Below are 456950 nucleotides of genomic sequence, written 5' to 3'. Positions count from 1 at the left end.
CCTGGGATGGGCGGCTAGGGTAGCGATGATCTGGTCGAGGCCGTCGCTGGTGGTGTCGTCCAGCAGGATGCGCACGCGCACGCCGCGGTCAGCAGCCTTGAGCAGTTCGTCCACCAGCATACGGGTGCTGATGCCGTCGTGCACGATGTAGTACTGCAGGTCGAGGCTGGTCTGGGCGTTGCGGATCAGCTCGGCGCGGGCCATGAAAGCCTCGCTGCTGTTGGGCAGCAGGCGAAAGCCGGAGCGGCCTTGATACGGTGCCGCCTGGGCCTGGATCGAGCGGCCGAACGACGATTGCGCGGCGGGCAGGGCGTCGCTGGGGATGCGCGGCGTGCTCACCGTCGCGCAGCCGCCCAGAGCCAGGGCTCCCAACAGGAAAAACGGTAATAGCCGTTGAATCATCAAGGGAGTTGCTTCCAGATCAGGACGGTTGTCGGCATATGACGGCAAATTCCCGCGAAAGGTCAGTCGGCGGCCTCGGCCAGCATCTTGATTGCGGCAGTGCCCACCTTGCGCACGGCTTCTTCAATCTGCGGGGTCGGTTTGGCAGCGTAGTTCATGCGCAGGCAGTTCCGGTATTTGCCCGACGCCGAAAAGATGCTGCCGACTGCCACCTGTACGCCTTGCTCCACCAACACGCGGTTGAGCTTGAGCGTGTCGAAGCCTTCCGGCAGCTCGATCCAGAGCATGAAACTGCCTTGAGGCCGGCTGGCGCGGGTGCCTGCCGGAAAGTAGCGGCTGACCCAGTCGATCATCAAGTCACGATTGCGCTGGTATTGGGTACGCATCCGCCGCAAATGCGGTTCGAAGTGGCCACCTTTGAGGAACTCGGCGATGGCGATCTGCGGTTGTGTTGCGGTGGAGCCGGTGCTGATGTATTTCATGTGCAGCACCCGCTCCAGGTAGCGGCCCGGCGCGACCCAGCCAATGCGCAAGCCCGGCGCCAGGGTTTTCGAGAATGAGCTGCACAGCACTACACGGCCGTCCTCATCGAAGGATTTGATAGTGCGCGGGCGTGGGTAGCTGTAGGCCAGTTCGCCATAAACATCGTCTTCGATGATCGCCACGTCAAAGCGTTGGGCCAGGGTCAGCAGCGCCTTTTTGCGCGCCTCGGGCATGATGTAGCCCAGGGGGTTGTTACAGTTGGGGGTCAGCTGGATGACTTTGATCGGCCACTGTTCCAGCGCCAACTCCAGGGCTTCGAGGCTGATGCCGGTGATCGGGTCGGTGGGGATTTCCAGGGCTTTCATGCCCAGGCCCTTGAGGGTCTGCATGGCGCCGTGGAAGCTCGGCGAGTCCACCGCGACGATGTCACCAGGCTCGCAGATCGCATGGATGCTGGCGGACAGCGCCTCATGGCAGCCGGTGGTTATTACGATGTCCTCGGCCGTCAGTTGGCAGCCGGAGTCCAGTGACAGTCGAGCGATCTGCTCGCGTAACTCCATACAGCCGAGGATATTGTCGTAATACAGGCCCGGCAGATCCTGGCGGCGGCTCACGCGAGCCAGGCTACGCAGTAGCGGCTTCATGGTCGGCGACAATACATCCGGCATGCCGCGCCCCATCTGTATGACATCTTTGCGCGGGACTGCGCGAACCAGCTCCAGTACCTGGTCCCACTGGGATATCTCCACAGGCCGCTGTGCCGGACGGCCAACTTCGGGCAGGGCCGGCAACTCGCGGCCGACTGGCACGAAGTAGCCGGATTTCGGCTTCGGCATTGCCAGGCCGTTGTCTTCCAGCAAGCGATAGGCCTGCTGCACGGTGCTCAGGCTGACCCCGTGTTCCACGCTTAAAGCCCGTACAGAAGGCAGCCTGTCTCCAGGGCGATAGAAGCCCTGTTCGATGCGGGTGCCCAGTAATTCGGCGAGGTTCATGTACAGGGTCATGGCGGTCGCTCCCGAGAAACCATTACAGATCGCCCGAAAATACAGGATTCAGCCGCCGATAGGCAGTATCTGTATGGATTTAATAAATTCGGGTTGAATCTGTAATGGTTTGTGCCCTGCGCCCATCCTTGTCACTCAAGGCAACAAGGCAAATGAGGGGCGGCAAAATGAACGGCATGAGCGATGTGCGGCTGGCGCTACACGGTCAGGAACTGCAGGCAGGACAAGAGCGGGCGACGGCGCCGCGCGATATCAGCCGCTGGGGTCTGTTCTGGCACCGTCGTCACACGCGCAAGGCGTTGCTGCATCTGACCCGCGAACAACTGCGCGATGTCGGGTTGACCGCCGAACAGGCGCGCCAGGAAGGTCTCAAGCCCTTCTGGCGCGACTGAATCACACCAGCTCTTTGAGGCGATGCCACAACATCCCCAGTGCCAACAGCGGCGAGCGCAGGTGCTTGCCGCCGGGGAAGGTGATGTGCGGCACCTGGGCGAACAGGTCGAAGCGCCCCTGTTGCTGGCCACTGATGGCTTCGGCCAGCAACTTGCCCGCCAAGTGGGTGGCGTTGAGGCCATGGCCGGCGTAGGCCTGGGCGTAATACACGTTGGGTTGGTCGGCCAGGCGGCCAATCTGAGGTAAACGGTTGGCGCCGATACCGATCATGCCGCCCCATTGATAATCGATTTTAACGTCCGCCAATTGCGGGAAAACCTGGAGCATTTTCGGACGCATGTAGGCGCCGATGTCCTTCGGATCGCGACCGGAGTAGTGACAAGCGCCGCCGAACAGCAGTCGACGGTCGGCGGACAGTCGGAAGTAATCCACGGTGACACGCTGGTCGCACACCGCCATGTTCTGCGGCAGCAGGTGGGCGGCCTGCACTTCGCTCAACGGCTCGGTGGCGATGATGTAGCTGCCGGCGGGCAACACTTTGCCGCTCAGGTGTGGGTTGAGGCCATTGAGGTAAGCATTGCACGCCAGCACCAGGGTCTTGGCGCGCACGTTGCCCTGAGCGGTGTGCACGTTGACTTCGGGGCCGTAGTCGATACGGGTGACTTCAGACCGCTCGAACAGCTTCACGCCCAGTTGCTGCGCGGAGGCGGCTTCGCCAAGGGCCAGGTTCAGCGGGTGCAGGTGACCGGAACCCATGTCGATCATGCCGCCCACGTAGCGGTCCGAACCGATTACGCTGCTCATCTCGTTGGCTTGCAACAGGCGCACTTCGTGGCGATAACCCAGGCCACGCAGCTCTTCGGCGTCTTCGGCCAGGCCTTGCAGGTCGCGAGGCTTGTTGGCGAGGTCGCAGTAGCCCCAGCTCAGGTCGCAGGGAATCTGGAAGCGTTCGACGCGCTCACGCACGATCTCCACGGCTTCCAGGCCCATCAGCTTCATCTGGCGCACGCCATCGGTGCCGATCACATTGGCGAACTGGTCCAGGCCATGGCCGACGCCACGGATCAACTGGCCGCCGTTGCGTCCGCTGGCGCCCCAGGCGACCTTGCGCGCCTCCAGCAACACCACGCTGAAACCCCGCTCGGCCAGTTCAAGCGCCGTGTTCAGCCCGGAAAAACCGCCGCCCACCACGCATACATCGGCCGTCACTTCGCCGGTCAGCACCGGGTAATCGGGTTGCGGCACGCTGCTGGCGGCGTAATAGGACGGGGTGTGCCGGGCGCTGGCAGTCATGGGGAGCATCCCTGTTTGGAAAATTTGACGCAGGATACAGTGGTCGGATGAAGCTGTCTGCGCAGGGCGTTTTGCGGCAGAATCCACGCCTATTCGCCGTTCGGTATGTGTTTCGATGAGTTGCAACAGTCAGAAAATTAGCGCACTGCGTCGGCAGATTCCTTCGTTCGAGTGCGTCCCCGGTTGCCACGACTGCTGTGGGCCGGTGACCACGTCACCCGAGGAAATGTCGCGCCTGCCGCGCAAGACCGCCGCCGAGCAAGATGCGGCCATGGATGAACTGAACTGTGTGCACCTGGGCCCCAACGGCTGCACGGTGTACGACGAGCGACCGTTGATCTGCCGGCTGTTTGGCACCACCAAGGCCTTGCCGTGCCCGAATGGGCGGCGCCCGGTGGAGCTGATTCATCCGCGGGTGGAGAAGCAGATCCATGAGTACATGGCGAGCACGCGGCAGGTTTTGGTTTAGCCCGCTCTTCAGTCCGGAATCGGCAGGTTAAGGCTCTCCTTCACCTCTTCCATCACGATATAGCTCTTGGACTCCCGTACATGGGGCAGTTTGAGCAGGATATCGCCCAGCAGTTTGCGGTACGACGCCATCTCGGAAATCCGTGCCTTTACCAGGTAATCGAAGTCGCCTGATACCAGGTGGCACTCCAGCACATGGGGCAGTTTCAGCACCGCGCGGCGAAACTCCTCAAAGGTGTCGCCGGACTTGTAATCGAGGCTGATCTCGACAAATACCAGCAAACTGCCCTTCAAATGCTGCGGGTTGAGCCGCGCGTTGTAGCCCATGATGATCCCTTCGCGCTCCAGCCGGCGCACACGTTCGGTACAGGGCGTGGTCGACAGCCCGACTTTTTCCCCCAGCTCCGTGAACGAAATACGCCCATCGGTTTGCAAGATGCGCAGGATGTTGCGATCGATCTTGTCCAGCTCCCGCTTGGTCTGGGTGTTGGTACGCATAGGGGATACGCCTCTGTGAAAAGGGTTTTTGCCGAGAATTGTCGCCAAATATAGGCAGTTATATAGTGAAATGCACTGGCAATTGTTTTTTAAACTGCGCTCATCATTGCTCGAATAACACACGTCAGCGGCCATGCCCGCGATGAGGATATAAAAATGCGCGTTCTGGTCTTGGGTAGCGGCGTCATTGGTGTGACCAGTGCCTACTATTTGGCGCGGGCCGGCTTTGAAGTGGTGGTCGTCGACCGTCAGCCCGCCGCTGCCATGGAAACCAGTTTCGCCAACGCCGGCCAGGTGTCCCCAGGCTATGCGTCGCCATGGGCTGCGCCGGGCGTGCCGCTCAAGGCCATCAAATGGCTGTTGCAACGCCACGCGCCGCTGGCGATCAAGGCCACTGCCGATATCGACCAATACCTGTGGATGGCGCAGATGCTGCGCAACTGCACCGCCAACCGTTATGCGGTGAACAAGGAGCGCATGGTGCGCCTGTCCGAGTACAGCCGTGACTGCCTCGACGAACTGCGCGCAGAAACCGGCATTGCCTACGAAGGCCGCAGCCTCGGGACGACCCAACTGTTCCGCACCCAGGCGCAGCTGGATGGTGCGGCCAAGGACATCGCTGTGCTGAAGGAGTCCGGCGTGCCGTTCGAAGTCCTCGACCGCGCTGGCATTGCCCGCGTCGAGCCGGCCCTGGCCAGCGTCACCGATATCCTCGCGGGCGCCTTGCGCCTTCCGAACGACCAGACCGGCGACTGCCAGATGTTCACCACCCGCCTGGTCGAGATGTGCAAGCATCTGGGCGTGGAGTTCCGCTTCGAACAAGACATCCAGCGTCTCGACTACGCCGGTGACCGCATCAACGGCGTGTGGATTGATGGCAAGCTGGAAACCGCCGACCGCTACGTGCTGGCCCTCGGCAGCTACTCGCCGAAGTTGCTCAAGCCGCTGGGGATCAAGGCACCGGTGTACCCACTCAAGGGTTACTCGCTGACCGTGCCGATCACCAACCCGGCCATGGCGCCGACTTCGACCATTCTCGACGAGACGTACAAGGTCGCGATCACCCGTTTCGACAACCGCATCCGCGTCGGCGGCATGGCTGAGATAGCCGGTTTTGACCTGTCGCTGAATCCACGTCGGCGCGAAACCCTGGAGATGATCGTCAACGACCTTTATCCTCAGGGCGGCGATTTGACCGAAGCCAGTTTCTGGACCGGTCTGCGCCCGACCACGCCCGACGGTACGCCGATTGTCGGTGCCACCCCGTTCAAGAACCTGTTCCTGAATACCGGCCACGGCACCCTCGGCTGGACCATGGCCTGTGGTTCCGGTCGCTTGCTGGCCGACCTGATGGCGAAGAAAACCCCGCAGATCAGTGCCGAAGGCCTCGATATTTCCCGTTATGGCAACCACCAGGAGTCCGCACAACATGTCAATCCAGCGCCAGCTCACCAATGAGCGCATGAGCCAGATCGTTGTCCACAGCGGTACCGTGTATCTGGCCGGGCAAGTCGGCGACGACATGAACGCCGGGATTGAACAGCAGACCCGTGAAACCCTGGCCAATATCGAGCGTTTGCTCGACCTGGCTGGCACTGACAAGAGCAAGCTGCTGTCGGTGACGATCTACCTTAAAGACATCGACGCGGATTTCGCCGGCATGAATGCGGTGTGGGACAAATGGCTGCCCAAGGGTGTTGCGCCTGCCCGCGCCACCGTTGAAGCTAAGCTGTGCGAACCGGAAATCCTGGTAGAGCTGTCCGTCGTGGCGGCCTTGCCTTAAACCCAGATCCCTCTCCCGGTGCCGACGTTGTCGGTCGGTGCCGGTTTTTTTCACTTTGCCGCCTAGAAGCCTGCCGCCATGCGTCCTGCCCGTGCCCTGATCGACCTCCAAGCCCTGCGCCACAACTATCAATTGGCCCGTGAAGTCACGGCGGCCAAAGCCCTTGCCGTGGTCAAGGCCGATGCCTACGGGCACGGCGCCGTGCGCGTGGCCCAGGCGCTGGAAGGCGAAGCGGATGGGTTTGCAGTGGCCTGCATCGAGGAGGCACTGGAACTGCGCGCTGCCGGAATTCGCGCGCCAGTGCTGCTGCTGGAAGGCTTTTTCGAGGCTGACGAGCTGCCGCTGATCATCGAGCATGATTTCTGGTGCGTGGTGCATTCGCTGTGGCAGTTGGATGCGATTGAGCAAGCCAAGCTGAGCAAACCGCTGACTATCTGGCTCAAACTCGATTCCGGCATGCACCGTGTTGGCCTGCATCCGAAGGATTATCAGGAGGCTTACCAACGCCTGCTGGCCAGTGGCAAAGTCGCCAAGATCGTTTTGATGAGCCACTTCGCGCGCGCCGATGAACTCGACTGTGTGCGCAGCGATGAACAGGTCGCGGTGTTCGAGGCGGCGCGACAGGGCTTGTCGGCTGAGGTTAGCCTGCGCAATTCGCCATCGGTGATGGGCTGGCCGAATGTGTCCAGCGACTGGGTGCGCCCCGGCATCATGCTTTACGGCGCCACGCCGTTTGGCGAAGACCAGGCCGTGGCCGCGCGTTTGCAGCCGGTGATGACCTTGGAGTCCAAGGTGATCTGCGTGCGTGAACTGCCGGCTGGTGAGCCGGTGGGTTACGGCGCCAAATTCATCACGCCCAAACCGATGCGCATCGGCGTGGTTGCCATGGGTTATGCCGATGGCTACCCGCGTCACGCGCCGACCGGTACGCCGGTATGGGTGGCGGGGCAGCGCAGCCATTTGCTGGGCCGCGTGTCCATGGACATGCTGTGCATCGACTTGACGGACGTACCCCAGGCCGGGCTCGGTTCCACGGTGGAGCTGTGGGGTAAAAACATCCTCGCCAGTGACGTCGCGGTCGCCGCCGAGACCATTCCTTACCAGCTGTTTTGCAACCTGCGCCGCGTGCCAAGGCTCTATTCCGGGGCTTGATCGTCCGGTACGAACACAACCGCCCGGGATTTAGGCCCAAGTGTTGTAAATACTGAACGCTGTCGCCATGATAACGCTCAATTACAACAAAGCCTGAATTCTAGGAGGCTCCTGCATTGGACGTCGGCGAACGACTGCAATCCATCCGTAAACTGAAGGGTCTTTCCCAGCGCGAGCTCGCCAAGCGCGCGGGTGTCACCAACAGCACCATTTCGATGATCGAAAAAAACAGCGTCAGCCCCTCGATCAGCTCCTTGCGCAAGGTGCTGGGCGGCATCCCCATGTCCATGGTCGAGTTCTTTTCCGAGGAGATCCTCCAGGAAATACCGACGCAGATCGTCTATAAAGCCAATGAGCTGATCGACATCTCTGACGGCGCCGTCACCATGAAACTGGTAGGCCGGGCTCACCCCAGCCGGGCGATTGCGTTTCTCAACGAAATCTACCCACCGGGCGCCGACACGGGCGAAGAAATGCTCACTCACGAAGGCGAAGAAACCGGGATTCTGGTGGAAGGTCGCCTGGAGCTGGTGGTCGGTCTTGAAACTTTTGTGCTCGAAGCGGGCGATAGCTACTACTTTGAAAGTACCAAGCCCCATCGTTTTCGCAATCCGTTCGACGTGCCGGCGCGACTAATCAGCGCAGCCACCCCCGCGAACTTTTAAGAAAAGAGGCGTCCTGCCAGCGTTGCAGAGACTCCCGTAGCTGTATCCGTGAAGCCGAATCTCCCTTTATTTAATAGGGTTGTTTCGGCCGGGCGGGCTAACCGTTATACTTTCGCCGCCTGCGAAACCGTGGCCGCAGGCGTGAATAGCCACCATTGAGGGTGAACGCGTGAACCTAATTATGAAAATGCTGGCTGCACCAGCAACCGTACTGGCCCTATGGGCTGTCAGCGCTCAAGCTGCGACCAATGATGACATTGCCAAGCGCCTGGAGCCTGTCGGCCAGGTATGTGTCCAAGGCCAGGAGTGCAAGGGCATGGAAGTGGCGGTCGCCGCAGGCGGCGGCGCTGCGAAGACGCCGGATGAGATCATCGCCAAGCATTGCAACGCTTGCCACGGCACCGGCCTGTTAGGTGCGCCAAAAATCGGCGACACCGCTGCCTGGAAAGAACGCGCCGACCATCAAGGCGGCCTGGATGGCATCCTGGCCAAGGCGATTACGGGCATCAATGCCATGCCACCCAAAGGCACCTGCTCCGACTGCTCGGATGACGACCTCAAAGGTGCGATCGAGAAGATGTCCGGCTTGAAATAAACCGATCTTCGCCAAAAAGCCGCTTTCGAGCGGCTTTTTTGTACCCGTGATTTGTGTTTCAGCGCTGTTCTTTGCAGCAAAGACCCGGCAAGCTCGGTCCAACCCCTAATCATGGAATGTTCAGGAGGGTCGGATGGTGCAGTTGTGTTCAATCGAGCAAGCAGTTGACGATGTACTGGAACGGTTGCCGGCACATATCCATATGGGCATGCCGTTGGGCTTGGGCAAGCCGAACCTGTTTGCCAACGCGCTATACCGGCGCGTCGCCAAGTTGCCGGAGCGGGCACTGACGATCTACACAGCGCTGAGCCTGGGCCGGCCGACGATGGGCGATGGTTTACAGAAACGCTTTCTCGAACCCTTTATCGAGCGGGTGTTTGGCGATTATCCCGAGCTGGATTTCCTGGCCGACCTGCACAAAGACAGCCTTCCGAAAAATATCCATGTGCAGCAGTTCTTCATGCAGCCCGGCAGCTTGCTGCACAGCGAGTCGGCGCAGCAGGATTACGTGAGCAGCAACTACAGCCACGCTGCCCGCGACATCAACGCAGCGGGCCTGAACCTGGTCGCGCAGCTGGTCGCCAGCAGCAGCGAACACCCGGATCGCCTTAGCCTGAGCTGCAACCCGGATATCACCCTTGACCTATTGCCCATGATTGCCAAGCGTCGTGAGGCCGGCGAAACCATTCTGGTGGTCGGCCAGGTTCACAGTGACTTGCCCTACATGCCCGGGGACGCTGAACTGGGCATGGACGCTTTCGATTACCTGATCGATGAAAAAGACAGCACCACGTTGTTCTCCACGCCGAATATGCCGGTGGGTTTCCAGGACCACTTTATCGGCATGCATGCCAGCACCCTTGTGCGCGACGGCGGCACCTTGCAGATCGGCATCGGCTCCATGGGTGATGCGCTGACGGCCGCGCTGTTGGCCCGCCAGGCGGACAATGAATCCTATCGACTGCTGCTGACAGACCTCGATGTGTACCAATGGGCGCCGTTGATCAGCCGCGAAGGCGGCGTCGATCCGTTCGCCCGTGGCCTTTACGGTTGCAGCGAAATGTTCGTCAACGGCCTGCTGGTGCTGGCGGACGCAGGGATTATCCGCCGCAAGGTCTACCCCGACGTGGCGACACAGGAGCAAGCCAACGCCGGTTTGCTGGATGATGCCGCACAGCCGGATGGCATTTCGATCCACGGCGGTTTCTTCCTCGGCCCGCGAAGTTTCTATCAGCGCCTGCAGGAAATGACCCACGCCAAACGCCTCGAATTCAACATGACCCGCATCAGCTACATCAACGAACTGTACGGACAGGAAGAACTCAAGCGCCTGCAGCGCGTGGATGCGCGCTTTATCAACAGCGCGATCATGGTGACGTTGCTCGGCTCGGGCGTGGCCGATCAGTTGGAGGATGGTCGTGTACTCAGCGGCGTGGGCGGGCAGTACAACTTCGTTGCCCAAGGCCATGCGCTGGAAGGTGCGCGCTCGATCCTGATCCTGCGCAGCTGGCGGGAGTCGGCGGGGGAGGTCAGCTCCAATATCGTCTGGGACTATGGCCACTGCACGATTCCTCGGCATCTGCGGGACATTGTCATCACCGAGTACGGCATTGCTGACTTGCGCGGGCAGACAGATGCCAAGGTGATCGAGGCGTTGCTCAATATCGCCGACTCACGCTTCCAGGATGATTTGATCGAACAGGCGCAGAAGGCCGGCAAGTTGCCCAAGGATTTCAAGCTGGACCCGCGTTTTGCCGATAACACGCCCGAGCGGCTACAGGCGATTCAAGCGCGCCATCGTCGGCTGTTCCCGGAGTATCCGCTGGGCAGCGATTTTACGGATGAAGAGCGGGATTTGTTGCGCGCGCTGAACTGGCTCAAGAGCAAATTCAAGCTCACTGAGATTCTGGAGTTGGGCAAGGCGGCGTTGGATGCGCCGGAGCCGGAGGCGTTTCCCAAGCATCTGGAGCGTATGGGATTGAATAAGCCCGATGGGCTGAAAGAAGATTTGTATCAGCGGCTGTTGCTCGCTGGCCTGCAGGCCACCGCGAATTAGCCAGCAGCGCCGGGCTTTTGTGGTGAGCGGGCTTGCCCCGCGCGAGGCAAGCTCGCTCACTACAAAAATACCGCCAGGCGTGATTATTCGATGAAGGTCACTACGCCGCCTTCCAACGATTTCACCCGTGCCAGGGATTCCACTCGGTATCCCTGCGCATCCAACTCTGCACGGCCACCCTGGAACGACTTCTCGATCACAATCCCCAAACCGGCGACGGTCGCGCCGGCCTGTTTGATGATCGAGATCAGCGCCTGGGACGCCTTGCCATTGGCCAAGAAATCATCGATCACCAGCACGCGGTCGCTGCTGGTCAGGTGGCGAGGGGAAATCGCCACGGTGCTTTCGACCTTCTTGGTGAAGGAATACACCGTCGCCGACAGCAGGTTTTCCGTGAGGGTCAGGGATTGCTGCTTGCGTGCAAAGATCACCGGTACACCCAGGTTCAGGCCGGTCATGATCGCCGGGGCGATGCCGGAGGCTTCGATGGTGACGATCTTGGTGATGCCCGAATCCTTGAACAGTGCGGCGAATTCGTCGCCGATCAGTTTCATCAGTGCCGGGTCGATCTGGTGGTTCAGAAAGGCGTCGACCTTGAGTACCTGATCGGAAAGCACGATGCCTTCTTCGCGAATTTTCTTGTGCAGTGCTTCCACGGAAAGCTTCCTCTAATGGCGCGGTGCGCGCCGAAAGTAGATTAAAAAGTAGTCGATTCTAGCGCTTTAACATCGCGCGTATATCCGCCAAGGCGGTGTTGCCGCGAACGGCCTTCACCTCAGTCGGGGTGTCGTCATTGCCTTCCCAGGCCAGGTCGTCCGGCGGCAGTTCGTCGAGGAACCGGCTGGGGGCACAATCGATGATTTCGCCGTATTGCTTGCGCTTGGCGGCAAAGGTGAAGGCCAGCGTCTGACGCGCGCGGGTAATGCCCACGTAGGCCAGGCGGCGTTCTTCTTCGATGGTGTCGGCTTCGATGCTGGAGCGGTGCGGGAGGATTTCCTCTTCCATGCCCATGATGAACACGTAGGGGAATTCCAGACCCTTGGACGCATGCAAGGTCATCATCTGCACGCCTTCGGCGCCGTCTTCCTCTTCCTGCTGGCGCTCGAGCATGTCGCGCAGCACCAGCTTGCCGATGGCGTCTTCGACGGTCATTTCGCCGTCTTCGTCTTTTTCCAGGGTGTTCTTCAGTGCCTCGATCAGGAACCAGACGTTGCTCATGCGGTAATCCGCGGCCTTGTCGCTGGAACTGTTGGTGCGCAGCCAGTTTTCGTAGTCGATGTCCATGACCATGCTGCGCAGGGCGCTGATCGGGTCTTCGCCGGCGCACTGCTCGCGCACCTTGTCCATGAAGCGCTTGAAGCGCGACAGGCGATCGGTGAAGCGCGTGTCCAGGTGTTCGCCCAGGCCGATTTCGTCAGTGGCGGCGTACATCGAGATCTTGCGTTCGGTGGCGTAGTTACCGAGTTTTTCCAGGGTGGTGGAGCCGATCTCGCGGCGCGGCACGTTGATCACGCGCAGGAAGGCGTTGTCGTCGTCCGGGTTTACGATCAGGCGGAAGTAGGCCATCAGGTCTTTCACTTCCTGGCGTCCGAAAAAGCTGTTGCCGCCCGACAGGCGATACGGCACCTGGTGATGCTGTAATTTCAGCTCGATCAGCTTGGCCTGGTAGTTGCCGCGGTACAGGATCGCGAAATCGCTGTAGGGCCGGTCGGTGCGCAAGTGCAGGCTGAGGATTTCCACGGCCACGCGCTCGGCTTCGGCGTCTTCGTTGCGGCAGCGGATCACGCGGATCTCGTCGCCGTGGCCCATCTCACTCCACAGTTGTTTTTCAAACTCGTGGGGGTTGTTCGAGATCAACACGTTGGCGCAGCGCAGGATGCGGCTGGTGGAGCGGTAGTTCTGCTCCAGCATCACCACTTTCAGCGACGGGTAATCGTCCTTGAGCAGCATCAGGTTTTCCGGGCGGGCGCCGCGCCAGGCGTAGATCGACTGGTCATCGTCGCCGACCACGGTGAATTGGTTGCGCTTGCCGATCAGCATTTTCACCAGCAGGTATTGGCTGGCGTTGGTGTCCTGGTATTCGTCCACCAGCAGGTAGCGCACCTTGTTCTGCCATTTTTCGAGGATGTCGGCGTGTTCTTCGAACAGCTTCACCGGCAGCAGGATCAGGTCGTCGAAGTCCACCGCGTTGAACGCCTTGAGCGTGCGCTGGTAGTGGGTGTAGACGATGGCGGCGGTCTGTTCCTTGGGGTTGCGTGCGTTTTCCAGCGCCTGGGCGGGCAGGATCAGGTCGTTTTTCCAGGCGCCGATCATGTTCTTGATCTCGTCCACGCCGTCGTCGCCTGCGTACTCTTTTTGCATGATGTCGGTCATCAGCGACTTCACGTCGGTCTCGTCAAAGATCGAGAAGCCCGGCTTGTAGCCCAACCGCACATGCTCCTTGCGGATGATGTTCAGCCCCAGGTTGTGGAAGGTGCACACAGTGAGGCCACGGCCTTCGCCACCCTTGAGTAGGGTGCCGACGCGCTCTTTCATTTCCCGCGCCGCCTTGTTGGTAAAGGTCATGGCGACGATGTACTGGGCGCGGATGCCGCACTGCTGGATCAAGTGCGCGATCTTGCGGGTGATCACGCTGGTCTTGCCGGAGCCTGCACCGGCGAGCACCAATAGAGGGCCGCCGACGTAGTTCACGGCTTCTTGCTGCCGGGGATTGAGTCGGGACATACGGAATTTTAGGAGTCGTTGTTCAAAAGGGCGGGCATTTTAACAGGCTCGCAGGATTCTGCTCTGTCAGAACGACAGTGTGACGTACCGCTCGATCTAAATTTGCCGGTTTTGATACTTTGCCGCAGGATGTCGGGGTTGTTTGCGACTAATGTTTACAGTTCGCGTGTTTGATAACCCCTATCATTGGTGATTATCCGGCCGCGCGTCATAATGCCCGCCGCCACGAAATTTTGCAGAGTCTAGGGAGCTAGCTTGTCTACGCCTGTCGAACCCTTGCGTTTGCTGCTGCTGGCCGATGAGCCGGCGTGGGCAGCGTTGTTGCGCGAGTGCCTGGCGCCGATGGGCGATGGGGCTGTGCTGATCAGCGCACCAAATTGGGAGTCCGTGAGCCGTCTGTTCGATGACGACCACAGCGCCGTGCTGTTGACCACGCCCAGCCTGCAACCCGGCCCTGGGCGCTGCAGCCTGCCGTGCGTATTGCTGTTGGAGCAGGAACCGTTGCTTGCGCCGCTTGGCGTCAGCGATTGGCTGGTACGGGATGTATTGGACGCCGATACAGTGCGCCGCTGCCTGCGCCACGTCCGCGAGCGCGGTGTGCTGGAAAACACCCTGCAACGCCTGGCCGAACAGGACCCGCTGACCGGCATCGCCAACCGCCAGGGTTTTCAGACCTTGCTCGCCGCGCGGTTGGCCGAGAACGAAGGCCGTGGCCTGGCCCTTGGTCACCTGGACCTCGACAATTTTCGCCACGCGAACGATGCCCTCGGCCACCAGGCCGGCGACCGGTTGATCCTGCAAGTGGTTTCGCGGCTCAAAAGCCAGCTTGAGGTCGGGGACCAACTGGCGCGCCTGGGTAGCGACGAATTCGCCCTATTGATCGACACCCGCCGCGCGCCCCAGCGTGCCGAGTGGATGGCCGAGCGCATCACCGAAGTCATGGCCGAACCCTATTGGGTGGATGGCGAAAGCCTGCTGATCGGCTGCAGCCTGGGCGTGGCCCATGCCCGCGCCCGTGCCGGTGCCGACCCGCTGATGTGGCACGCGCATATCGCCATGCAACAGGCCAAGAGCACCCAGGGCTGCACCTTTCATATTTTCAACGAACGCATCAACCGCAACGCGCGCAGCCTGGCCGACCTGGAAAGTGAATTGCGCCGCGCCTTGCGGCGTGACGAACTGGAGCTGCATTACCAACCGCGCCTGGACCTGGACGACGGGCATATCGTCGGCCTTGAAGCCCTGGTGCGCTGGCGGCATGGCGAGCGCGGCCTGTTGCCGCCGAGTGAGTTCGTGCCCCTGGCTGAGCAAAGCGGCCTGATCGTGCCGTTGGGCTACTGGGTCATCTCCCGCGCCCTGCGCGATATGCAGGACCTGCGCGAACGTGGCCTGCCGCCGCTGCACATGGCGGTCAACCTGTCGTTCCGCCAGTTCCAGGACAGCCAGTTGCTCTCCACCCTCAGTCGGCTGATTGCCGAGCGGGGCGTGGAGGCGCAGTGGCTGGAGTTTGAACTCACCGAAACCGCCGTGATGCGCCGCAGCGATCTGGTCAAGCAGACCATGGACGCCCTCGGCCGCCTCGGCGTGCGGTTTTCCCTGGATGACTTTGGCACCGGCTTCTCATCGTTCGTGCACCTCAACAGCCTGCCGATTGCTCTGTTGAAGATCGACAAGAGCTTTGTCGGTGGCATGGAAGAGCGTGAAGAGAACCGCAAGTTGGTGCACGCGATGATCAATCTGGCGCACAACCTCAATCTGGAAGTGGTTGCCGAAGGTGTGGAAACGCCGGAGCAGTTGGCGTTGTTGAGGCTGTTTGGTTGTGACCAGGCCCAGGGTTACCTGATCAGCAAGCCGCTGCCGCTACCGGAGTTGGTGGAGTACCTGACGTTCGGGAAAAGCCAGCAGGCCTTGCTGGGATGAACGGGTTGCGAACCCAGTCAACTGTAGGAGCCGGCTTGCCGGCGATAGCGGTGTATCAGTATCAGATGTTCTGACTGACACGCCGCCATCGCCGGCAAGCCGGCTCCTACAGGTTAATGCGCGGTGTGGAGTGCCTGGTGAGGTTCCGGCTCCTGCCGAATCATGCGCTTCATCTTCGCTTCAAACGCCCAGGTCAGGCTGACTGCCGCGCACGCCAGGCCCAGGGCCAAGCCCCACCATACGCCGGTCGGCCCCCAGCCCAGGGTGAAGGCCATCAGCCAGGCCGACGGTGCCCCAATCAGCCAATAGCAGCCCGCTCCGATCAGGAAGGTGGTCTTGGCGTCCTTGAGTCCGCGAATGCAGCCCATGGCGATGGTTTGCACGCCGTCGAACAGTTCGAACCACGCCGCCACGGCCAGCAGGCTGACGGCCAGGACGATCACGTCGTGGAACGCCGGGTCGTTATGGTCGATGAGCAGGCCGATCAACGGGTCGGAATAAAGCCACAGCATGGCGGCAAATCCCAACATCACTGCTGCGCCAAATCCTATGCCGACACGCCCGGCCAGGCGTGCCTGCAGCAACTGCCCGGCGCCGTAATGCTGGCCGATGCGCATGGTCACCGCGTAAGACATCCCCGCCGGCACCATAAACGCCACCGACACAATCTGCAGCGCGATCTGGTGCGCCGCCAACTGCGTGCTACCCATGGTGCCCATGCACAGCGCCGCAAAGGCAAACAACCCGACCTCCACCGCATAGGTGCCGCCAATCGGCAGGCCCAGGCGCCACAACTCGCGCAGGTACTGGGTATTGAGGCGCATCAGGCCGGGGGCCAGTGGGTAGGCGGCATAGGCGCGGTTGCTGCGGATGTACCACATCAGCGCCAGTGCCATGCCGTTCGCGACGATGGCGGTGACCAAGCCGATGCCCATCAGGCCGAGTTTGGGCAGTCCGAACATGCCCTCGATCAGTGCGTGGTTGAGCAGATAATTCAGTACTGTGCCGCCGAGGCTGATGATCATCACCGGAGTGGCTTTGCCGATGGCGCTGGTAAAGCCGCGCAAGGCCATGAAGCTCAAGTAGCCGGGCAGCGCGAACGGCAGGATCGTCAGGAATTGCCCGGCCGACTGCACGTTGGTTTCCGTCTGGCCGAATATCAGCAGCAGCGGCTTGAGGTTCCACAGCAGCAAGCCAGCCGCCAAGGCCATCAGCCAGGCGAGCCACAGTCCGGCCTGGGTAAGGCGGGTAGCCCCTTCGATATCACCGGCGCCGTGACGGATAGCGACAAGCGTGCCCACGGCGGCAATCACGCCGATGCAGAAAATCGACACGAACGAATAGCTCGCTGCGCCCAGGCCTCCACCGGCCAGGGCTTCGGGGCTCAGGCGCGCCATCATCAGGGTGTCGGTCAGCACCATCAGCATGTGCGCCAACTGTGAGGCAATCAACGGCCCTGACAACCGCAGAATGGCCCAGAGTTCGGTACGTGCCGGATGTTGCATGATCATCACACTCGAGAAATCGGAGGATTGGGGAAGGGCTGATTCTCGGCGCTCTCAGCTCATTGCACAAAGGGATAAATGCGATCGTTCACATGATTAAAACTCATACCTGTTCGATTCTGGTAGGGTTTGCGCATTGCGCTGTCGGAGCCTTCCCTATGTCCCGTCGTCTTCCTCCTCTTTACGCTTTGCGGGCTTTTGAGGCCGCTTCCCGGCACAACTCCTTCACCCGCGCGGCGGAGGAGTTGTCGATCACGCAAAGTGCGGTGAGCCGACATATCCGCACGTTGGAAGAGCACTTCGCCTGCCGCCTGTTCCAGCGCAGTGGCCGCACCTTGCAGCTCACCGAAGCGGCGCGCCTGCTATTGCCCGGCGTGCGCGAAGGTTTCGCCGCGCTGGAGCGGGCCTGCCATACCTTGAATGCCGAAGACGACATCCTGCGCATGAAGGCGCCGTCCACCCTGACCATGCGTTGGCTGTTGGCGCGGCTCAGCCGTTTCCGGGCATTGCAGCCAGGCAACGAAGTGCAACTGACCAGCGCCTGGATGAGTGTGGACGAGGTGGATTTCAACCAGGAGCCGTTCGACTGTGCGGTGCTGCTGAGCTACGGGCATTTTCCGGCGGATTGGGAGGCCAGTTATCTATTTCCGGAATTGCTGATCCCCGTAGGTGCGCCAAATCTGCTGGAGGATGGGCCCTGGGATGCGGCGCGCCTGGCCACCGCCGAACTGCTGCACCCCACGCCTGACCGTCGCGATTGGCGCAACTGGCTGGAGCGCATGGGCTTGTCATCCCAGGTGTCGCTCAAGGGCGGACAGGTGTTCGACACCCTCGAACTGGGCATGATCGCCGCCGCGCGAGGTTACGGCGTCTCCATGGGAGACTTGCTGATGGTGGCCGAAGATGTGGCCCAGGGGCGGCTGAGCCTGCCCTGGCCGACGGCGGTCGCCAGTGGCGAAAATTATTACCTGGTGTGGCCGAAAACCCGCCCCGGCGGCGAGCGATTGAGGCGTTTGGCGGAGTTTCTGCAGGCCGAGGTCAAGGCGATGGAACTGCCGCCAGTCGAACGCCTCGATTGAGTGCTCGCAGACCATTCTTGCAATCGTTTGCGCGATACCCCTGTGATTCGCTCAAGTATTGCCTCGGCCCGCCGAAGTAGGTGTGTTGGAACCATCGTGCACCAACGCTACCCACTAGATAATTTGCCGAGCAGCGCTATGAGATCAGGATGATCCTGGCCTCGGCCAGGAGCTGTCATGTCTCAACCTCGTGCTCGGATTGCCTCCCAGTTAGGCCTCGCGTTAGCGGTGATTCTGGCTGTCGTCATCAGCGGCAGTACGGTGTTTGCCTTGCGTTCTCTCGACTCCGCCAACCTCGCGACCCGCGAGGAACACCTGGCCAGTGAGGCGCGCTTGCTCGCCGACCAACTCAATACCTTCCACAGCACCTTGCGCGAAAGTACCCAGCGTTTGAGCGGGCTGTTTGAAAAGCGCTTCGGCGCGGGCTTGAGTGTGCATGCAGACCAGCCGGTGACTGTGGCTGGGGTACAAACCCCTAGCCTGTACCTGGGCAGTGAAGTGCTGAACAACAACTTCGATGAAGTGGATGAGTTCAAGCAGATGTCCGGCGGCGTGGCCACGGTGTTTGTGCGCAGCGGCGAAGACTTCATCCGTATCAGCACCTCCTTGACCAAGCAGGACGGCAACCGTGCCATCGGTACGGTGCTGGATCGTCAGGGGCCAGCCTATCAGCGCGTGCTCGGCGGCCAGACCTACATCGGCCGTGCGGTGTTGTTCGACCGCTCCTACATGACCCAGTACAGCCCGGTGCGTGACAGCAGCGGCCAGGTCATCGCCGTGTTGTTCATCGGGTTTGACTACACCGATGCGCAGAATGCCCAGTTCGAGAACCTCAAGCGCTTCCGTATCGGCCAGACCGGCTCCCTGGCGTTGCTGGACGAGCAGAAGCGCTGGCTGGTGCCGCCGGCTGGTGTGCAGGCGCTGGACCAAGCGATCCCGGTGATGCTGGACCTGGCCAAGGCGCCGGGTTCGGGCCGCTTCTGGGCGGACAAGAACGAAGATTTCTACAGCGTCTCGGTGCCCTTCGAAGGCGGGCCATGGGCAGTCGTCGCGAGCATGCCCAAGGCTGAGATTCGCTCGGTGACGTGGGACGTCGGCATCCGCCTGGTGATCGGTAGCGTCCTGGCCATGTTGCTGGCGGTCGGCGCAACGGTTTGGCTGCTGCGTAGCAAATTAGCGCCGTTGGGCGACCTGGTGCGCCAGGCCGAAGCCTTGGGTGCGGGTGACTTGAGCGCACGCCTGAATGTGTCCAGCCATGACGAAATCGGCCAACTGGCGCGCAGCTTCAACCAGATGGGTGAAGCGCTGTCGACCATGGTCTCGCATATCCGCAAGGCGGCCGAAGAGGTCAACAGCCGCGCCCAGGCGTTGTCCGGGTTGTCCGGTGGTGCGTATGAAGGCATGGAGCAGCAGTCCGGCGAGATCACCAGCATGGCCGGCGCGGTAGAAGAGTTCAGCGCCACCTCGCTGAACATCGCCGACAATATGGGCAGCACCGAACGGCTGGCCCAGGAAAACGCCCAGCAAACCCGTATCGGGCGCAACTCGATGCAAGAGGCTTCGTCGTCCCTGGAACACATCGCCACCGCCCTGAACAGCACTGCCACGGTGATCAACACTCTCGGCCAGCGCTCCCAGGAAATCGGCGGGATCGTCGGTGTGATCACCTCGATTGCTGAACAAACCAACCTGCTGGCACTCAACGCCGCCATCGAAGCCGCACGCGCGGGTGAGCAAGGCCGAGGCTTTGCCGTGGTCGCCGATGAGGTACGCAACCTGGCGTCGCGTACCCGCGAGGCCACCGACGAGATCTCCGGGATGATCCAGAGCATCCAGCAGGAAACCGGCAACGCCATCAGCACCATGGAGCGCGGCAATATGTTGATGCAGGAAGGCCTTTCGCGTAACGCCGACGTGGCGTCGGCCCTGGCGCGCATCGACGAGCAAAGCCGCTCGGCCGGTCAGCAGTTCGCGGCGATCACCACCGCCACCCAAGAGCAGAGCAGCACCGCAACCTTGCTCAGCAGCAACCTGCAGAGCATCGCGCTGGCCAACAGCGAGCAGCGCGAAGTGGTGTCGAACCTGGCGATCACCGCCAAGGAACTGGAGACCCTGGCGGCAGGCTTGCGGCATGAGGTGGATCGGTTTCGTTGAGACCTAGCGGTCGCCCAGCCCTGGGTCCACGCGCTTGCCGATGTCCTTGAGGCGCGCCAGTTGGTCGACCATGCCTGGGGCTTCGTCCATGCTGGTGACGAAGGTCCACAGGTAAGTCATGACCGCGTACACGTGGCCGGCCTTGACGGCGGGGGACAAGGCCAGTTGGCTGATGGCGACCACAAAGAGCAAGGCGGCCAGCGTACCGAGAAACAGGTACGCAGCGGCCTCGCGGTCTGACAGCCAGATCCGCAGGCGCGACAGCACCTGGTAGTGGCGGCGCAAGGTCGGCGCACCGACTTTTTCCACCAGGTCGATTTCCTTTTCCAAGCGGTTGTTCAGGCGCTCATGCAGCTCTTGGTTACGTTGGGCAAAGCGCGGCAACAGCGTGATGCACAGCACCAGTGCGCCCAAGCACGCAAGGCCGACCCAGGGCTCGATCACGATCAGCATCACCGCCGCGCCAATAATCGATACCAGCGCCGTGGCGATGATCGGCACGTGTTTCTCAAAGAAGTCGACGAATTCCCGTGCGAGCACCACCCGTGCCGCTGACTTGGAGGTGCTGTGGTTCTGCAGGCGCTGGTTCAGGATCACCGGCACCGCCAGGTCGGCGTAGATCCGGGTGAAGGTTCGGGTGTCCAGCGCCCGGCGTGCCGCACCGACGACCCAGAACGCCAGGACCACGGCGGCATAGAACAGAGCGTTGCTGGCATCGCCACGGATGATTGCATCCACCGCAAACCCGGCAAACAACGGGTATGCCAGCAGCAGGGCATTTTCCAGTGCAACCAATGACAGCGTGCCGAACAGCTTGCCGGGATAGGCTTTGGCGATCGCCTTGAGGGTCTGGCCGGCGGATTGCTGGCCGATTTTCTTGCTTTCTTCGATCAGGATTTGAGGAGTGACGGATGTCATGGGTGCACCAAGGGGATGATAGACGCTATTATTGAGCGACTGCTCAAGTATCCTTGAGCGATCGCTCAAAAAGCAAGCGCCGCCTATCTGCCGGTGCCGAAAGGAATTGCCATGTCGCGTATCGACCGCAAAGACCAGATCATCGCCGCCGCCCTGGAGCTGTTTCGCAGCAAGGGGTTTGCCGATGTGTCCACCCGCGACCTGGCCGAACATGCCGGGTTGTCCCGTAGCCACGTTTATCACTACTTCAGTGATTGGAAGGAGCTGCGCCGCGAAGCCTTTGTGCGGTTTGCCAACGAACAGTTGGACGAAGTGCGGGCGCCTCTGGCAGAAGCACCACCTCTGGAAGCCTTCGTGGGTTTTCTGCGTGACTGCCTTCCGAGCACCGCGGATGCAGGCTGGGCGCTGTGGCTGGATGCCTGGGACGAAGCGATGCAAGACCCGCAAATGGCCCAGGCTTACCTGGTAATCAATGCTCAATGGCAAGGTATGCTCGCCGAAGTGATCGAGCGAGGTGTCGCTGCCAATGTCCTGCGTTGTGACTCGCCACAACGCGCCGCCCGCCAGATCTTTGCCGTGGCGATGGGCTACGCCGACGACTTGATGCTCAAACCCTCCACGGAATCGGCCGAGGCGGCCTTGGATGAAGTGATGGAAGTGGCGCGGTCGCTGCTCGACTTCCCAGAGTCACCCTAGCCAACAGCCGCGGGCCGATACTGCAACGCTTCCGCCAGATGCGCCCGGGTGATGCTATCAGCGTGCTCAAGGTCGGCTAAGGTACGCGCCACTTTGAGCAGCCGATGGGCTGCGCGCAGGGAAAGCGTCAGCCGTTCACAGGCGTTTTCCAGCCAGCATTCGTCGACCTTCGCCAGCTTGCAGTGCTTGCGTAGCCCCGGCAGATCAAGGAAAGCATTCGCACAGCCTTGGCGTTGCTGTTGGCGATCGCGGGCGTGGGCGACCCGTGCCGAGGCCTCGGCCGTGTTATCGCCCGCCTGCCGGGTAGGATTCAACGCGGTGGTTTCTCGCGCCACAGTGAGGTGCAAGTCGATGCGGTCCAGCAGTGGCCCAGAGAGCTTGTTGCGATAGCGCTGGATCTGCTCCGGCGTGCAGCGGCAGCGTCCGCTGGGTTCGCCCATGTACCCGCACGGGCAGGGGTTCATGGCGGCGACCAGTTGGAAGCGGGCAGGGAAGCTCACGCGGTCGCGGGCACGGGAAATTACGATATGCCCTGATTCCAGTGGCTCGCGCAGCACCTCCAACACTTTGCGGTCGAACTCTGGCAGCTCGTCCAGAAACAGCACGCCGTGATGGGCCAGGGTGATTTCTCCCGGTTGCGGCTTTGACCCGCCCCCTACCAACGCCGGGCCCGACGCTGAATGGTGCGGCTGGCGAAACGGCCTGTGGGGCCAGTGGCTCAAGGGCGCCAGGCTGACAACCGACTGAATCGCCGCCACTTCCAACGCTTCCTGCTCACTCAACGGTGGCAACAAACCCGGCAGCCGGCTGGCGAGCAATGTCTTGCCGGTGCCGGGCGGGCCGCTGAACAGCAGGTTATGCGCCCCCGCCGCGGCAATCAGCAGTGCGCGCTTGGCAGCGAGCTGGCCCTGTACTTCGCTCAAGTCCGGGTAAGGCTTGTTCAGGTACAGCAAACCGTCGGATTTGTAGGGCTCGATAGGCTGATGTCCGTTCAGGTGCGCCACCACCTGCAGCAAATGATCCACGGCGATCACTTTCAACCCCGACGCCAGGCAAGCTTCCTCGGCATTCGCTCGCGGCACTATCACGGTGCGTCCGGCCTTGCGTGCCGCCAAGGCCGCCGGCAGCACGCCTTTCACTGCCCGCACTTCACCGGACAGTGCCAGTTCTCCCAGGCATTCCACGTCGTCGAGCGTCAACGCCGGCACCTGCGCGCTGGCCGCCAGGATTCCCAGGGCAATCGCCAGGTCAAAACGCCCGCCGTCCTTGGGCAGGTCGGCGGGCGCCAGGTTCAGCGTGATGCGGCGGGCAGGGTATTGCAGCGCAGAATTGAGAATGGCGCTGCGCACCCGGTCCTTGCTTTCCTTGACCGCCGTTTCCGGCAAGCCCACCAGCGTCAGGGATGGCAAACCATTGGCCATATGCACTTCGACGGTGACGGCGGGGGCTTCCACGCCAATCTGGGCGCGGCTGTGGACGATGGCGAGGGACATGCTCGTTCCTTGAACAATGGAGACCGCTTCCTGCGGTTTCTCAAAGGTAGTCGAGGGAACGGAAGTACAACGAATCAGACTTTTACAGGACGTATCAACGTGCAAAGGCGCCGGGATACTTATCCAGGTAAGCGCTGTTGAGTTGAGTGTCTGGGGTGCGCATAAAGGTGCGGAAATCGGGAATCAGGAACACCAGCAGTGACAACCCCAGCACCATCGCCCCCAGCGACGCGATGGTCAGGGCGACGCCGAGGTAAGCGATCAAGCCATTCATGGCGAAACTGCCCAACGGGCTGGCTGCCGCGGACAGGAAGGACACGGTGGCGAACATCCGGTTGCGATGTTGCTTGGGGGTCGCCAGCAGCCTCACGGCAGAGGTCGGAATGTTGATCAGCATCAGGCCCACCCCACCGCAGAAAAACGCCAGGGGCACGACGACTATCGATGAGAGCGTGCCGGCCAGCCACATATTGCCGCCCAACAGCGCAAAGCCTGCGGCGACACACAGGTCGCGGGACACCCGATAGGTCAACCAACCGGTGATCTTGTAGCTGCCCGCCAGGATGCCCAGGCCGAAGCACGCATCCAGCAGGCCGAGGTAAGTGATCGGGAAGTGGATAACCGTTTTCACGTAGAGCGGCAGCAGGATGGTAAAAAACGGAAACAGGGCAAAGTTGACGAGCATCGCCACAAGGGCCAAGTAGAACTCGACCTTCACCTGATAGACCGCCTTGAACCCCGAGTAAATCATGCGCCAGCCGCTGGCAGCCGGGCTTTGTTCATCGGGGGCGCTGGCGCCGAGGCGGAGTGGGATCGAGGTAATCAGCACTGCCGCGCCAAGCATCGCAAAGAAGTCGACGGTAAACGCCAGCGTGGTGCCGAAGCTGAAAATCAACGCGCTGGCCATGACTGGCCCAAGCAGGTTGGAAATGGACGAGAGCATGCTTTTGGTGCGCATGGCCAGTGAGACCTCATCGTCACGCGCAAACAAGGGAATGATCGATGACTGCAACGGGTCACGCACACCGGCGACGGCACTGCTGACCAGCATCAAGGCGCCGACGCTCCAGGGGTTGAACAGCTGCGTTGCAGACAGAAAAACCATCCACAGCGCGCTCAGCACGCTGGTCAGGGAGGCCAGCCTGAGGATCAGGATCTTGTTGTACTTGTCGCCCAGCCATCCCAGCAGCGGGCGGGCCAGCACCTCTGCCGCGATGGAGCAGGCGATCATGTTGGCGAAGGCGAGGGCGGAACCGGTTTCCTGCAAGGCCCACCACGCCACGGCGAGTTGGTTGCAGCGGCCACCGAGTACCACCAGAAAAAAGCTGAATTGTATTTTCAGCAGGCGCCGGTCGAGGGCCGGCAAGCCCCACATGGACCGATTGATGCCGGTTATTCGCCGGCTGGCGTCAACCGCGCTTCCAGCTCGGCCACTTTAGCCTCCAGGCTTTCCAACCGCGCACGCGTTCGGGCCAGCACTACCATTTGGCTATCAAACTCTTCCCGGCTCACCAAGTCGAGCTTGCTGAAACCGCTTTGCAGCAATGCCTTGAATTGGCTTTCGATTTCATTGCGGGGCAACGGCGTGTCACCGCTGAACAGGCGAGAGGCGTGGCCGCTCAGGGCGTCGAGGAGGTCTTTGGGCGCGAGCATGGGAAATATTCCGGAAAACTGTTGGCCAGCAGTGTATCACGCAGCGTCTATAGTCTTTTTCACGACGGCGGGCGCACGCTTTTCGCGCAGAGGGTCGGGCGGCGGCGCACTGTTTTTGTGCGCATTGCAACCGCCGAAGAGGCCCGCAGGTGGGCATAAGTGGGCAAAGGACTGATTTCAGTGATTTTTACGGAGCTGGCAAGGTTTCTGCTTAGACGATCATGACCCATGCACTGATGCAGTCGCTGTGACGAATGCAGTGCGCCGACGGATCAGGGGTACAGGTTTCGTCACCAGTGGTTCGCTGGCGTCGCAAAGGCAAATGCCGAGGCGACGACGCGTTACAAAGCCAGGCACTGCGCTTAGACTTGAGACGGGTTTGTTTTCCTGGGGCAAGTCCACCAATTCGGGAGAGAGTTTTCATGAAGCTAGTCACTGCCATCATCAAGCCGTTCAAGTTGGACGATGTGCGCGAGTCGTTGTCCGAGATCGGCGTGCAGGGCATTACCGTTACTGAGGTCAAAGGCTTCGGTCGGCAGAAGGGTCATACCGAGCTGTATCGCGGCGCGGAATACGTGGTCGATTTCCTGCCGAAGGTGAAGATTGATGTCGCCATTGACGACAAGGATCTTGATCGGGTTATCGAGGCGATAACCAAGGCCGCCAACACCGGCAAGATTGGTGACGGCAAGATCTTCGTGGTCAATCTGGAACAGGCTATTCGCATCCGTACCGGCGAAACCGATACCGACGCAATCTAAGCCGCCAAACCCCAACGCCCCAGGAGAAAACAATATGACTCTGCGTAAATTCGCAGGGCTCGGAGCCCTGTTGTCCATCGTAATGCCAAGCCTGGCCATGGCGGCAGACGAAGTGGCTGCTCCAGTCCTCAATTCCGGCGACACCGCCTGGATGCTGACCGCCACCGCTTTGGTGCTGTTCATGACCATCCCTGGCCTGGCGCTGTTCTACGGCGGCATGGTCCGCTCCAAGAATATTCTGTCGGTGATGATGCAGTGCTTCGCGATCACCGGCCTGATCAGCATCCTGTGGGTCGTCTACGGCTACAGCATCGCGTTCGATACCACCGGTATGGAACAGGGCGTCGTCAATTTCAACTCCTTCTTCGGCGGCATGGGCAAGGCGTTCCTGGCGGGCGTGACCCCAGCCAGCATCACTGGCCCTGCGGCATTGTTCCCGGAAGCGGTGTTCATTACCTTCCAGATGACCTTCGCCATCATCACCCCGGCGCTGATCGTCGGTGCCTTCGCCGAGCGTATGAAGTTCTCTGCGATGCTGATCTTCATGGCGATCTGGTTCACCCTGGTCTACGCGCCGATCGCGCACATGGTGTGGAGCGGCAACGGTGGCCTGATGTGGGACTGGGGCGTGCTGGACTTCGCCGGCGGCACCGTGGTGCATATCAACGCCGGTGTGGCTGGCCTGGTGGCGTGCATCGTGCTCGGCAAGCGCAAAGGCTTCCCGACCACCCCGATGGCTCCGCACAACCTGGGTTACACCCTGATCGGCGCGGCGATGCTGTGGATCGGCTGGTTCGGCTTCAACGCCGGCTCCGCAGCTGCGGCCAACGGCACTGCCGGCATGGCGATGCTGGTCACCCAGATCGCTACCGCTGCTGCTGCACTGGGCTGGATGTTCGCCGAGTGGATCACCCATGGTAAGCCAAGCGCACTGGGCATTGCCTCGGGCGTAGTCGCTGGTCTGGTTGCAATCACCCCAGCCGCAGGCACCGTGGGCCCGATGGGCGCCCTGGTGATCGGCCTGGTTGCCGGTGTGATCTGCTTCTTCTGCGCCACCAGCCTCAAGCGCAAGCTGGGCTACGACGACTCCCTGGACGCCTTCGGCGTGCACGGTATCGGCGGCATCGTCGGTGCGATCCTCACCGGTGTGTTCGCAGCCCCTGCGCTGGGCGGCTTCGGCACGGTGACTGACATCGCTGCGCAAGTCTGGATCCAGTGCAAAGGCGTTGGCTTCACTGTGATCTACACGGCGATCGTGACCTACATCATCCTCAAGGTGCTGGACATGGTCATGGGCCTGCGGGTGACCGAAGAGGAAGAGGCCGTCGGCCTCGACCTGGCGCAACACAACGAACGCGGCTACAACTTGTAATAGCGTGAAAAAAAGATGCCCGGCTTGCCGGGCATTTTTTTGTCTGTTGTTTGTCAGTCATAACGAGCTGTACCGGTTTTTATCCAGTGTTTGTGATGGGATGCACTCGGCACTTTTCTGCGTGCCAATGTCTTACAGGCATGTGGGCGTATTCGGCACTTTGTTTTTTCCCAGAGCGCGCTAGAATGCGCGCCGATGGGCGGAGAACTGTATGTGGCAACAGACCCTGATTACCCTGCGGGCCAAGCCCCGGGGCTTTCACCTGGTAACCGATGAGTTGCTGGCCGGCTTGCCTGAATTGAAGGCCTGTCGCGTGGGCTTGTTGCATCTGTGGCTGCAGCACACCTCGGCCTCGTTGACCGTCAACGAGAATGCCGACCCGGCGGTTCGCCGTGACTTCGAGCGTTATTTCAACTCGCTGGTGCCCCAAGGCCTTGCAGGGTTTGAACACAACGACGAAGGTCCGGATGACTTGCCGGCGCACTTCAAGGCCAGTCTCCTGGGCTGCCAGCTGAGTTTGCCGGTGAAGGCCGGCCGCTTGGCGATGGGGACCTGGCAAGGTGTTTATCTGGGCGAGCACCGTGATCATGGCGGTGCTCGTAAAGTCCTCGCCACCTTGCACGGTGACGGGGCATAAGCCACTGGTTATCCAGTGGATGTTGATTTTTTTCCGGCAGCCGTCGACAGAGGGTGAAGCTGGGCTATAACTAATCTGCTTTTCGCAAGTCATGAGGTAGAACATGAGCGACGATGATCTGGAAAACGACGAACTCGAAGTAGGTGACGAAGACGACACCGAAGAAGGTCTTGAAGCGGCGGCGGAAGACGTTGCTGACGACGACGGTGGCGATGATGCACCTGTCCCGGCTGCCAAAGGCAAAGCCAAGGCAGCGGTGTCGGTAGACGAATTGCCGAGCGTTGAAGCCAAGAACAAAGAGCGTGATGCCCTGGCCCGTGCGATGGAAGAGTTCCTCGCTAAAGGCGGCAAAGTGCAGGAAGTCGAGGCCAACGTGGTGGCGGATCCACCGAAGAAACCGGATAACAAGTACGGCAGCCGACCTATCTGAGGTCAGTCACCCGCTTGTAGGAAAAGCCCGCCGTCGCTGCGGGCTTTTTCATGCCTGCGGGCAGGTAACCTGTAGGAGCCGGCTTGCCGGCGATGGCGTCCTTGAAATATGTGCTGGACTCAAGGGGCTCATCGCCGGCAAGCCAGCTCCTACAGGTTGATTATTTCCAGCTCTGGAGCAGTGGCGCCAGCTCGTTCAAGTTGCGAATCTCTGCGTCAGGGCGCTTATCGGCGTCCCATTTTTTGCCCGTCGGGTTAAACCACACCGCTCGAAGCCCTGCCTGCTGCGCCCCAGCAATGTCATCCCCTGGGTGATCGCCAACGTGCACCGTTGCATTGGCATCCACCCCACCACGCTGCAACGCCTCCTGAAACAACCGCGCATCCGGCTTGGCAATGCCGATATCTTCGGCGCGCAAGGCAAAATGAAAGTAATCCGCCAGGCCAACACGCTGCACGTCGGCATTGCCGTTGGTGATCACCCCCAGCAGGAAGTGCCGGCGCAGCGCCCGGAGCATGGGCTCCGCTTCGGGGAAGGGGGTGAGTTGGTGCCGCGCGTGAATGAACGCTTCGAAGCACACATCCGCCATTTGCGTAGCCTCGGGCTGTGGATAACCGGCTTCTTCAAACGCATGCATCAACACCCGGTGGCGCAGGATGCTGATTCGGTGTTTCAGCTCGGGATGGCGTTCCAGCACCTGTTGGCGAAGACTGGCAAAGTGCTCCAGCGGCAAATCGCCGACCTTGGCGGCGTTAAGCGCCAGCCATTCTCGCATCGACGCTTCGGCACTGATGATGACGGGTACGTTGTCCCAGAGTGTGTCGTCCAGGTCGAAGGTGATCAGCTTGATACTCATGAGTCGCCGCCCTTGATTCGTTTGGCCCGTGGATGGGCGCTGTCGTACACCGTTGCCAGGTGTTGGAAGTCCAGATGGGTGTAGATCTGTGTGGTCTTGATGTCGGAGTGGCCGAGCAGCTCTTGAACCGCGCGCAGGTCCTGGGATGATTCCAGCAGGTGGCTGGCAAAAGAGTGCCGCAGCATGTGTGGGTGCAGGTTCTGGCCCAGCTCGCGCTCGCCAGCGGCCTTGACCCGCACTTGAATCGCCCGTGGCCCCAGGCGCCGGCCTTGCTGGCTGACAAACACCGCATCATCCGCCGGATTGGTCAGCAGGCGCAGCGGTAACCACAGGAGCAAGGCTTCGCGGGCTTTGCGGCCCACCGGCAACACGCGGGTCTTGCTGCCTTTACCGAGTACCTGCACCAGGCCGTCCGCCAAGTCCAACTGGTCGAGATTCAAGCCAGTCAGCTCCGACAGGCGCAGGCCCGATGAATAGAACAGCTCAAGGATGGCCTGGTCGCGATGGGCCAGGAAGTCATCTTCAACGGCGCCATCCAGCAATTGCAGGGCGCGGTCGGTATCCAGGGTCTTGGGCAGGCGCCGTTCGCCCTTGGGTGGTGACAGGCCGTTGGCCGGGTCGTGATCGCACAGGCCTTCGCGGTTCAAATAGTGATAGAGCCCGCGTACCGCCGAGAGCAGTCGCGACAGGCTGCGCGAGGATTGACCTGCCTGGTGCAGGCGTGCGATCAGGCTGCGCAGGCTCTGGATATCCAGGGCCTTCCAGCTGCCGATCTGTTGTTTTTCGCAGTACGCCAGGACCTTGTTCAAGTCCCGCCGGTAGGCTTCCAGGGTATGGGGCGACACCTGGCGCTCGTTGCGCAGGTGAGCGCAATAAGCGTCCAGTTGCCGTTCCATGGCTAGCGCACCGCGCGCAGGGCGGTGGTGAAGCGCGGCAGGACGCGGCCCAGTACCTCGGCGATGTAGGTCAGGAACAGCGTGCCCACTGAGCTTTTGTAATGCTGTGGATCACGGCTGGCGATGGCCAGCACGCCGTGCAGGCCTTGATGGCTGAGCGCGACTACCGCCGTGGAACCGATCTGCTTGCGCTGTTCGGCACCAAACAGGAAGTCCAGCTCATGTTCGCGCAAGGTGCCGCTGATGGTCTTGCCTTCGGACAGCAGGCCGCCGATGGCGGTTTGTGCGTCGCTGCCACTGACCCAGCGTCCCACCGGCATCGGGTTGTCGCTGAACAGGATCAGGCTCACGAACGGCACCTGGAAGTCCTGGCGCAGGCTGTCTTCCACGGCGATCACCGTTTCTTCCAGGCTGGTAGCGTCCATCAGGGTCAGGATCAGGCGGCGGGTTTTCTCGAACAGGCGGTCGTTGTCGCGGGCGACGTCCATCAGGTGCGAGAGCTTGTGGCGCATCTCGATATTACGCTCGCGCAGGATCTTCATCTGCCGCTCCACCAGCGACACCGTGTCACCACGTTGGTGGGGGATGCGCAGCGCCGGCAGCAGTTCTTCGTGCTCGACGAAGAAGTCCGGATTAGCCTCAAGGTACGCCGCGACGGCATCGGCCTCCAGACTTTCGCTCGGGAACGCTTCTGCGGGTACTTGAGGCTTATCGGTCATTGGATTGGCTCACTCATAGACGGACCTGTCCTTCGTATACGCGCGAGGCCGGCCCGGTCATCATCACCGGGTGGCCTGGGCCTGCCCACTCGATGGACAAGCGTCCACCGGGCAGGTCGATCAGCAGCGGCGAATCCATCCACCCCTGGCTGATCGCGGCCACGGCAGCGGCGCATGCACCGGTACCGCAGGCCTGGGTTTCGCCGGCGCCGCGTTCCCATACACGCAATTGCGCGCGGGTACGGTCGATCACCTGCAGGAAACCCACGTTGACCCGCGCCGGAAAGCGCGGGTGGTGTTCGATTTTCGGCCCCAATTCATGCACGGGGGCGTTATTGATGTCGTTGACCCGCAGCACCGCATGAGGGTTACCCATGGACACGGCGGCGATATCGATGGTCTTGCCATCAACGTCCAGCGCGTAGCTGACAGCTTGCTCGGTAGCCTGGAACGGGATGTCCGCCGGCACCAGGCGTGGCGCGCCCATGTTGACACTGATCTGGCCATCACTGCGGATATCCAGCTCGATCACGCCACTCTTGGTCTCGACGCGGATCTGCCGCTTGGCGGTCAGGCGCTTGTCCAGCACAAAGCGGGCGAAGCAGCGTGCGCCGTTGCCGCACTGTTCCACTTCGGAACCGTCGGAGTTGAAGATCCGGTAACGGAAATCCACCTCCGGGTTGCTCGGCGCTTCGACGATCAGCAATTGGTCGAAACCAATGCCGGTGTGACGGTCGCCCCACTGTTTAGCGTGCTTGGGCAGGATATGCGCGTGCTGGCTGACCAGGTCGAGGACCATGAAATCATTGCCCAGCCCGTGCATCTTGGTAAAACGCAGCAGCATGGCTTACTCCGGCAGCAGGCTTTCGCCAGCATACAACTCGGCTACCGTCTCGCGGCGACGCACTTCAAACGCTTGATCACCGTCCACCAACACCTCGGCGGTACGGCCGCGGGTGTTGTAGTTGGAACTCATGACAAACCCGTAGGCACCGGCCGAATGCACGGCCAGCAGATCGCCTTCTTCCAGGGCCAGCTGACGGTCCTTGGCCAAGAAGTCGCCGGTCTCGCAGATCGGGCCGACGATGTCGTAGGCGCGGGCTTCGCTGGCGCGCGGCGTCACGGCGGTGACATTCATCCAGGCCTGGTACAGCGCCGGGCGGATCAGGTCGTTCATCGCCGCATCGACGATGGCGAAATCCTTGTGCTCGGTGTGCTTGAGGTACTCGACCTGGGTCAGCAGCACGCCGGCATTGGCGACGATATAGCGGCCAGGCTCGAACATCAGCGTCAGGTCACGGCCTTCGATGCGCTCGCGCACAGCCTGGATATAGTCGGCAATCAGCGGCGGCTCTTCGTCGCGATAACGCACGCCCACGCCACCACCGAGGTCGATGTGGTGCAGGTAGATGCCGCATTCACCGAGACGGTCGATCAACGCCAGCAGGCGGTCGAGCGCATCCAGGAACGGCGGCAGCGTGGTCAGTTGCGAGCCGATATGGCAGTCGACACCCAGCACTTCCAGGTTCGGCAGTTGCGCGGCGCGGATGTATACGTCCTCGGCGTCGGCAATGGCGATGCCGAACTTGTTCTCTTTGAGACCGGTGGAAATGTATGGGTGGGTGCCGGCATCGACGTCCGGGTTGACGCGCAGGGAGATCGGCGCGCGAACGCCCATTTCGGCGGCCACGACCTGCAGGCGTTCCAGCTCGTCGGTGGATTCGATGTTGAAGCAATGCACGCCGACTTCCAGGGCGCGGCGCATGTCATCGCGGGTCTTGCCGACGCCGGAGAACACGATCTTGTCAGCCTTGCCGCCAGCGGCCAGTACACGTTCCAGCTCGCCACGCGACACGATGTCGAAACCAGCGCCGAGGCGGGCCAGGACATTCAGTACGCCGAGGTTGGAGTTGGCCTTGACCGCGTAGCACACCAGGTGCGGCGCACCGTCGAGGGCATCGGTGAACGAGCGGTACTGGGCTTCGATATGCGCACGGGAATACACATAGGTTGGGGTGCCAAAGCGCTGGGCAATCGCGGACAACGCCACGCCTTCCGCGAACAGCTCGCCGTCCCGGTAGTTAAAAGCGTCCATGGAAGTCCCTTATTCGTAGGTGTCGTGCTTATGCGCTTTGGAAGGCTTTTGCGACGATTGCGCCTGTTCATTCGGATCTTTGCTGTCATCGGGCAGGTACAGCGGGCCTTTTTGACCACAGGCACTAACGAGGCAAGCGACCGCGACGAGCGCAGCAAGGGAAGAGATCAGGCGCTTCATGGCGAAATCCTTGAATATGCATTAATTGCGCCCGAGTATACCGACCACCCGCCAGCTTGCCTATGCGCTGGAATACCCGTCCGGCGGGGGTTTGCCGACACGGCCGGGAAGCGGACTACGCTGCTTGAGGATTTTTCACACCGTCAATCGTGTTGAAATCGGTATCCTTTGCAATCGGCGGGGCTCGCCCGTATCGTGCGGCGCTTGAGCAAAACCAGACACTTTTGAGGTTGCCACAATGAGTTTGACCGAAGCCCGTTTTCACGACCTGGTGGATTCGACCCAGCAGGCGCTGGAAGATATTTTCGACGACAGCGGCCTGGACGTGGACCTGGAAAACTCAGCCGGCGTGCTGACCGTCAAGTTCGAAAGCGGCCAGCAACTGATCTTCAGTCGCCAGGAGCCGCTGCGTCAGCTGTGGCTGGCGGCGCGCTCCGGTGGCGTGCACTTCGACTACGACGAAGAAAGCGGCAAATGGCAGTGCGACAAGAGTGAAGAGCTGCTGAGTGAAATGCTCGTGCGCCTGGTCAGCGAGTACACCGGCGTCGACCTGGATTTCGACGAGATCTGATGGTGACCCAGCCTGCACCCGCCCGCCCGCCCAAGCCGCTGTTCAGTAATGTCAGCCCCGCGGTGCCATCACCTTGTATCAGTTTGTGTCGCCTGGATGAGCAGAAAGTCTGCCTCGGCTGCTTCCGCCACGTGGAAGACATCCGTGAATGGCGCTCTGCCGACGACGCGCGGCGCCGGGTGATCTGCGCCGAGGCCGAGCAGCGCCGGGCCCACGCCTGAGCCCGTCTTGTTTATTTGTGACGCTGTGGTAGTGTCCGGGTACGCCTCAACTCATCGAGGCCCGTGAGAACCCCGCCTTTTCCTGGCGGGGTTTTGCTTTTTTGTGCAGGAAAAAGGAGTCTGCCTGAATCATGACCACCGCACCGTCCATCATCCTCACCCGTCTTGACGTGCAGCGTCTGGAGCAACTGATCGACCGCTTGGGCGACGAATCTCCCGGTGTCGAAGCGTTGCAAGCCGAACTCGACCGCGCCGAAGACGTGGTTGGTCACGATGAAGTGCCTGCGGGTGTCGTGACCATGAACTCCAGCGTGCATTGCCGTGAGCAAGGCAGCGGCAAGGACTACCACCTGACCCTGGTCTACCCGAAACACGCCAATGCGGACGAAGGCAAGATTTCGATCCTGGCGCCGGTCGGCAGCGCTTTGCTCGGCCTGAAGGTTGGGCAGCACATCGATTGGCCGGCTCCGGGTGGCAAGACGCTCAAGCTGGAATTGCTCAGCGTTGAAGGCCAGCCCAAGGATGGCGGCGCCTTCCCTCTCTAAATCTGACTCAGCGCCACGTTGAGCGACAGCTCCAGCTCGGCCTTGTAACGCAGGTACAGGTTGCTCGGGCTTTGCACATCGCCGAGCAGGCCGGACAGGTCCAGGTCGGTGATGTAGCAGCGGTAACGCTCGATCTCCCGGCGTTGCCCGACGATTTCCTGGGCGACCACTGCAAAGAGTTGGTCGCCAAATTCCAGTTCGGAAAACTCTCGCTGATTGCAGTACAAGGTAATGCCCACCTGGCCTGGGGCGGCCTTGCCGATAATCGCCTGCACGTCGTAAAACGGTTTGTTCGCCGGGTTCAGCGGCGCAGGTCGAGGTTCGATGCCGCGCGCGCGGCCGTTGCCAGATGGCAATAGCTGGTAATACAAGACCTGTACCGCGCCCAGCGGCTCTTGCGGGTCCAGCGGCGACAGCGCGTCCCGGCGATAAATGATCGACTGCAAGAAACGCTGCAACGGCGCCAACAGGCTCTGTTCATCGTGAAACGGCAGGCGCTGTTGCCAGAGCGCGTTGAATTCATCCAGCACATACAGTTCGGCGAAGCCTTCGTTAACCCGGTAGAACACCTGCACGCAATCGGCCATCCCCATCGGCAGCAGCAACGCCAGGTCGTGGTCTTCCAGGGCCATGGCGTCCAGGTGCAACGGGCTGTAGTTGGCTAATTCTTCGCTGAGGTAGGCGATCAGCGCATCCTGGGTCGGCAGGGATACATGGGTGGCCTGGCCCGGAATCAGCTCCATGACGTGATAGTGCTGCTGCACTTGAAGCAAATAGCGGTGATTGCCCTGGCCGAGCAGCAGGTTCTGCGCGGTGTCGAAGATTTCTTCCACGCGCTGGGCAATGAATTGCGCACGGTTGTGACAGAAACAGCGTACCCGCAGGCGTGGCAGATGGTCCGGCGGCAACTGGTTAAGGTAGTCGCGCAGGCAGTCGAGCAGCGCGTGCGGGCCGTCAAAGCGGCTGACCATCACCTCGTTCCAGCTGTTGAGCGTGACCTGGTCCAGGGTCAGCACCAGGTTGTCGCGTACACCGGCATAGCTCAGGGAGTCGGTGCGCTCGGTGGTCATCAGGATATTCAGGTCGCGGTGATGCTTGAGCGGGTCGACGCCGACGTTGATCAGCAACAACACTTCCTCCGGCACGGCCGAGCGCAGCAGGCGCTCTTCATCCACACTGGCCAGGGGCAGGGCGATGGTTTGTTGCAGGCTGCCCAGCAGGTTGAACAGCTCGAATTCGGTCATGTCGCTGGTGCCGGGGTGCAAGGCCAGGCGGGTGCTGCTGTCGATCACGCCGTTGCGATGGCACCAAGTGAGCATTTCCAGCAGGTCGCGGCTGCGCTTGATCGGCGCAAAATGCTCCCATTCCAGCGCCGTGAGGTTACCGTTGTAAAGGCCCCAGTGGTGCTGGCCCGGCTCCTTGCGGTTGGGCGATTGCACCAGGGTCAGGGTGTCTTCGGCCAAGTCCGGGGCAATGCCGGGGTTGATGAACTCGACCTTGCCGGCCTTGCGTTCAAAGGCGGCGTACAGGCGCCTACCCAGCACATTGAGGTCGCGCTTGTTGATCAGGCTGACCGTTTGTTCGGTGCGGGCGAATTGGTTCAGGAAGCGGTAACTGTAATTGAGCTCGCTGACCAGCGCCCGACGCTCGGAGGCAACTTGGCGCACCTTCCATTGACTGCGGCTGTCGAGCAACGCCAATTGGCGCTGGTCCCAGCCCCATTCATGGGCCAGGCGCTCCAGCAGCAGGCGTTGCCAACTGGTGGTGCGCTGGCCCGCGCTGAGCTTGCGGTTGACCTTCAGGTACAGCGCGCGCCGCACCAGTTCCAGGCGCTCGGGCTCGTTGCGGGCCTTGAGGTATTCCTCGATGCGGCGATACACCACGATGTACGGGTCCAGCTCATCCAGATCCATCTGGTTGGCGAACACCGCTCGCTTGAAGCGCAGGCTCAGGCAGTGCACGTTCGGGTGTTCGCTGGCGTAGACCTCGGTCAGCAGCAGCTTGAGCACGGATTTGTAGGGTGACTCGATGCCTTTGAACAGTTGCCACAGCCCGGCACCAATGAATTCGCCTGGGGGAATGCGCGCCAGGTGACCCAGGTCGAGGGTTTCGTCGGCGCGGATAAAACGCTTGGAAATCAGCGTGTGGGTGAACTCGGCATAACGGGTTTCTTCATACACTGGCACCAGCCACCAGATCGGTGTGCGTCCGGCCAGCCAGATGGCGGTGCGGTAGAACTCATCCAGCAACAGGTAATGCTGGGTGGTGCCGCAGTCGTCGGAGCTCAGTTGCGTGTCGCGCTCTCCGAGCACAAAGCGTGTCGGCTCGATCAGGAAGAAGTGCGCCTCGGCGCCCATGGTCAGGGCCCAGGCCTCCAGCAACTGGCACTTTTTGCGCAGTTCGGCCAGCTCAGTTTCGCTCAGGTCCGCGGCGTGACACACCCACACATCCATATCGCTCTGGTCAGCCTGGGCCAGGGTGCCCAGGCTGCCCATCAGGAACAGGCCATGGATCGGTCGCGGCGGGTTGCCGTGGCGCGGTTTGTAGGAGAACGAACGGGTCAGGCGCTGGGCTTCGGTGAGGGCTTGGGTGTCCGGTTCGTAATTAGACAAGCCTGCCGGCGTACTGCCCGACACATAACCTGGCAGCAACGGATGGTTGACGTGGAAAAACAGCGGCAACAGGTTCAGCACGCTTTGCTGGCGCGGCGTCAGCCCCTCGATGGCCCGGGCCATGCGGCCTTCATTGAGGGCCATGAACCGCGCGCGCAACTGGGCCAGCACCTTGCGGTCGATGCCTTCGTCCAGGTCGGGGCGGATTTCATGGGTGCGGGTCATGTCGAACTCGGTGGCTCGCAGGGCCCGACGTGGGCGGCCGTGTAGGAGTTTACAGCCAGTAGCGTAGGAGTTTTAGAGGCAAATGGTTTTTGACGTCAGAATTTTTGCACTTACACAGCAACGCCCTTGGAATCCGCAAAGGGCGGACTCCATGGGCGGTATCCGGTATCAGGCGGCTTCTTTGGTAGTGGCAGTGGTCAAGATAGTCAGCAGGGTCTGGGCCTGCTCTGCGGCGTCCCGGCCAAGGCTGGTCAGGTAGCCCCCGTCCGGCTGGTCGATAAGTCCTTTCGCGTGAAGGCGTTTGGCAGCGGCGATGGCAGTCGGCGCGGCGGTCTGGTGGACTTTCAGACCTTCTTTGGTGCTGTCCAATGGGAAGAGTACAAGGATTTCCAGTTCGGCAACCAACTCAGGGGTATACGACATAAGGACTCCAGACTTTCTAAGAATTTATTAGAGGCTAGCAGGCCATAAGGTGAACGCACTTTGCCGAACTGTCCAGTGTGTTGCCGCGTGTTGGATTTATTGCTTTTCGGGCGGCAATTCCGGCAGCGCGCGCAGTGCAGTTTCATACCATTCGGTATTGAAGGCGCGGTCCTCTTCCAGCAGCGCGTCGATCTCGATAGCCAGCACGTGAGCCATCAGTTGCAGGATCTCTTCACGCTCGTAGCCCACCAAGGTCAGCTTGTTGAACGTGGCCTTGGCGGCCGGTGGGTTTTCGCTCTCGATCTGGTTCTCGATCGCTTCGATCAGGGTGGTTTCGGCGAATTCTTCTTCGTCGTTGTCGATATCGGTCGGCTCGCTCATGGCAGGCTCCTCAAGGAAAGGGCGCCAGTCTAACTCCATTCAGGCCGGTGATGCTTCTGGTCAGGGCTGGCGTCGGGATCTATAACACTTGCAGCCAACCCCATTCCCGGCCTGGAGGCACCTGCAATGCTCAAGCTCTACGGATTCTCGGTCAGTAACTACTACAACATGGTCAAGCTGGCGCTGCTGGAGAAAGGGCTGCCGTTCGAAGAGGTGCCCTTTTATGCCGGGCAAACCCCGGAGGCTTTGGCCGTCAGCCCGCGCGGCAAGGTGCCGGTGCTGGGCGTGAAGCAGGGGTATATCAACGAGACCAGCGTGATCCTCGAATACATCGAACACACCCAGGAAGGGCCGGCACTGCTCCCGGCCGAGCCGTTCCAGCGTGCACAGGTGCTGGCGCTGTGCCGAGAAATCGAGCTGTACATCGAGTTGCCTGCCCGTGCGTGTTTTGCCGAGGCGTTTTTTGGCATGCCGGTACCGGAGGCAATCAAGGAGAAGTCCAAGGCCGAGTTGCTGTTGGGTTTCGGGTCGTTGGGCAGGCACGGCAAGTTCGCACCCTATGTGGCGGGGGAGAGTTTCACCATTGCCGATCTGTATTTCATGTACAGCGTGAACCTCGCCTGCGCGGTGGGCGAGAAGCTGTTTGGCCTGGATCTGCTGGCTGAAATGCCGGCGGCCAAGGCGTTGCTGGAAAGGTTGCACGCCATGCCCAACGCTCAGAAAGTGGCGGCGGACAGGGAGGCGGCAATGCCGGCGTTTATGGCGATGATCGCGGCCAAGAAATAGATTTTTGGCGTCTGGCAGGACGCTATCGCGGGCAAGCCCGGCTCCCACATTGGAATGCGATTTCCTGTGGGAGCTGGCTTGCCTGCGATGCTTTTAGCGGCTGGCGAGCAATTCCTGGCCGCGCAACACAGCTGCTTTCACCTGCGCCGGTGCAGTACCGCCGATGTGATTACGGGCATTTACCGAGCCTTCCAGGGTCAGCACGGCAAACACGTCCTGCTCGATCTGGTCACTGAACTGACGCAGTTCTTCCAGGCTCATTTCCGCCAAGTCCTTGCCGGTGTCCACGCCGTACTTAACTGCGTGGCCGACGATTTCGTGGCAGTCGCGGAACGGCAGGCCACGGCGTACCAGGTAGTCCGCCAGATCAGTCGCGGTAGAGAATCCGCGCAGCGCCGCTTCACGCATGATCGCGTGCTTGGGCTTGATCGCCGGGATCATGTCGGCAAACGCGCGCAGTGAGTCGCGCAGGGTGTCGGCAGCGTCGAAGAGCGGTTCCTTGTCTTCCTGGTTGTCCTTGTTGTAGGCCAGGGGTTGGCCTTTCATCAAGGTCAGCAGGCCCATCAAGGCGCCGAACACGCGGCCGCTCTTGCCACGCACCAGTTCGGGGACGTCGGGGTTTTTCTTTTGCGGCATGATCGAGCTGCCGGTGCAGAAACGGTCCGGCAGGTCGATGAACTGGAATTGCGCGCTGGTCCACAGCACCAGCTCTTCGGAGAAACGTGACAGGTGCATCATGGCGATGCTCGCGGCGGCACAGAATTCGATAGCGAAGTCACGGTCCGACACGCCATCCAGGGAGTTGCCGCCTACGGCGTCGAAGCCCAGCAATTGCGCGGTGTATTCGCGGTCGATCGGGTAGGTGGTGCCGGCCAGCGCGGCGCTGCCCAATGGCATGCGGTTGGCGCGCTTGCGGCAATCCACCAGGCGCTCGTAGTCGCGGCTGAGCATTTCGAACCAGGCCAGCAGGTGGTGGCCGAAGGTCACAGGCTGTGCGGTCTGCAGGTGAGTGAAGCCCGGCATGATGGTGTCCGACTCACGCTCGGCCTGTTCCAGAAGGCCTTTTTGCAGGCGGGTGATTTCGGACAGGATCAGGTCGATTTCATCACGCAGCCACAGGCGGATATCGGTGGCCACCTGGTCATTACGGCTACGGCCGGTGTGCAGCTTCTTGCCGGTCACACCGATGCGGTCGGTTAGGCGGGCCTCGATGTTCATGTGCACGTCTTCCAGGTCGACGCGCCAGTCGAAGGTGCCGGCCTCGATCTCGCCACGGATGGTGGTCAGGCCGTCGATGATGCTGTCGCGCTCGGCGTCGGTCAGCACGCCGACCTTGGCCAGCATCGTCGCGTGGGCGATGGAGCCCATGATGTCGTGGCGGTACAGGCGCTGGTCGAAGGTGACGGAGGCGGTGAAGCGGGCGACGAAGGCGTCGACGGGTTCACTGAAGCGGCCGCCCCAGGACTGGTTGGTCTTGTCGGTGCTCATGGATTCGCTCGTGATCTGCTTAATAAAGAGGCATGGAAGTGTGCCGGCGATAATAACAGGGTTGCCCGTGGACGCGGTGCTGCGGGTCGTCGGCATTTTTATTTGTGCAAAGGATGGCTAAGTGCCTTGCCGCCGAACGCGTCCAGGACGAGACTGGGTACAGGGGTTTATTGAAACGATATTTGACGATTGAGCAATGTCGTCTCAGTGAGCGTCTACAGTTGGACTGATAGTGTGTGAATGCACCAAAGTCGGGTGATGCGGTCAGAGCCCAGACTATCCATTAAAAAAGGGGGGTATTCGGATTGTGTATCAGCAAACCCTACGACGATGCCCGAAGGCAGCAGGTCTTGGGCGCTATTGAACAGGTCCGGGTAAATATGGGTGCCACTCTCAGGGCACTTTTTGCCGCTCGCGCTAGTCTTAGCGTGGATCGCTGTGACGCAAGTCACCGCACCTGTCTACGCTATCCTTGTGCGAGACTCACGCAGGAATCCAGCGCAATATGAATGTCCTGATCGTTGATGACGAACCCCAAGCCCGCGAGCGACTGAGCCGTTTGGTCAGTGATCTCGAGGGTTACGCAGTACTCGAACCGAGCGCCACCACGGGCGAAGAGGCCTTGACGCTGATCGACAGCCTCAAGCCGGATGTGGTGTTGCTCGATATCCGTATGCCAGGCCTCGATGGCCTGCAAGTTGCCGCCCGACTGAGCGAGCGAGAGTCGCCACCCGCCGTGGTGTTTTGCGCAGCAGGCGATGAGTTTTCCGCGGAGACGCTGGAAGCTAGCGGTGTCAGCTTCCTCACCAAACCGGTGGCTGGCGAAGCATTGCTCAAGGCCCTGAAAAAAGCCGAACGCCCAACCCGTGTGCAACTCGCCGCCCTGACTCAGCCAGCAGCCCAGAGTGGCAACGGGCCGCGCAGCCATATCAGCGCACGCACCCGCAAAGGTATCGAGCTGATCCCCTTGGGCGAGGTGGTCTATTTTATCGCCGATCACAAGTATGTGACCTTGCGCCATCAGGGCGGCGAAGTGCTGCTCGATGAACCGCTCAAGGCGCTTGAGGATGAATTCGGCGACCGCTTCGTGCGTATCCACCGCAATGCGCTGGTGGCCCGCGAGCGAATCGAACGCCTGCAACGCACGCCCCTGGGCCACTTTCAGCTATTCCTGAAAGGCCTTAACGGTGACGCGTTGATCGTCAGCCGACGGCACGTCGCCGGTGTGCGCAAGATGATGCAGCAGCTTTAGCCCCAGGGCTGTGGCGAGGCTTGCATTCCATATCCCGGTGCGACGAGGCCAGGGAGGCCCCGCACTTGCTGATTCAAATCAAAGCGTATTTGCCTGAGCTGTTATTATCTGCCGTATCTATTCAGTACGGATTGATCCATGTCCTCTCGCGAAATCCGCATCGCCACCCGTAAAAGCGCCCTGGCCTTGTGGCAGGCCGAATACGTCAAAGCACGCCTGGAACAGGCCCATCCTGGTCTCAAGGTGTCCCTGGTGCCCATGGTCAGTCGCGGTGACAAGCTGCTCGACTCGCCACTGTCGAAGATCGGCGGCAAGGGTTTGTTCGTCAAGGAACTGGAAACCGCGCTGCTGGAAAACGAAGCCGACATCGCCGTGCATTCGATGAAAGACGTGCCCATGGACTTCCCCGAAGGCCTGGGCCTGTTTTGCATCTGCGAGCGCGAAGATCCGCGTGATGCTTTTGTATCCAACACCTACGCGTCCCTGGATGAGTTGCCTCTGGGTAGCATCGTCGGCACGTCGAGCCTACGTCGTCAGGCACAGCTGCTGACCCGTCGCCCGGACCTGCAGATCCGCTTCCTGCGCGGCAACGTCAACACCCGACTGGCCAAGCTGGACGCCGGTGAATATGACGCGATCATCCTCGCCGCGGCCGGCTTGATTCGCCTGGGCTTCGAAGACCGCATCACCTCGGCCATCAGTGTCGAGGACAGCCTGCCTGCAGGCGGACAGGGCGCCGTGGGTATCGAATGCCGCACCGCCGACAGTGAAATCCACGCCCTGCTCGAACCCCTGGATCACCATGACACCGAAGTCCGCGTCACGGCCGAGCGTGCCCTGAACAAGCACCTCAACGGTGGCTGCCAGGTGCCGATCGCCTGCTACGCCGTGCTTGAAGGTGAAAATCTTTGGTTGCGTGGCCTGGTGGGCGATCCGGACGGCGGCACCCTCCTGACCGCCGAGGTGCGCGGCCCGCAGCGTGAAGCCACGGCCTTGGGTATCCAGGTAGCCGAGGAGCTGCTGGACAAAGGCGCTGGTGCCATCCTGCAGAAAGTCTACGGCGAGGCCGGTCCGCAGTGACTGAATGGCGCGTGTTGCTGACACGGCCTGCCGAGGAGTCGGTGGCCCTGGCCGCCTCGTTGTCCGAAGCTGGCATTTTCAGCAGCAGCCTGCCTTTGCTGGATATTGAGCCGCTCCCCGTCACGCCTGAACAGCAATCCGTCTTCCATGACCTGGGGCGTTACTGTGCGGTGATCGTCGTCAGTAAGCCGGCGGCGCGCCTTGCCGTGGTGCAGCTGGATCGCGCATGGCCACAGCTGACGTGGTTCAGTGTCGGCGCGGCTACCGCGCAGGTGCTGGCCGAGCATGGCCTCAATGTTCAGTATCCGCCTACTGGCGACGACAGCGAGGCTTTGCTTCAATTGCCCGCGTTACGCGAGGCTATCGCCCGCCCGGATGCCCAGGTGTTGATCCTGCGCGGCGAGGGCGGTCGGGAGCTGCTGGCGGAGCGTTTGCGTGAACAAGGTGCTAGTGTCGACTATCTGGAGTTGTATCGCCGTTTCCTGCCGGCCTACGACGCCGGGGCACTGATGCAACGCATCCAGTTGGAACGCTTGAACGGCCTGGTGGTCAGCAGTGGGCAGGGTTTTTTACACCTGCAAACCCTGGCTGGAGCCGATTGGCCCCAAGTGGCACAGCTGCCGTTGTTCGTGCCAAGCCCGCGAGTCCTAGAGATGGCGCGGGCCGCTGGCGCAGAAAAAGTTGTGGATTGTCGCGGCGCGAGTGCCGCGGCTTTGTTAGTGGCGATACGGAGCTATCCCGTTCCCACTCTCTGAAACGCAAAGGACGGATACGTGAGCGAAACAGCCTTGCCTAAAGATGAAACCCAACCCGCACTTGATGCGCCGGTTGAGTCACCGGTCTCCGCGCCGCGCCGTGGCAATGGCCTGGCAATCGTCGCCCTGTTGCTCGGCGTTGCTGGTGTGGCCGCTGGCGGTTGGGGAATCTGGCAGGTCCGCGCCCTGCAAGCCAGCAGCCAGCAGCAGCTGGGCCAGGTGCAGACCCTCGATGACCAATCCCAGTCCCTCAAGCAAAGCCAGCAACAACTGGCAGCGCGACTGGCGCAGTTGCCGGCTGCGGATGAGCTGGAGGAGCGCCGTCGCCTGGTGGCCCAATTGCAGGGTGATCAGCAGCGCCTGAGCCAACGCCTGGAAACTGTGCTGGGATCCAGCCGCAAGGACTGGCGCCTGGCTGAGGCGGAGCACTTGATACGCCTGGCGAGCCTGCGCCTTTCTGCCCTTCAGGATATCAACAGCGCCCAGGCGTTGGTCCAGGGTGCCGACGAGATTCTTCGCGAGCAAAGCGATCCAGGCGCCTACGCCGCGCGTGAGCAGTTGGCCAAGAGCCTTGCCGCGTTGCGCAGTACCGAGCAGCCAGACCGCACCGGGTTGTACCTGCAATTGGCGGCCTTGCGTGATCAAGTGGTGCAACTGGCAGCTATCGCTCCTGAATATCAGTTGACCGAACCTGCTTCCCAGGGGCGTCCAAGCACCGATACGGAAAGCCGCTGGAGCCAATGGTGGGAGCAGATTTCCCGTTACTTCCGCATCGACTTCAACCCGGATGACAACATCCGTCCGCTGCTGGCCGGCCAAGGTTTGAACCAAGTGCGCCTGGCCCTGAGCCTGGCGCTGGAACAGGCGCAATGGGCAGCGCTCAATGGTGAGTCGGCGGTTTATAGCCGCTCATTGGGCGAGGCGCGCAGCGTGTTGCAGGACAACTTCAACCAGGACAACCCGCAGAGCAAGGCGATGCTGGCGCGTATCGCCGAGCTTGAGCCCAAGGCGGTATCGGTGGTGACGCCGGACCTGGCTGCGAGCCTTGCTGCCGTGCAGGCGTACCTTGAACGTCGTCATCTGTCTGCCGACGAAGCCAAGGCGGCGGCCACGCCGGCGAAGCAGGAGTAGAGCCGATGAAACGTTTCTATGTGATTCTGGTGCTGGCGATTGCAATCGCGCTGGCACTGGCCGTGGGCATTTCGAAACACACCGGCTACGTGCTGATTACCTACCCTCATGTGCTGCATTACGAGTCGAGCTTGTGGGCGACCTTGGTAGCGGTGTTTGCCATCGGCCTGGCGATCTACTTGGTCCGTGTGCTGCTGAGCCTGGTCACCACCTCCGGTGGGGTGGTCAACCCGTGGTCGCGGCGTAACCGCAGCCGTCGCGTGCAGATCGCCATCGAGCAGGGCCAGATGGACCTCGCCGAAGGCCGCTGGGCCAGTGCCGAGCGCCACTTGCACCGTGCAGCCGAAGCCGAGCGTCAGCCACTGCTCTACTACCTCGGCGCAGCCCGTGCCGCCAATGAGCAGGGGCGTTACGAAGAGTCCGACGGTCTGCTGGAGCGCGCCCTGGAGCGTCAGCCCCAAGCCGAGCTCGCGGTTGCCCTGAGCCATGCACAACTGCAACTGGACCGCGGCGATACTGACGGCGCACTGACCACCTTGCAGGCCATGCACGAACGTCATCCCCACAACGCCCAAGTCCTGCGTCAATTGCAGCGTTTGCATCAGCAGCGGGGCGATTGGTCGTCGGTGATCCGCCTGCTGCCGGAACTGCGCAAGGATAAAGTGCTGCCCGCCAGCGAGCTGGCCGAGCTTGAGCGTCGCGCGTGGGGCGAGAACCTGAGCCTCGCGGCCCAGCGTGAAGAGCAGGGCGAGGCCGGCTTGCAATCCCTCGAGCGGGCCTGGCGGCAACTCACTTCAGCCCAGCGCCAGGAGCCGCAATTGGTGTTGGCTTATGCCGAGCAACTGCGCCAGTTGGGCGCCGATGCCAACGCCGAAGAAGCGCTGCGTGGTGCGATCAAGCGCGGCTACGACAGCCACCTGATTCGACTCTACGGCTTGCTGCGTGGCAGTGACTCCGCCAAGCAATTGAAGTTTGCCGAAGGTTGGCTCAAGGATCACCCAGGTGATGCCAGCCTGCTGCTGACGCTTGGCCGCCTGTGCTTGCAAAACAGCCTGTGGGGCAAAGCGCGGGATTATCTGGAAAGTAGCCTTCAGGTGCAGCGTAATCCCGAGGCCTGTGCCGAGTTGGCGCGATTGTTGGCGCAACTGGGTGATACGGAGCGCAGCAACCAGCTGTTCCAAGAGGGGCTGGGGTTGTTGGATAACCGTTTGCTGGCGTCACCGCTGCCTGTTCCGGTCCGCGCTTGATGTAGGCGATGGTTGATGGTCGGCTCGGATATGTCTGGCAGCCACCCCCTCATTACGTAGAAAAGACGGGCTGTAGAGCGTTTGTGGGCGGCGTCCGACGCTCAATAGCCCAACGTCTTCCATCTTCTGGCGGTAAGTCCTTACCGTCTCGCGGAATCGTCTGCTCTGGCACGTATTGAAAGGGGTCAGGCCTTTCCTCTACCGTAGCGACCTATCTTTCGCGGTGCGGATAAAGCATGTCTTTGGCCCCTTCACGCTCCTTGTTTTTCCTTGCGTTCCTGGCAGGTGCGCTGACATTGGGCGCGTCCTTTTACCTCGAGTTCGGCGTCTCCTTGCGCCCCTGCTTCCTGTGCCAGATGCAAAGGGGGTTCCTGGCTGCTTTCACATTGATCAATCTGGTCGCCGTGATCCATAACCCCCAGCGCTCCGTGGGCTGCGTGTATGGGCTGGCGGGCATGGCCTTCGCGTTGCTCGGCGCCATTACCGCCACACGCCAGGTATTGCTACAAAACGCCGCACCGGGTCAGGCGGCTGATTGCTGGCCTAGCCTGCACTACATGATCGAAAACCTGTCGTTTTCGCAGGCCCTGCAATTGACGGTCAAAGGCACTGTTGACTGTGTGGAGATCAACTGGACGCTGTTTGACTTGAGTGTGCCGGAATGGAGCTTGTTGTTCTTCGTCGGGATGTTGATCCTGGGGGGCATGCAGTTTTCACGGCTGCTTTTAAGCCATCATTTGCGTCCGGTGAGACGCTGAAGGTCAGTTGCGGTTCGTAGGACGGGATTAAACACTTGTATGAACTTTCTGTCCTGCGTACCTTGAAGCCACAGTCATGCGGGCATAATCTGGCCCGCACGTATGATTGAAACCGTTTGTCAGATGCGGCCTTGTCCGGCTGCTGCTTTATCCTTGAAGTGTTGCGCGGGCACCAGGCGGCAGCGCCCCTATAGGGAAGAGAGATCATCATGCTGGAAAGTTGTCAGAATGCTCAGGAACGCTGGGGTGGGGTGCACAAGCTGATCGACAGCTGGCTGAAGGCACGTCACGAACTGGTTCGGGCCTTTGATGCGCTCGGCGCCAAGCCCGAGGCACTGGCGCAGAACCGTGAACCGTTGCAGGATTTTTGCGGTGTGTTGGTGGACTACGTGTCAGCCGGCCATTTCGGCGTCTACGAACAGCTGACCAAGGAAGCGGAAGCCTTCGACGATCAGCGTGGCCTGGAATTGGCTGAGACCCTTTACCCGCGCATCGATGCCATTACCGAGAAGCTGCTGGCGTTCACCGACCTGTGTGATGCCGGGCAATGTGTTGCAGAGAAATTCAAAGAATTGGGCGCACTGCTTCACGAGCGTTTCGAATTGGAAGACTGCCTGATCGAAGTGCTGCACAACGCCCACAAGGAAGAGCCTGCCACTCAGGCCTGACCCTCGATAGCCATACAAAAAACGGTGCGCATGACGCACCGTTTTTTATTGGATCAGGAACGCGTTCCGAGCAATTCGATCTCGAACACCAATGGCGTGTAAGGCGGAATCAATTCGCCGGCGCCATCCGCGCCATAGGCCTGGGCCGATGGAATCACCAGCCGCCATTTCGCCCCCACCGGCATCTGTTGCAGCGCAATGCTCCAGCCGCTGATCACACTGTTCAGGCGAAACCATTGTGGTTGTGTGCTCTGGTCGAACACCGTGCCATCGGGTAACCGCCCCACGTATTTCACTTGGACCTGGTCGCTGGCTTTGGGTTTTTCACCTGTGCCAGAGGTGAGTTCGGTGAGCAGGATTCCATCCGCCAATTCACGCACGCCTTTTACCGCTTTTTCTTTGCTCAGGAATTGTTGTTCGGCCGCGAGTGCTTTTTCGCTTTGAGGCGCCTGTGCGTCGGCTTCGTTTTGTGCTTCGTGCTGGGCGAGAATCTGTTCGATGCGAGCGTTGTCCAGCGCCAAGGGTTTGCCTTGGTAGGCTTGTTTGAGGCCTTCGATCAGCGCCTGGATTTGCAGGTCGGGAACCTCCTGGCGCAGGCGTTCACCAAGGCTGGCGCCCAGGCTGTAGGCGAGGTCATGCTGATTCTGATCAGTGTTTTTTGTCGGCAATTGATCGCTTGCATTGGCCACCGAAACCGCCAAGCCCAGCACAAGAAAAAGGTAACGCGACATGGGCATTCTCCCGCCGAAAGTGCGACGGATTATGCCAGTGTGAAGGCGCAAAAAGTGCCGTGTATTTTCGTTATATCGATAAGAATTTTCACACGGTGCAACGCAAGGCAAACGATACTGTCAACATGCCCTAGCGGCGGTAAGAGCAGAGGGCTAGTATGAGCCGCACCCACGTCAGCCAGGAGGTAAACCATGTCGGCCAAACAGAAGCCTGTTAATACCCCGTTGCACTTACTCCAACAACTCTCGGGCAGCTTGCTCGAACATCTGGAAAGCGCTTGTTCCCAAGCTCTGGCCGATGCAGAAAAACTGCTCGCCAAGCTGGAAAAACAACGCGGTAAAGCGCAAGAAAAGCTGCACAAATCCCGCACCAAACTGCAAGACGCCGCCACTGCCGGCAAGGCCAAGGCACAAGCCAAAGCCAAAGACGCTGTCAAAGAACTTGAGGACCTGCTGGACGCCCTCAAGGATCGCCAAGCTGAAACCCGCGCCTACATTTCCCAACTGAAAAAAGATGCCCAGGAAAGCCTGAAACTGGCCCAGGGCGTTGGTCGTGTGAAGGAAGCTGTGGCTAAAGTGCTGGGTGCTCGTACCCCTGCAAAAGCGGTTGCAGCGAGCGCGTCGAAAAAGCCAGCGAGCAAGGCTGTTGCTGCCAAGGCACCTGCTAAAGCTGTGGCAAAACCTGCTGCCAAAACTGCTGCTGTGAAACCAGCCGCCAAGCCAGCTGCCAAAGCCGCTGCTGCGAAACCAGCCGCCAAGCCAGCGGCCAAAACCGCTGCTGCGAAACCAGCCGCCAAGCCAGCTGCTAAAACCGCTGCTGCGAAACCAGCCGCCAAGCCAGCTGCTAAAACCGCTGCTGCGAAACCAGCCGCCAAGCCAGCTGCTAAAACCGCTGCTGCGAAACCAGCCGCCAAGCCAGCTGCTAAAACCGCTGCTGCGAAACCAGCCGCCAAGCCAGCTGCTAAAACCGCTGCTGCGAAACCAGCCGCCAAGCCAGCTGCTAAAACCGCTGCTGCGAAACCAGCCGCCAAGCCAGCTGCTAAAACCGCTGCTGCGAAACCAGCCGCCAAGCCAGCTGCTAAAACCGCTGCTGCGAAACCAGCCGCCAAGCCAGCTGCTAAAACCGCTGCTGCGAAACCAGCCGCCAAGCCAGCTGCCAAAACTGCTGCTGTGAAACCAGCCGCCAAGCCAGCTGCCAAAACTGCTGCTGCGAAACCAGCCGCCAAGCCAGCTGCCAAAACTGCTGCTGCGAAACCAGCCGCCAAGCCAGCTGCCAAAACTGCTGCTGCGAAACCTGCCGCTAAGCCAGTTGCTAAACCTGCTGCTGCGAAACCAGCCGCTAAGCCAGTTGCTAAACCTGCTGCTGCAAAACCGGCCGCCAAGCCAGCCGCTAAACCTGCTGCTGCGAAACCAGCCGCGAAGCCAGCTGCTAAACCTGCCGCTGCAAAACCCGCTGCGAAGCCAGCCATTGCCAAGCCAACTGCCGCAAAACCAGCACCGGCCAAGCCAGCAACGCCTGCTGCTGCCCCGGTAGCGTCCACCGCTCCAACTGCACCGGCCAGCAGCGCGACTGCCCCGGTAGCGCCAAGCACCACTCCAACCAGCGCTTCTTAAGCGTTGGTGACCACGACGCGCAGCTGCTGCAGCGCGTCGTGGTCAAGGTTGGCGGCATCCTCAGCTGCCAGTCCTTCCAGCCAGTGCAGTTGATCTATCGCATTCCCTATAGGCCATGTTTGCGCCAACGCTTCCAGGCGCCCCAGCAACTGCCGTTCGGCGTCCAGCTCCAGGGCCTTGACTCGCTCGCGCAACCCAGCCAAATCCTCATCCTGCTGCGCCATGGCGCGCCATTGTGTGCGCACCCGTCTTAGCGGTTCGATCACGTCTGTCTGCCAAGGCCTGGCGATGTGCTTCAGCGCCTGTATGCGTTCGGCGGTTACTGTCACCGCACGCTGTTCCAGCCACGCGCCACACAGCAACAGGCACACGTCCGCACCTTGCGCCTGCAAACGCAGGCAAGCGGCTTCGCACCCTGGGCGGGCGTAAGTCGAGAGGGCAAAGCTCCACAGGTCAGCGTACATATTCACACCCAAGCCAGCGGCCAACGAAGCTGGTAGACTCCGCCGCCATTATGATCCGACTTCAAAGCCTAACATTACAGCGTGGCCCGCAACGTCTTCTCGAAGACGCCGAGCTGACCCTGCACGCCGGTCACAAAGCCGGCCTGATCGGTGCCAACGGCGCCGGCAAATCCACGTTGTTCGCCCTGTTGCTGGGTGAGCTGACCCCGGACTCCGGGGACTGCTTGCTGCCGGCCGACTGGCGCATCGCCCATATGCGCCAGGAGATCGACACCCTGGACCGTATCGCGATCGACTACGTGCTCGATGGCGACCTGCGCCTGCGCCAGGTGCAACACGACCTGGCCGAGGCCGAGAAAGCCCAGGACGGCGCCGCCCAGGCCCGCCTGCACTCGGAACTCGACAGTGCCGACGGCTACACCGCCGACGCCCGCGCCCGCAAAATGCTCGCTGGTCTTGGCTTTACCAACGAACAGATGGACCGCCCGGTTGCTGATTTCTCCGGCGGCTGGCGCATGCGCCTTAACCTGGCCCAGGCCTTGATGTGCCCCTCGGACCTGTTGCTGCTCGACGAACCGACCAACCACTTGGACCTCGATGCGATCCTGTGGCTGGAAGACTTCCTCAAAAGTTACCAGGGCACCTTGCTGCTGATTTCCCACGACCGGGATTTCCTTGACGCCGTGGTCGACAACATCGCCCACGTCGAACAGAAGAAAATCACCCTCTACCGTGGCGGCTACACCGCGTTCGAACGTGCCCGTGCCGAACGCTTGGCCCAGCAGCAGCAAGCGTTCGAGAAGCAACAGGCGCAGCGTGCGCATATGGAAAGCTACATCGCCCGCTTCAAGGCCCAGGCCACCAAGGCCCGCCAGGCCCAAAGCCGGATCAAGGCCCTGGAGCGCATGGAGGAGTTGTCGGCGGCCCATGTCGATTCGCCGTTCGACTTCGTGTTCCGCGAATCGGTGAAGATCTCCAGCCCGTTGCTGGATCTTTCCGATGCGCGCCTGGGTTACGGCGACAAAACCATCCTGGAAAAAGTGAAGCTGCAGCTCACGCCGGGTGCGCGCATCGGTTTGCTTGGCCCCAACGGCGCGGGTAAGTCGACGCTGATCAAGAACCTGTCCGGTGAGCTTTCGCCCCTGGCCGGCCGACTGACCCGAGGCGAGAACACGGTGGTGGGTTACTTCGCCCAGCATCAGCTGGACTCTCTCGATTCCAAGGCCAGCCCGTTGCTGCACCTGCAGCGCCTGGCGCCGACCGAGCGCGAGCAGACCCTGCGCGACTTCCTCGGCGGTTTCGACTTCCGTGGCGCGCGCATCGACGAGCCGGTGCTGAACTTCTCCGGCGGCGAAAAAGCCCGCCTGGCCCTGGCATTGATCGCCTGGGACCGTCCGAACCTGCTGCTGCTCGACGAACCGACCAACCACCTGGACTTGGAAATGCGCCTGGCGCTGACCATGGCGCTGCAGGAGTTCAGCGGCGCGGTACTGGTGGTGTCTCACGATCGCCATTTGCTCAAAAGCACCACGGATAACTTCCTGCTGGTGGCGGACGGCAAAGTCGAGGAATTCGACGGCGACCTGGACGACTACGCGCGCTGGCTGACGGACTACCGCCTGCGCAACGCGCCGGTCAGCAACACCCCGGTCAACCCGGACAAGACCGACAAAAAGGCCCAGCGCCAAGCCGCCGCCGCGTTGCGTCAGCAACTGGCGCCGCACAAGCGTGAGGCTGACAAGCTGGAAGCCGAGTTGGGCAAGGTGCATGAGCGCCTGGCCAAGATCGAAGCCAGCCTGGGCGATAGCGCCGTCTACGAGGCCGCCCGCAAGGATGAGTTGCGCGACCTGCTGGCCGAACAGGCCAAGCTCAAGGTGCGTGAAGGGCAATTGGAGGAGACCTGGATGGAAGCCCTCGAATTGCTCGAAACCCTGCAAGCGGAGCTGGAGGCGCTGTCCTGATGGAAGCGTTGCAGTTGCCGATACCGACGCAGTGGGTCGAGCCCGTGTGGGTTGGCGTGCAAATCCTGCTGATCCTGCTGGCGGGTTACCTTGCCCAGCGTTTTGTCGCCAAAGGCCTGACCCGGCTGGGTGAGCGTTACCCGTTCCCGCCGCAGCTGCTGATGCCGCTGCGCGGTGGTCTGCGCTGGCTGATCATGGGCAGTGCGCTGATCTTTGTGCTGGGGCGCCTGGGTGTGTCCGCCACGGTGTTGTGGACGGCGTTGTCGGGGTTTGTCGCGGTTGCCGCCGTGGCGTTCTTCGCCATGTGGTCGGTACTGTCCAACCTGCTGTGCGCCATTCTGATCTTCACCGTCGGGCCGTTTCGCCTGGGCGATATCGTCGAGTTGGTGGATACCGTCGACAAACCGGGGGTGAAGGGGCGGGTCGTGGCGATCAACCTGCTCTACACCACGCTGGTCGAAGTGGCAGAGGCCGGTACCGACAGCGCAATGGTTCAAGTGCCCAACAGCCTGTTCTTTCAGCGCTCTGTGCGGCGTTGGCCCGGTACTCACGTGTTTCCGGGCGACCGCTAGTATTCACATCTTGTAAAAAACTATAGCCAGCCTTTGGTCGGCGGAGTTAGCTTAAGGCACAACAGCAAACTCCCTCTTGAGGTGTGCAATGGCACTTGATACGTGGCTGGCCTTTTTCCTGGCCAGTTGGATCATCTCCCTTTCCCCCGGCGCCGGCGCCATCGCTTCGATGTCCAGCGGCCTGCAATACGGCTTCCTGCGCGGCTACTGGAACGCCATCGGCCTGCAACTGGGGCTGGCGATGCAAATTGCCGTCGTCGCTTGCGGCCTGGGTGCCATCCTGGCGACATCTTCCACCGCGTTCTATGCGATCAAATGGTTTGGCGTGGCGTACCTGGTGTACCTGGCCATCAAGCAATGGCGCGCCTTGCCCATGGACATGACCGATGACGCCGCTGTGCGCCCGATCGGTAAGCCGATGGCGATGATGTTCCGTGGTTTTCTGGTCAATGCCAGCAACCCCAAGGCTTTGGTGTTCATGCTGGCGGTGCTGCCACAGTTCGTGAACCCGCAGGCGCCGCTGCTGATCCAGTACCTGATCTTGGGTGCAACGATGATCTGCGTCGACATGGTGGTGATGGCGGGGTATACGGGGTTGGCGTCGAAGGTGTTGCGCCTGTTGCGCACGCCTAAGCAGCAGAAACGCATGAACCGTACGTTTGCCGGGTTGTTTGTCGGCGCTGCGGGTTTCCTGGCCAGCTTGCATCGCGCAACGGCGTAAACCGCACGCCAACTGAAGAAACCGAATAAAAAATGTGGGAGCGGGCTTGCTCGCTCCCACATTGGTTTTGTGTTGGCAGTGAGTTCTAGGCTCAGCGCAAAATCTTCGGTGCTTCATCCCTTGGCAGGTTGTTGCGTAGCGGCGGCTGGCCGGGGTCTTGATACCCGCCACCCAACTGTTCCGCCAACTGCCGCGCCACATCCGCACCCAGTGCTTTCGATACTTCCTTCACCACACGCGGCCGGTTCAGGCTCACGCGTACATCGCGGCTGTTCACTAGCTTGGTGTCCTGGCCTTCACCCATGGCGGTGAACGCCGAGGTGATCTCGTAGGTGCGCGTATTGATCAGGCTGAAATCCGCCACCAACGTCAGGCCCAGTACGGCCGAGTAGCTGTTGGTGTGGTCCAGGGCGTTGATGTCCTGGGTGAAGTCGATGTCCGACAGGGTGCCGAACAGTACATAGTCGGCGCCCTTGAAGTTACCGGCCTTGATGCGCTTGATCACGTCGTAGACGTCACCCTTGGCATCGGCGGTGTAGGGCGTGCCCTGTACCAGCTGGAACTGACGCGACTTGAGGATCTCGCCCTTGATGTCACCGCTGAATTTGCGCAGCTCGGTCTGTTCGATATAGCTGGTACGGCTTTCGTACTCGCTGTAGTTCGACGCACCGCTGGCGTGGTGGCTGCTTGCCTGGAAGTTGTTGCTGGCCGATACCTGGTGGATGTATTCCTCGACCCGCGCCTCGTAGGCCAGGTCGGTCACCGCGATCTTCGGGGCGGCCGAGGCGCCAAAGGCGCACAGCAGGCCGATCATGCCGATCCATGCACGCATTGCTTAGCGCTCCGTGGTCTTGCGAATTTCTTTTTCGTCCATCCATTCGGCCAGGCCGCTCTCGACGTCCACCAGTTGCAGGCTGAATTTGTAGAACACGTCCTTGTAGTCCGAGCTGCGTTTGACGATGGAGCTGATGGAGCCTTCCAGGCGGTACTTGGCGGCGACCATGTTGCCGGTCTTGCTGACGGTCGACTTCTTGTACAGGCCGCTCTGGTTCTGCAGCTTGAGCTGGTCGACCTGGCTCTGCATGTCAGTGTTGTCGCTGGCGAAGCGGGCGGTGCCGGTCTTCATCAACTGGGTCTTGATCGACGTGGTGATCTCGCGAGTGTCGATGTACTCGCTGGTCTTGTTCTTCACGTCATACACCTGCACCACCGGGCGACCTTGCAAGATGCCGGATTGGGCGAGGGAGCGGGTCATGCTTTCGGCGATCATCTGCAGGTCGGTGGAGCCGAACTCGTTGGTGACTGTTTCTACGGCCTTGGTATCGCCGTAGCTGATGTTCTTGCTGCCCAGTACGGGCGAGGTGTTGGAGCAGCCGCTGGCCAGCAGGGCAACGACAGCGAGCATCGAGAAGCGTGCAAACATGGGGAATTCTCTCTGAAACGTAAAAGGGGAACGGCTCAAGGCGTCTTCACTTCAAGACGGAAGTCCGCCGCCTGGGGCAGGTTGGCAATGGCCGGCAGGAAGGTCGCCTGGTTGGCGTACAGGCTCAGCACTTTCCAGGTTTCTTCGTCGCCTACCGGGAAGCCGTCGGCGCCTAGCCAGGCGAAGCGGTAATACATCGTCTGGTTGCTGCTGGTGATATTGCTCAACTGCACCTTGGCGGTGAGGAAGCCGTTCTCGCGCGCAACGCGGATGGCGCCGACGGCGATGCCTTTGAATTTGCCCATCACCACGATTTTGCTTGCGGCGCTGCCAGGCTCCGGGGGTGGCGGGGTGGCGCAGCCGGCCAGCAGGACCAGCGCCAAGGCGCCGAGGATAAAATGACGCATAGCGTGCTCCTTAAGGTTGTTTGAGGGCGATGGCCTGGTTGGCGGTGCTCGGCACCACATGAGCGGCCAGGCTACCAGCGAATACCTGGTTACCCACCACACGCAGCGTGATCACTTGGTAACGCTGGTCAGCCTTGACCGTCACCAAGGTGCCGCCCAGGGCGTTGGGCAGGCTGACTTGATGCTCGCCGTGCTTGAGGCGCAGGCGCGTCACCTGGGTCATGTCCGGCAGGGTGCGCCAGGTGCGGGTGTCGGCACCTTCGGTGACCGCCGAGGCGATACCCAGCACCAGGCCCGCCATGGGGTTGGTCTTGTTCAGGTTGTTTTGCGCCACGCCACGGCTGACCGCACGCACCGTGGTACGCAGGATGATCCCCGGCATGTCATCGCGCAGGGCACGGCGGGACATGGCCGTAGTGCTGTTGAGTGCCGTGAGGTTCCGTTGCTGGCCGTCGACGCCGATCTGGGCGAAGGTCGCGGTGGACGTGTCGGCCTTGATCACCGGGAACGACAGCGGGGTGATCACCAGGTTGCCGTTGATCGGGATCGGAATCGGCAGGCGAATCGAATCGCGGGCCGGCGCCAGACCGCTCTGCACCACGATCAGCACGTCGGTTTCATCGGCACCGACCTTGGATTTGTCCAGGTCCAGCAAGGCCTGTTCAAGTAATGGTGTATTGGGGCGCAACTCAGCCGCCTTACGGTAACCGGGGGCCGCCAGATCTTTTTCGCCCAGGGCTTCGTAGACGAAACCGGCCAGGTAATGGCTGAACGCACTCTGGTAACTGTTCTTCAGACCGACCACTTCCGGCGCGTCGAGGGCTGCTACCGGATAGCCGCGCAGGTCTTTCATCTGGGTGGTCACGCCTTCACGCTCGGCTTCGTCCTCGCGCTTGAGGTATTCCTTATCCCGCAGGTCCGCGATCACCGCTTCGCGTTCGTGGGTCTTCTTGATCTCGGTGCGCGCGCCATCGAAGTCGTTCAAGGCCAGCAGGTTCAGGGCCATCTGCGTGGTCAGCATGACCTTCTCGTAGTCATAGCCTTCGTAGCGCCGCACCTTGTCGTTGGCGAGGAAACTGCCGAACTGGGCCAGGTATTTGGCGCTGTCGAACTTGACCGTCTCTTCCCATTTGTAGACCTGCAAATCAGCACTGCGCCACGCGGTCTGACTCCCCGTCAAATCACCCTTGGCCCGCAGCAACTCACCCTTCTCGAAGAAATAGAGCAAGTCTTTGTCTTCACCGCTGTTGTTCTTCTCCAACAGCGTCAACGCCGCGTCGACATTCCCGGTGGCCAACTGCTGATTGGTAGCCTGCAACTCGGTGTCATAGCTGCGGAACATCGAACAGCCCGACAACAACGCCGCCGAGAGCGCAAGCAAAGGTAAAGCGCGAAATGCCATGCAGCCTTCTTCCCTGAAAGTAGTAACCGATGTGGTAATTCCTCATAAAAACGAGGAACGAAATTCCCTTTCGCACTAACAGGGGGCGGCATTATAAGCACCATTACTGGCAAAACAATGGCTATTTGCCCGGCGAAGTCGCCCAATGCGCCACTAGTCCGCTTCTAAAAATGCCTCGCTTTTACCAACGACAAATCACTTACGCCTTGAGTCAAATCCCTTAAGCCCTAACAATGTGTTACTTCGTATTTCCATTTGAGATTCGTTCATGACTGCCCCCTTCCGTTTTCTCGCCTGGCTGATGCTGCCGGCGTTGATGTCGTGCAGCTTCAACCTGCTGGCTGCGACTGCCGAGGGCGCGCCACAAGCCCTGCATTTGCTGGACTACATTGGCGCTGACTATCCTCCGACGGTGGAGGCGGGCAAGGTTATCGATGAATCCGAATACCGCGAACAGGTGGAGTTTCTCGGGGTGTTGCAAGGGCTGGTGGCAGAGTTGCCTCAGCGCCCGGAGCGCGCGGCGTTGGTCAAAGGTGTCGATGAACTGTTAGCGGCTGTAACTGCCCATCAGGACGGCGCAACGGTTGCTCGGCAAGCCCGCCAATTGGGTGCCCAACTGGCCGTGGCCTATGAAGTCAGCCAGGCCCCGGCAATCACCCCTGATCCAACGCGAGGTGCGCCGCTCTACGCCCAGCATTGCTCGGTGTGCCACGGCACCGCGGGCGCCGGTGATGGCCCGGCCAGCGTCGGTATGACGCCGCCACCGGCCAATCTGCGCGACCCTGTGCGCCTGGACCGCTTGAGCCTCTATGCGATCTACAACACTCTTGGCCTGGGCGTCGAAGGCACCGATATGCCGTCCTTCGCTGATCAACTGGACGACCGTCAGCGCTGGGACCTGGCCACCTACATCGCCGGCTTCACCGCCGACCCGGCCGCGGCGAAAAGCGAGCAACCGTTCAACCTCGCCGACCTGGCGCGCCAGACTCCGAACGAAGTCCTGGCCGCCGACGGTGTAGCTGCCGCTACGACATTCCGCGCTCAGCGTGCGCAACCGCCGCAGGTCAAGCGTGGCCCGGCGCAGCTACTCGACTACACCGCCACCACCCTCGACAAGAGCCTGGCCGCGTTCCGCAACGGAGACCACGAACAGGCCTACGACCTGTCGGTAGCCGCCTACCTGGAAGGCTTCGAGCTGGTGGAAAGCTCTTTGGATAACGTCGACGCCAACGTGCGCAAGGACACCGAGAAGGCGCTGATGGCCTACCGGCAGTCGTTGCAGGACGGTTTGCCGGTCGAGCAGGTGCAGCAGCGCCTGGATGTGGCCAAAGGCAAACTCACCGAATCCGCCGGCCTGCTGGGCAGCGATGGCCTGAGTTGGTCGCTGAGCTACATCTCGGGCCTGCTGATCCTGCTGCGTGAAGGCCTGGAAGCCATTCTGGTGCTCGCCGCGATCCTCGCGTTCCTGCGCAACACCGGCCAGCAGTCGGCGGTGCGTAGCGTCAACGTGGGCTGGGGCCTGGCGCTGTTGGCGGGTCTCGCCACCTGGGCGTTGGCCGCGTATGTGATTGACGTGAGCGGCGCCCAGCGTGAATTGCTTGAAGGCTGCACGGCGCTGTTTGCCAGTGTGATGGTGCTGTGGCTCGGCGTGTGGATGCACGACCGCCGCCACGCGGCCGCCTGGCAGGACTACATCAAGAGCAGCCTGGTAGGCGGCGGTGGGCGTTTCGGCTTTGCGATGCTGGCGTTTTTCTCGGTGTACCGCGAGCTGTTCGAGGTGATCCTGTTTTACGAAACCCTGTGGCTGCAAGCCGGCCCGGCTGGACACAACGCCGTGCTGGCGGGCGGTGCGACGGCGCTGGTGCTGCTGGTGGGCCTGGCGTGGGTGATTCTGCGCGGTTCGGCCAAGCTGCCGCTGGCGCTGTTCTTCGGTATCAATGCGGCGTTGCTGTGTGCGCTGTCGGTGGTGTTCGCCGGGCATGGCGTGAAGGCGTTGCAGGAAGCCGGCATCTTCGGTACGCGGCCGGTGGCGTTCTTTGACTTCGACTGGTTGGGCATCCACGCCGATGCGTACTCGCTGAGTGCGCAGGCTGTGGCGATCCTGGCGATTGTGGTGCTGTATGGTCGCAGTCGGTTGGCCGAGAAACGCCGAGTGGCGGCCTGACATGCGCGTGTGGATCGATGCCGACGCCTGCCCTCGGGCAGCCAAGGACCAAGTGGTGAAGTTCGCCCTCAAGCGTCAGTTCGAGGTGGTGCTGGTGGCCGGGCAAAGCCAGATCAAGCCGAGCTTTGCGTGTGTGAAGCTGATTGTGGTGCCCAGCGGCCCGGACGCGGCGGATGACTACCTCGTAGAGCACGCGCTGCCTGGTGAGTTGGTGATCTGCAGCGACGTGCCCTTGGCCGACCGCCTGGTGAAAAAGGGCGTCACCGCCCTCGATCCACGGGGCAAGGAGTTCAGCCCGGCGAACATGAGCGAACGCCTGGCGGTGCGTAACCTGTTCACGGATCTGCGTGAACAGGGCCAGATGGGTGGGGGGCCACCGCCTCACGGTGAAAAAGAAAAGCAGGCGTTTGCCAATGCCCTGGACCGAATCCTCACGCGCCTGATGCGCCAACCCTGACCTGTGGCGAGGGAGATTCCTCGCCAGCATCGGTGATCAGTCGTTTTCGTGGGTGAGTTCCAACACCCGGTCCACCAGCTTGTTGATCCCCGAAGCGACCTCGCTGATGCTCTTGCCAAGCATATAGGCCGGCGTGCTCACCAGTTTGCGCGCCTTGTCCTCGACGATATCTTCCACCGTGCACTCTTGGTGGGTAGCGCCCATCTTGTCCAGCGCGGCGGCGGTGTCGGCGCAGTTACCGATGGTGCAGGTCACGCCCGGGCCATAGATCTTCGCCGCCAGGGCCGGTGAGATGCAGATCAGCCCCACCGGCTTGCCCGCTTCGGCAAAGGCCTCGGCCAGCTCCAGCACCTGTGGGTTGACGCTGCAGCCTGCGCCTTCCACGGCAAAGTTCGACAGATTCTTCGCCGCGCCAAACCCGCCGGGCACGATCAGCGCATCAAAATCTTCGGCATTGGCTTCGCGGATGTCTTTCACATCACCGCGGGCAATTCGGGCCGACTCCACCAGGACGTTGCGCGACTCGGGCATTTCTTCGCCGGTGAGGTGGTTGATGACATGCAGTTGCGCAATGTTGGGGGCAAAACATTGGACCTGAGCGCCGCGCTGGTCCAGGCGCAGCAAGGTGATCACGCTTTCGTGGATCTCTGCGCCGTCGTACACGCCGCAGCCGGAAAGGATCACTGCAATCTTTTTGCTCATGGGCATTTCTCCTGGGGTCTTGGCGTTAAATGTCTACTAATTTGTCATCTGTTGCCAATGGGATCTCGTGTCGCTGCACCTAATCTTGATGTAACAAAATCAGACCGGACCAGACCATGGACTTCGTGCCTTACGCGGTACCGTTTTTCATCGCCTTGATCGTGGTAGAGCTGCTTGCTGACCGCTGGCGCGGCGAGCGCAACTACCGGGTGGCGGATGCCATCAACAGCCTCAGCACCGGCGTGCTGTCTACCACCACAGGGCTGTTGACCAAGGGTGTAGGGATTTTGACCTACGCGTTCGCTCTCAAACATCTTGCATTGATTGATCTCCCGGCCCAAAGCGTCTGGACCTGGGTATTCGCCTTTGTGTTCTACGACTTCTGCTACTACTGGCTGCATCGCATGGGCCATGAACGCAACATCCTGTGGGCCGCGCACTCGGTGCATCACCAGAGTGAGGACTACAACCTCAGCACCGCCCTGCGCCAGACCAGCACCGGCTTCCTGCTGAGCTGGATCTTCTACCTGCCTCTGGCCGTACTCGGCGTGCCATTGGTGGTGTTTATCAGCGTGGCATCGCTCAATTTGCTCTATCAATTCTGGGTGCACACCCGGCATGTGCCCAAGCTCGGCTGGTATGAATGGTTTTTCGTCACGCCGTCCAATCATCGGGCCCACCATGCACAGAACGCTCTCTACATGGATCGCAACTACGGCGGGGTGTTCATTATTTGGGACCGGCTGTTCGGCACCTTCCAGGAAGAGGACGACAACGAACCGGTGATTTTCGGCGTGACCACGCCGTTGGCCAGCTGGAATCCGCTGTGGGCCAACCTGCAGTTTTATGCGCAGTTGTGGAGTGATGCGCGACGTACAGAGCGCTGGTGGGACAAGTTACGCATCTGGTTCATGCGCACCGGTTGGCGCCCGGCCGACGTGAAGGCCAAGTACCCGCTGGCCAAGCATGACCTGACCCAGTTCCGTAAATTCGAAGTGCCGCTGGATGGTCGCCAGCAGGTCTACATCGCCCTGCAATTCGCGGCGTATGTGGGTTTTGGCAGCTATTTGATGAATTTCGGCGAAGGCTTGTCCACGGCGGCGCTGATCCTGGGTTGGAGTGCCATGGCGCTGGGGTTGTTTACCTTGGGTGTGGCCCTGGAGAATCGCCCTTGGGCGCTGAAGGCCGAGCTTTCGCGGCTGGTGCTGAATGTGCCGCTGATCTGGCTGGCGCCGTTGGTTGGGCTATGGCCCGCCAGCAACCTGGGCTGGCTGGGCCTGCTGAGCTACAGCCTGCTCAGCGTGATCGGCCTCTACTGCTGTAGAAGCCGGTTTACTCGACTGGTGTCTTAGGCGTTTCGATCGGGACCGGCTCGGCCGCGAGCCGGGCCTTGGCCTCGGCGCAGGCCTCGCGGGCGATGCGTGCATTCTTGATGCGGCGGCGCAGCCACAGGCCGAAGCCCAGTAGCAGTAACGCGCCCAACACCCACAGCTCGTACTTCTTGATGCTGCCCAACATACCTTCCAGCACCGCGCCGAAGTGATAGGCCGCAGCGCCCAGGGCCAACGCCCAGATCGCGGCACCAATGCCGTTGAGGATCAGGTAGCGCAGAGGTGGGTAGCCGGACAGGCCGATCGCCACCGGCATGACCGTGCGCAGCCCGTAGACGAAGCGGAAGCTCAACACCCAGATATCCGGGTGCTTGCGGATATGCTCCAGGGCCTTGTCACCCATCAATTGCCAGCGTGGCTTGCGCGCCAACAACTTGCGACCGTGTTTGCGGCCCATGTAATACCAAAGCTGGTCGCCGGCGTAGCTGCCGAAAAAGGCAACGACCACCACCAGGTTGATATCCATGTAGCCACGGAACGCCAGGAAGCCTGCGAGAACCAAAATGGTCTCGCCTTCAAAGAAGGTGCCCAGGAAGAGCGCAAAGTAGCCGAAGTCATGCAGAAATTGTTGAAGCATGGTCTGGGGTGCTGGCGAAATGAACGCGCAGCCTACGCCTTCACGAAGATTCATGAAAGTATCGAGATGTGTCACGAAGTGAACAATTCCTACGTAAATGACGAATGCGGCTACAGGTCGCATGCTTAAGCACAACTGTCATACCTTCGTCATAATGGCCGCTTATAACTGCAACGCTCGCCCGTGAACCCGGGCTCAGGAGTCTGTCGTGAGCTTTACCCCTGCCAATCGTCTGTTCCCCGCCACCCGTCTGCGTCGCAATCGTCGTGATGATTTCTCTCGCCGCCTGGTGCGTGAAAACGTGCTCACGACCAACGATCTGATCCTGCCGGTGTTTGTGCTGGACGGGGAAAATCGTCGGGAAGCGGTGGCTTCGATGCCGGGAGTGGAGCGTTTGACCATTGATCTTCTGCTTGAAGAGGTCGCCGGTTGGGTCGAGTTGGGGATTCCGGCGTTGGCGCTGTTCCCCGTCACGCCGTCTGAACTCAAGTCCCTGGATGCTGCCGAAGCCTGGAACCCTCAAGGGATCGCCCAGCGCGCCACCCGCGCCCTGCGCGAGCGTTTCCCGGAGCTTGGGGTGATCACCGACGTGGCGTTGGACCCGTTTACCACCCACGGCCAGGATGGCATTCTGGACGAAGACGGCTATGTTCAGAACGACATCACCGTCGATGCGCTGGTCAAGCAAGCCTTGTCCCACGCCGCCGCTGGCGCCCAGGTGGTTGCGCCGTCAGACATGATGGACGGCCGCATCCAGGCGATTCGCGAAGCCCTGGAGCTGGCCGGTCACGTCAATGTGCGGATCATGGCCTACTCGGCCAAGTACGCCAGCGCCTATTACGGGCCGTTCCGCGATGCGGTGGGCTCGGCGCTTAACCTGGGCAAGGCCAACAAGGCTTCGTACCAGATGGACCCGGCCAACAGCCATGAAGCCCTGCACGAAGTGGCGGCCGACCTGGCCGAAGGCGCTGACATGGTGATGGTCAAGCCGGGGATGCCATACCTGGACATCCTTTACCGGGTCAAAGAAGAATTCAAAGTGCCGACGTTTGTCTATCAGGTCAGCGGCGAGTACGCGATGCACATGGCTGCAATACAGAATGGATGGCTGAGTGAAGGGGTGATCCTAGAATCCCTGACAGCCTTTAAACGCGCCGGGGCTGATGGCATTCTGACCTACTTCGCCGCCCGCGCCGCCCAATTGCTTAGAGAGCAACAATAGCCCTCACAGGAACATTCAATGAATACCGAAGGACTCTCAGAAGTTGCCGTAAAAGACGCTCACCCGGTGGTTGAACAAGTCACCGAGACCCCGCCGGAACATGAGCCTGCGGCGCCTGCCGTGGTGGCTGAGCCGCCCGTGCCGGCCCCGGTGGCGGCGGTGACCAACCTGGATGACAGCAGCCTGTACATCCACCGCGAGCTGTCACAACTGCAATTCAACATCCGCGTGCTGGAGCAGGCGCTGGATGAGTCCTACCCGCTGCTGGAGCGCCTGAAGTTCCTGCTGATTTTCTCCAGCAACCTGGACGAGTTCTTCGAGATCCGCGTCGCCGGCCTCAAGAAGCAAATCACCTTCGCTCGTGAGCAAGCCGGCGCCGACGGCCTGCAGCCGCATCAGGCCCTGGCGCGCATCAGCGAGCTGGTGCACGGCCATGTAGACCGCCAATACGCGATCCTCAACGACATCCTGTTGCCGGAACTGGAGAAACATCAGGTCCGCTTCATCCGTCGCCGTCACTGGACCACCAAGATCAAGACCTGGGTGCGTCGTTACTTCCGTGATGAGATCTCGCCAATCATTACCCCGATCGGCCTTGACCCGACGCACCCGTTCCCGTTGCTGGTGAACAAGAGCCTCAACTTCATCGTCGAGCTGGAAGGTATCGACGCGTTCGGTCGCGATTCCGGCCTTGCCATTATCCCGGCCCCGCGCCTGTTGCCACGCATCATCAAGGTACCTGAAGAGGTGGGGGGCGCTGGCGATAACTATGTATTCCTCTCGTCGATGATCCACGCCCACGCCGATGACCTGTTCCAGGGCATGAAGGTAAAAGGTTGCTACCAGTTCCGCCTGACCCGTAACGCCGACCTGGCGCTGGACTCCGAGGACGTCGAAGACTTGGCCCGTGCGCTGCGCGGCGAGTTGTTCTCGCGACGCTACGGCGATGCGGTACGCCTGGAAGTGGCCGACACCTGCCCGAAACACCTGTCGGACTACCTGCTCAAGCAGTTCAACCTGGCCGAATCCGAGCTGTACCAGGTCAACGGCCCGGTCAACCTGACGCGCCTGTTCAGCATCACCGGCCTGGACAGCCATCCGGAGTTGCAATACACGCCGTTCACGCCGCAGATCCCGAAACTGCTGCAAAACAGCGAGAACATTTTCAGCGTGGTGAGCAAGCAGGACATCCTGCTGTTGCACCCGTTTGAGTCCTTCACCCCGGTGGTCGACCTGCTGCGCCAGGCGGCCAAGGACCCGCATGTATTGGCGGTACGCCAGACCCTGTACCGTTCTGGCGCCAACTCGGAAATCGTCGACGCCTTGGTCGACGCCGCGCGTAACGGCAAGGAAGTCACGGCGGTGATCGAACTGCGTGCGCGTTTTGACGAAGAATCCAACCTGCAACTGGCGAGCCGTCTGCAAGCGGCCGGTGCAGTGGTGATCTACGGTGTGGTCGGCTTCAAGACCCACGCCAAGATGATGCTGATCCTGCGCCGCGAGGCCGGTGAAATCGTGCGTTACGCCCACTTGGGTACCGGTAACTACCACGCCGGCAATGCCAAGCTCTACACCGACTACAGCCTGCTGACCTCCGACGATGCCTTGTGTGAAGACGTCGGCAAGCTGTTCAGCCAGTTGATCGGCATGGGCAAGACCTTGCGCATGAAGAAGCTGCTGCACGCGCCGTTCACTCTGAAAAAGGGCATGCTCGACATGATTGCCCGCGAAACCCAGTTTGCCCTCGACGGCAAACCGGCGCACATCATCGCCAAGTTCAACTCGCTGACCGATCCTAAGATCATCCGTGCGTTGTACAAGGCCAGCCAGTCCGGTGTGCGCATCGACCTGGTGGTGCGCGGCATGTGCTGCCTGCGTCCAGGCATTGTCGGGGTGTCGCACAACATCCATGTGCGCTCGATCATCGGCCGCTTCCTGGAACACACGCGGGTGTTCTACTTCCTCAACGGCGGCGAAGAGCAGATGTTCCTCTCCAGTGCCGACTGGATGGAGCGCAACCTCGATAAGCGGGTAGAAACGTGCTTCCCGGTGGAAGGCAAGAAGCTGATCATGCGGGTCAAGAAGGAGCTGGAAAGCTACCTGACCGACAACACTCACAGCTGGAGCCTGCAGTCGGACGGCCGCTACGTGCGCAACACACCGACCGGCAACCAGAACCCGCGCAGTGCGCAGGCGACGTTGTTGGAGAAGCTGGGTAGCCCGATTTTGACTGTGAATTGAGTAGCGGTTTGTATGAGCAGGCTTGTGTGGTGAGCGGGCTTGCCCCGCGCTGGGCTGCGAAGCGGCCCTAAAACCAAACGCCGCATTCTGCCTGACAGAATGCGGCGTTTTTATTGGGGCTGCTTCGCAGCCCAGCGCGGGGCAAGCCCGCTCACCACAGCAAGCCCACCCCGATTGGATTGGGTTAACGCAGGTTCAGGCTGAACCCCACCCGCGTCAACCACTCGGCTTCCTGGGCAAAATCCGCCTGGGTCAGCTGGTTTTCATCCAGCCAGCCTTTCGGGAACACCACATCCAGGCTGTCGCCGTCGGCGCGCAGCGTCACCTGGGGCATTTCCTGGGTACCACGGATGTGGTGGAACAGGATCGCAAAGCGCAGCAACACACACAGGCGGATCAGCTTGATGCCTTCGTCACCGAATTCAGCGAATTTGTCCTTGGGGATGTTACGGCGATGGCCGCGCACCAGCAGGGCGAGCATTTGCTGGTCTTCGCGGGAAAAACCGGCCAGGTCCGAGTGTTCGATCAGGTAGGCGCCGTGCTTGTGGTAATGATAGTGGGCGATGTCCAGGCCCACTTCATGCACCTTGGCGGCCCAGCCCAGCAACTCGCGCCAGACGCCGTCTTCCAGGTCCCAGTCCTCGGCCACCTGGTCGAAGGCGTGCAGGGCTTTGCGCTCCACACGGGCGGCTTGTTCCAGGTCGACGTGGTAACGCTCCATCAACGAGGTGAGCGTGCGCTCACGCACGTCTTCGTGGTGGTGGCGGCCCAGCAGGTCATAAAGCACGCCTTCGCGCAGGGCGCCGTCACAGTGGTCCATGCGTTGCAACTCAAGGGCGTCGAAGATCGCTTCGAGAATCGCCAGGCCGGCCGGGAAAATGGTGCGACGATCGGGCTTGATACCGTCGAAGTCGATTTTCTCGGCGTCCCCCAACTTGAACAGTTTGCGCTTGAGCCATGCCAGGCCTTCGGCATTTACTTCGCCAGTGCCGTGGCCGCCGGCTTTCAGGGCCAGGCCGATGGCGCGGATGGTGCCGGACGAACCGATGGCTTCGTCCCAGGTCAGGCGGTGCAGGGCGTGCTCGATGCTCATGATCTCCAGCCGCGCCGCCGTATAGGCCTGGGCGTAGCGCGCTGGGGTGATCTTGCCGTCCTTGAAGTAACGTTGGGTGTAGCTGACGCAACCCATCTGCAGGCTTTCGCGCAGCAAGGGCTCGAATCTTTGCCCAATGATGAATTCGGTACTGCCGCCGCCGATGTCGGCGACCAGGCGTTTGCCGGGGGTGTCGGCCAGGGTGTGGGACACGCCTAGATAGATCAGGCGCGCTTCTTCACGACCGGAGATGACTTCGACGGGATGCCCAAGGATCTCCTCGGCGCGGCGTATGAATTCGCCACGGTTGCGGGCTTCGCGCAACGCGTTGGTGCCGACGATTCGCACGGCACCCAGGGGCATGCCGTTGATCAACTGGGCAAATCGCTTCAGGCAATCGAGCCCACGCTGCATGGACTCTTCATTGAGCTGGCGCTCGTCGTCGATGCCGGCAGCCAGTTGTACTTTTTCGCCGAGCCGCTCAAGGATGCGGATTTCGCCGTTCTGGGCCTTGGCCACGACCATGTGAAAGCTGTTGGAGCCCAGGTCGATGGCGGCGATCAGGGACAGATTCTTGGCTTGGGATTGCGGCATGGTAAGGGGGTCTCGGTCGATAACCCAGCCATCGTGCCACGATCGACCTTTGGTGCCAACGCGTACGGCTTCGGTAATTTTCCTGCGGGTGTCTATGAGGAATTCTTGGGGGATATGTAGGGAGGGTTTCTAAGTTGAAAGAAAAGTGGTGGTTGTCTTTGTAGGAGTTATTAACGATTGATTGTAGTTGTGGTGTTTACGACTTTGCCTACAACGTGGAGATTAATAGCTTGTCGGAATTGACTTTAAACCTACTCGGCACTTAGGTTCGGCCCACTTTTTATTTTTACGCCTCCCACAAATATTGGCGTGTTCTCTGATTCATTAATTAGGTGCCAACGCTACAGACTGTCATCCGGCAATTTTGCCGTGGTGTTATTTATTTATGGTCAGAGTTTTCGGCTGTCGTAAATGCACCTACTCATTACAGATGACAGGTTGAATATGAAAAAAATGCTTGGTGTGACAGTGGGTGCTCTTTGCTTGGCCGCAAGTATTGGGGCCCACGCAGCTGATGTTGCTGAACTGATTGTACGAGGGACTATCAAACCGGTGGCTTGCAACCTTAGCCTCGCCGGTAGCGGCATCGTCGATTACCAGACAATTCCCGCCTCAAGCCTGTCACCGACGAACTTCACTCCTCTTGCCGCGAAAACGGTGAGCTTGAACATCAGTTGCGGCCAATCGCCGGCGCAGTTTCGAGTGGCGCTAAGCGACCTGAAATCCGCCAGCAAGGTGGCAGGCATCCTCGGTGCCGGGTTCACCGAGGCGCAGAACTACGGCCTGGGACTCGCCAATAACAAGCGTACCGGTGGGTACTCCGTTACTCTCAAAAACCTGCAATCGTCCAGCGGGGCCCTGAACCCTATCATGCGCACCAGCCAGGGGGCGGCCTGGCAGAACAGTGACGGTAAAGTCGCCCAATCGCCTGCCCAGTATTCGTGGCGTAGCGGTACCACTGCGGTACCTGCATCCATCACCAGTCTTACAGGCACGCTTGAAGTGAAAGCCGTTATCAACCGCACGAACGATTTGGACCTGACCCGTGATGTAACGCTGGATGGTCGCACCAGTCTGTCAGTGGATTACATCTAAGTACGTCATTAATGGCCGACATGAACGCAAAGATACTTACCTCTCTTTGTTAAGTGTCGGCTGTTTTGATGTGTGCGTTTGTTGGTGTTCGACTTTATGGTTGTGGGGAAAATCGGTGAATGCTCTATCAATAATCCTGAAGTCGTTGTTGCGCTATATAAGCTTGTGCCTTTTTTTGTGTGGTATGGCAGTAGCGGACGGAATGCAACCGGAAACAACCGTTGTCATTCTGAATGAGGAAGAGGGTGAGGCGACACTTAATGTTAAAAATACGGACCCTGGCCCTGCGTTACTTCATTCGGTCATACAAAACATACCGGAAGACCTGGAACCTTTGTTGATTGTGACGCCCCCGATTACTCGGGTCGAAGCGGGTGACACTCAACTGGTGCGCTTCATCAGTACTACGAAGAAACCGCTCAAGACCCAGCGCCTGAAACGGGTTTCATTTGAAGGTATCCCCGAGGCACGTGCTCCCGGCGGTGCGACCATTGGTATCACTCTGCGCCAAAGCCTGCCATTGATCCTGCACCCTAAGGGCTTGCCCAGGCATGATGCGCCCTGGCAGTTGCTGACCTGGAAGCGTGAAGGGGATCAGTTGAAGGTCCACAACAACAGCGCCTACGTCGTACGCCTGGGGATGGAAGTACAACTGCACCCGCAGGCAAGCTTGGCAACGTTGCCGCGAACCTACATCCTGCCGGGCGAAGTGCTGACGCTCGCGTCGGCCGGCTCGCTGGCGAGAGTGATGGCCGTGGAGATTCATCCGGCCACGGTCTATGGGTTTACGGTGGACAATTACCGCGCGCCCGTTACGGCTGATGCGGATTGACGGGCCTATGAAAAAGATCAGGCATACCCGTCGTTCTGCCAATAGCGTGCCGAACAATGTTTCCCAGCTTCATTCCAGAATTTTGCTGGGGCTCGCGACGCTCTGGAGTCTGCCAGGCACCAGCGCAGCGGTTGGGCTGGGGCAGGGTTTTGACGTGGCCGCGTTGACCTCCCTCGGGATTGATCCGCAGGTGTCTGAATACTTTCGCAGCGCAGCGCGCTTTCGTGAAGGTGTCCATGTGGTCGGACTGCGAGTCAATGGCACTCCGTTGGGATTGGTTGACGCCCGTTTCGATTACCAGGGGCAGTTGTGCTTCACCCCCGCGTTGCTGGCAAAGGCCGGTCTGGTTACTCCGTCCAGGCTTCTGCGCGAGGGCATCACCCCTGACCAGGCCTGCCATGATTTCGTTGGCGAATACCCCGCGACCATGGTGCGGCTGCGCCCCAGCAGCGACGAAGTCACCCTGGTGGTGCCGACCCAGTCCCTGCGTGCGCCGGAGTGGGAGGGCGGGAGTTTTTCCGAGGGTGGCGCGGCCGCCATCTTCAACTACGACATATTGGGTTTCGATACCCACTCGCGCAGTGGGTCAAGTCGCTTCGTATCGGCCTATACCGAGGCGGGATTCAATCTGGGTAATTGGATTGTGCGTAGCCGCCAGTTTTATGTCTCCGACAATGGCGAGATGCGCACCGAACAGGTGAACGCCTATGCCCAGCGTGATATCGCGGCGTTGCAGTCGACGTTCCAGGTGGGGCAGATTTCCAGCAATAACCCGATTTTTGGCGGTGTACAACTCACAGGCTTGCAGTTCTCTCCGGACGGCCAGCAGCGCAGTGGTACGGGCGACAGCAACGTTGTGGTTGAAGGGCTGGCTCAAAGCCAGTCGCGGGTCGAGGTTCGTCAATCAGGTGCATTGATCCATTCCACCCTGGTACCGGAAGGTCCGTTCAGGCTGACCGGTTTGCCGTTGCTGAACAGCACCAGCGATCTCGACGTGAGCGTGATTGACGTGCGTGGGGCAAAGCGCAGTTTTGTGGTGCCCGCTGCGTCCTTTCGGGGTGGGGCTCCGATCGAGCCGGGATATTACTTTTCCCTCGGCAAGGTGCGTGAAACGTCCATCGACAACCAGGACTCACCAGTGGTCGCCATGGGCAGCGGCACCTGGGGGCTGGGCCAGCGCTCGTCGCTGGGCTTCGGTTTGCTGAGTACCGACGAGTACCAGTCGGCCGGCGGATCACTGAGCAGTGTGTTTTTCCATCAGATGACCGTGGGCGTGCGTCATAACCTGTCCCGTGATGCTCAAGATGAAGTGGGTGGCGCGCGTAGCACGCTATCTTTGGGAGCTCCTCTATTCGCCAATCTTGATATCAACCTGAGCGCTTCGGCACAGACTCGCGGCTACCGTGAGGTACTGGACGCCGGCCAGGCGTCGCGGGGGTACAACCTCGATGCGCGTTTCAAGCGCCAGTACACGGCAGGGTTGAACTGGGCGGACCCGTCCTTGGGCGGCTTCTCCTTCGGTTTTACCCGCAATTCGCAATTCGACGGGCAATCCAACGATCACCTCTTTGCCTCGTGGAACAACACGTTCAACGGCGTGGGTGTTGCACTGATTGCCGACGCCCAGGTAGGAGCGACCGAGCCTCGGCGCCTGGACCCGGCTCGGGGCAGTCGCCGCGACGATCGGCTGGATGAGGGCACGTCTGTCAGGCTGCAGGTCACGGTGCCACTCGGGGCCGATCGGAGTATGAGCACTTACATCAGTCGTCGAGGTGACCGGCTGGATGCCGGCACCGCCCTCAGCGAGCGGGTCAACGACTATGTGAACTACGAGGTCGGTGTTGATCGGGACGTGAAAGAGCGCGAGCAAAGTGTGCGCGGTCGTGTGGACGCCTTACCGCTGTATACCCGCGTGAGCTTGGGTATCGACCGCGATCCGTCGAACACCAACTATTCCGGCCAACTGCAAGGCGGCATCGTAGCCCATGCGCGCGGGGTAACCTTCTCGCCGTATGCGGTGCATGACACCTTTGGCATTGTTTCGGTGGGCGATATCGGGACGGCCAAGGTTTCGACGCCCCAAGGACCGGTATGGACCGATTTCAGCGGCCAGGCGGTGATCCCCGGGCTGCAGGCCTACAGCAACAACCATCTGCAGGTGCAGACCCAGTCGCTGCCCAAGCGCGTCGACTTGAAGAACGGCACCAAGGTGCTCGCTGCCGGTCGGGGTTCAGTCAATATTCTCAACTTTGATGTGGTGAAAGTCCGTCGTCTGTTGCTTGAAGCCCAGGACGAACAGGGCCGGCCACTGCCTCAAGGCGCCGCAGTGTTCGGTCAGGACAACACCTTTGTGACCAGTGTGGTGGGTGACGGCATGATTTTCCTCAGCAATATCGATGGCCCTCAAACCTTGAAGGTTTCACTGCCGGATTCGCAATCCTGCCTGCTGCAAGTCAACCCGGAGCAAGAGCCTGACGATGACAAACTCTATGAAACCGCACCGGTGGTCTGCCATGTTCGCTAAGCGCAGGAACCTGTGGCTGTTGTGGGTGGCCCTTGTGGCGACCCAGGTGCAGGCTGAAAACTGCCGGATGACCCTGAGTGAGCCCCGTGTCGACTATGGTGTGATTCGCCCAGCGCAAGCTTCCTCCAGCAGGGCGCTAATGACGCTGGACACACCGCGCACGCTGCACTTGAGCGTGCTTTGCACGGACCCTTCGGCGATGTCGCTGCGTTTCAACGGTGCAGCCGCCGATGCCCAGGGCTTCCAGTTTGGTCGACAGGGACGTTTTACCTTGAACCTGAGGCAGGCTCAGGTCGACGGCAGGCCGGTATCGTGGCAGTCCGATGACACCTCCAGCGGACAGTTGCTACCGGGGCGTATGTTGTATGCAAGCGTAGGCGGTACGCCGGTGACGGGCCGTCGGCTGACAGCCCAGGTGGAGGTCGCGGTTCAACTGCCGGCCAATGCCCTCGCGGTGACTCGTGAGACGCTGCTGGAAGGCCATGGCCAATTCGAACTGGTCAGCCCGGCTGTTCCGTAGAACCAATGAAATTGGCCAGCTCGGCGGTTTGCGGGCTAGCGAACAACACTTTGGGGTCACCCACCTCATGCACCTTGCCCTGGTGCATGAACACCAGCTTGTCGCCGACTTCACGGGCGAAGCGCATTTCGTGGGTCACCATGATCAGGGTCATGCCGTCCTTGGCCAGTTGGCGCACCACGCTGAGCACTTCATTGACCAGTTCCGGGTCGAGGGCCGAGGTGATTTCGTCGCACAGCAGCACCTTGGGTGACATGGCCAGGGCGCGTGCAATCGCCACGCGTTGTTGCTGTCCACCGGACAGGCGATCGGGAAAGGCGTCGAACTTTTCGCCCAGCCCGACGCGCTCCAGCATTTGCCTGGCCAACTGGGCCGCCTTGGCCTTCGGCACTTTCTGCACCACTTGCGGCGCGAGCATGACGTTTTCGCCGACGGTCAGGTGCGGGAACAGGTTGAATTGCTGGAACACCATGCCGACTTTCTGCCGCAGGCTGCGCAGGTCGGCGCGGGCGGCGTCGAGGTATTCGCCATCGACTTCGATCACGCCGTCGTTGATCGACTCCAGGCCGTTGAGGGTACGCAGCAAAGTGGATTTGCCCGAACCGCTACGGCCGATGATCGCCACCACCTGGCCTTCTTCAACGGTCAGGTCGATGCCTTTGAGTACATGGTGATCGCCGTAATACTTATGCAGGGCGGAAATTCTAAGCAGAGGCATGCAGTCTCCTTTCCAGGTAGCGCGCACTGAGGGACAAGGGGTAGCAGAGCAAAAAGTAACCAAGGGCCACCAGGCCGTAGACCATGAAGGGCTCAAAGGTCGCGTTGGCGAGCATGCCGCCGGTCTTGGTCAGTTCGGTAAAGCCGATGATCGAGGTCACGGCGGTGCCTTTGACCACCTGCACCGAAAACCCCACGGTGGGCGCGACGGCAATCCGCAGCGCTTGGGGCAGGATCACGTAGCGCAGTTGCTCAAGCGGGTTAAGTGCAAGGCTGGCCGAAGCTTCCCATTGCCCGTGGGCGATGGAGTCGACGCAGCCCCGCCAGATTTCGGCGAGGTAGGCGCTGGTGAACAACGTCAGGGCAATTGCCGCCGCCAGCCAGGGCGAGATATCCACGCCGAGCAGGGCGATGCCGAAAAACACCAGGAACAGCTGCATCAACAGCGGCGTACCCTGGAACAGTTCGATATAGGTGCGCGCAAGGTTGCGCGGGAACGCGTTGCGGCTGATGCGCATCGTCATCACCAGCAAACCGATCACCCCGCCACCGACAAACGCCACCAATGACAGCAGCAAGGTCCACTGCAGGCCTGTAGCCAGGTTGCGCACGATGTCCCAGAACGAAAAATCACTCATCGGCTGTTCCTCATCACGAAGCGGCGGCCGATCCAGTTGAGCAACTGGCGAATCATCAGCGCCATGCACAGATACACCAGGGTGGTCAGGGCATAGGTTTCAAAGGCGCGGAAGTTGCGCGACTGGATGAAGTTGGCGGCAAAACTGAGTTCTTCCGTGGCGATCTGCGAGCACACCGCCGAACCGAGCATCACGATGATGATCTGGCTGCTCAGGGCCGGCCACACCTTGCCCAACGCCGGCAGCAGGACTACGTGGCGGAAGGCTTCGAAGCGCGTCATGGCCAGCGCGGCGGCGGCTTCCAGCTGCCCGCGCGGTATCGCTTGAATGCCGGCGCGGATGATTTCTGTGGAGTAGGCGCCCAGGTTGATCACCATCGCCAGCACCGCGGCTTGCCATTCGGTGATCTTCAGCCCCAGGGACGGCAGGCCGAAGAAGATGAAGAACAACTGCACCAGGAATGGCGTGTTGCGGATCAACTCGACATACACACCGAAGATCCACGCAAACGGCTGGATCTTCCACGCCCGCACCACGGCGCCAACGGTGCCCAGGGCCACGCCGAGGATAGCGCCGATGGCCGTCAGCTCCAGGGTGAACAGCGCGCCGCGCAACAGCAGGTCGGTATTGGCCAGCACCGGCACGAAGTCAAATTGATACGCCATGAGTCAGCTCCGTCGTTTCAGAGATCGGCGGGCAGTGGCTCTTTAAGCCATTGCAGTGCGTTCTTTTCCAGGCTGCCATCGGCCTTGGCCGCGACCAGGATCTGGTTGACCTTCTCCAGCAGTGCCGGCTCGTTCTTGTTCACGCCCACGTACACCGGCGAATCCTTGAGCTTCACTTTCAGCGCGGGCACGCGTTTCGGGTTGCGTTCGCTGATCGCCACCATCACCACGTTACCGCTGGCGATCAGGTCGACCTGGCCGGCCAAGTAGGCGGCGATGGTCGAGTTGTTATCTTCGAAACGCTTGATCGTGGCTTCCTTGGGCGCGACGGCGGTCAGCTCGATGTCTTCAATGGCGCCACGGGTCACGCTGATGGTCTTGCCCTTGAGGTCGTCGGTGCTGCTGACGGCCGCTTCAGACGGGCCGAACACGGCCAGGTAGAACGGTGCATAGGCCTTGGAGAAGTCGATGACCTTTTCCCGCTCGGCGTTCTTGCCCAGGCTGGAGATCACCAGGTCGACCTTGCCGGTGGTGAGGAAGGGAATGCGGTTGGTGCTGTTGACTGGGGTGAGTTCCAGCTTGACCTTGAGCTGGTCGGCCAGCAGCTTGGCGGTGTCGATGTCCAGGCCGCGGGGCTTCATGTCGGGTCCGACCGAGCCGAACGGCGGGAAGTCCTGAGGCACGGCGACCTTGAGGGTGCCACGGGCGACGATGTCGTCCAGACCGTTGGCCTGGGCGGGTGCCTGGCTCAGCATCAGGCTGGCAAACAGGGCAGTAAGCAGGGCGCTGTAGCGCTTGGTCATGGCAACTCTCCGAGAAGGGCGAAGGAATTTTCTGGATTTGCTCAGTGCACAGCCCATGCCATCACGCTCAATAACGCTTGAAAGCCAGGCACCCATTGCGTTTTGGTGGTCGGACTGGTCTGAACAGTTCGCGGACTTTTCGCACCCTTTTCGAGCGCCGACAAAACCCCGCGAGCCCCTTTGGGGCGTGGCTTGCCGCCGGCTTCGAATAGCTTTACAACTAGCCGCTCAGTTGACTGGAACCTTGAGTTTTCTATGAATTCCATCGCCCAAGCCGTACCGGAAGCGGCCCTGCAGGCCATCCGCAAACTGATCAAGGAGCAAGGCTTCGGGCCGGGCGATGCACTGCCGTCCCAACGCGACCTGGCGGTGCAGTTGGGCGTGAGCCGGGCGTCGTTGCGCGAGGCGTTGTCGTCCCTCAGCGCGCTGGGTGTGGTCAGTGTGCAGCCCGGCAAGGGCGTGTTCGTGCAGGCCGCGGAGGAATCGCCAGGGTTTGCCTGGCCCTTCGCGGCCCAGGCCACGCCACTGGATATCTTCCAACTGCGTTATGCCTTGGAAGGGTTCGCGGCGGGATTGGCGGCGGTGACGCTGACCCTTGATGAGCTGGACAGCCTGGAAGATAACGTCGAGGCCATGCGCAAGGTACTCAAGACTGGCGACTTCGAGGCGGCCGCCCGACTGGACTTCGAATTCCACCAGCGCATCCTGCTGGCCAGCGGTAATCAGGCCATGGTGAGCATCCTGAGTGCCAGCGCCGAGGTGTTCCTGGAGAGTCAGAAGCTACCGTTCATCCGGCCGGAGCGGGCCATGGAAACCTGGCAGGAACACCGCCGGATCCTGCGCGCCCTGGCTCGGCGCGCCAGTGCGGCGGCGCAGAAAACCATGCAGGAACACGTGCGCAATGCGGCGCTGCGTACAGGAATTGCCTTCGTGATTCCCGTCACGCCCTGAGTTGGGCTATACCCAAACTCATGCATCACCATAGCAAGACTCAATCAGAGGCGGCTTCCTGAACGGTGGAAGGGCGGCTATGATGGGCCACGTTTTTTTTGCTTACAATCCGGAGACATCCATGAGCAACGATCTTATCAAGCACGTCACCGACGCGACCTTTGAGGCCGAAGTACTCAAGGCTGCTGGCCCGGTGCTGGTTGACTACTGGGCTGAATGGTGTGGCCCTTGCAAAATGATCGCTCCAGTCCTGGACGACATTGCGACCACCTACGAAGGCAAGCTGACCATTGCCAAGCTGAACATCGACGACAACCAGGAAACCCCGGCCAAGCACGGCGTGCGTGGTATCCCGACCCTGATGCTGTTCAAGAACGGCAACGTCGAAGCGACCAAAGTAGGCGCGCTGTCGAAGTCTCAGCTGCAAGCTTTCCTCGACGCGAACATCTAAGCGTCGTCAAAAAAGCCCCGCAAATAGCGGGGCTTTTTCGTGAAACAGGGCTAGACGCTCCGAAACTCAGGTGGTACATTCGGCCCCGCACTGGTTTCTCCACTGCCCCCTGCATGCCGTCGCCGACGCACTCCTTTTCGATTAGTACGCGATCCTGTCGCCTTCTCCGCGGCGCGGCCTCATTAAGCCAAAAGCTTAATTTCCCCCCTCCATAAATGATTACGTCATTCCTATATGAATCTGACTGAACTCAAGCAAAAGCCGATTACCGACCTGCTCCAGCTGGCCGAAGAAATGGGCATAGAAAATATGGCCCGTTCGCGCAAGCAGGACGTGATTTTCTCCCTGCTGAAAAAGCACGCGAAAAGCGGCGAGGAAATCTCCGGTGATGGCGTGCTGGAGATTCTCCAGGACGGCTTCGGCTTCCTCCGCTCTGCTGACGCCTCCTATCTTGCCGGCCCAGACGATATCTACGTCTCGCCGAGCCAGATCCGTCGCTTCAACTTGCGCACCGGTGACACCATCGTTGGCAAGATCCGACCTCCGAAGGAAGGCGAGCGTTATTTCGCCCTGCTCAAGGTCGACACGATCAACTTCGATCGTCCCGAGAACGCGAAAAACAAGATTCTCTTCGAGAACCTGACCCCGCTGTTCCCGACCGTGCGCATGAAGATGGAAGCCGGCAACGGTTCCACCGAAGACCTGACCGGTCGTGTGATCGACCTGTGCGCCCCGATCGGCAAGGGCCAGCGTGGCCTGATCGTCGCACCGCCGAAAGCCGGTAAGACCATCATGCTGCAGAACATTGCAGCGAACATCGCGCGTAACAATCCTGAAGTTCACCTGATCGTGCTGTTGATCGATGAGCGTCCGGAAGAAGTGACCGAAATGCAGCGCACCGTGCGCGGCGAAGTGGTTGCCTCCACGTTCGATGAGCCGCCAACCCGCCACGTGCAGGTTGCCGAAATGGTGATCGAGAAGGCCAAGCGCCTGGTCGAACACAAGAAAGACGTGGTGATCCTGCTCGACTCCATCACCCGTCTGGCCCGTGCCTACAACACCGTGATCCCAAGCTCTGGCAAGGTATTGACCGGTGGTGTCGATGCCCACGCCCTGGAGAAACCGAAGCGTTTCTTCGGCGCCGCGCGGAACATCGAAGAAGGCGGCTCGCTGACCATTATCGCCACCGCACTGGTTGAAACCGGTTCGAAGATGGACGAAGTGATCTACGAAGAGTTCAAGGGTACCGGTAACATGGAACTGCCCCTGGACCGTCGCATTGCGGAAAAACGCGTGTTCCCGGCGATCAACATCAACCGTTCCGGCACTCGCCGCGAAGAGTTGCTGACCGCCGACGACGAACTGCAGCGCATGTGGATCCTGCGCAAGCTGCTGCACCCGATGGATGAAGTTGCAGCCATCGAGTTCCTGGTCGACAAGCTGAAAACCACCAAGACCAACGACGAGTTCTTCCTGTCGATGAAGCGTAAGTAATACGACGTTTCAGGTCCGAAAGAATGGCGCCCTCAGGGGCGCCATTTTTTTTCGCCTGCTTTTTAAGCGCCGTTGGCACCCAAATGCACCGCGATAAGCTGCCAGCGGCCGCCATAGCAGGTAGGATGTACGCCTATTTTACGGGTGGCATGGTTAATGAAATTCAAGGATCTTCGGGATTTCGTGCAGCAACTTGAGCAGCGCGGAGAGTTGAAACGTATCCAGATGCCGATTTCCCCGGTGCTGGAGATGACTGAGATTTGCGACCGTACCCTGCGTAACAAGGGTCCGGCGCTGCTGTTCGAGAACCCGACCGGCTTTGATATCCCGGTGCTCGGCAACCTGTTCGGCACGCCCGAGCGCGTGGCCTTTGGCATGGGCGCCGAGTCGGTCAGCGAGCTGCGCGAGATCGGCAAGCTGCTGGCCTTCCTCAAGGAGCCCGAGCCGCCCAAGGGGCTCAAGGACGCCTGGTCGAAGCTGCCCATCTTCCGCAAGATCATTGCCATGGCCCCCAAAGTGGTCAAGGACGCGGTGTGCCAGGAAGTAGTTATTGAAGGCGACGATGTCGACCTGTCCATGCTGCCGGTGCAAACCTGCTGGCCCGGCGATGTCGGCCCGTTGATCACTTGGGGCCTGACCGTCACCAAGGGCCCGAACAAGGACCGCCAGAACCTCGGTATCTACCGCCAGCAAGTGATCGGCCGCAATAAGGTGATCATGCGTTGGCTGAGCCACCGTGGCGGCGCGCTGGACTTCCGCGAATGGTGCGAAAAACACCCCGGCAAACCTTTCCCGGTCTCCGTGGCCCTGGGCGCCGACCCGGCCACCATCCTCGGCGCCGTGACCCCAGTGCCCGACAGCCTGTCCGAATACGCCTTCGCCGGCCTGCTGCGGGGTAACCGCACCGAGTTGGTGAAGTGCCGTGGCAACGACCTGCAAGTGCCGGCTACTGCCGAAATCATCCTTGAGGGTGTGATTCATCCGGGCGAAATGGCCGATGAAGGCCCTTACGGCGACCACACCGGCTACTACAACGAAGTCGACAGCTTCCCGGTGTTCACCGTCGAGCGCATCACCCACCGGATCAAACCGATTTACCACAGCACCTATACCGGCCGTCCGCCGGATGAGCCGGCGATTCTGGGCGTGGCACTCAACGAAGTGTTCGTGCCGATCCTGCAAAAGCAATTCCCGGAGATCACCGACTTCTACCTGCCGCCGGAAGGCTGCTCGTACCGCATGGCCATTGTGACCATGAAGAAGTCGTACCCAGGCCATGCCAAGCGGGTAATGCTCGGTGTGTGGTCGTTTTTGCGACAGTTCATGTATACCAAGTTCGTTATTGTCACCGACGACGACATCAATGCCCGCGACTGGAACGACGTGATCTGGGCCATCACCACGCGCATGGACCCCAAGCGCGACACGGTGATGATCGACAACACGCCGATCGACTACCTCGACTTCGCCTCGCCGGTGTCGGGCTTGGGTTCGAAGATGGGCCTGGACGCCACCCACAAGTGGCCGGGTGAAACCACCCGCGAATGGGGTCGGGTGATCGTCAAGGATGAAGCTGTCACCGCCCGTGTCGATGCGATCTGGAAAGAATTGGGAATAGATTGATGCGTGTAACCCTGCAACCTTCCGGCGCCGTGCTGGAGCTGGTCCCCGGCGAGCGAATCCTCGAAGGCGCGCGCCGCCTAGGGTACGAATGCCCTCAGGCCTGCCGCAACGGCGTGTGCCACGTGTGTGCCGCGCTGTTGGTAGAAGGCCGGGTGCAGCAAGCCGGGGAAGTGCGTGACCATGGTGAGTTCTACACCTGCATTGCCGAGCCGCTGGAAGATTGCGTGGTGTTGTGGGATGGCGTGCTGGCGCCGGGAGAGTTGCCGTTGCGCAAGTTGTCGTGCCAATTGAGTGAATGCGTCGAGGTCGGTGGCGATGTGTGGCGTGTGCGCCTGCGCGCGCCGGCCGGCAAGGCGGTGCGTTACCACGCCGGTCAGTACCTGATGATCGAGCGCGAGAACGGCGAGAAGTCGGCATTCTCCCTGGCCTCGGCACCCCATTCGGGGCGCGAGCTGGAGCTGCATGTGCTGGTGCGTGAAGACAGCGCGCGCAGCCTGCTGGAGCAACTGCAGCGCAACCAGATGGCCCGCATCGAGCTGCCTTTTGGTGATACCCACCTGGCCGAGCTGCCGGATGGGCCGCTGGTGTTGATCGCTGCTGGCACCGGCATGGCGCAGATGCACAGCCTCATCGAACATTGCCGCGCGTCCGGCTTCAAGCACCCGGTGCACCTGTACTGGGGCGTGCGTCGCCCGGAAGATTTCTACCAGATCGAACACTGGGACCAGTGGCTGCAACTGCCCAACCTGTTCCTGCACAAAGTTGTCAGTGACCTGTGCGGCTGGGAGGGGCGTTGCGGGTTGTTGCATGAAGCCGTGTGCGAAGACATCACCGACCTCAAGTCGGTACACGTCTACGCCAGCGGTTCACCGGCGATGATCTACGGCACGCTGGACGCGCTGGTCGAGGCTGGTATGGATGCGCACCAGATGCGTGCCGATGTATTTGCCTACGCGCCTCGGCCCTAAAAGCGTACGCCAGTCGTGACCATTGCGGCATTGAACCCCAGCAACACCAATTCCGCCGCCACCGGCCCGTAATGCGCGCCCACGGACGGAATGATCACCGGCGCCACGCCGAAACGGTTCAACGGGATCTTGTCGCGGTACTTGCCGCGATAACCCTGGATCGCCCCGCCCGTCAGCTTCAAATACACCGGATAGTCGGCCATGTCGTAGCGTTTTCCCGCATACGCATAGTACGAGCGCTGCCGGAACGAGTTGCGGAACGTCGCCCCGCCATACACAAAACCTGAGGCTTCATTGCGTTCCAGGCCAATCAAGTCCTGGTTATTGTTGTGCTCGGGGGCGGGCGCGAAATGCCGGGTGTAGACGCTGGTTTGCGCGTACCAGAAGCCTTTGTCGTCTTCGGTGACCGGCGCTTCACCCGCCAGGGCGGTGGTGGCCTGGGCCAGGAACAGCAGGCCAGGCAAGCGGAATTTTTTCATGGGTGCGACCTCGGTAGTCGATGTGATGGGCGGCTAGGTGGGTCGTGATCTGTGCGCCATTTTGACGGCTTGGCGTGTTCCCAGGCTGAACCGGGGCTGAAAGTAGCTGGATTGGCCCATGCAATCCTGACGAATGGGCCATTTGCTTATGCATTCGCTTATGCTTTAAAGGTATTTAATTTGTTACATAAATATCCTTAAGCTATAACGCAACGGACTACCGACTCATTCACAACCACCAATAACTGACCGCCACCGCCCGCCAGCCGGATCGATCGTATGAACTCAGGACACGACGTTCTGGTTTTTGATTCAAGGGGAGCGGTATGGGGAGCTACAAGCAACACGCGCTGTACTCGGCGATTTTGTCGGCCAATTTGCTGACCGCCGTGAGTTTCAATCCAGTCTTCGCGGCCGAAACGTCCGCCACCGATGCACCCAAGCTCGACACCGTGATCGTCACCGGCACCCGCGCCCAAGAGCGCACGGCCAGTGCGTCGCTGTCGCCGATCGATGTGATTTCCGGCGACACCCTGCGCAGCACCGGCTCCGATGAGCTGGGGGCGGTATTGGCGCGGCTGATTCCGTCGATCAACTTCCCGCGCCCAAGCCTGGTGGACGGCGCTGAACTGGTGCGCCCTGCGCAGTTGCGTGGGTTGTCGCCGGATCAGGTGCTGGTGTTGGTCAATGGCAAGCGCCGCCACACTAGTGCTTTCGTCAACCTGGGCGGGGCGGTGGGCCGTGGCTCGGCCCCGGCGGACTTGAATGCGATCCCGCTGTCGGCAGTCGACCATATCGAAGTGCTGCGCGATGGTGCGTCCGCGCGCTATGGCTCCGATGCGATTGCCGGGGTGATCAACGTGATCCTCAAACACGCCGACCATGGTGGTTCGATCTCCTCCAAGTTCGGCGAGTACAAGAAGGGCGACGGCATCCAGCGCAACCTCAGTGGCAATACCGGCGTGGCATTGGGTGACAACGGCTTTATCAACCTCTCAGCCGAAGGCGCCGACAACGACTACACCAACCGCGCCGGCAAGGATTTGCGCCCGGCCAGCGTAGGTTCTACGACCTACGGCCAGCAGGTGTTTCGCCAGGGCGAGCCGGCTACCAATGAAGGCAAGTTCCAGTTCAACTCGGAATATTCCTTCAACGATGCGGCCGAGTTCTACACCTTCGGCGGCTACAGCAAGCGTCGCGGCGAGACGGCGGCGTTCTACCGGGCAAGCAATGCGTCCAACAATATTCCGGCGCTCAACCCCAATGGCTATCTCCCGCTGATCAAGGGCAACCTGGAAGACACGTCGTTGGTGGTGGGCCTGCGTGGGCTGTTGGCCTATGACTGGCATTACGACCTGTCGGCCAACTACGGCAAGAACCAGTACGAGCTGAGCACCGAAACCATCAACACGTCACTGGGCCTGGCCACGCCGCGCAAGTTCGACAACGGCACCCTGAGCAACGACCAGAAACAAGTCAGCCTGGACCTGTCCCGTGAATTCGACGTGGGCTTCCTGCCATACCCGGTCTCCGTGGCTTTTGGCGGAGAATACCTGCGCCAGGGCTATGAGATTGAAGCAGGTGAGCCGGCGTCCTACTACCAGACCGGCAGTTCGGGCCTCGGTGGTTTCCGTGATGCCGACGCCGGCAGCAGTTCACGTCACAATTGGGCGCAGTACCTGGACCTGGAAACCAACTTCACCGACAAACTCAGCGCGTCGGCAGCCGTACGGCATGAGGATTACAGTGACTTCGGTTCCAATGTCAGCGGCTCGCTGTCGGCCCGCTACGACTTCACCCCGCAGGTGGCCTTGCGCGGTAGTATTTCCAACGGTTTCCGCGCGCCGTCCCTGGCTCAGCAGAACTTCGCGTTTACTTCGTCGCAGTTGATCGGCAGCGACATCCGCGAGGCCGGTACTTTCCCAGCCTCCAGCCAGGTCGCACGCCTGCTGGGCGCAGAGGACCTGAAGGCCGAGAAGTCGCGTAACTACAGTCTTGGTCTGGTACTGGAGCCCGCCGACGACCTGACCGTAACGGTGGACGTTTACCGCATCGACATTCGTGATCGCATCAGCCTGTCGTCCAACCTCAACCTGGACCCGGCAACCCAGGCTTATCTGCGCGCCAATGGCGTGGGCAACATCAACTACACCACTGCCCGCTACTTCACCAACGCCACCGATACCAGCACTGACGGCGTCGACCTGGTGGCCAACTACCGCTACCAGTTCGATAACGGCATCCGCTGGAACAGCACCGTGGGCTACAACTACAACCACACCAAGGTCACGGACGTGAAGCCCAATCCGGCCATCCTCGACAGCCTGGGCGCCAATCTGGTGCGCGTGGACCGTCGCGAGAAGAGCGGTTTGCTGGGCGATACCACGCCTGAACACAAGCTGAGCCTGGGTAACGACTTCACCTTCGGCAATTGGGCGCTGCACAGTAACCTGGTGCGCTATGGTGAATTCACCAGCTACCAGGCCGACAAGGCCAACGACCAGACCTTCAAGGCGGCCTGGGTGTTGGATTTGTCGGCGGACTACAAGTTGAAGAACTGGACCTTCACCCTCGGCGGCGACAACGTCACCGATAAATACCCGGAAAAGGTCAATGCCTTCGCCAGCAGTGGTGGCAATTTGGCCTATAGCACTTTTTCGCCGTACGGTTACAGCGGCGCGTTCTATTACGGTAAAGTTGCCTATAACTGGTAAAGCACAGGAGACCTAAGCGATCCGCCATGACCGTTATTGAATCCGATCTTTTGCAATTGGCTTACCCTCCGCGGCTCGATCTTGGGCCGCAACTCACTCACGAACAGTTGATGAGCTCGATGCAGGCCACCATGGCCCAGCATAAGGGTGGGCCGGTCTGGCTTTTCGCTTATGGTTCGCTGATCTGGCGCCCTGAGTGTTCGTCCACCGAGCGGATGCGGGCACGGGTCCACGGTTATCACCGGGGCCTGTACCTGTGGTCCCATGAGCATCGTGGGACACCGGAAATTCCAGGATTGGTCTTTGGGCTGGATCGCGGCGGTTCCTGCAGCGGGTTTGCCTACCGCTTGCCGGAGGATCAGCTGGAGGCCTCGCTCTACGCCTTGTGGCAGCGCGAGATGCCCTATCCTTCTTACCGGCCGCATTGGCTCAGTTGCCGTCTCGAAGATGGCAGCACGGTGCAGGCGTTGGGATTTGTCTTGGAGCGGCACTTGCCCAGCTACGCCGGCAACTTGCCCGATATCGTGTTGAACCATGTGTTGCAGAGTGCTTGCGGGCGTTACGGTACCACTCGCGATTATGTCGAGCAGACCGTCAACGCCCTGCGTAGCCACGCCATGCCAGACAAGAATCTGGAGGCGCGGCTCAAGCGTTGTGCAAAGGGTGGCTCAGGCGCTTAACGCGCCGAGCTGACGCTGTTGGTGTGCCACAGCGTTGGGATCAGGAAGGCGATCGCCAGCAGGCACGCACCGATCAGCAGCACGAAACCACCGTCCCAGCCGAAATGGTCCACGGTGTAGCCCATGGCCGCACTCGCGGCCACCGAACCACCCAGGTAACCGAACAGGCCGGTAAAGCCCGCAGCCGTACCCGCAGCTTTCTTCGGAGCCAACTCCAGCGCCTGCAGGCCGATTAGCATCACCGGGCCGTAGATCAGGAAGCCGATGGAGAACAACGCGATCATGTCGACCATCGGGTTGCCTGGCGGGTTGAGCCAGTACACCAGGGTCGCCACGGTTACCAGCGCCATGAACACGATGCCGGTCAGGCCACGGTTGCCACGGAAGATCTTGTCCGACATCCAGCCGCACAGCAGCGTGCCCGGGATACCGGCCCACTCATAGAAGAAGTACGCCCACGACGATTTATCCACGGTGAAGTGCTTGGCTTCTTTCAGGTAGGTCGGTGCCCAGTCCAGCACGCCGTAGCGCAGCAGGTAGACGAACACGTTGGCGAAGGCGATGTACCACAGCATTTTGTTGCGCAGTACGTACTTGACGAAGATTTCCTTGGCGCTGAATTCGTCTTCGTGGCTGGCGTCGTAGCCTTCCGGGTAGTCGTTCTTGTACTGCTCGATCGGGGGCAGGCCCACCGACTGTGGGGTGTCGCGCATGGTGATGAAGGCAAAGGCCGCCACCAGCAGGGCCACAGTGGCCGGTACGTAGAAGGCTGCGTGCCAGTCGTTGAACCAGGCCATGCCCAGCAGGAACAGCGGGCCGATCAGGCCGCCGCCGACGTTGTGCGCCACGTTCCATACCGAAACCACGCCGCCGCGTTCTTTCTGCGACCACCAGTGCACCATGGTGCGCCCACTTGGCGGCCAGCCCATGCCTTGGGCCCAGCCGTTGATGAACAGCAAAATGAACATCATGGTCACGCTGGACGTCGCCCAAGGTGCGAAACCGAAAATGAACATCACCCCGGCGGAAACCAGCAGGCCGAAGGGCAGGAAGTAGCGTGGGTTGGAGCGGTCGGACACCAGGCCCATGAGGAACTTGGACAGGCCGTAGGCAATCGCGATGGCCGACATCGCCAGGCCCAGTTCGCCGCGGGTGTAACCCTCGTCGATCAAGTAGGGCATGGCCAGGGAGAAGTTTTTGCGCAGCAGGTAGTAACCGGCGTAGCCGAAGAAAATACCGGCGAAGATCTGCCAGCGCAGACGTCGGTAGGTACTGTCTATTTTTTCTTCAGGCAGGGGCGCCTGATGGGCGGCAGGACGAAAGAAAGCAAACATTCAAGAGCTCCAAATTTCTTGTTTTGACTGCGGATGCGAATGTTACAGTTTCGTTACCGAAAATAGCATCGCCTCTTATCTGCAAACACAGGAAATCAGAGCAATTGCATGTTCTCTTACGAACATGTCGCGAATAGATAAGTGATGGTCGTAAATAGATCTCTAGGAGCTGGCTTGCCGGCGATGAGGCCCGAAAGGTGGCGGTGATCTTTCGGCGGTCATCGCCGGCAAGCCGGCTCCTACAGGGGAAGGTCAGCGAGTCTGGACGACGACCTTGCCCACAGCCCGGCGCTGCCCCAGGTCATTGATCGCCTGGGCGGCTTGTTCCAGCGGATACACCTGCGACACCAGCGGCTTGAGCTTGCCTTCACCATACCAACTGAACAACTGCTGGAAATTCGCGGCATTATCCTGCGGCTGGCGCTGGGCAAACGAACCCCAGAACACCCCGACCACCGCGGCACCCTTGAGCAGCGCCAGGTTCACCGGCAGCTCCGGTATGCGCCCGCTGGCAAAACCCACCACCAGCAGGCGGCCGTTCCAGGCAATGGCACGGATGGCCTGGTCAAACAGGTCGCCACCCACTGGGTCGTAGATCACATCGGCGCCGTTGCCGTCGGTGAGGCGCTTGATCTCGTCTTTCAGGCTGGCTTCGCTGTAGTTGATCAGCTCATCGGCGCCGGCGGCCTTGGCCACTGCGAGTTTGTCGGCACTACTGGCGGCGGCGATTACCCGCGCACCCATGGCCTTGCCGATCTCTACGGCGGCCAGGCCCACGCCACCGGAGGCGCCGAGCACCAGCAGGGTTTCGCCGGGTTGCAGGTTGGCGCGTTGTTTCAGCGCGTGCATGGAGGTGCCGTAGGTCATGCTGAAGGCGGCGGCGATGTTGAAGTCCATGCTAGGCGGGATCGGCAGCACGTTGTAGCCGGGCACCGCGACCTGCTCGGCAAAACTGCCCCAGCCGGTCAGCGCCATCACCCGGTCACCGACTTTCAGGTGGCTGACCTTTTCCCCGACTTCACTGACCACGCCCGCCGCCTCGCCACCCGGCGAGAACGGGAAAGGCGGCTTGAACTGGTACTTGCCCTCGATGATCAGCGTGTCCGGGAAGTTGACCCCGGCGGCATGCACGTCCAGCAGGATTTCGTTCTTCTTGATCGCCGGGCTGGCGATCTCTTCCAGCACCAGGGTTTCGGCGGGGCCGAAGGCTTTGCACAGCACAGCTTTCATCGGACTATTCCTTTTGGCATCGTGGCCGATAAGTGTAGGAGGGTACGCCCGTGGGTCAACGAGCATGCCCGGGCCTGATAAGCCGCCATAAGCTTGTGCTCTGCCTTGCTAGCGTTATGCTACCCGGCAACCGAATGTGAGGAATGAACTGTGAAAGCGTGGATCCTGTTGATGCTGGCCCTGACGTTGCCGATGGCGGCCCAAGCCGAAGAAGCCAAAGAAGGCGAGGCGCCGAAGGTCAGCTATATCAGCCTGAGCCCGCCATTTGTGGGCAACTACGGCCTGGATGGCACGGCGAAACTCAAGGTGTTCAAGGCCGACATCGCCCTGCGCGTGACCGGCCCCGAAGCGGCTGCTGCCGTCAAAGCCAACGACGCGTTGATCCGTAATCAGCTGGTGGCGCTGTTCACCCAGCAGACCAACGAGGCTATGAGCACCGTTGAAGGCAAGGAAAAACTGCGCCAGGAAGCCCTCAAGCAAACCCAGCAAGTGATGAATGACGAGACCGGCAAACCGGTGGTGGAAGATCTGCTGTTCAACAACTTGATCATCCAGTAATCACCAATAGGGTGCGGTTTCAGGAAGCCAGGCTCTTCCTGAACCGCGCCAGTGCCACTGCAAAGAACACCAACCCAATCCCCGCCAGCGCCAGCAAGTCCGGCCACACCACGCTCACGCCCGCATCGCGGAACAGAATCGCCGCGCTCAAACTCACAAAATGCGTCGACGGCGAGCCCTGCATCACCCACTGCAACCACTCGGGCATGCTGTCCAACGGCGTACTGCCGCCGGAGAGCAGCAGCATCGGGATGATCACCGGGATTGCCAGCAGGCCGAACTGCGGCGTCGAGCGGGCGAGGGTGGCGAGGAAGATGCCCAGCGCGGTGCTGGCAAACAAGTACAGCGCCGTCACCAACAGAAACAAACTCAGCGACCCGGCCAGCGGCACGCCGAGCAAACCTTTGACCACCACTTCCAGCGACAGCCAAGTGCACAGCACCACCACCAGCATATTGCTCCAGATTTTCGCCAGCATGATTTCCAGCGCTGTCAGCGGCAATACCAGCAGATGGTCGAGGGTGCCGTGTTCGCGTTCACGCAGCAGCGCGGTGCCGGTCAGGATAATGGCGAGGATGGTGATGTTGTTGACGATCTGGATCACCGCCAAAAACCAGCCACCCTCCAGGTTGGTGTTGAACAGCGCGCGAGTCGTGAGCAGGGCGGGCGTCGGGCTGGCGGCGGCTTGCCCGCTGTAGGTCAGTAATTCCCGCTGGAAAATCCGCCCGATGTAGCCCGCGCCCATGAACGCCTGGCTCATGGCCGTGGCGTCCACGTTCACCTGCACGCCGGGTTGGCGACCGGCCAACAGGTCAGCCTGGAAGTTCGCCGGCACATTGATCACGAAGGTGTATTCGCCGCTGTCCATGACCCTGTCCAACTGGTCATAGGCCAACGGCGTGGGGGTTTGAAACTCGGGCGGCTGCAGCGCCTCGGCCAGTTGCCGCGACAGCGAACTGTGGTCTTCATCGACAAACGCCACGCTGGCGTTATGCACGCCGATCACCGAGCCGGCGGCGGGCATATAGATGGCGACGGTGAAGGCGTAGAACAGAAACAGCAGCAATACGCTGTCATGGCGCAGGCTGGTCAGTTCCTTGATCCCTAGGCGCAGGATGTGCGCGAACTTATGCATCAGGCCTCCTGCTTCTTGAGCATGACCAGGCTCAGCCCGGTAAACCCGACAAAGAACCCGAACAGCGCCAGGCATTGCGGCCACAACTGGCGCAGGTCCAAGGCCTTGGTGAAGGTGCCCACGGCGACATCCAGGAAGTGCCCCGCCGGAAACAGCATGCCCATCAACGCCGCTGCGCCTTCAAGGGACGAGCGCGGCACGATCAGTCCGGAGAACTGAATGGTCGGCAGGCTGGTGATGATCATGGTGCCGAGGATCGCCGCGATCTGCGTCCGGGTGAACGCCGAAATCAGCAGGCCCATGCTGGTGGTCGCCAGCACATAGAGCAGGCCGCCGAACGCCAGCGTCAGGCCGCTGCCCTTGAACGGCACGCCGAACAGCCAGCGGTTCATCGCCACCAGTACTGCCAGGTTGACCAGGCTCACGGCCAGGTACGGCGCCTGTTTGCCGAGCAGGAACTCCAGGCGCGTCAGCGGTGTGGCGTAGAAGTTGGTGATCGAGCCCAGTTCCTTCTCGCGCACGATGCCGAGGGCGGTGAGCATCGCCGGGATAAACGCCAGGATCAGCGCCATCACACCGGGGCCGATGGCATTCACGCTGACCACGTCTTGGTTATAGCGAAAGCGCGTTTCCAGCTTGGCGGCCGCTGGGGTGTTGCGCGGCAGGCTGCTCAGTTCGGCCAGTTGCTGCAGGTTTTCCTGGTGCACGGCCTCGACATAGTTGCGGCTGGTTTCCGCGCGAAACGGCATGCCGCCATCGAGCCAGGCGGCCACGCTGGGCTGGCGGCCGGCGTAGAGATCGCGGCCAAAGCCGGGTGGTATCTCCAGGGCCAGTTTGATTTCTGAACGTTGCAGGCGCCGGTGCAATTCGGTTGAGTCCTGAATCGGCGGCTGCTCGGCGAAATAGCGTGAACTGCGAAATGCCTCCAGGTAGGCGCGGCTTTGCGGTGTCTGGTCCTGGTCGTAGACGGCGAAGGCGAGTTTTTCCACATCCAGGGAAATGCCGTAGCCGAAGATCACCATCATGAACATCGCGCCCAGCAACGCGAAGGCCATGCGCACCTTGTCGCGCAGCAGCTCTTTGCCTTCGCGGCTGGCCACGGCCAATAGGCGGGCCAGGCTGAAGCCACGTTTGCTCACGGGAGGGGCACTGGTTTCGCTGACGGTCGCGGCGGGCACAGTGGGCTCCGGTTCACCCTGTGCTTGCTCCAGGCAGGTGACGAACGCGGCTTCCAAGGTGTCGCCCTGGAACTGCCGTTGCAACGCATCCGGCGTATCGCAGGCGAGCACCTTGCCCGCGTGCATCAGGGAAATGCGGTCGCAGCGCTGGGCCTCGTTCATAAAGTGCGTGGACAGGAAAATTGTCACACCTTGTTCGCGGGACAGCTCGATCAGCAATCGCCAGAAGTCATCCCGCGCCGCCGGGTCGACGCCCGACGTAGGTTCGTCGAGGATCAGCACTTCCGGGCGATGCAGCACCGCCACGGCCAATGACAAACGCTGACGCAAGCCGAGCGGCAGCTCGCCGGACGGTTGTTCGGCCACGTCAGCGAGGTCGAAACGCTGGATCAGCTCATCAATGCGCGGGCCGCTGTCTGCCTTGGGCAGGTCGAACAATTGCGCATGCAGCACCAGGTTCTGGCGCACGCTGAGTTCGCCATACAACGAGAAGCTTTGCGACATGAAGCCCACGCGCTTGCGGGTCGCGAGGTCCTTGGCGTTCACCGGATTGCCCAGCAGCGTCGCGCTGCCCTCGGTGGCGGGCATCAGGCCGGTGAGCACCTTCATGGTGGTGGTCTTGCCGCAGCCGTTGGAGCCGAGGAAGCCGAAGATCTCGCCGCGGCCAATGGCGAAGCTGACCTTGTTCACGGCGGTGAAATCGCCGAAACGCAGGGTCAGGTCGTGAGCTTCGATGGCGATATCGGCGATATCGGCGTTGTCGCTTTGTCGCGGTGGAATCACCAGCGGCTGGTTGTCGTGGGCGCTGTCGCCCTGGAAGTGGGTGAACGCTTCGTCCAGTTTGCCGCTGGCGGTCGCGCCCGCCAATTCACGGCTCAGGCCGTCCGCAATCAGCTTGCCGCGATCGAGCATCAGGCAATGTTCGAATTGCTCGGCTTCTTCCATGTAGGCCGTGGCCACCAGCAGTGTCAGTTGCGGGCGTTCGCTGCGTACGCTTTCGACCAGCTCCCAGAAGCGCCGACGTGACAGTGGGTCGACGCCGGTGGTGGGCTCGTCGAGAATCAACAGGTCCGGGTCGTGGATCAGCGCGCAACACAGGCCGAGTTTCTGCTTCATCCCACCGGAGAGCTTGCCCGCCGGGCGTTCGGCGAAGCGCGCAAGGTCGGTGGCCAGCAGCAGGTTGTGCATGCGTTGGTCGCAGTCGGCTTTCGACAGGCCAAACAGCGTGGCAAAGAAACGGATGTTTTCGCTGATGGACAACTCGGGATACAAGTTGCCGCCCAACCCTTGAGGCATGAAGGCGATGCGCGGGTACAGGCTGTTGCGGTGGCGGCGGTCTTCAATCGCACCACCAAGCACTTGCAGTTGACCGTCCTGAAGCTTTTTAACCCCGGCGATCAACCCCAGCAGGCTCGACTTGCCCGCGCCATCCGGTCCGATCAACCCGCAACGCGTACCGGCTGGCAGGCTGAACGTAATGTCGACCAGGGCCTGTTGCTTGCCGTAGCGATGGTTGATTGCCGTGGCTTGCAGCGCCAGGGCGCTCATCGCAGGTTGGCCGGCCAGTCGATATCAGCCGTGCGCACGTAGCCGGCGCCGGGCATGCCCGGTTTGGCTTGGGGCACGGCGCTGGGTTGGGTCAGGCGCAGTTTGACCCGGAACACCAGTTTCTGGCGTTCGTCTCGGGTTTCCACTTCCTTGGGGGTGAACTGGGATTTGGCGGCGACAAAGCTGATCTTGGCCGGCAGCGGTTGGCCGGGCAGGGCGTCGAGCAGAATGCGCGCATCGCTGCCGACGGTGAGCCGGCCGGTGACGGAGGCCGGCAGGTAGAGGTTCATGTATTGATCGTTGGGATCGATCAGCAACAGGACACGCCCGCCGGCGCCGAGTACTTCGCCCGGCTCGGCCAGGCGCAGTTGGATAATCCCGTCGATGGGCGCGCGTAGGCTGCTGTCGTCGATCTCGCTGGTGAGCTGGGCGACCTGGGCCTCGGCGGCGCCGATCGCGGCCTTCACCGAGTTGACTTGGGCTTGTGCTGCGATCACGGCCGCATTGCCGGTGTTCTGCCGCGCCTGCTGTTGGTCAATCAACTGGCTGCTGGCGAAGCCGCGTTTGTACAGCTCCTGGGTGCGCTTGAGTTCCTGGTTGGCCAGCAGTTGCTCGCTCTGGCGCAATTGCACGTTGGCCTCGGCGGCAGCGAAGTTTTCCTTGGCGCGCAGCACTTCGGCTTCGGCCTGGGCGCGCTGGGCTTCCAGCGTGCGAGTATCCATGCGTGCGAGCAGTTGGCCTTTGAGGACCTTGTCGCCTTCGTCCACCCGCACCTCTGCCAGGCGCCCTGGGATCTTGGCGGCGATCTGCACTTCGGTGGATTCCAGGCGGCCGTTGCCCATACTCAGGCCTTCGGGCAAGCGGTCCTGGGTGGAGCGCCAGTAGCCGAAGCCACCGGCACCCAACAACAGGGCGATGAGGGCGATAGCGAAAAGACGGGAGGTGTGGTGGTTCGTCGACATGGCTGCTTCCTGCGGCATTAGCGTCCTAGTGTGAGCGGTTCGCCCCTGCGTAGTGTTGATACCCATCAACTGTAGGAGCGGGCTTGCCCGCGAAAAACGTCAACGATAACGCGTCCTCTCTGATTTGACGCGGTGTCCTGGCGTTTTTCGCGAGCAAGCTCGCTCCTACAGTGCTTAGCGCAGCGCCAGTACGGCGGCCCATTGCTCGGGCGTGACGGCCATCACCGAAAGCCGGCTGCCTTTTTGCACCAAAGGCATTTCGGCGAGGGCGGTTTGCTGTTTCAGGTAGCCCAGGCCCAGCACTTTGGGGAACGTCTGGACATGCGCGACGTTGATCGCGCTCCACGGATTTTTTTCCGGGGTGGCCTTGGCGTCGAAGTAGTGGCTATCGGGCTCCAGCGCGGTGGGGTCCGGGTAGGCCGCCTCGACGATTTTGCCGATGCCGGCAATGCCCGGCTCCGGGCAGCTGGAGTGGTAGAAGAAAAATTGGTCACCCACCGCCATGGCACGCAGGAAGTTGCGCGCCTGATAGTTGCGCACCCCGTCCCAGCGCGCTTCGCCGAGCTTTTCCAGGCCTTTGATAGAGAGTTCGTCGGGCTCGGATTTCATCAGCCAGTAGGCCATTTTGGGGCTCCTGAAAAAGGCAGTGGGCAAGTTGTCAGGCAATTTGGTGACAAACCGACAGTCGGTTGGCGTCAAGGTTTGCGTGTTGGTTCACGTTACCGCAGAATGCCGGCTTTTAAAGCTTGACGCAGCTGCAACGGACTACTTTGGAACGTTGTTGTCATCGTGTACGAGGTGCCTGCAGGGGGGCAATCGATGCAACGTAAACCGGATTTACTATGGATTTTGGTGATTTTGTTTGGTCTGGGCGTCGTGACCACCGGGTATGCCCAAAGCTTATGGTCGAACAAGACCGATGCTCCCGTTGAACTGGCTCAGCAGCAGCCGCAACCGTTCAAACGCTGACCCGTCTTCAAGGCGCCGCTGACTCCAGTGGCGTCTTCGCAATATACCAATGCTTATCAGTGACGGTGCCCGCCAACGGCACATCCCAGCTTGCCTGTGCCAACCGATCAACCTTCTGACATTCATGGGCCAGGCCCAGTAGCGTCGGCTTGCGCCAGCTCTGTCGCCGCGCCAGGTAAGCCAGGCTGCGATCGTAGAACCCGCCGCCCATGCCCAGGCGCCCCCCGGCATCATCGAACCCCACCAGCGGTAGCAGCACCAGGTCCAGCGCCCAGACTTTGCGTTGGCGGCTGATATTCACCCGTGGCTCCAGGATGCGAAAACGGTTGGGCAGCAGCTTTTCCCCAGGCCGTACACGCTGGAACACCATCTTGGTTCGCGGCCACGCGCTGAGCACCGGCAGGTAAGTGGCCTTGCCACGGCGCTGGGCGGCGCGCAGCAGCAGGCGCGGATCGATTTCACCGTCCGTCGGTAGATACAAAGAGATATGTTTGGCCCGGCGAAACAGCGGGTGCTGTGCCAGTTGCCGATATAGGCCGTGGGCGGCCTTGCGTTGCTCGCTCGGCGTGAGGGCGCGGCGGGCTTTGCGCAACATGCGTCGAAGTTGCGGACGGGAAAGCGGCGCAGGTTCGGTCATGGTTTCGGCTCATAAAACAATGCCAGTCCGAGGACTGGCATTGAGTTTGGGAATTCAGGCTCCCCGACAGAGCCGCTGTCGACTTAGCCCTTGAACCCGAAAGTTCAAGGTGGAAGATGCAGTAGGCTTTAAGGCTTTCCGTCTAGCGGACATGCACACCAGCCCAACGTGCAACTTCCAGGGTAGTGCGAATCGGCTCAGGGACATCGCCGACTGGCAAACACGCCAGGGAGTGGGGCGAGTATACCTTAAACAGTCGCGGCAATCAGCCCTTGGGTGCGTCTGAATCGCTGGAAAGCACCAGATCGACACGCTCCAGCAGGTCACGCACCTGCTCACGCGTCGAGCCGCTGGCCTGTACGTCAGGGCGTTCCTGCTTATGCAGCAAATCGTGGGTAATGTTCAGCGCGGCCATCACGGCGATACGGTCTGCGCCGATCACTTTGCCGCTGCTGCGGATTTCGCGCATCTTGCCATCCAGGTAGCGGGCGGCGCTCACCAGGTTGTTGCGCTCTTCCTGGGGGCAGATGATCGAATATTCTTTATCGAGGATCTGCACGGTGACGCTATTGCTTGAACTCATGAGTCTTGCTCCAGGGCCTTCAGGCGCGAAATCATCGATTCGACCTTACGCCGGGCGATTTCGTTTTTTTCAATGAGGTGAGCGCGTTCCTCGCGCCAGGTCTTTTCCTGAGCTAATAGGAGTCCGTTTTGACTCTTAAGTTGCTCGACCCGAGTAATTAGCAGTTCGAGTCTGGCCATCAGCGCTTGCAGGTCGGTGTCTTCCATTGGGTTCCACTGGATTTGTCTGATGAATGGCAACTGCAGGATAAACGATCTGACGCCCTTGATAGTCTTGGTACGTCTGCCGGTGCTAGGATACAGCGCTCCATTCTAGACATTGCGCCGTCTGGCGCCTAGCTCACCATGCCCATTCAGAACTCCCCGTACGATGCTTTTTCCAAACTGCTGAGCACCAGCGGCCACCCTTGCTCGCCTGCCGAACTGCACGGCGTGCTGTTGGGCCGCAGCTGCACTGGCGTTGGCTTTGATGCCGACAACTGGCTGGCCGACGTGGCCGAGCTGCTGGAAACCGAACCGACCGAGAACGTGCGTAACGCACTGATCGGCCTGCAAGAGATGGTCAAGGGCGAGCTGACCGGTGATGACGTCACCGTGGTCCTGCTGCTGCCGACCGACGACGCGCCGCTCACCGAGCGCGCCGCCGCCCTGGGCCAATGGTGCCAAGGCTTCCTCCACGGTTTCGGCGTCAACGCCGGCGGCCTGGAACTGAGCACCGACGCCAAGGAAGTGTTGCAGGACCTCGCGGCGATCTCCCAGGTGCAAGACGCCCTGGAAGAGTCCGAAGATGGCGAAGCCGACTACATGGAAGTCATGGAATACCTGCGCGTCGCGCCGTTGCTGCTGTTCACCGAGACCAAGAAGTCCGCTGAGCCAGCCGCGCCCAAGCCTTCGCTGCACTAAGAAAGGAAGTCCATCTGCCCATGATCCATATCCCCCGAGCGGAATACACCCGACGCCGCAAGGCGCTCATGGCGCAGATGGAACCCAACAGCATCGCGATCCTGCCGGCTGCCGCCGTGGCGATCCGCAACCGTGATGTCGAGCACGTGTACCGCCAGGACAGTGACTTCCAGTACCTGAGCGGTTTCCCGGAGCCGGAAGCGGTGATCGTGCTGATGCCCGGTCGCCAGCACGGCGAGTACGTGCTGTTCTGCCGCGAGCGCAACGCCGAACGCGAACTGTGGGACGGCCTGCGCGCCGGCACCGAAGGCGCGATCCGTGACTTTGGCGCCGACGACGCGTTCCCCATCACCGATATTGACGACATCCTGCCCGGCCTCATCGAAGGCCGCGACCGGGTGTACTCGGCCATGGGCAGCAATGCCGAGTTTGACCGGCACCTGATGGAATGGATCAACGTGATCCGCTCCAAGGCCCACCTGGGCGCCCAGCCACCGAACGAATTCGTTGCCCTGGATCATTTGCTCCACGACATGCGCCTGTATAAATCGGCTGCGGAAGTGAAGGTGATGCGCGAGGCCGCGCGAATCTCCTGCGCCGCCCACGTGAAGGCGATGCAGGCCAGCCGTGCCGGTCTCCATGAGTTCAGCCTGGAAGCCGAGCTGGATTATGAATTCCGCAAAGGCGGCGCGAAAATGCCAGCCTACGGCTCCATCGTCGCCGCCGGGCGCAACAGCTGCATCCTGCATTACCAGCAGAATGACGCGGTGCTCAAGGACGGCGATCTGGTGCTGATCGACGCCGGCTGCGAGATCGACTGCTACGCCAGCGACATCACCCGCACTTGGCCGGTCAATGGCAGGTTTTCGCCGGAACAGAAGGCGATCTACGAAATTGTGCTGGCTTCCCAGGAAGCCGCGTTTGCCGAGATCGCCCCGGACAAGCATTGGAACCAGGCGCATGAGGCAACCGTGCAGGTGATCACCGCCGGGTTGGTGAGGCTGGGATTGTTGCAGGGTGACGTCGACGAGTTGATCGCCAGCGAAGCCTATAAAGCCTTCTACATGCACCGCGCCGGCCACTGGCTGGGCATGGATGTGCATGACGTGGGCGAGTACAAAGTGGGCGGTGAATGGCGGGTGCTGGAAGTTGGCATGGCGTTGACCGTGGAGCCGGGCATCTACATTTCGCCGGACAACCCGAACGTGGCAAAGAAATGGCGTGGCATTGGCGTACGCATCGAGGACGACGTGGTAGTGACCAAGCAAGGCTGTGAAATCCTGACCGGTGGCGTGCCCAAGACCGTCGCTGAAATTGAAGCGCTGATGGCGGCTGCCCGATGAGCCGGGTCAACCTGGCAATCATTGGCGGCGGCCTGGTCGGCGCCAGCCTGGCGCTGGCGTTGCAGGCTGGGGCCAAAGCGCGCGGTTGGAAGATCGTGCTGATCGAGCCCTTTGCGCCGGGCGACAGCTACCAGCCGAGCTACGATGCGCGTTCTTCGGCGCTCTCCTACGGCGCCCGGCAGATTTATCAGCGCCTGGGCCTGTGGCAGGACATTTCGCGTCGCGCCGAACCGATCAAGCAAATCCATGTGTCTGACCGTGGGCGTTTCTCCACCGCGCGCTTGTCTGCCATGGAAGAGGGCGTGCCGGCCCTCGGCTACGTGGTGGAGAACGCCTGGCTGGGCCAATGCCTGTGGCAGGGCCTGGACAAAGACGTGGTCAGCTGGCGTTGCCCGGCCGAAGTCACACGCATGGAGCCGCTGCCCGACGGCTACCGCCTGACCCTCAATGATGAAACCGTGCTGGAATGCGACCTCGCCGTGCTGGCTGACGGTGGCCGTTCCGGCTTGCGCGAGCAGTTGGGCATCGGCGTGAAAACCCGTCCGTACAACCAGAGCGCGTTGATCGCCAACATCACGCCAAGCGAATCCCATAACGGCGAAGCCTTCGAACGTTTCACCGACGAAGGCCCGATGGCCCTGTTGCCGCTGCCGGACAACCGCTGCGCACTGGTGTGGACGCGCATCGGCATGGACGCCCAGCGCCTGGCCAATCTCGATGAGCGCAGCTTCTTGAGTGAATTGCAGGGCGTGTTCGGCTACCGTCTGGGTACGCTTAAGCAAGTGGGCGCCCGTCATCTGTACCCGCTGACATTGGTGGAAGCCGAGGAGCAAGTACGCTCGCACTTGGCGATTCTCGGCAATGCCGCTCACAGCTTGCACCCGATTGCCGGGCAGGGCTTCAACCTGTCCCTGCGCGATGCGAATGCGCTGGCCGAGGCCTTGCTGGCCGGACCGCAAGTGCCAGGTGACCTGGCGACCTTGCAAGGCTATCGCGAGCGTCAGCGCCTGGACCAGAAACTCACCGTGGGCTTCTCCGACCAGGTCACGCGCCTGTTCGGCAGCGCCCAGCCGCTGGTCGCCCTAGGCCGCAATATGGGCCTGCTGGGCCTGGACTTGCTGCCGCCGGCCAAGCGCTGGTTCGCCCGTCAGGCCATGGGCCTGGGCACGCGTTCCGATGCGTAAGTGGTTGATCGAGCGCCTGGGCAAGGCGCGGTTGTTGCGTTGGATCATGACCTTGTATCCGCCCTACTTGGGTGCGGGAGTGAGCGTGCGGCACATGAGCGCCGATTTTCGTCACGTCAAAGTGCGCATGGGCCTGGGCTGGTACAACCGCAACTATGTCGGCACGCAGTTCGGCGGTAGCCTGTATTCGATGGTTGATCCGTTCTACATGCTGATGCTGATGGAGAACCTGGGCCGCGATTACATCGTGTGGGACAAGGCCGCGAGTATCGACTTCATTTCGCCGGGCAAAGGCCCGGTGTACGCGGAGTTCTCCATCGACGACGCCTTGCTCGATGAGGTCCGCCGGCAGACCGAAGGAGGCGAGAAGTACTTGCCCCACCTGAAGGTCCAGATTCATGACGGCTCCGGCACCCTGGTGGCGCAGGTCGACAAAACCCTTTACGTGCGGCGCAAGCCGCCAGTGAGACAGGCTTAAAGCATGGACATGCGCGCAGATGTGCTGATTGTCGGGGCCGGAATGGTCGGAAGCGCCCTGGCGCTGGCGTTACAGGGCAGTGGCCTGCAGGTGCTGCTGCTCGACGGCAGCCCGCTGAGCGTCAAGCCGTTCGACCGCGAGGCCGCTTTCGAACCGCGCGTGAGCGCCTTGTCGGCCGCGAGCCAGCGCATCCTTGAGCGCCTGGGCGTGTGGGACGGCATTGTGTCGCGCCGCGCCAGCCCTTACGGCGAGATGCAGGTGTGGGACGGCAGCGGCACCGGTCAGATTCACTTTTCGGCCGCCAGCGTGCATGCCGAGGTGCTGGGGCATATCGTCGAGAACCGCGTGGTGCAGGATGCGCTGCTCGACCGTCTGCACGACTGCGACCTGGGCCTGTTGGCCAATGCGCGCCTGGAACAGATGCGCCGTTCCGGCGATGACTGGCTGCTGACCCTGGCTGACGGCCGCACGTTACGCGCGCCGCTGGTGGTGGCGGCCGATGGCGCCAACTCCGCCGTGCGCCGCCTGACCGGCACCGCGACCCGCGAATGGGATTACCTGCATAACGCCATCGTCACCAGCGTGCGCAGCAGCCAGCCGCACCAGCGCACTGCGTGGCAACGCTTTACCGACACCGGCCCACTGGCGTTCTTACCGCTGGTGCGCGATGGTCAGGAGGATTGGTGTTCGATCGTCTGGTCGACCACGCCTGCTGAGTCTGAGCGCTTGATGGCGCTGGATGATGCAAGCTTCTGCTATGAGCTGGAGCGCGCCTTTGAGGGGCGGCTCGGTACGGTGGTAAGCGCCGACCCGCGCGTCTGCGTGCCACTGCGCCAGCGCCACGCCAAGCGCTATGTGGCCGAAGGCCTGGCGTTGATTGGCGACGCGGCTCACGTCATCCATCCCTTGGCGGGGCAGGGTGTGAACCTGGGTTTCCTGGATGCGGCGACATTGGCTGAAGTCTTGTTGTCGGCAACCGAGCGCGGCGAGCGCCTGGCCGATGTGAAGGTGTTGAGCCGCTACGAGCGTCGACGCATGCCGCATAACCTGGCGTTGATGGCGGCAATGGAAGGGTTTGAGCGACTGTTCCAGGCCGATCAACTGCCGCTGCGCTGGTTGCGTAATGCCGGATTGAAGATGGTCGATCAAATGCCCGAAGCCAAGGCCGTGTTTGTGCGCCAGGCGCTGGGGCTGAGCGGGGATCTGCCGGAGCTGGCCAAGCCCTGACATTGAAATACGATCCCTGTGGGCGCCGGCTTGCCCGCGATGAGGCCATAAGCCGCACTGCAAATCCCGGCCATGCAACATCTGGTAACGCCTCCACCGAGCGCTACCAAATGTGAGTCCTTATCATTTGCCCACTTTTTGCAAATGAGAGACCGCACCCATGTTGGCACCCAAGCGCCTCCTGACTGCCCTGGCACTCACCCTGATCGGCAGCACCACCGTGCAGGCCGCCGACGAAGTGGTGGTCTACTCCTCGCGCATCGACGAACTGATCAAGCCGGTGTTCGATGCCTACACCAAAAAAACCGGCGTGCAGGTGAAGTTCATCACCGACAAGGAAGCCCCGCTGATGCAGCGCATCAAGGCCGAGGGCGAAAACGCCACCGCCGACCTGCTGCTCACCGTCGATGCCGGCAACCTCTGGCAGGCTGAGCAAATGGGCATCCTGCAACCGTTCACCTCCCCGGTGATCGACAAGAACATCCCCCTGCAATACCGTTCTTCCAAACACACCTGGACCGGCCTGAGCCTGCGCGCGCGGACCATCGCCTATTCCACCGACCGGGTAAAACCGGGTGACCTCACCACCTACGAAGCCTTGGCCGACAAGCAGTGGGAAGGCCGCCTGTGCCTGCGCACGGCGAAAAAGGTCTACAACCAGTCGCTGACCGCCACCCTGATCGAAACCCATGGCGCGGCCAAGACCGAAGAGATCGTCAAGGGTTGGGTGAACAACCTGTCCACCGACGTGTTCTCCGATGACATTGCCGTGCTGGAGGCCATCAACGCCGGGCAATGCGACGTGGGCATCGTCAACACCTACTACTATGGTCGCTTGCACAAGCAGAAGCCGGACCTGGCGGTAAAACTGTTCTGGCCGAACCAGGGTGACCGTGGTGTGCACGTGAACCTATCGGGCATCGGCCTGACCCAACACGCTCCGCACCCGGAAGCCGCCAAGGCACTGGTGGAGTGGATGACCACGCCTGAGGCGCAGAAGATCTTTGCCGACGTGAACCAGGAATTCCCGGCCAACCCGGCCGTGCCGCCGTCGGCGGAAGTGGCGAGCTGGGGCAAGTTCGTGGCGGACACCTTGCCGGTGGAAGTGGCGGGCAAGCGCCAGGCCGAGGCGATCCGGTTGATGGATCGAGCTGGCTGGAACTAAATTTGTAAAACGCCGCAGATCGAAATGTGGGAGCGGGCTTGCTGTGGTGAGCGGGCTTGCCCCGCGCTGGGCTGCGCAGCAGCCCCCTCCCAGATTCGATTGTGCTGTTTTCAAGCTATTCACTCTCTGAGAACTGACTTTGGCCCACCCCGCCCAACGCCGCTGGTACCTGCCGGTCTTCACCGTCGCCGCCCTGGTGCTGCTGCCGCTGAGTGTGCTGTTGCTGTCCTGGCAAAGTATCGACGCACAAATCTGGTCCCATCTCTGGGAAACCCAGATGCCGCGCCTGCTGGGCAACACCCTGACCCTGGTGTTGGGTGTCGGTGTCGGCGTGACCCTGCTGGGCGTGAGCCTGGCCTGGCTGACCAGCCTCTGTGAGTTCCCCGGTCGGCGTTGGCTCGACTGGGCGTTGATGCTGCCGTTTGCCATTCCTGCGTACGTCCTGGCTTTTGTGTTTGTCGGCTTGCTGGATTTCTCCGGCCCGGTGCAAACCTTGCTGCGCGAATGGTTCGGCAGCGGCTTGAGGCTGCCACGGGTACGTTCCACCGGTGGAGTGATCATCGTGTTGGTGCTGGTGTTCTACCCCTACGTTTACCTCCTGGCGCGCAGCGCATTCCTGGCCCAGGGCAAAGGCCTGATGGAAGCGGCGCGGGTGTTGGGGCAATCGCCGTGGCGAGCGTTCTGGCATGTGGCCCTGCCCATGGCGCGGCCGGCGATTGGGGCCGGGGTGGCCCTGGCATTGATGGAAACCCTGGCGGATTTCGGTGCGGTCTCGGTGTTCAACTTCGATACCTTTACCACAGCCATCTACAAGACCTGGTACGGCTTTTTCAGCCTATCCAGCGCCGCCCAGTTGGCCAGCCTGTTGCTGCTGGTGGTGATGCTGGTGCTGTATGGCGAGCGCCGAGCACGCGGCGCCAGCCGGCCGAGCAACGAGCGGCCACGGGGCAAGGCGCTGTATCACCTGCGCGGGTTCAAGGCGGCGGCGGCCAGTGGTTGGTGTGGGCTGGTGTTCGCCTGCGCTTTTGTCATCCCGATGCTGCAACTGGTCGCCTGGTTCTGGCAGCGCGGTCGCTTCGATCTGGATGAGCGCTACTCCGGCTTGATAGTTCACACGCTTTATCTGGGCGGGATCGCCGCCTTGATCACGGTCAGTGTGGCGCTGGTGCTGGCCTTCGCCAATCGGCTGGCACCGACGCGGTCGATCCGCTCCGGCATTAGCCTGGCCAATGTCGGTTATGCCTTGCCCGGTTCGGTGCTGGCGGTGTCGATCATGTTGGCGTTCAGCTATCTGGACCGTGAACTGGTGGTGCCGTTGTCCGGCTGGCTCGGCGGCGCGGGCAAGCCCTTGCTGTTGGGTAGCCTGTCGGCGCTGGTGCTGGCGTATCTGGTGCGATTCCTGGCAGTGGCCTATGGGCCGCTGGAAAACAGCCTGGCGCGCATCCGGCCCTCGTTGCCGGAGGCAGCGCGCAGCCTTGGCGTCAGCGGCCCGCGACTGTTTTGCAAAGTGTATCTGCCGTTGCTGCTGCCGGGGACCTTGAGTGCAGCGCTGTTGGTCTTCGTCGATGTGCTCAAGGAAATGCCCGCGACCCTGCTGATGCGCCCGTTCGGCTGGGACACGCTGGCGGTGCGGATCTTTGAAATGACCAGTGAAGGCGAATGGGCACGGGCTTCTCTGCCCGCGTTGACACTGGTGCTGGTCGGCCTGTTGCCGGTGATCGGGCTGATTCGACGCTCCGCCCGGCAAATCGGTTAGGTGCCAGTCCTACAGCTTGCGGCTACAATGCGCGGCATTCGGTGCGCTTCGTCTTTCGGAGCGGGTCGCTGGGCGTGGCTGCAGGCCTTGTAATTCAAGGCGTTCAGCACGAACAGTAGCTCCGCGCACCTTCGCCACGCCCGGAAGGAGAAACCCATGGGACAGCGTACGCCTCTGTATGACCTGCATCTCGCCCTCGGCGCGAAAATGGTCGATTTTGGCGGTTGGGATATGCCTCTGCACTACGGCTCGCAAGTTGAAGAACACCATCAGGTGCGACGCGACTGCGGGGTGTTCGATGTATCTCATATGACCGTGATCGATGTCACCGGCCCCCAGGCCAAGGAATGGCTCCAGTACCTGCTGGCCAACGATGTCGAACGTCTGCATGGCTGCGGCCGTGCGTTGTATAGCGCCATGCTCAACGAAAAGGGCGGCGTGGTGGACGACATGATTGTCTACCGCACGCAAGCCGCTTATCGGCTGGTGGTGAATGCTGCTACCCGTGACCAAGACATGGCCTGGATGCACGCGCAACTGGGCAATTACCAGGTGCAGCTGCATGAACGCCCTGAGTTGGCCATGCTCGCCATCCAAGGCCCCCACGCCCGGCAGAAGATCGCCGAGTTGGTCACGCAGTCTCGCAGCACGCTGATTCACCAGCTCAAGCCTTTCGAAGGCCAGGCCGATGGCGATTGGTTTATCGCACGCACGGGTTACACCGGCGAAGATGGACTGGAGATTGTCCTGCCGGCTGATCAGGCGCCGGGCTTTTTCAACGATCTGGTGGGCGCCGGTATTTCCCCCATTGGCCTCGGCGCTCGCGATACTCTGCGCCTGGAAGCCGGTATGAACCTCTACGGCCAGGACATCCATCAGGAGGTTTCGCCGTTGGCATCGAACATGGCCTGGAGCATTGCGTGGGAGCCGGCCGAGCGCAATTTCATCGGCCGCGCCGCGCTGGAAGCGGAAAAAACGGCGGGTGTGCAGTTCAAACTGGTCGGGCTGGTACTGGAAGAACGTGGGGTTTTACGCGCTCACCAGGTGGTTCGTATCGCCAATATTGGCGAAGGGGAGATCACCAGTGGTAGTTTCTCTCCTACGCTGAGCAAATCCATTGCCCTGGCGCGAGTACCGACGGCAACCGCTGATCGGGCCGAAGTGGAAATCCGCGGCAAGTGGTACCCGGTTCGAGTGGTCAAACCGACCTTCGTGCGCCATGGCAAAACCTTGATCTAACCTATTTCCGGCAGGCCAATGGCCGCTGACATTACTTCTTGAGGACACAGATTATGAGCGATATCCCTGCCGACCTGCGTTTTGCCGAAAGCCACGAATGGGCACGCCTGGAAGCTGACGGCACCGTGACCGTCGGTATTTCCGACCATGCTCAGGAAGCGTTGGGTGATGTGGTGTTTGTTGAGCTGGCTGAAGTCGGCGCTACGTTTGAAGCCGAAGGCCAGGCGGGTGTGGTTGAGTCGGTGAAGGCTGCTTCGGATATCTACGCCCCGGTTGCCGGCGAAGTGATTGCAGTCAATGAGGAACTGAGCGGTAGCCCTGAGCTGCTGAACTCCGACCCGTACGGCGCGTGGATCTTCAAGCTCAAGCCAAGCAACCCGGCTGATCTGGAAAAACTGCTGGATGCTGCTGGCTACAAAGCCGCCATCGGCGAGTAAACGCAAAACCCACTGTGGGAGCGGGCTTGCTCGTGAAAGCGGAATGTCAGTCACTGAATGTGTTTCTGATACACCGCTTTCGCGAGCAAGCCCGCTCCCACATTGGATTGTGTCAGCTGTGAGTGCTTAGTTCGCTTTCAGAACCGCTTTCACTGCTGCCACCGACCGCTCCACATCCGCCTCCGTCATCGCCGTGAACATCGGCAACGACACAATCAAACGACCGACTTTTTCCGCCACCGGGAACATGCCTTCCTTGAAGCCCTGTGCCCGATAAAGACTCAGCAGGTGGATTGGCGGGTAGTGATAGCCAATGCCGACGCCGTGGGCCTGCATCTGTTCCATGAAGGTGGCGCGGGCCGGCTGGCCGTCCTGGCGTTCCGGTAGCACCAGTTGGAACAGGTGCCAGTTGCTGTTTTCGAAGTCGGCTGGTGGCAGTTGTGCGCCGTACTTCTCTTCAAAATCACTGCCAAAGCATTTGAAATAGTGCCGCGCCAGGTGCTGGCGATGCGTGGTGATCTGCTCGATATGGGCAAACTGCCCCAAGCCAATGGCTGCGGCGATGTCGGTCATGTTGAATTTGCCGCCCAGCACATCCACATCCAAGCCATCGAAGCCGGTGCGGGTCACGCCTTGCAGGCGATACTTCTCCGCCAGCCGCGCTTCTTCGGCGTTGTTCAAGACCAGGCAACCGCCCTCGGAAGAAGTGATGTTCTTGTTGGCCTGAAAGCTGAACGACACGAAATCACCGGTGGCGCCAATGCGTTGGCCATCCCAGCTCGACCCCAGTGCCTGGGCCGCGTCTTCGACGATGCGCAGGTTGTACTTGTTCGCCAGTGCATACAGCATCGGCATGTCCAGCGGCAGGCCGGCCAGGTAAACCGGGATGATCGCCTTGGTACGTGGGGTAATCGCGGCTTCCAACTGGGCCAAGTCGATGTTGCGGGTGACCGGGTCGATATCGGCAAACACCGGCGTGGCGCCGACTTCCAGGATCACGTTGGCCGTGGCAACCCAGGAGATCGGCGTGGTGATGACTTCATCGCCAGGCCCGATCCCTGCAATGCGCAAGGCAATCTCCATGGTGCAGGTGCCCGAGTTGAAGGTGCGCACCGGCCGGCCGCCAAAGTATTCCGACAGCTGAGCTTCGAATGCCTGCACTTTCGGCCCGCTGGTGATCCAGCCCGAGCGCAGTACATCGCCGACCGCCGCGATGGTGGCTTCATCAATGGTGGGTTTGGAGAACGGCAGGAAGGGCTGTTGGCTCATGACGACGAAGGCATCCGTTTCAGATTGGCGATGAGTAGGCGAGGTATCAGTACCGGCATGGTTGCACGGCTTGACTGAATATAGCCTGTCGCCTGTGAATGAATCGTCACCGTCCGGGCAAAAAAATGCCGCTTCAACAGCGGCATTCTCTACCGGGCTTTATCAGCTGTGAAAGCAGGAATGCTTACGTAGTGCTCAGCCGCGATGATCATAGGAATTGAAGACAAAAAAATACCGCTGTTCAAAGCGGTATTTTTTACTAAACCCGAGTTATTCGGTAACGGCGTTTTTCGCGAGGATGGCGTTGGCCAGCTCCATATCCGTGGCTTGCAGGCCAGGGTTGTCGGCGCGGACTTTCTGCATGGCGGCTTCCAGGTACGGGCCACGGATGCCGCCGTCGCTGGCAACAAAGCTGCCTGCGTCGTCTTGCGCAGCGACCACCAGCTTATGGTCCTTGAAGGTCAGGTACGTCGAGCCGGTAGTGGCGCCCGACGAGATGACATTGCGCCAGAAACTGTCGGCCATGGCTGAACCGACTGGGAGGGAAAGCACAGCAAGGGTTGCGACAGCATATTTGAGACGCATGATGGGTGACTCCGGGTGGGTTATCTGTACTTTATGATTGTAGTTAACCCAACCGAGTTCCATCACTGACTAAACAGTTTCAACCCTTAACACCACACCATCCTGGCCAACCACCCGGACTTGAGCGCCTACGGGACTGTCTGGACCCGTCACCATCCACACGCCGTCACCGACTTTTACCTTGCCCCGGCCATCCACAATCGCTTGATGCACCATGAATGTGCGGCCGATCAATTCCGAACCGCGTTCGTTGAGGCCCGGCTGGTCGCTGGCTTTGGCACTGCTGCGCTGGCGCTTCCACCAATACACGGCTGTCAGGATCGACAACACGGCAAACAACAGAAGTTGCCACTCCAGCCCCAAAGGCGGCACCAGGAACTTGATCACGCCCACGGCTGCCGCGGCGATGCCCATCCACAGCAGGTAACCACCGGCGCCGAATACTTCAAGAATCAACAGGACCGTACCCAGCGCCAGCCAATCCCAAAACGACAGATGCTGCAGGAAATCCCACATGGCGCTGGCCTCAGCCTTTCTTGTTGTCGAACGTTGCCTTGACGATTTCGCCGATACCGCCGACCGCACCGATCACTTGGCTGGCTTCCAGCGGCATCAGGATGACCTTGCTGTTGTTGGCCGATGCCAGCTTGCCCAGCGCATCGATGTATTTCTGCGCGACAAAGTAGTTGACCGCTTGCACGTTGCCCGACGCAATCGCTTCCGACACCACCTGGGTCGCGCGGGCTTCGGCTTCGGCCTGACGCTCACGGGCTTCGGACTCAAGGAATGCCGCCTGTCGGCTACCTTCGGCCTCCAGGATCTGCGCTTGCTTCTTGCCTTCGGCGGTCAGGATTGCCGACGCTCGCAGGCCTTCAGCCTCAAGGATTTGCGCACGCTTGATGCGCTCGGCTTTCATCTGGCCCGACATGGCGGCCATCAGGTCGGCAGGTGGGCTGATGTCCTTGATCTCGATACGGGTGATCTTGATGCCCCACGGTGCGGTGGCTTCGTCCACGGTTTTCAGGAGTTTTTCGTTGATGCCGTCACGCTGGCTGAGCATGGCATCCAGCTCCATGGAACCGAGCACGGTACGGATGTTGGTTTGCAGCAAGTTGCGGATGGCGTGTTCGAGGTTGTTGACCTCGTACGCGGCCTGGGCGGTGTTGACCACCTGGAAGAAGCACACGGCGTCGATCTGCACGGTGGCGTTGTCGGCGGTGATGACTTCCTGGGGCGGGATATCCAGCACGCTTTCCATCACGTTGATCTTGCGACCGATGCGGTCCATGACCGGGATGATTATGTTCAGGCCAGGCTTGAGGGTGTTGGTGTAGCGGCCGAAACGCTCGACTGTCCACTGGTAACCCTGGGGGACGACCTTGAAACCCATGAACAGGATGGCGATGGCCAAGCCCACGAAAAGAAGCAGTACGGTTCCGATCTGCATAGCGATTCCCTATCTGAATGTGTCAGTGAAACGACGTTGGGCCGATTGTAACGGTGTTGTCACCGATAAGAACGGTTTCACTGCTCATCAAACAAAGGATTTGTTACCGAATCCCCAGGTGTCACTCGTAACACTTCCGCCATCGTGGTCAGCCCCGTCTCGACCTTATGCAGGCCAGCCATGCGCAGGCTGCACATACCTTGGGCAATCGCCGCCTGGCGCAAGGCCTGTACATCGGCGCCGGGTGTGATCAGCATCTTGAGCGCTTGGTTCAGCACCATGATTTCGTAAATACCCGCTCGGCCCCGATAACCGCTGTGTCGACATTCCACGCATCCGACCGCCTCATGGACCTCACCCAGCGTCCGCTTGCAGTGAGGACACAGAACCCGCACCAACCGCTGCGCCATCACCCCCAATAACGTGGCCTTGATCAAATAGTGAGCAATGCCCAGTTCTTGCAAACGGCTGATGGCGCTGGGTGCGTCGTTGGTATGTAGGGTCGACAGCACCAGATGCCCGGTCAGTGCGGCCTGGATCGCCATTTCGGCGGTCTCCTGGTCGCGGATCTCGCCAATCATGATGATGTCCGGGTCCTGGCGCAGCAGGGCGCGGATGCCGCTGGCGAAGGTCAGGTCGATGTTGTGCTGCACCTGCATCTGGTTGAACGCCGGCTCGACCATTTCAATCGGGTCTTCCACGGTGCATAGGTTGACCTCCCGGGTCGCCAGTTGCCTGAGCGTGGTGTAGAGCGTGCTGGTCTTGCCCGAACCGGTCGGACCGGTCACCAGGATGATGCCGTGGGTCTGGCGTGTCATGGATTGCCAGCGTTGCTGGTCATCAGCCGACAAACCCAGCTGGTCAAAGCCCTTGAGCAGGACCTGCGGGTCGAAAATCCGCATTACCAGCTTCTCGCCAAACGCCGTGGGCAAGGTGGAAAGGCGCAGCTCAACTTCCACGCCCGCCGGGCTTTTGGTCTTGACCCGTCCGTCCTGGGGCCTGCGTTTTTCTGCCACGTTCATGCGACCCAGGCTTTTCAGGCGGCTGACGACGGCCATCGTCACCTGGGGCGGAAATTGATAGACGTCGTGCAGCAGCCCGTCGATGCGAAACCGCACACGCCCTTGTTCACGGCAGGGTTCGACGTGGATATCACTGGCGCGCTGGGCGAACGCGTACTGCAGCAGCCAATCGACGATATTAACGATGTGCGCGTCGTTGGCATCCGGTTCCTGGTCGCTGGCGCCAAGGTTGAGCAGGTCGACATTGCCAGGCGCCGTGACCTTTTGATCGGCGCTGCTGACGGATTTCGCCAGTCGGTAGAACTCATCGATACAGCGCGTAATGTCCTGGGGATTGGCGACCACGCGTTTGATCGAGCGCTTGAGCACCTGCGCAAGCCCGGCTTCCCAGCTGGTGACATGGGGCTGGGCGCTGGCGATGGTAACGGTTTGCGCATCCACCGCCACCGCGAGGATGGCGTGGCGCTGGGCGAATGCGTGGGACATCAGCGGCACCACTGTCGCCACGTTGATCTTCAACGGGTCGATGCGCAGATAAGGTTGCCTGGCCTGCTGGGCGAGCCATTCGGTCAGGGTTTCCAGGCATGCGCCTTGGGCTGCGATGCTCTCTAGTGGATGCTGGGTGTTGCTGGCCGGCAGCGCCGACAAGCGGTGGGCGAGTTCAGGCGTGATCAGCCGCCCTTCGACCAAAGCCGGCAACAGCTGATGCAGTTCCAATCGTTGATCAACCGGCATGAAGGTTTTCCTGGGTGGCAGTGGGTGTAAATCCCAGGCTAGCCAGCCCCTGAATATCTGCCTCCCAGCGTGTATTGCAGGCTTTTACTGGGCGACCGCCACCACCGCTTGAGGCCCCATGGAGTCAGCCGACCACACATCCAGCGTGCACACGCTGATCAGGTTTCGAATCTTTTCACCGATCACTTGCGCGCGGTGCCAGCTCAGGCCGTCCATCATGATGTCGATGTTCAGCAGATCACCTTCCCGGTTCACCATGACCTGTCGCGGCGTGAGGAATTGCAGCGCGAAATAGTTGAGGACTCGGCACAAAACATCAGGCTCCGCCTCGGCAACGATCCGGTAATGCGCCTGGCAATGAACGCTGGTGACGGCCCACGCATCGACGCGGGTAATAGGGTGGGTGGTTTCAACGGCGTGCATGGGAAAGCTCCAGATTCGACTGAAGAAATTTTTACATTCGCCAACGGAGATTTCTTATCTAAGATGAGGCTTTTTCAGGATTAATCGAATTGATCAATTCAAGACAAGCACCATTTAGGGTATTTATATGCACAGTGAGTTGGACGCCTACGACCGCCGTATCCTGGCCTTGCTGCAGGAGGACGCCTCGCTGTCCAGTGCTCAGATCGCCGAGCAGGTCGGCTTATCCCAGTCACCGTGCTGGCGGCGTATTCAACGTCTCAAGGAAGAGGGGGTAATTCGCGGCCAGGTGACGTTACTGGACCGCAAGAAGATCGGCCTCAACACGCAGATCTTTGCCGAGGTCAAACTCAACGCCCACGGCCGCTCCAACTTCACCGAGTTCACCGACGCGATTCGCGGGTTTCCGGAAGTGCTGGAGTGTTATGTGCTGATGGGGGCGGTGGATTTTCTGTTGCGTATCGTCACCTCGGATATCGAGGCGTACGAGCGGTTTTTCTTCGAGAAGTTGTCGATGGTGCCGGGGATTCAGGAGGTCAATTCGATTGTGGCGTTGTCGGAGATCAAGTCCACCACCAGCCTGCCAGTGTTGCGCTGACAGGCTGGAGGTAGCGATTTTACAGACGCAGCAGCGTCTTCCACGCACGGTTCTGGTACACCGCAATCGCCTGATGCATCCGCGCATCCAGCGACTCATCGGTAATCGGCTGGTTAGCCAGTTGTGCCAACTTGTTGAGCTCGCCGTACAGACGGTCCAGTTCCGGGATGTCCACCACATGACGCGCATGGTGCAGCCAGGCCTGGATGCGTTCGATGCGCGGCAGTTGCTCGGCCAGGTCTTCCGGCTGTTGCTGGTAGCGCGGCAGTTGCAGGGCGACGGCGTCTTCGGCCAGCAGGCGTGGCAGCCAGTTGGTGATTTGTGCAGCGCCCTGGCGGTTGCCACGCACGTTGCGGTCGGCGGTCCAGGTACGGGCCAGCAGCCAGCGTGAAGCGTTTAGTGAGAACAGGCCCCAGCGCACGTCTTCCAGTTCTTCGGCGAACTGTTCCGGCGCGGCTTTGCGGATGTCTTCGTCGTCGTCACCGGCTTGCACCAGTGGGCGCCAGTCTTCCAGCAGGGCATCCAATGCGCTGCGCAGCTCGCTGGTGGATTGACGTGGTGCTGCCTGGCCGAGGCTGCCGACCAAGGCGCGCAGTTCGCCGAGGTTGTCGACCCAATCTTGCAGCAGGCGCCAGTGGCCATTGAAGCGGTATTGCTCGGCCAGGCGTTGGCTGCTGCCCAGCAGGTGCCACATGATCGCGGCGAAGGCATCGTCCAGCGGCATTTCAGCGTGGATCTGCGGCGCCGGCAGGCTCAGGGAGTAGCTGCTGGCGTCGTACAGGCGGTAGCCACGCTCGGCCTTGCTGATATCGCACGGCATCAGGGCCAGGGTGGCGGCCAGTTCGGCGGCCAACTCCAGCAGGGCGGCCGGTTCGCCTTCGCGCAGTTCCAGTTCCAGCTCGCAGATTTCTTCTTTCTGCTTGCCGACCACCACGTGGCCCAGGTCCAGAGCAGCTTCGATGACCACCTTGGCCTTGCCACGGCCCCAGGCGATTTCGGCGCGTTCACGCACGAAGTCGGTGGTGAAGATCGGCTTGAGGGTCTTTTTGTCCAGCTCGGCCAGTTGCTCGGGCCAGCATTCGCCGTCGAGTTTTTTCACGTCGAGCTTGGCTTTGGGCAAGTCCCAATTGTATTCGTTACGTTCCGACAAGCCGGCGACGCTCTGGCCACGTGTCTTGAGAGTCTGGATGATGTCGTCACCGTCCTTGCGCAGGCGCAGGGCGACTTTGGCCTGGGCCAGGTCGCGCTCGGGGGTGTCGAAATACTGGTTCATCAACTCACGGCGTTCCCAGCCACTTTTGTTGCGTTTTTTCAGCAGCGGGTGCTCACGCAGCGCGGCGAGGGTCTCGCGGCTGACGCGAAGCTTGATTTCAGTTTCTTTTTGCATGGCCGGTACATCCAGGATCGGGAGCGCAGCCGGGGAAAAGAGTGGCTGCCAAGGTCGTGCAGTGTACAGGACTGAGCCCGGCAACGTGCCGCAACGGTTTATTGTGTCGTGCAGATGGCTCTATAGTGGGGCTCATCCGGGAAGTCGAGAGGCCGCGCATGCCATTACCGTCCATGAAAGAGCAGTTCGCCGCGCTGATTGCCGCGCCTTCGGTCAGTTGTACCCAGGCGTCTCTCGACCAGACCAACCGCCCGGTGATCGATTTGCTCGCCAGTTGGCTGGGCGACCTGGGTTTCGCCATCGACATTCAACAAGTCAGCCCCGGCAAGTTCAACCTCCTGGCCAGTTACGGCAGCGGCCCCGGCGGGCTGGTGTTGGCAGGCCATAGCGATACCGTTCCCTATGACGCCGCGTTGTGGAAGACCGATCCGCTCAAGCTGACGGAAGTCGACGGTCGTTGGGTAGGACTGGGCAGTTGCGACATGAAAGGCTTTTTCGCCCTAGCCATCGAGGCGGTGCTGCCGTTGTTGGATCAGCCGTTCAAGCAGCCACTGCTGATTCTCGCCACCTGCGATGAAGAAAGCTCCATGTCCGGCGCTCGCGCATTGGCAGAGGCAGGGCGCCCGTTGGGCCGCGCCGCGGTGATTGGCGAGCCAACCGGGCTCAAGCCGATCCGCCTGCACAAAGGCGTAATGATGGAACGCATCGACATTCTTGGCCAAAGCGGCCATTCGTCGGATCCCAGCCTTGGGCACAGCGCCCTCGAAGCCATGCACGACGCCATTGGCGAACTGCGCGGCTTGCGCTTGGCCTGGCAGCGCGAATACCGCAACCCGCAATTCAGCGTGCCGCAACCGACCCTGAACTTCGGCTGCATCCACGGCGGCGACAACCCCAACCGCATCTGCGGTCAGTGTTCCCTGGAGTTCGACCTGCGCCCTCTGCCCGGCATGGACCCGCAAGTGCTGCGCGACGCCATCCGGCAAAAGCTCGTCCCCTTGGCTGAACGCCATCAGGTCAAGATCGATTACTCGCCGCTGTTCCCCGAAGTGCCGCCTTTCGAGCAACCCGAAGATGCCGAACTGGTGCGGGTCGCGGAACGATTGACTGGCCATCGTGCTGAAGCAGTAGCGTTCGGCACCGAAGCGCCTTATCTTCAGCGCCTTGGGTGTGAAACCCTGGTGCTCGGCCCTGGCGACATCGCCTGCGCTCACCAACCCGGCGAGTACCTCGAAATGTCACGCTTGACGCCTACAGTGCGTCTATTGCGGGAACTGATCGACCATTACTGCCTGAAACCTGCATAAATTAACCCCAACCTGTTCGTACATAGAAAGGAGAGTGAGCGTGTCGCCAAGCCTGTTCCGACGATAACCATCAGCCCGCTGTGCGCTTTCACGATTCATCCTTTTTCGGCTGCTTTTTATTACAGGCCCAGGTGTTATGCCCGACTACGTTAATTGGCTTCGTCACGCGTCCCCTTACATCAACGCCCACCGCGACTGCACCTTTGTGGTCATGCTGCCCGGCGATGGTGTGGAACACCCCAACTTCGGCAATATCGTCCACGACCTGGTGCTGCTGCACAGCCTGGGCGTGCGCTTGGTGTTGGTCCACGGTTCGCGGCCACAGATCGAAGTGCGCCTTGAGGCGCGTGGCCTGATCCCGACTTATCACGAAGGCATGCGCATCACTGACGCGGCGACGCTGGAGTGCGTGATCGACGCGGTCGGCCACCTGCGCATCGCCATTGAAGCGCGCCTGTCGATGGACATGGCCTCGTCGCCGATGCAGGGCTCGCGCTTGCGTGTAACCAGCGGTAATTTCGTGACCGCACGCCCCATCGGCGTATTGGACGGCGTGGACTACCACCACACCGGCGAAGTGCGCCGTGTCGACCGCAAGGGCATCAACCGCCTGCTGGACGAGCGCTCCATCGTGCTGCTGTCGCCGTTGGGCTACTCGCCGACCGGTGAAATCTTCAACCTGGCCTGCGAAGACGTCGCCACCCGCGCCGCCATCGACCTGGATGCCGACAAGCTGCTGCTGTTCGGCGCCGACATGGGCCTGCTCGATGAAAACGGTCGCCTGGTGCGCGAACTGCGCCCGCAACAAGTGCCGGCTCACCTGCAGCGCTTGGGCAACAGCAACTATCAGGCTGAATTGCTCGATGCGGCTGCCGAAGCGTGCCGGGGTGGGGTAGGGCGCAGTCATATTGTCAGCTACGCCGAAGACGGTGCCTTGCTTACCGAACTGTTCACCCGGGACGGCGGCGGTACGCTGGTGGCCCAGGAACAATTTGAGCAGGTGCGTGAAGCGGCGATTGAAGACGTGGGCGGCTTGCTCGACCTGATCAGCCCGTTGGAAGAGCAGGGCATCCTGGTGCGCCGTTCGCGGGAAGTGCTGGAGCGTGAGATCGAACAGTTCAGTGTGGTGGAGCGCGAAGGCATGATCATCGCCTGTGCGGCGCTGTACCAGATCGCAGATTCGGACGCAGGTGAGCTGGCGTGCCTGGCGGTGAATCCGGAATACCGTCATGGCGCGCGCGGCGATGTGTTGTTGGAACGCATCCAGGCCCGCGCTCGTGCGCAGGGGTTGAAGACTTTGTTTGTGCTCACCACCCGCACCGCCCACTGGTTCCGTGAGCGGGGGTTTGTGCCGAGTAGCGTGGACCGTCTGCCGTCGGCGCGGGCATCGCTGTACAACTATCAGCGTAATTCGAAGATTTTCGAGAAGGCCCTGTAATCCCCATTCTGTAGGAGTCGGCTTGCCGGCGATGGCGTTTTCAAGGGAGCCATCGCCGGCAAGCCGGCTCCTACAGGGTCAGGGCTTGACGAATTTGTCGGTCACGTACGCTGAATAGTCTGGCAACACTGCCTCAACCTTTCCTTGTTCCTTCAAGAACTTCGCCGTCTCCCCAATCGCCTTCGCCGTGCCGCCTTTAAGCAGCGCGTCAGTTTGCTGTGCCTGCGCATCCGGGAACGTGGTACCGGCTAACAGCTCCGGAATGTCGGCAGCATTTGAACCTGTCAGTTTCGCGATTTTCTGCACCGGCTCGGAGTTCACCGTCCAACCGTCCTTATGGGTCGCATACTCGGCAAACGAATCCAGGGTGACCTTGGCAAACTTGGCCACTACGTCAGGATGTTTTTCCGCGAAATCCTTACGCGCCACCCATACTTCAAAGGTCGGTGCGCCCCACTGACCCACCTGGGCCGCGTCTGTCAGGGTCTTGCCGGTCTTGCGGATTTCGCCCAGAGCCGGCGACCACACGAATGCGCCGTCGATATCGCCGCGTTTCCACGCGGCGGCAATTTCTGCCGGTTGCAGGTTCACCACCTTGACTTGCCTGGTGTCCAGACCCCAGTGCTTCAGCGCGCCGAGCAGGCTGTAATGCGAGGTTGAGACAAATGGCGTGGCGATGGTTTTGCCGATCAGATCCTTGGGTGCGTCAATGTGGCTGCCGTTACGCACCACCAATGCTTCAGAAGTATTGATCTGGGCCGATACGATGAACGCGACGATGGGTAGATTGCGAGAAGCCGCTGCCGCGAGGGGGCTGGAACCGAGATTGCCAATCTGCACATCGCCTGAGGCAATAGCGGTTACGACTTCCGGCCCACTGTTGAACCGGCGCCAGGCGATTTTTTCACCGATGGCCTTCTCATAGAGGCCGTCGGCCTGTGGGACTTTGCTGGGGTCAATGCCGGTTTGGTAGCCGATGGTTAAATCGGCGGCTTTGACACCAAAAGAAAGTATTAGTGACACAAAAACTGTAACAAATTGACGGGAGGATGTGCGTTTGGCCATGATGGCGTCGCCTTTTTGATCGTGGGTGACGTATGCAACAGTACGGCCACACTAATCGATCTAAAAAAGCGCTAACAAATACCCTTTAGGAATTAGCTTATGGAGCGGTTTGTCTACCCAGACTTGTCCGCATCATGGAAAGGCTTATTCCCGAATCGTATGAAAAAGAATGAAACAATTCTTTTTGGGTGTATGAAAAACTCATTACCCTGCAGGGACCAAATCAACTGCGATTAGACGAAGGTAGTAGACACACAAGGTTACGATTGACTTGGTAGTCACTATCTGGCGCTAATCGCGCATCTGTGGATCGAGGGCGTCAGACCCGAGACCAAAGAAATACAAAAATTAGAAATGAGAGGAGCGGTACATGAAGAAGTCCACCTTGGCACTGGCTGTAGCCCTGGGCGCAATCGCTCAGCAAGCAGGCGCTGCCGGTTTCATCGAAGACAGCAAAGTAACACTGGGTCTGCGTAACTTTTACATCAACACTGACAACCGTGACTCCGCTGCTGGCACTGCTGCCAACAAGCGCGCCGGTGTTCAGAGCAAGCAAGAAGAGTGGGGCCAAGGCTTCGACCTGCGCTTCATCTCCGGTTACACCCAAGGCACCGTAGGTTTCGGCCTTGACGCAATCGGCCTGCTGGGTGTTCGCCTGGATTCCGGCGGCGGCACCAACGGCGCCACTGCTTCCTCGTACGGCGGCACTGTGTTCCCGAGCAAGTCCAATGGCGAAGCCGTTGATAACTATTCGAGCCTGGGCCTGACTGCCAAAGCCAAGATCTCCCAGACCGAACTGAAGCTGGGTACTCTGCAGCCTAAACTGCCGGTTATCGTGACCAACGATGGTCGTCTGCTGCCGCAGACCTTCCAAGGTGGCCAGATCACTACCAACGATCTCAACAAAGACCTGACGCTGGTTGCGGGTCAGATCGAAAAAGCCAAAGGTCGTAACTCCAGCAACGTCGACAATCTGTCGATCTCGGGTGCCAACTCCCGTGGCGCCGCCTGGCGTGACAGCAACAAGTTCTACTATGCCGGTGGTGACTACAAGATCACCAAGGATCTGACCGCACAGTACTACTATGGCAACCTGGAAGATTTCTACAAGCAACACTTCCTCGGCCTGACTCACAACTGGGCAATCGGCCCGGGCGTGCTGAAGTCTGACCTGCGTTACTTCAACAGCTCCGACGACGGTAAGAACGGTCACGAATCCGCCTACTTCTCGTCGGGCAACTACAGCGGTGTCAACTCCGGTCGCGGCAAGGTTGATAACAACCTGTACAGCGGTCTGTTCCTGTATACCGTTGCCGGTCACACCTTCGGTGGTGGTTATCAAGTCAGCAACGGTAGCAGTGACTTCCCTTGGTTGAACCAAGGCGACGGTTCGTCCGCTTACCTGACCACTGACATGCAGATCGCCAAGTTCGCCCGTGCTGGCGAACGTACCTGGCAAGCTCGCTACTCCTACGACTTCGCCAAGGTTGGCGTTCCTGGCCTGACCGCTGGTGTTGTGTACCTCAAAGGCACTGACATCGACACCGTCAACGGTAGCCGCGCTGAGTTCACCGGCCAGTCCGAGTGGGAGCGTGACATTACTGTTGCCTACGTTGTGCCAGAAGGTCTGTTCAAAAACGTCGGTGTTGCCTGGAAAAACGCTATGTGGCGCAACGATGTTGCTGCCGCGCGCGATCAAGACGAAAACCGCGTCATCGTAAGCTACACCTACGCGTTCAAGTAACTGCGTAAAACCTTGCCCGGTGCAACACCGGGCAAGGTGTCTTGCTTTCAAGTCGGGCTAAACCCCCGCAAGCCCTTCCTGAACCCCTCTGTGTACAGCGTCTCAAGGCCTTCTCGAACCTTGGAAACGATGGTGCTCCTCGCTTTCGAATACGTCCAATGAACAGATTTTTAATATTCCTTTATCGTCTAGATAAATCGATATTTATTCTTTTTAAATAATCCACAATCCATGCACAGTGGGCTCCATAAGCACTCACCAGGAGCCACACCATGAGCCTAAGACTGGGCGATATCGCCCCCGACTTCGAACAGGATTCCAGCGCCGGCAAAATTCGTTTCCACGAATGGCTGGGCGATAGCTGGGGTGTGCTGTTTTCCCACCCGGCGGACTTCACCCCGGTGTGCACCACTGAGCTGGGCTTCACTGCCAAGCTCAAGGACGAATTCGCCCAGCGCGGCGTCAAGGCCATCGCGCTGTCGGTCGACCCGGTGGACTCGCACCACAAGTGGATCGAAGACATCAACGAAACCCAGAACACTATCGTCAACTTCCCGATCCTGGCCGACGCCGATCGCAAGGTGTCCGACCTCTACGACCTGATTCACCCCAACGCCAGTGACACGCTCACCGTGCGCTCCTTGTTCGTGATCGACCCGAACAAGAAGATCCGCCTGACCATCACCTACCCGGCCAGCACCGGGCGCAATTTCCACGAAATCCTGCGGGTCATCGACTCGTTGCAGCTTACCGACAACCACAAGGTCGCCACGCCCGCCAACTGGCAGGACGGTGATGAAGTGGTGATCGTGCCGTCGCTCAAGGACGAGGAGGAAATCAAGAAACGCTTTCCGAAGGGTTACCGGGCGGTGAAGCCTTACCTGCGGCTCACCCCTCAGCCCAACCGTTGATGCTGATGTCGCTACCGCCGGCAAGTCGGCTCCTACAGGTGATCACATTCCAGTTGTAGGAGCCGGCTTGCCGGCGATGGCGATCGTTCTGAAGAATCACATAGCAGGGGTTTTCAGGCCGTTTTAACGGCCTTTTTTTTCGCCTGGGATTTGATAATTTTTATATGCATTTAAGGAATAAACACATGAAAAAATAAGATTTAAAGATATATGAATCTGCTGATAATGTCTGTTCCATCTTGGCGCCATCGCCACACAGCGAACCGCCGACACCTGCTCAAGGAATTCCTGCATGTTGGTCGTAACACTTGGAGGCAGTCCCAGCCAGCGTTCCCGCTCCGGGGTGTTGCTGGATAAAACCCGTCAGTGGTTGCAAGACAAAGGCGTAGAAGTGGTGAGTTACCAGATACGGGACTTCCCGGCTGAAGACTTGCTGCATGCGCGCTTCGACAGCCCCAAGGTCATCGACCTGCTGCAACAAGTGGCTAACGCTGATGGCCTGGTGATCGCTACGCCGGTCTACAAGGCTTCGTTTTCCGGAGCGCTGAAAACCGTGCTGGACCTGCTGCCCGAACGCGCACTGGCCCACAAGATCGTATTGCCGATGGCGACCGGTGGCAGCATCGCCCACATGCTGGCGGTGGACTACGCCCTGAAGCCGGTGCTGTCGGCGCTGAAGGCCCAGGAGTTGCTCCACGGCATCTTCGCCGAAGACAGCCAGATCGCGTACGGCGAAGGCAGCGCCCAGGCGCAACTGGTGCCGGTACTTGAACACCGTTTGCACGAGGCCCTGGAAACGCTGTATGGCGCCATGGCCCGTCGCCCGAAACCGCTGGACCCTCATGTGTTGAATGAACGTTTGTTGAGTGCTCGCTGGAGCATTTAAGCCACACCGAAATGTAAAAAAACTCACCTTACTCAGCCGCCAACGGCCAAGCAGGTGCAGCCAACCCCCTGAACGCACTATTTGGAGAGAGCGCCATGCGCACTGTCATCTTGCGTCGTGGTCTGGTCGCACTGTTTGCTGCGGCTGTGTCCTTCGGCGTCATTGTTCAAGCTCAAGCCGCCGAGACCCTGCGGATCGGTTATCAGAAGTACGGCACGCTGGTGCTGCTCAAAGCCAAGGGCACCTTGGAGAAACGCCTGGCTGCCCAAGGCGTGAACGTGCAGTGGACCGAGTTTCCTGGCGGCCCGCAATTGCTGGAAGGCCTGAACGTCGGCTCCATCGACTTCGGCGTGACTGGCGAAACCCCACCGGTCTTCGCTCAGGCCGCTGGCGCCGATTTGCTCTACGTGGCCTACGAGCCACCCGCGCCGACCAGCGAAGCGATCCTGGTGCCGAAAGATTCGCCGATCAAATCCGTGTCCGAGCTCAAGGGCAAGAAAATCGTCCTGAACAAAGGCTCCAACGTGCATTACCTGCTGGTGCGTGCCCTGGAAGACGCCGGCCTGAAATACACCGACGTGCAGACTGTGTTCCTGCCGCCCGCCGATGCGCGTGCCGCCTTCGAGCGTGGCAGCGTGGACGCCTGGGTCATCTGGGACCCGTACCAGGCCGCCGCCGAGAAACAACTGCAAGCCCGCACCCTGCGTGACGGTACTGGCATTGCCGACAACCACCAGTTTTATCTCGCGACCAAGCCTTACGCTGAAAAACACCCTGAAGTGGTCAAGGCGCTGATCGAAGAAGTGCGCGCCGTGGGCGAGTGGTCCAAGGCCAACCCGCAGGAAGTGACTGAGCAAGTTGCCCCGCTGCTCGGCCTGCCGGCTGACATCACCCTGACCTCGGTGAAACGCCAAGGCTACGGCGCGCTGTTCCTGACCCCGGAAGTGGTCGCCGCCCAGCAGAAAATCGCCGACAGCTTCTACCAGCTCAAATTGATCCCCAAGCCCTTGAACATCAAGGACGTGATCTGGACACCCCCCGCCGCCGTTGCCAAAGCGCCGTAATCCGACTTCTTCAGGAGACAACTCCATGAGCCTCAATATTTTCTGGTTCCTGCCTACCCACGGCGACGGCCATTACCTTGGCACCGCCGAAGGCGCTCGCGCCGTTGACCACGGATACCTGCAGCAAGTGGCCCAGGCCGCTGACCGTCTGGGTTTCGGCGGGGTGCTGATCCCTACCGGTCGCTCCTGCGAAGACTCGTGGCTGGTGGCCGCCTCGCTGATCCCGGTGACCCAGCGTCTGAAATTCCTGGTCGCCCTGCGCCCCGGGATCATTTCGCCGACGGTGGCGGCGCGTCAGGCTGCGACCCTGGATCGTCTGTCCGGCGGGCGTGCCTTGTTCAACCTGGTCACTGGCGGTGACCCGGAAGAATTGGCCGGTGACGGCTTGTTCCTCAGTCATGAAGAGCGTTACCAAGCCTCGGTGGAATTTACCCGCATCTGGCGCCGTGTGCTGGAAGGCGAAACCGTGGACTACGACGGCGAACACATCAGCGTCAAAGGCGCCAAGCTGCTGTATCCGCCGATCCAGCAACCGCGTCCGCCCCTGTACTTCGGCGGTTCCTCCGAGGCGGCCCAGGACCTGGCGGCCGAGCAGGTGGAGATGGTGCTGACGTGGGGTGAGCCACCGGCAGCGGTTGCGGAAAAAATCGAACAGGTTCGCGCCAAGGCCGCGAAGCTTGGGCGCACCGTGCGTTTCGGCATTCGTTTGCATGTGATCGTGCGTGAAACCAACGACGAAGCGTGGAAAGCCGCCGACAAACTGATCTCCCACCTGGACGATGACACCATCGCCCGTGCCCAGGCTTCCCTGGCGCGGTTCGATTCCGTCGGCCAGCAACGTATGGCGGCGCTGCATGGTGGCAACCGCGACAACCTCGAAGTCAGCCCCAATCTGTGGGCCGGCGTCGGCCTGGTGCGTGGCGGCGCAGGCACCGCGCTGGTGGGCGATGGCCCCACCGTGGCGGAACGCGTGAAGGAATACGCCGCGCTGGGCATCGACACTTTTATCTTCTCCGGTTATCCACACCTCGAAGAGTCATATCGCGTCGCGGAACTGCTGTTCCCCCACCTGGATATCGAACGTCCCGAGTTGCCGAAAAGTGCCGGCTACGTCAGCCCGTTCGGCGAAATGGTCGCCAACGACATCCTTCCCAAAGCTGCGTCGGCGAGCTGAGGCAGCCCATGAACTATGAAAAATTGAGCCATCGGATAGCGCCCTGGGTACTCCCGATTTTGTTACTCGCGGTGTGGCAGTTGTCGGTCTCGGCGGGTTGGTTGTCGACGCGCATTCTGCCAGCGCCGAGTGCCGTAATCGCAGCCGGTGTGCACTTGGTCGCCAGTGGCGAAATCTGGACTCACCTAGCCATCAGTGGCTGGCGTGCGGGTTTGGGCTTCGTGATTGGTGGCAGCATCGGCCTGGCCCTGGGCTTTATCACCGGCCTGTCGAAATGGGGCGAACGCCTGCTGGACAGCTCGGTGCAGATGATCCGCAACGTGCCACATTTGGCGCTGATTCCGCTGGTGATCCTGTGGTTCGGCATTGATGAGACCGCGAAGATTTTCCTGGTCGCCCTCGGCACGCTGTTTCCGATTTACCTCAACACCTACCACGGCATTCGCAACGTCGACCCGGCGCTGGTGGAAATGTCGCGCAGCTACGGCTTGTCCGGGTTCAGCCTGTTCCGGCAGGTGATCCTGCCGGGCGCACTGCCATCGATTTTGGTGGGCGTGCGCTTTGCCCTGGGTTTCATGTGGCTGACGCTGATCGTGGCAGAAACCATCTCCGCCAGCTCCGGTATTGGCTACCTGGCGATGAACGCCCGCGAATTCCTGCAAACCGATGTGGTGGTACTGGCCATCGTCATGTACGCGATCCTCGGCAAGCTCGCGGACCTGGCGGCTCGCGGCCTGGAACGTGTGTGGCTGCGCTGGCACCCGGCGTATCAAGTGAATAAAGGAGGTGCGGCATGACAGCTCAACAACCCCCGCGCCTGCTCAAGGGCATTCCCCTGGCGGTACGCAAGTTGCGCAAGGCCTTTGGCGCGCGCGAAGTGCTCAAGGACATCGACCTGCACATCCCCGCCGGTCAATTCGTTGCGGTGGTCGGGCGCAGCGGTTGCGGCAAAAGTACTTTGCTGCGCCTGCTGGCCGGCCTGGACAAGGCAAGCGGCGGCGAGCTGCTGGCCGGTTCCGCACCGCTGAGCGAAGCCATTGAAGACACGCGGTTGATGTTCCAGGAAGCGCGCCTGTTGCCGTGGAAAAAGATCATCGACAACGTCGGCCTGGGCCTTAAAGGCAACTGGCGCCCCAAAGCGTTGGAAGCCCTGGAAGCGGTCGGCCTGGCTGAGCGCGCCAATGAATGGCCGGCGGCGCTGTCCGGCGGGCAGAAGCAACGCGTGGCCCTGGCCCGTGCGCTGATCCACCAGCCGCGCTTGTTGCTGCTGGATGAGCCGTTGGGTGCGCTGGATGCCTTGACCCGTATCGAGATGCAGCAACTGATCGAAAACCTGTGGCAGAAGCACGGGTTCACCGTGTTGCTGGTGACCCACGACGTCAGCGAAGCCGTGGCGATTGCCGACCGGGTGATCCTGATCGAGGACGGTGAAATCGGCTTGGACCTGATCGTCGACCTGCCACGCCCACGGGCCCGCGGCTCACATCGCCTGGCCGCACTGGAAGCTGAAGTGCTCAACCGTGTGTTGTCCCTGCCGGGGTCGCCGCCGGAACCCGAACCTGTTTCACCGCTGCCTACGCAATTGCGCTGGGCTCAATAACTCACTTGTCCTACGAAGAGAGAACGACATGACTATTAAAGCGATCAACGTGCGTAACCAGTTCAAAGGCACCATCAAGGAAATCGTCGAAGGCGACGTGCTGTCGGAAATCGACGTGCAGACCGCGTCCGGCATCGTGACGTCCGTGATCACCACCCGCTCGGTCAAAGAGCTGGAACTGGTGATTGGCAGTGAAGTGATTGCCTTCGTTAAATCCACCGAGGTGTCGATCGCCAAGTTGTGATTGCACAAGCCACTGTAGGAGCTGGCTTGCCGGCGATAGGCCCTCACGCCTTGCGGTGATGTCGGGAGCGCTATCGCCGGCAAGCCGGCTCCTACAGGTTTTTGCGCTTGGGCAGATACGGCGGCAGGTAAAGCCCCACATACGCATCAAACACCCGCATCCCTTCATCCGCCATGCGCGGCGTGATCAGCCCATGCTGATGCACCGAGCGCGCATACACGCGGTCGCTCAGTTCCAACGCCAAGGCAAACACGTCCACATCGCTGGGCAGTGTCGGCACTTCGAAGTGGCGATTGAACACTTCCAGCATCAGGTTTCCCAACTCCAGATCATGCTGGCGATCCGCCTGGGTCACTTCAGTAAGCCCATGTTGGGCCAGGATCAACTGGCGTGCGGCGGCATCCTGGTCGTAGATGGCGAGCATGCGTTGCTCGACGATGCAGGACAGGTCGCGCCAGTGCTTGAGTGAATCGTGCTCGATGGGCGCCTGGATCGCAGCCCGGAAGGCCGCGTGGACGTCTGCCGTGAGTGCCTCCAGCAAGGCCGGTACGCTGGCGAAGAAGTGATACACCGACGACGGTGGAATCTGCGCACGCTCGGCCACGCTGTAGATCGACAAACCCGCCACGCCTTCGGCCGCCAGCAAGGTGCGGGCGGCGTCGAGGATCGCGTCGATCCGGGCCTGGCTGCGGGCGCGGGGTTTGCGAGGGGCGGCGGGGCGGGTGGTCATGGAGGTCTCCTACAAGGCAGGGGGCATTGTACGCAGAGCCTGAGGATGATCCATACCTAGCGCGGAGGCTTTTGTGGTGAGCGGGCTTGCCCCGCGCTGGGCTGCGAAGCGGCCCCAATAAAAACGCCGCATTCTGTCAGGCAGAATGCGGCGTCTGGTTTTAGGGCGGCTTCGACACCCAGCGCGGAGCAAGCCCGCTCACCACAGCAAGCCTACTCACCGCAGTTACGGCAGCAACCGCTTACACGGTATGCAAGTACCAGTTGTACTCAAGGTCGGAGATGGAGTGTTCGAACTCTTCCAGCTCACTTTCCTTACAGGCGACGAAGATATCGATGTATTTAGGATCGATGTACTTGGCCATCACCTCGCTGTCGTCCAACTCGCGCAATGCATCGCGCAGGTTGTTCGGCAGGCTTTGCTCGTTTTGCTCGTAGCTGTTGCCTTCCACCGGTGCATTAGGCTCGATCTTGTTGGTCAGGCCGTGGTGCACGCCTGCCAGGACCGAAGCCATCAGCAGGTAAGGGTTGGCGTCGGCACCGGCAACACGGTGTTCGATACGTACGGCATCGGACGAGCCAGTCGGTACGCGGATCGCCACGGTGCGGTTATCCAGGCCCCAGCACGGCGAGTTCGGCACGTAGAACTGTGCGCCGAAACGACGGTAGGAGTTGACGTTGGGGCACAGGAACGCCATTTGGGCGGGCAGGGTCTCGAGCACACCGCCGATCGCGTGACGCAATGCGGCGTTCTGCTCGGGATCCTCGCTGGCAAAGATGTTCTTGCCGTCCTTGTCCAGAATGGAGATGTGTACGTGCAAACCGTTGCCTGCCTGGCCTGGGTAAGGCTTGGCCATGAAGGTGGTGTCCATTTCATGGTCGTAGGCGATGTTCTTGATCAGGCGCTTGAGCAGTACCGCGTAGTCGCAGGCCTTGATCGGGTCGGCCACATGGTGCAGGTTCACTTCGAACTGCGCCGGAGCACTTTCCTTGACGATGGCGTCCGCCGGGATGCCTTGCTCTTTGGCACCTTCCAGAATGTCCTGGAGGCAGTCGACGTATTCGTCGAGGTCGTCGATCAGGTAGACCTGTGTCGAGTGCGGGCGTTTGCCGGAGATCGGCGAGCGGGGCGGTTGTGGGCGGCCGTTCACGTTCTCCTGGTCGATCAGGTAGAACTCAAGTTCGAAGGCAGCGCAGATGGTCAGACCGAGGTCGTCGAATTTGGTTACAACTTGGCGGAGCACTTCGCGCGGATCGGCGAAGAAAGGTTCACCTTCAAGTTCGTGCATGGTCATCAGCAATTGCGCGGTAGGGCGCTTTTGCCAAGGTTCATTGCACAGGGTATCGGGGATTGGATAACAGATTCGGTCAGCATCACCGATGTCCAGGCCCAGACCGGTGCTTTCCACCGTAGAGCCGTTGATATCCAGGGCAAATAAAGAGGCAGGCAGGTTAATGCCCTTCTCGTAAACCTTGTGGAGGCTGGTGCGTTCGATGCGCTTGCCGCGCACCACACCATTCATATCCGCAATTAGAAGGTCTACGTACAGAACCTCAGGATGATCCTTAAGGAACGCGTTCGCTTCGTTAAGCTGAACGGCACGCGGGGGTACCGACATGATGCAACACCTTTGTTGTTAAAAATATCAATCATTGATCTTTTCTGGTTTCAGTCAACCCGAACGGCATGCCGAAGTCAAGCGAGGCCTTTTTTGCCCTAAAAAAGCGCTGCGATGGCTTTTTTGGGGCTTTTTGGGGCGGTTTTTTGGGTTTGAAGGTCTTGGGACTAGCAGGCTTGAGCGCCCCGTGTTGTATTTTTTACGGGGGTGTTGTGTAAAAAAATGAACAAGGCTAAGCTCGATTCAAACCCATAACAGCAATAATACCGGGGTGCTTCATGTTTCACCTGCCGCCCAACGGCGTCTTGGCCTGCTTCAGCCAGGCTGTGTCATCCGTCCATTCCTCCCGCGTGAATGCCCGCGCACCGGCCAATATTCTTGACGCCCGGGCCAGCCTCTTTTTTGCCTCCTCATTTGCCACCGAACGGCATGCGCCCCGCATGCTGCTCAAGATTACGCACAACTTTGGCGTGAGGAATGCAACGCAGCAGCAAATGGCAGGTAAGCTCCTACCCTGAATGAAAAAACGACGCGGATGCTGCGTCAACCAACGCCTGGCCTTTAATGGATGCCAGGAAACCCAGCCCAGAGGCATTTATGAGTAACAACCTCGACCAGCTCACCGATTGGTTGAAAGACCACAAGATCACAGAAGTCGAATGCATGATTGGCGACCTCACCGGTATCACCCGGGGCAAGATCTCGCCGACCAACAAGTTCATCGCCGAAAAAGGCATGCGCCTGCCCGAGAGCGTGCTGTTGCAGACCGTGACCGGCGACTATGTCGAAGACGACATCTATTACGAATTGCTCGACCCGGCCGACATCGACATGATCTGCCGCCCTGACCAGAACGCTGTGTACCTGGTGCCCTGGGCCATCGAGCCCACCGCCCAGGTGATCCACGACACCTACGACAAGCAAGGCAACCCGATCGAGCTGTCGCCGCGCAACGTACTCAAGAAAGTCCTCAAGCTCTACGCCGACAGGGGCTGGCAGCCCATCGTGGCGCCGGAGATGGAGTTCTACCTGACCAAGCGCTGCGAAGACCCGGACTTCCCGCTGCAACCGCCGATTGGTCGTTCCGGTCGCCCGGAGACCGGTCGCCAGTCTTTCTCTATAGAAGCGGCCAACGAATTCGACCCGTTGTTCGAAGACGTCTACGACTGGTGCGAATTGCAGGAGCTGGACCTTGACACCCTGATCCACGAAGACGGCACCGCGCAGATGGAAATCAACTTCCGTCACGGCGATGCGCTGTCCCTGGCCGACCAGATCCTGGTGTTCAAGCGCACCATGCGTGAAGCCGCGCTCAAGCACAACGTGGCCGCCACCTTCATGGCCAAGCCCATGACCGGTGAGCCCGGCAGCGCGATGCACCTGCACCAGAGCATCATCGACATCGCCACCGGCAAGAACGTCTTCTCCAATGAAGACGGGACCATGAGCCAGCTGTTCCTCAACCACATTGGCGGCCTGCAGAAATTCATCCCTGAATTGCTGCCGCTGTTTGCCCCCAACGTGAACTCGTTCCGCCGCTTCCTGCCCGACACCTCGGCGCCGGTGAACGTGGAGTGGGGCGAAGAAAACCGCACCGTCGGCTTGCGCGTACCGGATGCCGGCCCGCAGAACCGTCGTGTGGAAAACCGTCTGCCGGGCGCCGATGCCAACCCGTACCTGGCGATTGCCGCCAGCTTGTTGTGCGGCTACATCGGCATGGTCGAAGGCCATAACCCGAGCGCGCCAGTGGTGGGTCGTGGTTACGAGCGACGCAACCTGCGCCTGCCGTTGACCATCGAAGACGCCCTGGAACGCATGGAAAACAGCAAGACCATCGAAAAATACCTGGGTCAAAAATTCATCACAGGCTACGTCGCGGTCAAGCGGGCCGAGCATGAAAACTTCAAGCGCGTGATCAGTTCGTGGGAGCGGGAATTCCTGCTCTTCGCCGTCTGATGCGCCGGGCGCGCCCTTTAAACGGCGCGCCCTTCACTGAAAAGTCTAGGAGATTGGTATGTCCAGCAACAACCCGCAAACCCGTGAATGGCAAGCCTTGAGCAGTGATCACCACCTGGCGCCGTTCAGCGACTTCAAGCAATTGAAAGAGAAAGGCCCGCGCATCATTACCAAAGCCCACGGCGTTTACCTGTGGGACAGCGAAGGCAACAAGATCCTCGACGGCATGGCCGGCCTGTGGTGCGTGGCGATCGGTTACGGTCGCGATGAACTGGCTGACGCCGCCGCCAAGCAGATGAAACAACTGCCGTACTACAACCTGTTCTTCCAGACCGCTCACCCGCCGGTGCTGGAACTGGCCAAGGCCATTTCCGACATCGCGCCTGCCGGCATGAACCACGTGTTCTTCACCGGTTCCGGCTCCGAAGGCAACGACACCATGTTGCGCATGGTTCGCCACTACTGGGCGATCAAGGGCCAGCCAAACAAGAAAACCATCATCAGCCGCAAGAATGGCTACCACGGCTCCACCGTGGCCGGCGCCAGCCTGGGCGGCATGACGTATATGCATGAGCAGGGCGACTTGCCGATCCCTGGCATCACCCACATCGCCCAGCCTTACTGGTTTGGCGAAGGCGGCGACATGAGCCCGGAAGAATTCGGCGTGTGGGCGGCCAACCAGTTGGAAGAGAAGATCCTGGAACTGGGCGTGGACAACGTCGGCGCCTTTATTGCCGAGCCGATCCAGGGTGCCGGTGGCGTGATTGTACCGCCGGCCACCTACTGGCCGCGCATCAAGGAAATCCTCGCCAAGTACGACATCCTGTTCATTGCCGACGAAGTCATCTGCGGTTTCGGTCGCACCGGTGAGTGGTTCGGTAGCGACTTCTACGACCTCAAGCCCCACATGATGACCATCGCCAAGGGCCTGACCTCGGGCTACATCCCCATGGGCGGCCTGATCGTGCGCGATGAAGTGGTGGACGTCCTCAACGAAGGCGGTGATTTCAACCACGGCTTCACCTACTCCGGTCACCCGGTGGCGGCGGCAGTGGCGCTGGAAAACATCCGCATCATGCGCGATGAAAAAATCGTTAACCGGGTCCACGACGAAACGGCACCGTATTTGCAGAAACGTCTGAGGGAATTGGCGGATCATCCGCTGGTGGGCGAAGTGCGCGGTGTGGGTATGCTCGGTGCCATCGAACTGGTGCAGGACAAAGCCACCCGCAAGCGTTACGAGGGCAAGGGCGTCGGCATGATCTGCCGCACGTTCTGCTTCGAAAATGGCCTGATCATGCGCGCCGTCGGCGACACCATGATCATTTCGCCACCGCTGGTGATCAGCAAGGCAGAGATCGACGAGCTGGTCACTAAGGCTCGCCAGTGCCTGGACCTGACTTTGGCGGCATTGCAGGGCTAAGTGCTAGGCTCAGAACGCAGCGGCTTTCGGGCGCTGCGTCTGAGTGGTTATAAAAATGGGGGCATTGGTTGAAAGCCGGCCCTCGAACTTGCCAGACTGTCGCCCTGTTTTGTTGCCCTTTGGCTGGGCCTCGAAACATATGAAGCTTGTGGCCCAAAAAAGAAAAAATTGGAGCATCACCAAATGAAGGCATTAGGTTTGAAGAACGCTGGCAAGACCCTCCTCGCCTTGTCCCTGATGGGCGCAATGGCGGGCGCGGCCCAGGCCGACGATAAAGTGCTGCACGTCTACAACTGGTCCGACTACATTGCACCGGACACCATCGCCAACTTTGAAAAAGAGTCCGGCATCAAGGTGGTGTACGACGTTTTCGATAGCAACGAAACCCTGGAAGCCAAGTTGCTGGCAGGCAAGTCCGGTTACGACATCGTCGTACCGTCGAACAACTTCCTCGCCAAGCAGATCAAGGCCGGTGTCTACCAGGAGCTGGACAAGTCCAAGCTATCCAACTACGACAACCTGAACAAATCCCTGCTTAAAGCCGTGTCGGTCAGCGACCCGGACAACAAGCACGCCTTCCCGTACATGTGGGGCTCCATCGGCATCGGCTACAACCCGGAGAAGGTCAAGGCCGCGCTGGGCGTGGACAAGATCGATTCGTGGGACGTGCTGCTCAAGCCAGAGAACATCGCCAAGCTGAAAAGCTGCGGCGTGAGCTTCCTCGATTCGCCAACCGAAATGCTGCCGGTGGCGCTGCATTATCTGGGCCTGCCGACCGACACCCAGAAGAAGGCCGACCTGAAGCAGGCTGAAGACCTGTTCCTGAAAATCCGTCCTTCGATCGGCTACTTCCACTCGTCCAAATACATCTCCGACCTGGCCAACGGCAACATCTGCGTGGCCGTGGGTTACTCGGGTGACATCGAACAGGCCAAGTCCCGCGCGGCTGAAGCCGGTGGCAAGGTCAAGGTGGCCTACGATATTCCGAAAGAAGGCGCTGGCAGCTTCTTCGACATGGTCGCCATCCCTAAAGATGCCGAGAACGTCGACGCCGCCTACAAGTTCATGAACTACCTGCTCAAACCGGAAGTCATGGCTGAAATCACCAACAGCGTGCACTTCCCGAACGGTAACGAGAAGGCTACCGCACTGGTCGACAAAGAAATCACCAGCGACCCGGGCATCTACCCGCCAGCGGACGTGCAGGCCAAGCTCTACGCCATTGCTGACCTGCCGGCTGCAACCCAGCGTGAAATGACACGCAGCTGGACCAAGATCAAGTCCGGTAAATAAGCCTTAAAAGCTGTGGGAGGGGGAAATGTGGTGAGCGGGCTTGCCCCGCGCTGGGCTGCGAAGCAGCCCAATCAATCTGCGGTGAACCCGGCGGGGGACAAGCCCCCTCACCACAGCACGCTCCCTCCCATAAATTAAATGACAGAAAGTTTTGCCGGATCGGTTTATCGAGGGTAAGTTGCGCGCCGGTTTTGTTGCCGGGCAACAACTTTGGGCCCAACTATTTAAGAGGACCTCCACTTGCCAATTTCTTTATTTCTCAAAGCCATGCTGGTGGGTGCAGGTATCACGCTGACGTTGAGCGTGCAGGCCGCACCGACGGTGCATATTTATAACTGGTCGGATTACATCGGCACCGACACCCTGGCCAACTTCGAAAAGGCCAGCGGCATCAAGCCCGTGTATGACGTGTTTGACTCCAACGAAACCCTGGAAGGCAAGCTGCTGGCCGGGCGTACCGGTTACGACGTGGTGGTGCCGTCCAACCACTTCCTGGGCAAGCAGATCAAAGCCGGGGCGTTCCAGAAGCTCGACAAGTCATTGCTGACGAATTACGCCAACCTTGACCCGGCGCTGCTCAAGCGCCTGGAAAAGAATGACCCGGGCAACCAGTACGCCGTGCCGTACCTGTGGGGCACCAATGGCATTGGTTACAACGTCGATAAAGTGAAGGAAGTGCTGGGCGTCGACCATATCGACTCCTGGGCGGTGCTGTTCGAGCCTGAGAACATGAAGAAGCTGGCGACGTGCGGCGTGTCGTTCATGGACTCGGCGGATGAAATGCTGCCGGCGGTGCTCAACTACATGGGCCTGAACCCCAACAGTACGAACCCGGATGACTACAAGAAGGCCGAAGAGAAGCTGCTGAAAGTGCGGCCGTACGTGACCTACTTCCATTCTTCCAAATACATCTCGGACCTGGCCAACGGCAACATCTGTGTGGCGGCTGGTTTCTCCGGCGATGTGTTTCAGGCCAAGGCCCGTGCGGCCGAGGCGGGCAAGGGCGTGAACATCGCCTACGCGATTCCGAAAGAAGGCGGCAACCTGTGGTTCGACGTGCTGGCCATCCCCAAGGATGCCACCAACGTCAAAGAAGCCCACGCCTTCATCAACTATTTGCTGCAACCTGAGGTGATCGCCCAGGTCAGTGATTACGTCGGTTACGCCAACCCTAACCCTGGGGCGGACAAACTGATGGAGCAATCGATACGCACGGACGAAGCGGTTTACCCACCGCAGGCGGTACTCGACAGGACTTTTGTCAACTTCGAGCTACCCCCGAAAGTGCAACGTTTGATGACCCGTAGCTGGACCAAGGTCAAGACGGGCAAATAAAGCTTTAAAGCTCAAACTATCCTGGGTTCGCCTACATCGGGCGAACAGCAATTTTGTTGGGAGTTTCGTAAATGGCAGTTGCCTCCGGCGCCTATAAGAAAGCCCTCGAAGGGGACCAGACACCGAAGAAGGTGCTGGTCAAAATCGACCGGGTCACGAAGAAGTTCGACGAGACGATTGCCGTGGACGATGTGTCCCTGGAAATCAAGAAAGGCGAGATCTTCGCCCTGCTCGGCGGTTCGGGTTCGGGCAAGTCCACCTTGCTGCGCATGCTCGCAGGTTTCGAGCGCCCGACCGAGGGCCGCATCTACCTCGACGGTGTGGACATCACTGATATGCCGCCCTATGAGCGGCCGATCAACATGATGTTCCAGTCCTACGCTTTGTTCCCGCACATGACCGTGGCGCAGAACATCGCGTTCGGCCTGCAACAGGACAAGATCCCCAAGGCCGAGATCGACGCCCGCGTGGCCGAGATGCTCAAGCTGGTGCAGATGAGCCAGTACGCCAAGCGCAAGCCGCACCAGTTGTCCGGTGGCCAGCGTCAGCGTGTGGCCCTGGCCCGTTCCCTAGCCAAGCGCCCGAAACTGCTGCTGCTCGATGAGCCCATGGGCGCCCTCGACAAGAAACTGCGTTCGCAGATGCAGCTGGAACTGGTGGAAATCATCGAGCGCGTCGGCGTGACCTGCGTGATGGTGACCCACGACCAGGAAGAGGCCATGACCATGGCCGAGCGCATCGCGATCATGCACCTGGGCTGGATCGCCCAGATCGGCAGCCCGATCGACATCTACGAAACGCCTACCAGCCGTCTGGTGTGCGAGTTCATCGGCAACGTCAACATCTTCGACACCCAAGTGGTCGATGACGCCGAAGGCCATGCGGTGCTCAAGTGCCCGGACCTGGACCGCGACATCTACGTGGGTTACGGCATCGCCACGTCGGTGGAAGACAAGTCGGTGACCTACGCGATTCGCCCGGAAAAACTGCTGGTCACCACCGAAATGCCGACCTGCGAGCACAACTGGTCCAGCGGCAAGGTGCACGACATCGCCTACCTGGGCGGTCACTCGGTGTTCTACGTGGAGCTGCCGAGCGGCAAGCTGGTGCAGTCCTTCGTGGCCAACGCCGAGCGCCGTGGCCAGCGGCCAACCTGGGGTGACCAGGTCTACGTGTGGTGGGAAGACGACAGCGGCGTGGTACTTCGCTCATGAACATGAAGAAGCTCAAGCGCCGCCTGCAACGAATAACGCCCAGTGGCCGTCATGCGGTCATTGGCATTCCCTTCCTGTGGCTGTTCCTGTTCTTCATGCTGCCGTTCTTCATCGTCCTGAAGATCAGTTTTGCCGAAGCCGACGTTGCGATCCCGCCGTACACCGAGATCTACACCTTCGTTGAGCAGAAACTGCAGTTGGTGCTCAACCTGGGCAACTACGCGATGCTCGGCGACGACGAGTTGTACATCGCCGCGTACCTGGGCTCGCTGAAAATGGCGTTCTTCAGCACGCTTCTGTGCCTGCTGATCGGCTACCCGATGGCCTACGCCATTGCCAGTGCGCGCAAAGAGATGCAGACCGTGCTGGTGCTGCTGATCATGATGCCGACCTGGACCGCGATTCTGATCCGCGTTTATGCGTGGATGGGCATCCTCAGCAATAACGGCTTGCTCAATGGCTTCCTGATGTCCATCGGGCTGATCAACGAGCCGCTGCAGATCCTCAACACCAACATTGCGGTGTATATCGGCGTGGTCTATTCGTACTTGCCGTTCATGATCCTGCCGTTGTACGCCAACCTGGTGAAACACGACCAGAGCCTGCTGGAAGCCGCATCCGACCTGGGGTCGAGCACCTTCAACAGCTTCTGGAAAATCACTGTGCCGCTGTCCAAGAACGGCATCATCGCGGGGTGCATGCTGGTGTTCATTCCGGTGGTGGGTGAGTTTGTGATCCCGGAACTGCTAGGTGGCCCGGAAACCCTGATGATCGGTAAAGTGTTGTGGCAAGAATTCTTCAACAACCGTGACTGGCCGGTGGCGTCTGCCCTGGCGGTGGTGATGCTGGCGATCCTGATCGTGCCGATCATCCTGTTCAACCGCAGCCAAGCCAAAGAGATGGAGGGCAAGATATGAAGCGCTTCAGATTCTCCAGCTTTATGCTGGTGGCGGGGTTGTTGTTCATCTACCTGCCGATGCTGATCCTGGTGATCTACTCGTTCAACGAATCCAAGCTGGTGACAGTGTGGGGTGGTTGGTCGATCAAGTGGTACGTGGGCCTGCTGGACAACACCCAGTTGATGGGCTCGGTGGCGCGCTCCCTGGAAATCGCCTGCTACACGGCGGTGGCCGCGGTGGCGCTGGGTACGTTGGCGGCCTTCGTGCTGACGCGCATCAGCCAGTTCAAGGGCCGCACGTTGTTCGGTGGCCTGGTGACTGCGCCGTTGGTCATGCCCGAAGTGATCACCGGTCTTTCGCTGTTGCTGCTGTTTGTGGCCATGGCGCAAATGATCGGCTGGCCCCAGGAGCGTGGCATCGTCACCATCTGGATCGCCCACACCACGTTCTGTGCGGCGTATGTGGCGGTGGTGGTGTCGGCGCGACTGCGTGAGCTGGACTTGTCGATCGAAGAAGCGGCGATGGACCTGGGTGCACGGCCGTGGAAGGTGTTCTTCCTGATCACTATCCCGATGATCGCGCCGTCGTTGGCGGCGGGCGGCATGATGTCGTTCGCACTGTCGCTGGATGACTTGGTATTGGCCAGCTTCGTGTCGGGGCCGGGTTCGACCACCTTGCCGATGGAAGTGTTCTCGGCAGTGCGCCTTGGGGTTAAACCCGAGATCAACGCCGTGGCCAGCCTGATCCTGTTGGCGGTGTCGCTGGTGACGTTCCTGGTGTGGTTCTTCAGCCGCCGTGCCGAAGAGCACCGCAAGAAAGCCATCCAGCAAGCCATTGAAGAAGCCGCCGCCGATGGCTGGCAGCAGCCGGACAAGCGTCGGGCACCTGCACCGGTCTAACTGACGGAATGCGGTAAAGAAGTGGGAGCTGGCTTGCCTGCGATAGCGGTCTATCAGTCGACAGATGAGTCGACTGGCAGGGCCTCATCGCAGGCAAGCCAGCTCCCACAGTTGATTGCATTTCAGGTCAACTATGCAGTCCAGGGAGACTTGCGGATCACCTCTACAAAATTCATCGGCTTGAACCCCGGCTCCTGATCCACCAGCACATCCGTCTTCACGTTGCCAAACGTGGTCTGCGGACGATGGCGCAAGCCGTCGGCAAACGCGCAGATGATGCACTCCTTGAACCCTTCACCGCGTGGATGCGCATGCACCACGGCTTCGCGCTGCACGCTGGAAAACGCGGCGTAGTCCATGCCCAGCACGTCCATTTCCACACCGGCCGTCACCAGCGCCACGGTCGGACGCAGATGCTGCGGTACGCCCGGTGTGGTGTGCAGGGCGATGGACAGCCACACTTGTTCGATGTCGTCATCGCTCAGCCCGTAAGGCTTGAGGAAAGCGGCGGCGGCGTTGGCACCGTCGACTTCGAAGCGCTCGTTGTCACTGCGAAGGCCTTCCACCAGGCCCAGGTCATGGAACATCGCGCCGACGTAGAGCAGCTCCGGGTTGTAAGCGAGTTGCTTGCGTTCGCCGCTCAAGGCGCCGAACAGGAATACCCGGCGGGAGTGGTGGTAGAGCAGGTCGGATTCGACGTCGCGGATGTATTCGGTGGTGGCCTTGGCCAGGGCGCTGTCCGGGATCTGGATGCCGGCGATGGTGGTGCTCATGGTCGTTCTCCTCAACAAAGCGCCGGGGGTGGCGCCGATGAGTCCAGTCTGGTCGCGTGTCCGCGAAGGGGCTATGGCGGCGAGGATGCGATCCCGGCCAATGTGCCGTCACATCGTGCCAGCCGGAGTAATCTCTTGAAGCCTGAGAGGATCAAGTGTGGGAGCGGGCTTGCTCGCGAATGCGGTATGTCGGTTAATACATGTGTCGACTGATCCACCGCATTCGCGAGCAAGCCCGCTCCCACATGGGTTTGTGTTCATTCAGTTAACCAAGGCTAACCATTCATGGGCAAAACCGTCGCCATCCTGATCTTCCCCGGCGTCCAGTCACTGGACGTGACCGGCCCCATGGACGTGTTCTGCGAAGCCAACCGTTTTCTACCGCCGCAAGACCATTACCAATTGGACGTGATCGGCTTCGGCCACGGCAGCATGGCCGCTTCCAACGGCCTGTCATTGCAGGCCCACCATCACTACAGCGAAGCCCTGCGAGCCTACGACCTGCTGTTGGTCGCCGGCGGCCCGCAGTTGCCCTTCGAAGACTTCGGCGCCGAGTTCGATGACTGGCTGCGTGGCGCCAGTGCCCGTGCGCAACGTTTCGGCTCGATCTGCAACGGCGCCTTCATGCTGGCACGCGCCGGGCTGTTGGACGGCAAAACCGTGACCACCCACTGGAATGACGCGGCGGATCTGGCGCGCCTGTGCCCCACAGCCCAGGTCGAAGCCGACCGCCTCTACGTGCAGGACGGCAACCTCTACACCTCGGCCGGGGTCACGGCGGGCATCGATCTGTCGCTGTATTTGCTGGCCCAGGATCACGGCCCGGAAATCGCGTTGAGCGTGGCCAAGCGCCTGGTGGTGTTCACCCAGCGCTCGGGCGGGCAGTCGCAGTTCAGTCCGTTCCTCACCCCCCACGCCGAAACCACCTCGGCGGTGGCGCTGGTGCAGTTGTACGTGTTGGCGAACCTAACAGGGGATTTGACCATTGCCGACCTGGCCAAGGCGGCCAATATGAGCGCGCGTAATTTCTCCCGGGTGTTTGCCCGAGAGGCGCGGATCACACCAGCGGAATTTGTCGAACGGGCGCGGGTAGACGCGGCACGGGTCATGCTCGAAAGCAGCCCCGCGCCGCTCAAGACCGTTGCCTACCAATGCGGCTTTCGCGACGCCCAGCACATGCGCAGTGTGTTCAACCGCCGGCTGGGCGTGACGCCGCAACAGTTCCGGCTTAACTTTGCGGCGCCGGTTTGAGGGTGTCGTAGGCTTCCAGTGCGCGCAACGAGTAGATGTACGCCGCGCCCGCATTCAGCGAGATCGCTGTGGCCAGGGTAGCGGCGACTTCTTCGCGAGTGGCGCCGGCCTTGATCGCCGCGTCGGCATGCACGCCGATGCAGCCGTCGCAGCGGGTGGTGATGGCCACGGCGATGGAGATCAGTTCACGGGTCTTGGCGTCGAGCACGTTGTTTTCTTCGGCGGCCTCGCCCAGCGCCATGTAGGCTTTGACCATCTTCGGGTTGCTCTTGCCCAGTGTGCCAAAGGCTTTCTTTACGGTAGGCAGCAAGTCGGACCAGTTATTGAACATTGCGGTAACTCCTGAACAGGTGTGGGTGGTGTGGAGCCAGTCTCTTCCGTTCGGGGGTGGCGTTATTGTTCAATCCGCTCATCTTTTTGACCGATGCTCGCAAATGAATTCGATCGACACGCTCATCGCGCTGGCCAACCTGCGCGGCAGTCTAGATCTACGTTGCCAATTCCAGGGGGAGTGGGCCCTGGGTCATTCACCGGAAAGCCTCGGCGTGGCGCCTTACCACATCGTGCTCAGCGGCACCTGTCGTGCCGAGTTGTCCGGCGGGCAGCAGGTGACGCTGGAGGAGGGCGATATCCTGCTGATGCCCGGCGGTGCCACCCATTTGCTGCGCAGCCAGGGTGCGCGGATTCGGCCGATGCAACCGCAAGTGGTCAGCGGTGGCCTGCTCCCGGTGCATCGCCTGGGCGGCGACCGGCCGGACCTGGACATGCTCTGTGGCAGTTTCCACTACAACCGCCAGTCATTGCTGCTCGGCGCGTTGCCGGAGTACCTGGTGGTGTCCAGCCGCGAGTGGCAGGGCGACGGCCAACTGGCGGCGTTGATCGCGTTATTGCGCAGTGAAGCGGACGGCCAGCAATTGGGCGCGCGCTCCTTTATCGACGCGTTGTCGTCGGCGCTGTTCACGCTGATCCTGCGCACCTGGCTGAGCCGCCAGGCGCCCGTGGCCGGCACCTTCGCGTTGCTCGCCGACAAGCGCTTGAGCAAAGCCTGGCAGGCGATGCTGGCCGATCCGGGGCATGAGTGGACCATCGACAGCCTGGCGGCTGCCGCGACGATGTCACGCGCCACCTTCATGCGTGCGTTCGTGAAAGTGGCGGGCGTATCGCCGTGGGTGCTGCTGACCCAGTTGCGCATGGAACTGGCCTTCAACCTGTTGCGCCAGTCGCACCTGAGCCTGCTGGATATCGCCGCCCAGGTGGGTTACCAGTCCCAGGCGGCGTTCAGCAAGAAATTCAAGGAGACCTATGGCGAGGCGCCGGGCCGGGTGCGGGCACGATAGCCGCTGTAGCGTATATCCAATGTGGGAGCAGTTGACCGAGTTCCAGGCGCTCATCTGGCGGGTAGCAGTTTCAGTGTGCCACGCGTATTCGCCGTCACTTCCTCATCGCTGAAATGCGCCTGCTCATAGCCGCCTTCGATGTAGGTTTCTGCCTGGTCGCCATAGTGCTTGTCGAACGGCACACCGCTTTGGCCGACCGGGTTGATGGTCAACGCGTGGGCCGCGTCGGCGAAGTCGATCAGGCGGCGAGTCGAAGGCCCGTAGGTGACGGGCCACGGTGCCGGGCCGATATTGGCCGATTGGTTATTTGGCACTTCGTGGGTGCCCGGCGCCGGGAACGGGCCGACATTGACGATCAGGTCCAAGGGTTTCTGCGAGCCCAGCGGATGGCCGTGGGTCAGGGTATGGGCCTTGCCCCACTGCCATTGGCTCGGGTCATCGCCGAAGGTGGCCTTGAGGTGCGTGAGGCTGTTGTCCCAGGCGAGCTTGACGGTGTCGGCGCGCTTGCCGTCCCACCACGGCGAATCCGGCGCGGCGGCCAGGCGTGGCAAGGCAGCGTCGATCACGCGGGTGCCGAGCAGGGTCTTGAACATTCCGTCACTCAGTTTCGGGTGGAAGGCGGCGTCAGCCAGGTTGAACAGGAACTGGTTGAACAGCGTGGCGCTGGTCGAGTCCAGCGGGTAGTCACCCTTCCAGCTTGCAAGCTGCTCCACCAGTTTCAACTGCGCCGGATCCTTGACCACCTCACGCAGCACCGGCAACAGCGGCGCCAACAGGCGTGGGCCAAAGGCGGTGGTGGTGCCGAGCTGCAAGGCCTGGCTGTTGTTCACATCCCACTTCACGCTCTTGTCGCTCAGCTGCGCGTTCAACTGTTGGCCGCGATCGGCCAGGTTGTAGTAACCGGGAATCTCCATGCCAGTCGGTGAGACCGGCTGGGCATTGGCCGATACCACGTAACCGCGTGCCGGATTTTCTTCCTGGGGGTTGGCGCTGAAGGGGTAGAAGCCCAGCTTGTCGGCCTGGGCGGTGCTGCCGTCGAGGATAAACCCGGCGTTGACCCCGGCCGGGCGGATCGGCAACTGCGCTGCCGCCCACCAGCCGATATCGCCCTTGGCGTTGGCCCACACGATATTCAGCCCCGGCGCCGACACCTTGGCCGCCGCCGCACGGGCCTTCACCAGCGTGTCGGCACGGTTGAGCTGGTAGAAGCCCTCAAGGATCGGGTTCTGGGTATCGAGGAACGCCCACCACATGGCAATCGGCGTCTTGCCGGCGTTTTCGCCCAGCACGTCATTGATGATCGGGCCGTGGGGGGATTGACGCAGGGTCAACGTCACCGGCGCCTGGCCTTTCACGGCGATTTGCTGCTCGGTGCTGCTCATGTCGACCCATTGGTCGTGGTACCAGACCTGGTTGGGGTTGTCCGGGTTGACCTTCTCGGCGATGAGATCGAGGTCATCGTTCTGGAACATGGTCAGGCTCCAGCCGAAGTCCAGGTTGTGCCCCAGGAACGCCACCGGCACCAGTGCGTTGTGGTAGCCATATAGCTCGAACCCCGGCGCAGACAGCTGCGCCTCGTACCACACCGACGGCACCGAAAAACGGATATGCGGGTCACCGGCCAGCAACGGTTTGCCGCTCTTGGTGCGGTTGCCGCTGATGGCCCAGGCGTTGCTGCCTTCGAACTGCGGCAGGCCGTTGTCGGCCAGGGCCTGTTCGCTCAGGGAGGCGATGGCGCCGAGGGCTTGCCAATCGCTGGTGGCGAGGTTGAGGGCGCCCTTGGGCTGCCAGTCCAGGTCGAAGACTTTCAGGTAGTCACTGCCCAGTTGGTCGCGGATGTACGTCAGCACAGGCTCGGTACGAAACGCGGCGGCAAAGCTGTAGGCCATGTACCCGGCGACGCTGATGGTGTCCTCGGCGGTAAACGGTCGTTTAGGGATGCCCAGCACGTCGAACTCCATCGGGCTGGCGTGGTTGTCCTGATACTGGTTGATCCCGTCCAGATAGGCTTGCAGGGCCTTCCAGTGCGCTGACTCGTGGTCGAGTTGCGCGACATAGGCGGCCGCGCGGTCGCGAATGCGCAGGCTGCGGAACAACTTGTCGGTCTCCAGCACCTTGGGCCCGAGTACCTCGGCCAGCTCGCCACGGGCCAGGCGCCGCATGATCTCCATCTGGAACAGCCGGTCCTGGGCGTGCACGTAGCCCAGGGCGCGGTAAAGATCGGTTTCGTTCTCGGCTTGGATGTGTGGCACGCCACGGTCGTCGTAACGCACGGTGACCGAGCCTTGCAGGTTGGCCAGTGTTGCCGTGCCCTGGCGGGTGGGCTGCTTGCTGTACAGGTACCAACCGGCGCCGAGGGCGACCAGCACGACAAGAACCGCGAGAACCCGCAAGACGCGCTTCATGAACATTCCTTACCAAGAGTGGGGTGGCGAGTTACGAGCCTTTTGGCCAAGAACAATAGCAGCCCACCGCCAGGGTGTGCGTGGCATTTACCTCGCGTCCTGTTTCAAGGGCCTTCAAGATCGGCTCAATAAAACTGTTGCTGGAATTACACGTGAGGCCTTCGCTGTAGGGCCCGAAGTACGCGAGCTTGCCGCTGCGATCCCAGATACCCACGGCCGGGCTGGCCGGCACCTGCTCGGCGCCGGGCAGGGCGGTGAGGGTTTTCATGCTGCGCAGGTTGTCGGGCAGTTGGCCGTGGCTGCCGGGCTTTTGCAGGGCGTAGAACTCGACGCCTTGGGGCGCGTACTGCTCGATCAGCTCGCCCAGGTGCTGCTGGTTGCCGACGTTGCACGGGCAAGCCGGGTCCCAGAAGTGCACCAGGCGAATCGGGCCGGGGCCGGCAAGGTCGGCGGGTAGCTTCAACGGGTCGCCGGAAAACACCGCCGTGTGCTCGCTGAAGGCGCGCAGGTAGCGGCCCTGGAACCAGTCATACGCTGCCCATAGCACGCCGGCGCAGATAACCAGGATCAGGCTGGCGAACAAGGCGGTGCGGTAGGGCTGTCGCATTCAGTTGTATCCTCGAAGGTCGCGTAGCTTGCCATGCTTGTCCTGACAGATGAATATCGCAGCTCGATATTCATCTTTGCCGCAAGTCTGGAAGCCTTTATGCCCGTTACCTTTGACCCTGATCATCTGCGCGAAAGCTTGCGGCCCCTGGTGGATGCGCAACCGCTTTCAGCCGAGGCGCGGGTCTACCAGCGTTTTTACGGTCTGGACCAGGCCGTGAGCCGTCTGGGGCGTTTCGAAGTGGAGGGTTTTGAGGTGGTGGCGCAGGTGTGGTGGCCGCCCACGCCGGTGGCGACGATGTTCATGTTCCACGGTTTCTACGACCACATGGGGCTGTACCGCCATGTGGTGAAGTGGGCGCTGGAGCAGGGTTTCGTGGTGATCGCCTGCGATTTACCGGGGCACGGCCTGTCCAGTGGCGTGCGTGCCAGCATCGATGATTTTGCGGTGTATCAACAGGTGGTGAATGCGCTGTTCACCCAGGCGCAAGCGCTGCAACTGCCGCAACCCTGGCACCTGTTCGGGCAAAGCACCGGCGGCGCGGTGGTGGTGGATCACCTGCTCAACCATGGCGCCGACAGCCCGGCCCAGGGCAAGACTTTCCTACTGTCACCCCTGGTGCGGCCGCGTGCCTGGGGGTGGTCGCAGGTCAGCTATTACCTGCTGCGCCCGTTCGTCAAAGGCATTGCGCGGCGATTCAGCGAGAACACCCACGATCCGGCGTTCAAGCCGTTCCTGGAAGCCGACCCGCTGCAGCCGCGCCAACTGCCGACCGCCTGGGTCGGCGCCTTGGCGCGCTGGATCAAACGCATCGAAGCCGCACCGCGTAGCCCACGTCGGCCGGTGATTGTGCAGGGTGAGGAAGATATGACGGTGGACTGGCAGCACAACCTGCAGGTGCTACGGAGCAAGTTCGACCAGCCCGAGGTGTTGATGCTGCCGCGTGGCAGGCATCACCTGGCCAATGAGATTCCAGAGATTCGCCAGCAATACTTCAGCTATCTCACCCACCACCTGACCTGACTCACCCCACTGTAGGAGCAGGCAAGCCAGCGCCTACAAGGGGTCAGGGGGCGAGGCTTGAGGTGCTTTGGCCGACAGCCAGCCCGGCACGAATAGCGGCAAGGGCCGCCTGGTAATACGCCTTGCCCTCCGGCGACTCGGCAAACGTCGCGAATTCTTCCAGCTCCGGGTCGGACAAATCCCGATAGACGTACAGCAGCGTGTTGTTCAGATCTTTGTCGATCTGCTGCATCAACCGCTCACGCTGGCCGTTCAACATGCCTTGGGCCTGCCCGCCGCCCAACAGGCCGGGAATCATCTGGCTCAGACTATCGGCCGCCACACCAGCAATCGCCAGGCTGACTTCCGCGCCGGCTTCACGGGCCGGCAGGGCCTGGGCCAGGTGGCCGATGATCAGGCTGCGAGTCGCGTCGGCTTCGATTTTCGGCAGGCCTTGGGCGTTTTTCGCCAATTGATCACGGCGCGTGGCGAGCAACTCGGCGGCGACGATCTTGCGGCCCAGGGGCGATTGGAAAAACGCCAGGGCCGGCTTAGGGTCCGCCAGGTTTTTGCGCAACTGTGCTTCGGCACGCTGGTCCACCGCCTTGGCGGCAAAGCGTTTATTGCTGTTGTCCACCAGCGCCTGGTACACCGCCGGCGGCAGGCTGTTGCGGTAGCGCTGCTGGGCGGCGCTGAGGGCGTCATTGAAATGCGCACGTTGTTCGGCCCAGCCGGCGACCTTGTACAACTGGTCATGGCCGTCTGCCCAGGCGGGCAAAACGCAGAACATCAGCAAGGAAAAAAACAAACGACGCATATGGACTCCTGTCAGTCGGCCACTATTGTCCGTGTCGGGCGTAGGATTTGTCGAGAAGTCCTATCAGTCACCTGACTAAAGTGCAGTCAGACGCTCGGTGGCTCTGTCGGATTCACAGGCGTATGGATACTATGCGCGCCATGCAAATACCCCTCGATCACCCCTTGCTGCAACGTATTGTCGACGACCTGGCCGAAAAGGGCTGGTCCCGGCAGGACGGCTTCCTGCCCCAGGCTCTGACCCTGGAACTGGCGGCTGAGTGCCGTAAACGTGCGGCCGAGGGTGAGCTGGCTCCGGCGGCGGTAGGGCGTGGCCCGGCCCAGGAGATTCGCGAAGGCATTCGCGGTGACCATATCCAGTGGCTGGAGGACGGTGACGCGGCGATCTGCGACACCTACATGGCGCTGATGGACAGCCTGCGTTTGGCGATGAACCGTGGCCTGTTCCTCGGCCTGGAAGATTTCGAGAGCCATTTCGCCATGTACCCGCCGGGGGCGTTCTACCTCAAGCACCTGGACCGTTTTCGCGACGATGACCGGCGCATGGTCTCGGCAGTGATCTACTTGAACGATGCCTGGCTGCCCGAGCATGGTGGCCAGTTGCGCATGTACCTCAAGGACGGCGTCGAATACGATGTGGTGCCCACCGGCGGTTGCCTGGTGGTGTTCCTGTCGGGCGAAGTGCCCCATGAAGTTCTACCCGCCACGCGCGAACGCCTGTCCCTCACTGGTTGGTTTCGTCGGCGGGGTAACGAGCCGTTTTAAGTATGCAAAAGATTCTGATCAGCCGCTGCCTGCTGGGGCACAAGGTGCGCTACGACGGTGGGGCCAGCGGGCCGTTCGACCAGTTGGCGGTGTGGCAGGCCGAAGGCCGTGTGGTTGCCATCTGCCCGGAAGTGTCGGGTGGTTTGCCGACGCCTCGCCCCGCTGCCGAAATTCCAGGCGGGCAAGGCGTGGATGTCTGGGAGGGTCGCGCCCAGGTACTCACCGCCGAGGGCGAAGATTTCAGCGCGGCGTTCCTTGAGGGGGCGCGCCAGGCCCTGGCGCTGGTGCAGCGCCATAACATCCGCATCGCCGTGCTCAAGGCCAATAGCCCGTCGTGCGGCAATCTGCTGACTTACGACGGCACCTTCAGTGGCGTGAAGGTGAGTGGCGAAGGTGTGACGGCTGCGTTGCTCAAGCAGCATGGGGTGTTGGTGTTCAGTGAGCTGGAACTGGCACAAGCCGCGCAGGCATTGCAGGCCTGCGGTTATTGAGTCTGGGCCGCCGGACGGTTGGGGTAATCTACAAGCCACTTCTGCAACAGCTCCCTGAATCGATCGTCGGATTTGAGTCGTTGCAGTGCGTTGTTCAGGCTTAACTTGAATGCCGGGTTGCCCTTTTGGAACGGCATCGCATAAAGGGTCGACGGGCCTGTCATGCGCCCACGGGATTCGCCGTAAGGCTCACTGAAATCGAACCGATCCTGCAATTTGGGAGTCACAGCGATATAGTTCATCGCTACGTCGTACTTGCCGCTTTCCACTCCTGGCAGCAGGTCATTCGCATCGGTGGTAATGAACGATGCGCGTACGTCCATCTCCTTGGCCAGTTGCTCGCCGAGTTCTACTTCCAAACCGGTGAGTTTGTTTCCTTCCTTGAAACTGTATGGCGGGTTGTCGGCCACTAGTGCAATGCGCAGTTCGCCTCGATCGTATACATCATCGAGCAGTTCGGCATGCGCCAAGGGACTTAGAAGGGGAAGCAGCAGTAACAGGCCAGGCGAAAAGCGCATGGTCACTCCTAGAGATTTTTAATGTGCGAGGCGCCGTTCAGCATCGCTTTGCTATGGTGTTGAGTGCCTTGGACAGCAATTTGTCGCGAAGTTGTCATAACCCTACAGATTTCATAGAAAAACTGGAGAAGCGAATGAAAGCCCTTTTGTCCCGTGCCACCCTGGCCTCCCTGCTGCTGGGTGCTTCGATGTTGGCCACTGCTGCGGACGGTATCCCGCGCAGCGCTCCACCTGCAGATGCCAAAGTATTCATCGTCTCGCCTAAAGACGGCGCGACGGTCGATAAAACCTTCACCGTCAAATTCGGCATGGAAGGCCTGAAACTGGCCCCGGCCACCAGCCAGGATCCAGGCACCGGTCACCACCACCTGCTGATCGACCAGAAAGAACTGCCTGACGCCAGCGTGCCGATCCCGGCCACCGACACCGTGATCCACTACGGCAAGGCCCAGACCGAAACCGAACTGACCCTCACCCCAGGCAAGCACACCTTGCAACTGGTGGCCGGCGACAAGCTGCACATGCAGTTCAACCCGACTGTAGCCTCGAAAGTGATCACGGTTAACGTCAAATAAGATTTGTTCAGATGTAAAAAAGGGAGCCCGAGGGGCTCCCTTTTTCGTGGTGCAGTGGAAGCCTTAGAACAACACGCGGCTACGAATCGTACCGTTGATGTGCTGCAGCTTCTCTTGCGCCAGGTCCGAGTACTCGGCGTCGACGTCGATCACGACGTAGCCGACCTTCTCGTTGGTCTGCAGGAACTGACCGGAGATGTTGATGCCGTTTTCCGCGAAAACCTTGTTGATCTCCATCATCACGCCAGGGATGTTCTGGTGGATGTGCAGCAGACGGTGCTTGCCAGGGTGAGCCGGCAGGGCCACTTCCGGGAAGTTTACGGACGACACCGACGTACCGTTGTCGCTGTACTTGACCAGCTTCTCCGACACTTCCAGGCCAATGTTGGCCTGCGCTTCAGCGGTGGAACCGCCGATGTGCGGGGTCAGGATCACGTTGTCCAGGCCACGCAGCGGGCTTTCGAAGATGTCGTCGTTGGAGCGCGGCTCCACCGGGAACACGTCGATGGCGGCGCCGATCAGGTGCTTGTCCTTGATCGCGTCGGCCAGGGCGTCCAGCTCGACCACGGTGCCACGGGCAGCGTTGATCAGGATGCCGCCTTTCTTGATGGCGCGGATTTCCTTCTCGCCGATCATCCACTGGGTCTCAGCGGTTTCCGGAACGTGCAGGGTCACGATGTCGGACATGCCCAACAGCTCGGTCAGGCTGGCCACTTGCGTGGCGTTGCCCAATGGCAGCTTGGTCAGGGTGTCGTAGAAAAACACCTGCATACCGAGGCCTTCAGCCAGGACCGACAACTGAGTGCCGATCGAGCCGTAACCGACGATACCCAGCTTCTTGCCGCGGATTTCGAAGGAATTGGCTGCGCTCTTGATCCAGCCGCCACGGTGGCAGGAAGCGTTCTTCTCAGGAATGCCGCGCAACAACAGGATGGCCTCGGCCAGCACCAGCTCCGCAACGGAGCGGGTGTTGGAGTACGGTGCGTTGAACACCGCAATGCCGCGCTCGCGCGCTGCGTTGAGGTCGACCTGGTTGGTGCCGATGCAGAAACAGCCGACCGCCACGAGTTTCTTGGCGTGATCGAAGATCTCTTCGGTCAGCTGAGTGCGGGAGCGAATGCCGATGAAGTGCGCGTCGGCGATCTTTTCCTTGAGTTGGGCTTCCGGCAGAGAACTGGTGATGTACTCAATGCTGGTGTACCCGGCGGCTTTCAGAACGTCGACAGCCGATGGGTGGACGCCTTCCAGAAGAAGGAACTTGATCTTGCTCTTATCGAGAGAAGTCTTGCTCATCTGCGTAAACCTGTATCCCGGAGAAAAATGGCAGGGAATCGAGCAGCACAAGCTGACCCGGACGGCAGGAAAGCCGTCACCGCAGAAACGCCCTTGGGCTCTGTCCTGCGGGGGCGGTATGCTAGCATACGCGCCCCGCTAAACACCTATTCCTGCGACGTGAAGCGTTCTCAGGATGACCATGAATTGTTCGAGAGTTCTGTCGATGACCCATCCTGCCCTGATTGATGAGCTAAAGACCCTGGTTGAGCCCGGCAAAGTGCTGACCGATGCAGACTCCCTGGAGGCTTACGGCAAGGATTGGACCAAGCACTTCGCACCCGCGCCGACCGCCATCGTCTTCCCCAAGACCACTGAGCAGGTCCAGGCTATTGTGCGCTGGGCCAATACCCACAAGGTGGCGCTGGTGCCATCGGGCGGACGTACTGGCTTGTCGGCCGCTGCCGTGGCGGCGAATGGCGAAGTGGTGGTGTCGTTCGACTATATGAACCAGATCCTCGACGTGAACCTCACCGACCGCACCGCCGTGTGCCAGCCGGGCGTGGTCACCAAGCAATTGCAGAACGTCGCTGAAGAAAAGGGCCTGTACTACCCGGTGGACTTCGCATCGTCGGGTTCCAGCCAGATTGGCGGCAATATCGGCACCAATGCCGGCGGGATCAAGGTGATTCGTTACGGCATGACCCGCAACTGGGTGGCCGGCATGAAGGTTGTCACCGGCAAGGGCGACGTACTTGAGCTGAACCGCGACCTGATCAAGAACGCCACCGGCTACGACATGCGCCAGCTGTTCATCGGCGCCGAGGGCACTTTGGGTTTTGTGGTCGAAGCCACCATGCGCCTGGACCGTGCGCCGAAAAACCTCACCGCGATGGTGCTGGGCACCACCGACTTTGATTCGATCATGCCGGTATTGCACGCGTTCCAAAGCAAGCTGGACCTGACCGCCTTCGAATTCTTCTCCGACAAGGCCCTGGCCAAGGTCATGGGCCGTGGCGACGTGCCGGCGCCGTTCGAAACCGAGTGCCCGTTCTACGCGCTACTGGAATTCGAAGCCACCACCGAAGAAGTCGCCAACCACGCGCTGGAAACCTTTGAGCATTGCGTCGAGCAGGGCTGGGTGCTGGACGGCGTGATGAGCCAGAGCGAAACCCAACTGCACAACCTGTGGAAACTGCGCGAGTACATCTCCGAAACCATTTCCCACTGGACCCCGTACAAGAACGATATCTCGGTAACTGTCTCCAAAGTACCGGCGTTCTTGAAGGAAATCGACGCGATTGTCGGCGAACACTACCCAGATTTTGAAATCGTCTGGTTCGGCCACATCGGCGACGGCAACCTGCACCTGAACATCCTCAAGCCAGAAAACCTGAGCAAGGACGAGTTCTTCGCCAAGTGCGCCACTGTGAACAAGTGGGTGTTTGAAACCGTCGAGAAGTACAACGGTTCGATCTCCGCCGAACACGGCGTGGGCATGACCAAGCGTGACTACCTGACCTACAGCCGCTCGCCGGTTGAAATCGAATACATGAAGGCCGTCAAAGCCGTGTTCGACCCGAACGGGATCATGAACCCTGGCAAGATCTTCGCTGTTTAATCGCCCTGAAGGAGTCGTTCCATGAGCTACCAGCACAAGTATGTCGACGGCACCAACATCCACTTTCCGCTCGGCAAAGTGGTATGTATCGGGCGTAACTATGCCGAACATGCCAAGGAACTGGACAACCCGGTGCCCACCGAGCCGCTGCTGTTCATCAAACCGGGCAGCTGCGTGGTGCCGCTGGAAGGCGGTTTCAGCATCCCGACCGAACGCGGCTCGGTGCACTACGAGGCGGAAATCGCGGTATTGATCGGCAAACCCTTGTCGACCAAGCCCAGCCGTGAAGAAGTGTTGGATGCGATTTCCGGCTTCGCCCCGGCCCTGGACCTGACCCTGCGCGACAAACAGGCCGAGCTGAAAGCCAAGGGCCTGCCGTGGGAAATCGCCAAGTCCTTCGATGGTGCGGCGGTAATCGCGCCGTTCGTGGTGGGCAGCACCTTCCCAGACGTGACCGACATCGGCATCCGCCTGAGCATCAATGGCGAAGTGCGCCAGGATGGCAACAGCGCGCAGATGCTCAACCCGATCATTCCGATGATCCAGCACATGGCCGGTTGCTTCTCGCTGCAAGCGGGCGATGTGATCCTCACCGGCACCCCGGCCGGCGTGGGCCCGCTGAATGTGGGCGATGAGCTGGTGTTGGAGTTGTCGGGTGTGAGCCGCTTCGAAAGCAGCGTTCGCTGAACCCGCTCTTGTAGGAGCCGGCTTGCCGGCGATGGGGTCAGTGCGGTGCAACTGGCACACCCCGTCGATCCCATCGCCGGCAAGCCGGCTTCTACAGTTCAGTCGCTTTTTGCATTTTTTTCACACGCCATCCGGATAATCCTCAGCCTCTTGCGCGCGGGCCTGTGGTTCCTGTGCTATCACCTAACGCTGACTTTCCGGAAAAAGCGCTCAATGGCCGTGTCCTTGCCCTCCGCTACACCCAAGCCGCGTTCTCGGTTTGCCTTGCGCTGGTATTCCTGGCTGTTGCTGGTGGGAGTGATTTCCTACGGCCTTGCCTGGATCATGCACTGGGATGATCGGGGTGTCCTGTGGGTGTTGGAGCGTTTTGAATCGCCCGCTGAACGCCAGGAAAGCGTCTGGCTGCCGGACTACCATGTCGTGATCGACGGCAAGCTTTTGCCGGGCATGGAGAAGGACGAAGCGTCCGACGTCTCCTACAACCCTCAGACCAAAACCCTGTTTTCCGTGATGGGCAAGAACCCGTTCCTCGCTGAGTTGAGCCTGCAAGGCGATGTGCTGCGCAAGATGCCGCTCAACGGCTGGGATAACCCGGAAGGCGTGACAGTGATGGAAAACGGCCTGATCGCCGTGGTCGATGAGCGCCAGCACACACTGACCATCGTCAAGGTCGACGCCACCACCGCGGCGTTGAACAAGGCCGACTTCCCGAGTTATGACCTGGGCCCGTCCAAAGACCAGAACAAAGCCTTTGAAGCCATCACCTGGGACAAGCGCAACCAGCAACTGGTGCTGGGCGAGGAGCGCCCGCCGGCGCTGTTCACCTGGAAAAGCGACGGCGGCCCGACCCTGTCCGGCGATAAGCAAAAGCTGACCAGCAAAGAATTGGACATGCGTAACCTCTCGGCCCTGGCCGTCGACCCGCGCACCGGGCATCTGCTGGTGCTGTCGGCCGACTCTCACCTGCTGCTGGAGTTGGACGAGAAGGGTGAGCAAGTCAGCTTCATGACCCTGCTCGGCGGTTTCAACGGTCTCAAAAACACCATTCCACGGGCGGAAGGCGTGACCATGGATGAGAACGGCACGCTGTACATTGTCAGTGAGCCAAACCTGTTCTATCGTTTCGAAAAGCAGAAATAGCACACCGATTACGTCGGATATGTCTCTATGAGCGGCATTCGCCAGACATCAGGGCGCGTTTAAGTTTAAATTCAGACAGGCGTGATATTCATTCGCCACTTTTGATTTTGAGCCCGCCCGATGCGACGACTAGCCAGCCCCAAACCCCTTCTCATCATGCTTGCGCTGATCGCCTTGGTCAGCGCCGGGGCCGTTGCGCAACATTTCCGCCTGTTCGAGCGCGCCTGGTTCAACTGGCAGGCGTGGCGCCAGCCGACGGATGAACGCTCCATTGGCCTGGCGGACTACCGTGTGACCCTGGAAGCCCAAGTGATCGAGGGGTTGGACGACGATGTGTCGGCCTTGACCTTCGATCCTGTGCGCAAAAGCCTGTTTACCGTCACCAATAAAAACGCCGAACTGATCGAGCTGTCCCTTGAGGGCAAGATCCTTCGGCGGATTCCCTTGATAGGGTTTGGCGATGCCGAGGCGGTGGAATTCATCAGCGACAACATTTACGTGATCAGCGATGAGCGCCAGCAGCGGCTGATCAAAGTGCATGTGGACGACGACACCCAATTCCTCGACGCCGCCGATGCGGAGCAGATGACCCTGGGTCTGCACGTTGGCGGCAACAAGGGCTTTGAAGGCCTGGCCTATGACTCGGTGGGTAAGCGCCTGTTCGTGGCCAAGGAGCGCGATCCGATGCTGATCTACGAGGTCCACGGTTTTCCCCACTTCAAGCCGGAAAAGACCTATTCGGTGCACGTGATCAACAACCCCAAGCGTGATGCCGGATTGTTTGTGCGTGACCTGTCGAGCCTGCAATACGACGAGCGCAGCGGCCATTTACTGGCGCTGTCGGATGAGTCGTTCCTGGTGCTGGAACTGGATATCGACGGTCGCCCGCTGAGCAGTCTGTCACTGCTGAACGGGCGCCATGGCCTGAAAAAGCGGGTGCCTCAGGCCGAAGGGATCGCCATGGATGACGAGGGCGCGTTGTACCTCGTCAGCGAGCCGAACCTGTTCTACGTCTTCAAGAAAACCAATCCCTGAATGCCCCTTGCCGGCGATGGCGATGTTAAAGACGCCATCGCCGGCAAGCCGGCTCCTACAGGGAAGGGTGTCAGGCCTTGAGGGTTTTGACGCCTTCGGCGGTGCCCAGCAGCAGTACATCGGCTGGACGCGCGGCGAACAGACCGTTGGTGACCACGCCGACGATCGCGTTGATCTGAGTTTCCAGCTCCACCGGATTAGTGATCTGCATGTTGAACACGTCGAGGATGATGTTGCCGTTGTCGGTCAATACGCCTTCGCGGTACACCGGGTCGCCGCCCAGTTTTACCAGCTCTCGGGCCACGTGACTGCGGGCCATAGGGATCACTTCCACCGGCAGCGGGAACGCGCCGAGTACGGGCACCAACTTGCTGGCGTCGGCGATGCAGATAAAGGTCTTGGCCACGGCCGCGACAATTTTCTCGCGGGTCAGGGCTGCGCCGCCGCCTTTGATCAGGTTCAGGTGCTCGTCGCTTTCATCGGCGCCGTCGACGTAGAACTCCAGGTCGCTCACGGTGTTGAGCTCGTACACCGGAATACCATGGCCTTTCAGGCGCGCGGCAGTGGCTTCGGAGCTGGCCACGGCGCCGTCGAATGCACCCTTGTGTTGGGCCAGTGCGTCGATGAAGCAGTTGGCGGTGGAGCCGGTGCCGACACCGACGATGCTCTTGTCGTCGAGTTTAGGAAGGATTAAATCGACGGCGGCCTGGGCCACTGCCTGTTTGAGTTGATCCTGGGTCATGCGGGCTCCGGAACGGGCGGGGAGTTATCGAGGGGCGCGAGTATAACCCAACAAAACCTCTGGATTCGTGTGGTCGCCCGGCCAAACGCTGGGTTAGACTCCTTGGCCCTGCCCAACCTGCTCAGTGATTCCCGCCGATGCTTGAACAGTACGTCAAAAAGATCCTCACCTCGCGCGTCTACGACGTTGCCGTAGAAACCCCGTTGCAGACCGCCCGCCAGCTCTCGGAGCGGCTTGGCAACAAGGTCTGGCTCAAGCGTGAAGACTTGCAGCCGGTGTTCTCGTTCAAGATTCGCGGCGCGTACAACAAGCTGACCCAACTGACGGCTGAGGAACGCGCACGCGGCGTGGTCACGGCGTCGGCCGGCAACCATGCCCAGGGCCTGGCCCTGGCGGCCAAGGTGCTCGGGGTGAAAGCTACTATCGTGATGCCCAAGACCACCCCGGAAATCAAGGTCGAAGGCGTACGCTCGCGTGGCGGCAAAGTGGTGCTGCATGGCGATTCCTTCCCGGAAGCCCTGGCCTACTCGCTAAAACTGGTCGACGAAAAAGGCTACGTCTACATCCATCCTTATGATGATCCGCACACCATTGCCGGGCAGGGCACCGTGGCGATGGAGATCCTGCGCCAGCATCCGGGGCCTCTGGACGCGATTTTCGTCCCGGTGGGCGGCGGCGGGCTGATTGCCGGAATTGCGGCATACGTGAAATACCTGCGCCCGGACATCAAGGTCATCGGTGTCGAGCCGGACGACTCCAATTGCCTGCAAGCCGCCCTGGCCGCGGGCGAGCGCGTGGTGTTGCCAACCGTTGGTATCTTCGCCGATGGCGTGGCGGTAGCGCAGATCGGCCAGCACACGTTTGATATCTGCAAAGACTATGTAGACGAAGTGATCACCGTGAGCACTGATGAAATCTGTGCGGCGATCAAGGACATCTACGACGACACCCGTTCCATCACCGAGCCGGCAGGGGCATTGGGTGTGGCCGGGATCAAGAAGTACGTCGAGACCCGTGGCGTCACCGGGCAGACCCTGGTTGCCATCGATTCCGGCGCCAACGTCAACTTCGACCGCCTGCGCCATGTAGCCGAGCGCGCTGAGTTGGGTGAGGGCCGCGAAGCCATCATCGCCGTGACCATCCCCGAGAAACCCGGCAGCTTCAAGGCGTTCTGCGAGGCCGTGGGCAAGCGCCAGATCACAGAATTCAACTACCGCTTCCACTCCGGCAGCGAGGCGCACATCTTTGTCGGCGTGCAGACCCACCCGGAAAACGACCCGCGCAGTGCGCTGATCGCCAGCCTGACAGGCCATGGTTTTCCGGTGCTGGACCTGACCGAGAACGAACTGGCCAAGTTGCACATCCGCCATATGGTCGGCGGCCATGCGGCTCACGTCAGCAATGAAGTGGTGTTTCGCTTCGAATTCCCGGAGCGTCCGGGGGCCTTGTTCAACTTTCTTAACAAATTGGGCGGGCGCTGGAACATCTCGATGTTCCACTATCGCAACCACGGCGCAGCCGACGGTCGTGTGGTCGCCGGCCTGCAAGTGCCGGCGAACGAGCGTCACCTGGTACCGGCAGCCCTGGAGGCCATCGGCTACCCGTACTGGGATGAAAGCGATAACCCGGCCTACAAACTGTTCCTCGGTTGAGCGACTACGCTGATGGGGGCGGCCTTTAAGGAAGACGAGACATGGAAACCCTGATCACCCTGAAAGTTATCCACATCGCGGCCACGGTATTGCTGCTGCTTAGCGGCCTGGGCCTGGCGATACTGGCCTGGCGCAAACGCAGCGCGGGTCCGGCGGTGACCGTGCAGCGCCCGTGGGCGTTCGTCTGGTTGTTGATGGGCGTGTGTGTGGTCAGCATGCCGTTTACCGGTTGGTGGCTGGTGCACCTGGTCGGCTGGCCGCTGGGGCAGACTTGGATCCTGGGTTCCAGCCTCCTCTATACCGTGGCGGCGCTGGCCTGGTTCTGGCTGGTGGCGCGGCTCAATCGCCTGCGCAAGGGCGAGGGCGGTAGCCTGAACTTCACGTTGGTGCTGGCGGTGGTCAGCCTGGTGGGGTTCGTGGCGATTGCCGGATTGATGGGTGCCAAGCCCGTGTAGGAGCGAGCTTGCTCGCGAAAAGCGCGAGGATACCGCGTTCATTCAGAATGCCCGCGTCATCATTGACGATTTTCGCGAGCAAGCTCGCTCCTACAGGTGAAACCCATCAGCTTCGCAGCGTAATCACCGGCCAGCCACGTCTCTCAGCTTCAGCCCGCAAATTCGGGTCCGGATCCACTGCCACCGGGTGAGTCACCTGCTCCAATAGCGGCAGGTCATTCATCGAGTCGCTATAGAAGTAGCTGTCTTCCAGGCTATACCCGGTCTCTTCCAGCCAACGATTCAAACGCGTCACCTTGCCCTCGCGAAAGCACGGAATATCAGTGCTGCGTCCGGTGTAGCGGCCGTTTTCCATCTCGCATTCGGTGGCGATCAGGGTGTCCACGCCCAGGCGTGCGGCAATCGGCGCGGTGACGAAACGGTTGGTGGCGGTGATGATCACCAGCTTGTCACCGGCGGCGCGGTGCTTGGCCAGCAATTCTGCGGCCAGGGGCAGCATCAGCGGTTCGATGCAGTCGCGCATGAAGTCGTTGTGCCACTCGTCCAGTTGGGCCATCTCGGTGCGGCCGAGGATTTCCAGGCTGAAGTTCAGGTAGGCGGCGTTGTCGAGCTTGCCGGCCAGGTAGTCCTGGTAGAACCCGTCGTTGCGTGCCTTGTAGGCGATCGGGTCAAGAATCCCGCGTTCACAGAGGTAATCGCCCCAGGCGTGATCGCTGTCACCGCCGAGGAGGGTGTTGTCCAAGTCGAATAAAGCCAGGCGCATTGCAGTTACTCGCTGAAATGTCTGTAAAAAGGCGTCCAGAATACGGTCTTTTCACAAGAGTGCACATAAGGTAAGAAGCCTCGTTGCCGCTTCATCAACCTTTGTGGAACAATGCGGCGACATGCGTTTGCGAGGTTGTTGCCGTGATCGACCCCGATGGTTTCCGTCCTAATGTCGGGATTATTCTTACGAATGATGCCGGACAGGTGCTATGGGCTCGCCGAATCAACCAAGATGCCTGGCAGTTTCCTCAAGGTGGAATCAACCCCGACGAAACCCCTGAAGACGCCTTGTACCGTGAGTTGAATGAAGAAGTCGGCCTTGAGCGCGAAGATGTACAAATTCTGGCGTGTACCCGTGGCTGGTTGCGCTATCGTTTGCCGCAACGCCTGGTGCGTACCCACAGCCAACCGCTGTGCATCGGCCAGAAGCAGAAGTGGTTTCTCCTGCGCCTGATCTCCAACGAGCAGCGGGTGCGGATGGATTTGACCGGTAAACCGGAGTTCGATGGTTGGCGCTGGGTCAGCTATTGGTACCCGTTGGGCCAGGTGGTGACATTCAAGCGCGAAGTTTATCGTCGCGCTCTCAAAGAGCTTGCCCCGCGCCTTTTAGCGCGCGACTGACGACGGAGTTCGACCCCGAGCCATGCTCAATACGCTGCGCAAGATCGTCCAGGAAGTTAACTCCGCCAAGGATCTCAAGGCGGCGTTGGGGATTATTGTGTTGCGCGTCAAGGAAGCCATGGGCAGCCAGGTCTGCTCGGTTTACCTGCTGGACCCCGAGACCAACCGTTTTGTGCTGATGGCCACCGAGGGCTTGAACAAGCGCTCGATCGGTAAGGTCAGCATGGCGCCCAATGAAGGTCTGGTGGGCCTGGTGGGGACGCGTGAAGAACCCCTGAACCTTGAAAACGCGGCCGATCACCCGCGTTATCGCTACTTTGCCGAAACCGGCGAAGAGCGTTACGCCTCGTTCCTAGGCGCACCGATCATTCACCACCGCCGCGTCGTCGGCGTGTTGGTCATCCAGCAAAAAGAACGCCGCCAGTTCGACGAAGGTGAAGAAGCCTTCCTCGTGACCATGAGCGCGCAGCTTGCTGGGGTTATCGCCCACGCCGAAGCCACCGGCTCGATTCGCGGCCTGGGGCGTGAGGGTAAGGGCATCCAGGAAGCCAAGTTCGTCGGCGTGCCGGGTTCACCGGGCGCTGCGGTCGGTACGGCGGTAGTCATGTTGCCGCCAGCGGACCTGGATGTGGTGCCGGACAAGACCGTCAACGACATCGACGCTGAAATCAAACTGTTCAAAACCGCCCTGGAAGGCGTGCGCGCCGACATGCGCAACTTGTCGAACAAGCTGGCCACCCAGCTGCGCCCCGAAGAGCGTGCGCTGTTCGACGTGTACCAGATGATGCTCGACGACGCGTCGTTGGGTAACGAAGTCAAGACGGTGATCAAGACCGGCCAGTGGGCCCAGGGCGCACTGCGCCAGGTGGTGACCGATCACGTCAACCGTTTCGAAATGATGGATGACGACTACCTGCGTGAGCGGGCCTCGGATGTGCGCGACCTCGGTCGCCGTCTGCTGGCGAAGCTGCAGGAAGACCGCACTACCAACCTGGTTTACCCCGACAACACCATCCTTATCAGTGAGGAACTGACCGCCACCATGCTCGGCGAAGTGCCCGAGGGCAAGTTGGTGGGCCTGGTCTCGGTACTCGGTTCGGGCAACTCCCACGTTGCGATCCTGGCGCGTGCCATGGGCATCCCGACGGTGATGGGCCTGGTCGACCTGCCGTATGCCAAGGTCGACGGCATCGGCATGATCGTCGATGGCCATCGCGGTGAAGTGTTCACCAACCCCAGCGAAGTGTTGCGCAAGCAATACGCCGAAGTGGTTGAGGAAGAGAAACAACTGGCGCTGGGCCTCGATTCATTGCGCGAACTGCCGTGCGTAACCACCGACGGCCATCGCGTGCCGCTGCTGGTCAACACCGGCCTGCTGGCCGACGTGGCCCGTGCGCAACAGCGCGGCGCTGAAGGCGTGGGGCTGTACCGCACCGAAGTGCCGTTCATGATCAACCAGCGTTTCCCGAGCGAGAAGGAGCAGCTGGCGATTTATCGCGAGCAACTGCAGGCCTTCCACCCGTTGCCGGTGACCATGCGCAGCCTGGATATCGGCGGCGACAAGTCACTGTCTTATTTCCCGATCAAGGAAGACAACCCCTTCCTGGGCTGGCGCGGCATTCGCGTAACCCTCGACCACCCTGAAATTTTCCTCGTACAGACCCGCGCCATGCTCAAGGCCAGCGAAGGCCTGAACAATCTGCGCATCCTGCTGCCGATGATCTCCGGCACCCACGAGCTGGAAGAGGCGCTGCACTTGATCCACCGCGCCTGGGGCGAAGTGCGCGACGAAGGTGCCGACGTACCGATGCCGCCGATTGGCGTGATGATCGAAATCCCGGCGGCGGTGTACCAGGCCAAGGAGCTGGCGCGCCAGGTGGACTTCCTCTCGGTAGGTTCCAACGACCTGACCCAATACCTGCTGGCCGTGGACCGTAACAACCCACGGGTGGCCGACCTTTACGACTACCTGCACCCGGCGGTTCTGCAAGCACTGCAACATGTGGTGCGCGACGCCCATGCCGAAGGCAAGCCGGTGAGCATCTGCGGCGAAATGGCCGGCGACCCGGCGGCGGCAGTGCTGTTGATGGCGATGGGTTTTGACAGCCTGTCGATGAACGCCACCAACTTGCCGAAAGTGAAGTGGATGTTGCGCCAGGTTGAGTTGAGCATGGCCAAGGACTTGCTGGCGGAGTTGATGACCATCGACAACCCGCAAGTTATCCACAGCTCGCTGCAGTTGGCCCTGAAAAACCTGGGGCTGACGCGGATGATCAACCCGGCTTCGGCGAAAACCCTTTAGACCGCCATCGCCGGCAAGCCGGCTCCTACAGGGGGATGTATTCCATTGTAGGAGCTGGCTTGCCAGCGATGGCGCCAGCCCAAACACCGCTAAATCCTGAGTTCTACCTCACCAAGCCGCCCACCATGCGGCCCAAAACTGCGCTCCACCATCTGCCGCGTCCCGTCGGCATTCACGATCAATGCCGTACTCGCCCGTGTCCCGTAGCTCGGGCTGGCAATAAACACGCTGGATAAAAGGCTTTCCGTTGCCAATCCCACCCCTGTATCTGGCAGGTCCGCAAACGGCGCCGTCTGCGGATCACTCAAAATCCCCAATAACGCGTCAGGCTGTGGGTCTACGAGTATTTCGCTCAACGCCGCCTTGGCCTTGAGCAATTTGGGCCACGGTGTATCCAACCCTGCGTTGGATAATCCATACACGCCGGACTTCAGCCGCGTCGGCTCCGTATGGTTGGCGTTGTAATGCCACAGCTCATCGCGCGTGCCTATCAGCAGGTTAAACCCGGCATATTCAATCGAGCGGCCGTTAACGTCGGCCAAATACTCTTCAATCGGCAGCGAGCCGCTGAGAAATCGCGCGACCAACTCGCCACGGGACTTACGGGCCGGAGGCTGGTGCGGGTCGCGGATATTGGTCAGCGCGCCAAAGCGGCCATCGGCATTGACCCCCAGCCAAGTACCGCCGGCTTCCTGGTCACGACCGGCGTAGACCTCGGGCGCATCCAGCCACTGGGCCAGCGGCAGGCTGGGGCGGGCGTAGAACTCGTCGCGGTTGGCCGCGACGATCAGTGGCTGGGCGTGGCCCGGCCGCCAGGCGAAAACAATCAGGCACATCAGGCGATCCCTTTTGTGTTTTTAGCCACTCTACCCACTCAAGCCGAGGCGTTCCATCGTATGCAGTTGGGTCGCATGCCTTCCATCCGTTAACATGCCGGACTTGGTTCGGGGGCTCCCATGGAATTTCTGCTGTATTTGCTGCTCGGTGCCTGTGCGGGTGTACTCGCCGGGCTGTTCGGCGTGGGCGGCGGGATCATCATCGTGCCGGTACTGGTGTTCAGCTTCACCTTGCAGGGATTCGACCCGCAGGTGCTGACCCACCTGGCCGTGGGCACCTCCCTGGCGACCATCATTTTTACCTCGGTGAATGCTGTGCGCGAGCATCATCGACGGGGCGCGGTGCGTTGGCCGATCTTTGTGTGGATGACCGTGGGCATCCTGATCGGCGCCGGTTTTGGCGCATTGACCGCCGAGGCGATTTCCGGCCCGCACCTGCAAAAGATCATCGGCGTATTTGCCTTGCTGGTGGCCGTTCAACTGGCACTGGAGGTGAAGCCCAAGGCCAGCCGGACGGTGCCGGGCAAGTTTGGCTTGACCGTCGCCGGTACGTTTATCGGCTGGGCCTCGGCGATTTTCGGGATTGGCGGCGGCTCGCTGACGGTGCCGTTCTTGACCTGGCGCAGCGTGCCTATGCAGCAGGCGGTGGCCACTTCATCGGCCTGCGGCCTGCCGATTGCGCTGGCCAGTGCATTAAGTTTCATGATTCTGGGCTGGCATGACCCGCTGTTGCCCGCTCATAGTCTAGGGTTCGTGTATTTGCCGGCGCTGCTGGGCATTGCCCTGACCAGCATGGTGTTTGCCCGCTTCGGCGCACGCTTGGCACATCGATTGTCGCCGCGTCTGCTCAAGCGCTTGTTCGCCGGGCTGTTGTTCTGTGTCGGTCTGAACTTTTTGCTTTAAAGAATTTGAATAATGCAGGCTTAATCGCGGCCCGGCATGGTCCCGGTCGCCATAACGAATGATTAACGAGGAGTCGCAATGCTGCCTTACCCGCAGATCGACCCGGTGGCCCTGGCCATCGGTCCGCTGAAAATCCACTGGTACGGGTTGATGTACCTGATCGGCATCGGCGGTGCCTGGTTTCTGGCCTCTCGACGCCTGAACCGGTTCGACCCGACCTGGACCAAGGAGAAACTCTCCGACCTGATTTTCTGGCTGTCGATGGGGGTGATTGTCGGCGGACGCCTGGGGTATGTGTTGTTCTACGATCTCTCCGCGTACATCGCCAACCCGACGCTGATCTTCGAGGTGTGGAAGGGCGGCATGGCGTTCCACGGCGGCTTTATCGGCGTGATGATCGCCGCCTGGTGGTTCGGCCGTCGCAACGGCAAATCGTTCTTCCAACTGATGGACTTCGTTGCGCCGATGGTACCGATCGGCTTGGGCGCCGGGCGTATCGGCAACTTTATCAACGCCGAACTGTGGGGCAAGCCGACCGACGTGCCGTGGGCCATGGTGTTCCCGCCGTTCAGTGACCCGGCGCAACTGCCGCGCCACCCGTCGCAGCTTTATCAGTTCGCATTGGAAGGCGTGGCGCTGTTCCTTATCCTGTACATCTTCTCGCGCAAACCGCGCCCCACCATGGCGGTGTCGGGCATGTTCGCGTTGTTCTACGGGATCTTCCGCTTCATCGTCGAGTTCGTGCGCGTGCCGGATGCACAGTTGGGCTATTTGGCGTTCGGTTGGGTGACCATGGGCCAGATCCTCAGCTTGCCGATGATCCTCGGCGGCCTGGGCTTGCTGTGGTGGGCGTACAATCGCCCGCAACCTTTGAAGAACACCGCGCTTTAAATTCGAATGCCGAGGCTGTTGCGCAGCCTCGGCTTCAACGATACGGGTAAAAAAATGAAGCAATATCTCGAACTGCTGAACGACGTCGTGACCAATGGATTGACCAAGGGCGATCGCACCGGCACCGGCACCAAGGCCGTGTTTGCCCGTCAGTATCGGCATAACTTGGCCGACGGCTTCCCGCTGCTGACCACCAAGAAGCTTCACTTCAAAAGCATCGCCAACGAATTGATCTGGATGTTGAGCGGCAACACCAATATCAAATGGCTCAACGAAAACGGCGTAAAGATCTGGGACGAATGGGCCACCGAAGACGGTGACCTGGGCCCGGTGTACGGCGAACAGTGGACCGCCTGGCCGACCAAGGACGGTGGCACGATCAACCAGATCGATTACATGGTCCACACGCTGAAGACCAACCCCAACAGCCGCCGCATCCTGTTCCACGGCTGGAACGTCGAGTACCTGCCCGACGAGACCCAGAGCCCGCAGGAAAACGCGCGCAACGGCAAGCAAGCCCTGCCGCCGTGCCACCTGCTGTACCAGGCGTTTGTGCACGACGGTCACCTGTCGATGCAGTTGTATATTCGCAGCTCCGACGTGTTCCTCGGCCTGCCGTACAACACCGCCGCGCTGGCCTTGCTCACCCATATGCTGGCCCAGCAGTGCGACCTGATCCCTCACGAGATCATCGTCACCACCGGCGACACCCATGCCTACAGCAACCACATGGAGCAGATCCAGACCCAGCTGGCGCGCACGCCGAAGAAGCTGCCGGAGCTGGTAATCAAGCGCAAGCCTGCGTCGATCTACGACTACAAGTTTGAAGACTTCGAAATCGTCGGTTACGACGCCGACCCAAGCATCAAGGCCGACGTCGCCATCTGATCAATGTGGGAGCGGCGGTGCGACGATTCGACTTGCCCGCTCCCACATTTAGCCGGTGTTCACTTGATTTAGTGGCCGTGGCTTCTGCCTACATGCGAGGGCTCAGCCTCGCTGGCTGCCACACTCCCGCTGACTTCCAGCCGCTGCAGAATCCCGCACTCGGGCCCGCCGCCACAGCGTTGGCGCAAGTCCAGCAATTGCTCTTGCAACGCCAACAGCCCATCGATCCGCGCCTTCACATGGTGGATGTGCTCGTCAATCAACGCATTCACGTTTTCGCACTGGTCCTGGGGGCTGTCGCGCAAGCCCAATAGGCTGCGGATTTCTTCCAAGGTCATGTCCAGGCTGCGGCAATTACGGATAAACACCAGTCGCTCGGTGTGCGCTTGGGTGTAAACGCGGTAATTGGCGTCGGTGCGCGCCGGGGGTGGCAGCAGGCCTTCCTTCTCGTAGTAACGGATGGTTTCCACCGGGCAGTCGGTCAGTTTGGCCAGTTCGCCGATCTTCATCGCAGCAATCTCCAAATGGGTGCTTGACCCTATAGTGGCTACAGGGTCTTTACTTGGCAACAGGCACCTTTACGGACGCGACAGAATGAGCGATTCCATCCACACCCCGCATAAACACGAGCATGATCACGACCACGATCATGCCCCGAAAAAACTCACGCCTGTACATGACCACGGCCACGGCGGCTCCTGCTGTTCCGGCACTCCAACTCCGGCGCTGGTGCAATTGAGCGAGGCGCCCACCGCCGGCTCGCGGCTGAGCACTTTCCGCATCGAAGCCATGGACTGCCCCACCGAGCAGACGCTGATCCAGAACAAACTGGGCAAGCTGGCCGGCGTGCAGCAGCTGGAGTTCAATCTGATCAACCGCATCCTCGGCGTCACTCACGACTTGCCGAGTACTGCACCGATCATCGAAGCGATCAAATCCCTGGGGATGCAGGCTGATCCGATCGAAGAGGGCACCCCGGCCGCAGAGCCACCGGCCAAGAAACATTGGTGGCCCCTGGCGTTGTCCGGCGTGGGTGCGTTGGGTGCCGAAGTGCTGCACTTCAGTGGCGTCGCGCCCACCTGGGTGATCGCATTGGTAGCGTTGGTGTCGATCCTCAGCGGCGGCCTCACCACGTACAAAAAGGGCTGGATTGCCCTGAAAAACCTCAACCTGAACATCAATGCGCTGATGAGCATCGCCGTCACCGGTGCGATCCTGATCGGCCAATGGCCGGAAGCCGCCATGGTGATGTTCCTGTTCACCGTGGCCGAGTTGATCGAAGCCAAGTCCCTGGACCGTGCGCGTAATGCAATCAGCGGCTTGATGCAGATGACGCCGGAGCAAGCCACGGTGCGGCAGGCTGATGGTTCCTGGGTTGAAAAAGAAGTCAAAAGCATTGAGTTGGGCGCAATCGTGCGGGTAAAACCTGGCGAGCGTATCGGCTTGGACGGGGAAGTCACCGCCGGCCAATCCACCATCGACCAAGCGCCGATCACCGGTGAAAGCCTGCCGATCGAAAAGACCGTGGGCGATAAGGTCTTCGCCGGCACCATCAACCAGGCCGGTTCCCTGGAATACAGAGTCACTGCAGCGGCCAACAACTCCACCTTGGCGCGCATCATTCACGCGGTGGAACAGGCCCAAGGCGCGCGCGCGCCGACCCAGCGCTTTGTCGACAGCTTCTCGAAAATCTACACCCCGGCGGTGTTTCTGTTCGCCCTCGGCGTGGCCATTATTCCGCCGCTGTTCATGGCCGGCGCCTGGTTCGACTGGATCTACCGCGCCCTGGTGCTGCTGGTGGTGGCGTGCCCGTGTGCGCTGGTGATTTCCACCCCGGTGACCATCGTCAGCGGCCTGGCGGCGGCGGCGCGTAAAGGCATCTTGATCAAGGGCGGCGTGTACTTGGAGGGTGGTTACAAGCTCGACTATGTGGCCCTCGACAAGACCGGCACCATCACCCACGGCAAGCCGGTGCAAACCGATTACCTGGCGCTGTTCCCCAATGTCGCAGACAGCGCGCCGGCTTTGGCTGCCAGTCTGGCCGGGCGTTCCGATCACCCGGTGTCGCTGGCGATTGCCAACGCGGCTGTGGATAAAAACCTGCCCACCCATGTTGTGGATAACTTCGAGGCCCTGGCCGGTCGGGGCGTGCGTGGCGACATCAACGGCGAAACCTACCACCTGGGCAACCACCGCCTGGTGGAAGACCTGGGCCTGTGCTCGCCGGAACTGGAAGAAAAACTCTTCGCCCTGGAAAAACAGGGCAAATCGGTGGTGCTGTTACTCGATAAGTCCGGCCCATTGGCACTGTTCGCTGTGGCCGACACGGTCAAGGACAGCAGCCGCGAAGCTATCCAACAACTGCACGAGCTGGGCATCAAGACCCTGATGCTCACCGGCGACAACACTCACACCGCTCAGGCGATTGCCGCCCAGGTGGGCATCGACCAGGCTCAGGGTGACCTGTTGCCGACGGACAAGCTGCAAGCCATCGAATCGCTCTACGGCCAAGGCCACCGCGTGGGTATGGTCGGTGACGGCATCAACGACGCCCCGGCGTTGGCCCGTGCCGAGATCGGTTTTGCCATGGCCGCAGCGGGCACCGATACCGCCATCGAAACCGCCGACGTGGCCTTGATGGACGATGATTTACGCAAGATTCCGGCATTCATTCGTCTGTCGCGGCAAACGTCGAGTATCCTCAAGCAGAACATCGCCCTGGCGTTGGTAATCAAGGCGATCTTCCTGGTGGTCACCTTCCTGGGCTTGGCCACCATGTGGATGGCGGTGTTCGCCGACATGGGCGTGGCCCTGCTGGTGGTGTTCAATGGCCTGCGCCTGTTGCGCAAATAAACGATGAGAGGGTGGTGTGCTGAGTGCCGAGTTAAAGGCGTTTTTCATGGTCGCCCGCCTGGGCAGCATTACCCAGGCGGCGAAAAAACTCGGCCTGAGCCAACCTACGGTCACCACCCAGATCCGTAACCTGGAAAGCCAGTACGGCGTCGAGCTGTTCTACCGCGGCGGCCGCCGCCTCACCGTCAGCGACGAGGGTGCGCGCTTGCTGCCGATGGTCAAGGCGCTGTTGCAGCAAGAAGCGGACATCGAGTTTTTCCTGCGCAACAGTGGCCAGGTCCAGGGCGCATTGAGGATTGCCGCCACGGCGCCTTACTACATCCTCGACCTGGTCAAAGCCTTCCGCGAGCGTCTGCCGCAAGTGGAAGTGTCGGTGGAAATCGGCAACTCCCAACAAGTGCTTGAAGCCTTGGACGACTACCGCGTCGACGTCGCCGCCTCCTCGCAACTGCTGGAGGACCCGCGCCTGATCCGCCGTGTGCTGGGCACCGACCCGCTGGTGCTGGCAGTGCATCGCAACCATCCGCTGGCCAAGTTGGATCATGTGCCGCTCTCGGCGTTGGCCGGGCACACATTGTTGATGCGCGAGGCGGGCTCAACCACGCGGAGCCTGACTGAGGAACTCTTGCAAAGCGCCAACGTGAGCTATGGCCCGTTGCTGGAGATTGGCAGCCGCGAGTCGATCCGTGAGGCGGTGTTGCGCAACATAGGCATCAGCATCATTGCGCGGCAGGAAGTGCCACACGACCCGCAACTGCGCGTGCTGACTATCGAGAATGCGCCGCAGATTCCGGAGTACCTGTACTGCCTCAAGGAGCGCAAAGGCGCACGATTGCCGGCGGCGTTCCTGGGGTTGGCGCAGGAAATGTCTCCACTCTAACGGTCGAGTAAGATCTCTGTGGTGAGCGGGCTTGCCCCGCGCGGGGCAAGCCCGCTCACCACAATGGTGTTCGCGTCCTACCCAAATCCACCAATACCACTATCGCCGGGTTTTGCCTTTCTGCCACATGAGGGACGCAATGCCTGCCTAGCATGGGCTTCATCAGTTCGATGAGGTGCCTTGCATGAACACAGCCCTGACCCAACCCGGCGCGCCGATGAAAGTGCGCGGTATCCAGAAACGCTTCGGCGCCTTCACCGCGCTGGACAACGTCTCCCTGGACGTCGCCGCCGGCGAACTGGTGTGCCTGCTGGGCCCGTCCGGTTGCGGCAAGACCACCTTGCTGCGTTGCATCGCTGGCCTGGAGCGCCAGGACAGCGGCGAACTGTACCTGGGCAGCCGTGATGTTTCCCTACTGCCGCCCCAGGCACGGGACTACGGCATTCTGTTCCAGTCCTACGCGCTTTTCCCCAACCTTACCGTCGAAGCGAACATCGGCTACGGTCTCACTGGCAGCGGTCGCGAGGAAGTGCGCAAGCGTGTCGGGCAGATGCTGGAATTGGTCGGCCTGGTCGGCAGCGAAAAGAAATACCCCGGCCAACTCTCCGGCGGACAGCAACAACGCGTCGCACTGGCCCGAGCCCTGGCGCCTGCACCTTCACTGTTGTTGCTGGACGAGCCAATGTCGGCCCTCGACGCCCGCGTCCGTGAGCATCTGTGCACCGAGTTGCGCCAACTGCAACGTCGCCTGGGCATCACCACGCTGATGGTCACCCACAACCAGGACGAAGCCATGCTGATGGCCGACCGCATCGCCGTGATGAACAACGGCAAGGTCGAGCAATACGCCACGCCCCAGGAGATCTACGACCGCCCGGCCACGCCGTTCGTGGCGGAGTTTGTCGGCCAGGGCAACTGGTTGCCGTTCAGTCGCAACAGTGCCAGTCACGCCCAGGTCGGTGGGATGAACATGCGCCTGGCCGACGATGCCGGTGTGGCCAAGTCAGGCCGCTTGTTCTGCCGCCCTGAGGCGATCAGCGTCAACCCGCCGGTGCATGAAGAAAACCTGTTTCCGGCCAAGGTCCGCGAGATCACTTTCCTCGGCAACCGTTGCCGCATGAGTTTCGAGCTGGAGCAACTGCCCGGTCATCCGCTGCTCGCTGAATTGGCCCCGGAAGCCATGCCGCGCCTGGGCGCCCAGGACATCTGGGTGGCCTTGCCGCCGCGCAGCCTGCAGGTGTTTGCCTGAGATGGCCGCTGTCATGACGCTGCCACGACCGGTGTCCCGCGCCGAAACCGGTGACCGAATTTTCATCGTCGGCGGCAAACTGCTGTGGCTGTTGCTGCTGGGCCTGGCTGTCTTGATGCCGCTGCTGGCGATCTTCTGGCGCGGTTTCAGTAGTGAAGCCGGGCAGGGCGGTGGTCTGGTGGCTGCACAGGAACTGATCACCAGCGCCAACTTCCACTGGCTGCTGGGCAATAGCCTGAAAGTTTCCCTCAGCGTGGCGGCTATCGTCGTACCGCTGGCCTACCTGTTTGCCTACGCCCTGCAACGCACGTTGATCCCCGGCAAGGCGATCTGGCGTGGCATGTCGTTGCTGCCGTTGATGGCGCCGTCGATGTTGCCGGGCATTGCGCTGGTCTACTTGTTCGGCAACCAGGGCATGCTGCGCGGGTTGCTCTCGGACAATATCTACGGCTTCTGGGGCATTGTGCTGGGTGAGGTGATCTACACCTTCCCACACGCTTTGATGATTTTGTTGTCGGCGCTGTCCCTGGCGGATGCGCGCCTGTTCGATGCAGCCTCCAGCATGGGCGCCAGCCCGGCGCGGGCGTTTCGCAGCATTACCTGGCCGGCCACGCGCCAGGCCGTGTTCGCCGCGTTCTGTCTGGTGTTCACCCTGACCATCACCGACTTCGGCGTGCCCGTGGTGGTTGGCGGCGATTATCAGGTGTTGGCGCTGGAAGCCTACAAGGCGGTGGTCGGCCAGCAACAGTTCGGTCGCGGCGCGCTGATCGGCATGGTGTTACTGCTACCGGCGCTGTTCAGCTTTGCTGTGGATGCCTGGCTGCGCCGCCGTCATGGCGATTCCATGAGCGGCCGTGCCCAAGTGTTTCAGCCAGCACCATCACGCATGAGGGACGGATGTTACCTGGCCATCGTGCTGCTGATCTGCGCCGTGTTACTGCTGGTGTTCGGCATGGCGGTGTATTCGTCGCTGGTGAAGTTCTGGCCGTACAACCTGTCGCTATCGCTCAACCACTACCAGTTCGAAGACACGGCTGGCGGTGGCTGGCTGGCCTATCGCAACAGCCTGACCATGGCGTTGTGCACCGCATTGATCGGCAGCGTGTTGATCTTCACCGGCGCGTACCTGATGGAAAAGACCAAGGGCCAGAAGGGGCTGAATCTGGCCCTGCGCATGCTCAGCTTTGTGCCGATGGCCGTTCCGGGCTTGGTGCTGGGCTTGGGCTACGTGTTCTTTTTCAACCTCAATGGAAACCCGCTGCATGTGTTCTACGGGACCATGACGTTGCTGGTGGTGTGCACCGTTGCTCACTATCTGACCACCGCGCAGATGACTGCCACCACGGCGCTGCGCCAACTGGACGCCGAGTTCGAAGCCGCCGCCTTGTCCCTCAAGGCACCGCTGTACCGGCATTACCTGAAAGTGACGGTGCCGATCTGCCTGCCGGCGTTGCTGGACATCGTGCGCTACCTGTTTGTGTCGGCAATGACCACGGTGTCAGCCGCGATTTTTCTCTACAGCCCCGACACCATCCTCGCCGCCGTCGCCGTGTTGAACATGGACGACGCCGGCAACGTGGGCGGCGCGGCGGCCATGTCGACCCTGATCCTGTTCACCTCAGCCGGCGTCTCGCTGTTGCTGGCGTGGGCCTCACGTGGCGCGTTGCGCCGCTCCCAAGCCTGGCGCCAGAGCGCACCCGGCCAATAAATATCCCTGAAGGAGGTGCTCCGTGTTCAAGCCCCTGGCGCTGGTCGCTGCCGTACTGACTGCATTCAGCCTGAATGCCTTCGCCAAGACCGAGTTGACCGTGTACACGGCCCTCGAAGCCGAGCAGTTGAAGACCTACAAAAAGGCCTTCGAACAGGCCAACCCTGATATCGAAATCAAATGGGTGCGCGACTCTACCGGCATCATCACCGCCAAGCTGCTGGCCGAGAAAGACCGCCCGCAAGCCGACGCAGTCTGGGGCCTGGCCGCTTCCAGCCTGGCGATCCTCGATCAGCAGGGCATGCTGGACAACTACGCGCCGAAGGACCTGGACAAGATCGGCAAGAACTATCGCGACGCCGCCAACCCGCCGGCCTGGGTCGGCATGGATGTGTGGGCCGCAACGATTTGCTTCAACACCGTCGAAGCCGAAAAGCAGGGCCTGACCAAGCCGGTGAGCTGGCAGGACCTGACCAAGCCTGAGTACAAGGGCAAGATCGTCATGCCCAACCCTGCCTCGTCCGGCACCGGTTTCCTGGACGTCAGCGCTTGGTTGCAGACCTACGGCGAGAAGCAAGGCTGGCAGTACATGGACGATCTGCACCAGAACATCGGCCAGTACGTTCACTCCGGCTCCAAGCCTTGCAAGCTCGCGGCTTCGGGTGAGTTCCCGATCGGTATTTCCTTCGAATACCCGGCCGTGCAGTTGAAACGCCAGGGCGCGCCGCTGGACATCATCTTGCCGAAAGAAGGCCTGGGCTGGGACATCGAAGCCACTGCCGTCATGAAAGGCACCCACAACGCCGACGCCGCGAAAAAGCTCGCGGATTTCTCCGCCAGCCCGGCTGCCATGGACCTGTACAAGGACAACTTCGCCGTCCTCGCTCAGCCTGGCATTGCCAAGCCGCAGACCGAATTGCCAGCCGACTATGAACAACGCCTGATCAAGAACGACTTCGCGTGGGCCTCGAAGAACCGTGACAGCATTTTGACCGAATGGCGCAAGCGCTATGACGGCAAGTCGGAAAAACAATAATTTTACCTCTACCTGTAGGAGCGAGCTTGCTCGCGAAGAACGAATAGGCGACGCGAGCAACCAGAAGCGCTGCGTCATCGTTGACGCTCTTCGCGAGCAAGCTCGCTCCTACAGAGGGCTGCGAAATCCATGACGAAGCACAGTGATCTACTGATTATCGGCGCCGGCATCCTCGGCCTGTCCCACGCCTTTGCCGCCGCCAAACGCGGGCTCAAGGTCAAGGTGTTCGAACGCAGCGCCACGCCACTGGGCGCCTCGGTGCGCAACTTCGGCCAGGCCCTGGTCACCGGGCAACCGCCGGGGCCGATGCTTGACCTGGCACGGCAAAGCCGTGACATTTGGGGCCATTGGGCGCAAGTCGCCGGGCTGCAACTCAAGCGCAACGGCGCGTACCTGTTTGCCCGCACCGAAGCGGAAGAACACTTGCTGGAAGCCTTCTGTGAGGGGCGTGCACAAGAGCACGGCTACAACGTCGAACTGCTGCAAGGCGCGGCGATGAAGGACCTGTATGGCGGCCAGTTCTGCCATCACCGCGCTGCGCTGCACGGCAAGGACGATCAGCAACTGTATTCCCGTGAAGCGATCCCAGCGCTGATCAACTACCTGGCGCAAGAGCTGAACGTGGAGTTTTATTTCTCAACCTTGGTGCGTGACGTTGAACCGGGCCAGTTGCACAGCACGGCAGGCAGCTTTCGCGGCGAGCAGATCATTGTGTGCTCCGGCCACGACTACCAGACCGTGCTGGCCGAAGCGATGGCCGAACTCAATCCGAGTATCTGCCGCCTGCAAATGTTACGTGCCCGGCCCGCCGTCAACCTGAACCTGCAACACGCGTTGCTCACCGGCTTGAGCTGCGTGCACTACGGCGCTTTCGCCGACCTGCCGGAAGCGGTGCCGGTGCAGGCGCAAATCCTGCGCGATGCTCCGCACCTGCACGAACACGGCATTCACCTGCTGATCAGCCCGACGCCCCATGGCGAATTGATCATCGGTGATTCCCATGACTACGGCAGCGACGCGTCGCCCTTCAACGCTGAGCAGGTGGATGACTGGATGATCGAACTGGCTGAGCAGACCTTGGGCTGCAAAATCCAGGTGGTGGAGCGTTGGCAGGGTGTGTACGGCTCGCGGGGGCCGGGGCCGTTTTCATTCCTGCGCGTGGCGCCGGGAGTGAGCGCCGCGTTGATGCACACGGGCGTGGGCATGAGCGTGGGGCCGGCGATGGCCGAGCGCAATATCAGTACCTTGTGGGGAGTTGCGTGATGAACCCGGAACAGATCATCGCCGAGGTCTTCGGCTTGTATGAGCAGCACGGCACGGCGGATTACATCGGCGAGCCGGTGTCGCAGATCGAGCACATGTCCCAGGCCGCGCAACTCGCCATGGCCGAAGGCTTTGATGATGAAGTGGTGCTGGCGGCGTTTTTCCACGACATCGGGCATCTCTGCGGCCAGGGCGAGGAAAACATGGGGGGTTATGGCGTGGTCAGCCATGAACGGCTGGGGGCCGACTATCTGCGTCGCGCAGGGTTCAGCGAGCGCATGGCCACGTTGGTGGAGTATCACGTGCAGGCCAAGCGCTACCTGACCTTCAGCCAGCCGGACTATTACGCGTGCCTGAGCGAAGCCAGCCGCCGCACCTTGGCGTATCAGGGTGGGGTGATGAGTGCCGAGGAGGCTCAGGCGTTTGCGCAGGGCCCGCTGTGCGCCGTGAGTTTGCGCATGCGTCATTGGGATGAGCAGGCCAAGCAGAGGCATGTGCCGGTACTTGACCTGCAGATACTCAAGGCAAAGGCTGCGCGGCTACTGGTTGCGTAGACAGGCCCTACACCCAACGCAGACTCGCCGTCTGGAGGCGGGGGCATCGCGTCATTAAGGTGTTTGCTTCTTACCTTAAGGAGCAACACGGATGCGTTACTTGAAAGCCACTGCCCAGGACATGAGTGGTAATGGCCGCGCCGATACGGTCATCCTGCATTTTTATGAGCATCAGGCAGGTTGCCCGGATGAACTGGTTCACGAGATCTTCGCGGTGGACATGAGTGCCGATGGCCGTGTCGATCTACAGTGGGCGGAGGACCTGAACCCCGTCAGCCGGCCACGTGTGCTGGATACAGAGCGGGTTGATAGTTTTGCCGACAGTTTCTTGAAACTGGGCTGGTTCAATCAGCGCAGCCATTGGCAGCGTACGTTGACGATGTACGTCGATCACTTCGGTAAAACCGGAATGCCCAACGCGATCAAGCTCGACTTCCATGAGCGCACGACGTCTAGGTGCAAGTCGTCGCTGGTTTACCAAGCGGCTGCTTATGACGGCGACAGTGATGGCGTGTTGGAGTCGTTCACCAATAGCGACATCGACCGCAATGGGGTAGTCGATAAAGCCGATAAAGAACTGATTCGCTCGCTATGTACGGCTTTCCTGGCGTTTGGGTGGTTTGTGCAGTAACTCGGTCAGGTCTCATCAAGCCGAGCGGCCAGGGCTTCGACCTGCTCCTGGCGCTCGGCCTGGCTGAGCCTGGCGTGAGGGTTGAGGGACGACCATTGCGGGTGGGCGCGGGCTTTGTGCAGCGCGTCCGGCAACTTGCCTTCGCGCCAGGTCTTGTCCTGGGGTGTATCGACCTTGATGCTGTGCATCGCCGCATGGCCGCGCAGGTTCAGGGCCTTGAGCAGCTGGCGCTGACGCAGGGCGAGCAGGCGCAGCACGCTGTCATCTACGGTCAGCTCGCGCTGGCCTTTGATTTTGCCCAGCAACCGGCTGCCATAGCTGCGCGCAGTCTGCAGGGCGCCACCGGCAATCGCGCCGGCCAGGGCGGCGGCGCCCAAGGTCAGGCCGCCGACTAGCAGGTCCACGCCCGCACCCGCTGCCGCGCCTGCGGCGATCCCGCCACCGACGCGCACGCCGAGTTGCTTGAGGGTTTCCGGATTGAACAGGTCATCGCCCCAGCGCCCGTTGAGCAAAGGCAAGTCGCTGGCGGCGGCGTCTTGTGGGCGGAAGCCAAATAATTTGAGCAGGGCTTCCACACATTTTTGTTCACGCTGGCGCACGGCTTTGCGCAGGTCGCTGATGGCTTGTTGCTCATCTTCAGTGACCACACTGCGGCGACAGGCGGCGCAGTCGATCAGCAGTTCGGCGATCAGTCGCGCAGCACTTTGCTGGCGGGCCTGGCGCTGGGCCACCTGGTCAAGAATCAAGCGCTCCAACTGTGGTCGCGCGCTTTCCAGTAGCAGGGCGAGGCTTTCGTACAAGCGCCGTTCGCCGTCTTCCGGCGGCGCTACGCTGTCAAATCGCACCAGCGCATGCAGGCCAAGGCGGGCCAGGGCTTCGCGCCAGTCTGGCTCGCGGTGGTCGCTGCTGCTGACGAAATTAAGCACGGGCAGCAACGGCTTGCCGCAACTGGCCAGCACTTGTAGCTCGTCGCGGTACTTGGCCAGCACCGGCTCGCGGGCGTCGATCACATACAAGCCGGCATCGGAGGCCAGCAGTTGGCGCAGCACCTTGGCTTCCTGTTCGAAACGCTGGCGGGCTTCGCTGCCTTCCAGGAAGCGCGTCAGGCGGGCCGGCCCATCGAGGCGTTCGCCGGGGCGATCCAGGCGTTCCAGGTAATCGAGCAGGGCGATGGCGTCTTCCAGGCCGGGTGTGTCGTACAGCTCCAGCAAGGCTTCGCCGTCCACCGACAAGCGCGCGCCTTCCACATGCCGTGTCGTGCTGGGGCGATGGGAGACTTCACCGAAGCCAACATCACGCGTGAGGGTGCGCAGCAACGAGGTCTTGCCGACATTGGTGTGGCCGACCACGGCGAGTTTCAGCGGTTTAGTCATGACCCGTCTCCAGCCAGTTCAACGGCGCGCAGTCGGCGAAAGGTAACTCCAGTTGCTGCAACGCGGCGTGCCAGTCGCCTAGGCGTTCGGCGTCCAGCGCCTGGCCGGGTGGCGCTTGCAGCAGCCACACGCGGGTGGCGGTGGCGCTGCGCGCGAGTTCGGCGATCAGCGCCAGGCTGCCGCGATCCGGCGAGCGCCGTGGGTCGCAGGCGACGGCCAGGCGTGCGGGCGGGAAGCGCGAGAGTTGCTCCAGCAGTTTGTGGCGTGATTCGCGGCTGTCGAGGATGCCGGCGTTCTTCACGCTGGCGGGCAGTTTGGGCGGCCAGGGATGTTGGTCGTCCAGTTCGATGGCAACCAGCAGGGCGCCGTCGCTTTCCAGTTCACTGACGCCGCCGCTGACGTGGTGCAACTGCTCGGGCGCGGCATCGTTGACCCCGAGGCGTTCGCTGCTCGGCATCAGACGCTCGCGCAATGGGCTGTAGCCAGGCAGGTTGAGGTCCAGGCGCAGGGCGGCGCGCCCGCGTTTCCAGCGCCACAGGCACAGCAACGCGAGGATCAGGCGGGGCAGCAGGCCATAGACCAGCAGCACGCCGACCAGCCAGGCGGCCCAGGCTTGGCGGGCGCTTTCGATATTCAGGGCGGAGTCGCCGCTGGCGCGGATCATCTCGACGGTCGGCACATTGAAGCCCAACAGAGCAGGCAAGGTGCCGAGGGCCTGGGTGACGGCGACGAAGGTGTCGGCACCGAGAATGGTGGTTTCCCACACGAAGCCGTAGCGGCGGGTAGCGAGTAGCGTGAGCAGAATCACCATGGCGCTGAGCAACGCCAACAACCATAGACTGTTGACCAGCGCCCCTACGGCCCAGCGATTGAGTTTCTGCCGTTGCAGTAGCAGTAACAGTGCTGGCGCCAGTTGGGCGGCTTTGGCATCACGGGCGAATTTTTCGCTGAGCCACAACCATAGTCGCCCCAGGCTGGCACTGTGTTCGCCGGCAAACAGCAGGCCGAACGCCCAACTGATCAGCAGGATCAGGTTCAAGCCAAGCAGGCTGCCCAAGGCCCAGAACACATTCACCGGCGTTAGACCGTTGCCCAGTGCAGCAAACGCCAGGCCTGCGCCGCTGATGACCGCGACGATTGCCAGCAGCACCAGCGCCAGACGCGCACCTTGCAGCCAGCGGGTGAGGGCCGCTGTGAGCCCATCGCGTTCGGCCAGGTGCAAGGCGCGCTGCTGGATACGTGTCGGCAGGTCGCCCCCGGCCGTGCGGGCCAGGCGGTTGGCTTCCAGGTCTTCCAGCGGGCCGGCGTGTTCTTCGCGCAGGCGCACGGTTTCTGTCAGCCAGAGTGTGTGCAGTGGAGTCACGCGTAGTCCTGTTGTGTTTGTGAGCCTGGAGCATAACCCCTGGCTCGGGGCTCTGGTATTCTCGTCGCCATGAAAAAAACTCTCCCTTTAAGCCTGATCGCAGCCCTCGGTGAAAACCGTGTGATCGGCGTCGACAACAGCATGCCCTGGCATTTGCCGGGGGATTTCAAATATTTCAAGGCCACCACGCTTGGCAAGCCGATCATCATGGGGCGCAAGACCTGGGATTCCCTGGGCCGACCGTTGCCGGGGCGCTTGAACATCGTGGTTAGCCGTCAGACCGATCTGGCGCTTGAAGGTGCGGAAGTTTTTCCGTCACTGGAGGCGGCGGTAGAGCGCGCTGAAGCATGGGCCAAGGCGCAAGGCGTGGACGAGCTGATGCTGATCGGCGGTGCGCAATTGTATGCGCAGGGGCTGGAGCAGGCGGATCGCCTGTATTTGACGCGGGTGGCGTTGAGTCCGGAAGGGGATGCTTGGTTTCCGGAGTTTGATACGAAGCAGTGGAAGCTGGTGTCGAATGTCGAGAATGCGGCTGAGGGAGATAAGCCGGCGTATAACTTCGAGGTTTGGGAAAAGGCCTAGGAGCATCGCCGGCAAGCCGGCTCCTACAGTTGATTGCGTTACCCTGTAGGAGCCGGCTTGCCGGCGATAGCGGTCTATCAGGCCTGCGCTAACTCAGCATGCTCATCCGCATTCAACAACGCCTTATCCGTCTGCCCCATGACCTGGCTGGTGATCGCACCGGCGGTCATCGAGCCATTTACGTTCAGCGCCGTACGGCCCATGTCGATCAGCGGCTCTACGGAAATCAGCAGCGCCACCAGTGACACTGGCAAGCCCATGGCCGGCAGCACGATCAGCGCGGCAAAGGTTGCACCGCCCCCCACGCCGGCAACGCCTGCGGAACTCAAGGTCACAATCGCCACCAAAGTCGCGATCCACAGCGGGTCCAGCGGGTTGATGCCTACGGTCGGCGCGACCATCACCGCCAACATCGCAGGGTAAAGACCGGCGCAACCGTTCTGGCCGATGGTCGCGCCAAACGAGGCAGCGAAACCGGCGATGGACTGTGGGATGCCCAGGCGACGGGTCTGCGCTTCAATGCTCAGCGGGATCGCCGCCGCGCTGGAGCGGCTGGTGAAGGCAAAGGTCAGCACCGGCCACACTTTGCGGAAGAAACGCAGCGGGTTGATCCCGGCCAGGGACAGCAGCAGGCCGTGCACCACAAACATCAGGCCCAGGGCCAGGTACGAGACCACGACAAAACTGCCGAGCTTGATGATGTCTTGCAGGTTGGAACCGGCGACCACTTTGGTCATCAGCGCCAATACGCCGTACGGGGTCAGCTTCATCACCAGGCGCACCAGACGCATCACCCAGGCTTGCAGGGTGTCGATCGCGTTGAGCACTTTCTGGCCTTTTTCCACGTCATCCTTGAGCAGTTGCAGCGCGGCAACCCCCAGGAAGGCGGCGAAAATCACCACGCTGATGATCGAGGTCGGCTTGGCCCGGGCCAGGTCGGCAAACGGGTTGGCCGGCACGAACGACAGCAGCAGTTGCGGGATATTCAGGTCGGCAACCTTGCCGGCGTAATCACTCTGGATCACTTGCAGGCGCGCCATTTCCTGGGTGCCGGCCACCAGGCCTTCGGCGGTGAGGCCGAACAGGTTGGTCAGGCCGATACCGATCAGCGCCGCAATTGCGGTGGTGAACAGCAGCGTGCCGATGGTCAAGAAGCTGATCTTGCCCAGCGACGAGGCGTTGTGCAGACGGGCCACAGCGCTGAGGATCGAGGCAAATACCAGCGGGATCACGATCATTTGCAGCAGTTGTACGTAGCCGTTGCCGACCAGATCGAACCAGCCGATGGAGGCCTTGAGCACCGGATTGCCATCGCCGTAGATCGTGTGCAGAACGGTGCCGAACACCACACCGAGCACGAGGGCGAACAGGACCTTCTTGGCGAGGCTCCAGTTAGTACGACGGGTTTGTGCCAGGCCCAGCAACAGGGCCACGAACACCAGTAAGTTGAGAATCAGGGGCAGATTCATTGAAGCTCCGTTGAGAAGGCAGCCAATCGCGTGAGCCTGCGATTGCGAACCGGAAAGCCTAACAGCTTGAAATATATTGATTTAATACCGATATGGAATGGTGACTGTCGTTTTTGGAATAAGCGTTTGACGCTCAGGCACATGCCGTTGGCGCGATCACGACGCAAGCGGTCGCGCTCGGGCGATAACTGTCACAGGGATTTGTTAGCGTCGGTGTCTTTCACTCAGGGAGAAAACGCATATGAAGCTCGCTTCGAGATTGTTTGCCGCCGCGCTGTGCCTTGGCCTTGCCGGCCAAACCATGGCCGCCACCGAGTTGAAACACTGGCCGGCCCCCGCCGCCAAGCAACTGAACGAAATGATCGCCGCCAACGCCAACAAGGGTAACTTCGCGGTGTTCGACATGGACAACACCAGTTACCGCTACGACCTCGAAGAATCCCTGCTGCCCTACATGGAAAACAAAGGCCTGATCACCCGCGACAGCCTTGATCCGTCGCTCAAGCTTATGCCTTTCAAAGACACCGCCGACCATAAGGAAAGTCTGTTCAGTTACTACTATCGCCTCTGCGAAGTGGACGACATGGTCTGCTATCCGTGGGTCGCCCAGGTGTTTTCGGGGTTCACCCTCAAGGAACTCAAAGTGCAGGTCGATGAGCTGATGGCCTCCGGCAAGCCCGTGCCCGTCAGCTATTTCGAAGGCGATGTGGTGAAGAAGTCCGAGGTGCAACCGCCGAAAGTCTTCACCGGCCAGGCCGAGCTGTACAACAAGCTGATGGAAAACGGCATCGAGGTGTATGTGATGACCGCCGCCTCGGAAGAACTGGTGCGCATGGTCGCCGCCGATCCGAAGTACGGCTACAACGTCAAACCCGAGAACGTCATCGGCGTGACCACCCTGCTCAAGGACCGCAAGACCGGCGAACTGACCACCGCACGCAAACAGATCACCGCCGGCAAATATGACGAGAAGGCCAACCTCGGCCTGGAACTCACCCCTTACCTGTGGACCCCGGCGACCTGGATGGCGGGCAAGCACGCGGCAATCCTCACCTACATCGACGAGTGGAAAAAACCGGTATTGGTAGGTGGCGACACGCCGACCAGCGATGGCTACATGCTGTTCCACGATGTGGATGTGGCCAAGGGCGGCATCCACCTGTGGATCAACCGCAAGGACAAATACATGACCCAACTGAACGGCATGATCGCCAAGCATGCGGCGGCGCAGGCCAAGGAAGGGTTGCCGGTGACGGCGGACAAGAACTGGGTGATCGTCAAGCCTGACGAAATCCAGTAGCCCGACGCAACCTTGTAGGAGCCCGGCTTGCCGGCGATGGCGTCAGTGAGATCAATGCAAGACTCAAGGCCGTCATCGCCGGTAAGCCGGCTCCTACAGAGGTCGGCAAAATAGATATCAATTGCGAACCAATCTCATCCTCTGCTAGCGTGCGCACTTCCTGAACCGTCCGTTCTTCTCAAGGTAGTGCTGTGTCCTCCTGGAATTCGCAGATCGCGCGCCTGTTCGCGGAGCAGAAGAAAGCCCTCGAGGCCTTCGTCACCCGTCGCACGGGCAGCGCTCAGGTGGCCGCTGACTTGACCCAGGAATCGTTCCTGCGCCTGGCGCGCCTGGATTCCGGCGAGAAGATCGACAACCTCCCAGCCTTCCTTTTCACCATCGCCAGCAACCTGGTGCGTGATCACCAACGCCAGGCCATCCGCCGCGAGCGCCTGGATGCCGGTGAACCCAGTGAAGAATTGCCTTGCAGCAATCCTGGCGCCGATGAGCAATTGGCTGCCTATCAGCAGGAGCAACTGATGCAGGACGCTATCCTGGCGTTGCCCGAGGCGACTCGGCAGATCTTCCTGCTCTATCATGTCGACGAACTTTCCTACCGCGAGATTGGCGAGCGACTGTCGATCACCCCGCGCAGCGTGGAATACCAATTGCGTCGCGCCTTGATTGAATGCCGCGCCTACATCAAGACGCGGCTCGCCAGCGACACACAAGGACGTCGGTCATGACCGCCACACCCACTGCCGACGAATTGTTCGAAGAAGCGTCTGGCTGGTATTTCCGCCTACAGGCCGAAGATGTCACGGCAGCCGAAATGGACGCCTTTGCCGCCTGGCTTGGGCAGGGCCAGCCACAGGATGACGCTTGGCAGGAAGTGCAGGCCATGCTCGGCGGTTTGCGTGAACCGGCGCGGGTGATCCGCCGCGCCGAACAGGCTGCCTGGCGCCAGCCTGCGCGCCGTTGGGCATATGCCGCTGCCATATTGCTGTCAGTGGGCCTGGCCGTGCAGAACACACCCTGGCTCGACCGCCTGCGCGCGGACTACGCCACCCGCACCGGCGAATCGCGCACTGTCGAACTGGCCGACGGCTCCCAGTTGCAACTCAACACTGACAGCGCGATTCAAGTGCGCATGAGCGGCGGTGAGCGTCAGATTCGTCTGCTGCGTGGTGAAGGGTTTTTCAGCGTGACCAAGGACCCGGCGCGGCCTTTCGTGGTGCAGTCCGGCGATGGCTGGGTGAAGGTGGTCGGCACCCAATTCAGCGTGGCGCGGCGTGATGCACAGACGCGTGTGCAGGTGGCTCAGGGCAAGGTGCAGGTCAGTGCGGGCAGTGGTGAGCCGGTCTACCTGGAGCCAGGCCGGGCGGTGGAGTATCAGGACCAGCACCTCGCAGAGGTACATGGCTTCGACCCGGCCAGCGGTTTCGCCTGGCGCCAACGGCAACTGGTGTTCCGCCAGCAGCCGCTGTCGGAAGTGGTCAGCGAGTTGAATCGCTACTGGCCCGGCAAGACTCTGGTGATGGGCGATGCGCTGCGCAATCGCGTGGTGTCCGGCGTGTTCGAGATCGACAAACCCGACGCCGTGATCAAGGCGCTGGAATACACCCTCAACCTGCACGCCGAGCACTACACCCCGTATTTGCTGGTGTTGCGCGAAGGCAAAGCGTCCTGACGACAACTTTTTCAAAATAGTTTCAGGGTTTCCCCGCGAGCCATCGTCCTTGATCACTGAGGCGTAAATAGTAAGCACTCTCAAGTAGTGCGGCGCCGATCACAGACTTTTTTGCACCGGGGAGCTTCATCCATGGCACACCGATACGCCGCACGGCCCTTGCTGGCACTGGCCATTTCCTTGGCCTGCGGCACCGCACCGCTGTACTTGCAGGCCGCTGAGACCATTCAGGCACAGACCTACCGTTTTGATATTCCAGGGCAGAGCCTGGACGGTGCGCTGGCAGCTTTTTCGGCGGTGACACGGGTGCAGGTGTTGGTGAGTGGTGAATTGACCCAAGGGGTGGTGTCGCCGGGGGTGAGTGGCAATCTGGGCCAACGTGAAGCCTTGGGGCAACTGCTCGGCGGCACTGGGCTGAGCGCGGCGTTTATCAACGCCGATACCGTCACCCTGGAAAAACGCGTGGACACCGGCGGCGCTCTCGAAGTCGGTGCCACCACCATCAGCGCTGAACGCTTGGGGGCGACCACCGAAGGCACCGGCTCCTACACCACCGGTGCCGTGACCCTCGGCAAAGGCGAGCAAAAGCTCAAGGACATCCCGCAATCGGTCAGCGTCATGACCCGCAAGCAGATGGACGACCAGAACACCACCAAACTCTCCGAAGTGGTCAAGCGCACCCCCGGCCTGACGGCGACCAAGTCCCCTGGCCCTGGCATGTTTATCTTCTCCCGTGGTTTTGAGGTCGGCACCCTGCAATACGACGGCGTCGGCATCCCGCGCAACACCTACGCGCTGGGCAGCTACCTCACCGAAAACATGGCGATCTATGACCGCGTGGAAACCTTGCGTGGTCCGGCCGCCTTGCTGCAGGGCGCGAACAGCCCCGGCGGCACGATGAACCTGGTGCGCAAGCGCGGGCAACAGGCGCCGACCGTCACCGTCACTGCCAAGGCCGGTTCCTGGGACCACTACGGCACACAAGTGGACGCGGGTGGCCCGCTCAATACCGAAGGCACCTTGCGCGGCCGTTTTGTGGCTGATTACGACACGACCGATTCTTTTGTCGATTACGCCGGCGGTTGGAACCAGACGGTTTATGCCGCGGTGGACTACGACTTCACGCCAGACACCACCGTCGGCGTGGGCATCAGCAACCAGAAGGGGCACTCGCGGCCCAACTTCATGTCGCTGCCCCGGTATGCCAACGGCAGCGATATCGGCCTTTCGCGCTCGACCTTTGTCGGCGCCAGTTGGAACCGTAACGTCAATAACCAGACCCAGGTGTTTGCCGATATCGAGCATCGCTTCAACGATGACTGGAAAGTGAAGGCTGCTCTGGTGGCCATGGATGAGCACAACGACGCGACCTACCAGGCCACGTGGGACACCATCCCCAATCCCGGTGACACCGGCACCGTGCGTTACGTGGACTGGGTCACTGATTTCAACACCAAGAGTCGCGGTGTGGACGTGTATGTCGACGGTAAGTTCGAAGGCCTGGGGTTGCGGCAGGAGATGGTGCTGGGCGCCAACTATTCCAAACTCACCACAGATGATTTCTGGGCGCGCGCGGCGACGCCGGGGGCGGATATCTTCAATATCGACCACAACCGTCCGCAGCGCGACAGGAACCAGTTGTTCCAGGCAGGGAATGCGACGAAGAGCTGGTATGACATTCGCCAGAAGGGGATTTATGGCACCTGGCGCGTCCAAGTACTGGACCCGCTGACGTTGATCCTCGGTGCACGTACCAGTTGGTATGACTATTCCTATAAGGACGAGAGCGGTGCCAGGGGGGTGTACGGCGAGCCGACCAGCAGCACCACGCAAAGCAATGGTCACGTCACGCCCTACGCCGGCCTGGTTTATGCGCTCAACGAGCAATGGTCGGCCTATGCCAGCTATACCGACGCCTTTGAGCCCCAAACCAACCTGACCACCTCATTGACCGTGCTCAAGCCCATTGAGGGCCAGAACTACGAGCTGGGCCTGAAAGGCGAACTGGCGGATGGCCGCCTCAATACGTCGTTCGCGGTCTTCCGCTATGACCAGGAAAACCGTGCGGCTCAAGACCTGCAAGGCGGCAAGGTTTGTGGCGGCTGGTACTGCTCGCTCGCGTCCGGCAAGGTTCGCAGCCAGGGCTTCGAGGCCACCTTGAGCGGTGAGGTGCTGCCGGGCCTGCAACTGGTTTCCAGCTACACCTACAACACCACAAAATTCATCAAGGACGACACTTACGAAGGCAAGATCTTCAGCACCTGGACGCCCAAGCACCTGCTCAAGGTCTGGGGTGACTACCAGTTGCCGGGGGACTGGAGCGACGTCAGTGTCGGCGCCGGTGTGACCGCGCAAAGCAGCACCGTCGCCTATGACCGCACATTCAGCGTGCCCGGCAATGCCTTGTGGGATTCGCGGGTGGCCTACAAGATCAACCAGGAATTCACCGTCGCGGCGAACCTGAACAATATGTTCGACAAGAAGTACTACATCCCGGCTTACAACGCGAACTGGGGCAGCAACTACTATGGCGACCCGCGCAATGTGATGTTCACCATGACCTACACGCCGCAGTTCTGAGTGCAACCGGAATAAAAATGCCCCCCACGTGGCGGGGCATTTTCATAGGCTCAAACAAGCCACGCTATCGCGCGTCACTTCACCGATTTCAGATGCCAGTTCCATTGCGCAACCAACGCGTTCTCACGCAATTTGATGAACAGCCCATAGTCGCTCAGATAGGCTGCCTGATAAGTCCAACCTTTCATCTGAACGCAGTCGAGTACCTGAGCTTGCCCCTTCAGGTCCGGGGTCAGGGTGGCAGCCGGGATTTCCCGAGCGACCTTGCAGGTCACGGTTCTTGGTTCACTGGTCTCTGACGAAGGACTGCCATCGGGGTTGATGGATTTTGACCATGTCTGGGTGTAGCTCACCTCACTGGCGAGGGGCAAGTTACGCCAATCGCCTTGAAAGCTCAGGCCAACCAAGAGACGGGTCTTCACCTTGTCACTGCCGGTTTTGCGGTCGAGACCTTGGCTGTCCAGATCAAACAGGCCTTGGAAGGTCAGCTCCTGGTTAAAGCCGAGTGCCGAGTCGCGCGTTTGTACCAGTGTCTGGCCGGATGCGTTGTCGACACTGATAAATGCCTGTTTGGTCTGGTCGCCCACTCGGGTGTTGTTGAAGAGCACGGCGTCATAGTCATACGCCAGCTCGCTCAGGGTGCGGGTTGGCGCAGGCAGGCCGAGCGCTCGGATGGCCGCCAGCACGGCCGGGTTGGCATTGGTTGCGCTGGCAACGGGTGGCAATGGCTGGCGCGCCTTGAAAGCGGGTAAATGGGTCAGCTCCACCGGCGCCTGGCACAGAGCCTTGAAGAGCTGGGCATGTTTGCCGGAAGCTTGATCCAAGGCTTGCGGCTTGAATTGTCGACGGATTTCGCCGTTGATCATCTGGCGCGTTTCATCAAGGTTGAACTGGCTCATCAACGTGATGGTGCGTCGTGTGCAATCCAGCGTCAGCCGCTCCTGCCGTTGAGTAAACAACGATGCGTTCTTGGCGACCTGATAGTGCAGGTAATCCTGTGCGACCCAGGCGGATATCTGACTGCTTTGCTGCTGCACGCTGTTACGGTCGATCAGCAGCCAGCCCTGATCGGCAGAGGTTTGCAGCATCCGCCAGTCGGGGACGGGGCGTGCCTTGCATACGCTCTGCAATTGAGCGCTTTGCTGCAGTTGTTGGGCCTGTACCGTCGGCAGGTCGACGCCTGTTGCCGGTGAGGGAGTAAATGCCCGCAGGCCCGAGCGCGTGGGGTAGAACATCCTTCCAGGGCCTTGTGTGCAATAGGCGTCGAACTGCACAGAGATCGGGTTTTGCTGCAAATCGACGGAGTACGCGACCCTGTCGCCGTTGCGCAGGATGGTGTGGTCGAGCGCCGGCAGTGTCATGGCTTCGTTGAAGAGTGCCAGGCCTGGGTCCACCTGAGGCTTTTGCAGCGAGCTGCAACCGGCCAACGCCAATAGGGAAAGCGCCCATGCAGCCGGGTGTAGAGCGGTAGAGCGGGCATCCATGCGGGTAAGTTCCTTGAGAATACAGTTGCGCCTGTTATCGGCCGGCGTATGAAAAACTACAGCGTCAGAACGCCAGGCAAAAAAATGCCCCGCACGTGGCGGGGCATTTTTATGGGCGCAGCTTACAGACCGTCAAGCATCGCCTTGTTACGCACAGCACCCTTGTCGGCACTGGTGGCCAGCAGGGCGTAAGCCTTCAATGCGGTAGTCACTTTGCGTGGACGCTTCTCCACTGGCTTCCAACCCTTCTTGTCCTGCTCAACCCGGCGCGCGGCCAGTTCTTCATCGCTGATCATCAGGTTGATCGAACGGTTCGGAATGTCGATCAGCACCTTGTCACCATCCTGCACCAGGCCAATCGCGCCGCCGGCAGCGGCTTCTGGCGAAGCGTGGCCGATGGACAGGCCCGACGTACCACCGGAGAAACGGCCGTCGGTCAGCAGAGCGCAGGCTTTGCCCAGGCCCTTGGATTTCAGGTAGGACGTCGGGTACAGCATCTCCTGCATACCCGGGCCGCCTTTCGGGCCTTCGTAGCGGATGATCACGATGTCGCCTTCCTTCACTTCATCAGCGAGGATGCCGCGGACCGAGCTGTCCTGGCTTTCGTAGATCTTGGCGCGGCCTTCGAAGACGTGGATGGACTCATCCACACCGGCGGTTTTCACCACGCAGCCATCCAGGGCGATGTTGCCGTACAGCACGGCCAGGCCGCCTTCTTGGGAGTAGGCGTGCTCGACACTGCGGATGCAGCCGTTTTCACGGTCGTCGTCCAGGGTGTCCCAACGGGTCGACTGGCTGAACGCAGTTTGCGTAGGGATACCCGCTGGGCCTGCCTTGAAGAAGGTGTGCACGGCTTCGTCATCAGTCTGGGTGATGTCCCACTTGGCGATGCCTTCGGCAATGGACTTGCTGTGTACGGTCGGCAGATCGGTGTGCAGCAGGCCGCCACGGGCCAGCGAACCGAGGATCGAGAAGATCCCGCCGGCGCGGTGCACGTCTTCCATGTGGTACTTCTGGATATTCGGCGCGACTTTGCACAGTTGCGGCACGTGACGGGACAGGCGGTCGATGTCGCGCAGGTCGAAATCGATCTCGGCTTCCTGGGCCGCGGCCAGCAAGTGCAGGATGGTGTTGGTGGAACCGCCCATGGCGATGTCCAGGGTCATGGCGTTCTCGAACGCCTTGAAGTTGGCGATGTTGCGCGGCAACACCGACTCATCGTTGTCGTGGTAGTAGCGTTTGCACAGTTCGACGATGGTGCGGCCGGCCTGCAGGAACAGCTGTTCACGGTCGCTGTGGGTCGCCAGGGTGGAACCGTTGCCCGGCAAGGCCAGGCCCAGGGCTTCCACCAGGCAGTTCATCGAGTTGGCGGTGAACATGCCGGAGCACGAACCGCAGGTAGGGCAAGCGCTGCGCTCGTATTCCGCGACCTTCTCGTCAGAAGCGCTGGAATCGGCGGCGATGACCATGGCGTCGACCAGGTCGAGGCCGTGGGAGGCGAGCTTGGTCTTGCCGGCTTCCATCGGGCCGCCGGACACGAAGATCACCGGGATGTTCAGGCGCAGGGAAGCCATCAGCATGCCGGGGGTGATCTTGTCGCAGTTGGAGATGCAGACGATGGCGTCGGCGCAGTGGGCGTTGACCATGTATTCCACGGAGTCGGCGATGATCTCGCGGCTCGGCAGGGAATACAGCATGCCGTCATGGCCCATGGCGATGCCGTCATCCACGGCGATGGTGTTGAATTCTTTGGCGACACCGCCGGCGCGTTCGATCTCGCGGGCGACCAGTTGGCCCAGGTCCTTGAGGTGGACGTGGCCCGGTACGAATTGGGTGAACGAGTTGGCAATCGCGATGATCGGCTTCTTGAAGTCGTCATCTTTCATCCCCGTGGCACGCCACAGTGCGCGCGCGCCGGCCATGTTGCGGCCGTGGGTGGATGTTTTCGAGCGGTAATCAGGCATTGGAGCACTCCGGGCGGCTAATCGGTATCAATGGGGAGTGAGCTTCTATTGACGTCTGGAACACTCAGAAATGGCCGTGTGTCCGGAAGTTGCCACTCGCGTCGCGGGATCGCCGCGTGCTTGGGCCTCGAGCTCATAAACCCGCCGGGGGATGACTGGCGATGAATAGCGTCGATTCTACACCGCTGGCGGCTGGAGGGAATGGCCGAAACCGTGAAGATAGCGGCTACGGGACGTGCGGGAGACCCACAACCGACTGTAGGAGCCGGCTTGCCGGCGATAGCGGTGGTTCGAGTGACGATGCAGCGTCGGTTAGCTCGCCATCGCCGGCAAGCCTGCTCCTACAGTCGGTTAGCGTCCAGTTCTGGCATTGGTCAGCCAGCCCCACAGGCTAAAGACGATGAAGCTCAGGGCGATGGTGATCAATAGGTTGGACCCGGTTTGCGCCAGGGCGGCACTGCTGACGGCGGCGGTCAGGAACATGATGCTATTGCCCGCCGAGGCAGCAGTACCCGCACTGCTTGAGAACAGCAGCATTGCCGCAGAAATCGCCGCCGGACGAACCAGGGTCACGGCCAGCGCGCTGATTAGCATCGGGATGAGCAACGTCACTGGGGTGACGGCATCCAGGCTGACGATCAGTGTTAACAGCACGCCCGCGACGAGCAGCAGCCCCAGGCCGATATTGATTTGCCGGGACAGCGAAATCCGCTTTTGCAGGTACGAGGCCGCAACGCCGCCAAGCAAGTAGGCCACGCCATAGACCATCAACACCAACGCGTACTGGTATTCGGAGAGCTTCAGCGCATCCATGAAAATCAGCGGTGTCACGCTGATCAAGGCGAAGTAGCAGGCGAATACCAGTGCGGCGATCCACCAGTAGCGCAGGAAGTCGCGATTACGGGCGACGGCTTTCAGGGTACCGATGATCGACACCGGCGTGCGGTGTGGGCTGGCGGACTTCGACGGCAGGATGCAGAGGGCGTGGATCAACATGCCCAGTGCCATTACGGCGAACCCATAAAAGCTGCCTTGCCAGTCGAAGGTGGTTTGCAGCCAGGAGCCGATCAACGGCGACAGCGCAACGAATGAACCGCTCAGGGTCATGTAGTAAAGGCGCACGCGAGCGCGGTCTTGCTCCTCGAACAGGTCTTCCACCAGTGCGTGGCCCAGTACGAAGAACCCGCAACCCATGGCCTGGACACTGCGAAACAGCAGGAAGGTCAGGTAGTCCGTCGCCAGTGCGCAACCGAGGGCACCCAGGATCGACAGCGTAATGCACCCGAGCAGGACTTCCTTGCGCCCCCATTTGTCCGACAGCGGGCCGGTGATCAGTTGAGAAATGGAAAAGACCAGGGTGAACAGGCTGATGGACAGCGCGACCTCGGCGATGGGCGTATCGAACCTTTCAGCCAAGGCCGGAAAGGAGGGCAGCAGGATATTGATCGGGAAAAAACTGATCAGGGAGATGCAGGTGATGAGGATGAAGCGCGAGAGTTGTTGGCGTTTTATCTCGCCACTGAGCGGGGGCGAGTAGGTGGACTCAGACATTGTTTTTGTTTTCCGGAGTAATTCCAGAAACCGATACTAGTCTGCGAAAAATGGAATTCAATCCATAACGCCATGAAGCCTGCAAATCCCCTGTAGGAGCCGGCTTGCCGGCGATAGCGGTGGGTCAGGCGCTGATGCAGCGCCAGGCATAACGCCATCGCCGGCAAGCCGGCTCCTACAGGGGGGCGGTGTTAGTTAACTGTTTGGCAACAACCGGCAAGTAATGCTCTTGATGTAACGCGTCTCGGCAATCGCCGGGTGCACCGGATGATCCGGACCCTGGCCGCCACGCTCCAGCATCTGGATATTGCGATCCAAATGACGAGCGCTGGTCAGCAGGATGTTTTGCAGGTCATCTTCCGGCAGGTGCATGGAGCACGACGCGCTGACCAGGATGCCGTCCTTGCTGAGCAGGCGCATGGCTTGCTCATTCAAGCGGCGGTAGGCGCCTTCGCCGTTCTTCATGTCTTTTTTGCGTTTGATGAAGGCCGGTGGGTCGGCGACGATCACGTCGAAGCGTTCTTCGCTGGCTTTCAGTTCTTTCAAGGCTTCAAACACGTCGCCTTCGATGCAGGTCATCTTCTCGGCAAAGCCGTTCAGCGCGGCATTGCGCTCCACGCCGTCGAGGGCGAAGGCGGAGGCGTCGACGCAGAACACTTCACTGGCGCCGAAGGCCGCAGCTTGCACGCCCCAGCCGCCGATGTAGCTGTACAGGTCGAGCACGCGCTTGCCTTTGGCATACGGGGCCAGGCGTGCGCGGTTCATGCGGTGGTCGTAGAACCAGCCGGTCTTCTGGCCCTGGATCACCGGGGCTTCGAATTTCACGCCGTTTTCTTCCAGCGCAACCCACTCCGGCACCAGGCCGAACACGGTTTCGACGTAGCGGTTGAGGCCTTCGGCGTCGCGCGCGGCGGAGTCGTTCTTGAACAGGATGCCGCTCGGTTTGAGCACTTGGGTCAGCGCGGCGATCACGTCTTCTTTATGCGCCTCCATGGTCGCCGAGGCGATCTGCACCACCAGGATGTCACCGAAACGGTCGACCACCAGGCCTGGCAGCAGGTCGGAATCGCCGTAGACCAGGCGGTAGAACGGCTTGTCGAACAGGCGGTCGCGCAGGGACAGGGCGACGTTCAGGCGGTGCACCAGCAGCGACTTGTCCAGTGGCAACTTGATGTCGCGCGACAGCAGGCGAGCGCAGATCAGGTTGTTCGGGCTCATGGCCACGATGCCCAGGGTCTTGCCGCCGGCCGCTTCCAGGATAGCCTGGTCGCCTGCCTGGAAGCCGTGAAGTGGGGTGGCGGCCACGTCGATTTCGTTGCTGTAGACCCACAGGTGGCCGTTGCGCAAACGACGATCGGCGTTGGCTTTGAGACGCAGGCTTGGCAGGGACATGACGTCGCTCCGGAAAAAAGAGCGGGAGTATACCTGTTGCGGCGCGGTTCATGTGGGAGTGGGCTTGCCCGCGATGCAGGCGGCGCGGTGTATCTGACGTACGGCGGGGATGCAATCGGGGGCAAGCCCCCTCCCACATTTAGTCCGATTTCAATCGGGCATTTGGGTGTCGGTCAGGTTTGCTTAGAGGTTAGAATCCCCGCCTAGCCCAGAGTATGTACTTATGTCCCAAGAGCTTTCCGCCGAACAGATCCAACAGGCCCTGCAAGGCATCAGCGTGCCGCCCCAACCGCAAATCATGGTGGATTTGCAGATGGAGCAATACATGCCTGACCCAGACCTGGAAGTGATAGCACGGTTGATCGCCCAAGACCCGGGCCTGTCCGGTGCATTGCTGAAGATCGTCAACTCGTCGTATTTCGGCCTGAGCAACAAGATCGCCTCGATCCAGCGCGCCGTGAACCTGCTGGGCAGCCGTTCGATCATCAACCTGATCAACGCGCTGTCGATCAAGGGCGAAATGAGCGACGACACCATCGTCACCCTCAACCGCTTCTGGGACACCGCGCAGGATGTGGCGATGACCTGCCTCACCCTGGCCAAGCGTACCGGCGCCCAGGCGGTGGACGAGGCTTATGCCCTGGGCCTGTTCCACGATTGCGGCGTGCCGCTGATGCTCAAGCGTTTCCCCAATTACATGTCGGTACTGGAGCAGGCCTACGCCAATGCCGGCCCCGACTGCCGCGTGGTCGACACCGAGAACAACGCGTTCAACACCAACCATGCCGTGGTCGGTTACTACACCGCCAAGTCCTGGCGCCTGCCGGAACATGTGACCGACGCCATCGCCAACCACCACAACGCCCTGGCGGTGTTCAGCGATGAGTCTTCGCGCAATTCTCAGCTAAAAAATCTGCTGGCGATCCTGAAGATGGCCGAGCACATCTGCTCGTCCTATCGCGTGCTGGGCAACCATGCGGTGGACCATGAGTGGAATGCCATCGGCCATCTGGTGCTGGACTACGTGGGCCTGTCGGACTACGACTTCGAAAGCATGAAGTTGTCGATCCGCGAGCTGGGCGCCCACTGACCCTTTCTTCACGAGGTACACATGCCCGAGTTACCCGAAGTCGAAACCACCCGACGCGGCATCGCGCCACACCTGGAAGGCCAGCGGGTCAGCCGCGTGGTGGTGCGTGAACGGCGCCTGCGCTGGCCGATCCCGGAAGACCTCGATGTGCGCCTGTCCGGGCAGCGCATCGTGTTGGTGGAGCGGCGGGCCAAATACCTGTTGATCAATGCCGAAGTAGGCACCTTGATCAGCCATTTAGGCATGTCGGGCAACTTGCGACTGGTGGAGGTCGGCATGCCGGCGGCCAAACACGAGCATGTGGATATCGAGCTGGAATCGGGCATGGCCCTGCGCTACACCGACCCGCGGCGTTTCGGCGCCATGCTCTGGAGCCAGGACCCGCACAACCACGAGCTGTTGCTACGCCTGGGGCCGGAGCCGTTGACCGACCTGTTTGATGGCGAGCGCCTGTTCCAACTGTCCCGTGGCAAGTCGATGGCGGTGAAACCGTTCATCATGGATAACGCGGTGGTGGTGGGTGTGGGTAATATCTACGCGACGGAAGCGCTGTTTGCGGCGGGGATTGATCCGCGTCGGGCTGCTGGCGGCATTTCGCGCGGGCGTTACTTGAAGCTGGCGATTGAGATCAAACGCGTGCTGGCCGCTGCCATCGAGCGCGGCGGCACCACGTTGCGCGACTTTATCGGCGGGGACGGGCAGCCGGGGTATTTCCAGCAGGAACTGTTCGTCTACGGCCGGGGCGGCGAGGCATGCAAGGTCTGCGGGAGCGAGTTGCGCAATGTGGTGCTGGGGCAGCGCGCGAGTGTGTTTTGCCCTAAGTGCCAGAGCTGATCTTGTGTGATGGCTGATGCCGCCTTCGCGAGCAAGCCCGCTCCCACATTCGACCGCATTCTCATATTGGAACTCGGTCAACTGTGGGAGCGGGCTTGCTCGCGAAGAGGCCCTTAAGCCTTACCGGTAATCTTGCGGTACTTCTCCATCAGTTGCTCTTCCGTCTCCGGATGAGCCTCATCCAGCGGAATGCAATCCACCGGACAAACCTGTTGGCACTGCGGCTCGTCATAGTGGCCGACACACTGGGTGCACAGGTTGGGGTCGATCACGTAGATCTCTTCGCCCTGGGAAATTGCGGCGTTCGGGCACTCGGGTTCGCAGACGTCGCAGTTGATGCAATCGTCGGTGATGATCAGGGACATGGAAACTCCTGCCAGGGCTGTCAGCCAAGGCATCTGAAAACTAATGCGCGCAATTGTGCCGCATTGGCGCCCGCAGTGCGAGCAGGCGCCGATTGAATGGTGTTACTTCTTGAAGCGCAGCGTCAACGCATCTGCCACAGCCGGATGCACGAACTTGGTGATATCCCCGCCCAAAGCGGCGATTTCACGGACCAACGTCGAGGAAATGAACGAATAGCGTTCCGACGGGGTGAGGAACAGGCTTTCCACGTCCGGCGCCAGTTGGCGGTTCATGTTGGCCAGCTGGAATTCGTATTCGAAGTCCGACACCGCACGCAGGCCGCGCAGGAACACATTGGCGTTCTGTTCTTTGGCGAAATGCGCCAGTAGCGTCGAAAAGCCCACCACTTCGACGTTGGGCAGGTGCTTGGTGACCTCACGCGCCAGTTCCACGCGCTGTTCCAGGGGAAACAGCGGATTTTTCTTGGGGCTGGCTGCGACCGCGATGATCACATGGTCGAACAAGCGTGAGGCACGTTCGACCAGATCGCCATGGCCTTTGGTAATCGGGTCGAAGGTTCCTGGGTACAACACTCGGTTCATCGCGTCGTCCTGGCGGAGTCCGTTGGGGAACCGGATGGTATCGCAGCCATCCCGGTCGGCCAAGTCGACTTATGTAGATACATACCGCTAATCGCGCGTTTTTTCATGCCGTTTTCAGACGTTCGGCCAAAGCTGTCGCCAGTTGGGCAGTTAAACCGTACACCGATAATTGTGGGTTGGCCCCAATGCTGGTGGGGAATAAAGACCCGTCGTGGATCGACAGGTTGCGCAATTGGTGGTGGCGACCGAGGCTGTCGGCGACTGCATTTTTCGGGTCCTCACCCATGGCACAACCGCCCATCACATGGGCACTACCCAGACAGGTGCGGTGCAATTCCAGGTTGAGCTCCTCGATCATCGTTCGGGCTTCGCCCAGTGTTTTCACGTAGCGCGCATCGTGATGCAGCGGCTTGACCGACTGGGCGCCCGCGGCGAACTGGATCTCGGCCATGCTGTGGAACGCACGGCGCAATCCATCCCAGGCGTAATCCGATACCTGGTAGTCGAGCACCGGCGTGCCGTCACCGCGCAGTTCCACGCTGCCGCCCGGGCTGTCGGGGTGGAAACCATCGCGCAGCAGCGCCAGCATCGCGTGGGTATTGGGCAATTGGCTCATGTCCAAGGCGTTCTGAGTGCCATAACCGCCGAGCAACGTGCTGGCCAACGCAGGATGTAGAGGCGGTGCCTCCAGCTTGTAGGACATTTTGCCGGTGGTGCCGTCCTGCCACTGGAAATGGTCGGAATAGATCGATTGCGGCGCACCGTAGAACGGGTTGATCACCTCATCGAACAACCCGGCGGAGAAATTCACCAGGTGCAGGAAGGTGCGTTTGCCCAACCGTTTGTGCGGGTCGGGCGCATCCGAACGCATCAGCAGCGCCGGACTGTTGATGCCGCCGCCGGAGAGCACATAGTGCTTGGCCTTCACTGTGATTTTGCGGCCAGTCGGCGCCACGCACAGGTTATCCATGGCCACGCATTCCAGGCTGCTGATCGTGTCGCCGCTGTAGAGCAGACGTTCGGCGCGGGCCAGGTAGAGCAGTTCGCCGCCTTTTTCCAGGGTGGACGGGATTGTGGTCACCAGCATCGATTGCTTGGCATTGACCGGGCAACCCATGCCGCAATACCCCAGGTTGAAGCAACCACGCACGTTGCGTGGGATCACGTGCCAGCTGTAGCCGAGCTTCTCGCAGCCTTTGCGGATCACATCGTTGTTGGGGTTGGGCGGCAGGGCCCAGGGCGCGATACCCAAGCGCTGCTCCATCTTTTCGAACCACGGCGCCATTTCGGCGCTGCTGTGGCCCTTCACCGCGTATTCGCTGGCCCAGTGGCTGAGGGTGGCGTCCGGCGTACGGAAGCTCGACGTCCAGTTGATCAGCGTCGTGCCGCCCACTGCACGGCCCTGCAGGATGGTGATCGCGCCATCCTTGCTCATGCGGCCGATGCCCTCCTGATACAGGCTGGTGTAGGCCTCGTCTTCCAACAGCTTGAAGTCGCTGCTGGTCTTGAGCGGGCCTTCTTCAATTAGCAGTACTTTGTAGCCGGCGGCGCTGAGGATTTCGGCGGTGGTGCCGCCACCGGCACCGCTGCCGATGATCGCCACATCGGCTTCCAGAGTCAGGTCGTTGTCGAGGGCGGCGCCATTGTGGGTTTTCCAGCCACGGGCCATGCCGTCGCGGAAGGGATCGGGTACGGGCATCAGGGTCGTCTCTAATTTTTATTGTGGGGGGAGGCGATTCAAATTTTCGGCGGCCCGGGGTAGCCGCAATGGGCCCAGGACGCCGGCTGGAAGTACCAGGCCATGATCACCAGCTTGAGCAGCGAGCCCTGGCCCATGCGCAGCAGGTTGAGGTAGCTGTTTTCCCAGCGCTGCAGAAAGTTGCGGATTTGCTCGCCGCTGGCGTTTTCCCAACTGCCCCAGATCCCGGTCAGCGGGCCACGGGTGATGGCCATACCCAGCACGTCGAACAGTTGCTGGGTGAGCTTGAACATCTCCGGCGACAGGTGTTGCAGGCTGAAGTCGAGCTTCTTGAGGGTGTCTTCAACGCCGCTGGCAACTGCCTGGGCACTGGCCACACCTTCCAGCAGCACCGGGATCACGGCACGCAGGAACGGTAGATCACTGCTACGCAACATCACGAAACCGCTGGCCGGCGTGCTGCTGGAGCAACCGCTGAGACTGGCACCCAGCCCGGCGGTAGCCAGGAAGGCGCTGGCACACAGGCCGATTTTCAGGACGCCGCGCCGCGACAGCGCGGGTGTTTCAGTCAGGCTAGGGTTCATTGTTATTGTTATCCCGTGGGTGGCGGTTTCAGCGGACGAACAGCTTCTGGATCAACTTCTGGATCGATTTGCCGTAAGGCGGATAGATCAACTTCGCCGCGTTCAGGCGCTGTTTCACCAGCACGCCTTTGGCTTTGCTGAAGGTGAGGAAGCCTTCGTGGCCGTGGTAATGGCCCATGCCCGACGGGCCGATGCCGCCGAACGGCATGTCGTCCTGGGCCACATGCAGCAAGGTGTCGTTCAGGCAGACGCCGCCGGAATGGGTTTCGTGGAGCACACGATCCTGCTCGCCCTTGTTGTAGCCGAAGTAATACAGGGCCAGTGGGCGAGGGCGTTGGTTGATGTAGGCAAAGGCTTGGTCGATGCCGCGATAGGGCACGATCGGCAGCACTGGGCCGAAGATTTCGTCCTGCATCACGGTCATGTCATCGCTGACATTCAACAACAGGCTATGGGCCATGCGCCGCGCCTGGCCTTGGTCGTACAGCGGAACCAGGGTGGCGCCTTTGTCGGTAGCGTCCTTGATGTAGGCGTTGAGCCGGGCCAGTTGTCGTTCGTTGATGATCGCCGTGTAGTCCGGGTTGTCGACCAGGGTCGGATAAAACCCACGAACGGCTTGGGTATAGGCCTCGACAAAACCTTCGACGCGATCCTCCGGCACCAGCACGTAGTCGGGTGCCACGCAGGTTTGCCCAGCGTTCAGCGCTTTTCCGAAGGCGATGCGCTCGGCGGCGTCCTTGAGCGGCACATCGGCGGACACGATGGCGGGCGACTTGCCACCCAATTCCAGGGTGACCGGCGTCAGGTGTTCGGCCGCCGCACGCATCACGTGCTTGCCAATGCTGGTGGCGCCGGTAAACAGCAGGTGATCGAAGGGCAGCTTGGAGAACGCCATGCCCACTTCGGCCTCACCCAGCACCACGCACACCAGGTCCTCGGGGAAGATCTTCGCCAGCAGCGCCTTGAGCAGCTCGCCGGTGGCGGGTGTCGATTCGCTGAGCTTGAGCATCACCCGGTTACCCGCCGCCAATGCGCCGACCAATGGGCCGATAGCCAGGTACAACGGATAGTTCCAGGGCACGATCACGCCGACCACGCCCAGGGGTTGATAGATGACTTTGGCTGACGCGGGCTGGAAGGCAATGCCTACGGCGCGACGGGAAGGTTTCATCCAGCCCTTGAGGTGTTTGCTGGCGTAGTGAATGCCGTGCAGGCTGGGCATCAGTTCAGCGAACAGGGTTTCGTCCGCACTGCGGTGGCTGAAGTCCTGGCTGATCGCGTTGATCAGCGCCTGACGCTCATCGCTGAGCAGGTCACGCAGGGCCTTGAGCCATTGCTGACGTTGTGCGGCCGGCGGCATCGGGTTGGCGGTGTAGGCACGGCGCTGGGTGTCGAACAGGCTCTGGAGCTGGTCCAGCGCCTGGGAATCTTGCAGGTAGGCAACGTTGGCAGACATGGCGGCGTTCCCGATTGTTATAGGTCTGCCTGGATTTTTAGAGTCATTGCTCTAAATTGTCAAATGTCATTACGCAGTTGCGGATTTATCCTCGCAAGATTAGGCCGTAAGATGCCCCATCACGTGTACAGAAGCTGATCCCCTATGGCACCACGAGTAAAGACCAGCGAGCGCATTGTGCAAACCAGCCTGGAGCTTTTTAACCAGCAGGGCGAGCGCAGCGTGAGCACCAACCACATTGCCGCCCATATGGAAATTTCGCCGGGCAACCTGTACTACCACTTCCCCAACAAGCAGGCGATCATCGCCGTGCTGTTTCGCGAATATGAAGCGCTGGTAGATAGTTTCCTGCGCCCGCCCCAAGGTCGCGCCGTTACTGTCGAAGACAAGCGTTTCTACCTGCAGGCCGTGTTGGCCGGCATGTGGCGCTACCGTTTCCTGCACCGCGACCTCGAACACCTGCTGGAAAGCGACCCGGAACTGGCCACCGGCTATCGGCGCTTCTCCCAGCGTTGCCTGACCCAGGGCGGGGCTATTTACCAAGGGTTCGTCGACGCCGGCATCCTCAATATGGACCCGGTGCAAACCGAAGCCCTGACCCTCAATGCCTGGATCATCCTCACCTCCTGGGTACGTTTCCTTTGCACCACCAATGAAAACTCTGCCCATTTGAGCGCCGAGGCGATCAAGCGCGGGGTGTATCAGGTGCTGGTGCTGGAGGCTGGGTTTGTCACGCCCCAGGCCAAAGAGGCGGTAGATGCCTTGTTCAAAGAATTTTACGTGCCGTTGAATCAGGCATTGGAAGAAGTGAAGTAGGACCTTTCCCGAATCTGTTCATTAGGAGTCCGTCATGCCGCTTGCCCAACTGATCAGCCCCCAGCAACTGGCCGAGCGCCAGAAGGCCGGCGGGGTGGTGATCCTGGATTGCCGTTTTGCCTTGGAAGACCCGGACTACGGGCGTTGCAGCTATGCCGAAGGTCATATCGAAGGCGCGCAATACGCCGACCTGGAGCGACACCTTAGTGGCCCGGTGACCAAGGGTGTCACTGGACGTCACCCATTGCCGGCGGCGGACACCTTGGTTCAGCAATTGCGGGCCTGGGGCATCAGCGCAGATACCGATATTGTGCTGTATGACGACGGCCCCGGCGCCTATGCCGCCCGCGCCTGGTGGCTGCTGGCCTGGCTGGGCAAGCGCGATGGCGTGTTTATCCTGGATGGCGGCCTCAAGGCCTGGCACTCCGCCGGTTTCCCGCTGAGCCTGGACGCGCCGCTGGTTGAGCCTGGGACGTTCGCCGGTACGCCGGACAACCGCCTGCTGGTGGACGCCGAACACCTGCAAAAACGCTTGGCCCAGTCGGGTCTGACCCTGATCGACGCCCGCGCTCAAGCACGTTTTCGCGGCGAAGTGGAGCCGATCGACCCGATCGCCGGGCACATCCCTGGCGCGCAATGTGCGGCCTTCAACGAAAACCTGGGCGCCGATGGCCGCTTCCTTCCGGCTGAACAGCTCAAGCAGCGTTTCGCCGCCCAGTTGCAAGGTCGCTCGCCGGATGAGCTGGTGGCGTATTGCGGTTCCGGCGTGACGGCGTGCCACAACCTGTTCGCCCTGAGCCTGGCGGGTTATCCGTTGGGCAAGTTGTATGCGGGGTCGTGGAGCGAGTGGATTACCGATCCTGCGCGGGCAATCGCTACCGGCGACTGAGCACACCCCCGTAGGAGCCCGGCTTGCCGGCTCCTACAGGCGTGGCTTGGTTTGCGTCAGCAGCCAGGCGGGAATCCGTCGTTCCAGGTAATAGCTCGGCTGTTTGAGAGAACCATCGACAAAACCGACATGCCCACCCTTGGCCAGCAGCTCAAACTCCGTGCATGCCGACAATTCGCTCGTCTCAGGCAGGCTGTGGGCGAACACAAACGGGTCATCGGCAGCCTGGATGATCAGGGTGGGCGTGCGGATATCGCCCAGGTAATAACGGCTCGACGCGCGGCGGTAATAGTCCTCGGCACTCAGAAACCCGTGGAGCGGCGCAGTCACCCGGCCATCGAAATCCCAGAACGTACGCATCTTCTCCAGTGAGCCCAAGGCTTCCAGGGTTTTGAGCCCGTCTGCCCGACCATCTTGCAGAAAACGGCTCTGCTTGACGCGGATATACGCCAGCATCTCACGCATGAAATGCCTCTGATAAACCCGCGAGAAGCCCAGGCCAATGCGGTCCGCACATTGGTCCAGGCGAAACGGCACCGACACCGCCGCCGCGCCTTGCAGTCCCGATGCCGCGCCGGTTTCACCCAGATGCTTGAGCAGCACATTGCCGCCCAGCGAATAACCCACTGCATACAGCGGCGCCAACGGGCGCTTGGCGTGCAGATGGGCGATCGCTGCCGCGAGGTCTTCGCTGGCGCCCGAGTGATAGCTGCGCGCCAACAGATTCGGTTCGCCCGAGCAGCCACGCCAGTTCAACGCAGCGCTGGCCCAGCCTTGCGCAGCCAGGGCTTTTTGCAGGCCGGCCACGTAGGGCGAGTTGGATGAGCCGGTCAGCCCGTGCAGCACCAGCACCAACGGCGCTTGCGCGTCATGGGGGCCGTGCCAGTCGAGGTCGAGGAAGTCGCCGTCGTCCAGCCACAGGCGTTCGCGTTGGCGTTTGATGTGGGTGGTGGGACGCCACAACGGCCCCCACAGTGTTTGAAGGTGGGGGTTGCCGAGGCCGAAGGCGGGGGTGAACAGGTGGGTAGAAGGCTTCATGAAACTCTCTGCTCCAGGCACATTTAGCTGTGGCGAGGGAGCAAGCTCCCTCGCCACAACAAGCCCGCTCACCACAGTTTAAGCGGCGCTCTCGACCAGCCGATGCCACAACGCGTAATACACCCGCCCGGACTTCTGTTCCCGGTGCAGGCGCCAGCCTGCCGGCAGGCCCAGGGTCGAAGGCGCGGTCTCGCTCTCAGTGTAGATCCACGTATCCGGCGCCAGCCATTGGCGCTCTTCCAGCAGCGTGCACACGGTCGGCAGCAGGTTCTGGTTGAACGGTGGGTCGAGGAACACCACGTCGAACTGGCTGGCCGGCTGGGTTTCCAGGTAGCGCAGGGCGTCGGCGGTCTGGACCTGGCCGGTGGTGCAACGCAGGGTGCCAAGGTGTTCCTTGAGGCTGGAAACGGCCACGTTGCTGGCGTCCAGCGCCTGGCCCAGGGCGGCGCCACGGGACAGCGCCTCCAGGAACAACGCGCCACTGCCGGCAAACGGATCCAGCACTTTGGCACCGGCGATGTAGGGCGCGAGCCAGTTGAACAGGGTTTCACGTACGCGGTCCGGCGTCGGGCGCAGGCCTACGACGTCGGGGAAACTCAGCTTGCGGCTGCGCCATTCGCCGCCAATGATGCGCAGTTGGCCCACACCGTTATGCACGTTGTGGACAGGTTTTTTCGGGCGAGATGAACTGGCCATTAATGCTCCGGAACCCCGAGCGGCTGCTCGGCGGGTTTATCAGTGGGGGGCGGTAGTGGCTTTTGCGCAATCGTCGGGCCGGCGGTCACGATGACCATCTTGTCGGCGCTCAAGTGTTTGTTCATGGCAGCCTTGACCTGCTCTACGGTCAGGGCCTGGGATTGTTTCATGAAATCTTCCAGATAGGTCAGCGGCAGGTTGTAGAAACCCATCGCACCCAGCTGCCCGACGATATCGGCGTTGCTCGCGGTGGACAGCGGGAAGCTGCCGGCCAGCTCACGCTTGGCGTCATCCAGTTCCTTTTGCGTCGGGCCGTTGTCGAGGTAGTCCTTCACCACGTCTTCCACCAGGCGCAGGGTGCCGCCGCTCATTTCGGCGCGGGTCTGCAGCTGGATCATGAATGGGCCGCGTACCTGCATCGGTGAAAAGCCGGAGTACACACCGTAGGTGAGGCCGCGTTTTTCACGCACTTCGCTCATCAGTCGGGTGCCAAAACCACCGCCGCCGAGGATCTGGTTACCCAGGGACAGGGCTGCATAGTCCGGGTCTGCGCGGTCGATGCCCAGTTGCGCGAACAACAGGTGCGTCTGCTTGGAAGGGAATTCGATGCGGTTCAAGCCTGGCTTGGGTTCGGTCGGTTGGGCGATTTTCGGCAAGGCCGGGCCTTTAGGCAGCGAGGCGGAAATCTTGCCCGTCATGGCTTCGGCCTCGGCGCGGGTCAGGTCGCCCACCACCGCGATCACCGCGTTGCCGGCCGCATAGCCTTTGGCGTGGAATGCCTGCAACTGCGCCAGGGTAATCTTCGGAACGCTTTCTGGCGTGCCTTCGCTCGGGTGTGCGTAAGGGTGATCGCCGTACAAGCGCTTGAACAGCTCCAGACTCGCCAGCTTGCCGGGGTTCTGCTTCTGGTACTCGAAGCCGGCGAGGATCTGGTTCTTGATCCGCGCCAGGGAATCGGCGGGGAAGGTCGGCTTGCCGATCACCTGGTCAAACAGGCTCAGGGCGGCGTCACGTTTATCGCTGTCGCTGAGGCTGCGCAGGGACACCAGCGCCATGTCGCGGTACGCGCCGTTGCCAAAATCTGCGCCCAGGCCCTCGAAGTCACGGGCGATCTGGCTTACATCCTTGCCCGGCACGCCTTCGTTGAGCATGGCGTTGGTCATCAGCGCGAGGCCCGGCACGTTGCCGTCCTGGCTGCTGCCGGCGGCGAACAGGATGCGCACGTCGAACATCGGCAGTTCATGGGCTTCGACGAACAGCACCTTGGCGCCTTCGGCAGTGTTCCAGGTTTGTACGTCGAGCTTGCGGTTGGTCGGTGCCTTGTCGTCTAGCTCTGCCAGGGATTGCAGCTTGTTGCTCGACTGGGCTTTTTCCAGTGCCGGGCTGGCGACGGAGTCACTCGGGCGCAGGAAATACACGGCGCTGGCGGCGATCAGGGTGACGACGACCAGGCCGGGGAAGATCAGGCGGCTGCTTTTGCGATCACTCATGAGCGGTCTCCAGAGGCAAGACATGGGCGACGCTGAGACGTTCGCGGGTGAAATAGGTGCGCGCGGCTTTCTGGATATCTTCCGGGGTCACGCTTTGCAGGTCGGCCAGTTCCGTGTCCATCAGTTTCCAGGACAGGCCCACGGTCTCCAGGGAGCCAATGGCTGTGGCCTGGCTGGTAATGGAGTCACGCTGGTAGACCAGGCCCGCAATCACCTGGGCGCGGATGCGTTCCAGTTCTTCGGCGGTCGGCGGCTTGGCCTTCAGCTCTTCCAGCAGGCGCCACAGGCCGGCTTCGGCTTGGGCGACGGTCTTTTTCTTCTGCTGGTTGGGGGTGGCGGTCAGCATGAACAGGGTGTCGCCACGGGTGTAGGCGTCGTAGTTGGTGGAGGCAGCGGAAACCAGCTCTTCACCGCGTTCCAACTGCTCGGAGATCCGTGCACTGTAGCCGCCGTCCAGCAAAGCCGAGATCAGGCGCAGGGCCTGTACCGAGCGTTTGTCTTCGGCGGTGGCCAGGCTTGGCACGTTGAAGCCCAGGATCACGCTCGGCAGTTGGGTCTGCACTTTCATGGTCAGCAGGCGCTCGCCGGGCTCGGCCAATTCCATCGGGATCTTGGCCGGTGGCACGTCACGCTTGGGAATCGGGCCAAAGTAGCGCAGGGCCAGGTTTTTCACTTCGTCCGGGGTGACGTCGCCGACCACCACCAACGTGGCATTGTTCGGCACGTACCAGGATTGGTACCAGTGGCGCAGCTCTTCGACCTTCATGCGGTCCAGGTCGGCCATCCAGCCGATGGTCGGCGTGTGGTAGCCGCTGGCCGGGAAGGCCATGGCCTTGAAGCGCTCGTAGGCCTTGGACATCGGGTTATCGTCGGTGCGCAGGCGGCGCTCCTCTTTGATGACCTCGATTTCGCGACTGAACTCGTCGGCCGGCAGGCGCAGGCTGGCCATGCGGTCGGCTTCCAGCTCGAAGGCCACGCCCAGGCGATCACGGGCCAGCACTTGGTAGTAAGCGGTGTAGTCATCGCTGGTGAAAGCGTTCTCTTCGGCGCCCAGGTCGCGCAGGATCAGCGAGGCTTCGCCGGGGCCGACCTTGGCGCTGCCCTTGAACATCATGTGCTCCAGGGCGTGGGACAAACCGGTCTGGCCCGGGGTTTCGTAGCTCGAACCGACCTTGTACCAGACCTGGGAAACCACCACGGGCGCACGATGATCTTCGCGCACGACGACCTTGAGGCCGTTGTCCAGGGTGAATTCGTGGGTGGGTTGTGGGTCGGCAGCCAAGGCTGAAAGAGGCAGACAAACTGTGCTGAACAGCAGGCCTGCGGCGCGGCGGGCTAGAGCATTCATTCGTTTTTAAACCTGTTGGGCTGCCCGCTTGGTCTTAGCGTCGGCGGGCGAGGAGGTGCTAGGATACTGATCCGACTGAGTGACGGCCACTGCGGCTGTCTTGTTGAGGCCCTATTTTGGCCTTCAAAATGTTGCGCATGAACGAGCTGGCTAAAAAACAGTCTGTTACGCATCGAATTTTATTTACCGACGCGCCTACTGGCGCGTCGCTACCTTGAGATAGCCGTCTCCATGTTTGGTTCCAACGACGACAAGAAGACCCCAGCTGCGGCTGGCGAGAAAAAAGGCCTGTTCGGATGGCTGCGCAAAAAGCCGCAGGAAACCGTCGACGAACAGCCGCCGGTTCAGCCTGAACCTATCCCTGAGCCAATAGTAGAAGCCGAGCCGGTTGCCGAAACCCCGGAGCCGGTGGTGTTGACGATGGCCGAGCCGGTGTTGCAGCCGGTGGTCGAAGCTGAGCCAGAGCCAGAGCCAGAACACAAGGCGTGGCCGGAACTGCCGGTGGCCGAAGAGCCCGTGGCACTGGTTGAGGATGTGCAGGCTGAGCACGTGACTCCGCCCATTCCGGCTGTGGTCGAGGTCGCTGCGCCTGCGGTTATCGAGCCAGAACCCGTAGTGGCTGCCGTCGAAACCAACAAGACCGGCTTCTTTGCCCGCCTCAAGCAAGGCCTGAGCAAGACCAGTGCCAGCATTGGCGAAGGCATGGCCAGCCTGTTCCTCGGCAAAAAAGTCATCGATGACGAACTGCTGGAAGACATCGAAACCCGCCTGCTCACCGCCGACGTTGGCGTCGAAGCCACCGCCGTGATCATCCAGAGCCTCACCCAGAAGGTCGCGCGCAAGCAACTGACTGATGCCGACGCGCTGTACAAATCCCTGCAGGCCGAACTGGCGGCGATGTTAAAGCCGGTGGAAGCACCGCTGGTGATCACCCCGAACAAGCCATTCGTGATCCTGGTGGTGGGCGTCAACGGCGCCGGCAAGACCACCACCATCGGCAAGCTGGCCAAAAAGCTGCAGTCCGAAGGCAAGAAGGTCATGCTGGCGGCGGGTGACACCTTCCGTGCCGCCGCAGTTGAACAACTGCAGGTCTGGGGCGAGCGCAACAAAATCCCGGTCATCGCCCAGCACACCGGCGCCGATTCCGCCTCGGTGATCTTCGATGCCGTGCAAGCCGCCAAGGCCCGCAACATTGATGTGCTGATCGCCGATACCGCCGGTCGCCTGCACACCAAAGACAATTTGATGGAAGAGCTGAGAAAGGTTCGCCGCGTGATCGGCAAGCTCGACGCAGACGCCCCGCACGAGGTCCTGTTGGTGCTGGACGCCGGTACGGGCCAGAACGCTATCAGCCAGGCCAAGCAATTCAACCAGACGGTGCAACTGACCGGCCTGGCATTGACTAAGCTCGACGGCACGGCCAAGGGCGGCGTGATCTTCGCCCTGGCCAAACAGTTCGGGTTGCCGATTCGTTATATCGGCGTCGGTGAAGGCATCGACGACCTGCGCACCTTTGAAGCCGAACCCTTTGTACAGGCACTGTTTGCCGAGCGGGAGCGTTCATGATTCGATTCGAGCAGGTCGGTAAACGCTATGCCAACGGGCATGTGGGCTTGCATGAGCTGAGCTTTCGGGTGCGTCGCGGCGAGTTTCTGTTTGTAACCGGCCACTCCGGCGCCGGCAAAAGTACCCTGTTGCGCCTGCTGCTGGCCATGGAGCGCCCGACCACCGGCAAACTGCTGCTGGCCGGGCAGGACCTGGCAACCATCAGCAATGCGCAGATCCCGTTCCTGCGCCGGCAGATCGGCGTGGTGTTCCAGAATCACCAACTGCTGTTTGATCGCACCGTGTTCAACAACGTGGCGCTGCCGTTGCAGATCCTCGGGCTGTCCAAGGCCGAGATCGTCAAGCGCGTGGATTCGGCCTTGGAGCGCGTGGCGCTGTCGGACAAGACCGACCTGTACCCCGGCGACCTCTCCACCGGCCAGCAACAGCGCGTTGGCATCGCCCGCGCCATCGTCCACCGCCCGGCCTTGCTGCTGGCGGACGAACCTACCGGTAACCTCGACCCGCGCCTGGCGGCCGAGATCATGGGCGTGTTCGAAGACATCAACCGCCTGGGCACCAGCGTGCTGATCGCCAGTCACGACTTGGCGCTGATCGCCCGCATGCGCCATCGCATGCTGACCCTGCAGCGCGGCCGCCTGATCGGTGACGGGGAGGCCGGCGTATGAGTGCGACACGCAGCCCTAAAGTCTCCGAGCGCGTGGCGCCGAAACCGGCCGACCCGCAACCGCAGAAGAAAAAACACGATCATGATGACGACGGCCCGGACTTCAGCACCTTGCTGCGCGCCTGGATCGAAAGCCATCGCGCCAGCCTGGTCGACAGCCTGCGCCGCTTGGGCAAGCAGCCGATTGGCAGCTTTTTCACCTGCCTGGTGATGGCGGTGGCCCTGAGCCTGCCGATGGGTTTGTCGTTGCTGCTGAATAATGTGGAGCGCCTCGGCGGTTCCTGGCAGCGCGCGGCGCAGATCTCGCTGTACCTGAACATCGACGCCAGCGCCAAAGACGGCGAAGCGTTGCGCGACGACATCAAGAACATCCCAGGTGTGGCGGATGCCGAGTACATCAGCCGCGACCAGGCCCTTGAAGAGTTCCAGCAACAATCCGGCCTGGGCGAGGCGCTTAAAGAGCTGCCGCAGAACCCGCTGCCGGGCGTGGTACTGGTGACGCCGAATGAAGTCGACAAGCCGGCGCTGGAAGCCCTGCGACAAAAACTCGCAGAGATGCCCAAGGTGCAGCAGGCGCAACTTGATCTAGTCTGGGTAGAGCGCCTTGCGGCGATCCTCAAGCTGGGCGACCGGTTTGTGTTCGGTTTGACGGTGCTGTTGGTGTCTGCATTACTTTTGGTGATAGGTAATACCATTCGTCTTCATATTGAAAACCGTCGCACCGAGATAGAAGTGATTAAACTGGTCGGCGGCACGGACAGCTATGTGCGTCGTCCTTTTCTGTACATGGGCGCGCTTTATGGCTTTGGTGCCGGGGTTTTGTCCTGGGGCGTGCTGGCATTCGGCCTGGACTGGCTGAACGACGCGGTGGTCGGGCTGGCCGGACTCTACGGCAGTGATTTCGCGCTGGCCGGCGTTCCGGTAGCCGATGGTCTGAGTCTCTTGCTTGGCGCGGTATTGTTGGGGTATATCGGTGCGTGGATTGCGGTCGCTCGTCATTTACGCGAGTTGGCACCGAAGTAGTTAATGTCAGATTAATGTGGTTTCGTTTGTATTGACCGTATTGGTGGTTTAGGGAACTTGTCCTACGGTTCCCGGTCAATTTTCGCAGTGCTTCACTGCACGAGTTATGTGAGTCGGAGGTTTTTTCGTATGACCACTTCTTTGCAACCTGCTTATGCCTTGGTCCCGGGTGCGAACCTGGAAGCCTATGTGCACACGGTCAACAGCATTCCATTGCTGACGCCTGAGCAGGAGCGTGAACTGGCCGAGAGTCTCTACTATGAGCAGGATTTGGGGGCGGCTCGGCAGATGGTGCTCGCCCACCTGCGTTTTGTCGTACATATCGCCCGTAGCTACAGCGGCTACGGCCTGGCCCAGGCTGACCTGATCCAGGAAGGCAACGTCGGCCTGATGAAGGCTGTGAAACGCTTCAACCCGGAAATGGGTGTGCGTCTGGTGTCGTTTGCTGTGCACTGGATCAAGGCGGAAATCCACGAGTTCATCCTGCGCAACTGGCGCATCGTGAAAGTGGCGACCACCAAGGCCCAGCGCAAGCTGTTCTTCAACCTGCGCAGCCAGAAAAAACGCTTGGCGTGGCTGAACAACGAGGAAGTCCACCGCGTGGCCGAAAGCCTCGGTGTGGAACCGCGTGAAGTGCGCGAGATGGAAAGCCGCCTGACCGGCCATGACATGGCCTTCGACCCCGCTGCTGAAGCGGACGACGACAGCGCCTTCCAATCGCCGGCCAACTACCTGGAAGACCACCGGTACGACCCGGCGCGTCAACTGGAGGATGCGGACTGGAGCGACAACTCCAACCACAACCTGCACGAAGCGCTGGAAGTGCTCGACGACCGCAGCCGTGACATCCTCTACCAGCGCTGGCTGGCGGAAGAAAAAGCCACGCTGCACGACCTGGCACAGAAGTACAACGTGTCGGCCGAGCGAATTCGTCAGCTTGAGAAAAGCGCGATGAACAAGCTTAAGTTGTCGATCGCCGCCTAAAACGCTGCGAAAAGATAAAAAATGCCCCGATCGGAAGATCGGGGCATTTTTGTTTGTGCTCAAAGAGTCTCAGGTCAACTCGATTTAATGTGGGAGCTGGCTTGCCTGCGATGAGGCCGTGTCAGCCAAAACAACTGTTGACTGACCCACCGCTATCGCAGGCAAGCCAGCTCCCACAGGAACCGCGGGGTGTCAGTCGGACCAGGGTGCTTTGCGTGAGTTGTTCAGCTCAACCAGATACCCATCCCCACCCAACTGGCTCATCTGCTGGCGAATCCAAGCCGCTCGCCTCGCCACATACGCCGTCGGGTGACTGGCACTCCACACCCTCGGGTTAGGCAGTACAGCAGCCAAATAGCTGGCCTGCTGTCGCGATAACCCCTTGGCACTCACCCCAAAGTGATGCCGCGCCGCCGCTTCCGCGCCGAACACGCCTTCATCCCACTCAACACTGTTGAGATACACCTCAAGAATCCGCTGTTTGGGCCACAACACCTCGATCAGCCCGGTAAACCAGGCTTCCAGGCCTTTGCGCAAATAACTACGGCCGGCCCACAGGAACAGGTTCTTCGACACCTGCTGGCTCAACGTACTGGCGCCGCGAATCGAGCCGCCGCGCTCGTTGTGCAGGATCGCCGCCTGGATCGCGCCGAAGTCAAACCCCCAATGCTGCGGGAAGCGCTGGTCTTCACCCGCCATCACCGCCACTTTGAGATCGTCGGAGATCTCATCCCACGGCACCCAACTGCGCTGCAGGTCAATGGGTTCGCCGTCGAACCAGGATTCGACCTTGCGCTCCACCATCAGCGCGGTGAAGGGCGGCGGGACGACACGAAACAGCAGCACCAGCAGCACACTGCCGATGGCAAACCATTTCACGACGTTGAGAAAGCGTTTGAAGAGGAGACGCAGCATAGAGATGGCTTGGCCGAACCCGTTGAGCGGGCCATTATACAGACCCGGCCCTTTGAGTCTGACTGGAGTTCCTCATGTTGCGTGGCTTTCTAATGTTGGCTGCCTTTTTCGGCTTCACCGGCGTGGCCCTCGGTGCGTTCGCCGCCCATGGCCTGAAAAACCGCTTGAGCGCCGAGTACTTGGCGATCTTCCATACCGGCGTGACCTACCAACTGGTCCATACCCTGGCGCTGTTCGGCGTGGCGTTGCTGGCGGCGCATATTCCTGGCCGGTTGGTCAGCTGGGCGGGTATCTCGTTTACCGTCGGCATCCTGCTGTTCTCCGGCAGCCTGTATGTGCTGACCCTGACCGGGATCAGCAAGCTAGGCATCATTACGCCGTTTGGCGGGCTAGCGTTCCTTTTAGGTTGGTTTTTCCTCGGTCTGGCGGCGTGGCGCTTGCAGGCCGCCTGACCAAGGGGCTTGGGCCGGCAACCTCAATCGGGCTAGAATGCGGGCCCCTAAAAACGATGGCGGCCCGTGGCATGCGCATTCAGTTGAACGGCGAATCCTTTGAACTACCCGACGGTGAAACCGTTGCGGCCCTGCTGACCCGTCTGGACTTGACCGGACGTCGTGTTGCAGTGGAACTCAATCTGGATATCGTCCCGCGTAGCCAGCACGCCGAGACCACGCTCACCGAGGGTGACCAGGTCGAAGTGGTCCACGCCATCGGCGGCGGTTAGTCGCGCAGCTTCCTGAATTCTGCAGAACCTCACCCCATTTCGAGGATTTCCCATGAGCATCGTTCGTAGCGACAAGCCCTTCGTCCTGGCCGGTCGTACCTACCAGTCCCGTCTGCTGGTCGGCACCGGCAAGTACCGCGACATGGAAGAAACCCGCCTGGCCATCGAAGCGTCGGGCGCCGAGATCGTTACCTTCGCCGTGCGCCGCACCAACCTCGGCCAGATTGAAGGCGAGCCGAACCTGCTCGAAGTGCTGTCGCCGGATCGCTACACCTTCCTGCCCAACACCGCCGGTTGCTACGACGCCATCGAGGCCGTGCGTACCTGTCGCCTGGCCCGTGAGCTGCTCGACGGCCATAACCTGGTGAAGCTGGAAGTGCTGGCCGACCAGAAAACCCTGTTTCCCAACGTGATTGAAACCCTCAAGGCCGCCGAAACCCTGGTCAAGGAAGGTTTCGACGTGATGGTCTACACCAGCGATGACCCGATCATCGCGCGCCAACTGGCGGAAATCGGCTGCATCGCCGTCATGCCGTTGGCCGGCCTGATCGGTTCCGGCCTGGGTATCTGCAATCCGTACAACCTGCAGATCATCCTGGAAGAAGCCAAGATCCCGGTGCTAGTGGATGCGGGTGTAGGCACAGCCTCAGACGCAACCATCGCCATGGAGCTGGGCTGCGACGCGGTGCTGATGAACTCCGCCATCGCCCACGCCCAGCAGCCGATCATGATGGCCGAAGCCATGAACCATGCCATCGTCGCGGGCCGCCTGGCCTACCTCGCCGGTCGCATGCCGAAAAAACTCTACGCCAGCGCCTCCTCGCCGCTGGATGGTCTGATCAAGTAAGAGCCATTGATGACTGAATCAAACGAAACGCCGAACACTGTAGAAGAAGGCGACGAGTCCAAGCACCGCCGCATCAAGAGTTTTGTGATGCGCGCCGGCCGCATGACCGAAGGCCAGCAAAAGGGCCTGGAGCAAGGTACGCCGCTGTTCGTGTTGCCCCTGGCCGACGCGCCGGTGGACTACGACCAGGTGTTCGGCCGTTCGGCCCCGCGCTCCCTGGAAATCGGCTTCGGCATGGGCCACTCCCTGCTGGAAATGGCCGCCGCCGCCCCGGACCAGGACTTCATCGGTGTGGAAGTGCACCGCCCAGGCGTCGGCGCGCTGCTCAACGGTGTACTCACCCAGGGCCTGACCAACCTGCGGGTCTACGATTGTGATGCGATTGAAGTGCTCAACCGCTGCATCGCCGACAACAGCCTTGACCGCCTGATGTTGTTCTTCCCCGATCCATGGCACAAAGCCCGTCACCACAAGCGCCGTATCGTCCAGGCCTCCTTTGCGGAACTGGTACGCAGCAAGCTTAAGGTTGGCGGCATCCTGCATATGGCCACCGACTGGGAGCCGTATGCGGAATACATGCTGGAAGTGATGAACGTCGCCCCTGGCTACCGCAACATCGCCGAAGACGGCAAATGCGTGCCACGCCCGGCTGAGCGTCCGATCACCAAGTTTGAACGCCGTGGTGAGCGGTTGGGGCATGGGGTGTGGGATTTGAAGTTCGAGAAGGTTGACTGACAGTACGCGGTCAAAAATGTGGGAGCGGGCTTGTTGTGGTGAGCGGGCTTGCCCCGCGCTGGGCTGCGAAGCGGCCCCAATAAGACCTCCGCGCAGTACCAGATGAGCCGAGGTGATGGGTTCGGGGCGGCTTCGCCACCCAGCGCGGGGCAAGCCCGCTCACCACAAAAGCCCGCTCCCACATTTGTATCTGTGTTGGGTTTGGGATCAGCGGCGGTCTGCAACGACGCCAATCAATACAAGCACCACGATCAACACCGGCGCCAGGCTGTAGTTATTGAACTGGCTCAACCCCCGCACAATCCACGGCGTGGCGTAGATCAACGCGGCGCCGCTGCCGATCATGCACACCAGCGCCATCAACGGTACGCGCAACGCGCCGGCGATGCTGCCCAAGCGCGCTTCCACCCAGCCTTTGATATCAGCGCCAAACAGCACCAGCAGGCAGCCGACGAGGGCCAGGGAGATTTCTGACAGGTTGCTGCGGCTCCAGCGGGATACGGTGGCGAGCAGGTCGAGTACCAAATCCATTCGATTTCCTTAAGAGCGGTCAGCTCAAAAACTTCTGCAACAGGTCATTGAGAAAGAGTTGCCCACGGTCGGTCGCCGCCAGGCGTGACGGTTCGACCTGCATTAAGCCACTTTGTTCTGCCTCGCGGCGGCCTTCATCCAGGCTCGCCAGTTCCAGGCCGGTACGCTCGGCGTAAAGCTTGGCCTCGACGCCATCGGTGAGGCGCAACGCGTTCATCAGAAACTCGAACGGCAGTTCTTCGTTGGTCAGTTCTTTCGCGCCGGCCTGAAAGCTTTTGGCCGGGTTGAGGTAGTCCTTCGGTGCTCGGGTCTTCCAGGTGCGTACGATGCGCCCGTCGGGGTGGCTGAGCTTGCCGTGGGCTCCGGCGCCAATGCCGATAAAGTCGCCGAAGCTCCAGTAATTCAGGTTATGCCGCGCCGGGCGTCCGGGTTGGGCGTAGGCCGACACTTCATACTGCGCGTAACCGTGTTCAGCGAGCAGCGCCTGGCCGGCTTCCTGGATATCCCACAGCGTGTCGTCTTCCGGCAGCGCGGGTGGCTGGTTCCAGAACACGGTGTTCGGCTCCAGCGTAAGTTGATACCAGGACAGATGCGTCGGCTTCAGCGCGATGGCCTGGCGTAAGTCGCTCAGGGCATCGTCCAGGGACTGATCGGGCAAACCGTGCATCAAGTCCAGGTTGAAGTTATCGAACCCGGCCTGGCGCGCCATGCCAGCGGCACGCACAGCTTCGTCGCCATTGTGGATACGGCCGAGGGCCTCAAGCTTTTCCTGCTGGAAGCTCTGGATGCCGATGGACAGGCGGTTGATCCCCAGCTTGCGATAGGCGACGAACTTCTCTTGTTCGAAGGTCCCTGGGTTGGCTTCCAGGGTGATTTCGATATCACTGGCAAACGGGATGCGCGCTTCCACACCCTTGAGCAGGCGGCCCAATGCGGCGGCGCTGAAAAGGCTCGGCGTACCCCCGCCAAAGAAGATCGAACTCAGCTCGCGACCGTACACGGCGTGCAGGTCCTGATCGAGGTCGGCCAGCAGTGCATCCACATACTCCTCTTCCGGCAGCACCTTGCTGGCGGTGTGGGAGTTGAAGTCGCAATAAGGGCATTTGCGCACACACCACGGGATGTGGATATACAGCGCCAGGGGCGGCAGTACCGGCAAGGCCGCCCGAGGTGTTTGCGCGCCGCCGTGGATCAGCGGCTGCGCAGAGGTGTTCTGGGTCATTTCAGGCTCAGGCGTTGGCGCAGCAAATCCATTGCGCGAGCACGGTGGCTGATCTGGTTCTTGTCGGCCGGGCTCAGTTCGGCGCTGGAGACATTGCGCTCCGGCACCCAGAACAGCGGGTCATAGCCAAAGCCATGTTCGCCACTGGCCGCATGCAGGATGCGCCCGTGCCACAGGCCTTCACACAGGATCGGCAGCGGGTCGTCGGCGTGGCGCACCAGGGCCAGCACGCAGACGAACTGCGCGCCGCGCTCGGCGTCCGGCACGTCCTTGAGCGCGTCCAGCAGCTTGGCGTTGTTGGCCGCGTCGCCCTTGCCGTCGGCATAACGCGCCGAGTAGATGCCAGGGGCGCCGCCGAGGAAGTCCACCGCCAGCCCAGAGTCATCCGCCAGTGCCGGCAGGCCGGAGATGCGTGCGGCGTTGCGCGCCTTGAGGATGGCGTTCTCGACGAACGACAGGCCGGTCTCTTCCGGCTCCACCTGGCTGAATTCGCCAATCGAGCGCAGCTGCACGGAGTCACCGAGCATCGCCTGCAGTTCTTTGAGTTTGCCGGCGTTATGGCTGGCGAGTACGAGTTGGGTGAGTTTCATCATTCGGCCGGGAAGAGTTCTTGGTTGAATTGGAAGCTATGGGCTTTGCCGCCGGTTTCAACATTGATGGTAAACGTCTTGTATTCCCGCTGGGTCACGGAGTAGGGCGCGAGATAATTGACGCCGCCTTTCTCGTTGATTTGCTTGAAGGTCAGGACTTCACTCTTGCCGCCCAGGTCCTTGATGGTGCCGGTGACTTGCGCGGCCACCGGGGTTACGCCCTTGATCACGGTCACGTTGATCAGGCCCTTCTCCTTGCTGCGTACCACGCCGACTGCCTGGGCAGTTTCCGGTTGCAGGAAGCTGGAGGTGAACGTGTTGTAGTGCACGGTGATGTCACCGAAGTCTTTCTTGCGGTTAGCGTCTATTGCGTCTGCGGCCACGGCGCTGGCGCCCAGGCAGGCGGTCAATAGAAAAATAGCCAAACGACTCATGAGCGTCCCTCTTGAAGATGATTAGACGGCAATCTTGTGGTCGGTCAGGCCAGGACTGCTGACCCGGTAAATACCAATTTCGCCCAACAGGTTGGGCCATAGTTTACTCGCCCAGCCGTGGCGGTGCTGTTGATCGACGGCAAGGCGGTTGATCACCTTGGCTTCACGCTCGCCACACAAGGCTTCGAAGTCTTCGAAGGTGCAGAAGTGGATGTTCGGCGTGTTGTACCAGGTGTAGGGCAGGAAGTCCGACACCGGCATGCGGCCCTTGGTGGCCAGGTACCAGCGGCAGCGCCAGTGTCCGAAGTTGGGGAAGGTGATGATGCACTGGCGGCCGACGCGCAGCATTTCGTCGAGGATGCGGTCCGGGTAGTGCACCGCCTGCAGGGCCTGGGTCATCACCACGATGTCGAAGCTGTTGCTGGCAAAGTTGCCCAGGCCCTTGTCCAGGTCCTGTTCGATCACGTTGATGCCCTTGGCCACGCACTGGGCGATGTTGTCCGGGTCGTTTTCCAGGCCGTAGCCGGTGACTTGCTTGTTGTCGCGCAGCCAGCTCAGCAGTTCGCCATCGCCGCAGCCCAGGTCGAGCACGCGGCTGCCGGCGGGGATCCATTCTTGGATGATTTCCAGGTCGGCTCTCATGGCGTTCTCACACAGTAATCCGGTTCATGTAATTGCCGAACGCCTGCAAATAACGCGGGATCGGAATCAGGAAGGCGTCGTGGCCTTGCGGCGCATCGATTTCCAGGTAGCAAACGTCTTTGCGCGCGGCCATCAGCGCATCCACCAGCTCACGGGAGCGGGCCGGCGAGAAGCGCCAGTCGGTGGTGAACGACATTACGCAGAACTTGGCTGTGGCGCCTTCGAAGGTTTTCGCCAGGTCGTCGTCGTGATTGGCGGCCGGGTCGAAATAGTCCAGGGCCTTGGTCATCAGCAGGTAGGTGTTGGCGTCGAAACGCCCGGAGAACTCCTCACCCTGATAACGCAGGTAGCTTTCCACCTGGAACTCGACGCTGTGGAAGTCGTAGTTGAGCTTCTCGCTCTTGAGGCCACGGCCGAATTTTTCGCCCATGGAGTCATCGGACAGGTAGGTAATATGCCCCACCATCCGCGCCAGCATCAGGCCACGCTTGGGGATCACCCCGGCTTCCTGGAACGAACCGCCGTGGAACTCCGGGTCGGTGAGGATCGCCTGGCGCGCTACTTCGTTGAAGGCGATGTTCTGCGCTGACAACTTGGGCGCCGAGGCGATGGCCAGGCAATGGCGCACACGGTCCGGGTAAGTGATGGTCCATTGCAGCGCCTGCATGCCGCCCAGGCTGCCACCGATCACGGCGGCCCACTGTTGGATGCTGAGCAAGTCGGCGAGGCGGGCCTGGCTGTGCACCCAGTCTTCCACGGTCAGTACCGGGAAATCGGCGCCGAACGGCTTGCCGGTTTCCGGGTTGATACTGCTCGGGCCGGTGGAACCGTTGCAGCCGCCGAGGTTGTTCAGGCTGACCACGAAGAACTTGTTGGTGTCGATGGGTTTGCCGGGGCCGATGCAACTGTCCCACCAGCCGGGCTTGCGGTCGTCGACCGAGTGAAAACCGGCGGCATGATGATGGCCGGACAAGGCGTGGCAGATCAGCACGGCGTTGCTCGCCGTGGCATTCAGTTGGCCGTAGGTTTCATAGATCAGGTCATAGGCAGGCAGCGAACGCCCGCAGGCCAGGGCCAACGGTTCGCTGAAGTGCGCCACTTGGGGCACGACCAGTCCAACAGAATCGGGGGGGAAGGCAGCTGGCATCGACCCTGCTCTCGTTTAAATGAGGCGTAAGTCTAAAGACCGCTGCACCTAGCGGCAAGCGAACCCTGACCCTGTAGGAGCCGGCAAGCCGGCTCCTACAAGGGGCGTTAGATCAGCAGGCGCAGAATCTCTGGCATCCCGGTCATGGCTGCCAGGTTGTTGATCACCAGCATATCCAGCAACTTGAGCACCATGAACGCCAGGATCGGCGAAATATCCAGGCCGCCCAGGTTCGGCAGCAGGCGGCGGAACGGCGCCAGGGCCGGTTCGCAGATCTGGTTCACCAGCTCGGCGCCAGGGTTGTGGCTGCCCGGGGCGACCCAGGACAGGATCACGCTGATGATCAGGGCGAAGAAGAAGATCTTCAGGAACAGCGCGGTCACGCCGATGATGGACCAGACCAGCAGTTGGACGAAATTGCCGGTGGTGCCATAGGTCAGCAACAAGGTCAGCGCCATCAAGGCCAGCTGTACCAGGATCGCCAGGACCAGCGACGACATGTCCAGGCCGAACAGGCTTGGGATGATCCGACGCAACGGCTTGAGCAGTGGCTGGGTGGCCTTGACGATGAACTGGCAGAGCGGGTTGTAGAAGTTCGCGCGCACCAGTTGCAGCACGAAGCGCAACAGCACGATCAGCAGGTACAGGCTGCCGAGGGTTTGCAGCACGTAGACGGCTGCGGTGTTCAAACCAATCATGTTGGCTCCTTATTTGCCCAGTTGTTCGGCAAGTTCCGCCGAGCGGTGCGCAGCGGCACCCAATGCTTTTTCTACCAGGGCTTCAAAGCCCCCGGCCTGGAACGACTCGATGGCCGCCTGCGTAGTACCGCCTGGCGAGGTCACGCGACGGCGCAATTCGGCGGCGTCCACATCGCTGGCCACTGCCATATGCGCGGCGCCCAAGGCAGTCTGCTCGGCCAGTTGCTCGGCAACCTCCTTGGACAGGCCCAGTTTCACGCCGGCGGCGGTCATGGCCTCGATCAGCAGAAAGAAGTACGCCGGGCCGCTGCCGGACACGGCGGTGACCGCGTCCAGTTGCTGCTCCTGCTCCAGCCACAGGGCGAGGCCCACGGCAGACAGCAGCTCCTGCGCCTGGTCACGTTGTTCGGCGCTCACTTCGGCGGTGGCGTACAGCCCACTCACGCCTTGGCTGACCAGTGCCGGGGTATTGGGCATGCAGCGCACGATTGGCTGGGCACCGAGCCAGGTGTTCATGCTGGCGCAGGTGATACCGGCAGCGATGGACACCACCAGTTGATGCGGTTGCAGGCTCGGACGCAGGCTTTCGCACACGGCTTTCATGGCCTGCGGCTTAACGGCCAACACGATGACATCGACGCCCTGGATGGCCTCGGCGTTGTCAGCAAAGGTTTCAATGCCGTGTTCGGCACTGACGCGGGCACGGGTGTCGGCGCCCGGGTCGCTGGCGCGAATCTGCGCGGCGTCCAGGCCCTTGGCCCGCAGGCCACCGATCAGGCTGGCCGCCATGTTACCGGCGCCGATAAAGGCAATACGCGTGTTGCTCATGACAGGTCCTTACTCAGAGGGAAGTCAGCCATGTTCATGGCTGGCCGTAGTCGCGGGCGCCAAATAGGGCGGTACCAATCCGCACCCAGGTGGCGCCTTGGGCGATGGCCGACTCAAGGTCGTGGCTCATGCCCATGGAAAGTGTGTCCAGTGGCAGGTTCAGGCTGTTTTGCAGGTCGCGTACAGCGGCGAACGCTGCGTCTTGCGCGGTCCGATCTTCAGTCGGCTCCGGAATCGCCATCAGGCCACGCAGCTTCAAGCGCGGCAGGGCGCTGATGGCGTCGGCCAGGGCCGGCAGGTCGGCGGGCGTACAGCCGGACTTACTGGCTTCGCCACTGACATTGACCTGAATGCAGATGTTCAGCGGTGGCAGGTCGGCCGGGCGTTGTTCGGACAAGCGTTGAGCGATTTTCAAGCGGTCCACGGAATGCACCCAAGCGAAGTTCTCGGCGATAGCGCGCGTCTTGTTCGATTGAATGGGGCCGATGAAGTGCCAACTCAAGGGCAGGTCGGTTAATTCGGCCTGTTTGCCCAGGGCTTCTTGCAGATAGTTCTCGCCAAAGTCGCGCATCCCGGCGGCATAGGCTTCGCGCACGGCTTGCGCGGGTTTGGTCTTGCTCACGGCCAGCAGGTGGATGCTGCTTGCGTCACGTTGCACGGCGTCGGCTGCGGCGCGGATGCGCTGGCTAACCTGGCCGATGTTGTCTGCTATCGTCGACATTCAAGATGCGCCCGTGGATATGGAGTCCGCGGCATTCTACTGGAAATGGAAAGCCCTATGGATATCACTGAATTACTCACGGCCAGCGTGCGCCGCGGTGCGTCCGACCTGCATTTGTCTGCCGGCCTGGCGCCGATGTTACGCGTGGATGGCGAGGTCTGGCCGCTGAATGGGCCGGTGCTTTCACCTACGCAAGTAGCGGACTTACTGAGGCCTTTGCTCAATCAGCACCAACAAAAGGATTTCGAAACATCTCTTGAAACAGACTTTGCCTTCGAACTGCCCGGCGTGGCGCGGTTCCGGGCCAATGTGTTCCGGCAGGATCGCGGCATGAGTGCGGCGTTTCGCACCATCCCGTCTGAGGTCCAGAGTCTGGAAGGTCTTGGCCTTGGCGAAGTGTTCCGGCGTATCGCCCAACTGCCACGGGGCCTGGTTCTGGTTACCGGCCCGACCGGCTCAGGCAAGTCTACGACTCTGGCGGCGATGATCGATTTCCTCAATCAGCATCGGCGCCATCACATCCTCACCCTTGAAGACCCCATCGAATTTATCCACACGCCGAAAATGGCGTTGATCAATCAGCGCCAGGTGCATCGCGACACCCATTGTTTTTCCACCGCCCTGCGCTCGGCGCTGCGGGAAGACCCGGACGTGATCCTGGTGGGCGAACTGCGTGACCTGGAAACTATCCGCCTGGCGCTGACGGCGGCTGAGACCGGGCACCTGGTGTTTGGCACCCTGCACACCAGTTCAGCGGCAAAGACCGTAGACCGGCTGGTGGACGTGTTTCCGGCTGGGGAAAAGGCCATGGTCCGCTCGATGTTATCGGAGTCGTTGCAGGCGGTGGTGTCCCAAGTGCTGGTAAAGAAGATCGGCGGCGGACGCGTGGCGGCCCATGAAATCATGCTGGGCACGCCGGCCATTCGGAACTTGATCCGGGAGGACAAGGTGGCGCAGATGGTTTCAGCGATACAGACCGGTGGGGCGTTGGGGATGAAGACGCTGGATATGAGCTTGAAGGGGTTGGTCGGAGAGGGGGTGATCAGCCGGGAAGAGGCGCGGGAGAAAGCGAGGGTGCCAGCAGACATATGAAGCAAGTCTGAGCTGGTTTTTGTGGAGAGCAGACTTGCCCCGCGCTGGGTGGCGAAGCCGCCCCAAAACCAGGCGACGAGTTGTACCTGTGGAAATACGGTGGCCTTATTGGGGCCGCTGCGCGCCCCAGCGCGGGGCAAGCCCGCTCACCACAACAAGCCGCCCATAGCTTTGACGCCGGCTTAGCGCTGCACGACTCGCAGATTGTTGTTCTGCTCTTTTGGGAGTACGCGCTTGGCAATCACGTAGTTCTTGTCCCAGAACGGCTTCTTCAGCGTGTCGATGCTCACCGACTTGCCACGGCGCGGTGCGTGGATGAAGCGGTCATTGCCCAGGTAGATGGCAACGTGGTTCACCTGGCGGCTCTTCAGTTTGAAGAACAGCAGGTCACCGGGTTTCAGGTCCTTGCGATCGACCTTCTGCCCGTGGCCGGCGGCCATGGCGTTGGAGGTGCGCGGCAAATCCACGGCGGCTACGTCGTTAAACGCATATTTCACCAAACCACTGCAGTCGAACCCTTTACTTGGGCTGCTGCCGCCCCAACGATAAGGAGTACCGAGCACGTTGACGGCGCGGCTGAGGACGGTGCTGCTCTGCTTGGTGTTGACGCCAACCAGGCCCGGAACTGCTTTACCGTTATGGGCCTTGCTCAGTTGAGTCGGGCGGTTGACGGTCAGCTTGACCGACTTGGCGGTGCTTGGCGTGCTGTGGACTTTAGGGGTGAAACCGTTAACGTTAGGAAGTCGTTGCTCACGATTGGTGGCGTGGGCGGCCAGTGGCATTAATAGGCAAATGGTTAGCCATGTCTTGAAAAATGGTCGCATTAGGCGTGGCTCTTGTGGGTTTGCGCGAAACTTTATAACAGCTTTTTGTGTCGTTCTCAGGCCGTTTGTCGACTGAACCTTGACGTCAAAATCAGGAAAAACGCGACGATTCGCCGCAATTGTCCTACACAAGTCAGGTGGCATAAGGCTTTCAGGGCAGGGAAGATACCATTTGCCGTACGTCGGGCGCCTGTAAAAAAGTCACAAAGAAAATGAAAAAATTTATCTATCGAGGCAAAAGAGGTACGCGATGAACACCTATCAGCAGATTGGTCCACAGCAAGACACCCACAGTAAGGTGATCGGTTACCTGCTGTGGATTTTTGGTTTTACCGGGGCGCATCGCTTCTATTACGGCAAACCCGTCACCGGCACGATCTGGTTTTTCACCCTCGGCTTGCTAGGAATCGGATGGTTGATCGACCTGTTCTTGATCCCGGCCATGGACCGTGAAGCGGACCTGCGTTTTACCGCCGGGCCCATCGAATACAACGTGGCCTGGATACTGTTGGCGTTTCTGGGGGTATTTGGCGTGCACCGCATGTATCAGGGCAAATGGATCACCGGCCTGATCTACCTGCTGACCGGCGGCTTGTTCCTGGTGGGGGTGCTGTATGACTTCTGGACATTGAATACGCAGATTTCGATCCGCAATGCCGAACGCAATTCCGGGCGGTAAATAACCTGTAGGAGCGAGCTTGCTCGCGAAGAACGTTAACGAAAACGCAGCGCTCTCAGGTAGTCCGCGTTGCCTGTCCGTTCTTCGCGAGCAAGCTCGCTCCTACAGTGTTGGGTAGCGTCAAGCCTGGTAGCTGATGCGTCCGTCAACCAGGGTGTAACGCACCGTCGCCGGCAGGCTATGGCCGATGAACGGGCAGTTTTCACCCTTGGACAGCCACTGCTCCCCGGCAACTGTGGAGCTGGCCGGGTCGAACAGCACCAGGTCTGCCGCCGAACCCACCGCCAACTTGCCCGCCGGCAGGCGCAAGGCCTCGGCCGGGCCGCTGCTCAGGCGTGCCAGCAGCGTCGGTAAGTCCAGCAACCCATCCTCCACCAACGTCATCGCCAACGGCAGCAACAGTTCAACACTGCTGATACCCGGCTCTGTCGCGCCGAACGGTGCCAGCTTGGCATCCCGCTCATGGGGCTGGTGATGGCTGGAAATCGCCGAGACCACGCCGGACTTGATCGCCGCACGCAAACCTTCACGGTCGGCCAGGGTGCGCAGCGGCGGCTGCACGTGGTACAGGCTGGAGAAGTCGATCAGCGCTTCATCCGTCAGAATCAGCTGATACAGCGCCACATCCGCCGTCACCGGCAAGCCACGGGCCTGGGCCTGGGCGATCAAGGCCACGCCGCGAGCGCTGGTCAACTGGCTGAAGTGCGCGCGCACGCCGCTTTGTTCCACCAGCAGCAGGTCACGGGCCAGGGCCACGGTCTCGGCGGTTTCCGGAATGCCCGGCAAACCGAGGAAGCTGGCCACGGCGCCTTCATGGGCCAGGCCGCCTTCGGCCAGGTCGCGGTCCTGGGAATGGAAGATCACCGTCAGGTCGAAGGTGGCCGCGTATTCCAGCGCGCGCAGCAGCGTGCGGGTGCTGCGGAAGCTTTCCAGGCCATTGCCGAACGCCACGCAACCGGCGTCGCGCAGGGCGATCAGTTCGGCGAGTTGTTCGCCTTCCAGGCCTTTGCTCAGGGCGCCGATAGGGAACACCTTGCAATTGCCGGCTTCGCGGGCGCGGTCGAGGATCAGCTCGGTCACGGCCGAGGTGTCGAGGATCGGCTTGGTGTGGGGCGGGCAGCACAGGCTGGTCACGCCACCGGCAGCGGCGGCGCGTGTTTCGCTGATGATGTTGCCCTTGCGGCTGTAACCCGGCTCGCGCAGGGCGACGTTCAGGTCGACCAGGCCAGGCGCGGCCACCAAGCCTTTGGCGTCGATGGTTTCAGTCGCGCTGAAACCCGCAGGGGCGGCGCCGATGGCGATGAGCTTGCCGGCTTCCAAGTGCAGATCAGTAACTTGATCCAGGCCACTGGCCGGATCGATAACGCGAGCGCCAAGAATGCTGAGCTTCACTGGGCGTTCTCCTGCTCGAATTGACGTTGCGCGGTTTGCCCGCTCATGGCCATGGACAGCACGGCCATGCGGACGGCGATGCCGTAGGTGACCTGGTTCAGGATCACCGACTGAGGGCCGTCGGCCACCGCCGACTCAATCTCCACCCCACGGTTGATCGGGCCTGGGTGCATCACGATGGCATCCGGCTTGGCGCCGGCCAGGCGTGCGGTGGTCAGGCCGAACAGGCGGTAGAACTCGCCTTCGCTCGGCAGCAGGCCACCGGCCATGCGCTCGCGTTGCAGGCGCAGCATGATCACCACGTCCACATCCTTGAGGCCTGCGGCCATGTCGGTATAGACCTTTACGCCGTACTGCTCGATGCCGATCGGCAGCAGGGTTTTCGGGGCGATCACGCGGATATCCGTGCAACCCAGGGCTTTGAGGGCCAGCATGTTCGAGCGTGCAACCCGCGAGTGCAGGATGTCGCCGACAATGGCCACCGAGAGGTTTTCAAAGCTGCCCTTGTGCCGACGGATGGTGAGCATGTCGAGCATGCCCTGGGTCGGGTGGGCGTGACGGCCGTCGCCGCCGTTGATGATCGCCACCTGCGGGCACACGTGTTCGGCGATGAAGTGCGCGGCACCGGAGTCGCCGTGGCGCACCACGAACATGTCGGCGGCCATGGCCTCCAGGTTGCGCAGGGTGTCGAGCAGGGTTTCGCCCTTGCTCGCCGATGAGGTGGACACGTTCAGCGTGATCACGTCGGCCGACAGCCGCTGGGCCGCCAGTTCAAAGGTGGTACGGGTGCGCGTGGAGTTCTCGAAGAACACATTGCAGATGGTCTTGCCGCGCAGCAGCGGGACCTTCTTCACCGCGCGGCCACCGACTTCAAGGAACGAGTCGGCGGTGTCGAGGATTTCGGTGAGCAGTTCGCGGGGCAAACCGTCGAGGGACAAGAAGTGTTGCAACTGGCCCTGAGCATTGAGCTGCAGCGGGCGCTTGGCATCGAGAGGCGTCATCGCGGGGACTCTTTACAAGGCGGTTTAAAGGGCGAGGTCTTGCAGTTCGAGTTCGAGCGGCGTGGGACCGGACAATTTTACCCGTTGGTGGGCTTGCAGCGACAGTGTGGCGCCGACCACATCCGGGCTGATCGGCAGTTCGCCGGCATCCAGGTCGAGCAGGCACACCAGGGTCACGCTGGCCGGGCGGCCGTAGTCGAACAGTTCGTTCATGGCGGCGCGGATGGTGCGGCCGCTCATCAGCACATCGTCGATCAGCACCAGGTGCTGGCCTTCGATCTCGAACGGCAGGGCCGACGGGCGCACTTGTGGATGCAGGCCGTTCTGGCTGAAGTCGTCACGGTAGAAGGACACGTCTAGCGTGCCGAGGGGCGAGTCGCTGCCCAGTGCTTCCAGCAATGCCTGGGCCACCCACACACCACCGGTGCGAATGCCGATGAAGCGCGGCTCGCTGATGTTGCGGTGTTGCAGATGGGCCGTGAGGCTTGTGGCCATCTGGCTGATCAGTTCGGCGGGGTTCGGCAGGCTCATGCAGGCTCCTTCAGGACCTTGGCGCAGGCAAGGTCCGGGCTCAAACGTAAAAGACACTGTAGGAGCGAGCTTGCTCGCGAAGAACTCACAGGCGCCGCGTGCATCACTGGATGCGCGCGTAATCGTTGACGTTTTTCGCGAGCAAGCTCGCTCCTACAAAAAGCAATGCGGCAATTCAGGATTCAAATAAAGCAGTGTTTTCATCCAACCATCCCTGCAACAACAGGGCGGCGGCGATGGCGTCCACGGGGTTGTCGCGGTAGCTGCCCTTTTGCCCGCCACGGTCACGGCGCTCACCCTTGGCTTCAAAGGTGGTGAGGCGTTCATCGTGGGTATAGAAGGGCAGGTTGTAGCGGCCATTGAGGCGGCGGGCGAATTTTTCGGCGCGCAGGCACATGTCGCTGGGGGTGCCGTCCATGTTCAACGGCAGGCCGACCACGACCGCATCGGGCTTCCACTCTTTAATGAGGGCTTCGACCTGGTTCCAGTCCGGCACGCCGTTCTGGGCTTTCAACGTGCACAACTCGCGGGCCTGGCCGGTGATGACCTGGCCGACGGCGACGCCGATCTGTTTGGTGCCGTAGTCAAAACCCAGGATCAGTCGCAAAGCCATCAGGCGTGCCCCGCCTGGCTGGTCAACAAGCTGAGGTTGACCCGCAGTTTGGCGGCAGCCGCTTCCAGGCGCAGTTCGCTGGGCGTGTTGAACAGGATGTCGGCATCGAAGGGGCACGTCAGCCAGGCGTTGCTGGCGAGTTCAGCCTCCAACTGGCCAGCTTCCCAGCCCGCGTAACCGAGGGTGATCACGCTTTGCTCGGGGCCCACACCGTCGGCGATGGCGAACAACACGTCCTGGGAGGTGGACAGTGACACACCGTCCAGGTCGACCGTGGCCTGGAACTTTGGCCCGGTCGGGTGCAGCACAAAACCGCGATCGGTCTGCACCGGCCCGCCGATGTAGATCGGCACGCCCTGGCAACGCGTGGGCGGATCGACTTCCGGGCGCAGTTGCTCAAGGATATCCGCCAGGTTCAGCTCTTGCGGGCGGTTGACCACCAACCCCATGGCACCATTGGCCGTGTGCTCGACGATGTAGGTCAAGGTCTGCGCAAAGTTCGGGTCGGCCATATGGGGCATGGCGATCAGGAATTGATGCTTGAGGTAGGTCGGGCTGACGTTTTTCATGTTCGATAGTGTGGCGGTGGAGGGGCGAACTGACAAGCTGGTGATGTGCCACAGGTGGCAATTGTCATCAATTGCTCGACAACCGATCGCCCTTGGCGAACTTCCAGGTGCGGATGATTTCCAGGCGGTCGACGTCGTTCAAATCACCGCTGAACGGCGCGAAAGGCGCGGCCAGGCGCACGATGCGCTGGGCGGCCTGGTCCAGCAGCGGCTGGCCGGACGACTCCAGCACCTGCACTTCATACAACGTGCCGTCGCGGTTGATTGAAACCAATAGACGCAAATTGCCGTAAATCTGCTGGCGCCTGGCTTCTTCCGGGTAGTTGAGGTTGCCGATGCGCTCGACCTTCTTGCGCCACTCATCTTTGTACCAGGCACCTTTGTCGCGCATGGTCGAGGCGGCGTTGAGCCTATAGATGCGCGGGCGCTTGGCGTACAACTGTTGTTCGTTTGCCAGTTCGGCTTCGAGGCTGGAGATTTCGTCGGACAGGGTCGAGCTGTCGAAGGTCGGCGCTGGCTTTACGGGCTCGGGCGTGGGTTCGGTCTTGGTCTTTTCGCGCTGGGTCGGGGCTTTTTGCGGCTTGGGCGCGACGGTGGTCACCGCAGCCTTGGGCGCGGCCTGCTTGACCTCCGGCTTGGGCACCGGCGGCGGGGTGACTTTATTCACCTTGTTGTCCTGGAACGGCGCCACTTCGGTGGTCTTGGGCACGGCTTTCTTATCGAGGGTGCCGCTGCCTTGCTGATTGTCCTGGGCGAGGAAGTCAGCCTTCTCGGGCTTCTTTTCGCTCTTGAACGTGGCCAGGGTGATTTCCAGGGTTTTGCTGATCTGCTTGGGCTCGACCATGGTGAAACCCACGCCGAGGATCAGGGCCAGGTGAATCAACGCGGCCAGGAACAGGGTAAATCCGAGCCGATCAGCCGGGCGCACGCCGCTGGGGGAGAGTTCGGGGGGCAGGTCGGACGGGAGTGTCATGACAAAAAAACCAACATCGCGCGTTTCACAGGTGGGGCATGATAGCGCAATGTTGGTGCGTGTCCGGCTGTTCTATGTCACTTGGCTTGTAGCTTTCGCTCAATGGCGGCCATCAACATTTCGCCGATGTTCGTGCCAAATGCGTTGTCGATCTCGCGAATGCAGGTCGGGCTGGTGACGTTGATTTCAGTCAGGTTCTCGCCGATCACGTCCAGGCCGACAAACAGCAGGCCCTTTTCACGCAGGGTCGGGCCGACCTGGGCGGCAATCCAACGGTCCTTGTCCGACAGCGGGCGGGCTTCACCACGACCACCGGCCGCCAGGTTGCCGCGGGTCTCGCCGGCTGCCGGGATGCGCGCCAGGCAGTAATCCACCGGCTCGCCGTCGATCATCAGGATGCGCTTGTCGCCGTCCTTGATCGCCGGCAGGTAGGCCTGGCCCATGATCTGCTGGGTGCCCAGGGCGGTCAGGGTCTCCAGGATCACTGACAGGTTCGGGTCGCCTGCGCGGTGACGGAAGATCGAGGTGCCGCCCATGCCGTCCAGCGGCTTGAGGATCACATCGCCATGTTTGGCGGCGAATTCACGCAGCACATCGGCGCGGCGGCTGACCACGGTCGGCGGCGTGCACTGTGGGAACAGGGTGGCGAACAGCTTTTCATTGCAGTCGCGCAGGCTTTGCGGCTTGTTGACGATCAGCACGCCAGCGCGTTCGGCCTGTTCCAGCAGGTAGGTGGAGTAGACGAACTCCATGTCGAACGGCGGGTCCTTGCGCATCAGGATCACGTCCAGATCGCTCAGCGGGCTGTCGATTTCGTCCTGCAATTCGAACCACTTTTCAGGGTTGGCAAATACCTGCAGCGGGCGCATGCGCGCGCGGGCTTCGCCGTCGCCCTGGTAAAGATCGCGCTGTTCCATATAGAACAGGGTCCAGCCGCGGGCCTGGGCGGCCAGGAGCATGGCCAGCGAGCTGTCCTTTTTATAGGAAATGCTGGCGATAGGGTCCATGACAATGCCGACGCGAACGCTCATGGGGGATTTCCTCTAGCAAATAAGGGCGCATAAAAGTGGCGTCAGAGTGGCGCTGCGGCTGTTGTGGGTCAAGGAAAAACCACCTGGCCGGTTGCTCGATAGATTGCGCCCGGAGACTGTGCTAAAAAGACTGCCACGGCGCAGCAGCCCTTGAATTCCAAGGCTTGCGGCGCTCATCCTGTGCAACATCAGGCAGTACACACCGAAAACCGATTCGCTGTGGCGATGGCAGAGCAGATATGGAACAGCATTCCAACGCCTTGAGAGTGATGGTGATCGATGATTCGAAGACGATCCGCCGCACCGCTGAAACCTTGTTGAAGAACGTAGGGTGCGATGTCATCACGGCCATCGACGGTTTCGATGCCCTGGCCCGGATTGTTGATCATCACCCGCATATTATTTTTGTCGACATCATGATGCCGCGCCTGGATGGCTATCAGACCTGCGCGCTGGTGAAGAACAACCCGGCGTTCAAGTCGATCCCGGTGATCATGCTGTCGTCCAAGGACGGCCTGTTCGACAAGGCCAAGGGGCGCATCGTCGGTGTCGATCAGTTTTTGACCAAGCCTTTCAGCAAGGAAGAACTGCTGGGCGCGATCAAGGCCTACGTGCCGGGGTTCGCCGCAGTAGAACAAGCACACTGACACCGCCTCACAAGGGCTGGCGTCCACCTATGTAGTGGGGAAAACCATGGCACGTGTTCTGATCGTCGACGATTCGCCGACCGAAATGTACAAACTGACCGGCATGCTGGAAAAGCATGGCCACCAGGTCCTCAAGGCCGAAAACGGCGCGGACGGTGTGGCCCTGGCCCGCCAGGAAAAACCCGATGCTGTGCTGATGGACATCGTGATGCCGGGCCTCAATGGCTTCCAGGCCACCCGCCAGCTGTCCAAGGAGCCGGAAACCAACGGCATCCCGATCATCATCATCACCACCAAGGACCAGGAAACCGACAAGATCTGGGGCGCGCGCCAGGGCGCCAAGGATTACCTGACCAAGCCGGTGGATGAAGAAACCCTGATTGCCACCCTGAACAAGGTGCTGGCCGGCTGACGGTTTGCCATCATGACCGAGTCGCAAACCGCCTTCGAGCTGCTGTTGGACATCGACCGCCGCTGCCGCCTGCTGGCCGCTGACCTGCCGTCCCAGGAAACCCGCCTGCAACGCTGGAGCGGGATTGGCTTTCGCCTGGGCCAGCACTGGTATGTGGCGCCCATGGGCGAAGTCGCCGAAGTCCTGCATGAGCCGCGTTGCACGCTGATGCCCGGAGTCAAGGCCTGGGTCAAGGGCGTGGCCAACCTGCGTGGGCGCCTGTTGCCGGTGATGGACTTGGGTGGGTTCCTCGGCCTTGAGTTGTCCAAGGCGCGCAAGCAACGGCGAGTGCTGGTGGTGGAGTTCAACGACTTGTTTGTCGGGCTGCTGGTCGACGAGGTAGTGGGGATGCAGCATTTCGCACAAGACGCCTGGCGGGCGAACGCTACGCCTGACGTATCGTTTATCCAGGGCCGGTTCGACGGCGATCCGTCGTGGCAGGTGTTCAGCCCCTTTGCTCTGGCCCAGGCCCCTGGCTTCATGGATGTTGCCGCATGACCACCGCTACCGCACTCAAACCCCAGGCCGGCTCACGCAGCCGCTCGCAGATCATCGTGCTGTTCATCGCACTGATCGTGTTCATCATGTTGCTGTTCGCCAACTTCGCGTACCTCAATACCCAGTCCACCTACGACAAACAGTACATCGGCCACGCCGGTGAGCTGCGCGTGCTGTCCCAGCGCATCGCCAAGAACGCCACCGAAGCCGCCGCCGGCAAGGCTGCGGCGTTCAAGTTGCTGGGCGATGCGCGCAACGACTTCGCCCAGCGCTGGGGCTTCCTGAAAAAAGGTGACCCGGAAACCGGCCTGCCCGCCGCGCCAAGCGCGGTGCGTGCCGAAATGCGCGCGGTGCAGACCGACTGGGAAGCGCTGCTGAAAAACACCGACGCGATTCTCGCCAGCGAGCAGACCGTGCTGTCGTTGCACCAGGTGGCCGCGACACTGGCCGAAACCGTGCCGCAACTGCAGATGGAATCGGAAAAGGTCGTCGATATCCTCCTGCAACGTGGTGCCCCGGCGAGCCAGGTGGCCGTGGCCCAGCGCCAGTCACTGCTGGCCGAACGTATCCTTGGCGCGGTGAACACCGTGCTGGCCGGCGACGAAACCGCCGTGCAGGCCGCAGACGCCTTTGGCCGTGACGCCAACCGCTTCGGCCAAGTGCTCAATGGCATGCTGCAGGGCAACCCCGGTTTGCGCATCACCCAGGTCGAAGACCGCGACGCCCGCGCGCGTTTGGCGGAAATCGCCGAACTGTTCGAATTCGTTTCCGGCTCCGTGGATGAAATCCTCGAGACCTCGCCACAGTTGTTCCAGGTGCGGGCCTCGGCGAGCAATATCTTCAACCTGTCGCAAACCCTGCTCGATGAAGCCTCGCACCTGGCCACCGGGTTCGAAAACCTCGCCAGCGGGCGCAGTTTTGACACCATCGGCGGCTATGTCCTGGGCCTGCTCGCACTGACCTCAATCATTTTGATCGGCCTGGTGATGGTGCGCGAAACCAACCGCCAATTGCACGAAACCGCCGAGAAGAACGAGCGCAACCAGAATGCGATCATGCGCCTGCTGGACGAAATCGAAGACCTGGCCGACGGCGACCTCACCGTGACCGCCTCGGTGACCGAAGACTTCACCGGCACCATCGCCGATTCCATCAACTATTCCGTTGACCAATTGCGCGACCTGGTCGCCACCATCAACCTCACCGCCGGGCAAGTCGCCGGTGCCGTGCAGGACACCCAGGCCACCGCGATGCACTTGGCCCAGGCCTCGGAGCACCAGGCCCAGCAGATCGCCGAGGCGTCCACCGCGATCAACCAGATGGCCCAGTCCATCGACCAGGTCTCGGCCAACGCTGCCGAGTCCTCGGCGGTGGCAGAGCGCTCGGTGGAAATCGCCAACAAGGGCAACGAGGTGGTGCATAACACCATCCATGGCATGGACAACATTCGCGAACAGATCCAGGACACCGCCAAGCGCATCAAGCGCCTGGGTGAGTCGTCCCAGGAGATCGGCGATATCGTCAGCCTGATCGACGACATTGCCGACCAGACCAACATCCTCGCCCTCAACGCTGCTATCCAGGCCAGCATGGCCGGCGACGCCGGGCGTGGTTTTGCGGTGGTCGCCGATGAAGTGCAGCGTCTGGCCGAACGTTCGTCTGCGGCCACCCGGCAGATCGAAACGCTGGTGCGGGCGATCCAAGCCGACACCAACGAAGCGGTCATCTCCATGGAGCAGACCACCACCGAAGTGGTGCGCGGCGCGCGGCTGGCCCAGGACGCCGGGGTGGCGCTGGAAGAGATCGAAGGCGTGTCGAAGACCCTGGCGGCGCTGATCCAGAGCATCTCCAACGCAGCGCAGCAACAGACTTCATCGGCCGGGCAGATATCGCTGACTATGAACGTGATCCAACAGATCACTACCCAGACCTCGTCGGGGTCGACGGCCACCGCCGAAAGCATCGGCAACCTGGCAAAAATGGCCAGCCAACTGCGCCGGTCGGTGTCGGGTTTCACCTTGCCGCCACCGAAGCAGGTCGACGATTGAAATGCAGTGCCAATGTGGGAGGGGGCTTGCCCCCGATAGCAGTGGGTCAGTCACCCAATCTTTGACTGATGCATCGCCATCGGGGGCAAGCCCCCTCCCACATTTGATCTCTATCTGTCTTGAGATCTCGTACCACCAGCAACCCACGAATTCTAAGCGGAGCAGTTATGGTTGATCGGCACGACTACGTGGCCCTCGAATGGGTCAAGGGCGACATTGCCGAAACCCTGAAACAGGCCCGTTCGGCGCTAGACGCGTACGTCGAAACCTCAGACGCCGAAGCGATCAGCGAGTGCCTGGCGTGTGTCCATCAAGTGCATGGCGCGTTGCAGATGGTCGAGTTCTACGGCGCGGCGCTGTTGGCGGAAGAAGTCGAAGCGCTGGCGCTGGCCCTGCAAGCCGGGAGTGTCGGTCAGCGCGACGAAAGCATCCGCCTGCTGCAACAGGCCCTGACTCAATTGCCGTTGTACCTGGACCGCGTGCACAGCGCCCGCCGCGACCTGCCGCTGGTGGTGTTGCCACTGCTCAATGACCTGCGCAGTGCGCGCGGCGAAAGCCTGCTGTCGGAAACCAGCCTGTTCAGCCCGCAACTGCTGACCATCGCGGCGCTGCCGGATGAGGCCCTGGCCCAACGCGCGGCGCCCGACCTGAAAGAGCAATTGCGCCAGTGGCACCAGCTTTTGCAGCAGGCGCTGGCCGGGCTGCTGCGTGAAGACCATGGCCCCAGCAACCTGGAAGACATGGCGCGGGTGTTCGCACGCCTCGAGGCACTGTGCCAAGGCGCGCCGCTGTTGCCGCTGTGGCAGGTCACCTCGGCGCTGGTCGAAGGCATGCTCACCGGCGTGATCGCCAACAGTCCGGCGTTGCGCAGTCTGCTCAAGGCCAGTGACAAGCAACTCAAACGCCTGCTGGCCCAGGGCATCGGCGGGATCAACCAGCCGGCGCCGGATGAATTGCTCAAGAGCCTGCTGTTCTATGTGGCCAAGGTCACCCGTCCGACGCCGCGCATGCAAAGCCTCAAGGAACGCTACGGCCTGGATGAAGCCTTGCCTGACAGCGCGGTGGTCGATGCCGAACGCGCCCGTCTGGCCGGACCGGATCGCAACGCCATGGGCTCGGTGCTGGGCGCCTTGTGTGAAGAGCTGGTTCGGGTCAAAGAACGCCTCGATTTGTTCGTACGCAGCGACCGCCAGCACACCAGCGACCTTGATGCACTGCTGGCGCCGTTGCGGCAGATCGCCGACACCCTGGCGGTGCTGGGCTTCGGCCAGCCGCGTAAAGTCATCATCGACCAACTCGCCGTGGTGCTGAGCCTGGTCCAAGGCCAGCGCGAACCCAATGACGCTGTATTGATGGATGTCGCCGGCGCCTTGCTCTACGTCGAAGCCACGTTGGCGGGCATGGTTGGCACCGTCGAACCGGAAAGCCGCGAAGAAAGCCGCTTGCCCACCACCGACCTGACCCAGATCCACCAGTTGGTGATCCGTGAGTCCTGCCAGTGCCTCAAGCAGGCCAAGGAACTGGTGATCGACTGCATCGAAGCCGATTGGGATCGCCAACGCCTGGAGTCCTTGCCGGAGCTGCTGAGCCAGGTGCGTGGCGCCCTGGCGATGATTCCGTTGCCCCGCGCGGCAAGCCTGATGCGCGGCTGCACCGATTACGTCGACGAGCAGTTGATGGGCAACGATGCACCGCCTTCCGAGATGCAACTGGCGCATTTCGCCGACGTGATCAGCAGCCTGGAATATTACCTGGAGCGCATGCTCCAGGACCCGGATGCGGCGGGTGAGCGTGTGCTGGAATTAGCCACCCAAGGCTTGGCCGCACTGGGTTACCTGCCCGCCGAAAAACCCTGGCGCCAGGCCCTGGTCGTACCGGATGGCGCGCTCTCGGCCGAGGTTACGCCGAGCCAATCGCAGTTCGACGCACTCGCCAGCCCAACGTCGCGGCTGAACCCGCCGGCCCTGCAGCGCCCTGGCAGCCTGTTGCCGCCGCCGGCCGATGAAGAGCCTATCGATGATGAACTGCGCGAAGTCTTCCTTGAGGAGACCGACGAAGTCCTCGAGGTGCTGCACCGTTACCTGCCTAACAGCGCGGACAAGACCGCTCAGGCCGAAATGCGCCGCGCCTTCCACACCCTCAAAGGCAGCGGGCGCATGGTGCGCGCCCTGGTCTTGGCGGAGTTGGCCTGGGCTGTGGAGAACCTGCTGAACCGTGTGCTGGAACGCAGCGTGACCCTCGGTCCGGATGTGCAGCAGGTGCTGGATGAAGCGGTGGCCTTGCTGCCGGAGTTGATCGCTGACTTTGCCATCGACGACCAGCGTCAACGCGATGAAGTCGACGCCCTGGCCGCCCGTGCCCACGCCTTGGCCAGCGGTACACCCGCGCTGGCCGCCGAGCCTCATGATCCGATGCTGCTGGAGATTTTCCGCAACGAAGCCCAAAGCCATCTGGACAGCCTCAACCACTTCCTGCAACAGGCCGCCGAGCATGTACCGCTGCAAGTCAGCGATGAACTGCAACGCGCCCTGCACACCCTCAAGGGCAGCGCCTATATGGCTGGCGTGCTGCCCATTGCCGAGCTGGCGCGCCCGCTCGACCACCTGACCCGCGAGTACAAGGCCCACCGCCTGCCGCTGGACCTGGACGAAGTGGAGTTGTTGCTGGAAGCCGAAGGACTGTTCCAGCGGGGTCTACGGGATCTGGAGAGCGATCCCCTGGCGCCGATCAACGGTGCAGAGGACTTGATCAGCCGCACTCAACGTTTGCTGGATCAGCAGCTTGAAGCGCTGCTCGACGTGCGCATCAAGCGCGATCCACAACTGATCGCCAACTTCCTGGCCCAGGGCATGGACATCCTGCTCGACGCCGAAAGCCTGCTGCGTCGCTGGCAGCAACACCCCGGCGATCGCCAGGAGCTCACTGCGCTGCTGGATGAATTGACCACGTTGGGGGAGGGCGCGCACGTTGCCGACCTGTACGCCATCGACGCACTCTGCGAAGCCTTGCTCGACCTGTACGGCGCCGTTGAGGAAAGCAGCCTGGCGGTCAGCGAGCGGTTTTTCCATGAGGCCGAACAGGCCCATGAAGCGCTGATCAGCATGCTCGACCAACTGGCCGCCGGCCAGGAAATCAGCCCGGCGCCGGCCCGTGTCCAAGCCCTGCGTGAGCTGCTGGATGAAGCCCTCGACCCGTCCGCCACCGGCCTGATCAAAAGCGATGGCAGCCGTGCGCCGAGCATTGCCGAACTGGGTGCCGCCACACAGCAGTTAGATCACCAAACGGCGATGGACGACGAGATCGTCGAGATCTTCCTCGAAGAAGCCGTGGACATCTTCGACAGCGCCGGGCAGTCGCTCAAGCGCTGGTTGCTGGAGCCCGACAACGCCGCGCCGCTGTCGTCGTTGCAACGCGATCTGCACACCCTCAAGGGCGGTGCGCGCATGGCTGAAATCGAGCCGATTGGCGACCTGGCCCACGAGTTGGAATGCCTGTATGAAGGGCTGGTGGACCGCCGCTACAGCTACTCTGCCGAACTGTCCCACGTGCTGATGGCCAGCCATGAGCGCCTCGCCTTGCAGCTTGAAGAACTGCACCATCACCAGCCTCTGAGCGATAGCGACGAGCTGATCGCCAGGGTGCGCGCACTGCGCCAAGGCAGCGCGCCAGCGGCACCGGTCGCCGCGCCGCCGGCGTCCGGCGCCGACCCTGAGCTGCTGGATATCTTCCTCGAAGAGGCCGCAGACATCCTCGACAGCTCCAGTGCTGCGCTGTCGCGCTGGCAGGCCGAGCCCGGCAATCGCCAGGAAGTGGAGACCCTGCTGCGCGACCTGCACACCCTCAAGGGCGGCGCGCGCATGGTCGAGATTGCGCCCATTGGCGACCTGGCTCATGAGCTGGAATTTCTCTATGAAGGCCTGTCCGCCGGATTGCTCGCGCCATCCCCGGAGTTGTTCGCGTTGCTGCAAGGCTGCCATGATCGCCTGGCGCAGATGATCGACGCGGTGGCGGACGGCTTGCCGGTCGGCTCGGTGGACAAGCTCATCGAGCGCATCAAAAGCCTGGTGCACCCGAGCGATGAGCCCGTGACGCCATTGGCGTTGCCGGTGGGCAAGGCGGAGGCCGTCGTCGATCCGATGGCCGACATGGTGAAGATCTCTGCCGAGCTACTCGACGACCTGGTCAACCTGGCCGGTGAAACCTCGATCTTCCGTGGCCGCATCGAACAGCAAGTCAACGACGCACGCATCGCCCTGACCGAAGTGGAAACTACGATTGAGCGCATGCGCGACCAACTGCGTCGCCTCGACACCGAAACCCAGGGCCGCATCCTCAGCCGCCAGCAAGCCGAGGCCGAGCGCCTGGGCTATGAAGACTTCGACCCGCTGGAAATGGACCGTCATTCGCAGTTGCAGCAACTGTCTCGCGCGTTGTCCGAATCCGCCTCTGACCTGCTCGACCTCAAGGACACCCTTGAGCGCCGCAACGAAGACGCCCACGATCTGTTGCAGCAGCAGGCACGCATCAACACCGAGTTGCAGGAAGGCCTGATGCGCACGCGCATGGTGCCGTTCGAGCGCATGCTGCCGCGCCTCAAGCGCATCGTGCGCCAGGTGGCGGGTGAGCTGGGCAAGGACGTGGAATTCATTGTCGGCAATGCCGAGGGCGAGATGGACCGCAACGTGCTGGAACGCATGGCCGCGCCGCTGGAGCATATGCTGCGTAACGCCGTCGACCACGGCCTGGAGTCCCGCGATGCACGGCTGCTGGCCGGCAAGCCCGAGAAAGGTCGCATCACCCTGGACCTGACCCACGAAGGTGGCGACATCGTCTTCGACATGCGCGACGACGGCGCGGGTGTGCCGCTGGAGGCGGTGCGGCGCAAGGCGATCAAGCGCGGTTTGCTCGATCCCAATCAGGAGATCAGCGACCGCGACGTGTTGCAGTTCATCCTGCAACCGGGCTTCTCCACGGCGGAAAAGATCACGCAGATTTCCGGGCGTGGTGTGGGCATGGACGTGGTGCATGAGGAAGTGCGTCAGTTGGGCGGTTCGATGTTCATCGACTCGACGCCGGGTATGGGCGTGCACTTCCGTATTCGCCTGCCGTTCACCGTGTCGGTCAACCGCGCGCTGATGGTGCAATGTGCGGACGACCAATATGCGATCCCGCTCAACACCATCGAAGGCCTGGTGCGTGTGTTGCCCCATGAGCTGGCCGGGCACTACCAGCAAGATCCACCGCGTTATGAATACGCCGGCCAGCGTTACGAGCTGTTCTACCTGGGCGACCTGCTGCACACCGTCAGCCGCCCGAAACTGTTGGGCCAATATCAGCCGGTCCCGGTACTGCTGGTGCAATGCAACGAGCGGCGCGTGGCGATCCATGTGGACGCCATGGCCGGCACGCGGGAAATCGTGGTCAAGGGCCTGGGGCCGCAGTTTGCCGGCGTGCAGGGTTTGTCTGGCGCGACGATTCTGGGCGATGGCCGCGTGGTGTTGATCATCGACCTGCTGGCGCATATCCGCGCCCGCCCAGCGGCCTTGCCGGCGCAGTCAGTGGATGCGCCACTGATCCTCAACGACCCGCTGAAAAAGCGTCCGTTGCTGGTGCTGGTGGTGGACGACTCGGTCACCGTGCGCAAAGTCACCAGCCGCCTGCTGGAACGCAACGGCATGAACGTGCTCACCGCCAAAGACGGCATCGACGCCCTCGCCGTGCTGGAAGAGCACAGCCCGGACCTGATGCTGCTCGACATCGAAATGCCGCGCATGGACGGCTTCGAAGTCGCCACCCAAGTGCGCAACGACCCCCGGCTGATGCGCCTGCCGATCATCATGATCACCTCGCGCACCGGCCAGAAACACCGCGACCGCGCCATGGCCATCGGCGTGAATGACTACCTCGGCAAGCCGTACCAGGAATCGGTGCTGCTCGAAAGCATCGCCTACTGGAGCAAGTCCCATGCTTGACCACCGCACCAGCCAACTCACCGGCCTGCTGCTGCCCCTGGCCGACCGCCATCTGGTGCTACCCAACGTCGCCATCGCCGAACTGATCGACTTTCAGCGCGGCGAACCGGCCAGCGATGCACCGCCGTGGTATTTGCGGCAAGTGACCTGGCGCGATCGGCAAATCCCGTTGATCAGCTTTGAAGCAGTGTGCGGTGAAGCCAGCGTGACCGGCGAACGCTCGCGGATAGTGGTGTTGAACGCGTTGGGCGGGCGGCCGACGCTGAAGTTTATTGCGCTGGTGATCCAGGGGATTCCCCGGTCGTACAAGCTTGATAGTGAATTGAGCTACGTGGACGTGCCGCTGTGCCCGCTGGAGCTGGCGGCGGTGCAGGTGGGCGAGCATGTGGCGAAGGTGCCGGATCTGATGGGGCTTGAGGCCCTGCTGGTCGAATCCGGTTTGGCATAGATCCCTGCAGGAGCCGGCTTGCCGGCGATGACGGTCTGCCAGCCCACTCATTAACAACTGACCCACCGCTATCGCTGGCAAGCCAGCTCCTACACTAAATCGCGCTCGTTCCCAGGCTCTGTGTGGAGAAAATCAATATGTCGGAACGGGATGGAGCTGTTGTAGGCAAGTTCTGTATCTGGATTGCGCGGGAGGTTCAGTGCCAGGTGGGGTGCTAGGTTCAGCGCTCCTCACAGCCAGCAAGGATTCGCAAATGGCCGTACCGTTAATGCCGCCGGGTGTTTCACTTCTCGAAAATATGGCGACCGCCAAGTGTAAAGGCACTCATCTCCAGCCAGGCTCGGCATTCGCTTATTCCTGGTTTTACTCACAGGTCAGGGCTGCCGGCCCATGGAACTACAAGAAGCGAGGGCGTCAGTACGAAGCTTTTGGTAACTTCAATTATGGTGCTACAGGTACGGTGCTGGGTATTCCCGAGCATGTTCTGTTACGGGCAGCAGGTGTCGCTCAAACATTCGCAAAAACCACCAAGCCGGAATTTGGGTCATGGTGGGGCGCAGACCCTTTTGGCGATGATCCTCGAGATCAATATTGGATAAGGAGGGGTATTGAGTATGCAATTTCTCAGGGCTACTAAGGGCCTCTTGCCGGTTCTGCGCAACTGCCTGCTGGTAGCCTGCCTGATTTATATCGGGGGCAATTGGATCATGTCATCCGGTACACCGGATTTGGACGAAGTGGTTTTGAAACACTCCTTGGGCAACGGCAGCTCAATTTATGGAGCACGTGACGGTCAGGGCGGCGCGACAGTGGGATTTTCCTACAGGTACTACGTTCATAAGGACTTAGGTAGTGATCGGGAGATACTGACAGCGCTGGTTTCGGCACATCCCTTTTTGAAAACCAAAGCGCCGGATGTTCAAGTGACCCGGCAGGATGGCGTCATCCACCTCACTGTTCGTGGTGAGGTTTATGCGTACCGCAGCTATCCGCTTGAAGGTTTGGGCGCTGTGAGCATAGACATGAAGTTGTAGACCGGCTGGCTTCGGATTTTTCCTGCAAGATGTTGGGCCGTGCATGAACTTGTCGCGTGCCGTCAGCGCGCCTAGTCTTCGTCCTGTCATCGCAAAAAACGGTGACACGGACGTGCAAGTCCGGTTACATATCGGCGCGCCAACGCCCATAGCCATCCAACGGGCGTTTTTTATGCCTGCTGTATTTGTTATGGCGGCTGTGCGTGGGAGACTCTTCGGGGTCTGCCGGGGTCCGATATGCCCGGTCTTGCACACCTGCGCACAGCTGCCACCTTTATTCGCGTGCAAGCGGAAGAGGGCAGTCTCCATCACATATCGGAGCTGTAAATCATGGTCAAACCTACCCCCAATCCGCCCCTCTTCACCGTAAACCCGCACGAAAACACCGAAACCCTGCTGGTCAACGCCAGCGAAACCCTGTCTTCTCTTAACGCACTCACCTGCAATCTCGCCTTCGACCTGGACACCTCCCAGCGCGCGATCATGCTCGGCATCCAGCAAATGGCGGAGCTGGGGCAGCTATTAGTGGATCGGGCCCTGGAACAGATTTCCCCTTCTGCAGTCGCTTAAAACTTGATCGTTCCCAAAAAGGGACCTATCGTTCCCTTTTTGGGACTCTTTGGCCGCTGCCATGCACACCTTGCCGATCAGCACTGCACTCTTCACCGTCACCCAACAAAAAGTACTGGGCCTGCTGTTCGGCAAACCCGACCAAAGCTTCTTCACCAATGAAATTGCGCGATGGGCCCAGGTGGGCAAGGGCAGCCTCACTCGTGAGCTTGAACGTCTGCAATTGGCGGGCATCTTGAGCATGACGCGCCAAGGCAACCAGACCCATTACCAAGCCAACCCCCAATGCCCGATTTACTCGGAGTTGTTGGCCATCGTGCGCAAGACCCTGAGCCTGGATGAACCATTGCGCACTGCACTGGCGCCGTTCGCCAAGCAGATAACCTGGGCGTTTATCTACGGCTCCATCGCCAAAGGCGAGGCGCACTCATCCAGTGACATAGATCTCATGTTGATCGGCGAAAGCCTCAATTACAGTGAAGTCATGGAGCAGCTCATGCCGCTGGAAGAGCAACTGGGCCGCACCCTCAACCCGACGCTTTACACCCCTGAAGACTGGATCGGCAAATGGAATGCCGGGAACAGTTTTGTGCAGCGGGTCGTGCAGCAGGACAAGATCAACCTGATGGGGACCAACCCCCTGGAATCCACGGATGGACAACAAGGTAAACCTGGAGAATCTGCAACGTAGCGGCGGCTTGAAGGCTGAGCCGCCGGATCGCAAAGAGTGTGATGGGCTGATGCGTTCAGCCAGGGATCGGCTGAGGGACGCCGGTAATCCGCAGTTATCATTCGCCAGTCGTTTCGACCTGGCTTACAACGCCGCTCATGCTATCGCCCTTACGGCCTTGCGCTTGCAAGGTTATCGCTCGGATAAACGCTATCTGGTCTTCCAATGCCTGGTTCATACCGCAGACGCCGGCAAGGTGCAGGTGAGGTTGTTGGCGTTGTGTCATGAGCGTCGGAACCTCGCGGAATATGAAGGGTACATGGATGAAGATGAGGCGCTGCTGGGCCAATTAATGGAAGGTGCGAAGATATTAATGAGCAATGTGCAAGCATTGCTTGCTGGTCATAGGTGGGAATGAATCACCGGTCAACTGTAGGAGCCGGCTTGCCGGCGATGGCGTGCTGTCAGTTGGCACATTGTTCAATTAGCGACCGCTATCGCTGGCAAGCCAGCTCCTACACAGGTTTTGTTACTCCAACCGTAACGATCCGCCTCCGAGCTTGATTGATGGCCCTCTGAATCACTCCTAAGGTACAGCCCACGACAGCAAACCCGTGGAGCGACCATGACAACAACAATCACCCCCGACTCGCGCTGGACGCGGCGGCGCGACGAGAAGCAGCGGCGGCTCGGGCTGGTCAAAAAATACGCAGACGGGGCGGTGTTACCCAGTGACAGGATCGTCGAGGCGCTTGAGGCGCTGATCCTGCCCGGCGACCGTGTGGTGTTGGAGGGCAATAACCAGAAGCAGGCGGATTTCCTCTCGCGCTCCCTCGCCAAAGCCGACCCGTCCAAGCTCCACGATTTGCACATGATCATGCCCAGTGTTGGCCGTTCCGAGCACCTGGACCTGTTTGAAAAAGGCATCGCCCGCAAGCTGGATTTCTCTTTCGCCGGCACCCAATCCCTACGCATCAGCCAATTGCTCGAAGACGGTCTGCTGGAAATCGGCGCGATCCACACCTACATCGAACTCTATGCGCGGCTGGTGGTGGACCTGATCCCCAACGTGGTGCTTTCCGCCGGGTTCATGGCCGACCGCGCCGGCAACATCTACACCGGCGCCAGCACTGAAGACACCCCGGCCCTGATCGAGCCCGCCGCGTTCAGCGATGGCATCGTGATCGTGCAGGTCAACCAGTTGGTGGATGACGTCACCGATTTGCCGCGTGTGGATATCCCGGCGAGCTGGGTGGATTTTGTGGTGGTGGCCGACAAGCCGTTCTATATCGAGCCGCTGTTCACTCGCGACCCGCGCCATATCAAGCCGGTGCACGTGCTGATGGCGATGATGGCGATCCGTGGCATCTACGAAAAACACAATGTGCAGTCGCTTAACCACGGCATCGGCTTCAACACCGCCGCCATCGAGTTGATCCTGCCCACCTACGGCGAGTCTCTCGGCCTTAAGGGCAAGATCTGCCGCAACTGGACCCTCAACCCGCACCCCACGCTGATCCCTGCGATTGAAAGCGGCTGGGTGGAAAGCGTGCATTGCTTCGGCACCGAACTGGGCATGGAGAACTACATCGCCGCACGGCCGGATGTGTTCTTCACTGGCCGCGACGGCTCGATGCGTTCCAACCGTATGTTCTGCCAGCTCGCCGGCCAATACGCGGTGGACCTGTTTATCGGTGCGACGCTGCAAGTCGACGGTGACGGCCATTCCTCCACCGTGACCCGTGGCCGACTCGCCGGATTTGGTGGCGCACCGAACATGGGGCACGACCCGCGCGGCCGCCGCCATGGCACGCCGGCGTGGTTGGATATGCGCCACGACGATGCGCCCGAAGCCTTGTTGGAGCGCGGCAAAAAGCTTGTGGTGCAAATGGTCGAGACCTTCCAGGAAGGCGGCAAACCCACCTTCGTCGACACCCTCGATGCCGTGGAGGTCGCGCGCAAAAGCGGCATGCCCCTGGCACCGATCATGATCTACGGCGATGACGTCACGCACTTGCTTACCGAAGAGGGCATAGCCTACCTGTACAAAGCGCGTTCACTCGAAGAGCGCCAGGCGATGATCGCTGCCGTCGCAGGTGTCACGGCGATTGGCTTGCGCCACAACCCCAAGGACACCGCGCGCATGCGCCGCGAAGGGTTGATCGCCTTGCCCGAAGACTTGGGCATCCGCCGCACCGACGCCACCCGCGAGTTGTTGGCCGCCAAGAGCGTGGCCGACCTGGTGGAGTGGTCCGGTGGCTTGTACAACCCGCCCGCCAAATTCAGGAGCTGGTAAATGCGCGCCCTTAAATTGCATGAACTCAGTCTTGCGGATCGCCTGGCCGATCTGGCCGTCGATGCGCTGATCGATGAAGCGGACCTGTCGCCCAAACCCGCGCTGGTGGACCGGCGTGGCAACGGCGCCCACAGTGATTTGCACCTGGGCCTGATGCACGCCTCGGCGTTGTCGCTGTGGCCGATGTTTAAGGAGATGGCCGAGGCGGCGATTGAATTCGGTGAAGTCGGTTTGCCCCTGCGCGAAGCCCTTGGGCGCATTGGCCGTGAAGGTGAGCAAGCAATGTTGACCACCACCAACGGCGTGAACACCCATCGCGGTGCGATCTGGGCCCTTGGTTTGCTCACGGCAGCGGCGGCGCTGGAACCCCGCGCCGTCACGCTGACGGCAGCCAAACTGGCCTTGCTCAACGACCGCTATGCGCCGCAGCCCGTGAGCCACGGTGCTCAAGTCGCCCAACGTTACGGCGCACGCGGCGCTCGTGAAGAAGCGCAACTGGGCTTCCCGTCCGTGGTGCAACGCGGCTTGCCGCAGCTGCACCGAAGCCGCCAGCAAAACGCCGGCGAACAGAACGCGCGCCTGGACGCCTTGCTCGCGATCATGACGGACCTGGCCGACACCTGCGTGCTTTACCGCGCCGGTCCCGAAGGCCTCTACGCGATGCAACGCGGCGCCCAGGCCGTGCTGGAGGCAGGCGGCAGCGCAACCCTCGGCGGTCGTCGCCAACTGCACGCGCTGGACCTTCAACTGCTGTCCCTGAATGCCTCCCCCGGCGGCGCCGCCGACCTGTTGGCTGCCTGCCTATTTATCGACCGCCTCGACGGAGCGTTGTGATGGAAACCTTGTCCTTTGAATTCCCCGCCGGGCAGCCGCCAAAAGGCCGTGCGCTGGTGGGTTGCGTCGGCTCGGGCGATCTGGAGGTGCTGCTGGAACCGGGTACGCCGGGCACGCTGACCATCCAGGTGCAAACCTCGGTGAATGGCGCCGAACAACGCTGGCAGCATCTGTTCGAGCGCATCTTCCAGGAGCAGACGCCACCGGCGTTGAACATTGATATCCACGACTTCGGTGCCACCCCGGGCGTGGTGCGTTTGCGCCTGGAGCAGGGTTTCGAGGAGATCGGCCATGACTGAGTTACTCGCCAAACACAGCTTCGTTGAGCTGGGCGCTCGGCAGCGGGCCAAGGCGTTGCTGGACGCCGGTTCCTACCGCGAATTGATCGACCCGTTCCAGCGCGTCATGTCGCCGTGGCTCAGCCGCCAAGGCGTGGTGCCACAGGCCGATGACGGTGTGGTGATCGCCAAGGGCAGCATCGACGGCAAACCTGTCGTCATTGCCGCCATCGAAGGCAACTTCCAGGGTGGCAGTCTCGGCGAAGTCGGCGGCGCAAAAATCGCTGGCGCCTTGGAGCTGGCGGCCGAGGACAATCGCAAGGGCATTCCCACCTGCGCCGTCCTGTTGCTGGAAACCGGTGGCGTGCGCTTGCAGGAAGCCAACCTGGGCCTGGCGGCCATCGCGGATATCCACGCGGCGATTGTCGATCTGCGCCAACACCAGCCGGTGATCGGCGTGGTGGCGGGCAGTGTCGGTTGCTTTGGCGGCATGTCCATTGCGGCTGGATTGTGCAGTTACCTTGTCGTCACCCGCGAAGCGCGCCTGGGTTTGAATGGCCCGCAAGTCATCGAACAGGAAGCGGGGCTTGAGGAGTACGACTCCCGCGATCGGCCTTTCATCTGGAGCCTGACCGGCGGTGAGCAACGCTTCAACAGCGGCCTGGCCGATCGCTATGTCGCTGACGATGTGGCCGAGATTCAACAGACCGTCAGCGCATTACGACAACAAGGCCTGCCCACCCAACAACGCAGTCGTCAGGCCGACTATTACCTGGCGCGCTTGGCCGAACTGGACGCAACGCCGCAAATCGACCCGGCGACGGTACGCGCGCTGTTTCAAGGAGATCGCTCATGAGAGGTTTGCAGTGGTTCAACGCATTGAGCGCCGGAGCGACAGCCGTTGAGGGTTTGCCCAACTCGCTGAAAGTCGCCGATGGTGTGCTGGGTGAGCAGCCTGTGCGCTATATCGCTGTGGTCACCGACGCGCAAAACCGCTTCCCCCGCGCACGCAACGGCGAAGTCGGCCTGCTGGAAGGCTGGGGGCTGGCGAAGGCCGTCGATGAAGCCATCGCCCGTGGCGATAAACGCCCGATCATCGCCATCGTCGATGTACCGAGCCAAGCCTATGGCCGTCGCGAAGAAGCCCTCGGCATTCACCAAGCCCTGGCCGCCGCCGCCGACAGCTATGCCCGTGCGCGTCTGGCGGGGCACCCGGTGATTGCGCTGCTGGTGGGCAAGGCGATGTCCGGGGCGTTTCTCGCCCATGGGTATCAAGCCAATCGCCTGATTGCCCTGCGCGATCCCGGTGTGATGGTGCACGCCATGGGCAAGGCCTCGGCCGCGCGCGTGACGCTGCGCAGCGTTGAAGAGTTGGAAGCCCTGGCCGCCAGCGTGCCGCCCATGGCCTACGACATCGACAGTTACGCCAGCCTGGGGTTGCTGTGGGAAACCTTGTCGGTCAGCCAGATTGAACAGCCCACGCCGGAGGATGTGGCGCGGGTCAGCGATTGCCTGGTGAGTGCGATCAAGGATATTGGCAGCACCGACTTGAGCGGCCGCCTGGGTGCGACCAATCGCGCCGCCTCCAGCCACGTGCGCCAACTGCTGCGAGAGCAATGGTGAACGCCCACGACTTGCTCTGGGGCATGACCCCGGCGCATCTGCCTGCTGACGCTCCTGCGTGGGCGGTGGAGGCAGTAGGCACAGTGGTGGTGCGTCGCGCCACCGTCACGCCGGGCTGGGTCGCGGTAGGCGTGCGCGGGCGTTTGCGCGAGCAGCGGTTTGCCGCCGAAATACCGATTGCCGCGGTGCAGCGGCGAGTAACGCCGGAAGCGCTGCGTGATGTTGCCTCGACACGCGACTTACCGGCCTTGCAGGCACTGGAACAACTGCGGCCGGTGCTGGCGCCCTTGAATTGGGGCATCACCGGCAGCGCGGGTTTTGAGCTGGCCACGGGCATTGAAGCGCTGCATGCCCAGAGCGATCTGGACCTGATTCTGCGCACGCCCGAGCCGCTGGATCGCAACGATGCACGCGACTTGCTGGCAGCCTTGGACAAAGCCGCGTGCGCTGTGGATATGCAACTGCAAACACCTTTCGGCGCTATCGCCCTGCGCGAATGGGCCGGTCCATCGCGGCGGGTGCTGTTGAAAACGGTCAGCGGTGCGCACCTCGTCCCCGACCCTTGGCAGGCCTTAGCATGAGCAGCCTTCTTGTCTTCCCCGGCCAGGGCGCCCAACGCCCCGGCATGCTCCAGGCGTTGCCGGCCGATGTGTTGGAACACGCCAGCGAAGCCTTGGGTGAAGACGTTCGTGCATTGGATTCGGCGCACGCCCTGGCGAGTACCCGCGCCGTGCAGCTTTGCCTGCTGATCGCCGGCGTGGCCCACGCCCGCTTGCTGCAGCACACGCCGGATTACGTCGCAGGACTGTCCATCGGTGCTTACCCGGCAGCAGTGATTGCCGGTGCGCTGGATTTCGCCGACGCCCTCAAACTGGTCAGCCTGCGCGGCGAGCTGATGCAAAACGCTTATCCACAGGGCTACGGCATGACCGCGATCATCGGCCCGGAGTTATCCACCGTCGAAAACCTGCTGGCCGAAATCCACAGCCCCGAAACCCCGGTGTACCTGGCCAATATCAACGCCGACAACCAGACGGTGATCGCTGGCAGCGACCAGGCCATGAAGCTTGTCGCCAGTCGCATCAAAGGCAACGGCATCGCCAAGCGACTGGCTGTCAGCGTGCCGTCTCACTGCGCGTTGCTGGAGCAGCCAGCCCAGGCTTTGGCACAAGCCTTCGTGTCGCTCAAGGCACCGCGCATCACCTACCTGAGCAGCACCCGTGCGCGGCCGATCCACAACCCCGAACAATTGCGCGACGACCTGGCCTTCAACATGTGTCGCATCGTCGACTGGCGCGGCACCGTGCAAAGCGCCTACGAGCGCGGCGTGCGCCTGCAAATCGAACTGCCTCCGGGCGCGGTGCTCACCGGCCTGTCGCGCCGGGTGTTTGAACAGGGCACGGTGATCGCCTGCGAAGGCGCACGCCTGGACACTTTGCAGGCCCTGCTGCAAGAGGAGGAACGCCGCCACCGATAAAGCAGCACCCAAGGCTTTCGAAGCACAACAACAACAATTTCGATCGAGCACTTTGAGGACAACAACAATGATTATCTACGGTGTGGCACTGCTGGCGATCTGCACGCTTGCAGGCGTGATCATGGGCGACATGCTTGGCGTGTTGCTGGGCGTCAAATCCAACGTGGGCGGGGTGGGGATCGCGATGATCCTGCTGATCTGCGCCCGCCTGTGGATGCAAAAGCGCGGCGGCATGACCAAGGACTGCGAAATGGGCGTGGGCTTCTGGGGCGCGATGTACATCCCCGTGGTGGTGGCGATGGCTGCGCAACAAAACGTGGTCACCGCCCTGCACGGTGGGCCGGTGGCGGTACTCGCGGCGATTGGTTCTGTGGTGGTGTGTGGTTGCACCATCGCGCTGATCAGCCGTACCCACAAGGGCGAACCCTTGCCCGATGAAGAGCCGCTGATCGCGCCAGTAGGAGGTCGCTGATATGTGGGATCTCATTGAAAAAGGTTTGGAACACAACGGCCTGATTACCGCGTTTGCCTTCGTTGGCGTGGTCATGTGGATTTCGGTGGTGCTGTCCAAGCGCCTGACCTTCGGGCGTATTCATGGCTCGGCGATTGCCATTGTCATCGGCCTGGTATTGGCCTGGGTCGGCGGCACGATCACCGGCGGCCAGAAAGGCCTGGCGGACCTGGCGCTGTTCTCCGGCATCGGCCTGATGGGCGGCGCGATGCTGCGCGACTTCGCCATCGTCGCCACCGCGTTCGAAGTGCAAGCCACCGAGGCGCGCAAGGCCGGGATGATCGGTGTGATTGCGCTGCTGTTGGGCACGATCCTGCCGTTTATCGTCGGTGCGAGCATGGCCTGGGCCTTTGGTTATCGCGATGCGATCAGCATGACCACCATTGGCGCGGGTGCCGTGACCTATATCGTCGGCCCGGTGACCGGTGCGGCGATTGGCGCGACGTCGGATGTGATGGCGCTGTCGATTGCCACCGGGTTGATCAAGGCGATTCTGGTGATGGTGGGTACGCCTGTGGCGGCGCGCTGGATGGGCTTGGATAACCCGCGTTCGGCGATGGTGTTTGGTGGGTTGGCCGGCACGGTGAGCGGCGTGACCGCTGGCTTGGCGGCGACAGATCGGCGGTTGGTGCCGTATGGCGCGTTGACGGCGACGTTCCACACCGGGTTGGGTTGCTTGCTCGGGCCTTCGTTGCTCTATTTCATCGTGCGCGGGTTGGTTGGCTAACCCAATGATCGTTCCCAGGCTCTGCGCTCAACGTTATACAAAAGTTCGCTTTGATTCTGGCCGAAGGCGGTGGGAGCGAGCTTGTTCACGAAGGGCCAGTACAGCCCCAGAAATAGGGCGTTTGAACCTACTTCGACAGGGATCTATGTTCAGCCTGCGGCTGCGGTTTGAGCCCCATTTCCCAGGCTCATCGAGACTTGTGTCGAACGATGAACGCTCTACGTGGGAATGAAGCCCTAGACGTTCTGCGTCCGCTCTTGAAACCGTGACGCAGAGTGAGAGCGATCAATACGCTTTTGAGATTCTTTTTCTATAACTTATATCGCGAAAATATATAAAAAACTGTGAGTTCTAACAGGTTGCCGATCGGTAGTTGCGATGTAGTGTTTACGTGGAACAAAAAAAGAAATTCAAGCTATTTTTCTTTTTTGAGTTTCCAAATTGATATCTACTGGGGGCACAAATCATGAGCAAGGAAAATCCGGCACTTCAAGCAAACTGGTTTAGTAATGTTACAGATAAGGGGAAGTCCTATTATACGGTTTATATAACTTTTGCGGATTATGATAGGGGATCGTTTACAGGTAGGTGGGGGAAAAACAAGTTTTTGGGTTCGAATCTTGGTGGTACTTCTGGGTACACTAGGTTGAGAACAACAGGTGATGAGGGCAACACTGCTTCAGCGATAACATTCGACTTTGGTGAAGAAAGGTGTGACCTTCGAAGTGATGACTTTAGCTATAATTATTTGTATGGAATAATTACTAATAAGCGCACGGGGGAGTATGACACCATATCATTCACAAAGTCAGATGATACAAGAGTAGAGCTTGTTTACTCATAGTTAGATGGAGATTTTTTGGTTTCGGGAGTTTGCAAGAATAAATAAAATCATTGGTTGCATGTTTAAATGATTTTTGGTGTTATGTTGTCAATATTGTGTGCTGCCAATGAAAACTCCAGAGCGCCAGGTGTTTTCATTGGTCGGCAACTTTAAAGCATTAGGGAGGCTAAAGGGTCTGCAGATATTTGATGCTTTTTTACTTGAAATTCAAAAACCTCAATTGGTCGAAAGACAGAACTGTTTCCTTGATTTATGGTCCCTTTCTTTAATTGTGCGGTTACGGGTTGACTAGCTGCATCTCAAACGCAGTTGTTGTCAGCTCCGTCCTGATCCTGAGTGGTTGATTTTTATTGCATTAAGTGAATAGGTTGTGGATGTTGAAGAGGTTTGTATGCATCGGTACCCTGGTTTTCACCACACACAACTAAGATTCCGAATCGTGCAGATCATCCGATTTTTATACAGAGCGCTCGCTCAAACGCCGCCCTCGATCCATTCTCGTCGTCTGACGATGCTGATGAGTTGTGTCAGATCGTTACTGCATGGCCGTCGTCTCACACTGACTGTATTCGGGCGCTTCATGCCAAGTCAGGCCTATCCCCGCACCATCGATTTGTACTGCGTACGACACTCTGCCAAGGGCCGTAAACCTCAACGAGTCACGGGATCAATTGCTAAAAGCAAACTCAGGCGGTAATCCGCCAGATGTGAGCGAGAGCTGTGTTTGCTGGCAAGCAATCTGACACAAAGTGAGTGGAGTCCAGCAAAAAAGTCGAGCTTTATAAGCTGCTCGTGCAGATCATAGAAGGCTTCCGAAATGTGAAAAGTGAGCACTTGAAGTTGGGTTTTAGTCTGCATCGAAGCAAATGCACAAAAGCGCATAGATGTGTGCTTGTTAATTGCTGCGCTAGCCAAATCTCATCTTTTTAACCAGGTTCTAGGCTTGGGAGAGTGACTTGGAGCCGCGCTATCAAATCAACAGGTTCAAGGCGAAACGGGTACTTTCATTGTGGCGGCTAGGCTTGGACTATTGGCGTAGTTGCACAGATTTTGGTGGTCGAGAATGCTTGGAAATATTGGAGAAAGCCCTGCGCGATGAGGTGCATTATCAGACGAAGAGCTTGGAGTAGATTTGTGGGGAGCCTTCAGGGTCTAACCCGTGTCGACGCACCTGTGTCAGGTCTGCTAAGTAGCGTTATCGAAAATGCTCTAACCCTGCCGATTGGCATACATCCGACACTCCGCCAACAACGCCAGCAAGTTCGGATCACGCTCCTTGGCCTTCAGGAACACCACGCCAATATGCTGCTGCAACCGGTACAGGGGTTGCAGCGGTATCAACTTCACACGGTTTTCATACACCGCCGCGATCCTGCCCGGCAACAGCGCATAACCCACGCCTGAACTGACCATGCTCAACAGCGTGAAGATGTCATTGACCTGCATCGCCACCTTCGGCTCGAACCCCGCCTGCTTGAACACGCGATTGCCATCCTGGTGTGTGGCGAAGCCTTGGGTGAGGGTGATGAAGGTTGCGTCGCGCACATCCGCCAGGTCGATCTGTTGATCGCGGTCGAACGGTGAATCCGCCGGGGTGGCGAGGAAGATGTCGTCGGAGAACAAGGCAATCTGTTCGCAGTCCGGGTCGTTGGCGTGCTCGTCGAGGGAGATGAGGATCGCGTCCACTTCCATGTTCTTGAGCTTGTAGAGCAGGTCGAAGTTGGAGCCCAGGATCAGGTCGATATTGAGTTCGCTGCGGCGGATCTTCAGGCCCATGATCAGCTGCGGCACGGTCTTCACCGTCAGCGAGTACAGTGAGCCGAGCTTGAAGCGTTCGGCCGAGAAGCCGGCCGCTTCGCGGGTGAGGCGTACGCTGTCGACCACATCGGCCACCAGCTTCTGTGCGCGTTCTTCCAAGACGTAGGCGCTTTCCAGCGGCGTGAGGTTGCGCCCTTCGTGCTTGAACAGCGGGCAGCGCAGGGCATTTTCCAGGGAATGGATGGCGCGGTGCACGCTGACGTTGCTGGTTTGCAGCTCGGCGGCAGCGCGGGCCAGGTTGCCGGTGCGCATGAACGCCAGGAAGATCTCGAGCTTTTTGAGGGTGAATTCTTCGTCGATCAGCATGGCCGTGGCTCTTGTTCGAATACCCTCGATTGTGCCCGCAAAACCGCGCGCCGTCCCCGGAACGTCACACGCCACTTGCACTCTTATGCGCAAGGCTGGACGCTTGCCCATCAGCCCTTAACGGTTACAGGAGGTCAGCGGCACATGTACCACGGGGAACGATTCAACGCTTGGAGCCATTTGCTCGGTGCAGTCGCGGCGTGTATTGGCGCCGTATGGATGTTGGTAGTGGCAAGCCTGGACGGCAGCCCCTGGAAGATCGTCAGCGTGGCGATTTACGGCTTTACGCTGATGGTGCTGTACAGCGCGTCCACGGTGTACCACAGCGTGCGTGGGCGTCGAAAAGAGATCATGCAAAAGGTTGATCACTTTTCGATCTACCTGCTGATCGCCGGCAGTTACACGCCTTTCTGCCTGGTGACCTTGAGAGGGCCGTGGGGCTGGACGCTGTTTGGCATCGTGTGGGGGCTGGCGGTGATTGGCATCCTGCAGGAGATCAAGCCGCGCTCCGAGGCGCGCATCCTGTCGATCGTGATTTACGCGGTGATGGGCTGGATCGTGCTGGTGGCGGTCAAGCCGCTACTCGCCGCCTTGGGCACGGCGGGGTTTATCTGGTTGGCCTCGGGCGGGGTGTTGTACACCGTTGGCATCATCTTCTTTGCCCTGGAGGACCGTCTGCGGCATTCCCATGGGATCTGGCATTTGTTTGTGATCGGTGGGAGTTTGCTGCACTTCGTGGCGATCATGCATTACGTCCTATAAACGCTCCAGAAGCTCACGGGCTCGGTGGCCAAAAATCTGCAGCAGATTGGCCAGCATGTGCGGCGGTGGTTCATCTGCGCGGGTGAGGGCGTATAGGGTAATCGGCAGCGGCGGCGTGAGTGTGCGGATGCACGTGGTGGCTGTCGAGGCACCGAGGGCAGTAAAGGGGTCGATCACCGTCAGGCCGGCGCCGGACTCCACCATGGCGCGGGCCAGGGAGTAGGTTTGTACGGAGATTGTCACCCGCGGCGGTGGGTCGACGTTTTCCAGGTAGCTGTCGAGTTTCGCCGCCAGCGGATCGGCGCTGGAAAGACCAATCAATGCGGTGCCTGCCAGGTCCGCCAGGGGTAGCGGCTGGCTCAGCTCGGCGTCGGACCAATAGCCTTTGGATGCCAGCGCCACCAGCACACCGTTGGCCAGCACCTGCGTGGTCAAACCCGGATGCCCGGAGAAGTTGAGCGTCAGCGCCAGGTCGATTTCACGCATCAGCAGCTTTTGCACCAACTCGCGGCTGTGGTCGCTGGACAGCTCGCAGGCCATCTCCGGATAGTCGCGCTTCCATTCCAGAATCGCCGGTGGCAGCAACGAGAGGGCCAGCGCCGGGATCGCGCCAATGCGTACGCTCTGGCCTGGCGCACGGCGCAGACTCTTGGCCAGGCGCCGCACCCCTTGCAGGCTTTCGGTGACTTTCTCCACTTCGCTTTCCAGCGCCAGGGCTTCCGGGGTGGGCTGCAATTTGCCGCGTACCCGCAGGAACAGGGGGAAGCCCAGCTGCAATTCGGCGTGTTGCAACACCTTGGTCACTGCCGGTTGCGACACGTGCAGCAACTGCGCGGCGGCGCTGACGGAGCCGGTTTGGCGGATGGCCTGGAAGATTTCGATATGACGCAAGCGCATGGCAAGTCCATAACCTTTGTTTATAGGTGAGCCATCTTTATTCATTGTCGGCGGCCTGTCACCTGCCTCTAGGCTTGGGGCCTCTTGATTCAACGGCGGGTGGCGGCAATGGTGTGCATCATCGGGGGGGGAGTGATTGGTCTGGCCAGCGCCTATGCGTTGGTGCGTGCAGGTCATGAGGTGACGGTGATCGATGCGCGCCAGACCCTGGGCAGCGAGACCAGCTTTGCCAACGGTGGGCAGCTGTCTTATCGCTACGTCGCGCCACTGGCCGATGCCGGTGTGCCGCTGCAAGCCATTGGTTGGTTGTTGCGAGGAGACTCTCCCTTGAAGCTGCGCCCGCGTCTCGACCCGCAACAGTGGCGCTGGATGGCGGCGTTTCTCGGTGCCTGCCGTGGCTCGGTGAACAAACGCAATGCCGCTCACCTGCTGCGCCTGGCATCCCTGAGCCAGGACACCTTGCAACAGTGGCGTGACGAAGATCACCTGGATGGCTTCGATTGGCGGCGCAACGGCAAGCTGGTGACCTTTCGCAATGCCGGCTCTTTTGAACTGGCGCGCAGCAAGGTCGCCGATATCCTGCAACAGCAAGTGCTTTCGGGCGCCGATTGCGCACGCCTGGAACCCGCGCTGGCGGGCGGTGGTTTTGTCGGCGGGATCTACACGCCCAATGAGGAGGTCGGTGATTGTCATGCGTTCTGCCAGCAGTTGGCGGCGCGATTGGAAGCGTCGGGACGATGCCGCTTTTTGCTGGGTCGCAAGGTCACCGGCATTCGTCAGGCTGGCGGAGTGGTGCAGGCCATCGAGTTGGGCGATGAGGTCATGCCGGTCGAGCATCTGGTGCTGGCGGCCGGGTATCGCAGCGCCGAGTTGGGGGTGCCGTTGCCGCTGTACCCGCTCAAGGGCTACAGCCTCAGCGTGCCGATTGGCATGCAACATCAGGCGCCGAATGTGAGCATCACCGATTACGACCGCAAGATCGTCTACGCGCGTATTGGTGAGCAACTGCGGGTCGCGGCCATGGTGGATATCGTCGGCTTCGACGCCCGCCTTGAACCCAAGCGCCTTGCGTTGATGAAACGTCAGGCTCTGGAGACCTTTCCACTGGCGGGCGATTACACCCATGCGGTGGAGTGGGCCGGTATGCGCCCGGCCACCCCGACTGGCGTACCGCTGATTGGCGCCAGCACTTGCCGCAACCTGTGGCTGAACCTTGGCCACGGCGCTCTCGGTTTTACCCTGGCCTGCGGTAGCGGCCAACTGCTGGCCGAGCTGATCAGCCAGCGCGCCCCTTCCATTGATATGCAGGGCCTTGCGCCCCGCGCTGCATGAGGATGCACCGATGACCATCACCCGAATCAGCAGCAATGAACGCCTGAGTGGCGCGGCCATTTTCAAGGACCTGGTGTTTCTCTCGGGCCAAGTGCCCGGCGATGGCCAGGATGTGGCCACGCAGACCCGCGAAGTGCTGGCCAAGATCGATGCGCTGTTGGCCCAGGCGGGCAGCGACAAGGATCACCTGCTCAACGCGACGATTTACCTGAAAGACATCGGTGCAGGTTTTGCGCCGATGAACGACGAGTGGTCAGCCTGGCTGTCGCCCGGCATGGCGCCGACGCGCACCACCTTGCAAGCAGAACTGGCGCGACCGAGTGTGCTGGTGGAAATCAGTGTGATCGCAGTACGTCAATAACTTCAAAGACCAACGGAGAATAACAATGAAAAAGATCCTGTTGACCGGCTGCACCCTGGGGCTTTTGCTGGGCGCGCAGGCCCATGCGAATCAAGTGCCGCTGGACGGCACGCTGGGCAAGATCGCCAGCGCCAAGTCCATAACCTTGGGCTATCGCGATGCGTCGGTGCCGTTTTCCTACGTGGGGGATCACAGTGGCAAGCCCATGGGCTATTCGGTGGAGCTGGCGAACAAGATCGTCGAGCGCATCCAGCAGAAAACCGGGGTGGCCAAGCTCAATGTGAAGTACAACCTGGTGACGTCCCAGACCCGTATCCCCTTGGTGCAAAATGGCACCGTCGACCTGGAATGCGGCTCCACCGGCGTGACCGCCGAGCGGCAGAAGCAGGTGGCGTTTTCCTACGGGTTTATCTACGTGAAGGGGCAATTGCTCACGGCCAAGGACAGCGGCATCAAAGGCTTTCCCGACCTGGCAGGCAAGAACGTGGTGACCACCGCGGGCACCACCAACGAGCGCTTCCTCAAGAGTTACAACGCCGAGCACAAGACCAACATGTTCGTGATCAGCGCCAAGGACCACGGCGAAGCGTTCAAGATGCTCGAAACCGGCCGCGCTGTGGCGTTCTACATGGACGACGCGTTGCTCTACGGCGAGCGCGCCAAGGCCAAGGACCCACACAACTGGGTCGTGGTGGGCGAGGAGCAATCGCGGGAAATCTACAGTTGCATGGTGCGCAAGGACGACCCGCAGTTTCTGGCGGTGGTCAATGAAACACTCGCCGACCTGTACCGCAGTGGCGAGATCAACGGGATTTACCAGCGCTGGTTTGAACAGCCGATTCCGCCCAAGGGCCTGAACCTGGAATTCCCGATGACCAGCGAGTTGAAGGCGATCATTGCCAAGCCGGTCAGTGACCCGGTGGAATAAACCCTAGAAGTCGCCCCACAACTGTTGGGCGACTGCCAACGCCACCACCGGCGCCGTCTCGGTACGCAACACCCGCGGGCCGAGGCGGGCGGCGTGGTAGCCGGCGGCTTGGGCGCTGTCGACTTCATTATCGGTCAGCCCACCTTCAGGGCCGATCAGAAAGGCCAGGCTGGAAGGCTTGGCGTGACTGACCATCGGCTCGGCCACCGGGTGCAGCACCAGCTTCAAGTCCGCTTCGGTCTGTTTCAACCAGTCCGCCAGCAGCAGCGGTGGGTGAATCACCGGCACCGTGGAGCGCCCGCATTGCTCGCAGGCGCTGATCGCCACCTGGCGCCAGTGCAGCAGGCGTTTGTCGGCGCGTTCGTCCTTGAGGCGCACTTCGCAGCGCTCGCTGAAAATCGGCGTGATGGCGTTGACGCCCAGTTCGGTGGCTTTCTGAATCGCCCAATCCATGCGCTCGCCACGGGACAGGCCTTGGCCGAGGTGGATATGCAGCGGCGACTCGGTCTGGCCAGCGAAGCTTTCAGTGAGTTGCACGCTAACGCGTTTCTTGCCGACCTCCAGCAAGCTGCCCCGGAACTCCTGGCCGGAGCCGTCGAACAATTGCACGGCGTCACCTTCGCCCATGCGCAGTACACGACTGATGTAGTGCGCCTGGGCTTCCGGCAGTTCGTGATCGCCAATGCTCAGCGGGGTGTCGGTGAAAAAACGGGACAGTCTCATTTCTGTTCTCTGGAAAATGGGAGCGATGACAAATTCCTGTAGGAGCCTGCTTGCCGGCGATGGCGGCTGTAAGCTCGCTGCAAGGCGTAAAGGCCTCATCGCCGGCAAGCCGGCTCCCACAAAGGGGGCTAGCCTGGGTCGCGGAAATCGGGGTGGAAATTGTCTGGAACGGCGACGCTGACTTTGCTATTGGTGGCGATATCGATGCCTTCGCTGGCTACTTCGGCGAGGAAGTCGATCTGCTCCGGCGTAATCACATAGGGCGGCAAGAAGTACACGACGCTGCCCAGAGGCCGCAACAGTGCGCCGCGTTCCAAGGCGTGCTTGAACACCTTCAGGCCACGGCGTTCCTGCCAGGGGTAGGCGGTCTTGGTGGCCTTGTCCTGCACCATTTCGATAGCCAGCACCATGCCGGTCTGGCGCACTTCCGACACGTGCGGATGGTCCACCAGGTGCGCGGTGGCGGTGGCCATGCGCTGGGCCAGGGCCTTGTTGTTCTCGATGACGTTGTCTTCTTCGAAGATATCCAGGGTCGCCAATGCTGCCGCACACGCCAGCGGGTTGCCGGTGTAGCTGTGGGAGTGCAGGAAGGCGCGCAGGGTCGGGTAGTCGTCGTAGAACGCGTCGTACACGTCATCGGTGGTGACTACGGCGGCCAACGGCAGGTAACCGCCGGTGAGGGCCTTGGACAGGCACAGGAAGTCCGGGCGGATGCCGGCCTGCTCACAGGCGAACATGCTGCCGGTGCGACCGAAGCCTACGGCGATTTCGTCGTGTATCAAGTGCACGCCGTAGCGATCGCAGGCTTCGCGCAGCAATTTGAGATACACCGGGTGATACATGCGCATGCCGCCGGCACCCTGGATCAGCGGTTCGATGATCACGGCGGCGACGGTGTCGTGGTGCTCGGCGAGGGTCTGTTCCATCACCTGGGCCATCGTGCGCGAGTGGTCTTCCCAGCTCACGCCTTCGGGGCGCAGGTAGCAATCGGGGCTTGGCACTTTGATCGTGTCGAGCAGCAGCGCCTTGTAGGTCTCGGTGAACAGCGGCACGTCGCCCACCGACATCGCGGCGATGGTTTCGCCGTGGTAGCTGTTGGTCAGGGTGACGAAGCGCTTTTTATTCGGCAGGCCGCGGTTGAGCCAATAGTGGAAGCTCATCTTCAACGCGACTTCGATGCAGGACGAGCCGTTGTCGGCATAGAAGCAGCGGGTCAGGCCTTCAGGCGTCATTTGCACCAGGCGCTCGGACAGCTCGATCACCGGCTGGTGGCTGAAACCGGCGAGGATCACATGTTCCAGTTGGTCGACCTGGTCCTTGATGCGTTGGTTGATGCGCGGGTTGGCGTGGCCAAACACGTTGACCCACCAGGAACTGACGGCATCGAGGTAGCGCTTGCCTTCGAAGTCTTCCAGCCACACGCCTTCACCGCGTTTGATCGGGATCAGCGGCAGTTGCTGGTGGTCTTTCATCTGGGTGCAGGGATGCCACAGCACCGCAAGGTCGCGTTGCATCCACTGGTTGTTCAAGCCCATCGGTGATCTCCTCGAAGCGGTCCTGCGGCGGGCGCAGGTAAAACAATCGCGCAAGCCTATGCAATGCATGGCTGTGTCACAAGCCATTACCTATGAATTGACGGTAAAGGCAGGACGGTCTGTCACGTTTCTTCTGGATAGTCCTTAATCCGATGTTAATTTACGCTTCATACCCTCAAGATCGTATTTCTCGATATTTCAAAGCGAAATTTTCCGCTTTAATTCGATAGGTAAATCGCTAGTCTTGGGCGCACTACTACGGGATTAAGTACATGCAGTTACGCAATTCACCGGCCCGCTATGGTTGGGTCAGCATGGTTTTGCACTGGGGCGTGGCCCTGGTGGTGTTTGGCTTGTTCGCCCTGGGCCTGTGGATGGTCGGTCTTGACTATTACAGCGCCTGGCGCAAAGACGCGCCGGACTTGCACAAGAGCATTGGCATCACGCTGTTCGCCATCATGCTGGTGCGTATTGTCTGGCGCCTGGTGAGCCCGCCGCCGCCACCGCTGGCCAGCTACAGCCGCATGACCCGTATCGGCGCTGCCTTCGGCCACGGGTTCCTTTATCTCGGGTTGTTTGCCGTGATGATCGCCGGTTACCTGATTTCCACCGCAGACGGTGTCGGTATCCCGGTGTTTGGCCTGTTTGAGATTCCTGCTGTGGTTTCCGGACTACCGGACCAGGCAGATAACGCCGGCCTGGTGCATCTGTACCTCGCTTGGGTGTTGGTGGTCTTCGCCGGCTTGCACGGCGTGGCTGCGTTGAAACACCACTTTATCGATCGTGATGCGACCCTGGTTCGTATGCTGGGGCGCAAAGCCTGATGTTCAACCTCGACTCACAAGGAATAGAAAGCATGTTGAAAAAGACACTCGCTGCGCTGGCAATCGGTACTGCCCTGCTGTCTGCAGGTCAGGTGATGGCTGCTGACTACAAGATCGATAAAGAAGGCCAGCACGCCTTCATCGACTGGAAAATCAGCCACCTGGGCTACAGCTTCATCCACGGCACCTTCAAGGATTGGGATGGCACCTTCAGCTGGGATGCCGCCAAGCCTGAGGCCAGCAAAATCGCGGTCGACGTGAAAACCGCCAGCCTGTGGTCCAACCACGCCGAGCGTGACAAGCACATCGCCAGCAAAGACTTCCTGGACGTTGCCAAGTTCGCTGATGCCAAGTTCGTCTCCACCGCAGTCAAGTCCACCGGCGACAAAACCGCTGACGTGACCGGCGACCTGACCTTCCACGGCGTGACCAAGCCGGTGACCTTCAAGGCCACCTTCAACGGTGAGGGCAAAGACCCGTGGGGCGGCGAGCGCGCCGGCTTCAACGCCAAGACTACTGTCAACCTGAACGACTTCGGCATCAAAGGCCCAGGCCCGTCCTCGCAGACCGTGGATCTGGACATCTCGCTGGAAGGTGTGAAGACGAAGTAATGCTTCGTACGTAGGAGCCGGCTTGCCGGCGATGAGGCCCTTGAGGTTTGCAGTGACCCAATGACCGCTATCGCCGGCAAGCCGGCTCCTACAGTTTCAAAGCGCTAAAAAAATGCCCCGCATCTTTCGATGCGAGGCATTTTTTTTGGCGTTTTGAAACTAGCGGTTGCGCGTCAGCAACGCTGGTTTTTCACCACGAGGGCGGCCTGGCAGTTGATCCAACTGCTCGGGTGTCGGGAAGCGGTCAGCCTTCGACTCCTTGTGGATGATCTTTGGCGCCGGGCCACCGCGTGGGTTCTGCACGGCCGGTTCGGAGGAGCGAGGCTGGTCGTCACGGGCTGGGCGGCGGTTGTTGCTGCGCGAGTCTTCGCGGCGAGCCTGGCCGTCACGGGGTGCACCGTTACGCGGGCCGTTGCGCTTGGCAGGCGGCGTACCGGTGGTGCCGCCGCTGCTGTTGCGCGGGCCGTTCTGGCGACCGCCTTGTGGCTGGCCGCCACGTGGAGCGCCTGCGCCTGCACCCTGTGCCGGGGCACCTGGACGACGGCCACGGCCTTGGGCCGGTTTGGCCTGTGGCACGTAGTCAACGCGGTTACCGAAGTTATCCACATCGTCGTCGAGGAACTCGTCCGGAGCGCGGTCGGCAGCAGCGCGAGGTGGCTGGCTCGGCTGGCGCTGTTCGCGGGCCGGGGTGCCTTCACGGGGTTTCTGCTCACGGGCTGGGCGTTCGCCACGGCCGCTGGAGGCGGATTTTTCCTTGCCTTTGTCTTTGCCTTTGTCGCGACGACCGCCGCCACCACCGCCGCCGTTCGGGCCATCGCCCTTCGGACCGCGTGGGTTGCGCGGGTTGCGCACGTCCGGACGTTCGCGCGCTTCAGGCTTCTCAGCCTCAACGGCGCTGGCATCGAAGCCCATCAGGTCGCCGTCGGCGATTTTCTGCTTGGTCATGCGCTCGATGCTTTTCAGCAGTTTTTCTTCGTCCGGCGCAACCAGGGAGATGGCTTCACCCGAACGACCGGCACGGCCGGTGCGGCCGATACGGTGCACGTAATCTTCATCGACGTTCGGCAGCTCGAAGTTGACCACGTGCGGCAGTTGGTCGATATCCAGGCCGCGGGCGGCGATATCGGTGGCAACCAAGATGCGCACAGAGCCGGCCTTGAAGTCAGCCAGGGCCTTGGTGCGCGCGTTCTGGCTCTTGTTGCCGTGGATGGCGACGGCGGTGAGGCCGTGCTTGTCCAGGTACTCGGCCAGGCGGTTGGCGCCGTGCTTGGTACGGGTGAAGACCAACACCTGTTCCCACGCACCGGCGGTGATCAGGTGGGCCAGCAGCGCACGCTTGTGGCTGGCTGGCAGGCGGAAGACGCGTTGCTCGATGCGCTCGACCGTGGTGTTCGGCGGCGTGACTTCGATGCGTTCCGGGTTGTGCAGCAGCTTGCCGGCCAGGGCAGTGATGTCCTGGGAGAACGTGGCCGAGAACAGCAGGTTCTGGCGTTTGGCCGGCAGGCGGGCGAGGACTTTTTTCACGTCATGGACAAAGCCCATGTCGAGCATCCGGTCGGCTTCGTCCAGTACGAGGATTTCCACGTGGGACAGGTCGACGCTGCCTTGGCCGCACAGGTCGAGCAAACGACCCGGGCACGCGACCAGCACGTCCACGCCGCGGGACATGGCCTGAACCTGTGGGTTCATGCCGACGCCGCCGAAGATGCAGGCGCTGACGAACTTCAAATCGCGGGCATACAGCTTGAAGCTGTCGTGCACTTGGGCTGCGAGTTCGCGGGTGGGGGTCAGGACCAGTACGCGCGGTTGGCGCGGGCCGTGACGCTGGGATTTGTCCGGGTGACCATTGGGAAACAACCGCTCCAGAATCGGGAGGGCGAAGCCGCCGGTTTTACCAGTACCTGTCTGAGCCGCAACCATCAGGTCGCGACCTTGCAACACGGCGGGAATGGCCCGCTGTTGCACCGGAGTAGGCTCGGTATAGCCCGCTGCCTCGATGGCGCGGACTAAAGCCTCGGAGAGACCGAGGGAAGCAAAGGACATGAGTAATCCTGTTTTAGTTAGGGCTTGGCCCAAAGGGATAATCTTGCCGGGCGTGAATGACGCTTAGGGGAGCGAAATCCCGTCCGGTCCTGCTGCGTCTGGCGGGCACTCCACCGGCTCGCGCGGGCTGAAAGCTGCGCTGTAGCGGGGTTGGGTGCCTTTTTCAAGACCTCAGCGGCCGGGCGTGAGCCTGGCGGAAAGGCCGGAGTATAACAGAGCAATCACGGCGCGCTGCTTTCCTGCTGCTCAACGGTGTGTCCAGACCCCGTAATCGCTTGGATTCCACCATATTTGGCGCTCAAGACGCTATAGGCTGGTTCTTGTTTGAAGCGTTTGAGCTCGGCGGCAAAGCGCTGTACCAACAGGTCCATGCCCGCGCCACGGCGCACCGCGAGGAACTGCTGCTGGCGGCTGACCACCACGGGAGCCTGGCTGACCTTGCCTTCCAGGCCCAGCGCCTTGATCACATGCTGGCCCACCCGGCGGTCCGTGATCACCATGTCGATGCGCCCGAGCATCAATTTGCCGAAGTTGGCCTCATGACTGGGGGCAGGCTCGCGGTTGAACAGGGTGGAATCGCTGAATGCTGCGCCGTACAGATACCCCGGCGACGTACCGACAGTAAGGCCGCGCAGATCTTCGAGGCTTTGAACGGGGTGGGGGCGCTCATTGGCGTAGAACAGCACGAACTCCACCTCCGACAGCGGTTCGCTGGGGTACAGCAGCAAGGCGTCGCGCTCATGGCTGTGGAAAATATCCAGCGCCCCGTCGGCATTCCCTTGGTCGAGCATGGCCAGGCAGCGCTTCCAGGGCAGGAACTGCCATTGCACCTCAATGCCCAGGCGCTGGAATACGATGACGGTGGCTTCGTAGTCCAGGCCGCGCATGGTGCCTTTGTCGTCGTACACATAAGGCGCCCATGGCTCGGTGACAATACGCAGTTTCTCGCCATAAGCGGCCAGGCTCAGGCAAGTAAAGAGGGCGGCGGTCAACAACTTGAGAATGACGGGCATGCCCTGAGGTTACGATGCTCCTGCCCTAAAGAGAAGCTCTGGCACGCGCATCCGCAGGCGGGGCTATTGGGTCGGCGACGTCATCAAATGCTCATAGATCGCCGCGCGGCGTTCGCCGAGAATCAGGCGCACCACGGGGTTGGCGAACCAGTGTTCCAACTGGTGGGCTTCCAGCGGGCGTTTCTGGCGTTCTTCCAGGTTCTGTCGGGCTTTGTCCCACCAAACCGGGCCACAGGCTTGGTCGAATTCGTTCTCGTGCTCGTAGCAACCATAGAGAATTTCGCGGATGAACTGCTGCTGGTGTTTGGGCAATACCAGCGTGATCAGCTTGTACAGCAGGCGTTGCAGGCGGGGAGGGCGTGGCAGGTGTGAGGAGACCTGGCGAGTGTCGGCCAGTGCCAATGCGCTGGTCGGGGCTGACGCATGCTTGGCGATCCAGGCCTTGACCTTGGCGCGGAACAGTTGCTTGCGACTCCAGTAATGATGGATCAGGTCCGGGCATTCGCGCACGTTGACCGTGCGATAGGCCGCGATCGACAGGCAGAACTCTTCGAGGGTGTAGGCGCCTTGGGCATGGGGAAACAGTTCGTCCATCAGCTCGATGGAGCGATCAAGGATGTGCGCGTCCTGTTGCGTCAGGCCCATGACCCCGGAATTGAGGGTCATCATGTCATCGTCGGCCACACCCATATCCAACAGACGCTGGTGCAAGGCGGTGTAAAGGATACTTTCGTGGTTATCGCCGTACTTGGTGTAGAAGGCGTTGCACAACAGGGTGCCAGGCTGCACGCGCTCAAACAGGTCCATGGGTGAATGATGGAAGAAGGTGTCGGTGTCGATCAGCATGGCCACCGGGGACTCTTCCAGCACTTGGCGCAACACCACATGCTTGGTGCGGAAGTGATAGCCGTGGGGCTCGCTCCAGCGCTTGCGCGTGGCTTCGTCCAGCGGGCGTACGCGCACGGGTAAAAGGCGATAGGGCTCGGGGTTGTCGCTGAATACCTGGATATCCACGGCGGCGTCCGGGGTGTCCCGCAGGAAGGCCAGCGCACTGGCGATGCTGAACACCGCTTCCTGGTGGTAGGTCTCGGAGCCGAAGACCAGGTAGACCAGTTGTGGGCGGGAAGTCGTGGGCACTGTATTCATGGACTGCTGGGTTCCGTGGGCACGTAAAACGACGAAGGCCCTCGTAGAGACGAAGGCCTTGGCACAGTCGGACAAACTTCAGCGTGGCAGCTTGAGGTTGTTCCAGATGGCAAGGCTGGGTTCAGCCTGGTTCAGGGTATAGAAGTGCAACCCTGGCGCGCCACCTTGCAACAAATCTTCACACATAGTGCTGATGACCTGCTCGCCAAACGCCTGGATGCTCTTGACGTCGTCGCCATAGGCTTCCAGTTGTTTGCGCACCCAACGTGGGATCTCTGCACCGCAGGCGTCGGAGAAGCGCGCCAGCTTGCTGTAGTTGGTGATCGGCATGATGCCCGGCACGATCGGGATGTTCACGCCCATCGCCCGCACACGCTCGACGAAGTAGAAGTAGCTGTCGGCGTTGAAGAAGTACTGGGTGATCGCACTGTCGGCGCCGGCGTTGGCCTTGCGCACGAAATTCTGCAGATCGTCTTCGAAACTATGTGCCTGTGGGTGCATCTCCGGGTACGCCGCCACTTCGATATGGAAGTGGTCGCCGGTTTCTTCACGGATGAAGCTCACCAGGTCATTGGCGTGGCGCAGCTCACCGCTGGCCATACCCATACCGGACGGCAGGTCGCCGCGCAGGGCGACGATGCGCTTGATGCCGGCGGCCTTATATTGCGTCAGCAGGCCGCGCAGGTCGTCCTTGCTGTCGCCCACGCACGACAAGTGCGGAGCGGCGGGAACTTTGACTTGGCTTTCCAGCTGCAACACGGTGTTGATCGTGCGGTCACGGGTCGAGCCGCCGGCGCCGTAGGTGCAGGAAAAGAAGTCGGGGTTGTAGCTGGCCAACTGGGTGGCCGTGGCCATCAGTTTTTCATGCCCAGCATCGGTCTTGGTCGGGAAGAACTCGAAGCTGTAGCGACGATCTTGGGACATGGTCGTATCCTTGGAAACTCAAAACTGGAAGGCTTACACCGTCAATGTGGGAGCGGGCTTGCTCGCGAATGCGGTGGGTCAGTCATGATTGCTTCGACTGACACTCCGTATTCGCGAGCAAGCCCGCTCCCACACAAGCCCGCTCCGACAGGGAGAGAGCCGGTTACTTAGTAACGATAAGCGTGCGGCTTGAACGGACCTTCAACGGTCACGCCGATGTAGTCGGCCTGGGTCTTGGTCAGTTGAGTCACTACGCCGCCGAAGCCACGTACCATTTCCAGGGCCACTTCTTCGTCGAGTTTCTTCGGCAGTACTTCCACGGTCAGGCGCTCGGCCTTCTGGGCAGGCGACAGGTCGGCGTATTTCTGGCCGAACAGGAAGATCTGCGCCAGTACCTGGTTGGCGAACGAGCCGTCCATGATGCGGCTTGGGTGGCCAGTGGCGTTGCCCAGGTTAACCAGGCGGCCTTCAGCCAGCAGGATCAGGTAGTCATCGTTCTGCGGGTCGAAATCACCTGCGCCGGTACGGTGAACCTTGTGTACCTGTGGCTTCACTTCTTCCCATGCCCAGTTCTTGCGCATGAAAGCGGTGTCGATTTCGTTGTCGAAGTGGCCGATGTTGCAGACAACAGCACGCTTCTTCAGAGCTTTGAGCATGTTTGCGTCGCAAACATTCACGTTGCCGGTGGTGGTCACGATCAGGTCGATCTTGCCCAGCAGCGCCTTGTCGATGCTCGCTTCGGTGCCGTCGTTCTGGCCGTTGATGAACGGCGAAACCACTTCGAAACCGTCCATGCACGCTTGCATGGCGCAGATCGGGTCAACTTCGGAGACTTTAACGATCATGCCTTCCTGACGCAGGGACTGGGACGAACCCTTGCCCACGTCACCGTAGCCGATCACCAGGGCTTGCTTGCCCGACAGCAGGTGGTCGGTGCCGCGCTTGATGGCATCGTTCAGGCTGTGACGGCAGCCGTACTTGTTGTCGTTCTTGCTCTTGGTCACCGAGTCGTTGACGTTGATGGCCGGGATTTTCAGCTCGCCCTTGGCCAGCATGTCCAGCAGACGGTGTACGCCAGTGGTGGTTTCTTCGGTCACACCGTGGACGCGGTCCAGGATCTGCGGATACTTCTTGTGCAGCAGCTCGGTCAGGTCACCGCCGTCGTCGAGGATCATGTTGGCATCCCAAGGCGCGCCATCCTTGAGGATGGTTTGCTCCAGGCACCACTCGTACTCTTCTTCGGTCTCGCCTTTCCAGGCGAATACGGCGATACCGGCAGCAGCGATAGCGGCAGCGGCCTGGTCTTGAGTCGAGAAGATGTTGCAAGACGACCAACGTACTTCGGCACCCAGGGCAACCAGGGTTTCGATCAGCACGGCAGTCTGGATGGTCATGTGGATGCAGCCGAGGATCTTCGCGCCTTTGAGCGGCTGCTCAGCCGCGTACTTGCGGCGCAGACCCATCAGGGCAGGCATTTCGGATTCGGCGATAAAGGTTTCGCGACGGCCCCAGGCGGCGAGGGACATGTCGGCGACTTTGTAGTCGTTGAAATCTGCAGGCGTGTTTACTGCGCTCATGAAGAGCCTCCATTCGTAGTGTGCGAATGGGCGCCGTTGTGCGTTTAGTATCCAACTGGCTAACCAGGCCGGACAACGCCCCATCCGAGCCTGACAGGTTGAACCTGCTGCAGCGCCCCTCGGACAGGTGGCGGGAGAACGGTATCAACTAGAGATGACCGTTTTGAAACGGCGCCGATTATAGCTGTGTGCGCCAGACTTCCCAAGCCTTTCCGTCGGCCATATGAAGATCGCTGATGGGGTTGATAGGCAATGGCGCATAGAGCTTGGGCCCAGGCTCTGCCATGATGTTGCCCATCATTCGGCAAGACGCTTTGGAGTGACCATGAACTTCCACACCCGCAAATGGGTAAAACCCGAAGACCTCAACCCCAACGGCACTCTGTTCGGCGGCAGCCTGCTGCGCTGGATCGACGAAGAAGCCGCGATCTATGCCATTGTCCAACTGGGCAACCAGCGCGTGGTGACCAAGTACATTTCCGAAATCAACTTCGTCAGCGCCTCGCGCCAGGGCGACATCATCGAACTGGGCATTACGGCTACCGAATTTGGTCGCACTTCCATCACCCTGACCTGTGAAGTGCGCAACAAAATCACCCGCAAAAGCATCCTCACAGTAGAGAAGATGGTCTTCGTCAACCTGGGTGAAGACGGTTTGCCGGCGCCCCACGGTCGCACCGAGATCAGGTATGTGAAGGACCAATTCAAGGACGATAGCCTTCCCGAGTAAACCAGCAGCGGCCTGATTTGCTTTACCAAATCATTCCGCGCGGATCTTTCCCGGGCGCTCTCATCACTCAGGACTACACCCTGTAGAGAGAGCCCGCGGATGAAAGTGTTTAACTCGATTGCCAAGACCCAACCCTCATTGACTGAAAGGGCGTATTCCACGACCCATCAAGCGGTCGGGGCGCCGCTGGTGGAGGGGGTTGGCGAGCGCAATGTGACACTCATGCGTGGTCAGCAGGGACGGGTAGACGTGTTTTTATCGGCACCCCCTGTCACCAGCTTGGTACTCAGTGGGGGTGGCGCCAAGGGCATTGCTTTCTCAGGGGTGGTGCGGGCACTTGAAGATGCCCAGAAGTTGCAAGGTATCCAATCGATCTCCGGCTCATCCGCCGGTGCGATTTCGGCGGCCTTGATTGCCAGTGGCATCGGCGCTGAAGCGTTCGACCGGTTGTCGGATGGTATAGATTTGCCCAGCCAGCTGAACAGCAAACACGCGGTGACGGCCTGGATGCAGGAAGCCAGTTCGACATTGGGCAAGCTTGTGGGGCGCTTGCCCGGCGCCGTCGGCAGTACCTCTCAGTTGTTGATGACCTTGCTGCCGCGCCTGCAGAGTGAGGCATTTCCCCTTGAGGAACTGGTCCGCAACGAGTCGCGCCGGTCGGTTCTGGGGCATATTGCGCAAACCCCTCGGGAAACCCGCTCGGCCGAAGTCATGCGCATTGCTGACAGGTTGAGTGCCGGTAGTGGCCCTACGTTTGGCGATCTCGAGGTGTTGAACCGACACATTCCCGCAATCAAGCTACTCAACATCACCGGCACCGGCATGTTCGCTGGCCGTCCACAGTTGGTGGTGTTCAATGCCAGCCTGACCCCGCAGATGGACATCGCCCGGGCGGCGCATATTTCCGGTTCGTTGCCAGTGGTGTTCAAAAGCCCGGTGGAACAAGGGCACGGTTTTCAGGCTTCAGCTGAAAGCACCGCGTTCAAGGACGGTGGCTTGCTGCTCAATACCCCGGCTCCAGGGGTGGTGGATCGGGTGTTTCCCGAGAGCCCTCTGGCCAAGTCTGAGTCGCTGATCGTCAAGTTCGAGTCCGACGCACCTGATACGCGAGCGCGCAGTGGCAGTTTTCTCGGCAGTGTGACAGATCGCATCACAGGCGTTGCGCATACGGCTGCTGGAGCCTTCCAAGACAAAAAGCTCGAGGCGTTCGCCGAGCAGATCGTGACATTGCCCCTGAAGACCGAAAAAGGCGATTTTCGAGGGCTGCTCACGGGCACGGTCAACTTCACGATGCAGGATGAGCAGAAGCAACATCTGCAAGCGAAGGCGCGCCAGGTGGTAGATGCGCATTTGGAGCGCCGCACCACGGCACTGGAGCAGCACTCGTTCCAGTCGCTGAGTGATGCGGTGTTGGCCATGGATGATGCAATGCTTGCCAGCGTGCAGCCAGCGCTGCAAAAAGACCCGGCCGCCTCGGATGTGCTGATGTTTCGGAAAACCGCGCAACAGGCGTTGCAAGTACTGGATGCCTCGATTGCCGAGGCTAACCAGGCAAAGGGCGCGCTGGTGCTCACGCCGAGAATCTTATCGTCCCTGCGTAATCTCGATGCCCTGGCCCAGCGTCCTGAGCAAATTGATTGGTTGGCGCGACGCCTCAACGTCGCCAATCAACCCAACTTTCAGCAGTTGCTGCAAGTGGCGGCGAGGCAGATCGCAGGCGGTGCATTGCCGATATCCAAGGTCATTGGCAGTGCTGTCGCTGAGATGAGCGTGCGTGATATTGCGATAAAAGCTGAAAACTTTACGCGGGAGGTGATCTACCCGTCGCTGTTTCGACCCGGCCAGCCCAAATCCAATGTTGAACTGTTGCACCGTGCGGCTCAGGACCTGGCATGGGCCACCACCCCCGCCGCATTCAAGCGGGTACTCGACACCCTCGCTGACAGTTACAAGGCGCGTAACAAACCCTGGGACAAGGCCTTCCGTTCAACCACCGTGGAGATGGCCAAGGCCTGGAGGTTGCAGGTTTAGTTGCCTGGCCACTGAACAGCCATCGCGGCGGCGTGTCGTAGCTACACGCACCCTTTGGACTCCGGAAAATCATGGCTACCGACGAATCAGGCAAAACCCCCAACCTGTCGCAGGAAGAACAGCAGGACGTCGATAAGAATCAGCCGCCTCGAGCGGCGGTGTTGCATGAAATCATTCGCACCCAGGGCGACCAGGAGTTGGAGCGCAGCGTCGCCGCCTTGTGGTGGTCGGCCTTGGCAGCCGGGTTGACCATGGGGTTGTCGCTGATGGCGATGGGGTTGCTGAACTCGCGGCTGCCGTATGGTGAAGCGTTCAAGGTGATCGCCAGCTTTGGTTACTGCGCAGGCTTCCTGGCGGTGATCCTTGCGCGCCAGCAATTGTTTACTGAAAACACCCTGACGGCCGTGTTGCCGGTAATGAGCAAGCCCACGTTGGGCAACGCCGGGCGACTGTTGCGGTTATGGACAGTGGTGCTGGTCGGCAACCTGTGCGGCACCCTGCTGGTGGCGTATGTGATGCTGCACCTGCCGATCTTCGATACCCGGACTGACCAGGCCTTCCTCGAGATCGGGCGCAAGATCATGGAAAACGACGCTGGCCAGATGTTCGCCAAAGGCATCATCTCCGGCTGGATGATCGCGACCATGGTGTGGATGATCCCATCGATGGAAAGCGCCAAGATGTTCATCATCATCTTGATTACCTACCTGATGGCGCTGGGGGACTTTACCCATATCGTGGTGGGCTCGGCGGAAGTGTCGTACTTGGTGTTTGCTGGCGAGTTGGCGTGGAAGGACTTCTGGCTGGTGTTTGCCGGACCGACCTTGGCAGGCAATATCATCGGCGGCAGCTTTATCTTTGCGTTGATCAGCCACGCGCAGATTCGCAGCGAAACCAAGGCGCCTTCTGGTACTCACCCAGGCGCAGGGAAACAGCACCCTCAGCGTAAGGAAAAGATCTGAAATCGCCCCGCAAAGGCTCGAGCGCACGCTTTGCGGGGCGTTTGGAATAGAGCCGTCAGGCATTGAACGGTGCGCTGGCTGGCTCGACCGCTGTTGTACTGTCAGGCGCCTTCAATTGACCCTCCCACCGGGCAATCACCAAGGGGGCCAACGCGTTGCCCAGTACATTCAAAGCTGTGACCGGCATATCCATCAGGCGATAGACCCCTGCGATGATCGCCACGCCCTCCACGGGGAGCCCAGCTGTGGTCAAGGTCGCAGTAAGGATGATAAACATGAAGCCTGGTACGCCCGCTGCACCCTTCGAAGTCAACACCATGATCAATATCAGCATGCCCTGATCTGCCAGGCTCAAGTCGATGCCATACGCTTGGGCGATGAACAATGTGCCCAGGGCGGCAAACAGTGATGCACCATCCAGGTTGAACGAGTAGCCCAGCGGGATAACCATGCTGGTGATAGGGCGTGGCGCGCCATAGCGCTCCATCTTCTCGATCAGTTGAGGCATTACCGTTGCCGAGGCGGCGCTGCTATAGGCCAGTAGCAACTCACTGCGTATTTCTCGCACCAAGTGGAAAAAGCGCACGCCCGCCAGCCGTGCGACAGCGCCCAATACGCACAATGCAAATAACAGCACCGCCACATACGTCGTGCCGATCAGCTTGGCCAATGGCAGCAAGGCATTGAGGCCATAGCTGGCGACAGTGACCGCGATCAGTCCGAAAATTCCAATCGGCGAGTAATGCATGACCAGGTGGGTGACTTTGAACATGGTGTCGGAGACGCCTTGCATCACACTGATCAACGGCGCTTTGCGCTCCTCGGGCAGCAGGGACAGCGCACAGCCGAACAGAATGGCGAAAAACAGCACCGAGAGCAGCTTGCCCTGCGACATGGCCAGGACGACATTATCCGGCACGATCGCTAGTAACGTTTGGCCCAGGTTCTGCGTGGTGCCGTTGGCGACCAGCCCTGTGACCGGCGTCTGCAGCGTGCTGGCGAACTCGGCACCTGCGCCTGGCTCGACGACATTGGCAACCACCAGGCCGAACACGATTGCAATACTGGTGATCGTGAAGAAATAAACGAAGGTCTTTATGCCGACGCGCCCCAGGGCGGCAGGATTGCCCATGCCGGCAATGCCGACCGTCATGCAGGCGAAGACCAGAGGCACGACGATCATCTTCATCAGCTTGATGAACAGGTCACCTGCCGGTTGCAGCAGATTGTCAATGAACCAGGCCTTATGTTCGGGGAACTGGTTGAGCAGGATGCCGACAATTATCCCGGCCGCCAGGCCGATCATGATGCGGGTGACAAGGCTGGTTGGTTTTCTGATGGTCATGGGGGGTAGCCCTTTATTGTTGTCGTTGTCAGGGATTTACTGCGCGAACAGTCCTGCGTAGTCCTTGAAGCCTTTCACTTCGATGGGGTTGCCACTGGGGTCGAGAAAAAACAGGGTGCGTTGTTCGCCCGGCTCGCCGGCGAAGCGGATCACGGGCGGGATTTCGAAGGGCGTGCCCAGGTGGGTGAGACGTTCGGCCAGCACCGTCCACTCCTCAAGCGGCAGCACGACACCAAGATGCGGCATCAAGACATGATGCTCACCTACCAGGCCGGTACGCGTGGTGGGAAAGGGCGTGCCCAGGTGCAGTGAAAGCTGGTTGCCGAAAAAATCGAAGTCGATCCAGGTCTCGCTGCTACGGCCTTCCGTGCAGCCCAAAACATCTCGATAAAAAATGCGCGCCTGGTTTAGGTCATAAACATGGTATGCAGCGTGGAAAGGTCTGTTCATGGGGGATCTCCGGGTGGGGGAGCCCTCAAATTAAACAGACCGTATATCCGGGTAAAACGGATTCGCCTTGGTCTGAGCGAAAGGAAAACTTATGGATGTTCGATTCCTGAGAAGCCTGGTCGCCGTCATTGAAGCCGGCTCCATTGCTGCGGCCGCACGACGTGAAAACCGTACGGCGGCGGCGATCAGCCAACGGATCAAGGCGCTTGAGCGGACGCTGGGTTGCACGCTGCTTATGCGTTCGGCGCATGGTGCCTGTGCCTCGGACCAGTGCCTGCTGTTGTTACCAAAAATTCAGGCAGTCATTGAGCAGGCGCGCGAGTTGCAGGAGGACCTGAGCCAAGATGGTTTATCGGGAGAGATCAAGATTGGTGCTATTTCAACGGCATTGACCGGCGTCTTGCCAGAAGCGATCGAGCGAATGGCGCTGTCAGCACCGAGGCTGAGACTGAAGATCACACCAGGAGATTCCAGAAGCCTCTATGAACGATTGCTGACCCAAGAATTGGACGCGGTGATTCTTGTCAGACCACCGTTTCAGCCGCCCAAGGCGTTGACGGCGACTTTGTTGCGGGTCGAACCGTTGATTCTAATTGCGCCCACGGAGTGGGGAACGCGGACGTTGGAAGCATTGCTGCGTGAACAGTCACTGATCCGCTACGACGCTCGGTCCTGGGGTGGGCAGATTGCCCAGCGTTATCTGGAGGACCAGTCGTTTGATCCACAGGTGTTGTGCGAGTTGGATGCCTTGGAAACCATTGCCATACTCGTCGCCCAAGGCATGGGTGTATCACTGGTACCGCAGTGGGCGGGGATGTCATGCAATGGCCTATCCGTCTTGCCGGTCGACGACGCGCCGCGCTATGCGCGGGACTTGGTTGTCATGCATAGCTCGACGCCGCGCCGCCCGGTGGCGATGCGGCATCTGCTTGAACACCTGTGCAGAGCGTCGATGGACAAACGTGTGGTGTAAGGCTTACTGCGGCTCGGCTACGCGTTTTACGACTCTACCAATGGTCAAGCCCTGCAACAGGATCGACGACAGCACCACAATGTAGGTGATGCTCAGCAGCAGGTCGCGTTCCGGACCCAGCGGCAAAGCCAGTGCCAGTGCCACCGAGACTCCACCACGCAGACCGCCCCAAGTGAGGATGCGGATGGTGCCGCGCGGCACGGTGCGCCAGCGCCGTAGCAACAGAATCGCCGGGGCCACCGTCAACAGGCGCGACAACAGGATTGCCACGGCCAGCAGGCTGGCGGCGAATACATGCAGCCAGTTGAACGGCAACAGCAGCAGTTCCATGCCGATCAGGGCGAACAGCAGGGCGTTGAGCATGTCGTCGAGTAATTCCCAGAAGCCATCCAGGTAGCGACGGGTCATGTCATTCATCGCCAGCTTGCGGCCCAGGTTGCCGATGATCAGGCCGGCGACCACCATCGCAATCGGTGCCGAGACATGCAGTTCGGTGGCCATCGCCGAGCCGCCGATCACCAGGGCGAGGGTCAGCATCACTTCGATCTGGTGCTGCTCGATGCTCTTGATCATCAGGTAGACCAGGTAGCCAATCAGCCCGCCGAACACCACGCCGCCGATGGCTTCATGGGCGAATAGCATGGCGGTGGCGCCGAGGGTGGGCGTTTCACCCAATTGAGCGATACCCAGCAATACGGTGAAGACCACCACGGCGGTGCCATCGTTGAACAGCGATTCGCCGACGATGGTGGTTTTCAGCGGTTTCGAGGCATTGGCCGTACGCAATACACCCAGCACCGCAATCGGGTCGGTAGGCGAAATCAGCGCACCGAACAGCAGGCAGTAAAGGAAGCTCACATGCCAACCAAACAGGGCGAAGATGTAATACGCCAGGCTGCCGATCACCCCGGTCGCGATCAATACGCCGAAGGTCGCCAGCAGGCCGATGGGCCAGCGATAGCTGCGCAGGTCGTTCAGGTTCACGTGCAGGGCGCCGGCGAACAGCAGGAACGACAGCATCCAGTTCATCAGCAAATCGCCGAAGTCGATCTGGCCGATCAACTGCTGGATGCGCTCTTCCAGGCCTGGGTAACCGAGAACGCTCAAGCCTTGCAGGATCAGCGAAAACAACAGGGCCGTGACCATCACACCGATGGTGGGCGGCAGACCGATAAAGCGGAAGTTCACATAGGTGAGCAGGGTGGTGAGGCAAATAAAGGCGGCGACAAGTTCAAGCATCCGGGGTCCTTGGAAGTTGGGTGGCAGTGCGTTGTTGGGGGGATGGACCGCGCCACAGACGCGATGTTGCAAGGCATTGGATAAAACGCCATAGAACCTTTGGGTGAGCCAGGGCTCATAGCGGGTGAGTGCGGTTTGGTATTTATAGTGCTAAAACTCTAATCGCTGTTTAAAACTACAAAAGGAATGTGTGATGACGGTCGCTTTCTGGTGTGTGTTGATCGCAATTTTTCTACCCTACCTGTGCACAGGTGTGGCCAAGTTCAGCGGTGGCAAGTTCGGCCCACGGCAGAACCATGACCCGCGTGCTTTCCTGGACACCCTTGAAGGGTTTGCCAAGCGTGCCCACAGTGCCCAGCTCAACAGTTTCGAAGTCACGCCGGCCTTCGCGGCGGCAGTGATCATCGCGCACCTGGCCGGCACGGCCGAATTGGTGACCATCAATGTGCTGGCAGTGCTGTTTATCACCAGCCGCCTGCTGTACATCATCTGCTACCTGGCAGACTGGGCGATGCTGCGTTCGCTGGTGTGGTTCGTGGGGATGGTGTTGATTGCGAGTTTCTTCTTCGTCTCGATCTGACGGGTTGATGAAGATCCCCTGTGGGAGCGGGCTTGTGTGGTGAGCGGGCTTGCCCCGCGCTGGGCTGCGCAGCAGCCCCTATCAGCCTCACCACATTGCTTCAGGCGCGCCGAGGCGTATGGTTTTAGGGCGGCTTCGCCACCCAGCGCGGGGCAAGCCCGCTCACCAAAGCAAGCCTGCTCACCCCAATACATTGAGTTGGGCAGAGCGTCTTCAGCTCCCGGGACTCACATCCGGCACCTGGGGCAACGCTGCACCCTTTGGCCACAACATCCAGATCTGCCCCTGCTGCTTCATATTCCCAGCCAGTTCACCCGCCGCATCGCCGGTGCCCCAGAACAAATCTGCACGCACTTCACCCGTGATCGCGCCACCGGTGTCCTGTGCCGCGACGGGCCGTGCGATTGGCGAACCATCGGGCTTGGTGGTCGACAGCCACAACAGGCTGCCCAGCGGAATCACCTTGCGATCCACCGCCACGCTGTAGCCGGCGGTCAATGGCACGTTTAACGAGCCGCGCGGGCCTTCGTTGCTGTCGGGGCGCGCGCTGAAGAACACGTAGCTCGGGTTGCTCGCCAGCAGTTCCGGAATGCGCTGCGGGTGCGCCTTGGCCCAGGCACTGATGGCACCCATAGTGACGTCTTCCTTCTTCAGCTCGCCTTGCTCCACCAACCAGCGGCCGATAGGGCGATAGGGGTAGCCGTTCTGGTCGCCATAACCGACGCGCAGTTGGCGCCCACCCGCCAGTTGGATGCGGCCAGATCCCTGGATTTGCAGGAATTGCAGGTCCATCGGGTCCGTCAGCCAGGCAATCGGTTTGGCCGTGGAACCCTGGCCGTTGATGGCGTTGGCATCGTCGTAAGGCTTGAGCACACGACCTTCCAGGCGACCGCGCAGGCGCTTGCCCTTGAGTTCGGGGTAGATACTTTCCAGGTTGACGATGATCAGGTCGTCTGGCACGCCGTATACCGGCACGTTGGCTTTGGCGGTCTTGGTCAGGCTGCCGGGGTAGACCGGTTCGTAGTAGCCGGTGATCAAGCCGTTGGGCGTGTTGTCGGCAGAGCGCAGGCCGAACACATCCAGACGTTCCTTGAGGAAGCCCCGCACCGCCGCCGCATTTGCGGGCACGGTCGCAGCGGCTGCGCACGTCGAACCCCAGATCGGGTCCGCCTTGAGGCGTTGGCAGGCGCTGCGCCAGGATTCAAATCCCGCCAGCAAGTCGCTGTCGGACACCGCCGGCAACGCTTCCCACGGCGCATTGACATAAGTGGCGACGGCGTGGGGCTTGGGTGTTTCATCTTTGGCTGTTTCTTTGCCCGCGTCGCAGCCGGCCAGCAGTGCGATCATCGGCAGAGCCCACGCCAGGCGCCGGCTCCAGGGTTTCAAGGTGACATTCATACAAACACTTCCTGAAGCGGTTGCCCGCGTCGCAACGCTGCTGGGCAACCCTTATTATTAATAGGGCTATTGGTCTTTGCGGGCGAGGCGAGGATACTGGCCGCCGTTTCCTGTGACCTCGAAGCAACCATGACTTTTAAAAGACTGACTGTTGTATTGCTGGCCTGCCTGACACTGTCCGCCTGTGGCGGCGTGGATCCGAATTCGCCGCTGGGCCAGCGCAAGGCGATCTTCAAACAGATGCTCAAGACCGGCGAAGACCTGGGCGGCATGCTGCGTGGGCGTATCCCGTTCGACGGCGCCAAATTTGCCGAAGGCGCGGTCAAGTTGGACGCGTTGTCCCATGAGCCTTGGAAGCATTTTCCGAGCGTGCGCGAAGAAGATCACACCAGTGCCAAGGATGATGTCTGGCAGAAGCAGGCGCAATTCCAGCAACTGGCCCGCGACCTTGAAGCGGCCACCGGTGAATTGGTGACCGCGAGCCAGGTTCAGCCTTACAAAGCCAGCAACCTGGGGCCGGCAGTGCAGAAAGTCGAAGATGCCTGCAGCGCCTGCCATAAGCAGTTCCGGGACCACTGACCGGTTTTACTGGTCGAGTTCTTCCACCGCGTCCTGCAGTTCTTTGCGGGACTCGGCGAGTTTCTCCTTACGTTTGTTGATCTTGTCTGCGTCGCCTTTTTTCATGGCCTTGTCGAGGTCGGCCTGACGGCGGCTGACTTCATGCTTGGCATCAAGCACCTTGTTTTCGCGCTCCTTCTTCAAGGACGCGTCGGTGCAATTGGCGGTGACTTCGCTCAGGGCTTTTTCCAGGCCGGCTTGCTGGGCGCTGTTGCCGTGGGCTTTGGCCTGTTCGATCTGCGTGCTGATGGCTTGGCGCTTGGCGGCGCAGCCGGTGAGCTGAGGGGCCTCTTCGGCGGCCAGCAGGGGGGTCGCCATGAAGCTTGCGACGGTCAACAGGGCAAAGGGGGCTAGAAATTTCATGTGGAGCTCCAAGGTCGCAATCTGGTGGTCGGCTCGGGTTCAAAAACCGTCGATGCCGGCCACGTGTAATGTGTTTGCCAAGGCCCGTACTTGCGGGTCGCGGAAAAAAGCGCTCAGTTGCGCCGCGCGGCCCGGGCCGATGCCATCGATGGCCAGCCAGGCCTGGGTGTCGCGCGCGACTAGCGTCTGCCAGTCGCCTTCCAGGTTGTTGCGTGCCGCAGGCGGTACGCCCAAGGCTTTGAGCCATTGAGCAAAGGACTGTTGCCGCGCGTTGTGGAGGCTTTCGAGCACGCGCGCGCGGCTGCGATCACCCAAGCCATCAATGTTAGCAAGCTCTGCCGCATCCAGGGTTAACCAATCGAGAAAGCCTGCGATTAGACCGGCCTGGATCAATATGTTCCAGGTCTCGCGGCCTATATGGGGTAATGCAAGGCCTTGATTGCTGCTCAGCCAGGTCAGGCGCGCGAGTAACTGCTCTTCGCAGCCAGGGTCCAGTTGCCAGCAGCTCAAGGCATGAAAGTCCCGTGGGTCAGGCACTTTCAGGTCTGCCCGGTGAGTGTTTCGCAGGATGACTTCATCCAGTCGCGGGATCACCTGGCCCGCCAGGCTGATGGAAACCTGGTCGCCAGGGCGGATATCCAGCGCTTGCCAACGCTTCAATGAACCGGTACTCACCCGGCTGATCTGCCGGTCATCCAACCGCACGGGTTCCAGCTCAAGCATGGGTGTAATGCGCCCGGTGCGACCGATCTTGAATTGCACACTGCGCACCAGTGCCAGGGCCTTGGCAGCCGGATACTTCCAGGCCACCGCCCAATAAGGTTCGCTGGCTTGCCAGCGTTTGGCGGGTGCGCGCTGCGCCTGGTGCAGCACCACCCCATCGCTGGCGAATGGCAATGGATGGTTGTACCAATAGGTGCGCCAGTGCGTGGCTTCGGCGATATCCCGGATGGGCTGACTGTAGCGTCGGCTATCGGTAAAACCCCAGCGTGCCAGTGTGGCCAGGCGCTCGGTAAACGAGTCAGGCCCCTCCGGCCACGCCCACACGAACAGGCCTATACCGGCAGCGTCGGCGTCGCTCAGATGCAGGCGGCTCATCAGCCCGGCCACCTTGCTGCGGGCATTGAGCCCGCCGTTTGCCGATTGCACATGGTCGTCGAGTCGCCAATAGAGTTCGCCTTGCAGCACCAGGTCGATAGGCTCCGGCAGTTGCTGGACAATGCCGGGGATCCTGCGCGCGGACACTGACCAGTCGCGGCCCATCAAGCCGTCGCCCCGGCTGATCACGTGCCGTAGGCGACCTCGTTGATAGACCAGCGTCACTGCCACGCCATCCACCTTGGGTTGAATCCATACCTCTTCGCGTGTTTGCAGCCAGGTACCGACCGCCTGTTCATCTAGCAGCTTCTCAAGACCCGTATGGGCAATGGGGTGAGCTTGGGTGCCGCGTGAACTCGCCAGTGGCTTGTCGGGTTTCGTTAGGGCATCGGGGAAACATTGGCGCCAGCGGGCCAGGCGTTGACGCGCCTGGTCATAGAGTTCGTCGCTGACGGGGGATTGGTTGAGGCGGTGGTAGCTGTCGTCCCACAAGCGTATCTGTTCGGCCAAGGTCTTGACCTGTGCCCGGTCTGCGTCGGGACACTCCTCGGCCCACGCCACGCTGGGTAAAATGCTGAGTAAAAGCGCTAGCAGTAAATACATCATGAGCATCCTTGCTCGAAAAGGGTGCCCAGCCTAAATGATCCACTCAGGCACAAAAAAGCCCCGACGTTGCGGGGCTTTTTACTGGGTGTTTCTATTTACTTGAACAGACCACCCAGGGCCTTCACGGCGTCTGGCTTATCTGCCTTGGCCTCCTGTGTTTGCTGCTTGGCGTCGGCTTTGGCCTGGGCTTCAGAAAGTTTGTCACAACCTTTGTTGATCTGGTCCTGCGCGGCTTTGAAGGCCTTCACTTTCAGGGTGTCTTTCTGAGCTTCGGCGGCCTCGATCTTGGCTTGCAGGTCGTTGGCTTGTTTCTGGCAATCGCCGGAGTTGCCGCCACCCAGTTGGGCGCTCAGGGCGCCACTCAGTGCGCTCAGGTCAGCGGCGTTTACCGGCAGGGCGAACAGGCTGAGCAGAAGGGCGGCAGGGGCGAGCGTGGAAATGCGCATGAAAAACCTCAATGTTCGATTGCCTGCGCACTGATGAATCCCGGGCTGGCGCAGGGCAATATCCAAATAAGGTGAAGGGCCCGAGAGGGCGCGGATTCTAAGGGGCCATCATTTGGCCTGCAAGCTTTGGATCCAAAAAGCGTGAAGGTCGTCGCGCAATAAAAAAGCCCCGCCGGAATAATCCGGCGAGGCTTTTGTGCATCGATAGCGATTACAGGCCGGCGGCAGTGCGCAGGTCGTTGGCGCGGTCGGTTTTTTCCCAGGTGAAGGTGGTGAACGTGTCGTCGCCGACAGTCTTCTGCGCAGGGGTACGACCGAAGTGGCCGTAGGCTGCGGTTTCCTGGTACATCGGGTGCAGCAGGTCGAGCATGGTGGTGATCGCGTAAGGGCGCAGGTCGAAGATCTCACGCACCAGCTTCACAATCTTGTCATCGCTGATCTTGCCGGTGCCGAAGGTATTCAGCGAGATCGACGTAGGCTGGGCCACACCAATGGCGTAGGAAACCTGAATCTCGCAGCGCTCGGCCAAGCCGGCGGCGACGATGTTCTTCGCCACGTAACGACCGGCGTAAGCAGCCGAACGGTCAACCTTGGATGGATCTTTACCCGAGAACGCGCCGCCGCCGTGACGGGCCATGCCGCCGTAGCTGTCGACGATGATCTTGCGACCGGTCAGGCCACAGTCCCCTACCGGGCCGCCGATGATGAACTGGCCGGTCGGGTTGATGTGGAACTGGGTGTCCTTGCTGAGCAGTTCGGCCGGCAGTACGTGCTTGACGATCAGCTCCATCACGCCTTCGCGCAGGTCGGCGTAGGACACGTCCGGGTTGTGCTGGGTCGACAGTACGACAGCGTCGATACCGACGACTTTGCCGCCTTCATAACGGCAGGTCACCTGGGACTTGGCGTCCGGGCGCAGCCACGGCAGCAAGCCGGATTTACGCGCTTCGGCCTGACGCTGTACCAGTTGATGCGAGAAGGTGATCGGCGCAGGCATCAGCACGTCGGTTTCGTTGCTGGCATAGCCGAACATCAGGCCCTGGTCGCCGGCGCCTTGATCTTCAGGCTTGGCACGGTCGACACCCTGGTTGATGTCCGGGGACTGCTTGCCGATGATGTTCATCACGCCGCAGGTCGCGCCGTCGAAGCCGACGTCGGAGCTGGTGTAGCCGATGTCGGTGATCACGTCACGAACGATCTGCTCCAGGTCAACCCAGGCGGTGGTGGTCACTTCGCCAGCGATGATCGCTACACCGGTTTTCACCAGAGTCTCGCACGCCACACGGGCGAACTTGTCTTCAGCAATGATGGCGTCCAGTACCGCGTCAGAAATCTGGTCGGCGATTTTGTCCGGATGCCCTTCAGACACGGACTCGGAGGTGAAAAGGGAGTATTCGCTCATCTCGATGTTTTCCTGATATTTACCGATGGTGAGTGTCGCCAGCCGGCCGCTGAAAATGGCGGACCTGGATCTGGAAACCATTACGTAAACCTACATAGAGGCTTTCCCCGGGAACAAGTCCCGCAGCGGTGGCCCAACGGGCCAGATCATCCTGTTCAAAACCCAACCAGAGATCACCGCAGGCCTCCCTGGCCCAATTCTGGTTGTGGCTGCATAAATCCGTAACCAACAGGCTACCGCCGGGGTGCAGCAGCCCGGCCATTTGCTTGAGGGCGTCGGCGGGGGCGGCGAAATGGTGCAAGACCATGTTCAACACCACGCAGTCGGCCTTTAAATTTGTGCTGTTCAGTGCGTCGGCCAATTGGAGGCTGACGTTGCCCAGCGACTCACGCTCGCAGAGCTGGCGCGCCAGTTCGAGCATCGCCGGACTGTTGTCCAACGCTGTGACTTGCTGAAAACGCCGTGCCAGCTCTGGCAGGAAACCGCCGTCGCCAGGGCCGACTTCCAGTGCCGTGGCGTCATCACTGAAGCTCAATTTGTCGAGCAGCGCCAATACGCTGTCGCGGTATTGGGCTAGGCCAGCAATCAGGTCTTGCTGGGCGCGAAATTTCTCGGCAACCCGTGCGAAAAAATCCTGGCTGGCGGCGGCGCGTTGCCCATGCACCTGGCCGATGCGCGACTGTACGTCGCCCGGCAGGCTCAGGTTATCCACTTCTTCAAGCAGGGCTGCGTGCAGTTTGCCGCCCAGCAGCTCGGTATGGGGCAGCGCGCGGCGGTAGAAAATCGCATTGCCTTCCCGGCGGGTAGCCACCAGGTCGGCCTGGGCCAGCACCTTCAAATGGTGGCTCATGCCGGATTGGCCGATGGCAAAGATCTGCGCCAGTTCCAGTACGCCGAAGGAATCGTTGGCCAGTGCGCGCAACACGTTCAAGCGCAACGGATCGCCAGCGGCCTTGCACAAGGCTGCCAGTTCATCGCCGTCGTCGGGGCGCAGTGAGGGCATGGGTAGATTCATAAGGCCAGCAGTCTAGTGACGGGCGGAATGCATCGCAAGGCCAATATCAAAAAGTTTTGATATTGATCGATAAGTGGCGGTTATAAGCCGCCGCTATAACCTTTAGACGAACCGGCTAAAGGTTTCTGCAAGGGATTGATGCCCAAAGCACAGGAAAAACGTCCTCAAGTGACTATCTGTCATTGCCCGCAGGCGGTGGCTGAGGGAAAATGCCGGTCCTTTTTTCCGTTTCTTTTCAGCAAACCCCAGGAGATCAGCGATGCCCAGCCGTCGTGAGCGTGCCAACGCCATTCGTGCCCTCAGCATGGATGCCGTGCAAAAAGCCAACAGCGGCCATCCCGGTGCCCCGATGGGCATGGCGGATATCGCCGAGGTGCTTTGGCGTGACTACCTGAAACACAACCCGAGCAACCCGTCGTTCGCCGACCGTGACCGCTTCGTGCTGTCCAACGGCCACGGTTCGATGCTGATCTACTCGCTGCTGCACCTGACCGGCTATGACGTCACCATCGACGACCTGAAAAGCTTCCGTCAACTGCACAGCCGCACCCCGGGCCACCCGGAATTCGGCTACACCCCAGGCGTCGAGACCACCACCGGTCCGCTGGGTCAAGGCCTGGCCAACGCCGTTGGCTTCGCGCTGGCTGAAAAAGTCCTGGGCGCGCAGTTCAACCGCCCTGGCCATGACATCGTCGATCACCACACCTACGTGTTCCTGGGTGATGGTTGCATGATGGAAGGCATTTCCCACGAAGTCGCTTCCCTGGCCGGCACCTTGGGCCTGGGCAAGCTGATCGCGTTCTACGATGACAACGGCATCTCCATCGACGGCGAAGTCGAAGGCTGGTTCACCGATGACACCCCTAAGCGTTTCGAAGCCTACAACTGGCAGGTGATCCGCAACGTCGACGGCCACGATCCGGAAGAGATCAAGACCGCCATCGACACCGCTCGCAAGAGCGCGCAGCCAACCCTGATCTGCTGCAAGACCACCATCGGTTTCGGTTCGCCGAACAAGCAGGGCAAAGAAGACTGCCACGGCGCCCCCCTGGGTGATGCGGAAATCGCCCTGACCCGTGAAGCCCTGAAGTGGAACCACGGCCCGTTCGAAATCCCGGCCGACATCTACGCCGAATGGGATGCCAAGGAAAAAGGCCTGGCCACCGAAGCCGAGTGGGACCAGCGTTTCGCGGCCTACTCCGCCGAATTCCCTGAGCTGGCCAATGAGCTGGTCCGTCGCCTCGCCGGTGACCTGCCTGCCGACTTCTCGGAAAAAGCCTCGGCCTACATCGCCGAAGTCGCGGCCAAGGGCGAAACCATCGCCAGCCGTAAAGCCAGCCAGAACACCCTGAACGCCTTTGGCCCGCTGCTGCCGGAGATCCTCGGCGGTTCGGCTGACCTGGCCGGCTCCAACCTGACCCTGTGGAAAGGCTGCAAGGGCGTGTCGGCGGAAGATGCCAGCGGCAACTACATGTACTACGGCGTACGTGAGTTCGGCATGAGCGCGATCATGAATGGCGTATCCCTGCACGGCGGCCTGGTGCCTTACGGCGCGACCTTCCTGATGTTCATGGAATACGCCCGCAACGCCGTACGCATGGCCGCGCTGATGAAGAAGCGCGTGATCCACGTGTACACCCACGACTCGATCGGCCTCGGTGAAGACGGCCCGACGCACCAGCCGGTCGAGCAGCTGACCAGCCTGCGCACCACGCCGAACCTGGATTGCTGGCGCCCAGCCGACGCGGTGGAATCCGCCGTGGCCTGGAAGCACGCCATCGAGCGCAAGGACGGCCCTTCGGCGCTGATCTTCTCGCGTCAGAACCTGCAGCACCAAGTGCGTACCGACGCGCAGATCGCCGACATCAGCCGTGGCGGCTACGTGCTCAAGGACTGCATCGGCGAGCCGGAGCTGATCCTGATCTCCACCGGTTCCGAAGTGGGCCTGACCGTTCAAGCTTATGACAAGCTGACTGCCCAAGGCCGCAACGTACGCGTTGTGTCCATGCCGTGCACCAGCGTGTTCGAAGCCCAGGACGCCGGCTACAAGCAATCGGTGCTGCCGTTGCAGGTCAGCGCGCGCATTGCCATCGAAGCGGCGCATGCCGACTACTGGTACAAGTACGTGGGCCTGGAAGGCCGCGTGATTGGCATGACCACCTACGGTGAGTCGGCGCCGGCGCCAGCGTTGTTCGAAGAGTTCGGTTTCACCCTGGAAAACATCCTGGGTCAGGCTGAAGAGCTGCTGGAAGACTAAAGCGCGAACGCGGTGGTCGACTGGCCGCCGCACCCCTTGTAGGAGCTGGCTTGCCAGCGATGGCGTCCGTCCAGCCAACATCCATGTTGAAGCTGATGGCCTCATCGCTGGCAAGCCAGCTCCTACAATGGTTTGTGTCGCCCATAATGCGAGAACCCCATGCCTCAACCGCGTCCCTACAAAGTTGCACTCAACGGCTACGGCCGCATTGGTCGTTGCGTCTTGCGTGCTCTGTTCGAGCGAGGGGCGGCGGCCGGGTTTGAGATTGTCGCGATCAATGATTTGGCCGACATGGCCAGCATCGAATACCTGACACGCTTTGACTCCACCCACGGTCGCTTCCCCGGCGAAGTGCGGGTCGAAGGCGATTGTCTGCACATTAATGGCAACTGCGTGCAGGTCTTGCGCAGTGCCACCCCCGAAGGCATCGACTGGAAGGCATTGGGCGTCGACCTGGTGTTGGAATGTTCCGGTGTCTATCACACCCGTGCCGACGGCCAGCGTTTCCTCGACGCCGGCGCACCGCGTGTGCTGTTTTCCCAGCCGATGGCCAGCGAGGCGGATGTCGACGCCACCATCGTCTACGGCATCAATCAGGATTGCCTGACCGGCGATGAGCTGCTGGTGTCCAACGCTTCCTGCACCACCAACTGCAGCGTGCCGCTGTTGCGCCTGCTGGATCAGGCGATTGGCCTGGATTATGTGTCGATCACCACGATTCACTCGGCAATGAACGACCAGCCGGTGATCGACGCCTATCACCACGAAGACCTGCGCCGCACGCGTTCGGCGTTCCAGTCAGTGATTCCGGTGTCCACGGGCCTGGCTCGCGGTATCGAACGACTGTTGCCGGAACTTGCCGGGCGAATCCAGGCCAAAGCCGTACGGGTGCCGACGGTGAACGTGTCCTGCCTGGACATCACCATGCAAACCGTCAGCGACACCGATGCGACAGAGGTCAACCGGATCCTGCGCGACGCCGCCACCAGCGGCCCGCTCAAAGGCCTGCTGGCCTACACCGAGTTGCCGCACGCCAGTTGCGATTTCAACCATGACCCGCATTCGGCAATTGTCGATGCCAGCCAGACCCGCGTTTCCGGCCCGAGGCTGGTGAACATCCTGGCCTGGTTCGACAACGAATGGGGCTTTGCCAACCGAATGCTGGATGTTGCGGAACATTATCTGCACATCGCCTCTAAACAACCTCAACAGTAATTCAGGAACTGCGACCCATGACCGTGTTGAAGATGACCGACCTCGATCTGCAAGGTAAGCGCGTACTGATCCGCGAAGACCTCAACGTCCCAGTCAAGGACGGTGTTGTCACCAGCGATGCGCGAATCCTGGCCTCGCTGCCGACCATCAAGCTGGCCCTGGAAAAAGGCGCGGCCGTGATGGTCTGCTCCCACCTGGGTCGTCCGACCGAAGGTGAGTTCTCCGCCGAAAACAGCCTCAAGCCTGTCGCCGATTACCTCAGCAAGGCCCTGGGCCGCGACGTGCCGCTGGTGGCTGATTACCTGGGCGGTGTGGACGTGAAAGCTGGCGACATCGTGTTGTTCGAAAACGTACGCTTCAACAAGGGCGAGAAAAAGAACAGCGACGAACTGGCCCAGCAATATGCGGCGCTGTGCGACGTGTTCGTGATGGACGCGTTTGGCACCGCTCACCGTGCTGAGGGTTCGACCCACGGCGTGGCCAAGTTCGCCAAGGTTGCCGCCGCTGGCCCGCTGCTGGCTGCTGAACTGGACGCACTGGGCAAGGCGCTGGGCGCTCCGGCTCAGCCAATGGCTGCCATCGTGGCCGGCTCCAAGGTGTCCACCAAACTGGACGTGCTCAACAGCCTGAGCCAGATCTGCAACCAGTTGATAGTCGGTGGCGGCATCGCCAACACCTTCCTGGCCGCAGCCGGTCACCCGGTGGGCAAGTCCCTGTACGAACCGGACCTGCTCGACACGGCCCGTGCCATCGCCGCCAAAGTCAGCGTGCCATTGCCGGTCGACGTAGTGGTCGCCAAGGAATTTGCCGAAAGCGCCGAAGCCACCGTCAAGCTGATCGCTGATGTGGCCGCCGACGACATGATCCTGGACATCGGCCCACAAACCGCAGCCAACTTCGCCGAACTGCTGAAAGCCTCGCAGACCATTCTGTGGAATGGCCCGGTTGGCGTGTTTGAGTTCGACCAGTTCGGCAACGGCACCAAAGTGCTGGCCAAGGCCATCGCAGAAAGCTCGGCTTTCTCCATCGCCGGCGGCGGCGACACCCTGGCAGCTATCGATAAATATGGCGTTGCTGACCAAATCTCCTACATTTCTACCGGTGGCGGCGCGTTCCTTGAATTCGTCGAAGGCAAAGTTCTGCCGGCCGTGGAAGTGTTGGAAACCCGAGCCAAAGGCTGAGGCTCGTGATCCGGAAAAGGAGTGTTCCCATGATCAAGTCGTTGGCAATGGTGATCGCAGCGGGCCTGTTGGCCGGCTGCGGCAGCACGCCAAACGCAGAGCCGGACGCTGGCAAGCCTGCGGCACAGCAGAAAAAGAGCTGCTACCAGGCGGACTGGCAAGCCGAGACCATGCCGGTGATCAACAAACGCATCGGCAACGAACGGCTGGAGAAATACGACGCCGCGCCCAACGGTCAGGAACAGGGTTGCCCTTGACGGGTCTGATCAACTGGCGGCCATCGGTCGCCTCACGAGGATTGGCAATGAAAGGCGTTTTCGCCCTGGCAGCCCTGGCCCTGTTGGCCGGCTGCAGCAGCATGAACTTGTTCAGCAACAAGGCAGAAACTGCCGACAAGTGGACCACGTGGACCTGCGACAGCACAGCCGAGGTGAACTGGCGCTTTGCTAATCAGGCCAAATCCGAGGTGGATGTCCGTTTGGGCGGTTCCGACCAGGTTTACCGCCTCAAGCAGGACGTTGCCGCCTCGGGCGTGCTGTACAGCGACGGCCAATTGGCGTTTCACACAAAAGGTGAGGAAGGCCTGGTTTACTGGGTTGCCACGGATGATTTGATCGGGCGCGGCTGCAAAGCGCGGTAAGCCTGACAGCAATAACGATTCAGCAGGCCAGGTATTGAAAGCCTGGCCGGCAATAACTTGAATAGCAGCCGCCGCTACGGCAGGCTTGCACGATTAACGACCCTCGACCGGGAGAGACAACACAATGGCACTTATCAGCATGCGTCAAATGCTGGACCACGCAGCCGAGTTCGGCTATGGCGTCCCAGCCTTTAACGTCAACAACCTTGAGCAGATGCGCGCCATCATGGAAGCCGCTGACAAGACCGACTCCCCCGTGATCGTCCAGGCCTCGGCCGGTGCCCGCAAATACGCCGGTGCCCCGTTCCTGCGTCACCTGATCCTCGCCGCAATCGAAGAATTCCCGCACATCCCGGTGTGCATGCACCAGGACCACGGCACCAGCCCTGACGTGTGCCAGCGCTCCATCCAACTGGGCTTCAGCTCGGTGATGATGGACGGTTCCCTCGGCGAAGACGGCAAGACCCCGACCGACTACGAGTACAACGTACGTGTCACCCAACAAACCGTGGCCATGGCCCACGCCTGCGGCGTATCGGTTGAAGGCGAGCTGGGCTGCCTGGGTTCTCTGGAAACCGGCATGGCCGGCGAAGAAGACGGCATCGGCGCCGAAGGCGTGCTGGATCACAGCCAAATGCTGACCGACCCGGAAGAAGCCGCGGACTTCGTGAAAAAGACCCAAGTTGACGCCCTGGCCATCGCCATCGGTACCAGCCACGGCGCTTACAAGTTCACCAAGCCGCCTACCGGCGACGTGCTGGCCATCGACCGCATCAAGGAAATCCACAAGCGCATCCCTAACACGCACCTGGTGATGCACGGTTCTTCCTCGGTCCCGCAAGAGTGGCTGGCGATCATCAACCAGTACGGCGGCGACATCAAAGAAACCTACGGCGTGCCGGTTGAAGAAATTGTTGAAGGCATCAAGTACGGCGTGCGCAAGGTCAACATCGACACCGACCTGCGTCTGGCGTCCACTGGCGCGATGCGCCGCCTGATGGCCACCAACCCAAGCGAGTTCGACCCGCGTAAGTTCTTCGGCGCGACCGTGACCGCGATGCGTGATGTGTGTATCGCGCGCTACGAGGCCTTTGGCACTGCCGGTAATGCTTCGAAGATCAAACCGATCTCGTTGGAAGCGATGTACCAGCGTTATTTGAAAGGTGAGTTGAACGCCAAGGTGAATTAAGCCTCAGCGTTTATAAAAGAAGCCCGCAGCGATGCGGGCTTTTTTTGTGGCTGCGATTCAGTCGTGATCAATATCCAACTTGGCAAACGTCACCCGTGCGCCTTCCTTGCTATCCCCACTGTTATCCTGCACATAGGCGCCTGCCTTGAAGTACAACGGCTTCGCTCCCCACGCTGCACCAATGCGCTCATTCCACTCCCCATCCGCCGCATACACGCTGAGCATTCCGGCTTTGTTGAGGTTGATCACGTAGGTAAAGCTCTTCTCCAGCGGCACATTCGACGCAACGATGATCACCCGTCCTTCATCCTCATCCGGGCGCATGCGCACTTTGGCGACGATATTGCCGGTCTGGGTCTTTTCCTTGAATTGATACTCCAGTTTGATCAGGGGCTTCTGGCTGTCATAGGCATGGATCTGCCCGATGACAATCTTGCCGGTGGAAGGCACCTGATTGACCTCCAGCGTGGCGCGCAGGAAGTTGTCCGCGTCGGGGTAGGTCCAGTTGCGCAACCGCCCATCGGCGTAGGTTTCACGCAATTCGCTGCGCGGATACACGGCATTCTCGGTGCGAGTGCCGGTGACGGGTGTCCAGAATTGCACGTTGCTGCCTTCGGCCTGGAAATACTGGTCTTTGAAGCCGTTCATCAGCTTCGGGGTGTCGATGGTCGCGGGCGGGGAGCCTACCGGGATGCTGAGGTTCCAGGTGGAAAGGTCGATCATGGCATTTGCCTTTTTACAGAAGGTGAAGGCTTTGGCCCGTGGGCCAGACAGGTTCTTTATAGGTGGTGTTAACCGTCTTGTTAAACGTTTGCTGGCAATTTATTGGCGTCAAAGGAATGCCAAAAAGCCATGTTTCCCATGAATCGTGGGCTGTAGGGGTTGACCGTTAGTCGGCTTCCTGAAAATTGGCGCAATGATGGCACTGCCGTTACTTCTGCTTTTTTGGAACCGGGGATAGAGTGAGGCCTCAGCGTTTGTCCGGGTTTTCTCTCAGAATTGACCGGAGTGGCTCCCAAGGAAGAGACGTAGCATGGAATGCGCTCCACACCACGGCGATGGCAGTTCGGTTCTTCTGGTGGTCGATGACTACCCGGAAAATCTCATCAGCATGCGTGCGCTTTTGCAGCGCGAAGACTGGCGGGTGATTACCGCCGCTTCCGGCCTGGAAGCCTTGGAGCTACTGCTCGCTCACGAAGTCGACCTAGTGTTGCTGGACGTGCGGATGCCCGGCATGGACGGTTTTGAAGTGGCACGGCTGATGCGTGGCAGCCAACGCACACGCATGACGCCAATCATCTTCCTCACGGCCAACGCCCAGTCGCCCGCAGCGGTGCTGGAAGGCTATGCCAGTGGTGCCGTCGATTATCTGTTCAAGCCGTTTGACCCGAATATCCTCAAGCCCAAGGTCCAAGCCCTGTTGGAGCACCAGCGTAATCGCCGTGCCTTGCAGCGCCTGAGCCATGAACTTGAGTCCGCCCGTGCCTTTAATGCCTCGGTGCTGGATAACGCCGCCGAGGGCATTCTGGTAGTGGGCGAGGGCAGTGTGATCGAGTACGCCAACCCGGCTATTTCGCGGCTGCTGAATGCCACCATGACGGAATTGCAGGGAGAGAGCTTCCTGAGTTTTCTGCAAAAACCCCATGTGCCGGCCTGGCTGGGGTTCGCGATGTTCGAGGCGTACCGCAAAGGCGAAACGTGGCGCCAGCATGACGCCATTTTACGCACCGGTCGCGGTCAGCAGGTGCCGGTGGCGCTGTCTTGCGCGCCGTTGCCTGCCGAGCAGAAGGCCATGGTGGTGACGGTGCTGGACATGTCCGAAGTGCGTCATCTGCACCAGCAACTGGAGTTCCAGGCCGTCACCGACCCGTTGACCGGGTTGTTGAACCGGCGTGGTTTCCACCAGGCAGCAGAGAACACACTGCTGCGCAGCGAGCGTAATGAGCTATCTCTGGTGTTGCTGTATCTGGACCTGGATGGCTTCAAGCGGGTTAATGACTCGTTGGGACATGACGCAGGCGACCGGGTGTTGCGCTGGGTCTCGGAACAGATGCAGGCCTGTTTGCGATCTGGCGACATGCTCGGGCGCATGGGTGGGGATGAATTCACGGCATTGCTGGAACTGGAATTCCCGGAGCAAGCCGCGAAGATTGCGGAAAAACTGATCGAACGAGTGTCGGTGTGCCAGCAGATCGACGGCCTGGACGTGATGCTGGGTGTCAGCATCGGTATCGCCACGTTCCCGGATTGTGGCTCGGACCTGAACGGCCTGCTGCGCGCCGCTGACATTGCCATGTACGAAGCCAAGCGCGCGGGCCGTCAGCAATATCGCTATTACGATCAGGAAATGAACGGCCGCGCCCGCTCGCGCCTGATGCTCGAAGACAGTGTGCGCACGGCGATTCAGAACAAGGATTTCACCCTGGTCTATCAGCCTCAAGTTTCTCTGGAGGACGGCCGCCTGCGTGGCGTTGAAGCGCTGTTGCGCTGGCAGCATCCGAGTGTTGGCGATGTGCCGCCGGGGTTGTTTCTGCCGTTGCTGGAAGAGGCGCGGTTGATCAGCCAGCTCAGCACCTGGATTTATCAACAGGTCGCCGCGCAGCGCCAAGTGTGGCAAGCAACGTTTGGTGATGAGCTGGTGCTGAGCGTGAGCCTGTCCAGCAACCAGTTCAATATGCCCAACCTGGCCAGCCAACTGCAGCAGGTGATGGAGCGACATGGGTTGCAGGGGCGACAGTTGGAGGTGGAAATCAGCGAAGACTGCCTGATGAGTAACCTGGAAGAGTCGACCAAGCAGCTCAAGCTGTTGCGCCAGATTGGCGTGCGCATTGCCCTGGATGACTTTGGCCTGGGCAATTGCTCCCTGGCGCATCTGCGCGATCTGGCGTTCGATACGCTCAAGCTCGACCCGCAATTGGTTGCGCGCCTGCCGGGTTCCGCGCGCGACGCGGTGATGGCACGCAGCATCATTGAGCTGTGTGGGCATTTTGAGGTTGTGGTGGTGGCTGAGGGCGTCGAAACCCAGGAGCAAGCCCAATGGCTCAAGGCCAACGGTTGCCCGTTTATCCAAGGCCCTTTGGCGGCGCAGCCGTTGATGGCCGAGGAAGTGACGGACTGGTGCCGCGCCCGTCTGGGCTGAATTCGTTACACTGACGGCCATCCGAACCTGTTGCAGACCCCATGACCGCGCTGAAATACCTCCAGGCTTATCCCGCCGCCCTCCAGGAACAAGTGCGCCAACTGATTGCCAAGGACCAGTTGGGTGCCTATCTGGAACAACGTTACCCCGAACGCCACGCCGTACAGAGCGACAAGGCTCTGTACGCTTACGCCCTGGCCTTGAAGCAGGAACACCTGCGCAACGCGCCGGCCATCGACAAGGTGTTGTTCGATAACCGCCTGGACCTGACGCACCGCGCCCTCGGCCTGCACACCACGATCTCCCGGGTGCAGGGCGGCAACCTCAAGTCGAAAAAAGAGATTCGCATTGCCGCGCTGTTCAAGGAAGCCGCGCCGGAGTTTCTGCGCATGATCGTCGTGCACGAACTGGCGCACTTCAAGGAGTCGGACCACAACAAAGCGTTCTATAAACTCTGTGAGTACATGATGCCGGGCTACCATCAGGTGGAATTCGACCTGCGCGTCTACCTCACGTACCGCGACCTGCAGGGCAAACCCTGACCACAAGGCGACCGACCATGGATGTGAGCAAGACCAAGAGCAGCTTCTACCGCCGCCTGTATGTGGCTTACCTGATCGACAGCGGGCAGGCCAGCAATGTCCCGGCGTTGACCGACGTTACCGGCATGCCCCGGCGCACGGCGCAGGACACGATTGCGGCGTTGGCCGACCTGGATATCTTGTGTGAATTCGAGCAGGAGGATGGTGCCCGCAACCACGCCGGGCACTATCGGATTCGCAACTGGGGAGCGATCGATCGGCGCTGGATCGAAGCAAATCTGGCGCAGATCAAGCAGGTGCTGGGTTACCCCTGACCTTTTCGCATGCCAATGTGCGGAATGTCATCCTCAAGGTATTCCTCACCCGCCACCACAAATCCATAACGCCCGTAGTAGCCCTGCAAATGCGCCTGGGCTGACAGGAAAATCGGTGTTTCAGGCCAGATGTCCTCAATCCGCTTGAGTGTTTCTTCCATCATCCGATGCCCCAACCCGGTGCCACGCGCCACCGGTGCCACAATCACGCGGCCGATCACCACGTCACCGCCTTGAGTCTCTGGGTCCAACAGGCGCAGGTAGGCCACCAGTTGGTCGTCCTGCCAGGCCATCAAATGGTGGGTGTCGCCGGAAAGATCCTGCCCGTCGAGATCCTGGTAGACGCATTTCTGCTCGACAACGAAGACCTCGTTGCGCAGGCGCAGGATGGCGTAAAGCTGCTCCTTGCCCAGGTCATCGTGGTGCTTGCAAACCCATTCAACGGTCATGGCATGTTCTCTTATAGATGTCTGTTGCGGATAGTAAGCGCGGCAGGCGTTTGTGTCTAAATCGGCTATTTTTGTGAGTGAAATCAAATTGCCATCACTGAGTGCGTCCTGCGCCGGTTTCTTTGTGTAATCTGAGCTACTGTTAGAACCTCAGGCCCCGCCTGAGCTAAGGCCACCGCCTGCCTGCCAAGGACTTTGAGCATGCCGCGATTCTCTCGTGCCGTTGCTTTGATTGGAGTGTTGCTACTGGTTCAGCCAGCGTTCGCGCAACGTCTGCGCCTGGTAGCGGATGCCTGGCCACCCTTTACCGACGCCACCTTGATCAATGGCGGGCTGGCCACCGATATCGTCAGCACTGCCCTGGCCCGCGCGGGTTATGCCAGTGACTTCGAACAGGTGCCTTGGGCCCGGGCGTTGATGGGCGTGGGCGACGGTCGTTATGACGTTTTGGTGAACGCCTGGTATGACGATGCGCGCACGCAGTTTGGGCAATTCTCCGACGAGTACCTGCTCAACCGCGTGCGTTTCATCAAGCGGCGTGACGATCCCATTGAATTCCAGAACCTTGAGCAACTGCACGACTACCCCATCGCGGTGGTGCGTGGGTATGCCTATTCATCGGCGTTCGATGGCGATGCGCAGTTGCAGAAAGTGCCGGTGCACAATTTCGCCATGGCGGTGCGCATGCTCGCGGCGCAGCGGGTTCGGCTTACGGTGGAGGACGAATATGTGGCGCGTTATTACCTGTCGCGTGAATCGACTCGGGTGCGCAATTCGGTGGAGTTTTTACCCAAGCCGTTGAGCGAAAACAGCCTGCATATCCTGGTGAGTTTGAAGAACCCCGAGCATGAACAGATCGTCGCCAGCTTTGATCGAGAGATTGCCAAGATGAAGGCCGATGGCAGTTATGCGCGGTTGATGAAGCAGCATGGGATGTAGCGGCCTAAGCCGCGCTGGTGTCCTTGATCAGGTGCGCCGCCAGCGTGCGCAACGGCCCCAGTTGACGACAAATCAATGCCAATTGCGTCTGCACCAATCGCTGCCCCTCATCGATCTCATCCGGCATCTGCTCCAGGTCGGCTGCCAACGCTTCCTCGGCATCGCTCTGGATCGCAATCGGCTGCTTGTTGGCCAATCCCGTGGCGATTTCATCGATGCTTGCCGCCAAGGTATTCCCGGCGCCATCGATCAGATGTTCACGCACCTCGGCCGGCAACTGGGTTTCGCGGTGCGCGCCCAGCCCTGACAAATAGCTGAGCAACGTGTGCGACAGCACCAGGAAGCGGAAGCCCACATCCGCCTCCTTACGGAAGTGCCCAGGCTCCATCAACATGTTCGCCAGGGTGGTCGACAGCGCCGCATCGGCGTTGTGTGCATTGCGTCGGGCCAGACGGTAGGCCAGGTCGTCGCTTTTGCCGGCGGCGTACTGCTGCATGATCTGGCGCAGGTAGATGCTGTTGCAGGTCAGGGTGTTGGCCAACACCTTGTTCAAGCGGCGGCCCTGCCAGTCCGGCAGGAACAGGAATACCGCCAGGCCCGCAATCAAGCTGCCGAGCAGGGTATCGAACAGACGCGGCAGGAACAGCCCGTAACCGTCACCCACCTGGTTGAAGCAGAACAGCACCATCAGCGTGATAGCGGCGGTGGCCAGGGTGTAGCGGGTGGTGCGGTTGATAAAGAACACCAGGCCGGCGGCGATGGCGAACATCGACTGCACCAACGGGCTCGGGAACAGATCGAACAGCGCCCAGGCCACAGTAAGGCCGATGGCGGTGCCGATGATCCGCTGGCCGAGCTTGCGCCGCGTGGCGCCGTAGTTCGGTTGGCACACGAACAGCGTGGTCAGGATGATCCAGTAGCCTTGGGAGGCGTGAATCGCATGCAACATGCCGTAGCCCACGGTCAGCGCCAGGGAAAGGCGCAGGGCATGGCGGAACAGCAACGAGGTGGGCGTCATCTGCGTACGCAGGCGCGTCCACATTTCCTTGAGGTTGCGCGGGGCGCGGTCCAGCAGGTTGCTGTCGGTGGCGTCCGCCAGGCTGTCGGGGTTGCTGGCGTCGCCCAGCAGGCGGTCCAGGGTGGACAAGTTGGCCGCCAGCGCGCGCAACGAGCGCAGCAGGCCGCGCCAGGCCGGGTTGCTCTGGATGCGCAGGTGTTCCAGGGAGGCGTTCAAATCGCCCAAGGCTTCGGCGAAGCTGTCGTCATAGATGAACGGCTGGCGCAGCTGGATCGACTCGGCCAGGGCCTGGCACGCCTTGCCCTGCTGGCGCAGCAGGCGCTGGCAACGGAACAGCACATCGCTGTGGAAGAAGGCCTCGGCCAGGGCGTTGTAGGGGTAGTGGGACGAGCTGGCGCGTTCGTGGATGTCTTGGGCGAGGAAGTACAGCTTGAGGTAGCGGCTGACTTTCGAGCCAGGGCGACCATTGCCCACGCGGTGCAGGATGATTTCCTTCGCCGCATTCAGCGCGGCCACAACCCGCCCATTTTGCTGGGCCAGTTCCAGGCGACGCGCTTCCACGTCCAGCTGGCGAATCGGCTCGAACAGCGACGACTTGAGCTTGAGGTAACGCCCCAGCTCGCGAAACAACCGCGCCAGGCTTTGCTGCACCGGCTGGTTGGAAAACAGCGCCTGCCACAGCACCGACAGTGCGCCGTACCAGGCCGCACCGGCCACCAGCAGCAGCGGCTCGTGCCAGAAGTCGGAAACGGCGCCGCCACGCTGGTCCACGCCGATCATGGTGTACACCGACAGGATCAGCGTTGCCGATGCGATCGCGCCATAGCGCTCGCCCAAGGCGCCGAGCATGGTCAGGCAGAAGGTGGCCAGGGCCAGGGAGATCGCGAAAATCCAGGGATAAGGGAACAGCAGCTCCACCGACAGCGCGGCAATGCTGAAACACACCAGCGTCACCGCCAGGGCATTGAGACGGCCTTGCCAACTGTCATCGGTCTCGGCCAGGGCGCTGGCGATAATCCCCAGGAACAATGGGATCAGCAGCGTCATTTCATCCTGATACCAGCACAGCGCCATGCTGCCGGTGAGGGCGATGAACACCCGAATGCTGTAACTGAATTTATCCAGCGCCCACAGGCGCCGCATGGACTGCTTGAACGAGGTCGATGACATGAAGTCTGGAGTCTTCCGGGACGATGCCGCTAAATTGAGCTATCAAGGACGCCACGGCAAGCGTGGCGATCACATCCAACAGCAAAATTTATTCCACTGCGCCGATCAGGCGTACTGCGCCGCCGCGTAACCCGAAGCCCAGGCCCACTGGAAGTTGAAGCCACCCAGGTGACCGGTCACATCCAGCACTTCACCGATAAAGTACAGACCGGGGCTTTTCAGCGATTCCATGGTCTTGGACGACACTTCCCGTGTGTCCACACCACCCAGCGTGACTTCCGCCGTGCGATAACCCTCGGTGCCTGCCGGCACCAATTGCCAGTTGCCGAGTTTTTGCGCGATGTCGGCAATTTCGGCGTGGGTGTACTGCTTCATCGGCTTGGACGCAAACCAGGTGTCCGCCAGCAGGTTGGCCATCTTCTTGGTGAAGATCTCGCCCAGCAGGGTTTTCAGCTCGCTGTTGGGACGCTCGACCTGTTGCTGTTGCAGCCAAGTGTGGGCGTCATGGTCGGGCAGCAGGTTGATTTCCACCGTGTCGCCGGATTCCCAATACGAAGAAATCTGCAGGATCGCCGGCCCACTCAGGCCGCGGTGGGTGAACAGGATGTTTTCGCGAAAGCTCTGGCCGTTGCAGCTCACCAGGCAATCCACCGACGTGCCCGACAACTCGCCGCACAAGTCCTTGAGCTGATCGGTGATGGTGAACGGTACCAGCCCGGCGCGCGTCGGCAGCAGTTCGTGGCCGAATTGCTTGGCCACCTGATAACCAAAACCGGTGGCGCCCAGGGTGGGAATCGACAGGCCGCCGGTGGCGATCACCAGGGATTCGCAGCGCAGCTCACCCAGGGTGGTCTGCAACTGGTAGCCGCTGTCGAGCTTGGCGATTTCCTGGATCGATGTGTCCAGATGCAGGCTCACGCCGACCTGGATGCACTCATCGAGCAGCATGCCGAGGATGTCGCTGGACTTGTTATCGCAGAACAGTTGGCCGAGCTTCTTCTCGTGGTACGGCACGCCGTGCTTGGCCACCAGCCCGATAAAGTCCCATTGGGTGTAGCGGGCCAGGGCGGATTTGCAGAAATGCGCGTTATGCGAGAGGAAGTTGGCCGGCTCGGTGTACATATTGGTGAAATTGCAGCGGCCACCACCGGACATCAGGATCTTCTTGCCGGCCTTGTTGGCATGGTCGATCAACATCACCTTGCGTCCACGCCCGGCGGCGGTCAGGGCGCACATCAAGCCTGCGGCGCCGGCGCCAATGATCACAACTTCGGTCGAGCGCACAGCAGTGTCCTCACAAAAACTTGATATGAAATGCAATTGAATGTGGGAGAGGGCTGTTGTGGTGAGCGGGCTTGCCCCGCGCTGGAGTGCGTAGCGCTCCCAAGATTTTGGGGCTGCTTCGCAACCCAGCGCGGGGCAAGCCCGCTCACCACAGCAAGTCCGCTCCCACAATGGGTCTCCATTGGATTGGAGAGTGTTACAAAATTCGTACGCGCAACGAGCGGCCCTTGATCTTGCCGTCGTTCAAGCGCTGCAATGCCTGCTTGGCGATCCCGCGCTCCACGGCCACGAAGGCCTGGAAATCAAAGATCGCGATCTTGCCGACCTGGGCACCCGGGATGCCCGCTTCACCGGTCAGTGCGCCAAGGATGTCGCCTGGACGAACCTTGTCTTTACGCCCGGCCGCAATGCACAGGGTGCTCATCTGTGGCAGCAACGGACCACCGCTTTGCGGCTTGAGGTTGTCCAGTTGGTCCCAGTTCAACGGCGACTTCTGCAGTTGCTCGATGGCCTGGGCGCGGTGCGCTTCGGACGGGGCGACCAGGCTGATGGCAATCCCGGTCTCACCGGCGCGACCGGTACGGCCGACGCGGTGGATGTGGATTTCCGAGTCGCGGGCCAATTCGACGTTGATCACCATGTCCAGCGAATCAATGTCCAAACCACGGGCGGCAACGTCGGTAGCGACCAGCACTGAGGTACTGCGGTTGGCGAACATCGCCAGCACCTGGTCACGGTCGCGCTGTTCCAGGTCGCCATGCAGGCCGACGGCGGAAATACCCTTGGACGTCAGGTGATCCACGGTTTCCTGCACTTGCTGCTTGGTGAAGCAGAACGCCACGCAGGAGGCCGGGCGGAAATGCGCCAGGACTTTGGTCACCGCGTCCATGCGCTCTTCCGGCGAGATCTCGAAGAAACGCTGCTCGATCTGGTCATCGGAGTGGAACGCTTCGGCTTTCACTTGCTGCGGCGCGCGCATGAACTTGGAGGCCAACTGCTTGATGCTCACCGGGTAGGTGGCCGAGAACAGCAGAGTCTGGCGGCGCGGCGGGGTCTTGCTGATGATGTCTTCGATGGCGTCGTAGAAACCCATGTCGAGCATGCGGTCGGCTTCGTCGAGGATCAGCGTGTTCAGGCCGTCGAGTACCAGCGAGCCCTTGCGCAAGTGCTGCTGGATACGGCCTGGCGTGCCGACGATAACGTGGGCGCCGTGTTCCAAGGAAGCGATCTGCGGGCCAAGGGACACGCCGCCGCACAGGGTCAGCACCTTGATGTTGTCTTCGGCACGGGCCAGACGGCGGATTTCCTTGGCGACCTGGTCGGCCAGCTCACGGGTCGGGCACATCACCAGGGCCTGGCAGCCGAAGTAGCGCGGGTTGATCGGGTTCAACAGGCCGATGCCGAAGGCGGCGGTCTTGCCGCTGCCAGTCTTGGCCTGGGCAATCAGGTCCAGCCCCTTGAGGATCACCGGCAAGCTTTGCGCCTGGATCTGCGTCATCTCGACATAACCCAGCGAGTCGAGGTTAGCCAGCATGGCGGCGGACAGGGGCAAAGTATTAAAAGCGGTGGCGATGGTAGTCACGGGACTGGCTCTGCAAAACAAAATGTCGCGCAGTGTACCAGCCCTGTGGGATTTTCCCCGCAAGTTCTAGACGAGAAGCCTGTTAATGCTCGATATGCTGCTCGGGACTGGCTGCACGCTTGCCGTCTTTTGGCGACAGTTGCAGGAAGATCGCCGCCGCCAGCATCGCCATGATGCCCACCGTGAGGAAGGTCAGTTGGAACGCGCCGAGGACCGTGCTCACGCCGTCATTGCCGGTTTCAGCGGTAAATCCGCCGAGCAGTGCACCGGCGCAGGCGACCCCGAGGCTCAACGACAACTGCGCCACCACCGACAGCAAACTGTTGCCGCTGCTGGCCTGGGCGTCATCGAGGTCGATCAGGGTGACGGTGTTCATCGCGGTGAATTGCAGCGAGTTGATCGCTCCCAATACCGCCAGCATGCCCAGTAGCAGCGGGTAGGGCGTGTGTTCCGTGACCAATCCCATGCTCGCCAGCATGATGCCCAGCGCCAGGGTGTTGCCAGTCAGCACGATGCGGTAGCCCAAGCGTTCGATCAGCGGGCGTGCCACGGACTTGGCAAACATCGCCGCCGCCGCCAGGGGCAGCATGCTCATGCCGGCTTCCGACGGTGAATACCCCAGCGCCACTTGCAACAGCAGCGGCACCAGGAACGGCAGGGCGCCGCTGCCCAGCCGCGCGAACAGGTTGCCGAGGATGCCCACGGCAAAGGTGCGGGTCTTGAACAACACCGGCGAGAACAGTGGGTTATCGATATGCCCGGCGCGCAGCCAATATGCCGCCAGGCACGCGAGGCCGCCGAACAGCAGCAACATCACCCGCAGGTGCGGCAAGTGCAGCTCGCCCAGGCCTTCCATGGCGATGGTGATCAACACCATCGCGGCGCCAAACAGCAGGAAGCCGATCCCGTCGAAGCGCGTGCGTTCACTGCCACGCAGGTCGGGGATGAATTTCCACACGGCGTAGCAGCCGATCATGCCCACCGGCAGGTTGATCAGGAAGATCCAGTGCCACGTCAGGTATTGCACCATCCAGCCGCCCATGGTCGGGCCGAGCAACGGGCCGAGCAAACCGGGAATGGTGATGAAGCCCATGATGCGCACCAGTTCGGAGCGCGGATACGCACGCAACACCACCAGCCGGCCCACGGGCAGCATCAGCGCACCGCCCAGGCCTTGGATCACCCGAGCGCCCACCAGCATGGTCAAGCTGCTGGACAGCGCGCACAGCAGTGAGCCAATGCTGAACAGCATGATTGCGCCGAAGAAGATTTTCTTGGTGCCGAAGCGGTCGGCGATCCAGCCCGAGGCCGGGATCAGCAAGGCGACGGTGAGCATGTAGGCGATCACCACCCCTTGCATGCGCAGCGGGTTTTCCGCGAGGTCCCGGGCCATGGCCGGTAATGCCGTGTTGAGGATCGTCCCGTCCAGCGACTGCATGAAGAAGGCAATCGCGACCACCCAGGGGAGCCAGCGGGCGGTCTTGGCATCGAGCGGGACGCGGTTCGGCATGGAAACCCTTTTTGGTTAGCAGGCTATGTGTTGGCGATTATGCGCCATTCGTCGCGCGTTTTCCCACCAGGAAATCCAGCAGTTCACGGTGCACCGCCACGGCGGCTTCGTTGGATTCAAGGTCGAGCAAGTGGCCAGTATGTTCGGCCACAGCAAAACTGCTGCGCCCCACGTATTGCTTGAACAACTGGGCCTCGGCGGCGGGGGTGTATTCGTCCAGGGCGCCGTTGAGGAAGTGCACCGGCGTTTCAATCTGCCGCAGTGCCGGCAGGTAGTTGCCATCGCCCAAGGCCAACACTTGGTGGATATGAAAACGCGCCTGGCGGTATTCGGTGGTGGCCATGGTCGACAAGTGCCGGTGGTTGTTGCGCTTGAGCCGGGGCGACAAATACTTGCCCACGGTTTCATTGAGCAAGTGGCCGACGGCGGACTTGTCGTCCGCTTCGATCAATACGCGTACACGTTCCACATAGTCGAGCATGGCTTGGTTGAGGTTGGGCGCGAGGGCCATCACCACTGAGCTTTCGATGGAGGGTGGGTTGTGCGCCAGGGTCAGCAACGTGGAGATGCCGCCCCAGGAGGCCGACACCAGATGGTTGACCTGGAAGCGCTCGACCAGGGCGCGCAGCATCTGCACCTCGTCGTCCTTGGTCACCAGGTCAAGGTCAGTGTTGTGTTCGCGGGAATAGCCGGAGAACGGCAGGTCGAACAGCAACACATTGAAGTGCTCGGCCAGGCATTTGCTGGTGCGAGCGAAGGAGCGCGTAGTGGACAGCGCGCCGTTGACCATCAAGACGGTCTTCTTTTGCGAATCGTTTCCTAGTTGCTCAACATGAACGTTGTAGTGCTTGAACAGCTTTTCAATGACAAAACTTCCATGGTTCATGTCAACGCTCCAGCTTGCCCTTCCCGGGCAAGGTCGTGCTCTCGTGGGTGAGGGTGGCGGGATGCCACTAACCCTTATAACGAGGTTTTTTAAGCGCGACAACTGAGCACGCTGGAGCAAGCGTGAGATGGGATTTGACGGTAGGAAGGATTGAGTCGAGGTGTCGGAAGTAACCGCAAGACAGTGTGGGAGCGGGCTTGCTCGCTCCCACAAGGGTTTTGTATTTACAAGGTTAAGGTCAGGCGTTTGACCAAGGCCCCTGGCAGCAGATTTGAGGCGGTGTTGCGCTGGCTGTAGGTGCTGGCCGACAGCAGCAGTTCCCGATCAGCGGTCAGGGCTTCCAACTGCGCGCCGAGCAGGTTGTAGACGCTGTCATCAAAACGCATGGTGCTGACCGGCGCCTTGATCTCGCCGTCTTCCACCCAGAAGGTGGCGAAGCGCGTCATGCCGGTCAGGCGGGCCGCCGGCAGGTCAGAATAGTTCAGGTACCACAGGTTGCTGATGTACAACCCGGTGCCCAACTGCTTGAGGATATCGGCCTGGGCCAGGCTGCCCGCCGCCATTTGCAATGCGCTGGGCGATTCATCGCTGCTTGCGCCGTTAGTGCTCAAACCATATTCAGCCGCGCTGCGCGAGTTGATCAATTGGCCGTCGGCTTTCCCCGCCTTGATCAGCGTGACGTCGCCGCGCGGGTAACCTTCGGTGGAAAACGCCTGGCTCAGGGAGCCGCTGATCTGTTCCGCTACTGTCACCAGCGGGCTCAGGGACTGTTCGCCGGCATACAGCTTTTGCAGCGAACTGCCCTTGCTGGCGATGGCTTGGGCGGAAAACCCGCCCCAGGTGATGATGCTGATGATTTCTTCAATCGCCGCCGGGGCGAAGTAGGCGCGATAGTGTCCGGGGGCCAGCTTGTGCAGTGGACGGCCGAGGAACTCAAGCTGCTCGCGGGCCTGCTGGAAGCGCGCGGCAAACTCGGCGCTGTCCCAAGTGTGCCCGGCGTAGCTGGCCTTTACCGCTTCGCCATTGGCGTGGAACAGACTGAAGTCGAAGTTGAAGCTATTGGCCTGGTGCCAGCCGAAGGCGCCCGATGAACTGGCAAAGCCCCGGCTGATGGGGCCGGACGCATAAAAGCCGACCAGGTCCACGCCTTGGGCGGCCCGGCTGATGTCTTCCAGTACCTGGGCCAGTTCCGGCAGCGGGCGAGTTTGTTCGTTGTTGCTTTGCCAGGCGTTGTGGTTCAGCAGCAGGTACGGGTCTTGTGGCAGCAGCGGCAGGGTTTCGCGCAACTGTTGCAGGCCATCGGCCAAACGCTGGCGGTCCAGCTCGGGCTCGCCGGCAAGGGTGATGCCGAGGTCGGCGTGGCGGCCATCGTTGATCAGTTTCAGGTTGAGGCTGGCCTGTTGCACCTGGCCCGCCTGGCGCACCTTGGCGTGATTGAAGCGCACGAATTCGGACGCTTCATCCGCATAGCCGAGGTGGAATTGTTCATTGTCGGTGATGGCGTGTTTGAGCCACTCCACCAATGCCTTGAAGTTGTTCATCAGGCGTCTCCCCCAAATACGTCGACATCACTGAATACGCAGGCCGGCGACGCATGGCCGACGCGGATCACCTGATTGGGTTCGCCTTTGCCGCAGTTCGGCGTGCCCAGGACCTTGAAGGTGCTGGCGTCACCGACCGCGCTGAGGTTGCGCCAGAAGTTGGCAGAAATGGCGCGGTAGTTAGGGTTCTTCACCACACCTTTCAGCTCGCCGTTCTCGATCAATTGACCCCATTCGCAGCCGAACTGGAATTTGTTGCGCGCATCGTCGATGGACCATGAGCGGTTGGTCGACATCAGGATGCCGCTTTCAATACCGCCGATCAGTTGTGCCAGGCTCTTGTCGCCCGCTTCGATGTTCAGGTTGGCCATGCGGTCGATGGGCGCACGGTTCCAACTGCTGGCCCGGCTATTGGCCACGCCGCTCATACCCGAACGGAATTGCGACAGCGCACCGCCCAGCGGTTTGAGCAGCAACCCTTCGCGGATCAGAAACTGCTTGCTGGCGGGCGTGCCGTCGTCGTCATGACTGTAGCTGGCGAGTTGCTCTGGGATGTCCGGGTCGAACGTGACGTTGAGCAACTTGGAGCCATAGTGCAGATGGCCGAAGTCGCTGGCCTTCACAAAACTGGTGCCGGCGTAATTGCGCTCGTCACCCAGGATGCGGTCCAGCTCCAGCGGGTGGCCGATGGATTCGTGGATCTGCAGGATCATCTGGTCAGGCATCAGCAACAGGTCGCGCGGGCCGTTGGGGGTGTTGGGCGCGAGCAGCAGTTGCAGGGCTTCGTCGGCAATGCGTGGCGCTGCGCCGACCAGGCCGAAGCGGCTGATCACATCAAAGCCACCTTGCTGGCCGAAGTTGCTGCCGCCCAGGGTGCGGCTCTGGCTGTCGTTGCCATCGTAGGCCGTGACATTGACGCCGGGGAACACGAAGCGCTGGGCTTGGCGCAGCTCGGCGCCGGCGTTGTTGAGGTAGATCTGCTCGACGTGTGTCAGGCCGAGGCTGACTTCCCAGCTCACCAGGCGCTCGTCCTTGGGCACAGCGGCGGATTCGTCGCCCAGCAATTGGTAGCAGTCGCTCAGGGACGGGAAAGGCTGATTGAGTTCGGGGGACAGGTAGTCCGCCACATCGCTGGAGACATGCTGGTCACGCAGGTCGAGCAGGGCGTGGGGTTTGATCAACCGGGCTTGCTGTTCGGCACGCTCAAGGGCGGCTTGCAGGCCAGGCAGGGATAGATCGTTGGTCGCCGCGTAGGCTTCCACACCGTTGAGACGCACGGTGAGCATGGCGCCTTCGTCGTGGTTCAGGTGCGGTGGTTCAGCGACGTTTTTGCGTACGGCCAGGTATTGGCCGGACTCGCGTACGTAGCGAAGCGAGAAGAATTCGGCGCGCGTGCGCAGGGCTGTGAAGTGTTTTTTGAGTGTGGCGTGGTGGTCGAACATGGGGCCTTCCTTGTGGGCGGCTCGTCGCGGGCAGGCAAACAGAGTAGGCCTGGGCTGGGAGCTGATCAAGGAAAGGCAACCATTTGTGTAGCTTGAGCTTATTGTGGTGAGCAGGCTTTTTGTGGTGAGCGGGCTTGCCCCGCGCTGGAGTGCGAAGCGCTCCCAAGATTTTTGGGGCCGCTGCGCAGCCCAGCGCGGGGCAAGCCCGCTGACCACACACACACAAAGCCTGTTGGCCACAAGGTTCAGCGTTATTGCGCCGAAGGGCCCACTTCACGCATCGGCTTGCCACGCACCGGCGCATCGCCCGCCACGTAGTAGTCGGCGGTGCTGCGCGGCAGCGGCTGGCGGCCACGGATCTTGTCGGCGATTTTCTCGGCGATCATGATCGTCGGCGCGTTCAGGTTACCGGTGGTGATGATCGGCATGATCGACGCATCCACAACGCGTAGGCCCTGCATGCCATGCACGCGGCCTTCGCCGTCCACTACGGCCATCTCATCGGTGCCCATCTTGCACGAGCAGGACGGGTGGAACGCAGTCTCGGCGTGCTCGCGGATGAACTTGTCGAGCTGCTCATCGGTTTGCACGTCAATGCCGGGGCTGATCTCGCGGCCACGGTACTGGTCGAGTGCCGGCTGCTGCATGATTTCACGGGTCAGGCGGATGCCGTCGCGGAATTCCTGCCAGTCCTGCTCGGTGGCCATGTAGTTGAAGAGGATGCTCGGGTAGTCCCGTGGGTTCTTCGACTTCAATTGCACGCGACCACGGCTTGGGGAACGCATGGAGCCCATGTGCGCCTGGAAACCGTGCTCTTTCACACCGTTGCTGCCGTTGTAGTTAATCGCCACCGGCAGGAAGTGGTACTGGATGTTCGGCCATTCGAATTCTTCACGGGTACGGATGAAACCGCCCGCTTCGAACTGGTTGCTGGCGCCAATGCCGGTGCCGTTGAACAGCCACTCGGCGCCGATCGCCGGCTGGTTGTACCAGAGCAGCGACGGGTACAGCGACACGGGCTGAGTGCACGCATATTGCAGGTATAGCTCAAGGTGGTCCTGCAGGTTTTCGCCGACGCCTGGCAGGTCGTGTACTACCGGGATGTCCAGGCTTTCCAGCAGCTTGGCCGGACCGACACCGGAGCGTTGCAGCAGCTGCGGCGAAGCGATTGCGCCGCTGCACACCAGCACTTCTTTGCGCGCACGGGCTTCAACGCGCTCTTCGGCAGCGCCGATCAGGTAACGCACGCCAACGGCACGCTTGCCTTCGAACAACACCTTGTCGGTAAGGGCGTGGGTGACGATGGTCAGCGTGGAGCGCTTCTTGGCGGTATCTAGGTAACCGCGTGCGGTGCTGGCGCGACGGCCGTTCGGCGTGACGGTACGGTCCATCGGACCGAAGCCTTCTTGCTGGTAGCCGTTCAAGTCTTCGGTACGCGGGTAACCGGCCTGCACGCCGGCTTCGACCATGGCGTGGAACAGTGGGTTATTGCCGGCTTTCGGCGTGGTCACGCTGACCGGGCCATCGCCACCGTGCCAGTCGTTCGGGCCGATGTCGCGGGTTTCGGCCTTGCGGAAATAGGGCAGGCAGTCGAGGTAGGTCCAGTTTTCCAGGCCTGGCAATTTCGCCCAGTTGTCGTAATCCATGGCGTTGCCACGGATGTAGCACATGCCGTTGATCAGCGAAGAGCCGCCGAGGCCCTTGCCGCGACCGCACTCCATGCGACGGCCGTCCATGTGTGGCTCTGGATCGGTCTCGTACGCCCAGTTGTAGCGGCGGCCTTGCAGTGGGAAGGCCAGGGCGGCTGGCATCTGGGTACGGAAGTCGAGACGGTAGTCCGGGCCGCCGGCTTCCAGCAGCAGGACGGTGACGCCTTCGTCTTCGGTCAGACGGGTCGCCAGGGTGTTACCGGCGGAGCCGGCCCCCACAATGATGTAATCGTATTCTTGGGACATTGGATGCACCCTCTTTGAAGTTGGTCAGGTCAGGCGAGGGCGTTGCCCTCGATCGCCGGCAAGCCAGCTCCTACAGGTCATGCGTAATCCTTGTAGGAGCCCGCTTGCGGGCGATTGGCGGCGCCGCGGTTAGAACACCGAGGCGTAGTCGCCCAACTCAACCTGTACCGATTTGATGCGGGTGAAGTTGTTCAGCGAGCTGATGCCGTTCTCACGGCCAACACCCGACTGCTTGTAGCCACCGACCGGCATCTTCGCGTCGGACTCGCCCCAGGCGTTGATCCAGCAGATACCCGCTTCCAGCTGATGAATCACGCGGTGGGCGCGGTTCAGGTCTTTGGTCACCAGGCCAGCAGCCAGGCCGAAGTCGGTGTCGTTGGCGCGGCGGATCACTTCTTCTTCGGTTTCGTAGGTGAGGATGCTCATCACTGGGCCGAAGATTTCTTCACGCACGATGACCATGTCGTCGGTGCAGTCGGTGAACACGGTCGGGGCCACGAAGGCGCCTTTGGCGAATTCGCCGTCGGTCAGGCGGTCGCCACCGCACAGCAGGCGGGCGCCTTGCTCTTTGCCCTTGGCGATGTAGCCCAACACGCTTTCCATGTGGGCAAAGCTGACCAGCGGACCGAAGTTGGTGTTTTCGTCTTCCGGGTTGCCAACGCGAATGCGCGCGACACGCTCAACGATCTTGGCTTCGAACGCAGCTTGCAGGTGCTTCGGTACGAACACGCGAGTGCCGTTGGTGCAGACCTGGCCGGAGCTGTAGAAGTTGGCCATCATCGCGGTGTCGGCGGCGCGGTCGAGGTCGGCGTCATCGAAGATGATCAGCGGGGACTTACCGCCCAGTTCCATGGTCACGTCTTTGAGCGAAGAGCTGGAAGCGCTGGCCATGACTTTCTTGCCGGTGTCGGTGCCACCGGTGAACGAGACTTTCTCGATGCGCGGGTGTTCGGTCAGCCAGGTGCCGACTTCACGGCCGCTGCCGGTCAGCACGTTGAACACGCCTGCCGGAACGCCGGCTTCGGTGTAGATCTCGGCCAGTTTCAGGGTGGTCAGCGAGGTGACTTCGCTCGGCTTGAAGATCATCGCGTTACCGGCGGCCAGTGCCGGTGCGGATTTCCACAGGGCGATCTGGATCGGGTAGTTCCACGCGCCGATACCGGCAACCACGCCCAGCGGCTCACGGCGGGTGTAGACGAACGAGGTATCACGCAGTGGGATCTGCTCGCCTTCGATGGCTGGCACCAGGCCTGCGTAGTATTCCAGCACGTCAGCGCCGGTGACGATGTCGACGTACTTGGTTTCGGAGAAGGATTTACCGGTGTCCAGGGTTTCCAGGGCGGCCAGTTCGTCGTTGCGCTCGCGCAGGATGTCGACGGCACGACGCAGGATGCGCGAACGCTCCATGGCGGTCATGGCGGCCCAGATTTTCTGGCCTTTTTCGGCGCTGACCACGGCACGTTCAACGTCTTCTTTAGTGGCGCGTTGCACTTGGGCGAGAACTTCACCGTTAGCCGGGTTGATGGCGTCGAAGGTGGCATCGCTGCCAGCGTCGCTGTAACCGCCGTCAATGTAGAGTTTTTGCAGGTCGAAACGGGCCATAAAGTCCTCGCAAGTGCATAAGTGGTTGGCGTTAACCGCCGAACAGTGGGCCATAAGGGTGTGGCAACACTGAGCGGCAGCAGTTCAGGGGTTGAGCGGTTGTGTGTGCTCTAACTCACCTGCTTGGCCAATTGGAAATCCATGTATTCGTAAGCGATCCGTTGCGCCTGCGCCGTGTCGAAAGCGTCTCCCGACAGGGCGCCGCGCAACCACAAACCGTCGATCAGGGCCGCCAGGCCTCGGGCTGCTTTGCGTGCGTGCGGCAGCGGCAGCACTCGGCGGAACTGGCAGCACAGGTTGGAATACAGACGTTGATCGTTGATCCGCTGCAACCTGTGCAATGACGGGTGGTGCATGCTGGTGGCCCAGAAGGCCAGCCAGGTTTTCATTGCCGGGCCGTTGACCTGGCTGGCATCGAAGTTGCCCTCGATGATCACCTGAAGGTGCGCCCGTGGGCTGTCATCCTTCAGTGCGAGCCTGCGTTCGTGGACGTTCTCGATCAGCACATTCATCAAGTACCGCATCGTCGCGGCGATCAGGCCGTTCTTGTCCTGAAAGTAGTGACTGATGATGCCGTTCGAGACGCCGGCCAAACGGGCGATCAGCGCAATGCTGGCATCTCCCATTCCGACCTGATCGATGGCCGTTAGCGTGGCTTCGATCAACTGCTGGCGGCGTATGGGTTGCATACCGACCTTGGGCATGTAGCACCTCTCCTTAGGCCTGCCGATGGGCGATCAACGTCCGTCGGCTTGAGGGCCAGTCTATTTTGTTTTGATTGAACGTTCAATCAACAAAGAATAAGATCTGCGACAAATGGTCGCGTCCTACAGGTATTTCCTACATGTAGTCACGACATCTGGCACCTGGTTAAACCCCTGAAACGTCCCTGGGCACTGCGCTCATGGGGTGCAGGGATTTAAGGGGTGTCTTTATAACACCCGTCCGTCGACTGCCGAAAAATCGATGTCCCGGGATAACCGTTGCCTTGTGTTTCTCTCTCGCACTGCCCGGAGCATCTGCGCCATGAGTTCTGCCTCTCTTATAAAGACCCCGCCAGAAAAGGTGCGGGTCAACGGTTGGGTGTTCTACACCTCCACCGCGTTGATTCTGTTGTTGACTGCCATCCTGATCATCGCCCCGCAGGAGGCCGGGCGCATGCTCGGTGTCGCCCAGGCGTGGCTGTCGAAAAGCTTTGGCTGGTACTACATGGTGGTCATCGCCGCCTACCTGGTGTTTGTGGTCGGCCTGGCGTTTTCCTCCTACGGCAAATTGAAACTGGGCAGCAAGGACGACACCCCGGACTTCAGCTACGGCGCCTGGGCCGGCATGTTGTTCTCGTCGGGCATCGGCATTTCGCTGCTGTACTTCGGCGCTTCCGAGCCGCTGGACCACTACTTCAACCCGCCCGAAGGCGCTGCCGCCAGCAATGGCGCCGCACGCCAGGCGCTGCAATTGACCTTCCTGCACTGGGGCTTGCACGGCTGGGCGATCTACGCCCTGGTCGGCCTGGCCGTGGCGTACTTCGCGTATCGCCATAACCAGCCGCTGGCCTTGCGTTCGGCGCTGTACCCGCTGGTGGGCGAGCGTTGGGTGAAAGGCGCGGCCGGCCACGCGGTGGACGGTTTCGGCATGTTCGTGACGCTGCTGGGCCTGGTGACGAACCTGGGGATTGGTTCGATGCAGGTGTCCTCCGGGCTGGAAAACCTGTTCGGCATGGAACACAGCAACACCAACCTGCTGATTGTTATCATCGTGATGAGCACCGTGGCGACCATCGCCGCCGTGTCGGGCGTGGAGAACGGCATCCGCCGCCTGTCCAACCTCAACATCGTGCTGTTCAGCGGCCTGCTGATCTTCGTGCTGCTGTTCGGCCCGACCCTGCACTTGCTCAACGGCTTGGTGCAGAACACCGGTGACTACCTCAACGGCATCATCCTGAAAACCTTCGACCTCTATGTGTACGAAGGCGACGCCGACAAGACCGAGCGCTGGATGGGCCTGTGGACCCTGTTCTACTGGGCGTGGTGGATTTCCTGGGCGCCATTCGTGGGCATGTTCATCGCGCGTATTTCCCGTGGACGCACGGTGCGTGAACTGGTGGCCGGCGTGCTGCTGATCCCGCTGGGCTTTACCCTGGCGTGGCTGTCGATCTTCGGCAACTCGGCCTTGGACCTCGTGCTGAACCACGGTGCGGTGGCGTTGGGCAAGACCGCGCTGGAACAGCCGTCCATGGCCATCTATCAACTGCTCGAGCATTACCCTGCGTCGAAAATCGTCATCGGTGTGTCGATTTTCGTAGGCTTCGTGCTGTTCCTGACCCCGGCGGATTCCGGCGCGGTGATGATGGCCAACCTGTCGTGCAAAGGCGGCAACGTGGACGAAGATGCGCCGCACTGGCTGCGGATCTTCTGGTCGGCGGTGATCACCCTGGTGACCATCGGTCTGTTGTTCGCCGGCAACTTCGAAGCGATGCAGACCATGGTGGTGCTGGCCGGGCTGCCGTTCTCGGTGGTGTTGATCTTCTTTATGTTCGGCTTGCACAAAGCCATGCGCCAGGATGTGGCCATCGAACAGGAGCAGGCGCAACTGGCTGAGCGTGGCCGCCGTGGTTTCAGCGAGCGTTTGACCGCGCTGGACCTGCAGCCGAGCCAAGGCACCGTGCAACGCTTTATGGACAAGCACGTCACCCCGGCGCTGGAAGAAGCGGCGACGGCGTTGCGTGAACAGGGGCTGGAGGTGCAGACACTGCTGGGTAAATCCAAGCGCTGCATCGGTGTGCGCATCGAGATGGAAGAGGGCAACCCGTTTGTCTACGAAGTGAGCCTGGATGCTTACTCGTCGGCCCCGAGCGACCTGCCCGAGGAAGAGCGTACGCGTTACTACCGCGCCGAGGTCTACCTGCACAACGGACCTCAGGAATACGACCTGATGGGCTTCGCCCAGGAACAGATCACCCGGGACGTGCTCGATCAGTTTGAAAGCCATCGGCAGCTCCTTGGCCGTGTCTATAGCTGATACGTGAGGTTCTAACCGTTCCCTTATAGGAGCCGGCTTGCCGGCGATGAGGCCCTCGAGCCTTGCGGCGATCCAACGAACGCCATCGCCGGCAAGCCGACTCCTACACTGGGGTGTGTTATCCGTCATACCGGTAAAACAAAACGCCGCGATCCTCGCGGCGTTTTTGTGTCCGGGGGCTTAGCCCAGGTTCTTGCCTAGCAGGGCATGGTAAAGCTCACTGTCACCCAAGATCCCCACCACCTGGTTGTTGTCATGCAACACCAGCTTGTTCCCGGTGTGATAACGAATCTGCAACGCATCACGCATGCCGATATTCGAATCCACCAGCGTCGGCACTCGGCCCAAACCTTCCACCGCTTGCCCCGGTGCCCAGTTCTGCAAATTCATCACCGCGCCATTCTGACGGGCACCCTTGATGGTGTTGCCTTCGGCCAGGTCCAGCCACGAGTCGCCGCCCGGGTCCAGGCACACCGAACCGTTGACGCGCTTGCAGTTGTCCAGTGTGCGCATCAGGCTGCGCCCGCACAGCACGTTCAGCGGGTTGGTATGCGCGACGAAGGTGCGCACATAGTCGTCCGCCGGGTTCAGCACGATCTCTTCCGGCACGCTGTACTGGATGATCTTGCCGTCTTTCATGATCGCGATGCGGCTGCCCAGTTTGAGCGCCTCGTCGAGGTCGTGGCTCACGAACACGATGGTCTTGCTCAGCTTGCGTTGCAGCTCCAGCAACTCGTCCTGAAGGCCTTGGCGGATCAGCGGGTCGAGGGCGGAGAAGGGTTCGTCCATCAGCAGGATGTCGGCGTCCATTGCCAACGCGCGGGCCAGGCCGACGCGCTGTTGCATGCCGCCGGAGAGTTCGTCCGGCTTCTTGTTGCGCCATTGGGTCAGGCCTACCAGTTCGAGCTTTTCGTCCACCAGCTTGCGCCGGTCCTTCTCCGGACGGCCCTGCATTTCCAGGCCGAAGCTGATGTTCTCGCGCACCGTCAGCCAAGGCATCAGGGCGAATTTCTGGAACACCATGGCGATGCGTTTGGTGCGCATCATTTTCAGCTCGGCAGGTGTGCAGGACGCGATGTCGATCTGGCGACCTTCATGTTCCACAAACAGTTGCCCACGGCTGACGGTGTTGAGGCCATTGATGCAGCGCAACAAGCTGGATTTGCCGGAGCCCGACAGGCCCATCAGCACGCAGATTTCGCCTTTCTCGATATCCAGGCTGGCTTTTTCAACGCCGACAATCTGCCCGGTCTTTTTCAGGATCTCGTTACGGCTCATGCCCTGGTCCAGCAGCTTGAGCGCCTCGCGTGGGTCTTTTGAAAAGATCACGTCGACCTTGTCGAATCGGATAATGCTCATGCATCACCCCCTACTTTAGCGTCGGGTTGTTTGCAAATGCGGTCGAGCATGATGGCCAGCAGCACGATCGCCAGACCGGCTTCAAAGCCCAGGGCGATGTCGGCGGTGTTGAGTGCGTTGACCACGGGTTTGCCGAGGCCGTCGGCGCCCACCAGGGCCGCGATCACCACCATCGATAACGACAGCATGATGCATTGGGTAATGCCGGCGGCAATGCTCGGCATGGCGTGGGGCAGTTCAATGCGCGAGAGCAACTGACGGCGCGAGCAGCCAAAGGCCTTGCCGGCGTCCATCAACTCTTGCGGTACATCACGGATACCCAGGTAGGTCAGACGGATCGGCGCGGCAATCGCGAACACCACCGTGGAAATCAGCCCAGGCACCACACCCAGCCCGAAGAGGGTCAGGGTAGGGATGAGGTAGACGAAGGTCGGTACGGTCTGCATCAGATCGAGCACCGGCCGCATCATGGTGTAGAACAACGGTTTGTGCGCGGCAACAATGCCCAGCGGCACACCGATGACCACGCAGACCAGGGTGGCGAACAGCACTTGCGCCAGGGTCTCCATGGTTTCCTGCCAGTACCCCAGGTTGAGGATCAGCAGGAAGGAGGCGATGACAAAAACAGTCAGTCCCCATTTACGTTGGATAAAGTGAGCCAGCAGCGCAATCAGACCGATCAATGCCAGCGGATTGAACCAGGTCAGCGCGAACGTCACGCCGTGGATCATCGTTTCCAGGGTCGATGCGATTGCGTCGAAGTAGTTGGCGCCGTGTTGGGTCAACCATTCGACGAAGGCAGCGATGTACTGGCCTAGTGGGATTTTCTGTTCAGTCAGCATGGTAGTGAATGTCCACATGCGAAGAGGGAAAACATCCCGGGGCAGCGCACCGCCCCGGGGACAACATTACTTGGCGAGGTAGGCTTTAACGGCGTCGAGTCCTGGTTTGCCATCTACGGTAGTGACACCGGCGAGCCAGGTGTCGAGGACTTGTGGGTTGGCTTTCAGCCAGGCCTTGGCGGCGGCGTCAGGCTTTTGTTTGTCGTCCAGGACGTTACCCATCAGGGTACTTTCCATGTTCAGGGTGAACACCAGGTTTTTCAGCAACTGGCCCACGTTGCTGCATTCCTCGGTGTAGCCCTTGCGGGTGTTGGTGTAGATGGTGGCCTGGCCGTAGTTGGGGCCGAACGAGTCGTCGCCGCCGGTCAGGTACTTCATCTTGAAGCGGGTGTTCATCGGGTGCGGTTCCCAGCCGAGGAACACGATGGCCTGGTCGCGCTTGGTGGCGCGTTCGACCTGGGAGAGCATGCCGGCTTCGCTGGATTCGACGACTTTGAAGCCGGCGGTTTTCAGGCCGAAGGCGTCTTTGTCGATCAGGGTCTGGATGGTGCGGTTGCCGTCATTGCCTGGCTCGATGCCGTAGATCTTGCCGCCCAGCTCATCCTTGAATTTGGCGATGTCGGCGAAGTCCTTGAGGCCCTTGTTGTACAGCGCTTCCGGGACGGCCAGGGTGTACTTGGCGTTCTCCAGGTTGGCGCGCACGGTTTCCACGGTGCCGGCATCACGGTACTGCTTGATGTCGTTTTCCATGGTCGGCATCCAGTTGCCGAGGAAGATGTCCATGTTCTTGCCGTCGGCCAGGGACTTGTAGGTCACTGGTACCGAAATCATCGTGGTGCGCGGCTTGTAGCCCAGGCCCTTGAGGATCTCGCTGGTGGTCGCGGTGGTGACGGTGATGTCGGTCCAGCCGACATCGGAGAAGTTGACGGTCTGACATTGTGCCGGTTCTGCGGCGTGCGCCATGACTGGCAGACTCAGCATGGCGGCCAACAACAACGAGGGTGAACCTTTCATCTGGGTAGACTCCTGTGTTTTTTCTGGCGGCATTCGCCGCGCTTTATAAGTGTTGCGGTTGGTGCGTGCGACAACAGCTCTGGCACGGTGCCTTGCAAACGAGTCGAGACTGATCATGTACCAGTGAAAATCTGACGCCTACAGGGGGCGTCGTATCCAGTACAGGGATGGTCGTATCCAGTGTCGGTGACGTCGCTTACAGATTTTTCCAGCGGCAAAACTGCAGGTTTTGCCCATCTGCACCGCTAAAAACGGCCAAAACAGGTGATCGCACGGTAGCGACGCTTGTGAGCATGAGTGCGTCGGTGTGAGACGCCGTGACGGCAAGTAAAAGCTTGATGATGCCGCCATCTGGGCGATCTGAGCGTAGCAGCTCGTTGGTGTCCGGCCTGTTCACCTGCGGAGTTCCACGTTAATGGCTATCAGTGTTTTCGACCTGTTCAAGATCGGCATCGGGCCTTCGAGTTCTCACACCGTCGGCCCCATGCGCGCCGCGGCGTTGTTCGTTCAAGGCTTGCGTGAACGTGAACTGTTGGAACAAGTGCGGCGCGTCGAAGTTCAGCTCTACGGCTCCTTGTCCGCCACCGGCATCGGCCACGGCAGCGATACCGCGACCATCATGGGCCTGATGGGCGAATGGCCGGACGCGATCGATCCGTCGCAAATCGGCCTGCGCATTCACACCCTGCGCGAGACCGACACGTTGCTGCTGGACGGGCGCCTGCCGGTGCCCTTCGTGTGGGCGCGGGACATGCGCCTGCTCGACGAAAACCTGCCGTTCCACCCCAACGCCATGACACTGGTGGTGTTCGGTGACAAGGGTGAACTGCACCGCGATACCTACTATTCAGTAGGCGGCGGTTTTGTAGTGGATGAAGCCCAGGCGCAAAGCGGCGTGGCCGATATGGACCGTACCGAGTTGCCTTACGACTTTTCCAGCGCGGTGGAGCTGCTGCAGTTGTGCAAGACCCACAACCTGCGCGTCGCGGAGTTGATGCTGGCTAACGAAAAAACCTGGCGCTCCGAAGAAGAAATTCGCAGCGGCCTGATGAAACTCTGGCGCGCCATGCAGGATTGCGTGGAGCAGGGCCTCAAGCACGAAGGCATCCTGCCTGGCGGCCTGAACGTGCGCCGCCGCGCCGCCAAGTTGCATCGCAGCCTGCAAGAGTTGGGTAAGCCGAACGTGATCGGTTCGACCTTGAGCGCCATGGAATGGGTCAACCTGTTCGCCCTGGCAGTCAACGAGGAAAACGCCGCCGGTGGACGCATGGTCACCGCACCCACCAACGGCGCGGCGGGGATTATCCCGGCGGTGTTGCACTACTTCATGAAGTTCAGCGAGGAAGTCACCGAAGCCAATGTGGTCGACTACCTGCTGGGTGCGGCGGCGGTGGGGATCCTGTGCAAGAAGAACGCCTCGATCTCCGGTGCCGAAGTCGGTTGCCAGGGTGAAGTGGGGTCGGCCTGCGCGATGGCGGCTGCTGGTTTGGCCGAGATCCTTGGCGCCACGCCGGAACAGCTGTGCAACGCCGCCGAAATCGGCTTGGAACATAACTTGGGCCTTACCTGCGACCCGGTGGGTGGGCTGGTGCAAGTGCCGTGCATCGAGCGCAATGCAATTGCGGCAGTGAAGGCGATCAACGCGGCGCAAATGGCGCTGCGTGGCGATGGCCAGCACTTTATCTCTCTGGACCGGGTGATTCGCACCATGCGCGATACCGGGGCGGATATGCATGACAAATACAAAGAGACATCGCGGGGTGGGTTGGCGGTGAGTGCGGTCGAATGTTGATGGTTTTGTAGTGAGCGGGCTTGTCCCGCGCTGGGTGGCGAAGCCGCCCCAATAAAGGCACCACATAGTGTCAGTTAATACCGAGTCGCCTGATTTTAGGGCGGCTTCGCCACCCAGCGCGGGGCAAGCCCGCTCACCACAAGTGAACACCCGGATGCAAAAGCGCCACCTTTTAGCGCGTCGCAAACAGATAAGTAGCTACCGAACGATTTCCCGCCCGACCCGCTGTCACCCGTGCTTGGGGTGACAGACTTTTCCCACACCCGCAAAGCGCCTTCCCACAAGTGCTACCGATCTGCTCACGCCCCGTGGGCAGACTCATTCCTACGGCTGATTTCAGCTATATCCGTACTCGCGGCGCGGGCTTATCTAGACGCGTCATCAGGTCGTTTTTAGGAGTTATTGGATGGCCATTCAATTTTAGGCATGGCATTTGCTCTATCAATTCAAAGCCTCTCTCCTCGCTGGATGAAGAGCGCAATAACAAGAGCCTCGCCTGAGGCCATCACCCGCTTTGTGTGAGGAGATACCGCGATGACGTCGTTCAACTCCGGGGCCCAACCCCAGAACCGTGCGCCTCAATCCATCGGCTTTTTGCTGCTGGACAATTTCACGCTGATTTCCCTGGCCTCCGCAGTCGAACCCCTGCGCATGGCCAACCAGCTTTCCGGCCGCGAGCTGTATCGCTGGACGACCTTGAGCGTCGACGGAAACCAGGTGTGGGCCAGCGACGGTCTGCAAATCACCCCCGATGCTTCCATGCACAAAGCCCCGGCCCTGGACACCGTGATCGTGTGCGGCGGCGTGGGCATCCAGCGCACCGTTACCCGTGAGCATGTGTCGTGGCTGCAAAGCCAGGCGCGTCAGTCCCGTCGCCTCGGCGCGGTGTGCACCGGCAGTTGGGCCTTGGCCTGCGCCGGTTTGCTCGATGGGTTTGATTGCAGCGTGCACTGGGAATGCCTGGCCTCGATGCAGGAAGCCTTCCCCCGTGTGGCCATGAGCACACGCCTGTTCACCCTCGACCGCAACCGCTTCACCAGCTCCGGCGGCACCGCACCACTGGACATGATGCTGCACCTGATCAGCCGCGACCACGGCCGTGAACTGTCGGCCGCGATCTCCGAGATGTTCGTGTACGAACGCATCCGCAACGAACAGGATCACCAGCGTGTGCCGCTCAAGCACATGCTCGGCACCAACCAGCCGAAGCTGCAGGAAATCGTCGCGCTGATGGAAGCCAACCTGGAAGAACCGATCGACCTGGACGAACTGGCGGTGTACGTCGCCGTGTCGCGTCGCCAGTTGGAGCGCCTGTTCCAGAAATACCTGCATTGTTCGCCGTCGCGTTACTACCTCAAGCTGCGCCTGATCCGTGCACGGCAGTTGCTCAAGCAAACGCCGATGTCGATCATCGAAGTGGCGTCGGTGTGCGGGTTTGTCTCCACACCGCATTTCTCCAAGTGCTACCGCGAATACTTCGGCATTCCGCCACGGGATGAGCGTGTGGGTTCCAACACCACCCAGCAAGTGGCGATGATGCCAATTCCGCAGGCACTGGTGTTGTCACCGTTGTCGGGGCCGATGTCGGCGTTGAGTCAGGCCAGAAACGAATCGACGTTCGCCAGCGTAAGGCTCTAGACCTTTTGGTGAACGTTCTGTTGTGGTGAGCGGGCTTACTGTGGTGAGCGGGCTTGCCCCGCGCTGGAGTGCGAAGCGCTCCCAAGATTTTAGGGCCGCTGCGCAGCCCAGCGCGGTGCAAGCCCGCTCACCACAACGATTTATCAGGCGCCGGAGTTCTGTTTGAACTGCACCAATGCCGGCAACAGCTGCTTGTCGATCGCCTGCCTCACGGCCGGCAGAATCGTCGCGCTGCCGGTATACATCTGCTCAACCATGCCCTTCAGGGCCTTGGCCCGCGCCGGGCTCAAACCGCGTACGGCGCACTCGCAGGCCTGTTCGGCGGTGGCGCCACTGGACACTTCGAAACCCAGTGAGCGCAGTTGGCCCAGCAGGTCATCCTGGTCAATCAAATCCGCATGCATCATGACGTTTATCCTGGTAAAGGGAACGGGGCTTGAACTGGATTCTGGTAGCCACCCAAGCGGTCGGCAAGGGCCGATTGCACGAATGCCTCAGATGGCTATGAGCATGTCGTTTTCGGGCCGTTTACCGAACGCATTAATGGGCACACTGAACTCAGGCACTCAGCTTGAAGGTTTGGTCACCCTCAGGATGTCACGCTCACACAAGGCACTCTGCCCCGATCCAGTCACGGCTGGATCGGGGCTTTTTTTGCCTGGGATTTGTGCTGATTACACGGACGCCATCGCCGGCACGGACTAGCGCTGCAACACCAGGATGCGCGAGAGCAATTCATCCCGGTCGATATAGCATCCCTGGAAGTGCCGCGCCCCCGAACTGGGATCAAAAGCATTGCGTGCATGCAAGGTGCGGCGGTTGTCGAAGCACCACAACTCGCCCGGGTTCAGGCGCTTGACCAGCCGAAAACGGTCCTCCCGCGTCATTGCAATAAACCGCCGGTAGGCCCGATACAGCAAGGGCATCTGTTCCACACTGGCCTCGAACGGCCCGCGCAGAAAGTTGGCCATGCGAATCTCCGCCACCTCCCCCAGGGCATCCAGCGCAATGATCGGCGCCAGGCGGCGATAGTCGCTGTGACGGTCCTTGTTGCGAAACTCCACGGGTATTTCACACAGTGCGCGAAACGCTTCTGGGTCTTCTGTGCGCAACGCATGGGCGATGGCAAACCCATCGACAAAAATGCTCTCGCCACCGCTGGCATCGTTCACCAGGCAATGCAGGAATTGCAGGCCCGGTTGCAGCTCCCGCGTGGGCAGATCAGTGTGCAAGGGCAGGTTGAAAGCGGTGTAGGCATTGCTGTCGGCATCGGCCTTGGATTGCACATTGAACAGCACGCCGAAGTTGCTCTCGCGGATAAAGGATATGCGCTTGGCGATCAGCGCCAGGGAGCCGGGCTCGGTTGGGACGCCCCGGATTTGCGTCAGGCCTGAATCGCGCAGCGCCAGCAACCATTGCAGTAGCGCGTTCGGGTCTTCCATGACGGTCTTGTATTCGAACGCCGGCAGTTGGAAGCGACTGTCCCACAGCTGCGAATGGGGCTTTGCCGCACGGCGTTCGGCACGGGATTCATCGTCGTAGGCATGGGCCCGCAGCCAGCCGGGATCGTATTGGCTGCGGTGCCCGCCGCTCCATTCCAGGCTCAGATTGCCTTGATCAATGCATGCAGAGGCCGCACTGAGATTGGCATCCACGTCGACAATCTCCAGCACCTGCTCACGGGTCACGCTGTACACGCATTCCGTGCACGGGCAGTTATCCCGCAGCCATAGATGATGAAACGGGCTGACCCGTCCATCCACCCACTGCACAAGGATTTGATCCTCCAGCACCCTGACGTCCGCGATGTCGCAAATCTTCGGGTAAGTACGGAAATCGGCAACAGCGGCGGCAGTTTGCATGGTGGCTCCTTATTGTTTTTTGGGTGGCTATTTTTTCAGCGGCAGTCCAATCACTCGGCCAAGCAGTGCGGGGCGCGGCAGGTCGGCCTGCTCCGCACTGATAGCCGTGAGTTTTTCCAATGTGGCCTCGGTGAACGGCGCCGAATTCGGGCCCGTCAGATCAACGTGCAGTAGCATCTGCTCGTTGCCCGCCAGCTCCTTTTCATCGCCCACTAAATGCAGGCTGTGATAGAGGTGCAGGCGCTTGGCATCAAAGGCGATCAGTTGGGTATGCACCTCCACGTCGGCACCGAGTTTCACTTCGTGCAGGTAGTTGAGGTGCAGCTCCAGGGTGAACAGTGAATGGCCGCTGGCTTCGCGGTTTTCGCTGTCCAGGCCCAGGGTGTCCATCAGCGCGTCGGTGGCGTAGCTGAAGATCAGCAGGTAGAACGCGTCGCGCAGATGGCCGTTGTAGTCCACCCAGTCGGGGTGGACCTGGGTGGTGTAGGTGGTGAGTGCGGGCATGTCAGGGGTTCCGTTATTCGGCGAAGGTCATGCCGTGCTTGGCCTTGGTGGTTTTCACCGCCTCCAGCACCGCCAGCAGGCAGTCATCACGATAGCGCTCCAGCGCCGAAATGCTGTGTTTGCCCAGTTGATCGCTGGTGCCGTCGACTACATCGTCGATCAACTTGTCGGTCAGCTCCGGCGCCGGCAGGTAGGTCCACGGCAATTGCAGCGCCGGGCCGAACTGCGCCATGAAGTGGCGCATGCCGGCGTCGCCGCCGGCCAGGGTGTAGGTCAAGAAGGTACCCATGAACGACCAGCGCAAGCCCGCGCCAAAGCGGATCGCGTCGTCGATTTCGCCGGTGGTGGCCACGCCGTCATTGACCAGATGCAGGGCTTCACGCCACAGCGCTTCGAGCAGACGGTCAGCGATAAAGCCTGGGACCTCCTTGCGCACATGCAGGGGTCGCATGCCGAGGGATTCGTACACCTTGATCGCGGCTTGAACGGCTTCCGGCGCGGTGTTCTTGCCGCCGACCACTTCCACAAGTGGCAGCAGGTAAACCGGGTTGAACGGATGGCCGACCACGCACCGCTCAGGGTGGGTCGAGCCCTCGTAGAACTCGCTCGGCAACAGGCCGGAGGTGCTCGACCCAATCAACGCATTCGGCTTGGCCGCAGCACTGATCTTGCTGTGCAGGTCGAGTTTCAGTTCCAGGCGTTCCGGGGCGCTTTCCTGGATGAAGTCGGCGTCTTTCACACACTCTTCAATGGTGGCGACAAAGCGCAGGCGGTCCTGAGACGCACCCGGCGCCAGGCCTTGTTTTTCCAGGGCGCCCCAGGCGTTGGCGACACGTTTGCGCAGTGCGGCTTCGGCACCGGGCGCCGGGTCCCAGGCGATTACATCCAGGCCATGGGCCAGGGCGCGGGATACCCAGCCGCTGCCGATGACACCGCTGCCGAGGGCGGCGAAGGTTTTGATTTCTGTAATAAAGCTCATGGGCCACATTCCTGAGGAGTTCGGTGATTTCTTGTGGGAGCGGGCTTGCTCGCGAATGAGTGTGTCAGTTGATGCATTCGGTGCTGATTCGCCGCATTCGCGAGCAAGCCCGCTCCCACATTTTTGATGCGTTTCGGCAGAGGGTTAGCCGCGTTTGGTGAGGCCCATCTTCACGCGACCTTCGGCCGGGGTCATGACCCGTGCACCCAGGCGGCTGAGGATTTCGCTCGCCCGTTCCACCAACTGGCCGTTGGTGGCGAGCACGCCTTTGTCCAGCCACAGGTTGTCTTCCAGGCCGACCCGCACGTTGCCGCCCAGCAGCACCGCTTGCGCCGCCATCGGCATTTGCATACGGCCGATGCCGAAGCCGGCCCACACCGCGTCGGCGGGCAGGTTGTCGACCATGGCTTTCATGGTGGTGGTGTCCGCCGGCGCGCCCCATGGGATGCCCAGGCACAGTTGGAACAGCGGGTCGTCGAGCAGGCCTTCCTTGATCATCTGCTTGGCGAACCATAGGTGGCCGGTGTCGAAGATCTCCAGCTCGGCCTTCACGCCCAGTTCCTGGATGCGCTTGGCGCCGGCCCGCAGTTGCGCCGGGGTGGAGACGTAAATAGTGTCGCCATCGCCAAAGTTCAGCGTGCCGCAGTCCAGGGTGCAGATTTCTGGCAGCAACTCTTCCACGTGAGCCAGGCGGGTCAACGGGCCGACCAGGTCGGTGTTGGGGCCGAACGCCATCGGGTTCTCGCCGCCGCCGATCTCCAGGTCACCGCCCATGCCGGCGGTGAGGTTGACGATGATGTCGATGTCGGCTTCGCGGATGCGCTCCATCACTTCGCGGTACAGGGCGACGTCGCGGCTGAACTTGCCGGTTTCAGGGTCGCGCACATGGCAGTGCACAACGGTGGCGCCGGCCTTGGCAGCTTCCACGGCGGCGGCGGCGATTTGTTTGGGGGTGACCGGCACGTGTGGGCTGCGGCTGGTCGTGTCGCCAGCACCGGTGAGTGCGCAGGTGATGATGACGTCGTGGTTCATTAGGCGGTTCCTTACAGGCGTGGTGGTGCCGTTCGCAGCCCGGTTGAGCTGCGAAACGGTGGTTCAGAAAAAGTTATTTGCTGGTCAGTTGCAGGTTGGCCGCGGCCGGCTTACCGTCGAAGGTCGTCACCCCTTCCAGCCAGCGCGCCTGGTCTTGCGGGTGATCCTTGAGCCACTGCTTGGCGGACTCGATGGCGTCCTTGTGATCCAGCAGCGGCTGCATCATCCGGCTCTCGTCGGCGGCGGTGAAGGTCAGGTTGGTCAGCAGTTTGTGCACGTTCGGGCATTGCTCGGCGTAGTTCGGCGCGGTGACGCTCCAGACGGTGGCCATGCCTTCGTTCGGGCCCAGGGCGTCGTCGCTGCCGGTGAGGTAGGTCATGGCGACGTTGACGTTCATCGGGTGCGGCGCCCAGCCGAAGAACACCACGGCTTCCTTGCGGCGCACCGCCCGGTCGACGGCGGCGAGCATGCCGGCTTCACTGGATTCCACCAGCTGGAACTTGCCCAGGCCGAACTGGTTCTTGGCGATCATCGCCTTGATTTGGGTGTTGGCGCCCGAGCCTGGCTCGATGCCGTAGATCTTGCCGCCCAGTTCTTTCTCGAACTTGGCGATGTCAGCGAAGGTTTTCAGGCCCTTGTCCGCCAAGTAAGTCGGCACGGCGAGGGTGGCGCGCGCGTCTTCCAGGCTGGGCTTGTCGAGGACTTTGACTTGCTTGGCGTCGACGAACGGCGTGATGGTCTGGGTCATCAGCGGGTTCCAGTAACCCAGGAACAAGTCCAGGCGCTGGTCGCGGATGCCGGCGAAGATGATTTGCTGGGAGGCGCTGGTCTGTTTGGTCTTGTAGCCGAGGCCGTCGAGCAACACTTGAGTCATGGCGCTGGTGGCGATTACGTCGGTCCAGTTCACCACGCCCATGCGCACGTTCTGGCAGGATGCCGCGTCGGCAGCCAGTACGTTGGTGCTCAAGATGGCGCTGGCGCTGAGTGCAAGCACACAGCGGCTGATCAGTCGGTTCATGGTGGATCCCTCGGCAGGTCGTTATTGTGGGGGCCGGTGTCTTTGTGCACCGTGGAGCCAAGTTACGTAGCTTTGGGGGCGACAAAACGCACGGCGGCGACCAGCTCTTGCACTGCAGCGACCTGCCCCCTTGAATCCACCCGAGAACGGGAGTATCACAGTGCCACGCTGCCCGTCCTACGAGAGCGCCACCATGTCCCAGGATTTCTACTTTCTGCTGATGCCGGGCTTCTCGGCCATCGGCTTTATCTCCGCGCTGGAACCGCTGCGGGTGGCTAATCGCTTTCGTGGCGAGTTGTACCGCTGGCATGTGTTGAGTGCCGATGGCGGCGCGGTGCTGGCGAGCAATGGCATGTCGGTCAACGCCGATGCCGCGTTGGAGCCGCTGAAGAAAGGCGCGACCTTGCTGGTGGTGGCCGGCTTCGAACCGCTGCAATTCGCCACCCCCGCGTTGGAACACTGGTTGCGCCGTCTCGACCATGATGGCGTGACCCTCGGCGCCATTGACACCGGCGCCTGCGTCCTCGCCGAAGCGGGCCTGCTCGACGGCCACCGATTGACCCTGCACTGGGAGGCCATCGACGCCTTCAAGGAATCTTATCCACAGCTCACCGTGACCCAGGAGCTGTTCGAGATCGACCGCCGTCGCATCACCTGCGCTGGCGGCACAGCGTCCATCGACCTGATGCTCGACCTGATCGCCCAGGCCCACGGCCCCGAACTGGCGATCCAGGTCTCCGAGCAATTCGTGCTCGGCCGCATCCGTCCACGCAAAGACCACCAGCGCATGCAGATCGCCACGCGCTACGGCATCAACAACAAGAAGCTGGTGCAGGTGATCGGCGAGATGGAGCAGCACACTGAGCCGCCCCTGAGCACATTGGCCCTGGCTGAGGCGATCAAGGTCACCCGGCGCCAGCTGGAGCGGCTGTTTCGCCTGCATTTGAATGACACCCCGAGCAACTTCTACCTCGGCCTGCGCCTGGAGAAAGCCCGGCAGCTCTTACGTCAAAGCGGTATGAGTGTGCTGGAAGTGAGCATTGCCTGCGGGTTTGAGTCGCCGTCGTATTTCACGCGGAGTTATCGGGCACGGTTTGCGAAATGCCCAAGGGAAGATCGGCGACGGGAGGTCGTTTGACGGCTGATTATAGTCAATTATACTCACGACTATAATTTATAGTCCTTTCCATAATTGGGTATAAAAGCATGTCCAAGAACAGCGGCTTCGTGTTCCGCCGCCCCGACCTGGCAAGCAGCATTGCCGATGGCCTGGTGGGCGCCGGTATTCAGGATTTCACCTCTGGCTTGTTTCTCGCGGCGCCGCGTCGCACGGGCAAAAGTACTTTTTTGCGTGAGGACCTTGTTCCGCAATGCCAGGCGCGTGGTTGGCTGGCTGTGTATGTCGATCTATGGGCGGACAAAGAAAAAGACCCCGCCGACCTGATCTCCAGTGCCATCGCCGGTGCCCTGGTGCCCTTTGAAAAGGGCATCCGCAAGCTGGCCAAGAATATCGGCATTGAAAAGCTCAGCTTCCTGCGCACCTTGTCCTGGGATTTCACCAAGCCGCAATTGCCTGCTGGCGCGACACTGACGCAAGCGCTGGAGTTGCTTCACAGCGCTGCCGAGAAAACCGTCGTGCTGGTGATCGACGAAGCGCAACACGCGCTCACCACCGAAGCCGGTGTTAATGCGATGTTTGCCCTCAAGGCCGCACGGGACCAGCTCAACCAAGGCCGTGAAGGCGAGGGCAGCGGGTTGCGCCTGGTGTTCACGGGGTCCAATCGCGACAAGCTTGCCCACCTGGTATTAGGTAAAAGCCAGCCGTTCTTCGGGTCCAGCATCACGCCATTTCCACTGCTGGGCAAAGCATTCACACAGGCCTACACCGTGTACCTCAACGGCCTTCTGGCCAAGACCAACCAGTTCAATGCTGCCGACATCGATGAAGCGTTTGAGCTGGTGGGCCATCGCCCGGAAATGTTGCGCACCATCATTGGTGAAGTGGCGTTGGAACTGGGGGAGGCGAGCAATCTGGGCCAACTGCTGCACAGTCGCGCCGAACTGCTGCGCGCCGGCGTTTGGACCGAGTTCGAAAGTGCCTGGAACGCCCTCACCATTCCCCAGCGTGCGGTGCTGGAAGTGATGGTGGAGCGCTCACAGAACAACGAACCGTTCGCGCCGTTTACCGACAGCACCATCACGGCCGTCAGCAAGGCCTTGGAAGACATGGGCAGCGACGTGGTGCCAGGCACGCAGACCATTCAGGCCTGTATCGATGCCCTGCGCGATAAAGAGCTGGTATGGAAGTCGAGCCGGGGGGGTTATGCCCTGGAGGACAAATCCTTCGGGGATTGGCTGCAGCACCGGCGCCGTGCAGCTGCCTGAAGAACACAGAGATCAAATGTGGGAGCGAGCAAGCCCGCTCCCACACTGGATCTGCAGTGTGGCTTATTTCTTGACCAGCGCTGAACATGCCGCCTTGTACGCCTCATGCTGATACTTGTTCAGCGTCGCCGGTAGATCAAAGTTGTGTTTCTTATTCTGTGCATTGATGGTCTGCGGCGACAGCAGCGTCACCTCAACACCCTCCAGCAACTGAAACACCCCTTCAATCTTGAACGTCGTCGGGCCACCGGCGAACTCGCCTTTCTTGCTGCGCTTCTTGATCGCGATACGCTCGACGGCGTTTTCCTGCACGAACGCCTTCACCTGGGCCGCGAAGGCTTTGACGTTGGCGGCCTCGTCATCATCGTCGAGGGCGATCTTTTTGGTGGCCAGGGCAACGTGGGTCAGCGCCTGGTTGTCCAGGGAGGTGACGGCGATGATGGCTTCGCTGCCTTTGATTTCGATGCCGCAGGTTTTCATGGTTTGGCCTTGAAGGAGGTGAGATGGCGCAGATGGTCGCTTACCTTTCGATGGGGGTCAAAGAGACTGCAAATCAGGTTAAGGACTTTTTGATATAAAGGGCTATATATTGTCCTTTATAGGATTTTTTATCGTTTATTGGATAACCTGGTATCCATTGTTTAATCTGATTATTTCGTGCCTGCTACACTTGGCAACACTCATTCGAGGTCGAACCATGGCCCTTACTCAAATTCTTTACGCCCCTGGCGAGATTGCCTTGCAGATCGCCGGTAATGCCAAGGCTCTGCGGCTGAGCAAAAACCTTTCTCGCCGAGCCTTGGCAGCCCAGTCCGGAGTGGCTGAATCCACACTCAAGCGGTTTGAAACGACCGGCAAGGTGTCACTGGATGCTTTGTTACTGATCGCGATGAGTCTGGGAGTAGGGGCGCAAATGGCGAATTTGTTCAGTGCACCGCCGCCACTCAGTCTTCAGGAACTAAAAAGCCAAACCAGGCTTCGAGGACGTCGATGAAAAAAGTTTCTGCGCTGCACGTGATGTTGCAGGGTTCGCGAGTGGGAGAGCTGGTAGATGCGCCTGGCCGAGGCATTTACTTTTCGTATGATCCGAGTTGGCTGGCTAACGGCTTCAACCTGGCGCCGTTGTACATGGACTTTTCTTCCGCGCCTCAGTTGGCGGCAGACACACTGATGTTTGGTGGCCTGCAAGGGGTGTTCAGCGATTCGCTGCCCGATGGCTGGGGGCTCTTGTTGATGGACCGTTTCTTTCGCACGCAATTGGGCATTGAGCGCCGTGCGATCGGCCCATTGGACCGGCTCGGCTATATGGGAAATCGGGGTATGGGGGCGCTGGAATACAAACCGGCGTTCGAAAAGGGGACAGAGCAGCACGAACTTGACCTGGCTTCCCTTTACCAGGCTTCACAGGAGGTGCTGTCCGGTGGAGCGAAAGAGGTGATTGAATCACTGCGCCTCGCGGGTGGGTCCCCCGGGGGGGCACGTCCTAAGGCAGTCATTGGGCTTTCATCCGACAAGACGCAAGCTATCTCTTCATTTGGTGAGATGCCGGAAGGTTACGAACACTGGTTGATCAAATTCCGTAGCCAGGAAGAGCATCGTGACAGTGGCGCTATCGAACAGGCCTACGCCATGACGGCCCGTATGGCGGGGGTCGAAATCTCCGACTCAGCGTTACTTGAGATAGAGACAGCTACCGCAATAGAGCGGTTTTTCGTCACACGGCGCTTTGACCGCGTGGGTCTTACAAAGCGACATATGCTCACCGCCGCGGCGATTCTGTATGCCGACTTCCGTATGCCGAGCCTGGATTATGGTGACCTGTTGCGCCTGACCTTCACCATCACCAAAAACGCCAGGGATGTAGAAAAAATGGCTCGACTGATGGTGTTCAACGCGCTGGCCCACAACCGTGACGATCATGCAAAAAACTTTTCGTTCTTTGGCTCATCGGCAGGCTGGCAGATGGCGCCGGCCTACGACCTGACGTTTGCCAATACCAGCGGTCGGGGGAATGAGCACACCAGCGCTTTTGCAGGTGCAGGTCAGCCATCACGCACGGTAATCAAGAAGGTCTGTGCGCCCTTCAGCTTTCTTGAGCCTGACCTCTACATCGAGCAGACGTTAGAGGCCCTATCGCAGTGGAACCAGCATTGCGCTGACCTCAATATCGACAAAGCCCAGCGTGATCACCTGCAGATGGCCTTCAACTCGATAAGGAAGGTGTTTTAGCGGTCACTCCTGCCCGATCGACTCCAAAAACTCCGACCGCTCATCGCTCATTCGTGCCAGACAATCATTCTGCGCAATCGCATACGCCTTGGTGCCGTTCACTGCCGGGAAGGTGTCCACGGCGCAGTCGGCATCGCGTAACTTTTCCCACTTCTGCTGGGCATCCTTCAGACGAGCGGTAATGTCCGCCAGCTTGGTCTTGTCGCTGCCGTAGGTCGAAGCCATGCGTTCCAGCAGGCCCTGATAGTTATCCTTGAGCAATTGCTCGGCGGTGGTTTTGTTATAGGAGGCGCATTCCAGGGTTTGCTTGTCGTTTTCTATGCCATCGCACGGCGTGCTGTCGGTGTCTTCGGCCGCGTGGACGCCGGTTGCGATGAGTGCCAAAGCCAGGAAAATCGATTTCATTGCGCCGTCTCATATCAGGTGATGCGGGAATTCTGGCTCAAGCGTAAGACAAAGAACAGCCGCCAGTCAGACCTCTCATACCAGCCTTTGTCGTGGATTGACGCTTTCGGCAATTCCCCTGTCGTTTTTGCACCCGGCTCTGTCGGCCCCTGGGCATATGCTGGCCCCAAAGCGCCGGCAGACGATTCGGCGCATGAATTGCCAATAAGGGGACGCCTGATGAGCCCAGCCGAATTGCACGCCGACAGCATCGTTATCGACGGGCTGATTATTGCCAAGTGGAACCGCGACCTGTTCGAGGACATGCGCAAAGGCGGTCTCACTGCCGCTAACTGCACCGTGTCGGTGTGGGAAGGGTTCCAGGCCACCATCAACAATATCGTGGCCAGCCAGACCCTGATCCGTGAAAACAGCGACCTGGTGATCCCGGTGAAAACCACCGCCGACATCCGCCGTGCCAAGGAACAAGGCAAGACCGGCATCATCTTCGGCTTCCAGAACGCCCATGCCTTTGAAGACCAGCTCGGCTATGTCGAGATCTTCAAGCAGCTCGGCGTCGGTGTGGTGCAGATGTGCTACAACACCCAGAACCTGGTCGGCACCGGTTGCTACGAGCGTGATGGCGGCCTGTCGGGTTTCGGCCGTGAAATCGTTGCTGAGATGAACCGCGTCGGCATCATGTGCGACTTGTCCCACGTCGGCTCCAAGACTTCCGAAGAAGTCATCCTCGAATCGAAAAAGCCTGTGTGCTACTCCCACTGCCTGCCGTCCGGCCTTAAAGAGCACCCGCGCAACAAGTCCGATGAAGAGCTGAAGTTCATCGCCGACCACGGTGGTTTTGTCGGCGTGACCATGTTCGCGCCGTTCCTGGCCAAGGGCATCGATTCGACCATCGACGACTATGCCGAAGCCATCGAATACACCATGAACATCGTCGGCGAAGACGCCATCGGCATCGGCACCGACTTCACCCAGGGCCATGGCCAGGATTTCTTCGAAATGCTGACCCATGACAAGGGCTACGCCCGCCGCCTGACCAGCTTCGGCAAGATCATCAACCCGCTGGGCATCCGCACCGTGGGCGAGTTCCCCAACCTCACCGAGACCCTGCTCAAGCGCGGCCACCCCGAGCGCGTGGTACGCAAGATCATGGGCGAAAACTGGGTCAACGTCTTGAAAGACGTCTGGGGCGAATAAGCCACCGCCAACGCATCTTTTCCCCCGGCCGTTCGCGCCGGGGGCATTAACAAGAATTTTTCTGGAGTTAAGTTTCCATGGCCAAGATCGCCCCGCAATTGCCTATCGAAGTCGACAGCGAAACCGGTGTCTGGACCTCCGACGCCCTGCCAATGCTGTACGTGCCGCGCCATTTCTTCGTCAACAACCACATCGGTATCGAAGAAGTGCTGGGCGCCGATGCCTACGCCGAAATCCTCTACAAGGCTGGCTACAAGTCCGCTTGGCACTGGTGTGAAAAAGAAGCTGAATGCCATGGCCTGGAAGGCGTCGCGGTGTTCGAGCACTACATGAAGCGCCTGTCGCAACGCGGCTGGGGCTTGTTCAAGATTCAGGACATCGACCTCGACAAAGGCACCGCCAGCGTCAAGCTCGAACACTCGGCCTTCGTCTACGTGTACGGCAAGGTCGGGCGCAAAGTGGACTACATGTTCACTGGTTGGTTTGCCGGCGCCATGGACCAGATTCTGCAAGCCCGCGGCAGCCAGATCCGCACTGTCGCCGAACAAGTCTACGGAGGCTCCGAAGAGGGCCACGATGACGGCCTGTTCACCGTCAAGCCGTTGTAAGCCGAGGACCGTGCCATGGCTTTCGAAGCAATGTTCCAGCCGATCCAGATCGGCAAACTGACCATCCGCAACCGCGTGCTCAGCACCGCCCACGCCGAGGTCTACGCGACCGACGGCGGGATGACCACTGACCGCTATGTGAAGTACTACGAAGAGAAAGCCAAGGGCGGTATCGGCCTGGCGATCTGCGGCGGTTCCTCTGTTGTGGCTATCGACAGCCCGCAGGAATGGTGGAGTTCGGTCAACCTGTCCACCGACCGCATCATCCCGCACTTCCAGAACCTGGCCGACGCCATGCACAAGCATGGCGCCAAGATCATGATTCAGATTACCCACATGGGCCGTCGCTCGCGTTGGGACGGCTTCAACTGGCCGACGCTGATGTCGCCGTCCGGCGTACGTGAGCCGGTGCACCGTGCCACTTGCAAGACCATCGAGCCGGAAGAAATCTGGCGCGTGATCGGCAACTACGCCAGCGCCGCCAAACGCGCCAAGGCCGGCGGCCTGGACGGTGTTGAGTTGTCCGCTGTGCACCAGCACATGATCGACCAGTTCTGGAGCCCGCGGGTTAACAAGCGTACTGACGAGTGGGGCGGCACCTTCGAAGGCCGCATGAAGTTCGGCCTGGAAGTATTGAAAGCCGTACGCGCCGAGGTCGGTGACGACTTCTGCGTGGGCATGCGCTTGTGCGGTGACGAGTTCCACCCGGACGGCCTGTCCCATGAGGACATGAAGCAGATCGCCAAGTATTACGACGACACCGGCATGCTGGATTTCATCGGCGTGGTGGGCTCGGGTTGCGACACGCACAACACCCTGGCCAACGTGATCCCCAACATGAGTTATCCACCGGAGCCGTTCCTGCACTTGGCGGCCGGCATCAAGGAAGTGGTCAAGGTTCCGGTGCTGCACGCGCAGAACATCAAGGACCCGAACCAGGCCACGCGCATCCTCGAGGGCGGTTATGTGGACATGGTCGGCATGACCCGTGCGCACATCGCCGACCCTCACCTGATCGCCAAGATCAAGATGGGCCAGATCGACCAAATCAAGCAGTGCGTCGGCGCCAACTACTGCATCGACCGCCAGTACCAGGGCCTGGATGTGTTGTGCATCCAGAACGCCGCGACCTCCCGTGAATACATGGGTGTGCCGCACATCATCGAAAAAACCACCGGCGTCAAACGCAAGGTTGTGGTGGTCGGTGCCGGCCCGGCCGGGATGGAGGCTGCGCGCGTGGCAGCCGAACGTGGTCACGACGTGACCCTGTTCGAGAAAAAAGAGTTTATTGGTGGGCAGATCACCACGGCGTCCAAGGCGCCGCAACGTGACCAGATTGCCGGTATCACCCGCTGGTACCAACTGGAACTGGCACGGTTGAAGGTCGACCTGCGCCTGGGCGTGGCCGCCGATGCCGACACTATCCTGGACGTGCGTCCGGACGTGGTGGTGCTGGCGGTGGGCGGACATCCGAACGTGGAACAGAACGAACACTGGGGCGCAGCCGAAGGCTTGGTGGTGAGCAGCTGGGACGTGCTCGACGGCAAAGTGGCGCCGGGCAAGAACGTGCTGGTGTACGACACTATCTGCGAATTCACCGGCATGTCGGTGGCGGATTTCCTCGCGGACAAAGGCAGCCAGGTCGAAATCGTCACCGACGACATCAAGCCGGGCGTGGCCATTGGCGGTACGTCGTTCCCGACCTACTACCGCAGCATGTACCCGAAGGAAGTGATCATGACCGGCGACATGATGCTGGAAAAGGTCTACCGCGAAGGCGACAAGCTGGTGGCGGTGCTGGAAAACGAATACACCGGCGCCAAAGAGGAGCGGGTGGTGGACCAGGTGGTCGTCGAGAACGGCGTGCGCCCGGACGAAGCCATCTACTACGCACTCAAGGAAGGCTCGCGCAACAAGGGCCAGATCGACGTCGAAGCCTTGTTCGCGATCAAGCCGCAGCCGTGCCTGAGCGAGGCGGGTGATGGGTACTTGCTGTTCCGCATTGGTGATTGTGTGGCGCAGCGTAATACCCATGCTGCGATCTATGACGCCCTGCGCTTGTGCAAGGATTTCTAGGCAACCTCCCTGTAGGAGCGAGCTTGCTCGCGAAAAACGCCAGGACAACGTGTTCATCCAGGATGGACGCGTAATCGCTGACGACCTTCGCGAGCAAGCTCGCTCCTACAGGAGCCTTGCGGGAGCTTCACCATGTTGAACACCTTGCTGCCTATTCTCTTGTTTGCCGCCCTGGGCCTTGCTGTCGTCGGCGCCTTGCGCCGGGTGAACATGTGGCGCCGTGGCCGCGCGTCCAAGGTCGACCTGCTGGGCGGCCTGCTGGCCATGCCCAAGCGCTACATGGTCGACCTGCACCACGTGGTCGCCCGCGACAAATACATCGCCAATACCCACGTCGCCACCGCGCTGGGTTTTGTGCTGTCGGCGTTGCTCGCCATTCTGGTCCATGGCTTCGGCCTGCAGAGCCGTATCCTTGGCTATGCCTTACTGCTGGCGTCGGTGCTGATGTTTGTCGGCGCCACCTTTGTGTACCTGCGTCGCCGTAATCCGCCTTCACGTCTGTCAAAGGGCCCATGGATGCGCCTGCCGAAAAGCCTCATGGCGTTCTCGGTCAGCTTCTTCCTGGTCACCCTGCCGGTGGCTGGAATCCTGCAAGCGGACTTCGGCGGCTGGTTGCTTGCAGCGTTGCTCAGCGTGGGCGTGCTGTGGGGCGTGTCCGAGATGTTCTTCGGCATGACCTGGGGCGGCCCGATGAAACACGCCTTCGCGGGAGCCTTGCACCTGGCCTGGCACCGCCGCGCCGAGCGTTTCGGCGGTGGCCGTTCCACCGGGTTGAAGCCGCTGGACCTCAGCGATAAAACCGCGCCGTTGGGCGTGGAAAAACCCAAGGATTTCACTTGGAACCAACTGCTCGGCTTCGACGCCTGCGTGCAGTGCGGCAAGTGCGAAGCCGCGTGCCCGGCCTTCGCCGCCGGCCAGCCACTGAACCCGAAAAAACTGATCCAGGACATGGTCGTTGGCCTGGCTGGCGGCACGGATGCCAAGTTCGCCGGTAGCCCCTATCCAGGCAAACCGATCGGCGAACACAGCGGCAACCCGCATCAGCCCATCGTCAACGGCCTGGTGGACGCCGAGACCCTGTGGTCCTGCACCACCTGCCGCGCCTGCGTGGAAGAGTGCCCGATGATGATCGAGCACGTGGACGCCATCGTCGATATGCGCCGCCACCTTACCCTGGAAAAAGGCGCCACGCCGAACAAGGGCGCCGAAGTGCTGGAGAACCTGATCGCCACCGACAACCCCGGCGGTTTCGCACCGGGTGGTCGCCTGAACTGGGCGGCAGACCTGAACCTGCCGCTGCTCAGCGAAAAAGGCAGCGCCGACGTGCTGTTCTGGGTCGGCGACGGTGCCTTCGACATGCGTAACCAACGCACCCTGCGTGCCTTCGTCAAAGTGCTCAAAGCCGCCAAGGTCGACTTTGCCGTGCTGGGCCTGGAAGAGCGTGACAGCGGCGACGTGGCCCGTCGTCTGGGCGATGAAGCGACCTTCCAGTTGTTGGCCTCGCGCAATATCCAGACCCTGGCCAAGTACAGCTTCAAGCGCATCGTCACCTGCGATCCGCACAGCTTCCATGTGCTGAAAAACGAATACGGCGCCTTCAACGGCAACTACCTTGTGCAGCACCACAGTACGTTCATGGCCGAGTTGATCGGCGAAGGCGCGCTGAACCTGGGCCAGCACAAGGGCAACAGCGTGACCTATCACGACCCTTGCTACCTGGGCCGCTACAACGGCGAGTACGAGGCGCCGCGCCAAGTGCTGCGGGCATTGGGCATCGAGGTCAAGGAGATGCAACGCTCGGGTTTCCGCTCACGCTGCTGCGGTGGAGGTGGCGGTGCGCCGATTACCGACATTCCCGGCAAGCAACGGATCCCGGACATGCGTATGGACGACATCCGCGAAACCGGCGCCGAGCTGGTGGCCGTGGGTTGCCCGCAATGCACGGCGATGCTGGAAGGCGTAGTCGAGCCGCGCCCGTTGATCAAGGATATTGCCGAGCTGGTGGCCGACGCATTACTTGAAGATGCAGTGCCCACCAAAGCTCCCATCAAGCGTGAACCTGCGGAGGTGCATTAATGAGCGACATTATCCGCCGCGACCCGCGGGCCGAATGGATCGCCCGCAACCGCCTGCACCCGCTGCACGCAGCGATGCAACCGGTGCAACACAGCTGGATGGGACCTAACGGGGTCATCCGCAAGAACGTCCATGGCGTCGGCTTCATCGGCCCCAATGGCATCAAGCGCATCGACCGCAGCGGCGCCCAGCAGGGCGGCGCGGCCAAGCGTACCGCGGCCGTGGAAGTGCAGTTGCCACTGCATCAGGTGGCGGCGCCTGCGTTCTACATCAACGTGGTGCCGGATATGGTCGGTGGTCGCTTGAGCAGCCACGACCGCGACTTGCTCGGCCTGGCCCGGCAACTGGCTGGCAGCGACGGCGCGGTGCTGGCGGTGGTGTTTGGCGAACACAAGGAAAATGCGTTTGCCACCGCAGGCGTCGACCGCCTGCTGGTGCTGGACGGCCATGAATTCGACGGTTATTCACCGGAACAACGGGTACAGGGTTTACGCGCTGTGGATAACCAGTTCAACCCGCGCCACTGGTTGCTGCCCGACAGCCGCAGCGGTGGTGGCGAACTGGGCCGACGGTTTGCCGCCAGCCTCAAGGAGCGCCCGGCTACGCGGGTTTGGCAGATCAAGGGCGACGAGTGCATCGGCCGCGCCGGTGCGGGCCAGGAAGACTTGGCCCGTCCGCTGCCACGCCTGATTCTGGCGGCCGTTGAATGCGCCGATCCCGTCAGCGAAACCCGTCACGAAGTGCTCCCCGTGGAGTTATCCACAGCCCTGGCGCGCAGCCTGCCACGCATCGAAGACCTCGGCGCAGTAGCGGTGGATCCGGCGGCGATTCCCATGGCCGAAGCGGAATTCATTTTCTCCGGCGGCAACGGTGTGAAGGACTGGGCCTTGTTCCACCAGACCGCAGCGGCCTTGGGCGCCACCGAAGGCGCCTCGCGGGTGGCGGTGGACGATGGCTTCATGGCGCGTGATCGCCAGGTCGGCGCCAGCGGCACCTGGGTCACGGCGCGGGTCTATGTGGCCGTGGGCATTTCCGGGGCGATCCAGCACCTGCAAGGCATCGGTGCCTGCGACAAGGTGGTGGCGATCAACCTCGACCCTGGTTGCGACATGATCAAGCGCGCCGATCTCTCGGTCATCGGCGAAAGCGCCGCGATTCTGCAAGCCTTGATCGTTGCGGTCGAGGCCTACCGCAACGGCGCCAAGCGCGACGCGGCTTGAGGATATGAGCATGAACACGAATGTCATCAGCCTGGTATCCATCGGCGCCCACCCGACCTCCGGGCGCCCGCGCCGCGCCGAACAGGATGCGCGTGCGGTGGAGCTCGGCCTGCAAATGGCTGGGGATAAGTTGCAGGTGTTGCACGCCGGCAACATCAATGAGCCGACCCTGCGTAGCTACCTGGGCATGGGATTGCCGCAATTGCATGTGCTGGAGCAACCGGCGGGCAGCGATGCCTTGCCCGTTCTCAGTGAATACCTGCGCGACGCGGGTGCCCAAGTGGTGCTCGCTGGTAGCCAGGCCGAAACCGGCGAAGGCTCGGGTATGTTGCCGTACCTGCTGGCCGAGCAGTTGGGTTGGCCGCTGATTGTCGGGCTGGCGCAGGTCGAGTCCATCGATGGCGGCGTGGCCCATGTGCTGCAAGCCTTGCCACGCGGTCAGCGGCGGCGCCTGAAGGTGCGCTTGCCGTTCCTGGCGACAGTGGATAACGCCGCGCCTAAACCACGGCAGAGTGCTTACGGTCCGGCGCAGCGCGGTGAGCTGGCGGCCCATGAAGTCGAAATCGAACAAGACGAGTTATTCACAGGCGCCGTGCTCCAGCCGGCCAAACCACGGCCAAAGCGCCTCAAGGTGATCAAGGCCAAAAGTGGTGCCGACCGGATGAAAGCCGCCACGGCCAAGGCCAGTGGCGGCGGTGGGCAAGTACTCAAGGGCCTCAGCCCGGAAGCGGGCGCCGAAGCTATCCTCAAACTGCTTATAGAGGAAGGCGTCGTGCGCTAACCCCCCGTAGGAGCTGGCTTGCCAGCGATAGCAATCGTTCAGCCGATGGATGTCTCGACTGACACGCCGTCATCGCCGGCGAGCCGGCTCCTACAGAGGGTTTACCCACAATCCCTGTTGACCCGTCTGTGGATAACCTGTTCGCGGTTGTCCACGCCCCCTGTGAATCAAGCCCTGCAGCCCTCTGTACGAAAAACAACCAGGCTAACTGACGGTTTTTACTTGGGTTTTTCTTTGCTCTTATGCATTTCTCCAGGCCGACTTGCCCCCATAGTCTGTTGGCGCTTCTGTGGATAACATGTTCGCTCTCGGCTGAAGCCCTTATTAATCAAGGCTTTCATCGGATTGATCAAAATATGATCGAATTGGTTTTTTTCCCGGCTGAAATCCCTGGAAACCGCGATTTATGAAGGTTTTCGGTGGTTTTCCACAGCGTTCTCAGAGTTGCCCCCAAAGTCTGTTGGTGCTTCTGTGGATAAGGTGTTCGCGTACCGCTACAGGCCATATAAATCATGGCTTCTATTCAGTTGATCAATAAATGAACAAGGCTGGGCCAGACCGACTGACTGGAATAAGTCACGGATTTTTTTCACTTAATTTCAGGAGGGAAGCGTACTTGCCCACAATTGCTGTGGGTGGCTTTGTGGATAAGTTGTTGGGTAAAGGCTGGAGGGCAGGGGAATCAAGGGTTATCAGAGGGTTGGGTGTTTTTTGTACAACCCAGCCCCCTGAAGATCAAAAGGTTATTCGTGAACTGCAACACCTTTGAGGTGCGGCGCTGGAGCGGCCCCCAAGTTGTTCAGCATGCGCTCGCTGTACCAATCCACAAAGTTCACCACGCCGAACTCATAGGTCTTGGAGTATGGACCTGGCTGGTAGGCGGTGGAGTTGATGCCGCGCTGGTTCTCTTCGGCCAGGCGACGGTCCTGGTCGTTGGTGGCGTCCCACACCTGGCGCATGCGCTCGACGTCGTAGTCCACGCCTTCCACGGCGTCCTTGTGCACCAGCCATTTGGTGGTGACCATGGTTTCCTGGGCGCTGATCGGCCACACGGTGAACACGATGATGTGATCGCCCATGCAGTGGTTCCAGGAGTGGGGCAGGTGCAGGATGCGCATCGAGCCCAGGTCCGGGTTCTTGATGCGGCCCATGAGTTTGGCGCAGCCCTGCTTGCCGTCCAGAGTCATCGACACGGTGCCCTTGAGCAGCGGCATGCGCACGATGCGGTTACGCAAGCCGAAGCTGGCGTGCGCGTACGGGATCTTCTCGGCATCCCAGGCGGCGGCGGAGGCGGCCACGTGATCCTTGAACGCCTGGTCGGCGCGCGGGTCGGTGACGTCGTCCCATTCCAGCAGGGTTTTCAACAGTTCCGGGTGCGACGCGTTGCAGTGGTAGCACTCGCGGTTATTTTCCAGCACCAGCTTCCAGTTGGCTTTCTCCATCAAGGTGGTGGTAATCGCCACCTTGGTGTTCTCCATGTCGTAGGGTTCCATGTAATGGTTCAGCGTCGACAGGAAATCATCGATGGCCGGCGGGTTCTCCGCCAGGCTGATGAAGATGTAGCCGCCAGCGGTCTTCACGTTCACCGGCTTCAAACCGTACTGCTTCATGTCGAAGTCGGCGCCCATCTCGGTGCCGGCGAACAGCAGGCGGCCGTCCAGTTCGTAGGTCCACTGGTGGTAGTGGCAGACCAGTTTGGCGACCTTGCCCTTGTCGCTGGTGCACAAGCGCGAACCACGGTGACGGCACACGTTATGGAAGGCATGCACGACGCCTTCGGCGCCACGGATCACGATGATCGGGTTCTTGCCTACTTGCAGGGTCAGGTAGTTGCCCTTGGTGGGGATCTCGCAGGTCATGCCGGCGATCAGCCACTCTTTCTGGAAGATCTCCTGCATGTCGATATCAAACAGCCGTTCATCAGAGTAGAACGGCTGTGGCAGCGAGAAAGTGCGCTCGCGCTCTTGCAGCATTTGCGCGGTGGCCTTGCGTGCGGGTTCCAGCGGATCGCCCAAGCTTAAGGTTGCGGTGACGTCCATCGTGTGTGTCCTCATGGCCATTCTGTGTGGCCGAGATAAGTGGCTAATCAGGTTTGCAGCAAGGCGTAAAAAAAGCGTCTGTGTTGGGAGCGAGTGTGGGGCCGCCGATGGGCCGAACCTTATCCATGGGCGACATGGCCCAATCTGTTCCCGACGCGCAACCCTAGGTCGTTGGGGCCTGGTCGCGATAAGTATGTGAATGTCGCAGATAGGTAAATGGATGGTTCTGGCGTTACGCAGAATCGCCACCATAAGGCCGATGTCGGCGGTGGAGAACAACATGTCCAATAATTTCCTGAATCCGGTAACCACCCAGACCTGGGCCAATGGTCGGCACATTGTCCGTTGCGTCAAAGTCATCCAGGAAACCTGGGACGTGCGCACCTTCTGTTTCATGGCCGACCAGCCGATCCTGTTCTTTTTCAAGCCGGGGCAATTCGTCACCCTGGAGCTGGAAATCGAAGGCCAGCCGATCATGCGCTCCTACACCATCTCCAGCTCACCGTCGGTGCCGTACAGTTTCTCGGTGACCATCAAGCGCGTGCCGGGCGGCAAGGTTTCCAACTGGTTGCACGACACCCTGCATGAAGGGCAAGAGCTGGCGGTGCACGGGCCGGTAGGCTTGTTCAATGCCATCGACTTCCCAAGCCCGAAAGTGTTGTACCTCAGCGGCGGTGTGGGGATAACGCCAGTCATGTCCATGGCGCGCTGGTTCTACGACACCAACGCCAACGTCGACATGACGTTTATCCACAGCGCCCGTTCGCCCAAGGACATCATCTACCACCGTGAGCTGGAACACATGGCGTCGCGGATCGATAACTTCAGCCTGCACCTGATCTGCGAGAAACACGGCTTGGGTGAGCCATGGGCGGGTTATCGCGGTTACCTGAATCACAAGATGCTCGAACTGATGGTGCCGGACTTCCTGGAGCGCGAAGTGTTCTGCTGCGGGCCTACGCCGTACATGAACGCGGTGAAGCGCCTGCTGGAAGTGGCGGGTTTCGACATGACGCGTTACCACGAGGAATCGTTCGGCGCCACGCCGCCGGAAGCCCGTGCGGATGCGGTCGAACAAGCCGAACAAGCCGCCGACGCGCCGGAAATCGACCTGGCGGATCTGCACCAGGTGGAGTTCATCGCGTCGGGCAAAAGCATTCGTGTCGCCCCTGGTGAAACCGTGCATGCGGCGGCGGCCAAGCTCGGGCTGTTGATCCCGAAAGCCTGTGGCATGGGCATCTGCGGCACGTGCAAAGTGATGAAGCTGGGCGGGGAGGTCGAGATGGACCACAACGGCGGCATCACTGAGGAAGACGAAGCCGAAGGCTACATCCTGTCGTGCTGCAGTGTGCCGAAGGGTGATGTGCGCATCGAGTTCTGACCAATGATCGTTCCCACGCAGAGCGTGGGAACGATCAACAGTCCCGCGTTGCAAGTCATGAGTCTGCGGCGCGGGTCTTAGGCGCTAACGGTTATTGGGCGTAGATATGGACTACAAAGTGCTGGCCTGATGCTGTCAATTCATAGGCTTTTTCGTAGATCCTCAATGTCCTTGATGGCTCTCGGATGGTGTCACCGACTTTTGCGTGTTTCCGAAATTCATCCCAATCAATGACGGTGGTGCTGATCGTGCCGTCGCTTTGCAGGGTGTTGCCGTTGTTCTGATATTCCATGATGTAACCCTCTGCTGGATTTCCATTTCCGACCGATTATTCGGCAGGCAGTCAGCCCCGAAGTAACGCGTCCGTGTGTTCGGGGTGACGAGATCCTATCCAAGACAGGGGGTAGATAGATACTGTCAGAAATACGTACAAACAGTCTCTGAAAACGCGCTGAAAGGCCCGTCGTTTCAGGCTTCCATCACTTTCCGAATATCCGCCGCCAATTCTCTTACACGTTCTTCCTCGGTATCCCACGCACACATGAAGCGTGCGCCGCCTTTGCCGATAAAGGTGTAGAAACGCCAGCCCTTGGCGGTCAACGCGGCAATCGCCGGTTCCGAGAGTTGCAGGAACACGCCGTTTGCCTGCACCGGGAACATCAACTCCACGCCGGGAATATCCGCCACCAGGCTGCTCAGCAGTTGAGCGCAGTGGTTGGCGTGACGCGCGTGTTTGAGCCAGGCGTCGTTTTCCAGCAGGCCTACCCACGGCGCGGACAGGAAGCGCATTTTCGAGGCCAGTTGGCCGGCCTGCTTGCAGCGGTAGTCGAAGTCTTCGGCCAGCTTGTGGTTGAAGAACAGGATCGCTTCACCCACGGCCATACCGTTCTTGGTGCCGCCAAAGCACAGCACGTCCACGCCGGCTTTCCAGGTCAGGTCGGCGGGCGAGCAGCCGAGGAACGCGCAGGCGTTGGAGAAGCGCGCGCCGTCCATGTGCAGGTTCAGCCCCAACTCTTTGCAGGTCACGCTGATGGCGCGTATTTCATCCGGGGTATACACGCTGCCGACTTCCGTGGCTTGGGTCAGGGTGACCACGCGTGGTTTGGGGTAGTGAATGTCTTGGCGCTTGAGGGCGATCTCGCGGATCGACTCCGGGGTCAGCTTGCCGTTTTCGGTGCGAGCGGTGAGCAGCTTGGAACCGTTGGAGAAAAACTCCGGCGCGCCGCATTCGTCGGTTTCGACGTGGGCGGTTTCCGAGCAAATCACGCTATGGTAGCTCTGGCACAGCGAAGACAACGCCAGGGAGTTGGCAGCAGTGCCGTTGAAGGCGAAGAACACTTCGCAGTCAGTTTCGAAGAGGTTGCGGAAACCGTCGGCGGCGCGGTGGGTCCATTCATCATCGCCGTAGGCGCGCTGATGGCCCTGGTTGGCTTGTTCCATGGCGGCCCAGGCTTCCGGGCAGATGCCCGAATAGTTGTCACTGGCGAATTGTTGGCTCTTGTCGGTCATGGCCCATTCCTGTGGTCGATGTTGGTGCGCACTGTAACCAAGATTGTCGCGGGTGCGCACGTACTGTAAATGCAAAGTCACTGGGGAATTATGCACGGTACTCAAACGATTCCTGTCGGACGCGTCCGTGATGGCGCTCTGGATCTGCTCAAGTGGCTGGCGCTGTTGAGCATGGTGCTGGACCACTTGCGCTATGTCGGTTTGAACCTGGACGGCCTGTATGTGCCGGGGCGCCTGGCGTTCCCTTGGTTTTGCCTGGCGATTGCGGCCAACCTGCATCGGGCGAGAAACTCACCTGTCATGGGCCAGTGGCGGTACTTGGGCTGGCTGCTGCTGTTCAGCGTGATCAGCGAAGTGCCGTACCGACTGTTTATCGATGATGCCGATACATTGAACGTATTGCCGACGTTGGCGTTGGGTTTGCTTATTGCCCGAGGATGGCAGCAGAAAGCGCTTTTTGATCGCGGATTGGCGCTGATCGCGGGCACGATTGCGGTGGTGTTTTCCACGCAGCTGATGTTTGGTTTTTTCGGTGTATTACTGCCACTGGCGATGCTGCTGGTGTTCCGTCGTCCCTGGTATTTCAGCGTATTGCCTGGCGTGGTCTGCGTCGCGGCCAATCAATGGCAGGTTTTGCTCGCTAGTGGCTCCCCCGTCGCGTTGGCGGGATTGGCCACTTGCCTGATTGCGCCAATACTCGGCCTGGTCCTGTTACGACACGCCAAAAATGCCTCCCCGCCGCCTATGCGCCGCTGGGCGTATGCCCTCTATCCCGCGCATTTCCTGCTGCTGCTGGCCTTGCGCCACAGCCTTGCTTGAGTCGCAGAATTCATTCCATGTCGTAAACGCACCTTTGCGTGGCGTGCGTAGGCATTTGACCTGCTGACGCCAGCCCTACCATCGCATCAAAGGGCCCTGCACGGGCCTCAACAATACGAAAGGCTGGGAGAGACGCGATGTTCAGCAAACAAGACCAGATTCAGGGATATGACGACGCACTGCTGGCGGCGATGAATGCCGAGGAGCAGCGTCAGGAAGATCATATCGAGCTGATCGCGTCAGAGAACTACACCAGCAAACGCGTGATGGAAGCTCAAGGCAGCGGCCTCACCAACAAATACGCCGAAGGCTACCCAGGCAAGCGTTACTACGGCGGCTGCGAGCACGTGGACAAGGTCGAAGCCCTGGCCATCGAACGCGCCAAGCAATTGTTCGGCGCCGATTACGCCAACGTGCAGCCGCACTCCGGTTCTTCCGCCAACAGCGCGGTGTACCTGGCCCTGTTGAACGCCGGTGACACCATTCTCGGCATGAGCCTGGCCCACGGCGGCCACCTGACCCACGGCGCCAAAGTGTCGTCCTCGGGCAAGCTGTACAACGCGGTGCAGTACGGCATCAACACCGACACCGGCCTGATCGACTACGACGAAGTCGAGCGCCTGGCCGTCGAGCACAAGCCGAAAATGGTCGTAGCCGGTTTCTCTGCCTACTCCAAGACTCTGGATTTCCCACGTTTCCGTCAGATCGCCGACAAGGTGGGCGCACTGCTGTTCGTCGACATGGCCCACGTCGCCGGCCTGGTTGCCGCCGGCCTGTACCCGAACCCGCTGCCGTATGCCGACGTGGTCACCACCACTACCCACAAGACCCTGCGCGGTCCACGGGGCGGTCTGATCCTGGCCAAGGCCAACGAAGAAATCGAAAAGAAACTCAACGCCGCCGTATTCCCTGGCGCCCAAGGTGGCCCGCTGATGCACGTCATCGCCGGCAAGGCCGTGTGCTTCAAGGAAGCGCTGGAGCCGGGCTTCAAGGCCTATCAGCAACAAGTGATCGACAACGCCCAGGCCATGGCCGAGGTGTTTATCAAACGCGGCTACGATGTAGTGTCCGGCGGCACCGACAACCACCTGTTCCTGGTCAGCCTGATCCGTCAGGGCCTCACCGGCAAAGAGGCGGATGCCGCCTTGGGCCGCGCCCACATCACCGTCAACAAGAACGCCGTGCCGAATGACCCGCAGTCGCCATTCGTGACCTCGGGTCTGCGCATCGGCACCCCGGCGGTGACCACGCGTGGTTTCAAAGTGCCGCAGTGCATCGAACTGGCTGGCTGGATCTGCGACATCCTCGACAACCTCGGCGATGCCGATGTCGAGGCCAACGTGGCCAAGCACGTGTCTGCCCTGTGCGCTGATTTCCCGGTTTATCGCTGAGCGCGGTTTTGGAGTAATGACTATGCAACGCTACTCGGGCTTCGGCCTCTTCAAGCACTCACTCAGCCACCACGAAAACTGGCAGAAAATGTGGCGCACGCCGACCCCTAAAAAGGTCTACGACGTGGTCATTGTCGGCGGCGGCGGGCATGGTCTGGCGACCGCCTACTACCTGGCCAAGGAGCACGGCATCACCAATGTGGCCGTGGTCGAAAAAGGCTGGCTGGGCGGCGGTAACACCGCGCGCAACACCACCATCGTGCGTTCCAACTACCTGTGGGATGAGTCGGCCCACCTGTACGAGCACGCGATGAAACTGTGGGAAGGCCTGTCCCAGGACCTGAACTACAACGTGATGTTCTCCCAGCGTGGCGTCTACAACCTGTGCCACACCCTGCAAGACATCCGTGATTCCGAGCGCCGCGTCAGCGCCAACCGCCTCAATGGCGTGGACGGCGAACTGCTCAACGCCAAGCAAGTGGCCGACGAGATCCCGTACCTCGATTGCTCCAAGAACACCCGCTACCCGGTGCTCGGCGCTACCGTACAACGTCGCGGCGGCGTGGCCCGTCACGATGCCGTGGCCTGGGGCTTTGCCCGTGCGGCTGACGCCCTCGGCGTGGATTTGATCCAGCAGACCGAAGTGATCGGCTTTCGCAAGGAAAACGGTGTGTGCATCGGCGTGGAAACCAACAAGGGCTTTATCGGCGCCAAGCGCGTCGGTGTGGTCACTGCCGGTAACTCTGGGCACATGGCGTCGTTGGCGGGCTTCCGCCTGCCGATTGAGTCCCACCCGCTGCAAGCGTTGGTGTCGGAGCCGATCAAGCCAATTATCGACAGCGTGATCATGTCCAACGCCGTGCACGGCTACATCAGCCAGTCCGACAAGGGCGACCTGGTGATCGGCGCCGGTATCGACGGCTACAACGGCTACGGCCAGCGCGGCTCGTACCCGGTGATCGAACACACCATCCAGGCCATCGTCGAGATGTTCCCGGTGCTGTCCCGCGTGCGCATGAACCGCCAGTGGGGCGGTATCGTCGACACCACGCCGGATGCCTGCCCGATCATTTCCAAGACCCCAGTGCCCAACATGTTTTTCAACTGCGGTTGGGGCACCGGTGGCTTCAAGGCCACGCCGGGCTCAGGCAACGTGTTTGCCGCCAGCCTCGCCAAGGGTGAAATGCACCCGTTGGCCGCACCTTTTTCCATCGACCGTTTCCACAACGGTGCGTTGATCGACGAACACGGCGCTGCGGCCGTCGCCCACTAACAGGAGAAATTCCCTATGTTGCATATCTTCTGTCCTCACTGTGGCGAACTGCGCTCCGAAGAGGAATTCCACGCCTCCGGCCAAGCGCACATCCCGCGCCCGCTGGACCCGAATGCCTGCACCGATGAAGAGTGGGGCGACTACATGTTCTTCCGCGACAACCCCCGCGGGCTGCACCACGAACTGTGGATCCACGCCGCCGGTTGCCGCCAGTACTTCAACGCGACCCGCGACACCCTGACCTACGAAATTCTTGAAACCTACAAGATCGGTGAGAAGCCACAATTCACCGCCAAGGCCTCTGGAGAGAAGGTATGAGCCAGACCAATCGCCTGTCCAACGGTGGCCGGATCGACCGTAATAAAGTCCTGACGTTTACCTTCAACGGCCAGAGCTACAAAGGCTTTGAAGGTGACACACTGGCCGCCGCCCTGCTGGCCAACGGCGTCGACATCATCGGCCGCAGCTTCAAGTACTCGCGCCCTCGCGGCATCTTCGCTGCGGGCGCCGAAGAGCCGAACGCGGTGCTGCAGATCGGCGCCACCGAAGCTACCCAGATTCCCAACGTGCGCGCCACGCAACAGGCGCTGTACCAAGGCCTGGTCGCCACCAGTACCAACGGCTGGCCGAACGTCAACACTGACGTGATGGGCATTCTTGGCAAGGTCGGCGGCAAGCTGATGCCACCGGGTTTCTACTACAAAACCTTCATGTACCCGCAATCGTTCTGGATGACCTACGAGAAGTACATCCGTAAGGCTGCCGGCCTTGGCCGCTCGCCGACCGAGAACGATCCGGACACCTACGACAACTTCAACCGTCACTGCGATGTGCTGGTCGTAGGTGCAGGCCCTGCTGGGCTGGCCGCTGCGCTGGCGGCTGCACGCAGCGGTGCCCGTGTGATCCTCGCTGACGAGCAGGAAGAGTTTGGCGGTTCGCTGCTGGACTCGCGCGAAAGCCTCGACGGCAAGCCAGCCGCTGAATGGGTTGCCAGCGTCATTGCTGAATTGAAAGCCCTGCCGGACGTGGTGCTGCTGCCCCGCGCTACCGTCAACGGCTACCACGACCATAACTTCCTGACCATTCACGAACGCCTCACCGACCACCTCGGTGACCGTGCGCCGATTGGTGTGGTGCGCCAACGCATCCACCGTGTGCGCGCCAAGCGCGTCGTGCTGGCGACCGGTGCGTGTGAGCGCCCGCTGGTGTACGGCAACAACGACGTGCCGGGCAACATGCTGGCCGGTGCGGTTTCTACTTACGTGCGTCGCTATGGCGTGGCGCCGGGCAAGAAACTGGTGCTGTCGACCAACAACGATCACGCCTACCGCGTTGCGCTGGACTGGCTCGACGCCGGCCTGCAAGTGGTGGCCGTGGCTGATGTACGCCACAACCCACGCGGCGCACTGGTTGAAGAAGCCCGCGCCAAAGGTATTCGAATCCTCACCGGCAGCGCTGTGATCGAGGCTCGTGGCAGCAAGCACGTCACTGCTGCCCGCGTCGCTGCGATTGATGTGAAAGCGCACAAAGTCACCAGCCCAGGCGAGTGGCTGGATTGCGATCTGGTCGCCAGCTCTGGCGGCTACAGCCCAGTGGTCCACCTGGCTTCGCACCTGGGCGGCAAGCCGACCTGGCGTGAAGACATCCTCGGTTTTGTACCGGGCGAAGCGCCGCAGAAACGCGTGTGCGTGGGTGGTATCAACGGTGTCTACGGCCTTGGCGATTCCCTGGCAGACGGTTTTGAAGGGGGCGTGCGCGCAGCCAGCGAAGCCGGTTTTGCGCCAGTGGAAGGCACCTTGCCGAAAGCCCTGAGCCGCCTGGAAGAGCCGACGCTGGCGATCTACCAAGTGCCGCACGACAAGCCAACCGCACGGGCGCCGAAGCAATTCGTCGACCTGCAGAACGACGTGACCGCCGCCGCCATCGAACTGGCGACCCGTGAAGGGTTTGAGTCGGTGGAGCACGTCAAACGCTACACCGCGTTGGGGTTCGGCACCGACCAGGGCAAGTTGGGCAACGTCAACGGCCTGGCGATTGCCGCTCGTTCGCTGAACGTGACCATCCCGCAGATGGGCACCACCATGTTCCGTCCCAACTACACGCCGGTGACCTTCGGCGCGGTGGCGGGCCGTCACTGCGGGCACATCTTCGAGCCGGTGCGCTACACCGCGCTGCACGCCTGGCACGTGAAGAACGGCGCCGAATTTGAAGACGTCGGCCAGTGGAAGCGCCCTTGGTACTTCCCTCGCAACGGTGAAGACCTGCATGCGGCGGTGAAACGCGAATGCCTGGCCGTGCGCGACAGCGTCGGCCTGCTGGATGCGTCGACCCTCGGCAAGATCGACATCCAGGGCCCGGACGCGCGCGAATTCCTCAACCGCATCTACTCCAACGCCTGGACCAAGCTCGACGTGGGCAAGGCGCGCTACGGCCTGATGTGCAAGGAAGACGGCATGGTCTTCGACGACGGCGTCACAGCCTGTCTCGCCGACAACCACTTCCTGATGACCACCACCACCGGCGGCGCCGCCCGCGTACTCCAGTGGCTGGAGATCTACCAGCAGACCGAATGGCCAGACCTCAAGGTGTACTTCACCTCGGTCACGGACCACTGGGCGACCATGACCCTGTCCGGCCCCAACAGCCGCAAGCTGCTGGCGGAAGTCACCGACATCGACCTGGACAAGGACGGCTTCCCGTTCATGACCTGGAAGGAAGGTTTGGTCGGTGGCGTACCGGCCCGTGTGTTCCGGATCTCGTTTACCGGTGAGCTGTCGTACGAAGTCAACGTGCAGGCCGACTACGCCATGGGCGTACTGGAAAAAATCGTCGACGCCGGCAAGAAATACAACCTGACCCCGTACGGCACCGAAACCATGCACGTGCTGCGGGCGGAGAAGGGCTTCATCATCGTCGGCCAGGACACTGACGGCTCGATGACCCCGGACGACCTGAACATGGGCTGGTGCGTTGGTCGCACCAAACCGTTCTCGTGGATCGGCTGGCGCGGCATGAACCGTGAAGACTGCGTACGCGAAGAGCGTAAGCAACTGGTGGGCTTGAAGCCGATCGACCCGACCGTTTGGCTGCCGGAAGGCGCGCAGTTGGTGTTTGATCCGAAGCAGTCGATTCCGATGAAGATGGTCGGCCACGTGACATCGAGCTATGCGCATAACTCCCTGGGTTATTCGTTTGCGATGGCGGTGGTGAAGGGTGGCTTGAAGCGCATCGGGGAGCGGGTGTTTTCACCGCAAGCGGATGGCAGCGTGATCGAGGCGGAGATTGTGTCCTCGGTGTTCTTCGATCCTAAGGGCGATCGCCAAAATATCTGATGGACCGAGTCGCGGCCTTCGCGAGCAAGCCCGCTCCCACAGGGGGACGCATTCCAAATGTGGGAGCGGGCTTGCTCGCGAAGACGCCAGTAGCCTCACAACAGAATTAAGACAGGTGCTTTATGACAGCAGCCAATGTTTACCAACAACGCCCCACCACCGGCGCCAAGGCCGAGTCGTCGCTGCACCATGCCGACCTCGCCAGCCTGGTCGGCAAGGGTCGCAAGAACGCCGGCGTGACCGTGCGTGAAAAGAAACTCCTGGGTCACCTGACTATCCGGGGCGACGGCCATGACGCAGCCTTCGCTGCCGGCGTGCACAAGGCCCTGGGCATCGAATTGCCCGGCGCCTTGCAAGTGATCGTCAAGGGTGAAACCAGCCTGCAGTGGCTCGGCCCGGATGAGTGGTTGCTGATCGTGCCAAGCGGTGAAGAATTCGCCGCCGAGCAAAACCTGCGTGCCGCGTTGGGTGAGTTGCACATCCAGGTCGTCAACGTCAGCGGCGGCCAGCAGATCCTCGAACTCAGCGGCCCGAATGTGCGCGATGTACTGATGAAGTCCACCAGCTACGACGTGCACCCCAACAACTTCCCGGTGGGCAAGGCGGTGGGCACGGTGTTCGCCAAGTCGCAGCTGGTGATCCGTCACACGGCTGAAGACACTTGGGAACTGCTGATTCGCCGCAGCTTCTCGGATTACTGGTGGTTGTGGTTACAGGATGCATCCGCCGAATTCGGCCTGAGCGTCCAAGCCTGAGGAATACCCCATGAGCCGCGCACCTGATACATGGATTTTGACCGCCGACTGCCCCAGCGTGCTCGGCACGGTGGACGCGGTCACCCGCTACCTGTTCGAGCAGGGTTGCTACGTTACTGAGCACCACTCGTTCGATGACCGGCTTTCGGGCCGGTTCTTTATTCGCGTGGAGTTCCGCCAGCCCGACGGTTTTGACGAACAAGGCTTCCGCGATGGCCTGGCCACCCGTGGTGAAGCCTTCGGCATGATCTTCGAACTGACGGCGCCGAACTATCGGCCAAAAGTGGTGATCATGGTCTCCAAGGCCGATCACTGCCTGAATGATCTGCTGTATCGCCAACGCATCGGCCAATTGTCGATGGACGTGGTCGCGGTGGTGTCCAACCACCCCGATCTCAAGCCTTTGGCCGACTGGCACCAGATTCCCTACTACCATTTCCCCCTCGACCCCAACGACAAACCGTCCCAGGAGCGGCAGGTGTGGCAGGTGGTGGAAGACACCGGCGCGGAATTGGTGATCCTTGCGCGCTACATGCAAGTGCTGTCGCCGGAGCTGTGCCGCAAGTTGGATGGCAAGGCCATCAACATTCACCACTCGTTGTTGCCGGGGTTCAAGGGCGCCAAGCCGTATCACCAGGCGTACAACAAGGGCGTGAAGTTGGTGGGGGCCACGGCGCATTACATCAACAACGATCTGGACGAAGGCCCGATCATTGCCCAGGGCGTGGAGGTAGTGGATCACAGCCACTATCCCGAGGATTTGATTGCCAAGGGGCGGGATATTGAAGGGCTGACATTGGCCCGGGCGGTGGGGTATCACATTGAGCGGCGGGTGTTTTTGAACGCCAATCGCACGGTCGTTCTTTAGATCGCTATCGCAGGCAAGCCAGCTCCTACAGTTTGGAATGCATTCTCCTGTAGGAGCCGGCTTGCCGGCGATGAGGCCATCAGCAACAACGCAAAAACAGCATCTGTACCCGAGCACTTAAACGCGCTGCCCACCCAACGGGCAACGCAGTTCCATAAAAACAACAGCGAGGTGAAAGCATGTCTGGTAATCGTGGTGTCGTGTATCTCGGCAACGGCAAGGTCGAAGTACAGAAAATCGACTATCCCAAAATGCAGGACCCCCGTGGCAGGAAGATTGAGCACGGCGTCATCCTGCGCGTGGTCTCCACCAACATCTGCGGCTCCGACCAACACATGGTGCGCGGCCGCACCACTGCCCAGACCGGCCTGGTGCTCGGTCATGAAATTACCGGTGAAGTGATCGAGAAGGGCAGCGACGTCGAGAACCTGAAGATCGGCGACCTGGTTTCCGTGCCGTTCAACGTGGCCTGCGGCCGCTGCCGTTCCTGCAAAGAGCAACACACCGGCGTATGCCTGACCGTCAACCCGGCCCGTGCCGGTGGTGCCTATGGTTATGTCGACATGGGCGATTGGACCGGCGGCCAGGCTGAATACGTGCTGGTGCCGTATGCCGACTTCAACCTGCTGAAACTGCCGGACCGCGACAAGGCCATGGAAAAAATCCGCGACCTGACTTGCCTGTCCGACATCCTCCCGACGGGCTACCACGGCGCCGTCACTGCCGGCGTTGGCCCAGGCAGCACCGTCTACATCGCCGGCGCTGGCCCGGTCGGCCTGGCCGCTGCCGCCTCTGCACGCCTGTTGGGCGCCGCGGTGGTGATCATCGGCGACGTCAACCCCATCCGCCTGGCTCACGCCAAGGCCCAGGGTTTTGAAGTGGCCGACCTGTCCACCGACACCCCGCTGCACGAACAGATCGCTGCGCTGCTGGGCGAGCCGGAAGTGGATTGCGCTGTCGACGCCGTTGGCTTCGAAGCCCGTGGCCACGGCCATGAAGGCGTGAAAGCCGAAGCCCCGGCCACTGTGCTCAACTCGCTGATGGGCGTGGTGCGCGTGGCCGGCAAGATCGGTATTCCTGGCCTGTACGTCACCGAGGATCCAGGTGCTGTGGATGCCGCCGCCAAGATGGGCAGCCTGAGCATTCGCTTCGGCCTCGGCTGGGCCAAGTCCCACAGCTTCCACACCGGCCAGACCCCGGTGATGAAGTACAACCGCGCGCTCATGCAGGCGATCATGTGGGACCGTATCAACATTGCCGAGATCGTGGGTGTGCAGGTGATCAGCCTGGATGATGCGCCACGTGGCTACGGCGAGTTCGATGCGGGCGTGCCGAAGAAGTTTGTGATTGATCCGCACAAGCTGTTCAGTGCGGCGTAAGGTTCAAGGCTGAATAAATGGCGACCCCGGAGGTCGCCATTTTTTATGGGTTACTTGATGGTGGTGAGTCGCAGATAGGGATCGGCCACTTCACCGTTCTTGATCAGGCGCTTGCCGCCGTAGTCGCAATGGATTTTGTCGTTGCGTTCATTGATGGCCTCTGCCTTGAGTTCGTACTCCGGGGCCAGATAGTCATCCTTGGTGGCTGCCGTCTGCCCTGTCCATGCCTTGCCGTTGGCCGTAGCCGTGTATTGATAACCCTCGCCATAGGGCGCGGGAACGTCAGGGTCTGTGTAGGGTTTGGATTGGATGTCGCGGGGGGTGGGGCATTGGTCGATGCCGGTGGCCTGGGGCCGTGAAGCCTGGGCCTGGCTGCGAGATGGCAAATGGATGATTGCGCTGAAGGCAACATAGAAATTGGGAACCAATCCGATCGTGATTATTACAGCTCCTTGTGGTGTGGCTGAGCCTCCCCGTTGAATGTGAGTGGGAAGGCTAGCTTGGGTGGGCTGTGTCGATGGATGAGTTCCGCCAGAATCTGGACTACGGGTCGTGGATGTGTGGACGGACACTGTAGGAATTATTCGATGGCTTTTTTTACTGATGCGTAAATGAGCACCTGGCAATCTCCAGGGCTTCGCAATAGGTGCCTCTCCAATCGCCTATAGGGATAAGGTTCCAATCCAAGACCGGTTTGAGCGTGACTGAAAAGCTCGCGTCGTTATTCATCGGTCCTTTGTAGGTGCAGGTGACGGAGTGGTCCTCTGCTGTGTAACGGGCATCGTGGAATGTTGAGTCAGTCAGGTAGGACGCTGTAGCCTGCGGGCTCTCACCTGACCAATTGCGGCCATCAGGCTGGAGCATCTCATAGCGATAACCGCCGTTGTCCATGGGGTTCTGTTTGATCTGCTGGGGTGTCGGACAGGTGGAGGTCGCTGCATACGACGTGCTCACCAGTGTCAGGGCGGCGAATGCACCTGCAAGCATTGCGCTTTTCATGGCAGCCTCCTGCGGGACGTGGGAGGGATCATGCTGCAGGTGATTGTTCGATGCTGGCTACTGTTAAACGTGACAGTTAGTTAGAGCGATTCGTGATCAGTGACCGGGTTTTCATTCCCAGATGCAGCGCATCGATTCAGCGAGCGGCCAACGCTCCTTGATAAACCGTCGGCCCCGTCGGCTGCTTGCTCAACGACCCACCCTTGGTCTCTGAACTCACCATCAACTCCACCGGCTTGCGGATGCTTTTCTGCTGGCGCGGGTTGAGGCTGATAATGCCTTTGCCATCTTCCGGCAAAAGTCCCAGCGAAATCGGCCGGCCTCCCTCAGGCATGGCCCAGAGTTCCAGGCTGTGATCCGGCTCTGGTGCCGCCGTGGCGATGGGTTCGATTTCGAGGTAGTCCTTGTGCGCCATGATCTGCGCGGCCGGCTGCTGGGCGGTGGTCACCAGGGTGGCGGCGGACTTGACGTTGTCTTGGGTGTAGAGCGCGCCGCCGAGGCCGGCGACAATGGCCACGCAGACACCGATAAACACACGTGGACGGCTCCAGAATGGGGGATTTGGCTCAATCACTTGGGGACGGGTGGCACTCATAGGGCTGTTCCTGGCAAGTTTTAAAGTCACTGCATGGACTCTGATCTTGCCATCGGGTTCCTGGAATGGCCCGGAACAATGCGCCGGATACCCAGTCAAACGCCTGCTTTCAGCTCTTACACCCAGAGGTTGTTTCGATGAAGATTTCAAGCGGTTTCGCCCTTTCCTGCCTGATGACCCTGGCAGCCGCTCCGGTGTTCGCTGCGGGCTTCAGCCTTGGCGATGCAGCCAATGCGATTTCCGGCATGCAGGGCGGCGGCAACAAGGCAGCCGCTGCGGCACCGTCGTCCGAGACGGCCGGCCTGTTGAGCGCACTCACCTCGCAACTGAACATCACCCCCGAACAAGCGGTCGGCGGTACGGGCGCCATGCTGGGCCTGGCCAAGAACAAACTGAGCGGCAACGATTATTCGCAACTGGGCAACAGCGTGCCGGGCCTCGACCAGTTGTCGGGCAACAACGCCTTGGGCAGCCTCGGCGCCTTGAGCGGGATGCTCGGCCAGACCGGCGGCAGCAAGACCAGCGGACTGGACGGTCTGCTGGGTAACGTGAAGAACACCAACGACCTGAACACCGCCTTCAGCGCCTTGGGCATGGACAGCGGCATGGTTGGCCAGTTTGCCCCGGTGATCCTGCAATACCTGGGCGGCCAGGGCGCCAGCAGCTCGGTGCTGGGCAAGCTGGCCTCGGCCTGGGGCACTGGCGGCTAACTAACGCTCCGCGCGCAGTTGCTCGATGCGCGCGTCCTTTTCCGTCCAGAGCTGATTCACCCAGTTCTGGACGGTCTGGCGAAACGCCGGATCATTCTCGTAATCCCCTTGCCACAACGCCGGGTCCAGTTCGCGGGTGCGGATATCAATGATCACCTTTGGCACCGCGCCGCTGATCAAATCCCAGAACCCCGGAATCTTTTGCTGTGGATAGACCACGGTCACGTCGAGCACGGCATCCAGCTGTTCACCCATCGCTGCCAGCACGAACGCCACACCGCCCGCCTTGGGCTTGAGCAAGCGAGTGAAGGGCGAATCCTGCTGCTTGCGCTTGGTTTCGTTGAAGCGCGTGCCTTCCAGGTAATTGACCACCGTCACCGGCTGGCGCTTGAACAGCTCGCAGGCCTCTTTGGTGATCTTCAAATCCTGCCCCGCGAGTTCCGGGTGCTTGGCCAGGAAGGCCTTGGTGTAGCGCTTCATGAACGGGTAATCCAGCGCCCACCAAGCCAGGCCGAGGAAGGGCACCCAGATCAGCTCTTTTTTCAGGAAGAACTTGAAGAACGGCGTGCGGCGGTTGAGGGCCTGGATCAGCGCCGGGATATCCACCCAGGACTGATGGTTGCTGATCACCAGGTAGGACGTATCGCCCCTCAGGTCTTCACCGCCGCGAATATCCCATTGGGTTGGGATACACAGCGCGAAGATCAACTTGTCGATCTCGGCCCAGGTCTCGGCGATCCACATTACCGCCCACGACATGTAGTCACGATAGCGGCCGGGAGCCACCAGCTTGAGCAGGGCAAATACCATCAACGGCCCGATCAGGATCAGGGTGTTGAGCAGCAGTAGCAATGAGACAAAACAGCCGGTGAGCAGGCGGCGCATAAGTAACTCTTGAAATCCTGTGGGCGGGCCATGATAAGCAGCTTGAGTCTAGAGGCCAAATCCCAATTCGCCGGACGAATGTTTCACAATGTGCCGGTTATGCTGGGGCGAGCTAACTAAGTACTGCCTTTGCGGTCTAGAATCCGCCTACTTCTTTCCGAGGAAATCACTTCGTGAAACTGCTCCTTGCCTCTCTCGCCCTGGTTGCCCTGCCGGTCATGGCCGCCGAACCGACCCTCTACGGTCGCTACGAATACATCCAATTGCCGGAGATCGGCGAAACCTTCAAGGCCAAGATGGACACTGGCGCGCTGACCGCCTCGCTGTCGGCCCGCGACATCCAGACCTTCACCCGTGACGGCGACGATTGGGTGCACTTCCGCCTCGGCGGCAAGGATGCCTCCAACAAAGTCTACGAACACAAAGTCTCGCGCATCAGCAAGATCAAGAGCCGCGCCGATGAAGACGACGACAAGGACGAAGCCACCGTGGCCAAGCGCCCGGTGATCGACCTGGAAATGTGCCTGGGCGACGTCAAGCGCACCGTCGAGGTCAACCTCACCGACCGCAGCAGCTTCAACTACCCGCTGTTGATCGGCGCCAAGGCCCTGCGTGAATTTGGCGCGGCGGTGAACCCGGCCCGTCGTTACACTGCCGACAAACCGGACTGCTGACGGACCACCATGGCGCATATCCTGATTGTCGAAGACGAAGCGGCAATTGCCGACACACTGATTTTCGCCCTACAAGGCGAGGGCTTCACCACCACCTGGCTGACCCTCGGCCAGGCGGCGCTGGAGCATCAGCGCCAGACGCCTGCCGACCTGATCATCCTCGACATCGGGCTGCCGGATATCACGGGTTTTGAAACCTGCAAGCAACTGCGCCGGTTCAGTGAAGTGCCGGTGATGTTTCTCAGCGCGCGAGATGGCGAGATCGACCGCGTGGTGGGCCTGGAGATCGGCGCCGACGATTATGTGGTCAAGCCCTTCAGCCCACGGGAAGTGACGGCGCGGGTCCGGGCGATCCTGAAACGGATTGGCCCAGGTGCTGCGCCCGCGGTGTTCCAGGTTGATCTGGAGCGTATGCAGATCAGCTATCGCGGCCAACCGTTGAGCCTTACACGACACGAGTTCCGCTTGCTGCAAAGCCTGCTGGAACAACCCGAGCGCGTGTTCAGCCGCGAGCAACTGTTGGACGCGGTGGGCGTGGCGGCGGATGCCGGCTACGAGCGCAATATCGACAGCCATATCAAAAGCCTGCGCAGCAAGTTGCGCAGCGTGGCCGCCGATGCCGAGCCGATCCAGACCCATCGCGGCCTCGGCTACAGCTACAGCCCGAGCAATAGCTGATGCGCCTGGGGCTGCGGATTTTCCTGGTGTATGCGCTGTTTATCGGCCTGACCGGCTACTTCGTGCTCAGCACCGTGATGAAGGAAATCCGCCCCGGCGTGCGCCAGTCCACCGAAGAAACCCTGGTGGACACCGCCAACCTGCTAGCCGAGATCGTGCGCAATGACGTGAAGAACGGCACCCTCGGCCAAAGCCACTGGCCGGAGCTGCTCAAGGCGTATGGCAACCGCCAGCCGGGAGCGACCATCTGGGGTTTGCCGAAGAACCAGGTCAATCATCGCATCTACGTGACCGATGCCAAGGGCACGGTGTTGCTCGACTCCACGGGCGAAGCGGTGGGACAAGACTATTCGAAGTGGAACGACGTGTACCTGACCTTGCGTGGCGAGTACGGCGCGCGCTCCACCCGCAGCGAACTGGATGACCCTGCCTCGTCGGTTATGCATGTGGGCGCGCCGATCCGCGACAACGGCCAGATCATCGGCGTGGTCACTGTGGCCAAACCCAACAGTTCATTGCAGCCTTATGTCGATCGCACCGAACGCCGCCTGCTGTGGTACGGCGCGGGCCTGGTGATTCTGGGCCTGCTGTTGGGTGCATTGCTGTCGTGGTGGCTGAGCGTTGCACTGCGCCGTTTGACCGCCTATGCCGAGGCTGTCAGCGAGGGGCGGCGTGCCGAGTTGCCCCATTACCGTGGCGGTGAACTCAAGCAACTGTCCACCGCTGTGGAGCACATGCGCACGCAGTTGGAAGGCAAGGCCTACGTCGAGCATTACGTACACACTCTGACCCACGAATTGAAAAGCCCCTTGGCCGCGATTCGCGGCGCGGCGGAGTTGTTGCAGGGGGATATGACCCGCGATCAACAGCAGCGCTTCGTCGGCAATATCGACAGCGAAAGCGCGCGTCTGCAGCAGCTGATCGAACGCCTGCTGAACCTGGCACAGGTCGAGCAGCGCCAGGGCCTGGAAGAGCAGGCGAGTATCCCGTTGGCGACGATGGTTGATGAGGTACTCAAGGCCCAATGCGCACGGATTGAAGGCGCTGGATTGCAGGTCGAGCAGACTATTGCGACGGATGTGAGGGTGTACGGCGAACCGTTCTTGTTGCGTCAGGCCTTGGGCAATTTGCTGGACAACGCCCTGGATTTCACGCCGCCCGGCGGCTTGTTGAAGTTCAGCGCACAGACGCGACATGACGATGTGCACGTCAGCCTGTTCAACCAGGCCGCACCGATTCCCGACTACGCCCTGCCACGCCTGAGCGAGCGTTTCTACTCGCTGCCGCGCCCGGCCAGCGGTCGCAAAAGCACGGGCCTGGGCCTCAACTTTGTCGAGGAAGTGATGAAACTGCACGGCGGCGCATTGCAGATCGGCAATGTCGACGGCGGCGTGCAGGTGGTGCTGCATCTCCACACAGTCTCCACATTGCCCACATAAATCCCCCACACGGTCTGCCCAGACTCTCTCCATCAAAACAGGGAGAGACCCATGAACCGCAGCCTGCTTTTCAAACTTGGCGCGATTGCGCTGCTGATCCTGCTGTTGCTGATTCCGTTGCTGATGATCAACGGCATTATCAGCGACCGCCAGCAACTGCGCGATGGCGTATTGATGGACATCGCCCGCAGCTCCAGCTACGCCCAGCGCCTCACCGGCCCGGTGATGGTAGTGCCGTATCGCAAGACCGTCCGCGAGTGGAAGCTCAATGAAAAGCTCAACAAACGCTACGAAGTCACCCGTGAAGAGCGCGGTCGTCTGTATTTCCTGCCGGACCGATTTGAACTCGACGGCAAGGTGCAGACCGAATTGCGCGCACGGGGCATCTACCAGGCGCGGCTGTTCCATGCCGACAACCGCATCAGCGGGCATTTCGAATTGCCTGCGCAGTTGGGTATCACCGAAGACTTCGCCGATTACCGCTTTGAGCCGGCATTTCTCGCGGTGGGCATCAGCGATATTCGCGGCATCGAAAACGCGCTGAAGCTGGAGCTGGGCAGCCAGCAATTGGAGTTCGAACCCGGCTCCCAGATGGACTGGCTGGGCGAAGGCGTGCACGTGACACTGCCGGAGCACGACAGCAAAAAGCCCAACGTCGTGAACTTTGCTTTCGACCTGCGCCTGCAAGGCACCGAGCAACTGCAAGTGGTGCCGGTGGGCAAGACCAGCCAGGTGTCACTCGCTTCCAACTGGCCACATCCCAGCTTCATCGGCAATTTCCTGCCGGCACAACGCGAGATTACCGACAAGGGCTTCAGCGCCAACTGGCAGACCTCGTTCTTCTCCACCAACCTTGAGCAAGCGCTGCAAACCTGCCTGGACAAGCAGGGCTGTGAAGACTTCAACAACCGCAGCTTCGGCGTGAACTTCATCGATCCGGTGGACCAGTACCTCAAGAGCGACCGTGCGATCAAATACGCGCTGCTGTTCATCGCCCTGACCTTCGCCGGCTTCTTCCTGTTCGAAGTACTCAAGAGCCTGGCAGTGCATCCGGTGCAGTACGCGTTGGTGGGGTTTGCGCTGGCGTTTTTCTACCTGCTGTTGCTGTCGTTGTCCGAGCACATTGGGTTCGCGCTGGCTTATCTCATCTCTGCCAGCGCCTGCGTGTTGTTGATTGGCTTCTATGTGTGCCATGTGCTGCGCAGCGTCGCTCACGGCCTGGGGTTTTCAGCGGGGTTGGCCGCGTTGTATGGCTTGTTGTACGGGCTGTTGAGTGCCGAGGATTACGCGTTGCTGATGGGCTCGTTGCTGCTGTTCGGCCTGCTGGGCACGGTGATGGTGCTGACGCGTAAGTTGGATTGGTATGGCGTGGGCAAGCGTAAAGCGGCACAGCCTTTGGAGTTTGATTTGGAGGCTGTGCAATGATCGGGTTGCGGGAGGATCAGCAAATGAAGGCGCGGATTATCGACTACCTCAACAACGCCACCGCCTCCTGTATGAGCTGGCTTGCCAGCGATGACGATGGTCCAGTCAACGAGCCGCAAACTGACACTGCGCTATCGCTGGCAAGCCAGCGCCTACAAGGGACGGCGGTGGGTTTTAAACCGGTGGTTGGGTCTCTTGCATCGAAGCCCGCTGGCTGACCTCGGCATACCAGGCGGCAAGCTTCGGGTTATCCAGGCGCCATTGCATATCCGGATGACGGAAGTCGAGGTAACCCAAGGCGCAGGCCACGCTGATCGCGGCGATGTCGAAGTGGCTGGTCAGTTCGGCAATCGCATCCGCTTCCAACTCAGAGAGGCTGCGGCGGATTTTGCTGCGCTGCTCATCCAGCCACTGGTCCCAGTGCTTTTCGGTCGGACGCAGGGCGGTTTCGTAGCGCACCAACACGGCGGCATCCATGATGCCGTCGGCCATTGAGGCCAGGGTCAGGCGGCGCCAGCGGGCCGCGCCGTCGCGGGGAATCAGTGGGTTGCCGACGTGCTGGTGATCGAAGTAATCGAGGATCACCCGGCTGTCGTGCAATACCGTGCCATCGGCCAGCCGCAGGGCCGGGATCTTGCCCACGGGGTTGCCTTGCACCACCTGCGCATCCGGGTTGACCGGGGTCGGCATGCAGCCGTGCAATGCGACGCGGTCCTGCTGGCCGGTTTCAGCCAGCAACACGCGAACCTTACGCACGAAGGGTGACGCGGGGTTGTGGAACAAGGTCATGCTGGGTGTGGACATGGGCATTCCTCAAGAAAGGGCTAGGCTAATCTATCTCACCGCTTGAGCAAGGCCCAAGTGCCAATTACGGCCGGTATGCCTAATCCCACCCAACTGAGCGAATCCCACAACCCGTCCCCGAGCAACGCCGCAAACAACCCGGTGGCGCTTAGCAGGCCGATCCCCAACGGAATCCCAAACACTTTCCAGAAGTTCGACTGACGCGGCTTCATGCCTTGCCCGCCTTGCGCCGCACGATCCACAAGTAAATCCCGCTGACCAGCACGATGATGGTCAGCACATCCAGTGCCGCCCAGAGGATTTTCATCGGCATGCCGCCGTAGTCACCGAAATGCAGCGGCTGGGACATGCCCATGGCGTCCATGTACCAGGGCCGTTCGGCGATGGCGGTGACGGCCAGGGTGCTGGCGTCGATCAGCACGGGTGTGAGCAGGTGCGAGGTGAGGTGGGTGCTGCCCTTCATGAACACGGCGTAATGGTGCTCGCTGGAAAAGCGCGTGCCGGGGAAGGCGATGAAGTCCGGCTCCATGTCCGGCGCGGCCTTGGCGGCGATCGTTAGCAGCTCGGTGGCCGGTGCGCGCTGGGTCAGCGGAGGGGCGTTTTTGTAGGGTTCGATCATGGCGCTGAGGCTGTCCTGGCGCCAGGCGGCGATGATCAGGTCGGCGCAGGCGCTGATCACGCCGGTCACGCCCACCACCAAGGCCCAGGTCAGGGTGACCACGCCGATCAGGTTATGCAGGTCGAGCCAGCGCAGGCGCGTGGATTTGTCCTGGCGCACGGTGGCGAACTTCAAGCGACGCATGAACGGCAGGTACAGCACCGTGCCCGAGATGATCGCCAGTACAAACAGAATGCCCATGAACGCCAGCAGCAACTTGCCCGGCAGGCCGGCGAACATGTCCACATGCAGGCGCAGCAGGAACAGGGTCAACCCGCCATTGGCCGCCGGAGTTTCCACCGCTTCACCGGTGCGCGCGTCGAGCATGAAGGTGTGGGACGCGTTGGGCTCGGTGCCGGCGGTCGCGGCCATGATCGCGATCACGCCGTTCTTGTCATCTTCGTCCCAGGCCAGGTACTGCATGGCTTCGCCGGGGCGATGGGCCTGCGCCTTGGCCACCAGCTGCTCCAGGTTGAGCTGCGGTGTGTCGGCAGGCATTTGCGCCAATTCCGGCTCGTTGCCCAGCAGGTGGTCGATCTCATGGTGAAACACCAACGGCAAGCCAGTGAGGGCGAGCAGCAGCAGGAATACCGTGCAGATCAGGCTGGTCCAGGTGTGGATGAAGGACCAGCGGCGGATGGTTTTGCTTTTCATCACGGCTCCAAAGGCAAAAGGGCCGCGGTTCAGGCGGCCCTTCATTGGCGGTTTTTACCGTCTTAGAATTTGTAGTTAACGCTGGCTACCACGTTACGCTGATCGCCGTAGTAGCAGTAGAAACCATCGCAGGTGGACAGGTAGTCCTTGTTGAAGATGTTCTTGGCGTCGACAGCTACGGTCACGCCCTTCATGGTGCTGTTCAAGCGGCCAAGGTCATAGTGCATCGAAGCGTCATACACGGTGTAGGAGCCTACGTGGCCCAGGTCGGTATTGGCTGCATTGCCGTAGGTGTCGCCAACGTAGCGCACGCCCGCGCCAATACCAAAACCGTCCAGCAGTCCGCTATGCCACGTGTAATCAGCCCAGCCAGTGGCCTGGTTGCGTGGTAACTGGTTCAGGCGGTTGCCTTTTTCAGCAGCAACTCCTTGAGTGATTTCGCTGTCGTTGTAGGTGTAGGAACCCACCAGTTTGAGACTTTCAGTGACGTCGGCACTGGCTTCCAGTTCCAATCCGCGTACCCGCACTTCGCCCACTTGGCGCGTGATACTACCCTCAGTGACCGAAGTATTTTGCTGGGTCAGGTCGAATACGGCAGCTGTGAACAACGCTTTGGTACCAGGAGGCTGGTACTTGATACCGGCTTCGTACTGTTTACCTTCTGTGGGCTTGAAAGCTCCGGTGCTGCCCACTTGAGTGCCCGAGCCCGCCTGGAACGATTCGGCGTAGGAAAGGTATGGGGTGATGCCGTTGTCGAAGACATAGCTCAGCGCTGCGTTGCCGCTGAAATGTTTGTCACGCTGGGTGTTGGTGGCGTCGTTCAGGTTATGGAAAGTGGTGCCGGTATGTACCCAATCCTCGCGGCCGCCGAGGGTCAGGCGCCAGTTGTCGAGGGCCATCTGATCCTGTACGTACAAGCCGGTCTGTTGGGTCTTTTGGGTATAGTCGTACATGGTGAAGTACTGGACGTTGGAAAAGTCCTGGCCGTATACCGGGCGGTTGAAGTTGATGGTGGGCACACCTGCAGAGCCCCATAGCCAGCGCGCATCGCTGGTGGACCGCTGGTGGTCGAGCCCCAACAACAGCGTGTGACTTACGGCGCCCGTTTGGAAGTCGGCCTGGAAGTTGTTGTCCACGGCAAATTGACCGATGTTTTCATCGACCTTGCCGGCGGAGCGACTCACGTTACCATTAGCGTCTACTGCCACTTCAGGGCCATTCGGGAAGAACGCGCCGCCTGCGGTAATGCCTTGGAACGACAGATCGTTCTTGGTGTAGCGCAGGTTCTGGTGAAACTGCCAGGTATCGTTCAGGCGCGTTTCGAAGGCATAGCCCAGAGCGTAGTAGGTGCGGTCGTAGAACTCCCAGTCCGGATCACCCAGATTCTTGTGGTGGGAGATCTTGCCGGCTGGCGAGCTCAACTTGGTGCCTTGCAGCGGCAGGAATTGCCCGGTGATACCTGTATCGTCGCGGGTGAACTGGGTGAGCAACGTCAGTTTGGTATCGTCGTTGATGTTCCAGGTCAGGCTCGGGGCGATGTTGTAGCGCTTGTCAGGGATATGGTCCACTGGTGTGTTGCTGTCTCGTACGACGCCACTGACGCGATAAAGGAACTGGCCCTCGTCGTCGATTTTTCCGGTGCTGTCGAAGTTGATTTGCTTGTGATTGTTGCTGCCGGCCTGCACCTCGATTTCATTCGAGCTTTCGGCCTGTGGACGGCGGCTGACCATGTCCAGCAAACCACCTGGTGGGGTTTGCCCGTAAACCGACGATGCAGGACCGCGTAGAACGGCAATGCGCTCCAAATTCCAGGTGTCGATTTTTGGTGTTGCGTAGTTGCCTTTGGGCAATGGCAGGCCGTCGAGAAATTGAGTCGGGACAAAACCGCGCACCAGCAGCCAGTCACTGCGGGAATCCGAACCGTAGCCGGAGCTCTGCACGCCAGCGGTGTAGCGCAAAGCGTCATTGAGGTTGAGTACGGAGCGGTCTTCCATCTGTTTGCGAGTGATCACCGTCACTGAACGAGGCAGCTCGGCAATCGGTGTATCCGTTTTGGTGCCAGCAGCGGTGCGTGTGGCGACATAGCCGTCTACCGGGCCCCAGGCGCTTTCATAGCTACCTTGGCCGGTGATGTTGGTTTCAGGCAACGCTACGACCCCATCCGGAATCGCTACCAGGGTGTAAGTCCCCGCGGTGCTCTGCTCAAGCTGCAACCCCGTCCCGCGCAACGCCTCACGCAGCGCACCCGGCGCATCGAACTGGCCTTGGACCGGCGCCGAGGTCTTGCCCGACGCCAACGCCGGGCTGAGGGTCAGCGCCAGGCCGCCCTGGCTGGCGATCTGGTTCAGGGTTGTCGCCAGTGGTGCCGCCGGCAGGTTGTAGGTGCGCACGCTGGATGCCTGCTCCGCGGCGATCAGCGTAGTGCTGGCCAGCGGGGCACTGAGGGCAATGGCCACGGCTAACAGGCTGGGGCGCAACAAGGTGTCTAGCGTGCGGGACATGGGGCGGCTCCTGAATGGAAATATTTCTCAATTGCCTAGGTGCCGAACGAGAATCGAAAAGTGATAGGGCCAAATGAAAATAAATCTGTGAGTGGTCACAACTCTTCGCACTGCATGGCCCTGAAGGTTCAGGTGTGTTGTGAGGTTCAGCCCTGCGTCCATTGGAGTTTAGCGGCCAAGGCGTCCGGGTAAGTTTCTGCACTGGCGATTGCCGCACGCGTCGCATCACCCTGGCCGAAGGCCTCGATCAACAGCGTGACGTGGGTGGTCAGGAAGTCGCTGCGTTGATTGAGGTGTTCCTCCAGTGCCCGGTAGCGCTTGCCGTCCATGAACCCTTCGCTGAGAAACCAGGCCGCGTGTTTGTTCAGATAGTCGAGTACGTACAGGTCGTACAACGCGCTCACCAGATCTTTTGCAAGCCCAGGCGGCAGTGAGTTGCCGGCCTTTACCGCACTCTCGATGGCAAGGCGCTGGGCATGCGCCTCGCCAGCGCGTGCAACCACCATCAGTTTTGAGTTCCAGACCTGCATGTCGTCCTCTCCCTGAGCCCGGTGTGCGGCGACATGGTGGGCCACCTCCGTGAGCAAACGGTATTCCAGGGTGCGGACCATGCTCAGCCCGTAATCAACGTCGTCCAGGTTAGCGTGCGGGTCCGGATGGGCGGGCTCGGTCAAGGGTTGGCCAATCAGGACCTTGGCGGCATCCAGCAGGATCATGCGGTTGTTGCCACCGGCGTCCTGGTAGATCTTGGCCATGCCTTCATAGTCGGCGAAACGATTGAGGTTGAGCGCCCCGGCCACGCCGCAGCGCAATCGGCATTCGGTGGCCACGGCCTCAGCGGCGGGCGCACACAGGGCTTTGGTCAGCGCCAGGGTCTGGCTGATGGCGGCCCAGGGTGTCCATGTCACATCGCCCGTGCCGGTTGTTTGCAGGGAGGCCTGGCTGGCCGTGCCTTCGATCCATAGGCGGGCGGAGTCATTGGCAAAGCATTTCATGACGTACGCTGTCGCCAGGCAACCGAATAACGCCCGGCGCTGGGTGCGAAAGTCCAGCAAGCCAGTGCCGTTGCCGATTCTTGCCTGGGTGGTGCGCCGGTTGGCGTGAGTCAGGGCCAGGGTTGCACAGGCCAGCATGACGGAGCTCAAGCCGGTGCCGACCATCGCCCACACGTTTTTGGGGGCGAACAGTGAGCGGATCAGACGGCGGTCAGTGCTGCCCAGTGGGTCTTGAAAGCGGTTGGACTGATCAATGTTCGCTCCGTCACACAGCCACGCGTCAAAAGAGACGCGGACCTGATTAAAACGCAACAAGCCGTAATCCAACGGTACGGCGCGAATTTCTGCTGGTGAAGACATATCAATGCCAGGGCATGGACCCTGTGTGTCGCTTAATGGCAAGACAAAGGCGAAGACACCACAGCGTTGGTCCTGAACCTTCAACTCGGCAAACACCACGCCCAACTTGTTGAGGTCATTGATACCGACATTGGCAAATTTCAGCGCAGCGTTGTTGGGTGTGTTCAACACAAATGTGCGCGTGTCGGTGTCGAATACCGCCTCCAGGCAGGGGCCCATGTGTGAGTTGCTACGGCCGATTTCAGTCAGCGCGTAGACCCCCAGGCATTGGCCCTTCTCCAGTTCGCATCGCCATTTGGCGGCGTACGGGTGGTCCTGTTCGAACGCCAGGAGTGTACCGATGCACAAACCCTGCTGAATCACACACCCCATGAACAGCGACGGATCATTGACCGCCGCGTGGGTGGCCAGGGCCATCAACCACTCCGGTTGTTTGAACCCGTGGATGCCGTCGGGCAGTTGTTTGAGCAGATGCTGCAAGCGCCGATAGGTCTGACAGTGGCCGTCGTGGAAGGTCAGGTTGGTTTGCGGATGCAACTCAGGGTCGTTGAACGTGTGAGCCATGTGCGCATGGGCCTGGGCGGTGACGGGCCCGTTGACCAGTTGGCGCAGAGTGTCCAGGGTATGTGAGTCGGCCAGTAGTTGGCGAAGTTCATTAGGTGGTGCGGCGAGGGGCGTGTAGGTCTTGGCATCGCGCAGGCTTTTGAGGATGCACATCGACATGCCTCGGTTTACACCCATGTCGATAAACACGCAGCATTTGTCGAGTGGCAACGCGGCCAGTGTCTTGGGCAGGTTGGTGGGGTCGGTCACGCCCAAGGTGAACAGCTCGTGCAGGTCATCCCCGTGCTGGTAACAGCCCCCCAACACGGTCGAATAGATGGGGGTCCTGAACGGCTGTTGCTCCAGGGGTTGCAGCAATGCGTTCATGAGTTCTGCGACACGCCGATGCGCCGAGTAATGGGATGCGTAGGCGATCGACACCCAGCGCAACGGCGGGGTGCTGTCGCCGTAACGGTCAAGCAGAGCGTGCAATGCGTCCATTTCTCCGCTGATGATGCATTGCTCAGGGGCATTGACCGACCCCAATTCCAGCTTCAGTTCAGGCCACCTGTCGAGCAACGCTTGCGTCATCTCCGGCGACAAGTTGACCAGCAACATGCCGCCGCGGCCTTCTTCACTGCGGTAGGCCGCATTGAGGGCGCAGACCGCACGCGCGCCCTGCTCAATGCTCAGTACACCGGCGCACACTCGCGCAGCAATCTCACCAAAACTCTGCGCGACAATCAGTGCCGGCCGCACGCCTGCGTCGTGGAGCAGTTGGTTGAGCACCACGGCCGCACCATACAGGGCCAGTTGCGTGACTCCAGAGGGCAGCGGCAACGCATATTCGTGTGTCAGCAGTACGTCGCTGATCAGCCCGGGTTGCAGTTTGGCTTCAGACTGCGTTGCTTCGCGTTCGATAATTGACAGGGTGGCGTCGATGCGCGGGCGAAGCTCCTCGGCTTGCCGGTATAACTCAGCCAAGGCGGCGCAGGGGTCATTGCCTTGGCCTGGGAAGGCAAAAACGAACGTATGTCGATTGATTTGGGGGAGTGTAGACATAGTGCAGCCCTCATATTGCTACCGAAAGAAGTGTTTGCTTCCTTGCAATGTGAGACCGGGCGTAAAGCGAGATGCGCCCTCTGAAGGACAGGTCCTGTCAGTGGTCATTTGAGGGTAAAAAAAGGGTAGAGGTAACTGTCAGAGTTGACAGTTTTTACCAGCAATACGAAATACTTGAACTCATTTTTTAATCGCGTCAGCGTGTGCCCGAGCAGCGGCGACCGTGACCCACCACGGCGTATGATGCTCGATCTGCACCGGCAGGGTCGGCAGCAGCGCATTGAGCGCCAGCGTGGTGTCGCGCAACGGGAAGCTGCCGGTAATGCGCAGGTCAGCCACGTTTTTATCCACACCCAGGTAACCGGTGCGGTAACGGCTGAGTTCCGCAACCACATCGCCCAGGCGCGCGTTGTCGACCACCAGCATGCCGCGGGTCCAGGCGTCGGTGGCGGGGGTGACGGCAAGCGCAGGGCCGAGGCCATCGCTGCGCATCAGTACTTGCTGGCCTTCCTTGAAGATCTGTTCCTGCTGCAGCGCCTCGGGCTGGGCGGCCACGGCCGATTGCAGCACGCTCAAGCGCGTGGCGTCGTCTTCGCGCTTGACGATAAACCGCGTGCCCAGCGCCCGCAGGCTGCCGTCGCGGGTTTGCACATAGAACGGGCGCGCATCGTTGTGGCCGGTCTCGATCAGGATTTCGCCTTCCTGCAACACGATCAGCCGGCGTTGTTCATCAAAACGCACGTCGATGGCGCTGTGGGTGTTGAGGTTGATCAACGTGCCATCCGCCAGCTTCAGCGTGCGCTGTTCGCCGGTGGCGGTGCGTTGGTCGGCCAGCCAATAGTGGATCGGCACAAAGCGCTCACCGGCAAACAACGCCAGGCCGACGACCAGTGCAATGCTCGCCAGGCCGCTGCCCAGCTTGCGCACGCGCTGGCGAATGCCTTCGCGCGATTGCAACAGTGCCGCCCGTGCGGGGCCCGAGGCCACGCTGAAACGCTGGTCGAGCATGCCCAACTGGCGCCAGGCGCGGGCGTGTTCTTCGTCGCCGGCCAGCCATTTATTGAATTCTTCACGCTCAATCGCGCTGCCGTCGCCCGAGTCGAGGGACAACTGCCAGGCGATCGCCGCATCCAGCACGCGGGCCGAGACTGGTTTGGAACTGATCACCGTCACAGCGGCTCGCCATACAACGCGATGTAGCACTGGCGAATGCCCTGGGCCAGGTACTGGCGCACGCGGGGCACCGACACGCCGAGGCGCTGGGCGATTTCGGCGTGGCCCATGCCGTCGAGGCGGTTAAAGAGGAAGGCGGCGCGGGCCTTGGTCGACAGCTTGCCGAGCAGGCGGTCGATGGCCTTGAGGTCGTCGAGGATCAGTTGCTGTTCTTCCGGCGAAGGGTGTTCGCTTTCCGGGATCAGCATCAGTTCGGTGAGGTAGGCCTGTTCCAGGGCGGCGCGACGGAAGTAGTCGAACAACAAGCCCTTGGCGATTGCCACCAGGAACGCCCGGGGTTCGCGGGGTTCACGCAACTCATCACGGCCGAGCAGGCGCATGAAGGTGTCCTGGCTCAGGTCTTCGGCGCGGCTCGGGCAAGCCACGTTGCGTCGAAGCCAGGCCAACAGCCAGCCACGATGGTCGCGATACAACGCGCCAACAAGCTCACTGTGTGGGTTCTGGATCGACGACAAGGCATCACCTAGTAAACGGGATGTTTAAACTAACGAGAATTATTCGCGATTGTGTCAGAGCCGTGGAGTGGGCGCAATTGGCGTCTGTCGGTTTGAGGGGGGGTCGCTTTTGTGGTGAGCGGGCTTGCCCCGCGCTGGGCTGCGAAGCGGCCCTGAAACCAGACGCCGCGTTCTCTCTGGAAAAATGCGGTGGTCTTATAGGGGCCGCTTCGCAGCCCGGCGCGGGGCAAGCCCGCTCACCACAACAAGCCCGGTCACCACAGGGTTCTGAGGCGTTAGAAAGAGGGCGCGCGCAGACGCCGTTTCCATTGGCTCAATCGCTCTTGCAGCGCCTGTGGCGTGTCGATGTGTTGCTGGCGCGCGCGGCTGAACAGGATCAGCATCAGCTCCGCCGTGGCCAGGGCATCGGCGCTGGCGTGATGGCGCTCGCCTACGTGCAGATGGAAGTGGTTGATCCAATCGTCCAACCCGGCTTCACGGATATGCGCATCCGGGCACAGCAGAGGGGCGATGTCTGCAACATCAAGAAACGGATGGGCCAGGCGATAACCCAGGCTGTCCTTGAGCGCCCGACACAGCATGTGTTGATCGAATGGCGCATGGAAGGCGAGCAATGGGCTGTCGCCTACAAAGTCCATGAAGTCCAGTAACGCGTCGACCGGATCGCTGCCGGCGGCAATCGCACTGGGGCCGAGGCCGTGGATCAACACACTGGGGCTGAGTTTGGTTTCAGCCCGTTGCAAGGTGCGTTCGAACAGTTGCGAGAAATCCACCGCGCCATCCTCGATCACCACCGCGCCGATGGACAGCACCTGGTCACGGTTGAGGTTGAGGCCGCTGGTTTCCAGGTCCACCACCACCCAGCGCTGGCTGCGCAGGGTGTCTTCGCCCAGCGGCGTGGGTTTGCGCAGCTGCGCCAGGCGCTGTTGTTGCGCGCTGTCGAGCCCCGGCTTTTTCTTGCGCAGCCAGTTGAACAAGCTCACAGCTGGTACCGCAATGTCAGGCTGCTTTGCAGGCGTTGGGCCTGGCGCAGGGATTCACGTAGGATGCGCCGGTCCAGGTGGTTGAGGCTGTCAGGATCGACACGGTTGGAGTACGGCTGGTTCTCGCGGGTTTGCAGTTGGTGCTGTTGCATACGGGTCTGCTGGATAAAGTGGTAGGCCTCTTCATACGCAGCACCGTCCAGCGGCTCAATCACCTCCTTGACCACCAACTGGCGCAGGCGCTCCAAGGTGTTGTTGGCGTGAATACCATTGGCCAGGGCCAACAGGCGCGCGCCGTCGACAAAGGGGGTCAGGCCCTGCACCTTGAGGTCGAGCGTGGCTTTTTCGCCACCTTTACGTGTGAGTACAAATTCGCGGAAGCGTCCTACGGGTGGCCGCTGGCGCAACGCGTTTTCGGCCAGCATGCGCTGGAACAACCGGTTGTCCGCCACTTGGTCGAGAATGCCTTGGCGCAATTGCTCGCAGCCACGCTCATCGCCCCACACCACACGCAGATCGAAATAGATGCTGGAGCCGAGCAGATTCTCTGGCGTCGCCTCGCGGATAAACGCTGCAAACCGCCGCGCCCATTCCGCCCGCGATAGGCACAACTCTGGGTTGCCGGCCATGATGTTGCCTTTGCACAGGCTGAACCCACATAGCGCCAGACTTTGATTGATCTGTTGCGCCAGCGGCAACAACCGGCCTCGGATCGCCGCCGCTTCGGCCGCGTCCTTGGCGTCAAACAGGATGCCGTTGTCCTGGTCGGTGTACAGCGTCTGCTCGCGGCGGCCTTCGCTGCCAAAGCACAACCAACTGAACGGCACGCCGGGGTCGCCTTTTTCGGCCAGGGTCAGTTCGATCACCCGGCACACGGTGTGATCATTGAGCAGCGTAATGATGTGGGTGATCTGGGTGGACGAGGCACCATGGGCCAGCATGCGCTCCACCAACTGGCCGATCTCGCCGCGAATCGCCACCAAGTTGTCCACCCTCGGCGCATTGCGGATGGTGCGCGCCAGGTGCACCAGGTCCACGCGTTGCAGGGAAAACAGATCGCGCTCGGACACCACGCCGCACAGACGCTGGTCCTTGACCAGGCAGACGTGGGCGATATGCCGCTCGGTCATGGCGATTGCCGCGTCGAAAGCGCTGTGGTCCGGCGTCAGGAAGAAGGGCGCCTGGGTCATATGCCCTTCGATGCCCTGGTTGAAATCGCTGGTGCCATCGGCCACCACTTGGCGCAGGTCGCGCAGGGTGAAAATCCCAAGGGGCGCCTTGTGTTCATCCACGATCACGATGCTGCCAACCTGCTGCTCATGCATCAACGTGACGGCTTCGCGCAGCGGCGTGGCGGGGCTGCACGTGACAGGATGGCGCATGGCCAACTCGCCGAGCCGCGTGTTCAGGGAGTATTGAGTGCCGAGGGTTTCCACCGCTTTTTGCTGCACCTGCTGATTCACCTGGTCCAACAGGCTGCTGACGCCTCGCAGGGCAAAATCGCGAAACGGGCTGGAGAGTGCGAACAGCTTGATGAACGCCGGTTTGTTCAGTTGCAGGCAGAAGGTGTCTTCGGCGGCCTTGTGCTCGGTGCGGGTCGCCCGTTCGCCCAGCAACGCGGCCAGGGGAAAGCACTCGCCGGTGGTGATTTCGAAGGTGGTTTCGGCGCTGTCCGGCCGCTCACCGACGACCCGGCCCTGCTTGACGATATAAAAGTGCTCTACCGGCCCGCCCGAGGGTTTGAGGATGCTGTCGCCGGGGCCATAGAAGCGTAACTGGCACTGCTCCACCAAAAACGCCAAGTGGGCGTTTTCCATCTGGTTGAACGGCGGGAAGCGTTGCAGGAATTGCAGGGTGCCGTGGATATTTTGCAATACAGCAGTTTTCCCCGCCTGGGCGAAGGCATCAGCTTTACTCATAACAATGACCGCAGATTTTTTGTCGTTATCGTCCCCCATGGTCGACTCCTGTGCAGCGGGTGCCCATTGGACGTAAGTCTAGGTCGATACAAAGGGTACAAACCTAGGGAAAAACCTTACATGAATATCGTCCAAAACCCGTAGAACGCCCACTAGGCAAACTTTCCGACGAAGTGCACATTGAACGCCCTTCCGCAGATGTCTGACGAGTGTGCTGGGAGATTGATGAGAACTGCTGAGAACCGTATGTCCGACCACGATATTTTGAGTGATGCCGAGCGCGAGGCGCTGAGCGCCGTGATGCTGGAGCCTGATTTACCGCCACAACGCGTGTTGATTGTTGACGACGACAAGGATGCGCGCGAACTGCTGGCGGAAATCCTGGGGCTGGACGGTATTCGCTGCATGACCGCCGACAGTGGTGAGGCGGCGTGGGATTTGTTGAAGTCGAGCAGCTCCATCGGTTTGCTGATCACCGACCTGCGCATGGCGCCCAGCAACGGCCTGGAGCTGATCCGACAAGTGCGTGAATCTACGCGTGCGGCGCTGCCGATCATCATCATGTCGGGGGATGCCGAGGCGCCGGACGTGATTGATGCCATGCATTTGAGTGTGGTGGACTTCTTGCTCAAGCCCATTGATAGCGTGAAGTTGGCGAAGCTGGTGAAGCGGGAGTTGGGGATGGCGCAGTAAAACTCCGGTGCATAAAAAAAGCCCTGATCGTGTGATCAGGGCTTTTTCATTTACAGGCCGTTCTTAGCCTTGAACTCCCGACGCCGACGGTGCAACACCGGCTCGGTATACCCGTTAGGTTGCTTGGTCCCTTCAATCACCAACTCCACCGCTGCCTGGAACGCGATGTTGCTGTCGAAATCCGGGGCCAGCGGGCGGTACAGCTTGTCCCCGGCGTTCTGGCGGTCCACCACCGGGGCCATGCGCTTGAGGCTTTCCATCACCTGATCCTGAGTGACAACGCCGTGGCGCAGCCAGTTGGCGATGTGCTGGCTGGAGATACGCAGGGTGGCGCGGTCTTCCATCAGGCCGACGTCATTGATGTCCGGCACTTTCGAACAACCGACGCCCTGGTCGATCCAACGGACCACATAACCCAGGATGCCCTGAGCGTTGTTGTCCAGCTCGTTGCGGATCTCTTCGTCGGACCAATCGGTATTGCTGGCCAGAGGAATGGTCAGGATGTCGTCCACCGACGCACGCTCACGCTTGGCCAGTTCGGCCTGGCGGGCGAATACGTCGACCTTGTGGTAATGCAACGCGTGCAGCGCGGCGGCGGTTGGCGACGGCACCCAGGCGGTGTTGGCGCCGGCCAGTGGGTGGGCGATTTTCTGTTCGAGCATCGCCGCCATCAGGTCGGGCATGGCCCACATGCCTTTACCGATCTGCGCACGACCTTGCAGGCCAGTGCTCAAACCGATATCGACGTTCCAGTTTTCGTAGGCGCCGATCCATTTTTCTGCCTTCATCGCCGCCTTGCGCACCATCGCGCCGGCTTCCATGGAGGTGTGGATCTCGTCGCCGGTACGGTCAAGGAAGCCGGTGTTGATAAACACCACGCGCTCGCTGGCGGCCTTGATGCATGCCTTGAGGTTGACCGTGGTGCGGCGTTCCTCGTCCATGATCCCGACTTTCAGTGTGTTGCGCGGCAGGTTCAGCACGTCTTCGATGCGGCCGAACAGCTCGTTGGTGAACGCGGCTTCTTCCGGGCCGTGCATCTTCGGCTTAACGATGTACACGGAGCCGGTGCGACTGTTCTTGCGGCTGTTATTGCCGTTGAGGCTGTGTGTGGCGGCGAGGCTGGTGACCAGGCCGTCGAGGATGCCTTCCGGCACTTCGTTGCCGTCTTTGTCGAGGATCGCATCGATGGTCATCAGGTGACCCACGTTGCGCACGAACAGCAGCGAACGACCGTGCAGCGTCACGTCCTGGCCATCCACACCGGTATAAACGCGGTCGGCGTTCATGGTGCGGGTGAAGGTCTTGCCGCCCTTGGCCACTTCTTCGGCCAGGTCGCCCTTCATCAGGCCGAGCCAGTTGCGGTAGATCACCACTTTGTCGTCGGCATCGACGGCGGCGACGGAGTCTTCGCAGTCCATGATGGTGGTCAGCGCGGCTTCCATCAGCACGTCTTTGACGCCGGCGGCGTCGGTCTGGCCGACCGGGGTGCTGGCGTCGATCTGGATTTCGAAGTGCAGGCCATTGTGTTTCAGCAGGATCGCAATCGGCTCAGCCGCAGGGCCCTGGAAACCGATCAACTGTGCGTCGTCGCGCAGGCCGCTGTTGCTGCCGCCCTTGAGGCTGACGATCAGCGTGCCATCGACGATCTTGTAGCCGGTCGAATCGACGTGGCTGCCGGCGCTGAGCGGTGCGGCTTCATCGAGGAAGGCACGGGCAAAGGCAATCACCTTGTCGCCACGCACCTTGTTGTAGCCCTGGCCCTTCTCGGCGCCGTCGGCCTCGCTGATGGCGTCGGTGCCATACAGCGCGTCGTACAGCGAGCCCCACCGCGCGTTCGAGGCGTTGAGGGCGAAGCGGGCGTTCATCACCGGCACCACCAACTGCGGGCCTGCCATGCGGGCGATCTCGTCATCGACGTTTTGGGTCGTGGCCTGGAAGTCTGCGGCTTCTGGCAGCAGGTATCCGATGTCTTGCAGGAAGGCTTTGTAAGCCACCGGGTCGTGTGCCTGGCCTGCGTGGGTCTGGTGCCAGGTATCGATCCGCGCTTGGAAATCGTCGCGTTTGGCGAGTAGGGCTTTGTTCTTCGGTGCCAGGTCGTGGATGACCTTGTCGGCACCGGCCCAGAACTGGTCGGCAGTGATGCCGGTGCCGGGAATGGCTTCGTTGTTCACGAAGTCGAACAGGACTTTGGCGACCTGCAGGCCACCGACTTGAACGTGTTCAGTCATTGCTTGCCTCACTCTGCACAGCTTAAGCGCTTTTTAGATTTTCATTATGTAGTGCCAGGTTGCGCATACTACATGATGACTTGCGGTTGTGAAAATTAGACTAAATACGTCGTTTAGCGACCCACTTTGGTCGTACGGTCACAGCGGAGAACCGGATGTTCTCAAAAAACTATTGGATTGTTCCAGATAAATATAAAAACGGTACACGATTTGTTATCGAGGGCCTTCGGGTCCACCTTGTAGATTGAATTCCAGAGGGCGTTGCCATGGACCATCTTGTACTCACAATTATCGCTGCCGACAAACCCGGCCTGGTTGAACGCATCGCGCAGAACATCGCCGCCCACGGTGGCAACTGGCTGGAAAGCCGCATGGCGCACATGGCCGGGCAATTTGCCGGGATCCTGCGGGTCAGTGTTCCTACAGAGCACCGTCAGGCATTGGTCGGGGCGTTGGAGGATTTATCCACCCATGGCATTCGCGTGCTGGTGGGCGAGGGCAGCAGCGGGCAGGCCTCGGCCTCCAAATCGATCATGATGACGCTGGTGGGCAATGACCGTGCAGGCATTGTGCGCGAGATCACCGCGCTGCTGAGCAAGCAGGGCGTGAACCTGGAGAGTCTGAGCACCGATGTGCGCCCGGCCCCTATGAGCGGTGATCCGTTGTTTACCGCCGAGGCACTGTTGCAGGTGCCGGCCGCGTTATCCCTGGATACCTTGCAGTTGTCCCTGGAAACCCTGGCCGATGACTTGATGGTGGAACTGCACCACGAGGAATGATCTGCCCACAGGGTTATGCATGGAAATCTTGCATGGGCCTGTGGATAACCTGTAGAGACCCGGCGCCAGGCCACGCCGGCCGGGCTTCTCTGGCATCTGAGCAAAAAACGAGCAATTTCAAAAGCTTGTGCACAAATGGCGGGGATCAGGTTGTGGATAACCTTGGGGTGGATGCCTGCAAGCCACGCCCGCTGTGGCTTGCAGAGGTTTGTACGTTATTTGATCAGCGTTTGCGCGCGCTGAGCCAGATATCCACGCTGTACACCACCAGGCCCGCCCAGATGAAGGCGAAGGCGGTCAGGGTGCTCGGTGCCAGGTGTTCGCCGAACAGCAGCACGGCTTCCAGCAACACCAGGGTCGGTGCGACGTACTGCAAAAAGCCCAATGCGGTGTAGGGCAAATGCCGTGCGGCGGCGTTGAAACACACCAGCGGGATCAGCGTCACCGGGCCGGCCGCCACCAGCCACCAGGCTTCGGACGTACTCCAGAACGCCATTTGCGCGCTATGGGCGGTTGGGTTGAACAGCAGCCAGGCAATTGCAATCGGCACCAGCATCCAGGTTTCCACCACCAGCCCCGGCAGCGCCTTGACCGGCGCCTGCTTGCGGATCAGCCCGTAGAAACCAAAGGTCAACGCCAGCACCAGCGACACCCACGGCAAGCTGCCGACCTGCCAGACCTGTTGCGCCACACCCACCGCTGCCAGCCCGACGGCGACCCACTGCAAGCGGCGCAGGCGCTCACCCAGGATCAGCATGCCCAGCACCACGTTCACCAACGGGTTGATGTAGTAACCCAGGCTCGCCTCCAGCATGCGCCCGGTATTCACCGACCACACATACGTCAGCCAGTTACCCGCAATCAACGACCCGCTGAGGGCTAGGATCGCCAGGCGCTTGGGGTTGTCGCGCAACTCGCGGAACCAGCCGGGATGCTTCCATATCATCAACAGCAAACCGCCGAACAGCGCCGACCACAACACGCGGTGCACGATGATCTCGGCGGCGGGTACGCTGGCGATGGCTTTGAAGTAGAGCGGGAACAGACCCCAGATGACGTAGGCGCTCAGGCCCAGGATGTACCCCTTGCGAGGGTTGGCGGCTTGCATTGCAGAATCCTTGCTTAGGCAGCTAACAAAGCGCGATTGTAAGGATATTTCTCAGGCAATGGGATCTGCTTTCTGTGGGAGCCGGGCTTGCCCGCGATAGCATCACCTCGGTACTCCTGCAAAACCGAGGCGCATGCATCGCGGGCAAGCTCGGCTCCCACAGAGAAGCTGTCAGAAGAGTTTCAGGGGTTCTTCATTCAGGGCCGAGAGTTGCTCACGCAACGCCAACACCTGATCGCCCCAATAACGCTCGCTGCCAAACCACGGGAAGCTGTGGGGGAACGCCGGGTCGTCCCAGCGCCGTGCCAGCCAGGCGCTGTAGTGCATCAGGCGCAAGGCGCGCAGGGGTTCGATCAGTGCCAGTTCACGCGGGTCGAAGTCATGGAATTCCTGGTAGCCGTCCATCAATTCTGACAGTTGCCCCAGGCATTCCTGACGATCGCCGGCGAGCATCATCCACAGGTCCTGCACCGCCGGGCCCATGCGGCAGTCATCCAGGTCGACGATGTGGAACATCTCGTCACGGCACATCATGTTGCCGGGGTGGCAATCGCCGTGCATGCGGATGTTTTTGTGCGGCGTGGCTTTGTACACCTCTTCCACACGCTTGAGCAGGTCGCGTGCCACGGACTCGTAGGCCGGCAGCAGACTCTTGGGGATGAAATTGCCTTCCAGCAACGTGGTGAGGGAATCGTGGCCGAAGTTCTTCACGCCCAAGGCTTCGCGGTGTTCGAACGGGCGGGTGGAGCCCACCGCATGCAAACGGCCGAGCAATTGCCCAAGGCGATACAGTTGGTCGAGATTGCCCGGCTCCGGCGCACGGCCGCCACGGCGGGGGAACAAGGTGAAGCGGAACCCGGCATGTTCGAACAGGCTTTCGCCGTTGTGGATTAGGGGCGCGACCACCGGCACTTCGCATTCGGCCAGTTCGAAGGTGAAGCGGTGTTCTTCGAGGATCGCCTCGTTGGTCCAGCGCTGCGGGCGGTAGAACTTGGCAATCAGTGGCTCGGAGTCTTCGATGCCCACTTGATAAACGCGGTTTTCGTAGCTGTTGAGCGCCAGAACGCGAGCATCGCTGAGGAAACCGATGCTTTCGACAGCGTCGAGCACCAGGTCGGGCGTGAGTGTTTCAAACGGGTGGGCCATGCGAACTCCTGCGCGCAGCAGGGCGCCGCGTCCGGCCGGGTATGGTAACCCTGTAGGAGCGAGCTTGCTCGCGAAAAACCTGAGCGAGGCTCGGGGCGTCAGGCTTTGCGCGTTATCGTTGACGTTTTTCGCGGGCAAGCCTGCTCCTACAGGGACTGTGGTCTATCAGGCGCCGACGATACCGCCATCATCCCGCCGAATCGCCATCACCGACGACCGCGGCTTGCCATTCGGCAGATGCTCCGGCCAGGTCGACCCACCGGTTTCGCCTGGGTGCTGGATCCCCACAAACAGCGTCTTCTGATCCGGCGAGAAGCTGATACCCGTCACTTCACAGGCCACCGGTCCTACCATGAAGCGGCGGATTTCTCCGGTGGAAGGGTCGGCGCAGAGCATCTGGTTGTTGCCCATGCCGGCGAAGTCACCCGCGTTGCTGTAGTCCCCATCCGTAAGAATCCACAGGCGTCCAGCCTTGTCGAAGCCCAATCCGTCTGGACTGTTGAACATGTTCTGCGGGTTGATATTCGACGACCCGCCCTTCGGTGTTCCGGCGTGAACGCCTGGGTTGCCGGCCACCACAAATAGGTCCCAAGTGAATTCCATACTGCCGTGGTTATCGGCATCTGCCTTCCAGCGCAGGATCTGACCGTAGACGTTTTTCTCACGAGGGTTCGGGCCCCCGACTGGTTGGCCGTCTTCACCGCGCTTGGCGTTGTTGGTCAGGGTGCAATAGACCTGGCCGTCGGTGGGGCTGACGACGATCCATTCCGGGCGGTCCATGCGCGTGGCTTTCACCACGCTGGCCGCCAGGCGCGCGTGGATCAGCACTTCGGCCTGGTTGGCGAAGCCGGTGCTGGCGTCGATGCCATTTTTGCCGTGGGTCAGCTCGACCCATTGGCCCTTGCCCTTGGGGTGGTCGGCGTTGCCGTCGCCCGCGTCGAAGATCGCCACATACAAGGTGCCGTGGTCGAGCAGGTCTTTGTTGGCCTTGGGATTCTTGTGGTTGATCTTGTCGCGGCTGACGAACTTGTAGATGAACTCGCCGCGCTCATCGTCGCCCATGTACACCACGGCGCGGCCGTCGCGGGTTTCCGCCAGGGCAGCGTTTTCATGCTTGAAGCGACCCAGGGCGGTACGCTTGGCCGGGGTGGATTGCGGGTCGAACGGGTCGATTTCCACGACCCAGCCGTGGCGGTTGAGTTCGTTGGGGTTCTTGGCGATGTCGAAGCGCGGGTCGTGCTGGTGCCAGTTGATATCTTTGCTGGCGGCGACTACGCCATAGCGTTTCTGCCCGGCGTCGAAGGTTTGTTGTGGGTTGCTGCTGCCGAAGCAGTCGGTGAAGTTCTCTTCACACGTCAGATAAGTGCCCCACGGCGTCTTGCCGTTGGCGCAGTTCTGGAAGGTGCCCAGGGCTTTTTTGCCGGATTTGTCGGCGCTGGTTTTGAGCCAGTCGTGGCCGGCGGCAGGGCCGCTGAGGCGGATCGGCGAGTTGCCGTGGATGCGGCGGTTGTAGCGCGAGTCCTGCACGAACTGCCATGTGTCGCCCTTGCGCCGTACTTCGATGACCGACACGCCTTCGCTGGCCTGGGCCTTGTGCACGTCTTCGGCCGATTGCGGCGCGCCGCCGTGGGCGAAGAGGTAGCGGTAGTTGGTGTATTCGTTGTTGATCGCCATCAGCGCGCGATTCTCGTCGCCGGGGAAGGCAAACAGGCTCATGCCGTCATTGTTGTCGCCGAACTGCTGTTCCTGGGCCTTGGCCGTGCCGTTACCGGACGGGTCGAAGGCCGGCGCGCTCTTGCTCAACGGCTGGCCCCAGCTGATCAGCACCGAAGCGCTATAGCCCGGCGGCAAAGTAATGGCGTCGCTGGTGGCGGCGGCGATGCTGGTGAACCCCAGCAACGGGCTGGCGCTGGCGGCGTTGACGGCGAGGGCGCTGCGGGTCAGCAGGTTGCCACCCAGGAACATCGCGGCGCCACACAGGGCACCGGCGCCGATGAAACGGCGGCGGGTGAGGCCGACCATCTGCTCAAGGTCGGTGGCTTGGTTTTCTTCTAATAGGCTCATCTCAGGCTCCCTGCGGTTTTTGCAGACACCATAAGGAGCGGGCGTGACGAAATTGTTGCAGTTTAAATGGCGGGGCGTTTACACCGGTGTGCCGAGCAGCACATTGCTCGGTGCAAATTGCACCTGGATCGCTTTGCCTTCCGTCACGCGCAGCGCCTTGAGCGTGGCGGGCTGCGCCAGGGCGCACAAAACCTGGCCGTTTGGCAGGGTGACGCGCACCTCGCTGGGCCCGTCCTCAGCATCGAGAATGGCGTCGACGATGCCGTCCATACAATTGTGTCCAGTTGTTACGGGCGCCTCGGGTGCCAGCAATTCAAGCCAGCCGGCCTTGATCAGTGCGACTACTTCTACGCCAGTTTCCAGCTCCAGTCGCTGCGTGCTGTCGTGGGTAATCTGTGCAGCCAGAGTCAGCCCGCCGGCCAGTTGCAGGCGGATCAGATCATTGCGGCCATGCTGCTCGATGGCGACGACCTGACCATGCAGTTGATTACGCGCGCTGGTGCGCAGCATCAGGCGGCCGAGCAGGTTGAAATCGCTGGCGGCTTCGTCTGAGCCCAGCACTTCGGCCTGCAGTACTTGCAGGCGTTGGTAAAGACGCAGCACGCGCTCACCTTCCGCCGTCAACTTGGCGCCGCCGCCGCCCTTGCCGCCGACGCTGCGTTCCACCAGCGGTTTTTGCGCCAGGTTGTTCAACTCGTCGATGGCATCCCACGCCGCCTTGTAACTCAAGCCGGCACTTTTTGCCGCGCGGGTGATGGAACCCTGCTCGGCGATATGCGCCAGCAAGGCAATGCGCTGGGGTCGGCGGATGATGTGTTGGCTGAGGGACGTTGGCAGAGACATGCGGATACGCTTCGATGTGATGGACCGAACGTTGCGGCCAAGGTGGGACGGAGTCAAGTCAGCCGCCTGGTTTGGGCGTTCGGGCCAGGCAGTACACATCGACCTGTCGTGCCCCGGCGTTCATCAACAACCGCGCCAGGCTGTGGGCGGTGGCGCCGGTGGTGAGCACGTCATCCACCAGTGCGAAGTGTCGGCCTTGCACCTTGGCGTCGGGCGCCAGGGCGAAGGCGCCGAGCAGGTTGCGTTGGCGGGTCTTGGCATCGAGGGCCTGTTGGGCGACGGTTTCATGAGGGCGTAACAACAGGTGTTCATCGTAGGGGATGTTCAAATCGCTGCTGAGCCATCGCGCCAGCATCAACGCCTGGTTATAGCCGCGTTCCCGCAGGCGCTTGCGGGCCATTGGCACCGGCAGCAGGCAGTCGGGGCGAGTGAGTTCGGTGTTGTCGAAGCGATGTTGCAGGTGCTGGGTCAACAGCCGCGCCAGCATCTGCCCCAGAGGCCAGCGCGCTTGGTGCTTGAAGCGGCTGATCAGGCTGTCGATCGGAAAGCTGTAGGTCCAGGGCGCGATCACCTGTTTAAAGGCCGGCGGATGTTTCTGGCATTGGCCGCAGATCAAGCCCTCCATCGGCAGGGGCAGGGCGCACAGGTTGCAGTGTTCTATCAGCCACGGCAGCTCGGTTTCGCAGACGTTGCATACCGAGTCGGCTGATTCCGTTGCCTCATCGCAGAGTAAACAGATTTGAGCGTTTTTTGACCAGATGTAAACCTGGTGTTTGTGGTCTGGTTGACAGTGCATGAATCTTCCTTAAATATGCCGAGCATCCGTGTCGTGCCTGTGGGTATTGCCCTTCCCGCAGCGCTTGCCAAAGCATAATCAAGGAATCGCCCATGAGCGCCAGCACCACCGCCACCTTGCGTCACGATTGGTCTCTCGCCGAAGTCAAAGCGCTGTTCTTGCAGCCGTTCAATGACCTGCTGTTCCAGGCGCAGACCGTGCACCGCGCGCATTTCGACGCCAACCGTGTACAAGTGTCGACGCTGCTCTCGATCAAGACCGGCGCCTGCCCGGAAGATTGCAAATATTGTCCGCAGTCTGGCCACTACAACACTGGCCTGGAAAAAGAGAAGCTGATGGAAGTGCAGAAGGTCCTCGAAGAGGCTGCCCGTGCCAAAGCCATCGGCTCGACCCGCTTCTGCATGGGCGCCGCCTGGAAGCACCCGTCGGCCAAAGACATGCCTTATGTGCTGCAGATGGTCAAAGGCGTGAAGGCCATGGGCCTGGAAACCTGCATGACCCTCGGCCGCCTCGATCAGGACCAGACCGAAGCCCTGGCCCAGGCCGGCCTGGACTACTACAACCACAACCTCGATACCTCGCCGGAGTTCTACGGCAGCATCATCACCACCCGTACCTACAGCGAACGCCTGCAAACCCTGGCCTACGTGCGGGATTCGGGGATGAAGATCTGCTCCGGTGGCATCCTCGGCATGGGCGAGTCCCTCGATGACCGCGCCAACTTGCTGATCCAACTGGCCAACCTGCCGGAGCATCCGGAGTCGGTGCCGATCAACATGCTGGTGAAGGTGGCCGGTACGCCGCTGGAAAACGCCGAAGACATTGATCCTTTCGACTTCATCCGCATGCTCGCCGTGGCGCGCATCCTGATGCCGAAGTCCCATGTGCGGCTGTCGGCCGGTCGTGAAGCGATGAACGAGCAGATGCAGGCCCTGGCGTTCTTCGCCGGCGCCAACTCGATCTTCTACGGCGACAAACTGCTGACCACCGCCAACCCACAGGCTGACAAGGACATGCAACTGTTCTCACGCCTGGGCATCCTGCCGGAAGCCCGTGAAGAACACGCGGATGAAGTGCATCAGGCGGCGATCGAGCAGGCGCTGGTGGAGCAGAAGAGCAGCGAGCAGTTCTATAACGCTGTGGTGTGAGGGATGTCTTTCGATCTCGCCGCGCGCCTCGCTGCCCGCCGTGCCGAACACCTTTATCGCCAGCGCCCGCTGCTCGACAGCCCCCAAGGCCCGGAAGTGGTGGTGGACGGCCAGCCGTTGCTGGCGTTCTGCAATAACGATTACCTGGGCCTGGCCAATCACCCGCAAGTGATCGAAGCCTGGCGCGCCGGTGCGTCCCGCTGGGGCGTGGGCGGCGGTGCTTCGCACCTGGTGGTCGGGCATGCGACGCCGCATCATGAGTTGGAAGAAGCGTTGGCCGACCTCACCGGTCGTCCGCGTGCGTTGCTGTTTACCACCGGCTACATGGCCAACCTCGGTGCGGTCACGGCGTTGGTGGGGCAGGGCGATACGGTGCTGGAAGACCGACTCAACCATGCCTCGTTGCTGGATGCGGGCCTGCTGTCGGGGGCGCGTTTCAATCGCTACTTGCATAACGACGCCGCAAGCCTGGTCAAGCGCCTGGAGAAAGCCACCGGCAATACCCTGGTGGTCACCGATGGCGTGTTCAGCATGGACGGTGACCTGGCCGACCTACCCGCGCTGGCCCGTGAAACCAAGGCCAAGGGCGCGTGGTTGATGGTGGATGATGCCCATGGCTTCGGCCCATTGGGTGCCAACGGCGGCGGTATCGTCGAGCACTTCGGCCTGAGCCAGGAGGACGTGCCGGTACTGGTTGGCACCCTTGGCAAGGCGTTCGGCACAGCCGGCGCTTTTGTGGCGGGCAGTGAAGAGCTGATCGAAAGCCTGATCCAGTTCGCGCGCCCTTACATCTACACCACCAGCCAACCGCCGGCCCTGGCCTGCGCCACCTTGAAAAGCCTGGAGCTGCTGCGCACCGAGCATTGGCGGCGCGAGCACCTCAACCTTTTGATCCGCCAGTTCCGCCACGGCGCCGAGCAGCTTGGGCTGGACCTGATGGACAGCTTCACGCCGATCCAGCCGTTCCTGATCGGCGACAGCGCCAAGGCCATGCGCCTGTCGCAGATGCTGCGCGAGCGCGGCTTGATGGTGACGGCGATCCGCCCACCCACCGTGCCGGCCGGCAGCGCCCGTTTGCGCGTGACCTTGACGGCGGCCCACAGCGCGGCGCAGGTACAGCTATTGTTAAACGCATTGGAAGAGTGTTTCCGCTTGTTAGGTGCCACGGAGCCCGACCATGCGTGATCGACTGATATTGCTGCCCGGCTGGGGCCTTGGTGTATCGCCGCTGGAGCCGTTGGCCGCTGCATTGCAAGGTTTGGACGAACACCTGCAGGTGCAGATCGAGCCCTTGCCCGCGATGGATTCCAGCGATCTGGAGGAATGGCTCGACGAACTCGACGCCACGCTGCCGGACAACGCCTGGCTGGGTGGCTGGTCCTTGGGCGGCATGCTTGCTTCGGAATTGGCGGCGCGGCGTGGTGAGCGCTGCTGCGGCCTGCTGACCCTGGCGAGCAATCCGTGCTTTGTCGCCCATGATGGTTGGCCGAGTGCGATGCCCGCCGAGACCTTCGATGCGTTTCTCGCCGGTTGCCACGCCGACTCCCAAGTTACCCTCAAGCGCTTCGGTCTGCTGTGCGCCAAAGGCGCCGAAGACCCACGCGGATTGTCGCGCTTGCTGGTCAGTGGCGCGCCGAATACGCCTTCCAGTGTGCTGATGCCTGGTCTCGAACTGCTCGCTCAACTCGACACCCGCGAAGCCTTGCTGGCGTATCGCGGCCCGCAGTTACACCTGTTCGCCGGGCTGGACGGATTGGTGCCCGCCGAAGCCGCCAGCGACTTGCTGGCGTTGCTGCCCGATGTTGAAATCGGCCTGATTGAACAGGCCGGCCACGCTTTTCTCCTGGAAGACCCCCACGGCGTCGCGGGGGCCATCCAGGCCTTTTTGCATGAGTGCGTCGATGAATGATTTATCCCACGCCCCGCTGCCAGGCGCGTTGCCCGATAAACGCCAAGTAGCGGCATCGTTTTCGCGTGCAGCCGCCAGTTACGACAGCGTTGCCGAGTTGCAGCGGTCGGTGGGCAGCCAATTGCTCGCGCGCATGCCGGCCGACATTGCGCCGCAACGCTGGCTGGACCTGGGCTGCGGCACCGGTTATTTCAGCCGCGTGCTGAGCGAGCGGCTGCCAGCCAGCCAGGGTATCGCGCTGGATATTGCCGAAGGCATGCTCAACCACGCCCGCCCGCTGGGTGGTGCCCAGCACTTCATCGCCGGCGACGCCGAACGCTTGCCGCTTAAAACTGACAGCTTGGAGCTGATTTTCTCCTCCCTCGCGGTGCAGTGGTGCGCGAACTTCGAAGCCGTGCTCAGCGAGGCCTCTCGCGTGTTGCAACCAGGCGGCGTGCTGGCTTTCGCCAGCCTGTGCGTGGGCACCCTGGAAGAACTGCGCGAAAGCTGGCGCGCGGCGGATGGCCTGGTTCACGTCAACCGCTTCCGTACGTTCGAGGCTTATCAACAACTGTGCGCGGCCAGCGGCCTGCGGGTGGTGAGCCTGGAGCGCCGCCCCCATGTGCTGCATTACCCGGATGTGCGCAGCCTCACCCATGAATTGAAGGCCTTGGGCGCACACAACCTCAACCCCGGCCGGCCGGGAGGGTTGACGGGGCGTGCGCGGATTGTTGCACTGGTGCAGGCGTATGAGCGGTTCCGTCAGGCCCAAGGTCTGCCGGCGACTTACCAAGTGGTGTATGCCGTACTGGAGAAACCTCTATGACCGCCGCCTACTTCATCACCGGCACCGACACCGATGTCGGCAAGACCACCGTCGCCGCCGGTCTGTTGCACGCAGCCCGGCAAGCTGGCAGAAGCACCGCCGCCGGCAAACCCGTGGCTTCCGGCTGCCAGGTCACGCCCAAAGGCTTGCGCAACGCTGATGCACTGGCGTTGCTGGCCGAATGCTCGTTGCCCCTGACGTACGCCGAGGTCAATCCGGTGGCGCTCGAGCCGGCCATCGCGCCGCATCTGGCGGCGCGGGAGGCGGGCGTATCGCTGACTGTGCAAGCCTTGCTCAAACCCATGCAGCAGATTCTGGCGCGAGAAGCGGATTTCACCTTGATCGAGGGCGCGGGCGGGTGGCGGGTGCCACTGGCTGATCAGGCGAACCTGTCGGATTTGGCCATGGCGCTCAAGCTGCCGGTGATCCTGGTGGTGGGCGTGCGCCTGGGGTGCATCAGCCATGCCTTGCTCACCGCCGAAGCCATCGCCCGTGACGGTTTGCAGCTGGCCGGGTGGGTGGCGAATATCATCGATCCCAAGACCTCTCGTCTGGAAGAAAACCTCGCAACCCTGGCCGAGCGGCTGCCTGCACCGTGCCTGGGCCGCGTGCCGAAACTCAAGCAGGCGGGGGCTGGCGCCGTCGCGGAGTACTTGCAACTGGACCTGCTTGACTGATTTTGGCTATCGCTAAGGCATTATGCCATTAGTGTTTTTGACGGGCATTTTGCGAGCGACTCTGCTTCAATCACGGTTCACGATTCTCTAAAGGCAGGCTTACGCCATGGAAATCTCTGGAAGCAGCGCGTTTTACTCGGGCCTGAGCAGCATTCAGACCGGGCAGAACCGTGTCGACCAGGCCGCCGGTAAAATTGCCAGCGCCGCGACGACCCAGCCCTCGGATGCGCAAAGCGACCGACTGCAAGCCAACGACCGCGCCCAGCCGTCCAACTCGGCCAGCAACATGGTCGAAATGGCCCAAGGCAAGTTCCAGGTGGAGCTCGGCGCCAAAGTCGCCAAAGCTTCGGATGAAATGCTCGGCACCCTGATCGACACCTACGCGTAATCCTCTCTCTGTCTGCACCTTGGCTTTTCTGTGGGAGTGGGCTTGCTCGCGAAAGCGGTCTTTCAGCCAATACATCAGTTGACTGATCCACCGCTTTCGCGAGCAAGCCCGCTCCCACATTTGTTCTGCATCATCCCTCTGAACTTCTATTGTTTTCTGAACGCCTTGTGGCATCTCGCCACAGGCTTCTCTATGCGCGCCTTTGATTCACGTCATGACAAACGGCATCCGGACGACGCTTGACATCCCCAAGTGGTAAACGTATGTTTCAAACACCTGTTTGACCGCCACAACAATTCCACGCGGTTGTTCATTCCAGATACATCAGCAGAGGTTTATCGCTATGCCTGACTACAAGGCCCCCTTGCGTGATATTCGCTTCGTTCGTGACGAACTGCTTGGCTATGAAGCGCACTATCAGAGCCTGCCGGCTTGCCAGGACGCTACCCCGGACATGGTTGACGCCATCCTTGAAGAGGGCGCCAAGTTTTGTGAGCAAGTGCTGGCACCGCTGAACCGCGTGGGTGATATCGAAGGCTGCACCTGGAGTGAGTCGGGCGTTAAAACCCCAACCGGTTTCAAAGAAGCCTACAAACAATTCGTCGAAGGCGGCTGGCCAAGCCTGGCCCACGACGTGGAGCACGGCGGCCAAGGCCTGCCGGAATCCCTGGGTCTGGCAGTCAGTGAAATGGTCGGCGCCGCCAACTGGTCGTGGGGCATGTACCCGGGCCTGTCCCACGGTGCGATGAACACCATCTCCGAGCACGGTACTCCCGAGCAGCAAGAGGCTTACCTGACCAAACTGGTGTCGGGCGAATGGACCGGCACCATGTGCCTGACCGAGCCACACTGCGGCACCGACCTGGGCATGCTGCGTACCAAGGCCGAGCCTCAGGCTGACGGTTCCTACAAAGTCTCCGGCACCAAGATCTTCATCTCGGCCGGTGAACACGACATGGCCGACAACATCGTCCACATCGTACTGGCCCGCCTGCCGGACGCACCGGCTGGCACCAAAGGTATCTCGCTGTTCATCGTGCCGAAGTTCCTGCCGAACGCCGACGGTTCGATCGGCGCGCGCAACGCCGTGACCTGTGGTTCCCTGGAACACAAGATGGGCATCCACGGCAACGCCACCTGCGTGATGAACTTCGACGCGGCGACCGGTTTCCTGATCGGCCCGGCGAACAAAGGCCTGAACTGCATGTTCACCTTTATGAACACCGCTCGCCTGGGCACCGCGCTGCAAGGTCTGTCCCACGCCGAGATCGGCTTCCAGGGCGGCCTGAAATACGCACGTGACCGCCTGCAAATGCGCTCCCTGACCGGCCCGAAAGCACCTGACAAAGCCGCCGACCCGATCATCGTGCACCCTGACGTGCGCCGCATGCTGCTGACCATGAAAGCCTTCGCCGAAGGCAACCGTGCGATGGTGTACTTCACCGCCAAGCAAGTGGACATCGTCAAATACGGCACCGACGACGAAGCCAAGAAACAGGCCGACGGCCTGCTGGCCTTCATGACTCCGATCGCCAAGGCGTTCATGACCGAAGTCGGCTTCGAGTCTGCCAACCACGGTGTGCAGATCTACGGCGGCCACGGCTTCATCGCCGAGTGGGGCATGGAGCAGAACGTTCGCGACAGCCGCATTTCGATGCTGTACGAAGGCACCACCGGTATCCAGGCCCTCGACCTGCTGGGCCGTAAAGTGCTGATGACCCAAGGCGAAGCGCTCAAGGGCTTCACCAAGATCGTGCACAAGTTCTGCCAGGCCAACGAAGGTAACGAAGCCGTCAAAGAGTTCGTTGCTCCGCTGGCTGCGCTGAACAAAGAGTGGGGCGAGTTGACCATGAAGGTCGGCATGGCCGCGATGAAAGACCGCGAAGAAGTGGGTGCCGCCTCGGTGGACTACCTGATGTACTCCGGGTATGCGTGCCTGGCTTACTTCTGGGCCGACATGGCGCGCCTGGCTGCCGAAAAACTGGCTGCCGGCACCACCGAAGAGGCGTTCTACACCGCCAAGCTGCAGACTGCGCGCTTCTACTTCCAGCGCATCCTGCCGCGTACCCTGGCCCATAAAGCCACCATGCTGTCGGGCGCAAACAACCTGATGGACATGAAAGAAGAAGACTTCGGCCTGGCTTACTAAGCCTTACCGGGTTCACTTCAAGAGCCGTCGCTCCTTCACGGGAGCGGCGGCTTTTTCGTTTCTTTGTAGGAGCGAGCTTGCTCGCGAAGAAACCACAGGCACCGCGTTTATTCAGGCGACCCCCGTCATCGTTGACGACCTTCGCGGGCAAGCCCGCTCCTACAGAAAGCGTTGCAACAAAAAACTCAGGGATTACCGCTGGCTGCCGTTACAGTGATGGCAATGTGATACATGCGTGCCAGGTTGTGCTTAACTGTCGGCATAAAGGCACAGTGCCATCATCTTTTTGCGGGTCGGAGTTTTACCCTTGTCGCGCGTGTCCGCTGTACGTTTCAGTCATTTTTTACCCTCGTTGCTGCTCTTGCTGGCCGGGCTCTCGGCTGCGTACGTCAAGGACCTCAACGTCTTCTTCACGTCGCTGTTCAATGTGTTGCCGACCCTGGTGCTGTTGCTCGGCGGTTCGTATTGCGCGGTGTATCGCCGTCAGCGCGAACTGTTCCTGATGATCACGGTGTACATCGCCTACTTCCTGCTGGATACCCAGACCGATTTCTATCGTGACAACGGCCGCGTGCGCGAAGACGCGGCCGTGGTGTTTCACCTGTGCTGCTTGCTGTTGCCGTTGTTGTTCAGCATCTATGCCCTGTGGCAAGAGAAGACCCACCTGTTCCGCGATTTCGTCGCCCGTGGCGCGGTACTGTTAGCGGTGGGCAGCGTGGCGCTGGCGCTGGAGCAGAGTTATCCCCAAGCCGTGCTGAACTGGTTGGCGGAGATTCGCTGGCCGGCGCTGCATGGCAGTTGGATGAGCCTGATCCAGCTGTCGTATCCGATGTTCCTGATCGGTTTCCTGACCCTGGCGGTACAATACTGGTACCAGCCGCGCCCGCTGCACGCGGCGCAACTGGTGGGCCTGCTGGGCCTATTCTGGATGTTGCCGCAGACCTTCATCTTGCCGTTCACCCTGAACATCATGTGCAGCCAGGTGATGCTGATGATTGCTGCCGGCGTGGCCCACGAGGCTTATCAAATGGCCTTCCGCGATGAACTCACCGGCTTGCCTGGGCGCCGCGCACTGAACGAGCGCATGCAGCGGCTGGGGCGCAATTACGTGCTGGCGATGAGCGACGTTGACCACTTCAAGCGCTTCAACGACACCCACGGTCATGATGTCGGTGACCAGGTGCTGCGACTGGTGGCGAGCAAGCTGTCCAAGGTCAACGGGGGCGGGCGGGCTTATCGCTACGGTGGCGAAGAGTTCGCCGTGGTGTTTGCCGGCAAGACGGTCGAAGAGTGCTTGCCGCACCTGGAGGAAATCCGCGAGATCATTGCGGATTACGATATCAAGCTGCGCAATTCGGACCGTCCTCAGGACGATCATCAGGGCCGTCAGCGCCGAGCGGGCAGCGGCGCTTCGAGTGTCTCGGTGACGATCAGCATCGGCGTGGCCGAGCGCCAGGCTGAGCAGCGCACGCCGGAAGAAGTGCTCAAATCCGCCGATCAGGCGCTGTATGCCGCCAAAGGCGCCGGGCGTAACTGCGTGGTCGCGGCCGGGCAAACCCGACGTGGCGCGGTGCGCATGGAGAGCGCTGCCGGTTGAGTAATGGCGCTGTATTCAGCAGCGCTACAGTGATTGTCCGAGGCAATGCCCGGCAGTAGGTTGAAGCCATCTGCTGACGGAGACATTGCCATGCCTGACTACAAAGCTCCCCTTCGCGACATGCGTTTTCTGATCGACAACGTATTTGATTTCCACGGCCATTACGCCGCCTTGGGCGCCACCGATGCCAGCCCGGACATGGTCAGCGCGATTCTCGAGGAAGGCGCCAAATTCTGCGAAAACGTCCTCGCACCGCTCAACCGTAGCGGCGACGAAGAAGGCTGTCATTTTGACAACGGCGTGGTCACTACGCCCAAGGGTTTCAAGGAAGCCTTCGCCCAGTACGTGGAAGGAGGCTGGCACGGCGTGGCGGCAGACCCGGCCTACGGCGGCCAGGGCCTGCCGTCGTCGCTGGGCCTGGTGCTCAGCGAGATGATCGGCTCCAGCAACACGTCCTGGGGCATGTACCCAGGGCTGACCCACGGCGCGATGTCGGCGATCCACGCCCACGGCACCGCCGAGCAGAAAGACACGTTCCTCACCAAACTCACCGCCGGCGAATGGACCGGCACCATGTGCCTCACCGAAGCCCATTGCGGCACCGACCTGGGCCTGATCAAGACCCGCGCCGTGCCCCAGGCGGATGGCAGCTATGCGGTCACCGGCAGCAAGATCTTCATCTCGGCCGGCGAGCACGACATGAGCGCCAACATTATCCACCTAGTGCTGGCCAAACTGCCGGACGCACCGGCGGGCACCAAGGGTATCTCGCTGTTTATCGTGCCCAAGTTCCATGCGGATTCGGGCGAGCGTAACGCGGTGCACTGCGGCTCCATCGAACACAAGATGGGCATCAAGGGCTCTGCCACCTGCGTGTTGAACTTCGATGGCGCCAAGGGTTTTCTGATCGGTGAGGCGAACAAAGGCCTCAACTGCATGTTCACCATGATGAATCACGCGCGCCTGGGCACCGGTATGCAGGGCTTGTGCAATGGCGAAGCGAGCTTCCAGGGCGCCATCAAATACGCCAACGACCGCCTGCAGATGCGCTCGTTGACCGGTGCCAAGGCTCCAGATAAAGCCGCCGACCCGATCATCGTGCACCCCGACGTGCGCCGCATGCTGCTGACCATGAAGGCCTTCAACGAAGGCAACCGCGCACTGACCTACTTCACCGCACAGTTGCTCGACACCGCGCACCTGAGCGGCGACGCCACCCAACGTCAGGACGCCGAAGACCTGCTGGCGTTCCTCACCCCCATCTGCAAAGCCTTCATGACCGACACCGGCCTTGAGGTGACCAACCACGGCATGCAGATCTTCGGCGGCCACGGCTACATCCGCGAATGGGGCATGGAACAACTGGCCCGCGACGCACGGATTGCGCCGATCTATGAAGGCACCAACGGCATTCAGGCCCTCGACCTGCTGGGGCGCAAGGTGCTGGGCAGCCAGGGCAAGTTGCTGCGTGGGTTTACCAAGATCGTGCATAAGTTCTGCGCGGCTAATGCCGAGCACCCGCAGCTCAAGGCCTATGTGGCGCAGCTCAGCCAGCTGAACGGAGAGTGGGGCGAACTGACCACTAAAGTCGGCATGGCCGCGATGAAGAACCCCGATGAAGTCGGTGCGGCGGCCGTGGATTACTTGATGTACAGCGGCTACGTGATCCTTGCCTACCTGTGGCTGCGTATGGCGATGGCTGCCCTTGAGCAACCGGACTCGGATTTCTCCAAGGCCAAGCTCGCGACCTGCGACTTCTATTTCAAGCGCCTGCTACCGCGTACCGCCACCCACCGTGCTGCGGTGGAAGCGGGCAGCGAATGCCTGATGAGTCTGCCTGCGGAGGCATTTGCGCTGTAGTGACTTAAAAATACCGATCAGTCACAAGTGGACCCTATGTGTCTGAAAAGTTGTTCGGGTACACTCTGAGCCTGTAAAACCGACTCTTACCGAATTACTTTTCACGTTCTCACGAGGTTTGCCATGGCTGATTACAAAGCGCCGCTGCGTGATATGCGCTTCGTCCTCAACGAAGTCTTTGAGGTCGCCACCACTTGGGCCCAATTGCCGGCATTGGCAGACACCGTTGACGCCGAAACCGTAGAGGCCATCCTCGAAGAAGCCGGCAAGGTCACCGCCAAATCCATCGCCCCGCTCAGCCGCGGTGGCGATGAGCAGGGTTGCCGCTGGGACAACACCGCGGTATTCACGCCGGACGGTTTTCCACAGGCCTACAAAACCTATGCCGAAGGCGGCTGGGTTGGGGTAGGTGGTGATCCGATGTTCGGCGGCATGGGTATGCCTAAGGCGGTGTCGGCCCAGGTTGAAGAGATGATCAACTCGTCGAGCCTGGCGTTCGGTTTGTACCCGATGCTGACCTCTGGCGCCTGCGTGTCGATCAACACCCACGCCAGCGAAGAACTGAAAGCCGCTTATCTGCCGAAGATGTATTCCGGTGAATGGGCCGGCTCCATGTGCCTGACCGAAGCCCACGCCGGTACTGACTTGGGGATTATTCGCACCAAGGCCGAGCCACAGGCGGACGGTTCCTACACAGTCAGCGGTACCAAGATCTTTATCACCGGGGGTGAACACGACCTCACCGAGAACATCATCCACTTGGTGCTGGCCAAGCTGCCGGACGCACCGGCCGGCCCCAAGGGTATCTCGCTGTTCCTGGTGCCGAAATTCATGGTCAATGCCGACGGCAGCCTGGGCGCGCGCAACACCGTGAGCTGCGGTTCCATTGAGCACAAGATGGGGATCCAGGCGTCGGCGACCTGCGTGATGAACTTCGACGAAGCCGTGGGCTACCTGGTGGGTGAGCCGAACCGTGGCTTGGCCGCGATGTTCACCATGATGAACTACGAGCGCCTGGGTGTGGGCATTCAGGGCCTGGCGTCCGGCGAGCGTTCCTACCAGAACGCCATTGAATATGCGCGCGACCGCGTGCAAAGCCGTGCACCGACCGGCGCACAGCATAAAGACAAAGTGGCCGACCCGATCATCGTGCACCCCGACGTGCGCCGCATGTTGCTGACCATGAAGGCCGCGAACGAAGGTGGCCGTGCGTTCTCCACCTATGTGGCGACGCAACTGGACATCGCCAAGTTCAGCGATGATGCCGCAGCCCGTGAGCGCGCCGATAACCTGGTTGCGTTATTGACCCCGGTAGCCAAGGCGTTCTTGAGCGACCTGGGCCTGGAAACCACCGTGCTCGGCCAACAAGTGTTCGGCGGCCATGGCTACATTCGCGAGTGGGGCCAGGAGCAACTGGTGCGGGATGTGCGCATCACCCAGATCTACGAAGGCACCAACGGCATCCAGGCGCTGGACTTGATGGGGCGCAAGATCGTCGGCAGTGGTGGGGCGTTCTACACCTTGTTTGCCGATGAGATCCGCGCGTTCATTGCCTCGGCGGGTGCCGAGCTGAGTGAGTTCACCAAACCGCTGGGCGCGGCGGTGGATAGCCTGGATGAGCTGACCGCCTGGGTACTGGATCGCGCCAAGACCAACCCGAATGAAATCGGCGCGGCGTCGGTGGAGTACTTGCACGCCTTCGGCTACATGGCCTACGCGTATATGTGGGCACGCATGGCCAAGGCCGCGTTGGGCAAGGAATCTGAAGAAGACTTCTACGCAAGCAAGCTAGGCACTGCACGCTTCTACTTTGCGCGCTTGTTGCCACGTATTCACTCGCTGAGTGCGTCGGTAAAATCCGGTAGCGAATCGCTGTTCTTGCTGGATGAGGCCCTGTTCTAAGGGTTTTGAGGGCGTGTAAGCATTCTCTTACATGACGTGCTGCTAATCGTCCTCTATCGCCATATTGGATCCACGGATAATCTACTTCACATGGACGTCGCGCAGGAAGCGCAAAGCAACAACACGGACACGTAGGATTCTGCCAGGACGGCGGAGTGAAATGGATGTCAGGGAAACAGTCTGCAAAGCCCCGCTTCGGCGGGGTTTTCTTTTGCCCGCGAAAAAGTCAGCCCGCTTGAGTTCAGGACTGTGCCTGCGGGGCATTCATCACGTCTTCCAGCAGAGTGCGCAGCAACGCCACTGTCGCTTGCTGGCGTTGCACATCGCGGCACACCAGGCCGACTTTCAGCGGCACTCTGGGTTCACTCAAGGGTTTCCATAGCAGCGACTGACTGTTGTGTTCGTCCTGCGAGCGCCCCGGCAGCACCGTCGCCAGTTTTGTGTGCGGTAGACTGTCGAGAATCCCCACCATAGTGTTCAACTCTGCCTGAACTTGCGGGCGTCTTCCGAGGTTGGACAGCTGTCCTTGCCAGATCTGCCGGACCTGGAACTCCTCCCCCAGCAGCAACATCGGCAGCTCCGCCGCCTGCTTCAGCGAGACTTTCTTGAATTCCCGCAGGGGATGGTCTTCGGGGATGACGACTTTCAGCTCATCTTCGTACAGCAACACGCCGTGCAGCCCCGGCTGGCGTGGCGGCAAGTAGCTTATGCCGATATCCAGCGAGCCGTTGAGCAGTCGTCGCTCGATTTCAAGTCCGGTCAATTCGTAGATCTGCACCACCAGATGTGGCTGGGCCTTGCGCACGCGCTCGAGCATCTGCGGCACCAGGCTGGTGTGCACGGTTTGCAACACGCCGATGGCCAAGGTGCGCATCGCCTGGCCCTTGAAGTTGCGCAGGGCTTCAACGGCTTGCTGCATGCCATCGATCAGCGGCAACGCGTGGTTGTACAACGTGTGCGCCGCCAGTGTTGGCAACAGGCGCTTGCTGCTGCGCTCGAACAGACTCACATCCAGGTTCTGTTCCAACTGGCGGATCTGCTGGGACAGCGCTGGTTGGGAGATCGACAGGCGCTCGGCGGCACGACCTACGTGGCCTTCCTCATACACCGCGACGAAATAACGCAGTTGCTTGAAATCCATAAGACTTACTTATCGAAAAAGCTGGAAAAACGAAATGGCTGTTGGCCCCTGAGGAGCCTAGTCTAGCGCCTATTCGCAGGGCTTACAGGGCCGGATCAGGCAATGAACAGCGTTTATGTTGATGGCGTTTACATAGGCAAGGCAAAAAACCTCGAGGCAGTATTGGCGTGTCGCACCGACCAAGGTCCGATTGCTATTGGGGGTGAGCTATGAATCTGTTCCGTCGCCCCGCGCCGAGCCTGGACGATTTGATTCTCGAGGCGCCCGGCGATACGTCTACCAGCGAATCCCTGATGCCCTCCGTCGCTCGTCCGCCGCAAGTGTTCGTACGCGGCCAGGGTTCCTGGCTGTGGGACAGCGACGACCGTGCCTACCTGGATTTCAGTCAGGGCAACGCGGCCAACAGCCTCGGCCACAGCCCTCAGGTGTTGATCAAGGCGCTGGCTGACCAGACCCAGGCGCTGATCAACCCCGGCAACGGCCTGCATAACCGCGTTCAACTCAACCTGGCTGAGCGCCTGTGCCATCGCACCGGCAGCGATCAGGCGTACCTGCTCAGCACCGGCGCGGAAGCCGTTGAAGCGGCGATCAAGTTGGCGCGCAAATGGGGCCAGCTGCATCGCGGGGGGGCCTATCGCATCATTAGTGCCAGCGCCGGTTGCCATGGCCGCAGTTTTGCCGCGATGTCGGCTTCGGCGGGTGGCCCGGAAAATCGTTTTGAACCGCAATTGCCCGGTTTCAGCCATGTGCCTTTTAATGACTTGCCGGCCCTGCATGCGGCAGTCGATGCGCAAACCGTCGCCATCCTGCTCGAACCGATCCAGGGCGAAGCGGGCGTCATTCCTGCAACCGAGCATTACCTCAAAGGCGTTGAGCGTTTGTGCCGTGAACTGGGGATCCTGCTGATTCTCGACGAAGTACAAACCGGCATGGGCCGCTGCGGCACCTTGCTCGCCGAGCAACAATACGGCGTACGTGCCGACATCATCACCCTCGGCAAAGGCCTGGGTGGCGGGGTCCCCTTGGCAGCACTGCTGGCGCGCGGCAAAGCCTGTTGCTTCGACGTGGGCGAGTTGGAAGGCACTCACCACGGTAATGCGCTGATGGCTTCGGCCGGGCTGGCAGTACTCGACTCCGTGCTGGAGCACGGCTTTATGGATCACGTGCGTGAGACTGGCTTGTATCTGGGCGAAGGTCTTGCGCGCCTGACCTACCGCTACGACCATGGTCAATTGCGTGGCCATGGCCTGATGTGGGGCCTGACGTTGTCGGATGATTCTGCGGATGCTGTTGTAAAAGCGGCGCTGCACGAAGGCCTGATCCTCCAAGCCCCGCAACCCAACTGCCTACGCTTCACCCCGGCCCTGACCGTGAGCAAAAGCAACGTCGACGAAATGCTCCTGCGCCTGGCCCGCGCCTTCTCCCGCGTGCGTACCGCCCAACTGCAGTGCCGCAAGGGCATCGCCGTTTAGCCCCCTTATTCCTGAACCGTCTCGCGGTCTACGCGGCGCCTCCGGCCTGATTTTTTTGGCTGGGGGCGTTTTTTTGGGCGTGTCATTTTTGGATTGAAAATGTTGATTGAGCGTTTGTGAAAACAATGGCTTTTTAGCGGGCGTCGGCAAGGACTGCCGATGGGGCACAGCGTGCTCTACTTCTAATCTATACCACTGGGTGGTATGTTTATGGGAAGGGATATCCATGAAACTCAGGTTGTTTAAAACCCGTAATTTCGCTGATGCAGCGAGCAGAGCCTGGATCTGTGATTCTGAGCTAAGAGAAGCGTTTGGCGAATTGCTCAAGGGCCAAGCGGATAATCTGGGTGGTGGTGTTTGGAAGAAGCGCCTCAAGGAAAACCGGCACCGCTCCATTGTGTTGGCAAAGGGCCGGCATTACTGGGTTTATCAATCTCTTTTTGATAAGCAGAGACAGAGCAATATCAGCCCTAAGGAATTGGGTAGGCTTCGAGCGCTGGCTAAGGTCTATGAAAACTTAAGCGAAGTACAGCTCCGATACCTGCTGGATGCCAAGGATTTTGTGGAGATACATCATGACCAAAAAATATGAAAGCGAAGTACTTGAGTCTGTTCACCAGTCAGCCCTAGCACTGTACGCAATTGGCGCCATCAGCAAAACCACGCTTCGCGAATATGACGAGGCCTGCTTATCTGCCGTCCCTGAGCAAATCCCGGCCGACCAAATCAAGCAGCTTCGTGAAAGCAGCCATGTGAGCCAACCTGTGTTCGCCCGCTACCTGAACACAAGCGCGTCCACCGTGAAAAAGTGGGAGTCCGGTGAGAAGCAACCCAGCGGCATGGCGCTCAAGTTACTGAGCATCGTGAAGAAACACGGCTTGGAGATTCTCGCCTGACAGTGGCCCAACGCCAGATCCCACTGAACCCTCACGAACGCCCAAGGTCGATTAGCTACACGGCTCACACGAGCCGATTTTCTGGAGCTTACCCATGGACATCATTCGTATCATCATCGCCATTCTGCTGCCGCCACTGGGTGTGTTCCTGCAAGTGGGTTTCGCCGGTGCATTCTGGCTGAACATCCTGCTGACCTTGTGCGGGTACTTCCCGGGCATCATCCACGCCGTGTACATCATCGCCAAGCGCTAAGGCCGTCAGCCTTTTGCGATGAGCCGTGAGTTGCGCTCGTTGCGAAAGGCCAACTGCTCGATGGTCTGGGTGGCGTGTTCGGCTTCTTCCCGCGCTTGCAGGATGATGCCGTGCTGCTCGGACTTGCTGCACACCGGGTCGGCATTGCTCGCGTCCCCCGTGAGCATGAAGGCCTGGCATCGGCAGCCGCCGAAATCCTTTTCCTTTTCATCGCATGACCGGCATGGCTCGGGCATCCAGTCATAGCCGCGAAAGCGGTTGAAGCCGAACGAGTCGTACCAGATGTGCTGCATGCTGTGGTCGCGCACATTGGGAAATTGCACCGGCATCTGTCGGGCGCCGTGACAGGGCAGGGCGGTGCCGTCCGGTGTCACGGTCAGAAAGATACTGCCCCAACCGTTCATGCAGGCTTTCGGGCGTTCTTCGTAGTAATCCGGTGTGACGAAGATCAGCTTGCACGGGTGACCTTCGGCTTCCAGCTTGGCGCGGTATTCGTTGGTGATGCGCTCGGCGCGCACCAGTTGTGCCTGGGTCGGCAACAGCCCTACACGATTGAGCTGGGCCCAGCCGTAGAACTGGCAGGTGGCGAGCTCGACGAAGTCCGCTTCCAGCGCAATACACAGCTCGATGATGCGGTCGATCTTGTCGATATTGTGCCGATGGGTGACGAAGTTCAGCACCATCGGGTAGCCGTGGGCCTTCACGGCACGGGCCATTTCCAGCTTTTGCGCGAAGGCTTTTTTCGAGCCGGCCAGCAGGTTGTTGACCTGTTCGTCGCTGGCCTGGAAGCTGATCTGGATATGGTCCAGACCGGCTTTCTTGAAGTCGCTGATCTTCTGTTCGGTCAAGCCGATGCCGGAGGTGATCAGGTTGGTGTAGAACCCGAGCCTGCGCGCCTCGGCGATCAGCTCGGCCAGATCCTGACGCACCAATGGCTCACCGCCGGAAAACCCCAGTTGTGCCGCGCCCATCTCGCGGGCTTCGCGAAACACCTTGAACCATTGCTCGGTACTCAGTTCCTTGCCCTGCTCGGCAAAGTCCAGCGGGTTGGAACAGTACGGGCACTGCAACGGGCAGCGGTAGGTCAGCTCGGCCAGTAACCACAGCGGCAAGCCAACCGGCGGTTTTTCAGGCAAGGGTAATCCAGTGCTCTGCACGGGCGACCTCCATGAAATCCTCGATGTCTTTACCGAGTTCTGGCACGCCGGGGAACTGTTTATCCAGCTCGGCAATGATCGCCGACACGTCGCGCTCGCCGTCGATCAAACCACCGATCAGCGCGGCGCTATCGTTGAGCTTGATCATGCCTTCGGGGTAGAGCAACACATGGCCCTTTTGCGCAGGCTCGTACTGGTAGCGATAGCCCTGGCGCCAGGTGGGTTTCTTGCTGCGATCAAAGCTCATAGGGGGATCCCTTTATGCCAAACCCGCTGTTCGGTCACGCTGTGATACGGCGGACGCTTGAGTTCGTAGGCCATGCTCATGGCATCCAGCATGCTCCACAAAATATCCAGTTTGAACTGGAGAATTTCCAGCATGCGCTCCTGGCCTTCACGGGTGGTGTAGTGCTGCAGGGTGATCGCCAAACCATGTTCCACATCGCGACGGGCCTGGCCCAGGCGGGTGCGGAAATATTCATAACCGGCCGGGTCGATCCACGGGTAATGCTGCGGCCAGCTGTCGAGGCGCGACTGGTGGATTTGCGGCGCGAACAGCTCAGTCAGCGAACTGCTGGCGGCTTCCTGCCAACTGGCGCGACGGGCGAAGTTGACGTAGGCGTCTACCGCAAATCGTACGCCGGGCAGTACCAATTCCTGCGAGCGCAGTTGGTCCGGGTCGAGGCCAACGGCCTGGCCCAGGCGCAGCCAGGCTTCGATACCGCCGTCTTCACCGGGAGCGCCGTCGTGGTCGAGCAGGCGCTGGATCCACTCGCGGCGGATCTCGCGGTCCGGGCAATTGGCCAGGATCGCAGCGTCTTTCAGGGGGATGTTCACCTGATAGTAGAAACGGTTGGCAACCCAGCCCTGGATCTGCTCGCGGGTCGCGCGGCCTTCGTACATCGCCACATGGTACGGGTGATGGATATGGTAGAAGGCGCCCTTGGCCCGCAGGGCGGCTTCGAATTCAACGGTGGTCAACGGCGTGTCAGTCATTTCGATCGCTCCTACAATTCAATGCTCATGCCGTCGTAAGCCACTTCGACATTGCGCCGCACCAGTTCCGCTCGCTCGGCGGAGTCTTCATCGAGGATCGGGTTGGTGTTGTTGATGTGGATAAGTACTTTGCGCTGCTTGGGCAATTGCTCCAGCACTTCCAGCATGCCTCCGGGGCCGTTTTGCGCCAGGTGGCCCATCTCGCGGCCGGTGCGAGTACCGACACCACGGCGCTGCATTTCATCGTCATCCCACATCGTGCCGTCCACCAGCAGACAGTCGCTACCGGCCATGATCTCCAGCAGCGGCGCGTCGACCTTGCCCAGGCCTGGCGCGTAGAAGAGTTTGCCGCCGGTGCGCAGGTCTTCGACGATCAGGCCGATGTTATCGCCGGGGTGCGGGTCGAAGCGGTGCGGCGAGTAGGGCGGCGCGGCACTGCGCAGTGGCAGTGGGGTAAAGCGCAGGTTGGGGCAGGCCGGGATGCTGAAGCTGGCGTCCAGCTCGATGCGGTTCCAGGCCAGGCCGCCGTTCCAGTGGGTGAGCATGGTGAACAGCGGGAAGCCGGTGCTCAGGTCTTCATGGACCATGTCGGTACACCACACTTGGTGCGGGCAGCCTTCGCGCAGGCTCAACAGGCCGGTGGTGTGGTCGATCTGGCTGTCCATCAAGATGATTGCGCTGATGCCGGTGTCCCGCAGGGCGCGGCCGGGCTGCATCGGTGCAAAGCCCTGGAGTTGCGCGCGGATATCCGGCGAGGCGTTGCACAGCACCCAGTTCACGCCATCGTCGGAGATCGCGATGGACGACTGGGTGCGCGCCTGGGCCCGCAGGCTGCCATCACGAAAACCCGCGCAGTTCACGCAGTTGCAATTCCACTGCGGGAAACCACCGCCGGCGGCGGAACCTAGAATCTGGACAAACATGGCAGCTCCATCAAGCTCAAAACAAAAACGCCCCGGGCGAACCGAGGCGTTGTATTACCCAGCGGATTAACGGCTGGCGAAGTACATGGTGACTTCGAAGCCGATGCGCAGATCAGTGTAAGCAGGTTTGGACCAGGTCATATTCTTACTCCTACGAAGGGATGGGACGTTTACTACCAAGGAATACATATAGTCCACCTCCAATCGGAGATGTTCAGATGTGTGCGTATGAATGTTACGCAATTCTTTTCAAGTTAGCGCTGTCTTGGTGGAAAAAGCCTTTTGCAGGGGCGGCAATGATCAGTCTGCCGCATGCCAGATTTCCGAGATGCGCGGGCCGTTGGCCACGCAACGCCAGCCGCCTGCGGCGTCGTTCAGTTGTTGGGCGGCAAGCTGCACTGCGTCGCGGGTGCAGGCTTGGATGTGGGATTGAAGGTCAGCCAGGTAACCCGACGAGTGGCCCGCCAGATGGGCGTGCCATAACAATTCGGCGGCTTGGGCATTGGGCAGTGTCTGTGCTGAGAATTGCTGCGCCAAAGCCGTGTTGCCCAAGTCGTCGTTGCTATCGATCAGTGTCGGCAGTTGTTTCAGGAATACTTGCAGGTGATCAACGATGACTTCCAGCGACACGCTGGGGGATTGCACGCCGAATAGCAGGCCAATCTGGCCATTGATCTGTCGGATACCGCTGAACACGGCGTAGCCGATTTGCAGCTCAACGCGCAGGCGCTGGTAGAACGGGCCTTGGATCAGATGGCCAAGCAGTCGCCAAGCGGCTTCGTCCGCCAGGGATTGACTCGGCGTTGGGCAAAACAGCAGCAATGCGGCTTCGTCAGAGTCGGTTTTTATCGCGTGCCAGATACGTTGATCGCTGAGGGCCGGCACGCGGTGAGTGAGATTCGCGGGTTGCCCTGGCAGGCGGGCCGCTGCGGACTTGATCGCGGCTTCATGCGCTGCGGAGAAACCCAGTCCCAGGCCTTGCCAGTGCGCAGTGGACCAGGATGCCGATTCGGGATTGTGGCCGTTGCAGCAAGCGGGCAGCGCCTTGAGCAATTCACGGATGGCAATCATCTGCGGTGAGTCGGGCTGAGCCTCTTGCGGTTCATTCAGGCCTTTTGCCAACACGTCCAACACGGCTGGCATGGGCTCCAGTAGCCCAATCATTTTCACCCGCCAGTCTTGGCCCAGGCTTTCGAACGACAATTCGACGCCTGCCTGACCGGCATGCTCGCGCAACGGCTGCAAAGCGTTTTCCAGGCCGGAAGGGGCTGATCGCCATTGCAGATACAGCGCGCCTTCATCGCCATCGCCTGCCAATGCCTGACTGAAGGTCAGCGCCGACACTTCCCTACGTCCACGGGAGCGATCCTGGGCAAAGGTGCGCAAGCCACGGTGAGCGCTGGTCTGGCCGCGAATCAGGCCGGCGCGTTCTTCCTTGGCCGGTGGGCGCAGGAACGGGTTGTTTGGCGGCAACTGCCAAGTGTGTGTGGATTCTGGCAGGTGCAGCGAATCAAGCATGGCCTTGAGGGCGACAACGTCCTGTTCCGATAGGTCTTGGCTGTCGTTCCGGGCCAACGCAAGGGCGCCTTGGACCTGCTGTTGACGAGCGGCCAGCAGCGCGAACTCTTCACGCAATGAAGTCAAGTCGCTGTGTGCGAAAAAACTCAGCCAGTCGTGCAGCAACGCCTCGATCTGCGTGGCTGATTCAGCTTGGATGGTGAAGTCGATATCCAACACGGCTTGCCCGGCGAACTGATAAATCACTGACGCCTGCAGTGCACTCGCCAGTTGCCGAGCTTTCAGTTCAGCCAGCAACCCGCCGGGTCCCGAGGCGTTGAGCCAGGTGCAGAGAAACTCCAGTGCTTTGCGTGGCGCATCACAGGTCATGACGTGGTGCAGGTGATGCAGGGTGATGTGCTGATAGCTCTGCGCATCACCCTGCATCAATGCCGGCGGGGCGGATTGTGGGCGCAGAGGTCCAGAACTCAGCTGTTCACTGAATCGTTGCGCCAAGGTTTCCAGTTCTTCCAGTGATTGCGGGCCCGCCAGGCTCAATGTCATCTGCCCGCTCTGATAGAACTGCGCGTGGAATTCACTCAACGCCTGCTGAAATGCCTCACGCTCCACCGGCAGGCTATCGCGGTTGCCCGCATGAAAACCCCGCAGCGGGTGGTCAGCCGCAAGCCCCTCCAGCAACGCGACCTGCTGCTGTGCCTTGGCATCCCGGGCCCAGGCGGCATACTCGGCGTGCAGCACTTCGCGCTCGCGCAGTTGATCCTCCAGGGTCAGGCGTGGGTGGGTCAGCATGTCCACCAACCGTTCCAGTCCACCGGCAAACGTTGCGACCGGCAGTTCAAAGAAGAAATCCGTAGTGCGCTCACGGGTGCTGGCATTGACCTGGCCCCCATGGCGTTGCACGTAGGCCATCAACCCTTCGTCCGTGGGAAAACGTTCGGTGCCGAGGAACAACAGATGCTCGAGGAAATGCGCCAGCCCCGGCCACTCCATCGGCACGTCATGGCTGCCGGCCGCCACCCTTAGCACTGCTGCGCACCGCTTCAAACGCGGCGCATGCTGCAAGGAAACCCGCAAGCCGTTAGCCAGGGTCAGGTGAAGAGAATGAGGGTGGGCCGGCGCAAGCATGGGCACTTCCGAAACGTAGAATGTGCCTATGCTAACAAACCGGCTGGATCAGGGCTTGTGCAGCGCGCCATACAGCTCGGGGCGACGGTCCTGCAAGTAGTGATTGGCGGCACGGGCATCCAGGATCGACTGACGATCCAGCTCCCCGACGATCAAGGCTTCATCCAGGCCCGCCTGGGCAATGCGCTGGCCATTCGGCGCGGCGATGCTGCTTTGCCCGCAGTACTGGATCTCGCCTTCGTGCCCGCAATAGTTGGCGTAGGCCACATAACATTGGTTTTCAAAGGCCCGTGCCCGCACGGTGACGTCGGCGACAAAGTCAAATGGCACCATGTTGGCGGTGGGCACCAGGATCAGCTCGGCACCGGCCAGGGCCAGGCGCCGGGTGTTTTCCGGGAACTCCAGGTCGTAACAGATCAGGAAACCCAGCTTCCAGCCGTTGAGCTCCACCAGTGGGAAATCATCGTCGCCGGCGCTGAACATCGAATGGTCCAGATCACCAAACAGGTGCGTCTTACGGTAGTTGCACACACGCTGGCCGTGGGCGTCGATCAACTGCACGGCGTTGTAGATCTGGCCATCCTCGGCCCGTTCCGGGTAGCCGTACAGAATCGCCAGCCCGGCGCCTTTGGCCAGTTCGCCAATCGCCTGCGCTGACGGCCCGTCCTGTGCCTCGGCCAAGGCGCCAACGGCTTCGGCGCCGATGTTGTAGCCGCTCAGGAACATCTCCGGCAGCACCAGCACATCGGCGCCGGACGCCTCATGCGCCAGTTGATGCAGGCGCTTGAGGTTGCCGGCCACATCTAAAGGCAGCGGTGGGCATTGGTACAGGGCGACACGCATGTTCAACTCCTTAATCGGCCAGGGCGATCGGCCCGATTTCATCGAATACGTCACCCGGCCCTGGGTTCTCCGGGTGAGTGCTGCCACCGAAGTGGGTCATGATGCCCCACACCGCGTTCAGCGAGGTCTGCACCGCGCCTTCGACCCAGGCTGGGGTCCAGGACACATCATCACCGGCAATGAAAATCCCACGTTGTTCGGCGGGCATGTCCTTCTGCATAAAGTGCGCATACATGCGCTGGTTGTAGCGATAGTGGCCGGGCAGCGCGCCCTTGAAGGCCCCGAGGAAATGCGGGTCGGCTTCCCATGACACGGTGATCGGGTCGCCGATGATGCGCGCCTTGATATCGACTTTCGGGTAGATCTTTTTGAGGGCGTCGAGGGCCAGCTTCACACGCTTATCGATGGGCTGCGGCAGCATTTTCAGCGCGTCGCTCATCCACGAGTACGACAAGCAGATCACCCCCGGCTTGTCGTCGCCGTTATCGAACAGGTAGGTGCCACGGGTCAGGCGGTCGGTGAGGGTCATGCTCATCAGGTCGCGACCGGTCTCCGGGTCTTTGTCTTTCCAGAACGGCCGGTCGACCATCACGAAGGTTTTCGACGATTGCATGTAGCGCGTGCGGTCCAGGGCCATCCACATCTTTTGCGAGAACAGGGTTTCGTCGCATTCGATCTGGGTGGTCAGCAGCCAGCTTTGGCAGGTGGTCAGTACCGCGGCGTATTCGCGTGTGTCGCCATAGTTGTCGGTGACGGCGAAACGGCCATCGGCGGCATGGGCGATGCGCTTCACCCCGGCTCTTGGCGCACCGCGATGCAGCGAACTCAGGCTGGTGCCGGCCGGCCAGTGGGCGCAGCGCTCCGGCACATGACGCCAGATACCCATCGGCACCTGAGCCACGCCGCCGACCACCAGATGTTGGTGGTCATCGCAGTTGGTCATCACCACACGGAAGATTTCCAGCATGGAGTTGGGGAAGTCCGAGTCCCAGCCGCCAGTGCCGAAACCGACCTGGCCAAACACTTCGCGGTGATGGAAGGACAATTTGGCAAATGCCTTGGAGGTGGCGACGAAATCGTAGAAGGTGCGGTCATCCCACAGCGGCACGAGCTTGTTCCACAGCTCCTTGAGGCGCGGCACGTCACGGTCGCGGATGGCTTGCTGGATATCACCGAACTGCGAGCCGGCTTCCAGAGCATCGGCCCAGGCGTCGGCCACTTCCTGGAACAGCACCGGCAAGTCAGAGAGTTTTTGCGCGTAGTGGGTCTGGCCTTCAAGGTCGATGACCGTGCTGCCGGACGCCGGGGTCAGTGGGTTGGGGAAGGGTTTGGTTTCCAGTCCGAGCTTGTCCACGTAGTGGTAGAACGCGGTGGACGACACTGGAAAGCGCATGCCACCCAGCTCGGCAATGATGCCTTCGGCACCTTCGAAGGCTTGGGAACGCAGGCGTCCGCCCATTTTCGAGGCTTCGTACACCACCGGCTTGAGGCCGAGCTTCATCAGCTCGTAGGCGGCCACCAGGCCCGCGATCCCGGCGCCGACGATCGCCACTTCGGCACCGTGGTTGGCCGCAGGAATACTACCCAGGCCGGCCGGGTGTTCAATCCAGTCATCGAAGGCGAACGGGAAGTCCGGGCCAAAGATGGTGATGGGCTTCTTACCGTCGGCGGGGTGGCGATTGGTCTTGCTGAGGGTGCTGGACGGAATGCTCATGGCTGACCTTACTGGCGACTAGGCGGGCGTGACCCGCTGAGTATAGGAAAAGATGGCAGCCAGTTTAGAGAGCGTAGCGTTCGTTAATAAGACGCAAAGTGTCGTCAAATTGCTTTGTTTTTAGTCAGAGTGACGAGATCGGTGATCAGATTGGTTGTCCGCGATCCAATTTGTTACTGAGGATGATCGAAGTGGTGGTTTTCTCCACGCCGTCGACGCTGCCGATCTGATCGAGCAATTGGTCCAACTGTTCCGGCGAATCGGTGCGCAGCCATGCGACGTAATCGAACTCGCCACTCACCGCGCACAATTGTTGCACTTGCGCCATCGCACTGAGTCGGCGCAGCACTTCCTTGCCCGAGCGCGCCTGCACGGTGATGCCGACATACGCCTGCAAACCACCCTCGACCACACGCTGCCCGAGACGCACGCCATAACCGGTAATTACCTGGGTTTTCTCCAGGCGCGCGAGGCGCGACGTCACGGTAGTGCGCGCGATGCCCAACTGCCGGGCGAGCATGGCCACGCTTTCGCGGGCGTTGAGCTGCAGGGCGGCGATCAGTTGGCGGTCGATTTCATCTAGGGCGGGCAAGGGGGGCTCCAGAGTATGGGCGGGGGCGGGAAGCATATTACAGCCTTCCAGACACACGAAAGCCGCGCAATGCGCGGCTTTCTTGTTTGGTGGGCCCACACGGACTTGAACCGTGGACCAAAGGATTATGAGTCCTCTGCTCTGACCAACTGAGCTATAGGCCCTCAGTAGGTCGCGGATTATAACGATGGTTTCCCCGCTGTGCCATCCGAATAATCCTCAATGCGCATACGAAGAAACGTAGCAGCAAAAAGCTCCGGCGGTAGCGGCAGGCTGACGATGTAGCCTTGCATCTGTTCGCAGCCTTCAGCGGCCAGGAAAGCTTGCTGTGCGGGATTCTCCACGCCTTCGGCGATGATGGTGAATTGCATGCTGTGGCCCAGGGCGATGATGGCGCGGACGATGGCGGCGTCGTGGGGGTCGTCGGGCAGGCCGCGGACGAAGGATTGGTCGATCTTGAGGAAGTCCAGGGGCAGGCGCTTGAGGTAGCTGAGGGATGAATAGCCGGTGCCAAAGTCGTCAATGGCAAGCTGTACGCCGAGTTCTTTGAGCTGGTGCAACACCTCCAGCGCTTCTTCGGCCTGGCTCATGATGAAGTTTTCGGTGATCTCCAGTTGCAGGCGACCGGGGTCGAGCTGGTAGTCATGCAGCAGCTGTTTGATGCGGCCCAATAAGCCGGGGTGACGTAATTGCGCGCCGGCCAGGTTGACCGACAGCGGGCCGAAATCGTCGAAGTGGCCTTGCCAGGCGTGTATTTGCCGGCAGGCTTGTTCCAGCACCCAGTCGCCAATCTGCAGGATCATGCCGTTTTCTTCGGCCAGGGCGATGAAGTGTTCGGGGGGCACGTCGCCAAAGGTGGGGTGGCGCCAGCGTATCAGGGCTTCGGCGCCGATCAGTTCGTGGGTCATCAGGCTCAGCTTGGGTTGGTAGTAGAGGCTCAGCTCATCGCGCTCGATGGCGCGGCGCAGTTCGTGCTCCAGTGCCACGCGTTCGTTGGCCTGGGCAGTCAGGTCGCGGGTATAGCTTTCGACCCGGTTACGGCCCTTGGCCTTTGAGCGATACATCGCTGCGTCGGCGTTCTTGACCAGGGTGGCGACATCGGTGCCGTCCTCGGGGTAGAGGCTGGTGCCGATGCTGGCACTGATAAAAAACTCGTGCTCACCGGCCTGGAATGGGGGTGTGAAGCAGGCCAGCAGTTTATTGGCCAGGTACTGGGCGTCGCTGGCGTGCTGCAGGCCGGGGAGCAGGATGATGAATTCGTCACCGCCCAGGCGGGCTACGGTGTCGATGTCGCGCAGTTGTTCCTTGAGGCGCACGGCGATGTCTTTGAGTAGCAAGTCGCCGATCGGATGGCCGAGGCTGTCGTTGATGTGTTTGAAGCGGTCCAGGTCGAGAAACAGCACGGCGCCTTGTTTGCCCGTTTCTTGGTGCCCGTTGAGGGCCGCTTGCAGTCGGCTTTCGAATAGCGTGCGGTTGGGCAGGCCGGTCAACGGGTCGTGATGCGCCTGGTAGTCGAGGCGGGCTTGAGCCAGCTTGAGGCTGGAGATGTCGGCAAACACCGCGACGAAGTGCGTGATCAACTGGTGGCGGTTGCGCACGGCACTGATCGTCAACCAGCTTGGGTACACCTCGCCGTTCTTGCGGCGGTTGGAGATCTCGCCTTGCCAGTGTCCCTGGGCGGTCAACTGGTGCCACATGGAGGCGTAGAAGGCGCTGTCATGCAGGCCGGAGGCAAGCAGGCGCGGGGTGTGGCCGAGGGCTTCGGCCTCGCTATAGCCGGTGATCTCGGTGAAGGCACGGTTGACGGCGCTGATGTTTTGCCGGGTGTCAGTGATCAACACGCCTTCGGCGGTGCTCTCGAACACCGTGGCGGCTTGTTGCAGTTTTTCCTGCATCAGCTGGCGCTCGGTGATGTCCCGCGCGATGGTCAGCATGCAGTCTTCATCGCCAATCGGTAGCGGGCGGCTGGACAGCTCGCACAAGCGGATCTGCCCATCGCTGCGGCGTATATGGCAGATGAAGTCACGCACAAAACCATCGCGCTGCATCATCTCCAGCATGTGTTTGCGTTCGTTGAGGTCGACCCAGATGCCCAGGTCCAGGGTGGATTGGTCGAGAGAGGTGGCGCTGGTGAAGCCGGTGATCCGGCTGAAACCGTCGTTCACTTCAATCAACAACCCATCGCGCTGCCGGCTCAGCAGCAAGCCGTCGGGGGAGGCGTGGAAGGCCTTGGCGAATTTCTCTTCGGAGGTTTGCAGTTGTTGCTGGGTTTCCTTGAGTTGGGTGATGTCGCGCACCACCACAACGATGGCCTCTGTGGTGTCGAGTTGGAACGGCTCGGCGGAGATCAGCCCGGTGAACGCCTGACCATTGCTGCGCAGAAAGGGCATTTCCAGGTTGCGGATGCTAGTGGTCTGCACCCGTTGCAGCAGGTCGGGACCGACGCCCTTGATGCCCCAGATATTCAACTCGGTGGCGGTTTTACCAACGACCTGTTCGGCCTTCAGGCCAATCTGGTCTTCGAATGCCTTGTTCACTTCCAGCAGGCAGCCATCAGACAGTCGTGCAATCACCAGCATGTCCGGGCATTGCTGGAACACCGAGGCGAATTTCTGCTCGGACAGCTGCAACGCCTCTTCAGTGCGCTTAGCCTCACTGATATCGATCATCAAGCCGCGCAGAACCGGCTCATGACCATGTTCGATCAGGCTGACAATGTCGCGCACCCACAAGCAACGGCCGTCAGCAGTGATCACTCGGTAATCAATGCTGTGGTCACGGTTGGCGCGGGTTTCGCGATAGCAGTAGGCTTCGGCGCGGGTCAGGTCGGCGGGGTGAATGATGTTGCGCCAGAACCCCGGGATCAGCCAATGGGCGCGCGGATAGCCCAGTAATTCTTCGGCGTGGGGCGACACGTAGCTGTAGGTGAAATCGGTGACATTGGCTTCCCAGGCGATGGCGGACAGGCTCTCCACTAAACCGCGATAGTGGTACTCGCTGCTGCGCAGCTCCTGTTCGAGGGCGACACGGCGCGAAATTTCCGAACTGAGACGACGGTTGATCCGAATCACCACGGCCAACACGGTGCTCAGCAACAGCACGGCAGGCAGGCCGTAAAGCAGCAGGTCGGTCCAGAAGGTGCGGTGATCGGTAAAGCTGCCGACCCAATGCTGCTGGATGGCATCGGTTTCTTGCGGGCTGAGGTCGGCGAGCACCTTGTCCAGGATGCCCACCAGCATTTTGTTATCGCGCGGTACACCCATTGCCAATTGGTAGCGGTAGGGCGTTTCGCCGCTGACGTACAAGCCATCGAGCTTGAGTTGGCGCAGGCTCCAGACACTGGAGGCGAGATCGCCGACCACTGCATCTACTTCATCGGTGGCCAGGGCTTGCAACGTCGAGCTGACATTTGGCATGGCCACCAGGTTGAGATCGGGGTGATGGGTGCGCAGCAGCTCATGGGGGGCGTAGTTTTCCACCACGGCAATCTTCAAGCCGTAGAGGTCTTTCAGGGTGCGCGGTTTGGCGCCGCCCTCATGGGCCAGGATAACGATGGGGAAGTCCAGATAAGGCCGGGTGAACGCCATATAGCCCTGGCGTTCCGGTGTGGACATGATGCCCGGCAGCAGGTCGAGTTGGTTGTTGCGGGCCTGCTCCAGGACCGCACTCCAGTTTGCAGGCTCAATCAACTTGACGCGCACGCCAAGGCGATCCTGGATCAGGCGCACATAATCTGCCGCCAAGCCTTGGTAGCGGCCACTTTCGTCACGGTATTCAAAGGGTGGCCATGACGCATCCACCCCGAGGCGCAACTCCTGATGGTCCGCCAGCCAGTCACGCTCATCATCGCTAAGAGTCAACGCGCCAGCCGTTGCGGTCCAGGTCAGCAGCCACAGCAAAAACACAGCCGGCAATCTGGGCATAACGGTCTCGTTATGGCACGGGGAATGTTTCGAGTGTAGACGGGCATTGCGGGGGAGGGGTGTTGCGCAAGGTTTTATCGATACAAAACAAAACCCCCGGCCTGGGCCGGGGGTTCTGGTATCACTCGTCGAGGAAGGAGCGCAGATGCTCGCTTCGCGTCGGGTGGCGCAACTTGCGCAGCGCCTTGGCTTCGATCTGACGGATCCGCTCACGGGTCACGTCAAACTGCTTACCGACTTCCTCAAGGGTGTGGTCGGTATTCATGTCGATGCCGAAACGCATGCGCAGTACCTTGGCTTCACGGGCAGTGAGGCCGGACAGTACGTCGCGAGTCGCTTCTTTCAGGCTCTCAACGGTGGCGACATCGATTGGCGACTGCATGGTCGAGTCTTCGATGAAGTCACCCAGGTGGGAGTCTTCGTCATCACCAATCGGGGTTTCCATGGAGATCGGCTCTTTAGCGATCTTCAATACCTTGCGGATTTTATCCTCAGGCATTTCCATGCGTTCGCCCAGCTCTTCCGGGGTCGGTTCGCGACCCATTTCCTGCAACATCTGCCGGGAAATACGGTTGAGCTTGTTGATCGTCTCGATCATGTGCACCGGAATACGGATGGTGCGGGCCTGGTCGGCGATCGAGCGAGTGATCGCCTGACGGATCCACCAGGTGGCATAAGTCGAGAACTTGTAACCACGACGGTATTCGAACTTGTCCACAGCCTTCATCAAGCCGATGTTGCCTTCCTGGATCAGGTCGAGGAATTGCAGGCCACGGTTGGTGTACTTCTTGGCGATGGAGATCACCAGACGCAAGTTCGCTTCAACCATCTCTTTCTTCGCGCGGCGGGCCTTGGCCTCACCGATCGACATGCGACGGTTGATGTCCTTGATCTCGGCAATCGTCAGACCGGTTTCGGTCTCCAATGCTTGCAGCTTTTGCTGGCAACGGATGATGTCCGGCTGCAGGCGACCAATGGCTTCGGCGTATTTCGCCTTGCCCTTGGCCAGTGCGTCGGTCCAGCTTTCATCTACTTCGTTGCTCGGGAACTGACGCAGGAAGTCGGCACGCGGCATGCGCGCGTCACGGACACAGAGCTGCATGATCGCACGCTCTTGTGCACGCAGACGCTCCAGGGCGCTGCGAACCCGCTCAACCAGGCCTTCGAATTGCTTCGGCACCAGCTTGATCGGCATGAACAGCTCAGCCAGGGCCAGCAGCTCGGCGATTGCCTGCTTGTTGGCGCGACCGTGCTTTTTCAGGGCTTTGCGGGTGATTTCCATTTGATCGGAAACCGCACCGAAACGCTGGGCAGCGACGATTGGGTCTGGACCGCTTTCAACTTCATCTTCGTCGTCGCCGCTGGCTTCAGCGTCGTCGTCTTCGGAGTCGTCGTCCGCTTTCGCAGCCTTGGCATCGACTGGTGGCGGCACTTCGGCGGCAGGCGGCGCAATGCCGTCGTCCGGGTCGATGTAGCCACTCAGCACGTCGGACAGGCGGCCACCTTCGGTGGTAACGCGGGTGTACTCGGAGAGAATATGGTCAACCGTGCCAGGGAAGTGCGCGATTGCGCCCATCACTTCACGGATGCCCTCTTCGATACGCTTGGCGATTTCGATTTCGCCTTCGCGTGTCAGCAGCTCGACGGTACCCATTTCACGCATATACATGCGCACAGGGTCGGTGGTACGACCGATATCGGTCTCCACAGCAGCCAGCGCGGCGGCCGCTTCTTCAGCGGCAGCCTCGTCGGTATCGGCGTCCGCCAGCATAAGGGAATCCTTATCTGGCGCAGCTTCGAATACGTTGATCCCCATGTCGTTAATCATGCGGATGATGTCTTCCACCTGCTCTGGATCTGAAATATCCTCAGGCAGGTGGTCGTTGACCTCCGCGTAAGTCAGGTAACCCTGCTCACGACCGAGAACGATCAACTCTTTGATACGAGACTGCTGTTGCGCTTTTCCGGACATAACACCCTATCCACTGAAGGTCTTGGCGGGCAAAAAACAAGCCGAGGATTATACCTGAGCTATGACCTCACGCGCCAGTTGAGGTCGGGTTTGATGCGCAAACGTTCTGTTTTAAGAGGTCGCGCATCTGTTTTGCTATCTGAATCTTCTCTTCAGCCGATAAATCCGGCTGCCTTGCTTTCTTGATCAGGTCATCGAGGGTCTGCGTGTGCTGACCCGCGGATAACCTAGTAATGGTGTCTAAAAACTGTTGTTCAAGGTTATCGCCGTCAATTAGCCACTCCTTTTCCGCGAGGGCTTTCAATAGTCGGCCCTGTTCGGTGCCGTGCCAGCGCGCCATCAACTGGATTGAGTTTAGCTTAGGATTTTTCTGTACCGCCTCGATCAAGGCGATCAATACTTGGGCGTAAGTGTTGCTCGCATTGGCAAAATGATCAGCACTCTCGACCTTTTCCGCCAGTTGCGGGTGATGGATGAGCGTACGCAGGGCAATGAGCGTTGGCGCTTCTACGGCGACAGGCGTTCGCGGGGCATAAGCCTCGTCACGGTCACCGCGCTTGCCATTCTTGCTCCAGGGTTTCTTTTCCCATTTCTTGCCGTCGCTGCCAGACTTTTTCGGTGTCCATTCCTGCTGGGGCGCGTAGGCCTCCTGCGGTTGATGGAAGTCGGAATAGTCCGGCATGGCGTCGTAATCCATGCCTGGGTCGTAGGTCGGCGGCGGTGCGTCATGCGGCGCGTTGTGCACCAGTTGGCTGACGGCTTCGCCGCTTAACCCGGTGATTTCCTGCAGGCGCATGCGCATCAGTGATTTCAGGTTGGCGCCGGGAACCTTGTCTATCAGCGGCGCCGCGAGGGTGGCCATGTGGGCCTTGCCTTCGAGGGAGCGCGGGTCGGCTTCTTCGGTCAGTTGCTGGAAGAAGTAGTCGGCCAGCGGTTGTGCATGCTGGTTGATGCGCGCGCGGAAGGCGTCAGTGCCTTCGGAGCGGACCAGGGTATCCGGGTCTTCGCCTTCGGGCAGGAACAGGAAGCGTGCGCGACGTCCGTCCTGCAGGCTCGACAGCGTGGCCTCGAGTGCGCGCCAGGCGGCGTTGCGGCCGGCCTGGTCGCCGTCGAAGCAGAACAGCACGCTGGGTACCACGCGAAACAGGCGCTTCATGTGTTCTTCGCTGGTCGCGGTGCCCAGCGTGGCGACGGCATTGCGCAGGCCTTGTTGGGCGAGCGCGATCACGTCCATATAGCCTTCAACCACGATGATCTCATCGAGGTTGCGGTTGTTCTTGCGCGCCTCGAACAGCCCGTAGAGCTCCTGTCCCTTATGGAATACCGGAGTTTCCGGGGAGTTCAGGTACTTGGGTTTGTCGTCCCCCAATACTCGGCCACCAAAGGCGATGATGCGGCCCCGGCTGTCGCGGATCGGGAACATCACCCGGTCGCGAAAGCGGTCATAACGTTTGCCGGTCTCGGCGTTTTCCACCAGCAGGCCGGCGTCGATCATGGCTTTTTGCTGGAGGGTGTCGCTGCTCAAGTGCTTGTACAGGTTGTCCCAGCCGGGCGGGGCGAACCCCAGGCCGAAGTCCCGGGCGATTTCCCCGGTGAGGCCGCGACCTTTCAAATAGTCGACGGCGGCCTTGCGCTGCGGATGGCTTTTAAGCGCCTGACGGTAAAAGTCGGCAGCGGCCGTCAGTAGCGGGTAAAGCGGCGAATCAGTAGGTTGGCGCGGCTTGTGCGGCCGCCCGCTTTCTTCCCGAGGGACTTCCATGCCCGCGGCTTTTGCCAGGTCCTCGATAGCCTGGGGGAAATCCAGGTTGTCGTGGTCCATGAGAAAACCCAGGGCGTTGCCGCCTGCGCCGCAGCCGAAGCAGTAATAGAACTGCTTGTCGGGGCTGACGCTGAATGACGGGGTTTTCTCTTTGTGGAACGGGCAGCAGGCGGTGTAGTTTTTGCCGGCTTTTTTCAGTTGCACGCGCGAGCTGACAACATCGACGATGTCGGTGCGGTTCAGAAGGTCGTCAATAAAGCTCTGGGGAATCAGCCCGGCCATGGCGTTCTCGTCATCACTGCGTGTCAATGAGGGCCCAATGATTGCTCAAGCGCACGCAGTGCGTGGCTCGTTCATCAGTTGTCTGCTTGGGCATTCAGGAAGTGTATCTGCCGTTCATTCACTGACGTTAGTTTCAATCAGGTTTTTGGCATGGAAATGTTGCCCCGGCATCCGGTCTTGGCCAATGGCGGCCTCGGAAGCTCGTCGTCGGGCACAGTCGATACAGTTGATCGCCTGTTTGAAGAAAATAAGTGTGCTCGTCAGTAGCCTTGATAGGCTCGTCAGAAGAGACGTGCACCGCTGGCAAAAGAGCCAGTCCTGACGTGTGAAGCAGTTGTATCGGTCGCATGTGCGGCGTCAACAGTGAAGCATCAAGCGATATCCGCAAATGCCATTAGCCCGGCTGAGGGCCGGGCTTGGCAGAAGCTTGCTACGAACGTCTGTGTATTAGTACAGACGAACGGCGCGGCGCTGTTCGCGCTGAACTTTCTTGGCGTGACGCTTAACAGCGGCTGCTGCCTTACGCTTACGCTCAGAAGTTGGCTTCTCGTAAAATTCGCGGCTACGAACTTCAGCCAGTACACCGGCTTTTTCGCAGGAGCGCTTGAAACGACGCAGAGCTACGTCGAAGGGTTCGTTCTCTTTAACTTTGACGGCTGGCATCCAGAGCTACCTTCTTTCATTACCGGGATCAACGTTCTCGTCGCAAAAAATTCGCGGCTGAGGTCGTCGGTTTTTAAGGGTTGCGGATGTTAACCCCTCATTGCCCGGAATGCAAAGCCTCTGATCGAAAACCGCTAGTCGGGAGGGGGAGTGGCGACTATTATGCGCGCCTTCGAATTCAGCCTCTACAAGGCGCAAACCCATGCTAGTACTGGGACTTGAAACCTCCTGCGACGAAACCGGTGTCGCACTTTACGACAGTGAACGCGGGCTCTTGGCCGATGCACTGTTCAGTCAGATCGACCTGCACCGTGCCTATGGTGGCGTGGTGCCGGAGCTGGCCAGCCGTGATCACGTCAAGCGCATGCTGCCCCTGATCCGCCAAGTGCTGGATGAGGCCGGCTGCGTGCCGACCGAGATCGACGCCATCGCCTACACCGCAGGCCCCGGATTGGTCGGAGCCCTGCTGGTTGGGGCCTCTTGCGCCCAGGCGCTGGCGTTTGCCTGGGGCATTCCGGCCCTCGGCGTGCATCATATGGAAGGCCATTTACTGGCACCGATGCTGGAAAAAACACCGCCAGAGTTCCCGTTCGTCGCATTGTTGGTTTCCGGCGGCCATACGCAGTTGGTTCAGGTGGACGGAATCGGCCAATACACCCTTTTGGGTGAATCCTTGGACGACGCTGCCGGCGAAGCCTTCGACAAGACCGCGAAGATGATGGGCCTCAATTATCCCGGTGGTCCGGAAATCGCCCGCCTCGCCGAAAAAGGTGTTGCCGGTCGCTACACCTTCCCGCGGCCGATGTGCGATCGCCCGGGCCTAATGTTCAGCTTCAGCGGTTTAAAAACCTCTGCGCTGAACACCTGGCAGCAAAGCGTCAGCGCCGGAGACGACAGCGAGCAAGCCCGTTGCGACATCGCTCTGGCGTTCCAGCAGGCCGTGGTGGAGACTTTGACCATCAAGTGCAAGCGCGCCTTGAAACAGGCAGGCATGAAGCGGCTGGTGATCGCAGGCGGCGTCAGCGCCAACAAGGCCTTGCGCACTTCGCTGGAAAAAATGCTCGGCGACATGAAGGGCGACGTGTTCTACGCGCGCCCCGAGTTCTGCACCGACAACGGCGCGATGATCGCCTATGCCGGTTGCCAGCGCCTGCAGGCTGGTCAGCATGAAAGCCTGGCAATCAGCGTGCAGGCGCGCTGGCCGATGGAGCAGTTGTCGCCGTTGTAAGGCTGCAAGGTGGGCCGGGCTCATCGACGGTATTTAAAAATGCCGTTCGCGCCCGGCAAACAGGTCGCGTAAATTGCCCCGGTGGCGCCAGACGATCAGCAGTGTCAGCACGCTCATTGGCAGCAGTGCCGCCGGTTCTTGCCAGGCCAGTAGCGGCAGGGTGAGCGGGGTGGCGATCAACGCGGCGAGCGAGCTGGTGCGGGTCAGGTAGAACGTCAGCAGCCAGGCGAGTACGGCCAGCAACGCCGCCGGCGGGTAGATCCCGAGCAACATGCCGGCTGCCGTGGCGACGCCTTTGCCGCCGCGAAAGCGGAAGTACAGGGGAAACAGGTGGCCGAGGACCGCGCATACGCCGATCCAGGCCTGCTGTTGCAGGGTCAGGCCGGCGAGGCTGGCGATCAGCACGGGCAACAGGCCCTTGCAGAGGTCGCCCAGCAGCGTCAGTACGGCGAGTTTCTTGCCGGCCAGGCGCAACATATTGGTGGCGCCGGCATTGCCTGAGCCACTCATTCGCGGGTCGGGATTTCCCGTCAGGCGGCTGAGCAAAATGGCGAAGGACAGCGAGCCGAGCAGGTAGGCGAAAATCGCCAGTGACCAAAACATGCTAACTATTCCGGGCGAGGACGCCCTGATTCTAACGGGGCATCGCGCCCTTGTCGTGCTGCGGAGAAGAGTGCTTGGACAGAGTGTTTATCGAAGGCCTGGAAGTCGACACCGTGATCGGGGCCTACGACTGGGAGCGCGGAATCCGTCAATGCTTGCGCCTGGACCTGAGCTTCGCCTGGGATAACCGCCCGGCTGCGGCCGGTGATGACCTGACGTTGGCGCTGGATTACGCCAGTGTATCCGCGCGTATCCAGGCCTTTGCCGAACAATCCCAGTACCAATTGGTGGAAACCTTTGCCGAACGGTTGGCCGAAGTACTGATGAGTGAATTTCAGATTCCCTGGTTGCACCTCAAGTTGACCAAGCCAGGCGCCGTTCCGGCTGCCAAGGGTGTGGGCGTGGAGATCGAGCGCGGATGCCGCTAACTCAGGTTTACCTAGGTCTAGGCAGCAATATCGAGCGCGAGTCTCACCTCCGCGCTGGCCTGGATGCGCTGGCGAGTTTTTTGACGGATGTGCGCTGTTCAGCGGTGTTTGAAAGCCAGCCGGTGGGCATCAAGAGCGGGCCGTTCTTTAATCTGGTGGTGTCGGCCTACACCGACCTGCCGCTGATGGAGCTGGACAGGCGGTTGAAATTCATCGAGGCCGACAACGGTCGCTACGCGCCGGATCGCAAGGGCCTGCCGCTGGATATCGATGTGCTGTTGTACGGCGATCTGGTGGGTAACTTCGATGGATTGATCCTGCCGCGTGTAGAAATCCTCAAGAACGCCTTTGTGCTGTGGCCGCTGTCGTTGATGGCGCCTGAGCGAGTGCACCCTGAGGCGGGCAAGACGTTGGCCGAGTTGTGGCGCGAGGCGCAGATTGACCAGGTGCTGGCGCCTGTCGCATTTGAATGGCAGGGCCAGCAACTCACGCCGAACATTCTCCTGTAGGAGCTAGCTTGCCGGCGATGGCGTTCCTGAGCTCGCTATCGCCGGCAAGCCGGGCTCCTACAGTGCGTAGTGTTCTTTGTAGATTTTTAGGGCCTTGAGCCGTTCGCGCTTGAGCGCCTCGCCCAGCTCAGGGCCTTTGAAACCCTTCTCCAGCAAGGGTGCAACGGCCACTTCGCGAGCTGCCTTCGCGGCCCCACGCAAGTAATCTGCTTGTGGATAACTTCTCTGCTCCAGACCCTTGCGGCCTCGGGCGTCCATTTCGCAAGCGACCACGAATTCCTCAAAGCGCTGCGGCCGACGGTAAACGTCGAAACTTTGCAGCAACTCCAGCAGCGTCGAGGCTTTCAGCTCCAGCGCACGATGACCGTGGGTGTGATACTGGCCCACCAGCAACGCCAATTCCTGGCAATCCCTTGGCACCTTGAAGCGTTCATTGACGGCCTTGATCAGCTCCAAACCCCGCTGTTCATGGGCGATGTGCTGCGGCAACTTATCCACAGGGGTCGTGCCTTTGCCCAGGTCGTGCAGCAGGCAGGCCCAGCGCACGGTAAGGGGCTGCTGATGCAAGGCCGCTTGTTCCAGCACGCTCAAGGTGTGAATGCCGGTGTCGATTTCCGGGTGATGGGCTTCGGGTTGTGGGACGCCGAACAGGGCATTCACTTCTGGCATCAAGGTTTTCAGCGCATCGCAGTCGCGCAGTACCTGAATGAACACGTCGGGTTGGTCTTCCATCAGTGCGCGGGAAATTTCTTTCCAACTGCGCTCGGGCGTCAGCGCCTCCAGTTCGCCGGATTCGCTGAGCTGGCGCATCAGTTCAAATGTTTCTGGTGCGACGGTAAACCCCAGTGCCGCGTAACGTGCGGCGAAGCGTGCAACACGCAGTACTCGCAGGGGATCTTCGGCGAACGCCGGAGAAACATGGCGCAGAATGCGGGCTTCAAGATCTCGCTGACCGTGATAAGGGTCGGTCAAGTTACCGTCGTCGTCTTCCGCCATAGCGTTGATTGTCAGGTCGCGGCGGATCAGGTCTTCTTCCAGCGTCACCTCGGGGCTGGCGTGAAATACAAAGCCGCCATAACCCCGGCCGCTTTTGCGCTCAGTACGGGCGAGGGCGTACTCGTCACCGTTTTTTGGGTCCAGAAATACCGGGAAGTCAGCACCCACCGGCTTGTAGCCCTTGGCGAGCATCTCTTCGGCAGTCGCGCCCACCACGACGCGGTCGATATCGGTCACCGGGATACCCAAGAGGCGATCTCGCACCGCACCGCCGACTTTGTAGATTTTCATGAAAAAGCCTCCATTAGCGGCACAGGATACCGTCTGTGCTTGGCCAATGGAGGCTTTGCTGTTTCAGAGATGAACGACGGCCAGGTCCAGGCGGCCGTAGTCGTTATCGTTGTGATCGGTGCGCGGTGGCACGTGGTGGGTTTTCATCACCTGGTCGCCCTGCAGGGTTTCCAGGTGAATATCAAAGCCCCAAAGCCTGTGCAGGTGCTTGAGCACTTCCTCGGTGGACTCGCCCAGGGGTTTGCGGTCGTGCTGCTGGTGACGCAAGGTCAGCGAGCGGTCGCCGCGTACATCAATGCTGTAGATCTGCACGTTGGGCTCGCGGTTACCCAGGTTGTACTGGGCCGCCAGGGTTTCGCGGATGGTGCGATAGCCGGGTTCATCGTGGATGGCCGGCACCACCAGGTCATCCTTGAGGTCATCATCGAGAATACTGAACAGTTTCAGGTCTCGAATGACCTGCGGTGACAGGTACTGCAGGATAAAACTCTCGTCCTTGAAGCTGCTCATGGCGAATTTTATGGTGGACAGCCAATCGCTGCCGGCGATTTCCGGGAACCAGCGGCGGTCCTCCTCGGTGGGGTGTTCACACATGCGCCGGATATCGCGGTACATGGCAAAGCCCAATGCATAGGGGTTGATGCCATTGTAGTAAGGGCTGTCGAAGCCGGGTTGGAACACCACGCTGGTGTGGGAGGTGAGGAACTCCATCATGAAACCGTCGGTGACCAGGCCTTCGTCGTACAGGTCATTCATCAACGTGTAGTGCCAGAACGTGGCCCAGCCTTCGTTCATCACCTGGGTTTGGCGCTGTGGATAAAAGTACTGGGCGATCTTGCGCACGATACGCACGATTTCCCGCTGCCAGGGTTCCAGCAGCGGTGCGTGTTTTTCCAGGAAATAGAGGATGTTCTCCTGCGGTTCGGCGGGGAAGCGCGCATTATCCTTGTCGCTATTCTTGCCGGCGCGCTTGGGAATGGTGCGCCACAGGTCGTTGATCTGTTTCTGCAAGTGCTCCTCACGCTCCTTCTGGCGCAGGCGTTCTTCCTCGGCGGAGATCGGATACGGGCGTTTGTAGCGGTCGACGCCGTAGTTCATCAGCGCATGGCAGGAGTCGAGCAGGTCCTCCACCGCATCGATGCCGTGGCGCTCCTCGCATTGCATGATGTACTGCTTGGCGAACACCAGGTAATCGATGATCGAACTGGCGTCGGTCCAGGTGCGGAACAGGTAGTTGCCCTTGAAGAAACTGTTATGCCCATAGCAGGCATGCGCCACCACCAACGCCTGCATGCAGATGGTGTTCTCTTCCATCAGGTAGGCGATGCAAGGGTCGGAGTTGATCACGATCTCGTAGGCCAGGCCCATCTGGCCGCGGCTGTAGGACTTTTCGGTGCTGAGGAAGTGTTTGCCGTAGGACCAATGGTGATAACCCAGTGGCATGCCGACCGAGGCGTAGGCATCCATCATCTGTTCGGCGGTAATCACCTCGATCTGGTTGGGATAGGTGTCCAGGGCATAACCCGCCGCAATGCGGCTGATTTCGCGGTCATAGGCCTGGATCAGTTCAAAGGTCCACTCGGAACCCGTGGAGATCGGTTGGCGTCTTTGCTCTTTTTTGGCGGTCATGTCACTAACCTGCGCTGGAAGAGTTCACGGAAGACCGGGTAGATATCGCCGGCCGAGACCAGTTGCTGCTGGGTGAACGTGTCGGCAAAGGCTTCGCCGATGCGCTCGTATTCGAACCACAGGGCCTGGTGCTCACGGGGGGTGATTTCAACGTAAGTGTAGTACTGCACGAACGGCATGATCTGGTTGATCAGGATGTCACGGCAGATTGGGGAGTCGTCGTTCCAGTTGTCACCGTCCGAGGCCTGGGCGGCGTAGATGTTCCATTCATTGGCCGGGTAGCGCTCGGCCATGATCTCCTGCATCAGTTTCAATGCACTGGAAACGATGGTGCCGCCGGTTTCCCGCGAGTAGAAGAATTCCTCTTCGTCGACTTCTCGGGCGCTGGTGTGGTGGCGGATGAACACGACGTCGATCTTGTCGTAGTTCCGCTTCAGGAACAGGTACAACAGAATGAAGAAGCGCTTGGCGATGTCCTTGGTGGCTTGAGTCATGGAGCCCGACACGTCCATCAGGCAGAACATCACCGCCTTGGAGCTGGGGTTGGGTTGTTTGACCAGCAGGTTGTATTTCAAGTCGAAAGTGTCGAGGAATGGCACGCGGTGAATACGTGCGCTTAGTTTCTCGATTTCCGCCTCTATTTCCTGGATATCGCCGAAGTTGTCCGGCTCTTCACGCTTCAACCGTGCCAGCTCTTCCTTGGCGTCCCTCAGTTTGGCGCGGCTGCTGCCTGACAGGGCGATGCGCCGCGCATGGGCCGAGCGCAGGGTGCGGATGATGTTGATGCGGGACGGGTTACCCTCGTTGCTGATCCCGGCCCGCACGGTTTTGAAGGTGTCGGTGCCGGTCAGGTTGCGTTTGACCAAGTTGGGCAGTTCCAGGTCTTCGAACATGAATTCGAGGAATTCTTCCTGGGTGATCTGGAACACGAACTCATCCATGCCTTCGCCGGAATTGCCCGCCTTGCCCGGCCCTTTACCGCCGCCACCGCCTTGGGGGCGCTGGATATGTTCGCCGGTCGTGAATTCCTTATTGCCGGGATGAACGACGGTCTGTTTGCCGCCCCGGCCGTGGTGCAGCACCGGTTCGTCGATGTCCCGTCCAGGAATGCTGATCTGCTCGCCGTGCTCCATGTCCGTGATGGAACGGCGGCTGACGGCCTCTTCGACGGCCTTTTTGATGTGGTCACGGTAACGCCGCAGGAAACGCTGGCGGTTTACCGTGCTCTTGTTCTTGCCATTGAGGCGTCGGTCGATCACATAGCTCATGGGGAGCCCTCCGGGCAGCTTCACGTTACAAGCTTCAAGCCGCGAGCTGGAAGCTTAGAGACAAGCGGTCAGCTGCCAGGCCAGTGGCCCGGCAGTTCACGCCTGTCGCTGCCTTACTGCGATTTGCGAACCCGCAGATACCACTCGGAGAGCAGTCGTACCTGTTTGTCGGTGTAGCCGCGCTCGACCATGCGTGTGACGAAGTCGTTGTGTTTTTGCTGATCCTCCTTGCTGGCCTTGGCGTTGAAGCTGATGACCGGCAGCAGGTCCTCGGTGTTGGAGAACATTTTTTTCTCGATGACCACCCGCAGCTTCTCGTAGCTGAGCCAGGTTGGGTTCTTGCCATTGTTGTTGGCGCGGGCGCGCAGCACGAAGTTGACGATTTCGTTGCGGAAATCTTTCGGGTTGCTGATGCCGGCGGGTTTTTCGATCTTTTCCAGTTCCTCGTTGAGGGCCACGCGGTTGAGGATTTCGCCGGTTTCCGGGTCGCGGTACTCCTGGTCCTGGATCCAGAAGTCGGCGTACAGCACGTAGCGGTCGAAGATGTTCTGGCCGTATTCGCTGTAGGACTCCAGGTACGCGGTCTGGATTTCCTTGCCGATGAACTCGATGTAGCGCGGCGCCAGGTATTCCTTGAGGAAACGCAGGTAGCGTTCGCGGGTTTCGGCCTGGAATTGCTCCTGTTCGATCTGCTGTTCCAGCACGTAGAGCAAGTGCACCGGGTTGGCCGCAATTTCGTGGGGGTCGAAGTTGAAGACCTTGGACAGTATCTTGAACGCAAAACGTGTCGAAAGACCGTTCATGCCCTCATCCACACCGGCGGTGTCGCGGTATTCCTGGATCGACTTGGCCTTTGGATCGGTATCCTTGAGGTTTTCGCCGTCGTACACGCGCATCTTCGAGTAGATGTTCGAGTTTTCCGGCTCCTTGAGGCGCGACAGCACCGTGAACTGGGCGAGCATCTTCAGGGTGTCGGGTGCGCAGTGCGCCTTGGCCAGGGAGCTGTTGAACAGGAGCTTGTCGTAGATCTTGATTTCATCGCTGACCCGCAGGCAGTACGGCACCTTGACGATATAGATCCGGTCGATGAAGGCTTCGTTGTTCTTGTTGTTGCGGAAGGTGTGCCACTCCGATTCGTTGGAGTGCGCCAGCAGGATCCCGGTGAACGGAATCGCGCCCAGGCCTTCGGTGCTGTTGTAGTTGCCTTCCTGGGTCGCGGTGAGCAATGGGTGAAGCACCTTGATCGGTGCCTTGAACATCTCCACGAACTCCATCAGGCCCTGGTTGGCCCGGCACAGTGCGCCTGAGTAGCTGTAGGCGTCGGCGTCGTTCTGTGGGAATTCTTCAAGCTTGCGGATATCGACCTTGCCCACCAGCGCCGAGATGTCCTGGTTGTTCTCGTCGCCCGGCTCGGTCTTGGCCACGCCGATCTGGTTGAGGATCGATGGGTAGAGCTTGACCACGCGGAACTGGCTGATGTCACCGCCGAACTCGGCCAGGCGCTTGGTGGCCCAGGGCGACATGATGGTGTTGAGGTAGCGGCGCGGGATGCCGAAGTCTTCTTCGAGGATCGCGCCATCTTCCGTGGCGTTGAACAGGCCCAGGGGCGACTCGAAGACCGGTGAGCCCTTGATGGCGTAGAAGGGCACTTTTTCGATCAGTTGTTTGAGTTTTTCGGCCAAGGACGATTTACCACCGCCGACGGGGCCAAGCAGATAGAGGATCTGTTTCTTCTCCTCCAAGCCTTGGGCAGCATGGCGGAAGTAGGAAACGATCTGGTCGATGCATTCTTCCATGCCGTGGAAGTCTTCAAAGGCCGGATAGCGGCGGATCACCTTGTTGGAGAATATTCGCGACAGGCGCGAATTGTTCGAGGTGTCTATCAGCTCTGGCTCGCCAATTGCCAGCAGCAGGCGTTCGGCGGCAGATGCGTAGGTGCTGCGATCCTGTTTGCACAGCTCGAGATACTCTTGCAGCGTGAGTTCTTCCTGCTGTGTGGATGCGAAGCGTTGTTGGAAGTGGCTGAATATACTCATGACGTCGTCACCTCGCTCGATACGTGGAGCCGACGCCGGATCAATCAGTCGATGCTGGCAGACATTGGCAGACGCCAATGGCCGTTTTCCCCCCAGAACACCCTGAAACGCTACCGATGACCCGCACGCCGGTGTACCGGCTCTCCCCTGATTCGGATGGCCTGCGCTTAAGGATAGTTCGGAATCAGAGAGGTCAAGGCGCGATGCGCAATTAGTTTGGCTGCGCCGTTCGTCAGAAACGGCGCGAGCCCAAGCGTCACGCGGGGTAGCGGGGTGTGAAAAAAATTATTGCGAATTGTCGGAAGAAATTTCCGCAGGAAAAGTCGTACGCCACAGTTCAAAGCCGCCGTCCAGGCTATAGACGTCGGAGAAACCCTGGCTGATCAGATAGGCCGCTGCGCTCTGACTGGAGTTGCCGTGATAACAGGCCACGATCACCGGCGCGTCGAGGTCGGCGGCGTGGATGAAATCGGCGATGTTGACGTTGTCCAGGTGCCGGGCGCCGGTGATGTGGGCGGCCGCATAAGTCGGCTGGTCACGAATGTCGACAACCACGGCGCCTTGCTCGCGCAGGGCCTGGGCTTGTTCAGGGGGGATACGTTTGAATTCGCTCATGGCGGGCTCCTATGGCTTGGCAGTAGCCGGCAGTGTAACGGGAAGAGGGGATTCGCACTGGCAGCTATAACGCTCGCCGGTGTCGATGTTCATCAGGGTCATGGCGCCGCCCCACACGCAACCGGTGTCGAGGGCGAACACGCCGGGTTCATCGCACTTGCCCTCAAGGGCCGCCCAATGGCCAAAAATGATCTTGGTGTCACGGGTCTTGCGCTCTTTGTGAGCGAACCACGGCTTGTAGCCCGGCAGCGCGGTGTCAGCGCCTTCCTTGCTCTTGAGGTCGAGCTTGCCCTCGGCGGTACAGAAACGCATGCGCGTGAAGTAGTTGGTGATGACCCGCAGGCGCGTGACGCCGGTGAGGTCGTTGTTCCACTTTACTGGTTCGTTGCCGTACATGCCGTCGAGGTAGGCGGTGTACAGGTTGTCATCGGCCAGGGCGCTTTCGACTTCGGCGGCGCACTTGAGGGCTTTCTTCAGTGTCCACTGCGGCGGGATGCCAGCATGGACCAAGGCCATGTTGCGGCCTTCGTCGTAATGCATGACTTTCTGCCGGCGCAGCCAGTCGAGCAGCTCGGTGCGATCCGGCGCTTCGAGGATTTCCCGAAGGGTATCGCCCTTTTTCAGACGCTCGATGTTATTGCCGGCGGCCAGCAGATGAAGGTCGTGATTACCCAATACGCAGACTAGAGCGTCGCGCAGGCTATACAAATAGCGCAGCGTTTCCAGGGATTTCGGGCCGCGATTGACCAGATCGCCGACCAGCCACAGGCGATCGTGGGTTGGGTTGAAGGCTACGCGTTCAAGCAGGCATTTGAGCGGTTCGAGGCAGCCCTGCAGGTCGCCGACCGCGTACGTCGCCATCAGTGCAGGGCTCCCGGCACGGCAAGGCGGAAGGGCGCGATGATGGCGTCGAACAACTTGCCGTCGGTGGCTTTCATCTGATACGAGCCTTGCATGGTGCCGACTTTGGAGGTCATCACCGTGCCGCTGCTATAGGTATGGCTGGCGCCGCTGTCGATCAATGGTTGCTGACCCACCACGCCGGCACCGCGAACTTCTTCGACCTGACCGTCACCGTCGGTGATCACCCAGTGGCGCGACAGCAGCTGGGCCGGCACCTGTCCGTTGTTTTTCACCGTGATGGTGTAGGCAAAGGCAAAGCGGTTGTGTTCAGGTTGGGATTGGTCCGCCAGGAAGCGGGTGACGACGCTGACGTCGATCTGGTAGCGAGGATCGGACATGCAAGAGGCCTTAAAAGCGGAGGACAGCAGATGCGGGTCAGTCTAGGCCAAGAGGAGGGCACTAGGCCAGACATGTGTCTGGCCTTGCCCGGCGCTGTCAGTCTGCGGCTGGCGCAGGCTGGATCGCCAACTGGTCGGCCAGGCGCACGAACGCGGCGAGGTCCAGTTGCTCGGGACGCAGGCCGCCATCGACGCCGGCAGCTTCGATCTCGGCATTGCTCAGCAGCGCCTTGAGCGTGTTGCGCAGGGTCTTGCGGCGTTGGTTGAAGGCCTCGCGCACCACGCGCTCCAGCAACTTGTGGTCCTTGGCCGGGTGTGGCAACACGGCGTGGGGCACCAGGCGCACGATGGCCGAGTCGACCTTAGGCGGCGGGTTGAACGCGCCAGGGCCCACGTTGAACAGGTGCTCGACGCGGCAATGGTACTGAACCATGATCGACAGACGGCCCCAATCACCACCGCCAGGACCCGCGGCCAGACGTTCAACTACTTCCTTTTGCAGCATGAAGTGCATGTCGCGGATGATGCCGGCGTTGTTCAGCAGGTGGAAAATCAGCGGCGTGGAGATGTTGTACGGCAGGTTGCCCACCACACGCAGGCTGTTGGGCGCGGCATTGAGGGTGTTGAAGTCGAACTTCAGCGCATCACCCTGATGCAGGTTGAAGTTGGGCTTGCCGGCGAACTGCTGGTTGAGGATCGGGATCAGGTCCTTGTCCAGTTCCACCACGTCCAGTTGGCCGCCGCTGGCCAGCAGGCCTTGGGTCAGCGCGCCCTGGCCCGGACCGATTTCCAGCAGACGGTCTTCAGGTTTGGCATGGATGGAGCGCAGGATGCGGTCGATCACGCCAGCGTCGTGCAGGAAGTTTTGCCCGAAGCGCTTGCGCGCCCGGTGTTGGTAATGCTCGGTCATATACGGGTCTCGGCCATCTGATAGGCGGTTTCCAGGGCCACGTGCAGGCTGCCGGTATCGATCTTGCCGCTGCCCGCCAGGTCCAGGGCAGTGCCATGGTCGACGGAGGTGCGGATGATCGGCAAGCCCAGTGTCACGTTGACTGCGGCGCCGAAGCCTTTGTATTTAAGCACCGGCAGCCCCTGGTCGTGGTACATCGCCAGCACTGCGTCGCAGTGCTCCAGATATTTGGGGGTAAACAGAGTGTCCGCAGGCAGTGGGCCGCGCAGGTCCATGCCTTCTTGGCGCAGACGCTCCAGGGTGGGTTCGATGATGTCGATTTCTTCATGGCCCAAGTGGCCGCCTTCGCCGGCGTGGGGGTTGAGCCCGCAGACCAGGATGCGCGGTTGGGCGATGCCGAATTTCTGTTGCAGGTCGGCGTGCAGGATGCGCGTGACGCGTTCCACCCGCTCGACGGTGATGGCATCGGCAATCTCGCGCAGCGGCAGGTGCGTGGTCACCAAGGCGACCCGTAGGCCGCGCGTGGCCAGCATCATGACGACTTGTTCGGTGTGGGTCAGCTCGGCGAGGAACTCGGTGTGGCCGGAAAAGGCGATACCGGATTCATTGATCACGCCTTTGTGTACGGGCGCGGTGATCATGCCGGCGAAGTCGCCATCGATGCAGCCTTGCCCGGCGCGAGTCAGGGTTTCGAGCACGAACGCTGCGTTGGCTTTGTTCAGTTGCCCGGCAACCACGTTGGCCTGCAGCGGGGTGTCCCACACATACAGGCTTCCTGCCGGGGCGGGCAGGTCCGGCCAATTGCCGGGCGCCACGTCCAACAGAATGACGGCCACACCCAGCTGCGCGGCCCGCTCAAGGAGCAGGTCGCGGCTGGTAATGGCAATCAGGGGGTGTGGCTGGGGTTGCGAGGCGAGCAGCAGGCACAGGTCAGGACCAATGCCGGCCGGCTCGCCGGGTGTCACCGCGAAACGCTGGGGTTTCACTGAACGGCCTGGTCGGTGCCTGTCTGGGCGCCTGGCAGCTTGTTCTCAACATAGGCTTCGTCGCGGATCTGACGCAGCCAGGTTTGCAGCTCTTCGTCGTATTTACGGTTACGCAGTACGTTCAGCGCTTGTTGCTCGCGGGCTTGGTTGGTGTTGTCGGTGGCGCGACGGCCAAGGACTTCCAGCACATGCCAGCCATATTGGGTCTTGAACGGCTTGGACAATACACCCTGCGGGGTATCGGCCATCACCTGTTGGAACTCCGGCACCAGCGCTTTCGGATCGATCCAGTTCAGGTCGCCGCCATTGAGGGCAGAACCAGGGTCTTCCGAGAAGCTCTTGGCCAGGGTAGCGAAGTCTTCACCGCTCTGGATGCGGTCATAGATCTTCTGGGCCAGTTCCTTGGTTTGGGCTTCGGTGCGGATTTCGCTAGGTTTGACCAGGATGTGGCGAACGTGCACCTCATCCTTGAGCGATGTTTCGCCGCCGCGTTTTTCCAAGAGCTTCAGGATGATGAAGCCTCCCGGTGTGCGCGCAGGTTGGGTGATGCCACCCACTTCCATTGCGCTCAGCTCGCGGTCAAACGGAGGAGGCAATTGAGCCGCTTTACGCCAGCCCATGTCGCCGCCTTCCAGTGCGTTGTCGCTGCCGGACTGGGCGATCGCCATTTGGGCGAAGTCGGCACCCGCCTTCAAGCGATCATAGATAGCCTGGGTCTTGGCGGCGGCTGCATTGAGCTGCTCGGAGTTGGCGCTGTCCGGTGTCGGGATCAGGATGTTGGCCAGGTGCAGTTCCTCGGAAAGCTGCATCTTGCCCAGGTCCGACGCCAGGAAGTTCTTCACTTCCTGCTCGGAGACTTGAACCCGCTCGGCCACACGGCGTTGGCGTACACGGCTAATGATCATTTCACGGCGGATCTGGTCACGGGCGTCCTCATAGGACAAACCGTCGTGGGCCAAGGCTGCACGGAACTGGTCGATGCTCATGTTGTTGCGCTGGGCGATAGTGCCCACGGCCTGGTTCAGTTCTTCGTCCGAAATACGGATGCCGGAACGATCGCCGATCTGCAGTTGCAGGTTCTCGACGATCAAACGCTCGAGTACCTGCTGGTCCAGGACGCTGGTCGGTGGCACGCCACCGCCACGCTTGGCGATGGTTTGCTGGACTTCCTTGACGCGCTGGTCCAGTTGGCTCTGCATGATCACGTCGTTATCGACGATGGCCACTACCTTATCCAGTTCTTGAACCGCAGCGTGCGCCGATGCGGTACCCAGGAACAGTGCGCCCAGCACTAGCGGGCGCAGACAATCAGAAAGCTTGGTCTTCACGTTCACGATAACCTTCAATGCCTTTGTCGAGGAAGCTCTCTACCTTGGCGCCGGTCAGGCCGCCGAGTCCTTTGAGGACGATCTGGAAGAAGAGCCCGTGGTCACCCTTTTCGTTAAGCGGGGCGATCTGGCTGTATTCGTCGTTGGAAACCCAGTAACGGTTGATGACGCGCAGTTTCCAGCAGCAGTTGTCGTACTCGAAACCACCGAAGGCTTCCAGGGTACGGTTGCGAGCGTAGTCATACTGCCAGCGGGTGATCAGGTTCCACTGGGGAATGATCGGCCACATCATCGAGAAGTCGTGTTGTTGGATTTTGTAGTAATCCTTCACATAGTTATCTGCGCCCGGTGTGCCGTAGTCGCCACCAAACTGCCATTTGCCGGTCAGTTGGTTGTAGACGACCTGGTCATTACGATAGCGATAACCAACGTTGATGATTTTGTTCGGGTTGTCTTCCGGCTGGTAGTGAAGCATCGCGCTGCCGGAACGAGGACTGTGTTCCTCGGTGTCCCAGTTGTAGTCGGCAGTGGCGCGCCAGTCACGGTTGAAGCGGAACTCGTAGTCCAGTGCAACCGGCGAAACGTCGGACTGTGCATCGGCACGGTCAGCCGCCAGGATACCCGGCAGTTGAACCTCACGATCCTTGAAGTAAACCGCCTGGCCAACGGACACACGCTGACGTTCAAAGCCGTTTTCTTCGATCCAGCGGCTGGTCACGCCCAGGGAAAGTTTATTCTCGTCGCCGATCCGGTCAGTGCCGCTGAAGCGGTTGTCGCGGAACAGCGACGCGTAGCTGAACGAGTATTCGCTGGTATCAAAGACCGGGATGTCGCTCTGGTCCTTGTTCGGCACATACAGGTAGAACGCACGCGGCTCGAGAGTCTGGCGATAGTCTTTGCCGAACCAGTTGGTGTTGCGGTCGAAATAGAGGCCGCTGTCGACGCTGGCGATTGGCACCGCGCGGTCTTGCGAGCTTTTGAAGGTGCCACCGGCATATTGAGTGCCGGCTGCGGCTGCCGCATTTTGACTCGCAATGATCTGGTTCTTGCCGGTGCTATCCAAATCAAGATCGTACTTGGTGTAAACGTACTTGAGCTTCGGCGTGATAAAACCGTAGGTCCAGTTCATCGGATAGGCGACGGCTGGTGCCACGTTCAGGCGTGTACCGTTTGCACGGGTCAGGCCGCGGACGTAGGTGTCCAGGCGAGGCGACACAAATCCGTCCTGATCGGTGAACGTGCCATTTTCAAGGCTGCGTTCAAAGCGAACAGCTTCAGTCTCATAGGTAAAGTTCAGCCCACCCGGATGGTACGGCAGCGCACCATTGAAGGTGATTTGCGGCAACCGGTCATACGGCGTGATCTGTGAGATCGTCGCTAGCTGGTAAGCCTGGAGGTTCAGGCGCGCCTGGTAAGAGTCGCCCCGGTAGGTCACGGAACCCTGTTGATTGAGGGCATCACGGCTTTCAACACCTTCCTGGAACGACTTCAGATCCTGGAAGTAGTAAGGATCACTGATGCGGGTGTAATCCACCTGGGTCGCTACACGCGAATCCAGCCCGCCCTTATGCTGCCAATTGAGCATATAGCGGGTTTTTTCGTAGTCGGTCTGTTTTTTGCGCTCGTCGTTGTCGTCGTTCAGGTACGCGCCGCCGAACTGGCCTTCGCTGGACTTGGTGAGGTAGCGGAATTCGCCTTCCATCAACAAACCGCGCTTGGTCATGTATTGCGGGTACAACGTGGCGTCGTAGTTGGGCGCCAGGTTGAAGTAGTACGGCGTCACCAGGGTGAAGCCGGTTTCGCTGCCGGTGCTGAAGCTTGGCGGCAGGAAGCCGGATTGACGACGGTCGTCGATCGGGAAATAGATGTAAGGGGTATAGAGGATCGGGATGTTCTTGACCCGCAACGTCGCGTTGGTGGCGGTACCGAAACCGGTGGCCGGGTTCAACGTGATGTTGTTGCCCCTGAGCTGCCAGGCGTTGCTGTCTGGCTCGCAGGTGGTGTACGTACCGTCCTTGAGACGGATGATCGCGTTTTCGGCACGCTTGGCGTACAGCGCGTTACCGCGGATGCGCGATTTGTGCAGCACATATTCGGCGTTGTCGATCTGGGCCGCGCCGGTATCGAGTTGCACTTCGGCATGGTCGCCCACGATCAGTGCACCGTTGTCGCGCAGACGGACCTTGCCGTTCAGCTCGCCACGGTTCTCGGCCTGGTACAGGCTGGCTTCTTCAGATTCCAACTGCATGCTGCCCTGGCGCATGACGACGTCACCGGCCAGGGTCGCGACTTGTTGTTCCTGCTCGTAACGCGAAGCCTTGGCACCGATGAAGGTGGGCGCATCGCTCTTGTTCGTCTTGTCGTTCATGCCAGGACGAGTCGGCTCGATGTACGCACCGCCGCAGTACGGGCCGGTTTCGGCCAGCTGCGCTGCGGTCAGCTTCTCGCGTGGTACCCAGTCCAGGTGGCTGTAATCGGCGCTGCGCGAGCGCAGGCCACGGCCCTTGGATTCGGTGACCAGTGCGGTCTTGGGCTCGGCCTCGGCGTTGCCGCCAGCATCGGTCTGAGCCGTGCTGTTGGCGGAGCTGATGGCAGCGCCATCATGCACCGGGCGCGGTGGTAGCGGGGCTGCGGCGGTTTTCGGCGCGCAATCCCAGGCACCCGAAGCAGAGACTGAGCAGTCATACTGTTCCGCGGCGACCACGAATGAGGTGGCGAAGGGTTGCAAGGCCAGCAGACTGCCGGTTACCAGCAACGGAAATTTTCTACGAAACGCGGGGGATTTCAATGCCATCTTATTAGTCCGGGCTTCCTGCGTGCCATCTGCCCGCGGTTTGGGCCGCACGCCTCTCGATGGTCTGAAAAAGATGCGTGATAATAAAGCATGCCCCGCTTGACGGCTAGCGCCGTCGGAGACCCTTGTAATGCCCGAGCAAGATCTACGTTTACAACAGCTGGAAGTCTGGCTGGATGAGCAGTTACCGATCCTTTTCAACGCTCAAGGCTGGGGTGCCGTACCCCCGGCTACATTGACCGCGGCCAGCAGCGACGCGAGTTTCAGGCGCTACTTCCGTTGGGAAGGCGGTGGCCGGACCTTCGTGGTAATGGACGCTCCACCCCCCCAGGAAAACTGCAAACCTTTCGTCGATATCGCACATTTGCTGGCAAAGTCAGGGATAAATGTTCCAAAAATTTACGCAGAAGATTTGCCGCGCGGCTTTCTTTTGCTCAATGACCTGGGCAGAAAAACCTATCTGGACGTGATTGACGACAAAAACGCCGATCAATTGTTCGCCGATGCCATCGACGCCTTGCTGGCCTTCCAGCAATTGCCAATGGATGCACCGTTGCCCAGCTATGACCTTGCCTTGCTGCGCCGCGAGCTGGAATTGTTTCCAGAGTGGTACGTGCGCCGTCACCTGGGTATCGAACTGGATACGCAGCAGCAAGCGCTGTGGGAGCGTGTCAGTGATCACCTGATCGACAGCGCCCTGGCGCAGCCGAAAGTGTTGGTGCATCGCGACTATATGCCGCGCAACTTGATGATCAGCGAGCCCAACCCTGGGGTGCTGGATTTCCAGGATGCGGTCTACGGGCCGGTCACCTATGACATCACCTGCCTGTTCAAGGATGCCTTCCTCAGCTGGCCCAAGGCCCGTGTACGGGAATGGCAGCGCGACTATTGGGCGCGTGCGGGGCAACTGAACATCCCGGTGCAGGCGGATTTCGAAGAGTTCCTGCGTGCCAGCGACCTGATGGGCGTGCAGCGTCACCTCAAGGTCATCGGTATCTTCGCGCGCATTTGCCATCGCGATGGCAAGCCACGCTACCTGGCCGACGTGCCACGCTTCTTTGCTTATATAGAAGAGGTCTTGGCGGACCGTCCGGAGTTGAGTGAGCTGGGTGAGTTGCTCGCCAGCCTGCGCCAATCCGCCGGGGCGAGCGTATGAAGGCGATGATCCTGGCCGCCGGCAAAGGCGAGCGGATGCGCCCGCTGACCTTGCACACGCCCAAGCCACTGGTGCAGGCCGGCGGCAAGCGCCTGATCGAGTATCACCTGGAGGCGCTGGCCAAGGCTGGCTTCACCGATATCGTGATCAACCATGCGTGGCTCGGCCAGCAGATCGAAAGTTACCTGGGGGATGGCGCGCAGTTTGGTTTGCGCATCCGTTATTCCCCCGAAGGCGAGCCGCTGGAAACCGGCGGTGGGATTTTCCAGGCGTTGCCGTTGCTGGGGGATGAACCTTTCCTGGTGGTCAATGGCGATATCTGGACCGACTACGACTTCACCCAGCTCCAGCAGCCGCTCAAGGGCCTGGCCCATTTGGTGATGGTCGACAACCCGCCCCATCATCCTTCGGGCGGTGATTTCTACCTGGATCAAGGTTTGCTTCATGATGCAGCGGCCGGTGCCGATAACCTGACCTTCAGTGGCATTTCAATGCTCGACCCCAAGCTGTTCGCGGGTTGCAGCGCGGGTGCCTTCAAGCTTGCGCCGCTGCTGCGGGCAGCGATGGCCAAAGGTCTGGTAACGGGGGAGCACATGGAGGGACGCTGGATTGATGTCGGCACGCTGGAGCGCTTGGCGCAGGTCGAAACCCTGCTGACAGCGGGGCAGTAACATGCTGTGGCCAGGGACGCTGATCGGCGCCGGGGCTGGCTTTGCCATTGCCAGTATTCCGGGGGCCATGTTGGGTGCGCTGTTGGGGCAGGCGCTGGACCGTCGCCTGCAATTGCACAGTTGGGCGCAGCTGCGCGAGCGCCTGGGCGGGCGACCGGCGTTGCGCAATGACGAGTTGTTATTTGTGTTGCTGGGGCGTTTGGCCAAGAGCAATGGCCGGGTAGTGGATGGGCATATCCAGCAGGCGCGTCAGGAGATGCGCTCGCTCGACATGACCGACTCGGCCCAGCGCCGCGCGATTGCGGCGTTCAATCGCGGCAAGTCCGGCTCCGACCGTGTGCGCAGCTATCTGCGCGTGCTCAAGGCTCAACCCCATGCGGCGGAAGGCGTATTGCGCGCCTGTTGGCGCATGGTTTGGGCGGACGGCAAGGCGGATGACGCCGAGCGTGACCTGATCGACCTGTGGGGCAAGTGGCTTGGTTGGACGCCGCAACAGTTGCAGGCACTGGCGGCCGACTACACACCGGAGCGCAAGCCGCTGGTCAGTCGCGGTGCCACCTATCAGGACGCGCTGCGCCTGTTGGGGGTGACTGCCACTACCGAGCCATCGGTGATCAAGCGAGCCTATCGCCGCCTGCTCAGCCGCCATCACCCGGACAAGATCGCCGGCACCGGCGCGAGTCCCGCGCAAGTGCGTGAGGCCACCGAGCGCACTCGCGAACTGCACAATGCCTATACGTTGATTCGCGAGCGGCGGGATTTTCGTTAGCTTTCACTCCTTCACGTTGATAACCCGCTCCCACAGGGGACCTGCGGTGTTCCCTCAGTCGGCGTTCGCCTGTGGGCTCAACCAGCCGCGAATCCTGCGATACAACTGCTCCTGCTCGGCAGCGCTGTTGCCGGGCAACGCTTTCAAGGACACCTGCTTGTAACCGTCATTTTTCAAACGTTTGGCCGCCTGGGCGCGGGCCAGTGCGTTTTTGCGTGATGGGTCGGTGTCCTGATAGAAGACATCGGCGGTCGGCAACTTCAGGACGGGGGCCAGTTGTTGTACATCCGGATGCCGTCCGGTGGGCGTCTGCGCCGCGACCATGACGAACTTCTGCACCTGCGACGGTTGTTTCTCGCTCAAATACCGCGCGGCCCACCAGGCACCGGTGCCATGGCCGAGCAGCACCACGCTGCGTGCGCTTTGTGTTTGGGCGAACGCCACGGCGGCATCTATGCGGGCGAAGATGCGCGAAGCGTCGGTCTTGTCCTGCTCATCGGCACCCGGCACCACCGCCGGGTCGGTGCCTTCGGCTTCGGCGCTGGCGGCTTGCTCGATCGGTTTGTCGGCGGTGCTCGCTTCCTTGCTGCTGGTGTCGACAGTCGCCTTGGGCGCTTCCATCACACGCGGTGGCAGCGTATCCACGCTAACATCCGGTAACGACAGGCTGAGACTGCCCCAGTTGGCGTCCGGCAATTTGTGCCGCAACGGGCTGATTGCTTGCGGCCAGTCAGCATTTTCGCCAGCGCCGGGTACGATAATCACCACGCCTTCGGGCTCGGCGCTGTTGGCGGGTTTCCACAGGGCGAGGAAGGAATCGCTGCCGGCCTGCAATTGCTGCTGTTCTTGTTGTGGGATCTTGCGTTCGAGGGCGCTGGCTTCTGCCTGGCTGCGCTCGGGTAAAGGCTGGCGCTCGACGGGTTTATCGGCGGCAGGTGCGGGTGGGTCAGCAGCCTGTACGGAAAAGGCGCTGGTAAAAAGCAGCGACAGGCACAATGCTGGCAATGCTGAACGGTGAAAAAAGGGCATCGTAAATTCCCGGCCAGAAGTGATTCCAGCAGCCTAATGGGTTGGTCAGTATTTGTCAGTGATGTGAGACGTGGATCATGGGTTTTCGCTGTCTGCTGGTTATCGGCTGTTTGTGCCTTGGCTTGATGGCAAATGCCGCCCCTGCGCCCGTCGCGCCCCAGGCACAGCTCAATGCGCAGCAACGCGAATGGCTGGCTCAGCACCCTGAGCTGCGGGTCGGACTGGTGTTGCAAGCACCCTACGCGCAATACGATCGGCGTTTGCAGCGGCTGTCCGGGGCGAATGTCGAGTTGATGCAGTGGCTGGCCAAGGCGCTGAATATCGAGCTGACCTGGCGCAATTTCCCCAATCAGGAGCAACTGGAAGCCGCCGTGCGCGAGGGCGAGGTGGACATTGCCCCAGGCCTGCAACAAACCCCGTCCGGTCTGCGCCTGTGGTTGTTCACCGACCCCTACATGCGCGTGCCGCAACACATCGTCGGCATCCGCGATGGCGGCGGTGCCGTGGAGCTGGAAAAACTCGATGAACAATCCCGCGTCGCTGTGCGCATGCCCAGCGCCGTGGCTGATTACCTGCGCAGCACTTATCCCGGCCTCAACCTGCAGGGCGTGCCGATGGAGCGCCAGGCCCTGCAATTGTTGGTGAGCCAGCAAGCGCGTTATGCGGTGGTGGATGAAGCGCAGTTGAGCCGCTTGTCCGGCGAGGCGGAGTTTGCCGGGCTGGCAGTGGTGGGCGACATCGGCCTGCCGCAATTGCTGCGGGTGGCCACGCGGCGAGAATGGCCGGAACTGGCCGGCATCATGCAAAGCGCCTTGCGCGCCATCCCCGCTCGCGACTTGGACCAACTGCACAGCCGCTGGCTGCAACCCAAATACCCGCGCCTTACCGAGTCCCCGGGACTCTGGCAAAACCTCAGTCTGTTGCTGGGTCTGTTGCTGCTCGCCAGCCTGGCCGTGGTGTTTTGGCAACGCCGCCAGCAACGGGTGCTGGAACACGGCTTGTTGGCCGCACGGGAAGAAAGCGCCGCCCGCGCCGCCGGTGCCGAGGCCCTAAGGCTGACACAGTTTTCCATCGACCAGAGCACCGTCGGCATCCTCTGGGTCAACTGGGACAGCCATGTGCGCTACGCCAATCACGCGGCCGAAAGCATGCTCGGCTACGGCCCCGGTGCGCTGATCGAGCGGCCGCTCGCCGACCTTGATCCGAGCCTGGACATGGACCGTTGGCTCAACCTCTGGAAACGTGCACGGGCCAGTGAAGAAGGGCCGCAGAACTTCGCTACCGATTGTCGGCGAGCCGATGGCAGCATCCTGCCAACCAATGTGTCCTTGAGTTTCCTGCGTTTTGCCGAAGCTGAATACCTGGTGGTCTACCTCAACGATGTCAGCGAACTGAGGCGGACGTTGGCCGCGTTGCTGCAAAGCGAAGCGCAACTGCGCGAACTGTCCGCCCACCTGGAAACCGTACGCGAAGAAGAAAAAGCCCGTATCGCCCGCGAAGTGCACGACGAGCTCGGGCAAATGCTCACCGTGCTCAAGCTCGAAACCTCTATGTGCGAGCTGGCCTATGCGCAACTCGACCCCGGTTTGCACGAGCGCTTGAACAGCATGAAGCGCTTGATCGCCCAGCTGTTCCAGTTGGTGCGGGACGTGGCGACGGCACTGCGCCCGCCGATTCTGGATGCGGGTATCGCTTCCGCCATCGAATGGCAGGCGCGGCGCTTCGAAGCGCGCACGCAAATTCCCTGCTTGGTGCAGGTTCCGGATAACCTGCCGGCTCTCAGCGATGCCAAGGCCATTGGCTTATTCCGCATCCTGCAGGAGGCGCTGACCAATGTGATGCGCCATGCCCAGGCGCATACTGTCGAATTGACCCTTGCCCTGGAGGGCACGGATTTGCGCCTGACCATCAGCGACGATGGCGTCGGCTTCGTCCACGCGCAGGGCCGCCCGGTGTCGTTTGGCCTGGTAGGCATGCGCGAGCGCGTGCTGATCATGGGTGGGCAATTGAGGCTGGACAGCGAATTGGGGGAGGGCACCACCCTGAGTGTCACGGTGCCATTGGATGCATAACACCAAGAGGAAGTCCCTGTGATCCGCGTACTGGTAGCCGAAGACCACACCATCGTTCGTGAGGGCATCAAGCAATTGATTGGCCTGGCCAAAGACCTGCTGGTGGTGGGGGAGGCCAGCAATGGCGAGCAATTGCTGGAGACCCTGCGCCACGTGCCCTGCGAGGTGGTTTTGCTGGACATCTCGATGCCCGGCGTCAACGGCCTGGAAGCGATTGCGCGGATCCGTGCGCTGAACAATCCGCCGGCAATCCTGGTGCTGTCGATGCACGACGAAGCGCAAATGGCTGCCCGCGCCTTGAAGGTCGGCGCCGCCGGTTACGCCACCAAGGACAGCGACCCGGCGCTGTTGCTCACGGCGATTCGCAAGGTGGCGGCCGGCGGGCGTTACATCGACCCGGACCTGGCCGACCGGATGGTCTTTGAAGTCGGCCTCACCGATACGCGACCGCTGCATTCATTACTGTCCGAGCGCGAGTTCTCGGTGTTCGAGCGCCTGGCCCAGGGCGCCAACGTCAACGACATCGCCCAGCAACTGGCGCTGAGCAGCAAGACCATCAGCACCCACAAGGCGCGACTGATGCAAAAGCTCAATATCACGTCCCTGGCGGAGTTGGTGAAGTACGCCATGGAACACAAGCTGCTCTAACCACATACCTGATAACGACACCGCGAAAACCCCGCCGAGCCCATTCTTGCCGCTTGCAGCTCGCCACTTGTCGCTGCACCGTCCCGTGCGCGCCATCCGTGTAGGGCAATCCCTACCCCAAACCTTCCATCCGGCTGATGCAATTCTCTCCTGGCCCCCGATTTCCGGGGGCCTTGCGGCTGGACTACGCTTGTCTCACAGCAGTCCAAAACAAAAAGGTGCGGGTATGAGCGAGGTGGATTCAAATGATGTGCTGGTCAGCTTTCGTGGCGTGCAGAAGAGCTACGACGGCGAGAACCTGATCGTCAAAGACCTCAACCTGGAGATTCGCAAGGGCGAGTTCCTCACCCTGCTCGGGCCTTCCGGTTCGGGCAAGACCACCAGCCTGATGATGCTCGCCGGCTTTGAAACGCCGACGGCCGGCGAAATCCAGCTGGCCGGGCGCTCCATCAACAACGTGCCGCCGCATAAACGCGACATCGGCATGGTGTTCCAGAACTATGCGCTGTTTCCGCACATGACCGTGGCCGAGAACCTGGCGTTCCCGCTGTCGGTGCGGGGCTTGAGCAAGACCGATATCAGCGAGCGGGTCAAACGCGTGCTGAGCATGGTCCAGCTCGATGCTTTCGCCCAGCGCTACCCGGCGCAACTCTCTGGCGGCCAGCAACAGCGCGTGGCATTGGCCCGCGCGCTGGTGTTCGAACCACAGCTGGTGCTGATGGACGAACCCCTCGGCGCCCTCGACAAGCAACTGCGTGAACACATGCAGATGGAGATCAAGCACCTGCACCAGCGCCTCGGCGTGACCGTGGTGTATGTGACCCACGACCAGGGCGAGGCGCTGACCATGTCTGACCGCGTGGCGGTGTTCCATCAGGGTGAAATCCAGCAGATCGCCGCGCCGCGAACCCTCTACGAAGAACCGAAGAACACCTTCGTCGCCAACTTCATCGGCGAGAACAACCGGCTCAATGGCCGCTTGCACAGCCATACCGGCGAGCGCTGCGTGGTGGAGCTGGCGCGCGGTGAGAAGGTCGAGGCGCTGGCGGTGAATGTCGGCCAGGTCGGCGGCCCGGTGACCCTGTCGGTACGCCCGGAGCGCGTCAGCCTCAATGGTTCCAGCGAATCTTGCGTCAACCGCTTCTCCGGGCGCGTGGCCGAATTCATCTACCTGGGCGACCACGTGCGTGTGCGCCTGGAAGTCTGCGGCAAGGCCGATTTTTTTGTGAAACAACCGATTGCCGAGCTGGACCCAGCCCTGGCGGTCGGCGACGTGGTACCGATTGGCTGGCAAGTCGAGCACGTTCGCGCACTCGACCCACTTCTAGAGGCGAATTGATCGCCCCCCTGGCTTCACCAACCCTGCACGTGGAGAGAACAACAATGTTGAGATCCCTGAAGTATTCCGCCCTGGCTTTGGGCTTGATGGGCGCGACACAGGCCATGGCAGGCCCGGACCTGACGGTCGTGTCCTTTGGCGGCGCGAACAAGGCGGCCCAGGTCAAAGCCTTCTACGCACCGTGGGAAAGCGCGGGCAACGGCAAGATCGTCGCCGGTGAGTACAACGGTGAAATGGCCAAGGTCAAAGCCATGGTCGACACCAAGAGCGTGTCCTGGGACCTGGTAGAAGTGGAATCGCCGGAGCTGTCCCGTGGCTGCGATGAAGACATGTTCGAGCCACTGGACCCGAAACTGTTCGGCAACAGCGCCGACTACGTGAAGGGCGCGATCCAGCCATGCGGCGTGGGCTTCTTCGTATGGTCCACCGTGCTCGCCTACAACGCCGACAAGTTGGCCAGCGCGCCGACCAGTTGGGCGGATTTCTGGGACACCAAGAAATTCCCGGGCAAGCGCGGCCTGCGTAAAGGCGCCAAGTACACCCTGGAATTCGCACTGATGGCCGACGGCGTCGCGCCGAAGGACGTTTACAAAGTGCTGGCCGGCAAAGATGGCCAGGACCGCGCGTTCAAGAAACTCGACGAGCTCAAGCCATCGATCCAGTGGTGGGAAGCGGGTGCACAGCCGCCGCAATACCTGGCTTCGGGCGACGTGGTGATGAGTTCGGCCTACAACGGCCGCATCGCCGCCGTGCAGAAAGAAAGCAACCTGAAAGTGGTGTGGAACGGCGGGATCTACGACTTCGACGCGTGGGCGATTCCTAAAGGCCTGGCGAAAGACCGTGCTGAAGCGGCGAAGAAATTCATCGCCTTCTCGGTGCAACCACAGCAGCAGAAGACCTACTCGGAAAACATCGCCTACGGTCCGGCCAACACCCAAGCCGTGCCGTTGCTGGCCAAGGACATCCTCAAAGACATGCCGACTACCCCGGAAAACATCGCCAACCAGGTGCAGATCGACGTGAGCTTCTGGGCGGATAACGGTGAGCAGTTGGAGCAGCGCTTCAACTCGTGGGCGGCCAAATAACACCACCTGCTGTGTTTGATGGGCTTTTGTGGTGAGCGGGCTTGCCCCGCGCTGGGCTGCGAAGCAGTCCCAAACCAGGCGCTGTGTTTTGTCTGACAGAACGCGGTGCTGGTCAAAAGGGGCTGCTTCGCAGCCCAGCGCGGGGCAAGCCCGCTCACCACAGAGTCAGAGCCCAGACACAGGTTTGTCGTCATTTTTAGATTTTCGGAGTCAGCCATGGCCATCGCCGTTCCCTCGAACGAGGTCAACAGCCCCACCCTCAAGCAGCGCCTGGCGCGTGCCGAGCGGCTCAATCGCTGGAAGGCCCAAGCCTTGATCGCGCCGCTGGTGCTGTTCTTGCTGCTGGTGTTCCTGGTGCCGATTGTTGCGCTGCTGTTCAAAAGCGTCGGCAACCCCGAAGTGGTGGGCGGTTTGCCGCGTACGGTGGTGGCGGTGACGGCATGGGATGGCCGGGGTTTGCCGGGCGAGCCGGTGTACAAGGCCCTCAGTGAGGACTTGGGCGAGGCCCGTCAAAATCAGACCTTGGGCGATCTGTCCAAACGCTTGAACATGGAACTGGCCGGCTACCGCAGCCTGCTGACCAAAACTGCGCGGGCGCTGCCCTTCAGCGAAGCGCCTGCCTCCTATAAAGAAGCGCTGGAAAGCCTCGATGAACGTTGGGGGGACCCGGCGTACTGGCAGGCGATCCGGCGCAATACCAGCAGCCTGACGCCGTTCTACCTGCTGGCGGCGGTCGATCACCGCATCGATGACCTCGGTGAAGTGGCGCCGGCCACGCCGGACCAGGCGATCTATCTGGATATTTTCGCCCGGACCTTCTGGATGGGCCTGGTGATCACTGCGGTCTGCCTGCTGTTGGCCTATCCGCTGGCCTACCTACTGGCCAATCTGCCGGCACGCAAAAGCAACCTGCTGATGATCCTGGTGTTGCTGCCGTTCTGGACCTCGATCCTGGTGCGAGTCGCCGCGTGGATCGTGTTGCTGCAGTCCGGTGGCCTGATCAACAGTGCACTGTTGGGCATGGGCCTGATCGATAAGCCGCTGGAGCTGGTGTTCAATCGGACCGGCGTCTACATCTCCATGGTGCACATCTTGCTGCCGTTCATGATCCTGCCGATCTACAGCGTGATGAAGGGCATTTCGCCCACCTACATGCGCGCGGCGATTTCCCTGGGCTGCCACCCATTCACCAGCTTCTGGCGCGTGTACTTCCCGCAGACCTACGCCGGTGTCGGCGCCGGTTGCCTGCTGGTGTTCATCCTGGCGATTGGTTACTACATCACCCCGGCGCTGCTGGGCAGTCCGAACGACCAGATGGTCAGCTACTTCGTGGCGTTCTACACCAACACCAGCATCAACTGGGGCATGGCCACGGCACTGGGCGGCCTGTTGCTGCTGGCCACCGTGTTGCTGTACCTGATCTATAACCGCCTGGTAGGCGCCAGCCGCTTGCGCCTGAGCTGAGGAGACCTTGTGATGCTGAGCCCTTATATGTCGCCCGTTGAGCGGGTGTGGTTCTACAGCTTGCGGATCCTCTGCGGCTTGATCCTGTTGTTTTTGATTCTGCCGGTGCTGGTGATCATCCCGCTGTCGTTCAACAGCGGCAGTTTCCTGGTGTACCCGCTGCAAGGCTTTTCGCTGCATTGGTATCAGGACTTCTTCGCCTCCGCCGAGTGGATGCGGGCGCTGAAGAACAGCATCATCGTTGCCCCTGCTGCCACGGTGCTGGCGATGGTATTCGGCACCTTGGCGGCGATCGGCCTGACCCGCGGCAACTTCCCCGGCAAGGCGTTGGTCATGGCGCTGGTGATTTCACCCATGGTGGTGCCGGTGGTGATCATCGGCGTGGCCAGCTACCTGTTCTTTGCGCCGTTGGGCCTGGGCAACAGTTTCTTCTCGCTGATCGTTGTGCATGCGGTGCTGGGTGTGCCGTTTGTGATCATCACCGTCTCGGCGACGTTGCAGGGGTTCAACCATAACCTGGTGCGGGCGGCGGCCAGTCTCGGCGCCTCGCCATTGACTGCATTCCGCCGGGTGACCTTGCCGTTGATCGCGCCGGGGGTGATTTCCGGGGCGCTGTTTGCTTTCTCCACTTCGTTTGATGAAGTGGTAGTAACGCTGTTTCTCGCCGGCCCCGAGCAAGCGACCCTGCCACGCCAGATGTTCAGCGGCATCCGCGAAAACCTCAGCCCGACGATTGCGGCGGCGGCAACCCTGCTGATTGCGTTCTCGGTGCTGCTGTTGCTGACCCTGGAATGGCTGCGTGGCCGTAGCGAAAAGCTGCGCACCGCCCAGGTCTGACACGCGACCATTCAAACCATGAATGGCTGACAACGCCAATTCCCGAGCTACTCTTGTGCCAGCCCATTTCCGAATAAGAGGCCGCGCACATGAGTACTTCCTCATTCAAGATCGCCCACAAACTGCTGACCGGCGCTGGCGCCATCGAACAACTGGCCTTTGAACTGACCCGCCTGGATGTGGACAACCCGCTGATTGTCACCGACGCCGCGCTGGTCAAGTCCGGCACCGTGGCGCTGGCACTCGAACATCTGGGCGAGCGCACCTACGAGATTTTCGACCGGGTGTTACCCGACCCGGAAATCGCCATTGTCGAAGACTGCATGCGCGTTTACCGCGAGGGCGGGCACGACGGCCTGATCGGCGTGGGCGGGGGCAGTGCCATCGATATCGCCAAAAGTGTTGCGGCGTATGCCGGCTACCACGGCGCGCTGGCCGACTTGTTCGGCGTCGACCAGGTGCCACGCAAGGGCCCGCCGCTGATCGCTATCCCCACCACCGCCGGCACCGGTTCGGAGGTGACCAATGTGGCGATCCTCTCCGACAAGGTCGCGCAGCTGAAAAAAGGCATCGTCAGCGATTACCTGCTGCCGGATGTGGCGCTGATCAGCCCGCAGATGACCCTGACCTGCCCGCGCAGTGTTACCGCCGCCAGTGGTGTCGATGCGCTGGTGCACGCCATCGAGTCCTACTTGTCGCTGAACGCCTCGCCGATCACCGACGCCTTGGCCATCGGCGCCATCAAGCTGATCGCCAGTGCATTGCCCAAGGCCTACGCCAACCCGGCCAACCTGCAGGCCCGCGACGACATGGCCACCGCCAGCCTGATGGCCGGCATGGCGTTCGGGAATGCGGGCGTCGGCGCGGTGCACGCGTTGGCTTATCCATTGGGCGGGCGGTTCAATATCGCCCATGGCGTGAGCAATGCGCTGCTGCTGCCCTATGTGATGCACTGGAACAAGCTGGCCTGCGTGGAGCGCATGCAGGAGATTGCGCAGGCGATGGGCGTGAATATCACCTGCTTGAGCGTCAACGATGCCGCCGACCAGGCCGTTGAGGCGATGACGCGACTGTGTGCCGCAGTAGAGATCCCGGCGGGGTTGCGCAGTTTTGGGGTACCCGAGGACGCGATCCCAGCCATGGCTGTAGAAGCGGCGGGTATTGAGCGCTTGATGCGCAACAATCCGCGTAAGCTCAGCGCGGCCGATATCGAGAAAATCTACCGGGCCGCTTACTAACCGTTGAGTTAGGTCACGGTGCGCGCGGCAAAGCATGAGGTATACAATGCGCGCCATCGTGATTTAGCTCAAAAAAGGTGCGTCATGCAGCCCTTCGTCATTGCTCCATCGATTCTCTCCGCCGACTTTGCCCGCCTGGGTGAGGAAGTGGACAAGGTATTGGCCGCCGGTGCCGACTTCGTGCACTTCGACGTCATGGACAACCACTACGTACCCAACCTGACCATCGGCCCGATGGTCTGCGCCGCGCTGCGCAAGTACGGCATCACTGCGCCGATCGATGCACACCTGATGGTCAGTCCGGTGGATCGCATCATCGGCGACTTCGTCGACGCCGGCGCCACCTACATCACCTTCCACCCGGAAGCCTCGCTGCACGTCGATCGCACCCTGCAACTGATCCACGAAGGTGGTTGCAAGGCGGGCCTGGTGTTCAACCCGGCCACTCCGTTGAGCGTGCTTGAGTACGTGATGGACAAGGTCGACATGATCCTGCTGATGAGCGTCAACCCGGGCTTCGGCGGCCAGAAGTTCATCCCGGGTACGCTGAACAAGCTGCGTGAAGCCCGTGCGCTGATCGATGCTTCGGGCCGTGACATCCGCCTGGAAATCGACGGCGGGGTCAACGTCAACAATATCCGTGAAATCGCCGCCGCTGGCGCCGACACCTTTGTGGCCGGCTCGGCGATCTTCAACGCGCCGGACTACCAGGAAGTCATCGACAAGATGCGTGCCGAGCTGGCGCTGGCGCGTCCATGAGCGGCTTTGAGCAGCTGTTCCCCGGCAAATTGCCACGGCTTGTGATGTTCGATCTGGACGGCACCTTGATCGACTCGGTGCCCGACCTGGCGGCGGCGGTGGACGAAATGCTGCTCAAGCTGGGGCGCAAGCCGGCCGGGATCGAGTCGGTGCGCGAATGGGTCGGCAACGGCGTGCAGATGCTGGTGCGCCGGGCCTTGGCCAACAACATCGATGCTGAAGGTGTCGATGAAGTCGAGGCCGAGCACGCCCTGGAATTGTTCAACGCCGCCTATGAAGACGGCCATGAACTGACCGTGGTCTACCCCGGCGTGCGCGACACCCTCAAGTGGCTGAGCAAGCAGGGCGTGGAAATGGCCCTGATCACCAACAAGCCGGAGCGCTTCGTCGCGCCATTGTTGGACCAGATGAAAATCGGCCGGTATTTCCGCTGGATCATCGGTGGCGATACCTTGCCGCAGAAAAAACCCGACCCGGCGGCGCTGTTTTTCGTGATGAAAATGGCCAATATCCCGGCCTCGCAGTCGTTGTTTGTCGGCGATTCACGCAGTGATGTGCTGGCGGCAAAGGCCGCGGGCGTGCAGTGCGTGGCCCTCAGCTACGGCTATAACCATGGTCGGCCGATCGCCGAAGAGTCGCCTTCACTGGTGATTGATGACCTGCGCCTGTTAATCCCCGGTTGCTTGGGAGCTGGCGCTGAGATAACGTTGCCCGATACCGATCCGTCCCCTTCTGGAAATTCCATCGTGGTGGTCACTCGCAAACTCTGGATGAAAGTCATCAAGGCCCTGGCCCGCTGGCGTTGGCGCGCCTGACTGATCCTGGCCGCACTCTGCGGCGCGTTTGCATACCTGACTGTTAGACCCTCAAGCCACGAGGCATATCATGACCCGCGAAGAATTCCTGCGTTTGGCCGCTGCCGGCTATAACCGCATCCCCCTGGCCTGCGAAACCCTGGCCGACTTCGACACGCCGCTGTCGATCTATCTGAAACTGGCCGACGAGCCTAACTCCTACCTGCTCGAGTCCGTACAGGGCGGGGAGAAGTGGGGGCGTTACTCGATCATCGGCCTGCCGTGCCGTACGGTGCTGCGGGTACACGACCATCATGTGAGCATTACCCATGATGGCGTCGAGATCGAAAGTCACGACGTAGAAGATCCGCTGGCGTTCGTCGAAGCGTTCAAGGCGCGCTACAACGTGCCGACCATTGCTGGCCTGCCGCGTTTCAATGGCGGCCTGGTGGGTTACTTCGGTTATGACTGCGTGCGTTATGTGGAAAAACGCTTGGGCAAATGCCCGAACCCGGATCCGCTGGGCGTGCCGGACATTCTGCTGATGGTTTCCGATGCCGTGGTGGTGTTCGATAACCTTGCCGGCAAGATGCACGCGATCGTACTCGCCGATCCATCCCAGGAGGACGCGTTCGAGCAAGGCCGCGCCAGCCTCGAAGCCCTGTTGGAAAAACTGCGCCAGCCGATCACCCCGCGTCGCGGCCTGGACCTCAGCCGTCCGCCGGCGGCCGATCCGATCTTTCGTTCAAGCTTTACCCAGGATGACTACGAGCGCGCCGTCGATACCATCAAGGAATACATCCTCGCGGGTGACTGCATGCAGGTGGTGCCGTCGCAGCGTATGTCCATCGATTTCAAGGCCGCGCCGATCGATCTGTACCGCGCGCTGCGTTGCTTCAACCCCACGCCGTACATGTACTTCTTCAACTTTGGCGACTTCCACGTGGTGGGCAGTTCGCCGGAAGTGCTGGTGCGTGTCGAAGACAACCTGATCACCGTGCGCCCGATTGCAGGCACCCGCCCACGCGGTGCGACCGAAGAGGCCGACCTGGCGCTCGAAGAAGACCTGTTGAGCGACGACAAGGAAATCGCCGAGCACCTGATGCTCATCGACCTGGGCCGCAACGACACCGGGCGTGTCTCGGAAATCGGTTCGGTGAAGCTCACCGAGAAGATGGTCATCGAGCGTTATTCGAATGTGATGCACATTGTGTCCAACGTCACCGGCGAGCTGAAAGCCGGCCTGACGGCGATGGACGCGCTGCGCGCGATTCTGCCGGCGGGCACCTTGTCGGGTGCGCCGAAGATCCGCGCGATGGAAATCATCGACGAACTGGAGCCGGTCAAGCGCGGTGTGTATGGCGGCGCCGTGGGTTATTTCGCCTGGAACGGCAACATGGACACGGCCATTGCGATCCGCACGGCCGTGATCAAGGACGGGGAGCTGCACGTGCAGGCCGGTGGCGGGATCGTCGCCGACTCGGTGCCGGCCCTCGAATGGGAAGAAACCTTGAACAAGCGCCGCGCGATGTTCCGCGCCGTTGCGCTGGCTGAACAGACCCCCAATTCCTGAGGTTTCCCCATGTTGCTGATGATTGATAACTACGATTCCTTTACCTACAACGTTGTGCAATATCTGGGCGAGCTGGGTGCCGAAGTCAAGGTGGTGCGCAACGACGAAATGACCGTGGCCGAGATCGTTGCCCTGAACCCGGAGCGCATCGTGGTTTCGCCAGGCCCGTGCACGCCGACCGAGGCGGGCATCTCCCTGGAGGCGATCCAGTATTTCGCCGGCAAATTGCCGATTCTGGGCGTGTGCCTGGGCCATCAGTCCATCGGCCAGGCCTTTGGCGGTGACGTGGTGCGCGCGCGACAGGTGATGCACGGCAAGACCAGCCCGGTGTTCCATAAAGATGCAGGCGTGTTTCATGGCCTCAACTTGCCGGTGACGGTGACCCGCTACCACTCGTTGGTGGTCAAGCGCGAAACCCTGCCGGAATGCCTGGAGCTGACCGCCTGGACCCAACTTGAAGACGGCTCGGTCGATGAAATCATGGGCCTGCGCCACAAGACACTGAATGTCGAAGGGGTGCAATTCCACCCTGAATCGATCCTGACCGAGCAGGGCTACGAGCTGTTCGCCAACTTTCTCAAGCAGAGCGGCGGCACGCGCTAAGGACTTTCCATGGATATCAAGACTGCCCTGAGCCGTATCGTCGGCCACCTGGACCTGAGCACCGCTGAAATGAGCGATGTGATGCGCGAAATCATGACCGGTCAATGCACCGACGCGCAGATTGGCGCGTTCATGATGGCTATGCGCATGAAGAGCGAAAGCATCGACGAGATTGTCGGCGCCGTATCGGTGATGCGCGAGTTGGCGGACAAGGTCGAGCTCAAGACCCTCGACGGCGTGGTCGATGTGGTCGGTACTGGCGGTGATGGTGCGAACATCTTCAACGTGTCGACGGCTTCTTCGTTTGTGGTCGCGGCGGCGGGTTGCACCGTGGCCAAGCACGGTAACCGCGCAGTGTCCGGCAAGAGCGGCAGCGCCGACCTGCTGGAGGCGGCCGGGATCTACCTGAACCTGACGCCGGTACAAGTGGCGCGTTGCATCGACAGCGTCGGCATCGGCTTCATGTTTGCCCAATCCCATCATGGTGCGATGAAGCACGCCGCTGGCCCGCGCAAGGACCTCGGCCTGCGCACCTTGTTCAACATGCTCGGCCCGCTTACGAATCCGGCCGGTGTGAAACACCAGGTGGTGGGTGTGTTCAGCCAGGCGCTGTGCCGGCCATTGGCCGAAGTACTGCAACGCCTGGGCAGCAAGCATGTGTTGGTGGTGCATTCCAAGGACGGCCTGGACGAATTCAGCCTGGCGGCACCGACTTTCGTGGCAGAGCTGAAAAATGACCAGGTCACCGAGTATTGGGTCGAGCCGGAAGACCTGGGCATGAAGAGCCAGAGCCTGCACGGCCTGGCGGTGGAAAGCCCGGCGGCCTCCCTGGAGTTGATTCGCGATGCCCTGGGGCGTCGCAAGACCGAGAACGGTCAAAAAGCTGCCGAGATGATAGTGTTGAATGCGGGTGCTGCGCTGTATGCGGCGGACCACGCCTACAGTCTTAAAGAAGGTGTTGCCTTGGCCCACGATGCGCTGCACACCGGTCTGGCTCGCGAGAAGCTCGAAGAGCTGGGAGCATTCACCGCGGTATTCAAGATGGAGAATGAAGGATGAGTGTGCCGACCGTTCTGGAAAAGATCCTGGCCCGCAAGGCTGAAGAAGTGGCTGAGCGCCGTGCCCGCGTGAGCCTGGCCGAGCTGGAAGCCCAGGCGAAGATCGCCGATGCGCCGCGTGGCTTTGCCAATGCGCTGATCGCCCAGGCCAAGCTCAAGCAGCCCGCCGTCATTGCTGAAATCAAGAAAGCTTCGCCGAGCAAGGGCGTGATTCGTGAGATCTTCATTCCTGAAGAGATCGCCAAGAGCTACGAGAAGGGCGGGGCGACCTGCCTGTCCGTACTGACCGATATCGACTACTTCCAGGGTTCCGACCTGTTCCTGCAGCACGCCCGCGCCGCGTGCAAGTTGCCGGTGATCCGCAAGGATTTCATGGTCGACCCGTATCAGATTGTCGAAGCTCGTGCCCTGGGCGCCGACTGTGTGCTGTTGATCGTCTCCGCCCTGGATGACGTGAAGATGGCCGAGCTGGCGGCCGTGGCCAAAAGCGTTGGGCTGGATGTGCTGGTGGAAGTGCACGACGGTGACGAACTGGAGCGCGCCCTGAAAACCCTCGACACACCGCTGGTGGGGGTCAACAACCGTAACCTGCACACCTTTGAAGTCAGCCTGGAGAACACCCTCGACCTGCTGCCGCGCATTCCGCGCGACCGTTTGGTGATTACCGAGAGTGGCATCGTCAACCGTGCCGATGTGGAGCTGATGGAGATCAGTGGCGTGTATTCGTTCCTGGTGGGCGAGACCTTCATGCGTGCCGAGAACCCGGGAGCTGAGTTGCAGCGCCTGTTCTTCCCGGAGCGTGGTGTGGCGGTCAGCGGTTCGACACTGGATTGATTTGAAACGCGGCCATCATTTGGAATGCAGTCTAAATGTGGGAGCGGTGTTCATTCAGAGAGGTAGGTGTTGATGGTTAAGCCGCAAGCGATGACTGTTGAAGCCGGTCTTGCCGCCGAGCAAGCCTTGTTGGCGGCTGTTTGCGCTGGCGAACAAGAGTTCGGCTTGCTGTTCTGGCAACCCAGCGACCAAGCCTTGGTCATGCCACGTCGTTTGAGCCGCTTGCCGGCATTTGAGACCGCCAGCCGGGTTTCCGCGGATGCCGGTTGGCCGGTATTGTTGCGTGAAACCGGTGGAGAACCGGTGCCGCAGTCGAATGCGACGGTCAACATCGCCCTGGTCTATGCTCCGCCGCGCAGTGAAGGCGATCAGAACCGTATCGAAATCGGTTATTTGCGTTTATGCCAACCGATCTGCGACTTGCTGATCGAGTTGGGAGGCGATGCGTCCGTTGGTGAAATCGACGGTGCGTTTTGCGACGGTCGCTACAACGTTAACCTCAATGGTCGCAAAATGGTCGGCACGGCCCAGCGCTGGCGGCAAAGTGATGGCCGCCCGGTGGGCTTGGTGCACGGTGCGCTGTTGCTGGAGAACGATCGCGAAGAACTGATCTCGGCGGTCAATCGCTTCAATGAAGCTTGCGGCCTCGACCAGCGGGTGCGTGCCGACAGCCATATTGCCCTGCACGAAGTCTTCCCGGCACCGAATGCGCTCAGCCGGCTGGACGCCCTGTACCGTCAAATGCTGGCCAGCTTCCTGCCGGTCTAGCGGGTACCGAACACCACCATCGTCTTGCCTTTGACGTGTACCAGGTTGCGTTCTTCCAGGTCCTTGAGTACCCGACCGACCATCTCCCGTGAACAGCCGACAATCCGCCCGATTTCCTGGCGCGTGACCTTGATCTGCATGCCGTCGGGGTGCGTCATGGCGTCGGGTTGCTTGCACAGGTCCAGCAGGCAGCGCGCGACTCGGCCGGTGACGTCAAAGAAGGCCAGGTCGCCGACCTTGCGCGTGGTGTCGCGCAGACGCTGGGCAATCTGGCCGCTCAGTGCGTAAAGAATGTCGGGATCGTATTGGGCCAGTTCGCGGAACTTGGCGTAGCTGATCTCGGCCACGTCGCATTCGACCTTGGCGCGCACCCAGGCGCTGCGTTCCTGTTCCTTGCCGGCTTGTTCGAACAGCCCCAACTCCCCAAAAAAATCCCCGGTGTTCAGGTAGGCGATGATCATTTCGCGGCCGTCTTCATCCTCGATCAGGATGGTGACCGAGCCTTTGATAATGAAGAACAGCGTTTCGGAGCGTTCGCCGGCGCAGATGATGTTGTGCTTGGCCGGGTAGCGGCGGCGCTGGCAATGCATCAACAGTTTGTCGAGATTCTTGATTTTGGGTATGGGAGTAAGGGCAACCATGGTTGTATCCCGAAAAGACTGCGCTAAATAGTTTGAGTTGTTGTATTCATCGGGTATCGGCACTGATACGCGCTGTATAAAGGGTGGCATTACGCCATCGATTTGGCGTCAGCTTAACAGACACATTCTGACTCGATTAGCCAATTTTCCGCGCAAAGCCTGCTATTGATCGCTTTTGTTGCAAACGCTGACGCAGGCGGGCCCTGTGCTAAGCTGGCGACCCTTTTTTAGCAGTGGAGTCTGGGCGATGAAGGCACGCATCCAATGGGCGGGCGAAGCCATGTTCCTCGGTGAGTCGGGCAGTGGCCATGTGGTGGTCATGGATGGCCCGCCGGAAGCCGGTGGCCGTAACCTGGGCGTACGCCCGATGGAAATGCTCCTGCTGGGCGTAGGCGGTTGCAGCAATTTCGACGTGGTCAGCATCCTGAAGAAATCCCGCCAGGCCGTGGAAAGCTGCGAAGCCTTTCTGGAAGCCGAGCGCGCGACCGAAGACCCCAAGGTATTCACCAAAATCCATATGCATTTCGTGGTGAAGGGCCGGGCGCTGAAAGAAGCCCAGGTCAAGCGTGCTATCGAGCTTTCGGCCGAGAAGTATTGTTCGGCATCGATCATGCTCGGCGCGGCTGGTGTGGCCATCACCCATGATTACGAAATCATCGAGTTGGGTTGATCACTCAATCGGCGGGCAAAAAGAAAGGGCGCTGTGATAGCGCCCTTTTTTCGGTTTGATACATTCAAATTCTATAGGTGCTTTTGGTCATGACTTTGGCCAAGAGACTCATGCCGAACCGCACCGGCGCCGGAAACCGGAAACCGCCCGCATCCAGCGCGCTTTCCGCGTGGTGTTCTTCATCGATACGCATCTGCTCAAGAATCGCCCGGGACTTTTCGTCCTCGGCTGGCAGTTGTTCCAGATGCTCATCCAGGTGTTTGCACACTTGGTGCTCAGTCGCGGCGACAAAACCCAGGCTGACTTTGTCGCTGATCAGGCCGGCAGCGGCGCCAATCCCGAACGACAAGCCGTAAAACAAAGGGTTCAGCACACTCGGGTGACTGCCCAATTGGCGAATGCGTTGCTCGCACCAGGCCAGGTGGTCGATTTCTTCCTCGGCGGCATGTTCCATGGCGGCACGGACCTGCGGCAGCTTGGCGGTCAGGGCCTGGCCCTGGTACAGCGCCTGGGCGCAGACTTCGCCGGTATGATTGATACGCATCAGGCCGGCAACGTGGCGGGTCTCGGTCTCGCTCATCTGCGCGTCGGGCTGCACGATCGCGGGCGAAGGGCGATACGGCTGGCCGCTGAACGGCAGCAGCGTGCGCATGGCCATATCGGCTTGCAGCAACAGACGGTCAATCGGCGAGTAGTGACGTTGGGTAGTCATGCTGACCTCCGGGAAGAATCTCGGCGGCCAGTTTACCGCAAGAGAGGGGGAAGCGTTTGCGCTGCATCAAGGGCATGGGGTCGCAGCCTGGGCTGCGACCTTTGCTGAAAGACTGATCAGCCCGGCGGCCAGTTCATCTGGCGCTGACCCAGCACATGCATATGGATGTGATAAACGGTCTGCCCGCCTTTCGGGTTGCAGTTCATCACCACCCGGAAACCTTCTTCACACCCTTGTTCTACAGCCAGGCGCTGGGCGGTGAACAGGATATGACCGGCCAGGGCTTTATCTTCTTCAGTCAGGTCATTGAGCGTGGGGATGTGTTTCTTGGGAATGACCAGGAAATGCACAGGTGCCGCCGGATGGATGTCCTTGAACGCCAGGACTTGATCATCTTCGTAGATGATATCCGCGGGTATTTCTCTGTTGATGATCTTGGTGAACAGAGTATCCACAGCTGTTTCTCCATTATGAATGTGCAAGGTGAGTGTACTCAGCCAATCAACGTGGGCAATAGGCCTTGTTGATGGCGCCGGCAATCTTGCGGGTCAGCCAGCGTGGGCTGAAACGCGGGCTGAAGGCAATCCAGCGGTTGCGACGGCCGGGGATGATGATGGCTTTGTTCTTTTCCAGGGCCCGCACGGTATAGAGCGCCACTTCCTCGGGGCTCATCAGCTGTTGGCTGCGGTCGAGCTTGGCGGTGTCCATCTGCGCGGTGCCGAAGAACGCGGTGCGTGTCGGGCCGGGGCAGAGCACCGAAACCTTGATGCCGCAGGTTTTCAGTTCTTCGCGCAGGCCTTCGGAGAAATGCAGTACATAGGCCTTGCTGGCGTAATAAGTGCTCATCCACGGGCCGGGCTGGAACGCCGCGATGGACGCCACATTGAGAATCTGCCCGCCGCCGTGCAGCGCCATGGTGTTACCGAGCGCGTGGCACATACGGGTCAGGGCGAGGATGTTGACCTCCATGAGGTCTTGTTCGGTCATCCAGTCCTGGGCCAGGAATGGCCCGCTGGTGCCGATGCCGGCGCAGTTCACCAGCAGGTCGATCTGCCGCTCGCCTTCTTCAAGCTCCAGCAGGAACCCGGACAAGCGCAACGGCTCGCCCAGGTCGCAGGCTCGGAACAGCACCTCGACACCAAACCGTTGGGTCAATTCGATTGCAATGCTTTCCAACTGATCACGCTGGCGGGCCACCAGAATCAAGCTGCGGCCGCGACGGGCCAAGGCTTCGGCCATGGCCAGGCCAATGCCGCTGGAGGCGCCGGTGATCAGAGCGTAACGGGTCATGCCTTTCTCCATCGCAACGCCGCCGCGCCTGTGACAAAGGCATCACAGGCCGGGGGCGTTTCTTCACTGTTCTGGAGAGTCTACAGGTTCGCCCGCTTCGTCAGCACTCTGTGCTTCGTCTTCTTCGACGGTCGCGGCTTGGTCGGCATCTTCATCGGAGGTGATGGAGCTGCTTTCGTAGCTGCTGTCCATGTTGGCTTCGAGCTGGTTCAGGTAACCGTTCATGCCCAGGGTCACCACGATGGCAAGCATGACCGGGATAAACGCCAGCCACAGGGTGGCCAGGACTTTTACCGCCGTGGAGTTGCGTGGTGGTGGCGCGCCGTACTGGTTGGCGCCTGCATTACCTGGCAATACCAGCAGCAGGATCGGGAAGACGCTGTTCACCAGCGGAACCAGGTTGAGGAAGTACAACCAGCCCGACCAACCCAGGTCGTGCAGGCGCTGCACACCGATTTGTACACTGACCCAGACCAGCGCAACAAACAATGCGAGGCCCAGCAATACGCCGAGGATGGTGCCAGCAGTCGGCGAAGCGGTGGCAACGGCAAAGCTGACGGTGCTGATGATGCCGCCGGCAACCAATAGTGCCAGGGTCAACACCAGGGTCCAGGCGAGATAACGCAGACGACCGATGCGTCCGTGGATAGTGAACACCTTGAGGGTGGCGTACTCCGGCAGGTCATCACCCACGGCGGAGCGCGGTGGTGCATACGGTGAGGCCGCAGGGCGCGAGAAACTGCCAGAGTCTGTCTCGTGAGTTTCAGCCAGGCTGAAGGCCACAGGCTGTTCGGGCTCAATGCGCGCATCGACACCGGCGTTTTTCAGTGCGGTGAGGTAGGTTTCCGCATCCGGGCGCGACAGGTCACGTTTGAGTGCGACAGGGCGACCGGTGAAGAGCTTCTCGATGGCTTCGACGTCACTCTTGAACAGCTCGGCCAGGTTCAGCTTGGCCGTGGTGCTTTCGACACCCGGGAGCAGGGCTCCATCAAACACAATCTTGAAACGGTTGTCGCTCATGCGGGCTTCCTTGTCACTTGATTCAGGGAGGTAGTGCAGGCCGGCTCAAGCAGCAGGCCATGCGGTGGGTCAGCGCGGCCAGCGCAATTGAGCTGCCTGTTCACGGGCCTTGCGGTATTCGGCATCCAGACGGGCAACCAGTTCATCGACGCTGGGCAAATCATCAATCTCACCGACACCTTGGCCGGCGGACCATACAGTCTTCCATGCCTTGGCCTCGTCGCTCAACGGCTTGAGCTTGGAACCGAAGTTGACTTCGCCTTTGCCTTGCAAGGCGGCGAGGTCGAAACCGGCGTTTTCCAGGCTCTGGCGCATAAAGCTGGCGGGCACGCCGGAGACAGCGGGAGTGTGCACGATGTCGGCCGCGCGCGATGTGAGCAGCATCTCTTTATAAGCATCCGGGGCGTGACTTTCGGTGGTGCCGATAAAACGTGTGCCGAAGTAGGCCAGGTCTGCACCGAGCAACTGGGCGGCGAGAATCTCGTGCCCGTGGTTGAGGCAGCCGGCCAGCAGCAGGGTCTTGTCGAAGAACTGGCGAATCTCGGCAATCAGCGAGAAAGGGCTCCAAGTGCCGGCATGGCCGCCAGCACCGGCCGCTACGGCAATCAGGCCATCTACGCCGGCTTCGGCAGCCTTCTCGGCATGACGTCGGGTGGTGACGTCATGGAATACCAGACCACCGTAGCTGTGTACGGCGTCTACCAACTCCTTCACGGCGCCCAGGCTGGTGATGACGATCGGCACTTTGTGCTCGACGCAGATCGCCAGATCCGCCTCGAGCCTTGGGTTGCTGTTGTGCACGATCAGGTTGACGGCGTAAGGCGCGGGATTGTCCAACTGGGCCAGGCCCGCTTCGATTTCCTCCAGCCAGGCCTTGAACCCACTGCTTTCACGTTGGTTGAGCGCCGGGAAACTCCCGACCACCCCATTGCGGCAGCACGCCAGGACCAGTTGCGGGTTGGAAATCAGGAACATCGGCGCCGCCACGACGGGCAGGCGCAGGCGTTGTTCAAGCAGAGCGGGCAATGACATTGGAGGTACCCCGAGTAATTGAAGTTAGAACGGTTTGACCACGACCAAAATTACGATAGCCAGCAATATCAGAACGGGCACTTCATTGAACCAGCGATAAAAGACATGGCTGCGGGTGTTTTCGCCACGCGCAAAACGTTTTACCTGTGCGCCGCACATGTGGTGGTAGCCAATAAGCAGTACGACCAGCGTCAGCTTGGCGTGAATCCAACCGCCCGAGTGAAAGATGCTCGGGTTCAGGTAGATCAGCCAACCGCCGAAGATCAGCGCGGCAACCATTGCCGGCCCCATGATGCCGCGGTACAGCTTGCGCTCCATGACGCTGAAACGTTCTTTACTGACAGTGTCGTCGCTCTGCGCGTGGTAAACGAACAGGCGGGGCAGGTAAAACAGCCCGGCAAACCAGCAGACAATGCTGACGATATGAAAGGCTTTGACCCATAGATAAAGCATTTTTAGTTATTCCCAGGTTCACGGTAGCCGAGATAGTAGTGGCTCATGCGCCCGTACGTCACGTTGACGGTTGTCGCAGGACGATACGGCCCCTATTATCGACGGCTTTCCAGTGGGTTCGTTGAGGGCAGGTTTATGGTCAAGGTCGGTATCGTCGGCGGCACGGGTTACACCGGTGTCGAATTGCTGCGTCTGTTGGCACAGCATCCGCAAGCTGAGGTGGTGGTCATCACTTCCCGATCCGAGGCCGGGCTGGCCGTGGCCGATATGTACCCGAACCTGCGAGGCCACTACGACGGCCTGGCGTTCAGCGTTCCGGACATCAAGACCCTGGGCGCCTGCGACGTGGTGTTCTTCGCTACCCCGCACGGTGTTGCCCACGCATTGGCCGGTGAACTGCTGGCGGCGGGTACCAAGGTGATCGATTTGTCGGCGGATTTCCGTCTGCAGGACGCTGACGAGTGGGCCAGGTGGTACGGTCAGCCTCACGGTGCGCCGGAGCTGTTGGAAGAGGCGGTGTACGGCCTGCCGGAAGTCAATCGTGAGCAGATCAAGCAAGCGCGCCTGATCGCGGTGCCGGGTTGCTACCCGACTGCTACTCAATTGGGTTTCCTGCCTTTGCTGGAAGCCGGGTTGGCGGACGCTTCGCGTTTGATTGCTGACTGCAAGTCAGGTGTCAGTGGTGCCGGTCGTGGGGCGGCGGTTGGTTCGCTGTACTCCGAGACGTCGGAAAGCATGAAGGCCTATGCGGTGAAAGGTCACCGTCACTTGCCGGAAATCCGCCAAGGCTTGCGTCGTGCGGCGGGTAAAGATGTGGGCCTGACCTTCGTGCCTCATCTGACGCCGATGATTCGCGGCATTCACTCCACACTGTATGCCACTGTGGTTGACCGTTCGGTAGACCTGCAGGCGCTGTTCGAAAAACGTTATGCCAACGAACCGTTCGTCGATGTGATGCCAGCTGGCAGCCACCCGGAAACCCGCAGCGTACGTGGTGCCAACGTGTGCCGGATTGCCGTACACCGTCCTCAGGATGGCGACTTGGTCGTGGTGTTGTCGGTGATTGATAACTTGGTCAAGGGCGCGTCTGGCCAAGCAGTGCAGAACATGAACATCCTGTTTGGCCTGGATGAGAAGCTCGGCTTGTCCCACGCGGGCATGCTGCCTTAAGGCTACCTGGCTGTTAAGCAAAAGGCCCGTTGATCGGGCCTTTTGTGTTTTTAATGGCAGCAGCGCAGATTGATATACCGTAACAATAGTTGACCGCTTTTCTAGGAGAAGCGGATAATGCCGCCATTACGCATATGGCGGCGGTACGCCGGGAGATTATCAGCATGAGCGTTGAATCCTTCACCCCCACGGCTTTGCAATTCACCCACGGTGCTGCGCACAAGGTGAAGAGCCTGGTCGATGAAGAGGGTAATGATCGCTTGAAGCTGCGCGTATTCGTTACGGGCGGCGGTTGTTCAGGGTTTCAGTACGGTTTTACCTTCGATGAAGATGTGGCCGATGATGACACCATCGTTGAGCGCGAGGGCGTGAGCCTGGTCGTGGATCCGATGAGCTTCCAATACCTGGCAGGTGCCGAGGTGGATTACCAGGAAGGGCTGGAGGGTTCGCGTTTCGTGATCAAGAACCCTAATGCCACCACGACCTGTGGTTGCGGGTCTTCGTTCTCGATCTAATCTGTAGCGTATACAAAAACGCCGCTTGGCTGTGATAGGCCAAGCGGCGTTTTGCTGTCCGGATATTTTAGGCGGGGTAGATCGCGCCCAGTACCCGAAGCCCGCGTGCGCCGGTGACGCTCGGGCGGTTGGCGGCAATGCCTTCGAGGCAGCAGTGGGCCAGCCAGGCGAAGGCCATGGCTTCGACCCAGTCGGGATCCACCCCGTAGGTAGCGGTGCTGCTGACGTGAGTTGACGGAAGCAGGGTGGCCAGGCGGTTCATCAGCGTGGCGTTGTGAGCGCCGCCGCCACATACCAGCAATGTTTCTGTCTGGGATTGGGCCGACTGTAGGGACTCAACGATCGTCAGGGCGGTCAGCTCAAGCAGCGTTGCCTGCACATTCTGAGGCTCAAATGCAGGCAAGCGGGCAAGGTGTTGGCGCAGCCATTCCAGGTTGAACACTTCGCGCCCAGTGCTCTTGGGGCCTTTGGTCACGAAGAAGGGGTCGCTGAGCAGGGCATTGAGCAACTGAGGCTCGACCTTGCCGCTGGCTGCCCACTGACCATCGCGATCAAAGTGTTCGCCGCGTTGTTGGTGAATCCACGCATCCAGTAGGACGTTGCCCGGGCCGCAGTCGAAGCCGGCTACAGGCTTAGCGGTCTCGATAAGGCTGAGGTTGCTGAAACCTCCGACATTCAATACGGCACGGTTACCAGTGCGCTCGCCAAACAACGCTTCGTGGAAGGCGGGCACCAGCGGGGCGCCCTGGCCACCGGCGGCCACATCGCGGCTGCGGAAATCGCTGACCACGGTGATGTTTGTCAGCTCGCTGAGCAAGGCCGGATTACCGATTTGTACGGTAAAGCCTCGGGCGGGCTCATGACGGATGGTCTGGCCATGGCTACCAACCGCACGAATGTCCTGCGGCTTGAGGTTTTGCTGGTCGAGTAGAGCGTGAATGCCTTGTGCGGCGAGGTTCACCCAGTTTTGCTGGGCGATGGCTGAGCGGGCAATTTCATCCGGCCCACTGGCGCATAGAGCGAGCAGCTCGGCGCGCAGGGTATCTGGCATTGGGATGTAGTGCGTGGCGATCAACTTGATCGCCGGGTCTTGCTCGATCAAGGCAATGTCCAGGCCGTCGAGGCTGGTCCCGGACATCACGCCTATGTAGAGCGGCATACCTTAACGCTTCGCCGAAGCCAGCAGGGTGGAGCGCTCTTGATCCATGCGCGCCATCAACGGCTGGCTTTGTTGCATGAAGCGGGCGCGCTCGGCCTTGGCGATCGGGTCGGCCATCGGCAGTTTCTGGCCCAGTGGGTCGACGTGGACGCCATTGACCTGGAACTCATAGTGCAAGTGCGGGCCAGTGGACAGGCCGGTAGTGCCGATATAGCCGATCACCTGGCCTTGCTTCACGGTACCGCCAGTTTGCACGCCCTTGGCGAAACCTTGCATGTGGCCATATAGCGTACGGTAGGTGTTGCCGTGCTGGATGATCACGGTATTGCCGTAACCGCCGCGACGACCGGCCAGCAGTACCTTGCCGTCGCCGGCAGCCTTGATTGGCGTGCCACGCGGGGCCGCATAGTCCACACCTTTATGGGCGCGGATTTTGTTCAGAATTGGATGCTTGCGACCCATGGAGAAACGCGAGCTAATACGAGCGAAGTCCACTGGGGTGCGGATGAAGGCCTTGCGCATGCTATTGCCGTCGGCGGTGTAGTAGCTGCTGTTGCCTTGTTTGTTGGTGTAACGCACGGCGGTGTAGGTTTTGCCGCGGTTGGTAAAACGCGCCGAGAGGATATTGCCAGTGCCGATGACCTTGCCGTTGGCGACTTTCTGCTCGTAGATCACGTCGAATTCGTCGCCTTGCCGGATGTCCTGAGCGAAGTCGATGTCGTAGCCAAACACGCTGGCCATGTCCATGGTCATGCTGTGGGACAGACCGGCGCGGGCTGCGGATTGTGACAGCGAGCTGTTGATGACGCCGTGTACGTAGGCGGAGCGCATCACTGGTTTGGTGGTGATGCGGTTGAAGGCAAAGCCCTTGGCGCCTTTGGTCAGGGTGATGCTTTCAAGGTCGCTGACATTGCTATGCAGGTTGTGCAGTTGGCCGTCAGGCGTCAGTTCGAACTCAAGTTTCTGGCCGTGTTTGAGCTGGGTGAATTGCTTGGCTTGCTTGTCGCTGGCCAGTACTTCATTGACGGTGGCAGCGGGGAGGCCGACTTTCTCGAACAGGGTCGACAATGTGTCGCCCTTGGCCACGATCACTTCGCGGTGTTGTGGGTTCTTGGCAGCGTCGACGACCGGTGCAGGCGGCTCTTGGGCGGCTTGCTGGGTATCTTCGGGGCTGCTTTCTATCTGGGCGAACGGCGATTCGGTCGGTGCATTTGTGGCTTGTTGCGCGTCGGAAGCGTCTTGATCTTGTGTCAGTTGTTCAACGGGGCTTTCCAGGTCAAGGCTCAGGGATGTTCGTTTGGCTTCTACGTCACTGGAAGGGAATACCAGGAGTGCCAGGCTGAGAAGTGCGGCGATACCACTTGCGGCGAGCAGGTGGGTCTTCGGGTAAAGCGGCGGCGCTTTAGACGGTTCAGTGGTCATAGGTAATTTGACTTTGAAGATGAAATGGAAAAGATGAATGACATGATGAAGATGAAATAACTGTATAAAATATAACCAAATCATCTGTGGCGCAAGCTCGCGAACGCTGGGCTTGCTGAACGGTGTCCGTTCGCAGGGCAAAACTTGTAATTAGTCCCTGATCTTGTATGGTTGGTTCCCTTTTGAATCTGAGCCTTGCGGGTCTGTTATGAAGTCGGTTGAAGAGCAGCTAGCGCTGATAAAACGTGGTGCGGAAGAACTGTTGGTTGAAGCTGAGCTGATCGAAAAGCTCAAGCGTGGCCAGCCCCTGCGTATTAAGGCTGGCTTTGATCCGACCGCGCCGGATCTGCACCTGGGTCATACCGTGCTTATTAATAAGCTGCGCCAGTTCCAGGAGCTGGGGCATCAGGTCATCTTCCTTATCGGTGACTTCACCGGAATGATCGGTGATCCGAGTGGTAAGAGCGCGACGCGCCCGCCGCTGACGCGTGAGCAGGTGCTCGACAATGCCGAGACCTACAAGACCCAGGTGTTCAAGATTCTCGATCCGGCCAAGACCGAAGTGGCATTCAACTCCACCTGGATGGATCAGATGGGGCCGGCGGACTTCATTCGTCTGACCTCTCAGTACACTGTTGCGCGGATGCTTGAGCGCGATGACTTCGACAAGCGCTACTCCACCAATCAGCCGATCGCTATTCATGAGTTCCTCTATCCGCTGGTTCAGGGCTATGACTCGGTAGCCTTGCGTGCGGACGTTGAGTTGGGTGGCACCGACCAGAAATTCAACCTGTTGATGGGGCGTGAACTGCAGCGTGCGTATGGGCAGGAAGCTCAATGTATTCTGACCATGCCGTTGCTCGAAGGGTTGGATGGCGTCAAGAAGATGTCCAAGTCCTTGGGCAACTATGTCGGCATCCAGGAAGCGCCGGGTGTGATGTACGGCAAGCTGGTCTCCATTCCGGATGCGCTGATGTGGCGTTACTTCGAGTTGTTGAGCTTCCGCTCGATGGATGAGATCAATGCGCTGCGTGCTGATGTAGAGGCAGGTGCCAATCCTCGTGACGTGAAGATCAAGCTGGCTGAAGAGATTGTTGCGCGTTTCCATGGTGAAGAGGCTGCTGCCAATGCTCACCGTGCCGCGGGTAATCGCATGAAGGATGGCGAGCTGCCGGATGATCTGCCGGAGATTGAGCTGTCTGCTGCCGAGGCGATGCCGATCGCGGCTGTCCTTAATAAGGCGGGTCTGGTTAAGAACTCGGCCGTTGCGCGCGACCTTCTGGGTTCTGGTGGTGTGCGTATAGATGGTGAGGTTGTGGACCGCACCTTTATATACGAGTTGGGTGCTACCCACGTTTGCCAGGCTGGAAAGAAGGCATTTGCGCGTATTACGCTCAAATCCGAATAAAACTGAAATTAGGTATTGACGGCGAATTGTAACTCTCTATAATTCGCCCCACTTCCGACGCAGTCGAAACGGAAAACTCCTTGGTAAACAATGAGTTATGTGGTTTTCGGCAGCAGGTTGCTTCAGTTCATCGAAGCCAAAAGGAAGTTGAAAAAGAGGTGTTGACAGCAGCGTGTAACGCTGTAGAATTCGCCTCCCGCTGACGAGAGATCGGAAGCGCAAGTGGTTGAAGTTGTTGAAGAAATCTTCGAAAGCTTCTGAAAATAATCACTTGACAGCAAATGAGGCTGCTGTAGAATGCGCGCCTCGGTTGAGATGAAAGGTCTTAACCAACCGCTCTTTAACAACTGAATCAAGCAATTCGTGTGGGTGCTTGTGGAGTCAGACTGATAGTCAACAAGATTATCAGCATCACAAGTTACTCCGCGAGAAATCAAAGATGTAACCAACGATTGCTGAGCCAAGTTTAGGGTTTCTTAAAAACCCAAAGATGTTTGAACTGAAGAGTTTGATCATGGCTCAGATTGAACGCTGGCGGCAGGCCTAACACATGCAAGTCGAGCGGTAGAGAGAAGCTTGCTTCTCTTGAGAGCGGCGGACGGGTGAGTAATGCCTAGGAATCTGCCTGGTAGTGGGGGATAACGTTCGGAAACGAACGCTAATACCGCATACGTCCTACGGGAGAAAGCAGGGGACCTTCGGGCCTTGCGCTATCAGATGAGCCTAGGTCGGATTAGCTAGTTGGTGAGGTAATGGCTCACCAAGGCGACGATCCGTAACTGGTCTGAGAGGATGATCAGTCACACTGGAACTGAGACACGGTCCAGACTCCTACGGGAGGCAGCAGTGGGGAATATTGGACAATGGGCGAAAGCCTGATCCAGCCATGCCGCGTGTGTGAAGAAGGTCTTCGGATTGTAAAGCACTTTAAGTTGGGAGGAAGGGCATTAACCTAATACGTTAGTGTTTTGACGTTACCGACAGAATAAGCACCGGCTAACTCTGTGCCAGCAGCCGCGGTAATACAGAGGGTGCAAGCGTTAATCGGAATTACTGGGCGTAAAGCGCGCGTAGGTGGTTTGTTAAGTTGGATGTGAAATCCCCGGGCTCAACCTGGGAACTGCATTCAAAACTGACTGACTAGAGTATGGTAGAGGGTGGTGGAATTTCCTGTGTAGCGGTGAAATGCGTAGATATAGGAAGGAACACCAGTGGCGAAGGCGACCACCTGGACTAATACTGACACTGAGGTGCGAAAGCGTGGGGAGCAAACAGGATTAGATACCCTGGTAGTCCACGCCGTAAACGATGTCAACTAGCCGTTGGAAGCCTTGAGCTTTTAGTGGCGCAGCTAACGCATTAAGTTGACCGCCTGGGGAGTACGGCCGCAAGGTTAAAACTCAAATGAATTGACGGGGGCCCGCACAAGCGGTGGAGCATGTGGTTTAATTCGAAGCAACGCGAAGAACCTTACCAGGCCTTGACATCCAATGAACTTTCTAGAGATAGATTGGTGCCTTCGGGAACATTGAGACAGGTGCTGCATGGCTGTCGTCAGCTCGTGTCGTGAGATGTTGGGTTAAGTCCCGTAACGAGCGCAACCCTTGTCCTTAGTTACCAGCACGTAATGGTGGGCACTCTAAGGAGACTGCCGGTGACAAACCGGAGGAAGGTGGGGATGACGTCAAGTCATCATGGCCCTTACGGCCTGGGCTACACACGTGCTACAATGGTCGGTACAGAGGGTTGCCAAGCCGCGAGGTGGAGCTAATCCCATAAAACCGATCGTAGTCCGGATCGCAGTCTGCAACTCGACTGCGTGAAGTCGGAATCGCTAGTAATCGCGAATCAGAATGTCGCGGTGAATACGTTCCCGGGCCTTGTACACACCGCCCGTCACACCATGGGAGTGGGTTGCACCAGAAGTAGCTAGTCTAACCTTCGGGAGGACGGTTACCACGGTGTGATTCATGACTGGGGTGAAGTCGTAACAAGGTAGCCGTAGGGGAACCTGCGGCTGGATCACCTCCTTAATCGACGACATCAGCTGCTCCATAAGTTCCCACACGAATTGCTTGATTCATTGAAGAAGACGATAAGAAGCAGCCCGAAATTGGGTCTGTAGCTCAGTTGGTTAGAGCGCACCCCTGATAAGGGTGAGGTCGGCAGTTCGAATCTGCCCAGACCCACCAATTTTGTGTGGGAAACGCCTGTAGAAATATGGG

428 protein-coding genes, 2 tRNA genes, 1 rRNA gene, 1 other RNA gene, 2 pseudogenes and 1 riboswitch (1 of these 435 running past the window's edge) are annotated in these 456950 nt (G+C 60.7%); of the genes and pseudogenes, 234 read left to right on the top strand and 200 right to left on the bottom strand.

The features are described 5' to 3' along the window. Both U367_RS0120885 and U367_RS0120880 read right to left on the bottom strand, forming a co-directional pair. Positions 1-402, bottom strand: the 5' portion of a protein-coding gene (locus U367_RS0120885; protein ID WP_028618467.1) for a phospholipase D family protein. It extends 1167 nt beyond the left edge of the window; only the first 402 of its 1569 coding nucleotides appear in the window; the start codon lies at positions 400-402; its stop codon lies beyond the left edge, outside the window. A 62-nt stretch (positions 403-464) separates the two neighbouring features. Continuing rightward, the gene (locus U367_RS0120880) at positions 465-1889 is read right to left on the bottom strand and encodes an aminotransferase-like domain-containing protein (RefSeq protein WP_028618466.1); all 1425 of its coding nucleotides are present in this window, start codon (positions 1887-1889) and stop codon (positions 465-467) included. 167 nt (positions 1890-2056) lie between these two features. On the opposite strand from U367_RS0120880, the gene U367_RS0120875 reads away from it, so the two are divergent. Continuing rightward, positions 2057-2281 carry a DUF1127 domain-containing protein gene (locus U367_RS0120875; RefSeq protein ID WP_016975915.1) on the top strand — a complete coding sequence of 75 codons (225 nt, stop codon included), beginning with the start codon at positions 2057-2059 and terminating at the stop codon, positions 2279-2281. Between the two features lies 1 nt (position 2282). Here the strand turns inward: U367_RS0120875 and U367_RS0120870 are convergent, their stop codons facing one another. Then, positions 2283-3575 (bottom strand): NAD(P)/FAD-dependent oxidoreductase, encoded by a 1293-nt coding sequence (locus tag U367_RS0120870; protein WP_028618465.1) that lies wholly within the window; start codon positions 3573-3575, stop codon positions 2283-2285. A 115-nt stretch (positions 3576-3690) separates the two neighbouring features. Between U367_RS0120870 and U367_RS0120865 the strand changes: the two genes are divergently transcribed. Continuing rightward, positions 3691-4044, top strand: coding sequence for a YkgJ family cysteine cluster protein (locus tag U367_RS0120865; protein WP_028618464.1), 354 nt, complete (start codon positions 3691-3693; stop codon positions 4042-4044). Between the two features lie 8 nt (positions 4045-4052). On the opposite strand, the gene U367_RS0120860 is transcribed toward U367_RS0120865, so the two are convergent. After that, positions 4053-4541 (bottom strand): Lrp/AsnC ligand binding domain-containing protein, encoded by a 489-nt coding sequence (locus tag U367_RS0120860; RefSeq protein ID WP_003176896.1) that lies wholly within the window; start codon positions 4539-4541, stop codon positions 4053-4055. Positions 4542-4697: 156 nt separating this feature from the next. Between U367_RS0120860 and dadA the strand changes: the two genes are divergently transcribed. The 6 genes from dadA to U367_RS0120830 all read left to right on the top strand — a co-directional run bounded on the left by dadA (position 4698) and on the right by U367_RS0120830 (position 10792). Next, the gene (gene dadA / locus U367_RS0120855) at positions 4698-5999 is read left to right on the top strand and encodes a D-amino acid dehydrogenase (RefSeq protein ID WP_028618463.1); all 1302 of its coding nucleotides are present in this window, start codon (positions 4698-4700) and stop codon (positions 5997-5999) included. Beyond that, a complete protein-coding gene (locus U367_RS0120850) occupies positions 5971-6324 on the top strand; it encodes a RidA family protein (RefSeq protein ID WP_028618462.1) in 354 nt (117 codons plus the stop codon). The genes dadA and U367_RS0120850 overlap by 29 nt, the downstream gene beginning before the upstream one ends. A gap of 78 nt (positions 6325-6402) precedes the next feature. Beyond that, positions 6403-7476: an alanine racemase gene (gene alr, locus U367_RS0120845; protein ID WP_028618461.1), complete on the top strand. Its 1074-nt coding sequence runs from the start codon at positions 6403-6405 to the stop codon at positions 7474-7476. Between the two features lie 116 nt (positions 7477-7592). Then, positions 7593-8141, top strand: a complete 549-nt coding sequence (locus U367_RS0120840; protein WP_003176893.1) for a cupin domain-containing protein — start codon at positions 7593-7595, stop codon at positions 8139-8141. 181 nt (positions 8142-8322) lie between these two features. Then, on the top strand, positions 8323-8736 hold the full coding sequence (locus U367_RS0120835; protein ID WP_016975909.1) for a c-type cytochrome: 414 nt from the start codon (positions 8323-8325) through the stop codon (positions 8734-8736). Positions 8737-8869: 133 nt separating this feature from the next. After that, entirely contained in the window at positions 8870-10792 is a 1923-nt protein-coding gene (locus tag U367_RS0120830; RefSeq protein ID WP_028618460.1) for an acetyl-CoA hydrolase/transferase C-terminal domain-containing protein, read from the top strand. 83 nt (positions 10793-10875) lie between these two features. Here the strand turns inward: U367_RS0120830 and U367_RS0120825 are convergent, their stop codons facing one another. Then, positions 10876-11448: a xanthine phosphoribosyltransferase gene (locus tag U367_RS0120825; RefSeq protein WP_025856334.1), complete on the bottom strand. Its 573-nt coding sequence runs from the start codon at positions 11446-11448 to the stop codon at positions 10876-10878. A gap of 58 nt (positions 11449-11506) precedes the next feature. Next, on the bottom strand, positions 11507-13516 hold the full coding sequence (gene rep, locus U367_RS0120820; RefSeq protein WP_028618459.1) for a DNA helicase Rep: 2010 nt from the start codon (positions 13514-13516) through the stop codon (positions 11507-11509). A gap of 255 nt (positions 13517-13771) precedes the next feature. Here rep and U367_RS0120815 point away from each other — a divergent pair, with 255 nt between their 5' ends. Further along, positions 13772-15436 (top strand): putative bifunctional diguanylate cyclase/phosphodiesterase, encoded by a 1665-nt coding sequence (locus tag U367_RS0120815; protein ID WP_028618458.1) that lies wholly within the window; start codon positions 13772-13774, stop codon positions 15434-15436. Between the two features lie 113 nt (positions 15437-15549). Here the strand turns inward: U367_RS0120815 and U367_RS0120810 are convergent, their stop codons facing one another. Continuing rightward, on the bottom strand, positions 15550-16947 hold the full coding sequence (locus U367_RS0120810) for a NorM family multidrug efflux MATE transporter (protein WP_028618457.1): 1398 nt from the start codon (positions 16945-16947) through the stop codon (positions 15550-15552). 152 nt (positions 16948-17099) lie between these two features. Here U367_RS0120810 and U367_RS0120805 point away from each other — a divergent pair, with 152 nt between their 5' ends. Both U367_RS0120805 and U367_RS0120800 read left to right on the top strand, forming a co-directional pair. Then, positions 17100-18020, top strand: coding sequence for a LysR substrate-binding domain-containing protein (locus U367_RS0120805; protein WP_028618456.1), 921 nt, complete (start codon positions 17100-17102; stop codon positions 18018-18020). A gap of 177 nt (positions 18021-18197) precedes the next feature. After that, positions 18198-20174, top strand: coding sequence for a methyl-accepting chemotaxis protein (locus U367_RS0120800; protein WP_028618455.1), 1977 nt, complete (start codon positions 18198-18200; stop codon positions 20172-20174). Positions 20175-20177: 3 nt separating this feature from the next. Here U367_RS0120800 and U367_RS0120795 read toward each other — a convergent pair whose 3' ends face one another. Then, positions 20178-21092 (bottom strand): ABC transporter six-transmembrane domain-containing protein, encoded by a 915-nt coding sequence (locus U367_RS0120795; protein ID WP_028618454.1) that lies wholly within the window; start codon positions 21090-21092, stop codon positions 20178-20180. Between the two features lie 111 nt (positions 21093-21203). On the opposite strand from U367_RS0120795, the gene U367_RS0120790 reads away from it, so the two are divergent. Next, complete coding sequence (locus tag U367_RS0120790; RefSeq protein ID WP_028618453.1) at positions 21204-21788, top strand: TetR/AcrR family transcriptional regulator; 585 nt, start codon at positions 21204-21206, stop codon at positions 21786-21788. On the opposite strand, the gene U367_RS0120785 is transcribed toward U367_RS0120790, so the two are convergent. The 3 genes from U367_RS0120785 to U367_RS0120775 form a co-directional block, all read right to left on the bottom strand. After that, the gene (locus U367_RS0120785; protein WP_028618452.1) at positions 21785-23281 is read right to left on the bottom strand and encodes a YifB family Mg chelatase-like AAA ATPase; all 1497 of its coding nucleotides are present in this window, start codon (positions 23279-23281) and stop codon (positions 21785-21787) included. The two genes, U367_RS0120790 and U367_RS0120785, sit on opposite strands and share 4 nt — an antisense overlap. A gap of 94 nt (positions 23282-23375) precedes the next feature. After that, on the bottom strand, positions 23376-24656 hold the full coding sequence (locus U367_RS0120780) for an MFS transporter (protein WP_032864417.1): 1281 nt from the start codon (positions 24654-24656) through the stop codon (positions 23376-23378). Between the two features lie 17 nt (positions 24657-24673). Beyond that, positions 24674-24934 carry an accessory factor UbiK family protein gene (locus U367_RS0120775; protein ID WP_010207460.1) on the bottom strand — a complete coding sequence of 87 codons (261 nt, stop codon included), beginning with the start codon at positions 24932-24934 and terminating at the stop codon, positions 24674-24676. Between the two features lie 422 nt (positions 24935-25356). Between U367_RS0120775 and glnK the strand changes: the two genes are divergently transcribed. From glnK to sutA, 4 genes are all read left to right on the top strand, one after another. Further along, positions 25357-25695 carry a P-II family nitrogen regulator gene (gene glnK / locus U367_RS0120770; protein ID WP_002555808.1) on the top strand — a complete coding sequence of 113 codons (339 nt, stop codon included), beginning with the start codon at positions 25357-25359 and terminating at the stop codon, positions 25693-25695. 34 nt (positions 25696-25729) lie between these two features. Continuing rightward, positions 25730-27067 (top strand): ammonium transporter, encoded by a 1338-nt coding sequence (locus U367_RS0120765; protein ID WP_016975881.1) that lies wholly within the window; start codon positions 25730-25732, stop codon positions 27065-27067. A gap of 211 nt (positions 27068-27278) precedes the next feature. After that, on the top strand, positions 27279-27704 hold the full coding sequence (locus U367_RS0120760) for a secondary thiamine-phosphate synthase enzyme YjbQ (RefSeq protein ID WP_010567185.1): 426 nt from the start codon (positions 27279-27281) through the stop codon (positions 27702-27704). 103 nt (positions 27705-27807) lie between these two features. Then, positions 27808-28134 (top strand): transcriptional regulator SutA, encoded by a 327-nt coding sequence (sutA, locus tag U367_RS0120755; protein ID WP_015886504.1) that lies wholly within the window; start codon positions 27808-27810, stop codon positions 28132-28134. Positions 28135-28294: 160 nt separating this feature from the next. On the opposite strand, the gene U367_RS0120750 is transcribed toward sutA, so the two are convergent. The 6 genes from U367_RS0120750 to lptM are packed head-to-tail and all read right to left on the bottom strand — an operon-like array spanning position 28295 to position 32880. Beyond that, entirely contained in the window at positions 28295-28990 is a 696-nt protein-coding gene (locus U367_RS0120750; RefSeq protein WP_028618450.1) for an HAD family hydrolase, read from the bottom strand. Continuing rightward, positions 28987-29886, bottom strand: a complete 900-nt coding sequence (xerC, locus tag U367_RS0120745; RefSeq protein ID WP_028618449.1) for a tyrosine recombinase XerC — start codon at positions 29884-29886, stop codon at positions 28987-28989. Before xerC ends, U367_RS0120750 begins: the two co-directional genes overlap by 4 nt. A gap of 2 nt (positions 29887-29888) precedes the next feature. Further along, positions 29889-30605, bottom strand: coding sequence for a DUF484 family protein (locus tag U367_RS0120740; RefSeq protein WP_028618448.1), 717 nt, complete (start codon positions 30603-30605; stop codon positions 29889-29891). A gap of 13 nt (positions 30606-30618) precedes the next feature. After that, complete coding sequence (gene dapF, locus U367_RS0120735; RefSeq protein ID WP_028618447.1) at positions 30619-31449, bottom strand: diaminopimelate epimerase; 831 nt, start codon at positions 31447-31449, stop codon at positions 30619-30621. A 3-nt stretch (positions 31450-31452) separates the two neighbouring features. Further along, the gene (gene lysA / locus U367_RS0120730) at positions 31453-32700 is read right to left on the bottom strand and encodes a diaminopimelate decarboxylase (RefSeq protein WP_028618446.1); all 1248 of its coding nucleotides are present in this window, start codon (positions 32698-32700) and stop codon (positions 31453-31455) included. Between the two features lie 9 nt (positions 32701-32709). Then, positions 32710-32880 carry an LPS translocon maturation chaperone LptM gene (gene lptM, locus U367_RS1000000131085; protein WP_010207449.1) on the bottom strand — a complete coding sequence of 57 codons (171 nt, stop codon included), beginning with the start codon at positions 32878-32880 and terminating at the stop codon, positions 32710-32712. 238 nt (positions 32881-33118) lie between these two features. On the opposite strand from lptM, the gene cyaY reads away from it, so the two are divergent. The 3 genes from cyaY (at position 33119) to rnk (ending at position 34217) form a co-directional block, all read left to right on the top strand. Continuing rightward, positions 33119-33451 carry an iron donor protein CyaY gene (gene cyaY / locus U367_RS0120720; protein WP_028618445.1) on the top strand — a complete coding sequence of 111 codons (333 nt, stop codon included), beginning with the start codon at positions 33119-33121 and terminating at the stop codon, positions 33449-33451. 2 nt (positions 33452-33453) lie between these two features. After that, a complete protein-coding gene (locus tag U367_RS0120715) occupies positions 33454-33672 on the top strand; it encodes a DUF1289 domain-containing protein (RefSeq protein ID WP_028618444.1) in 219 nt (72 codons plus the stop codon). Positions 33673-33803: 131 nt separating this feature from the next. Next, positions 33804-34217, top strand: coding sequence for a nucleoside diphosphate kinase regulator (rnk, locus tag U367_RS0120710; protein WP_028618443.1), 414 nt, complete (start codon positions 33804-33806; stop codon positions 34215-34217). Here rnk and U367_RS0120705 read toward each other — a convergent pair. The 3 genes from U367_RS0120705 to U367_RS0120695 form a co-directional block, all read right to left on the bottom strand. Further along, positions 34214-37054, bottom strand: a complete 2841-nt coding sequence (locus U367_RS0120705) for a class I adenylate cyclase (protein WP_028618442.1) — start codon at positions 37052-37054, stop codon at positions 34214-34216. The two genes, rnk and U367_RS0120705, sit on opposite strands and share 4 nt — an antisense overlap. Before the next feature lie 168 nt (positions 37055-37222). After that, positions 37223-37477, bottom strand: a complete 255-nt coding sequence (locus U367_RS0120700) for a TIGR02647 family protein (protein ID WP_010207442.1) — start codon at positions 37475-37477, stop codon at positions 37223-37225. A gap of 96 nt (positions 37478-37573) precedes the next feature. Next, positions 37574-37858 carry a hypothetical protein gene (locus tag U367_RS0120695; RefSeq protein WP_028618441.1) on the bottom strand — a complete coding sequence of 95 codons (285 nt, stop codon included), beginning with the start codon at positions 37856-37858 and terminating at the stop codon, positions 37574-37576. Between the two features lie 126 nt (positions 37859-37984). Between U367_RS0120695 and U367_RS0120690 the strand changes: the two genes are divergently transcribed. Further along, positions 37985-38644 carry a glutathione S-transferase family protein gene (locus U367_RS0120690; protein WP_028618440.1) on the top strand — a complete coding sequence of 220 codons (660 nt, stop codon included), beginning with the start codon at positions 37985-37987 and terminating at the stop codon, positions 38642-38644. Positions 38645-38737: 93 nt separating this feature from the next. Here U367_RS0120690 and argH read toward each other — a convergent pair whose 3' ends face one another. Next, on the bottom strand, positions 38738-40132 hold the full coding sequence (argH, locus tag U367_RS0120685; RefSeq protein WP_028618439.1) for an argininosuccinate lyase: 1395 nt from the start codon (positions 40130-40132) through the stop codon (positions 38738-38740). Positions 40133-40637: 505 nt separating this feature from the next. On the opposite strand from argH, the gene U367_RS0120680 reads away from it, so the two are divergent. The 7 genes from U367_RS0120680 to U367_RS0120650 all read left to right on the top strand — a co-directional run bounded on the left by U367_RS0120680 (position 40638) and on the right by U367_RS0120650 (position 47023). Continuing rightward, on the top strand, positions 40638-41384 hold the full coding sequence (locus U367_RS0120680) for a LytR/AlgR family response regulator transcription factor (protein WP_028618438.1): 747 nt from the start codon (positions 40638-40640) through the stop codon (positions 41382-41384). 138 nt (positions 41385-41522) lie between these two features. Then, a complete protein-coding gene (gene hemC / locus U367_RS0120675) occupies positions 41523-42464 on the top strand; it encodes a hydroxymethylbilane synthase (protein WP_028618437.1) in 942 nt (313 codons plus the stop codon). After that, positions 42461-43219 carry a uroporphyrinogen-III synthase gene (locus U367_RS1000000132415; protein ID WP_028618436.1) on the top strand — a complete coding sequence of 253 codons (759 nt, stop codon included), beginning with the start codon at positions 42461-42463 and terminating at the stop codon, positions 43217-43219. Before hemC ends, U367_RS1000000132415 begins: the two co-directional genes overlap by 4 nt. 18 nt (positions 43220-43237) lie before the next feature. Next, the gene (locus U367_RS1000000132410) at positions 43238-44350 is read left to right on the top strand and encodes a uroporphyrinogen-III C-methyltransferase (RefSeq protein ID WP_028618435.1); all 1113 of its coding nucleotides are present in this window, start codon (positions 43238-43240) and stop codon (positions 44348-44350) included. 5 nt (positions 44351-44355) lie between these two features. Further along, on the top strand, positions 44356-45597 hold the full coding sequence (locus U367_RS0120660) for a heme biosynthesis protein HemY (RefSeq protein WP_028618434.1): 1242 nt from the start codon (positions 44356-44358) through the stop codon (positions 45595-45597). Positions 45598-45833: 236 nt separating this feature from the next. Next, positions 45834-46355 carry a disulfide bond formation protein B gene (locus tag U367_RS0120655; RefSeq protein ID WP_028618433.1) on the top strand — a complete coding sequence of 174 codons (522 nt, stop codon included), beginning with the start codon at positions 45834-45836 and terminating at the stop codon, positions 46353-46355. A gap of 209 nt (positions 46356-46564) precedes the next feature. After that, complete coding sequence (locus U367_RS0120650) at positions 46565-47023, top strand: Rsd/AlgQ family anti-sigma factor (RefSeq protein WP_028618432.1); 459 nt, start codon at positions 46565-46567, stop codon at positions 47021-47023. A 53-nt stretch (positions 47024-47076) separates the two neighbouring features. Here the strand turns inward: U367_RS0120650 and U367_RS0120645 are convergent, their stop codons facing one another. Continuing rightward, on the bottom strand, positions 47077-47754 hold the full coding sequence (locus tag U367_RS0120645; RefSeq protein WP_028618431.1) for an FKBP-type peptidyl-prolyl cis-trans isomerase: 678 nt from the start codon (positions 47752-47754) through the stop codon (positions 47077-47079). Positions 47755-47946: 192 nt separating this feature from the next. On the opposite strand from U367_RS0120645, the pseudogene U367_RS1000000132775 reads away from it, so the two are divergent. Beyond that, positions 47947-48285 (top strand): annotated as a pseudogene (locus tag U367_RS1000000132775) (AlgP family protein); the annotation flags it as partial. A gap of 441 nt (positions 48286-48726) precedes the next feature. Beyond that, positions 48727-49368 (top strand): annotated as a pseudogene (locus tag U367_RS1000000132770) (hypothetical protein); the annotation flags it as partial. Here the strand turns inward: U367_RS1000000132770 and U367_RS0120635 are convergent. Beyond that, on the bottom strand, positions 49365-49832 hold the full coding sequence (locus U367_RS0120635) for a TIGR02444 family protein (RefSeq protein WP_028618429.1): 468 nt from the start codon (positions 49830-49832) through the stop codon (positions 49365-49367). The pseudogene U367_RS1000000132770 and the gene U367_RS0120635 sit on opposite strands and share 4 nt — an antisense overlap. 50 nt (positions 49833-49882) lie before the next feature. On the opposite strand from U367_RS0120635, the gene U367_RS0120630 reads away from it, so the two are divergent. The 3 genes from U367_RS0120630 (at position 49883) to U367_RS0120620 (ending at position 53086) form a co-directional block, all read left to right on the top strand. Continuing rightward, the gene (locus U367_RS0120630) at positions 49883-51793 is read left to right on the top strand and encodes an ATP-binding cassette domain-containing protein (protein ID WP_028618428.1); all 1911 of its coding nucleotides are present in this window, start codon (positions 49883-49885) and stop codon (positions 51791-51793) included. Continuing rightward, positions 51793-52365 (top strand): mechanosensitive ion channel family protein, encoded by a 573-nt coding sequence (locus U367_RS0120625; protein WP_028618427.1) that lies wholly within the window; start codon positions 51793-51795, stop codon positions 52363-52365. Before U367_RS0120630 ends, U367_RS0120625 begins: the two co-directional genes overlap by 1 nt. Positions 52366-52453: 88 nt before the next feature. Next, positions 52454-53086 (top strand): LysE family transporter, encoded by a 633-nt coding sequence (locus U367_RS0120620; protein ID WP_028618426.1) that lies wholly within the window; start codon positions 52454-52456, stop codon positions 53084-53086. A 91-nt stretch (positions 53087-53177) separates the two neighbouring features. Here U367_RS0120620 and U367_RS0120615 read toward each other — a convergent pair whose 3' ends face one another. From U367_RS0120615 to U367_RS0120600, 4 genes are read right to left on the bottom strand one after another with little or no spacing between them, the layout of a single operon-like run. After that, the gene (locus tag U367_RS0120615; protein ID WP_028618425.1) at positions 53178-53918 is read right to left on the bottom strand and encodes a hypothetical protein; all 741 of its coding nucleotides are present in this window, start codon (positions 53916-53918) and stop codon (positions 53178-53180) included. A gap of 3 nt (positions 53919-53921) precedes the next feature. Beyond that, the gene (lpoB, locus tag U367_RS0120610) at positions 53922-54509 is read right to left on the bottom strand and encodes a penicillin-binding protein activator LpoB (protein ID WP_028618424.1); all 588 of its coding nucleotides are present in this window, start codon (positions 54507-54509) and stop codon (positions 53922-53924) included. Positions 54510-54544: 35 nt separating this feature from the next. Beyond that, entirely contained in the window at positions 54545-54916 is a 372-nt protein-coding gene (locus tag U367_RS0120605; protein WP_028618423.1) for a YcfL family protein, read from the bottom strand. 10 nt (positions 54917-54926) lie between these two features. After that, positions 54927-56318: a COG3014 family protein gene (locus U367_RS0120600; protein ID WP_028618422.1), complete on the bottom strand. Its 1392-nt coding sequence runs from the start codon at positions 56316-56318 to the stop codon at positions 54927-54929. Between the two features lie 268 nt (positions 56319-56586). On the opposite strand from U367_RS0120600, the gene U367_RS0120595 reads away from it, so the two are divergent. Further along, positions 56587-58482, top strand: coding sequence for an FTR1 family protein (locus tag U367_RS0120595; protein ID WP_028618421.1), 1896 nt, complete (start codon positions 56587-56589; stop codon positions 58480-58482). Between the two features lies 1 nt (position 58483). Then, the gene (locus U367_RS0120590) at positions 58484-58939 is read left to right on the top strand and encodes a YaiI/YqxD family protein (protein ID WP_028618420.1); all 456 of its coding nucleotides are present in this window, start codon (positions 58484-58486) and stop codon (positions 58937-58939) included. A 36-nt stretch (positions 58940-58975) separates the two neighbouring features. On the opposite strand, the gene elbB is transcribed toward U367_RS0120590, so the two are convergent. Then, positions 58976-59641, bottom strand: coding sequence for an isoprenoid biosynthesis glyoxalase ElbB (elbB, locus tag U367_RS0120585; RefSeq protein ID WP_028618419.1), 666 nt, complete (start codon positions 59639-59641; stop codon positions 58976-58978). A 116-nt stretch (positions 59642-59757) separates the two neighbouring features. On the opposite strand from elbB, the gene U367_RS0120580 reads away from it, so the two are divergent. After that, positions 59758-60993: a sterol desaturase family protein gene (locus tag U367_RS0120580; RefSeq protein ID WP_028618418.1), complete on the top strand. Its 1236-nt coding sequence runs from the start codon at positions 59758-59760 to the stop codon at positions 60991-60993. On the opposite strand, the gene U367_RS0120575 is transcribed toward U367_RS0120580, so the two are convergent. Continuing rightward, positions 60974-61609 (bottom strand): DedA family protein, encoded by a 636-nt coding sequence (locus U367_RS0120575; RefSeq protein WP_028618417.1) that lies wholly within the window; start codon positions 61607-61609, stop codon positions 60974-60976. The genes U367_RS0120580 and U367_RS0120575 overlap by 20 nt on opposite strands. Positions 61610-61817: 208 nt before the next feature. On the opposite strand from U367_RS0120575, the gene hemB reads away from it, so the two are divergent. Both hemB and ppk1 read left to right on the top strand, forming a co-directional pair. Further along, positions 61818-62831, top strand: a complete 1014-nt coding sequence (gene hemB, locus U367_RS0120570) for a porphobilinogen synthase (RefSeq protein ID WP_028618416.1) — start codon at positions 61818-61820, stop codon at positions 62829-62831. An 18-nt stretch (positions 62832-62849) separates the two neighbouring features. Continuing rightward, positions 62850-65072 carry a polyphosphate kinase 1 gene (gene ppk1, locus U367_RS0120565; protein WP_028618415.1) on the top strand — a complete coding sequence of 741 codons (2223 nt, stop codon included), beginning with the start codon at positions 62850-62852 and terminating at the stop codon, positions 65070-65072. Positions 65073-65256: 184 nt separating this feature from the next. On the opposite strand, the gene ppx is transcribed toward ppk1, so the two are convergent. After that, a complete protein-coding gene (gene ppx / locus U367_RS0120560; RefSeq protein ID WP_028618414.1) occupies positions 65257-66759 on the bottom strand; it encodes an exopolyphosphatase in 1503 nt (500 codons plus the stop codon). A gap of 444 nt (positions 66760-67203) precedes the next feature. Here ppx and U367_RS0120555 point away from each other — a divergent pair, with 444 nt between their 5' ends. The 4 genes from U367_RS0120555 (at position 67204) to U367_RS0120540 (ending at position 71730) form a co-directional block, all read left to right on the top strand. Continuing rightward, on the top strand, positions 67204-67854 hold the full coding sequence (locus U367_RS0120555) for a DUF1120 domain-containing protein (protein ID WP_028618413.1): 651 nt from the start codon (positions 67204-67206) through the stop codon (positions 67852-67854). A gap of 130 nt (positions 67855-67984) precedes the next feature. Beyond that, positions 67985-68686, top strand: a complete 702-nt coding sequence (locus tag U367_RS0120550; protein ID WP_372514818.1) for a fimbria/pilus chaperone family protein — start codon at positions 67985-67987, stop codon at positions 68684-68686. Between the two features lie 7 nt (positions 68687-68693). Beyond that, complete coding sequence (locus tag U367_RS0120545) at positions 68694-71210, top strand: fimbria/pilus outer membrane usher protein (RefSeq protein WP_236639987.1); 2517 nt, start codon at positions 68694-68696, stop codon at positions 71208-71210. Continuing rightward, positions 71200-71730: a DUF1120 domain-containing protein gene (locus tag U367_RS0120540; protein ID WP_028618410.1), complete on the top strand. Its 531-nt coding sequence runs from the start codon at positions 71200-71202 to the stop codon at positions 71728-71730. Before U367_RS0120545 ends, U367_RS0120540 begins: the two co-directional genes overlap by 11 nt. Here the strand turns inward: U367_RS0120540 and U367_RS0120535 are convergent. From U367_RS0120535 to U367_RS0120520, 4 genes are read right to left on the bottom strand one after another with little or no spacing between them, the layout of a single operon-like run. Further along, the gene (locus U367_RS0120535; RefSeq protein ID WP_016978950.1) at positions 71711-72448 is read right to left on the bottom strand and encodes an amino acid ABC transporter ATP-binding protein; all 738 of its coding nucleotides are present in this window, start codon (positions 72446-72448) and stop codon (positions 71711-71713) included. The two genes, U367_RS0120540 and U367_RS0120535, sit on opposite strands and share 20 nt — an antisense overlap. Next, positions 72435-73085, bottom strand: coding sequence for an amino acid ABC transporter permease (locus U367_RS0120530; protein ID WP_028618409.1), 651 nt, complete (start codon positions 73083-73085; stop codon positions 72435-72437). The genes U367_RS0120535 and U367_RS0120530 overlap by 14 nt, the downstream gene beginning before the upstream one ends. Then, a complete protein-coding gene (locus U367_RS0120525) occupies positions 73082-73750 on the bottom strand; it encodes an amino acid ABC transporter permease (protein WP_028618408.1) in 669 nt (222 codons plus the stop codon). The genes U367_RS0120530 and U367_RS0120525 overlap by 4 nt, the downstream gene beginning before the upstream one ends. A gap of 17 nt (positions 73751-73767) precedes the next feature. Beyond that, positions 73768-74553: a transporter substrate-binding domain-containing protein gene (locus U367_RS0120520; protein ID WP_028618407.1), complete on the bottom strand. Its 786-nt coding sequence runs from the start codon at positions 74551-74553 to the stop codon at positions 73768-73770. A gap of 255 nt (positions 74554-74808) precedes the next feature. Here U367_RS0120520 and U367_RS0120515 point away from each other — a divergent pair, with 255 nt between their 5' ends. The 5 genes from U367_RS0120515 to U367_RS0120495 all read left to right on the top strand — a co-directional run bounded on the left by U367_RS0120515 (position 74809) and on the right by U367_RS0120495 (position 80040). Continuing rightward, complete coding sequence (locus U367_RS0120515; RefSeq protein ID WP_028618406.1) at positions 74809-75504, top strand: FadR/GntR family transcriptional regulator; 696 nt, start codon at positions 74809-74811, stop codon at positions 75502-75504. 121 nt (positions 75505-75625) lie between these two features. Continuing rightward, positions 75626-75955, top strand: coding sequence for a thioredoxin TrxA (trxA, locus tag U367_RS0120510; protein WP_015886460.1), 330 nt, complete (start codon positions 75626-75628; stop codon positions 75953-75955). 234 nt (positions 75956-76189) lie between these two features. Beyond that, entirely contained in the window at positions 76190-77449 is a 1260-nt protein-coding gene (rho, locus tag U367_RS0120505; protein ID WP_016973082.1) for a transcription termination factor Rho, read from the top strand. Between the two features lie 156 nt (positions 77450-77605). After that, on the top strand, positions 77606-79072 hold the full coding sequence (gene ubiD, locus U367_RS0120500) for a 4-hydroxy-3-polyprenylbenzoate decarboxylase (protein WP_028618405.1): 1467 nt from the start codon (positions 77606-77608) through the stop codon (positions 79070-79072). Continuing rightward, positions 79072-80040 (top strand): CDP-6-deoxy-delta-3,4-glucoseen reductase, encoded by a 969-nt coding sequence (locus U367_RS0120495; protein ID WP_028618404.1) that lies wholly within the window; start codon positions 79072-79074, stop codon positions 80038-80040. The genes ubiD and U367_RS0120495 overlap by 1 nt, the downstream gene beginning before the upstream one ends. Here the strand turns inward: U367_RS0120495 and U367_RS0120490 are convergent. Further along, positions 80037-80519, bottom strand: a complete 483-nt coding sequence (locus U367_RS0120490) for a hypothetical protein (protein ID WP_028618403.1) — start codon at positions 80517-80519, stop codon at positions 80037-80039. The two genes, U367_RS0120495 and U367_RS0120490, sit on opposite strands and share 4 nt — an antisense overlap. A gap of 326 nt (positions 80520-80845) precedes the next feature. On the opposite strand from U367_RS0120490, the gene U367_RS0120485 reads away from it, so the two are divergent. Together U367_RS0120485 and U367_RS0120480 are read left to right on the top strand one after the other, a co-directional pair. Next, positions 80846-83233 carry a TonB-dependent receptor plug domain-containing protein gene (locus U367_RS0120485; RefSeq protein ID WP_028618402.1) on the top strand — a complete coding sequence of 796 codons (2388 nt, stop codon included), beginning with the start codon at positions 80846-80848 and terminating at the stop codon, positions 83231-83233. Positions 83234-83259: 26 nt separating this feature from the next. Continuing rightward, positions 83260-83913: a gamma-glutamylcyclotransferase gene (locus U367_RS0120480; RefSeq protein WP_028618401.1), complete on the top strand. Its 654-nt coding sequence runs from the start codon at positions 83260-83262 to the stop codon at positions 83911-83913. Here the strand turns inward: U367_RS0120480 and glpT are convergent. Both glpT and U367_RS0120470 read right to left on the bottom strand, forming a co-directional pair. Continuing rightward, positions 83910-85247, bottom strand: a complete 1338-nt coding sequence (glpT, locus tag U367_RS0120475) for a glycerol-3-phosphate transporter (RefSeq protein WP_028618400.1) — start codon at positions 85245-85247, stop codon at positions 83910-83912. The genes U367_RS0120480 and glpT overlap by 4 nt on opposite strands. A 252-nt stretch (positions 85248-85499) precedes the next feature. Beyond that, positions 85500-86477, bottom strand: coding sequence for an NADPH:quinone oxidoreductase family protein (locus tag U367_RS0120470; protein WP_028618399.1), 978 nt, complete (start codon positions 86475-86477; stop codon positions 85500-85502). A gap of 150 nt (positions 86478-86627) precedes the next feature. On the opposite strand from U367_RS0120470, the gene U367_RS0120465 reads away from it, so the two are divergent. Beyond that, complete coding sequence (locus U367_RS0120465; RefSeq protein WP_016978962.1) at positions 86628-87035, top strand: flagellar basal body-associated protein FliL; 408 nt, start codon at positions 86628-86630, stop codon at positions 87033-87035. A gap of 19 nt (positions 87036-87054) precedes the next feature. On the opposite strand, the gene U367_RS0120460 is transcribed toward U367_RS0120465, so the two are convergent. The 4 genes from U367_RS0120460 to U367_RS0120445 form a co-directional block, all read right to left on the bottom strand. Next, positions 87055-88170, bottom strand: a complete 1116-nt coding sequence (locus tag U367_RS0120460) for an ABC transporter permease (RefSeq protein ID WP_028618398.1) — start codon at positions 88168-88170, stop codon at positions 87055-87057. Next, positions 88170-90896: a ribosome-associated ATPase/putative transporter RbbA gene (rbbA, locus tag U367_RS0120455; RefSeq protein ID WP_028618397.1), complete on the bottom strand. Its 2727-nt coding sequence runs from the start codon at positions 90894-90896 to the stop codon at positions 88170-88172. Before rbbA ends, U367_RS0120460 begins: the two co-directional genes overlap by 1 nt. Then, positions 90893-91858 (bottom strand): HlyD family secretion protein, encoded by a 966-nt coding sequence (locus tag U367_RS0120450; protein ID WP_028618396.1) that lies wholly within the window; start codon positions 91856-91858, stop codon positions 90893-90895. Before U367_RS0120450 ends, rbbA begins: the two co-directional genes overlap by 4 nt. A 174-nt stretch (positions 91859-92032) precedes the next feature. After that, entirely contained in the window at positions 92033-92482 is a 450-nt protein-coding gene (locus tag U367_RS0120445) for an EVE domain-containing protein (protein WP_028618395.1), read from the bottom strand. A 195-nt stretch (positions 92483-92677) separates the two neighbouring features. Here U367_RS0120445 and U367_RS1000000132095 point away from each other — a divergent pair, with 195 nt between their 5' ends. Beyond that, positions 92678-92827, top strand: a complete 150-nt coding sequence (locus U367_RS1000000132095; RefSeq protein ID WP_010207387.1) for a hypothetical protein — start codon at positions 92678-92680, stop codon at positions 92825-92827. 7 nt (positions 92828-92834) lie between these two features. Here U367_RS1000000132095 and U367_RS0120435 read toward each other — a convergent pair whose 3' ends face one another. The 4 genes from U367_RS0120435 to U367_RS0120425 all read right to left on the bottom strand — a co-directional run bounded on the left by U367_RS0120435 (position 92835) and on the right by U367_RS0120425 (position 94253). Then, positions 92835-93464, bottom strand: a complete 630-nt coding sequence (locus U367_RS0120435) for a 5-formyltetrahydrofolate cyclo-ligase (protein ID WP_028618394.1) — start codon at positions 93462-93464, stop codon at positions 92835-92837. 56 nt (positions 93465-93520) lie between these two features. After that, positions 93521-93699, bottom strand: a non-coding RNA gene (gene ssrS, locus U367_RS1000000131070) — 6S RNA. A gap of 30 nt (positions 93700-93729) precedes the next feature. Then, positions 93730-94047, bottom strand: coding sequence for a cell division protein ZapA (locus U367_RS0120430; protein ID WP_003176812.1), 318 nt, complete (start codon positions 94045-94047; stop codon positions 93730-93732). Next, positions 94044-94253, bottom strand: coding sequence for a TIGR02449 family protein (locus U367_RS0120425; protein WP_007982902.1), 210 nt, complete (start codon positions 94251-94253; stop codon positions 94044-94046). The genes U367_RS0120430 and U367_RS0120425 overlap by 4 nt, the downstream gene beginning before the upstream one ends. Before the next feature lie 138 nt (positions 94254-94391). Here U367_RS0120425 and U367_RS0120420 point away from each other — a divergent pair, with 138 nt between their 5' ends. The 9 genes from U367_RS0120420 to gcvH all read left to right on the top strand — a co-directional run bounded on the left by U367_RS0120420 (position 94392) and on the right by gcvH (position 103778). Beyond that, complete coding sequence (locus U367_RS0120420) at positions 94392-94949, top strand: YecA/YgfB family protein (RefSeq protein WP_028618393.1); 558 nt, start codon at positions 94392-94394, stop codon at positions 94947-94949. A gap of 20 nt (positions 94950-94969) precedes the next feature. Next, positions 94970-96292, top strand: coding sequence for a Xaa-Pro aminopeptidase (gene pepP, locus U367_RS0120415; RefSeq protein WP_028618392.1), 1323 nt, complete (start codon positions 94970-94972; stop codon positions 96290-96292). After that, entirely contained in the window at positions 96289-97476 is a 1188-nt protein-coding gene (gene ubiH / locus U367_RS0120410) for a 2-octaprenyl-6-methoxyphenyl hydroxylase (protein ID WP_028618391.1), read from the top strand. The genes pepP and ubiH overlap by 4 nt, the downstream gene beginning before the upstream one ends. Next, positions 97469-97954 (top strand): DUF4442 domain-containing protein, encoded by a 486-nt coding sequence (locus U367_RS0120405; protein WP_028618390.1) that lies wholly within the window; start codon positions 97469-97471, stop codon positions 97952-97954. Before ubiH ends, U367_RS0120405 begins: the two co-directional genes overlap by 8 nt. A 9-nt stretch (positions 97955-97963) precedes the next feature. Continuing rightward, positions 97964-99181 carry a 2-octaprenyl-3-methyl-6-methoxy-1,4-benzoquinol hydroxylase gene (locus U367_RS0120400; protein ID WP_162834931.1) on the top strand — a complete coding sequence of 406 codons (1218 nt, stop codon included), beginning with the start codon at positions 97964-97966 and terminating at the stop codon, positions 99179-99181. A 160-nt stretch (positions 99182-99341) separates the two neighbouring features. Beyond that, positions 99342-100346 carry an extracellular solute-binding protein gene (locus tag U367_RS0120395; protein WP_028618388.1) on the top strand — a complete coding sequence of 335 codons (1005 nt, stop codon included), beginning with the start codon at positions 99342-99344 and terminating at the stop codon, positions 100344-100346. Between the two features lie 139 nt (positions 100347-100485). Continuing rightward, on the top strand, positions 100486-102102 hold the full coding sequence (locus tag U367_RS0120390) for an ABC transporter permease (RefSeq protein WP_028618387.1): 1617 nt from the start codon (positions 100486-100488) through the stop codon (positions 102100-102102). Between the two features lie 156 nt (positions 102103-102258). Further along, entirely contained in the window at positions 102259-103341 is a 1083-nt protein-coding gene (gcvT, locus tag U367_RS0120385; RefSeq protein ID WP_028618386.1) for a glycine cleavage system aminomethyltransferase GcvT, read from the top strand. Between the two features lie 53 nt (positions 103342-103394). Next, positions 103395-103778 carry a glycine cleavage system protein GcvH gene (gcvH, locus tag U367_RS0120380; RefSeq protein ID WP_028618385.1) on the top strand — a complete coding sequence of 128 codons (384 nt, stop codon included), beginning with the start codon at positions 103395-103397 and terminating at the stop codon, positions 103776-103778. Positions 103779-103904: 126 nt separating this feature from the next. Here the strand turns inward: gcvH and U367_RS0120375 are convergent, their stop codons facing one another. The 6 genes from U367_RS0120375 to U367_RS0120350 all read right to left on the bottom strand — a co-directional run bounded on the left by U367_RS0120375 (position 103905) and on the right by U367_RS0120350 (position 109259). Then, a complete protein-coding gene (locus U367_RS0120375; protein ID WP_028618384.1) occupies positions 103905-105047 on the bottom strand; it encodes a DegT/DnrJ/EryC1/StrS family aminotransferase in 1143 nt (380 codons plus the stop codon). A gap of 270 nt (positions 105048-105317) precedes the next feature. Next, positions 105318-105632 carry a DUF2388 domain-containing protein gene (locus tag U367_RS0120370; protein WP_003176799.1) on the bottom strand — a complete coding sequence of 105 codons (315 nt, stop codon included), beginning with the start codon at positions 105630-105632 and terminating at the stop codon, positions 105318-105320. Positions 105633-105701: 69 nt separating this feature from the next. Next, positions 105702-106148, bottom strand: coding sequence for an NfeD family protein (locus U367_RS0120365; protein WP_016978979.1), 447 nt, complete (start codon positions 106146-106148; stop codon positions 105702-105704). A 10-nt stretch (positions 106149-106158) separates the two neighbouring features. Next, entirely contained in the window at positions 106159-107079 is a 921-nt protein-coding gene (locus tag U367_RS0120360) for an SPFH domain-containing protein (protein ID WP_010207363.1), read from the bottom strand. A gap of 77 nt (positions 107080-107156) precedes the next feature. Further along, positions 107157-108836 (bottom strand): GspE/PulE family protein, encoded by a 1680-nt coding sequence (locus tag U367_RS0120355; RefSeq protein WP_028618383.1) that lies wholly within the window; start codon positions 108834-108836, stop codon positions 107157-107159. A gap of 84 nt (positions 108837-108920) precedes the next feature. Further along, complete coding sequence (locus U367_RS0120350; RefSeq protein ID WP_028618382.1) at positions 108921-109259, bottom strand: hypothetical protein; 339 nt, start codon at positions 109257-109259, stop codon at positions 108921-108923. Positions 109260-109386: 127 nt separating this feature from the next. On the opposite strand from U367_RS0120350, the gene U367_RS0120345 reads away from it, so the two are divergent. Next, the gene (locus U367_RS0120345) at positions 109387-109857 is read left to right on the top strand and encodes an Lrp/AsnC family transcriptional regulator (RefSeq protein ID WP_010207358.1); all 471 of its coding nucleotides are present in this window, start codon (positions 109387-109389) and stop codon (positions 109855-109857) included. Positions 109858-109876: 19 nt separating this feature from the next. Here U367_RS0120345 and U367_RS0120340 read toward each other — a convergent pair whose 3' ends face one another. Beyond that, positions 109877-111244 carry a CYTH domain-containing protein gene (locus tag U367_RS0120340; RefSeq protein WP_028618381.1) on the bottom strand — a complete coding sequence of 456 codons (1368 nt, stop codon included), beginning with the start codon at positions 111242-111244 and terminating at the stop codon, positions 109877-109879. Positions 111245-111402: 158 nt separating this feature from the next. Between U367_RS0120340 and argE the strand changes: the two genes are divergently transcribed. Further along, entirely contained in the window at positions 111403-112551 is a 1149-nt protein-coding gene (argE, locus tag U367_RS0120335; RefSeq protein WP_028618380.1) for an acetylornithine deacetylase, read from the top strand. Positions 112552-112687: 136 nt separating this feature from the next. Then, positions 112688-113989 (top strand): amino-acid N-acetyltransferase, encoded by a 1302-nt coding sequence (gene argA / locus U367_RS0120330; protein WP_028618379.1) that lies wholly within the window; start codon positions 112688-112690, stop codon positions 113987-113989. A gap of 78 nt (positions 113990-114067) precedes the next feature. On the opposite strand, the gene tauA is transcribed toward argA, so the two are convergent. After that, positions 114068-115054: a taurine ABC transporter substrate-binding protein gene (tauA, locus tag U367_RS0120325; RefSeq protein ID WP_028618378.1), complete on the bottom strand. Its 987-nt coding sequence runs from the start codon at positions 115052-115054 to the stop codon at positions 114068-114070. Positions 115055-115424: 370 nt separating this feature from the next. Between tauA and U367_RS0120320 the strand changes: the two genes are divergently transcribed. The 8 genes from U367_RS0120320 (at position 115425) to U367_RS0120285 (ending at position 122677) form a co-directional block, all read left to right on the top strand. Next, positions 115425-116798 carry an OprD family porin gene (locus U367_RS0120320; RefSeq protein WP_028618377.1) on the top strand — a complete coding sequence of 458 codons (1374 nt, stop codon included), beginning with the start codon at positions 115425-115427 and terminating at the stop codon, positions 116796-116798. A gap of 272 nt (positions 116799-117070) precedes the next feature. Continuing rightward, positions 117071-117709: a peroxiredoxin gene (locus tag U367_RS0120315; protein ID WP_016978988.1), complete on the top strand. Its 639-nt coding sequence runs from the start codon at positions 117071-117073 to the stop codon at positions 117707-117709. Between the two features lie 292 nt (positions 117710-118001). Continuing rightward, entirely contained in the window at positions 118002-118595 is a 594-nt protein-coding gene (gene ssuE / locus U367_RS0120310; protein ID WP_015886424.1) for an NADPH-dependent FMN reductase, read from the top strand. A 95-nt stretch (positions 118596-118690) separates the two neighbouring features. Further along, positions 118691-119659, top strand: coding sequence for a sulfonate ABC transporter substrate-binding protein (locus U367_RS0120305; protein WP_028618376.1), 969 nt, complete (start codon positions 118691-118693; stop codon positions 119657-119659). A 25-nt stretch (positions 119660-119684) separates the two neighbouring features. Continuing rightward, positions 119685-120833, top strand: a complete 1149-nt coding sequence (gene ssuD, locus U367_RS0120300; protein WP_028618375.1) for an FMNH2-dependent alkanesulfonate monooxygenase — start codon at positions 119685-119687, stop codon at positions 120831-120833. Between the two features lie 8 nt (positions 120834-120841). Next, on the top strand, positions 120842-121630 hold the full coding sequence (gene ssuC / locus U367_RS0120295) for an aliphatic sulfonate ABC transporter permease SsuC (RefSeq protein ID WP_028618374.1): 789 nt from the start codon (positions 120842-120844) through the stop codon (positions 121628-121630). Then, positions 121627-122433, top strand: a complete 807-nt coding sequence (gene ssuB / locus U367_RS0120290) for an aliphatic sulfonates ABC transporter ATP-binding protein (protein ID WP_016978995.1) — start codon at positions 121627-121629, stop codon at positions 122431-122433. The genes ssuC and ssuB overlap by 4 nt, the downstream gene beginning before the upstream one ends. 28 nt (positions 122434-122461) lie before the next feature. Next, a complete protein-coding gene (locus U367_RS0120285) occupies positions 122462-122677 on the top strand; it encodes a TOBE domain-containing protein (RefSeq protein ID WP_003213899.1) in 216 nt (71 codons plus the stop codon). A gap of 91 nt (positions 122678-122768) precedes the next feature. Here U367_RS0120285 and U367_RS0120280 read toward each other — a convergent pair whose 3' ends face one another. Beyond that, positions 122769-123407 carry a TetR/AcrR family transcriptional regulator gene (locus tag U367_RS0120280; protein ID WP_028618373.1) on the bottom strand — a complete coding sequence of 213 codons (639 nt, stop codon included), beginning with the start codon at positions 123405-123407 and terminating at the stop codon, positions 122769-122771. Between the two features lie 241 nt (positions 123408-123648). Then, a complete protein-coding gene (locus U367_RS0120275) occupies positions 123649-125025 on the bottom strand; it encodes a glutamine synthetase family protein (RefSeq protein ID WP_003195252.1) in 1377 nt (458 codons plus the stop codon). 278 nt (positions 125026-125303) lie between these two features. Here U367_RS0120275 and U367_RS0120270 point away from each other — a divergent pair, with 278 nt between their 5' ends. From U367_RS0120270 to U367_RS0120235, 8 genes are all read left to right on the top strand, one after another. Further along, positions 125304-125543, top strand: a complete 240-nt coding sequence (locus U367_RS0120270) for a hypothetical protein (protein ID WP_028618372.1) — start codon at positions 125304-125306, stop codon at positions 125541-125543. A 79-nt stretch (positions 125544-125622) separates the two neighbouring features. Beyond that, on the top strand, positions 125623-126981 hold the full coding sequence (locus U367_RS0120265) for a glutamine synthetase family protein (protein WP_028618371.1): 1359 nt from the start codon (positions 125623-125625) through the stop codon (positions 126979-126981). 58 nt (positions 126982-127039) lie between these two features. Next, complete coding sequence (locus tag U367_RS0120260; RefSeq protein ID WP_028618370.1) at positions 127040-128404, top strand: aspartate aminotransferase family protein; 1365 nt, start codon at positions 127040-127042, stop codon at positions 128402-128404. 198 nt (positions 128405-128602) lie between these two features. Further along, a complete protein-coding gene (locus U367_RS0120255) occupies positions 128603-129697 on the top strand; it encodes a polyamine ABC transporter substrate-binding protein (RefSeq protein ID WP_028618369.1) in 1095 nt (364 codons plus the stop codon). 240 nt (positions 129698-129937) lie between these two features. Further along, positions 129938-131032 carry a polyamine ABC transporter substrate-binding protein gene (locus tag U367_RS0120250; RefSeq protein WP_028618368.1) on the top strand — a complete coding sequence of 365 codons (1095 nt, stop codon included), beginning with the start codon at positions 129938-129940 and terminating at the stop codon, positions 131030-131032. Positions 131033-131103: 71 nt separating this feature from the next. Beyond that, on the top strand, positions 131104-132246 hold the full coding sequence (locus U367_RS0120245) for an ABC transporter ATP-binding protein (RefSeq protein ID WP_028618367.1): 1143 nt from the start codon (positions 131104-131106) through the stop codon (positions 132244-132246). Further along, a complete protein-coding gene (locus U367_RS0120240) occupies positions 132243-133163 on the top strand; it encodes an ABC transporter permease subunit (RefSeq protein ID WP_016979002.1) in 921 nt (306 codons plus the stop codon). The genes U367_RS0120245 and U367_RS0120240 overlap by 4 nt, the downstream gene beginning before the upstream one ends. Next, on the top strand, positions 133160-134044 hold the full coding sequence (locus U367_RS0120235; protein ID WP_003195236.1) for an ABC transporter permease subunit: 885 nt from the start codon (positions 133160-133162) through the stop codon (positions 134042-134044). The genes U367_RS0120240 and U367_RS0120235 overlap by 4 nt, the downstream gene beginning before the upstream one ends. Before the next feature lie 131 nt (positions 134045-134175). Here U367_RS0120235 and U367_RS0120230 read toward each other — a convergent pair whose 3' ends face one another. Further along, positions 134176-134817, bottom strand: a complete 642-nt coding sequence (locus U367_RS0120230; RefSeq protein ID WP_028618366.1) for an HD domain-containing protein — start codon at positions 134815-134817, stop codon at positions 134176-134178. Between the two features lie 285 nt (positions 134818-135102). On the opposite strand from U367_RS0120230, the gene U367_RS0120225 reads away from it, so the two are divergent. Then, on the top strand, positions 135103-136068 hold the full coding sequence (locus U367_RS0120225) for a GlxA family transcriptional regulator (protein WP_028618365.1): 966 nt from the start codon (positions 135103-135105) through the stop codon (positions 136066-136068). Here U367_RS0120225 and U367_RS0120220 read toward each other — a convergent pair. After that, positions 136046-136399, bottom strand: a complete 354-nt coding sequence (locus tag U367_RS0120220) for a carboxymuconolactone decarboxylase family protein (protein ID WP_028618364.1) — start codon at positions 136397-136399, stop codon at positions 136046-136048. The genes U367_RS0120225 and U367_RS0120220 overlap by 23 nt on opposite strands. Before the next feature lie 103 nt (positions 136400-136502). On the opposite strand from U367_RS0120220, the gene U367_RS0120215 reads away from it, so the two are divergent. Further along, a complete protein-coding gene (locus tag U367_RS0120215; RefSeq protein WP_028618363.1) occupies positions 136503-137405 on the top strand; it encodes an AraC family transcriptional regulator in 903 nt (300 codons plus the stop codon). 50 nt (positions 137406-137455) lie between these two features. Here the strand turns inward: U367_RS0120215 and U367_RS0120210 are convergent, their stop codons facing one another. After that, positions 137456-139810, bottom strand: coding sequence for a penicillin acylase family protein (locus U367_RS0120210; protein ID WP_028618362.1), 2355 nt, complete (start codon positions 139808-139810; stop codon positions 137456-137458). Positions 139811-139841: 31 nt separating this feature from the next. Further along, the gene (locus tag U367_RS0120205) at positions 139842-140417 is read right to left on the bottom strand and encodes a DUF6436 domain-containing protein (protein ID WP_028618361.1); all 576 of its coding nucleotides are present in this window, start codon (positions 140415-140417) and stop codon (positions 139842-139844) included. 99 nt (positions 140418-140516) lie between these two features. Between U367_RS0120205 and U367_RS0120200 the strand changes: the two genes are divergently transcribed. After that, the gene (locus tag U367_RS0120200; RefSeq protein ID WP_028618360.1) at positions 140517-141440 is read left to right on the top strand and encodes an alpha/beta hydrolase; all 924 of its coding nucleotides are present in this window, start codon (positions 140517-140519) and stop codon (positions 141438-141440) included. A 43-nt stretch (positions 141441-141483) separates the two neighbouring features. Here U367_RS0120200 and U367_RS0120195 read toward each other — a convergent pair whose 3' ends face one another. Beyond that, positions 141484-142236 (bottom strand): DUF2059 domain-containing protein, encoded by a 753-nt coding sequence (locus tag U367_RS0120195; RefSeq protein WP_028618359.1) that lies wholly within the window; start codon positions 142234-142236, stop codon positions 141484-141486. A gap of 131 nt (positions 142237-142367) precedes the next feature. Between U367_RS0120195 and U367_RS0120190 the strand changes: the two genes are divergently transcribed. Together U367_RS0120190 and U367_RS0120185 are read left to right on the top strand one after the other, a co-directional pair. Then, a complete protein-coding gene (locus tag U367_RS0120190; RefSeq protein ID WP_028618358.1) occupies positions 142368-143000 on the top strand; it encodes a 2OG-Fe(II) oxygenase in 633 nt (210 codons plus the stop codon). Between the two features lie 2 nt (positions 143001-143002). Continuing rightward, positions 143003-143491, top strand: coding sequence for a DUF523 domain-containing protein (locus U367_RS0120185; protein WP_028618357.1), 489 nt, complete (start codon positions 143003-143005; stop codon positions 143489-143491). Here U367_RS0120185 and U367_RS0120180 read toward each other — a convergent pair. After that, positions 143485-144009 (bottom strand): transporter substrate-binding domain-containing protein, encoded by a 525-nt coding sequence (locus U367_RS0120180; protein ID WP_032864412.1) that lies wholly within the window; start codon positions 144007-144009, stop codon positions 143485-143487. The two genes, U367_RS0120185 and U367_RS0120180, sit on opposite strands and share 7 nt — an antisense overlap. Before the next feature lie 134 nt (positions 144010-144143). Here U367_RS0120180 and U367_RS0120175 point away from each other — a divergent pair, with 134 nt between their 5' ends. Beyond that, positions 144144-144584: a DUF4399 domain-containing protein gene (locus U367_RS0120175; RefSeq protein ID WP_028618355.1), complete on the top strand. Its 441-nt coding sequence runs from the start codon at positions 144144-144146 to the stop codon at positions 144582-144584. Positions 144585-144647: 63 nt separating this feature from the next. On the opposite strand, the gene serA is transcribed toward U367_RS0120175, so the two are convergent. Continuing rightward, positions 144648-145877, bottom strand: a complete 1230-nt coding sequence (gene serA, locus U367_RS0120170; protein ID WP_003195214.1) for a phosphoglycerate dehydrogenase — start codon at positions 145875-145877, stop codon at positions 144648-144650. Between the two features lie 205 nt (positions 145878-146082). Here serA and U367_RS0120165 point away from each other — a divergent pair, with 205 nt between their 5' ends. The 4 genes from U367_RS0120165 to U367_RS0120150 all read left to right on the top strand — a co-directional run bounded on the left by U367_RS0120165 (position 146083) and on the right by U367_RS0120150 (position 150339). Continuing rightward, positions 146083-147477 (top strand): FAD-binding oxidoreductase, encoded by a 1395-nt coding sequence (locus tag U367_RS0120165; RefSeq protein ID WP_016979015.1) that lies wholly within the window; start codon positions 146083-146085, stop codon positions 147475-147477. A 21-nt stretch (positions 147478-147498) separates the two neighbouring features. Further along, the gene (locus U367_RS0120160) at positions 147499-148164 is read left to right on the top strand and encodes a fumarylacetoacetate hydrolase family protein (RefSeq protein ID WP_028618354.1); all 666 of its coding nucleotides are present in this window, start codon (positions 147499-147501) and stop codon (positions 148162-148164) included. Positions 148165-148377: 213 nt separating this feature from the next. Next, a complete protein-coding gene (locus U367_RS0120155; RefSeq protein ID WP_028618353.1) occupies positions 148378-149304 on the top strand; it encodes an SdiA-regulated domain-containing protein in 927 nt (308 codons plus the stop codon). Between the two features lie 120 nt (positions 149305-149424). After that, a complete protein-coding gene (locus U367_RS0120150; protein WP_028618352.1) occupies positions 149425-150339 on the top strand; it encodes an SdiA-regulated domain-containing protein in 915 nt (304 codons plus the stop codon). Between the two features lie 70 nt (positions 150340-150409). Here U367_RS0120150 and rpiA read toward each other — a convergent pair whose 3' ends face one another. Then, positions 150410-151081 (bottom strand): ribose-5-phosphate isomerase RpiA, encoded by a 672-nt coding sequence (rpiA, locus tag U367_RS0120145; RefSeq protein WP_028618351.1) that lies wholly within the window; start codon positions 151079-151081, stop codon positions 150410-150412. Positions 151082-151218: 137 nt separating this feature from the next. Between rpiA and ilvA the strand changes: the two genes are divergently transcribed. Both ilvA and U367_RS0120135 read left to right on the top strand, forming a co-directional pair. Then, on the top strand, positions 151219-152733 hold the full coding sequence (gene ilvA, locus U367_RS0120140) for a threonine ammonia-lyase, biosynthetic (protein WP_028618350.1): 1515 nt from the start codon (positions 151219-151221) through the stop codon (positions 152731-152733). Positions 152734-152774: 41 nt separating this feature from the next. After that, a complete protein-coding gene (locus U367_RS0120135; protein ID WP_028618349.1) occupies positions 152775-153188 on the top strand; it encodes a DUF2269 family protein in 414 nt (137 codons plus the stop codon). A 106-nt stretch (positions 153189-153294) separates the two neighbouring features. Here the strand turns inward: U367_RS0120135 and U367_RS0120130 are convergent, their stop codons facing one another. Then, on the bottom strand, positions 153295-153951 hold the full coding sequence (locus U367_RS0120130) for a histidinol-phosphatase (RefSeq protein WP_028618348.1): 657 nt from the start codon (positions 153949-153951) through the stop codon (positions 153295-153297). A 143-nt stretch (positions 153952-154094) separates the two neighbouring features. Between U367_RS0120130 and U367_RS0120125 the strand changes: the two genes are divergently transcribed. Then, complete coding sequence (locus tag U367_RS0120125; protein WP_003176750.1) at positions 154095-154574, top strand: RNA pyrophosphohydrolase; 480 nt, start codon at positions 154095-154097, stop codon at positions 154572-154574. A 22-nt stretch (positions 154575-154596) separates the two neighbouring features. Continuing rightward, entirely contained in the window at positions 154597-156876 is a 2280-nt protein-coding gene (gene ptsP, locus U367_RS0120120) for a phosphoenolpyruvate--protein phosphotransferase (protein ID WP_028618347.1), read from the top strand. 89 nt (positions 156877-156965) lie between these two features. Here the strand turns inward: ptsP and U367_RS0120115 are convergent, their stop codons facing one another. After that, the gene (locus tag U367_RS0120115; RefSeq protein ID WP_028618346.1) at positions 156966-157712 is read right to left on the bottom strand and encodes an NRDE family protein; all 747 of its coding nucleotides are present in this window, start codon (positions 157710-157712) and stop codon (positions 156966-156968) included. A gap of 120 nt (positions 157713-157832) precedes the next feature. Between U367_RS0120115 and U367_RS0120110 the strand changes: the two genes are divergently transcribed. From U367_RS0120110 to U367_RS0120100, 3 genes are all read left to right on the top strand, one after another. Then, on the top strand, positions 157833-158615 hold the full coding sequence (locus U367_RS0120110) for a sulfite exporter TauE/SafE family protein (RefSeq protein WP_028618345.1): 783 nt from the start codon (positions 157833-157835) through the stop codon (positions 158613-158615). A 78-nt stretch (positions 158616-158693) separates the two neighbouring features. Beyond that, positions 158694-159506 (top strand): prolipoprotein diacylglyceryl transferase, encoded by an 813-nt coding sequence (lgt, locus tag U367_RS0120105; protein ID WP_010207296.1) that lies wholly within the window; start codon positions 158694-158696, stop codon positions 159504-159506. Positions 159507-159560: 54 nt separating this feature from the next. Continuing rightward, positions 159561-160394 carry a thymidylate synthase gene (locus tag U367_RS0120100; RefSeq protein WP_028618344.1) on the top strand — a complete coding sequence of 278 codons (834 nt, stop codon included), beginning with the start codon at positions 159561-159563 and terminating at the stop codon, positions 160392-160394. 68 nt (positions 160395-160462) lie between these two features. Here U367_RS0120100 and cadR read toward each other — a convergent pair whose 3' ends face one another. After that, entirely contained in the window at positions 160463-160903 is a 441-nt protein-coding gene (cadR, locus tag U367_RS0120095) for a Cd(II)/Pb(II)-responsive transcriptional regulator (RefSeq protein WP_016979028.1), read from the bottom strand. A gap of 85 nt (positions 160904-160988) precedes the next feature. Here cadR and U367_RS0120090 point away from each other — a divergent pair, with 85 nt between their 5' ends. The 8 genes from U367_RS0120090 (at position 160989) to U367_RS0120055 (ending at position 170568) form a co-directional block, all read left to right on the top strand. Next, on the top strand, positions 160989-163247 hold the full coding sequence (locus tag U367_RS0120090) for a heavy metal translocating P-type ATPase (protein WP_028618343.1): 2259 nt from the start codon (positions 160989-160991) through the stop codon (positions 163245-163247). A gap of 16 nt (positions 163248-163263) precedes the next feature. Next, complete coding sequence (locus U367_RS0120085; protein WP_028618342.1) at positions 163264-164127, top strand: LysR family transcriptional regulator; 864 nt, start codon at positions 163264-163266, stop codon at positions 164125-164127. A gap of 184 nt (positions 164128-164311) precedes the next feature. After that, positions 164312-165376: a putative 2-aminoethylphosphonate ABC transporter ATP-binding protein gene (locus U367_RS0120080; protein WP_028618341.1), complete on the top strand. Its 1065-nt coding sequence runs from the start codon at positions 164312-164314 to the stop codon at positions 165374-165376. 1 nt (position 165377) lies between these two features. Beyond that, the gene (locus U367_RS0120075) at positions 165378-167084 is read left to right on the top strand and encodes a putative 2-aminoethylphosphonate ABC transporter permease subunit (RefSeq protein WP_028618340.1); all 1707 of its coding nucleotides are present in this window, start codon (positions 165378-165380) and stop codon (positions 167082-167084) included. A 22-nt stretch (positions 167085-167106) separates the two neighbouring features. Next, positions 167107-168120, top strand: coding sequence for a putative 2-aminoethylphosphonate ABC transporter substrate-binding protein (locus U367_RS0120070; RefSeq protein ID WP_016975997.1), 1014 nt, complete (start codon positions 167107-167109; stop codon positions 168118-168120). Between the two features lie 129 nt (positions 168121-168249). Continuing rightward, positions 168250-169383 (top strand): TIGR03364 family FAD-dependent oxidoreductase, encoded by a 1134-nt coding sequence (locus U367_RS0120065; protein ID WP_028618339.1) that lies wholly within the window; start codon positions 168250-168252, stop codon positions 169381-169383. Further along, positions 169383-169937: a phosphonate degradation HD-domain oxygenase gene (locus U367_RS0120060; protein ID WP_028618338.1), complete on the top strand. Its 555-nt coding sequence runs from the start codon at positions 169383-169385 to the stop codon at positions 169935-169937. The genes U367_RS0120065 and U367_RS0120060 overlap by 1 nt, the downstream gene beginning before the upstream one ends. Before the next feature lie 91 nt (positions 169938-170028). Continuing rightward, positions 170029-170568, top strand: a complete 540-nt coding sequence (locus U367_RS0120055; RefSeq protein ID WP_028618337.1) for a hypothetical protein — start codon at positions 170029-170031, stop codon at positions 170566-170568. Between the two features lie 5 nt (positions 170569-170573). Here U367_RS0120055 and U367_RS0120050 read toward each other — a convergent pair whose 3' ends face one another. After that, positions 170574-171941 (bottom strand): DUF3482 domain-containing protein, encoded by a 1368-nt coding sequence (locus U367_RS0120050; RefSeq protein WP_028618336.1) that lies wholly within the window; start codon positions 171939-171941, stop codon positions 170574-170576. Next, complete coding sequence (locus U367_RS0120045; protein WP_028618335.1) at positions 171934-173304, bottom strand: DUF2868 domain-containing protein; 1371 nt, start codon at positions 173302-173304, stop codon at positions 171934-171936. The genes U367_RS0120050 and U367_RS0120045 overlap by 8 nt, the downstream gene beginning before the upstream one ends. 69 nt (positions 173305-173373) lie before the next feature. On the opposite strand from U367_RS0120045, the gene U367_RS0120040 reads away from it, so the two are divergent. Beyond that, the gene (locus U367_RS0120040; RefSeq protein ID WP_028618334.1) at positions 173374-173886 is read left to right on the top strand and encodes a dihydrofolate reductase; all 513 of its coding nucleotides are present in this window, start codon (positions 173374-173376) and stop codon (positions 173884-173886) included. 77 nt (positions 173887-173963) lie between these two features. On the opposite strand, the gene U367_RS0120035 is transcribed toward U367_RS0120040, so the two are convergent. Continuing rightward, positions 173964-175355: an L-cystine transporter gene (locus tag U367_RS0120035; protein ID WP_028618333.1), complete on the bottom strand. Its 1392-nt coding sequence runs from the start codon at positions 175353-175355 to the stop codon at positions 173964-173966. 241 nt (positions 175356-175596) lie between these two features. Between U367_RS0120035 and U367_RS0120030 the strand changes: the two genes are divergently transcribed. From U367_RS0120030 to U367_RS0120015, 4 genes are all read left to right on the top strand, one after another. Further along, entirely contained in the window at positions 175597-176655 is a 1059-nt protein-coding gene (locus U367_RS0120030) for an HAD family hydrolase (protein ID WP_028618332.1), read from the top strand. 191 nt (positions 176656-176846) lie between these two features. Next, positions 176847-177380, top strand: coding sequence for an RNA polymerase sigma factor (locus U367_RS0120025; RefSeq protein WP_028618331.1), 534 nt, complete (start codon positions 176847-176849; stop codon positions 177378-177380). Next, complete coding sequence (locus U367_RS0120020; protein ID WP_028618330.1) at positions 177377-178324, top strand: FecR family protein; 948 nt, start codon at positions 177377-177379, stop codon at positions 178322-178324. Before U367_RS0120025 ends, U367_RS0120020 begins: the two co-directional genes overlap by 4 nt. 132 nt (positions 178325-178456) lie before the next feature. Further along, positions 178457-180904, top strand: a complete 2448-nt coding sequence (locus tag U367_RS0120015; RefSeq protein ID WP_028618329.1) for a TonB-dependent siderophore receptor — start codon at positions 178457-178459, stop codon at positions 180902-180904. A gap of 74 nt (positions 180905-180978) precedes the next feature. Here U367_RS0120015 and U367_RS0120010 read toward each other — a convergent pair whose 3' ends face one another. The 4 genes from U367_RS0120010 to U367_RS0119995 form a co-directional block, all read right to left on the bottom strand. Continuing rightward, positions 180979-182388, bottom strand: coding sequence for a surface-adhesin E family protein (locus U367_RS0120010; RefSeq protein WP_028618328.1), 1410 nt, complete (start codon positions 182386-182388; stop codon positions 180979-180981). Positions 182389-182510: 122 nt separating this feature from the next. Further along, positions 182511-184352: a dihydroxy-acid dehydratase gene (gene ilvD / locus U367_RS0120005; protein WP_028618327.1), complete on the bottom strand. Its 1842-nt coding sequence runs from the start codon at positions 184350-184352 to the stop codon at positions 182511-182513. Between the two features lie 351 nt (positions 184353-184703). Next, a complete protein-coding gene (locus tag U367_RS0120000) occupies positions 184704-185903 on the bottom strand; it encodes an MFS transporter (RefSeq protein ID WP_028618326.1) in 1200 nt (399 codons plus the stop codon). 195 nt (positions 185904-186098) lie between these two features. Next, positions 186099-187295 carry a class I SAM-dependent rRNA methyltransferase gene (locus tag U367_RS0119995; protein ID WP_003195152.1) on the bottom strand — a complete coding sequence of 399 codons (1197 nt, stop codon included), beginning with the start codon at positions 187293-187295 and terminating at the stop codon, positions 186099-186101. Positions 187296-187572: 277 nt separating this feature from the next. Between U367_RS0119995 and U367_RS0119990 the strand changes: the two genes are divergently transcribed. Then, positions 187573-188385: an HDOD domain-containing protein gene (locus U367_RS0119990; RefSeq protein WP_174890972.1), complete on the top strand. Its 813-nt coding sequence runs from the start codon at positions 187573-187575 to the stop codon at positions 188383-188385. 21 nt (positions 188386-188406) lie between these two features. Next, positions 188407-189219: a bifunctional DNA-formamidopyrimidine glycosylase/DNA-(apurinic or apyrimidinic site) lyase gene (mutM, locus tag U367_RS0119985; protein WP_028618324.1), complete on the top strand. Its 813-nt coding sequence runs from the start codon at positions 188407-188409 to the stop codon at positions 189217-189219. Between the two features lie 113 nt (positions 189220-189332). On the opposite strand, the gene U367_RS0119980 is transcribed toward mutM, so the two are convergent. The 5 genes from U367_RS0119980 to U367_RS0119960 all read right to left on the bottom strand — a co-directional run bounded on the left by U367_RS0119980 (position 189333) and on the right by U367_RS0119960 (position 193905). Further along, the gene (locus tag U367_RS0119980) at positions 189333-189584 is read right to left on the bottom strand and encodes a YfhL family 4Fe-4S dicluster ferredoxin (RefSeq protein ID WP_003195146.1); all 252 of its coding nucleotides are present in this window, start codon (positions 189582-189584) and stop codon (positions 189333-189335) included. Between the two features lie 102 nt (positions 189585-189686). After that, positions 189687-190166 carry a pantetheine-phosphate adenylyltransferase gene (coaD, locus tag U367_RS0119975; RefSeq protein ID WP_003176711.1) on the bottom strand — a complete coding sequence of 160 codons (480 nt, stop codon included), beginning with the start codon at positions 190164-190166 and terminating at the stop codon, positions 189687-189689. A 103-nt stretch (positions 190167-190269) separates the two neighbouring features. After that, positions 190270-191865: a GMC family oxidoreductase gene (locus U367_RS0119970; RefSeq protein ID WP_028618323.1), complete on the bottom strand. Its 1596-nt coding sequence runs from the start codon at positions 191863-191865 to the stop codon at positions 190270-190272. Between the two features lie 38 nt (positions 191866-191903). Further along, a complete protein-coding gene (locus U367_RS0119965) occupies positions 191904-192449 on the bottom strand; it encodes a hypothetical protein (protein WP_028618322.1) in 546 nt (181 codons plus the stop codon). Positions 192450-192477: 28 nt separating this feature from the next. Next, on the bottom strand, positions 192478-193905 hold the full coding sequence (locus U367_RS0119960; RefSeq protein ID WP_028618321.1) for a coniferyl aldehyde dehydrogenase: 1428 nt from the start codon (positions 193903-193905) through the stop codon (positions 192478-192480). 144 nt (positions 193906-194049) lie between these two features. Here U367_RS0119960 and U367_RS0119955 point away from each other — a divergent pair, with 144 nt between their 5' ends. Continuing rightward, on the top strand, positions 194050-194721 hold the full coding sequence (locus tag U367_RS0119955; protein ID WP_016976019.1) for a TetR/AcrR family transcriptional regulator: 672 nt from the start codon (positions 194050-194052) through the stop codon (positions 194719-194721). Between the two features lie 34 nt (positions 194722-194755). After that, complete coding sequence (locus tag U367_RS0119950) at positions 194756-195610, top strand: sulfurtransferase (RefSeq protein ID WP_028618320.1); 855 nt, start codon at positions 194756-194758, stop codon at positions 195608-195610. Between the two features lie 33 nt (positions 195611-195643). Here the strand turns inward: U367_RS0119950 and U367_RS0119945 are convergent, their stop codons facing one another. The 4 genes from U367_RS0119945 to U367_RS0119930 form a co-directional block, all read right to left on the bottom strand. Then, positions 195644-196648: a hydrolase gene (locus U367_RS0119945; protein ID WP_028618319.1), complete on the bottom strand. Its 1005-nt coding sequence runs from the start codon at positions 196646-196648 to the stop codon at positions 195644-195646. A gap of 78 nt (positions 196649-196726) precedes the next feature. Further along, positions 196727-197344: a 16S rRNA (guanine(966)-N(2))-methyltransferase RsmD gene (gene rsmD / locus U367_RS0119940; RefSeq protein ID WP_028618318.1), complete on the bottom strand. Its 618-nt coding sequence runs from the start codon at positions 197342-197344 to the stop codon at positions 196727-196729. Further along, positions 197344-198834: a M16 family metallopeptidase gene (locus U367_RS0119935; RefSeq protein WP_028618317.1), complete on the bottom strand. Its 1491-nt coding sequence runs from the start codon at positions 198832-198834 to the stop codon at positions 197344-197346. The genes rsmD and U367_RS0119935 overlap by 1 nt, the downstream gene beginning before the upstream one ends. Continuing rightward, positions 198827-200182: a M16 family metallopeptidase gene (locus U367_RS0119930; RefSeq protein ID WP_028618316.1), complete on the bottom strand. Its 1356-nt coding sequence runs from the start codon at positions 200180-200182 to the stop codon at positions 198827-198829. Before U367_RS0119930 ends, U367_RS0119935 begins: the two co-directional genes overlap by 8 nt. A 231-nt stretch (positions 200183-200413) precedes the next feature. Here U367_RS0119930 and ftsY point away from each other — a divergent pair, with 231 nt between their 5' ends. The 4 genes from ftsY to rpoH all read left to right on the top strand — a co-directional run bounded on the left by ftsY (position 200414) and on the right by rpoH (position 204422). Continuing rightward, positions 200414-201748, top strand: coding sequence for a signal recognition particle-docking protein FtsY (gene ftsY, locus U367_RS0119925; protein WP_028618315.1), 1335 nt, complete (start codon positions 200414-200416; stop codon positions 201746-201748). Then, on the top strand, positions 201745-202416 hold the full coding sequence (ftsE, locus tag U367_RS0119920; RefSeq protein WP_003234627.1) for a cell division ATP-binding protein FtsE: 672 nt from the start codon (positions 201745-201747) through the stop codon (positions 202414-202416). Before ftsY ends, ftsE begins: the two co-directional genes overlap by 4 nt. After that, positions 202413-203438, top strand: a complete 1026-nt coding sequence (ftsX, locus tag U367_RS0119915) for a permease-like cell division protein FtsX (protein ID WP_028618314.1) — start codon at positions 202413-202415, stop codon at positions 203436-203438. Before ftsE ends, ftsX begins: the two co-directional genes overlap by 4 nt. Before the next feature lie 129 nt (positions 203439-203567). Further along, entirely contained in the window at positions 203568-204422 is an 855-nt protein-coding gene (gene rpoH, locus U367_RS0119910; RefSeq protein WP_003176698.1) for an RNA polymerase sigma factor RpoH, read from the top strand. A 192-nt stretch (positions 204423-204614) separates the two neighbouring features. Here rpoH and mtgA read toward each other — a convergent pair whose 3' ends face one another. After that, positions 204615-205337 carry a monofunctional biosynthetic peptidoglycan transglycosylase gene (mtgA, locus tag U367_RS0119905; RefSeq protein WP_016976027.1) on the bottom strand — a complete coding sequence of 241 codons (723 nt, stop codon included), beginning with the start codon at positions 205335-205337 and terminating at the stop codon, positions 204615-204617. Positions 205338-205411: 74 nt separating this feature from the next. Here mtgA and U367_RS0119900 point away from each other — a divergent pair, with 74 nt between their 5' ends. From U367_RS0119900 to trmB, 4 genes are all read left to right on the top strand, one after another. After that, positions 205412-205789 carry a DUF423 domain-containing protein gene (locus tag U367_RS0119900; RefSeq protein WP_016976028.1) on the top strand — a complete coding sequence of 126 codons (378 nt, stop codon included), beginning with the start codon at positions 205412-205414 and terminating at the stop codon, positions 205787-205789. 71 nt (positions 205790-205860) lie between these two features. After that, positions 205861-206061, top strand: a complete 201-nt coding sequence (gene thiS / locus U367_RS0119895) for a sulfur carrier protein ThiS (RefSeq protein ID WP_028618313.1) — start codon at positions 205861-205863, stop codon at positions 206059-206061. A 52-nt stretch (positions 206062-206113) separates the two neighbouring features. Further along, the gene (locus tag U367_RS0119890; RefSeq protein ID WP_015886353.1) at positions 206114-206908 is read left to right on the top strand and encodes a thiazole synthase; all 795 of its coding nucleotides are present in this window, start codon (positions 206114-206116) and stop codon (positions 206906-206908) included. A gap of 9 nt (positions 206909-206917) precedes the next feature. Further along, positions 206918-207643, top strand: a complete 726-nt coding sequence (gene trmB, locus U367_RS0119885) for a tRNA (guanosine(46)-N7)-methyltransferase TrmB (protein ID WP_028618312.1) — start codon at positions 206918-206920, stop codon at positions 207641-207643. A 207-nt stretch (positions 207644-207850) separates the two neighbouring features. Here trmB and U367_RS0119880 read toward each other — a convergent pair whose 3' ends face one another. From U367_RS0119880 to U367_RS0119840, 9 genes are all read right to left on the bottom strand, one after another. Beyond that, positions 207851-208174, bottom strand: a complete 324-nt coding sequence (locus U367_RS0119880) for a DUF3392 domain-containing protein (RefSeq protein WP_015886351.1) — start codon at positions 208172-208174, stop codon at positions 207851-207853. 19 nt (positions 208175-208193) lie between these two features. Next, entirely contained in the window at positions 208194-209396 is a 1203-nt protein-coding gene (hemW, locus tag U367_RS0119875; RefSeq protein ID WP_028618311.1) for a radical SAM family heme chaperone HemW, read from the bottom strand. Then, entirely contained in the window at positions 209393-209989 is a 597-nt protein-coding gene (gene rdgB, locus U367_RS0119870) for an RdgB/HAM1 family non-canonical purine NTP pyrophosphatase (RefSeq protein ID WP_028618310.1), read from the bottom strand. Before rdgB ends, hemW begins: the two co-directional genes overlap by 4 nt. Then, on the bottom strand, positions 209986-210420 hold the full coding sequence (locus U367_RS0119865; RefSeq protein WP_028618309.1) for a DUF4426 domain-containing protein: 435 nt from the start codon (positions 210418-210420) through the stop codon (positions 209986-209988). Before U367_RS0119865 ends, rdgB begins: the two co-directional genes overlap by 4 nt. A 21-nt stretch (positions 210421-210441) precedes the next feature. Next, positions 210442-211062 (bottom strand): methionine biosynthesis protein MetW, encoded by a 621-nt coding sequence (gene metW / locus U367_RS0119860; protein ID WP_010207236.1) that lies wholly within the window; start codon positions 211060-211062, stop codon positions 210442-210444. Positions 211063-211069: 7 nt separating this feature from the next. After that, on the bottom strand, positions 211070-212209 hold the full coding sequence (gene metX / locus U367_RS0119855) for a homoserine O-succinyltransferase MetX (RefSeq protein ID WP_028618308.1): 1140 nt from the start codon (positions 212207-212209) through the stop codon (positions 211070-211072). A gap of 107 nt (positions 212210-212316) precedes the next feature. After that, a complete protein-coding gene (locus U367_RS0119850; RefSeq protein WP_028618307.1) occupies positions 212317-212907 on the bottom strand; it encodes a YggT family protein in 591 nt (196 codons plus the stop codon). A 9-nt stretch (positions 212908-212916) separates the two neighbouring features. After that, positions 212917-213735, bottom strand: a complete 819-nt coding sequence (proC, locus tag U367_RS0119845) for a pyrroline-5-carboxylate reductase (RefSeq protein WP_028618306.1) — start codon at positions 213733-213735, stop codon at positions 212917-212919. Positions 213736-213769: 34 nt separating this feature from the next. Then, complete coding sequence (locus U367_RS0119840; RefSeq protein ID WP_028618305.1) at positions 213770-214456, bottom strand: YggS family pyridoxal phosphate-dependent enzyme; 687 nt, start codon at positions 214454-214456, stop codon at positions 213770-213772. Between the two features lie 57 nt (positions 214457-214513). On the opposite strand from U367_RS0119840, the gene U367_RS0119835 reads away from it, so the two are divergent. Beyond that, positions 214514-215548, top strand: a complete 1035-nt coding sequence (locus tag U367_RS0119835; protein WP_028618304.1) for a type IV pilus twitching motility protein PilT — start codon at positions 214514-214516, stop codon at positions 215546-215548. Positions 215549-215730: 182 nt separating this feature from the next. On the opposite strand, the gene U367_RS0119830 is transcribed toward U367_RS0119835, so the two are convergent. Then, complete coding sequence (locus U367_RS0119830; protein ID WP_028618303.1) at positions 215731-216372, bottom strand: C40 family peptidase; 642 nt, start codon at positions 216370-216372, stop codon at positions 215731-215733. Positions 216373-216622: 250 nt separating this feature from the next. Here U367_RS0119830 and U367_RS0119825 point away from each other — a divergent pair, with 250 nt between their 5' ends. Beyond that, positions 216623-217051, top strand: a complete 429-nt coding sequence (locus U367_RS0119825) for an NINE protein (protein ID WP_028618302.1) — start codon at positions 216623-216625, stop codon at positions 217049-217051. A gap of 120 nt (positions 217052-217171) precedes the next feature. Here the strand turns inward: U367_RS0119825 and U367_RS0119820 are convergent, their stop codons facing one another. The 7 genes from U367_RS0119820 to gshB form a co-directional block, all read right to left on the bottom strand. Then, positions 217172-218443, bottom strand: a complete 1272-nt coding sequence (locus U367_RS0119820; protein ID WP_028618301.1) for a dihydroorotase — start codon at positions 218441-218443, stop codon at positions 217172-217174. After that, positions 218440-219444 carry an aspartate carbamoyltransferase catalytic subunit gene (locus U367_RS0119815; protein ID WP_028618300.1) on the bottom strand — a complete coding sequence of 335 codons (1005 nt, stop codon included), beginning with the start codon at positions 219442-219444 and terminating at the stop codon, positions 218440-218442. Before U367_RS0119815 ends, U367_RS0119820 begins: the two co-directional genes overlap by 4 nt. A 24-nt stretch (positions 219445-219468) precedes the next feature. Continuing rightward, positions 219469-219975, bottom strand: coding sequence for a bifunctional pyr operon transcriptional regulator/uracil phosphoribosyltransferase PyrR (gene pyrR, locus U367_RS0119810; RefSeq protein ID WP_016976043.1), 507 nt, complete (start codon positions 219973-219975; stop codon positions 219469-219471). A gap of 175 nt (positions 219976-220150) precedes the next feature. Further along, on the bottom strand, positions 220151-220588 hold the full coding sequence (gene ruvX, locus U367_RS0119805; RefSeq protein ID WP_003195067.1) for a Holliday junction resolvase RuvX: 438 nt from the start codon (positions 220586-220588) through the stop codon (positions 220151-220153). Next, positions 220588-221157, bottom strand: coding sequence for a YqgE/AlgH family protein (locus U367_RS0119800; protein WP_028618299.1), 570 nt, complete (start codon positions 221155-221157; stop codon positions 220588-220590). The genes ruvX and U367_RS0119800 overlap by 1 nt, the downstream gene beginning before the upstream one ends. Before the next feature lie 67 nt (positions 221158-221224). Further along, entirely contained in the window at positions 221225-222130 is a 906-nt protein-coding gene (locus tag U367_RS0119795; RefSeq protein WP_028618298.1) for an energy transducer TonB, read from the bottom strand. Between the two features lie 77 nt (positions 222131-222207). Then, entirely contained in the window at positions 222208-223161 is a 954-nt protein-coding gene (gene gshB / locus U367_RS0119790) for a glutathione synthase (RefSeq protein WP_028618297.1), read from the bottom strand. Positions 223162-223400: 239 nt separating this feature from the next. Here gshB and pilG point away from each other — a divergent pair, with 239 nt between their 5' ends. The 21 genes from pilG to U367_RS1000000131765 all read left to right on the top strand — a co-directional run bounded on the left by pilG (position 223401) and on the right by U367_RS1000000131765 (position 244089). Further along, a complete protein-coding gene (gene pilG / locus U367_RS0119785; RefSeq protein ID WP_010564379.1) occupies positions 223401-223808 on the top strand; it encodes a twitching motility response regulator PilG in 408 nt (135 codons plus the stop codon). 46 nt (positions 223809-223854) lie between these two features. Further along, entirely contained in the window at positions 223855-224220 is a 366-nt protein-coding gene (gene pilH / locus U367_RS0119780; RefSeq protein ID WP_014720320.1) for a twitching motility response regulator PilH, read from the top strand. Positions 224221-224232: 12 nt separating this feature from the next. Beyond that, positions 224233-224757 carry a chemotaxis protein CheW gene (locus tag U367_RS0119775; protein WP_028618296.1) on the top strand — a complete coding sequence of 175 codons (525 nt, stop codon included), beginning with the start codon at positions 224233-224235 and terminating at the stop codon, positions 224755-224757. Beyond that, positions 224754-226805, top strand: a complete 2052-nt coding sequence (locus U367_RS0119770) for a methyl-accepting chemotaxis protein (RefSeq protein WP_028618295.1) — start codon at positions 224754-224756, stop codon at positions 226803-226805. The genes U367_RS0119775 and U367_RS0119770 overlap by 4 nt, the downstream gene beginning before the upstream one ends. 167 nt (positions 226806-226972) lie before the next feature. Continuing rightward, positions 226973-232777: an Hpt domain-containing protein gene (locus tag U367_RS0119765; protein ID WP_028618294.1), complete on the top strand. Its 5805-nt coding sequence runs from the start codon at positions 226973-226975 to the stop codon at positions 232775-232777. After that, a complete protein-coding gene (locus tag U367_RS0119760) occupies positions 232770-233225 on the top strand; it encodes a chemotaxis protein CheW (protein ID WP_010207210.1) in 456 nt (151 codons plus the stop codon). The genes U367_RS0119765 and U367_RS0119760 overlap by 8 nt, the downstream gene beginning before the upstream one ends. A 253-nt stretch (positions 233226-233478) precedes the next feature. Then, a complete protein-coding gene (locus tag U367_RS1000000131060; RefSeq protein ID WP_073860050.1) occupies positions 233479-233862 on the top strand; it encodes a polymorphic toxin type 44 domain-containing protein in 384 nt (127 codons plus the stop codon). After that, positions 233840-234259 (top strand): hypothetical protein, encoded by a 420-nt coding sequence (locus U367_RS0119755; protein ID WP_028618293.1) that lies wholly within the window; start codon positions 233840-233842, stop codon positions 234257-234259. The genes U367_RS1000000131060 and U367_RS0119755 overlap by 23 nt, the downstream gene beginning before the upstream one ends. A 330-nt stretch (positions 234260-234589) precedes the next feature. Continuing rightward, positions 234590-234829: a DUF6124 family protein gene (locus U367_RS0119750; RefSeq protein ID WP_028618292.1), complete on the top strand. Its 240-nt coding sequence runs from the start codon at positions 234590-234592 to the stop codon at positions 234827-234829. A gap of 61 nt (positions 234830-234890) precedes the next feature. Beyond that, on the top strand, positions 234891-235520 hold the full coding sequence (locus U367_RS0119745) for a nucleotidyltransferase domain-containing protein (protein ID WP_028618291.1): 630 nt from the start codon (positions 234891-234893) through the stop codon (positions 235518-235520). Further along, positions 235483-235917 (top strand): hypothetical protein, encoded by a 435-nt coding sequence (locus U367_RS0119740; protein ID WP_028618290.1) that lies wholly within the window; start codon positions 235483-235485, stop codon positions 235915-235917. The genes U367_RS0119745 and U367_RS0119740 overlap by 38 nt, the downstream gene beginning before the upstream one ends. 207 nt (positions 235918-236124) lie before the next feature. Beyond that, positions 236125-237795 (top strand): malonate decarboxylase subunit alpha, encoded by a 1671-nt coding sequence (gene mdcA, locus U367_RS0119735; protein ID WP_028618289.1) that lies wholly within the window; start codon positions 236125-236127, stop codon positions 237793-237795. Beyond that, a complete protein-coding gene (locus U367_RS0119730) occupies positions 237796-238629 on the top strand; it encodes a triphosphoribosyl-dephospho-CoA synthase (RefSeq protein WP_028618288.1) in 834 nt (277 codons plus the stop codon). Continuing rightward, entirely contained in the window at positions 238629-238928 is a 300-nt protein-coding gene (locus U367_RS0119725) for a malonate decarboxylase subunit delta (RefSeq protein WP_015886328.1), read from the top strand. Before U367_RS0119730 ends, U367_RS0119725 begins: the two co-directional genes overlap by 1 nt. Continuing rightward, on the top strand, positions 238921-239763 hold the full coding sequence (locus tag U367_RS0119720; protein ID WP_028618287.1) for a biotin-independent malonate decarboxylase subunit beta: 843 nt from the start codon (positions 238921-238923) through the stop codon (positions 239761-239763). The genes U367_RS0119725 and U367_RS0119720 overlap by 8 nt, the downstream gene beginning before the upstream one ends. Further along, positions 239760-240530 (top strand): biotin-independent malonate decarboxylase subunit gamma, encoded by a 771-nt coding sequence (gene mdcE, locus U367_RS0119715; protein ID WP_028618286.1) that lies wholly within the window; start codon positions 239760-239762, stop codon positions 240528-240530. The genes U367_RS0119720 and mdcE overlap by 4 nt, the downstream gene beginning before the upstream one ends. Then, on the top strand, positions 240524-241111 hold the full coding sequence (locus U367_RS0119710) for a malonate decarboxylase holo-ACP synthase (protein WP_028618285.1): 588 nt from the start codon (positions 240524-240526) through the stop codon (positions 241109-241111). Before mdcE ends, U367_RS0119710 begins: the two co-directional genes overlap by 7 nt. After that, the gene (gene mdcH / locus U367_RS0119705) at positions 241108-242007 is read left to right on the top strand and encodes a malonate decarboxylase subunit epsilon (protein WP_028618284.1); all 900 of its coding nucleotides are present in this window, start codon (positions 241108-241110) and stop codon (positions 242005-242007) included. The genes U367_RS0119710 and mdcH overlap by 4 nt, the downstream gene beginning before the upstream one ends. A gap of 67 nt (positions 242008-242074) precedes the next feature. Next, positions 242075-242479: a malonate transporter subunit MadL gene (madL, locus tag U367_RS0119700; RefSeq protein ID WP_015886323.1), complete on the top strand. Its 405-nt coding sequence runs from the start codon at positions 242075-242077 to the stop codon at positions 242477-242479. A 1-nt stretch (position 242480) separates the two neighbouring features. Then, complete coding sequence (madM, locus tag U367_RS0119695; protein WP_010207194.1) at positions 242481-243245, top strand: malonate transporter subunit MadM; 765 nt, start codon at positions 242481-242483, stop codon at positions 243243-243245. Between the two features lie 466 nt (positions 243246-243711). Further along, positions 243712-244089 (top strand): hypothetical protein, encoded by a 378-nt coding sequence (locus U367_RS1000000131765; protein ID WP_152537926.1) that lies wholly within the window; start codon positions 243712-243714, stop codon positions 244087-244089. Positions 244090-245298: 1209 nt separating this feature from the next. Here U367_RS1000000131765 and U367_RS0119690 read toward each other — a convergent pair. Continuing rightward, positions 245299-246213: a LysR family transcriptional regulator gene (locus U367_RS0119690; RefSeq protein ID WP_028618283.1), complete on the bottom strand. Its 915-nt coding sequence runs from the start codon at positions 246211-246213 to the stop codon at positions 245299-245301. A gap of 144 nt (positions 246214-246357) precedes the next feature. On the opposite strand from U367_RS0119690, the gene trhA reads away from it, so the two are divergent. Continuing rightward, entirely contained in the window at positions 246358-246975 is a 618-nt protein-coding gene (gene trhA, locus U367_RS0119685) for a PAQR family membrane homeostasis protein TrhA (RefSeq protein WP_010207192.1), read from the top strand. Here the strand turns inward: trhA and U367_RS0119680 are convergent. Next, the gene (locus U367_RS0119680) at positions 246970-247872 is read right to left on the bottom strand and encodes a LysR family transcriptional regulator (protein WP_028618282.1); all 903 of its coding nucleotides are present in this window, start codon (positions 247870-247872) and stop codon (positions 246970-246972) included. The two genes, trhA and U367_RS0119680, sit on opposite strands and share 6 nt — an antisense overlap. Positions 247873-247971: 99 nt before the next feature. On the opposite strand from U367_RS0119680, the gene U367_RS0119675 reads away from it, so the two are divergent. Genes U367_RS0119675 through U367_RS0119665 form a run of 3 tightly spaced genes read left to right on the top strand, consistent with a single transcriptional unit; the run spans position 247972 to position 250493 of the window. Further along, positions 247972-249204 (top strand): D-amino acid dehydrogenase, encoded by a 1233-nt coding sequence (locus tag U367_RS0119675; protein WP_028618281.1) that lies wholly within the window; start codon positions 247972-247974, stop codon positions 249202-249204. A gap of 10 nt (positions 249205-249214) precedes the next feature. After that, on the top strand, positions 249215-249565 hold the full coding sequence (locus U367_RS0119670) for a RidA family protein (RefSeq protein ID WP_028618280.1): 351 nt from the start codon (positions 249215-249217) through the stop codon (positions 249563-249565). Between the two features lie 25 nt (positions 249566-249590). After that, positions 249591-250493 carry a transporter substrate-binding domain-containing protein gene (locus U367_RS0119665; protein ID WP_028618279.1) on the top strand — a complete coding sequence of 301 codons (903 nt, stop codon included), beginning with the start codon at positions 249591-249593 and terminating at the stop codon, positions 250491-250493. A 3-nt stretch (positions 250494-250496) separates the two neighbouring features. Here U367_RS0119665 and U367_RS0119660 read toward each other — a convergent pair whose 3' ends face one another. Both U367_RS0119660 and U367_RS0119655 read right to left on the bottom strand, forming a co-directional pair. Further along, complete coding sequence (locus U367_RS0119660) at positions 250497-251216, bottom strand: 16S rRNA (uracil(1498)-N(3))-methyltransferase (RefSeq protein ID WP_028618278.1); 720 nt, start codon at positions 251214-251216, stop codon at positions 250497-250499. Between the two features lie 128 nt (positions 251217-251344). Further along, complete coding sequence (locus U367_RS0119655; RefSeq protein WP_028618277.1) at positions 251345-252751, bottom strand: adenosylmethionine--8-amino-7-oxononanoate transaminase; 1407 nt, start codon at positions 252749-252751, stop codon at positions 251345-251347. 272 nt (positions 252752-253023) lie between these two features. On the opposite strand from U367_RS0119655, the gene U367_RS0119650 reads away from it, so the two are divergent. Together U367_RS0119650 and U367_RS0119645 are read left to right on the top strand one after the other, a co-directional pair. Next, a complete protein-coding gene (locus U367_RS0119650) occupies positions 253024-253575 on the top strand; it encodes a cytochrome b (protein ID WP_028618276.1) in 552 nt (183 codons plus the stop codon). A 32-nt stretch (positions 253576-253607) separates the two neighbouring features. Continuing rightward, positions 253608-254186 carry a YceI family protein gene (locus U367_RS0119645; RefSeq protein WP_028618275.1) on the top strand — a complete coding sequence of 193 codons (579 nt, stop codon included), beginning with the start codon at positions 253608-253610 and terminating at the stop codon, positions 254184-254186. A 159-nt stretch (positions 254187-254345) separates the two neighbouring features. Here U367_RS0119645 and U367_RS0119640 read toward each other — a convergent pair whose 3' ends face one another. From U367_RS0119640 to ahcY, 5 genes are all read right to left on the bottom strand, one after another. Beyond that, positions 254346-256229 carry a DEAD/DEAH box helicase gene (locus tag U367_RS0119640; protein WP_028618274.1) on the bottom strand — a complete coding sequence of 628 codons (1884 nt, stop codon included), beginning with the start codon at positions 256227-256229 and terminating at the stop codon, positions 254346-254348. Between the two features lie 221 nt (positions 256230-256450). Continuing rightward, a complete protein-coding gene (locus U367_RS0119635; RefSeq protein ID WP_028618273.1) occupies positions 256451-257242 on the bottom strand; it encodes a substrate-binding periplasmic protein in 792 nt (263 codons plus the stop codon). 63 nt (positions 257243-257305) lie between these two features. Further along, on the bottom strand, positions 257306-258388 hold the full coding sequence (locus U367_RS0119630) for a hypothetical protein (RefSeq protein WP_028618272.1): 1083 nt from the start codon (positions 258386-258388) through the stop codon (positions 257306-257308). 78 nt (positions 258389-258466) lie between these two features. Further along, complete coding sequence (gene metF, locus U367_RS0119625) at positions 258467-259312, bottom strand: methylenetetrahydrofolate reductase [NAD(P)H] (RefSeq protein WP_028618271.1); 846 nt, start codon at positions 259310-259312, stop codon at positions 258467-258469. 167 nt (positions 259313-259479) lie between these two features. Continuing rightward, positions 259480-260889, bottom strand: coding sequence for an adenosylhomocysteinase (ahcY, locus tag U367_RS0119620; RefSeq protein ID WP_016977735.1), 1410 nt, complete (start codon positions 260887-260889; stop codon positions 259480-259482). A 21-nt stretch (positions 260890-260910) separates the two neighbouring features. Then, a riboswitch (S-adenosyl-L-homocysteine riboswitch) is annotated at positions 260911-261016 on the bottom strand. 198 nt (positions 261017-261214) lie between these two features. Here ahcY and U367_RS0119610 point away from each other — a divergent pair. From U367_RS0119610 to U367_RS0119600, 3 genes are all read left to right on the top strand, one after another. Then, positions 261215-261619, top strand: coding sequence for an acyl-CoA thioesterase (locus U367_RS0119610; protein WP_010207175.1), 405 nt, complete (start codon positions 261215-261217; stop codon positions 261617-261619). 99 nt (positions 261620-261718) lie between these two features. Then, positions 261719-263650, top strand: coding sequence for a patatin-like phospholipase family protein (locus tag U367_RS0119605; protein WP_028618270.1), 1932 nt, complete (start codon positions 261719-261721; stop codon positions 263648-263650). A gap of 71 nt (positions 263651-263721) precedes the next feature. Next, entirely contained in the window at positions 263722-264612 is an 891-nt protein-coding gene (locus tag U367_RS0119600) for a formate/nitrite transporter family protein (RefSeq protein WP_028618269.1), read from the top strand. Between the two features lie 55 nt (positions 264613-264667). On the opposite strand, the gene U367_RS0119595 is transcribed toward U367_RS0119600, so the two are convergent. Further along, complete coding sequence (locus U367_RS0119595; protein WP_236639986.1) at positions 264668-265957, bottom strand: cation:dicarboxylate symporter family transporter; 1290 nt, start codon at positions 265955-265957, stop codon at positions 264668-264670. Between the two features lie 36 nt (positions 265958-265993). Then, positions 265994-266407 (bottom strand): VOC family protein, encoded by a 414-nt coding sequence (locus U367_RS0119590; protein WP_028618267.1) that lies wholly within the window; start codon positions 266405-266407, stop codon positions 265994-265996. A 91-nt stretch (positions 266408-266498) separates the two neighbouring features. On the opposite strand from U367_RS0119590, the gene U367_RS0119585 reads away from it, so the two are divergent. Further along, positions 266499-267380, top strand: coding sequence for a LysR substrate-binding domain-containing protein (locus tag U367_RS0119585; RefSeq protein WP_028618266.1), 882 nt, complete (start codon positions 266499-266501; stop codon positions 267378-267380). A 3-nt stretch (positions 267381-267383) separates the two neighbouring features. Here the strand turns inward: U367_RS0119585 and U367_RS0119580 are convergent, their stop codons facing one another. Then, a complete protein-coding gene (locus U367_RS0119580) occupies positions 267384-268619 on the bottom strand; it encodes a cation:proton antiporter (protein ID WP_028618265.1) in 1236 nt (411 codons plus the stop codon). A gap of 193 nt (positions 268620-268812) precedes the next feature. Between U367_RS0119580 and U367_RS0119575 the strand changes: the two genes are divergently transcribed. Continuing rightward, entirely contained in the window at positions 268813-269199 is a 387-nt protein-coding gene (locus U367_RS0119575) for an MAPEG family protein (RefSeq protein WP_028618264.1), read from the top strand. Positions 269200-269412: 213 nt separating this feature from the next. On the opposite strand, the gene mltA is transcribed toward U367_RS0119575, so the two are convergent. Then, positions 269413-270597 carry a murein transglycosylase A gene (gene mltA, locus U367_RS0119570; RefSeq protein ID WP_028618263.1) on the bottom strand — a complete coding sequence of 395 codons (1185 nt, stop codon included), beginning with the start codon at positions 270595-270597 and terminating at the stop codon, positions 269413-269415. A gap of 129 nt (positions 270598-270726) precedes the next feature. Between mltA and U367_RS0119565 the strand changes: the two genes are divergently transcribed. Then, entirely contained in the window at positions 270727-271176 is a 450-nt protein-coding gene (locus U367_RS0119565) for a c-type cytochrome (protein ID WP_028618262.1), read from the top strand. A 6-nt stretch (positions 271177-271182) separates the two neighbouring features. Here U367_RS0119565 and U367_RS0119560 read toward each other — a convergent pair whose 3' ends face one another. The 5 genes from U367_RS0119560 to U367_RS0119540 all read right to left on the bottom strand — a co-directional run bounded on the left by U367_RS0119560 (position 271183) and on the right by U367_RS0119540 (position 276145). Continuing rightward, the gene (locus tag U367_RS0119560) at positions 271183-271578 is read right to left on the bottom strand and encodes a DUF1090 domain-containing protein (protein WP_028618261.1); all 396 of its coding nucleotides are present in this window, start codon (positions 271576-271578) and stop codon (positions 271183-271185) included. A 39-nt stretch (positions 271579-271617) separates the two neighbouring features. Beyond that, positions 271618-273282, bottom strand: a complete 1665-nt coding sequence (gene ligB, locus U367_RS0119555; RefSeq protein WP_073860049.1) for an NAD-dependent DNA ligase LigB — start codon at positions 273280-273282, stop codon at positions 271618-271620. A 95-nt stretch (positions 273283-273377) separates the two neighbouring features. Beyond that, positions 273378-273728 carry a hypothetical protein gene (locus U367_RS0119550; RefSeq protein ID WP_028618259.1) on the bottom strand — a complete coding sequence of 117 codons (351 nt, stop codon included), beginning with the start codon at positions 273726-273728 and terminating at the stop codon, positions 273378-273380. Between the two features lie 211 nt (positions 273729-273939). Next, on the bottom strand, positions 273940-275130 hold the full coding sequence (gene metK / locus U367_RS0119545) for a methionine adenosyltransferase (protein ID WP_028618258.1): 1191 nt from the start codon (positions 275128-275130) through the stop codon (positions 273940-273942). Between the two features lie 19 nt (positions 275131-275149). Beyond that, entirely contained in the window at positions 275150-276145 is a 996-nt protein-coding gene (locus U367_RS0119540; RefSeq protein ID WP_028618257.1) for an ArsR/SmtB family transcription factor, read from the bottom strand. 259 nt (positions 276146-276404) lie between these two features. On the opposite strand from U367_RS0119540, the gene tkt reads away from it, so the two are divergent. From tkt to fba, 6 genes are all read left to right on the top strand, one after another. After that, positions 276405-278402, top strand: a complete 1998-nt coding sequence (gene tkt, locus U367_RS0119535) for a transketolase (RefSeq protein WP_028618256.1) — start codon at positions 276405-276407, stop codon at positions 278400-278402. 159 nt (positions 278403-278561) lie between these two features. After that, positions 278562-279617, top strand: a complete 1056-nt coding sequence (gene epd / locus U367_RS0119530) for an erythrose-4-phosphate dehydrogenase (protein WP_016977753.1) — start codon at positions 278562-278564, stop codon at positions 279615-279617. A 17-nt stretch (positions 279618-279634) separates the two neighbouring features. Beyond that, complete coding sequence (locus U367_RS0119525; protein WP_025857657.1) at positions 279635-280798, top strand: phosphoglycerate kinase; 1164 nt, start codon at positions 279635-279637, stop codon at positions 280796-280798. Between the two features lie 29 nt (positions 280799-280827). Continuing rightward, complete coding sequence (locus U367_RS0119520) at positions 280828-281055, top strand: hypothetical protein (RefSeq protein ID WP_016977755.1); 228 nt, start codon at positions 280828-280830, stop codon at positions 281053-281055. Positions 281056-281102: 47 nt separating this feature from the next. After that, positions 281103-281438: an MliC family protein gene (locus U367_RS0119515; protein WP_028618255.1), complete on the top strand. Its 336-nt coding sequence runs from the start codon at positions 281103-281105 to the stop codon at positions 281436-281438. 124 nt (positions 281439-281562) lie between these two features. Then, positions 281563-282627 (top strand): class II fructose-bisphosphate aldolase, encoded by a 1065-nt coding sequence (fba, locus tag U367_RS0119510; protein WP_003177554.1) that lies wholly within the window; start codon positions 281563-281565, stop codon positions 282625-282627. Between the two features lie 57 nt (positions 282628-282684). Here fba and U367_RS0119505 read toward each other — a convergent pair whose 3' ends face one another. Beyond that, a complete protein-coding gene (locus U367_RS0119505; protein ID WP_028618254.1) occupies positions 282685-283350 on the bottom strand; it encodes a polysaccharide lyase family 7 protein in 666 nt (221 codons plus the stop codon). A gap of 310 nt (positions 283351-283660) precedes the next feature. Here U367_RS0119505 and U367_RS0119500 point away from each other — a divergent pair, with 310 nt between their 5' ends. The 3 genes from U367_RS0119500 to U367_RS0119490 are packed head-to-tail and all read left to right on the top strand — an operon-like array spanning position 283661 to position 286622. Then, on the top strand, positions 283661-285766 hold the full coding sequence (locus tag U367_RS0119500) for a putative bifunctional diguanylate cyclase/phosphodiesterase (RefSeq protein ID WP_028618253.1): 2106 nt from the start codon (positions 283661-283663) through the stop codon (positions 285764-285766). 41 nt (positions 285767-285807) lie between these two features. Further along, positions 285808-286308 carry a M48 metallopeptidase family protein gene (locus tag U367_RS0119495; RefSeq protein ID WP_010207148.1) on the top strand — a complete coding sequence of 167 codons (501 nt, stop codon included), beginning with the start codon at positions 285808-285810 and terminating at the stop codon, positions 286306-286308. Positions 286309-286325: 17 nt separating this feature from the next. Next, positions 286326-286622 carry a winged helix-turn-helix domain-containing protein gene (locus tag U367_RS0119490; RefSeq protein ID WP_016977764.1) on the top strand — a complete coding sequence of 99 codons (297 nt, stop codon included), beginning with the start codon at positions 286326-286328 and terminating at the stop codon, positions 286620-286622. On the opposite strand, the gene U367_RS0119485 is transcribed toward U367_RS0119490, so the two are convergent. Next, positions 286613-287071, bottom strand: coding sequence for a GNAT family N-acetyltransferase (locus U367_RS0119485; protein WP_028618252.1), 459 nt, complete (start codon positions 287069-287071; stop codon positions 286613-286615). The genes U367_RS0119490 and U367_RS0119485 overlap by 10 nt on opposite strands. A gap of 201 nt (positions 287072-287272) precedes the next feature. On the opposite strand from U367_RS0119485, the gene U367_RS0119480 reads away from it, so the two are divergent. Continuing rightward, complete coding sequence (locus U367_RS0119480; protein WP_028618251.1) at positions 287273-288010, top strand: substrate-binding periplasmic protein; 738 nt, start codon at positions 287273-287275, stop codon at positions 288008-288010. Positions 288011-288014: 4 nt separating this feature from the next. Here the strand turns inward: U367_RS0119480 and yccS are convergent, their stop codons facing one another. The 10 genes from yccS to betI form a co-directional block, all read right to left on the bottom strand. Continuing rightward, entirely contained in the window at positions 288015-290198 is a 2184-nt protein-coding gene (gene yccS / locus U367_RS0119475) for a YccS family putative transporter (RefSeq protein ID WP_028618250.1), read from the bottom strand. Positions 290199-290303: 105 nt separating this feature from the next. Next, entirely contained in the window at positions 290304-291482 is a 1179-nt protein-coding gene (locus U367_RS0119470; RefSeq protein ID WP_028618249.1) for a BaiN/RdsA family NAD(P)/FAD-dependent oxidoreductase, read from the bottom strand. 196 nt (positions 291483-291678) lie between these two features. Then, a complete protein-coding gene (dbpA, locus tag U367_RS0119465) occupies positions 291679-293016 on the bottom strand; it encodes an ATP-dependent RNA helicase DbpA (protein ID WP_233081520.1) in 1338 nt (445 codons plus the stop codon). Positions 293017-293146: 130 nt separating this feature from the next. Further along, positions 293147-294574 carry a multidrug transporter subunit MdtD gene (gene mdtD / locus U367_RS0119460; RefSeq protein WP_016977771.1) on the bottom strand — a complete coding sequence of 476 codons (1428 nt, stop codon included), beginning with the start codon at positions 294572-294574 and terminating at the stop codon, positions 293147-293149. A 37-nt stretch (positions 294575-294611) separates the two neighbouring features. Further along, on the bottom strand, positions 294612-295460 hold the full coding sequence (locus U367_RS0119455) for an alpha/beta fold hydrolase (protein WP_028618248.1): 849 nt from the start codon (positions 295458-295460) through the stop codon (positions 294612-294614). Between the two features lie 224 nt (positions 295461-295684). Beyond that, positions 295685-297001, bottom strand: a complete 1317-nt coding sequence (locus U367_RS0119450; protein ID WP_028618247.1) for a TldD/PmbA family protein — start codon at positions 296999-297001, stop codon at positions 295685-295687. Further along, on the bottom strand, positions 297001-298443 hold the full coding sequence (locus U367_RS0119445) for a TldD/PmbA family protein (RefSeq protein ID WP_028618246.1): 1443 nt from the start codon (positions 298441-298443) through the stop codon (positions 297001-297003). Before U367_RS0119445 ends, U367_RS0119450 begins: the two co-directional genes overlap by 1 nt. A 251-nt stretch (positions 298444-298694) precedes the next feature. Then, positions 298695-300398: a choline dehydrogenase gene (gene betA / locus U367_RS0119440; RefSeq protein ID WP_028618245.1), complete on the bottom strand. Its 1704-nt coding sequence runs from the start codon at positions 300396-300398 to the stop codon at positions 298695-298697. A gap of 129 nt (positions 300399-300527) precedes the next feature. Further along, complete coding sequence (gene betB, locus U367_RS0119435) at positions 300528-302000, bottom strand: betaine-aldehyde dehydrogenase (RefSeq protein ID WP_028618244.1); 1473 nt, start codon at positions 301998-302000, stop codon at positions 300528-300530. A 110-nt stretch (positions 302001-302110) separates the two neighbouring features. After that, positions 302111-302704, bottom strand: a complete 594-nt coding sequence (gene betI, locus U367_RS0119430; RefSeq protein WP_028618243.1) for a transcriptional regulator BetI — start codon at positions 302702-302704, stop codon at positions 302111-302113. Between the two features lie 379 nt (positions 302705-303083). Between betI and U367_RS0119425 the strand changes: the two genes are divergently transcribed. Beyond that, positions 303084-305018 carry a BCCT family transporter gene (locus U367_RS0119425; RefSeq protein WP_236317518.1) on the top strand — a complete coding sequence of 645 codons (1935 nt, stop codon included), beginning with the start codon at positions 303084-303086 and terminating at the stop codon, positions 305016-305018. A gap of 180 nt (positions 305019-305198) precedes the next feature. Here U367_RS0119425 and choV read toward each other — a convergent pair whose 3' ends face one another. The 3 genes from choV to U367_RS0119410 form a co-directional block, all read right to left on the bottom strand. After that, positions 305199-306377: a choline ABC transporter ATP-binding protein gene (choV, locus tag U367_RS0119420; protein WP_028618241.1), complete on the bottom strand. Its 1179-nt coding sequence runs from the start codon at positions 306375-306377 to the stop codon at positions 305199-305201. Continuing rightward, the gene (gene choW, locus U367_RS0119415) at positions 306374-307219 is read right to left on the bottom strand and encodes a choline ABC transporter permease subunit (protein WP_016972877.1); all 846 of its coding nucleotides are present in this window, start codon (positions 307217-307219) and stop codon (positions 306374-306376) included. Before choW ends, choV begins: the two co-directional genes overlap by 4 nt. 66 nt (positions 307220-307285) lie before the next feature. Next, positions 307286-308233 (bottom strand): choline ABC transporter substrate-binding protein, encoded by a 948-nt coding sequence (locus U367_RS0119410; RefSeq protein ID WP_028618240.1) that lies wholly within the window; start codon positions 308231-308233, stop codon positions 307286-307288. 415 nt (positions 308234-308648) lie between these two features. Between U367_RS0119410 and U367_RS0119405 the strand changes: the two genes are divergently transcribed. Both U367_RS0119405 and gbdR read left to right on the top strand, forming a co-directional pair. Then, positions 308649-310025 (top strand): L-serine ammonia-lyase, encoded by a 1377-nt coding sequence (locus U367_RS0119405; RefSeq protein WP_028618239.1) that lies wholly within the window; start codon positions 308649-308651, stop codon positions 310023-310025. Between the two features lie 534 nt (positions 310026-310559). Continuing rightward, complete coding sequence (gbdR, locus tag U367_RS0119400) at positions 310560-311663, top strand: choline metabolism transcriptional regulator GbdR (RefSeq protein ID WP_005792167.1); 1104 nt, start codon at positions 310560-310562, stop codon at positions 311661-311663. A 143-nt stretch (positions 311664-311806) separates the two neighbouring features. Here gbdR and U367_RS0119395 read toward each other — a convergent pair whose 3' ends face one another. From U367_RS0119395 to U367_RS0119370, 6 genes are all read right to left on the bottom strand, one after another. Beyond that, positions 311807-312070: a hypothetical protein gene (locus U367_RS0119395; protein ID WP_028618238.1), complete on the bottom strand. Its 264-nt coding sequence runs from the start codon at positions 312068-312070 to the stop codon at positions 311807-311809. Positions 312071-312364: 294 nt separating this feature from the next. After that, complete coding sequence (locus U367_RS0119390) at positions 312365-313525, bottom strand: gamma-butyrobetaine dioxygenase (RefSeq protein ID WP_028618237.1); 1161 nt, start codon at positions 313523-313525, stop codon at positions 312365-312367. A gap of 27 nt (positions 313526-313552) precedes the next feature. Beyond that, positions 313553-314029 (bottom strand): thioesterase family protein, encoded by a 477-nt coding sequence (locus U367_RS0119385; RefSeq protein WP_028618236.1) that lies wholly within the window; start codon positions 314027-314029, stop codon positions 313553-313555. 13 nt (positions 314030-314042) lie between these two features. Beyond that, the gene (locus U367_RS0119380; RefSeq protein ID WP_028618235.1) at positions 314043-315008 is read right to left on the bottom strand and encodes an L-carnitine dehydrogenase; all 966 of its coding nucleotides are present in this window, start codon (positions 315006-315008) and stop codon (positions 314043-314045) included. A gap of 144 nt (positions 315009-315152) precedes the next feature. Next, a complete protein-coding gene (locus U367_RS0119375; RefSeq protein ID WP_010207113.1) occupies positions 315153-316040 on the bottom strand; it encodes a BKACE family enzyme in 888 nt (295 codons plus the stop codon). Between the two features lie 73 nt (positions 316041-316113). Beyond that, positions 316114-317058: a choline ABC transporter substrate-binding protein gene (locus tag U367_RS0119370; protein WP_028618234.1), complete on the bottom strand. Its 945-nt coding sequence runs from the start codon at positions 317056-317058 to the stop codon at positions 316114-316116. A gap of 193 nt (positions 317059-317251) precedes the next feature. Here U367_RS0119370 and U367_RS0119365 point away from each other — a divergent pair, with 193 nt between their 5' ends. Together U367_RS0119365 and U367_RS0119360 are read left to right on the top strand one after the other, a co-directional pair. Then, positions 317252-318196 (top strand): GlxA family transcriptional regulator, encoded by a 945-nt coding sequence (locus U367_RS0119365; protein ID WP_028618233.1) that lies wholly within the window; start codon positions 317252-317254, stop codon positions 318194-318196. 68 nt (positions 318197-318264) lie between these two features. Continuing rightward, positions 318265-319443 (top strand): AAA family ATPase, encoded by a 1179-nt coding sequence (locus U367_RS0119360; RefSeq protein ID WP_028618232.1) that lies wholly within the window; start codon positions 318265-318267, stop codon positions 319441-319443. 63 nt (positions 319444-319506) lie between these two features. Here U367_RS0119360 and U367_RS0119355 read toward each other — a convergent pair whose 3' ends face one another. After that, the gene (locus tag U367_RS0119355; RefSeq protein ID WP_028618231.1) at positions 319507-319923 is read right to left on the bottom strand and encodes a DUF3010 family protein; all 417 of its coding nucleotides are present in this window, start codon (positions 319921-319923) and stop codon (positions 319507-319509) included. Between the two features lie 217 nt (positions 319924-320140). Between U367_RS0119355 and U367_RS0119350 the strand changes: the two genes are divergently transcribed. Together U367_RS0119350 and U367_RS0119345 are read left to right on the top strand one after the other, a co-directional pair. Continuing rightward, on the top strand, positions 320141-320437 hold the full coding sequence (locus U367_RS0119350; RefSeq protein ID WP_028618230.1) for a helix-turn-helix domain-containing protein: 297 nt from the start codon (positions 320141-320143) through the stop codon (positions 320435-320437). Then, positions 320434-321672, top strand: coding sequence for a type II toxin-antitoxin system HipA family toxin (locus U367_RS0119345; protein WP_028618229.1), 1239 nt, complete (start codon positions 320434-320436; stop codon positions 321670-321672). Before U367_RS0119350 ends, U367_RS0119345 begins: the two co-directional genes overlap by 4 nt. A gap of 3 nt (positions 321673-321675) precedes the next feature. Here the strand turns inward: U367_RS0119345 and U367_RS0119340 are convergent, their stop codons facing one another. Further along, complete coding sequence (locus tag U367_RS0119340) at positions 321676-322077, bottom strand: lysozyme inhibitor LprI family protein (protein ID WP_016977792.1); 402 nt, start codon at positions 322075-322077, stop codon at positions 321676-321678. Positions 322078-322296: 219 nt separating this feature from the next. On the opposite strand from U367_RS0119340, the gene U367_RS0119335 reads away from it, so the two are divergent. The 6 genes from U367_RS0119335 to etfB all read left to right on the top strand — a co-directional run bounded on the left by U367_RS0119335 (position 322297) and on the right by etfB (position 330035). Continuing rightward, positions 322297-323274 carry a dipeptidase gene (locus tag U367_RS0119335; RefSeq protein WP_005792153.1) on the top strand — a complete coding sequence of 326 codons (978 nt, stop codon included), beginning with the start codon at positions 322297-322299 and terminating at the stop codon, positions 323272-323274. Between the two features lie 77 nt (positions 323275-323351). Next, positions 323352-323882, top strand: a complete 531-nt coding sequence (locus tag U367_RS0119330; protein ID WP_016977793.1) for a DUF5943 domain-containing protein — start codon at positions 323352-323354, stop codon at positions 323880-323882. Between the two features lie 15 nt (positions 323883-323897). Next, positions 323898-325958, top strand: a complete 2061-nt coding sequence (gene dgcA / locus U367_RS0119325) for a dimethylglycine demethylation protein DgcA (RefSeq protein WP_016977794.1) — start codon at positions 323898-323900, stop codon at positions 325956-325958. A 132-nt stretch (positions 325959-326090) separates the two neighbouring features. Further along, positions 326091-328034: a dimethylglycine demethylation protein DgcB gene (gene dgcB, locus U367_RS0119320; RefSeq protein ID WP_028618228.1), complete on the top strand. Its 1944-nt coding sequence runs from the start codon at positions 326091-326093 to the stop codon at positions 328032-328034. Then, positions 328034-329254, top strand: a complete 1221-nt coding sequence (gene etfA, locus U367_RS0119315) for an electron transfer flavoprotein subunit alpha (protein ID WP_028618227.1) — start codon at positions 328034-328036, stop codon at positions 329252-329254. Before dgcB ends, etfA begins: the two co-directional genes overlap by 1 nt. Positions 329255-329264: 10 nt before the next feature. Next, positions 329265-330035 carry an electron transfer flavoprotein subunit beta gene (etfB, locus tag U367_RS0119310; RefSeq protein ID WP_028618226.1) on the top strand — a complete coding sequence of 257 codons (771 nt, stop codon included), beginning with the start codon at positions 329265-329267 and terminating at the stop codon, positions 330033-330035. A gap of 743 nt (positions 330036-330778) precedes the next feature. Here etfB and gbcA read toward each other — a convergent pair. Next, the gene (gene gbcA, locus U367_RS0119305) at positions 330779-332074 is read right to left on the bottom strand and encodes a glycine-betaine demethylase subunit GbcA (RefSeq protein WP_028618225.1); all 1296 of its coding nucleotides are present in this window, start codon (positions 332072-332074) and stop codon (positions 330779-330781) included. Between the two features lie 280 nt (positions 332075-332354). Between gbcA and gbcB the strand changes: the two genes are divergently transcribed. Beyond that, a complete protein-coding gene (gene gbcB, locus U367_RS0119300) occupies positions 332355-333455 on the top strand; it encodes a glycine-betaine demethylase subunit GbcB (RefSeq protein WP_028618224.1) in 1101 nt (366 codons plus the stop codon). A 91-nt stretch (positions 333456-333546) separates the two neighbouring features. Here the strand turns inward: gbcB and U367_RS0119295 are convergent, their stop codons facing one another. After that, complete coding sequence (locus U367_RS0119295; protein ID WP_028618223.1) at positions 333547-333747, bottom strand: hypothetical protein; 201 nt, start codon at positions 333745-333747, stop codon at positions 333547-333549. Positions 333748-333923: 176 nt separating this feature from the next. Next, positions 333924-334964, bottom strand: coding sequence for a threonine aldolase family protein (locus U367_RS0119290; RefSeq protein WP_028618222.1), 1041 nt, complete (start codon positions 334962-334964; stop codon positions 333924-333926). A gap of 90 nt (positions 334965-335054) precedes the next feature. On the opposite strand from U367_RS0119290, the gene U367_RS0119285 reads away from it, so the two are divergent. From U367_RS0119285 to fdhA, 8 genes are all read left to right on the top strand, one after another. Next, the gene (locus U367_RS0119285) at positions 335055-335783 is read left to right on the top strand and encodes a TraX family protein (protein ID WP_028618221.1); all 729 of its coding nucleotides are present in this window, start codon (positions 335055-335057) and stop codon (positions 335781-335783) included. Positions 335784-335920: 137 nt separating this feature from the next. Further along, entirely contained in the window at positions 335921-337174 is a 1254-nt protein-coding gene (gene glyA / locus U367_RS0119280; protein WP_028618220.1) for a serine hydroxymethyltransferase, read from the top strand. A 22-nt stretch (positions 337175-337196) separates the two neighbouring features. Beyond that, the gene (locus U367_RS0119275) at positions 337197-338447 is read left to right on the top strand and encodes a sarcosine oxidase subunit beta (protein ID WP_010207084.1); all 1251 of its coding nucleotides are present in this window, start codon (positions 337197-337199) and stop codon (positions 338445-338447) included. Positions 338448-338462: 15 nt separating this feature from the next. Next, positions 338463-338765, top strand: coding sequence for a sarcosine oxidase subunit delta (locus U367_RS0119270; RefSeq protein ID WP_010207083.1), 303 nt, complete (start codon positions 338463-338465; stop codon positions 338763-338765). Beyond that, on the top strand, positions 338762-341779 hold the full coding sequence (locus U367_RS0119265) for a sarcosine oxidase subunit alpha (protein ID WP_028618219.1): 3018 nt from the start codon (positions 338762-338764) through the stop codon (positions 341777-341779). The genes U367_RS0119270 and U367_RS0119265 overlap by 4 nt, the downstream gene beginning before the upstream one ends. Positions 341780-341901: 122 nt before the next feature. After that, positions 341902-342534 (top strand): sarcosine oxidase subunit gamma, encoded by a 633-nt coding sequence (locus U367_RS0119260; RefSeq protein ID WP_028618218.1) that lies wholly within the window; start codon positions 341902-341904, stop codon positions 342532-342534. 10 nt (positions 342535-342544) lie between these two features. Continuing rightward, positions 342545-343402, top strand: coding sequence for a formyltetrahydrofolate deformylase (gene purU / locus U367_RS0119255; RefSeq protein ID WP_016977808.1), 858 nt, complete (start codon positions 342545-342547; stop codon positions 343400-343402). A gap of 179 nt (positions 343403-343581) precedes the next feature. Beyond that, positions 343582-344781, top strand: coding sequence for a formaldehyde dehydrogenase, glutathione-independent (gene fdhA, locus U367_RS0119250; RefSeq protein WP_016977809.1), 1200 nt, complete (start codon positions 343582-343584; stop codon positions 344779-344781). Between the two features lie 50 nt (positions 344782-344831). Here fdhA and U367_RS0119245 read toward each other — a convergent pair whose 3' ends face one another. From U367_RS0119245 to U367_RS0119235, 3 genes are all read right to left on the bottom strand, one after another. Beyond that, positions 344832-345167 (bottom strand): hypothetical protein, encoded by a 336-nt coding sequence (locus U367_RS0119245; RefSeq protein ID WP_236639985.1) that lies wholly within the window; start codon positions 345165-345167, stop codon positions 344832-344834. 211 nt (positions 345168-345378) lie between these two features. Next, a complete protein-coding gene (locus tag U367_RS1000000130520; RefSeq protein ID WP_050587908.1) occupies positions 345379-345780 on the bottom strand; it encodes a DUF3757 domain-containing protein in 402 nt (133 codons plus the stop codon). Positions 345781-345916: 136 nt separating this feature from the next. Further along, entirely contained in the window at positions 345917-346375 is a 459-nt protein-coding gene (locus tag U367_RS0119235; RefSeq protein WP_028618216.1) for an anti-sigma factor, read from the bottom strand. 137 nt (positions 346376-346512) lie between these two features. On the opposite strand from U367_RS0119235, the gene U367_RS0119230 reads away from it, so the two are divergent. After that, the gene (locus tag U367_RS0119230; RefSeq protein ID WP_028618215.1) at positions 346513-347085 is read left to right on the top strand and encodes a DUF2780 domain-containing protein; all 573 of its coding nucleotides are present in this window, start codon (positions 346513-346515) and stop codon (positions 347083-347085) included. Here U367_RS0119230 and U367_RS0119225 read toward each other — a convergent pair whose 3' ends face one another. Next, on the bottom strand, positions 347086-347970 hold the full coding sequence (locus U367_RS0119225) for an acyltransferase (RefSeq protein ID WP_028618214.1): 885 nt from the start codon (positions 347968-347970) through the stop codon (positions 347086-347088). It lies immediately after the preceding gene. A gap of 173 nt (positions 347971-348143) precedes the next feature. Here U367_RS0119225 and rloA2 point away from each other — a divergent pair, with 173 nt between their 5' ends. The 4 genes from rloA2 to creD are packed head-to-tail and all read left to right on the top strand — an operon-like array spanning position 348144 to position 352186. Then, the gene (gene rloA2, locus U367_RS0119220; protein ID WP_028618213.1) at positions 348144-348644 is read left to right on the top strand and encodes a retropepsin-like aspartic peptidase RloA2; all 501 of its coding nucleotides are present in this window, start codon (positions 348144-348146) and stop codon (positions 348642-348644) included. A 9-nt stretch (positions 348645-348653) separates the two neighbouring features. Beyond that, a complete protein-coding gene (gene creB, locus U367_RS0119215; RefSeq protein ID WP_028618212.1) occupies positions 348654-349322 on the top strand; it encodes a two-component system response regulator CreB in 669 nt (222 codons plus the stop codon). Continuing rightward, positions 349322-350761 (top strand): two-component system sensor histidine kinase CreC, encoded by a 1440-nt coding sequence (gene creC / locus U367_RS0119210; protein ID WP_028618211.1) that lies wholly within the window; start codon positions 349322-349324, stop codon positions 350759-350761. Before creB ends, creC begins: the two co-directional genes overlap by 1 nt. A gap of 51 nt (positions 350762-350812) precedes the next feature. Then, the gene (gene creD / locus U367_RS0119205; protein WP_028618210.1) at positions 350813-352186 is read left to right on the top strand and encodes a cell envelope integrity protein CreD; all 1374 of its coding nucleotides are present in this window, start codon (positions 350813-350815) and stop codon (positions 352184-352186) included. Between the two features lie 174 nt (positions 352187-352360). On the opposite strand, the gene U367_RS0119200 is transcribed toward creD, so the two are convergent. The 9 genes from U367_RS0119200 to U367_RS0119160 form a co-directional block, all read right to left on the bottom strand. Beyond that, the gene (locus U367_RS0119200) at positions 352361-352990 is read right to left on the bottom strand and encodes a glutathione S-transferase N-terminal domain-containing protein (protein ID WP_028618209.1); all 630 of its coding nucleotides are present in this window, start codon (positions 352988-352990) and stop codon (positions 352361-352363) included. Between the two features lie 35 nt (positions 352991-353025). Continuing rightward, positions 353026-353202, bottom strand: a complete 177-nt coding sequence (locus U367_RS1000000132090) for a hypothetical protein (RefSeq protein ID WP_162834926.1) — start codon at positions 353200-353202, stop codon at positions 353026-353028. After that, the gene (locus U367_RS0119190; RefSeq protein WP_028618208.1) at positions 353199-354302 is read right to left on the bottom strand and encodes a PepSY-associated TM helix domain-containing protein; all 1104 of its coding nucleotides are present in this window, start codon (positions 354300-354302) and stop codon (positions 353199-353201) included. The genes U367_RS1000000132090 and U367_RS0119190 overlap by 4 nt, the downstream gene beginning before the upstream one ends. Positions 354303-354364: 62 nt before the next feature. Next, entirely contained in the window at positions 354365-356803 is a 2439-nt protein-coding gene (locus U367_RS0119185; RefSeq protein ID WP_028618207.1) for a TonB-dependent siderophore receptor, read from the bottom strand. 146 nt (positions 356804-356949) lie between these two features. Further along, complete coding sequence (locus tag U367_RS0119180; RefSeq protein WP_028618206.1) at positions 356950-359763, bottom strand: acyltransferase domain-containing protein; 2814 nt, start codon at positions 359761-359763, stop codon at positions 356950-356952. 180 nt (positions 359764-359943) lie between these two features. Beyond that, the gene (locus tag U367_RS0119175; protein WP_028618205.1) at positions 359944-360936 is read right to left on the bottom strand and encodes a FecR domain-containing protein; all 993 of its coding nucleotides are present in this window, start codon (positions 360934-360936) and stop codon (positions 359944-359946) included. Beyond that, the gene (locus U367_RS0119170) at positions 360933-361451 is read right to left on the bottom strand and encodes an RNA polymerase sigma factor (protein ID WP_028618204.1); all 519 of its coding nucleotides are present in this window, start codon (positions 361449-361451) and stop codon (positions 360933-360935) included. The genes U367_RS0119175 and U367_RS0119170 overlap by 4 nt, the downstream gene beginning before the upstream one ends. 275 nt (positions 361452-361726) lie before the next feature. Continuing rightward, the gene (locus tag U367_RS0119165) at positions 361727-362434 is read right to left on the bottom strand and encodes a 3'-5' exonuclease (protein WP_028618203.1); all 708 of its coding nucleotides are present in this window, start codon (positions 362432-362434) and stop codon (positions 361727-361729) included. After that, positions 362431-364353: a putative nucleotidyltransferase substrate binding domain-containing protein gene (locus U367_RS0119160; RefSeq protein ID WP_032864437.1), complete on the bottom strand. Its 1923-nt coding sequence runs from the start codon at positions 364351-364353 to the stop codon at positions 362431-362433. Before U367_RS0119160 ends, U367_RS0119165 begins: the two co-directional genes overlap by 4 nt. 246 nt (positions 364354-364599) lie before the next feature. Here U367_RS0119160 and U367_RS0119155 point away from each other — a divergent pair, with 246 nt between their 5' ends. After that, the gene (locus U367_RS0119155) at positions 364600-365046 is read left to right on the top strand and encodes a response regulator (protein WP_028618201.1); all 447 of its coding nucleotides are present in this window, start codon (positions 364600-364602) and stop codon (positions 365044-365046) included. Positions 365047-365096: 50 nt separating this feature from the next. On the opposite strand, the gene U367_RS0119150 is transcribed toward U367_RS0119155, so the two are convergent. Continuing rightward, complete coding sequence (locus U367_RS0119150; RefSeq protein WP_028618200.1) at positions 365097-367274, bottom strand: malate synthase G; 2178 nt, start codon at positions 367272-367274, stop codon at positions 365097-365099. A gap of 266 nt (positions 367275-367540) precedes the next feature. Between U367_RS0119150 and U367_RS0119145 the strand changes: the two genes are divergently transcribed. Beyond that, entirely contained in the window at positions 367541-368053 is a 513-nt protein-coding gene (locus U367_RS0119145; protein WP_028618199.1) for a glycine cleavage system protein R, read from the top strand. A gap of 223 nt (positions 368054-368276) precedes the next feature. On the opposite strand, the gene rarD is transcribed toward U367_RS0119145, so the two are convergent. The 5 genes from rarD to U367_RS0119120 all read right to left on the bottom strand — a co-directional run bounded on the left by rarD (position 368277) and on the right by U367_RS0119120 (position 374010). Beyond that, entirely contained in the window at positions 368277-369161 is an 885-nt protein-coding gene (gene rarD / locus U367_RS0119140; protein ID WP_028618198.1) for an EamA family transporter RarD, read from the bottom strand. A 171-nt stretch (positions 369162-369332) separates the two neighbouring features. Next, entirely contained in the window at positions 369333-370307 is a 975-nt protein-coding gene (locus U367_RS0119135) for a serine/threonine protein kinase (RefSeq protein ID WP_010207031.1), read from the bottom strand. Positions 370308-370472: 165 nt separating this feature from the next. Beyond that, positions 370473-372371 carry a PhoX family protein gene (locus tag U367_RS0119130; protein WP_028618197.1) on the bottom strand — a complete coding sequence of 633 codons (1899 nt, stop codon included), beginning with the start codon at positions 372369-372371 and terminating at the stop codon, positions 370473-370475. Positions 372372-372449: 78 nt separating this feature from the next. Further along, on the bottom strand, positions 372450-373214 hold the full coding sequence (locus U367_RS0119125) for a TOBE domain-containing protein (protein ID WP_028618196.1): 765 nt from the start codon (positions 373212-373214) through the stop codon (positions 372450-372452). Positions 373215-373272: 58 nt separating this feature from the next. Continuing rightward, on the bottom strand, positions 373273-374010 hold the full coding sequence (locus tag U367_RS0119120; protein WP_028618195.1) for a ComF family protein: 738 nt from the start codon (positions 374008-374010) through the stop codon (positions 373273-373275). A 92-nt stretch (positions 374011-374102) separates the two neighbouring features. Here U367_RS0119120 and bioB point away from each other — a divergent pair, with 92 nt between their 5' ends. From bioB to U367_RS0119070, 10 genes are all read left to right on the top strand, one after another. Continuing rightward, on the top strand, positions 374103-375158 hold the full coding sequence (bioB, locus tag U367_RS0119115; RefSeq protein WP_028618194.1) for a biotin synthase BioB: 1056 nt from the start codon (positions 374103-374105) through the stop codon (positions 375156-375158). A 3-nt stretch (positions 375159-375161) separates the two neighbouring features. Further along, the gene (gene bioF / locus U367_RS0119110) at positions 375162-376343 is read left to right on the top strand and encodes an 8-amino-7-oxononanoate synthase (protein ID WP_028618193.1); all 1182 of its coding nucleotides are present in this window, start codon (positions 375162-375164) and stop codon (positions 376341-376343) included. After that, entirely contained in the window at positions 376336-377067 is a 732-nt protein-coding gene (locus tag U367_RS0119105; protein WP_028618192.1) for an alpha/beta fold hydrolase, read from the top strand. The genes bioF and U367_RS0119105 overlap by 8 nt, the downstream gene beginning before the upstream one ends. Beyond that, a complete protein-coding gene (gene bioC, locus U367_RS0119100; RefSeq protein ID WP_028618191.1) occupies positions 377060-377872 on the top strand; it encodes a malonyl-ACP O-methyltransferase BioC in 813 nt (270 codons plus the stop codon). Before U367_RS0119105 ends, bioC begins: the two co-directional genes overlap by 8 nt. Continuing rightward, positions 377869-378549 carry a dethiobiotin synthase gene (bioD, locus tag U367_RS0119095; protein ID WP_028618190.1) on the top strand — a complete coding sequence of 227 codons (681 nt, stop codon included), beginning with the start codon at positions 377869-377871 and terminating at the stop codon, positions 378547-378549. Before bioC ends, bioD begins: the two co-directional genes overlap by 4 nt. 106 nt (positions 378550-378655) lie before the next feature. Beyond that, entirely contained in the window at positions 378656-378937 is a 282-nt protein-coding gene (locus U367_RS0119090) for a hypothetical protein (protein ID WP_016977847.1), read from the top strand. 343 nt (positions 378938-379280) lie between these two features. Next, positions 379281-381086 (top strand): phenylacyl-CoA dehydrogenase, encoded by a 1806-nt coding sequence (locus U367_RS0119085; RefSeq protein ID WP_016977848.1) that lies wholly within the window; start codon positions 379281-379283, stop codon positions 381084-381086. Between the two features lie 307 nt (positions 381087-381393). Continuing rightward, positions 381394-382683, top strand: coding sequence for a GGDEF domain-containing protein (locus tag U367_RS0119080; RefSeq protein ID WP_028618189.1), 1290 nt, complete (start codon positions 381394-381396; stop codon positions 382681-382683). Between the two features lie 90 nt (positions 382684-382773). Beyond that, positions 382774-384543 carry an acyl-CoA dehydrogenase C-terminal domain-containing protein gene (locus tag U367_RS0119075; RefSeq protein WP_028618188.1) on the top strand — a complete coding sequence of 590 codons (1770 nt, stop codon included), beginning with the start codon at positions 382774-382776 and terminating at the stop codon, positions 384541-384543. Positions 384544-384666: 123 nt separating this feature from the next. After that, the gene (locus U367_RS0119070) at positions 384667-386445 is read left to right on the top strand and encodes an acyl-CoA dehydrogenase C-terminal domain-containing protein (protein WP_028618187.1); all 1779 of its coding nucleotides are present in this window, start codon (positions 384667-384669) and stop codon (positions 386443-386445) included. A gap of 241 nt (positions 386446-386686) precedes the next feature. Here the strand turns inward: U367_RS0119070 and U367_RS0119065 are convergent, their stop codons facing one another. Next, positions 386687-387586 (bottom strand): LysR family transcriptional regulator, encoded by a 900-nt coding sequence (locus U367_RS0119065; protein WP_028618186.1) that lies wholly within the window; start codon positions 387584-387586, stop codon positions 386687-386689. 209 nt (positions 387587-387795) lie between these two features. On the opposite strand from U367_RS0119065, the gene U367_RS0119060 reads away from it, so the two are divergent. From U367_RS0119060 to U367_RS1000000131050, 4 genes are all read left to right on the top strand, one after another. Beyond that, complete coding sequence (locus U367_RS0119060; RefSeq protein ID WP_028618185.1) at positions 387796-389058, top strand: aspartate aminotransferase family protein; 1263 nt, start codon at positions 387796-387798, stop codon at positions 389056-389058. Positions 389059-389284: 226 nt separating this feature from the next. After that, positions 389285-389650 carry a type II toxin-antitoxin system RelE/ParE family toxin gene (locus U367_RS0119055; RefSeq protein WP_028618184.1) on the top strand — a complete coding sequence of 122 codons (366 nt, stop codon included), beginning with the start codon at positions 389285-389287 and terminating at the stop codon, positions 389648-389650. Continuing rightward, positions 389634-389954, top strand: a complete 321-nt coding sequence (locus tag U367_RS0119050; protein WP_028618183.1) for a helix-turn-helix domain-containing protein — start codon at positions 389634-389636, stop codon at positions 389952-389954. Before U367_RS0119055 ends, U367_RS0119050 begins: the two co-directional genes overlap by 17 nt. Before the next feature lie 94 nt (positions 389955-390048). Then, positions 390049-390207: a YqaE/Pmp3 family membrane protein gene (locus tag U367_RS1000000131050; protein WP_010207008.1), complete on the top strand. Its 159-nt coding sequence runs from the start codon at positions 390049-390051 to the stop codon at positions 390205-390207. 5 nt (positions 390208-390212) lie between these two features. Here the strand turns inward: U367_RS1000000131050 and pqqE are convergent, their stop codons facing one another. The 14 genes from pqqE to rpsU all read right to left on the bottom strand — a co-directional run bounded on the left by pqqE (position 390213) and on the right by rpsU (position 407674). Next, positions 390213-391343, bottom strand: a complete 1131-nt coding sequence (gene pqqE / locus U367_RS0119040) for a pyrroloquinoline quinone biosynthesis protein PqqE (protein WP_050587907.1) — start codon at positions 391341-391343, stop codon at positions 390213-390215. Then, complete coding sequence (gene pqqD / locus U367_RS0119035) at positions 391336-391611, bottom strand: pyrroloquinoline quinone biosynthesis peptide chaperone PqqD (RefSeq protein ID WP_028618181.1); 276 nt, start codon at positions 391609-391611, stop codon at positions 391336-391338. Before pqqD ends, pqqE begins: the two co-directional genes overlap by 8 nt. After that, entirely contained in the window at positions 391608-392360 is a 753-nt protein-coding gene (pqqC, locus tag U367_RS0119030) for a pyrroloquinoline-quinone synthase PqqC (protein ID WP_028618180.1), read from the bottom strand. Before pqqC ends, pqqD begins: the two co-directional genes overlap by 4 nt. Before the next feature lie 11 nt (positions 392361-392371). Further along, positions 392372-393283, bottom strand: a complete 912-nt coding sequence (pqqB, locus tag U367_RS0119025; protein WP_028618179.1) for a pyrroloquinoline quinone biosynthesis protein PqqB — start codon at positions 393281-393283, stop codon at positions 392372-392374. 66 nt (positions 393284-393349) lie between these two features. Next, on the bottom strand, positions 393350-393424 hold the full coding sequence (gene pqqA, locus U367_RS1000000131045) for a pyrroloquinoline quinone precursor peptide PqqA (protein ID WP_003194766.1): 75 nt from the start codon (positions 393422-393424) through the stop codon (positions 393350-393352). A gap of 159 nt (positions 393425-393583) precedes the next feature. Beyond that, positions 393584-395926: a pyrroloquinoline quinone biosynthesis protein PqqF gene (gene pqqF, locus U367_RS0119020; protein WP_028618178.1), complete on the bottom strand. Its 2343-nt coding sequence runs from the start codon at positions 395924-395926 to the stop codon at positions 393584-393586. 48 nt (positions 395927-395974) lie between these two features. After that, positions 395975-396769: a carbon-nitrogen hydrolase family protein gene (locus U367_RS0119015; RefSeq protein ID WP_028618177.1), complete on the bottom strand. Its 795-nt coding sequence runs from the start codon at positions 396767-396769 to the stop codon at positions 395975-395977. A 10-nt stretch (positions 396770-396779) separates the two neighbouring features. After that, positions 396780-398483 carry a flavin monoamine oxidase family protein gene (locus U367_RS0119010; RefSeq protein ID WP_028618176.1) on the bottom strand — a complete coding sequence of 568 codons (1704 nt, stop codon included), beginning with the start codon at positions 398481-398483 and terminating at the stop codon, positions 396780-396782. A gap of 145 nt (positions 398484-398628) precedes the next feature. Continuing rightward, positions 398629-399075 carry an Lrp/AsnC family transcriptional regulator gene (locus U367_RS0119005; protein WP_028618175.1) on the bottom strand — a complete coding sequence of 149 codons (447 nt, stop codon included), beginning with the start codon at positions 399073-399075 and terminating at the stop codon, positions 398629-398631. 87 nt (positions 399076-399162) lie between these two features. Beyond that, a tRNA-Ile gene (locus U367_RS0119000) sits at positions 399163-399239 on the bottom strand. A gap of 15 nt (positions 399240-399254) precedes the next feature. Further along, entirely contained in the window at positions 399255-402998 is a 3744-nt protein-coding gene (locus U367_RS0118995) for a bifunctional diguanylate cyclase/phosphodiesterase (protein WP_028618174.1), read from the bottom strand. Positions 402999-403119: 121 nt separating this feature from the next. Continuing rightward, positions 403120-404970, bottom strand: coding sequence for an RNA polymerase sigma factor RpoD (gene rpoD / locus U367_RS0118990; protein WP_028618173.1), 1851 nt, complete (start codon positions 404968-404970; stop codon positions 403120-403122). Positions 404971-405037: 67 nt separating this feature from the next. Then, entirely contained in the window at positions 405038-407011 is a 1974-nt protein-coding gene (gene dnaG / locus U367_RS0118985) for a DNA primase (RefSeq protein WP_028618172.1), read from the bottom strand. A gap of 447 nt (positions 407012-407458) precedes the next feature. Continuing rightward, the gene (gene rpsU / locus U367_RS1000000131040; protein WP_002551877.1) at positions 407459-407674 is read right to left on the bottom strand and encodes a 30S ribosomal protein S21; all 216 of its coding nucleotides are present in this window, start codon (positions 407672-407674) and stop codon (positions 407459-407461) included. A gap of 202 nt (positions 407675-407876) precedes the next feature. Between rpsU and tsaD the strand changes: the two genes are divergently transcribed. Next, positions 407877-408902 (top strand): tRNA (adenosine(37)-N6)-threonylcarbamoyltransferase complex transferase subunit TsaD, encoded by a 1026-nt coding sequence (gene tsaD, locus U367_RS0118975; RefSeq protein ID WP_028618170.1) that lies wholly within the window; start codon positions 407877-407879, stop codon positions 408900-408902. Between the two features lie 33 nt (positions 408903-408935). Here the strand turns inward: tsaD and plsY are convergent, their stop codons facing one another. Continuing rightward, complete coding sequence (gene plsY, locus U367_RS0118970) at positions 408936-409505, bottom strand: glycerol-3-phosphate 1-O-acyltransferase PlsY (protein ID WP_010206988.1); 570 nt, start codon at positions 409503-409505, stop codon at positions 408936-408938. A gap of 74 nt (positions 409506-409579) precedes the next feature. On the opposite strand from plsY, the gene folB reads away from it, so the two are divergent. After that, entirely contained in the window at positions 409580-409933 is a 354-nt protein-coding gene (gene folB, locus U367_RS0118965) for a dihydroneopterin aldolase (RefSeq protein WP_015886183.1), read from the top strand. Continuing rightward, positions 409924-410442, top strand: a complete 519-nt coding sequence (gene folK / locus U367_RS0118960) for a 2-amino-4-hydroxy-6-hydroxymethyldihydropteridine diphosphokinase (protein WP_028618169.1) — start codon at positions 409924-409926, stop codon at positions 410440-410442. The genes folB and folK overlap by 10 nt, the downstream gene beginning before the upstream one ends. Positions 410443-410499: 57 nt before the next feature. On the opposite strand, the gene U367_RS0118955 is transcribed toward folK, so the two are convergent. The 11 genes from U367_RS0118955 to U367_RS0118905 form a co-directional block, all read right to left on the bottom strand. After that, complete coding sequence (locus U367_RS0118955) at positions 410500-411729, bottom strand: multifunctional CCA addition/repair protein (RefSeq protein ID WP_028618168.1); 1230 nt, start codon at positions 411727-411729, stop codon at positions 410500-410502. Between the two features lie 63 nt (positions 411730-411792). After that, positions 411793-413358: a SpoVR family protein gene (locus U367_RS0118950; protein WP_028618167.1), complete on the bottom strand. Its 1566-nt coding sequence runs from the start codon at positions 413356-413358 to the stop codon at positions 411793-411795. Next, positions 413355-414626: a YeaH/YhbH family protein gene (locus tag U367_RS0118945; RefSeq protein WP_028618166.1), complete on the bottom strand. Its 1272-nt coding sequence runs from the start codon at positions 414624-414626 to the stop codon at positions 413355-413357. Before U367_RS0118945 ends, U367_RS0118950 begins: the two co-directional genes overlap by 4 nt. A 113-nt stretch (positions 414627-414739) precedes the next feature. Beyond that, positions 414740-416662 carry a PrkA family serine protein kinase gene (locus U367_RS0118940; RefSeq protein WP_016977873.1) on the bottom strand — a complete coding sequence of 641 codons (1923 nt, stop codon included), beginning with the start codon at positions 416660-416662 and terminating at the stop codon, positions 414740-414742. A gap of 285 nt (positions 416663-416947) precedes the next feature. Beyond that, the gene (glpE, locus tag U367_RS0118935) at positions 416948-417277 is read right to left on the bottom strand and encodes a thiosulfate sulfurtransferase GlpE (protein WP_028618165.1); all 330 of its coding nucleotides are present in this window, start codon (positions 417275-417277) and stop codon (positions 416948-416950) included. A gap of 9 nt (positions 417278-417286) precedes the next feature. Beyond that, complete coding sequence (locus U367_RS0118930; protein WP_028618164.1) at positions 417287-418138, bottom strand: symmetrical bis(5'-nucleosyl)-tetraphosphatase; 852 nt, start codon at positions 418136-418138, stop codon at positions 417287-417289. Beyond that, complete coding sequence (apaG, locus tag U367_RS0118925) at positions 418138-418518, bottom strand: Co2+/Mg2+ efflux protein ApaG (protein ID WP_028618163.1); 381 nt, start codon at positions 418516-418518, stop codon at positions 418138-418140. The genes U367_RS0118930 and apaG overlap by 1 nt, the downstream gene beginning before the upstream one ends. A 97-nt stretch (positions 418519-418615) precedes the next feature. Next, complete coding sequence (gene rsmA / locus U367_RS0118920) at positions 418616-419428, bottom strand: 16S rRNA (adenine(1518)-N(6)/adenine(1519)-N(6))-dimethyltransferase RsmA (protein WP_016977876.1); 813 nt, start codon at positions 419426-419428, stop codon at positions 418616-418618. Further along, a complete protein-coding gene (gene pdxA / locus U367_RS0118915) occupies positions 419425-420414 on the bottom strand; it encodes a 4-hydroxythreonine-4-phosphate dehydrogenase PdxA (RefSeq protein ID WP_028618162.1) in 990 nt (329 codons plus the stop codon). The genes rsmA and pdxA overlap by 4 nt, the downstream gene beginning before the upstream one ends. Continuing rightward, complete coding sequence (locus U367_RS0118910) at positions 420411-421748, bottom strand: peptidylprolyl isomerase (protein WP_028618161.1); 1338 nt, start codon at positions 421746-421748, stop codon at positions 420411-420413. The genes pdxA and U367_RS0118910 overlap by 4 nt, the downstream gene beginning before the upstream one ends. After that, positions 421723-424536, bottom strand: coding sequence for an LPS-assembly protein LptD (locus tag U367_RS0118905; protein WP_028618160.1), 2814 nt, complete (start codon positions 424534-424536; stop codon positions 421723-421725). The genes U367_RS0118910 and U367_RS0118905 overlap by 26 nt, the downstream gene beginning before the upstream one ends. Before the next feature lie 130 nt (positions 424537-424666). Between U367_RS0118905 and U367_RS0118900 the strand changes: the two genes are divergently transcribed. The 3 genes from U367_RS0118900 to U367_RS0118890 are packed head-to-tail and all read left to right on the top strand — an operon-like array spanning position 424667 to position 427132. Next, positions 424667-425692 (top strand): aminoglycoside phosphotransferase family protein, encoded by a 1026-nt coding sequence (locus U367_RS0118900; RefSeq protein ID WP_028618159.1) that lies wholly within the window; start codon positions 424667-424669, stop codon positions 425690-425692. Beyond that, on the top strand, positions 425689-426363 hold the full coding sequence (gene murU, locus U367_RS0118895) for an N-acetylmuramate alpha-1-phosphate uridylyltransferase MurU (RefSeq protein ID WP_028618158.1): 675 nt from the start codon (positions 425689-425691) through the stop codon (positions 426361-426363). The genes U367_RS0118900 and murU overlap by 4 nt, the downstream gene beginning before the upstream one ends. Position 426364: 1 nt before the next feature. After that, a complete protein-coding gene (locus U367_RS0118890; RefSeq protein ID WP_028618157.1) occupies positions 426365-427132 on the top strand; it encodes a TerB family tellurite resistance protein in 768 nt (255 codons plus the stop codon). A 54-nt stretch (positions 427133-427186) separates the two neighbouring features. Here U367_RS0118890 and U367_RS0118885 read toward each other — a convergent pair whose 3' ends face one another. Beyond that, positions 427187-428161: an alpha/beta hydrolase family protein gene (locus U367_RS0118885; RefSeq protein ID WP_028618156.1), complete on the bottom strand. Its 975-nt coding sequence runs from the start codon at positions 428159-428161 to the stop codon at positions 427187-427189. Positions 428162-428238: 77 nt separating this feature from the next. On the opposite strand from U367_RS0118885, the gene U367_RS0118880 reads away from it, so the two are divergent. The 14 genes from U367_RS0118880 (at position 428239) to U367_RS0118815 (ending at position 443233) form a co-directional block, all read left to right on the top strand. Beyond that, a complete protein-coding gene (locus U367_RS0118880) occupies positions 428239-430233 on the top strand; it encodes a PAS domain-containing sensor histidine kinase (RefSeq protein WP_028618155.1) in 1995 nt (664 codons plus the stop codon). An 18-nt stretch (positions 430234-430251) separates the two neighbouring features. Beyond that, positions 430252-430881: a response regulator gene (locus U367_RS0118875; RefSeq protein ID WP_015886166.1), complete on the top strand. Its 630-nt coding sequence runs from the start codon at positions 430252-430254 to the stop codon at positions 430879-430881. 226 nt (positions 430882-431107) lie between these two features. Further along, positions 431108-432220 (top strand): ABC transporter ATP-binding protein, encoded by a 1113-nt coding sequence (locus U367_RS0118870; RefSeq protein ID WP_028618154.1) that lies wholly within the window; start codon positions 431108-431110, stop codon positions 432218-432220. Positions 432221-432264: 44 nt separating this feature from the next. Continuing rightward, the gene (locus U367_RS0118865; RefSeq protein ID WP_028618153.1) at positions 432265-433305 is read left to right on the top strand and encodes an ABC transporter substrate-binding protein; all 1041 of its coding nucleotides are present in this window, start codon (positions 432265-432267) and stop codon (positions 433303-433305) included. Between the two features lie 216 nt (positions 433306-433521). Beyond that, on the top strand, positions 433522-434769 hold the full coding sequence (locus U367_RS0118860; protein ID WP_028618152.1) for an ABC transporter permease: 1248 nt from the start codon (positions 433522-433524) through the stop codon (positions 434767-434769). 12 nt (positions 434770-434781) lie between these two features. Further along, positions 434782-435606, top strand: a complete 825-nt coding sequence (locus U367_RS0118855; RefSeq protein WP_028618151.1) for an ABC transporter permease — start codon at positions 434782-434784, stop codon at positions 435604-435606. Between the two features lie 89 nt (positions 435607-435695). Next, positions 435696-436844, top strand: a complete 1149-nt coding sequence (locus U367_RS0118850) for an iron-containing alcohol dehydrogenase (protein WP_028618150.1) — start codon at positions 435696-435698, stop codon at positions 436842-436844. A gap of 84 nt (positions 436845-436928) precedes the next feature. After that, positions 436929-437603 (top strand): ribulose-phosphate 3-epimerase, encoded by a 675-nt coding sequence (gene rpe / locus U367_RS0118845; protein ID WP_028618149.1) that lies wholly within the window; start codon positions 436929-436931, stop codon positions 437601-437603. Continuing rightward, positions 437600-438418 carry a phosphoglycolate phosphatase gene (locus U367_RS0118840; RefSeq protein ID WP_028618148.1) on the top strand — a complete coding sequence of 273 codons (819 nt, stop codon included), beginning with the start codon at positions 437600-437602 and terminating at the stop codon, positions 438416-438418. Before rpe ends, U367_RS0118840 begins: the two co-directional genes overlap by 4 nt. Positions 438419-438488: 70 nt before the next feature. Beyond that, entirely contained in the window at positions 438489-439970 is a 1482-nt protein-coding gene (gene trpE / locus U367_RS0118835) for an anthranilate synthase component I (RefSeq protein WP_028618147.1), read from the top strand. 9 nt (positions 439971-439979) lie between these two features. Further along, the gene (locus tag U367_RS0118830; protein WP_028618146.1) at positions 439980-440573 is read left to right on the top strand and encodes an aminodeoxychorismate/anthranilate synthase component II; all 594 of its coding nucleotides are present in this window, start codon (positions 439980-439982) and stop codon (positions 440571-440573) included. A 9-nt stretch (positions 440574-440582) separates the two neighbouring features. Then, entirely contained in the window at positions 440583-441632 is a 1050-nt protein-coding gene (trpD, locus tag U367_RS0118825; RefSeq protein ID WP_010206948.1) for an anthranilate phosphoribosyltransferase, read from the top strand. Continuing rightward, positions 441629-442465, top strand: coding sequence for an indole-3-glycerol phosphate synthase TrpC (gene trpC / locus U367_RS0118820; RefSeq protein ID WP_028618145.1), 837 nt, complete (start codon positions 441629-441631; stop codon positions 442463-442465). The genes trpD and trpC overlap by 4 nt, the downstream gene beginning before the upstream one ends. Positions 442466-442537: 72 nt before the next feature. Then, a complete protein-coding gene (locus tag U367_RS0118815; protein WP_028618144.1) occupies positions 442538-443233 on the top strand; it encodes a lipoate--protein ligase family protein in 696 nt (231 codons plus the stop codon). Here the strand turns inward: U367_RS0118815 and crp are convergent. Continuing rightward, complete coding sequence (crp, locus tag U367_RS0118810; RefSeq protein WP_028618143.1) at positions 443230-443874, bottom strand: cAMP-activated global transcriptional regulator CRP; 645 nt, start codon at positions 443872-443874, stop codon at positions 443230-443232. The two genes, U367_RS0118815 and crp, sit on opposite strands and share 4 nt — an antisense overlap. A 247-nt stretch (positions 443875-444121) precedes the next feature. Between crp and U367_RS0118805 the strand changes: the two genes are divergently transcribed. Next, a complete protein-coding gene (locus tag U367_RS0118805) occupies positions 444122-444544 on the top strand; it encodes an OsmC family protein (protein ID WP_005792019.1) in 423 nt (140 codons plus the stop codon). 64 nt (positions 444545-444608) lie between these two features. Here U367_RS0118805 and coq7 read toward each other — a convergent pair whose 3' ends face one another. The 6 genes from coq7 to hemJ all read right to left on the bottom strand — a co-directional run bounded on the left by coq7 (position 444609) and on the right by hemJ (position 449051). After that, positions 444609-445256, bottom strand: coding sequence for a 2-polyprenyl-3-methyl-6-methoxy-1,4-benzoquinone monooxygenase (coq7, locus tag U367_RS0118800; protein ID WP_015886151.1), 648 nt, complete (start codon positions 445254-445256; stop codon positions 444609-444611). 116 nt (positions 445257-445372) lie between these two features. After that, positions 445373-445711 (bottom strand): histidine triad nucleotide-binding protein, encoded by a 339-nt coding sequence (locus U367_RS0118795; RefSeq protein WP_010206940.1) that lies wholly within the window; start codon positions 445709-445711, stop codon positions 445373-445375. Between the two features lie 46 nt (positions 445712-445757). Further along, positions 445758-446546 (bottom strand): SDR family NAD(P)-dependent oxidoreductase, encoded by a 789-nt coding sequence (locus U367_RS0118790; RefSeq protein ID WP_016977897.1) that lies wholly within the window; start codon positions 446544-446546, stop codon positions 445758-445760. Positions 446547-446609: 63 nt separating this feature from the next. Beyond that, positions 446610-447566, bottom strand: a complete 957-nt coding sequence (locus U367_RS0118785; RefSeq protein ID WP_028618142.1) for a DUF805 domain-containing protein — start codon at positions 447564-447566, stop codon at positions 446610-446612. Between the two features lie 69 nt (positions 447567-447635). Further along, on the bottom strand, positions 447636-448598 hold the full coding sequence (locus U367_RS0118780; RefSeq protein ID WP_025857066.1) for an NAD(P)H-dependent flavin oxidoreductase: 963 nt from the start codon (positions 448596-448598) through the stop codon (positions 447636-447638). A 24-nt stretch (positions 448599-448622) separates the two neighbouring features. After that, positions 448623-449051, bottom strand: a complete 429-nt coding sequence (gene hemJ / locus U367_RS0118775; RefSeq protein ID WP_028618141.1) for a protoporphyrinogen oxidase HemJ — start codon at positions 449049-449051, stop codon at positions 448623-448625. Positions 449052-449186: 135 nt separating this feature from the next. Here hemJ and argC point away from each other — a divergent pair, with 135 nt between their 5' ends. After that, positions 449187-450221: an N-acetyl-gamma-glutamyl-phosphate reductase gene (gene argC / locus U367_RS0118770; protein ID WP_028618140.1), complete on the top strand. Its 1035-nt coding sequence runs from the start codon at positions 449187-449189 to the stop codon at positions 450219-450221. 164 nt (positions 450222-450385) lie between these two features. Continuing rightward, positions 450386-450736: an iron-sulfur cluster insertion protein ErpA gene (gene erpA, locus U367_RS0118765; protein ID WP_003176443.1), complete on the top strand. Its 351-nt coding sequence runs from the start codon at positions 450386-450388 to the stop codon at positions 450734-450736. Between the two features lie 67 nt (positions 450737-450803). Here erpA and U367_RS0118760 read toward each other — a convergent pair whose 3' ends face one another. Next, positions 450804-451895 (bottom strand): anhydro-N-acetylmuramic acid kinase, encoded by a 1092-nt coding sequence (locus U367_RS0118760; RefSeq protein WP_028618139.1) that lies wholly within the window; start codon positions 451893-451895, stop codon positions 450804-450806. Positions 451896-451898: 3 nt separating this feature from the next. After that, positions 451899-453317, bottom strand: coding sequence for a peptidoglycan DD-metalloendopeptidase family protein (locus tag U367_RS0118755; protein ID WP_028618138.1), 1419 nt, complete (start codon positions 453315-453317; stop codon positions 451899-451901). Positions 453318-453525: 208 nt separating this feature from the next. Here U367_RS0118755 and tyrS point away from each other — a divergent pair, with 208 nt between their 5' ends. From tyrS to U367_RS0118740, 3 genes are all read left to right on the top strand, one after another. Beyond that, the gene (gene tyrS, locus U367_RS0118750) at positions 453526-454725 is read left to right on the top strand and encodes a tyrosine--tRNA ligase (protein ID WP_016977905.1); all 1200 of its coding nucleotides are present in this window, start codon (positions 453526-453528) and stop codon (positions 454723-454725) included. Positions 454726-455221: 496 nt separating this feature from the next. Further along, positions 455222-456758: ribosomal RNA gene (locus tag U367_RS0118745) — 16S ribosomal RNA — on the top strand. Positions 456759-456840: 82 nt separating this feature from the next. Continuing rightward, positions 456841-456917: transfer RNA gene (locus U367_RS0118740), tRNA-Ile, on the top strand. The last annotated feature ends 33 nt before the right edge of the window (positions 456918-456950 follow it).

Source organism: Pseudomonas canadensis (assembly GCF_000503215.1).
Classification (GTDB): domain Bacteria; phylum Pseudomonadota; class Gammaproteobacteria; order Pseudomonadales; family Pseudomonadaceae; genus Aquipseudomonas; species Aquipseudomonas canadensis.
This window is presented reverse-complemented; position numbering and strand designations above follow the sequence as displayed.

Coding starts and splice junctions, on each gene's coding strand:
- metF (WP_028618271.1), bottom strand. CDS start 259,312: ATGTCCCAAGATCGTCGCTACAGCTTCGAGTTCTTCCCGACCAAGACC.
- madL (WP_015886323.1), top strand. CDS start 242,075: ATGATTATCTACGGTGTGGCACTGCTGGCGATCTGCACGCTTGCAGGC.
- U367_RS0119890 (WP_015886353.1), top strand. CDS start 206,114: ATGAGCATCGTTCGTAGCGACAAGCCCTTCGTCCTGGCCGGTCGTACC.
- pilG (WP_010564379.1), top strand. CDS start 223,401: ATGGAACAGCATTCCAACGCCTTGAGAGTGATGGTGATCGATGATTCG.
- U367_RS0120635 (WP_028618429.1), bottom strand. CDS start 49,832: ATGTACGCTGACCTGTGGAGCTTTGCCCTCTCGACTTACGCCCGCCCA.
- hemW (WP_028618311.1), bottom strand. CDS start 209,396: ATGACCCAGAACACCTCTGCGCAGCCGCTGATCCACGGCGGCGCGCAA.
- ssuC (WP_028618374.1), top strand. CDS start 120,842: ATGAACTATGAAAAATTGAGCCATCGGATAGCGCCCTGGGTACTCCCG.
- ruvX (WP_003195067.1), bottom strand. CDS start 220,588: ATGGCTTTGCGACTGATCCTGGGTTTTGACTACGGCACCAAACAGATC.
- U367_RS0118885 (WP_028618156.1), bottom strand. CDS start 428,161: ATGCCCTTTTTTCACCGTTCAGCATTGCCAGCATTGTGCCTGTCGCTG.
- U367_RS0119285 (WP_028618221.1), top strand. CDS start 335,055: ATGCACGGTACTCAAACGATTCCTGTCGGACGCGTCCGTGATGGCGCT.
- U367_RS0118760 (WP_028618139.1), bottom strand. CDS start 451,895: ATGCCGCTCTACATAGGCGTGATGTCCGGGACCAGCCTCGACGGCCTG.
- U367_RS0120430 (WP_003176812.1), bottom strand. CDS start 94,047: ATGAGTTCAAGCAATAGCGTCACCGTGCAGATCCTCGATAAAGAATAT.
- rpoH (WP_003176698.1), top strand. CDS start 203,568: ATGACCACTTCTTTGCAACCTGCTTATGCCTTGGTCCCGGGTGCGAAC.
- U367_RS0119955 (WP_016976019.1), top strand. CDS start 194,050: ATGGCACCACGAGTAAAGACCAGCGAGCGCATTGTGCAAACCAGCCTG.
- U367_RS0119270 (WP_010207083.1), top strand. CDS start 338,463: ATGTTGCATATCTTCTGTCCTCACTGTGGCGAACTGCGCTCCGAAGAG.
- U367_RS0120860 (WP_003176896.1), bottom strand. CDS start 4,541: ATGCGTACCAACACCCAGACCAAGCGGGAGCTGGACAAGATCGATCGC.
- glyA (WP_028618220.1), top strand. CDS start 335,921: ATGTTCAGCAAACAAGACCAGATTCAGGGATATGACGACGCACTGCTG.
- U367_RS0119180 (WP_028618206.1), bottom strand. CDS start 359,763: ATGTCTACACTCCCCCAAATCAATCGACATACGTTCGTTTTTGCCTTC.
- trpC (WP_028618145.1), top strand. CDS start 441,629: ATGAGTGTGCCGACCGTTCTGGAAAAGATCCTGGCCCGCAAGGCTGAA.
- U367_RS0119365 (WP_028618233.1), top strand. CDS start 317,252: ATGTCCCAGGATTTCTACTTTCTGCTGATGCCGGGCTTCTCGGCCATC.
- betA (WP_028618245.1), bottom strand. CDS start 300,398: ATGTCCCAAGAATACGATTACATCATTGTGGGGGCCGGCTCCGCCGGT.
- U367_RS0120775 (WP_010207460.1), bottom strand. CDS start 24,934: ATGCTCGCGCCCAAAGACCTCCTCGACGCCCTGAGCGGCCACGCCTCT.
- U367_RS0119935 (WP_028618317.1), bottom strand. CDS start 198,834: ATGAGTGATCGCAAAAGCAGCCGCCTGATCTTCCCCGGCCTGGTCGTC.
- U367_RS0120235 (WP_003195236.1), top strand. CDS start 133,160: ATGAAGCGCTTCAGATTCTCCAGCTTTATGCTGGTGGCGGGGTTGTTG.
- U367_RS0120230 (WP_028618366.1), bottom strand. CDS start 134,817: ATGAGCACCACCATCGCCGGCATCCAGATCCCGGACAGCGCCCTGGCC.
- U367_RS0120260 (WP_028618370.1), top strand. CDS start 127,040: ATGTCCAGCAACAACCCGCAAACCCGTGAATGGCAAGCCTTGAGCAGT.
- U367_RS0120540 (WP_028618410.1), top strand. CDS start 71,200: ATGTTCGCTAAGCGCAGGAACCTGTGGCTGTTGTGGGTGGCCCTTGTG.
- proC (WP_028618306.1), bottom strand. CDS start 213,735: ATGAGCAACACGCGTATTGCCTTTATCGGCGCCGGTAACATGGCGGCC.
- mdtD (WP_016977771.1), bottom strand. CDS start 294,574: ATGCCGAACCGCGTCCCGCTCGATGCCAAGACCGCCCGCTGGCTCCCC.
- U367_RS0120520 (WP_028618407.1), bottom strand. CDS start 74,553: ATGACCAAGCGCTACAGCGCCCTGCTTACTGCCCTGTTTGCCAGCCTG.
- U367_RS0120405 (WP_028618390.1), top strand. CDS start 97,469: ATGCGTAAGTGGTTGATCGAGCGCCTGGGCAAGGCGCGGTTGTTGCGT.
- U367_RS0119120 (WP_028618195.1), bottom strand. CDS start 374,010: ATGCACTGTCAACCAGACCACAAACACCAGGTTTACATCTGGTCAAAA.
- trhA (WP_010207192.1), top strand. CDS start 246,358: ATGTACCACGGGGAACGATTCAACGCTTGGAGCCATTTGCTCGGTGCA.
- U367_RS0120375 (WP_028618384.1), bottom strand. CDS start 105,047: ATGAGCCAACAGCCCTTCCTGCCGTTCTCCAAACCCACCATTGATGAA.
- bioB (WP_028618194.1), top strand. CDS start 374,103: ATGAGCGCCAGCACCACCGCCACCTTGCGTCACGATTGGTCTCTCGCC.
- U367_RS0119335 (WP_005792153.1), top strand. CDS start 322,297: ATGAGCCCAGCCGAATTGCACGCCGACAGCATCGTTATCGACGGGCTG.
- U367_RS0120400 (WP_162834931.1), top strand. CDS start 97,964: ATGCGCGCAGATGTGCTGATTGTCGGGGCCGGAATGGTCGGAAGCGCC.
- U367_RS0118905 (WP_028618160.1), bottom strand. CDS start 424,536: ATGGCATTGAAATCCCCCGCGTTTCGTAGAAAATTTCCGTTGCTGGTA.
- U367_RS0119375 (WP_010207113.1), bottom strand. CDS start 316,040: ATGAACCACGACGTCATCATCACCTGCGCACTCACCGGTGCTGGCGAC.
- serA (WP_003195214.1), bottom strand. CDS start 145,877: ATGAGCAAGACTTCTCTCGATAAGAGCAAGATCAAGTTCCTTCTTCTG.
- U367_RS0119610 (WP_010207175.1), top strand. CDS start 261,215: ATGAACTTCCACACCCGCAAATGGGTAAAACCCGAAGACCTCAACCCC.
- U367_RS0118940 (WP_016977873.1), bottom strand. CDS start 416,662: ATGAGTATATTCAGCCACTTCCAACAACGCTTCGCATCCACACAGCAG.
- U367_RS0119355 (WP_028618231.1), bottom strand. CDS start 319,923: ATGAAAACCTGCGGCATCGAAATCAAAGGCAGCGAAGCCATCATCGCC.
- U367_RS0120015 (WP_028618329.1), top strand. CDS start 178,457: ATGGCACACCGATACGCCGCACGGCCCTTGCTGGCACTGGCCATTTCC.
- U367_RS0120100 (WP_028618344.1), top strand. CDS start 159,561: ATGAAGCAATATCTCGAACTGCTGAACGACGTCGTGACCAATGGATTG.
- U367_RS0119010 (WP_028618176.1), bottom strand. CDS start 398,483: ATGAGCATTCCGTCCAGCACCCTCAGCAAGACCAATCGCCACCCCGCC.
- U367_RS0119225 (WP_028618214.1), bottom strand. CDS start 347,970: ATGCGCCGCCTGCTCACCGGCTGTTTTGTCTCATTGCTACTGCTGCTC.
- U367_RS0119825 (WP_028618302.1), top strand. CDS start 216,623: ATGAACACCTATCAGCAGATTGGTCCACAGCAAGACACCCACAGTAAG.
- lgt (WP_010207296.1), top strand. CDS start 158,694: ATGCTGCCTTACCCGCAGATCGACCCGGTGGCCCTGGCCATCGGTCCG.
- U367_RS0120615 (WP_028618425.1), bottom strand. CDS start 53,918: ATGCGTGCATGGATCGGCATGATCGGCCTGCTGTGCGCCTTTGGCGCC.
- betB (WP_028618244.1), bottom strand. CDS start 302,000: ATGGCCCGTTTCGACCTGCAAAAACTCTACATTGACGGCGGTTACAGC.
- U367_RS0119265 (WP_028618219.1), top strand. CDS start 338,762: ATGAGCCAGACCAATCGCCTGTCCAACGGTGGCCGGATCGACCGTAAT.
- U367_RS0120765 (WP_016975881.1), top strand. CDS start 25,730: ATGACTCTGCGTAAATTCGCAGGGCTCGGAGCCCTGTTGTCCATCGTA.
- fba (WP_003177554.1), top strand. CDS start 281,563: ATGGCACTTATCAGCATGCGTCAAATGCTGGACCACGCAGCCGAGTTC.
- U367_RS0119930 (WP_028618316.1), bottom strand. CDS start 200,182: ATGAATGCTCTAGCCCGCCGCGCCGCAGGCCTGCTGTTCAGCACAGTT.
- U367_RS0120205 (WP_028618361.1), bottom strand. CDS start 140,417: ATGCGACAGCCCTACCGCACCGCCTTGTTCGCCAGCCTGATCCTGGTT.
- U367_RS0120225 (WP_028618365.1), top strand. CDS start 135,103: ATGGGCAAAACCGTCGCCATCCTGATCTTCCCCGGCGTCCAGTCACTG.
- argE (WP_028618380.1), top strand. CDS start 111,403: ATGCCATTACCGTCCATGAAAGAGCAGTTCGCCGCGCTGATTGCCGCG.
- U367_RS0119525 (WP_025857657.1), top strand. CDS start 279,635: ATGACCGTGTTGAAGATGACCGACCTCGATCTGCAAGGTAAGCGCGTA.
- U367_RS0120580 (WP_028618418.1), top strand. CDS start 59,758: ATGGACTTCGTGCCTTACGCGGTACCGTTTTTCATCGCCTTGATCGTG.
- U367_RS0119185 (WP_028618207.1), bottom strand. CDS start 356,803: ATGTCCCGCACGCTAGACACCTTGTTGCGCCCCAGCCTGTTAGCCGTG.
- U367_RS0119725 (WP_015886328.1), top strand. CDS start 238,629: ATGGAAACCTTGTCCTTTGAATTCCCCGCCGGGCAGCCGCCAAAAGGC.
- xerC (WP_028618449.1), bottom strand. CDS start 29,886: ATGGAACGGCAACTGGACGCTTATTGCGCTCACCTGCGCAACGAGCGC.
- U367_RS0119795 (WP_028618298.1), bottom strand. CDS start 222,130: ATGACACTCCCGTCCGACCTGCCCCCCGAACTCTCCCCCAGCGGCGTG.
- U367_RS0120035 (WP_028618333.1), bottom strand. CDS start 175,355: ATGAATCTGCCCCTGATTCTCAACTTACTGGTGTTCGTGGCCCTGTTG.
- U367_RS0120810 (WP_028618457.1), bottom strand. CDS start 16,947: ATGATCATGCAACATCCGGCACGTACCGAACTCTGGGCCATTCTGCGG.
- U367_RS1000000131060 (WP_073860050.1), top strand. CDS start 233,479: ATGGCCGTACCGTTAATGCCGCCGGGTGTTTCACTTCTCGAAAATATG.
- U367_RS0120605 (WP_028618423.1), bottom strand. CDS start 54,916: ATGCGTCATTTTATCCTCGGCGCCTTGGCGCTGGTCCTGCTGGCCGGC.
- cyaY (WP_028618445.1), top strand. CDS start 33,119: ATGAGTTTGACCGAAGCCCGTTTTCACGACCTGGTGGATTCGACCCAG.
- tkt (WP_028618256.1), top strand. CDS start 276,405: ATGCCCAGCCGTCGTGAGCGTGCCAACGCCATTCGTGCCCTCAGCATG.
- U367_RS0119385 (WP_028618236.1), bottom strand. CDS start 314,029: ATGCCCGCACTCACCACCTACACCACCCAGGTCCACCCCGACTGGGTG.
- U367_RS0120795 (WP_028618454.1), bottom strand. CDS start 21,092: ATGACATCCGTCACTCCTCAAATCCTGATCGAAGAAAGCAAGAAAATC.
- U367_RS0119965 (WP_028618322.1), bottom strand. CDS start 192,449: ATGAACCCTAGCCTGACTGAAACACCCGCGCTGTCGCGGCGCGGCGTC.
- dgcB (WP_028618228.1), top strand. CDS start 326,091: ATGTTGAACACCTTGCTGCCTATTCTCTTGTTTGCCGCCCTGGGCCTT.
- rpoD (WP_028618173.1), bottom strand. CDS start 404,970: ATGTCCGGAAAAGCGCAACAGCAGTCTCGTATCAAAGAGTTGATCGTT.
- glpE (WP_028618165.1), bottom strand. CDS start 417,277: ATGAGCGAATTCAAACGTATCCCCCCTGAACAAGCCCAGGCCCTGCGC.
- U367_RS0119550 (WP_028618259.1), bottom strand. CDS start 273,728: ATGCGCATTTCCACGCTCGCCCCTGCCGCCCTTCTGCTCAGCCTGTTC.
- rsmD (WP_028618318.1), bottom strand. CDS start 197,344: ATGGCCAGTTCATCTCGCCCGAAAAAACCTGTCCACAACGTGCATAAC.
- U367_RS0119410 (WP_028618240.1), bottom strand. CDS start 308,233: ATGAAAGGTTCACCCTCGTTGTTGTTGGCCGCCATGCTGAGTCTGCCA.
- U367_RS0120130 (WP_028618348.1), bottom strand. CDS start 153,951: ATGCGCCTGGCTTTATTCGACTTGGACAACACCCTCCTCGGCGGTGAC.
- mdcA (WP_028618289.1), top strand. CDS start 236,125: ATGACAACAACAATCACCCCCGACTCGCGCTGGACGCGGCGGCGCGAC.
- epd (WP_016977753.1), top strand. CDS start 278,562: ATGCCTCAACCGCGTCCCTACAAAGTTGCACTCAACGGCTACGGCCGC.
- U367_RS0118865 (WP_028618153.1), top strand. CDS start 432,265: ATGTTGAGATCCCTGAAGTATTCCGCCCTGGCTTTGGGCTTGATGGGC.
- U367_RS0119970 (WP_028618323.1), bottom strand. CDS start 191,865: ATGCCCGTACCCGATCCCTTCCGCGACGGCATGGCCCGTGGCTGGAAA.
- pqqC (WP_028618180.1), bottom strand. CDS start 392,360: ATGACTGACACGCCGTTGACCACCGTTGAATTCGAAGCCGCCCTGCGG.
- cadR (WP_016979028.1), bottom strand. CDS start 160,903: ATGAAGATCGGCGAACTGGCCAAACTGACCGACTGCCCGGTGGAAACC.
- rpsU (WP_002551877.1), bottom strand. CDS start 407,674: ATGCCAGCCGTCAAAGTTAAAGAGAACGAACCCTTCGACGTAGCTCTG.
- U367_RS0119740 (WP_028618290.1), top strand. CDS start 235,483: ATGGACAACAAGGTAAACCTGGAGAATCTGCAACGTAGCGGCGGCTTG.
- U367_RS0119200 (WP_028618209.1), bottom strand. CDS start 352,990: ATGTCCACACCCAGCATGACCTTGTTCCACAACCCCGCGTCACCCTTC.
- U367_RS0120340 (WP_028618381.1), bottom strand. CDS start 111,244: ATGCAAAAAGAAACTGAAATCAAGCTTCGCGTCAGCCGCGAGACCCTC.
- U367_RS0119345 (WP_028618229.1), top strand. CDS start 320,434: ATGAAAAAAGTTTCTGCGCTGCACGTGATGTTGCAGGGTTCGCGAGTG.
- U367_RS1000000132095 (WP_010207387.1), top strand. CDS start 92,678: ATGCAACGTAAACCGGATTTACTATGGATTTTGGTGATTTTGTTTGGT.
- U367_RS0119495 (WP_010207148.1), top strand. CDS start 285,808: ATGACCGCGCTGAAATACCTCCAGGCTTATCCCGCCGCCCTCCAGGAA.
- U367_RS0120470 (WP_028618399.1), bottom strand. CDS start 86,477: ATGAAAGCTGTGCTGTGCAAAGCCTTCGGCCCCGCCGAAACCCTGGTG.
- U367_RS0120190 (WP_028618358.1), top strand. CDS start 142,368: ATGCGCGCCATGCAAATACCCCTCGATCACCCCTTGCTGCAACGTATT.
- U367_RS0120030 (WP_028618332.1), top strand. CDS start 175,597: ATGAAGCTCGCTTCGAGATTGTTTGCCGCCGCGCTGTGCCTTGGCCTT.
- U367_RS0119585 (WP_028618266.1), top strand. CDS start 266,499: ATGGATGTTCGATTCCTGAGAAGCCTGGTCGCCGTCATTGAAGCCGGC.
- U367_RS0120835 (WP_016975909.1), top strand. CDS start 8,323: ATGAAAATGCTGGCTGCACCAGCAACCGTACTGGCCCTATGGGCTGTC.
- U367_RS0120265 (WP_028618371.1), top strand. CDS start 125,623: ATGAGTAACAACCTCGACCAGCTCACCGATTGGTTGAAAGACCACAAG.
- choV (WP_028618241.1), bottom strand. CDS start 306,377: ATGAGCATTATCCGATTCGACAAGGTCGACGTGATCTTTTCAAAAGAC.
- U367_RS0120435 (WP_028618394.1), bottom strand. CDS start 93,464: ATGACCGAACCTGCGCCGCTTTCCCGTCCGCAACTTCGACGCATGTTG.
- U367_RS0120485 (WP_028618402.1), top strand. CDS start 80,846: ATGGGGAGCTACAAGCAACACGCGCTGTACTCGGCGATTTTGTCGGCC.
- U367_RS0120515 (WP_028618406.1), top strand. CDS start 74,809: ATGAATTCCATCGCCCAAGCCGTACCGGAAGCGGCCCTGCAGGCCATC.
- U367_RS0120370 (WP_003176799.1), bottom strand. CDS start 105,632: ATGCGTCTCAAATATGCTGTCGCAACCCTTGCTGTGCTTTCCCTCCCA.
- U367_RS1000000130520 (WP_050587908.1), bottom strand. CDS start 345,780: ATGAAAAGCGCAATGCTTGCAGGTGCATTCGCCGCCCTGACACTGGTG.
- U367_RS0120185 (WP_028618357.1), top strand. CDS start 143,003: ATGCAAAAGATTCTGATCAGCCGCTGCCTGCTGGGGCACAAGGTGCGC.
- U367_RS0120080 (WP_028618341.1), top strand. CDS start 164,312: ATGAACACAGCCCTGACCCAACCCGGCGCGCCGATGAAAGTGCGCGGT.
- U367_RS0119085 (WP_016977848.1), top strand. CDS start 379,281: ATGCCTGACTACAAGGCCCCCTTGCGTGATATTCGCTTCGTTCGTGAC.
- gcvH (WP_028618385.1), top strand. CDS start 103,395: ATGAGCGATATCCCTGCCGACCTGCGTTTTGCCGAAAGCCACGAATGG.
- U367_RS0120055 (WP_028618337.1), top strand. CDS start 170,029: ATGCGTTACTTGAAAGCCACTGCCCAGGACATGAGTGGTAATGGCCGC.
- creD (WP_028618210.1), top strand. CDS start 350,813: ATGAACCGCAGCCTGCTTTTCAAACTTGGCGCGATTGCGCTGCTGATC.
- ssuD (WP_028618375.1), top strand. CDS start 119,685: ATGAGCCTCAATATTTTCTGGTTCCTGCCTACCCACGGCGACGGCCAT.
- U367_RS0120740 (WP_028618448.1), bottom strand. CDS start 30,605: ATGACCGATAAGCCTCAAGTACCCGCAGAAGCGTTCCCGAGCGAAAGT.
- argC (WP_028618140.1), top strand. CDS start 449,187: ATGGTCAAGGTCGGTATCGTCGGCGGCACGGGTTACACCGGTGTCGAA.
- U367_RS0120830 (WP_028618460.1), top strand. CDS start 8,870: ATGGTGCAGTTGTGTTCAATCGAGCAAGCAGTTGACGATGTACTGGAA.
- U367_RS0120075 (WP_028618340.1), top strand. CDS start 165,378: ATGGCCGCTGTCATGACGCTGCCACGACCGGTGTCCCGCGCCGAAACC.
- U367_RS0119980 (WP_003195146.1), bottom strand. CDS start 189,584: ATGTCCCTGATCATCACCGACGATTGCATCAACTGCGACGTCTGCGAA.
- U367_RS0120875 (WP_016975915.1), top strand. CDS start 2,057: ATGAACGGCATGAGCGATGTGCGGCTGGCGCTACACGGTCAGGAACTG.
- gbcB (WP_028618224.1), top strand. CDS start 332,355: ATGTCCAATAATTTCCTGAATCCGGTAACCACCCAGACCTGGGCCAAT.
- ppx (WP_028618414.1), bottom strand. CDS start 66,759: ATGCCGCAATCCCAAGCCAAGAATCTGTCCCTGATCGCCGCCATCGAC.
- U367_RS0119190 (WP_028618208.1), bottom strand. CDS start 354,302: ATGAAAAGCAAAACCATCCGCCGCTGGTCCTTCATCCACACCTGGACC.
- U367_RS0120270 (WP_028618372.1), top strand. CDS start 125,304: ATGTTTCACCTGCCGCCCAACGGCGTCTTGGCCTGCTTCAGCCAGGCT.
- U367_RS0120425 (WP_007982902.1), bottom strand. CDS start 94,253: ATGGAAGACACCGACCTGCAAGCGCTGATGGCCAGACTCGAACTGCTA.
- U367_RS0120805 (WP_028618456.1), top strand. CDS start 17,100: ATGTCCCGTCGTCTTCCTCCTCTTTACGCTTTGCGGGCTTTTGAGGCC.
- yccS (WP_028618250.1), bottom strand. CDS start 290,198: ATGTCATCGACCTCGTTCAAGCAGTCCATGCGGCGCCTGTGGGCGCTG.
- U367_RS0119505 (WP_028618254.1), bottom strand. CDS start 283,350: ATGATCGACCTTTCCACCTGGAACCTCAGCATCCCGGTAGGCTCCCCG.
- U367_RS0120050 (WP_028618336.1), bottom strand. CDS start 171,941: ATGACTAAACCGCTGAAACTCGCCGTGGTCGGCCACACCAATGTCGGC.
- gshB (WP_028618297.1), bottom strand. CDS start 223,161: ATGAGCGTTCGCGTCGGCATTGTCATGGACCCTATCGCCAGCATTTCC.
- U367_RS0119155 (WP_028618201.1), top strand. CDS start 364,600: ATGTCCGACCACGATATTTTGAGTGATGCCGAGCGCGAGGCGCTGAGC.
- pyrR (WP_016976043.1), bottom strand. CDS start 219,975: ATGAGCCTGCCGAACCCCGCCGAACTGATCAGCCAGATGGCCACAAGC.
- U367_RS0119765 (WP_028618294.1), top strand. CDS start 226,973: ATGGTTGATCGGCACGACTACGTGGCCCTCGAATGGGTCAAGGGCGAC.
- U367_RS0119520 (WP_016977755.1), top strand. CDS start 280,828: ATGATCAAGTCGTTGGCAATGGTGATCGCAGCGGGCCTGTTGGCCGGC.
- U367_RS0120535 (WP_016978950.1), bottom strand. CDS start 72,448: ATGCCTCTGCTTAGAATTTCCGCCCTGCATAAGTATTACGGCGATCAC.
- U367_RS0120445 (WP_028618395.1), bottom strand. CDS start 92,482: ATGGCCTACTGGCTGATGAAATCCGAGCCCGACGAACTCTCTATCAAA.
- U367_RS0120800 (WP_028618455.1), top strand. CDS start 18,198: ATGTCTCAACCTCGTGCTCGGATTGCCTCCCAGTTAGGCCTCGCGTTA.
- elbB (WP_028618419.1), bottom strand. CDS start 59,641: ATGAGCAAAAAGATTGCAGTGATCCTTTCCGGCTGCGGCGTGTACGAC.
- U367_RS1000000131050 (WP_010207008.1), top strand. CDS start 390,049: ATGGACATCATTCGTATCATCATCGCCATTCTGCTGCCGCCACTGGGT.
- tsaD (WP_028618170.1), top strand. CDS start 407,877: ATGCTAGTACTGGGACTTGAAACCTCCTGCGACGAAACCGGTGTCGCA.
- U367_RS0119945 (WP_028618319.1), bottom strand. CDS start 196,648: ATGAAGCCTTCTACCCACCTGTTCACCCCCGCCTTCGGCCTCGGCAAC.
- pilH (WP_014720320.1), top strand. CDS start 223,855: ATGGCACGTGTTCTGATCGTCGACGATTCGCCGACCGAAATGTACAAA.
- U367_RS0120785 (WP_028618452.1), bottom strand. CDS start 23,281: ATGTCCCTCGCCATCGTCCACAGCCGCGCCCAGATTGGCGTGGAAGCC.
- argA (WP_028618379.1), top strand. CDS start 112,688: ATGCCCGACTACGTTAATTGGCTTCGTCACGCGTCCCCTTACATCAAC.
- U367_RS0119060 (WP_028618185.1), top strand. CDS start 387,796: ATGAATCTGTTCCGTCGCCCCGCGCCGAGCCTGGACGATTTGATTCTC.
- U367_RS0119645 (WP_028618275.1), top strand. CDS start 253,608: ATGTTGAAAAAGACACTCGCTGCGCTGGCAATCGGTACTGCCCTGCTG.
- U367_RS0120000 (WP_028618326.1), bottom strand. CDS start 185,903: ATGTCTGAGTCCACCTACTCGCCCCCGCTCAGTGGCGAGATAAAACGC.
- U367_RS0119145 (WP_028618199.1), top strand. CDS start 367,541: ATGGACCATCTTGTACTCACAATTATCGCTGCCGACAAACCCGGCCTG.
- U367_RS0120220 (WP_028618364.1), bottom strand. CDS start 136,399: ATGTTCAATAACTGGTCCGACTTGCTGCCTACCGTAAAGAAAGCCTTT.
- U367_RS0120350 (WP_028618382.1), bottom strand. CDS start 109,259: ATGCACGCCGTTGAAACCACCCACCCTATTACCCGCGTCGATGCGTGG.
- U367_RS0119730 (WP_028618288.1), top strand. CDS start 237,796: ATGCGCGCCCTTAAATTGCATGAACTCAGTCTTGCGGATCGCCTGGCC.
- U367_RS0119840 (WP_028618305.1), bottom strand. CDS start 214,456: ATGTCGACGATAGCAGACAACATCGGCCAGGTTAGCCAGCGCATCCGC.
- ftsE (WP_003234627.1), top strand. CDS start 201,745: ATGATTCGATTCGAGCAGGTCGGTAAACGCTATGCCAACGGGCATGTG.
- U367_RS0120680 (WP_028618438.1), top strand. CDS start 40,638: ATGAATGTCCTGATCGTTGATGACGAACCCCAAGCCCGCGAGCGACTG.
- mtgA (WP_016976027.1), bottom strand. CDS start 205,337: ATGCTGCGTCTCCTCTTCAAACGCTTTCTCAACGTCGTGAAATGGTTT.
- U367_RS1000000132090 (WP_162834926.1), bottom strand. CDS start 353,202: ATGAAGCCGCGTCAGTCGAACTTCTGGAAAGTGTTTGGGATTCCGTTG.
- creC (WP_028618211.1), top strand. CDS start 349,322: ATGCGCCTGGGGCTGCGGATTTTCCTGGTGTATGCGCTGTTTATCGGC.
- U367_RS0118850 (WP_028618150.1), top strand. CDS start 435,696: ATGAGTACTTCCTCATTCAAGATCGCCCACAAACTGCTGACCGGCGCT.
- U367_RS0118890 (WP_028618157.1), top strand. CDS start 426,365: ATGCTGTGGCCAGGGACGCTGATCGGCGCCGGGGCTGGCTTTGCCATT.
- U367_RS0120155 (WP_028618353.1), top strand. CDS start 148,378: ATGGCCGTGTCCTTGCCCTCCGCTACACCCAAGCCGCGTTCTCGGTTT.
- U367_RS0120700 (WP_010207442.1), bottom strand. CDS start 37,477: ATGTCGTATACCCCTGAGTTGGTTGCCGAACTGGAAATCCTTGTACTC.
- glpT (WP_028618400.1), bottom strand. CDS start 85,247: ATGTTTGCTTTCTTTCGTCCTGCCGCCCATCAGGCGCCCCTGCCTGAA.
- U367_RS0119635 (WP_028618273.1), bottom strand. CDS start 257,242: ATGCCCGTCATTCTCAAGTTGTTGACCGCCGCCCTCTTTACTTGCCTG.
- U367_RS0120115 (WP_028618346.1), bottom strand. CDS start 157,712: ATGTGCCTGATTGTTTTCGCCTGGCGGCCGGGCCACGCCCAGCCACTG.
- U367_RS0120645 (WP_028618431.1), bottom strand. CDS start 47,754: ATGTCGCGTTACCTTTTTCTTGTGCTGGGCTTGGCGGTTTCGGTGGCC.
- pqqD (WP_028618181.1), bottom strand. CDS start 391,611: ATGAGCTTTGATCGCAGCAAGAAACCCACCTGGCGCCAGGGCTATCGC.
- mutM (WP_028618324.1), top strand. CDS start 188,407: ATGCCCGAGTTACCCGAAGTCGAAACCACCCGACGCGGCATCGCGCCA.
- U367_RS0120395 (WP_028618388.1), top strand. CDS start 99,342: ATGTTGGCACCCAAGCGCCTCCTGACTGCCCTGGCACTCACCCTGATC.
- lptM (WP_010207449.1), bottom strand. CDS start 32,880: ATGAAGCGCCTGATCTCTTCCCTTGCTGCGCTCGTCGCGGTCGCTTGC.
- U367_RS0120525 (WP_028618408.1), bottom strand. CDS start 73,750: ATGGCGTATCAATTTGACTTCGTGCCGGTGCTGGCCAATACCGACCTG.
- U367_RS0119900 (WP_016976028.1), top strand. CDS start 205,412: ATGTTGCGTGGCTTTCTAATGTTGGCTGCCTTTTTCGGCTTCACCGGC.
- U367_RS0120530 (WP_028618409.1), bottom strand. CDS start 73,085: ATGAGTGATTTTTCGTTCTGGGACATCGTGCGCAACCTGGCTACAGGC.
- U367_RS0120495 (WP_028618404.1), top strand. CDS start 79,072: ATGCGTGTAACCCTGCAACCTTCCGGCGCCGTGCTGGAGCTGGTCCCC.
- U367_RS0119750 (WP_028618292.1), top strand. CDS start 234,590: ATGGTCAAACCTACCCCCAATCCGCCCCTCTTCACCGTAAACCCGCAC.
- pqqB (WP_028618179.1), bottom strand. CDS start 393,283: ATGTTTGTCCAGATTCTAGGTTCCGCCGCCGGCGGTGGTTTCCCGCAG.
- U367_RS0120460 (WP_028618398.1), bottom strand. CDS start 88,170: ATGCATAAGTTCGCGCACATCCTGCGCCTAGGGATCAAGGAACTGACC.
- U367_RS0119995 (WP_003195152.1), bottom strand. CDS start 187,295: ATGTCCCTGCCAAGCCTGCGTCTCAAAGCCAACGCCGATCGTCGTTTG.
- U367_RS0120010 (WP_028618328.1), bottom strand. CDS start 182,388: ATGGATGCCCGCTCTACCGCTCTACACCCGGCTGCATGGGCGCTTTCC.
- U367_RS0119450 (WP_028618247.1), bottom strand. CDS start 297,001: ATGAACAACTTCAAGGCATTGGTGGAGTGGCTCAAACACGCCATCACC.
- U367_RS0120690 (WP_028618440.1), top strand. CDS start 37,985: ATGCTCAAGCTCTACGGATTCTCGGTCAGTAACTACTACAACATGGTC.
- U367_RS0120215 (WP_028618363.1), top strand. CDS start 136,503: ATGAATTCGATCGACACGCTCATCGCGCTGGCCAACCTGCGCGGCAGT.
- sutA (WP_015886504.1), top strand. CDS start 27,808: ATGAGCGACGATGATCTGGAAAACGACGAACTCGAAGTAGGTGACGAA.
- U367_RS0120280 (WP_028618373.1), bottom strand. CDS start 123,407: ATGACCACCCGCCCCGCCGCCCCTCGCAAACCCCGCGCCCGCAGCCAG.
- ubiD (WP_028618405.1), top strand. CDS start 77,606: ATGAAATTCAAGGATCTTCGGGATTTCGTGCAGCAACTTGAGCAGCGC.
- U367_RS0118805 (WP_005792019.1), top strand. CDS start 444,122: ATGAAGGCACGCATCCAATGGGCGGGCGAAGCCATGTTCCTCGGTGAG.
- thiS (WP_028618313.1), top strand. CDS start 205,861: ATGCGCATTCAGTTGAACGGCGAATCCTTTGAACTACCCGACGGTGAA.
- U367_RS0119260 (WP_028618218.1), top strand. CDS start 341,902: ATGACAGCAGCCAATGTTTACCAACAACGCCCCACCACCGGCGCCAAG.
- gbcA (WP_028618225.1), bottom strand. CDS start 332,074: ATGGACGTCACCGCAACCTTAAGCTTGGGCGATCCGCTGGAACCCGCA.
- U367_RS0118955 (WP_028618168.1), bottom strand. CDS start 411,729: ATGAAAATCTACAAAGTCGGCGGTGCGGTGCGAGATCGCCTCTTGGGT.
- bioD (WP_028618190.1), top strand. CDS start 377,869: ATGACCGCCGCCTACTTCATCACCGGCACCGACACCGATGTCGGCAAG.
- U367_RS0120360 (WP_010207363.1), bottom strand. CDS start 107,079: ATGCAGATCGGAACCGTACTGCTTCTTTTCGTGGGCTTGGCCATCGCC.
- U367_RS0119575 (WP_028618264.1), top strand. CDS start 268,813: ATGACGGTCGCTTTCTGGTGTGTGTTGATCGCAATTTTTCTACCCTAC.
- mdcH (WP_028618284.1), top strand. CDS start 241,108: ATGAGCAGCCTTCTTGTCTTCCCCGGCCAGGGCGCCCAACGCCCCGGC.
- U367_RS0118785 (WP_028618142.1), bottom strand. CDS start 447,566: ATGAGCGACAACCGTTTCAAGATTGTGTTTGATGGAGCCCTGCTCCCG.
- U367_RS0120210 (WP_028618362.1), bottom strand. CDS start 139,810: ATGAAGCGCGTCTTGCGGGTTCTCGCGGTTCTTGTCGTGCTGGTCGCC.
- U367_RS0120110 (WP_028618345.1), top strand. CDS start 157,833: ATGGAATTTCTGCTGTATTTGCTGCTCGGTGCCTGTGCGGGTGTACTC.
- rho (WP_016973082.1), top strand. CDS start 76,190: ATGAATCTGACTGAACTCAAGCAAAAGCCGATTACCGACCTGCTCCAG.
- U367_RS0120555 (WP_028618413.1), top strand. CDS start 67,204: ATGAAAAAAATGCTTGGTGTGACAGTGGGTGCTCTTTGCTTGGCCGCA.
- rarD (WP_028618198.1), bottom strand. CDS start 369,161: ATGCAAGCCGCCAACCCTCGCAAGGGGTACATCCTGGGCCTGAGCGCC.
- U367_RS0120490 (WP_028618403.1), bottom strand. CDS start 80,519: ATGAAAAAATTCCGCTTGCCTGGCCTGCTGTTCCTGGCCCAGGCCACC.
- U367_RS0118830 (WP_028618146.1), top strand. CDS start 439,980: ATGTTGCTGATGATTGATAACTACGATTCCTTTACCTACAACGTTGTG.
- U367_RS0118860 (WP_028618152.1), top strand. CDS start 433,522: ATGGCCATCGCCGTTCCCTCGAACGAGGTCAACAGCCCCACCCTCAAG.
- U367_RS0120020 (WP_028618330.1), top strand. CDS start 177,377: ATGACCGCCACACCCACTGCCGACGAATTGTTCGAAGAAGCGTCTGGC.
- U367_RS0118790 (WP_016977897.1), bottom strand. CDS start 446,546: ATGACCCGTTACGCTCTGATCACCGGCGCCTCCAGCGGCATTGGCCTG.
- U367_RS0119850 (WP_028618307.1), bottom strand. CDS start 212,907: ATGATTGGTTTGAACACCGCAGCCGTCTACGTGCTGCAAACCCTCGGC.
- bioF (WP_028618193.1), top strand. CDS start 375,162: ATGTCTTTCGATCTCGCCGCGCGCCTCGCTGCCCGCCGTGCCGAACAC.
- U367_RS0119770 (WP_028618295.1), top strand. CDS start 224,754: ATGACCACCGCTACCGCACTCAAACCCCAGGCCGGCTCACGCAGCCGC.
- dapF (WP_028618447.1), bottom strand. CDS start 31,449: ATGCTGCTGCGTTTTACCAAGATGCACGGGCTGGGCAATGATTTCATG.
- folK (WP_028618169.1), top strand. CDS start 409,924: ATGCCGCTAACTCAGGTTTACCTAGGTCTAGGCAGCAATATCGAGCGC.
- U367_RS0119105 (WP_028618192.1), top strand. CDS start 376,336: ATGCGTGATCGACTGATATTGCTGCCCGGCTGGGGCCTTGGTGTATCG.
- U367_RS0119600 (WP_028618269.1), top strand. CDS start 263,722: ATGGCTACCGACGAATCAGGCAAAACCCCCAACCTGTCGCAGGAAGAA.
- gbdR (WP_005792167.1), top strand. CDS start 310,560: ATGACGTCGTTCAACTCCGGGGCCCAACCCCAGAACCGTGCGCCTCAA.
- U367_RS0119230 (WP_028618215.1), top strand. CDS start 346,513: ATGAAGATTTCAAGCGGTTTCGCCCTTTCCTGCCTGATGACCCTGGCA.
- U367_RS0119290 (WP_028618222.1), bottom strand. CDS start 334,964: ATGACCGACAAGAGCCAACAATTCGCCAGTGACAACTATTCGGGCATC.
- trxA (WP_015886460.1), top strand. CDS start 75,626: ATGAGCAACGATCTTATCAAGCACGTCACCGACGCGACCTTTGAGGCC.
- U367_RS0120135 (WP_028618349.1), top strand. CDS start 152,775: ATGGAAACCCTGATCACCCTGAAAGTTATCCACATCGCGGCCACGGTA.
- ilvD (WP_028618327.1), bottom strand. CDS start 184,352: ATGCCTGATTACCGCTCGAAAACATCCACCCACGGCCGCAACATGGCC.
- U367_RS0119490 (WP_016977764.1), top strand. CDS start 286,326: ATGGATGTGAGCAAGACCAAGAGCAGCTTCTACCGCCGCCTGTATGTG.
- U367_RS0119590 (WP_028618267.1), bottom strand. CDS start 266,407: ATGAACAGACCTTTCCACGCTGCATACCATGTTTATGACCTAAACCAG.
- rsmA (WP_016977876.1), bottom strand. CDS start 419,428: ATGACCGAGCATTACCAACACCGGGCGCGCAAGCGCTTCGGGCAAAAC.
- U367_RS1000000131765 (WP_152537926.1), top strand. CDS start 243,712: ATGAGCAAGGAAAATCCGGCACTTCAAGCAAACTGGTTTAGTAATGTT.
- U367_RS0119775 (WP_028618296.1), top strand. CDS start 224,233: ATGACCGAGTCGCAAACCGCCTTCGAGCTGCTGTTGGACATCGACCGC.
- U367_RS0120065 (WP_028618339.1), top strand. CDS start 168,250: ATGACGAAGCACAGTGATCTACTGATTATCGGCGCCGGCATCCTCGGC.
- U367_RS0119650 (WP_028618276.1), top strand. CDS start 253,024: ATGCAGTTACGCAATTCACCGGCCCGCTATGGTTGGGTCAGCATGGTT.
- U367_RS0119710 (WP_028618285.1), top strand. CDS start 240,524: ATGGTGAACGCCCACGACTTGCTCTGGGGCATGACCCCGGCGCATCTG.
- U367_RS0119380 (WP_028618235.1), bottom strand. CDS start 315,008: ATGAGCTTTATTACAGAAATCAAAACCTTCGCCGCCCTCGGCAGCGGT.
- U367_RS0119130 (WP_028618197.1), bottom strand. CDS start 372,371: ATGAGCCTATTAGAAGAAAACCAAGCCACCGACCTTGAGCAGATGGTC.
- U367_RS0119015 (WP_028618177.1), bottom strand. CDS start 396,769: ATGCGTGTCGCCCTGTACCAATGCCCACCGCTGCCTTTAGATGTGGCC.
- choW (WP_016972877.1), bottom strand. CDS start 307,219: ATGCTGACTGAACAGAAAATCCCACTAGGCCAGTACATCGCTGCCTTC.
- U367_RS0119390 (WP_028618237.1), bottom strand. CDS start 313,525: ATGCAAACTGCCGCCGCTGTTGCCGATTTCCGTACTTACCCGAAGATT.
- U367_RS0120150 (WP_028618352.1), top strand. CDS start 149,425: ATGCGACGACTAGCCAGCCCCAAACCCCTTCTCATCATGCTTGCGCTG.
- madM (WP_010207194.1), top strand. CDS start 242,481: ATGTGGGATCTCATTGAAAAAGGTTTGGAACACAACGGCCTGATTACC.
- rdgB (WP_028618310.1), bottom strand. CDS start 209,989: ATGATGAAACTCACCCAACTCGTACTCGCCAGCCATAACGCCGGCAAA.
- hemC (WP_028618437.1), top strand. CDS start 41,523: ATGTCCTCTCGCGAAATCCGCATCGCCACCCGTAAAAGCGCCCTGGCC.
- betI (WP_028618243.1), bottom strand. CDS start 302,704: ATGCCCAAGGTCGGTATGCAACCCATACGCCGCCAGCAGTTGATCGAA.
- metX (WP_028618308.1), bottom strand. CDS start 212,209: ATGCCAGCTGCCTTCCCCCCCGATTCTGTTGGACTGGTCGTGCCCCAA.
- U367_RS0120195 (WP_028618359.1), bottom strand. CDS start 142,236: ATGCGTCGTTTGTTTTTTTCCTTGCTGATGTTCTGCGTTTTGCCCGCC.
- U367_RS0120450 (WP_028618396.1), bottom strand. CDS start 91,858: ATGTCGACGAACCACCACACCTCCCGTCTTTTCGCTATCGCCCTCATC.
- U367_RS0119670 (WP_028618280.1), top strand. CDS start 249,215: ATGACCATCACCCGAATCAGCAGCAATGAACGCCTGAGTGGCGCGGCC.
- U367_RS0120480 (WP_028618401.1), top strand. CDS start 83,260: ATGACCGTTATTGAATCCGATCTTTTGCAATTGGCTTACCCTCCGCGG.
- plsY (WP_010206988.1), bottom strand. CDS start 409,505: ATGTTTTGGTCACTGGCGATTTTCGCCTACCTGCTCGGCTCGCTGTCC.
- U367_RS0120160 (WP_028618354.1), top strand. CDS start 147,499: ATGAGCTACCAGCACAAGTATGTCGACGGCACCAACATCCACTTTCCG.
- U367_RS0120880 (WP_028618466.1), bottom strand. CDS start 1,889: ATGACCCTGTACATGAACCTCGCCGAATTACTGGGCACCCGCATCGAA.
- U367_RS0119560 (WP_028618261.1), bottom strand. CDS start 271,578: ATGAAATTTCTAGCCCCCTTTGCCCTGTTGACCGTCGCAAGCTTCATG.
- U367_RS0120595 (WP_028618421.1), top strand. CDS start 56,587: ATGACTGCCCCCTTCCGTTTTCTCGCCTGGCTGATGCTGCCGGCGTTG.
- bioC (WP_028618191.1), top strand. CDS start 377,060: ATGAATGATTTATCCCACGCCCCGCTGCCAGGCGCGTTGCCCGATAAA.
- U367_RS0120705 (WP_028618442.1), bottom strand. CDS start 37,054: ATGACCCGCACCCATGAAATCCGCCCCGACCTGGACGAAGGCATCGAC.
- U367_RS0118855 (WP_028618151.1), top strand. CDS start 434,782: ATGCTGAGCCCTTATATGTCGCCCGTTGAGCGGGTGTGGTTCTACAGC.
- U367_RS0119680 (WP_028618282.1), bottom strand. CDS start 247,872: ATGCGCTTGCGTCATATCGAAATCTTCCAGGCCATCCGCCAAACCGGC.
- alr (WP_028618461.1), top strand. CDS start 6,403: ATGCGTCCTGCCCGTGCCCTGATCGACCTCCAAGCCCTGCGCCACAAC.
- U367_RS0120175 (WP_028618355.1), top strand. CDS start 144,144: ATGAAAGCCCTTTTGTCCCGTGCCACCCTGGCCTCCCTGCTGCTGGGT.
- U367_RS0119655 (WP_028618277.1), bottom strand. CDS start 252,751: ATGGGCTTGAACAACCAGTGGATGCAACGCGACCTTGCGGTGCTGTGG.
- mdcE (WP_028618286.1), top strand. CDS start 239,760: ATGAGAGGTTTGCAGTGGTTCAACGCATTGAGCGCCGGAGCGACAGCC.
- U367_RS0120320 (WP_028618377.1), top strand. CDS start 115,425: ATGAAGAAGTCCACCTTGGCACTGGCTGTAGCCCTGGGCGCAATCGCT.
- U367_RS0119065 (WP_028618186.1), bottom strand. CDS start 387,586: ATGGATTTCAAGCAACTGCGTTATTTCGTCGCGGTGTATGAGGAAGGC.
- U367_RS0118945 (WP_028618166.1), bottom strand. CDS start 414,626: ATGAGCTATGTGATCGACCGACGCCTCAATGGCAAGAACAAGAGCACG.
- pqqF (WP_028618178.1), bottom strand. CDS start 395,926: ATGCTTGCGCCGGCCCACCCTCATTCTCTTCACCTGACCCTGGCTAAC.
- U367_RS0118755 (WP_028618138.1), bottom strand. CDS start 453,317: ATGACCACTGAACCGTCTAAAGCGCCGCCGCTTTACCCGAAGACCCAC.
- U367_RS0120790 (WP_028618453.1), top strand. CDS start 21,204: ATGTCGCGTATCGACCGCAAAGACCAGATCATCGCCGCCGCCCTGGAG.
- U367_RS0120630 (WP_028618428.1), top strand. CDS start 49,883: ATGATCCGACTTCAAAGCCTAACATTACAGCGTGGCCCGCAACGTCTT.
- gcvT (WP_028618386.1), top strand. CDS start 102,259: ATGGGACAGCGTACGCCTCTGTATGACCTGCATCTCGCCCTCGGCGCG.
- U367_RS0119485 (WP_028618252.1), bottom strand. CDS start 287,071: ATGACCGTTGAATGGGTTTGCAAGCACCACGATGACCTGGGCAAGGAG.
- U367_RS0118950 (WP_028618167.1), bottom strand. CDS start 413,358: ATGACCGCCAAAAAAGAGCAAAGACGCCAACCGATCTCCACGGGTTCC.
- dnaG (WP_028618172.1), bottom strand. CDS start 407,011: ATGGCCGGGCTGATTCCCCAGAGCTTTATTGACGACCTTCTGAACCGC.
- trpD (WP_010206948.1), top strand. CDS start 440,583: ATGGATATCAAGACTGCCCTGAGCCGTATCGTCGGCCACCTGGACCTG.
- U367_RS0120760 (WP_010567185.1), top strand. CDS start 27,279: ATGTGGCAACAGACCCTGATTACCCTGCGGGCCAAGCCCCGGGGCTTT.
- U367_RS0120575 (WP_028618417.1), bottom strand. CDS start 61,609: ATGCTTCAACAATTTCTGCATGACTTCGGCTACTTTGCGCTCTTCCTG.
- U367_RS0119350 (WP_028618230.1), top strand. CDS start 320,141: ATGGCCCTTACTCAAATTCTTTACGCCCCTGGCGAGATTGCCTTGCAG.
- erpA (WP_003176443.1), top strand. CDS start 450,386: ATGAGCGTTGAATCCTTCACCCCCACGGCTTTGCAATTCACCCACGGT.
- U367_RS0120305 (WP_028618376.1), top strand. CDS start 118,691: ATGCGCACTGTCATCTTGCGTCGTGGTCTGGTCGCACTGTTTGCTGCG.
- U367_RS0120625 (WP_028618427.1), top strand. CDS start 51,793: ATGGAAGCGTTGCAGTTGCCGATACCGACGCAGTGGGTCGAGCCCGTG.
- hemJ (WP_028618141.1), bottom strand. CDS start 449,051: ATGCTTTATCTATGGGTCAAAGCCTTTCATATCGTCAGCATTGTCTGC.
- U367_RS0119445 (WP_028618246.1), bottom strand. CDS start 298,443: ATGTTCGACCACCACGCCACACTCAAAAAACACTTCACAGCCCTGCGC.
- ssuE (WP_015886424.1), top strand. CDS start 118,002: ATGTTGGTCGTAACACTTGGAGGCAGTCCCAGCCAGCGTTCCCGCTCC.
- U367_RS0119070 (WP_028618187.1), top strand. CDS start 384,667: ATGGCTGATTACAAAGCGCCGCTGCGTGATATGCGCTTCGTCCTCAAC.
- U367_RS0120620 (WP_028618426.1), top strand. CDS start 52,454: ATGGCACTTGATACGTGGCTGGCCTTTTTCCTGGCCAGTTGGATCATC.
- U367_RS0119720 (WP_028618287.1), top strand. CDS start 238,921: ATGACTGAGTTACTCGCCAAACACAGCTTCGTTGAGCTGGGCGCTCGG.
- U367_RS0119480 (WP_028618251.1), top strand. CDS start 287,273: ATGCCGCGATTCTCTCGTGCCGTTGCTTTGATTGGAGTGTTGCTACTG.
- U367_RS0120650 (WP_028618432.1), top strand. CDS start 46,565: ATGCTGGAAAGTTGTCAGAATGCTCAGGAACGCTGGGGTGGGGTGCAC.
- U367_RS0119745 (WP_028618291.1), top strand. CDS start 234,891: ATGCACACCTTGCCGATCAGCACTGCACTCTTCACCGTCACCCAACAA.
- U367_RS0120600 (WP_028618422.1), bottom strand. CDS start 56,318: ATGGCATTTCGCGCTTTACCTTTGCTTGCGCTCTCGGCGGCGTTGTTG.
- U367_RS0119540 (WP_028618257.1), bottom strand. CDS start 276,145: ATGAATCTACCCATGCCCTCACTGCGCCCCGACGACGGCGATGAACTG.
- U367_RS0119395 (WP_028618238.1), bottom strand. CDS start 312,070: ATGATGCATGCGGATTTGATTGACCAGGATGACCTGCTGGGCCAACTG.
- U367_RS0119275 (WP_010207084.1), top strand. CDS start 337,197: ATGCAACGCTACTCGGGCTTCGGCCTCTTCAAGCACTCACTCAGCCAC.
- U367_RS0119835 (WP_028618304.1), top strand. CDS start 214,514: ATGGATATCACTGAATTACTCACGGCCAGCGTGCGCCGCGGTGCGTCC.
- U367_RS0119500 (WP_028618253.1), top strand. CDS start 283,661: ATGGAATGCGCTCCACACCACGGCGATGGCAGTTCGGTTCTTCTGGTG.
- argH (WP_028618439.1), bottom strand. CDS start 40,132: ATGAGCACCGACAAGACCAACCAGTCCTGGGGCGGCCGCTTCAGTGAA.
- U367_RS0119515 (WP_028618255.1), top strand. CDS start 281,103: ATGAAAGGCGTTTTCGCCCTGGCAGCCCTGGCCCTGTTGGCCGGCTGC.
- U367_RS0118880 (WP_028618155.1), top strand. CDS start 428,239: ATGGGTTTTCGCTGTCTGCTGGTTATCGGCTGTTTGTGCCTTGGCTTG.
- ppk1 (WP_028618415.1), top strand. CDS start 62,850: ATGAATACCGAAGGACTCTCAGAAGTTGCCGTAAAAGACGCTCACCCG.
- U367_RS0119880 (WP_015886351.1), bottom strand. CDS start 208,174: ATGGATTTGGTACTCGACCTGCTCGCCACCGTATCCCGCTGGAGCCGC.
- U367_RS0120165 (WP_016979015.1), top strand. CDS start 146,083: ATGACCCATCCTGCCCTGATTGATGAGCTAAAGACCCTGGTTGAGCCC.
- U367_RS0120750 (WP_028618450.1), bottom strand. CDS start 28,990: ATGAGTATCAAGCTGATCACCTTCGACCTGGACGACACACTCTGGGAC.
- U367_RS0120870 (WP_028618465.1), bottom strand. CDS start 3,575: ATGACTGCCAGCGCCCGGCACACCCCGTCCTATTACGCCGCCAGCAGC.
- U367_RS0119075 (WP_028618188.1), top strand. CDS start 382,774: ATGCCTGACTACAAAGCTCCCCTTCGCGACATGCGTTTTCTGATCGAC.
- ftsY (WP_028618315.1), top strand. CDS start 200,414: ATGTTTGGTTCCAACGACGACAAGAAGACCCCAGCTGCGGCTGGCGAG.
- U367_RS0120245 (WP_028618367.1), top strand. CDS start 131,104: ATGGCAGTTGCCTCCGGCGCCTATAAGAAAGCCCTCGAAGGGGACCAG.
- U367_RS0119760 (WP_010207210.1), top strand. CDS start 232,770: ATGCTTGACCACCGCACCAGCCAACTCACCGGCCTGCTGCTGCCCCTG.
- coq7 (WP_015886151.1), bottom strand. CDS start 445,256: ATGACTACCCAACGTCACTACTCGCCGATTGACCGTCTGTTGCTGCAA.
- U367_RS0119665 (WP_028618279.1), top strand. CDS start 249,591: ATGAAAAAGATCCTGTTGACCGGCTGCACCCTGGGGCTTTTGCTGGGC.
- U367_RS0120660 (WP_028618434.1), top strand. CDS start 44,356: ATGAAACGTTTCTATGTGATTCTGGTGCTGGCGATTGCAATCGCGCTG.
- U367_RS0120865 (WP_028618464.1), top strand. CDS start 3,691: ATGAGTTGCAACAGTCAGAAAATTAGCGCACTGCGTCGGCAGATTCCT.
- U367_RS0118930 (WP_028618164.1), bottom strand. CDS start 418,138: ATGGCGACGTACGCGGTCGGCGACCTGCAGGGCTGCCTCGAACCGCTC.
- creB (WP_028618212.1), top strand. CDS start 348,654: ATGGCGCATATCCTGATTGTCGAAGACGAAGCGGCAATTGCCGACACA.
- U367_RS0119865 (WP_028618309.1), bottom strand. CDS start 210,420: ATGAGTCGTTTGGCTATTTTTCTATTGACCGCCTGCCTGGGCGCCAGC.
- U367_RS0120240 (WP_016979002.1), top strand. CDS start 132,243: ATGAACATGAAGAAGCTCAAGCGCCGCCTGCAACGAATAACGCCCAGT.
- U367_RS0120695 (WP_028618441.1), bottom strand. CDS start 37,858: ATGAGCGAGCCGACCGATATCGACAACGACGAAGAAGAATTCGCCGAA.
- U367_RS0120780 (WP_032864417.1), bottom strand. CDS start 24,656: ATGTGGGGCTTGCCGGCCCTCGACCGGCGCCTGCTGAAAATACAATTC.
- ftsX (WP_028618314.1), top strand. CDS start 202,413: ATGAGTGCGACACGCAGCCCTAAAGTCTCCGAGCGCGTGGCGCCGAAA.
- U367_RS0120345 (WP_010207358.1), top strand. CDS start 109,387: ATGCACAGTGAGTTGGACGCCTACGACCGCCGTATCCTGGCCTTGCTG.
- rep (WP_028618459.1), bottom strand. CDS start 13,516: ATGTCCCGACTCAATCCCCGGCAGCAAGAAGCCGTGAACTACGTCGGC.
- U367_RS0118840 (WP_028618148.1), top strand. CDS start 437,600: ATGAGCGGCTTTGAGCAGCTGTTCCCCGGCAAATTGCCACGGCTTGTG.
- U367_RS0119455 (WP_028618248.1), bottom strand. CDS start 295,460: ATGAACCATGGAAGTTTTGTCATTGAAAAGCTGTTCAAGCACTACAAC.
- ahcY (WP_016977735.1), bottom strand. CDS start 260,889: ATGAGCGCAGTAAACACGCCTGCAGATTTCAACGACTACAAAGTCGCC.
- U367_RS0119815 (WP_028618300.1), bottom strand. CDS start 219,444: ATGACGCCTCTCGATGCCAAGCGCCCGCTGCAGCTCAATGCTCAGGGC.
- lysA (WP_028618446.1), bottom strand. CDS start 32,700: ATGGACGCTTTTAACTACCGGGACGGCGAGCTGTTCGCGGAAGGCGTG.
- U367_RS0119605 (WP_028618270.1), top strand. CDS start 261,719: ATGAAAGTGTTTAACTCGATTGCCAAGACCCAACCCTCATTGACTGAA.
- U367_RS0119660 (WP_028618278.1), bottom strand. CDS start 251,216: ATGAGACTGTCCCGTTTTTTCACCGACACCCCGCTGAGCATTGGCGAT.
- U367_RS0120315 (WP_016978988.1), top strand. CDS start 117,071: ATGAGCCTAAGACTGGGCGATATCGCCCCCGACTTCGAACAGGATTCC.
- U367_RS0118815 (WP_028618144.1), top strand. CDS start 442,538: ATGGTTAAGCCGCAAGCGATGACTGTTGAAGCCGGTCTTGCCGCCGAG.
- U367_RS0119565 (WP_028618262.1), top strand. CDS start 270,727: ATGACTTTTAAAAGACTGACTGTTGTATTGCTGGCCTGCCTGACACTG.
- U367_RS0120040 (WP_028618334.1), top strand. CDS start 173,374: ATGAAAAAAACTCTCCCTTTAAGCCTGATCGCAGCCCTCGGTGAAAAC.
- U367_RS0119950 (WP_028618320.1), top strand. CDS start 194,756: ATGCCGCTTGCCCAACTGATCAGCCCCCAGCAACTGGCCGAGCGCCAG.
- tauA (WP_028618378.1), bottom strand. CDS start 115,054: ATGGCCAAACGCACATCCTCCCGTCAATTTGTTACAGTTTTTGTGTCA.
- U367_RS0118780 (WP_025857066.1), bottom strand. CDS start 448,598: ATGTCATTGCCCGCTCTGCTTGAACAACGCCTGCGCCTGCCCGTCGTG.
- mltA (WP_028618263.1), bottom strand. CDS start 270,597: ATGAATGTCACCTTGAAACCCTGGAGCCGGCGCCTGGCGTGGGCTCTG.
- rnk (WP_028618443.1), top strand. CDS start 33,804: ATGACCACCGCACCGTCCATCATCCTCACCCGTCTTGACGTGCAGCGT.
- coaD (WP_003176711.1), bottom strand. CDS start 190,166: ATGAACCGAGTGTTGTACCCAGGAACCTTCGACCCGATTACCAAAGGC.
- U367_RS0119295 (WP_028618223.1), bottom strand. CDS start 333,747: ATGGAATATCAGAACAACGGCAACACCCTGCAAAGCGACGGCACGATC.
- U367_RS0119630 (WP_028618272.1), bottom strand. CDS start 258,388: ATGAATACAGTGCCCACGACTTCCCGCCCACAACTGGTCTACCTGGTC.
- pepP (WP_028618392.1), top strand. CDS start 94,970: ATGATCCATATCCCCCGAGCGGAATACACCCGACGCCGCAAGGCGCTC.
- U367_RS0120355 (WP_028618383.1), bottom strand. CDS start 108,836: ATGCCGGTTGATCAACGATTGGAACTGCATCAGCTGTTGCCGGCTTTG.
- rpe (WP_028618149.1), top strand. CDS start 436,929: ATGCAGCCCTTCGTCATTGCTCCATCGATTCTCTCCGCCGACTTTGCC.
- purU (WP_016977808.1), top strand. CDS start 342,545: ATGAGCCGCGCACCTGATACATGGATTTTGACCGCCGACTGCCCCAGC.
- U367_RS0119755 (WP_028618293.1), top strand. CDS start 233,840: ATGCAATTTCTCAGGGCTACTAAGGGCCTCTTGCCGGTTCTGCGCAAC.
- U367_RS0119340 (WP_016977792.1), bottom strand. CDS start 322,077: ATGAAATCGATTTTCCTGGCTTTGGCACTCATCGCAACCGGCGTCCAC.
- U367_RS0118995 (WP_028618174.1), bottom strand. CDS start 402,998: ATGCCCAGATTGCCGGCTGTGTTTTTGCTGTGGCTGCTGACCTGGACC.
- ilvA (WP_028618350.1), top strand. CDS start 151,219: ATGCTTGAACAGTACGTCAAAAAGATCCTCACCTCGCGCGTCTACGAC.
- U367_RS0120365 (WP_016978979.1), bottom strand. CDS start 106,148: ATGTGGGATTTCCTGCAGCATCTGTCGTTTTGGGATTGGCTGGCGCTG.
- U367_RS0120200 (WP_028618360.1), top strand. CDS start 140,517: ATGCCCGTTACCTTTGACCCTGATCATCTGCGCGAAAGCTTGCGGCCC.
- U367_RS0119125 (WP_028618196.1), bottom strand. CDS start 373,214: ATGTCTCTGCCAACGTCCCTCAGCCAACACATCATCCGCCGACCCCAG.
- dgcA (WP_016977794.1), top strand. CDS start 323,898: ATGGCTTTCGAAGCAATGTTCCAGCCGATCCAGATCGGCAAACTGACC.
- U367_RS0119830 (WP_028618303.1), bottom strand. CDS start 216,372: ATGCGACCATTTTTCAAGACATGGCTAACCATTTGCCTATTAATGCCA.
- U367_RS0119160 (WP_032864437.1), bottom strand. CDS start 364,353: ATGAGTAAAGCTGATGCCTTCGCCCAGGCGGGGAAAACTGCTGTATTG.
- metW (WP_010207236.1), bottom strand. CDS start 211,062: ATGAGAGCCGACCTGGAAATCATCCAAGAATGGATCCCCGCCGGCAGC.
- U367_RS0119050 (WP_028618183.1), top strand. CDS start 389,634: ATGACCAAAAAATATGAAAGCGAAGTACTTGAGTCTGTTCACCAGTCA.
- U367_RS0120850 (WP_028618462.1), top strand. CDS start 5,971: ATGTCAATCCAGCGCCAGCTCACCAATGAGCGCATGAGCCAGATCGTT.
- trmB (WP_028618312.1), top strand. CDS start 206,918: ATGACTGAATCAAACGAAACGCCGAACACTGTAGAAGAAGGCGACGAG.
- U367_RS0119235 (WP_028618216.1), bottom strand. CDS start 346,375: ATGAGTGCCACCCGTCCCCAAGTGATTGAGCCAAATCCCCCATTCTGG.
- U367_RS0120285 (WP_003213899.1), top strand. CDS start 122,462: ATGACTATTAAAGCGATCAACGTGCGTAACCAGTTCAAAGGCACCATC.
- trpE (WP_028618147.1), top strand. CDS start 438,489: ATGACCCGCGAAGAATTCCTGCGTTTGGCCGCTGCCGGCTATAACCGC.
- U367_RS0120420 (WP_028618393.1), top strand. CDS start 94,392: ATGCCCATTCAGAACTCCCCGTACGATGCTTTTTCCAAACTGCTGAGC.
- U367_RS0120275 (WP_003195252.1), bottom strand. CDS start 125,025: ATGTCGGTACCCCCGCGTGCCGTTCAGCTTAACGAAGCGAACGCGTTC.
- metK (WP_028618258.1), bottom strand. CDS start 275,130: ATGAGCGAATACTCCCTTTTCACCTCCGAGTCCGTGTCTGAAGGGCAT.
- U367_RS0119800 (WP_028618299.1), bottom strand. CDS start 221,157: ATGAAAAACGTCAGCCCGACCTACCTCAAGCATCAATTCCTGATCGCC.
- U367_RS0119960 (WP_028618321.1), bottom strand. CDS start 193,905: ATGTCTGCCAACGTTGCCTACCTGCAAGATTCCCAGGCGCTGGACCAG.
- U367_RS0119055 (WP_028618184.1), top strand. CDS start 389,285: ATGAAACTCAGGTTGTTTAAAACCCGTAATTTCGCTGATGCAGCGAGC.
- tyrS (WP_016977905.1), top strand. CDS start 453,526: ATGAAGTCGGTTGAAGAGCAGCTAGCGCTGATAAAACGTGGTGCGGAA.
- etfB (WP_028618226.1), top strand. CDS start 329,265: ATGAACACGAATGTCATCAGCCTGGTATCCATCGGCGCCCACCCGACC.
- ptsP (WP_028618347.1), top strand. CDS start 154,597: ATGCTCAATACGCTGCGCAAGATCGTCCAGGAAGTTAACTCCGCCAAG.
- U367_RS0119405 (WP_028618239.1), top strand. CDS start 308,649: ATGGCTATCAGTGTTTTCGACCTGTTCAAGATCGGCATCGGGCCTTCG.
- glnK (WP_002555808.1), top strand. CDS start 25,357: ATGAAGCTAGTCACTGCCATCATCAAGCCGTTCAAGTTGGACGATGTG.
- ssuB (WP_016978995.1), top strand. CDS start 121,627: ATGACAGCTCAACAACCCCCGCGCCTGCTCAAGGGCATTCCCCTGGCG.
- U367_RS0120180 (WP_032864412.1), bottom strand. CDS start 144,009: ATGCGCTTTTCGCCTGGCCTGTTACTGCTGCTTCCCCTTCTAAGTCCC.
- dbpA (WP_233081520.1), bottom strand. CDS start 293,016: ATGCTGGCTAACCTCGACTCGCTGGGTTATGTCGAGATGACGCAGATC.
- rpiA (WP_028618351.1), bottom strand. CDS start 151,081: ATGACCCAGGATCAACTCAAACAGGCAGTGGCCCAGGCCGCCGTCGAT.
- U367_RS0120090 (WP_028618343.1), top strand. CDS start 160,989: ATGAGCGATTCCATCCACACCCCGCATAAACACGAGCATGATCACGAC.
- U367_RS0119135 (WP_010207031.1), bottom strand. CDS start 370,307: ATGGCCCACCCGTTTGAAACACTCACGCCCGACCTGGTGCTCGACGCT.
- U367_RS0120655 (WP_028618433.1), top strand. CDS start 45,834: ATGTCTTTGGCCCCTTCACGCTCCTTGTTTTTCCTTGCGTTCCTGGCA.
- U367_RS0119370 (WP_028618234.1), bottom strand. CDS start 317,058: ATGAACCGACTGATCAGCCGCTGTGTGCTTGCACTCAGCGCCAGCGCC.
- ubiH (WP_028618391.1), top strand. CDS start 96,289: ATGAGCCGGGTCAACCTGGCAATCATTGGCGGCGGCCTGGTCGGCGCC.
- U367_RS0120060 (WP_028618338.1), top strand. CDS start 169,383: ATGAACCCGGAACAGATCATCGCCGAGGTCTTCGGCTTGTATGAGCAG.
- ligB (WP_073860049.1), bottom strand. CDS start 273,282: ATGATGTATTTACTGCTAGCGCTTTTACTCAGCATTTTACCCAGCGTG.
- crp (WP_028618143.1), bottom strand. CDS start 443,874: ATGGTTGCCCTTACTCCCATACCCAAAATCAAGAATCTCGACAAACTG.
- murU (WP_028618158.1), top strand. CDS start 425,689: ATGAAGGCGATGATCCTGGCCGCCGGCAAAGGCGAGCGGATGCGCCCG.
- U367_RS0119330 (WP_016977793.1), top strand. CDS start 323,352: ATGGCCAAGATCGCCCCGCAATTGCCTATCGAAGTCGACAGCGAAACC.
- U367_RS0120545 (WP_236639987.1), top strand. CDS start 68,694: ATGAAAAAGATCAGGCATACCCGTCGTTCTGCCAATAGCGTGCCGAAC.
- U367_RS0119360 (WP_028618232.1), top strand. CDS start 318,265: ATGTCCAAGAACAGCGGCTTCGTGTTCCGCCGCCCCGACCTGGCAAGC.
- dadA (WP_028618463.1), top strand. CDS start 4,698: ATGCGCGTTCTGGTCTTGGGTAGCGGCGTCATTGGTGTGACCAGTGCC.
- U367_RS0119580 (WP_028618265.1), bottom strand. CDS start 268,619: ATGCTTGAACTTGTCGCCGCCTTTATTTGCCTCACCACCCTGCTCACC.
- fdhA (WP_016977809.1), top strand. CDS start 343,582: ATGTCTGGTAATCGTGGTGTCGTGTATCTCGGCAACGGCAAGGTCGAA.
- U367_RS0118900 (WP_028618159.1), top strand. CDS start 424,667: ATGCCCGAGCAAGATCTACGTTTACAACAGCTGGAAGTCTGGCTGGAT.
- lpoB (WP_028618424.1), bottom strand. CDS start 54,509: ATGTTTGCACGCTTCTCGATGCTCGCTGTCGTTGCCCTGCTGGCCAGC.
- U367_RS0118870 (WP_028618154.1), top strand. CDS start 431,108: ATGAGCGAGGTGGATTCAAATGATGTGCTGGTCAGCTTTCGTGGCGTG.
- etfA (WP_028618227.1), top strand. CDS start 328,034: ATGAGCGACATTATCCGCCGCGACCCGCGGGCCGAATGGATCGCCCGC.
- U367_RS0119640 (WP_028618274.1), bottom strand. CDS start 256,229: ATGTCCTTTGCTTCCCTCGGTCTCTCCGAGGCTTTAGTCCGCGCCATC.
- U367_RS0119090 (WP_016977847.1), top strand. CDS start 378,656: ATGGAAATCTCTGGAAGCAGCGCGTTTTACTCGGGCCTGAGCAGCATT.
- apaG (WP_028618163.1), bottom strand. CDS start 418,518: ATGTCCGATCCTCGCTACCAGATCGACGTCAGCGTCGTCACCCGCTTC.
- U367_RS0119150 (WP_028618200.1), bottom strand. CDS start 367,274: ATGACTGAACACGTTCAAGTCGGTGGCCTGCAGGTCGCCAAAGTCCTG.
- U367_RS0119690 (WP_028618283.1), bottom strand. CDS start 246,213: ATGCTGATCGACGAAGAATTCACCCTCAAAAAGCTCGAGATCTTCCTG.
- rbbA (WP_028618397.1), bottom strand. CDS start 90,896: ATGAGCGCCCTGGCGCTGCAAGCCACGGCAATCAACCATCGCTACGGC.
- U367_RS0120590 (WP_028618420.1), top strand. CDS start 58,484: ATGCGCGTGTGGATCGATGCCGACGCCTGCCCTCGGGCAGCCAAGGAC.
- U367_RS0119595 (WP_236639986.1), bottom strand. CDS start 265,957: ATGACCATCAGAAAACCAACCAGCCTTGTCACCCGCATCATGATCGGC.